Consider the following 341,745-nt stretch of genomic DNA (forward strand, 5'->3'; position numbering starts at 1 on the left):
CTGTCGGTTAGCATGAGCTCTTTTCCTTTTTTCATTTCTTGACGTTTTTTCGCGTCAAGCTATTTCAGTAGATGACAGATGTTTTACATCAGTGAGGAATTTGTCCTCTCATCCTTCAGTTACAAACTATTAACAATAGCCCCCTCTGTTCCGCTGCACTCAAACAAAGGATAGATGGATAAACCCGATGGACTGCTCCATCATAATGCCGGACAGGTCCACGTGCTTGATGGAGCGTTCCATACTAATAACAAACAACTGCAAAAATCAATAGAAATGCTTTGGACAAGAAAGTATCCAATAAACCGTTTCAAGTATGGGAAAAGATTTATAACAAGATGTCAGTTCTGACTTTTATCTACACCTTTCGGATTTCTAGAACTAAAAATAGTATTTAAGTTGATCAGATAATTAAAATTCGAAATGCGTTAAGTTATTCATTCTTAATCAACATATCCCGCTTCTCGTCTATTCATTCCCTTATACCCTGTTAATGAATCTCCTAAATCATTTCTTGCTCCAACAGCAATTTGATTCATTTTCTTAACAATGTTAGGGTACAAGTTAATGACATCGTATCGCTCACCCGGATCATTTCTCAGATCAAATAATTTCATTTCGGTTGATTTATTATTGTATTCTCCCGGATGTCCGTCTTTTCCAGAGACAACATTTTCGTAGGAAAGATATTCATGTGGCAAAACCAATTTCCAATGATCCATACGGATAGCTTCAAGTTGATTATCCGCAAAATAATAATACAAATACTTGCGGGGATTTATATTCTGATTTCCATCTAATAAGGATGAAATATCAACACCATCGATTTGTTTTTCTGGAAGCATCGAATTTGTAATTTGGGCTACTGTAGGAAGAATATCAATAGTACATGCGAGTTTGTTGCATACTTTTCCATGAGGAATTTCTTTTGGCCAATTCATGATGCAAGGAACCCGCATCCCTCCTTCGAAACTTGTTAATTTACCTTCACGTAATCCTGCCGTTGAGCCTGCATGATCCCCATAGCTCAGCCATGGACCATTGTCTGAAGTAAATATGATTAATGTGTTTTCTCGAATTCCATTTTTCTCTAATGCTTTCACGACCTCTCCTACCGACCAATCTATTTCCATGATTACATCACCATAAAGCCCTTGACCACTTTTGCCCCTGAAATTTTTGGAAGCTGCAATTGGGACATGAGGCATGGAATGTGCCAAATAAAGAAAGAATGGATTATCCTTATTTTGGTCAATAAAATCAACAGCTACTTTTGTATATAAAGCTGTCAATTCAGCCTGATCGTCCAAATTTCTAATAATCCGAACAGGTTTGCTTCCTTTTATTAGCGGCAATTCAGGATATATTGAATTTTCATTAAGATTTCCATCATAGTCAACAGGCCACATATCATTGGAATATGGCAACCCAAGATAGTCATCAAATCCTTGTTGCTGAGGTAAGAATTTTTGATTGTCCCCCAAATGCCATTTGCCAATGGCCATCGTTTTATAGTTGCTTTTCTTCAACACCTCAGCGATAGTTTCTTCTTCCGGATTCAGCCCAACTTTGGAATTTGGGCCAAGTGCATATTTGATTCCTATGCGATTTGAATAACACCCAGTCATTAGAGCTGCCCTGGAGGCACTGCATACTGGTTGGGCGACATAAAAATTGGTAAAACGCATACCTCCATTCGCCAATAAATCTAGATTAGGTGTATAATACCCTGTGGATCCGTAGGAAGACAGGTCTCCATACCCCATATCGTCAGCAAGAATCAATATTACGTTTGGGGACGGAGGTATTTCATGTTTATTATTCTGACAACTATAAAACAGCATACTTAACACTAATAGGATGAAAATATTCATTGCTCTCATTTGTACGATAATTATGTTTGAACTATGGTTTAGACGAATAGCTTTTGGCTGAAGGAATCTGAGGAGGAATAAAAAACCGGAAATTGAAAAAAAGTCAGGCAGAATCCAGTATTCTGCCTGACTCGTTATATTTCTAATGTTAATATTAGTATCCCGTATTTTGTTCCATATTCGGATTTGCATTTACTTCAGAAAGAGGGATCGCAAACAATACTTGATAAGGTTTAGCTACCGTTATGCCTCTTTCCTGAGCACGTGAAATAAACACTCCTTGCCGTATTTGGTCTTGTCTACCTTTAGCTTCAGCATAAAATTCCCATTCTCTTTCTTGTAACAGAGCATTGCGCATAACTTCTTTTGATGGAAAATCAGCCAATAATTTCGAGGAAGCACCAGCTCTGTTACGCACCTGGTTAATTAAATCTACTGATTCCTGAGTTGGGCCATTCAATTCATTTAAAGCTTCAGCCCTGCTTAAAAGTATATCCGAATACCTTACTTCAGGCATATCATTTCCATTTGCAGGCCCTACGGCATCGGGATCGAATTCATATTTGAGGGTCAGTGATTTGTCATTTCCATACAATTGTATGTGATCCCCTGAAGTATTTATATAATCCCTGACAAACAATTCGCTGCGTTCATCTCCTTCCTCAAATGAATCCAAAAAGTCATCATAGAAATATGTTTTTGCCGCATAAACCGACTGGTTTGGTGCAAGTGGATAATCAGGAGGAAAGGAAAGTGCTTGGAGATAAGTTCCACCTCCTTCATTTCCTGATGCGCCGGATGCAGTTCTCGTTAATGCCCAAAGCAATTCTTTATTCCCTTCATTTGCAATGGCAAAAACGTCTTTATAATGTGGGAGTAGTCCATATTTTCCTATACTTATAATAGACTGAGACATGTCAATTACTTTTTGCCATTGTTTGGTGTTCAGGTAGAACTTACACAAAATACCCATAGCAGCACCTTTACATGCACGCCCTTGTTCTACCGGGTCGTCAGGTAAAGATTGAATAGCTTCTAATAAGTCTTTTTCGACTTGTGCTATTATTTCAGCATCGGTTGCTCTTGCCAAATTAGGTTCATTAAGGGTTGATGTTCGAAGTGGAACAGCCCCAAATAAATCATAAAGAACTACATAACACCATCCTCTGATAAAAGTTGCTTCTGCTCGAACTAACTTCTGAAAATCAGTTTCATCTCCAACATTTTCCAAAAGCGTGTTGGCATCGCGAATTCCCTGATAGCAGTTTATCCAGCTTCCATGGATATCAACATGGTTGCTGGCCCATGTGAATGATCTTAAGGGGTTAAAACGTGCAGCAACACCACCACTTTCGTTCCAGCTTTCTCCAGATGTCATTGCTGAAGCAAAGTATCTAGTAAGACCCCCATTCCAGAACGGCAACCGGGCGCTGGAATAGGCATTGTATAAAGATGCCATAACTATATCTTCGCTGCTTGATTTTGGGTTTAATTCAGAATACACTTCTACATCCAATAAATCTGTGCAACTTATGGTTTGCACAATGACTAAAACTACAAGCAATAATTTCAGTATATATCTTTTCATTTTTTTCATGTTTTTATCTTGATAAATTTTTAAAAACCAATTCTGGCACCAAATGACCATATTTGAGGTAGAGGATAAGCACTGTTATCTATTCTGGCACTTCCTCCCCCATTCGCATTTGCTTCCGGGTCTGATCCAATATAGTCCGTTAGGGTCAACAAGTTTTGTCCGGTAACAAAAATCTTTGCCGAACTGAGGAACTTAATCCGTGATACGGGGACGTTATAGCTTAATTGCACATTTTTTAGACGAATGAAGGACGCGTCCTGAACCGTAAATGTGTTGGTTTTACGATTTCCACCGTAATTATCAGGGAATACCCCAGAAGGCCATTTTGCATCTGCGTTTTCTGGTGTCCAACGATCTAATGCAGTGGTAGCAATTCGGTTGCGTCTAAAGTTTTGAGGGTATAAGCTTTCTATTAAATTCGTGTTAATCAGATCAGCGCCTACTTGTCCCTGAATGAAAACATCTAATTGAAAATGGTGATATGAAAATGAATTCTGGAAACCAAAAATGAAATCAGGATAAGGTTTACCAATAATCTGTAAATCTTCAGTATCAATCTTAGTATCGTCATTCGTATCTTCAAATTTTGGATACCCCGGAAGTGCGTCCGGTTGTGCTGATCCAGCGATATTGTCACCTTCCTGAAAAAATCCTAATACTTTGTATCCGTAATAAGCATTTAGCGGTTCTCCTTCTCTAATAATTGTGTGTGATCCAACCACTTCGTCTAGGCCTCCAAGACTTTTTACTTCATTTCGAATACTTGAAAAGTTCAATGAGGAACTCCATTCGAACTGGTTCTTTTTAATATTGATCGTATTTAGTAAGAATTCAACTCCCGTATTTTGCATTTCTCCAATGTTTGCTCTTCGCGAGCCAAATCCGGTCGATTCAGGCATTGGGAGATTGTATAACATATCCTTGGTATTTTTGATGAAAAAGTCTCCGGATAAGCTTATTCGACCATCCAGAAATGCAGCGTCAATACCTAAATCAGATTGTTCTGTCGTTTCCCATTTTAAGTCAGGATTTGCGATTCTGGACGGTCCAACACCCTGAATAATTGAATTGTCTATGACAGCATATTTACCTCCGGGACTTAAAGTAGTGAGATACTCATAATTCCCGATTGATTCGTTTCCTATTTGCCCCCAGCTTAATCGTAATTTCAGGTTGTAAAACAACTCGGGAATAAAATCTTCTTCCGACATTTTCCAGGCTCCTGCAAATGAGGGAAAATAACCAAATCGATTGTTTGAACCGAACCTTGAAGACCCATCGGCACGGAATGATGCTGTGAGCAGATACTTATTATTAATTGAGTAATTTATCCTACCTAAATATGATAATAATTTGTTCTCGCTTCTATCACTCTTAAGATTATCATTATCAGTATTTCCCAAAGACAAATTATTAGAAAGTAGATCATCAGAAGGGAATCCGCTAATATTTCCTGCAAAATAACGGGAAGAGAAGCTTTGATAAGTCGTACCACCTAGTATCGTTAAGTTGTTATTCTTACCGATTTTTTTATTGTATGTCATTGTGTATTCGAGAAGAACATTGGAGCGTTCCAGGGAAACAATGTTTGCAAGCCCCCCCCGCGCCGGAGCCAAAATAGGTTATTCTGGAATTATAAATATCTCTTCTGGAAGTAGCACGGTCATTACCAAAATTGAATTTCGCCTGTAGGTTATCGGTAATATTGTATTCGACATAGGCAGTTCCAAAAGTCCTATTAGTTACGTTTCTACTATCAATACCCTTTATTAAGCGAACCGGATTTTGAACAGTTAGTTCAGATGATAAAGTAAGTTCACCATTTTCGTCATATACAGATTCAGTTGGATCATAAAGCAAAGCCGAATAGATTGGACCAGCTGATTCATTAATACCAGTGTTATCAATGGCGTTATTGTCATAAATAACACTAGTGTTTAAGTTAACACCTATTTTTGCTTTATCGCCAATTTTTTGTTCGACATTTACGCGTCCAATATATTTTTCAATACCAGTATTTTCAACAACCCCATCCTGGTTAAAATAGTTGAATGAAGCAAAAAAGGATGTGTTTTCATTTCCAGCAGCTACCGAAATGTTGTGGTCCTGAACCATCGCTGTTCTCAGTACTTCATCCTGCCAGTCAGTTCCAGTAATATTAGATATGTCTGAAGAAGAAAAGATGGTATTTTTCCCTTCCGCAACCGACAATTCATTTATTACTTGCATATATTCACTCGTTGATAATAAATCGTAGCGGTTTTTAACCGTTTGTACACCAACGTTGAAATCATAATTGACGCTTGCTTTTCCTTTCTTTCCTTTTTTGGTTGTAACCAATATTACCCCATTAGCCCCTCTTGCACCATAAATCGCAGTAGCACTTGCATCTTTTAAAATTTCAATTGAAGCAATGTCGTTTGGGTTAAGCGAATTTAGTGGGTTTCTTGCCTGGTTGCCATCTACTCCTGCTGCCCCCCCTCCTGAAAGCATCGGAGTATTATCTATTGGTAAACCATCAATAACATATAATGGCTCGTTTCCTGCATTTACAGAAGTTACACCACGAATTCGAACTGAAATTCCACCACCTGGTTCTGCACTATTTTGAGTAATCTGAACCCCTGCCACCTTACCTGCAACTAATTGTTCCAATGAACCATTCGTCCCAGGGTTAAAGTCGTCCTCCTTTATGGCCGAGACCGATCCTGTTAAATCACTTTTTTTGATGATACCATATCCAACGGCTACCACTTCTTCAATCCCAATTGCGTCTTCTTCCATCACAACATTGACAGTAGATTTACCATTAAGAGAAATCTCTTGTGTTTTCATCCCGACGAAAGAGAAAACCAAAATTGCATCCCCTTGCACATTAGAAAAGGAATAGTTGCCATCTGTATCCGTAATGGTTCCTTTTGTTGTGCCTTTTATAACTACTGTCACTCCAGGGAGTGGGAGACCTGATAAATCTGTTACTTTCCCGCTTACCGAAATATTTTGCTGAGAAATTGCTTTTTCACCTTCAGAATATAACATCACCAACCGTTCATCAATTTCATAATTGACAGTGGTTCCTGCAAAAACAGCATTTAATATTTCACCAATAGTCTGATTTTTAATTGAAACATCTATTTCCCGATCTAGGTCAATTAACTCAGAGCTATAAGCAAATCGATATTTGCTCTGGTTTTCAATCGCTTGTAAAACATCACTAACCTTAACATTCTTCATCTCAAGGTTTAACTTATTGTTTTGGCTGTACGAATTTGCTGCGACTTGCAGCAACCCCAGCAATAGAAAGAAAAACGTTAACCGCATAATTCTCGCTGCTTTAGTTTTCATAAAAGGATGCCAAACATCCCTAAATCCTAAATTTTTTTTCATAATTTTGATCTGATTTTAAAAGGTTTAATAAGATTGTCATTTACCGATGACATTTAACCTCAGGAAAGTGTTACCGCACTTTCCTGTTTCTTTTCATTCATTTTTTGGGTTCATATCTTAGTTTAATGATATTTCCATCCTGCTCTGCTTTTATCGGAGAAATCCTCCCAAGAAGATAAATCACATCAGATAATGACTCGTCTTCTACACTGAAAGTAAATGGAAGATCCTGGATTGCCGGATCAACTTCAAATTTCTGGTTATATCTTTTCTCAAGTCTTTTAACCAACTGGGACAACGGCAATTCGAAAAAGTGAATAATCCCATCTTTCCATGATATGTAATGTTCGGGATTTACACGTAGCTTCTCAATCGTTGGTTCTGATTTATTGAAGCGGGCCATTTCATTTGGCTGAAGGCTGGTAAGCAGCCGTCCATTCGCGGTATTAACATTCACAGATCCTTCTTTCAAAACGACTTCCAGACTCTTTGAATCGCTGTAGTTTGAAACGCCAAACTGGGTACCTGTTACCTCAACTTTTAGCAGTCCAGCTTTTACTACAAAGGGAATTTCTTTGTTTTTTGTGACAGAAAAGAAAGCTTCCCCGTCGACACTAATATTCCTGTTACTGATCCCATATTGATTATTGTAGCTAAGTTTTGTTCCTGAATTCAGCCAAATTGTTGATCCGTCGGGTAATGTCATACTGGAAACTTGTCCCAAATCAGTTTGGACTTCGGTAAACTGCAATACCTGATTAGATACCGTGAAATAAATAATACTCGTTCCTGATAGACCAATAACCAACAAAGCAATAGCGGCATATTTGTAGAGCCTCATCATTTTTGTCGATTTCTCAAGCTCACGCTTTTCTTTCAGGCGATCATTTAACCTGACTTGCCCAAAATCCTTTACGCCCGAATCAGTTTTACGACTTTTCCACCAGTTCTGTTTGATTGATTCAAAAATTCGTTGATTGTCATCTTCTTTTATCCAGTCAAGTAATTGTTTCTGATTCTTTTCAGAAAGTTTACCTTCCAGATATTGATGTATTTTATTTTCCATGATAGTACCTTTTCATTACCAATACACGGAAAAATAAAAACCCCTACCCTCAGATTTGAGAAATTTAGATATTCATAAAAAAGAAAGTTGAATTATTTATTTGAGTAATATCCAAATTAGGAAAGTCAGTTCAGGAAATCGACTGAGCAAATTTTCACGCAAATTTCTTTTTGCCTTTGTCAGGTTTTTTTCAACGGCCTTCAATGATATACCCAATTCATCAGCAACATCCTGCTGCTTTTTACCTTTAATTTTACACTTAACAATAACCTGATTTTGGCGCTCAGGAAGTTGTTTAATTGCTTCGTTTAATGCTTCAAACAACAACTCCTCCAACAACTTATCTTCTTCTCCTGAAAAATCTATTTGATACAAAAGTTGGAGTTCACTCCACGTATATTCATCAATCGAAAATTGGTCTGAAGCCAACTTTTCATCTCGTAAATAATTTAAGCACTGATTACGAACAATGGTGAAAAGAAAGCTCTCTACGGATTTATCCTGCTTAATCAAAGCTCGCTTCTCCCACAGTCGGACATAGGCATTTTGAACCATGTCCTCTACCAAAACATGATCCTTTAAAAAGATTTTGCAATAGTTTTTTAGACGATCTGCCGTTAATGAATACAGTTTTTCATAGCTGGACGGTGTCCCATTTCTAAGGTCAATATTTAAAGACCGGTCGATCATGTAGCATATTTAGTGCATGGCAATTTAGAAAAAAATACATGAACTAAAAAAACACGACCAATTACTTCCTCACCATCATTAACTTAGGAGATAACGCTATCGGGATCCCGTTAATTCTTATTTTATAAAAGTAAAATCCAGCTTGTAAGTCACTTACGGAAAGTTCTAAATTATGCCAGCCATTAAGCTGTTTGCCAGCGTTGTGCACTTTCATTAATTGTCCGTTCAAATTGAAAACTGACAATGAAAGCTCATTAGCAGTTTCAGGAAGAAAATATCGAATCGTCACTTTCTCCTTTGCCGGATTGGGATAGTTTTGACCCAGTTTTACACTACCACTTTCATCTTTCACCGATTCTGAAGAAGTTGGCTGCTCTCCCAAATTGGCTTTTATTAATTTTACAAATTCATCTGGCGCAACTACACGTATATTTTCATTTAGCATATCCACACAAGCTTTCACATCGCTTACATTCATTGACCAAACATGAACAGGAATTAAGCTATAACCGCTAGCCAATTTTGGATTGCGAGGCATGCTATTTAAAATATTCGCCAAACTTTGTGGCGAATTAGCGCCGTCCCATAATGCAAATCGACCGCCGATGACTGGTTTATCGTTATACCATTGGATACTGCCATTTAAACCTGCATAATTATCTGAATAGGTGTACAAAAACACGCCATCAATAGCTTCCTGATCCAGGTATGGCTTAATAGGATCAAGGTTCCCATTATCGGCAATTACATTGACAATATTCAAATCACTCTTCTTCATGTATTCGCTTAACGTACTGGCCATGTTAGCCATATCCGGGTATTTACCGGGAAAGAAATAACCATAACCTGAGGGCCCTGCTACAAAATAATCCCGATAGTTTTCTGCTTTCGAGGACTGATCATACAAGTATTTCATCACCGTGGGAGCTAATTCACAAAGCGCAGGTGAGATGGTCCAACCTAAATTCACTTTACCCCGGTCGGGACTGGCAAACCAATTTTGATGAATAGCAAAGTCGTTTAACAACCATTGCACATTGTCGCCGTCTGTCATCAAAAAGCAAACGGTATGCACATTATCTTTGCTTGTCACATCATCAACGTGATTTTGTTGTTTTGTTTCAACGTCCATATTTGACAAGGTCGACAAGTTCAGAGCCCAATCTGCGGCATTCACCATTACCGCCGTTTTTGAAGCCAAATCGACTGTTTGATACTCGTCTTCTCCCCATCCAAGCATAATCGCATTATTATCCATGCGGGAAAATGCCTCATTGGTCATCGAATTTCCAATGTGATCGAAAAAGTGAAATGCGTTGGCGAATACCGAATAATCACTCAGAAAAAGATCCTTCTCTTCTTTTTGGTACGAAATAATAGTCTTACTAAATACCTCTTTATATTGATTAAATGCCCAATATTCGTCTCTTGAGCGAACGTCTTCAAACATCTCTAGCCCTAGATTATTCATTAAATCAACATGATCCCAGGTTACAGCAATTGCGTTTAAAAATCCACAAATTGAGATCGCAACATTGGAGGAGTTATCATGAAGATTACAAAGAACATAACCGGAAATAGAATCTTTAAAATTCGTAATCAATCCATCAAAATCACCAATAAACGTTTTATCTACGGTCACTGGATAATTATCTTCAATATCTTTAACCCAAACCGAATGACCTTGCCCATGATCTCTATAAATCATGGGTTTCTTTTTTGCCAATATTCCCTGCAATGTGTTAATGGTAAACAATTCCGACTCGCTGAAATTGGCATCTTTCACCACAAATAAATGGCTCGGTATTGAAGAAACAGGAAATGGGCTACCCGTTATTCGATCGGCTTGCTCCTGAGCAGAAAGTAAGCTTGTGAATGCGCTACCTAAAACAAGAATCCCCAATAGCGCAATACGCATAATCTTTCTCATAAATTGATATTGAATTTAGATCCCTACCAGAAAAAAACAAGGCTATCCGTCGAATAGCCTTGTAACTCTATCACCAAACTAAACTTACGAAAACTCCGTCCGGACTATTTTCGAAACTCAAGAAACAAGTCTTACTTGACTCATCCCAGGATGATTGTATTAACTCAACCAGATCGCCGTTTTTATCTTTAATATTAATTGTTTGCGCCTCCTTTGGTAAAAGTACGCGCATTACATTTGTTGTATTAAGTGGACTTTTTACAGTGAAAGTATATTGACTCTGATCAACTTTATCGTCGTAAACCCGCCCTGCAGTAGCAAGCACCTGAGGTGTTCCAGGATTTGGCACACTTCCAATATTATATAGGAAAGCCTGTTCTCCAGGATTTACCTGTTTTTCATCGAGCACAGGAATTTCAGGATCAAACAAATCAATCAATTTTCCTTTGATGGTGTATGCTTCCTGATTTTCATTTTCATCCAACACAGAAATAATTTCGTAAGGACCTCTAGTCAAAGAAAAATAGTTTTTAAATTCCAACTCCCCTTTTGTTGTTTCTGATTCGTACAATTTCCCAATCTTGTCCACATACGTTTCATCATTATTTTCTTCGAGTACAAATTCTTTTGGATCCTGACGAATGATGCAGACTTTTCCTTTTCCATATTGGTATTCACCTTCTTTAAAAGGCGCTTGAAGTCCGAGTTGCAGAAATAAATGTTCCGATGGAGCATCAAAGGTATTTCCTTCCGTATTCCACCATTCCTGCACATCTTGAAATGAATCCTCGTCTCTACCACAATATACCAAAACACCACCATTTTTAACCCAATCTGCAATGTGGGTATGAGAAACAGGATCAGATGGTTTCATGCTTGAGTAAGACATGATAAGAATATTCACATCTTTCCACGTTTCGGGAAATGAGGCATTTTCAATATGAACTGTTTTTACAGGAACGCCACGTTTAAGCAAAGGCAATGCCTGCCCATAAAAATTTGACAACTGAGGATCTTCATACCCATCATGCGTTGGAAAACGTTGAAACATTAATGAATTAGCCATTAGCACGCCAATTCCGGTTGAACCATTCACTTTATTTCCAGACAATGGCATATCATTCAAAGTGTTGATCATCACCTGCATTTGGGTAGAATAAAAACGAGGAATTCGTTCTTTTTTATCACTATCTGCACTGGTTCTGTATAATCCCTGGTAAATTCGGTTTGGCCAAGGCATAATTTCATAATCGGCAATCATTGGATAAAGCAATTGTGCCGTAAAAGTTGCCTGGTAATTTTTCTTGTAATCTGCCCAATCACGTGGCCAATCCTCAATTGGATCGGTTAAGAAAAACATTTTTCGCCCGGTTGGAGCAGTCATCGATTCCATAGAACCATATTCCAAATAAGCAGTTTCAAATACGCGTTCTTTTGCTTTACCATTGAAATAATTTGGCTCACGAGAAGTTCCGGTCCAAACCTGAGCGATGTAGCCATCAACACAAGGCAGAGATGCTAAACTTGCTTCTGGACTTACTATTTTCCATTGCGAGTAATTAACCAATGAGTGAGTTGGAACATAACAGCGCACATTCATTCCTTTAGTTTGTCCATATTCCTTGGCATAAGTAAAACACTCATTCAAAGCTCGATAATAAAGGTGATACTTTAATTTATTGGCGAGATAAGTGTTTTCAGGTGATTCATGTTGTGGGCGCCAATCAAAGCCATAATATTCTTTCCACTCTCTTTTAAAAGCGTCGCTATAGCCGGAGCGAGCCCAAAATTCAGGTTCCTCCAGAAAGATCGCATCAATACCGGCATCAATCACCCTGGTAATAATTTTTTCCTTCATGTATTTGATGAAGTTCATGGATGGAACAATGTAAGGGACCATCCGTCCGTGCCAGATAGTATCTCCTTTTTGCGTAACCTGTCCTTCATCCAAATGTGATTCTCCATCCCATTTTCCGGTAAAATAATCCTGATATTCACCCCAGGCAATCCCGGTCATAAAATGAGTAGTGTATCCTCTATCTCGCCATGATTGGACTCTTTCCTCAAAGGTCATTCCTCCTTTTTCATGATGATCTCGAACGCTATATACAATAGCAACATCACCACGCACATCAATAACGGGCTTCCATGGATTAGATGTTTGGAATGCTGTTTTTTCGCGATTCGTAGTTTCCTGAATTTGTTCCTGTTTTGGTGGCTGAGTGCAAGCATTCAACACAACAAGAACCAGAATAATAAAATAAAATGGTTTCTTCATTGGTTTAGGTTTACAAGATTTGAATAAAGGAAAGTCATCCCGAAGTATAAACTCCGGGATGACAATCTACCAAAATTAATTAAAATGATTGATTAAGGAACATCTACCCTAACTGCCTCATTATAGTTGTATCGTCTTACATTCTCTGTTGCATAGTTTATTCTGGCTGCTGCGCGAATAAACATTGTTCTGCCTGCAGGAATTTCACTATTGGTTGTAATTGTAATCGTTTGTCCCAACAAAGCATCAAAAGAATTTCCACCATATGAAATTTCTGTCGAATAACGGTCATCCTTTTCACGATAACCAACATAAGGAACCTGGCTAACAAACAAGCGTATATCTGTAACATTCAACATATCATCACTGTATCCACCCATTGGCTCAACTTTAGCCTGAAAATCAGCCGGGCTTACAGCACGAGTTACTCGAACAGTAGCAGTGATTTTTCCATTACTTACTGTTGGCGTGCCAACCCATTCAACCTTTAGGAAAGGCTGAACCTGAAATTCAACTTCAGTCACTCCCTCAATATCAATATATTTTGATTCATCGGCAATAGTATCACCAGAAGTAGTTGTTCTTACCAAAGGAATAAATGGACCATCAATTCTTACATTGTAATGTCCTTTAAACACTTTAGTATTCTGAAAGATCCCTTCTTTCATACACCTGAAATCAAAATTATCGGGAACTGCAGTTTCAGTCCAGCTAAGTTCTCTCAATCGAACTCTGATACCTTCACTTCCCTGATCGGTCAGTACAAGATCACCGGTAGCAGCATCTACCACTCTACCCCTGATGGTTTCACCAGGCAAATCATAGTTGTCTATTTCACATGAATTAAAAATGACAACAATTGCGAAAAATAATACGGTATATAATATTTTCTTCATTGTTATAAAGTTTTAAGATTAACGTCCGGGTTGTTGATCAATTACTGGGCTCTTAGCAACTTCCCCGCCTGGTATCATCAAATAATATTGTTGTTCTGTAATCTGGAACCGTCTTCTACTCTCATCCAAACCAGCATCAAAGAAGTATTTTCCAGTTGTCGTGGAATAGAAAGGATATAGTCCTTTGTAGTAGGCTCCATCTTCCTGAGTTCTTCCATTGATCACATCAGAATGCTGAGTTCTCCAACGTCTGATATCCCAAAGGTGTTTCCATTCGAAGGCAAGTTCTTTCCAACGCTCCTTACGGATGATTTGTAATCCTTCAGAACCTGACATTTCAGCTATTCCAGTTAGAGGATCAGCACCAGCACGTTCACGAATATCTTTAATCGCATCGTAAGCAATTTGCATGAAGTTATCTCCACTAGGAGCAGTTTCACCTGCTAAATTCAATTCGTATGCAGCCTCAGCAGCATTCAACAAGATTTCTCCGTAACGCATCAAAATAAAATGTTGTTCCGAGCGTGCCTCAAGTACCAGACTTTGAGGAAGGTTTGGATCCAACCATTTGCGAACCATAAATCCGGTCATGGCACAAGTACGTCCTGAAGTATAAGGACCATTTAACCCGGCAGCATTCCAAACTCTCCCATCAGGAAGCGTTACTGTTTCATGCGTATTCGAAGTTTGTGAAAGGTATAGAGTTTTTTCGCTAAATGCTCCGGATGCTGTATAGGCATCAACCTGGTTGTAATTTTGAGGTCCTGCCAATGTATAATCAGGAGCACTACCGTTAACCACTCTCAGCGGATCGATACCATTGCTTGCATCACCGGTATAAATCCCCCTTCTAACGTCCATTACCTCTCCTTTTAGCACATCGCCGGGAAGAATTACGTAGGCACGTAAGCGAGGTTCTGCATTTGCAAAAATATCGGTAACATTGTCAAACATCAGGTATTTTCCATTCTCATCTAACACCTTGATTGTTCCGTCAGGATTCTTTTCAAAACCATCAAATTGCTCAACAAAGTCAAGTGTAGGACAGTTACCTGCAGAATAACCGTTACCACCCATTAACTGGCGAGGGATATTATACGAGTCATAACCGTGTGCTAAATCAGGATAACTGTATTCCTTAATATAAATATTCTCAGGACTGCTTGCGTCAAAGAACATATCAACCATGTTTTGGTACTGAGCTTCTTTATCACCTGCTGCCCACTTCTTTTTGTACAATGAAAATTTACCTGATTTCATTATTATACGAGCAGCATCATAAGCTTCCCTAAAGTATTTTTTTGATGCAGCAGCAGCTGTATTTGGATCAAAACCAATCACTCTCACGTTGGTTTTTTGCCCAAATCCGGTAACCGTATTATACTTAGCAACAGAACCAGCAAACAACATCGCTTCAGATTTGAACCCTAGAGCAACGTATTTATTCGAATAACCTCGTTTTGGACTACTTTCGGACAAATTTGCAATTGCCAAATCATAATCAGCCAATACCTGGTTCCAGGTTTCTTCTTCGGTTGAACGCGGAGTTTCCAGTTCTTCTGGAGTCAGGTCAGGATATTTTAGCACTTCAGTTACTAGTGGGACGCCACCGTAACGCTTAGCCAATGCATAATAAACCATCGCCCTTGCAAAATATCCTTCACCAATAAAGTGGTTGTATTCATCCTCGCTAAAATTGTCTTTAAATTCAGGCAAAACTTCCAACAAACGGTTTGCATCACGTAACAATTCATATGCACGGGTCCAATAGGCTCCATTACGCGCCCAACCTTCTGAGGTCATTGCCGTTCCCGCATCACGACCAAGCGCTGTACCGGAACTACATCCCGGTGTTACCAACCAGTCATCAAAAAACTGACGGGCAGGTGAATATTTGAAATCTTCAAAAGGCATCTGGCTGTACATCCTTGACAGGTAAACAGCCATACCTGTTGCATCAGAGAAAAGGTCTTTATCTTGAACAACGTTCATAGGTGGAATATCCAGATAATCCTTACAAGACATAACCACACTACTAAACGTCAATATTGTAATTAATAAATATTTGAATTTCATAGCTATCCGTTATTAAAATTTAACATTTAATCCGACTGAAACAGTCTTGTTCAAAGGATATAGATACCCATATGTTTCATCATTATGTTCCGGGTCCATATAGTCGACTTTTGTCAGGGTAAACAAGTTATACGCATTCACATACAAACGTAAATTTTTAATACCTGTTTTTGACATTAGCTCTGATGGCAGCGTATAACCTAATTCGACACTTTTCAGACGTAGGTAAGCACCATTTTCAGCATTGAATGAAGAATTATAGTCAGGTAAAGTTCCGGTATAAGCGAAGCGCCCAGGAACCCATTCTGTGGCTGGGTCGTATGGATCAGCATTTGGATCTACCGGATGCCAGCGATCCATAAATTGCTGCATGGCACTTGAGTTTCCGTTACCCCACAATGGTTCACGAAGCTGCTCTCCATATTTTGTGGAGCTCATTGCAGAACCTTGTAGCAAAAAGTTCAGATCAAAATCCTTATAGCTGGCATCAAAAATGAAACTGAAGTTCATCCATGGGTATTGATTATAACGAATGGGGTGTGCATCGTTCCCATTAATTTCACCGTCACCATTCCAGTCTTCATAAGCATAATCACCAACAATGGTTCCTCTGCCGATGTATACAGGAGATGACCAAATATCTTCCCATGATTCAAATCGTCCGGCACCGTTGTATCCCATATGTACACCTTGTAATCTGTCGTTCTGGTTATTCTTCCAATTGCTCCATGAACTTCCAATATCACCGCGCTCAACATATAAACGTTTTACACGAGCCAAAGACAATATACCTTTTACATTGTAGCTGAAATTTCTGATTTGATTCCGATGAGAAACTTCCAAATCATAACCATAAGTACGGTCACTGTTTAAATTTTCATCAGGAAGGCTTGCTCCAACAACTGTTGGAATACCACCATCCCTTGTTGCCAAAAGGCCTTCACGGTTTCTGCTAAAGTAGTCGACAGTAACTCCCAAAAGACCATTCCAACCAACAAAATCAACACCAACATCAAATGTGTTTGAAGTATACCAGGTAATTAATTCATTAGGAATCCCCTTATTATCTGCACTTGCATTGAAACTTCCATCAAATACATAACCTCCTGTAAAGTTTCTTCTATCAGAACTGGTAGGATAGTTATACCCCGAAATGAACTGATATCTGGCTGCATTGTCGTCCCCGGTTTTACCATAGGAAGCTCTCAGTTTCAACTGATCAACAAAAGCCAATGTAGAAGAGTTTTCGAAAAATCCTTCCTCTGAAATACGCCATCCCAAAGAAGCTGCAGGGAAGAATCCCCATTGATGACCAGTGCCAAACCTTGATGACCCATCATAACGGAATAGGAATTCTGCAAGGTATTTATCATCGTATGCATAGTTTAAACGTCCAGCCAATGCCAGGTTAGAATCTTCATAAAGTGCATTCTCTCCAGAATTCATTGTTGCTAACTGTCCTTCTGCCTCTCCAGCAAAAAGATATGGCAAAGGAAGTACCAGATTGCGCTGGGCTGAAAAGTTATCGCTAGTCCTTTTCTGAGTTTCCCAGATAGCTATCGCACCCACATCATGCTTATCAAAGGTTCCGTTATAATTGATCGAAGTCTGAGACAGCATTTGTGTCCTAAAATAAGACTCTCTTTTAATTGTATTTGGAGATTGACGAGTAAATGTCTCGTATGTATCCGATGCTTCATCATATCGATATTGTGTATATTCTTTTTTGAATAGATTATCACTGGAAACATAATAGTCGTAACTGAACAATCCTTTTACATATAATCCCTTCACACCTGGAATATCGTATTTTAAACTTGCTGCAGGTTGAACCCATTTTTTATTGTACGTTTTAAATCCCACCAAGTCCTTATTCATAAATGAAATAGGGTTATCTCCTTCAATTAATCCATGATATGGTTTCGTAGGGTCGTTATTTGCATAAGCAGGAATATGAGCACCTTGCCTCCAGAAACCACGAATGATCCACCATGAATCCACATTTGGACGATCTTGCTCATCCATAATAAGGTTTAGATTAACATCCAATGTCAGGTTATCTGTAATTTTTGTAGAAATATTCGAGCGGATATTATACTTATTATAAGTAAGGTCACTTGATTTAAAGAAACCTTCCTGGTACTGATATCCTAAACCAACGTAGAAAGTTGTACGCTCATTACCACCTGTAGCATTCAAATTATGCATGGTTTGAGGTGCATAATCACTGAAAACCAGATCATACCAGTCAGTGCCTTGTCTTGTACCATTCAGATACTCGTCCATCTGCTCCTGTGTATAAATAGGTGCCCCTCCATTCACATTATGCATCGATCTCTCATTGCGAAGAGTCATGTAATCTGGAACATTTACAGTAGCTGGTAATCCTGAAGGAATTTGCCAGGTAAACGAACCTGAATAATTCATCTCCAATTTATTATTTGCCCCTCTTTTTGTTGTAACCAACACTACACCATTTGCAGCACGCACACCATAGATCGCTGCAGAAGCATCTTTCAATACTGACATGTTATCAATATCATTAGGATCTAAACGTTGAAAGTCCTGCTCCGAACGAGGAATTCCATCAATAATAATCAACGGTGAACCCATCGCACGGATATCAAAGTTATTGTGGAAAGCTCCCGGCTCTGCTGTTCTTTGAGTAACGCGAACACCCGAAATTTTACCAGTCAACATGTTTTGTGCATTCTCATTTTTTGTAGCTACAATCTCATCCCCTTTAACAGCTGCAACCGAACCAGTTAAGGTAGCTTTCTTTTGCACGCCATAACCTACAGCAACCACTTCCTCAATACCAATGGCATCTTCTGCCATCACAACATCAAGTGAAGATTTGCCAGACACAGAAAGCTCCTGAGTTTTCATACCTACAAAAGAAAATACAAGAACTGCCTCTTCTGGAACATTTTTCAAAGTATACTTTCCGTCAAAGTCAGTTATTGTTCCGGTAGCAGTTCCTTTCACCACAACCGTAACTCCCGGAAGTGGAGCTCCAGTTCCATCAGTTACCAATCCAGAGATTGCCTTTTGTTGCAGCGCATTGAGATTATTTGATTCACTGCCATCAGAATTTGATCTTTTAATAACAATGTACCTGTCAACTATTTCATATTCCAAACCCAAGTCATTCAAGATCAGATCCAATACTTTGTCAATATTCTGATCTTTAGCATCAACCCTTGTTACCCGATAGTTATCGAGTTCCATATTGAAATAGAAATAATATTCAGTCTGTTCTTCAATTTCATTGAGAACATCAATCAGTTTCGCATTACTAATATCAAGCGTTAGTTTAGATGTTTGTGAAAAAGATTTCGCCTGTACTGTAATAATAAAAGCAAAGAATAGAAAAATAGATAATCGCATAAGCAAAAACACTTTAGACCATGGTCCGCTAAAACCATGAAATTTTCGTTTTTTTTCCATAATTTTGAATTGGTTATAAATTAATTACTAGCCGCTCCAACGGCTCTTGATTATTTTTCAATGGGGATACTCCAATATCCCCATTGTTCTTTTGTTAGTTCGTGTTATTTCATATTAATTCTTCTCTATAATTTTTATGATATTTTTTTGATCCACTCGGTTTATCGAAACGAAATCCATCTTCTGACTCATAATACTTAAGGATCTAAAGACTTGCTCAACCGGCTTATATTTCAGGAAAGTTCCGGAAAACTGAAGTTTTTTAAGTTGTTCATTTTCAAACTGAATATCTACATTATACCACCTTTCCATCCGTTTTGCAATCTCTTCCAAAGATTCCTTTCTAAACACAATCTTTCCTTCTTTCCACGATGTATAGAAGTCAGTATTGACATCTTCAATTTCCTGAATTTCACCCCCAGCCATGGTCGCACTTTGCCCAGGCACTATATTTCTTTTCCAATGATTCTTTTCGGAATGAAGACGAACTTTCCCCTCTACCAAAGTAACGATAGCGTATTCGTCAGTCGAATAAGAAGATATATTAAAGGAAGTTCCAAGCACCTCAACATCAAAGTCGTTCGCATTCACAACAAATGGTTTTTTCTTGTTTTTTGCAACTTCCATAAAAGCTTCTCCATCTAGAAAAACTTCACGTTTATTCAATTCAAATTCATTTGGATATTTCAATACTGACCCGGAATTCAGCCAAATAGAAGTACCGTCAGATAGTTTGATCTGGCTCATTTGTCCAAGTGGAACCACCACTTCAGTATATCTTGTTCCTTCAATTGTATCAGGTATTAAAGAGTGTAGAATGGCACCAGAAAATATCGCAATTAAAATTACAGCAGCCCTAACCCAGAGTAGTCGTGAAAAGCGAACAAGCCGATTTTCTTTATGCTGCAGCCTGTAATCTAGTCTTACTTTTGCTTCATTTCGATTGTATTGATCCCACAAAAAAACCCTGGCTAATTGATCTTTAATACCTAAAGCCCAATGATAATCAGAAGTCGGCCACTTCTCATTTTCCAGGTTTTCACTTTTATCGGTCTCATTATGAATATTTGAGACTAATCCTTCCCAGTATTTCTTTTTTTCATCCACTTTTTGCCATTTTACCCATTGACGTAAAAATTGTCGTTTAGGGTGACAACATTTTTAGAAAATATTTGATTTTTTTAAGTTCTCTCTGGTTCACCGTCCCAACCCAGAGTAGAAGGAAGTTTAATATCAAGCGAATAGAAGGAAATTAATTGTCCGCTGGCTCACGTTTAATTGCTCTTTTAAAAACTTATAAGATCGAGACATTTGTGTTTTTACAGTGTTAACAGAAACGTTCAACTCGTCGGCAATCTGCTGGTATGACTTTCCCTCAAAAGCAGCCATTTTTAGAATAAGACGCCTTTGTTCTGGCAATTTATTAATCGATTCGTAAAGTTTATTTAGAATTCCTGAATCCTCCAGTGGGTTGGCAACATCATCGATTACCGATTCCGAAACTTTCTCTAGATTAGAAAACTGAAGTTGATTTTTCCTTAAAAAACTTATTGCAGCATTTTTTACAACTGTGACAAGAAAGTTACGCAAAGAAGTCTTAATATTCAGGGTAGCTCGTTCCTCCCATATTTTCGCGAAACAATCAATTACAATATCCTCAACAATTTGACTATTGTTTATGTATGACGAAACAAATGCACATAATGGATGATAATAGAAATCGAACATTTTATCGAAAACCGATTTATCACCATTGCGTATTTTTGTCCAATCAATTTGTTCGCTCATTCTTCCTCGTTGAAGTCTTCAAAATTAAGAATTAAAATATGAATTCGTCAAACAGTAAAATTATTCCAATATGTTACGAATGCATAAAACTCTTCAAATTGGGATAATTAGTAAAACTGGTTATATAAAAAATAAATATTCATGATAAATGATTGACTTGTCAAGGCGTTAAAAAGATGGGATTTTTTTAAAATACAGAAAAACCACCACTTTGCAAAGTGGCCTGATTTCCTATTTATTAATCATTCAATTTATTAGTCTTTTGCTAATATCTCTGCTATTTACAGAAACCCTGGAATAACTAAACTGACAATAATTACATTTTGCACAACATATTTAGCTTCCAACATTAACTTTATTGTTTTGTCATTGTTAAATAGATACAGAATTCAGTTAATTTTATGGGATTGATTTTTACAAGTATCGTGGATTCTAAAATATTTAGTAATTTCAGTACAGCTTTCTATTTTAATTTCCGTACAAAAAAGAAGAAAAGAAACGCCCCATGGAACAGAAAAAAAAGAACAAGACCACACATGGCATAAAAAAGCCAACAAAGAATGTCACAAAGGGAAATCAGATTTATTCTGATAATTCCCCTGAAATTAATATTCCTGACGTTATTATCCGATTAAACGGCAAGGGGGAACATCTTTTCGTTTCGGACAACTTCTTTACTTTTTTTGATTTACCAAATACGGATATTATAGGAAAAAGCCTGGCTGAGATTGGATATTTGAAGGACATTAATTTAGAGATTGAACATGCCCTAAATAATGTCGTAAAAAGCGGAACTCAATTTTACGATGAATTCTCAATTTTTAAAGGAAATAAGCTATTTTGGTTTAGCATAAGCCTGACTCCAGAAAAAATCAATAATGAAAATATACAAACGGTTCTGGGCGTATTCCGCGACATCAATTATCAAAAATCAATTGAAGAAGAGCTAAATGAAGACAAACAGCGATACCAACTAGCAACCGAAGCATCTGACAATGGCGTTTGGGATTGGATTGTCGATAGTGACGAGATATACTATTCCAGAAAATGGAAAGCTCAATTGGGTTATTATCCGGATGAGCTGGATGACAAATTCATTACCTGGATGAATCTGCTTCATCACGAAGATTACAACCGTGTAAAAAGGGAACTGGAGAATTTTCTTTCGAGCACCTCTCTTGTATTTGAATCAGAATACCGAATGAGACATAAGGATGGAACTTACCATTGGTTTAAAAATCGTTCTGCTGTAATTCGTAATATTGAGGGCAAAGCAATTCGTATGTTTGGAGCAAACAGGGATATTACAGAAGAAAAAAAACATCATGAAAAGCTGATGATGCTCCAGCAGGCATTCATACAAAGCCCCGCCCCAATAATGATTACAGATCTTGAAGGATATATTGAATTTTTCAATCCTGCATTTTGCAAAATTACCGGATTCACAGGTGATGAAATTATCGGCAAAAAACCGGAGATCTTGAAATCAGGATATCACAACAGTGCATTTTACAAGAACCTTTGGGACACCATCTTGGCAGGCAACGAATGGAGAGGTGAATTCAAAAACAAAAGAAAGAATGGGAAAATGTATTGGGAATTGGCCTCCATTTCCTGTCTTCGAAATGAGAAAGGAATTATCACGCATTATTTGAAAATATCGGAGGAAATCACTTCAATAAAAAAACTACAGGAAGATTTAAAGAAAGCCCGAAGAGTATCAGAAGCAGCAAACCTTTATAAAAATAATTTTCTGGCTAATATGAGCCATGAGATCCGAACTCCGATTAACGGCATTATTGGTTTTTCTGAATTATTAAAATATGGTGATTTAACGATCAATCAACAGCTTCATTATATCGATATTATTGAAGAAAATAGCCGTTCGCTTTTGAATTTGATCGATGACATTATTGACATATCAAAGATTGAAGCAAACGAATTAAAAATAAAGAAAGAAGCTTGCTCATTAGCTGCCGTTTTCAGTGAACTTAAAGAGCTATTTGAGTCGTTAAAAGTCTCGCATAATAAAGATAATCTAGAAATTCGGTTTAGAATCCCCAGAATAAAGCATCACGATTTTATTTTCACCGATCCATATCGCTTAAAACAGATTTTAAGTAACTTATTTTTAAATGCATTAAAATTCACGAATAAGGGTTTTATTGAAGTTGGATACCAAATTTCATCAGAGAATAAATTACAGTTCTACGTTGAAGATTCAGGAGTTGGAATTCCTGCCAATAAACAAAAAACCATTTTTAAACGGTTTATACAAAACGACAATAACCTAAAACCCAAAGATGCAGGTGCAGGGTTGGGATTATACATTTCACAGGGATTGGTTAAACTTTTAGGTGGAACTATAGGGGTGAAATCGCAAGAGCAAAAAGGAGCATTATTTTTCTTCACAATCCCATACGACAAAATTAAAGCCCCAATTAAAAGTCCGGGCCTTAAAGAAGATAAGAATTATGACTTCAGCAAATATACAATTCTTGTTGCCGAAGATATTGATTACAACTTTGAGTATTTGAATGAGATCCTCAAAAAAACGCAAGCCAATGTATTATGGGCAAAAGATGGAATAGACACCATCAACATGTTCAACAATAATCAAGTAGACCTAATCCTTATGGACATACAGTTGCCGGAAATAAATGGTTACGAGGCCACAAAAACGATTCGAAAGTCGAACACAACGATTCCTATCATCGCACAAACTGCATATGCAATGAGTGAAGAAAAGCGAAAATGTCTGGATTCCGGATGTGATGATGTTCTAATCAAACCTCTAAAAATTGAAGAGGTATTAAAAACCTTATCCCGCTATCTGAAATAAAAGCCTAAAAAAAATTGATCAGAAAGTCTTTTTCATTTTCGCTTTATTAAATTTGAAGTTTTAATAAATGCCGATTGCATGATAAACGAAAAGTTTCCTTCGCGCTTACTGGAAAATGCAGTAAATGAATTCTCAAAACTACCTGGAATAGGAAGAAAGACTGCCCTGCGGTTGGTTTTGCACCTATTGAGGCAAGACCGGGAAGAAGTTACTTTTTTTGGAGAAAGCATTATTCAACTTCGAAACGACATCAAACATTGTAAAGTATGTCACAATATCTCGGATTCTGAAATCTGTAATATCTGCAGTCATCCAGCCAGAGTACCTGAAATTGTTTGCGTTGTTGAAAATATTAAAGATGTGATGTCTATCGAGAATACCCAGCAATTCAATGGACTTTACCATGTTTTAGGTGGCATTATTTCTCCAATGGATGGCATTGGCCCTTCTGATCTCGAAATCAACTCGTTAATAGAGCGGGTTCAGGAAGGAACAATCACCGAGGTAATCCTTGCCTTGAGCACAACCATGGAAGGAGACACAACTAATTTTTTCATATATAAGAAATTGAAAGATTTAAACGTTAGGATATCGACGCTTGCCAGAGGTGTTTCAATTGGAGATGAATTGGAGTATGCAGACGAAATCACTCTTGGCCGCTCAATTAAAAACAGGATGAACTTTGAAGATTCCCTGTCTCAGTAAAACTGTTGGTGCATGAAACTATCTGTTGTTATTGTCAACTACAACGTAAAATTCTTCCTGGAGCAGTGCCTGCATTCTGTTCAAAAAGCATGTGCCAAAATTGACAGTGAAATTTTCGTGGTTGATAACAATTCGGTTGATGGCTCCTGCCAAATGGTGAAAGATAAATTCCCAACCGTCCACATTATCGAAAATTATGACAACAGAGGTTTCTCAAAAGCAAATAATCAAGGCATACAAATAGCCAAAGGGGAATATATACTCCTGCTAAATCCAGATACCATTGTTGAAGAAGACAGCTTCATTAAATGCGTTCAATTTATGGATGCTCATACTGATGCTGGCGCTTTGGGAGTGAAGATGATTGATGGCAAAGGACAATTTCTACCAGAATCGAAGCGAGGACTTCCAACTCCTGCTGTCGCTTTTTATAAGATTTTTGGATTCTCAAAACTATTTAGTAAATCGAAACGATTTGGCCGATATCATTTGGGACACCTGAGCAAGGAGGAAATTCACGAGATTGACATTCTCTCCGGAGCTTACATGCTGCTTCGAAAATCGGTAATCGATGAAGTTGGCATGTTGGATGAAGATTATTTCATGTATGGCGAAGATATTGATCTTTCATACCGCATCACACAAGCTGGATATAAGAACTATTATTTTCCTGAAACAACGATAATTCATTACAAGGGCGAAAGCACAAAAAAGGGCAGCATCAACTACGTAAAAGTGTTTTACAACGCAATGATCATTTTTGCGAACAAGCATTTTTCAAAAGGGCGTGCTGACATGTTTTCACTGTTAATTAATCTCGCTATTTATTTCCGAGCTTTCCTTGCAGTTATTAATCGTTTAGCAAAAAATGCCTTTTTACCCATATTGGATGCACTTATTATCTATACTGGTTACCTTTGGCTACTTCCGTATTGGGAACAATATCAATTTACGAAAGGACACTTCCCTCCCGAATATTTGAATTTCATCGTTCCTGTTTATATTTTGATATGGATTTTTTCCATCTGGTTTATCGGTGGTTATCAAAAACCAATCAAAATAATAAAGTTTATTCAAGGACTCTTCTGGGGGAGCATTGCCATTTTGGTAGCTTACTCTTTAGTTGATGAAAGTTATCGTTTTTCGAGGGCTCTCATTATACTGGGATCATTTTGGGCATTGGGAAGTTTGCTTCTTGATCGTCTTTTGTTGAATCGAATCAAACCAACTTCATTTCGATTCGATTTAAACAGGAAGAAAAAGGTTGTCGTAATTTCATCAAAAAAAGAAGCTGATCGGATTAATAATCTTATTCAACAATCACAATTGAAGATTGATGTTTGCGGATTGGTACACCCGTCCAAAGAAAAACACGATCCTGCGTTTCTTGGTAATTTATCCCAACTGGCAGAGATTATTCAAATACATAAAATTGAAGAATTAATATTCAGCGCCAGCAATCTCTCTTCACAAGAAATTATTGCAACAATGCTGGACCTCGCAAGCTTAAAAATTGAATATAAAATTGCACCACCAAAAAGCCTTTCAATTATTGGAAGTAGTTCAATTGACACGGCAGGCGAATTATATGTTGTGAATCTGAACGCTATTACAAAAGATGAAAATCAACGTAATAAGCGTATCATTGACTTTTTGCTTGGCATCTTCTTCCTGGCAACCTACCCCTTCATTTGCTGGACAGTAAAAAATAAGATTGGTCTTCTGAGAAATATCTTTCTGGTATTAATTGCGAAAAAAAGCTGGGTTGGATTTGCCGGAAATATCGACACCAAAGCCAATCTACCAACTATAAAAGATGGCGTTTTAACACCTACCGATCAGTTTGAAGATGAATTACCGGAAGCAAAAAAACTTGAAATTGATATGGGTTATGCAAAAAATTACCGCATCTTACAAGATATAGAAATCATCATTCAATCCTGGAAAAAACTTGGACAATGACGCTGGAAAAATTGCAATACGGAAAGGTAAAATTCAGGCCGCTGGAACCTGAAGATTTGGAACTTCTTTACCAATGGGAGAATGATCCGGCAATTTGGAAGGTAAGCAATACCTTGGTTCCATTCTCTCGATATATCTTAAAACAATACATTGCTGAATCTCATCGTGATATTTTTGAAGCCAAACAGATGAGGCTTATCATTGAAGATGAAAACGCCAAAGTAGTTGGAGCTATTGATTTATTTGATTTTGACCCAATGCATCAACGAGCAGGAATCGGCATACTTATTTACGAGCAAGAAGACCAAGGCAAAGGATTGGCATTCGACTCATTGCAATTAATCATTCAATATGCGAGGAATATTTTAGGTCTCCACCAATTGTACGCCAACATAACAATCGACAACATGGCAAGTATTCATCTTTTCGAGAAAGCCAATTTTAAACTAGTTGGAACGAAAAAGGATTGGATCAAATCAGCAGACGGATGGCTTGATGAGCGACTCTATCAAACTCTGCTTTAAGCGCTTATCCTATTTGACTAAAATCAGGAATTTCTTTTAAGAACACATACGATTGATTTTGCAAATCAACCTGACAACAATAGTGATTGAGCCCGTTTGATACAATTAAATAGGGAACCTGAAGTTTCATATTGTACCGTACAATCTGGTCAAAGGTATCCTGCGAAATTTTCACACTTGGTGCTTTAAATTCAACAACCAGCAACGCCTTTCCTTTTCTGTCATACACTAGCAAGTCGGCACGAAATTGCTTTTGGTTCACTTGTAATCCAGTCTCAACAGCCATTAACGAAGCAGGAAAGGCTTTGTCCTTACTTAAAAAAAGAATGAAGTTTTGTCGCACCCACTCCTCTGGAGTATAAACCAGAAATTTTTTACGCACTGAATCAAAAATCAAGGTTTTCCCTCCTTCCTCCTTAATTCGAATAGAATATGTTGGTAAATTTAATTTTGTGAACATCCTATGCCAATCCAAAGTTGTACTTTTGTAAAACTGAAATTTTACACCAACCTGTTATTTTTCATTCAGGTATCCAAAAGTGCAAAAAAAAGTTCAGACCTTGTATGAAATAAAAACTGATTCCTCAAGGTCTATAAGAAAAGGACTAGTCTATGAAGACGAAAAAAGAAATTGTTGACAATTGGCTGCCCCGTTATACCGGTCAAGCTCTTAGTGATTTTGGACATTATATATTGCTAACGAACTTTCAATTGTATGTTGAAATTTTTGCAGAGCAGTTTGGAGTTCCGGTAATTGGTGCTGATAAAAATATGCCAAACGCTACCGCTAATGACATCACCATTATCAATTTCGGAATGGGGAGTCCAAATGCAGCAACAATAATGGATTTATTAAGCTCCATTCATCCTAAAGCAGTTTTATTTTTAGGCAAATGCGGTGGACTAAAAGCGAAAAACAAATTAGGAGACCTCATTCTTCCTATTGCTGCCATTCGAAGTGATGGAACTTCTAACGATTATCTTCCTCCGGAAATCCCCGCACTCCCAGCTTTTAATCTTCAACGGGCCGTTTCAACAGCAATCCGGGAAAACAGGATGGATTACTGGACTGGCGTAGTTTACACCACCAATAAGCGTGTTTGGGAATATGACGAACGATTCAAAAAATATTTATATAAAACGCGGGCTATTGCCATTGATATGGAAACAGCTACTATTTTTACCGTTGGTTTTGCCAACCAAATTCCGGCTGGCGCACTACTCCTTGTTTCAGATCAACCCATGATTTCAACGGGTATTAAAACTGAGGCAAGCGATAAAAAAGTAACCATGAACTTTGTGCAAAAGCATGTTAAAATAGGAATTGATGCATTGCTCGAAATAAAAAATGAAGGAAGATCAGTTAAGCATCTGAAATTTAATTAAACGACATTGATGAATTACGAAGATATTTTAGCCAACCTGCGAAAAAAGATATATCACCCAATTTATTTTTTAATGGGTGAAGAAAGTTACTTTATTGACCAGATAACAGATTATATATCAAAGAATGTACTTACTGATGCTGAAAAAGGCTTCAACCAGCACGTTTTATATGGGAAAGATACTGATATAGATACGATTATCACCCACGCACGAAGATTTCCCATGATGGCAAATCATCAGGTTATTATCGTTAAGGAAGCTCAAAACATCAAAAAAATTGAGGAACTTGAACCGTACATCAATGCTCCACTCACCAGTACAATTTTGGTGATTAATTATAAATACAAGACCATTGACAAACGCAAAAGCTTTGCAAAGCAGCTCGGTAAAAAAGGAGTATTATTCGATGCAAAAAAAATATACGACAACCAATTGCCAGCATGGATAAATAGCTATTTATCAGCCCATAAATTCAGCATTGAGCCACAAGCGTCAGCAATGCTTGCCGAATATTTAGGTACAGATCTAAGTAAAGTCTCCAACGAACTGGACAAGCTAATTATCTCATTGCCTGCAGATACAAAAATCACCCCCAACCATATTGAAAAAAATATTGGTATAAGTAAGGATTTTAACATCTTCGAATTACAAAATGCGCTGGGGGATAAAAATATTTTGAAGTCCAACCAAATCATCAATTATTTTGCAGCAAATCCGGGTTCAAATCCGATTACCAGAACCATTGCTAGCTTATATTTCTTTTTTATGAAAATATTGACTTATCACTTTTTAGATGATAAGTCTCCAAATGCAGTTGCATCTTCCTTGCAGGTAAATCCATATTTTGTGAAATCATATGTGGCTGCAGCAAAAAGGTATCCAATTAAAAAAGTAGTTGAAATCATTGCCACCCTTCGCGAATATGACATGAAATCGAAAGGAATTGGAAATGTATCGGCAAGTGCTGGAGATCTTCAACGCGAAATGATTTATAAAATTCTACACTAAAAGCATATGACTATTATCCTGATTATTATAACGGCTTTCATTTCCATCGCGGCTTTTAATCGCCATGATTTAATGGAAAAACTGCAGTTCAACGCCAGTAAAGTTTATCACAAAAAAGAATACTATCGGCTAATTAGCCACGGGTTTGTTCATGCAAACTGGGAACATTTAATTGTTAATATGATAGTCTTGTATTCATTTGGTAGTGCTATTGAATATTATTTTAAAGATACTTTTGGCCGCCCCTCAAATGCATACTATTTGCTTCTCTATTTTGGAGGTATGATTGTTTCAAATCTGTACGCACTTTACAAACATCGAAATAACTTCTATTACAATGCAGTGGGGGCATCTGGCGCAGTATCCGCAATATTGTTTGCAGCCATATTTTTTGATCCATGGAACAAAATCTATTTCTTTGGTTTGTTCCCAATACCAGGTATTGTTTTTGCAATTTTATACCTCGCATATTCATACTATATGAGCAGAAAAGAAAATGACAATGTCGCCCATGATGCACACTTTCTGGGAGCAATATTTGGCTTTCTTTTCCCCATCTTACTGGATAGCAGACTGCTTGGACATTTCATTGATAAACTGTTTATGGTAATATAAAATGAAAGCTGTTTTTCTGGATCGCGACGGGGTAATCATTGACAATTCATCACATTATTACATTTTCAGAACAGAAGATGTAAAATTCGTCGATGGGATTTTTGACAACCTTAAATTGCTTTCAGAAAAAGGATTTGACTTTTTTGTGGTAAGCAACCAGGGCGGAATTTCCAAACAAGAATACACAAAAAAAGATGTTGAAAAAGTTCATTATTTCATAGAAAAGGAACTTGAAAAACGAGGACTAACAATTAAAGAATGGGCTTTTTGTCCACATCATGATTCAATAGAAAAATGTTTTTGTCGCAAGCCATCACCTTTAATGATTGAAAAATTATTAGCCAAATATCAGATTGACAGCGACAAGTCGTATTTAATTGGCGACAGTCCACGAGACATTGACGCTGCGGAACAAGCAGGGATAAAAGGAATTTTAATTCCCGCCAACCAAAACATGTTTTCACACATTAAAGAATTATCCTGAAACATGAAAACAGACTGGATTCTATTGGATGGAAATTTCCATGTAAATGATGCTCAACTATTTACAACGAGTGATCTTTCATCGGTTTTATTTTCAGAAAAGATTCGATCTATCCGCAATCTTTTCCCATTCTGGGATGAACACTTAACGAACATTCAACAAACCTTTCAGATATTAAATCTGCCGCAACCAGGCTTCCTTCAAAATAATGGGAAAGAACTTAAACGGCAGCTCGAGCGGTTCCTGTCTAAAAATAAATTATTCAAAAGTGCCTTATTAGATATTCAATTTCTGTTACCTCAAAACCGAATCGTATATCTCATAACTCACCAAGAAATTAATTCTACTAGTTTTGATTTGAATAAAAATGGATACATATTTGAAGTTTCTGATGCGATTCAGAAAGCTACAACAAGTTTATCTGCATATTCGTTCTATTCAGAGCTAAATTGGAAAATTTTAGAAAGGCAGACACTACCTAAATCAGTTTCAGCCTATTTATTAACGAATAGCAATGGCGATATAATTGAAACACCCTCAAAAAACATTTACCTGATTAAAGGCAATCAAATAATTACACCATCAAAATCAACAGGTGCTTTTATGGATGTCAGTCGAAAAGCCGTCCGACAAATTGCCTTGGAATTAGGATTTGACTTTGTTGAAACCCATGAACTCAAACAAGTATTATTTTTAGAAGCAGAGGAATTTTTTCTAGCAAGCGGAATCTATGGAATTGAATGGGTGAAAGGACTCTACGCCAAAAGATATTTCAGTAAAACGGTGAGAACAATAAGCAAGGAGTTTAATGCCAAATTAATTCAATGATGGATTCTCTGGGAAATTTTCCCACAACAAGTATTTACCTCCAATATCTCGAATCGAATCAACCCAAAGGCTATTGCTTGGCTTCTTCACCAAGACTTTTTTCTGTTCAATTTCAGAGACCAACCATGAATTCTCTTTCAACTCTTCTTCCAATTGTCCATCATCCCAGCCTGAATAACCAAGAAAAAAACGAACTTGCTCACTCAGTACATGGCCTGATTTAATTTTAGTTTTTAACACATCGAAATCACCGCCCCAATAAATGTCATCTTTAACATGTATGCTTCCGGGAATTTGATCTCCAAGAGAATGCAAAAAGAAAATTGAATCCGTGCTTACGGGCCCCCCGATATAAACTTCGGCATTAAATTCAGGAAAATCAGTGATGATATCATTAATCGGATAATCAATTTTCTTATTTAAAATAAAGCCAACAGCACCTTTTTCGCTATGGGCAACCAATAACACAATTGCCCGGTTAAAATAACTTCCTGGCAAGAATGGTTCCGCGATTAAAATTCGTCCCTTTTGCGGCTCCACGTGATTGGTTTCTATTTTAAATAAGTTGATATCCAATGCAATATTCCTTTAAATACATTTCAATTTAAAAAAAATGAATTATTTATCAAATACGTAATAGCAATAAATTTAAAATAAATCTAAATAAGAGTCACTATAGTTATTGATTCTTTAAAAATTTATTACCCAAAGGGGATAAAACCTATTCCTCTTCCTCAACAACAAATACATCTTCGTTTTCCTTCTTCATCAAGAATTGCTCACGAGCAAACTTTTCAAGGTTCTTTTGGCTTGTTTGAAGTTCTTTAATTTTTCGCTGATCATTTTCGATTTTTTCTTTCAAAAAATCCTTTTGATCAATAAGTTGGGCTAGTTTATTTTTGTTTTGAAAATGCTGAACCATATTGTGTTCATCAAAAAAGAGAATCCACAGTAAAAAAAACATAATGGTAATTCCATATTTATTACCAATGTTTTTCCAAATATGAGCGAGTAGTTGTTTCATTCTTTTTTGTTTGAAAACAAAAGTACATTATCTAACAGGAAAAAAAAAGAGGCAGAAAAATTCCGCCTCTCCAAATATTCACTATTCCTGTTTATTCCTCATCTCCCAAAAAACTGGGATACATATAATCATGTGGAGGAACAAAATTTTCTTTAATGGTTCGAATAGAAGTCCAGCGCAGGAAGTTAAAAACAGATCCCGCCTTATCATCAGTGCCCGACCCACGAGCTCCACCAAATGGCTGCTGGCCAACAACCGCACCTGTGGGTTTATCGTTGATATAGAAATTACCAGCTGCATTTTCCAGTCGTTTTGTTATTTTTTCAATGCTATAGCGATCTTGAGAAAACACCGCTCCTGTCAAGGCGTACATTGATGTCTTATCCAAAATCGATAATGTTTCATCGATCTCCTCATCTTCATAAACATAGACTGTCAACACTGGTCCAAATAACTCTTCCTTCATAGTAACGTAATCAGGTTTCTTTGCCAGAATTACGGTTGGCTCAATGAAATACCCAACAGATTTATCACAATTACCACCAAAAATAACCTCGGCGTCTTCATCCGTCTTAGCACGCTCAATAAACCCAGCTAACTTATCGAAAGATGATTCATCAATAACTGCATTTACAAAGTTGGTAAAATCTTCAGGAGGCCCCATTTTTACGGTTGCCAGTTCTTTACCTACCCGTTCGCGGACATCTTCCCACATACTTTCGGGAATATAGACCCTCGATGCGGCAGAACATTTTTGCCCCTGATACTCAAATGCACCGCGAACCATTGCAATAGCAACAGCCTGCCTGTCAGCAGTTGGATCAGCAAATATGAAGTCCTTTCCTCCTGTTTCACCAACAATGCGAGGATATGATTTATATTTAAAAATATTCTCACCAATTGTTTTCCATATTCCTTGAAAAACACCAGTTGATCCGGTAAAATGAATCCCTGCAAATTCAGGATGAGTTAAAACAACGTCAGCAGCAGTAGGGCCAGATACGTAAACTAAATTGATAACTCCGTCCGGAAGACCAGCTTCTCTAAAAATATCCATGATTACAGCTGCTGAATACACGGCTGTTTTCGAAGGTTTCCAAACAACTACATTTCCCAGCAATGCCGGCGCAGCTGGCAAGTTTCCTGCAATGGATGTAAAATTAAATGGAGTAAGTGCAAATACAAAACCTTCTAATGGTCGAAATTCATTATAATTCCATATCCCCGGAGCAGATTCCGGTTGCATCTTGTAAATATCGATCATACATTTCACACCAAATCTAAAGAAATCTGCCAACTCACAAGCAGCATCAATTTCAGCCTGATAGGCATTTTTAGATTGTCCGAGCATGGTGGCAGCATTCAACTTATCGCGGTACGGACCAGCCAATAAATCAGCAGCTTTTAAGAAAATTGAAGCTCTATGTTGCCATCCAAGATTTGCCCATTGCTCTTTTGCATCAAGGGCAGCGTCAATTGCCATTTGAACATGAGATGCATCTCCCTGTGAATAATATCCTAAAGTATGATTGATCTCATGAGGAGGAGATATTCTTATCTGTCGATCCGTAGTTACTGCCCTCCCTCCGATTATCATCGGAAGCTCAACTTCAGTAGATCTAAGTTCTTCAATCATCGCCTTTAAACTTGCCCTTTCAGGCGAGCCTGGAGCATATGTTCTTACCGGTTCATTCTTTGCAACCGGAACATTAAAAATTCCTTTTGGCATAACGTTCGTATTTTTTCGTTTATTCGTATTTTCTTCAATCACAAAGCTATGGATTCGCATTTTTTTAATCCCTAATAAAAATCAGCTTTCAAAAAACTACCAATAAAACAATATGATAATCTATTAGGCAACTAAAAATTACTATATTTAGTCCGTTTTTAATAGGTGAATGCTTTCATGCTAAAATCAATATACCACTTTATAACAAAGCCATTCCTGTTTGAAACAGATGAAGAAATACGAAAAATAATCGGACTGCACATCGTGATGCTTGCAGCCTTGGTTTTTTCGATTATCGACCTCTCTGTTGCTATATTAGGAAGACCTGTTTATGCTTGTATACCTGGCGATATCACAATTATAACCATTGGTATAATTGGCTTATATTGTCTTCGAACTGGAAAAACTATATGTACTGTCAATAGTATTTTTCTGGCCCCTTTTGTGATCTACTTTTTTCACATATCCAAGCAATATTCAGTATTACCTATTCATCAGTCCATTCCCAACACACTATGGGTACTGATTGCTTCTTTGATTTTTCTTGTACTTTTTGATGGAAAACTGAAAAAGATTTCGATCTTTTTTGGCTGGGCTCTCATCACGCTATTATTTCATATTTATCAGGCTGACAGGATCTCAGATATTCTTCTTTACAAATGGCCTGGAAACGACATGGCATTCAATCCTGTTCTGCAATTAATTCTGGCATATGGAATTACTTTTTTCGTCACCTGGAATTTCTCGATAAGTATCAATGATCTTCGAACAAAGCTCAATGAAAACGAAAAGCAAGTAAATCAAACGGTAAAAGGTTTTCAACAAGGAGTTCTTCTCATGGAAATTGTCCGTGACGAAATGGAAAATCCTGTAGGTTTAAAGATTTTAAAGACAAACCCGGCCTTTGAAAGCATGTTCCGGGTTCAAGCTCGTGAACTTAGAGAAGCTGATGCAGAAGTAATTTTCCCAAAAGTTTTCAGAGACTCTTTTCAATGGAATAGCTTCTATCTTCAGTCCACTAAAAAGAAAACTGAAATTCATGTTGATCACCTGAATAAGTGGTTTGAGGTCTTTAATTTGTCTCCGGCTCCTGATCAAATTGCCAGTATTTTTTACGATGTTTCTCAGAAACAAAAAAACATCGAAAGCCTCCAAGATAGTCGTCGCCGCTATAAAGTTTTACTGGAGGCAATACCTGATATTTTCTTTATCATTGACAAAGATGGAATATACATGGACTTTGTCATTAAAGAATCGGAACTAATACAAATTACTGCTGATGACATTGTTGGAAACAGCATTTTTGAAGTCGGATTCTCCGAAAAAATGTCTCGGAAAATATTCCAATGTATACAGGATGCCATTCAATTTGAAACAATTGAAACAATTGAATATGCATTGGAGGTAGAAAAAGGTACCGCTATGTTTGAAATGCGTATTGCCAAGCTGGATGACAATTCTGTTATTTCAATTGCAAGGGACATTACCAAACGTAAAGTTGCTGAAATAAAGCTTGAAGAGGCTAAAATTAAAGCTGAAGAAGCCGATCAACTAAAATCTGCATTCCTTGCCAATATTTCTCACGAGATAAGAACTCCGATGAATGCAATTATTGGATTCTCTAAAATGATTGGCTCTCCTGATTTCGACATGGAAGAGAAAAACCGGTTCATTGAAATTATTGTCAGCAATGGGAAATTACTTATGGAGATGATCAACGACATGATCAGCCTTTCAAAAATTGAGAGTAATCAAATTATTGTCAAAAAAGACTTCTGCAAAATAAATGACATGATGCTTGACTTATATCGGGAATATAGCTACGATGTCAGCAATAAGCCAATCAAACTAAAATTGAGCAATGAAAATGCCAACCCTAAGTTTGGTGTAACAACCGACAAGGCAATATTGATGGAAGTAATGCAGAAGTTGCTTGATAATGCTGTTAAATTCACTGACGATGGTGAAATTGAATTTGGATATAAATTGCTCAGCAAAGATCAACTTCAGTTTTTTGTCCGAGATACCGGAATTGGGATCGACGAGGCACAAATCACCAAAATATTTGAACGCTTCCACCAAGTTGACAACAAAACGACCCGACGCTACGAAGGCACTGGCCTCGGCTTAGCAATTGCGCAGCATTTTGTAAAACTTATTGAAGGGACCATTGCGGTGAAGTCTGAGCTTGGATCAGGATCAACATTCTATTTTAATGTCCCATTCAAAGGAGGAGAAGGCACATTGACCATTGTCCGCTAATTCGCAGAATTCAGAACCTGATATCCTACCAACTCATCGTATCTTCCCGAAATTCCTTTGTGATAGACCTGTATCTGATATTCATTTTCAGTTTCGACATGACTGCCTTCCAAAACATCTTCTTCAGCTTCCGTTGATGCCTCCGGAACATATACATACTGAAAATTGTAATACCCTTGCTTTAATAATAAAGTAAGCTCGTAAGCAGCCGATTCATAATTCCAGGTCATCTCGTTGCTTTTATTAGCATTCCAATCAGTCAGTGCTCCAAAAACATTCACAGTTCCACCAAGCAACTGAGCATCCATTCTCAAGGTAAAATGGACAAAAATATAATCGCATTCAGTATCGTAATCCTCAACCCGATCCTGGCTTTCCACTACATAATTACCATTCATCTCTTTATAGCTGAAATACTTTTTATTGGAACGAATTTCATCTTCGAGTAAAGTTGCATGAAAGTAAGGACGATGAAAGGTTGTTGAAAATACATTCTCGCCATTAAACCGAGTGGTTCTAATGTCAAAGTAACGATATTCATTTCCACCTTTAAAAACATTCTCTTTATTGTAATCATAAACCAGCTGGTTTTGCTTGATAAAAAGCGGCTTCAAACCGCGAATAGCATTATCCCACCGACGATTTTTCATGATAACCACCTTAATATCTTCTCTTGGATTTGAAACATTGAGCTTCTCATGATATATGGAAAAATCAACTTCCTGGTTGTCGCCTTTAAATGGATCAAACGTTGCTTTTTTAACAATTCCCTTTACGTCAACTTTGGGATCTAACACATGAAAACGCCGGGTTAAAACCAACTTTTCCATATCCTGATCTTCGTAAACAATCAATATATAATTACCTGAATATTTAATATTGACCCGATCATTAGGAATATGCAATTGATAATTGACGTAAGTAGTTGTTGTATTGAAACTCATTGCATAATCATCCAACGGATTCTCCACAAAACCTTCAATGTATTCATTCTGCAGAATATACGATTCGTTCCAATCAGCATCACAATGCAATATTGTGTAATAATAGTTCCGCACTTCGCCGGAAAGATCGTCAAATTTAAGAATCAAACTTGCATCTGTTCCCAGTTCATAGATGGGGTGACTCAATTCTGAACCCTCTCGATAAATCTGAACCGTTTTTATCTCTTCCCGATAAACTGAGTTTTGGTAATAGAATTCGTTCTCGTTTTGCGCAAAAGAATTTAATGATAAAATAACGAAGAGCAGAATGGCAAAAAAATCATTTATTTGGCTAGTTTTTTTAGCTTTTTTCATTAAAACAACACTGATTTTTGAATTTGAAACAAAAAATTACCCTAGACTTTTAGTACAAATAACGTCTATACGTATGTAAATATTTTAATTCGTGTAAGTTTCTAGGTCAAAGATTGTAAAAAGTTTTTTAAATATGTACTTTTGACACCCTAAAATTATAACCACAACAAGGGATTACAATGTCAAAGCATTTTAAACTAAAACGCGGATTAAACATCCGGTTGAAAGGAGCTGCTGAAGCTGTTCTTGAGGATGCTCCCACACCAAAAACCGTAGCCCTGAAGCCGATTGATTTTCCAGGCTTAACTCCTAAACTTAAAGTGAAGGCCGAAGCTAAGGTAAAAGCCGGCGATGCTTTATTTTTCGACAAGTACAACCCTGAAATTTTATTCACCTCACCCGTAAGTGGGACTGTAAAAGCAGTGAACCGCGGTGAACGCCGTAAGATTTTGGAGATTGTTGTTGAGGCAGACGGTAAAAATGAAAGTTTGGATTTCACCAAAGGTGATCCATCATCGCTTTCGAGGGAAGAGGTTCGTGAGCAACTGCTAAAAAGTGGTCTCTGGCCATTTATCAAACAACGCCCCTATGGTGTGTTGGCTAAACCTAGTGATGTACCTGATCATATATTCATTTCAGGCTTCGACAGCTCACCGGCTGCTCCTGATTATGAATTTTTATTCAAGGAAGACAAGAGTGCAATTCAAACAGGAATTGATGCCTTGGCAAAATTGACTGATGGAAAAGTATTTCTGGGTCTATCTACCAAGCAAAGTGACGGTATTTTCTCTTCATTAAAAAATGTTGAGATTAACACATTTAGTGGACCTCACCCTGCTGGTAATGTAGGTATTCAGATCCATCATGTTGCCCCAATAAATAAAGGAAGTTTGATTTGGACTATTTCCGTACAAGCTCTTGCATACGTTGGCCGCATGTTTGAAACCGGCAAATTGAATATGTCCAAAACGATTGCTTTAACAGGTTCTGAAGTTAAAGCACCAAAATATTACAAAACGGTTCACGGTGTTGAGTTATCTGTTCTTTTAAACGGAAAAACAAAACAAGAAACCAAGGAGCGTTGCATTAGTGGAAATGTATTAACCGGCACGCAAATAGACAAAGATGACTATTTAGGTTATTTTGATCAGCAAGTAACTGTAATTCCTGAGGGAGATGAATACGAGTTTTTGGGTTGGGCTACTCCCGGAATCAATAAATTTTCTGCTAGTAAAACTTTCTTCTCAAGCTTATTCCCTAAAAAAGAATATGTATTGAATGCCAATATGCATGGAGGAGAAAGAGCTTTTGTTCTCACAGGTCAGTATGAAAAATTCGTCCCAATGGACATTTTACCTGTTTACCTGTTAAAAGCCATTCTTGTGAATGACATTGACAAAATGGAACAACTGGGAATTTATGAAGTAATTGAAGAAGATCTTGCATTGTGCGAATATGCTTGTACATCAAAAATTAAAGTACAGGATGTTGTAAGAGAAGGGATCAACTCAATGATAAAAGAATTGGGATAAGAACTGTTGCTTGAAACAAAATAAGAAACTCGATGAAAGCGATAAAAAACTTTTTTGAAAAAACGAAACCACATGTACAGAAAGGAGCCAAATTTCATTGGTTACATTCTACACATGATTCGTTTTTCACGTTATTTTTCGTACAGAAAGATACGTCAAAAACAGGAACACACATCCATGACTTTACGGATCTGAAGAGAACCATGGGAATTGTTGTGCTTGCGTTAGTGCCAGCATTACTAATGGGGATGTACAATATAGGCTATCAGCACTTTGGTGCAGCGGGCCAATTAGCAGATACTTCATTCTTCCAAATGTTCTTATTTGGATTTCTTAAAGTTCTACCAGTAATTATTGTATCCTATGTGGTTGGATTGGGAATCGAATTTATATTTGCCCAATTCCGTGGTCACGATGTAAATGAAGGATTCCTTGTTTCCGGAATACTAATACCAATGGTAATGCCAATCAATACTCCGCTTTGGATGATTGCAGTTGCTACCGCATTTGCAGTTATTTTTGGCAAGGAGGTTTTTGGTGGAACTGGAATGAATATATGGAACCCGGCATTAGTAGCACGGGCATTTTTATTTTTCGCCTATCCTGGTCAAATGTCAGGTGATTCAGTTTGGATTTCAGCAAGTGGCATTGATAAAATGGCGGACGGTTTTACTGGAGCCACTCCAATGGCTCAAGCAGTATTGGGAGAAACCAGCATTGATGTTTGGAATGCCTTTATTGGTCTTATTCCTGGATCAATTGGTGAGACTTCCACATTGGCTATCTTAATTGGTGCTGTAATCTTGATTGTAACTGGTATTGGCAACTGGAAAATCATGGTATCAACGGTACTAGGTGGTTTATTCATGGGGATCCTGTTGAATATTTTTGCGGTGAATGCATACATGGCTATGCCTTTCTGGGAACACTTGATTATTGGTGGTTTCGCATTCGGTGCCATCTTCATGGCTACAGATCCAGTTTCGGCAGCGCAAACCGACAAGGGGAAATGGATATACGGTTTCCTCATTGGTGTTTTAGCGATATTAATCAGGGTTATAAATCCTGCATATCCAGAAGGGATGATGCTTGCTATATTGCTTATGAACACCTTTGCGCCGCTAATTGACCATTATGTAGTGCAAGGCAATATAAAACGTCGTTTAAAACGTGCTCAGGTAAAAGCTTAATCTTATAAAAGAAAAGGAAATGGACAGAAACAGTAATGTTTACACGTTTATATACGCATCGGTAATGGTGATTTTGGTTGCTGCCGTTCTTTCAATTGCAGCGATCAACCTGAAACCATTTCAAGATATCAACATTGAGATCGAGAAAAAGCAAAACATCCTTGCATCAGTAAATATCAATGCAAGTGCGGAAAATGCAAATGATGTGTATAAAGAAAAAATCGTAAAGTCATACGTGGTAAATTCTATAGGAGAAGTTGTTGAAGGAGAAGAAGCCTTTAACATTGATCTTAAAGTACAACATTCAAAACCTACTGATGAGCAATTATTACCAGTTTTTGAATGTAAAATTGACGGATCTATAAAATATATTATTCCATTAAGGGGAGCTGGACTTTGGGGGCCAATCTGGGGATATATTTCATTGGAAAACGACATGAATACTATTTATGGAGCAACCTTTGATCACCAGGGAGAAACTCCCGGACTTGGAGCAGAAATATCAACAGATGCATTTACAGGTCCTTTTAAAGGGAAAAAGATTTTTGATTCAAATGGAGAGCTTGTATCTATATTGGTTGCCAAATCAAATGAAAGTGGAGAACCAGAACATAAAGTAGATGCGATTTCTGGAGGTACAATTACATCAAAAGGTTTAGAAAAAATGCTTTCTGATGACCTAAGTACCTACAAAGCTTTTTTCAACTCGAAAAAATAGAAGAAAATGAGCGATAGAGAACCTTTATTTTCAAAGAAAAATTTAAAGCTGCTAAGTGATCCAATCGACAGCAGCAATCCAATTACGGTACAAGTACTTGGTATTTGTTCGGCACTCGCAGTAACAGCTCAACTGAAACCGGCAGTTGTAATGTCTCTTTCGGTAATGGCAGTACTAGCATTTGCAAATGTTATTATCTCTTTAATGAGAAATGGCATTCCAAATCGTATCAGGATTATTGTACAATTAGTAGTTATTGCAGCTCTGGTAATCCTAGTTGATCAGGTGTTGAAAGCTTTTGTTTATGATGTAAGCAAGCAATTATCTGTATTTGTAGGTCTGATTATCACAAACTGTATCATCATGGGACGTCTGGAGGCATTTGCCTTGGGAAATCGTCCATGGCCGGCGTTCCTTGACGGACTTGGAAATGCTGCTGGTTATGGTGCCATCTTGATAATTGTTGGATTCTTTCGTGAGTTATTTGGTTCCGGCAGTATTTGGGGATTCAAAGTTATTCCGGCAAGCTGGTACATTGAAAATGGAGGATTCTATTCCAACAATGGAATGATGATTCTTCCTCCAATGGCTCTGATTACTGTTGGTATCATTATCTGGGTACAACGTGGCCGTAATCGTAAACTTATTGAAGACTAATTGCTAAAAAGTAGAAACTATGGAAAATTTGATTAATATATTTATTAAATCCATTTTCATTGATAACATGGTATTTGCCTACTTTTTAGGCATGTGCTCCTACCTTGCGGTTTCAAAATCTGTAAAAACGGCAACTGGTTTAGGTGTAGCAGTTATCTTCGTTTTGGGTATTACTCTTCCAGTTGACTATCTTCTGGAAACATATGTTTTAAAAGAAGGTGCACTCGTTTGGTTAGATCCTTCTTTTGCGAATGTCGACTTGAGTTTCCTCAGCTTTATCATGTTTATTGCTGTAATCGCATCAATGGTGCAGTTGGTTGAAATGGTGGTTGAAAAATTTGCTCCGGTGCTTTATACTCAACTTGGTATTTTCTTACCTCTGATTGCTGTAAACTGTGCGATTCTTGGTGGATCATTATTCATGCAACAAAAAGCTTTCCTTAATATTGGTGAAGCCTCTGTTTACGGATTAGGATCTGGCGTAGGCTGGTTTTTAGCTATTGTTGGTATTGCCGCAATACGAGAAAAAATTCAATACTCACAAATTCCTGCACCGCTTCGCGGACTAGGTATTACATTTATTGTAACTGGTCTGATGGGATTGGCATTTATGGGATTCATGGGAATAAAACTATAAACGACTAATAAACTCAGAACAATGATATTTTTAGCTACTCAAACAACAGTCGTTATTACCAGTGTCGCAGTCTTCCTGTTAGTAATTATCTTACTGGTAGCGATTCTGCTGTATGCGAAAAAGAAATTGACACCATCAGGGATTGTTAATGTTGATATCAATGATGGAACCCGTGTCATAGAAACGAATCCGGGAGATACGCTACTTACAACTCTTGGAAATAATAAAATTTTCCTTCCGTCTGCATGTGGTGGTGGTGGTACTTGTGCAATGTGTCGCTGCCAGGTAGTTGATGGTGGTGGATCCATTCTACCAACAGAAACAGGTTATTTTACCCGCAAGGAGCAAAATGACAATTGGCGATTGGCATGCCAGGTGAAGGTGAAGGAAGACATGAAACTTCAGATCCACAAAGAAATTTTAGGTATTAAAAAGTGGGAATGTGAAGTGGTTTCAAATAATAATGTTGCTACCTACATTAAGGAATTCGTAGTTAAATTGCCAGAAGGCGAAACTTTGGATTTCAAATCAGGAGGATATATTCAAATTGATGTTCCTAAAATTGATGTCGATTTTAAAGACATGGATATTGATGACAAATTCCGTCCGGAATGGGAACAATACGGCATGTTTAACCTGAGTATGAAAAACCCGGAACCAACATTCCGTGCATATTCTATGGCCAACCATCCAGCAGAAGGAAACATTGTAATGTTAAATATTCGGATTGCAACTCCTCCTTTTGACCGTGTAAACGGAGGTTTCCAAAAAGTGAATCCAGGTATTTGTTCTTCCTATATTTTCTCACGTAAACCAGGAGATAAAGTTACCATCTCTGGTCCATATGGAGAATTCTTCCTGAAAGACAATGACAATGAAATGATGTTCATTGGTGGTGGTGCTGGCATGGCTCCGATGCGTTCGCATTTATTCCATTTATTCCACACCGTTAAAGAAACCAAAAAGAATGTGACTTTCTGGTATGGTGCCCGTTCGTGGAGAGAAGTTTTCTACTATGATCAATTCAAAGACATCGAGAAAAACTTCCCGAACTTTAAATTCCATTTAGCATTATCTGATCCACAACCGGAAGATAATTGGGAAGGCCCAACGGGATTCATACACCAGGTAATTCATGATATATATTTATCGAAACATGAAGAACCGGAAGAAATTGATTACTACTTGTGCGGACCTCCGATGATGAACGATGCAGTTCAAAAAATGCTTTATGATTTGGGTGTCCCAGATGAAAATGTATTATTTGACGACTTCGGAAGTTAGAACGAAAGTTAACAAGATATATAGAGAGCCTTCAACCATCGTTGTAGGCTCTTTTATTTTCTATGTATCACGGTAAATAGTCATTACTATTTTCTCGACTCCATTTTTTTTTGTTCATTTGCCGCTTAAAATGTTGAATTATGAAGCTCTTAAGTTATCTACTTTCACCAATATATCTTTTCTGGTTTGGATTTCAGTTATTATTATTTCATCCCATTCAGGTTATTTGCAGATATATTGGAGGATATCCTCTTCGAAAAAAATCGGTTGATATCTTAAATTACTTTTTACTCTTTGGCCTTCGGATAATGGGCTCAAGTATAAAATTTGAAGGATTTGAGAAACTCTCACTGGATCGGCCATTAATTATTGTTTCCAATCATCAAAGCACCTTTGACATTCCTCCAATTGTTTGGGGTTTTCGAAAAATTCATCCACGCTTTATTTCTAAAATTGAATTAGGGAAAGGGATACCAAGTATTTCGTACAATCTTCGTCATGCAGGATCTGCGTTAATTGACCGGAAAAACCGTTCTCAATCTGTTAAAGAAATTATTCGCGTAGGTAGAATGATCGAAAAGGAAAAACATGCCGTTAGCATTTTTCCTGAAGGTACCAGAAGTAGAAACGGACAAGTTAAAAAGTTTCAGGAAGGCGGTATTCATACTTTAATGAAAGTAGCTCCGACAGCAATGATTGTACCATTTGTAATTGATGGACATAGCGAGTTGGGGCCCAATGGCTATTTCCCCCTGAAAGTTGGCGTAAAGCTCCGATACACCATGTTAGATCCTATTGATCCAAAAGGGATGACTGCAAAAGAGATTGCTGAGAAGTGTGAGTATTTGATCAAACAAAAACTAGGACAGGAATAAGCGGGAGTCTGAAATAAAAAAAAGCCACTTCAAAATGAAATGGCTTTCGGATATCATGATAGTAAAATTCTAAGCAATATTGGTAAAAACGTGTTGCACGTCATCATCTTCCTCCAGCTTGTCGATCAATTTCTCAATCTCCTCCAGCTGTTCTTCTGAAAACTCAACAGGTGTTGTTGGTATGCGCTGTAAATTCGCCTTGGTAACTTCAACATTCAAATCTTCCAATGCTTTTGAAAGAGAACCAAAACTAGTGTAATCAGCCGTTGCGTAAACAGTTCCTTCGTTTTCCTCAATTTCTTCAAGACCTGCATCAATCAGCTCCAGTTCATATTCTTCCAAATCCATGCCTTCGTTCAATTCAAATTCAAATACGGATTTACGCGAAAACATAAATTCTAATGACCCGGTAGGCACCATTTGTCCACCATTTTTATTAAAGTATGATTTTACATTCGCAACGGTTCGGGTGGTATTATCGGTAGCACATTCAACAAAGATCAGCACTCCGTGAGGACCTTTCCCCTCATAATTTACTTCAGTATATTCGCTCGCATCTTTACCACTCGCTCTTTTAATTGCCGCATCGATATTATCCTTAGGCATATTCTGAGCCTTCGCATTCTGAATAGCCGTGCGCAATTTGGCATTCATTTCCGGGTCAGGGCCACCTTCTTTTGCTGCCATCGTTATAGACCTTGATAATTTTGGAAAAATGCGAGACATGTGTCCCCAGCGTTTTTCTTTGGCTGCCCTACGGTATTCAAATGCTCTTCCCACGATTTATTTATTTAATTTGATTGGATTTTAACGATGCAAAAATAAAAATAATAGTTTGGAATCAACCTGCTGTTTCCTGAAAATCTTCAATTGGAATACCATTTCGATCAATTGTAAAATAAAATGTGGTGCCAACTCCATAAACGGAATCAACCCATATAGAACCTCCCATTTTTCGTACTAATTGTTTTGAAAGAAATAGTCCAATTCCAGCTCCACGACTTAGGGTTTCAGAATCCTCATCAATCTTTGTGAAACGCTCGAAAATTTTCTCCATATTTTGCTCTCTGATTCCAATACCGGTATCCCTCACATAAAACGTCAGTTCATTATCCAACAATCTGCATCCAAAGCTAACCATTCCCTCGTGCGTAAACTTGATGGCATTATTTATTAAGTTTCGAAGCACTTGCTCCAACCTCATTGAATCGGAAATTACCGTTGAACAGCTCTCCTGAAATTCATAATTAATTGCCAAACTTTCCTTTTTCTCGGTATTCAGTATATTTGAGAAACTGGCTTTTAAATTCTCAAACATATGTGGGATTTCTATCTTCTCATTTTTAAACACCATTTCATCAACTTCAATTTTCGAAAGGTCAATAATATCCTCAATCAACCCCAACAAATAATTGCTGTTCGTTTCGATGTGTCTATTGAAATCCTCCTTTTTGTTTTGGTCGAAATCTTCATCAACTAACAATGAAGAAAATCCTATGATTGCGTTTAACGGTGTGCGAATTTCATGCGACATATTTGCTATGAAAGCAGACTTTAACATATCGGCTTTTCTTGCCCGTTGATACTCCTTTAAGTAGGTTTGCTTTAAGATGATTGAAAATGCCATAATGAGAATAATGGTGATAAACAAACCGATATAAACATCTGCAACACGAGTCAATTCACTAGGATAATGGCCTACCACATCCGGATTATTCAGTTCTATAAAGAGTAGTGTCAGAATGTTAAGAAACAAAATAGACGAGACTAAAATAACTCTCCTTTTATCCCAAATAAATACAAAAAAAGCGCCCAGAATAATAAAAACAGCCAATATTGGTCCTCGTGATCCATAATTAAAATACCACGAGAAATTAAGAATTACGATCCCTAAAAACGAAATTAGATAATACAGTAAGGTACTTACGCCCCAGAATCTCGCCCAATAATAAAAGAGGCCAAAAATCAACAACATCATCAGCGACACATAAATCATAACTACATCAATCCCGAGCAAAAAGTTAGTTATCGCAATGACCAATCCAGAGATAGAAATGATCAAGCAAGTTGCCATAATCACCCGCCCTTCGAATTGATGTGTTTCTGAACTACCAAAAATATATTTTAAATAACGAGCGGTGAGTTTCTTAATTAATGACATGTCTGTTTGCTAATGGAATTGAACTAATAATATCGATTATTAAGCGTGCAAATTTACACATTGCTGCAACTAAAAAATTATCTTTATCCTACAATTATAATAATACTGGAACAATACTCAATAGTTATAAAACATGGCAAACACTGTATTTAACAATACGCACATCAATTCATTACAATCATTTAGCAAAAGACATGGAATTACCATTTTGATTCTTTCCATCTTTTTGGCATCGTGTAATCCTACAAAAAGCTACGTTTCAAACCAAGGAGCAATTTACGGTACTATTTATCACTTAACTTATGAAAGCCCCAATGGAAAAGATGTACAAGATGAAATTGAAGTGGAGATGCAAAAACTAAATTCTTCACTTTCAACCTACGATCCGGAAGCCGTGATTTCAAAAGTGAATAAAAATGAAGAAGTTGTATTGGATGATTATTTTCTGACAGTGTTTAACCGTGCGATGGAAATATCGGAAATAACAAATGGAGCTTTTGACATTACTGTTGCTCCAATGGTGAATGTATGGGGATTTGGTTTTAAGAATAAGGAGCAGGTCACCCAAGAATTGATTGACTCCCTGAAAACCATTACCGGATATAAAAAGATACACTTAAAAGATGGAAAGGTTGTAAAAGACCACCCCAATACAATGCTTGATTGCAGTGCAATTGCGAAAGGCTATGCCTGCGATGTGGTCGCAAATTTCCTCAGAGAAAAAGGTTGTGAAAATTATATGGTTGAGATTGGTGGCGAAGTAGTAGCCTATGGTGAAAATGCTAAAGGAAAGGCTTGGTCAATCGGAATCAGCAATCCTAAAGACGATGAGTTCTTAGTCAATCAAAGTCTGAAAGCAGTTGTGAAGCTACCTAGCAAAGCGCTGGCAACCTCTGGAAATTATCGAAACTTTTATGTAGAAGACGGCAAAAAATATGCTCACACCATCGATCCAAAAACAGGATACCCGGTACAACACAGCCTGCTTAGCTCAACTGTACTCGCTGATAATTGTATGACTGCAGACGCATATGCAACTGCTTTTATGGTAATGGGCCTCGAAAAATCTATTGAACTGGCAAATAGTGTTGAAGAAATTGAAGTCTATTTTATCTATTCCGATGAAGATGGTAATTACAAAACCTACGCCAGCAACGGTTTTAAATCTCATTTAGTAAAAGAAAACTAGTTACTGTATACTGGATCGACCATCCAATCCTTCAGTTATTCAGTGATTCGGTCATTCAACAAATCAATCCTTGTGATTAACATCCCCCTTTGAAGTCTTCCAGGATGCTGAGTTCTTTAAATGAAAGTTCTTTTCGGGCTTTGGCCTGTTCCACTTTGTCGAATGTTTGTGCACAGGTAATACCTTTTTGCCGTAAATGCTTATTGCTTCCTATATGTAAGTTTGGAAATTTGCCGTTTTTCTTAAAAACTACCCGTGTTGCCAGTCCGAATAAAGCCAGAGCCACCAGCGCAACAACAACTAAAAATAACTTGAAAAATTCCATCAATCTACCCTTTCATTAATTGGTGACAAAGTTATAAAATAATCAACTTCTAAAAGAGGGAAAAGGTTTAAAAAGTGTTATTGGAAACTCTTTCTTTTTAGGAAACAAACCCCTATTGCTGTTTATTCTACGACGAATTGGAATCATCAAAATGATTAGACTTAGACTTTTTGAGATTTGATATCTTCACTTAATAATTATGGCATCATATTTTTTCAGGAATTCTCTTCATTAAACAACTACGCCTCCTGTTCCTTCGGAAAAACAACTCAATTAAAAGATAATGTTTGTTTTGATTTTTGTACTTTTATAATCCGATGAAAACACCTGCAGAATTTCCCGGTCCCACCTTAAAAGCAGTGTTAAAGCTGAGAGGTTTTAAAGTGAGCCGGAATAAAGTTCCCAAAAGCAAACCGACACCATTTGGCCGCCGGCATTTCTACTTAATTCTGCTAAGTATTGGTGACAGCAAAATGCATTACGGCGACCATATTTTTCATCTCAACGGGGTGTATCTTTTTTTCGCGAATTCGCGGGTACCCTATGCAACTGAAATTCTATCGGAAAACCATACCGGCTATTCCTGCGTTTTTACAGAGAATTTCATCAAACCGATTGAGCGATTGGAAAGCCTGCAGCAATCGCCTTTATTCAAGGTAAGCGGAACTCCCTCCTTTAAACTCGACGAACAGCAACAATCCAGGCTAGCCGGAATTTTTGATGCAATGATTGCAAATGAGGCTACAGATTATTTGTACAAAGACGACCTGATGCGTAATTATATCCAACTTATTATTCACGAAGCGTTACGCATGCGACCAACTGAACATTTTACGCAGTTTAATAATGCGGCGCTGCGCATAACTACGCAGTTCATGGAAGTACTTGAACGCCAATTCCCGATTGAAAACCTGAATGCCCCCCTAGAACTGAAAACAGCAATAGACTATGCCAGCCGCCTTTCAATTCATGTAAACTACCTGAACCGTGCAATAAAAGAGATAACTGGAAAATCCACCACCACGCTTATTGCAGAACGAATCACTGCCGAGGCAATTTCCTTACTTCGGCACACCGACTGGAGCGTTGCAGACATTGCTTACGCACTGGGATTTGAATACCCGAACTACTTCAGTAATTTCATTAAAAAAGCTACCGGCAACAATCCAAAATACTACCGCCCACACAAGGTTTGAATTTTATACTTTTTGGCTTGAATAGTTTATCCTTTCCGACTGTGCTCACTCTACCTTTGTTTCGTTGATTGATTCTCTGATTATCTAATTTCTCAGTTTGAATCAGGAAACAACGGGAGAGATTTAAAAGTCACAAAATTAAAATGAAGTACGATGGAAAATTTAGAAAACAAAAGAGAAAAGGTGAATTCGATTTATGTTGAATCCCTACCTTACAGTGCAGGTATCGATCATGGTATGTTAAGTACGTTTAAACCTGGCACACAAACCTTGCCTAAAGGTTACCAACTCGATCCTAAATTTCTTGCATTACCAGTTGATATTGTATTTGAAAAAGATGTTGAAGTAACCTTGCGCGACGGTGTAAAAATTTACACCGATATATTTCGTCCGGCTAATACCGAAAAAGTTCCGGTCATTGTTGTATGGAGTCCCTATGGAAAAAGTGGAGGATCAGCCCCAAAAACTACCATGCTTTATAATATGCTTGGTATGGATAACAGCATGCTTTCGGGATTAGCTAAATTTGAAGGACCCGATCCTGCATACTGGTGCGCAAAGGGATATGCGGTATGCAACCCCGACCCTCGCGGAATTGCCATGTCTGAAGGTGACAGTTCCATGATTGGACGCCAAGAGGGAAAAGATTGTCATGATTTGATTGAATGGCTAGCCGCGCAAGAATGGTGCAACAGTAAAGTCGCCATGAGTGGCACTTCTTACCTGGCATTCTCACAGTGGTTTACAGCTGCCGAACAACCGCCACATTTGGCCGCCATTAACCCTTGGGAAGGTTTAAGTGATGCATATCGCGACCTATCGATGCGTGGAGGAATGCCGGATCTTCACTTCACTATGCGACTGCAAGTAAACCATGTTGGTAACGGTAAGCGTGAAGATGTGCATGCTGAGGCCTTGCGCTATCCATTAGCTAACAACGAAATCTGGGAAGACAAAATTGCGCGTTTCGACAAAATTACTGTACCCGCCTATGTGGTGGCCAGTTATTCCAACACACTGCACACTGCAGGTACCTTCCGGGCGTGGCGAAGAATGGCGTCCAAAGAAAAGTGGCTGCGCATCCATAATACCCAGGAATGGCCCGACTACTACGAAGATATCAACAAAGAGGATCTGCTTCGCTTTTTCGACCATTATTTGAAAGGTGTGGACAATGGCTGGGAAAATACACCTCGTGTTCGGTACTCGGTGCACGATTTTGAAGGTGGAGATCGCATCAACCTGCCTGCCGACCAATTCCCGCCAAAAGATGTCAACTACACCAAATACTATCTCGACGGCAGGACACGAAACCTAACCTTGCAAGTTCCCTCACAAGAAGTACCAGCGACTTATAACACAGAAGCAGATACAGGTCTGGCTTCATTCACAATACGTTTTGAGAAGGAAACTGTTATGGTTGGTTATCCCAAGGCGCATCTCTGGGTAGAAGCCAAAGGAGCAGACGACATGGAATTGTTTGTTCTCATTCAGAAACTAGACGCACAAGGCAGTCACCTGCAGCAATTTGTTGTTCCCAACCAAGGTGCTCTGATGCACGATCTCACCGAACATGGCGGATCTGTATTGCGCTACAAAGGATCAAACGGCCGTTTGCGCGTTTCGGCTCGCCATTTGGATGAAGAACTTTCTACCGATGAAGTTCCGGCACACAGTTTCGACCGGGTGGAGAAATTGCAAGCAGGCGAGATTGCGGAAATCCAGATTGATCTTTTCCCAATCGGAATGGTATTTTACCCGGGCGAACAGCTTCGTTTTGTAGTTAGCTCGAAAAATGATTTGGGTGCCATCATGCCCGGAACACCCGGATATGTTCCCGACAACAAAGGGCAGCATATCATCCACACAGGAGGATCGCACCCATCCTACCTTCAGCTGCCAATTCAATCGGCATAATTTACGCCGGCTGAAAAATGCCTAAAAAGACATGGATTGTTCATATTAAAAATAAAACGTCCGCAAAAGTGTATTCCTACATTTTGGCGGGCGTTTACCAGGTAAATTTTTCAAAAGACTAATCAATTCCCGAGGCAGACTGTTTATGAACAGTTCGCCGATCTATATTTTATTTCGGGATAATTTTAGAAAGCGCCTAAAATACAGTAGATTTAGTAGATAAAACCTGAAAACTTCAAAGTATCGGATCATGCTTGAAATAATACTGAAAAACAAAGAAATCATTAAAGCCAAAAATACAGATGAACTCTCAAATGTAGATTTGGATTTCAATCATATTCATTTTATTGATTATACAGAATCAGATATCAAATGGGTTCAGAATAAATTTGGACTTGATTTTTCGATCATGCAACGTTATGAGGATATTGAAATTAGTTCGCACTTTTTAGAAAATGAAAATCAAGCTTCATTTCATTTCTCGATTCCGTTTTATAACGATGAAAAAAAGTTGGTTGAAGAACCAATTTTCCTAATCATGTCTTCGCATGGACTCTTTTTGTTTTCAAGTTCCGACCCCGATGAATTCTTCAATAGAACGTACGCCAATAAATTCAAGTGGATACAAGAAATATCTGATCTGAATATGATATTTAAAACTCAGATTGAGTTTATTACAGACTACTATGCCGATATCACAGAAAACCTAACCAAAAGAATAAAATCGCTTGCAAACAGAGTGCTGATTGAAAAGGAATTTACAAAGGAAGATATGGATGTGATTACTCGGTACAATTTCAACAACCTGCTCATTAAAGAATCTCTGATTGAAACCACGCGAGTTTTTAATTTGTACAAGAAAAGCAAATGGGAACAAAAAATCGGCATTAAAGAAACTATTGAAAGGGAATTAAATGACCTAACGGTTGTGTCCGATTACATTCAATTTAATTTCGACCGCCTGGATGATTTAAAAGAAAATGTTACCAACAAGATAGATTTGGAACAAAACCACATTTTCAAAATGCTTACTGTTGTTACCGTCTGTATTTCTCTTCCAACATTAATTGCCGGAGTATATGGAATGAACTTTGAAAAGATGCCGGAGCTAAAAACAGCTTATGGATACCCGATCGTATTAATCGCAATGGTATTCTCTGTAATCCTTCCCCTCATTTATTTTAAACGAAAAAAGTGGTTTTGAAATTTAAATGTAGACAAGACCATTCTTCATTTTTTAGTCGTTATTAAATAATGACGCGTCGACTTTTTGAGTTTTCATCCAATAATCAAATAATAATTGCTTCACTTTTTGGCTGGGCAGGCAATTATCAAATTATGATGGCTTCCTTTTTTGACTGGGAAGGTTTCATTAAATGATAATTCACCACCCTGCTATAACGATAGCAATATACAAACGTACATGACTCCATTTTTGCATAGGCAACAATCTTTTGTTTAGATAAAAAATATCTATTTCAATTTGATTTTGTTAACTTGTATTCCTTAAATAGAATTTGAATTACTTGAATTGATAAATTGAAGAATTCGGAGTGAGTAGGTTCAATATTAACATAATAGCTACAACACGAATTCAATACAGATCTTAGCTATCAATAATGAGCCAAAACAATAAATGGAAAAACAGATTACTATCCTCAAGTATACCTTTAGAATATGAGGTTGCCTCAATTATAACAAAAGAGGGATTTATTGTTGATTTTGACTATGCATATCAGCGATGCGACGAAAAGGAAGAAAAAGAATTTTCCATTGACTTACTTGCCAAAAAATTTAGTGTTTTTAAGCAATATGAAATATCAGCCATTCAAGTTGATTTAATCGTTGAATGTAAATATAGAAATCCAGATGTACATTGGGTTTTCATGCCAAACTCAGAACTTGATAGTGAATTAATCCACTTTTGCAGTGCTTTAAAAATCTTCCCACATTTTTCTGAGTTTCGATTAAAGAGCAACAAAGAGATGCATCAGCTTAACAATTGTAATGGGCTTCCTATTTCACAAATAAGCAAAAAAGGAATAGAGATAAATACCACAAGCGGAGAAGTTCATGATACAGGGATTCATCACGGCATTAACCAATTAATGTATTCATTACCCATTGTTTTATCAGAAATTATAAATGAAAGTTTCGAGAATGACTTGAGCGTTGTATGCCCTTATGCGTATTGCCCAATACTAGTTACAACCGCAGATTTAAGAATGCTGAAGAATAATTTTTCTAATAAACTAGTAAAAAATGCAGAAGCACTTGAAGAAATTTCTGACGCAATTCCATATTTAATGTTTAGCACAGGTTTGTATCCAACTTTCAAAACACATTGTAAAAATGTATTTCGCAATATCCCTGCTGAAAATGGACTTGAAAGATTTAATTATTACAACGACTTACATGCTATCTCAATCAAAAATTCTGATAAAAATATTTTTCCAACGGAGAAATTTATGAACGGTTTAAAGAAAGGATTTGAACAAGGTTGTTTTACTGATTTTATAATCTGCAATTTGAATTATTTAGATGATTTACTTCTCCTATTAAAAAACTCAATTAATCATATTATTATTGATACTGAAAAACTAACAAAAAAGCTTTAGGTAGGTTATATAAACTGTTTCAGGCTATACTTCATTAATAAGACAACGAATATTCATATTAACCAAAAAGGAAACTGTAACTTTTCAAAAGTTTCAAATGAAGAAAAGCAAAAACAAAATAGTCAAGCAAAAGACCCCCTTAAATTTCCATATTATCGTTCAATCTTAGTACTTTTAAGAAAAAAATCAACCATGGAAAGACACATTAACATTGTAGCTGCATTGCGCATTGGAGTCAGTATTTTAGGAATTATTATTGCGCTGATTGTATTCACTGTCTTAAATCTAGTTGGAAACTTCTCAGGTGATCCGCAAGCAAATATGATTCTATCAATCATTGCGAACGGGCTGGCTGTATTTTTTATCATCTTGTCGGTGCCGGGAATCATTGGTGGAATTGGCTTATTTCAACGAAAAGAGTGGGCTCGCATACTGGTATTGATCATCTCTGTTTTAGACTTATTCAATTTTCCAATTGGAACAGCCATTGGTGCCTATTCGATATGGGCTTTAGTGCAACCGGAAGTAGTTGCTCAATTTGGCAGTAAACAAACAGAAGAGGGCACGCTTGAATCCAAATAAAACCTTTCATATTATTATATACGGACGGGTTCAGGGGGTTGGATTCAGATACTTTGTGCGGCAAAAAGCAATGGAGCTTGAACTAACCGGATGGGTGAAAAATTGCCCCAACCGCACCGTCGAAATTGAAGCACAAGGTGACCAACAACAGCTGGAAACGTTCCTTGATTTTTTAAGAATTGGAAATGGATATAGTCGAACAGACAAACTAAACTACACAGAAGTTACCACATCAAAAACTCATCACTCATTTCAAGTAAAATATTGATGGCTGAAGAAAAAAATTACCACATGAATTCGGAGGAATTCCGGGAACAAGGCAAAATGCTTATTGATTGGATTGCCGATTATTATGAGCAAGTTGAAAAATACCCGGTATTATCACAAGTTAAACCCGGAGATATCCGAAATCAACTTCCAACCACCCCTCCAACAACAGGGGAGAGCTTCGACAAAATGATGAAAGATGTTGAGCAAATTATTATGCCCGGAATTACCCACTGGCAATCCCCTAATTTTTATGCTTACTTCCCTTCGAACACTTCTGCACCTTCGATATTGGGAGAAATTCTTTCGTCAGGATTAGGCGTACAGGGAATGCTTTGGGCAACCAGCCCCGCCTGCACGGAATTGGAAAGCCACGTTTTGGATTGGTTGGTAGACATGATGAATCTTCCCTCTCACTTTAAAACTACCGAAAAAGGAGGTGGAGTTATTCAGGATACAGCTTCTAATGCTGCTTTATGCGCCATCCTTGCCGCCCGCGAACAAAAGACCAATTTTGAAACCAATAAAACCGGGATTAATCAAAACCTAACTGCTTATATTTCTACGCAAACGCATTCTTCTGTCGAAAAAGGAATGAAGGTTGCCGGCCTGGGAACAGATAACTTACGAAAGATTGAAGTTGATGAAAACATGGCTATGATTCCTTCCAAGCTGGAAGCACAAGTCACACAAGATTTGGAAGATGGTTTTGTTCCCTTTTTTGTTTGCGCAACAATAGGCACCACCTCCTCCAATGCAGTAGATCCGGTGAAGGCTATTGGTGAAATCTGTGAAAAACACGAGCTTTGGCTGCATGTTGATGCTGCCATGTCAGGCACTGCAGCCCTTCTTCCTGAAAAAAAGAATTATTTTGAAGGACTGGAATTGGCTCAAAGCTATTCTTTCAACCCACACAAATGGATGTTCACGAATTTTGATTGCGATTGTTTTTACGTTTCAGACAAATCTACCTTAATCAACACACTCAGTATTTTGCCTGAGTATCTGAAAAACGAAGCTACCGAGAAAGGTGCAGTGATTGATTACCGGGACTGGCACGTGCAACTGGGACGCCGCTTCCGGGCACTTAAACTTTGGTTTGTAATTCGACATTATGGGCTTGAAGGGCTTCAATACCACATTCGCGAACACATCCGGTTGGGTGGATTATTTGCAAAATGGGTGGCTGAGTCTGAAAATTTTGAATTGATGGAAGCCCCGCGTTTTAACCTGGTTTTGTTTCGACATAACAAAGGGAATGAATTCAATAAAAAATTGTTGGATAACATCAACCAACGTGGAAAAATTTATTTGACCCACACCATCTTAAACGGAACATTCTGGCTAAGGATGAGTATTGGCCAGACTCAGACGCGAGAGAACCACATTGAAAAAGCATGGGAAATTATTCAGAATACATCGCAAGTTATTGACGAACTGGCTTCGTAGCATAAGGAACAGTGAAGTGAAAAGTGGCTCCGTTCCCGTATTCGGACTCCACCCAAATCTTGCCGCCCATAGAAGATAAAATCCCTCGAACGATTGCCAGTCCAAGCCCTGTGCCTCCCATTGGTTTTGATGTGGAGGATTTAACTTGTAAGAAACGCTCAAATATTCGGTTCTGGTCTTCTCGCTTAATCCCTAAACCAGTATCTGCAACCGTAAACATTAAATAAGAGTCTTTCAAAAATTCACAGCTAACCTCAATACTCCCCTTTTCAGTAAACTTAAAAGCATTATTCACCAGGTTAACCAGTATTTGTTTTACTTTCACCTGGTCAAAATAAATGACCTCCCGCTCATTTGGCAAACAACCAAATTTGAGTTCAACCTGGTCCTTTTTCAAACTTCGTTTGTATTCCTGAAAGAAGGCCTTTAAATCCGCAAACCATGTTGCAAGATCGCATTTCTCAAAGAAGACACTGATTTGTCCGGATTCAATTTTAGCAATATCCAACAGCCCGTCAATGATTTGCAATAAATCATCACAACGACTATTAATAATTTCGGTAAAATATTTTAGCTGTTCTTTATCGTCAAAAACTTCAGGTAACAACTCCGAAAACCCCATAATGGCATTCATAGGAGTTCTAATCTCATGGCTCATATTTTGCAAAAAAGCAGTTTTTAGCTTATCACTTTCTTCGGCTTTCTCTTTTGCTTTTAAAAGTTCATTCTCTGCTTTATGCTTTGTAGTTATATCCCTTGAAATACCTAAAACACCAATTAATTTACCTTCTGAATCATACATGGGTGTTTTAATTGTTTCCAGATATTCCTGGTGCCCATCACTGGCATAAGTAACCCACTCGTGGTTAGTCCTTGGTTCATTGGCGGCTATTGCCTCAGCATCTTTTTGCCGGAAGAAATTGGCTAAATCTTTCGCTACAAAATCATAATCAGTTTTTCCAACAATTTCAGATTCGGGTGCACCAAAGAAACTTTCAAATCGAGGATTACACCCAATATACACACCATTGAGATCTTTTAACCAGATCATATCCGGAATGGTACTAACCAAAGTTTTAAGTCGTAAACGTTCATCTTCCAAACGCAAAAGAGCTTCTTTCCTTTCAGTAATATCCTGGAAAATCCCTCTCAGACTAACTATGTTTCCATTCTCGTAAACAGGAAGGCCCTTAGTCCTCAGCCAGTTTTTTAAACCCAATGAACTTTCAATTTTCACATCCATTTCATAGGGAACTCCTGCTTCAATAGCCCGTTTTATTGCCTCCTTTACTTCCACCTGATCCTCTAATACATGTAAATCTATCCCCGTCTGAAAATCAATTTCCTCATGTGAGTTTATTCCTCTAAATGCTCCTACATCACTGGTCCAACGGACATTCCCCGTTGCTACATCAAGCTCCCATCCACTAATTTTAGCCACATTACCAATCAACTTCAACAATTCCTCTTTTTCTTTCAGCTCATTGATGGTATTCCTAAAATCTGTGATATCTATGATTAGTCCCTCTAAAGCAAGTAAACGCCCGTTCTCGAAAATTCCACATCCATTTTCCCACACCCATTTAATATCACCCTCGGAGGTTATAATTTTATACTCATCCTCAAAATACTCCTGATTCACTAAAGCTATTTGCCAATTGCTCCAAACATGCTCACGATGCTCCGGATGAATTATGGAGCTGAAAGATCTTTTGTGGTTATTAATAAAATCTGAAGGAGGATAGCCGGTTAGCTCTTTAATACCATTGCTAATAAACTCCATGGTCCAGTCACGATCATACTTACATCGATAAACCATACCACGAAGATTCTGAATCATCGTATTCAACGGATGATCGGCATCCAGCAACTCTCCCTTAAATGCACTATTAGTAGAAGATGATTTTTGACGATCAAGAAGTTCATTCGCTTCTTGCAATTTCCTGGTGAGCTTTTCAACCTCTTCCTCTAAACTTTTTATTCTTTCATTTTCCCCTGCCATCAGCCTGCTATAAAAAGTAAAAAATACTCCGTAACCCTCTCGTTATTAAATAACAAAATTGAATTCAAACATATACAAAATAAAAACAAACCAAGAATAAAAATACATGCCAAACAACCTATCCCACTCTGTAGGACTTATAAGTTTTTAAAGCCAATTCAGCTTCATCAAGCAATTGCTTTGAATAGAATTTTGAATGCGCATAATTAATGTACTTCAAAATCTTAAAGGCATTGAAATAATGAAAGAACCGTTTTTGAAAGGTCTTCGCTTGTGAACTGTTTTTCTTTATTTCCTGTAGTGCAGATATAAAATTATCTTCTAAAAGAAATTCACGAATTGGGTTATCAAGTGCATTCTGTAAGTCCTGACATTCGTCTAAGCTTGACTCAAAAAGTTTAGCTGCCAAATCAAAGAGACGTTTCAGGTCAACAAAACAATCAAAGCGATACGTATAGAGTAGACTATCATCTCCATCCATCCACTTTTGCAAAACAGGTCCAGTACCAAACGGCACCCGGCTTGAAATGCGCGCAGATGGATAAACACAGGTGGATATAATCTCACCAATTGTTCCCAGCTGACTTAGTTTATGCAGAAAGTAAAAATCTTCTCCAGCTTGTTTTCTGTTCATTCCACCTTGCCGAGTATAGGCATCAACACGAACAGCAAAAGCAGAACCAATAGTATAAATAGCGTGTGGATAACCTGCAAATGCCAAGGAATTTCGGTAATAGTGCAGATATCGCTCGTATAAGTGCATTCCTTCTTTCTGGCGTTCATTTGTCAGTTCGTCAATTCGATGTTTGAATGCAATGCATGCCCCCACTTGCTTAGGAGAGCTTAAAAAGTGCTTTTCCAGTTCAATAAAATAATTTGAAGCCACCAAGGTATCGGCATCCAACGATACGATGACTCCATTCGAGCGATCGTTTCGGGCAAATCGCCTGACTGCTTCATCCATTCCAACTTTTCGAGCCATGCCTGCACCAGCATGTTTTTTTATGAAAGGAGAGGGCTGGATTATGAATGTCTTAAAAAAAAGTTTCGGCTTTTTGCTAATCCAATCCTCAACCTGAATAACTGTTTCCTGATTTTGTTTCAACACTCGATCAGAGGCTTTTTCTCCTGAATTTACAACAAGTAATACTTCAACATCGCACTGGGGAGAATCGCAGAAAGCTAATGAGTCTAACGTCTTGATTAACTCTGGTTCATCATACACAGGAATAACCACAACCAAACCAAGATTCTCTGCAGGCACTTCCTTTACAAATTCAGGATAGGCAAGATTCCTTTCAATATAGCGGTTGGCAAAACTCATCGAGGAAAGTTAGGGATAAAAAAAATCCGGGCAAAACCCGGATTATCAATATCATCGAAAAACTAATTTCTATTTTTTAACAGCATAGCGAGCATTCAATGCTTCCAATACTTCTTTGGTAATGTTATTTGCGTCATTACCAATCAATACAGATGATGAATTCAAAATGTAATTGTATTTTTTATCTGCATTGTAAAGCTCAAGATAGTTCATCAAGCTATCAATCAACTGCTGATTATTTTTAGCTTGCATTTCACCAAGTTTACCGGAAAGTTCCTGATCAAGCTTTTGAATTTCCTGCTCTTCTCCAACTAATCGATCACGTTCCTGAACAGCACGTTGTTCTGATAAGAAACCTCCACGTTGTACTTTTTCCTGGAAAGCAGCAGCTTGCTCTTCAAACTTTCTTCTTTTGTCTGCATATTCCTTAGTATATGCTTCTTGATTTTTTGTAAACTCATCATGCAGCTCCTGCGCCAAATCATAATTTACCACCAATGAATCAACTTTAACATATGCAATACGGTAAGCAGAACTATTTTCTACTTTACCTGTTTCAACGCTTTCACCAGCTGTTTTCTTGTTTCCTGTAAAATGCAGTACATAAATAACAGCAACAGCAGCTAGTAATACCAGGTTTAAAATCAACGATGTGTTCTTCATAAATCTATTAATTCGATTAATCTGAGCCAAAAATATAAATTTATCATCATGTTTGCACCCCTTTTTATAATATTTTTCATTTTACTTTTCTAGCGACTCCCGAAAAACAAAACCTGCGTAAAATCATAATTTACCGCTGATAAACATCATTGAATGAATCCTACCCCTGTTCGTAATTTTAGCTAATTAAATAATATCAATTATAGGAAGTCACGTATGTTAAATAAAGCAATAGCAAATGTGCTTCCCCACATGCCGAAAAAACTAGTTTGGGTTTTTTCTAAGCGATACATTGCAGGGGAAACATTGGAAGATGGAATAAATGCAGCAAAAATGCTCAATAATGAAGGCATTGATGTGACAATCGATTTATTGGGAGAATTCATCACGAACCTTGCACAGGCTGAAGAAAATAAAAACAAATACCTTGAAATTATTGAACGGTTTTCCAATGAAAAGATTCAAGGAAATTTCTCTTTGAAGCCAACCATGTTTGGTTTGTTAGTTGATCAAAAGATATGCTATAACCTCATTCGCGAGATTGTAGCAAAGGCCGCTGATAAAGATAGCTTTGTACGGATTGACATGGAAGATTCACAATGTGTTGATCCTGAATTAGTGCTTTTCAGGAAACTGAAAAGTGAATTTTCCGGGCACGTTGGCCTAGTGGTTCAAGCTTATTTAAGGCGCACTTTGGATGATCTTACAAACTTAAATAATCTTCCTCCCAACGGACATCCACTAAACTTTAGACTTTGCAAGGGTATTTATATTGAACCTGCACATATTGCCTTTAAAGCATTCGAAGAAGTCCAATCTCATTTTCTGGAAGATCTGGAATTCATGTTTAAAAATAACATCTATACTGCTATTGCGACACATGATAAATACCTGGTTGACGAAGCATACAAGTTAATTGAAAAATATAAGGTTCCTAAAGACATGTACGAATTCCAGATGCTTTATGGAGTAACTCCGGAATTACGGAACTCGATTGTCGCGAACAATCATCGAATGAGGGTATATGTTCCTTTCGGAAATGAATGGTTTGGCTATTGTACACGCAGATTAAAGGAAAATCCGAAGATGGCCAGTCAAATTATAAAAGCTATATTCATTAGGGGTTAATTTAAGGGTTAATCACGGGGGAGATCATGATACTCCCCCTCCCCCTATTTTAATATAAAATCAATTCGTCCAGTTTGCGCTTAGGCACATGGTGCACCCCTTCTTCGTCTCTCCAATATTTGAAATCATCATCTTTTATATCTTCCAAAACTACTTTCTCGGCTGGTCTGCCAAGCGCCAGTACCTGAATTATTTCATATCGATCTTCCAGTGACAATATTTCGCGAAGTTTTGTGCGCTGTACCGATGCCATGATACAACCACCATACCCTGCTTCAACAGCTCCCAGCATTATACTTTGGGCAGCAATTCCATCGTCACAATAATAATTGTTCGAAATTTTGCTGTCATGAAGCATCACGATATATGCAGCAGGGCGTTCACCCTCCGCCGGGCCACCCCAACCTTTCAGAAATCCAGCCCAACTGACTAATGGAAAAATCTGAGAGCCAGTTTCTTCATCGGTTACCAAAATATATCTTAAAGATTGTGCATTCCGACCACTGGCCGAAAATCGTGCCAATTCAACCCATTCCGTCAACTGCTCGCGACTTATTCTATCTGATTGAAAGAACCGCCGATAACTTCTATTTTTAATAATTAAGTCTCTTATCATAACAATAAATTGATAGTTATTTTTTTGAGTTGTTAAGTTAAAGAAGTTTTCAAAAAAAGGAGCCTGAAAGTTAACAGAAAAGAGTATTTTTATAAATTCAAAAGGATAAGGGAGATTATACCGAATTGACCAAACTAAATGACGTATAATGTTAAGTTCTCCACTTATCCTTTTCCTTTTAAACGCTATTCTTAGATAATTAGTATAAAAATTTCAAAAAAGAATGTTGGGTAAAATTCGCTTTCTTTCGTATGTTTGCATACCAGAACAGCACACTTTAAATCACCATATTGATGAGCAAATTTCACTTTAAAATAGACCCACTTTCCAACCAACTTAAATTTCAGCAACTTATCGATTCCATTACCGATGCAATCAGCCGAAATTTGCTACAGGTTGGAGATATATTGCCATCGGTGAACCAGCTTTGCAAAGAAAGTTCCCTATCTCGTGACACTGTTTTTAAGGCATATTCCGAGTTAAAAGACCGTGGCATTATTGAATCGGTGCCGAACAAAGGTTACTTCATTGCAAAAGCCACAACAAAAGTTTTTCTGTTCCTGGATACATTTAAAGCATACAAAGAGGTACTATACGGATCATTTCTTGAAAATCTTCCTGATAATATTACGGTAGATTTACATTTTCATCATTACAACATCAATGTATTTGAGACAATTATAAAGGAAAGCCTTGGCAAATACACGAAATACATTGTGATGAATTTCGATCATCCGAAAGTGACTGAAATCATCGAAAAGATTCCTTCGGATAAATTACTGGTGATCGACTGGAACATTCATGCCTCTGAAAACAGTTCAACAATTTTTCAGGACTTTGGGTCAAGCCTTTTTGACAGTCTGGCCGAGAACATTGACTTAATTCGCAAATACGAACGAGTCATTTATTTGTATCCGGAATTCACTTATCATCCGAAAGAATCAATTAACTATTTTAAAAAATTCACCAAGCAGTTCAAATTAACCAGCGAAGTACTATTGAAAGTAAAAAGTCTGCAAGTTCAAAAAGGTGATTTGTATTTACTGGTTAGTGATCGGACGCTTGCCCGTGTATTGGATCAATGTGATACTAAGAAGCTGTCAATTGGTAAAGATGTTGGCGTGATTTCATACAATGAAACACCGATGAAAAAGTACGTAAAAGAAGGCATCACGGTGATTTCTACCGACTTTGAATTAATGGGAAGAAAGGCCGCAGAATTTGTCACCAGTGGGCAACCAATCAAGCTTCAAATACCGACACATTTAAAAGTCAGAAACTCATTATAGGTTTTATGCTATAGAACACATTTCCGTGTTTTGTTATCGAAATTTATACCTCTATTTTTGCATATAGAACATACCAGAACAGAACGGATTGATTTCTGAAAATTCTTAAACCAAATAATATGTACCTATTAGGCTTCGATATCGGCAGTTCATCTGTCAAAGTTTCTCTCATCGCAGGTGAAACAGGTGAATGTATTTCTTCGTCATTTTACCCAAAACAGGAAATGAAAATCACAGCCAAGCAGGCAGGTTGGGCCGAACAAGAGCCCGAGCAATGGTGGCAAAACCTTAAGCTTGCCTTATCGGATGTACTTAATGAATCCAAAGTTGATCCTAAGAAAATCGATTCAATCGGTATTTCTTATCAAATGCATGGGCTGGTAATGGTCGATAAAGAACAGCAAGTTATTCGCCCATCCATTATATGGTGCGACAGCCGGGCTGCTGCGATCGGCGAAAAAGCCATTCTGGAAATTGGTGAAGAAAAATGTTTGCAAAACTTATTGAACTCTCCGGGAAATTTCACTGCTTCAAAGCTAAAGTGGGTGAAAGAAAATGAACCGGACTTGTATGCAAGAGTCCACAAAATAATGCTCCCTGGTGACTACATTGCCATGAAATTGAGCGGTGATATTAAAACCACAGCTAGTGGTTTATCAGAAGGAATTCTATGGAATTTCAATGAAAATAAGGTAGCAGACATGTTACTTGACTATTACGGATTTGATGCTTCTTTCATACCTGAAATTGTTCCAACCTTTTCGGTACAAGGTGAAGTTTCCGAAGCTGCGGCAAAAGAACTTGGATTGGCAAAAGGCATCAAGATAAGTTATCGCGCCGGAGACCAGCCAAATAATGCACTTTCATTGAATGTATTGAATCCAGGTGAGATTGCAACGACTGCCGGTACTTCCGGGGTTGTGTATGGCGTGAGTGATGAAATTAAATACGATCCAAAATCTCGGGTAAATACATTTGCACATGTAAACCACACTTTTGATGCCAACCGTTTGGGCGTGTTGCTTTGCATTAATGGAACCGGCATCCTGAATTCCTGGCTAAATAAAAACGCAGGTAATGGACAAATCTCCTATGAAGAAATGAACCAACTTGCATCTGAGATTCCAATTGGCTCTGACGGACTTAGCATCCTACCGTTTGGAAATGGTGCAGAAAGGGTACTTGAAAATAAAAATCCGGGCTCCACTTTTGCGGGGCTAAATTTCAACATTCATAATAAAGCACACCTCTTCCGTGCAGCACAAGAAGGAATTGTTTTCTCATTCAAATATGGCATGGATATTATGTCGACCATTGGAATTGAAGCAAAGGTTATTCGTGCAGGGAAAGCAAATATGTTCCTCAGCCCAATTTTCAGAGAAACGCTGGCTGGAATTACCGGAGCAACCATTGAATTGTACAATACCGATGGTTCCGTTGGTGCTGCACGTGGGGCCGGAATTGGTTCGGGATATTATCAATCGCCTTCTGAAGCATTCTCCAATCTGAAAAAACTGGAAACTATTGAGCCCAAACAAGCGGATAAAGCAGCTTTGGAAGCAGCATATGACAATTGGAAAAAAGAACTTGAACGAGTTAAATAAGCTTTGAACGATTTAAAATAATTGATTACTAAAATAAAATAACATGACTGTATTTAAAGGAAATAAAGAGTACTTTCCGGGAATTGATAAAATCAAATTTGAAGGACCGGATTCAAAAAATCCACTTGCATTTAAATGGTATGACGAGAATCGTGTGGTAGGTGGAAAAACCATGAAAGAATATTTGCGTTTTGCAGTGGCATACTGGCATACCTTCTGCGGTGATGGTGGTGATCCTTTTGGCCCGGGAACTCAAATTTTCCCATGGATTGGTGCTTCAGATCCAATGGATGCTGCCAAAGAAAAAATGGATGCTGCTTTTGAATTCATCACTAAAATTGGTGCTTCCTACTATTGTTTCCATGATACAGATGTTGTAGGCGACGGTTCAGTTTTCGAGATTGAACAGCGAATGGCAAAAATGATTGACTTCGCTAAAGAAAGACAAGATGCTACAGGCGTAAAATTACTTTGGGGAACTGCAAACGTTTTCTCAAATCCACGCTATATGAATGGTGCATCAACCAATCCTGATTTTAATGTAGTTGCAAATGCTGCCGTTCAGGTGAAAAACGCCATTGACGCAACCATCGCATTGGGTGGTACCGGTTATGTTTTCTGGGGAGGGCGTGAAGGCTACATGAGCCTGTTGAACACAGACACAAAGAAAGAATTGGCACACCTTGGACAATTCCTGAATATGGCTAAAGACTACGGTCGCAAGCAAGGCTTTAAAGGAACCTTCCTGATTGAACCAAAACCAATGGAGCCAACCAAACACCAATATGATTTTGACACACAAACTGTTTTGGGCTTCCTTGCTAAAAACGGACTGTCAGATGATTTCAAAATGAATATTGAAGTGAACCATGCGACATTGGCCGGTCATACGTTCGCTCACGAATTGAGAATGGCTGCCGATGTCGGTATGTTGGGTTCAATTGATGCAAACAAAGGAGATTACCAAAACGGATGGGACACTGACGAATTCCCAACCAACATTTACGAAACGACTGAAGCGATGTTGGAAATTATCAGCGCAGGTGGTTTCACAGATGGTGGTATCAATTTCGATGCAAAAACACGACGTAATTCAACAGACCTTGATGATATTTTTATCTCGCACATTTCTGGCATGGACACATTTGCCCGTTCATTGGTCATTGCTGACAAGATTTTGAAAGAATCAGATTACCTAAAAATCAGAAAAGAGCGCTATGCTTCATTCGATTCAGGTAAAGGTGCTGAATTTGATGCTGGAAAACTTAGCCTTGAAGATTTGCATGCAATAGCTAAAGAAGTGGGCGAACCAAAACAAATTAGCGGCAAACAAGAAATGATGGAGCAATTAATCAACTGCTACATCTAATCACTATGAAAGGTCAAAACTCACTATACATTCTTGCCATCACCTTGGTGGCAACCTTAGGAGGTTTGCTTTTTGGATATGACACAGCTGTGATATCCGGAGCAGAGAAATCTGTTCAAGCCTATCTAATCAACGGACTCGGACTAAGCTCGTGGGCGCATGGAGCAACCATTTCCAGCGCACTTATTGGATGTATTATTGGTGGTGGATTATCAGGACTGTTGGCAAAAAACCTGGGACGTAAAAAATCCCTGATGGTCGCTGCCTTCCTGTTCTTTTTGTCAGCACTCGGATCGGGTCAGCCTGAATTTTTATTCTTCACCAAAGGCGAACCTACCATGGGATTGTTGTACATGTTCAACTTTTACCGCGTAATTGGTGGTATTGGCGTAGGACTTGCTTCAGCAGTTTGCCCCATGTACATTGGTGAAATTGCACCTGCCGACATTCGTGGCCGATTGGTTTCTATTAACCAGTTCGCCATCATTTTCGGAATGCTGGTGGTTTACTTTGTGAATTGGGGAATTGCCAACGGACAATCCTTGGAATGGATCAATACGGTTGGCTGGAGAAGAATGTTTACCTCGGAAGCAATTCCTGCCGGAATCTTTGGAGTATTATTATTTTTTGTTCCTGAAACACCACGCTACCTGGCATTGAATCATCAGGATGAAAAAGCACTGAGCATTCTTGCCCGAATTAATGGGAAGGAGATGGCACAAAGTATCTTAAATGATATTAAAAGTACCGTTGAAAAATCTTCGGCTAAATTGTTTGCCTATGGAAAGATCGTTATCATCATTGGTATTTTACTTTCCGTTTTCCAGCAATTTGTAGGGATTAACGTGGCTCTTTATTATGCACCTCGTATTTTCGAAAGTATGGGTGCCGAAAAAGATGCTTCCATGATGCAAACAGTAGTGATGGGATTGGTGAATGTGATTTTCACGGTGGTTGCAATCGCAACAGTGGACAAGTGGGGACGCAAGCCTCTATTGATGGTTGGTTCTATCGGGATGGCTATTGGTATGTTTGCAATCGGCACACTGGCATTTATGAAAGTGATTGGAATCAGCACGCTGGTTTTCATCATTATCTACACAGCTTCATTCATGATGTCTTGGGGACCAATTACCTGGGTGTTGATTTCAGAAATTTTCCCAAATAAAATCAGGGGACGTGCAGTGGCAATTGCCGTTGCAGCGCAGTGGGCTGCCAACTACTTCATTTCGTCAACCTACCCGGCCATGATGGAATTTAGTGGAGGGATGACCTATTGTTTCTATGGCTTGATGAGTGTGCTTTCTTTCATCTTTGTTTGGAAGATGGTTCCGGAAACGAAAGGAAAAACACTCGAAGAAATGGAAGATTTAATCAGTTCAAAAAAATAAATCACATTAACTTATTGCTATTCATTAGTTGGAAGAGCAATGCTCGCAAATGGCAAAGGGGGCTGTAAGCCCCCTTTTTCCTTTCTTAACCTGCTTCGCTTTCTACTTGGCAGGTTCCCAAAAGCAACGAACCGGGGAAACGATCTTCCCTTCTTTTTTCAATTCTTTCATTGCTTTATCCACCTCTTTCTTTTCCAATCCTGAAGCCTCCGCAATCTCGCCAGCTTTCAGCGGTTTTCCGGCACTCGCCAGTGCCTGTAATACTTTTTCTGCACTCATTTTTTCTCTTTTATAGTTACAATCGTCATCCTGTCAATCAACTGACGGATCAGTATCTTATTCCGTAGGAAATTCTGAAGCAAGATTTTCAGAACACTCAATAATATTAATTCTTTCAGACTTTCAGCCTGATTTTCTCACTTCGTTCATTTATACCCGGGACGATGTCCCTGGCTGTGTTCTTTAAGGCTTTCAGCCTTATTTGTTTCCTACTTGAAAAGGCTGCAAGCCTTCAACATCAAAACCCAATGCACCGCGTTGGGTTAATACCCGGTCTTCTAGAACTTCAGCCTGAAGGGCTGAAAGAACGTGCTGTCACCCAGTCATTATAGCCATTCAAAAATGGGTGAGATCTTGGTACGACAATACAGTTAGAGTTCCTATTAAAATCGCTCTGAAACAACTTTCCAATCCAATACCTTCCAGAAATCTTCGATGTACTTTGGACGGGCATTTTGCTTGTCCAGATAATAAGCATGCTCCCACACGTCGCAGGTCATCAATGGAGTAAGTCCATCGCGCATCGGATTGGCTGCATTACTCGTTTGCACAATGCTCAATTTTCCGGCTGCATCTTTCACCAGCCAGGCCCAGCCCGATCCAAATAAAGTAGCAGCAGCTTTGCTAAATGCCTCTTTAAAGGCATCAACCGATCCCCATTCTGCTTCAATAGCTGCCTTCAATGCATCTTTTGGGTCTTCGCAACCATCAGCAGAAAACTGCATGAAATAAAACGTGTGGTTCCAAACCTGTGCACCATTATTAAATATACCGCCTTCTGCTTCTTTCACGATTGTTTCCAAATCTGCTTTTTCAAAAGGAGTTCCAACAATTAAGTTGTTTAGATTATTTACATAAGCCTGGTGGTGTTTCCCATAGTGAAAATCGAGTGTCTTTTCACTGATGTATGGCTCTAATGCATTTTTTGCGTAGGGCAACGCAGGTAATTCAAATGACATAATTTCTTAATTTAAAAGTTAGACTTTTGGTTGTTTTTTGTTTTCCTAAACATGAAGAAAACCTAAAAAGTTTGAAGAAAAAACATAATAAAGGCTATTTAAAATAGTTCCAAATAGGGAAGGACACAGGAGGTTGGAAAACAGGAACGAGGATTACCCAAGGGCTAGCAACCGAAAAGCATTCGGCAATGACAAAAAGCCGCTCGGCCTCCAATTAAAGGCAATAGGCAGCGGCCAAATACTGCTAAGCAACACAAAAGTGACATTCGGCAGCGACCGAAAGGCACCCGGCGGCAACTAACTGGCGTTGGGATCCGACAAAATATAGTTAAGCAACATAGAAAAGGCGTTCGGCAACGACCGAAAGGCTCTCGGTAGTAACCAAGTACCTATCGGCAGTGACAAAATATAGCTAAGCAACATGTTTTGGGATAGTGTTCATTAAACTGTGTCGAACAAATGATTAGAACGGCAGACAAATAGATAACATAACCCTATTTATTAAACGATTTTAGTAAATTGCAAATTATCAATAATTGTTGCCTAAAATATATTAGTTACAAAAGGTATACATATCACTCCAAAATCATCGATATTAGATAATAAAAGTTGATATATAAACTAGTTATGCCCAATGTTGAAAAAACAAACTAACCAATATGAAAGATGAAGAACAGAAATATTTAGGATACCTAAAATATTACGGCAATAAAGTCGATGATGGATTTCTTGACGCAAAAAAAGCTGCGAGTGCTTTGATTGGCTTCGATGAAATATTAAGATATTTTATCTATCAAGAAAGTTCTTCGTTTCAGGATATTGATTTTGAAATTCCTGTAAAAATAGAAAAGGGAAGTTGGCTTGCTTACATTCCAGATACTATTCAAGAATGGTTGGTTGCAGGGGGTGGTCTAGCAACGACTGCTTATTTAACAACTGCTGCAAAGAAAATGGCAGAAAATGATTTTAAAGAAATAGGATTTAAAACAATATTTAAAAAAGCATTTCAGTCAATTTGTTGGGTAATAAAGCTTACCAGCCATTTAAAAACAACAAAGAAAGAAAAATTTGAAAATCTCAAATTTAGAAACAATAACACTGAAGTTGGGATTTTAAATGAAGAAGGTGAGCTATTATATGTTCCAGTAGAAACCTTAGAACTATATAAAAAATGCCCTGATTCACTGTTTTCAAATGTTGCCCAGATTATTGAAGAAGATAGGGAAATGGAAATTGGACTTCAAGATTCTACTGAAATTAAAGCAGGTATTAAGTATTCCGAGAAAAACATATTTTACGTAGACGAAGATGAAGAAGACGAAATTGTTTTACCTGAACTAATTCACGGACAACATGTAGAACTCGAAGGTCACACTACGAGGGGAAATGAAAAAACCAATACTCTTGGATTTTTATACCAAGACCATGTATTGACATGTAAACCACAAAAAGGAAGCATTGTTTCTCACAAAATTAACCTTTTCGATAATTGCTTAATTAAGGGAGTCGTTGACAGACTTGATAAATTTGGAAATTTCAAAGAGAAAAAACCTCGAATAATATTTTCTGAATTAATTAAAATAAATCCTTTTGACCCGCAGCAAAAACTGTTTAAAAATGAATAATATATTCAAAATATTCTTAGGGATTTTCTTAGTTGTATATGGACTTTATTCCATTTATGGCGGGATAAGAGGAAAATCATTAAGAGGAGTAATGGCTCCTGGAGACACTTATCTAAGCAGAAAATTTCTTGGGGAAAAAGGGAGCAATATATTTTGGAACTTATTTTGGGGAACAGCGGAACTTGTTTTTGGAATTTTAATACTTCTTGGAAAATTTGACTAAAAATGAATAAAACACTGGGCATAACAAATTGTAAATTGCATTGCGGGGTTCGTGCGGTGTCGTTCGCCGGATTCTCGTTTCGCAGTTCCGTCCTATCGGACAGGAACGCTCTTCGAAATCCGCAACGACAACTTACAAGTGACCGTCAGACTGTCTAAAAACCTTTTTGTAAAAGGAATTTATTCAGACTGTAGTTTGTAATTTGAAACAGATATTGAAACGTCAGACCGTTAAAAATAGTTATTAGACAGACTGCCGTTGTGCGGCATACAAAAAAATACTCCAAGCTTTAAGTTGAGGCTAATATAAAAGAATACGTATTTTTATAAAAAAAAGAATAAAAGAAACTATGGCCAACAAAGAATATAAAAAAGGAGAAATTTATTCACATCAAGAATATATCGAACTTTCTATAATCGAAATGAGGAAGTCAAAATCCGAACATAGTGATAAAACAGATCCAAAAGTCGGAGCTGTTCTTGTTGATCCAGAAGGTAGACTTGTTGAAACAGCTCATAGAGGGGAAATTAGAAGTGGTGACCATGCTGAATATTCTATTTTTAGCAAAAAGCTAAGAGCTAAAGATGTTTCAGGATATACACTTTACACTACATTAGAACCTTGTGTAGAAAGGAATCATCCAAAGATGGGGTGCAGTTTTCATACAATAGATGCAAGAATTGCAAAAGTATTTATTGGACATAAAGATCCAGATCCGACTGTTGCCGGAGATGGTGTTTATTTGTTAGAAAAAGCGAAAATTGCAGTAGATTTTTATGACAAAAAGTATAGCGATATTATAGCTAAAGAAAATGAACAATTTTTTAAAGAAGCACGCCAACGAGCTAAAGAAGCAAATGATAGGGAAATTACACCTTCCCTTACTCCCTTTCAAAAAGAACTGACAAATTTCGAAATAACTGATTTTTCAGAAGAAGCCCAAAGGGTAATGATAGAAAGAATGGGATTGAAATTCAAAATGGGAACTGATGCTTATAATACATTTCTTTACAAACTAAGCCTTATAAAAGTTAAAGAAAAAACTAATACAGCAAAACCAACTGGATTAGGACTTCTACTTTTAGGTAAAGAACCTGAATTAGAATTTCCACAAGCTCGACTTAAATTTACCATACGTACTCAAGGTCAAGATCCAATTATTAAAGATTTTAATGGCCCATTAGTATTATTACCTGACAAAATAGAAGAATATTTAGAAGTTGTATTTCCTAAACATGTTACTAGAACAAACTTTCCTCGGGATGAAAAACGTGACATTCCTTATCGTGCGTTACTTGAAGTCATTATGAATGCCATTGTGCATAGGGATTATACCTTAAATCCTAAAATTATGATTGATGTCGATGATAATAAGGTAGTTGTTTCTAGTCCGGGGATTCCTTTAGCGCCTATTGAAAAGTTTAGAACTTTTAGTGTTGCTTCAAATAGTCGTAACCCTAAGATTGCTTTTATCCTTTTTGAGATGGGATTAGTTGAAGAAAGAGGCTTTGGTATGGAGGAACTCTCTAAACTGGAAAAAAATGGTTTTCAAAAGCCAACTTTTGAATTAGATAATAATGTTCTTAAAACAACTTTATTTAGAGGTTCAAGTTCTACCATTACCACCGATGTGAAAGATTTAAAAGGATTAAAAGAACTATTAGAACACAAAACTCTCACATCAGCTAAATATGTTGAACTTACTGGTGTTTCTGAAAGAACAGCTCGTAGACATTTAAATGATTTGGTGAAGGCAGGAAAAGCACAAAAATCAGGAGATGGGCCAGCTACAGAGTATCTTCTGATTGAATGAAAATATTTTTCCGGCCAAAAAAAATGGCCGGATTGACCGGATGATGGCCGGAAAAAGAGTTCTATACTTTCCGGCCAAAAAAAATGGCCGGATTGGCCGGATGCATAGTTTAAATAGAAAGTTAAAAAAACACTAAAAGTACGACCGCACAACAATGTGTATAAATCATTGGGCAGATAGTGCAAATTTCAAAGGAGTTACATTTAATAAAAAATTTAGCGGTTTGACAGGAAAGTGCTTCGAGACGCCCAACGCTTCATACACTAACCGTTAGCATTAACATTTTAAAATGAGGAAACAAACGCTCATAATATTATTCTTAATCTTCACTTATAATTTAGACTGTTTCAGTCAAGACGCAGTTGATTATCAAAAATTACTTATTGAGGCAGAAAAATTGGGAGAAGACAATGAATATGGACAACTTTCGAAAGCGATGATTTATCAAAACATTAAAAAATATGACTCGGCTTTAATATGTTATAACAAAGCCATTTCTCTGAGAGAAAGTCATTCAAAGGCAGACAATGAGAATAAAATAGTTTTGACATTTAATACACAAATGAACACAGGAAGTGATGACCTTTTTGCTAATGGAATGATTTACTATTATACTGCGGTAGTTTGTCATGAACTAGGAAAGCTTGATAGTGCAATTATTAATTATAAAAAAATAACCTCTGTCGACCGCAATTTTGGCGATGCATATTATCAACTAGCTCTAGTTTACTTCGACAAAGAACAATATAATTTAGCTCTCGAAGAATTAAATAAAGCGGTTAAAATAAATCCAAATGACAAACTAAATCTTTTGAACCGAGCATACGCAAATATGCAATTGGATAATAATGACAGTGCTTTAATTGATATTAAGAAATCACTTACTATTGACCCAAACGAACCATACTCATATAAAATGCTTGGCGACATTTATCTTGCAAAAGGAGATACAATAAATGCATGTTTACAGTGGGGAAGGGCAAAAGATTTGAATTTGGAGATTGAGGAATATTTAAAATGTAAATGCGAAACAATAAAAAACTAATGCTAACAAATTGTAATATGGCAGGCGGGGGTTTTAGCGGTCTGACAAGTCAGACCTTCTGCTCAAGATTAATTATAAGACATACAACATTGATTGAATTAATTAACGGAATCAAACCGAGTATCGGGGCAAGATGATACGCCGGTTGACACGAAAAACGATAACTAATGAAAACAACGATTTCAATTCTTTTTAGCTTACTTTTTCCATTACTACTTATAGCGCAGAACAAAGCCAAAACACCTCTATTAGGATATTACGATAAAGTATACCTGGGAATGACAGCTGGAGAAGTAGAACAGGCATACAACTGCAAGGTTGAAAAAACAGAGAGTGGGATTATTTTCAATGCAAGTAAATACAACATCGAAACTTCATTCGTAAAAATAAACCTTGAAGAAATTGGTAAAGTTTACAAGCTAGGCGAACTATTATTTCCTGAAATGCATCTTGAATTTATAAACAAAATTCTGGTGCAGATTAAATTTATTGCCAATGAAGAATACTTAAAGGATGAAGAAGAAGCAAAAAAGATTGTAAACTATAATCTGAAAGGGAGGTACGCCGGACAATACAAAGGATGCAAGGAATACGCTCCGCCTTCAAATGTTAGTAACGATTTTACTCGCAGTGTAAATTTCAGTGCCCAGGAATTCATTTCTCAAATGTTAGGATCAGAAGCACAATGGAATGTTCATTTTAAAGATGTCCCCAGTAACGAAGCTAATCTTTTGCGTTTTTCATATGCCATAAAAGCGCCCCGTAAAATAAAAAAGCCTTATTACGGTGGGAAAATCACCTTGCAAATGAGGTACAATGATGAGATAAACTATTGGAAATTATTTGTTGAAATCATGAAAAAAAGCCATGTGGCGGAACTTAAACCCATCAATACGTTTAGAAACAAGAATTTGGGGATGAGTTTAGTTGCGTTTAAAGAAACCTATGCCTCCATCCTCGTTCCACAAGAATCTCAAAAAGTCCTCAATCAAAAATATGCACCTTACGTAGAAATCTATACATTGAGTGACGAAAACCTGAGTTTGCTGGATCAAAAGCTGGAAGGCATTTATTACATTTTCTACGAAGATAAATTACAGCAAATTAGAATCCTCTTTGATAAAATACTCCCACAAGAAGAGTTCAATGCACTTGCGGCAGATATTAAAACTGTGTTTGGGAAACCCTCTTTTGAAGATGATAATATTGGGCTCTCGGCAACACACTTCTGGTCGGACGATCATATAATCAAAAATTTTGGGGAAGCTTATTATGCCTCTTTACGAGAAAAGTTGGGAGAAATTCCGGAACACCATTTTGCTATGTTTAACCTGTTTCAAACCAATTCTAATAAAGACATACCAACAACTATTTCAATTTTGCTTTCAGGATTTTACACAAAATTGGATAACAAAGACAAGCAGGATAACAAGAAGACCTTACAAAATGATTTTTAATGAAGAAGTTGTTTAAAGTAAATCTGAAAAACTGCAAGCAACTTCAATAGAAAAATAAGTATGAGACTAATAATTTTTATTTCATTATTAACTTTTTCGGTAATGCTGCAAGCACAAACCATTACCCAACAAGAAAAAGACCAATGCAATAGCTATAACAAAACCATTCTTACTTTGCAAAGACAAAGGGTAAGTAATTTGGTTGCATTTATGCGCAGTCACAACATCCAATCGATAGGATATAACCAAACCAACCAAAATTACATTAAGTTACTTCCGGGAATGTATTTCACAAGAAGGCAAAAATATCCTGGTGTTACAATCAAAAAACATCCAAACTTCCCGTCGGCAGAGCAAGGGGCATATGTTGTAGGCGTTCTAAAGGGAAATATGCCCTATAAAAACTTAACGTTTAATGTTCCTGTTACCGGGCATACCTTTGCGATGTTTCTTTCCAATTCCGGTTCGCTGAAAAGCACCGGACACACAGATCTTGAAATGGATGGCAACGCCTATATCCTGCCAACATCGTTATGCCTGTTTTATCTGCCCCATCAATTTAAGCCGGGAACAAGGGATTATGTAGATTACCAATCTACCATTGTTATCCCGCTGGCACAAATTCAAAAATTATCGGATAGCGACCGGAAGGAATTCCATCGCTTATTTTATGATTTAAACGGTGGACTGAAATAAATGAATTCCACTTAAAACCTGGCAACCTCAATATTACGGATGGCAGCAGTTGTTTGCCATGAGGCAATTCCAAAGGGTTTTGACAACGAGACTTCCGGTCGGATAGATAGTTCTTTGCCTCGAATATCTACATCTACAATGGAGGTATCATTCACCCAAGCATTAATATGTTCAGGCGTAACCCTGAGTTTAATACGATACCAGATATTTCGTTTATATTCCTTATAAATAGTAGTTTCATTTTCCGAGGCATCGTGTCCATCGATGTTGCTTAATCCGGTTACCGTTCCGGTCCACCCCCCAATGATCAGCGTACAAAATTCATCGTTTACAGGAAAGGTCATTCCACAGAAAAAATCATTCCCATCAATTTGCTTGGCTTCCAGTTTTACTTCATAATCAATCGTTGGGAAGTCTCCCTTCCAGCTTACCCCGGTACAGCCATCTCCCATTCCCAGGATAATGCTTCCCCCGGAAATATAAACAGGCCCTTGCGGTCCAAAATTGCTAATCTCCCAACCATCCAGCGATTTGCCATCAAAGAAGTTAGTAGCTTTAAAACCTTCCTCAAATTTAGGTCTAGGTTTTGAATTGCAGCCCAGTATAAATGCCGAAATGGCAATAAAACAGACAAGATAGATTCCCCTGTGATTTTTCATAACATCGCGTTTAGCTATTCCAAAGTTATGAATATTAGAGAATTCATTTTAGATACCACAAACAAATTAAAAAGAGTAATAAAACCGGAAGAACTACTAAAAAGCTCGAAATAGAGCCACTGACGCCGTTTAACAAACACTCACGACAACGCTAAAAATTTGAAAAGATTTGTCGCTTTTGAGGGTTGTTGATCTGGCATGATGAATTAAAGACGAAAAAGTATTCTAAAATCACTATTTTTACGGAAAATCAAAAGTCATGAAAAAACAAAAACTTAATTACCTGGCGAGCCGATTGGCTCTAATTACCCTTGCATTCACGTTTATTGTATCCTGCTCGAAAGACGATTCGGACAATAATCCGGATTACGTTGGGACCTGGGTTGCAGAGTACACCGAGACTCAGGATGATGTTACCCTTGATGCAAAAGAAGTATTAACGTTAACAGAAAACTCTTTTATCGATGAGGGAATGATAAAATATCCTGTACTCAATGTCTGGATTAAGTATTTTGAGATTGAAGGAGAACTTTCAGTAAGCGGAAATAAAATAAATGTATTCCCAAATAAAATTGGGATTATAAGCATCGACGAAGAAACCGGATGGTTGGCAGAAGATATGACCTATTACAATTATGAGGATGGTGAGTTTGATGTGTTGCTTGAAGAATTTGAATTTGAAGAATCAACAGAAATTGAATATCGCGTTGACGGAAATAAACTTACCATGATGCAGGATTATAACATGGATGGTGATTTTGACGACGAAGATGAACAGGTGGTCTACACCAGGCAATAAGACAATCTGCAGAATCAAATTAGTAAAATCATATTTCAAGAGTGGTCAAATGGCCACTCTTTTTAATTTCCCTTGCTGAAAAGAAAGACTAAATTCCTCTCCCCTATTCTCGGCCCGAATGACAAAATCAGACGAATAAGCCACATCATCTGTTGGAAACCAGTTTTTCAAATCCTTGTTCACGAGAATAAACAAGCCTTTTTCATCGCCAACAGCACAAAAACGTTCAAGGTCTCCGTCATAAACAGGCATATCTGAAATCCGGCATATATCCTCATAACATTTCTTGATATCAATCACCGGCACACCAACTTCGCTTATCGAAAGAAAAGCGTGGTAATCAAACGTGTCAATACTCTGAATGTGTAAGTTTTTTCGAGCAATCAATTCGACAATGTTTTGTTCGGCATCGTAAAAATACACGGAGGTAGCATTCCAATTGATAAAATCAACCAGCTCATTGTCTCCATATTTTTGAATCTCCACCCGCTCCTGCAACCATGACAGGGCATCCATCGCTTGGTTTGAGGGAATATTAATTGCATAATGATACGGTGTTGTATTTTCCTTTGTCTGAAAAATAAGCTTCGATTTTCCGATTGCAACCGTAAACGAATCTTCGGTTTCCTGCAACAGAGGTAAGCCAAGTGTTTTCACATAAAACACCTTTTGGGCCTTCAGCTTTGAACTATATATTTTGAGCTCTCTAATCTTCATATTAGCATCTTCTTATCCTTCACTATTAGTATAACTTTCAATGGGAATGGATTGTTTTCAGGAATGAAAATTCAAATAGGAGGTATTCACAAATTTGTCCGGAAATAAAAATTCCCGTCTGAAAAGACAGGAGTTTAGGGAAATAAAAACCCCGAAGCCTCTGCTTCGGGGAAAAAAACCAAAAATCAACTAACCTTTAAACCGTTTGGCAACTTCGTCCCAATTAATGATTTTCCAGAATGCTTCGACATAATCGGGTCGTTTGTTCTGATACTTTAAATAATAAGCATGTTCCCAAACATCAACTCCTAAAATAGGAGTTCCCTTTACTTCTGCCACATCCATTAGCGGATTATCCTGATTGGGTGTTGACGAAACCACCAAACTATCACCCTGCTTTACCAGCCACGCCCAACCCGAACCAAAACGGGTTAGTGCAGCTTTCGTAAAAGCATCTTTAAAGTTTTGTACTGATTCAAACGAATCATTTATTGCGTTTAACAGTTCTCCTTCAGGACTGGGAGCACCACCTGGCGCCATAACTTCCCAGTATAGGTTGTGGTTATAAAAACCTCCCCCATTATTACGTACAGCTGTTCCATATTTAGAAACGTCTGCCAATAGTTCTTCGATCGATTTTCCTTCGAGCTCGGTTCCTTTAATTGCACCATTTAGGTTATTGGTGTATCCAGCATGGTGTTTGCTATGATGGATTTCCATGGTCTGTGCATCAACATAAGGTTCCAATGCATCGTATGAGTAAGATAATTTTTGTAATTCAAATGACATATTATAATAACTTTTTAAGGTTTGAAGATGTTTTTATCTTTAAATACAAACATACAGGCAAAAATGTTCGCATCCAAATCTCATAAAATCAATTTTTATTGAATTTATTTATTGGTGATAGGCTGAATCAATAATGGCAATAGGATATAAAAAATAGTGTTGTCTGATATCTGAAAGGTTCAAATAAGTGAATTGCAATTAGAATAATAGAATACAATAGAAAAGCTAGAGCAAATAGTTTGTATCTATAATTTATTTACAACCTTTGGATTCACCAAAGGTCATTAAAATTTAACACCGTTGGTGTTTTCAGATTCCAATGGGAATAGATTAAATCCGAAGGATTAAATATTCGTGATCTCAAAATTCATTTTGGGGTTAAGAATTATTTAGGGACAGGAGTAACCCCGAAGTGGGTTGAAAATATATTTCAGCCATCCACTGAAAAGTGAATTACACTCAACCCAATTCCCCCGGCTCTGATTATTTTAGTTTCTTTGCAAAAAAAACTTCATGAACCGCGATATACTCCGCCTTGCAATCCCGAATATTATTAGCAATGTAACCATCCCTCTTCTTGGTTTGGTGGATATGGCGTTAATGGGTCACCTTGGATCTGACGTGTATATTGGTGCAGTCTCGCTGGGAACTGTCATTTTTAATTTTATCTACTGGGGTTTTAGTTTTCTGCGAATGGGAACCAGTGGTTTTACAGCACAATCTTATGGTGAAAAGAACCGGCAGGAGAGTTTTAGCATATTGGTTCGTGCTATTTTGATTTCCACGATTATCAGTTTGGTAATTATTGCCTTGCAGGTTCCTATTGAATGGCTAAGTTTTAAAATGATTAATGGTAGTCAGGAAGTTGAATCGCTTGCTTCTGAGTATTTCCGGATTCGCGTGTGGGCTGCTCCGGCAACACTTGGTTTGTATGTGTTAAATGGTTGGTTTCTGGGGATGCAGAATGCCCGATTCCCAATGATCACCTCAATTGCGGCCAATGTGTTTAATATCTCCCTTAGTTTCTTTTTCGTAAAATCCATGCATATGAATTCGGCCGGAGTGGCTTTGGGAACAGTAATTGCTCAATACCTGGGAGTCTTAATTGGAATTGCTCTATTCTTAAAATCATACAAACCTCTTATTAAATACTGGGAATGGAAGTCAATAATTGACACCCAGGCAATGAAAAAGTTTTTCAGAGTGAATTCGGATATTTTCATCCGTACTTTTTGTGTGATTTTTGTATTTACTTTTTTCACCTCCAAGTCGGCAAGTATCAATGATCATATACTGGCTGTAAATTCATTGCTGATTCAATTCCTCTTGTTCTTTGCCTTTTTCATTGATGGATTTGCCTATGCTGGAGAAGCTATCAGCGGGCGATATATTGGAGAACAAAACAAGCAACTATTTTTAAAAGTAACCCGCTATTTGTTTTATTGGGGTGCTTTATTAGCCACCCTATTTGGATTCTTATACCTGTTTGCAAATCGAACAATCTTAACAGTTTTAACCAACCAGGGAGATATCATTAAATCTGCAATGGCTTTTAAATTCTGGGTTGTAATCACGCCCCTGGTCAGTTTCGCTTCTTTCGTTTGGGATGGAATTTACATTGGAGCAACTGCCTCGAAAGAAATGCGAAACACGATGATCGGAGCGAGTATGTTGGTTTTTCTCCCCTCCTACTTTCTGCTTCAGCCAATCATTGGCAATCATGCATTGTGGCTGGCAATGATGCTTTTTATGCTCAGCCGCGGAGTCTTTCAAACATTCTTGTTTTCAAAAGTACTTCAAAATAATTTTCAGAATTGAGTCAACAAAAAAAGGGTTCCATCTTTTCCTAAAAAAAGATAAAACCCCGTATCGAGAGAAAATTGGTTCTAAACTGATTTAATTACCTCCCACACAAAAGCTCGTACACCAACTTCCTTATTCACTTCATCCAACTTTTTTATTTTCTCCAAAAGCCCGTCAACTTTATCGTCCTCCACCATGGTTAAAACTGCTGAATTAATTTCGGGCCATGTATGCGTTCCCATGCGTGGTTCCCCATCAACAGATCCTTGTCCTAGTACATTATTCCACCAGGTAAATCCACGTATTTCCAAACGGTCCAACATATACTCCACCCGCTCGGTATTGGCTTGATTAAATACAATAAATACTGCTTTCATAATGCTTCTTGTTAATTGTCCATAAATACAAATTGCTTACGCACTTTCTCCTTTTTCCTGCGTTCTCCGCGGCTTGCCATTACTGCATACATAACCGGTACAATAATCATGGTCACCAAAGTAGAAAACAACAAACCACCAATTACCGTGATTCCCATAGGACGCCAGATCTCTGCGCCTTCTCCTGTACTCAATGCCAACGGAAGCATCCCTAGCACCGTAGTTGCCGCAGTCATCAATACCGGGCGCAAGCGGGATTTCCCTGATATTGCAATGGCTTCGTACAAATCAACACCTCGGTCTCGCTGCAGGTTAATAAAGTCAACCAACACAATTCCATTCTTAACTACAATTCCAACCAAAAGCACAGCACCCAAAGCTGCAACCACACTTAGGGTAGTTCCGGTAATTACCAATGCTAAAATCACCCCGGTAAATGCAAATGGGATAGAGAACATGATGATGAATGGCATCCTTAAAGACTCAAACTGTGAAGCCATCACGATATACACCAAAATCAAACTTAATAGAAACAGCATCGCCAAATCAATAAACGATTCTTGTTGATCTTCGTACGCACCTCCAACAGAAGTAACAATATCTGAAGGCGTTTGGACGTCGGCCACCTCTTCTTTTATGAGTGTTGCCAATTCTCCCAATGAAACCCCATCAGGTGCGGCAGAAATGGTCACCAACCGCTCACGTCGCTTATGCCTAATACTTGGAGGTGACCAATACTCTTCAATTTCTCCCAATTCTTTCAGTTTGATCTTTACACCTGCTGGTGTCATAATGGTCATGTCCAGAATATCAGTTATGGAATTCCGATATCGCTCTTCCAAACGAATTTTGATATCATACTCCTCTCCTTCTTCTTTAAAGAACGAAGGCACCAATCCATTAATTCTATTTCTGATAAATGCAGACACCTGACCCGTTGTCAATCCGTGTTCTGCCAATTTATTTCTATCCAAAACAATTTGAAGTTCTGGTTTATCTTTTTTCCGACTGATTGTTACATCCTTGGCTCCATCCAATGTTTTAAAACGCTCATAAATTTTTTCCGCGTACAAATTCGTAACGTCAAAATCATAACCAAAGATTTCAAAATCCACGGAATTTCCTGAACCTCCAAACATTGGAGATGAGGTTGATATGGTAGAACTTACAACTTCCGGAAGTTGCGAAATTTGCGCCCTAAAATCGTCAGATATTTCGAAGACAGAACGTTCTCTCTCATCAACATCCGTCAACCGCATAGTGAAATTGATAATATTTGACCCAGTGGAACTAAACATTGAAATAAATCCCCCTTCATCATCTGATCCGGACGAAGACGATATTACGGTAACTTCAGGATAACGTTCTTTAATAACTTTTTCCAGTTTGCGTGTCACTTTTGTGGTTTCTTCAACGCGCAAGCCCGTTTGCAACTCAATCATGACACTCATCCTGCTTTCATCCGATTCTGGCATGAAATCGGTACCCACAAACTTCAATAGATAGAAAGAGCCAAAAAAGATTAGGAAAGTTCCAACAACGACCAACGTTTTAAAATGTAAAAGCTTTCTCAATGCGAATTCATAAAAAGAATCCAGTTTATCCAGCCATTTTTCAATCGTATTTTCGTATCCAAAACGACGCTGTTTTTTGCGCTTTTTCAGCTTCAAAAATTTCGAAGCCAACATCGGAGTTAAAGAAATTGCAGCTAATGTTGAAGTGACGACTGTTATGGTCACAATCCAACCCAATTGATTGAAGAGAACACCGGTCATTCCTGAAACCAGGGTTAAAGGGAAGAACACAGCCACTACAACTAAAGTGGTTACAATTACTGACAGCCACACTTCGTTGGTTGCATAAATGGCAGCCTCCCGCGGACTACTTCCACGCTCCACATGACGCGTAATATTTTCCAATACAACAATGGCATCATCCACCACCATCCCAATCGCTATAGAAAGCGAGGTCAGCGAAATTACGTTTATAGAGTTACCCGTAAGGTAAAGGTAGACAAATGATACAATCAATGAAATTGGAATCGTCAACACAATAATAAATGTTGCCCGCCATCGCCCCAAAAAGAATAGGACTACCAAGACCACAAAAATCATGGCATACAATAAGGTCGATGAAAGGTTACTAATTGAGCCCTTGATGAAAGTCGACGAATCGAAAATCTCCTGAACCTTCACATCAGGAGGCAACGAAGGTTTCAGCTCTTCCAGTTTTTCCTTGATTTGTCGTGCAACTTTTACCGTATTGGCTCCAGATTGTTTCATTACAAACATCCGAACGCCGGTTTCACCGTTGATTTTCTCTTCCAGGGTGACATCCTTTAACGTATCTCTGACAGTCGCAACATCTCGCACAAATACCTTTTTCCCATTGTAGTTCGCAACAACCAAATTATTTATCCGATCACTTTCTGAAAATTCCCCTTGCACACGAATCTGGTAATCAATCTTACCCATTTTTACATTTCCGAGAGGAAGGTTGCGGTTTTCATTGGAAATAACTGATCCAATTTGTTCCAATGTCAAATTGTAAGCATCCAGTCGTTTTGGATCAACATCAACATAAACCATTCGTTTCGGATTCCCAATCATGGCAACCGATCCAACACCATCAACCCTGTTTAACGGATTGATAATCTTTTCATCAATAATCTTTTCCAGCCCGGGATAACTCTCTTCCGCTGTAATAGCGTAGAAGATAATCGGGAACATACTAGTGTTAAATTTAAAGATGGATGGTCGATCAACCCCTTCCGGTAAATTATCCAGCATCCGGTCAATAACATCCCTGATATCATTAGTTGCCTCATCAAGATTTGCGTCCCATTCAAACTCAAGCGATATTACTGATAGATTATCGGATGAAGTAGATGTAATTTCTTTTAGTTTATCTACCGAGTTTAAGGCATCTTCCAATACCTTTGTCACATTGGTCTCGATATCGGAAGCATTGGCTCCAGAATAGGTAGTCATTACCGAAACGTAGGGTGGTTCCATTTCCGGGTAAAGATCGACCGGTATATTGATTAATGAAAACACTCCCAGAACCACCACTGCAATGAAAATCATCAGGGTAGTAATTGGCTTATCTACAGCACTTTTATATATACTCATAGTATTTTCTTCTTAATTATTGGCGAGTGGTAATTATCAATTCAATACTTCGATTGGCATTTCATCAAGCAAACGCGCCTGTCCTTCAATAATCACACGATCCCCAAGTTTCAATTCATCAGAAATCACTTCCACCTTGTCGTCATAACGTTTACCAAGCTGAACTTCAATACGCTTCGCTTTTCCTTTATTGTCAACAAATAGATAGCGAATATTCGATCCCTGCATTTTCAAAATAGCAAGTGCCGGAAGTACATTGGCATTTGTTTTTTCCAATCCAATAGTCACACGGCCAAACATGCCCGGACGTAACTTGGCAGTCGGATTGTTCACACTAACTTCCACTTCAAATGATCGGCTTTGAGGATTAATAGTTGGTGAAATACGAAAAATCTTTCCATTGAAAGTTTCACCTGGATAAACATCAAACTGAAGAGAAACTTCCATCCCGTTATGAATGCTCGGGAAATATTTTTCGGAAATGCTTACTATTGCTTTTAGCCTTTCAACCTGAATGATAGAAAGAATGGCGGCTTTTCCCACTGTTGCTACAGGTGCACCTGAATACATTTCTCCAGCTTCAAAATATTTGCCCGAAATAACTCCATTGAAAGGAGCTTCGAGAATCGTATTTTTTTGAAGAAACTGCACATTCTCCTTGGCAACTTCATACTGTGCTTTCAATTGATCGTATTGCTGTTGCGCAATGCTTCCCAGTTTTTTCAAGGTATCCAGACGTGAATAATCAGTTTCGAGGTTATTCAACTGGATCATTGCCTGATTAAGCTGCGCATCATTCATTCGAACCAACTCATCGCCTTTTCGAACTTTATCACCCATTTCAACATTTATTGCTTCAATTCGACCGGGAGATGTCGGTGCCATGTGTACAATGTTAAACGGAACAAGCGTTGAAGTATACTCAATCGTTCTGGTGATCTCTTGATTTTCTAAGATAATTGTCCGAACTCTTTCAGCTTTTGCAACTTCAATATTCGTTTTTTTTCCATCCTCCGCTTTTTTATCAGAACATGATGTCAGACTCAATGCACTAATAGCAAGAATGAATATAAAAGTGTTTAATTGTTTCATTATTATCTTGTTTAATTTTTATCTCAATGTTCCTGTTAAGGTTTTTAATTCGTTTTGCGCTTGCAGCAATTCAAAGGCTGCTTGTAAATAATCTGATTCGGCTTTGAGGTAGTTATTGTCAGCACTGGTAAGCTCAAGACTGGAAATCATTCCCTGATCAAATTTTTGTTTCAGGTTCTGAAATACCTCCCTTGACACCTCCACATTGTTTCTTTGATTCTCATAGTTTTCAGTGGCATTCTTTAGGTTGAAGCTCAATTGTTTAAATTGAACCTGCAACTGGTCTTCTCGCAATGATTTCTCATTTTTAAAAGATTCCAAGTCAATTTCTGCCTGCCTTACTTTGGCACGTCTTTCACCACTGGAAAAAATCGGAATGCTCATCTGCACGCCAACCATGTGATTGGGAGTCATATCAAAATTTGGTTTTAAAAGCTTATGCGTAAAAGAGTAATAACCAGCAAGTGAAGGAAGATAATTTGCCTTTTGCATATCCACCTGCTTCTCTTGTAATTCCTCCTGAGCTTCGACCAGCTGGAAATCAATATTTTCATTAATATCGAAACCTTCACCTTCAAGCTTGGAAGAATTCTCACGATTCAGAATTTCACTTAAGCTTTCAGTTAATTCCAGCTCCGTTTCCGATGATACTCCCAGTTGTAACCGAAGCATATTTTTTGACATTTCAAATTGTCTTTCTGCTGATTTAACAGCATTTTTCGACGAATTAAGCTGAACTGAAAGTTGGTCCAAATCAACCTTTTCCATCATTCCAAACTCAACCAATGGCTCTGTCTTTTCATAAACCTCCTGCAGGTTGCTCACATTGCCCTGTAATATTTCCAGCGTTTCATCAGATATCAAAGCCAGGTAGTAGCTTTCCACAACCTGACTGATAATGTCCCGTTCAGTTTTTACTTGATTTTTCTCTGACAACTTCTGATACAGCTTTGCCGTTTTAATGCCGATCAAGTAATTCGCATTAAACAACAACTGCCCCACACGCAAATTAAAACTACTGGTCGGATCAATTGGGATTTGTGTAGCCGGCTGGCCTTCTGCAAATTGAATAGAAATTTCAGCACCCAACGAATTTGAATAATCAGTGGTTGCATCAACTTGTGGAAGACCTGCGGAAATTGCTTCCCAAAGCTGTTCTTGTGATTTTTCAACTGCCAGTCCAGAGTTTTTGATATTCTTATTGAATTTCAAAGCATACTCTTTAGCAGCGTCCAAATCAAGCGATAACCTTTCCTGAGCAATGGCAACTTGCCCAATTAAGGAGATCATAAAAAAAATGATAATCTGCTTTCTTCTCATTACTACATTGTTTAATTGTTTTCCTTATATCTTCTGATTTACCTCAATCCTACAAAATGGCAAGTAGATCGTCGTATCTTTTATCAAATTCACGATGACCTTTCAAACTTGTAATTCCCAAAATATCATTAAGTAAAAGCTTATAGATTGTATTATCAGACTTGGCATCCCTATATGCCGGGAAGACTCGATATGCAGCATCAGATACTTTAAAAATCATGTTCTGAAACACATATTCTAAATCAATCTCATCCCGAAAAAAACCGTTACTAATTCCCTCATCAACTATTGATTTTACAGTCACAAATAATTTTTCGTCCCGAAAATTCTCGATTTCTTTATACTGATTATGGCACATTCGCTTCAAGTCAAAGAAGAAAGATGGATTTATCTTTCGTGCGTTTTTAACCATATAGGCAAAAAACAAAGCCAATTTCCTGATTGCATTTTTTTCAAGATTAATAAACTCATTCAACTCCTGAATGAACTTACTCATGCTGTACTCAACAACCTTTTCAATTAATTCATCCTTGCCTTTAATATGCATATAGAGCGTCTTCTTTGAGATCCCCAACTTGACGACAATCTCATCTATACTCACGCTTTTAATACCATACTTTGAATAAAGCTTATACGTTTTCTGAACTATTGTTTTTTCATCGATCATAAACCAATAAAACTTTTACATTTTTTAAAGTTTTTTAAAAGTCAAAAAAATTATTCCAACATACTATCTATTAAATCAATCCCCTTTTTTGTTGATATACCCCGTATAAAATTGATAATAACATTTTTAAACACATCAATATACTTGTATTCTTCCCTTGGAAAAATCTTTTCATCACCAATAATAGCAATCTGCTCATGGAACAATTTTGATATAATATCAATATCGATATCCTTTCTGAACAATCCTTCATTCACTCCCTTACGAAGTTGCTTGTAGGTATGATTACTATTCTTCTCTTTATTGGCAAGAGTTATGGATTTCCAAACCGCTGGGTAATACTTCTTCAAATCATAGAAAAACACCGGATTTATAATATTCATAGCTTTCACCCCGTCTTGCATCGCCATAAATATAGCTTCAATCACATTGGAGGCAATTGATCCAATCTCCAATCTTCTGGCATCTTGCTTATCTGACAAATGCTTCAAAATGGTCTGGATCAGCTCTGTTTTGTCTTTGAAATTTTCATAAACAGTACGTTTGGACATGCCTACGGAAACTGCAATATCATCCATCGTGACATTGCGAATACCATATTTGAAAAATAATGATGTAGCTTCTTCTATTATGCGATCTCGTACTTCCATAAAACAATATTTCGTAGCAAATATAGTCAAAAACTCAAAACACGATTAAAGTTTTCAGAGATTATTTTTCTAATCTTCGTAAAAATAGGATTGAATTAATAATCCTGCCCTTGCAAGAATATGAAAACAACAAACTACCAGTCCGCAAGAATCTTTTGCTTCATTAGTATCTAAAACTACTTCCTCCCAAAAATTCGCGAAGTACCGAAGTAGGTGGTATTTCATGATCTTCAATATCCATCATGTAGCTAAAGAACTTCAATAAGCGGTTGGCTTCGCAGAACTCGATTTGATTTTCAGGAACCTTCTTAAGCAACAATTCTGCATACTTTTTAAGTACTGGCAATTCATACATCAATGCAGAATTAAACATGATATCGGCATTCTCCTGATATGGAAAAATATTCTTTTCCTCTCCATTACGTACGCTTGGCCATCGTTTAATGGTATCGGTCGCAGAATATCCACGATATTTGCTATCACGAATCATACGCCTGATAAGCCGATTATCAGTTGTTGAAATATGATTGTGATCATCAAAAGATATTTGAGTAAGTGCAGACAAGAATATCTTAAAGCTACGCCCGTTTTTAATCAACGGGGTCAATTTCGGATTAATGCCATGGATTCCTTCTACAATTAAGATATGCCCAAGTCCAAGTTTTAACTTATCTCCAGAACTTTCTCTTTTCCCCAATGAGAAATTAAACTTTGGAAGCTCAACCTCTTCTCCATTAAAAAGTTGAAGTAATTGCTGGTTGAAAAATTCAATATCGATTGCTTCAAGTGCTTCAAAATCGTACTCTCCATGCGCATCCAAAGGAGTCTTGTCCCGATCCACAAAATAATCGTCAAGCGAAATCATGTGGGGAACAATTCCATTTACCGATAATTGCACAGCCAGTCTTTTACTAAAAGTTGTTTTCCCGGAAGCAGAAGGGCCTGCTACCAAAACAACCTTCACCTGGTCCCGCCGCTCATCAATTATATTGGCAATCTCAGCAATTTTCTTTTCATGCAAAGCTTCCGAAATCTTGATGATGTCCCCACTCTTTCCTTCTTCAATGTATTCATTCAATTTTCCCAGATTCGGAACGTCCAGAATCTCGGCACGCTGCTTATGTTCCTGAAAAATTTGAAATAATTTAGGTTGTTCAATCACCTCATGAACCTCATCAAAATTTTCTGACTTTGGAACCTGTAATAAAATACCATCCAGGTATGAAACCATATCAAAACTGGTTAGGTATTTTGTTGAAGGAACATGATGTCCATAGAAATAATTAACCTGACCATCCAAAAAATAGAGATATGAGAACAAGGTTCCCTGTTGCTCAAATAAACGAGCTTTTTCTTCTAACCCTTGCTGGTGAAGTATCTCCACAGCGTCTTCAGTTGGTATTCCTTTTTTCTCAAAAACCACATCGCGTGATATCCATTGACGCATCTCACTCTTCAATTCAAAAATATCTGAGTCATTAATTGGTCGTTCCAGACCAACCAACTCGCAATAATACCCCTGACTGATACCATGCCTGATTTTCAATTTCACTTGAGGAAAAACTTCCCTCACAGCTACGTAAAAAATAAACAGTAACGAACGAATATACAAGCGCCTTCCATCCGGATGCGTATAATCAATAAACTCGATTCGTTTTGATTTCACAACTGAAAAAGAGAGCTCCTTAACCTTGTGGTTGACCAAAGCTCCACAAATGGGATTCGCTAGTTTAATCTGTAGATCGTTTTTGATTTCCTCAAGCGATGTTCCGAGAGGATATGCTTTTAATGACTTCGTATTTTCGCAGTAAATATTAATGGTTCTCATATAATTCAAAGTTAGAACAAAAAGATGATTATTCGTTTTCCCATCACATTCAAACCAGACAAATATAAAAATAAACAATTCGTTCTAATAGCCTTTTTTTGTGATATAAACGGTCGTTGGACTTTCAAAAATATCTTTCGAAGAATAGCTTACTTCAAGCTCTTCCGGCAAATCTATTTTCTCTATTTTCTTTTTGGTGGAAATGATAATTCCATCAGGATGGTGATTAAAGAAATGAAGGAAATTTTGATGATCTATTGGTGAAACCCCTTTCTTTAATGCAAATGGAAATGCAGGATTCAACTTTTCAAAATATCGTAATTCTTTCCCCATTAACATTGATTGGCCTTTTATAACTGGATTTTGTCTATCAATAACAGGAAACGCAAATAAAAAGAAAATTAACGAAGTAAGAATTCCGGAACCTGCTACCGCGATTAGCGCCTTCTCTTTCATTTTTTGTTGATTGAAATAATAGGCAAGAACCAACAATAATGGCAATGGTAAAAAATACCAGGCAATGGAATTCACACTAGCAAGCGCTGTGTCAAACTTCAATCCCACAAAGATTGCTGGAATCAAAATCAAACCAATAACCATTAAGGCAATTAATCCGGGTTTCAATTTACCCAATTTTACTTCCTTTAAATAAATTGCCAGCAATATGCCAAAGTATGGATATGAAGGAACCGTGTAGTTTGGCAGCTTGGTGGAAGATATCGAGAAAAAGAGTACGATAACAGATGGTGCAATCAAACTAAAAAGAACGAATTCATTCTGCCTATTCTTCCACGCTTTCCTAATTGCCTGGAAAATAAAAACAGAGAATGGGAAAAGCCCAACAAGCACGTAAGCAAAGGTGATCAGAAAAATACCACCATGCCCCTCCATGGGATCAGAGAACCTACTCAAATTGTGTTTCAGAAAAAAATCAGACACCCATTCTCCATTGGTTTTCATAGCAACCAACACGTACCATGGAATAGCGATTGCCAGCACGATTAGTGTGCCAACAATTGGCTTCAATCTTTTCAACTCGGTCCATTTGAATCTTTTGGCAAAAATCAAAAACAACAGAAAAATCAGTCCAGGCAAACCGATTGCAACAGGCCCTTTTGCCAGAACCCCAAACCCTATCGAAGCATACATGGCATATAACAAGTATGTTTTCCGCTCCTTAACTGCCACGTAAAAAGACATGATCGCCGAGGTCAGGAAAAATACGAGGTAGGTATCAGGCACTGCCAGATGAAACTGGATACTTAAATGAATAGACGCCAACAAAATGATTGCAGCCCAAATGCTCGTCTCTTTGTCAACATACTTTTTGACAAATAAATAGGTGATTAAAATAGTTAATGCACCAAAAAGTGAAGAGAAAAAACGCGCTCCAAATGCATTTTCTCCAAAAATTGTAAAACCCAACATCATGAAGTAATAGTGAAGTGGAGGCTTATCAGTTCTAAGAACTTCATTGAAAGTAGGCACAATAAAGTCTTTTTTATTCAGCATCTCTCTCGCGCACTCAACATTTTTGGCTTCATCAAGAATGTAAATACTTACGCCTCCAATATTGGATAGGTAGATAACAAATGCAAATAGAAACAAAAAGACAGAAATATACCTATTACTGCTTAATCGTCTAATCATGGCTTTGATCTATAAAATGTTACAAGGTGTTTTCAACCTTCCAGTTGATTATTTTATCAACTTCCAGTAGTTTCGAATTATCTCATATAAACTAGTTTGATTTTCATTTACTTCACAAATATATAATTAGTTCGGTACTTTCCGAACCGTAAAAATAAAAAATATATGTTTTGGGTTAAGATTCAGATCTACATGTACGAATTTTCTCTAAAAGAAAATCAATAAGACCGAGCATATCAGTAAGAAACAAAGCATTTTGCGAATTTTTATCTGCCTTCAATTCAACAACTTGACTAAAAAAGTCCTTTGCGTGCAACATTTTTCGCTCAAAGTCATCAACTAAGTTTAAAGCATTCTTTCTTTTTATTTGGAAATATCTTTTGCGGTCGCCGGGGAGTGTAACATACTCAATGCTACCAAGAATTTCGAGATTTCGAAGAGCCGTACTTGCCGAACTTTTGCTAATATTCAGATGTTCAACGATTTCATCAAAGGTGAATCGTTCCTGATCCATGACCATCAAAAGTCCCATTATTCTGCCAGCAATAGGCTGAAGACCTTCCTTATCATAGAACCATCCAATTTCCTCTATCAGTCTTTTTTGCTTTGCTAACCGCTCTTCGTTATCCATTTTAACAAGCTTAATAGGCACTAAATATAACAAAGTTCTTTGGCTGCCGAAAAAAAAGAATTGAACAAATTTTCAGAATACCCCTCTTCAATAATCAATCTTCGACAAAGGTTAAAACATCAGGTTGAATCAATGTCTTAGTTTTCAGCCCTGCTTTTCAATTGGGCAAGTTCCATCTTCAAAAACTTGGCAGTGTATGACTTCTTGTTTTTACTGACTGTTTCCGGAGTTCCGGCACACAAAATTTCGCCTCCACCTTTTCCTCCTTCTGGCCCCAAGTCAATTACATGATCAGCGACCTTAATCACATCCATGTTGTGTTCGATTACAATTACCGTATTTCCCCGATCCACCAGTTTGTTAACAACCTCTAGCAATACACGAATATCTTCAAAATGAAGTCCAGTTGTGGGTTCATCCAAAATATACAGCGTTTTCCCAGTGTCGCGCTTCGAAAGTTCCGTGGCTAATTTCACTCGCTGCGACTCCCCTCCTGAAAGCGTGGTTGAGGACTGTCCAAGTGTGATGTAGCCCAAACCAACATCTTGCAAGGTTTTCAATTTATGAACAATGGACGGCATATGCTCAAAGAATTCCACACCCTGATTGATAGTCATATCCAAGACATCACTTATGGATTTACCTTTGTACCGAACCTCCAGCGTTTCCCGATTGTATCTCTTCCCATTGCAACTGTCACAGTGTACATACACATCTGGAAGGAAATTCATCTCAATTAGTTTCAAACCACCTCCCTGACATTCTTCACACCTTCCGCCTTTTACATTGAAAGAAAAACGCCCTGGCTTATAACCTCGGATTTTAGCTTCGGGAAGTTGCGTAAATAATGCGCGGATATCGGAGAATACACCCGTATAGGTTACCGGATTTGATCGGGGAGTTCGTCCAAGTGGTGACTGGTCAACTTGCACCACCTTGTCCAGATTCTCCAAACCTTCTATCTTTTTATACGGAAGTGGGTCTTTTACCGATTTATAAAAATGCTGACTCAAAATGGGTTGCAATGTCCCGTTAATCAGGCTTGATTTCCCACTACCTGACACTCCTGTTATGCAAATTAACTTTCCAAGAGGAAATTCAGCATTCACATTTTTCAAATTATGTCCCGTGCAACCTCTCAACTTTAGAGATTGTTCGTTTCCATCCCTTCGATTCTCAGGGACGGCAATTTCAGCCTCCCCACTTAGGTACTTTGAGGTAAGTGTATTTGCTTTTAAAATATCCTCAGGACTACCAATTGCAACTACTTCTCCGCCGTGCCTCCCAGCGTGCGGTCCCATATCCACCACATAATCAGCTGCCAACATCATATCTTTATCGTGCTCAACCACAATCACTGAATTACCAGTGTCGCGGAGTTGCTCAAGCGAATTGATCAACCGCAAATTATCCCGATGATGCAAACCAATACTCGGTTCATCCAGAATGTAAAGGACATTCACGAGCTGCGAGCCAATTTGCGTTGCCAGACGAATTCGCTGGCTTTCACCACCAGAGAGGGTTCGCGAAGTCCGATCAAGCGATAAATACTCCAAGCCCACATCCATTAAAAAGCTAATGCGGTCTCGAATTTCTTTAATCACCTCTGTTCCAATTTTTCGCTGGCGGTCAGTAATACGATCTTCCAATCCCTGAAACCAGGTATCCAACTCACGGATATCCATTTGCGCCAACTCAGAAATATTTTTGTTGTCAATTTTAAAATATAAGGACTCCTTTTTCAAACGGGAACCACCACATTCAGGACAAGCTTTTTCCTTAATAAACTGGTTTGCCCATTTCTGTGCTTTCTTGGATGGATTATCATCACGCTGACTATCGATATATTTCACCACCCCTTCGTAAGTCATCATGTAATTGACTGAACTCCCCAAGGGCGAATTTTTTAACTGAATACGCTCATTGGTTCCAAACAATACTGCATTCAAACCATCTTCCGGAATATCTTTCACCGGACTTTTTAGCGTGAAACCGTACTTCTCTCCCAAGGATTCAATCTGCCAAAAAATGAGTGTGTTTTTCTGTGTTCCAAGAGGTGCGATCCCCCCTTTGGCAATACTTAAATTCGGATCGGGAATGATTTTTTCCAAATCAATTTCGGCTACCTGCCCCAAACCATTACATTTTGGACAAGCCCCCTGTGGTGAGTTAAATGAAAAATTGTGAGGTGCCGGTTCATTGTATGAAATGCCCGTGGTTGGGCACATCAACTGACGGCTGTAATATTTCAAATTGTCCGTTTCATTTTCCATGACGAGTGTTATGCCATGTCCGTGTTTCATCGCCATCTGAACGGATTCCTTCAAACGCTTTTTGCTGTCATCATCTGCAACCAGGCGATCCACTACAATCTCAATAAAGTGATTTTTATAACGATCGACTCGCATGTTGTATTTCAATTCCTGCACTTCGCCATCAATTCGAGCATACAGAAACCCTTTTTTTCGAATTTGCTCAAACAACTCACGGTAATGTCCTTTCCGACCACGAACCACGGGAGCCATCACTAATATGCGTTTACCTGCAAAATGCTCCTGAATGAGCTTCAAAATCTGCTCATCGGTGTATTTCACCATTTTCTCACCTGTTTCGTAAGAAAACGCCTCACCAGCGCGGGCATACAACAATCGCAGGAAGTCATAAATTTCGGTGACTGTGCCAACTGTTGAGCGCGGATTCTTATTAGTAGTTTTTTGCTCAATTGAAATCACCGGACTCAACCCAGTGATTTTGTCCACATCCGGGCGCTCCATATTTCCCAAAAAAGATCGGGCATAAGCAGAAAAAGTTTCAATATAACGACGTTGTCCCTCCGCATAAATGGTATCAAAAGCCAATGAAGATTTTCCACTTCCACTTAAGCCAGTAATCACTGTGAGCTTATTACGGGGAATTTCCACATTGATATTTTGCAGATTGTGCACACGGGCACCGTACACCATTACTTTCTCTTCATTTTCGATCAGCTCATCGTCAATCGCTGTAATATCAGTTTTCTGCATGTAAATCAATTTGTGTTTGTGCGAAACCCTTCAGCGGGCAATTTAATCTCATAGGTTTTCCCCAAACTATTGGTCAGGCTGGTCTCCCGCAACCATGGATTTAACAACTTCAAAATTTTATAATTGGTTCCATGTTCTTTGGCAAAATCAGCAAAGTTTGTAACCGGGCTTTTAATTGTTACCAAAGTAGTTTTCCAAATTGGATACAACTCATCTTCAGAAATATTAAAACCATAATTTTGGGGACTCTCCAGAATTAACTTCAATGAAATAATCCGGAACACGTACCGGCTTGTTTCCTCCCCTAACAACAAGTCGTAATAGTTGTTCTCCTGCTGACGTTCAATCTGACGACCAACAAAGTTTCGCCCGGCATTATATGAAGCGGCAACCATTGTCCAACTACCATATTTCTCATACGACTCATGCAAATAGGAACAGGCGGCTTGAGTAGCTTTCTCAATATGATAACGCTCATCAACCTCATCATTCACCTCCAAACCATAGTCACGGGCAGTACCTTTCATGAATTGCCAAAAGCCTACAGCACCCGCCGGGGAAACCGCCCGCGGATCGAAACCACTTTCAGCCAAAGCCAAATATTTAAAATCTTCAGGAATACTATCTGCCTTTAAAATAGGCTCGATGATAGAGAAAAAACGTGGAGCCATTTTGATAAATCGAATGGTTTGTGAATGAAAATACGAGTTGACCAACATCTCCCGATCCAGATTTTCCTTTACATCGAAATATTCCAGAGGGACTCGCTCACCCGCAAAAAACAAACTATCGGGCAATTCTATCGCTTCATAATATATTTCAGTTGGATCTTGTTCGTGACCTTCTAAATGAGGAATCATCGATGATTCCAGAAAATGATAGCCAACAAATAAGATTACTATTAAAAAAAGGGTGATAAACAGCCTCCCTGCAATTCGTTTCATATTTCCTCCTCAACAAAATTAAACAGCAAAAATAGTGGTTTTGTTATTGGCTTTCAAGAGAATTAATCGTAAAAAAACAATTAAGTAAATATGTAGCCAAGAACGTATAGTATGAAAGGATTTCATCAACCAGCAAGATTGGAAGAGCAACGATTTTACAGATAGTCTATACAATTTGGTCGTTAAATTTCACTCTGCAGATAACGATAGTTGGATTATTTATTATTTCAGACTCAACATTTACAGCTTGATAAATAGTGAAATATTTACCTTTACGATTCAAAAATATCAGATTTAACGAACATGCTGAATAAACAATTTAGAATAGTGATTTTGACCATTGCCATAGCTTTTGGTAATATATATAATACTTTTTGTCAGAAAATTGATCCTACGGACTGGGTAAATCCCTTTATTGGAAGCACTAATTTTGGAACGACCAATCCGGGGGCTATTGTTCCGCAAGGAATGGTTTCCGTTGTTCCGTTCAATGTTAGCGGCTCTACTGATAATAAATGGGATAAAGACAGCCGGTGGTGGTCTACACCTTATTCGTGGGACAACCATTATTTCACAGGTTATTCCCATGTTAACCTCAGCGGAGTAGGATGCCCTGAACTTGGAGTGATCATACTAATTCCAACAACCGGGCCAGTTAGCGCAAGCAATACAGATTACGGATCATTAATGTCAAAGCAGAAAGCATCACCGGGTTACTATAGCAATTTCCTTGATAAGTATTCAATTTCAACAGAAGTAACAGCAAGTGCGAGGGTTGGATTAAGCAAGTTTAAGTTTCCCGAAGGTCAATCTAATATTCTTCTGGATTTAGGAACGGGGTTAACCAATGAAAGTGGTGCCTCGCTTCGAATAGTGAATAACCAGGAAATTGAGGGATGGAGAATGACCGGAACATTTTGCTATAATGACAGAACCGAGCGTCCTGTATATTTTGTGGCTAGATTCAGTAAGCCTGCAACTACATTTGGAGCATGGAAAAAGATGCCGAAGATGAAAGCCGAGGCTGCATGGTCTGCAACCAGCGGCGAATTCAAATTTTATCCCGAATTTCAGACTCAACTATCCGGAGACAGTATTGGAGCCTACCTGACATTCAACACCCTAAAAGATGAAGAAATTCTTGTAAAAGTGGCTGTTTCATATGTAAGCATTGAAAATGCGCGACAAAATATGGATGTCGAAATGCCAGGATTTAATTTTGATGAAACTCATGCTGCTGCTCAAAAAAAATGGAAGGAGACTCTCTCCCGAATTTCCGTAAAAGGTGGAACCGACGATCAGAAGACGGTGTTTTACACTGCTCTGTACCATATGCAAATCCACCCCAATATCATCAACGATGTAAATGGCCAATATCCCCTAATGGAATCATATGGTGTGGGAGAAGTAAAAGAAGGTGATCGCTATACGACGTTTTCGCTGTGGGATACCTATCGCAATTTTCATCCACTAATGAGTCTGATATATCCGGAACAACAACTGGATATGGTTCGCTCGATGATTGCCATGCACAAGGAAAGTGGCTGGTTGCCAAAATGGGAACTCAATAGCACTGAAACCCATGTCATGGAAGGTGATCCTTCGATCGCCGTGATTACAGACACCTATTTGCGTGGGTTAACCGATTTTGATATTGAATCTGCTTATGAAGCCATGTACAAATCGGCAACAACAGAAGGGAGCAATAATAAACTGCGCCCTGATATTGATGATTACCTCGAAAAAGGTTACATCCCTTATACCAAACCTTTTGACAATTCAGTTTCGCATGCTTTGGAATACTACATTGCTGACTGGAACCTTGCACAAATCGCAAAAACATTAGGTAGAGACAGCGATTACGAACGGTTTCAAAAACAATCACTTCGCTATAAGGAATACTTTGACAAAGAAGATTTTCAGATGATTCGTCCACGAATGGCAGATGGTTCTTTTTACAAGGACTTTGATCCAAAGCAAGGGGAAAATTTTGAACCAAGTCCGGGCTTCCACGAGGGTAATGCCTACCAATATACCTTTTGTGTTCCCCATGATATTTTAGGATTGAAGAAGTTATTGGGTGGTAATAAAAATTTCATCAGACAGCTTCAAACTATTTTTGATGAAGGGCATTACGATGTCGCCAATGAACCAGATATCCATTATCCCTGGCTATTCAATTACATAAAAGGTGAAGAATGGCGAACTCAAACGGAAGTAAAACAAATATTGGATAACCATTACCTAAACCAGCCGGGAGGAATCCCCGGAAATGATGACTGTGGAACTCTTTCAGCATGGGCTGTTTATAGCATGATGGGATTTTATCCTGTATGCCCCGGGAATATGGATTATGCCATTGCTCAACCAGTTTTTGACGAAGTGACCATTCAACTGGATCAGAACTTTTATTCGGGTAAAGAACTCATTATCCGCAAAAAGGGGACAGGTAAATTCATCAAAAAAATAAGTAAAGACAGCAAAAATATAAACTCATATTTCATCAATCACAAAGAACTTGTTTCCGGTGGTATGTTGGAAATTGAGAAGTAAAAATCAGACCAAGAAACACTAACCATCATGCGTTCAAAACGAACTAAATCTCTTCATCCGGCAGTTTGGATACCGACTGTTTATTTTGCAATGGGACTTCCTTTTGCGGCAATCAACCAGGCATCAGTGCTGATGTACGAAAGTCTTGACATCAGCGATTCAATGATTGCATTCTGGACTTCACTCATCATTTTACCCTGGACCTTAAAACCTTTATGGAGTCCGATCTTGGAAATGTTCAAGACCAAAAAACATTTTGTGGTTGCTACCCAGTTGGTTTCCGGAATTACCTTTGCGTTGGTTGCCTTATCGCTCCCTCTCAATAACTTTTTTAGCTATTCGATAGCCTTGCTGGCGGTAGTAGCACTCAGTGGGGCGACCCATGATATTGCAACGGATGGAGTCTACCTCAATGTATTAAGTTCGCAACTGCAAGCAAAATATATTGGATGGCAGGGAGCGTCCTACAATATTGCAAAAATATTGACTGCCGGAGGGCTTGTTTACCTTGCTGGTGTTTTGGAAGAAACAGTCGGTGCCCTTCATGGCTGGATGATTGTGATGGGGACTTATGGAGCCATCATGGTGATATTGGCGCTTTATCATACCCGAATGTTACCATCGGGGGGTGCAGCCACCAGCACCGTTAACTCGCTATCCCAAGGATTTCATACTTTGTGGGATGTTCTCAAAACTTTCTTCAAGAAAAAGTATATCGGATGGTACATTGGATTCATCATTATTTATCGCTTTGCTGAAGGCTTTGCGGTAAAAATAGCACCCTTGTTTTTCAAAGCAGCCATTGTCGAAGGTGGACTCGGGTTAAGCACCTCTGAAATTGGATTGCTTTATGGCGTATTTGGCTCCGGAGCATTTGTACTGGGCTCTTTACTGGCTGGATATTTTATTGCGTCCCGCGGATTGCGCAGATCGATTTTCATATTGGTGTGCACCTTCAATTTCCAGTTTTTGGTTTATGCATTACTGGCAATTTTTCGACCATCCAATCTGTATTTAATTGGTTCGGCAGTTATTGTCGAGTACTTTGTATATGGATTTGGTTTTGTAGGACTAATGTTGTTTATGATGCAGCAGGTGGCTCCCGGGAAATACAAAATGGCCCACTATGCATTTGCAACCGGCATTATGAATCTGGGGTTTATGCTCCCAAGTATGTTGAGTGGTTTTTTGAGCGACTGGCTGGGATACAAACTATTTTTCATTTGCGTGTTGGGAGCAACAATCCCTTCATTTTTTGCATCGAAGTTAGTTCCCTTTGCCCACCCGGACAATATCGAATCGCGTAGCAAAGAGATAGATAATAACGAATAACTTATATACTTCAACAAATAAAAATAAAACGATGACTAATCAAGCTATCATTCCATGGGAAGAAAGACCAGCTGGCTCAAGCGAAGTCATGTGGCGATACTCTGCCAACCCGGTTATTGGCCGCTATCAGATTCCCAGTTCCAATAGCATTTTCAATAGTGCCGTTGTTCCTTTTGAGGATGGTTTTGCCGGCGTTTTCCGTTGTGACAACAAAGCTGTTCAGATGAATATTTTTGCAGGATTTAGCAAGGATGGAATAAACTGGGATATCAACCACGAACCTATTGAAATGGTTCCGGGAAATACCGACATGATAGAGTCGGACTATAAGTACGATCCACGGGTAACATTTATTGAAGACCGTTATTGGGTAACCTGGTGTAATGGTTATCATGGACCAACCATTGGGATCGCATATACGTTTGACTTCAAAACTTTTCATCAATGTGAAAACGCATTTTTGCCGTTCAACCGTAATGGAGTGTTGTTTCCTGAGAAAATTAATGGCCGATATGCCATGTTAAGCCGCCCAAGTGATAACGGGCATACTCCATTTGGCGACATCTATATCAGTTACAGCCCGGACATGAAATACTGGGGAGAACATCGCTGTGTAATGAAAGTTGCTCCTTTTGAAGACAGTGCCTGGCAATGCACCAAAATTGGTGCCGGATCGGTTCCTATTAAAACAGATGAAGGCTGGCTGGAGTTTTACCACGGTGTAATCAATACCTGCAATGGATTTCGATATTCGATGGGGGCTGCCTTGCTCGACCTCGAAGATCCATCCAAAGTGCTATACCGCACACAACCGTACTTATTGGCTCCAGCCGAAATGAACGAACTGACCGGGGATGTCCCCAATGTTATTTTTCCATGTGCTGCTCTCAGCGATGGAGAAAAAGTAGCTGTCTATTATGGAGCTGCTGATACCGTTGTTGGAATGGCTTTTGGGTACCAGGAAGAAATCATTGATTTCATTAAAAAGAATTCACTAAGTGTGTAAAAAAATGGAGGCTGTACTAAAAGTCTAAATTAGTCAAGAACATTGCTTGTTCGACTTTTAGGACAGCCTCTAATTTACAGCAACTACATGCCTCTTGTAGTAAAATACATGGTTATTGGAACGATTAGCAAAAGTGCTAATACATAAATAGACAGGATTACGATCGTAAATATCCCCATGAACTTAAAAAGTGACTTTAGATTTTCAAATCCAGATGTGATGGATTGTTCTACCTGAGAATTTATACCTTCCTTAACACGCGTTGCAAACCGATATAAATAGGTGACCGGGAAATAATACAACGCTGCCATCAATATGTAAATAAAGCCTAAAAGTCCGATTGGAAAAGCAGTATTGGCAAATTGACTGGCAACTGAAGATGCAACCATGACACCAAGTGCAATTAAAACCAAAATCCCCATTCCAATGTAGCCCATAATGGCTAAAAATTTTGCCCACTTTGAGGTCTCCATTAGGTATCCATTGATTTCCTTTGGATTAAAAATCAGCACCTCCTCAGGTGCATTGTTTTCGATATTTTCCATGTTGTTTGTTTAGGTTATGAAATTGAGTGAAAAGTCATAAGACACTCTCCTGCTCTACTCGTTAAGCCTGCCATGTGTGTCCGCATTTCTGACAAGTTGTTGGGTTTCTATCCGCGAGTAGCGCTAACAGACCTAGTGGAAAAAAACAAATTGCAACAACAATCTGCCAGACTTTAAAACCGCCTCTTCTTGTTAGTTCACTACACTTTGGACATGATAAATTCGACATAATCTTAAATTTTTAAATAAATAATTTATAAAACCAATATGTTAATAATGTTACTAATAGTAATCGTGTCATGGAGCGAGAGATTTTCTCAATCATCGGATAATATTTCCCGTCAAATAATGCAATCATTCTCAACGGTATTTGCGTCAGAAAAGCTATTGCAATCAATAGTCCATTGGGATTGTATTTCAAAGAATCCATTATTTTAAAGTCGTATAAACTCAAAACACTCCTCGATACTCCGCAAACAGGACAAGGTATTCCAATTAATCTCTCAACTAAACAGAAATGTGGAATCGCATTCATCATGCTAAGGTTTATGAAAATCAAGCTGAATAAAATGAGAATAGTACTAATCAAGATATTCCAATTTATCTGCTGAATATCATTGTCAGAAATCCGTCTAATTAAAAATCTGGGGATAATGCTTATTTCCATTTCTTCGTGTTTTCCTTTTTTAGCGAACGGTTGGTACATGTTGTCGGGGCGGATTTCGAAGAGCGTTCCTGTCCGAAGGACACGGAACTGCGATGCGAGAATCCGCAGTTGGCGAACCACCAAACCCCGCCCTGTAATATGTACTGCTTAGCCGTAGATGCTTATTTTTCTGGTGCAATATCAATAACTGTTTCGCCCTGATTAGGAATTAATTCCTTTACAAATCTGTCATTTTCAATAATAATTGAGCCTTTAAAATTTCCAATTGAATCAGTTATGTGTTCCATTAAAATTCTATCCCCTGTTTTTTTGTCATTCCATTTAAATAAAAGTCTTTTGAACTTTCCATTAGACTCCTCTGTTTCGACCACCGGTTTTTGATTCAATATTAACGTGTTCTGATTGCTCAGTGAATCAAATTCAGTTTTCGTTTTGACTGAATTTACAATCAAAACAATAGTATCAAACCAAGTAAAAACGTCTAGGTCTGGTTTTGAAATGCATTCTCCAACTAATACCGCAGAATCCATTTTATTTTTATAAAAAAAGTCTTTTGGGTCAATTGTGTCTCCAATCGCATAATTTTCGACTCTTATTCTTTCTCTGACATTTTTTTTCAGACAGGATGTGAAAGAAAAAATGATTACAATGTAAAATATAAAACGGTTGTTCATCTTGATTTCACATATACGGCTAACTATTGTATATAAACACTGTTGTTATTTTTCTTATATTATTCAAAAGGTGTTGTTATACATCCATATTGGCATGTAAGATGCACCTTTTATATTATGTTATTATTTCCACGATATAGGGGACTGTTATTTTTTAAACTCACCCAATTTACAAAAATGATCAGAAATAATATTTATGTCTATCTAATTTGGATTGGTTATAAAAAGGAAGCACGTGGCAAAACACCATTGGTCAAGAAAATGAAAAATGAATAGATTATCATATGATAATTAATCACTAAACTAAGAATTGCAGCAATTATCAAATGCTAATTGCTGCTCTCCTAAAAAAGAAAGGAATTATAGTTTGATTAAAGCGACAAAATTCGAAAAGTAGAACTATTATCATTTGATATTGATCTAAAAATCAAAAAAAGCCTCGATATCATTTGATAACTACTTCGTTTAATAACCTATTTGAGATTTATAAACGAGGAAAAAGGTACCGATTATAAATAGCAGAAAAGTGAATGATGAAATTTTGTGCGCGATTTGCATGCTTTTCTGTAGTTTGTCTAAACTTAGCAGGGCACCTGAAAATAAGATCGTAACCATCGACACACCCGAGGTAGTTATTAAAACCCAAAGAGTGGTGTGTATACAGCTGTTCTTCCCAAAATTGATAAGAATACCTGTTGCTATAACTACAAATGCAACGATGCCTAATTTTTGAACGGCAAATGAAAAGTGATTGTATGGCTTTCCTGTTTTATAAATAACAACCCCCATCGCAATAATCAATAAAAGCAAAATCCCCAGGGTAATTAATTTCCAGTTCATTCCGATTAGCATCATAACACATTGATTTTCGGGTTACGAAGCAAAATTACGATAAGTGCAACTTTTAATTGTTTAACAAAAATCAAAAAAATAATTAATGAGGGATTTAATACCCTTAAGTTGTCCTTCCATGCTCCGGAAAAATTCAATCTCATGATTCTCACTATTGGCAGAGGTTTCTCGCGGATTCTGCATCAATCACAAAAAAACAACGCTGAAATCAATTGCAAATCACCTAAATAAGTCGTAATTTATATAGAGAGATTAAGCAGGTTCAGGAAGAACTAATTCTCTTACCACGGACTATCAGAAAACTGAGAACCGACTACTTAAAACCCTTATTGATGCCCTTTTGAACCTTAAACTCAAAAGTGATGAAGAAAATACTCTCCTTATTGTTACCTGCTATTCTTCTATTATTTGCTTCTTGCCAGCAAGAGGAATTGATTATAGAGAACGAGGAGGTAACAACTCTAAAAAGTGCTTCTATCATCGATGGACAGTACAGTGCCAGTTATTCTGGTGGGGAATGGGAAATCGTATTACCTGATATGCTTGTGTGGAACGCACAACCCTTCCGCTACCTGATCTTTTACGCCCATGGAATGGTTGACCCGGTGCCCGGCATACCACCAGCCTTGCCAAATGACTATGTTGGAGAACGCCCGGTTCAGGAAATACTTTCACAAATGGGAATGGGCTATGCTGCGACCAGTTACCGAGCGAATGGACTCGTTGTGCTTGATGCAGTTGATGATGTTTGTGACCTTGTAACTGAAGTGAATAATTTTTTCACCAATAACCCGGAATATTTTCCACCTGATTTCATGTTTTTAGGTGGACCATCGGAAGGTGGCCTGGTTACTATTAAGACTATTGAAAGCCATCCCAACTTGTTTGACGGAGCGATATCAATTTGTGGGCCTATAGGCAGTTTCCAAAATCAGCTTAAATACAATGGAAATTTCCATGTATTATTCAATTACTTTTTTGAAAAAAAAATCGACGTTGGAACACCACTTTATGTTGATGCAGCTATTATGGAAAAATGGGTCTACGGAATTCTTCAAGCTGAACTGATCGATCTTCTTTCCCATAATTTAGTGAAACTTGAACAATTGCTGAAGTGCGCCAAAGTTACGGTAGATTATGATGACCCTGCAGCTATGGTAAAAGCTGCCATAGAATGCTTACGGTTTAATGTCATGCTCACAAATGATGTGATCAGTAGAATGGGAGGAGTTCCTTTTGACAATACGAACACATGGTATACCGGATCGCATAATGATCGGAAGTTGAATAGTACCGTACAACGTATTTCTGCATCTGCCAGTGCTGCAGCTTATGAAACTACTGGAAATATTGGCATTCCTGTGGTTACCATTCATACTACCGGTGATCATATTACTCCATTCTGGCACAATCCGCTTTACAGGCTTAAGGTATTTTTAAATGGAAAAAGCCTGTTGCATTCCGGAATTCCGGTAGTTGAATACGGACATTGTACCATTACTGAATCGCACCTTGCCGCTGCCCTTACAATACTTATTACGAAAACTTCATTGATTAATCAGATTGCGATCAATAATGAAGTATTTACCAACGAAGACAACCTCCAGACGTTTGAACAAATTATGAAGGATAATTCGATTGATATTGAAATCAAATGATGATTAATAATAATGCACTAACCAAAACTTGTAAAAATAACCGGAAGAGACTTCCGCAACCTAAAGACAAAGTTTTCTCTTTTCCTGATTCCTGTTAACCCTTCGTTCTTTCGGAGGGTTTCTTTTTTATCTCCTTGTATCGTTGAATTCATCACTAAAAAAGACTGAGCGCTCCACGAATGGTGAAACGCTCAGCATACATAGAACTAACTCTACTAGTCTTCGACCGTTGAAACGGGAATGGTCGAGAGTAAGTTTATATTCTGCAAGTCAGAATAATCATACAAATAAAATCCTCCTTCGCCAATCATAAATAAGTAATCAGCAACCGGGATTACATCATACGCATTGATATCGGGAAATTCGGCAATCTTATTGGAGGAAATGGTCAGTGGATCGGCTGCGTTAAAAACTTTCAAACCAGCATCGCCATCACAAATAAATAGAATATCACCGTCAATTCCTAAACCATGAGGATTGGCCATTGAATGGCTTGCCAGTAGGTCTAATTCCGTATAATTATCTTTCATTTTAATCACATCTAACCTGTTTACGGACCTACCGCACCAACCACCATCATGCAAGGTAACATAGGCAATATCGTCTTGCACCACCACCGGATCGCAACTGGTTATGTGGTTATATTGGTTAACAAACGTTGGATTCCTTTCAATCTCCAGACTGTAAATCAACATGCCGCTAGTGGTCCCAAAAAACAGATGATCGTTATAGATAAACATGGTTTCCACATTCCAGCCAATATTCTTTGAGTCCAGATCTAATGGAGATTCTATATCTGAAATATCAAAGGTGTACAAATTATAATCATCGACCGTGTATAGGTAATCTTTATACAAACCGAAACGGGCCATCGATCCACCAACTCCAAAAGTGGTACCTGAACCACCTCCTACTCCGGAAGTATTTGTTGTGAAACTGGCAGCATCCATGGCAATATTTTCAGCAAAACTTCTTGCATAATAGACCGGGTAGTAGTATTGCTCAACCTCCTGCTCTACTTTCTTCACCTCCCAATCAACAACCACCCCTTTGTCTTCGTCAAGCTCTGCCAATCGATATTCCTCATCGTATTCAGGCACTGTATATGGGAAAATATCTTCAATTCTTCCCACTTCCTGAATGTTATCCAAATCAGATACATCAATGGCCACCAAATCCACATAGCTATCGGCATACAAAACGTTTTCCTTTATAGCAATGTCCACATTCCCAGGAATCTCAATAAATCCAACATGGTTGGGATTGGCCGGATCACTGACATCCAACACGTGGACTCCCTCCATCAGCTCATTAATAAACAGGTAATTATCCTTGAAATAAATTTTACCGGGTTTTTCAATATCCCTCGCAGTTTCTTTTTTAACGGCACTCCGTAAATCTTCATAGGACATATAGATTGGCGAATTGGCCATAAATTTCTCATAAAGTTTATCCTGACATCCTGAAACTGCAAGAACTACGATTAAGATTAAGCTTTTATATATGATATGCTTTTTCATGTTGATCTGTTTTTTAGTTGAATAGGATTCCTAACCGAATGGACAACCGGTTGTATTCACGTTCGAGCTCATACTCATTGTCGCCTTCAAAGCCAACTTTGTGAAATCGATATCCGAAAGAAAGGGAAATACCGAGATTTTGATTGACCTGGCTTACAAAACCAAACGACGGATTAATCAAATAGCCTCCCTTATTATCCAGAGTTTCCTGGTAATAGTTCGGCCAATAGGAAATCCACGGGGCCATATCATAATAGGTTTGCGTGCGAACATGATCATCCAGCGGAACCATATAACCGCCTTGAATTCCAACAAAAGGAGTAAACTGTGACTCGCGAAAATGATATTCCAGGTTCAGAAATACTGGCAAGTATGATTCCTCAAGCAGATCAACACCCAAGCCAGCACCTACATAACATTGTGGGCAGATGCCATAATTAAATGACGCGTCAAAAGAAAAAGGCGTTGGTTTTGAATTATTGGAACCTCCAGCCAATATTCCAATACTTGTTTTTATAAAATATGGCGCTTTTATTCCATCAAACGATTCAGGTTTCCATTTGGAAGTGATAGTATCAATCTCCGCTTCATTAATAACAATGATATTCCTTCCGGAATTGATGGCTACTTTTTGATCATCAACCTGAGCAAGGTTACCTTTAATCACCGAGCCATTTTTTAGGTAGATAATTTGTTTCTTATTTTTCTGAGCAAAGCTGCTTCCTACAACAAGCACCAATGCCAAAAGGATAGTGATTTTTTTCATACAGCATCTTTAGGGGGTTAACAAATACAAGATGCATGTAATAAAAAATGGTTGCGCAAGGGCAACCATTCAATTAATATTTTATGTACAATTTTACCAGGTAAATTTAAATAATGAAACAGCCTGTCTGGGCATATCCAATTTTAATGTTGTTTTTCCATCTTCCAAGTGAATCCACTCCGGAGAAGTATATAGCTGAAGTTGCCCTGCCTGTTCCAATTCCTCGATTTGCTCAACTGTTGGATTCTGAGGGGATCCCATTTCTTTCCAAACCGCATATGAATTACTATACTCCTGATCAATCCGGTAATGACTAATTTGAGCCTTTCCAACAGGAATTCCCTCAACCTGAATGCTGACACTTGAGTTTGGAACATTTAAATCATTCTTGTCATGATAATTCCAAACCATCACAGTAGCTGAACAATCGTCTATTGCTGCAATCGCATTGATGTCAGGATTTTCACCGCGAACACTTTCATTTCGAACTTGTAAAAAAGTATATTCAACATTGTCCTGATTCACCTCTACCCGCTTGCCTTTCATCATTCCAAACATGCGGAACACGTTTAGCACAGGCTTATCAACTCCATTCGTGGCCATATCCCGAAAACCGGCATACCATGGTTGATTTTCAAATTCAAATCCCCAGGTTACTGCGCCCAACAGGTTCACTCCAAAATGATCAGCTAACTGGTATTTTTTGGAAAAAGAAGCAGCTGTATAACTCGAATACATGGTTCCATTGCGATAAGCATTGTGCGGATAATCAGCCTCAGAACAAGCTGCGCAACCTTCAGGATCCGACTCTCCAATGATAATTGGTAAATCCTTCAAATCCGGATAAGATGCAACAACTTCAAACCCCAAACTAATGTCACGCAGTTGCTTTCCCATATTCATTTGCACGATCCCATCAACCACTTTTGGACTTCCCTTTGCATGAAAGGAGATAAAATCAATCGGTGACCCAGTTTCTCCGGTTACGTAATTCGTACCCATTAAAACGTGATCCAGAAACGTACGAAGAAATGCCTCTGCACCATCCCAACCTGCAGGGCCAGTTGTTTCAGGACCGCCTATCAATGCCGTGGGCAATGCTCTTTTAACAGCATCTGCGGTATAATCATACAACTTCAAGTATTCTTCAGTTGTCCCCCTCCAATAGCCAATATCTGGTTCATTCCAAAGTTCCCAGTACCAGCTTTCCACTTCTTTTTTGCCATATCTCTCAATAGAATGTGTCACCCATTGATAGACTAATTCGGCCCATTTCTCATAATCTTTTGGAGGATATGCCCAACCCGTAAAAATTTCTTCATAATGTGCCCCCGGTTTCCAGTAATGCCTGTATGGTTCTGGTTTTGTCGACATTGCTTTAGGCATAAAACCAATTTGAGCCAAAGGTTTCATCCCTCTTTCTATATATGTATCAAATATTTTATCGATGATTGTCCAGTCGTACACCGGATTTCCATTTTCATCCTCGGTATAGGCATTGGTGGATCCCCATTTTAAAGCATGAGTACCCTCACCGGTCACCAATAAACTATGAGCCCGTACAAAAACAGGAACCGGGCTTAATTGAGAAATCTCAGTAAGCAACTTCTTACCATCTTTCATATAGGTATAATTGGGTTCGTCGTATCCCCAGAAAGCCCAAATAGGATCCATTACACCTACCTGTTTGTTATAATTAACTTGTAAATCAATTGATGAATTTTTGTCATCCTGGGCCAAAACCAGATACGAAGGCTGAATAAGAAGATAAACGAATAAGAGAAATAAAACTTTGGGATTCATAACATACTATTCAAATAGTTAACGAAAGAACTTTCAATTTCAACACATTAGAAAAGGTTCTCATTAAATATACAATTATATTATAAAAAACACTTACACTTTCTATTTCCATAAATATATAATATGGTCTAATATTTGTATAATAGCATCGAAATAATGCTAAGCCTCACACAATGATTAAACGAATATTCCTTCTGCTCTATGTATTGACATTGACGAACTTATCGTTTTCTAAAACGAATGAGAATGAATCAAAATCCTTTACCATTCCTTCCTATTTTATTGCAAAAGCAGAATGTTATGTCCTTGGTTCTTTTGATGCGATTGGCTCCAACACTGTCATTCTCTTTGAAAATAACAGGACGGAGAGTTTTAGAGTCACACCAATTATTGAAAGCAAAAACAAAATTTTATTCACAGTACCTGACACTTACGGAGATTTTGAATTAATAATAGTGGATGAAGGAACAAATTCTGAATTATTTATCCCTGTTAAAGTCGTAAAGCTTGACCTGGAGTATGATGTAGAGGATGATAAACTAAATAAGCCAATAAATTTTAGATTGAATTTGCTTGGAGCTGAGAAGATGGAGGAAGAATTTTCAATTAAGGTGGAGAATAAAACCCCTCACGTAATCAGCATCATTGATGGTAATTATCAGAAACACAAAATAAAAAGCACTGCTCAATCTGAAGAAGTTTTTTGGGAAGGAAAGTTTGTCGCATTTGACCATTCAAACTTTTTAATCCGTGGATTTTTAGACCAGCCTGGTCCCACTAAGAAAGTAAATCCATATGATCAATAATATTATTAATAACCAATACGTATATTCAATAAAATCTAAATAGTTTAATATGTTTTATCGTCTGTCAATCTTCGTTATTTTAATTGGACTATCTAAATTTTCAGTTTCTCAAGCGCCACAAAAAGACGCCTTGCTTTTTAATGTCCCGCCGTATTTCATTGCCAATGCAGAGTGTTATATCAACGGGCCTTTTGATGCAGACATGTCCAATACAATCATTTGTTTTCAGAATATTGAAACAGGAAGCTTTTCACCTGCACCAATACTTGAAGGTGAAGACAAAATTCTTTTTAAAGTGCCTGATACTTTTGGAGAATACAAATTAATAATTGTAGACGAAGGGAATAATCACAAATTATTTGTCCCCGTTAATGTTATAAAACTTGAAATGGACTGGGAAGAAACAAATTCAAACAAGAAAAAACCTGTTCCTTTCCACATAAATTTTATGGGAGCAGAAAAAACCAATCAGGAATTTTCATTTTCGATCAAAAACATGAGTCCGCATATTATTAGTATTATTGGCGGTAATAATCAGGAGCATAAAATTCTCAGTACCAGAAACACGGACAAAGTTTCGTGGGAAGGTAAATTTGTAGTGATTGAAGAAGATGAATTTTCGATTTTGGGAACAGTCGATCAACCAACACCGTCAGTCAAAGCGCCACTGTTCAGTTATTAGTTTTTCAAAGTTCATTAGAACCGATAACTTAATCCTGTATAAATTCCGATTGTGTAAGGTTTGAAATTCACAGCACTGCTATTATTCAAGGATCCAAGATAGTATTTGATTTGAGGCTCCAATCTTACACTAATATGATCAGATATGCCGTAGTCAAGGCCCATACCAATCGTTGTGCTGTAACTCAATTTATTCATGTTTTTAGTTTCGCCAATGCGTTCCTTTTCTCCGTTCGTCAGGTACACATCATTCCCGATTAAAAAATTGGTGCTGAAACCACCAAGCAAACTAATATCGAAACCTCCATCAATCAATTTATAACGCAGGTTAAATGGAATCTCAACGTATTCAAAGTTTTGCTGAAAATCAGCAGAGGTAAGTAAAACTGCATCTTCAGTCGTCTTCGCCTCAAGGCTATTCCCAATCACTGCTTCAGTAGGTAATTCATCAACTTCAATTATTCCAGCAGAAGCATTTAAGAAAACCTGATCAGATTTCACTTGCACAGCTGCAGAATTAAAGAAGTATCCGGCATTATCACTCTCAACAATATTGTCAACATTGTTTCTGCTTAATCCGGCATTTGAAGATCCTTGTTCCAATTGACTGTAGTAAAATCCACTTTGAATGCTTAATCTTTTCCCTGCTTTGTATTCAACGGCAAGTCCACCGCCAAGACTAAGGTTATCTTTAGATCCAGGAATTGACATATTGCTGGCATATGATGACTGGTAGCTGGTTTGGTTAACGGAATAAGCTGGAGCCACCATAGCCGCAATTTGCCAATTATTTCCCTGATTGTTTTCTGTTGTTTCGTTCATGGCCAGAAGCTGCTCGTTGCGTTTAATTGTTTCAAAATCTTCGGCGGTCAGGGTTTGTTGTTTCTTAGTAGCTGAACGAGTTGTTGGTTGTAAGTTTTCAGTAGAATATTCAAATGATAATTTTGGAATTTGTATAGATCGCAAAAAGGAGAAAACAAGCTGGCTTCGATCCTTTAGTTCATTCTTTTCTGTTACAGTATTTAATGCGAATTGCTTATTTTCTTTTTTAATTGTTGTCTTTTCTATTTGCTCAACAGGTATTTCCTCTGTTAAGAACTCATCAGCTTCCGGTTCTTCGGTTGGGACATTTGATTTCTGTTCTGCTATACTTGTATTTAAATCAGAATTTACTTCAGATTGAACAAGTGCAGGTTCAACTTTATTTGATTGAAGTTGGCTATTTATTTGCCAGCCAAAAATAAATGCAAGCAAAATTGCAGCAGCAATTCCACTCACTTTATAATATAGAAACAGCTTCTTCCGCCGTTTCGCCTGCTGCACTTCAGCGATCTTCTCCCATACATAAGCTGGAGGTTTTACCTCATGCTCAGCAAACTTATTACGGAGCAGCTCATCAAAATATTTATCTTCTTTCGTCATGCCGAAAAATTGTTTTCCATTTCTCCAAACTCCTTAGCAATCCTTTTTTTCAATATCACCCTGGCACGTGCCAGGTTCGATTTAGAAGTACCTTCGGTAATTTTCATCTCATCAGCAATTTCCTTATGGTTCAACCCATCAAAAACATACAGGTTGAAAACCATTCGGTAGCGCGGTGGCAACTCTTGAATAACTTTCATTAAATCTTTTGCAGATAATTCAGCAATTACGTCATTCGAAAAGCGCACTTCTTCATAAATAGCAACATCTTCAACGGGATGAAGCAAATGCTGCTTTCTAAATTTTTCAAGAGAAACATTCACCATAATTCTGCGAACCCATCCCTCGAAAGAACCTTCGTGCCTGAATGTTCCAATTTTTTCAAAGATCTTTAAAAATCCCTCCTGGAGATTATCTTCTGCCTCAGTTTGATCTCTGGAATAGCGCAAACACACACCAAACATTTTTGGTGCAAAAAGCTCATAAATCCGGGCTTGTGCCTTAGATTTTCCAGCAGCGCAATCTTTTATGAGTTTACCGAGCTCTTCCAAAATTCATCAATTGGTTCAGATCAAAATTAAGTCATTCTGCCAGACAATAATACTAATATGTTGTCCTTTTTAGTTATATATCCAAACACACACACCTTTAACATGTTCTTAGTTTGGCAATGATTGGTTTCCTTCCAGATGATTGTTTCATCAATTTGGTTGCGTAAACAAAAAAATAATTGCCACGCAACTTTATAAAGTTTGTTTCATCTATTCATTAAATGCCATTGAAAACGAAAAAACTAGTCGTATGAAAAAGATTTGCTCATTATTCATTGTCGCCACTTTCATTTTAGTTGGAGTATCCTGTTCTCAGGACGATACCATAGATCCATTACCTGGCAATATAGACGTCGATTTAAAATCGGAACAGATCATTGCTGCCGATAATCAATTTGGATTGGAATTATTCAAATTGATTAACGAAGAAGAAAATACCGACAAAAATTTAATGATATCTCCATTGAGCGTTTCGTTGGCATTAGCAATGGCATATAACGGAGCTGATGGTGACACCCGCAGTCAAATGGAAGAAATGCTCCACAAAATGGGAATGTCTCCCGTAGAAATTAATGAATCGTACAAATATCTGGTTGATGCATTGGAAAGTCATGATCCCAAGGTTGATCTCTCCAATGCAAATTCCATTTTCTCCAATGAACTTTTTGATGTAAAGCCCGATTTTATTTCAACGAATCAAACATATTATAACGCTGAAGTTGAGGCGTTGGATTTCACAAATACCTCGGCTACACTTGATCGTGTAAATGACTGGGTAAAAGATAAAACGCGAGATAAAATTGATCGTATTATCGAAGAAGTGTCACCACAAGATGTGATGTACCTGATTAATGCAATTTATTTCAATGGAGAGTGGACATATAAATTTGATAGTGACGACACTGAGAATCGAATTTTCTTCCTGGAAAATGGAAATGAGATCCAGGTGCCAACCATGTTTATCGAAGAAAACTTCAATTACCTGAATAAAGAAGAATTTGAACTATTGGAAATGCCATATGGAGGAAAAAAATATTCGATGTTGATCTTCCTTCCTCATGAAAATTATGAAGTGGATGATGTGATTAATCAATTGACTCCCTCAAACATGGAAGACTGGATGGATAACATGAATGGCTGGAACAAAAAGGTTTTCCTCCCTAAGTTTGAATTTACGTATGAAAACAGCTTGGTTGACAACCTTAAGGCGCTTGGTATGACTGATGCATTTGACGCCAGCTTGAGCAATTTCAGCGGAATATCAGATCGAAACGATTTGTATATTTCTGAAGTCAAGCATAAATCATACATTAAAGTTGATGAACGTGGCACAGAAGCAGCAGCAGTTACCGGAATTACCTTCGAGGTAACATCCGTTCAGCCAGGGTTGATTTTTGCCGTTGATCATCCATTTGTTTTTGCCATACGTGAAAAAGATACCAATTGCATTCTTTTTGCTGGGAAAGTGATGAACCCGTTATTGAAAGAGTAATATGAAATTATTGATTTCCATATCATTAATAGCCATCTTGATCTATTCATGTAATGAAAAAGTTGAGGTCGATTATATATTTGAAAATAATTTCGGAACAGTTATGTATAGCAACGATTCCAACAATTGCGAAACTTGGATAAAATTAGATGATGGAACAATATTGCTGCCGACTAATCTCGATGAATATAATTTTTCGGCAAACCAACGCATTTGGCTGGCATATGAATTAATCGATAAGCAAACTGATTGTTTTGGTGAAGATGTTATAATTAAAAGCTATGAAACTTTTAATTGCATCCCTTATACCGACCTCTACTTCTATAACATTGACAGTCTGGAACGTGATCCGGTAACCATCAATGAAGTAAGTTTCGACGGAGACTGCCTATTGATCAATTTAAGTTACAGCGGTGGATGTGCCGAGCATCAAATTGATTTGGCAAGAATCCATCCGTCCTGCGGAACACCTCCACTACCACCTCCAACTTTTGAGATCAGGCATAATGCAAATGGAGACATGTGTGAAGCATGGTTTACTAAGACTTTTGAGTTCGACTTAAGCCCACTGAAAGCAGAATTTGATGAAGATGTAAAAATCATACTAGGCGGAAATATGTATGGAGAAAATCTATTCAATGAAGAATTAACATTTAAAATTAATTAAGATGAAATACCTGTTATTACTTGGAATAATGCTGGTTGTTGGAATGTGCAGTGACAGCGAGGAATTTACACTGGAAGATAAAACAATCTACTTTCAGTATGAATATGTGAATAATGCCTGGGGATATCAGCACAATGGTTTTATTGTCGATCAGGATGGAAATATCTATGAATATGATCAACCTGAAAATTGGAACTTCGCAGAAAACAATAAAATCAGCAAAGCAGATTTTGAAGCAAATCTAAGTAAAGCGGAATTAAGTTCCAGCTCGTTAACAGAAACCGAACTTGAAAACATGCAGGAATTAGCCCTTAAGGCAAGCACTGGAAATCTAACAGAATTGAAATCTGTTATGGCCGATGCAGGAGCTGATGTTTATGCAGTCTACATTGCTGATACAAACGACAATTATCTTACATACAAATTATTGCAAATGCGCGGTGACAATTACCAAAAGAACACCACCAACGCAGCTGATGAAATAACTGATTGGTTAATCGGAATTCGCGGAGAACCCGGTTTTAGCGACGAACACTTTTGAAAAAACAGGAGCGGTTACCAAAATTGGTAGCCGCTCCTGTTTTCAGCTTAAAACATTGGATCCCACGGTGGAAGCATTTCTGCTTTTTCACCATAAATATTCAATACTTTTTCACTGAGGTATTTTTTGTGAACCACTATTCGAAACATGTATTCACTGAACCACTCATCCGTAAAAGTCAGATAACCTTTCTCTCCGGATTGCGTTCCCCAGCTATTCTCAAATTGCCATTTCAAAGGTTTTTCATTATCATCAACTTCAACAGCAATTAGTGCCATTCCATGGCTTGAACCACTTTCCCGACTTTGAATTCGTTGAGCTTTATTCATGCCAAAAGAAACGCCGTATATTGATTCAAAATCATAATTGTCGACATCCAACACCCCGGAATCCCGCCTGAGTTGTTTCCCAACATCACAAGACGCATACATAGCGTCATTTGCCTTAATCGATTCAATACAGAATCCTTTTAACACCTCGTTTGGAAGGTTCACATAATGCCAGTTTTCACCTTCCTCAATATTTCTGTAGTTTTCAATTTCATAATGTTTCCAAAATGGACGTGTAGGATCGTTCATCAACATCACAAAATCATTGAGCTTTGTTTCACCTAAAACTTCATTCATAAATCCGAGAGGGGTATTGTCTTTCATCTCAATCAACTCCTTTGCCTTATTCTCATATCTCCAATCAAACAAAACAGGAGGTTCTCCTAAATTTAAGGCGAGCATCCGGTAAATCTCCTTCAGCATTTCAACTTTCGTAGCTTCAAGCTTCTTGGCATTGTTTCCATCGGTCTTCATTGCACGAAGTAGTAATCCCTGCTCCCGAAGTTTTCGATTAATCAATCGAGTCATCCATGCAGTATTTTCACTCGAATTGGTTTCTTCCATGGCTTCCCTTGGAACCATACCATATTTATTCGCCAGATTTACAAAATTGATCCATTGTCCACCATCGTCCACCGGAGATCGAAAATACCATCGAACTGTTTCATCGCTAACTGGCAACTCTGCAGTTTCGATCATATTATTCAAAAACAAATTTGACTTTTCAAACAAATCCCAGAAGTAGAGGTAATTCTCAGAAAACTCGAATGAGGAAATATCAAATTTCTTCATTGCAACGGGCCTGAAAATATTCAAGGAGGTAAACAACCAACAACGGCCAGATTTCTGTTGATTGGTTATTCCTGAAACATCAACTTTGTATGTAAAATGATGATCAACTGTACCTTCATTTTCTCGACTCCATGCTAGTTTGGTAATATCATTTGAGGACAAAGCATTTTGCATTCCCCTTGCATATGCATCTTTTATAAACGAGCCTCTAATTTCATTGAGTGTTTCTTTTTCAAGTGTCTGACCATTGCAAAACACTGGCAGAAGAATAACTGCCATCGCTATCCATTTCTTCATTTTTGAATTTTAAAAATAAGTCCTAATAAAGTTGTAAGTACTCCAAAAATAGCAAGAATCCAGCAGACAAAAAAAAGACCGGGTTAAATATTAAACCCGGTCTAGACAAGTATATCTTATTACGTTTAAAATAACTTATAAGCTATCCCAAAAGCAAAATCTATATTCTTTTTATCGTATGTCTCCATGTAGCTTGGATCAGCAAATGGCTTGTCCTCATCCATGTAAGCAGTATATAAAAGCCCAGCATCAAGAACAAGACGATCATTAATTTGATATTGGAAACCAAATGCCCCAGTGAATGAACTATTACTGTAGCTAAAATCACTTTGGTACTGTTCAGTTACACCAGTATTCGAGTGCATTCCACCAACGCTAACTTTAAAAGCATCCGTAATGGCGTATTCAAGACCTAAAGCAATTTCGAAATAATTGTGATCAAATGTCTTTTCATCTCCATAAATATTCGTTCTCCAGTCGACAGCCTTGTCAAAGTAATTGTTAAATGACACCGACGTTTTAAAATTATCAGTCACCATATAATCGGCTCCAATTGTAAAAATAGCTGGAATATCACTTGCTGTTTGTCCACCATCAGGGAAGAAACCTGTTCCATCAACTTCTGTTTCATTAGTCAATGTAAGGGTAGTTTTAAATTCATATTTCAAGCCGACATTCAATCTGTCCAGCGAAAGGTTGGCACCTAAAATAGGAGTATATCCTCTTCCTTTTTGCTTTGTATTTGTTTCAATATTTGTTGTAGCTGCATCAATTGCGCTGGCAGTTCCAGCGGCTTGTACAGCACTGGCAGTTAACGCAGCAACACCTTGCCCAAAAGTTAAACCAGAAGGTAGTCCTGCAGATGCAGCAACTTCATCAGGCATAACCATATCTGCCGGATAGGCTGACAAATTTTGAGCTCCCTGAGTAGCAGCAGCAGAAAGCCCATTAAGTATATCAACAATAGAAACTCCTTGATTGGTAACTGATATATCCTGTATATGACCTTGATATTCATTAACGGCATCAATGTACCTAACACCAGCTGCAAAACTTAAAATATCACTAACCTGATAGGAAGCATTTAGTTGGAAACCCCAAAACACCGATGAACCATCTAAATAAAGATCAGCATCATATTCAGTACCGGCAAAACCAGATTGCACCAATGTCGAAACAAGCCCAGCAAACGGCTTTTCGAACGTTGGGATTCCGGTTCCATACTCAGCAGTTCCACCACCTCCATTCGGGCCAAATCCTAATGAAAACGCCCAATCATTTGCCTTATAAGCTGCAAATGCTGTTGGAAATGCGTAAGCTTTTACATCGCCAAGGTATTCTGATTCATTCAATCCAGGGAACCCACTCGTGATTGTTCTGTCCTGAATAATTGATTGATTTTGAATTCCAAAATAAAATCCGTCGGTCAAAAAGGTGAGTCCTGCGGGGTTGAAATATACAGCATCGAGTTCTGTAGATGCATTTCTTGAGAGCATACGCACGTATTGTGCACTTTGGTTTGCATTCGTCAGAATTCCTCCTGCAAAGATCGATTGTGCGAATAAAACACATACCACGACCAGTAAAGTTGTTCTTTTCATTTGTTTAAAGATTAGTTGTAACTAACAAAAGTAAAATTTTTTACATATGATCAAAACATTATCTCCTGAAAATCAACACATTACAAACCTTTTGAACGTTTGAGTATTTTGGTCGTTTTTTCGCACAAAAAAAGACCTTGCAAGTTTGCAAAGTCTTTTTGAAGAATATTCTTTCTTAAAGATGAATTACTTCGTCATATGCTGCAGCTGCTGCTTCCATAACAGCCTCGCTCATTGTAGGATGAGGATGAATTGACTTAATCAGCTCATGCCCCGTTATTTCAAGCTTTTTAGCAACCACTAATTCAGCAATCATTTCTGTAACGTTTCCACCAATCATATGAGCACCTAGCAATTCTCCATATTTCGAATCAAAAATGAGTTTTACAAATCCATCTTTCTGACCAGCTGCACTTGCTTTTCCACTTGCTGAATATGGGAATTTACCCACTTTAATATCATAGCCAGCTTCCGTTGCCTGTTGCTCAGTCATACCGACTGATGATATTTCAGGGTTGGTATACGTACATCCGGGAATATTACCATAATCAACAGGATCAGGATTTTTACCTGCTATCTTCTCAACACACACGATCCCCTCAGCGGACGCCACATGCGCCAAAGCTGGCCCATGAACAATATCTCCAATAGCATAGATGCTGTCAATGTTGGTTTTGTAATATTCATCAACTTTTACTTTTCCTTTCTCCAGTTCAACACCCAAATCTTCAAGACCAATATTCTCAATATTTGGAGTGATCCCAACTGCAGAAAGTACTATCTCCGCCTCAATTGTTTCTTCGCCTTTTTTAGTTTTCACGGTCACCTTGCACAGTTTACCGGAAGTATCTACTGATTCAACCGACGCATTGGTCATCACCTTCATTTTTGACTTTTTAAATGAACGCTCCAACGTTTTAGCAACTTCCTGATCTTCATTAGGCACCAGGGTCGGCATATATTCCACCAAAGTAACTTCTGTGCCAATAGAATGATAGAAATAGGCAAATTCACTTCCAATAGCTCCGGAACCAACTACCACCATCGATTTTGGTTGTTTAGGTAGCGTCATTGCTTCGCGGTATCCAATAATTTTTTCACCATCCTGTTCCAGGTTAGGTAATTCTTTTGACCTGGCTCCCGTAGCCAATATGATATTTTTAGCAGAATGATTCGTTCGCTTTCCAGTTTCATCAACAACTTCTACAGTATTCTTATCTGCAAGCCTGCCGAAACCATTAATAAGCTCAATCTTATTTTTCTTCAAAAGGAATTGAACGCCTTTACTCATTCCATCAGCAACATCCCGGCTACGTTTAACCATTGCTTTATAATCAGGCGCCACATCACCCGAAATACTAACACCATAATCGGCAGCATGCTTGGCATACTCAAATGCCTGAGCACTCTTTAATAATGACTTTGTTGGAATACATCCCCAGTTAAGGCAGATTCCTCCAACGTTTTCTTTTTCTACTATACCGACATTTAAACCTAGCTGAGCAGCCCTAATTGCAGCAACATAGCCGCCTGGACCACTTCCTATGACTAATACATCGTAACTCATAATTTATTGATTATCTTTTTTAACGACTAACATGAAAACAGTTAAACAAGTAAAATGTTCTTTAAATGTTTAAGCTGTTAAGATATTGAATCGTAACATAATATTATACGATTGGGAATAAAAAAGCCGGCAATAAAACCGGCTAAGTTATTATTGTAGCAATTCTTTAAGTTTATTTTCAAGATCTGCCCCTCGCAGTTTATTTGCAACAATCCTACCCTCTTTATCAAGCAGAACGGTGTGAGGTATTGAATTCACACCATAGAGTCTGGCAACTTCATTTTGCCAATATTTCAAATCTGAAACGTGTGTCCAGCTTAAATTATCATCTTCAATAGCTTTTAACCAGGCATCTTTATCTCTATCAAGTGAAACACCTAAAATCTCAAAGCCTTTATCTTTGTATTCATTGTAAATACGAACAACATTAGGATTTTCCTGTCTGCATGGCGCACACCAGGAAGCCCAAAAATCAATCAGCAAATATTTTCCTTTGAAAGAGGATAAACTCACAGGACTACCATTCTGATCATTCATCGTAAACTCAGGTGCATTTACACCTACTGCAGTTCTTCCCATTTCTTCAACCATACGATTCAATTCCATTGTGTATACAGAACTTTCAAGTTCCGCAGGAAACAAATCAACTAATTCTTTCAAATCATCATAATCCAGTTTTTGTGACAATTGTGTTAAGGTTATGAAGGGAGCGACAACCGTACCGCTATGTTCACGAACAAAGTTTTTGGCAAACACTTGCATATTCTCAGAACTTGCTTCAAACTCAATTCTAGCACGATCCATAGCATCTTGGTTACCCTTTGACATCGCATCAGAATATGCTTTCTGAAGTTCTCTTGCTTTTTCATTCAATAAGTTCAACTCATCAATGTAAACATTGAATACATCTGTTTGAGGAGAACCACTAACTTTTGTGCTTCTAAGACTATCTTTATTAGCTAGAATCTCAATCTTTTCATTCTCTAAAAAGAATTGCGCAAAATAATCTCGTTCATTAATTCGCAAATAATGAAGTTCCGGAATACTTATTTGCCCTTCAAACAAAAACTTACCATCTGTAATTTCGGAAGTATCAACAGCTACTGGTTTTCCAGCTTCTGCCTTTACCAAATAAACAGCGCCTGAGTCCAAGCCAGCAATTGATCCTGAAATTTTATAGCTGGCAGGTTTGTTACATCCGGCAAGCACAAGTAAAACAATAACCAGCAAATTGAAATTCTTCATGAGTTCTTTTTTTGTGATTGATAATAATAATTCATTAATTCCCTCGCAGCAACAAAAGAGCTAATTTCTTCCTTTAAAACTTTTGTTTCAAAGTCTTCAGTCAGCTTTTTAATTTCTGTATTTTGATAAAAATTGGATTTCAATTGATCATTAATGGTCTCGTACATCCAATATTTTGACTGCTCATTTCTTTTGTGCTGAAAGTAGCTATTTGATTTGACAAAATCAAGATACTGATTGATAGTGTCCCAGATCTCTGGAATTCCCATTTTATAGACCGCAGAACATGTTAAAACTTTCGGTTTCCAGCCAGAATCTGTTGGTGGGAAAAGATGAAGTGCATTCAAATACTGCACACGTGCCTGCTCAGCTTTATTTACATTATTTCCGTCCGCCTTGTTAATGGTAATCGCATCTGCCATTTCCATAATTCCGCGCTTAATTCCTTGCAATTCATCACCTGCTCCGGCCAGCATTAATAATAAGAAAAAGTCAACCATTGAATGAACAACAGTTTCACTCTGCCCCACTCCAACGGTTTCAATAAAAATAGTATCGAAACCAGCAGCTTCGCACAAAACAATTGTCTCACGGGTTTTACGCGCCACCCCTCCAAGGGACCCGGCAGATGGAGAAGGACGAATATAAGCACGGCTATCAGCGGATAATTCTTCCATTCGAGTTTTATCACCCAAAATACTTCCTTTTGATCGCTCACTACTTGGATCAATTGCCAAAACTGCTAACTTCCCGCCCTGATCAGTAATGTATTTCCCCATTGATTCAATAAAGGTGCTCTTACCAACACCAGGAACACCGGTAATTCCAATACGGACAGAGTTTCCGCTATGAGGCAAACACTTTACGATAATCTCTTGAGCAATTTCCTGATGCTCTTTTTTCGAACTTTCAACAAGTGTTACAGCCTTACTCAATAGTGTAATATTTCCGCCTAAAATCCCATCGACATAGTCATCAACGCTCAGTAATTTCTTCTTCTTACTTTGCAGAAATCTCTCGATTGCACTCTCGCTAAACGAAGATGGTTGATCGATCCCACTATTCACAGAGAGACCTTTATATTGCTCGTCATTTTCAATATGCTTATTCACTTTCTCGCTCACTTTCAAAAATTTTTACGAAGGTAAAACTTAAGCTACAATAAAAAAAGAAGCCGTCCCAGAATGAGACGGCTTTCCAATTTTGTCTTTTGTTGTTATCCGGCTACTTGTACATTTGTTGAAATCCTCAATATCGTTGTTGGATTCTTTGGATCATTAGTGATCACAGTTATTGCTTTATTTTGACGGCCTCTTTTGCCCGTTGAATTAAACACAACTTTTAATGGAACAGTTTCATTCGGACCAATTACCTTTTTCTCAGGAGTTACTGCAGTACAGCCGCAAGTAGTTTTCACATTACGAATAATCAAATCACGCTTGCCATCATTCTTCATTGTAAATGTATGTTCAACTTTTTCACCTTGGTTAATTTCTCCGAAATCAAAGGTATTCTCTGCGAAAACAACAACAGGTGCATTATTCAATTCTTCCTGAGACAATGCTGAAAAATCCTCTTCAATCGTTGCTGATACACCAATAGAATTGCGGTAATCCGATTTTCCATCCACATCCAAGTAAATACGGTGCATTACAAAACCATAGGTATTAATTTTACTCGCATCATAAGTTACATAAATATTCCCCTTATCCTTTGGTTTCAACATCGCTGGTTCAACCCAGGCTTTCAAATGAGCTGGAGTAGACTTGAACTTCAGACTTACAAATTCATCCGAATTATTCACAATTTCCAGACTGTCAGTTACAACATCATTTTCTTTAATCTTTACAAAAGCCAAATGATTTGACTTAGCTAAAACAGGTCCTATTTGACGTGGATAAAGTTCTGCAAGGGTTTTTACCCGTGGATTAACAGTACCTTTGATTCGCAATATTACTCTTTGATTCTCTGCATTCGACGTAACAGTGATTGTTTTATTAAATGCTCCCGGACGATTTCTCGGGTTATAACTCACTTTAATAAATCCTTTCTCACCAGGTGCAATTGGCTTTCTCGTCCATTCAGGAGTTGTGCATCCACAAGAAGCCTGAACATTATTTAATATTAATGGTGTTGACCCGGAATTTACAAAATTAAAATTGTAGGATTGTAAGCCTTTATCTTCCTCAAAAGTGCCAAAATCATGGTCCAATTTTTCAAAATCAATTTTAGCCTGTGTAGATTGCGCCACTACTGAAGTGGTAAAGGCCACAAATACGATTAATAAAGAGATTAAGGTTTTTTTCATAATATTGAATTTTGGATCGACAATTTGTCAAATATGGATTGATCTTCAAAGATAATATTCATCTCTCAAAAAAATAATTTTCATACAAATCTATTAATTCCGAAAACTCCAGACACTTAATCAACCAAAACTTTTGTTAATGATTTGTTAAACGGGAGATATTTCTGAAAAAATGAGTAGTTTCGTGGTTATCAAGGGACAACGGAAGTAATTATGGGAAGAAGTACCATTCGGTTTGTAATCGTGTTAGCCACACTCTCAGTGCTTGGAATAATATTCATCCAATTTTTCTTTTTGAAAAATACAGTTGACCTGAACGAAAAGAAATTCCATGAATCAACCACACAAGCGCTTGTAAATGTTGCAACCCACCTTGTTGAGTATAACAATAAAGTTTATGGACACAAAAATACGGTAGAAGTTGATAATCCAGTTGAGCAAATATCCAATAATTACTATGTTGTAAACGTCAATGATGTAATAAATCCCAGCCTTCTGGAACATTTTCTAATTAAAGAATTTAAGACGCAAAACTTAAAAGTAGATTTTGAATATGCCATTTACGACTGCGAAGGCGAAAAGATGGTTTATGGCAACTATTTAAAAGAAGAATTTGACACCATTACTCGTAACCCTATCGTGAAAGAACAGAGTTCTGCATGCGATACTGAAGAAGCCGTTTTTGAACAGCACTACAAGCAAAAAAAGAAGGTGAAAGACTGCAATCTTCCAACTTGCGAAAAGTACACTTATTACTTTGGAGTCTCCTTCCCAGAAAGGTCTAAATACTATAGTACCCAAGTAAAAGCCTGGTACTATATAAATGGGTTTCTGGTAATTGTAATTTTGTTTTTTGGATATACTATTTCAGTAATTCTAAAACAACGGAAATTAAGTGAAGTCCAAAAAAACTTCATCAACAACTTAACCCATGAATTTAAAACGCCAATTGCATCGATAGACCTTTCTGCGAAGGTTTTATCTGACCCAAAAATTGCGGAACACCCAAAACGACTTAACGATTATTCAACCATTATCAACCAGCAAACAAAGCGTCTTTCTGATCAGGTGGAGAAGGTGCTGCAAATGGCGACTATCGAGAAGAAAAAGCTCCAGCTGCAAAAAGAAGATATCAATTTGGCTGAATTTGTTCCAAAGACAATTTCTGACTTTAAGACCAGTTTAAATGGGAATAAATACCAGATTGAACTATCTGGTGATAATGAAAATATTCACATTACAGCAGACCCATTACATTTTTCAAATGTCATCTTCAATATTTTGGATAATGCTATAAAATATTGCGACGATTCACCTGAGATTGAAGTTGATATTTTGAAAGACAAAAGACACATTCAACTTCGTTTTTCCGATAATGGAATAGGCATTCCCAAAGAGTTCCGCAAAAAAATATATGGTCGTTTTTATAGAATCCCGACTGGTGACATTCATAATGTAAAAGGATTTGGTCTGGGACTTGACTATGTAAAAAAGATCATTGAACGTCATGGATGGAAAATTCAGGTATCGGATAATTCACCAAAAGGAAGTATTTTTACGATAACCATTCCCCGATAATTATGGACTTTACCGGAAAAAAAATTCTTTTAGTCGAGGATGATAAAACATTAAATTTTATTGTCAGGGACAACCTTGAAGAAGCAGGATATAATGTTACCTCCACCGAAGATGGGCAGGAAGGTCTTAATGCATTCAACAAAGGTGATTTTGATCTTTGCCTTTTCGATGTAATGCTTCCAAAAATGGATGGATTTACATTAGCAAAGAAAGTTAGAGAAATCAATCAAATAATTCCCATCTTGTTTTTAACAGCTAAATCGATGACTGAGGATAAAATCAGCGGTTTTTCGATTGGTGGTGATGATTACATTACCAAGCCTTTCAGCATGGAAGAATTGCTAATGCGAATCAAAGTTTTTTTGAAAAGGAGTACAACTGTTCCAGAGTATGAACAAGATGAAATTAAACAATGTAAAATTGGACATTTCGACTTTTATTTTGACAATCTGATTCTTCAAAATGGAGATAATAAACGAACACTTACATACAAAGAAGCCGAGCTACTTCGGTATTTTTGTGAGAATCCAAATACTGTTTTAAGCCGTTCTGACATATTAAAAAATGTATGGGGATCTGATGATTATTATCTTGGAAGAAGTCTGGATGTGTTTATTTCAAGACTCCGGAAATATCTTAAAAGTGACCCGGACATAAAAATTATTAACTTGCACGGAATTGGGTTCCGCTTTAATGCGCCCATTGAAATTAAATAGTCTAATAATTTAAGTATGATTGGAATGTCCGTTTCTCAAATAATAATTCTGATTATTGTTGGTTTACTTGCTGGGTTGTTGGGTGGAACACTCGGAGTTGGAGGTGCAATTGTTGTTATTCCTTCATTGGTTTTAATATTTGGCTTTGCCCAACATCAGGCACAAGGAACCGCATTAGCATTTATGCTTCCTCCAGTTACTTTGTTAGCAACCATAAATTATTGGAAGGAAGGATATGTCAATTGGAAATTTGCCCTCATCTTATCAATAACTTTTTTCATTGGCGCTTACCTTGGATCCATTCTTTCGTTCAATATAAATGAGAAAATACTTAAAAAAGTATTCGGCGTTTTCATTATTATTGTCGCCCTAAAAATGATATTTTCAAAATAGAAACATCCATTTTGAAAGAAAAAAACCCTACCAATTGGCAGGGTTTGTAAAATTTATCTCAATTCCTCATTACTAATATTCATCACCAAAAGCGACTCCCATTCTTCGAGCTTTAAGAATTAATGGATGATCTTTATCAACCAAGCTCAGTTTATCGCTTATTTCTTCCAGTGGTACGGTTGTCAACTGATTATTTTTCATTGCTACCATGGTACCAAAATTACCATCGGCTATACACTGAGTCGCAAATGCTCCATAACGGGTTGCTAATATTCTATCCATAGGACTAGGACTACCTCCCCGTTGAACATATCCTAATACCGTTTCCCGTGTTTCAATTTCGGTGTAGGTTTGAATTGCCTCCGCCAAGTGACTTGCAGCTGACATCTTTTTAGGATGATCAATACCTTCAGCAACTACTACGATTGAATATGGCTTCTTACTTTCATATCGCTCTTCAATTTTTTTACAAACTGAACGAATATTATATGGTATTTCCGGTAAAAGAATGATATCACCACCACCAGCCATTCCGGCATATAATGCGATCCAGCCAGCATGATGTCCCATTACCTCAATGATCATTACGCGTTGATGCGAGTTTGCAGTTGTATGCAATCGGTCAATAGCTTCAGTTGCTATTTGCAATGCTGAATCAAAACCAAAAGTAATATCAGTTCCCCATACGTCGTTATCAATTGTTTTTGGAATACCAACAACATTTAAACCTTCCTTGCGAAGCCTGTCTGCTGTCTTCATGGTTCCATTGCCCCCAATACAAACAACAGCATCCAACTCCAATTCATGATAGTTTTGCTTAATAAGCTCCGGCTTGTCGCTATCTCCCTCATTTACAAACCGATACGGCTTCTCCCTGGATGTCCCTAAAATTGTACCTCCCAGCGTCAAAATACCTGACAAGTCTGATTCTTTTAAAAGCATGTAATCTTTCTGAATTAGTCCAGCATATCCAGCTGTAAAACCAATAACCTCCATTCCATACTCAACAATAGCAGTCTTACCAACTCCTCGAATTGCTGCATTTAATCCAGGACAATCTCCTCCTGCAGTTAAAATTCCAATACGTTTTGGTTTACTAGAACTCATATCTTTTATTTTTAAATGCTAAGGCCATAGCCTCTAAATATTAATCGAATTTAATAAATCTATCTCGCTTTTTTCATATTCTCCAACACTTCCTTTTATTCAACCAGTTCAGTATAAATACAAAATCGCAATCATCAGTTTTTTATTCAGTTTTAAAAAGAGTTTGAACCTTAACACTTATGAGCGACGATTCCTCACCAACATGTAAACTCCTGATGAAAATACTAGTTAATCCTAACAATAGAATATTCACTGCGAACATCAAGAATAACAAAATAAAGACCAGCATGTTGACATGAAGCCAATTTAGAGGAAAGTAAAAGAAAAAATATCTCAAAAAACTTTCGGCCGACAAAGGTAAAAAAATGATTAACGATACCGCTTGTAATGGGAAATATCATCAAACACGCAGCTATTCAACTGATTTACACGCTCCTTTAAAATTACAACACAAGAAAAAAGCTTAATCGAAAGTAATTTTCAAACAAATGTATCCCTGCGAAAGGCTGGAATTGCTTGAGTTTTTTATTAATTTCGTGTCGTTTATTTGCAAAAATAATAAATACTATAACCTAAAATGTAATTACCATGAGAAGACTTTTTTCATTTTTACTTGCCGGAACATTCATGTTCGCCATAGCATGTACTAGTTCACAAAAGAAAGCAGACAGTGCTCCGGAAGAAAAATCTGCAGAAGTTGAAGAAGTAGTAGCTGACAACACATTAACTCAAAGCGAAAAAGATGCTGGTTGGGTACTTCTATTCAACGGTGAAACTCCGGAAGGATGGAGAGGCGTAAACAAAGCTGATTTCCCTGGAGGATGGGAAGTTGAAGATGGAACACTTCATTGCAAAGGTTCTGGTCAAGGTGAAGCTGGAGCTAATGATGGTGGCGATATCCTTTACGATAAAAAATTCTCCAATTTCCACTTAAAAATGGACTGGAAAATTTCTGAAGGTGGAAATTCCGGTATTTTCTATCTTGGACAAGAAGTAGAAGATTGGCCTATTTACAAAACTGCTCCAGAAATGCAGGTTCTTGATAACTTACGTCACCCTGATGCCATGCTTGGGAAAGATGGCAACCGTCAAGCGGGCTCACTATACGACTTGATTCCTGCAAAACCTCAAAATGCAAAACCTGTCGGTGAGTGGAACAGCATTGAGATCATTTGCTACAAAGGAACTGTCGTTCACAAGCAAAATGGTGAAACTGTAGTTGAATATCATTTGTGGACTGATGACTGGAAAGCTTTAGTCGCTGATAGCAAATTCCCAGAATTGAACGAAAACTGGGCTGATGTTGCAAAAGAAGGTTACATTGCAGTTCAAGACCACGGTGATGATGTTTGGTATAAAAACATTAAAATCAGAGAACTCTAGAATTCTTAAAATATCAAGTGAAAGGGTTGCTGTTGCAGCCCTTTTTTGTTTTCACTAACTTACTTTCCATAAAAAAAACGAAATGCGCGTTTCCTATACCGAATTAAAAATAATACTTGAGCAGATTCTGCTGAAATACGGTTTCGAGAAATCGAAGGCTGCCATTTGCGCTGAAATTTTTGCAACGAACAGCTTAGAGGGAATCTATTCGCACGGCATTAATCGCTTTCCTCGATTTATTCGCTTCATAAAAAAAGGTTATATTAATGTCGATGCTGAGCCAGAAAAATATTCAGGAGTTGCTGCAATTGAACAATGGAATGGAAACCTGGCACCCGGCCCCTTAAATGCAAATTTTTTCACAAACCGCGCAATTGAAATAGCCGATGAATATGGGCTAGGATGTGTGGCTGCCAGAAATACAAATCATTGGATGCGGGGAGGAACTTACGGCTGGCAAGCAGCGCGTAAAGGCTATGCATTTATTGGCTGGACAAACACGATCGCTAATATGCCAGCCTGGGGTGCTACTCAAAATAAACTCGGAAATAATCCGCTGGTAATCGCGATCCCATATAAAAAGGAGGCAATTGTTCTCGACATGGCTTTAAGTCAATTTTCTTATGGCAAGATGGAAAATCTTAGTCTTACCAATAAGCATCTCCCAATTCCTGGAGGATTTGACGAAAAAGGAAAGTTAACCACAGATCCCAAGGAAATATTAAAAACTGGACGAGTCATTCCGACAGGATATTGGAAAGGCGCTGGATTATCGCTCTTGCTGGATATGTTAGGGGCCATTCTTTCAGCAGGACTTTCAATATCTGAAGTAACTTCCCAAAATAAAGATGACTACGGTATTTCACAGGTTTTCATTGTTTTCAATTTGAAAAAGCTAAGCAACTTCCCATCAATTGAAAATCATCTAACTCAAATAATTGAAGATTTTAAACAAGCCGAAAAGGAAGATTCCACCACAGAGCTCCGTTATCCCGGAGAACGTGCAGCTCAGATCAGAGAAGAAAACTTAAAGCTGGGAGTTCCTGTTGACGAATCCATTTGGAACGAAATTCAATCGTTATAAAAAACAAAACCCGCAAAAGCGGGTCTGTCAAATATTTTAAATGTCCTAATTATTCGTATTGTTGAATAATTGTTCCTGTCATTCTTAGCAAGGAAGTATGAGTATCGATAAAATTATAGATTGCCTGTAATTCTTGTTGTGCCGCATTTAAAAATATTAACTGCACATCACGATAATTGAATGAATTGATGGCACCTGCATCATATTTATCTTTCGCTATTTGCAAATTCAATTTCGCTGCATCCAGATTTTCTTTAGCAACCGACAACAACTCTTCTCGAACCAAGTACAACTCGTACAAATTATCTAACTTATTGGTAAGGTCATGTTGCATTTGACTAATCTCCACCTCTCCACCTTGTTGTTCGATCTCAGCTATTTGTAAAGCACGTTTTCTATTTCCACCGCTAAATAAATTATAACTAAGTGTTAGATTTCCGTACATATTTGCAGCATTCTCCCAACTTGATCCTCTAACTTCAAAATCGTTTCCAGTTCGAGTCACACCTCCTCCTGCTGATAGATCAAGACTTGGGTAATAAGAGCTTTTTGCTGCAACAACAGCATTCTCCAATAAATTCTGATTGATATATTGATTCTTCAATACTTTATTATTGCCCAATAATTGTTCATGTAAATCAGCTATTGAATATTCAACTGGCAGGGCTTCGAAGTCACTAATCAAATCAAATTTCTGGTTATCATCAACAGCCATCAAGTAATTCAAATCACGAAGTGAATTTTTATAGGCAACCTCTTGTAACAGGAAATTGGTTTTGTCACTCAAATAAGCATTTTTGGCCTGCAACACGTCAAAAGTAACAGCACTTCCAAACTCTTTTCGCTGTTCGATCTGCGTAAAACGATCTTCAGAAAGATCCATTAATTCCTTTACAACATTGATTTTTTCTTTCTCTAACAGTGCTGAATAATAAGCCAAAATAACCGACTGAATCGTCCCTTCTACAATGATAGCTGTATTTTGCATTGACAATTGTTCAAGCTCTTCAAACCGTTGCTTGTTTATTTTAACAGAAAATCCATCAAACAAGGTCCAATTTATATTTACTCCTGCTGTAAACCTATTCTGCAAATAATTCTCAGTATCATTAAAATTATAAGTGTTGTTAGCGCCCGCTGACAGCCCAATATATGGATACCTTCCTGCTGCTCCCCAATTATTCCTGATTTCGGCTATTTGCTGACTTTGTTTTACCAAGGTAATATCATAGTTGTTTTCCAGTGATTTAACAATCGCATCTTGCAAGCTTAATGCCTGCTGTGCAAATGATATGCTAACAAACAAAACAAGGCTCAAAAGCAAACTTATCTTACGCATCATATTATATTTTCCAGAAACTGATGATAACTTATTCATTACTATCTTGCTTTTCATCATGTCCTTTTTTATACTCGTTGTCAACTTTTCTTAAACTATGCAAATAAGCAATCTCGACTTCCTCTGGTTCATAATCCCTACCATTCCATAACTTTCGCACCCCTCTTCTAATATCATTTAACACCATAATAAGAGCTGGGAAAAACAACAAGATAAATGTTGTACCAAAGGCAACTCCATATACTAATGAGATTGCCATCGGAATTAAAAATTGGGCTTGAAAGCTTTTCTCAAGAACCAATGGAAACAGACCAAATGAAGTTGTGAGAGTGGTTAGAATAATAGGCCGTAACCTTTTCTTACCTGATTCAATGATTGCTTCTTTTACCTTCCAGCCCTCTTCGATTAATAAATTAAACTTAGCAAGAAATACGACCGCATCATTTACAATAACCCCGGTTAATGCAACAATCCCCCACAAACTTAAAATTGAAAGTGGCTTTCCGTGTATTCCATGTCCCCATACTGCACCTAGAATTGAAATCGGAATCATGATTAAGATAAGAAGCGGTTGTTCAAATGATTTGAATTGAATCATCAACACAAATATAATTGCTAGAAAAGCTAATGGAAACAACAAGTATAAATCTGCCATATTTCGCTGGCTTTCTTTTTGTTGCCCTTGATATTCAACTCGCACTCCAGGATATAAAACATTCAATTCAGGAATCACTTCATCACGAACCTGATCAAGAATTTCGGTCACAGAAGCATCCGGATCAACCAGCTCGGCATTCACCCTAATCTCACGTTTTCCATTAAACCGTTTGATACTTACCGGTCCTCGTCTCATTTCGTAGTCAACTAACTCAAGAAGCGGATACTCGCCCTGTGTCGTTTTTATTTTCATTCGCTCCATCTGACCAATATGCTGACGATCTTCCTTGGGATAACGGACCCATACGCGAAGTTCGTCACGTCCTTCCTGCAAACGCTGAGCTTGTCCACCATAAAATCCTTGTCGTACCTGATTGGCAATAGAAGCTTCAGTAAGACCAAGCATATAAGCTTTTGGCTTCAGATTAAGTCTGATTTCTTGTTTTCCCAGTGCATTATTATCCACAACATCTTTCAGCTGTGGTAATTCGTGCAATTTATCCATCACAAAATCCCGCGCTGCTTCTAACTCTTCAATATTACTGGAAAGTAATCCGATAGATACTGGTTCTCCAAACCGACCTCTTGCACCAATCGTGAATTTTTTGGCTTCCGGTAATGGTCCGACTTTCTCGCGGATACGCTGCATTATCTCGTAGGAGCTTATTCCTGTTTCTTCCGAATTACGTGGAGAAACATCTACATTGCCCGTGTGCGCTCCACTCTCCTGCCGGTCAAATCCATTTCCTAATTCGATGATACTATTTTCAATAATATCAACAGTATCGTTATAGTCTTCTTTTAATTCTTCATTAACCACCCATACAATTGAATCAAACTTTTGCAGATATTCCATTGTCTGCTTTTCACCTGAGCCCGGAGTAAATGCAATGTTTATATTGAATGAATCAAACTCCATTCGTGGAAAAAATGTGGTTTTAATAAACTGCCCACCTATCAAGCCTAAAGTAATTACCATCATAGCTGCAGGAACAGCAATAACAATGTACCTCCATTCAATAACAAGTTTCAACACACGGTCATAGGCATAATCTCTCAACCAGGTAAAGAATCGTTCTGTGTATTTTCGAAGTCCCTTTTTCTTTGGTTGAATGGTCTTTACATTTAACACCCTTTCATTCCCAAGGTGAGCGGGGAGCACCAAGAATGCCTCGAACAATGAGACAGCAAGACTTACACAGACAATGAATGCCATTTCATACATCATTTCCATGCGTCCACTAATAAAAAACAGTGGAGAAAAAGCCAATATTGTAGTAGTAACAGAAGTAACCACTGCAGGTATCACTTCAACAGTTCCATCAATTGCAGCCCGCATTGGACTTTTGCCCATTTCGAAATGCTGAAATATATTTTCACCGATAACAATTCCATCATCTACCAAAATACCGATAACCAATATCATCCCAAAAAGAGACATCATGTTAATAGTTATACCGGCCATATTTGCAATAATGAACATCCCTAAAAATGACGCAGGAATACCCCAGGCAACCCAAAATGAAAGTCGGATACTTAACATCAGTCCGAGAGTAAACAAAACGAGTATTAGCCCCTGACTACCGTTAGTCAAAAGCAAGTCCAATCGACTTCCCAGAATCTCCAAATATGAGCGGGTAATGTAAAGTTCCACTCCCGGATGCTTTAAATTGAATTGCTCCACATAATCTTTTATGTAACTATCAATTTTTGAGAGATCTTCCGAAATTAACTTTTCTACCCGTATATTAACAAGTGGTTTTCCCTTTTCTATTGCCTTGTCGGAAGTGTCTGCAAATTTCTTCTTCACCTCTGCCACATCCCTGATTCTAATCACACTACCATCTGTATTCGCCCTCAAAATAATATCTCCTATTTTGTTGGGATCGGCGCTTCTGGAGCGAAGACGAATCAATAGCTCTTCAACATCAGAACGAATTTGTCCACCGGACACATCTCTGTTATTTTGGGAGATTGCATCCTGAAGTTCATTGAAGCTAACACCATAACGAAGCAAGTTTTCTTCTTTTGCTTCTACTGAAATCTCCAAGGATGGAAAACCAGAAATCGAAACTTGGCTCATAACACCAGATGACAAGAAATCTTCTTCCACCTGTTGTGCATAAGCTTTCAAGGTTAACAAATCCATGTTCCCGGTAATAACCAATCTCATCGCTGGTGAGCGGGTTCTTGATTTAGCAACAATGGGTCTTTCAGCAGCAGATGGAAATGAAGAAATACCGTCAACTGCATTTTTCACTTCAATTAGAGCTTCATCAACATCCTGTCCTGGGTCAATCTCAATCTGAACTGAAGTACTATTTTCTGATGATGTTGAATTAATCTCATAAATTCCGGGAATCCCTCGTATTGCTTCTTCTATTCGCGATGTAATTCCTTCTTCCATTTCAACCGGTGATGCTCCCGGATAAAATACCCGAACCGACAGATACCTTGATTCCCTTTCCGGGAAAAAAGATTTCTTCATCGAATACAGACTAATCCCACCAACTATTATGAGGAAAACAATTATCAGATTAGCGTAAAACGGGAAGCGAACGAATAATTTAACTACATTCTTCATTTATTTACCTCCCCAATTGTGTTTTCACCTGTTTTTGTTTATTACCGGGGGATTGATTCCCCTCTTCAGCACTAAAAATACTAACTGGACTATTTTCTTTTACATTTATTAGCGGCTCAACAACTAAATGCACTCCCTCAGATATTCCATTAAATATTATAGTTGTTTCATTTACCTTTACAATATCAATCTCTTCTTTCTTAAGTTTTCCATCAACAACTGTGAATACCTCATTTGAATTAAATACAGCACCTCTTGGCATTTCCATCACGTCAGAAATAAGATGACCTGGAAATTCTACCTGCTTATATTCTCCTGAAAGAAGTTCCTTTCCTCCTGTATTAACAACCTGCACAAAAATACTTCTCGACTGCGTATTCATATCCACAAAATCAGCTTTTCTGGCAACCCGACCTTTCATCTCAACTTGACCTTCTGGTGAATAAAGATCCACCGGATCTCCAATCCGAATCCATTTACTAAACGAATTTTCAACCGGAACCTCAACTTCCAGCTTTCCAGTGCTAATCATTTTCGCAATTTGACTCCCCGAGTTTACATATGCTCCAACTTCAGAGTTTACTTGGGTAAAAGTTCCTTCAAATGGTGCGTACAATGAATGTCTCGCTAATTTCTTTTCGTCTTGTTTGATTCCATAATAATCACTCAAAATATTTCTACTCGCTAAAAATATCTTCAGTTTTTCATTCTCAGTAGCAGGCAATTCGGGAAGACTTTCATTTAAACCAATCTCATTAAAGAAATTAAGAAAGACATCATAACTATCCGGAAAATCGATCTTCATATCCGGCAATATATTGGTTAACGAATTTAAGAACGTACTTTTCCTGGCTTTCAGAGCCAACTCCACTTCATCTTTATAAATAACGGCTAATAACTGCCCTTTTTTAAAGGAGGTTCCTTTTTTTAAACTTACTTGCCCCTGTTCTATTTTACCTGCGGCTTCAGAAACCAATGTTACTTCATTTCCCGAAACAACTCTTCCACGAGCAAAAACCGGTGATTCCAGTTCACCATAGTCAACTACTTCAGTTTTTACGAAACGTTTTAAATCTTCATCAGGTCTTCTTGGGGGCTCAGGCTTCAATGAAATAAAGAGCTCTGATAATGCAGCTGAACCTCCTAATAATGTAATCAGGGCAACAGTTACAAATGTTGTTTTTCTCCAGTTCATGTGATTGAATGATATATTTGTTAATGTTTTTATTTTCCAACTGCTAATTTACAAAATATATAAACCAGCCTATTCGAAGGAAAGTGTTCATTGTGAACACTTCATTTAATATTCACATTTTGATACAAAAAGACCTCAATAGTTTAAAGTAATTACAATAATTATGCGAAATAATTAACTAAAAAATCAATCTAATTGTATACACTACAATATTCCAGCGAGTTATAGCCAGAATAAAACTAAATAATTCATCTGGCAATTTCTGAATATATTCATCAGAACACCCCATATAAAGTGTAAATAATTCTAAACACAATGCAAAAATCTTTCCAATAGGTTAAATCAAGCATCCAATAGTAAAAAGACTAGTTATTTAAGCAATCATAAAAACAGTTTATATACCTTTGCCTTTCTATTGACGCGAACTATCAAACTCAATGCAAGTTTTAAATTTTGACACGATCATAATAGGAAGTGGTCTTGCTGGATTATCGGCTGCTTTTCATGCATCGAAACACGGAACGGTAGCCATCATTACCAAATCACAACTCGACACGAGCAATTCATATTATGCACAAGGCGGAATTGCGGGTGCCATTATGGAGGATGATTCACCTGAATTACATTACCACGATACAGTTGTTGCAGGCAGAGGACTCTGTGAAAAAGAAGCTGTTGAAATTTTAGTGAATGAGGGGCGTGACCGCATTATGGAACTCATCGAAATGGGCATGAAGTTTGATCAGGTAGACGGCAAATATGTTTTAGGTCTTGAGGGAGGACACAGCAAACGAAGAATTTTACATGCGGGAGGAGATGCAACAGGCAAAGAACTCACATGTTTTATGCTTCAAAAGGCTACCGAACAACCCACAGTTTCTTCATTCGAATATACCGCAGTAACCAAGTTGATTGTACAAGACGGGAAATGTGTAGGCGCACAAGCTATCGATTTTACGACTGGAGAAAATCTAACGTTTAAAGCAAAGGCTAGCATTCTTGCAACCGGAGGATTATCCAGAATATTTAGCAGGTCAACCAATCCGCATACTGCAACCGGAGACGGCATTGCATTGGCTTTTGAAGCTGGTGCTTGTTTGGCTGATATGGAATTTATACAATTTCACCCCTCAGCGCTCTCCATTGAAAACAAAGATGCTTTTTTGATCAGTGAAGCTGTCCGTGGAGAGGGAGCTTGGTTATTGAATGACAAGAATGAACGATTCATGAAAGAAGTTCATCCGCTCGCGGAATTGGCCCCGAGAGATATTGTTGCTTTTTCAATTTTCAAACAAATGCAAAGACAACAAATCCCGAATGTATTTTTATCTCTTAAACATTTGGATGCGGACAAAATCAAAAGCCGTTTCTCGAACATCTACCATAAGCTGAAAGAATGCGGATATGACATGACAACTGATCTACTGCCAATAGCGCCAGCAGCTCACTACATGGTTGGCGGAATAAAAACAGATCTTCACGGTGAAACAAATATCCCCGGGCTATTTGCGTGTGGCGAAGTAGCTTCAACCGGAGTCATGGGAGCGAACCGACTCGCCAGTAATTCATTACTGGAATGCCTGGTATTTGGAAAAAGAGCAAGCGAACGAGCATCTCAACACCCAATACCCGACACAGAGATTCATGCTCAGGATTACATGACAAATCTCAAAGAACATGAAGATTTCTTCCTAACAATTAAAAACGACATTGCCGATTTGATGTCAGCGAATGTTGGAATTGTAAGAGATGGACAAACATTGAAAAAAACGCTTGACCATTTAGAAGAAATTAGAAAACAAATCCCGGAAAAGCCAGAGGACTACAACATTCAGAAAGCACTTCAAATTACAGAGATTTGCCAATTAATTACCTACTCTGCATTACTAAGAGAAGAAAGTAGAGGAGGTCACATCAGAGAGGATTTCCAGCACGAGAATCCGGATTTCAGATTGCATATTATTCAAGAAAAAAATAAAGAACCCGAATTTATTCCTGTAAAAAAATGATGAACGAAAAAGAATTAAAAGCTGCAAACTTGCTTATCGATCTTGCTTTAGAAGAAGATGTAGCTACAGGGGATATTACAACAGACAATTTAATTCCTGCTGAAACCAGGAAAAATGCATACATGGTTGCCAAAGCAGATGGTGTGATTGCAGGATTGGAAGTTGCTGAAATCGTATTCCGCAAGCTTGATCAGACATTAATATGGGACACAAAAGTGAAAGATGGAGACAAAGTAAAATCTGGTGATATTATTGTTCGTTTTGAAGCATCATACCGTGCACTTTTAACAGGTGAGCGAACTGCATTAAACTTCTTTCAGCGGATGAGTGGAATTGCCTCCATGTCTGCAATTTATGCCGATGCTGTTAAAGATTACAAAACAGTTATTCTTGACACACGAAAAACGCTTCCAGGATTTAGAATGCTTGATAAATATTCCGTAAAGACGGGAGGTGCTACCAATCACCGCATTGGATTATTTGATATGGTTATGATTAAAGATAACCACATTGAAGTTGCTGGTGGAATTACGGCTGCAGTTGATCAAATTAAAGCAAAAATCCCTGCGGATATTAAAATTGAAGTCGAAACGACGACCATTGCCCAAGTAAAAGAAGCACTGGGAGCGGGTGCAGATATTATCATGTTAGATAATATGGATAATGCGACCATGACTCAAGCTGTTGAGATTATTAATGGAAAAGCTAAAGTTGAGGCTTCCGGAAACATGACATTGGAGCGATTAAAAGAAGTTGCCGCAACTGGAGTTGATTACATTTCAATTGGCGCACTAACTCATTCAGTTCAGGCAATGGACATCAGCCAGCGTTTAGAAGCATGAACCTAATCATTGACATAGGTAATACGCGTGTTAAAGTTGCTATTTTTAGGAATAGTGAAATTATTTTCAATGAAATTTTTGAAGACATAAGTATTGATATTTTAAGTCAGTTTACTCAAAAGTACGATGAACTTAACAATGTGATACTTTCATCTGTAAGGGATTATCCTGCTGAAATTAAAGATTACCTCGAACAAACATTTGACTGTTTCATTGAATTGGACTCCAAAACGCAAATACCTATCATCAATAAATATAAATCTCCGGAAACTTTAGGGAAAGACAGAATTGCAGCAGCAGTCGGTGCTACAACTTTATTTCCCAATACAAATATTTTAGTGGTAGATGCAGGTACTGCAATTACATATGAAATAATAAATGCAAAAAATGAGTATTTAGGAGGGAATATTTCACCGGGCCTAACAACCCGATTCAGAGCATTAAGTCAGTTCACGGGGAAACTCCCACTGATCTCCATAGAGGATGATTTTCAGCAAATTGGAACCACTACCGAGTCTGCCATCAGGGCTGGAGTTCAGTTGGGAATTCTGTTTGAAGTGGAGCAATACATCAACTACTTTAACAATCTTTATCAAAAATTACAAATCATTATCACTGGGGGGGATGCTAAATTCTTTGATAAGAAATTAAAAAATTCCATCTTTGTACACTTAAATTTGACCCTCATTGGTCTAAACAGAATACTGGAATACAATGTTAAAGAGACTTAGCGGAATTTTACTTTCAAGCTTGTTGCTACTTTGCACATGGACAACAATTGCTCAAAACAACAATACTTCTTCACCCTATTCCCGCTTCGGGTTAGGTGATCTTCATCCATACTCCTACGGACGTTTTGCAGCAATGGGTGGTGCATCAATAGGTAGTCGGCATAATTTGCAGATTAACATCAGCAACCCGGCATCGTACGCATCGATCGACAGTATGTCTTTCGTTTTTGAATTTGGGGTCGATGGACGTTTTTCTGACTATAAATCTGCAACATCGCAGTATACGACAAATGATGTCAACTTTCGATATTTTGCATTAAACTGGCCGGTAACACATTGGTTGGGAATGGCAATGGGAGTTACTCCATTTGCTGACAAAGGTTATGAAATTACGTTTCAAAATGAAACTGATGAATATGGAAATGCACGCCATAGCTTCATTGGTGACGGAACTCTATCAAAAGCGTTTTTTGGTGTTGGTGTTGACGTAACTGAATCACTTTCTTTAGGTTTCAACCTTTATTATTTGTTTGGAACCTTAAACCAGGCAGATGAAGTGATATTTGATAGAGCTGATATATACAACTACAGCAAAGTTGAAAGCAGCCGTCTTCGTGACTTTGCTTACAATTTGGGTGTTCAATATGACATTCCTTTAAAAAACGACAAATATTTAACCTTGGGGGGTACTCTTGAAAGTAAACCCGAGTTTACTGCTTTTAGAAATCTTATTCGAAGAAATTATCTGGCGATTTCATCTACTGAAGTATTAATAGATACGTTATCGTTCGCAGACGAAGAAAAAAGCACTATTCAATTACCAACTTCAATTGCGTTTGGTGCATCTTTAGCTAAAACAGACAAGTACGAATTAAACGTTGATTATTATTTCTCAAAATGGGGTGAAGCCAAATTTTATGGAAATTCTATAAATGATTATTTAAACCCAGATAACACGACAGGTACTGATGCTGTAAGTGCAGAAAACTTAAGCCGTTTTTCAATCGGAGGAGAATATATACCAGAAGCTGCTTCTATACGAAGTTTCTTTAAGCGTGTTAAGTATCGCGCTGGACTACACTACGAAAAGTCATATTTAAAGATTGGCGACAAACAAATTAATGAGTTTGGCATAAGTTTTGGTGTTGGGTTACCAGTAAATCGATCACGTTCAACAATTAACTTAGCAGTTGAAGCTGGACGTAGAGGAACAACGGTAAATAGCTTAGTACGTGAAAACTATACTAAAGTAAGTTTATATTTGAACCTCCATGACAGATGGTTCTTCCAACGGAAGTTCGATTAATTTAAATATATTGTAATTAAAATACTCTCGATCATGAAACCTTTATTCTCAAAAACAAACCTATTAACATTCACACTTGTTGTGGTGATGAGCATCTCGGCTGTTGCACAACGCGTTATCAAAGGGACGGTTTACCGCGAAGGGAAACCAGCTGCTGGCGTAACCGTTGAAGCTCATAAGTCAAGCGCCACCTTTATGACAAGTTTTGATGGCAAATACGAAATTGAAGCTGACGCAAAAAGTAAGTATCTTAAATTTACTTTCATTGACGATTCTCGCAAGTTGGATATAGAAGGAAATAGCAGCAATCAAATCGATTTTAGTTTTGATGGCAAACTTCCTACAGCTAAAGCAGAAAGTTCAGGAACTGGTGTTGACTTAAGAACTAGTGACCAACTGATCAAGGCGAAAGTAACTAACTTCATGAATAACCTGACGATGTACGATCAATTTTACAAGCAAAAAGATTACAAGTCAGCAATGGAGCCATGGTCAAAGGTTTACTATAAATATCCAAAATCTACAATTAATATTTACATCCATGGATTAAACATGTACGAAGACATGATTAATAAAGCTACTGATTGGAGTAAAAAAGATACTTATATCGACTCACTAATGTCAGTTTATGAGCGTCGTACTAAATACTTTGATCAGAGAGGTTTTGTTCTTGGTCGCATGGGTACTGATTATCTAAAATATAAATTAGGTAATGAAAATTTGGATGATGACCAATTGAAGTCAATCTATAAGCAAGGATACGAATATCTTGACGAGGCAATTAAACTTGAAAAGAATGAATCTGAAGCAGCTGTATTAGTTGTATTTATGCAAGCAACAAAAAGGCTTTTCATCATGGGTGAATTGCCAAAAGAGAAAGTAGCAGAAAACTATCAAACGGCTTCCAATATTCTCAATAAATACTTGCAGGAAGAATCAGACAGCGATAAATTCAACACTGCAAAAGAATGGGTAGACAAAGCATTCCAAACCAGTGGTGCTGCTGACTGTGAAGCCCTTATTAGTTTATATGAACCTCAATTCGAAGAGATTTCAAAAGATATCGATCTATTGAAAAAGATGCTTCGTATTTTGGACAGACAAGACTGTACTGAAAGTGAATTATTTGCAAAAGCTTCAGAAAAATTATATGATTTGGAACCATCTGCTGAAGCTGCTTTCAACATGGCTCGTCTATTTGTAAAAAGAGATGAATTTGACAGAGCAAAAGAATACTATAAAAATGCAATCTCATCTGAAACGGATAAAGAGTTGCTTGCCAAATACTATTACGAATTAGGATTATTTATTTTTGCAAAAGAAACGGATTTCCAGACTGCAAGAAACTATGCGCGTAAAGCGATTGAAAATAATCCAAATTCCGGACGTGCCTATATTCTACTTGGTGACATCTATGCTCAATATGCTAAACATTATGGAGAAAGCGATTACGAACATACAATGATGTATTGGTTGGCCGTAGATTATTACCAAAAATCGAAGCGTGTTGATCCGGATGTATTTGCAACAGCAAACAAAAAGATAAGCACTTATTCTGTTTATTTCCCAGACAAAGAAACTATGTTCTTCCAGGGACAACAAGACGGAGAAACTATAAAAATTGGTAGTTGGATCAATGAAACAACTAAAGCACGTGCAAAGAAGTAACACTTCTCAAAAAAGATATTTAAGTTCAAGCATTGCAATTCTCATTATGGGAATTGCAGTGCTTTTCTTTTCTTGCAGCAATGACATTGAAACAATAAAGGCTTACGCAACGGACGAAAAAAGGCCCGCCGTAACCGCTTTCGACTTTGAGATGCTTTACTCAGACTCAACCGTTATTCGTTACAAGTTAAAAACACCAGAACTCATTCGATTCGAAGAAGAGAAAGATCCTTTTACTGAATTCCCCAAAGGCGTTTATATTGAAAAATTTGATGAAAAAATGCAGATTGTATCCAATATATCTGCAGACTATGCCCGCCTATATGATAAGGAGCAACGATGGGAAGCCAAAAATAATGTGATAGCTGTTAATGCCGAAAATGACACGTTAAAGACAGAACAGTTAACGTGGGAAGAAGAAAAAGGAAAGATATACTCCGAACAATTTGTTAAAATCATCCGTAAAGACCAAATAATAACAGGTGTAGGATTTGAGTCTGATCAAAACCTCGCCAATTGGAAAATTAAAGATCCGAAAGGAACACTTTACATCGATGTTGAAGAATAACACATGGAAATTCTAATCATAATTATTCTGGTTACTATTTTATTTTCCGCTTTTTTCTCGGGTATGGAAATTGCGTTTGTGTCGTCCAATAAACTGCGGCTGGAACTTGACAAACAACAAGACTCTGCTTACTCACGAATTCTTTCTATTTTCACAAAAAATCCAGGACAGTATATTGCAACCATGTTGGTTGGAAATAATATTGCACTGGTAATTTATGGTATAGCTTTTGCCAAATTACTCGAACCCTTTTTTTACCAGGTATTTTCGTCTGCCAGTCTGGTATTATTTCTTCAAACCGTTAGTTCAACGTTAATAATTTTAGTATCAGCAGAGTTCCTTCCAAAAACACTTTTTCGTATTAAACCAAATGCATTCTTAAAAGTGTTTGCAATTCCAATTGCATTTTTTTACTTCATATTCTACCCCATCACCAAATTCACAATGGCTGTTTCGAGACTGCTAATCAATGGAATTTTTGGCGATACAATTACCAATGCTCAGGATAAAATTGCATTTAGCCGAATTGATCTCGATCACTTTGTGAATGAGCAAGATGAAAACGAAAATAGAGAATTGCATGATATTGAAAATGAAATAAAGCTTTTCCGTAACGCACTAGATTTTTCCAAAGTAAAACTGCGTGAAATTATGATTCCGCGAACCGAAATGGTCGCCATGGATATCGATGCTGTTACGATAGATGAATTAAACCAGAAATTTATCGAAACCGGTTACTCACGCATATTATTCTTCCAGGAAAATATCGACAACATTATCGGATACATCCATCAATCTGTTTTATTTACTCATCCAGGATCAATCAGGCAAACCCTGAAAAAAGTTTTAATTGTACCCGAAACAATGCCTGCCAGTAAACTTTTAGGAATGTTTATTCAACAGCACAGAAGCATCGCTATTGTTGTTGACGAGTTTGGCGGAACTTCAGGAATGGTTACCAGTGAAGATATTTTGGAAGAAATATTTGGCGAAATTGAAGATGAACATGACACTGTCGACCTTGTTGATCGTCAAATATCTGAAACTGAATTTGTTTTTTCGGCACGATTCGAACTTGATTTCTTGAATGAAAAGTACAACTTGGGATTCCCTGTTGAAGAAAACTTCGAGACTCTGGCAGGATTCATCCTGTTCAATCACGAAAGCATCCCTAAAATAAATACGATCATCGACATCCATAATTATCAATTTAAGATATTAAAAGCTACCAGTACCCGAATAGAATTGGTAAACCTTAAGATATTGGAGAACACCCAAAATAAAAACTGATTTTTAAGGATTAATATCTAAAATTATTATCTTCGTAGCGCGAAAAAATTAAGTGAAATCATAATATCTATAACTAACAGTCAATGGCTACATTACAGAAAATACGAAATCGTGCTGGTTTATTAGTAGCGATTATTATTGGCCTAGCATTATTTGCTTTTATTTTGGGAGATTTATTGCGATCAGGAAGTTCCCTAATGAGGCCGCAACAATTAGAAGTTGCTGAAATCGATGGTGAGTCTGTGCAATATCCAGATTTTCAGAAGCAAATTGAAGAATTAGCCGATATCTATAAGATGAATACCGGCAACAATCAATTAGATGATAATGCATGGACACAAGTTCGGGAACAAGCCTGGCAAAAAGTGGTTCGCGATATCGTTATGGGTGACGTTTATGAAGACCTTGGAATTACAGTAACTTCTGACGAACTATTCGATATGGTGCAAGGAAATAACCTTCATCCAATTATTCAGCAATTGTTTCGCAATCAAACGACAGGTCAGGTTGACAAAACAGCTGTCCTCCAGTTTCTAAAATCATTGGAAGGCAATGCTACAAGTCAGCAAAAAGCATATTGGCTATATATTGAAAGTCAAATCAAGGAAGAGCGCATTCAGGCAAAATATACGAACATGATCCGTCAGGGATTATATGTTACAAATATGGAAGCTGAAAATAGCCTTGCCGCAAAAAATCATCAGGCAAATGTGCAATTTGTCACTCTTCCTTTCAGCAATATCTCGGATAGTGCTATCACTGTTTCAGAAAAGGAATTGAAAAGTTACTACAACGACCATCTGGAAGACTATAAACAAGAAGCATCCAGAACTATCGAATATATCTCTTTTGATGTTGTTGCTTCAGACGAAGATGATGCAAACACTTTGAAGTGGGTCGAAGATTCAAAATCAGAATTTGAATCAATTCAAGATAATGAGCAATACGTAAATGTAAACTCAGATATTCGTTTTGAAAATGTATATCAAAAGAAAGAAGATTTGAGTGCAGACCTTGCTGAATTTGCTTTCAATAGTGAAGTAGGCAGTGTTTATGGTCCTTACAAAGAAGGAAATTCTTATAAATTAGTTAAAATTGATGATTTTAAAGATTTACCTGATTCTGTTCAGGCTCGTCACATTCTGATTAAGCCAGAAACTGTTGGCAGCTATGATGAAGCAATCGCTTTAGCTGATAGTCTTAAAGGATTAATTGAAAAAGGCGCAAACTTTGCCACACTTGCAGAAACATATTCTGAGGATCCAGGATCAGCTCGCAAAGGTGGAGATTTAGGATGGTTTAAACGTGGACAAATGGTTAAACCATTCGAAGAAGCAGCCTTTAACGGAAAAGTAAAAGAGGTTTATCCGGTAACAACACAATTTGGAGTTCACCTTGTACAACCTACCCAAAAAGGGAAAGAAGTTAAACAAGTTCGTTTAGCTACTTTGTCAAGAACTGTTGAACCAAGCACACAAACCTACCAGAATGTATATGCGCTGGCAAGTAAGTTTGTTGGTGAAAACCAAGATTACGAAGCATTCACAAATTCAATTGCTGAACAAAAATTAAATAAAAAAATTGCGACAGTAAATGAAAACCAACGTGAGATCGCTGGATTAGAATCTTCAAGAAGTTTAATCAGATCAGCATATCAGGCTGATGAAGAAGATATTTTAGCAAACAATGAAGGTTCTCCAATCTTTGAATTGGGTGATAGCTTTATCATTGCTGCTTTAGCAGGAATCACAGATGAAGGAACAGCTTCATTCGAAGATGTAAAACCACGTGTTGAGCTTGCTGTGAAAAAGTTGAAAAAAGCAGATGCTTTGGTTGCAAAAATGAAAGCAGCTTCGGGTGACAGCTTGGAAGCACTGGCATCTTCATTGAATACCGAAGTAAAATCTGCAAACAATCTTTCATTTAATTCATTCTCAATTCCAGGAGTTGGTGCTGAACCAAATGTTATTGGAACCTTGTCAAGTCTTGAAAAAGGTAAAATCAGCACACCTATTAAAGGAAACAATGGCGTTTTTGTTGTTGAAGTAGTAACAGTTACTGAAGGAACAGACGAAAATTTGGATGCTGAAAAGACCAGACTTGCTCAATCGTTAGGATATAGAGCAAATTATCAGGCTTATGAAGCTCAACGCAACTCTGTTGAGATTGATGACAAAAGATCAAAATTCTATTAGAATCATACCTATCAAAAAAGCAGGCTAATTAGCCTGCTTTTTTTTGCTCAAAACTGAAGGTATATTTTCTTTTATCAATTCACCAAAGCAGCTAATGCAGCTCCAACCAAACTCGATTGTTCCACCTCAATCGTTTCAAAATATCGCTGTTTATCACCTGATAAGAAATCTTTTAAATAACTCTCAAATTGAATTTGAAGTCCTTTCAATTTGTAATAAGTAGTACCTTCTATTGTTATTAAGACTGGCCCTTCTTGTTCTCTCCCTTTGCCTGTCTTTAAAACTACAGCGGCCAAATTACCTGCAGCCAGTTTAGCCGCTCGCTCAATAAGTGCATCAATCAGATAGCAAATGGTTTCTGCATCCTCTTCTGTTGATGCGGCTTCTTTCAGCGGATTATCAGGCTCAGCAATTCCAAAAGTAAAGCTATTGGCATCTTCCGAACTTAATTGATCAACTTGCTTAATTAATGCACTCGTCTTTTCACTAAATACACCTTCATCTGCAGCAACTTTTAATGTCTGTAAGCACAATCCACCAAAGTATGCTCCAGAAAACATCTTTTCAAAAGTATCCATTCCCGGATCACTTGTTTCATTGTCAAAGGCAATATCGATCGCTGATCGAGCTGCCAGATTGAAATCACATGATTCAATATTAATAATCTGACTTTTTTCTGGATCAAGCCCTTTCGTTTTGATGATGTTACTATTTTGCTCAATGTATGAAACATTCGTGCCAGTCCCCAAAATAAAACCAATAAACGAATCATAAGTCTTATGCGCAGAAGCAGATTTTCCAGCCAATAAGGTTGAGACAGTATCATTCAAAATGATAATCTTTTTTTCAGGAGTGCCCATCGCCTTTAAAAGATTCTCGCCAATTAAAGCTCCTTCTGCATCTTTTGCTTTTATTTCTTTACTAATATGAAGTATCCGTCCATCTTTATTAGGTAATACCTCTGCAGCATATGAAAAGCAAAATCCAATATGATCAGACAGCTCGGCATAATCATGCAAACAAGAAGCCATTTGCTGAAAAAATTCGTCTCTGGAAACTTCTTCGGTAAGCCCTGGCATTTTCCTATTTTGTAAATGATCCGTAACCAACTCGCCATCTTTATTAAAATGCATAACAGCTGCTCGAAAATTTGTCCCCCCGGCATCGATAGCAATTACTGGTTTCTCAAAATGAAATTCATTCTCAGCTTCAATATAGGTAGGCAACATTAAAAGTGAAGACGGCAATCCTTTCAGCCCTTTCTCCATTTCATCAATAAACGCTTCAACCATTTCTTTCAGGTCAAAATCGTCTGCTCTCATTTTGTATTTTGCTAAAAAATTGTTCGCGATTTCAATACTCATCTGGTTTGTTTATAGAAGTTAGTTTTAGATGGTTATAAAGATAAAAAAATAGCGAAAAAACATCTTGTTATCCAGGCGTGTAATGACACAATCAAATGGATATTCTTGAGTCGATTATTCCAGAACTTAACAGCTCGCTCATTACTGTTTCATTCATTTCACTTTTGAACTGAAACTCATACCGGATGTCCATAACATATGCTTTCAGCCTCATTTTATAGCAAAGCTTTTCATGTTTTATCTCGTTGAAAAACAGGACCACAATAGGTTTTGCAAGATAGACAAACTTTGATGTGTGTGCAGCTTCTATAGCGATCTTCCTTACCTTTTCGGTATCAATGGTGATTGGCAGAAAAATCTCAGCCACTACCTGGCAATTAGACTCTCCAGAGTTTGAGTTTGAAATTGGCTGATTCAACAGGTCTCCATTGGGTAGCGTCACCACCGAATCATCAGGCGTATGAATTCGGGTTGAGCGCAACGACATGTCCAATACTTCTCCATAAACGTCTCCTACCTCAATTTTGTCTCCAACCTTAAATGGTCGATCAATAAGAATCACAAAACCACCAAATATATTTTTGAGAACATCCTGTGCCGCAAATCCTACAGCTACCCCAACAGATGCACCAAACGCAATCAGTGATTCAACTGGAGGTTGAAAAATACCACGAATAATAATGTAACTTATTATCAGCCAACTAACAATTTTAACAACCGGAAGAATTGCTTTACCGCGAATCCTTCTTTCTGCATTTTTCTCCGACCAGGTTTCGATACTCTTGCCTATGAACCGAATAATGAAATAAGCAATTAAGAAAAAAACGGTTGCCCAAAAGATCTTAGAGATGGAAAAAATCTCTTTTATCTGGACCGTTGGAATACTATCAATCGTTTTTCCCAAAGTCGTTTGCTTTTCAGAAACAGTATCTGTTAGCAATACCTGAATATCCGTTTCAACAGGATTCTCAACGACCTGCTCTACCACCTGCCCAAATGAAGGGGAAATAAGTAATGCTAGTATGAAATAAAAAAGCAGCTTTTTCATTGCTTTAATAAATAAAGTTTAACGATTTCAACTGTCCAACCAATGTCCGGTAAAGCAACGGATTAATAACCTGTTTTTCACCCGAATAATCCAGAAGTCCGTCATCATCCAATACCATTAACCTTCTGGCACTCTCCTGATAGTCGATTCTCAATACTGCTGCGAGTTCTTCAATGGTTAAACCACCATGAATTAATACCGCATGCAGCGTAGTAAGTTCACTTTCCTTTAACGAGTTTAAAAAGCTATAACTTAATTGCTTTTGCTGAAGATAAAGCGTATCCGATTCAACTTTGATAATAGCCCGCAGCCAATAGATAAAAGCCATGGTCATATTCGACTGGGCATGTTCCCACAACTCCTGAAAAAACAAATCGCTTAAATACGTTTGCTTTTCCTCCTCTGATAACTTTTGATATCCCCTTTTAGGTGAAAAATGCTCCGACTCAATAAACTTTAGATCGAACCCACTAACACGGTGTCGCAACATGATCGCCTTTCTCACCATTTCCTGAGACATCATCTCAAAATCAACCACATGAGCAAAATACCCGGAAATACTCAAGGTGTAGTCCAATAATTTCCAACCATAGACGAAACAACTACAAAGCCAAAAAACATTTTTATTGGTTGAACTCATTAATTTAAAAAGCAGCAGCGGATTGCCCATTGCTCCATTTCGTCGAATATACAGGTTATGTATATTTTCAAGGATTATGATTCTGGGATTTTGCAGTCCATTAACTTTAAAAATCAACTCCTCCAACGACTCAAAGCTCACACCAGGAAACACCTGTTTGAAATAATTTACAAATTCAACTTCTGTTGTGATTTTTTTAGAAATGATAAAATGATCAACCTCAGTTTCATCCTGAACTTCATTAGTGAAAAAATTAAACAGGGTAGTTGCCCCACTCCCCTGCTCCCCAACCAGACAGGTTGGAGCAAAATTTCCTTTCTTCCAACTTTCATATGATTTAACGAGTTTACTCATTTCCGGCTTTCGGGGAATATAAAAACGCTCGTCAGTTAAAGATGATGCTTCAAAGAGCTTCTGATATAGTACCGGCAATCGTTTTATTGCTTCTTTTGTTTCTGAAAGATAGTTGGAAAGTTCGGAGCTAATCGGTTCTTTTTCTGTTGAGATTCCCAACAAATTCCGCAGATTAAAATATCGATCATTTGATTCAGCATAAAATCTTTTAAGCCAGCGTGTACTCAGTTTTAAAAGTTGAATTACCTGTAGCAATCGCGAACTTATAAACTCCTTTTTTCTGGCAAAGTAGGCACGCCTACGATTTTCCTTTTCGGTTTTAAATAAACGATCAGGTTCAAAGAATTGCAAGCTTGTCTCAATAAATCCTGAGCATGTACTATTAGCAGCCTGTAAAGCCAATTCTTCCAAATCAGATAAATACCCCAGATTTTCTTCGGCCTTTCTAACAGACCGACTAATTCCATCAATGAGCTCTTTTAATCCACTTTCTTTATCAGATTGTTCCTGATAATACTCAACGGAGTATTCAACAAGGTGTTGAATTTCAGTCAAGTTATCATTCAACTTTTGAACCTTTAGACCAATCTTCTTTTGATATTCAGCATAGCCTTTTTTAACTATACCTAATATTGCTCCTTGAAGTATTTCACCCGAGCGAACCAACTTAAGCTGTTTTTTTAATACTTGCTTTCCATGAAACACATTCGGTGCAAAAACAAATACAGACGGACTTGACAATATATCCTTTTCAAAATCTGTTAATGTTTTTTCTAACTGATACGCAATACGGGAACGATATATCAATTGTAACGATTCGGAGACCTTATCTTCCACTTGTATTTTCATTGATAAAATATCTGTAGTGGAAGTATTCTTAACCGATGACAACTGATCAACAATCTTAGTCAGCGATTTTTTAAATTCAATAAACACAGGTTTCAGAACTTGATTTAACTGCTTATCGACTTCGTTACCTTGAGTATGAAACTTACTGAGCAACTCAAAAATAAGATTTCTGTTATTCAGTTTAAGTCGCCAATAATCGGCCAAGGCAAATTGGTTAATTTGCAAGTCAACTCGTATTTTATCGAAACCATAAAGCAGTTTCTTCAAAGAGCGAACCAATCTTTTTCTGTTCAAATTTTTAACAGAAAACTCAACGGTCCCGGTCTTTGCTCCCAGAGACTTAAATTCCTCATTTAGTTTTGTATATATTGAATTGAAAAACAAATCCAATTCATTTTTGTCCTGTTGGATATTATCCTTCAACTCATCCAATAATGCATGAGATGAGACTGATTCATCTGAATTGAAAATCTTCCGTTCTAAATGCCAATCTATCTCATAAAACAAGCGGATACGATCTTCCTTATTTTTTAACAACTGTTGGTAAACCGGAAATAATTCCTCGATAAAACGATTCAAGAATACATATTCCGCAAGAGATTTTTCCGGTACAATTTGTTTCCAAAACTTCAGCTTTCTTTTTTCTTTTCTGAAGATATTCCCAATTCTGCTAGTCGCCCATCCTATCTTCAGAAAAAACCTTTTCCAAAATTTGAAGAATTTAATTTTTGAAGAATCTTCTTCTTGAGAGTAAAACCTTTCCCTGGATTGTTCAATTACCGTTGCATTCGGAAAATCGCCAAGCAAATCCAGGATAGATTTAAAATCCTGGCAACTATTCGCAAATGTGTCAATCCCAGCATCCTTCAAATTTTTCTTAAAGAAGCTGTTCAGTTCCTTAGTGAATTGAATGTAGTCTTTCGGTAAATTATATAAATCTGATCCACTATTTAAGGACTTTAACTTCCTCTTTCCAAATACAGAAAATAACTCATCCTCTACCTGAAAAGAAGATAGCAGAACTTCATTAATCTTTTTATAAATAGTTGGACTAACAGGATTCATCATTATTATTCTTTATTAACCAATTTATTCAATAAACTTCAAATTATTGCTTCATTATTGAAAGTATTTTCCCCCTATTGATCAAAATTTCTATTGCAAAAAAAATCCCGCAGCTTGCGGGATTCATTTTAAACAGTTTCCTTGGCCATCTTTTCCTTTAATAGGATTGGTATTTCTGAGGGTTCCTTTGCAACAGGAACTCCCGCTGCAGCAAAAGCTTTTATTTTTTCTTCAGCGGTTCCTGAGCCACTGGATATAATTGCACCTGCATGTCCCATTCGTTTTCCGGGAGGAGCAGTTTGACCAGCGATAAATGCAACTACCGGCTTGGATATATTTTTAGCAATATACTCAGCTGCTTGTTCTTCGGCATCACCACCAATTTCACCGATCAACACGATGCCTTCAGTCTCTGGATCTGCCTCATACATTTTCAATAAATCAATGTAATAAAGTCCGGCCACAGGATCACCACCAATCCCAACAACAGTACTTTGCCCCATATCGTTTTTTGTAAGCATATTCACAACTTCGTAGGTAAGTGTTCCACTTCGAGACATTAATCCCACATTTCCCTTTTTAAAGATCATTCCGGGTAAGATCCCAACCAGTGCTTCATCCGGAGTAATTAAGCCCGGACAATTCGGTCCAATTAATCTGGTGCCATTTTTCTCAATTATTGAAGTTACCTTGATCATGTCCTGAATTGGAACTCCTTCAGATATTGCAATTACAAGTTCAATACCTGCGTATGATGCTTCCAAAATAGCATCAGCAGCAAAAGGAGCCGGAACAAAAATAATTGATGTGTTTGCACCAGTTTTTCTCACCGCCTCTTCAACGGAATCAAAGACCGGAATTCCATGTACATCTTCACCCCCTTTTCCGGGGGTAGTACCTGCAACAATATTAGTTCCGTAAGCTTTCATCCTCCCTGCATGAAACTGACCGTCTCGACCAGTAATCCCCTGTACAAGGAGTTTTGTATCTGTATTTACGAGAATACTCATTTTTTTGGTTTTTAGTTTTTGGTTTGACTTAATTCAATCGCTTTTTTTGCAGCTTCACTCATCGTACCAACAGTAGGAAGACCAGCTTCTTTTATAATTGCCAATCCTTTCTCAGCATTTGTACCCGATAAGCGAACAACGATCGGAATGTTTGTTTTAATAATTTCTAAAGCCTTTATCAGGCCTCTGGCAACATCATCGCAACGAGTGATTCCCCCGAAGATGTTGATCATTACCGCATTCACATTCTCGTCGGACAATAAGATATTCATTGCATCCACCACTTTTTGTGGATTTGAACTACCACCAATATCTAAAAAGTTGGCAGGTGAACCACCGTAAAGTTTAATCATATCCATGGTTGCCATTGCCAAACCAGCTCCATTTACCATGCAGCCAATGTTTCCGTCCAGTTTCACATAGGAAAGCCCTTTTTCATGAGCATCAATTTCTTTTTGTTCTTCTTCATCCGCCTCTCTCATATTCAAAACTTCAGGTTGACGATAAAGCGCGTTATCATCAAAATTCATTTTGCCATCGATTGCCCAAATTTTGCCATCCGGGGTTAGAACTAACGGATTAATTTCTGCAATTGTAGCATCCGTCTCTACAAAAAGCTTGTACAATTTCTGAAAAATTCCTCCAGCTTTTCTGGCCAGTTTCACATCTCCAAACAATTGCATGCCAATTTCCCGTGCCTGAAAATCAATCAAACCGGTCAAAGGATCAATGTTAAACTTGTGAATTAATTCTGGTGTGTTTTTTGCCACTTCTTCAATTTCAACACCGCCTTCGGCACTTACCATTAAAGTTACTGACTTGGAATTACGGTCATTAATTAAACCTACATAAAATTCTTTTTGAATGTCAACAGCATCAGCAATAAGAACTTTCTCAACGGTATATCCCTTGATATCCATTCCCAAAATCTCTTTTGCCATTTTTACGGCTTCATCTTTACTTTTTGCAAGCTTAACACCTCCGGCTTTTCCTCTCCCTCCAACTAATACCTGTGCCTTAACAACAACCATTCCTGATTTCTTTGCCATTACTTTTTCTACTTCCTCAACCGAGTGGCAAAGTACATCGCCCGGCACCGGAAGGCCATATTTTTTGAAGATTTCCTTGGCTTGATATTCGTGTATCTTCATATTATTTAATTAAAGGTTAGTATCCTTGTTTAACTACTAATGTATTAAAATATCTAGAACATTAGAAGTGTTATTTTTTATCTGTGGAATATTATAAAACATATTAACACTCATCATACTGAAATGTTTGAGAGAAATTGCTAAGCAAACAAATACGAATTAATACTGACACTCCGTTATTCAAATTTGTTGAAAGAATGAAGAAAAGTGAAAGCTGAAATGATTGTAAGAACCTAAAAATTAACTTAGTTTTGCACCAAAATAAACCTATAAAATGAAGGAAGAAGTTCAACGGCTTATCGACCAGGAGGCCAAGGCAATATCATCAATTCCGGTAAGCGACCAATTTGAGAAAGCAATTAATCTTATTGAAAAACATGTTCACCAAAAAAATGGGAAATTAGTCGCCAGTGGAATGGGTAAAGCCGGACAAATTGCATTAAACATTGCAACTACTTTTAGCTCGACCGGAACACCGGCAGTTTTTTTACATCCCAGCGATGCCCAGCATGGAGATTTAGGAGTTCTGCAACCCAATGATGTGATGCTTTTAATATCCAACTCTGGCAAAACAAGAGAAATTCTTGAACTAGTGGATCTGATTGATAATTTATATAAAGATATTCCAATCATTGTTATTACAGGAAATACGGAAAGTGATTTGGCAAAAATGGCTGACGCAGCCCTTTTTACTGGAAATCCTGATGAAGTTTGCACGCTTGGATTAACACCAAGCACATCAACTACAACAATGACTGTCTTAGGTGATGTATTGGTTGTACTGATGATGAAACGGATTGGTTTTTCAAATGAGGAATATGCCAAACGCCATCACGGTGGATACTTAGGAAATAAATCAAGAAGTCAGGCGAGGCTTCAAAACAAAAAATAAAAACATGCGCATTACAAAAGAAAACACTGCTGGGTTGGTGATTGATATTCAGGAGCGATTGGTACCAGCAATGGCAGAAGAAGAAACGTTAGTACATAATTGCCAACGTTTAATTGAAGGACTAAAAGCTCTAAACCTTCCAATATTAGTCACGCAACAATACACAAAAGGACTTGGTGAAACAATTGAGCCAATCAAATCGATATTTGATGAATTTTCACCAATTGAAAAAAGAGACTTTAGCTGTTGTGATGAGCCTGTAGTTTCTGAAAAACTTAAGGAACTGAACACAAAACACGTAATCATTTGTGGTATTGAAAGCCATGTTTGCGTGCTTCAAACAGCAATTGATTTAAAAGAAGCAGGATATATTCCGGTTGTTGTGATGGATTGTGTCTCTTCAAGATCACTCGACAATGTTGATCTCGCTGCTGAACGATTCAGGTATGAAAACATTATGATGACATCCTATGAATCCATCCTCTTTGAGCTGACCCGCTCATCTGGAGCATCGGAATTTAAAGCTATTTCTAAAATAGTAAAATAGTTTTTTAACATTATTCAGGTCGGTTTTTTAAACCGACTTTTTTTTAGCTTTAAAGAGTATTTTACCAACTTACGCATAGATGAAGAAAGATATTGTGAGTTTCATAAAACGTGGGTTATCGACTATTACAGCACTAGCAACCTTCTCCATTCTTCTCCTTGGTAGTTATCAATATTCGAATTACCGCCAAGGAGTTTGGGAAAAAGATATTCGCGCCAATCTTCAGGAAACGTTAATTAGTAAAAAATCTGCTCTGGAAAAAGCGCTTTATTCCCGAATTTACTACACTCGAGGAGTTGCTGCATATGTTTCCATGCATCCGGAAATTAAGGAAGATGAGTACGCTCAGTTAGCCAGGGAATTTATCCAGGATGATCCGGTAATTAGCACAATGGCTTTGTCCAAAAATGGGATCATCACCTTTATCTATCCCAAGAAGGGGCATGAATCAGCAATTGGGCTTAACTTGTTAGAGCATCCAGAAAGACAGCAAATTGTTGAAAAAACGATTGAAACACACAATACCTTTGTTGCAGGGCCAGTAGATCTTGTAGAGGGGGGAATTGCTTTCATTAGTTACACCCCGATTTTCAACCAACAAGATGGTGACGAGAATATTTTTTGGGGAATGACAGATATTGTTATTCATAAAGATAAGCTACTAAAAGAAGCTGGCTTAAAAAATGCAGACAGCGACTACATCTATGCCTTGCGTGGTTATAACGGACTGGGAAATGAAGGAAAAATATTTTGGGGTGATGAGAAAATATTTGAGGCCACCCCGGTAACAATCAACATTGAGTTACCAACCGGCTCCTGGGTACTGGCTTCTATCCCAAACAATGGATGGAATTCGTATGTCGATCAGGATAAAACTTTACTCATTATTTTATTGGCAAGTTCATTTATCATTAGCATCCTATTAGGATTATTTGCCAACGCATTAATCCGGATAAGAAGAAATGAAAAAGAATTAACTGCGATATTTAGATCGATGAACAGCCTGATCATAGAATTGAACGACAAAGGTGAATACTTAAAGATTGCCCCCACTAACAAATCTCTATTGGTAAAACCGGAAGAACAATTATTGGGAAAATCTCTATATGATATTTTTGAGATTGAACAGGCTAAACAATTCCATGATGCAATATTAAAATGCCTTAAAGAAAAAGATATTATAACCATTACCTATAATCTGAAAATAAACGGCAAGACACAGTGGTTTTCCGCACAAATTTCCAATAAATCCGAAGACACTGTAATTTTTAACGCAAATGATATTACCGAGTTGAAAAATCACGAGGAAAATATTTTAAAGACATCGAAGGAGCTGACAGAAACTAATGCGATGAAAGATAAGTTTTTCTCAATTATCGCCCACGACTTAAGAGGCCCAATCACCAGCTATAAATCTCTTACTGACATATTGCTTCAAAACTACAAGGATATTACTGATGATGAGAAAATTGAATTAATAAGCAATATGCAACAATCCAGTTCTGACATTGCGGATCTTCTTGAAAACCTTTTAAGCTGGGCCAATTCACAAAATGGACGGTTAAATATTCAAAAGCAACCTACACAATTAAAAGAGCTAGTAAATTCTGTTCTTCCTGCTTATGAAGCAAATTCTGAGTTAAAACAGGTAAAAATAAATAACAAAATCCCTGCGGAAGCTACAGCCAATCTGGACATTGACGCAACTAAAGTTATTTTGCGAAACTTGATTTCTAACGCCATTAAGTTTTCTCGGGAAAAAGGACAGGTTGAAATTTATTCCGAAGAAAGTGAACATTCAATTACGATAATTATCAGAGATAGTGGAGTGGGAATCCCAGAGTACAGAATTAAAAACTTATTTCAATTTGACCAGACTCAATCTACCAGAGGAACACATGGAGAGAAAGGAACAGGATTTGGGCTTATTCTTTGCAAGGAGTTTGCCGAAAAACAAGGAGGATCAATTAAAATAGAAAGTGATTCCGCAGGAACAAGTATCCTGTTGACCTTCCCATTGTAAAAAAATGGATGAGACTCTAACAGCCCCATCCATATAATTTGATATCTAAAAGGTTATATCGTAATAATCTTTCCCATCGTCATCAAAAGTTTTCACACTAATATCTGTCATCGGATGTTTTATCATCTGCATGAGCAAATCAGGTCCAATAGTAGCAGAATGCGAACCTTTCATGCTTACACGATGTATTTGGTCGACAGTTTTAAAGCTGGCTGCCAATACTTTTGTGCTGAGATTATAATCATTCATGTTTTTCACGATATCTCCAACCACTTCAATTCCATGAGATGAGATATTATCTAATCGGCTTACATAAGGAGCAACATAATCAGCACCAGCTTTTGAAGCAACCAAAGCTTGTTGCTGAGTAAAAATGGCTGTTGCAGTTACATTTATACCATTATCTTTTATCATCCTCATTGCTTTATATCCTTCGGTTGTCACAGGAATTTTAGCATAAAAGTTATCTCCTAAACCAAAGTATGATTTGTACTTTCTTGCTTCACGAAGCATATCATCTGCACAACTGCTCATCATTTGAACATGCATCATTCCATCACCAACTATTTCCACAATTGCAGCAATCGATTTCGATAGTTTTATTCCTGATTGTTTAAGAATTGTTGGATTGGTTGTCACACCCTCAAGAGGGAAAAAATCGTAAAGTTCTTTCAATGCCGTAATATCGGCAGTATCAGCCATATAAATCATACCTGACTTTCTTTTTTAAATTATTAATTTGTGATCTAAATAAGCACTGCAAAGATCGGAAATACAATCCTATTCGATTAAAATACAGGCCTAATTGATGAAGATTTACTGTTTTCTTCAAATACAAAAAAGATTAAAAAGAAATCCGCCAACCCCGTAAAGGTTAAGCGGATAACATTAATCAATTTATTTCTATTGTTGCTCCTAAATATCTTTTGCTTTAGCTAATAAGTAATCTTCAGCTTCGACCGACCAAAGCCCATTGTGCTTTTTACAAATCGCATCCAGATCAGCATAAAAAGAATCTGATTTACCAAGTTCTTCAAAATCAGAAATTGCTGTTAATGGCATGTCTTTATGCGTGTAAATTAATTTCTTTCCACCAGGAATAGAAGGCAATTCAAGAGTCGTGTTAATTACCGAATTCAATCCGCCAATGTGCGTAACCAAGCCGGCAGGATCCAATCCTTTTCCAAACATTGCCAATGATTCTACCATGTCATCGTTGTTTCCACCACTGGTTCCTACGATATGTGTCGATGCATAATGAACATTGTAAAAGTTCATTTTTGCAGTAAAATCAGGTTTTGATGGTCCTGCAAAAAAGTTAAGACAACCGTCATTACTTAAAATCGCATCACCTTGTTCAATAACCGGGGGAACAGGAGCAAAAACAAAAACATCGTTATAACCAGTTCCGCCAGAAACTTCTCTCAATTTGGCAACCGGATCATCTGTATTTCCAGTATTCAAATAAATTAACTCAATACCATTCTCTTTTGCCCACTCAGGGGAATAAATAGAAGCAGCGCGATCCAATCGGCTCTGATCAATATCAGTAACAACCATCAATGATGGTTTACGATCTTCGCGACGAATCACATAATTGATAGCAGCCAAGCCCATTGGACCAACCCCCGCCAAAATCGCCATTTTACCGCCTTGTACAATCTCCATTTGATGAATATAGGAACCCGGCTTGGTGTGATAATTCGCATGCATAGCACCAATCACACAACTTAGCGGCTCTGCCAATGAAGCCGGATAATAACCTGGTCCATCGTATGCAAGCAAACAATCCTGTTCTAATACATCTTTTGGAATAATAACATACGTTGCGTCTCCTCCAATATGCTGATATGAATATCCAGGCGCACTTAAAACTCCAACTGGTCCACCTTCGTAGTAAATTGCAGGTTGAATGGAATACTTTTGTCCTGGTTTAAATTTGCTTTGCCACTTGGCTCCGACTTCAACAATTTCTCCGGCAAATTCGTGCCCGATAATAATTGGTTTTTCAGCCACATCATTTGGAATTCTTTTGTGATCAGTCCCCTGAGTCGCTGCTTTGTATGACGACATACAAATACTATCAGACACCACTTTAGCCAATATCTCGTCTTCTTTGATTGCGGGAAGTTCAAACTCTTCCAAGCGCAAATCTTTTTTTCCGTATAAACGAACTGCTTTTGTTTTCATATATTATTTTCTTTCATTTTCTAATTCAGCATATTTTGTCCACCCGTTACCGGCACTGCCTGCCCAGTTTCATATTCTTGTTCCATCACATAAAAAATGGCACGCATCACATCAATTGGAGTACATCCTCTTCCTGCAGGAACCTGTGCTTCATAAAACTTCTTCACATCCTCGATTGTTTTTGCGCCCGGCACTTTTCCTGCCCGAAGGTACTGAACAAACAACCCATTATCCGGATCAGCCCAAAGTGGCCCGTCAAAAAAGTTCCCCGGACAAATGGAATTGACCTTAATTCTTGATGGCATCAACTCCAACGCAAAAGATTGAGTCAATCCTATTCCACCGAATTTACCACCTGCATACGCAAAATTCTTGTTACTTCCTTTCAATCCTGATTTCGAATTAATCTGGATAATATCTGCAAAATGATCCGGTTTAAATTTGTTCTGCAATTTCATCACCGCCGATGCATATTTTGAACAAAGGAAATAGGCTGAATAATTCACTTTAGTCATCAGCTCAAAAGTTTCTGGAGTCATTTCATCCAATCCACCTGCCCGCAAAATTCCGGCATTACTAATAAATGCATCCAATCCTCCAAAATTAACAACCGTTTCAAACACGAGTTGTTCCACCGACTCAGCTTTTGACACATCAGCCTGAACAAACAACGCTTTATTCTTTCTTTTAACTGAATTGAGTTCAGCAGCAAATTCTTGTCCCTTCTCTGTATTGAGGTCAGCAATTACCACATTTGCCCCGTGCTTCATCAATACCTCAACAATGCCGGCACCAAAACCTTGTGCACCACCTGTAACAATGATGATCTTTCGATCGACACGTCCAGCTGTTGCACCAAGTGATATTTTAGATCGGTACTGCTCAACTTCCCAGCTTTCAATGAATTCGATTTGTCGCTGAGTCATGGGATGCTGACCACCAAACGAATCGGCAAACTGTGCTATCCGACAATGATCGGTCACCACATCAACTAAAATCTCAGCTCCTTCTGCATGATCTGCAATCACGATTACCCCCAAGCCAGAAGCAATAATAACTTTAGGCAATTTGCCTTTATCGGCCTTATATTTCTCAATATCAGTTTTTACTGATTCAAGAAACTTATCCACATCACCATTAAAATCAACATACAAAAACGAAGAATTTGCATAAACAATTCCATCTGGTGTAAAGGGTGCAGAAATTGCCGATTGATTTTCCTTTTTCAAGTATTTATCAATAATCGTACTATTTGCTAACCGAACTGTTTTCAAACCTTCACCCGATACCATCATGCGAATGGCAGGTACGATTTTATCAGCCATTTGATTTACAGACAAGACTTCATTCTCTGATTCATCACCATACACTGCGTTCAGTTTCTCGTCAATTTCATTGTAAACAGCATTGATTTCATTAACCGTGTTCCCCCCAACAAATACCCCATGATTTTGCAGGAAAATAACTGCCGGTTCTTGCCCTTTCTCTTCGCGGTATTTCAAAATCGCTTTTTCAACAACCTTGAAAAGAATATAACCTGGATCCTCGTATTGAATGTACAATACATCTTCTCCAAACAATTCCAGCGTTTTTTCAGCAGCCGTATTGCTACACATTAAACCATTCACTTTTGTAGAGTGCGTGTGAACCACCAAAGAAAAGTCTATTAAATTGTGCAAGGAAGTTTCAACTGATGGGCGCTGGCCTTTTTCGGGCTCAACGCGGCTTTTCATCAGGTCAACAACAATTTCAGCTTCTCTCTTCAACACATCCTCTGAATATTTTTTTGTATTAATCTCAGCAAGTTGAGAACGATCGAGCTTGGCAAAACCATCTTCTTCAATCGTTGCCAATGCAAATCCGCTTGCCTTAATCCACAAGTAGTTATTATTCTTATATGAAGTATTACCTCCACCGGCAAGCACATAATCTTTTTGTTTGCCGTAAAACTGTGATACTTCAATGAGGTCTTTTATTCCTTGTTCCATTTCTTTCATTTCTTTTTTTTGCCAGTGTCAAACGACTTGCTTAATTACCGTTTTTCGTATCACCCTATCACCCAACTCAATAAACTCAATGCGCTCTTTAATTTTTGCAACTCCATTCTTATCCAGATAACCTTCTTTCCCGGCAGAAATTAATGACTGATGAGCAGCAATCACACATGCTCCTTCGTAACCAATCTGCTGCATATCGTCTGAAAGATTATCTCCATTTCCATTGAAAACAGTAATTGGGTCCAGTTTTGGCGTATTGTGCTCAGTGCCAAAAGTGATCACAAAACCTTTTTCATTAAAAAACTTTACAAATTCCTCCAATATCTCGGGATTGTTCCTTCCAGGGATCAATTCAAGTGAGTAAACATTCTTTGCAACCAGACTTTCATATAATTTTTGATAATCACCTTCGAAATCAGTAAATTCTCCATTTGGATTATCCAGCAATACCGGGTAACAAGGAATACCACCAGCGTGAATAATCAGTTCAACGACCTGCTCTAGACTTAAAAAGGCTTTGTCGTCTTCAGGCACAAAAGCTCTCCCTCCAGACTTTAGCAAGTTCCCACGAATTTCATTTTCCAAACCAGCAAAATCATCCATCGCAGATTTTGGTTCCTTGCCTGAAAAAACCTTGGTGAAAAAAGTTTTTTGTTCTTCAATAGTAGCAAACTCCTCAACAACTTTTTCACGAAGCGCTTTGGCAATGTGACGCTCGCGAACTAAATTCTTCGCATACTTCTCTTTTAAAGATTCAAATGAAAAAGAAAAACCTGCATTTAGCTCGTCCAGCAATTCATTCAACTTTTCAATCATCTGTGCGGTTTGGCGATTGCTTTCATCCTGCACTTTGAAAAGTCGATCCACCATATCAGCATTCATTTTCACCGGATATTGTAATCCCTTACCGCTGAAATAAGTCCGCCCCGGATTATTGGGATCATTCACCCGAACTCCTTTAGCTTGCAAGTCCTTTTGCAAAGCCATAAATTCTATATTGAATAAGGGATATACTTCGTACTTTTTTGCAAGTTTTGCGAATTCTTCGTAACCATCAGTTGTGTAAAAATCATTGATCCCCAAAACTTTTACGTCTTCCGTCCCAGCCATCTTAAACACTTGTTCTATCTCATTAAAAGCGCTGAATGAGTATGGTGTGTGAAAATGACCATTGACCTTAATTGGTGTCATATTTATCTAGCTTTTTTATTAAAAACAATCTATTTCGAATCTTAGTACAAAGGAATTCATTTTACATGTGAATGCTATCCTTTGCTATCCTGTTCCCACAAAAAAGAAAGCCCCTTGCATAATCACATGAGGCTTCAAATTATTTTTAAATAAATTAACTATTTCGACTGACCTTTAACGTAATCTTCCTTTTCAGAAAAAAGCACATTAAAAGTGGTTAAACTACCATAAGCACGGGTAATATACTGCTGCAAATGCACTTTATCTTCCTCATCCAATTTGGGATGACTATTGATGTTTTGCTCCAATACACGCAACCGGTCCCTAACCATAACTACTTTATGAAAGAAAGTGTCCATGGGAATTTCTTTAGGCTGCAAATCCGGGTTTGCCGATTTCAATTCGATAGTGCCACCCTTCCATTTGTCGGCTATTCTAACCGCATAATTTAATCCCTGATATTTGTCTAAAATATAGGTGATTGCTTTCTCAACTTCTGCTAATGATAATCCACTTCCAGATTCTGCTTCCTTTTCCTCAACCACTTCCAAGTCCGGATTATATTTACTCATTTCATGCTTTCCACCTTTTTCAAAGAAGATTTCATAAATAGTGAGGTACGACCGACTAACAATCCCCTCGCCGTATGCAGGGTGTTTCACCCTTGAACCTAGTGCTAAATCTGCCATAGTATTTTGATTTTATTTCGAAAGATGAATTTAAAAAATTTGTATCATAAAAAGATATTTATAAACAAAAAAGCCCCATACTTTGCAGCATGAGACTTTCCGTTCTATATGGAAAAAGAAAAACTAAATTCCGAGTTTATTTCTTCTTGTTAATTCAGGTTCAGTGAAATTATTTTTCACTACATGTCCTTTTAATGGAACAATTTTCTCATGAATAGCGTCAATAATCCATTCTGCCTGTGGGAAGAAATATTCTTCCAACTCGTAGGCAGGTGTAATCCAGTTACGAGAACCAACCACTACTGGTGGAGCATCCAACTCGTCAAATGCCAATTCAGTAATGGTTGAAGCCATTTCCTTCATGAAGGAGCCACGAGCCGAAGCATCGCCTGTTATAATAATGCGACCTGTCTTTTTCAATGATTCAATTACCGGTTCGTAATTAAATGGAACCAATGAGCGTGCATCTATAATTTCCGCACTCATTCCATATTTCTCCTGCAGCTGATCGGCTGCTTCCAACGCACGGTAAAGCGTTGCACCAATACTCAAAATGGTAACATCAGAACCTTCACGTTTCACATCAGGCTCGCCAAATGGAATTTCGTAATATCCTTCCGGCACACCACCCTCATGGAATTGCTCACCAATATCGTAGATGCGTTGACTTTCAAAGAAAATCACAGGATCAGTTCCTTGAAGCGCTGAGTTCATTAATCCTTTTGCATCGTAAGGAGACACCGGAAAAACGACCTTCAACCCAGAAATATGAGCAGCCAAAGCGGTCCAGTCCTGAGAGTGCTGAGCACCATATTTTGAACCAACTGACACACGAACCACAATTGGCATTTTGATCACGTTTCCACTCATCGCTTGCCACTTCGGCATTTGATTGAATACCTCATCTCCTGCACGACCAAGGAAATCACAATACATGATTTCAGGAATCACGCGACCGCCACACATAGCATAACCAATTGCCGTTCCAACAATAGAAGCTTCAGAAATAGGCGAATTAAACAAACGATGATAAGGGAGTGCTTCTGTCAATCCACGATAAACTGCGAAAGCCCCCCCCCAGTCACGGTTTTCTTCACCGTATGCAACCAAAGTTGGATCTTTGTAAAAGCGGTCGATGATCGCTTCGAACAAGCCATCACGCAATCCATATTGCTTAATTTTTGAGAATGGCTTTCCATTCTTATCAAAAGCAAAACGTTCTTTTTTAGCCAACTGTTGAACCCGTGGATTTTCTTCCATTGGATGATTTACATCTGGCTCACGATCTTCCATTTTGTCCACCGATTCATCAGAGAACATCATATCACCAATCAACTCAGGATATTTTTCAATGTCCATTAATGGAGAAACTACCGGGTCAATCGCCAGTTTGATTCCCCAGGTGATTAAATCAGTTGTATTTGATTTTGTTGATTCCAGCTCTTCTTCAGTAGCAACCCCAGCTTTTACCAATTCGTTACCAAACCAGATGATTGAATCTACAGCTTGCCATGCTTCGATTTCCTCTTTTGAACGATATGAAGAAGCATCCGATGGCGAGTGACCGCTGAAACGATAGGTCAAAACATCCAACAATACCGGCCCTCGCTTTTCTTTTAAGATTTCACGTTTGCGTTTGTAAGCATCAATCACAGCCAGTGGATTGTAACCATCCACACGCTCTGCATGCATTTGGTCAGCATTTAACCCGGCACCAATACGGGCAGCTACTTTATACCCCATGGTTTCACCACAAGTTTGCCCACCCATTCCATATTGGTTATTCATAATATTGATAATGAGCGGCAGGCCACCTTTCATATCACCTTCCCAAAGCTGGTTGAACTGATCCATGGTCGCAAAAGACAAACCTTCCCAAACCGGACCACAAGCCATAGAGGCATCTCCAATGTTGGCAACAACGATTCCTTCTTTGCGATTAACTTTTTTAAATAAAGCAGCGCCAACAGCAATATCGCCAGATCCACCAACAATGGCGTTATTTGGATAAACACCAAACGGTGTGAAGAATGCGTGCATTGAACCACCCAAACCACGGTTAAAACCAGTTTCGCGGGCAAAAATTTCAGCCAAAGTTCCATAAATCAAAAAGCGAATCGCTAGTTCTTTGGTTGTTCCTTGAAAGTTTTCTTTTACCGGAGCAAATGTTTTACCATCGAAATGGTTTTCCATCACATCTGTCAATTGCTCATCACTTAATTTCTGAATTGCTGACAATCCTTTTGCAAGAATTTCTCCGTGAGAACGGTGTGAACCAAAAATAAAATCTTCAACTCCCAGAGTATAGGCCATACCAACAGCTGCAGCTTCCTGCCCTATTGATAAGTGCGCAGGCCCTGGATGATTGTAAGCAATACCATTGTATTCACCTTTGATTTTTATTTCGTTGAGCATGGTTTCGAATTCACGAATCACCACCATGTCGTGATAAATGCGAAGAAAATCTTCTTTTGAGAAATTTGCTTTCTCATCTTCAATACTTTTGCTGTATTGGTTGACAGGAATCGGGTTGAAAGTCACTTCACCAGCTTTCCTGACTTCTTGCGGATCAATAAATTGTACTTTAGGCATTATTTTAAGATTATTAGTTTTTCAATTAGAATTGGAAAATTGTTTCCTTTATTATTTCACTGACTGTTGGGTGTGGAAAAACGATTTCCTCAACATCCTGTACTCGCAGTTGAGCTTCAATAAGTGCACAAGCACCCCAAATCATTTCAGAACATGCTCCACCAACCATGTGGATTCCCAGAATTTCTTTGTATTTCTTTCCAACGATTACTTTACAGAAACCGTCCTTGCCCTCATTCTCAGCCACAAAACGGCCAGCATAAGCCATCGGCAACTGGCGTGTCACCACTTCAATCCCTTTAGCTTTCGCAGCAGACTCTGTCAAGCCAACTCCAGCAATCTCAGGGTGAGTGTAAACGACTCCCGGGATAGCATTGTAACGCATTACATCTTTACGTCCTAACATATGATTAACGGCTACTTCCCCCTCACGACTGGCAGTATGTGCCAATAGAGAGAATCCGGTAACATCACCGGCAGCATACACATTCGGAATATTTGTCCGGCAATTTTGGTCGATTTTAATTCCTTTAGGCGTAAATTCAACGCCAATATTTTCAAGACCAATGCCCTGAACATTTGCCTTGCGCCCAACCGAAAGCAAAACTTCATCACCCGTTACAGACTCAACGTTGCCATCTTTTTCAAAAATGACTTCCTTGCCCTTTAGCTCAGTTACTTTGGCATTCAAATGATACTCAACTCCACGTTTGGTGAATTCTTTCCGAACAAAAGCAGCAATTTCTTCGTCAACACCTGTTAAGATCTCAGGTAACATTTCTATCACCGTGACTTTTGTCCCCATAGCATTGAAGAAATCAGCAAACTCAGACCCAATCACACCACCACCAATGATGACCAAACTTTTGGGTAGTTCCTTCAGCTTAAGAATTTCACGGTTGGTAGTTACTATATCTTTGTCCAATCCAGGAATTGGAGGAACAGCAGCTTCTGAACCTGAGCAAATCAGCAAACGAGTTGCCTGGTAATCTTTCCCTTCGGCAGTAATTGTAATTACATCACCACGCTTTTCTTTGATGACTGCCTCAGCCATGACAACTTCAGCTTTAGCATGTTTCATTTTAGCCCCTACCCCGGAAACTAATTTGCGTACTACCTTATCTTTACGCTTCATTATTTTTCCAAAGTCAGCAGAAATATTGGAGTCAATATTTATTCCGTATTTCCCAGCTTCGTGAGCATACTCCAAAACTTTTGCTGAATTAAGAAGCGTTTTGGTAGGGATGCAACCTTCGTTTAAACACACCCCTCCCAACGCTCTTTTGTCAAAAATTATTACGCGCATTCCTTTTGCTCCGGCGCGTTCGGCTGCCACATATCCAGCGGGTCCACCACCCAAAATTGCTATATCAAATTTACCACTCATTTTCATGGAATTTAGATCAAAGAATCAAGATTCAAGACTTTGAGGAAAAACATTACTTTAAAACTTCTTGTTTCCTGGTTCTAACATCTTGGTTCTTATTTTTAAATAGTTAGGTTTTCAATTTGCTCTTTAATTTCTTTCAGGAATAAAGTTGCTTCACCTCCATCCAGAGCCTGGTGATCGTATGTCAACGAAAGTCCCATCATCGGCACAAAACCATACACCCCATCACCCAAATCTTTTGGACGGGGAACAATAGTACAAACACCAAGAATTGCAGACTGCGGTAAGTTGATAACCGGTGTAAACATCTCAACCCCATAATTTCCCAAATTAGACACCGTAAAACTTGCAGCTTCCGGCTTCAATAATTCAGGATCGATGCTTCCTTTTCGACATTGTCCTGCAACTGTTGATAATTGGGATGAAAGTCCTTCAATTGAAAGATCATCTGCATTTTTTACAGCCGGCACCATCAAGCCACGTTCTGTGTCAACAGCAAGTCCCAGATGCACTTTTTTAAACCAGCGCATGCTATCGCCAATGAAATGAGTATTGACTTGTGGAAAATTCTTTAACGCTTTGATCACTGCATAGCAAACCAAATCATTAATAGTAATATTTTGTGTTACTTCTCCTGTTTCAAGCTTTTTCTTGAACTCTTTACGCAATGCCATAATTTTTCGTGCATCGGCACTCATGTGGTGAGTTAGCTGAGCCGAATTCTGCAATGACTGGTGCATCGCTTTGGCAATCAACTTACGGATATTGGTTAACTTCTTCACTTCAAAGTCATCAGCATAAACCGGATTGTATGCAATCAAATCAGCGGCAGCGGCACGACCACCTATACCACTTGTTTCTTTTGCGGCTTCTAATCCTTCTGCCAGGGCTTTCTCCTGAGCCAGTGGAGTCAGTTTTGGAAGTGACTCAGCAGCTACTTCAATATCCTGCGCAATAATGCGACCATGAGGCCCTGAACCTTTCACTTTTTCATAGGGAACACCCATTTTCTCTGCCATTACTTTGGCTCTTGGAGAAATTCTCACTTTTCCCTCAGGTTTTTCCTCCAATACAACTTGTGTTTCTTCCTTAATCGTTTCTTTTTCTGAAACTACAGCAACTTCTTTCGATTCGTCATTATGCTCAGAACCAGTTTCTCCCCCCGGACGGAATTCATCCACACTTTCACCAGCTTTTCCAAGAACAGCTACATTTACTAATACTGGAGCTTCATCTCCCTCCTCAAAGAAGATCGCCAACAATTCGCCATCTTCCTTTGCTTCCTCCTCAAAAGAAGCCTTATCGGTTTCATAAGAAAAAAGGATATCACCGGTTTTCACCTGGTCCCCAACCTGCTTGTACCATTCTCCAATTATACAAGTCTCAACAGATTGCCCCTGGCGAGGCAAAATTACTGGAATAGCCATATACGTTTATTTTCACTTGTTAATACATTTCAAAAACAAATTGACATTAGTTAATTCACCAAAAACACTAACCAAAGCCCTATTTAAAACATCAGGTTGTAAACTTACATTTTATAACTTGTATATACAAGTAGCGAAATAAAATTTAATATTTTTTCTTATTTTTGATGATCATTTGATAACATATGCCTGAAGTAAATAAAATACCACAATACAAAAAACTGTACGAGACGCTGCGTAAACACATTATTTCCGGAGTCTACGAAGAAGGAAGTTTATTGCCTTCTGAAAATGAACTTTGTGCGGTACACAACCTCACTAGACCAACAGTAAGACATGCATTAGAAGCTTTAGTACAAGATGGGTTCATCCTGAAAAAACAGGGCAAAGGAAGTATCGTTAGAAAACCGCCTCAAGACATCGGAATTTTATCAATATCAGGAACAGCATCTGCAATTGCCAGACAATATCTGCAAACCCAGATTTTGCAAAAGCCAACTATTACTCCCTGGCCAGAAGATTTTCAATATGATATCACAGAACCGGAGAGAGATTCAGGCTGTATATATCTGGAACGTTTGCGATTTGTCAACGAACAACCAGTCTTTTACGACATCAACCACATCCCCAATATTAACCTTCCTCGTTTCACAAGTCGATCATTTGAAAACAAGTCATTGTTTGACACACTAAGGACTCACTACCAAATTGAAATAAAAGGTGGCGAGCAAAAACTTAAAGCAATTAAGGCTAACGACAAAATTGGGAAATTACTTAAAATAAAAACAGGCGAGCCAGTTTTATATCTTGAACGAAAGTTGTTGACAAACCGAGATGGCTTTCACATCTACTCAACAATCTATTTCAACTCCGAAAAGCACGCAATCAAAGGAATATTTTAAAAAGGAAAATTATTAAAAAGAAGAAGGTGGATATCCGTGCATCCACCCCTAGCTGCACATAAATCTCTTGAGAAGAGACTGGATACCCACCAAAAATTGTTTGTGCAAATTAAACACTATTTTATCAATTCATCAAGTTTTTTTTCTGTTTTGATCCTAAGTTTTGTCACACTTTAATAGGGCAGACACTGCAAAACCTAGATACATTTTACTCATTCTCAGAGCTTAGATCAACTTGATTTCACAATAGCGTAAATTTGAAAATATTTTAAAGAACAATTAAAATTAAGCTAAAATGTTTAAACATACAATGAAAACCACATAAAATATTTATCCACCTAACATCTTTCAATGCTCTATTTTTATTCTTTTTTGATGAATAAATATTCATGCTAGTGTATATTTCTTTCAAAAATCCATAAAAATTTTAATCTTTGCAAAATTAAATAACTTGTTTAAACACAAGGAATGTAAGCAAATAAGAGGATGCATAATTCATAGAAAATGCAAACTCACGAATGCATTCAATGGGTTTACTTGTACAATTAAGAAAATTGCTGAACATCAACATTAAAAAAATTGCAGATGAAAGTATTAAAGTTTGGAGGAACATCGGTAGGAAGTATTGAAAATATGAATGCAGTGATGGATCTCATCACAAATGGAGAAAAAAAGTTGGTTGTACTTTCTGCCATGTCAGGCACAACTAATGCACTCGTTGAAATCGCCGATTATCTAGACAAAAAGAATAAAGATGTTGCCCGCACCCAAACACACAAGCTGGAAAAAAAATACAAAGAAATCGTAAGTGGACTATTCAAAGATCAGGATAGAATAAAAGAAGGAGGCAAGGTTATTAAAAAAAGCTTTGATGCTATTCGGGCTTGTATATCCAAAGGTTACAGTGATGCTGCAGAAAAAGAGATTCTTGCTCAAGGGGAATTGATATCTACCGCACTTTTCACACAACTGATGCTTGAAAATGGATATAACACAAAACTGCTGCCTGCTCTTGATTTTATGCGAATTGACAGTGAAAAAGCCGCTGACTTGAGGGCTATCAGAGAAAACATACAAGAAGTACTTGACAAAGCAGGAGATGCGGATTACTACATCACCCAAGGATTTATATGCAGAAACGCCGATGGCGAAATCGACAACCTACAACGTGGAGGTTCAGATTACACCGCATCTTTAATTGGAGCAGCTATAAAATCAAAAGAAGTTCAAATCTGGACTGATATAGATGGCTTTCACAACAACGACCCTCGTTTTGTTGAAAACACAAAAAAGATAGAGCAACTGTCATTTAATGAGGCAGCCGAGTTAGCTTACTTTGGCGCAAAAATCCTTCATCCTCAAACCGTGCTCCCCGCAAAACTTGAAAATATTCCGGTTCGATTGAAAAATACAATGAATCCAACAGACAGTGGAACTCTAATTACAGCGGATTCAAGCGGTGAAGGAATAAAAGCAGTTGCAGCAAAAGATGGCATAACAGCAATCAAAATACGCTCTTATCGAATGCTGATGGCCTATGGTTTTTTGAAAAGCATTTTTGAAGTTTTCGAATCTTTCAAGACACCCATCGACATGATCTCCACTTCAGAGGTTGCCGTTTCAATAACCATTGACAACACAAAACGTCTCGACCTGATCCTCAAAGAGTTAAAACAATTCGGCGAAGTAGAAGTAGATCAAGATCAAAGCATTATCTGTATTGTTGGAGACATAATTGCTGAAGAAAAAGGTTTCGCAGCCAAGGTGTTCAATGCATTGGAAGGCATCCCAATCAGGATGATTTCATATGGTGGAAGTCGTTACAATATTTCGGTTTTGGTACCTACGATTCAAAAGCAAAGAACCCTACAAGCATTAAGTAAAAATCTTCTAAAATAATTTAGTTCAGTAGTTTGACAACATATAAACTTATTGAAAATAATTCCATTTTAGTTTTTTTAATGGTTTATTAAAACTACATTTGCTCCCTCACACATTTTATTTTTATTTATATGAACATTTTTGTAGGAAACCTCAATTACAATTTAACTGAAGATGATATCAGGGACATTTTTGAGGAGTACGGTGAGTTAAACTCAGTAAAAGTTATTTCTGACAAATTCACTGGAAGAAGTAAAGGTTTTGGATTCGTTGAAATGGCTAACGATGACGAAGCTAAAAAAGCCATTGAAGAATTAAATGGCGCAGAAGTTGAAGGTAGAAACATGGTCGTAAACGAGTCTATCGAGAAAAAGAGAGACAGTCGTGGCGGCGGTGGCGGTAGTCGCGGTGGAAACCGTGGCGGCGGTGGCTTCAACAGAAGAGAAAACAATTTCAGATCTAACTATTAATTTGGATGATCATGAAAGGTACTGTAAAATGGTATGACGAGACCAAAGGTTTTGGTTTCATTCTAACCGAGGATAACAAAGACATCTTTGTACATCGTTCAGGTTTAGTAAATGCCTTTGGCGGTCTGGAACCAGATGAGACCGTAGAATTTGAAATTGGCGAAGGTAAAAAAGGGCCAATTGCAACGAACGTTACTAAAGTAGAATAACTCCGATATTTGAGCGGGGACTTTGAAGAAGTCAGCTCCTCCAATAAAAGATTTTTTACTACTGTTTGAAAAGATCAAACCTGGGTTTTCCCAGGTTTTTTTATGCTATAAACTGAACTTAAAAACTTCGGATGCCTCTTTTCTGGAAGTTAAGACAATCTTATAATTCCCATTACACGGCTTAAAAGACTCCAAAGCTTTATCAGGAGTATTATTCTCACCGGACAAGTGACTTAGCAGCAACATTTCAAGTTGTTCCCCTGCGTGATTCTGTACCAACTCTAAAGCTTGAACATTTGAAAGATGTCCAACTGAAGAGGAAACTCGTCGCTTTAGATAATATGGATAAGGGCCATTCTGAAGCATGTCGTCATCGTAATTAGACTCTAAAAAGACAGCATGACATTTTGAAAAATGATCGATCACCCGATCACATGGTTCACCAATATCAGTCATCACTCCTATCTCTTTCCCTCCATAAGTCAAACGAAATGAGCAAGCCTCAACAGCATCATGTTTCTTTAAGAAAGTTGAAACTTTAATATTTCCAATTTCAATTTCTTGTCCGGGTTCAAACCATCTAACTAATTCAGGTTTTTCAGCTGGACGAATAGCCAGGTAAGTTTTCTTTGTTAGGAAAACAGGTATTCGCAAACGTTTACTCAGCACCCGGGCACCTCGACAGTGATCGCTGTGCTCATGGCTAATAAAAATGGCCTTTACTTTTTCAGCTGATAATTTTCGGGAAGACATCCTCAATTGAATCTGTCTGGCAGACAAACCAACATCCACTAATACCGCAGATTGATCATTTCCTATATAATAGCAATTCCCATTGCTTCCTGAAGCGAGTGCACAAATTTCAAGCATCTTACTAATTTAATCCGGTTGCAGCAATTACATCTTCAGGAGTAATTTCTTTCCCTTTCAACACATAATGGGCCTTTTCATAGAATGGTCTGCGTTTCCCCATCATCTCCTCAATAAAGTCGACCAATTCTTCCGGCGACTTACCTTTTATTAGCGGACGTTCCGTCTTAGAGTGGATCAACCGATTAGCAAGCTCATCAGAATCAACATCCAAAAACACACAGGCTCCACTGTCATTCATATGCTCCATGTTATCAAAAAAGCAGGGAGCACCTCCACCCGTTGCAACAATTACTTTTTCAAATCCGGAGACTTCCATCAAAGCTGCACGTTCCTTTTCACGGAAACTTGCTTCACCCTCTTCTGCAAATATCTGCGGAATGGTTTTAAAAAATTTCTCTTCAATATACTTATCGAGATCAATAAACGACATATTCAACATCTTGGAAAGCTTTCTCCCCATCGTTGATTTGCCACACCCCATATATCCAATCAGGTAAACTCTCATTAAAATAACGACATTTGATTAGTATCTTCTTCATCCTCAGCCTTAGGCTTATTCACTTCGAAAGGAATATCATCGTCTGATTCATTTTCTATTTCCAATTCATCCTCAGGCTTATCATCTTCATCCTTCACAACAGGCTCCAGCTCCGTAATGTTTTCAACCTCATAATTGGTCAAACGCTTTCCTTTTGCTTTATAGGATTTTACACCAATAAATTCGGAGACTTCGATAATCTCATTTTCACGTTCTGCGTTTTTCCCTCCGAATTCCAGCTCCAATCGAGGATAACGAACCCAGGTAATGCTGACTAGCTTATTTTTATCACTCTCACCAATAAAGCTAATTCGCCTACCCATCACCTCATCAATCTCAAACCGCTTGACGTAATAGAAATCCTGATCGCCATCATAGTAAACTACTGACAATACCTTTTGTGAGTCAAATTTTTCGATCACTAAAATATCTGGATCAAAGTGATTGGAAAGATCAAAGTTATACAACTGGTAATCACCATTTTTATAGATCACCAGGATTTTATCATCACCTTGAAACTCCCCTAAAAACTTACCTCTATTATCCGAATTCAACCTCAAAACATCCGAGTCAAACCAAATTTTTCGACCACCCAAAGTTGATACACCTTTTTCTTTTAACTGAATTCGGTGGACATCATTTTTGGTAAGAATATTCCCCATGGCGCCACGACCTTTAATTGCAAGCTCTCCAAAATCAACTTCAAAGATCAGCTTTTTCAAGCGTGGTTTTGGTTTTAATGTGACCCTTAATACTTCTGCCTCCCCATTAGGATTTGCACTAAAATATAAGATTCGGGAACCAGCAGCTCCTCTAGTAATATCGTATTCTTTGTCACGTGTAACGCCAGTTACGGCAAAACGCTTCATATAGTAATTTCCTTGGCGACCATCACGATAAACAACATTGTAAATTGTACGCTTATCATTCTTTTTAAAGACAGCTAAATGCTGAATATTCTTTCCAATAAAAGCTTTATCCGAAACCTTTGTGATGAAATAAGTTCCGTCTTTTCTGAAAACGATTACATCGTCAATATCAGAACAGTCACAAACATATTCGGACTTTTTAAGACTGGTTCCTATGAAACCTTCCTCCCGATCGATATATAGTTTTTCATTGGCAACAACCACCTTCGAAGCTACAATATTCTCGAAACTACGGATTTCAGTTTTACGTTCTTTGCCTTTACCAAACTTATCTTTTATTCGTTGATAATAATCAATTGTAAATGGGATGATATTTTTGATATCACTATTGATTTCAGTAATCTCATCCTCAATTGATTGTATGTGATTATTTGCCTTGTCCGTATTGAATTTTAAGATACGAGCCATCCGGATTTCCATCAGTTTCAGAATATCATTCCTCGTTATCTCACGCATCAACTTTGGTTTCCAGGGAGTCAATCTTTTATCAACGTGGGCAATCGCTTCATCCATACTTTTAGATTGCTCAAACTCCTTATCTTTATAGATACGTTCTTCAATAAATATTTTTTCTAAAGAAGCAAAATGCCAAGCCTCTTCCAACTCACGCTTCCTGATTTCAAGTTCCAGTTTCAACAAGGAAACTGTTTGGTCCGTGTTTTTTCTTAAAATTTCGCTAACACCAATAAATTTCGGTTTGTCGTCTTCAATAACGCATGCATTTGGCGAAATTGAAACTTCACAATCAGTAAAAGCATATAGCGCATCAATGGTTTTATCCGAAGAAACCCCAGATCCCAAATGAACCAGAATCTCAACATTTTCGGAAGTATTATCATCAATTCTCTTGACTTTGATCTTATTTTTATCGTTGGCCTTTATGATTGACTCAATAAGAGTAGTCGTAGTTTTACCAAAAGGAAGTTCGGTAACAGCTAAAGTCTTGTTGTCGATCTTTTCAATTTTAGCCCTTACCTTAACGGCACCACCTCTCAGACCGTCATTATATTTTGAGAAGTCCGCGGAACCACCAGTTGGAAAGTCCGGCAGAATTTCAAATTCTTCATTTTTCAGATGGAGAATTGAAGCGTCAATCAACTCAAGAAAGTTGTGAGGTAGAATTTTAGAAGCCAATCCAACAGCAATCCCTTCAACTCCCTGTGCCAAAAGCAACGGGAATTTCATTGGCAAAGTGATTGGTTCCTTATTGCGGCCATCATAAGACAGTTTCCAGTTCGTTGTTTTGGGGTTGAAGACCACTTCCAGAGCAAACTTTGACAAACGCGCTTCAATATAACGAGGAGCTGCAGATCCATCACCGGTTAGAATGTTTCCCCAGTTTCCCTGCGTATCAACCAACAAATCTTTTTGTCCAAGCTGAACCAATGCATCTCCAATCGATGCATCTCCATGCGGGTGATACTGCATGGTTTGACCAATAATATTCGCCACCTTGTTGTATCTGCCATCATCCATCTCTTTCATGGCATGCATGATGCGACGTTGAACAGGTTTCAGTCCATCATTTACGTAAGGTACTGCACGCTCAAGAATTACATAAGATGCATAATCCAGAAACCAATCCTGGTACATGCCTGACAAGTAGGTTATGTTATCCTTCTTTTCCTGATCCTGGCTGTCTATGTTTTTTTCCTCTTCTGACACGACTGGTAAGTTATATTTTCAACATTGGCCCGAAAGCCTTTACTTTTTTTTGCATTTCAACTGCTACAGCTCATCCTTTTCTACATAAAGGTTATCAATGATGAACTCTTGCCGATCCGGAGTATTTTTCCCCATGTAAAACTCAAGCATCTGAGAAACCGACTCATGCTTTTTCATTTGCACCGGATCCAATCTTATTTCTGGTCCGATAAAATGCTTAAACTCATCTGGCGAAATTTCACCAAGCCCCTTAAATCGGGTGATTTCCGGATTTTTACCCAGTTCTCCGATAGCATTAATTCGCTCCTCATCTGAGTAACAATAAATGGTTTTCTTTTTATTTCGAACTCGGAACAATGGAGTTTGCAAAATATATAAATGACCCTTTTTTACTAATTCAGGAAAAAACTGCAAAAAGAAAGTGATTAGCAACAAACGAATATGCATTCCATCAACATCAGCATCCGTAGCAATAATCACTTTATTATAACGCAAATCTTCCATGCTTTCCTCAATATTCAAGGCAGCCTGTAATAGATTAAACTCTTCATTTTCGTACACGACCTTCTTCGTCAACCCATAAGTATTCAAAGGCTTACCCTTTAAACTAAAAACGGCCTGTGTATTTACATCTCGTGATTTTGTAATCGAACCACTCGCAGAATCTCCCTCGGTAATAAATATTGATGATTCTTCTTTTCGATCTTTATTTGTGTTATAATGAACCCGGCAATCACGCAGTTTTCGATTGTGTAGGTTTGCTTTTTTTGCACGCTGCTTTGCGAGTTTTTTGATTCCTGAAATCGCTTTACGCTCTCGCTCTGATTCCTGAATCCGGCGCAAAAGAACTTCGGCAACATCCTGGTTTTTGTGCAGATAATTATCCAGCTCTTTTTGTATGAAATTAACCACATGGTTTCTCACACTTGGTCCATCGGGGCCAATATCCCTGGAGCCCAATTTAGTTTTAGTTTGAGATTCAAATACAGGTTCTTCCACTTTAATACTGATCGCTGCAATAATGGAAGCCCTAATGTCAGATGGATCAAAATCTTTTTTATAGAAGTCACGAACGGTCTTAACAATAGCTTCTCTGAAAGCAACCAGGTGCGTTCCTCCTTGTGTTGTATGCTGCCCGTTTACAAACGAATAGTAATCTTCACCATACTGGTTGCCATGCGTTATAGCTGATTCAATATCCTCCCCTTTCAGGTGAATAATCGGATACAATGGTTCTGCATCCAGATTTTCCTCCAGCAAATCTTTCAGCCCGTTTTTCGATTGAAATTTTTCGCCGTTATAGTAGATTGCCAAACCCGCATTCAGAAAAGAATAATTCTTCATCATGTTTTCGATGTAATCACTTCGAAAACGATAATTTTTAAAAATATCCCCATCTGGCACAAAACTGACCATTGTCCCATTAGGCTCGTCAGTTGTACCAACATTTTTTTCGTTGACAACCAATCCTCGTGAAAAATCAATCTCTTTGATTTGTCCTTCACGAAATGCCTTAATATTAAACGAAGTTGACAAAGCGTTCACCGCTTTAATACCAACACCATTCAATCCAACCGATTTCTTGAAAACCTCGGAATCATACTTAGCACCGGTATTCATTTTTGAAGCCACATCAAGCAGCTTACCCAATGGAATACCGCGGCCATAATCTCGAACACTTACCAGCTCATTAGAAACCTGAACATCTATCTTTTTACCGAAGCCCATCATGAACTCATCAATCGAATTATCCACGACTTCTTTCAGCAACACATAAATACCATCATCACTGGCTGTACCATCCCCAAGCTTCCCAATATACATTCCAGGGCGTCTCCGGATATGTTCCTGCCAATCAAGCGTCTTTATCGAACCTTCATCATAATTTGGAGTCATACCTATGCATTTTGTCACAAATATAAAGAAAACAAAAGACCATTAAAGTCTTGCACATTTGTCAATAATTAACAGCAAACCGTTGAAAACTTATCAAATCAGCTTAGTTTTTGGAACTTACATTTGGTGATAACTGAGAGCATGTGCTCAATAGCAGATTATGGATTCAAAGATACCGATTTTTAGATTCTCTCAATTTCGTGAATTTTCATTTTAGAATTGTGAAATAAAAACTGAAACGATCCAACAATTAATTGACTTAATCGTTGATATCTCTAAAATTAAGAACAATGAAAATTCTGGTAGTTGGAGCATCTGGAGCAACCGGAAGTTTACTAGTGAATGAATTGCTAAAAAAGGGCAATCATGTCAAAATAATAGTAAGAACTCCTGAGAAGTTGCCTAAATCAGTAAGAAATCATAAAAACCTGGAAATAACAAAAGCTAGCTTACTGGATTTAAGTGATACCGATTTTGCCAAACAGGTAGAAGGATGTGAAGCTGTAGCCTCATGTCTTGGGCATAATATTAATTTGAAAGGCATATACGGACAACCTCGAAAACTGGTTACCGAGGCTACGCGCCGATTATGTCGTGCTATCAAATCCACAAAATCAGAGAAACCTGTCAAATTTGTATTGATGAGCACTTCTGGATATCAAAACCGCGATCTATATGAGCCGATCTCATTTGCTCAAAAAATAGTCATTCGATTACTCCGGTTATTACTCCCTCCACATGTTGACAATGAAAAGGCTGCCGAATACCTTCGAACTCGTATTGGCCAAAACCACGATCAAATTGAATGGGTAGCTGTTCGCCCAGACGGTTTGATTAATGGAGAAAACACCTCAGACTACGAGGCATTCCCTTCTCCTATTCGAAGTGCAATCTTTAATGCCGGGAAAATTAGTCGCATTAACGTCGCTCACTTTATGACTGAATTAGCAACACATGAAGCGGTCTGGACAAAATGGAAAGGACAAATGCCAGTACTCTATGATAAGAAGTACGTTATATAGAATATTGCATGGAAATACTATTTTTGATGAATGGAAAGAGATCAAATCATCGAATTCTATTCGAAATATTCTTCACAATTTGATGCTAAAATTGGCACCCTGGATTTATACGACGAAAGTTACACCAGCTTCATAGAACGGGCGAAAAAGCCAAAGAACTTATTGGATTTGGCATGTGGTCCCGGCAATGTATCCCAGTTCATCAAGAATCTTATCCCAGATACTGAAATTACCTGCGTGGATTTATCAGAAGAAATGCTAACGATCGCCAAACAGAAAATTCCAGATGGAAAATTCTTCAAATCGGATATTTTAGACATTAACATCCCAAAAGAAACTTACGATTTAATTATTTGCGCTTTTGGATTACCATATATCCAATCAGAAGAAATTGACAAACTTGTAGCACAAGTCAATTGTTTTTCTCACCAAGATTCGTTGATCTACATAAGTTGTATGAAAGGGGAAAAATCTGCTATTGAAGAAATTAGTTTTGCAAACAAAGAAAAGCTGATTATTAATTATCACACAAAGGAAAATGTACTGAATGAATTTCGAAAAGGTGGATATGAATTAATCGATTATAAAGAACAAGATTACCCCGAATTGGATGGTTCGGTAACAACAGATATGATTTTCAATTTTAGCAAACAGAATTAGATCTTCCTTAAAACACAAAAAGGTCACTAATTTTTGATTAGCGACCTTTTGGGCAATATATGGCAACTGGTCAATTTATATTGGAATCTTCCAACCAGGAAGTGAACATCCAATAGTATTTTTCGGTGCGTTTCACCATTGTGTTTACTAAATCAATGGTTGACACATCACCAAGATCGTTTGCCTTTTCAAGTACATTTATCATTTGAGAAAGTAAGATTTCAAAATCGCTCAATACCTCATCCACCATCTCTTCGGGCGAAAGAAATCCTTGAGGCTCCGAAATTTTTGATGACTTCAGATAGTCTGTCAACCGGGCTGTTGGCCGAGCTCCGAAGACTCGAACTCGCTCTGCAAGATCATCAATGTTCATCTTGGCAAAATCATACAATTCTTCAAATTTTTCATGCAATTCAAAAAAATCCTTCCCAACAACATTCCAATGAAAATTACGAAGCTTCTGATAATGCACATGATAACTTGATATTAATTGATTAATATTTTCGATAACCTCAGAAGTATCTTTTTGATTGAAACCTAATCTCACAAATGTTTTTTCTTTAGTTTCCATGCTTATATATGATTTATTGAATGATGATAAAACAGTTATTTATGGAGGTTCTCTTCATGGTATACCAATACGGGTTTATCAAAATGAGTAACCGCATACCTGGTTTCAGAGCTTGAGAAGACCTCTTTGAAAAATCCTTTCTTTTCTTTTAAAAGAACAATTAAATCTGGATCTTCTTTCTCAACAATTGTATCCAGCCCTTCTCTTGCATCTTTCTCATGGGTCAGATTAAAAGTATAGGTAAACGTATTCACCGTATTTTGAACTACCGACTGGAAACCTCTCCACTTAAGTTCTTCTTCAAAATCTACTAATTTTTCATTGTGAAAAACAGTAAGGACTTTTCCCTTTGCTTTAGCAAATAGTCCGGATAGATGTCGCATTGCCATTAAATCTTCCTCATGCAAAGCTGAAGCATAAACAATTTTATTAAAATCGTGGATTTTATAATCATCAGGCAACACTAATACCGGACATCCAACCACATCTATTATGTTTGGATATTTAACTTGTCCAGACGAAGTGTCGGCATAGCTATTGTAATTGCTCATCAACAAGATTACATCTTTCTCATCATGCAGATACTTTTTCATATAATCTAAGCGACTTACTTCCGCAACTTCAACTTCAAAAGGTACGTTTATTGGATTACTAGCAAAATACTCAGTTGTTATTTCTTTTATCTTGGATTCAGCTATTTCAAAATCTTTCTTAATTTCCTTTTCAAGGGAAAGATATTTTGCATCAATTGTTGGTGCGACTGCCCCTACAAACTCTCCACTACTAATCCAATTAAAATCGTATATGTATACAATTCTAAGTTTTCGATTTAGCTGATTGCTTAAGGAAAATCCTGAATAGATGAGGGTTTCCACATTTCGTAATGAGTCCAGTAACAGGAGATTTGTTTTCATGGCTTCATATTTTAATATTTATTTTCACGGGAGTAACAACTCCTTGGAGAATTTCACAGGGAATTCGGGTTCCCTTTGTAGCCTATTTTGATTCTTTCTCGTTTTCACGATTTCGGAAGAATAGCTTAAGTATAATTTTCATTCCCGCTTCAAACGCAATTTCTTTCAACTGATGCGTAACGGCAGAAATAGCTTCCTCAGAGTGCCCCTTTAGCTTTTCCTCCAAATGAAGCACTTTGTAATTCAAGTTATCCTTCATCAGCTCAAGTTCCCTTATGCTTTTAATCGATTTCATAGTTCACCTTTATTTTTTTCTTCGCCCTCAAAAAGAATGGAGGAATAATTCTCTAAAACGGACGTGGTAACAATCTTTTTCCTATAGACTACAAATAATATTATCACTACAATTAAAATCCCCACTGCTAACAAGATGCCTGTCAGATAATCATGATAAACCTGTCCATACCAGGCGACAAAAGCACCTAATGAAAACATCAGGACAAGAGCTCCTAAAAGGATCAAGACCAAACTATTAATCAGGTACGAAGTAATCTCAGTTGCTTTCTCCAGTAGTATTAGCTTAATCAGATCTATTCGAGCCTGTATATACTTTTTCGAAACTTTGCCCAGATCATTAATATTATCTGATAGGTTCTTGCTCATAGCAGTTTGGATTAGTTAAATTCTAGTTATGACTGGCATTAGACTTAGCTTTTTCTTTGACCTTTTTCTCAACGTCATCGACAGTTTCTTTTGCATGATTGATCATATCATTTACCTGATCTTTCAATTCATCAACTTTCTTACCAAGAGTATCTTTCACATCATGTGATACTTCTTTAACTTTCTTTTGGATTTGTTTCCTGGTTTTTTCTCCTTTATGAGGAGCAACTAAAATTCCAGTCAATGCACCTGCTGCTGCGCCAGCAACAAAACCCAGTAGGGCGTTTCTCGTTCCTTTATTCATGGCTTTAAATTTTATGGTTAATAATATAATTAGATAGACGACTTAATTTTATTAGTCGTTCTGGTATCTCTTGTACGATCCAGAGTTCGTGTCATTCTTCCACTAGCCATTTTACTTTCATTCTTTCTTATTGTTGTTTTTTGGCTGGAAGAATAATCTCTTGAATTGAGATAAGCATTCATGTTTTCTATTCTCTTTTTTAATGTTTTCATAAATGGTTGGTATAAATCAATTACTTATAGACATTGAAAAAACCATTCCAAAGAATACACCCGCCGCTCTCCACAAACCCAAATCACTGATAACCTGACAACTAAAAGACATCCTGCAACATCTAACACATAAACTACTGTAGAACTATTTCCACAATTCGTAGAATATAAAATCTACCTCAAATAGAATTCAATAGTGCATAACAAGAATAGAGGAAACAGAACTAAAAAAAAGACCAAATGAAAGTTTCAATCTTACGAAGTATATTGAATAAAATGAATCAGCAATTCTCTCTTTAGTTGCTTTTTAGTGGATGATAATTAGGTTTCTCTTAAACAAATAAAGGAAGAAACAGCATATCAGATAAAATATTTCATCTAATTTTCACGGAGTGATTTTAAAGTGGATATCAACAAAAAATGTTTCGCAATCTCTACACAATAAGAAGTTATTCCACACCACGTTCACCTATTAATACTTCAAGCAAATCTTCAGGAATCGGCTTTTCAAGGTAGGCACTTACAAATGAATATTGCATTGCAATATCCCTGTTCTTCTTGTTCGGACTTTCAGCCAATATAAAAACTTCGGGGCTCTTATCTCTTTTCACAAGATGTTCAAAACTATCAAAAAAGCGGGAAGCATTCATATCCGGCAACTGCATATCAATCAACACATAATCAGGAAACTCATCATATCTTTCTGTTTTTCTCAATTCCTCCAAATAATTTAACAAACCCGAAGCATTTGAAAAATACTTAACATGATTTTTTATAGTTTCACTATTTATATCCACCCCGTGATTGAGAAACCAATCGGGATTCTTATTTACAATGACAATATTCTTTAATGAGTTTATCCTTTGCATTATAATACCTCCTCGCAGAGATATTATCTTCAACTATTATTCCATAAATCAAAATTCAATTCCGTATTGTTTGATTTTATTATACAAGGTTTTTCTATCAATTTTCAATAACCGGGCGGCTTTTGATTTATTAAAACCGGCTTCTCGAATTGTACGCACAATCAGCTGTTTCTCGAACTCGGATGAAGCATCTTTCAGTTTTGAATTTCCGATGTCAAAATCGTTACTCCCAACCAACGAACTTGCTTGCTGAATAATTTCAACTGGCAAACATTCACGCGTAATTTCATTTCCAACAGACATCAAAACTGCGCGCTTCACAACATTCTTTAGTTCGCGTAAGTTTCCATGCCATTGATATTGCTTAAAAATTTCTTTAGTTTCTTCATTCAGTTTTTGAACACGTTGCCCCAGCTCTGAATTTGCCATTCTTATAAAATAATTCGCAAACAGCATAATATCTTCCTGCCTTTCACGAATGGGTGGCAACGAAATTTTAAATTCATTTACCCGATGATATAAATCTTCACGGAATTTATCCAGCTCGACCTCTTCTATTAAATCGTCATTTGATGCAGTAATAACTCGAACATCAACTTTCTTAAATTTATTCTCCCCCAAACGAGATACTTGTTTCTCCTGTAAAACCCGAAGCAAGCGAACCTGTATTTCATAACTTAAGTTTCCAATTTCATCTAAAAACAAAGTGCCTCCGTTTGCTTGCTGAAAAACTCCCTCTTTATCCTGGATAGCGCCTGTAAAAGAGCCTTTCACATGACCAAACAACTCGCTATTTGCCAAATCTTTTGGAATAGCTCCGCAATCAACTGCCACAAAAGGCTTATCGTGTCTTTTGCTATGCTGATGGATAAAACGGGCCACATATTCTTTGCCTGTTCCTGTTTCGCCTTGAATAAGAACCGCCATATTCGTTGGTGCAACTCTTCTCGCGAGGTTTACGACCGATCGCATAGCTGAACTTTCACCAATCACAAATTCACCGTTTGAATAAAACTGATCATTAACCTGTTCAAATTCATCTCGTGTTTTTAACTTGTTTTTAATAAGTGAAAATATCTCTTCTTGCTGCAAGGGCTTTGTAATATAATCCTCTGCTCCCATCTTCATTAGTTTAACAGCCTGCCTAACATCTGCATATGCTGTAATTATCACAACAATGGTATCAGTTGAAATTGCCTTTATTTTTTGAAGAAGCTCAAGCCCATTCGTATCGGGTAGCCGATAGTCACACAGAACCAGATCAAAGGTAGTATTGCGAATAGCCAACATTCCGGTTTTTCCGGAGAAAGCTGTTTCAACCTCATAGCCTTTGCTGATTAATTGCTTTTTCAATATCTCGCAAATAAATGTATCGTCATCAATAATCAATATCTTGCTCATACTTTTTCAACTTTAAGGTATTTTTACCTAGGTTCAATTGTTTTTCTGGCTTGTTCAAGAATTAAGTCTATATCAGTTAAGAGTTTATGCACCCTACCCGGAATACCGGTATATTTCTTCTCGCGTAACGTTAAATTTTCCAGTTCTATAAGATTGTCAACTGTTCCACGCAACCCAAAATATTCAAAAGAAGGAATTGCCCGGTGTGCCTTTTCTCCAATCTCATTCCAGTTTTCATCATTGAGAGCTGTCTGAATTTTATCCCTTACTTTCTGGGTATTCCTAATAAAAGTAAAAAGCATCTTATTGAAAAATTCAACATCTCCATTGGCTGTTATCTTTAGATTATCTGTATCAAACCTGATTTTACCTAACGAATTATTCTCTCTTCCCTTTTCGATAGATTTTCCCTTTGTTTGAATTATGGATGAAACCTGCAACACATTGCAAATCTTACTATACAATTCAACCTCTCTGAATGGCTTTAATATGTAATCACTAAAGCCGGTATCCATGTAGTTTCTGATGTCACTTTTTAAAACATTGGCTGTCACAGCTAGCATTTTTGTATGATAGTTCAGACCATATTTCTGGCTCCTAACTTCATTCACCACTTCAATACCATCCTTGTTTGGCATATGAATATCTAGCAACGCAATATCAAATTTATCTGAAAGTAATAAATTTAGGGCCTCTTTCCCATCCTCCGCCATTTTATATTCGACTTGCCAATTTTTCAACATCGTTTCAGCAAGAAATAAATTTTGCACATCATCATCAGCAATTAAGATTCGTTTCCCTTTCAATAAATTTTCATGAATCGAGAAGACATTCTCTTTTTCAACGACAAGTTTCTCATTGACTTTCTGAAAAGACAAATCAACCGTAAAAGTGCTTCCCACTCCATATTCACTTTCCACATGAATGGAGCCACCAAGTAGTTCTACCAATTTCTTTGTTATCGCCAATCCAAGTCCTGCGCCTTTTCGTTGCTTATCTATTCCTGTTTTTGACTGCGTAAATTCGTCAAAAATGATTGGCAAAATATCATCTGAAATCCCTGGTCCTGTATCCTGTATTTCAAACCTGAGTTTAACATTTTCTCTATCAATACTATATAGTTTACAACGAAGATCAATCGCTCCGGAATCCGTGTATTTAATCGCATTCGAAAGCAAATTGATCAATACCTGTTTCAGTCTAAATGAGTCTCCGACTATTGCATCAGGAGCATCAGCATCAATGTGAACAGATAAATCTAATTTGCGTTCATTGGCTTTTATAATGAAGGAGTCGTAAACAACATTTAGCAAATGAATTAATGAAAAAGGTGATTTATCAATATACACTTTCCCCATTCCCAGCTTAAACAAGATAAGAATCTCATTCACCAGATAGAGCAGATGATCAGAAGACTCTCCAATAAGGTCAAGAAATTTTTGCTGTTGATCGTTAAGATCTGTTTTACCAAGCTGTTCAGTAAATCCAATAATCGCATTAAGCGGTGTGCGAATTTCATGACTCATACTTGCAAGAAACACAGATTTTGCCTGATCTGCCTTCTGTGCATCGTCTTTTGCTTTCTTAAGATGGTGCTCAATTTGTTTGTCCTTAGTGACATTTTGAACAATAGCAGTTCCCCCTACAACCTCATGATAAAAATTTCTTACCGGAGTCGCCCATATGTAATAAATCTGGCCTTCAATTCGAATTTCGCCATCCGCCATTTCCCCACTTAACGCCTTTCGATAAAAAGGGAAAAACCTCTTATTTATTTTCTCATCAAAAGCCTCAAAGAGAGTTTTACCGGCAAAATAACTATTTGTCAATCCAAAACGTTCTTTTTCTCTTCCGCCAGCCAACACGTATCGGTAATCATTATCAAACAGATAAACATCTATATCTGGAAGATTTTCGATAACAATCTGCTGATAACTCTGAATGTCAATCAAAGACGTATTGTTAAAATTAATACCAGCAAAAATCAACTCTTTCCCTTTTTCAGAAGAAAGTAATTCCAAGTTAATTGAAGCCGACAGCGGCACCCCCTGTTTCGAGTGAATATCAACATCAAAAGTTCGCTGATTGTGATCCTCCGTCAACATTCCAACCTCATTCACAAACTGCTTTCCATCTTCAAACTTTAATAAATCCTGCACAGAAAAAGAAGTGTCTTTATTCGGGTATGAAAGGTGGTCAATTGATCCAGTGTATTTATAGACTTTAAAATCACGATCAAAAACAAGAATGGCCTCATATCTGATTGACTCTAAAAACTTAGATTGATTAATCAGGGGATTACCAAGTTTGGTAGACCTAATTTTCTTATTTAGTATATCTAAAAGTTCATCAAGTTCCAATAAGGAATGAATATCAACTTCACCATCTTCAAGATGATTAATTGTTTCTGCAATCTGCCTTATTTGATTTTCAAGTTGATTTTTCATTGGTATTATTTGAAAAATGTAAATGAAAGAACCTGAAACACTGATAGAAATAAGTTACAAATTCTTTAGCATTAAAGAATAATGTTCAGGAGAAATACTTACATATTAAACAAATAATTATGACCAATGTTTTGACTCAAAAACATTGAAAAGCTGATTGCCAATATGAATCCTTTATGAACCCAAACCATAACAATCAGCATTTTTCTTTGAATCCGGAAAAGTCTTTTTTTGTCTACAGCGTAATCAATCGAATGAAGATGGTGAAAAAACTATGCCAATTAGCCTACAACGATGCTTTTAGGAACAATACGACTCAAATATGTGGAGAAATCGCCACAGATGAAACAAAAAACCCCACCGAAACGGCAGGGTTCTTTTAGACTAAAAATAACCATAAATAAAACTCATGTCTGAAAAGAACAGACATTCTTAAATATAAAACATCTATAAAATTGTATCGACATTCACATATGGAAGGTTGAAAGCCTCAGCAACTCCCTCATAAACGACCATACCATCAACAACGTTTAATCCCTTGCGGAGTGGTTTATTATCCAAACAGGCCTGTTTCCATCCCTTATTCGCGAGTTGCAAAGCATATGGTAAGGTAGCGTTCGTGAGCGCCAATGTAGAAGTGCGCGGCACTGCTCCCGGCATATTGGCAACGCAATAATGAGTAACACCGTCTATTTCGAAAATAGGATTATCATGAGTAGTTGGTTTTGTGGTTTCAAAACAACCGCCTTGGTCAACAGCAACATCCACCATTACAGTACCTGGACGCATAGTCGGCAACATGTCGCGAGTAATTAACTTAGGCGCTTTTGCTCCAGGAATTAGCACAGCTCCAATAATAACGTCGTGAGTTGTTACCATATCACGAATGTTGTAATCATTGCTCATCATTGTTTTCACATTTGCCGGCATAATATCATCCAGATAACGCAATCTCTTCAAACTAACATCCATGATAGTAACATCTGCACCAAGTCCTGCAGCCATTTTTGCAGCTTCCGTACCCACGATACCTCCACCTACTATTAACACTTTTGCTGGAGGAACTCCGGGAACACCACCTAAAAGAACGCCATAACCACCAAATGTTTTCTCCAGATACTTAGCACCTTCCTGCACAGACATACGACCAGCCACTTCCGACATTGGAATCAGCAGTGGTAATGAACGATCATCCATCTCAACAGTTTCATAAGCCAAACAAACCGAGCCATTTTCAATCATTGCACGAGTAAGTTCTTCGGATGAAGCAAAATGGAAATATGTATATAATATCTGACCTTTTCTGATTAGTTTGTATTCCTCTGCAATCGGTTCTTTCACCTTAATTATCATCTCTGCTTTTGCATAAACTTCTTCAATTGTTGGCAATAATTTTGCTCCAGCATGAATATAATCATCATCTATAAATCCACTTCCCTCACCAGCTGTCGCTTGCACATAAACCTCATGTCCACGAAGTGTTAACTCCCCTACTCCGGCTGGAGTCAATGCGACTCTGTTCTCATTATTCTTTATTTCCTTTGGTACTCCTATTATCATTGCTTCTTCATTTAGTTTGTTAAACATCCATGCCTCAAAATTAAATTAAACCATACAGTGAAAACATGATAAAATACAAGAAAACCAGTAGGTTTCCGAAGCGTTATCTGCTGTCTGCAATAGAATTAACAAGTATTCTGAAATATTTTTATCAATTTAATAGTTTATGCAATTTTTAAATATCAATTTTGCGATTCTGTATGAATTTCAATTTTAATTTGTTAGTCGTATATTTGCCGACTTAGTGAAATTATTTTTAATAACATGCCAACGACATCGAAAAGGGGAAATATGATGCCTGATTCACCGATACGGAAATTGGTGAAATATGCTGATAAGGCTAAAGAAAGAGGAGTTACGGTATACCATTTAAATATTGGCCAGCCGGATTTACATACCCCACAAGTGGCGATCGATGCAATTAAAAACATCGACCGGAAGATTCTGGAATATTCGCCAAGTGAGGGAATTCGTTCTTTTCGAGCGAAGCTCGCAGAGTATTATCACAAGTTCAATATTAATGTTGGAGAAGATGATATCATCATTACCTCAGGAGGAAGTGAAGCAGTAACTTTTGCATTCATGTCATGTTTGGATCCGGGGGATGAAATCATTGTTCCTGAGCCAGCCTATGCCAACTACGAAGCATTTGCAATTGTTGCAGGTGGAATCATTAAGTCAATTCCAGCAAAAATTGAAGAAGGTTTTGCACTACCTCCGGTTGAAGAATTTGAAAAATTGATTTCCCCAAAAACAAAGGGAATCATGATTTGCAATCCAAATAACCCAACTGGATATTTGTATAACCGCGAGGAAATGAATAAAATTCGCGATTTGGTAAAGAAATATGACCTCTATCTATTCTCAGACGAGGTGTATCGTGAATTTTGCTACACAGGAGCTCCATACATTTCGGCATTCCACCTGGAAGGCATTGAGCAAAACGTAATTTTGGTCGATTCAGTTTCGAAAAGATACAGCGAATGTGGGCTGCGAGTTGGAGCACTCATCACTAAAAATGAAGAGGTTAAAAAGAATGTAATGAAGTTTTGCCAAGCAAGATTAAGTCCACCTTTAATTGGACAGATTGCGGCTGAGGCTTCGTTATCAAATACCGAAGAATATTTAATGGACTCATACAATGAGTACGTTGATCGTCGTAAATTCTTAATTGACGGATTGAACCGTATTGAAGGAGTTTACTCTCCAATCCCAATGGGAGCTTTCTATACCGTTGCCCGGCTACCTGTGGATGACACAGATAAGTTCTGCCAATGGCTACTTGAAGATTTCGAGTATGAGAATCAAACAATTTTCATGGCACCTGCATCCGGTTTCTATACAACTCCGGGATATGGACGCGATGAAGTGCGTATTGCATATGTTCTTAACAAAAAGGATTTGGGCAACGCACTTAAAGTACTGGAAGAGGCTTTAAAAGTTTATCCGGGAAGTAAAGTCCGACAAAAAGAAAATCACAAAGAAGCATAAAAGTCAAAAGGCTGATCGATTGATCAGCCTTTTTTATGTAGCAATATTCTTGAATATTATTAATTCCCCATCTCAGAGAAGAATTTAATCCGCATTAAACGAATATCCTCCTCAGAATATTCATCTTCACCCAATTCATCAAGAGCAACTTGTACAGAATCATCTTCTGCTTCCCTGAAATAATCGAATACTTCATCCTGATGATCTTCATCCATAACATCATTAATGTAGTAGTCAATGTTTATTTTTGTTCCGGAATTCACAATTGCCTCAATTTCCGTAATCAGATCTTTTATTTCAATACCCTTTGAGTCGGCAATATCTTCAAATGGAAGTTTCCGATCAATACTTTGAATGATGAATACTTTCAACTTCGATTTATTGGCTACCGATTTAACAACCATATCTTGAGGTCTCTCGATTTCGTTTTCCTCAACATACTTTTTAATCAGCTCAATAAATTCTTTTCCGTAACGTTTGGCTTTCCCCTCACCAACGCCCTGAATAAATTTCAATTCATCCAAACTAATAGGATATTGAATAGACATATCCGACAAAGATGGATCTTGAAAAATCACAAATGGTGGAAGATTGAGCTTCTTTGCAACTTTCTTTCGAAGATCTTTCAACATGGAAAAAAGTTCTGGATCACCTCCTGTTCCTCCAGTTGGAGCACCTCCATTACTAGATTCTTCTTCCAGTTCATCGTAATTGTGATTGCGGACGAGCAAAAACTCTTCCGGCTTTTGCATAAAATCATGCCCTTTTTGATTGATTTTCAAAAGACCATAATTCTCAATATCCTTTGTAATCAGGCCTGCAATCATACTCTGCCTGAATACCGCATTCCAAAATCGCGCACTATGGTCATCTCCTGAACCAAATGACTCCAGCTCATAATGCTTAAATGACTTTACAGCAGCGGTTTTAGTTCCTGTTAGTATATCCGAGATATGCTCAGCTTTATATTTTTCTTTTACTTCCAATATCGCTTTCAATGCACGAACAACCTCATCGCTGGCTTCCACTTGCTCTTTTGGATTGAGACAGTTATCACAGTTACCACAAGGCTCTTCCAGTGTTTCACCAAAGTAATTCAACAAGATAATACGACGACAAATCGCAGATTCAGCATAAGATGCTGTATCCAATAACAACTGTCGTCCAATTTCTTGCTCGGCAACAGGCTTGCCCTGCATGAATTTTTCCAGTTTCTGGATGTCTTTATAAGAATAGTAGGCAATGCATTGTCCTTCTCCCCCATCCCGGCCAGCACGTCCGGTTTCCTGATAATATCCTTCTAAACTTTTCGGAATATCATAATGAATAACAAACCGAACATCCGGTTTATCAATCCCCATTCCAAAAGCAATGGTTGCCACAATCACATCCACATCCTCCATCAGAAACTTATCCTGATTTCCAGATCGGGTACCTGAATCCATTCCGGCATGATAGGCTAATGCTTTAATTCCATTTACCTGAAGCAATTCAGCAAGTTGTTCAACCCGTTTACGACTCAGACAATAAATAATTCCCGATTTCCCCTCATTCTCTTTAATAAGCTTAATGATTTGATTCTCGGGTTTTACCTTAGGGCGAACAGCGTAATACAAATTCGGCCGGTTAAATGATGCTTTAAAAACTTTTGCATCCAACATGCCCAGATTTTTCTGTATATCATGCTGAACTTTAGCCGTAGCAGTAGCCGTTAGCGCAATTATAGGAGCTTGTCCTATATCATAAACAATTGGACGAATTCTTCTGTACTCCGGACGAAAATCGTGTCCCCATTCTGAAATACAATGAGCCTCATCAATAGCATAAAACGAAATCCTTACATTTTTAAGAAAATCAATATTTTCTTGTTTCGTAAGTGATTCGGGCGCTACATACAACAATTTAGTTTTCCCACTCAACACATCATCTTTCACCTGTTGAATGGCAGCCTTGTTTAAGGATGAATTTAAAAAATGAGCAATCCCGTCATCAGTACCAAAACTGCGGATCGAATCAACTTGATTCTTCATCAGCGCAATTAACGGCGAAATAATAATGGCAGTCCCTTCCAATATTAAAGCCGGCAACTGATAACATAAAGATTTTCCTCCCCCCGTAGGCATCAAAACAAAAGTGTCATTTCCATCAAGAACACTTTTGATTACCTCCTCCTGCTGTCCTTTAAATCGATCAAAACCAAAATGCTTTTGAAGATGATCGGTCAGTGTTAACTCGTTCTTCATAAAGCCAGGAAATTAATAAAAATAATTTTCACGTTTCGTAAATTGCGAAATCTAAGGTAACTAAAAACTCTCTGATATTCCAACGAATTTTTTCAATTTAAAGACAATTACACTTGATTTAAATAATTTTAAGGGCTTATACAAAAACGAAATCATGAATATAAGCTATATTTGTCGGGATTTTTAAACAAACCAACGATAACTATTGAATAGATAGATACTTATGAGCGAAGATACTTATACAGAAAAGCAAACTACCAAAAGAAGGGGTAAAAAAGTGAAAGACAAAAATGTTGAAATGTCTTTTCTTGAGCATCTTGAAGAATTGAGGTGGCATATTATCAGAGCATTTTTATCCATTATAGTGCTTGCTGTTGTTGCATTCATTAATAAGGATTTCATATTTGACACGGTAATTTTCAATCCAAAAACAACTGACTTCTGGACCAATCGGATGTTTGCAAAACTTGCGGAATTAACCGGCGTTGACTCCTTATTAATTAATACAAAGCCACTAGAGTTAATAAGTATTAAAATGGCAGACAACTTCATGACACACGTAATGGTGTCAATCATTGCAGGATTGATCGTTGCCTCACCTTATGTTTTCTTTGAATTCTGGAGGTTTATTCGCCCAGCTTTATATGAAAACGAGCGCAAGCATTCAGGTGGTGCCGTTGTTTACATGTCCATATTATTTATTCTAGGTGTTTTATTCGGCTACTATCTTATTGTTCCACTATCCATTCATTTTTTAGGGTCATATTCAATCTCTGAACAGGTAACAAACCAAATCAACATGCGTTCGTACATCAGCACGGTCACTTCAATTAGTCTGGCCAGTGGGGTTATTTTCGAGTTACCAATATTTGTGTATTTTTTAAGCAAAGTTGGCATCCTCACCCCACAAATGATGAAGCAATACAGGAGACACGCTTATGTCGCGTTATTATTATTGTCAGCAATAATTACTCCTCCCGATGTGTTTAGTCAAATTATGGTATGTTTCCCTCTTGTGTTTTTGTATGAGATAGGTATCGTAATTTCGAAACGCGTAAACAAAAAGGCAGAAGAAAATCTGGATGAAATCTGATAAACCAACAAACAGACGTTACCATGAAACTACGTGCTGAAAATATTGTAAAAAAATATCGTAAAAGAACAGTTGTCAAAGGTGTCTCAATTGAAGTGAACCAAGGAGAAATTGTTGGCTTACTTGGACCAAATGGTGCTGGAAAAACAACTTCTTTTTACATGATTGTTGGTTTGATCCAGCCGCTATCAGGAAAGATATTCATCGATCAGGAAGAAATAACCAAACTACCAGTATATAAGCGAGCAAAAAAAGGAATTGGATACCTGGCACAAGAAGCATCGGTATTTAGGAAACTAAGCATAGAGGACAACTTACGAGCTGTGCTTGAAATGACTGATTACACGAAAGAATATCAGCAGGAAAAGCTGGAATCGCTCATTGAGGAGTTTGGTCTTCAACATATTCGCAAAAGTAAAGGGTTTCAGCTTTCGGGTGGTGAACGACGCAGGACTGAAATCGCACGAGCTCTGGCTATCGATCCTAAATTTATATTATTGGATGAACCATTTGCTGGTGTTGACCCGATCGCTGTTGAAGATATTCAGGAAATCGTGCAGAAACTGAAAGAAAAAAATATTGGGGTCTTAATCACAGACCATAATGTACACGAAACACTTTCAATCACCGACCGATCTTACCTTTTATTTGAAGGTTCAATCATGAAAGCCGGCACTGCTGACGATTTAGCAAATGATGAAGACGTGCGTAGAGTATATCTGGGACAGAACTTTACACTTCGGTAAGCAAAAAATTAAATCATTTTCTCAAAAAACTTTAATTATCTGTTTGGGTAATTAAAAAAAATTGATTTATATTTGCGCCGCGATTAGCGGACGTGGCGGAATTGGTAGACGCGCTAGACTTAGGATCTAGTGCCATACGGCGTGGGGGTTCGAGTCCCTTCGTCCGCACAGCAAAGTTCAACCGCAATGCCTGGCTTAAAAGCATGGCATGCGGTTTTTATTGATTTAATACACCGGGTTTTCAACCGGCTTATTTTGATAACTCCTTGGTTATCGGCACATTTTCCAAAATTTTAAGTGGGATTTTATGAACATTACAAAAGAAAACATCAACGAGCTTAATGCAATTGTTACTGTAAAGATTGAGAAAAGCGATTATGAAGTTACGGTAAATGATACGCTTCGCGACTACCGCAAAAAAGCGAACATGCCTGGCTTCCGTCCAGGAAAGGTACCTGCAGGTTTGGTGAAAAAGATGTATGGAAAAGCAATTGTTGCTGAAGAGGTAAACAAGATGTTGTCTCAAAATCTTTCAAAATACCTGGTTGAAGAAAAATTAAACATTTTAGGTGAACCACTTCCAAACGAGGAGAAGCAAGCAAGTTTTGATTGGGATACAACCGAAGACTTTGAATTTGTATTTGACATCGCAGTTGCTCCGGAAATTGAAGTAAAACTGGACAAGCGCAAAAAATATCCATTCTATAACATTGAAGTTGACGAAGAAACCATCGATAAGCAAATCGAAGCTTATACGGGTCGATTCGGTGAGAACGTGAAAGTTGATGAATCAGCTGACAAAGACACCTTACGTGGAGACTTTGTTCAATTGGACGCTGAAGGAAATGAATTGGAAGAAGGCATCAAAGCTGAGCAGGTTATTATCGCCATCGACTTAATGAAAGACGAGGAAGTAAAACAAGCAGCTATTGGCAAGAAAGCTGGCGATGTAATGGTTTTCGATCCTGTAAAAGTTTACGAAAACAAACATGAAGTTGGACACTTGTTGAATGTTTCTCACGAGGACGCTGAAAAAATTGAAGGTGATTTCAAATTTACAATTTCAGAAGTTCTTCGCTTTGAAAAAGCTGAGTTGAATGAAGATCTATTCAAAAAAGCTTTTGGAGAAGATACTGAGATTAAAACAGAAGAAGAATTTCGTGCTAAAATAAAAGCTGACCTAGAAGACAATTTCAAACTTTCAAGCAATTACAAATTCGCATTAGACAGTCGCGACATTTTGCTTGACAAAATTGAAATGGAACTTCCTGAAGAATTCCTTAAGCGTTGGATTAAAGCAACCAATGAGGAGCTTACAGAAGAGCAAATCGAGCAAGACTTTGACAATTTCATGAAAGATCTTCGCTGGCAGCTGATTAAAGACAAGCTGACAAAAGACAATGAAATCAAGGTTGAAGATGAAGATATAAAAGAAGGTGCTAAAGAAATGGCATTATCTCAATTCCGTCAGTACGGAATGTCAAGCGTACCTGATGAATATTTGAATAATTATGCAGATCAAATTCTTCAAAACGAAGAAGAACGCAGACGCATCGTTACCAAAGTTCAGGAAGACAAAATCATCGAAGTAATTAAAGAGAATGTGAATATTGACGAGAAACCAATTTCACTTGAAGACTTTAATAAATTACTGGAAAAATAATTTCGCTGTAGCCTAGGCTAATAGCATAATTTTTTAACTTTGTAAAATTCGGGAAACGGGGACTGTTCTTTCAGTTCAATTCGACCTGACTTTTACAAAGTTTTTTTTTTTACAGGAGATTATATCATGAGCGACAAAAGAGAATTTAATAAATACGCCACCAAGCATATTGGAATTAGCAGTTTGACAATGCATCGCTACGATTCGTTGTTCACAAATAGCTTAACTCCATATATCATCGAAGAACGCCAGTTAAATGTAGCATCAATGGACGTGTTTTCACGTTTGATGATGGACCGCATTATCTTTCTAGGTACTCCAATTGACGACTACATTGCAAATATCATACAGGCTCAGTTACTATTCTTGGAATCAACTGATCCCTCAAAAGATATTCAAATCTATTTTAACACTCCGGGAGGCTCAGTACACGCTGGATTAGGTATCTATGATACGATGCAGTACATTTCACCTGACATTGCAACTATTTGCACAGGCATGGCTGCCTCCATGGGTGCTGTTTTGTTGACAGCCGGAACTGAAGGCAAACGTTCAGCATTAAAGCATTCACGAATCATGATTCACCAACCTATGGGAGGTGCATCTGGCCAGGCTTCGGATATTGAAATCACAGCTCGTGAAATCTTAAAATTGAAAAAAGAATTATACGATATCATAGCCAAACATTCTGGAAATTCGTATGAGCAAGTAGAAAGCGATGCGGACAGAGATTACTGGTTGACTTCGGAAGAAGCAAAGGAATATGGAATGATTGACGAAATTTTAGTAAGAAGCTAGCACATTGGATACGGAATTAAACAATACTATGGATAAATGTTCATTTTGTGGCAGGGAGAAGAAGGAGGTCAATCTCCTAATCGCTGGAATGGAGGGTCATATATGTGATCGCTGCATTGAACAAGCATACGCCATCGTTGAAGAAGAATTTAAATCGGAGACTGAATTTGACCTGAATGGCTTAAAATTGTTAAAGCCTAAAGAGATCAAAGAGTTTCTGGATGAGTATGTAATCGGACAGGATCAGGCAAAAAAAATCCTGTCGGTTGCTGTATATAACCATTATAAAAGGTTGACACAAAAGGTTCAGAGCGACGAAACAGAGATTGAAAAATCCAACATCATCTTAGTTGGTGAAACTGGGACTGGCAAAACGTTGCTGGCTCGCACCATCGCTAAAATGTTGCACGTACCTTTTACCATTGTCGATGCCACGGTTCTTACAGAAGCTGGTTATGTGGGTGAAGATATCGAAAGTTTACTAACCCGTCTTCTTCAGGCTGCTGATTACAATGTAGAAGCTGCTGAACGCGGTATTGTTTTCATCGATGAAATTGATAAAATTGCCCGCAAAGGAGATAATCCATCCATTACACGGGATGTTTCCGGCGAAGGTGTTCAGCAAGGATTATTAAAATTACTTGAAGGAGCTGTGGTCAATGTTCCTCCTCAGGGTGGACGTAAACATCCGGAACAAAAAATGATACCGGTAAACACTAAAAACATTCTATTTGTATGTGGTGGTGCTTTTGATGGTATTGAAAAGAAAATATCCAAACGATTAAATACTGCCGTTGTTGGCTATGGAGCACAAAAGAGTGTTGACAAGATTGACCGCAATAATATGCTTCAGTATATTTCTCCACAAGATTTGAAAAGCTTTGGTTTGATTCCTGAAATTATTGGGCGCTTGCCAGTGCTTACTTATTTGCGACCATTAGACAGGGAAGCATTAAGAAGCATCCTTACGGAACCAAAAAATTCAATCATCAAGCAATATGTCAAGTTATTTGAATTGGATGAGATTGAATTAAGTTTTGAAGAAGATGCCCTGGAGTTTATTGTTGACAAGGCCGTTGAATTCAAATTAGGAGCTCGTGGATTACGCTCAATATGTGAAAGCATAATGATTGATGCAATGTTTGATAGCCCGACAGATGGAATCAAACAATTGAAGATCTCGAAAGATTATGCGGAGCAAAAGATGGATCCGGGCAATGCACAACGTTTAAAAGCAAGTTAATTATACATAGCCGGATTTTGTCCGGCTTTTTTGTCGTCGAACAAAACTTATTCTTCATGATACGATTCAAAAATATCACCCTAAAACTGGGGAATAAGCAGTTATTTGATCAATTCAACCTAACCGTAGCAAAAGGCGAAAAGGTAGTTTTCTCTGCTCCTTCAGGAAGTGGAAAAACCAGTTTATTAAAACTAGTGCTTGGATTTGTTGATCCCGAAAACGGGAAAGTATTCTTAAACGGGAAAGAAGTCAAGCCCGAGAACCTCCGAAAAATCAGGAAACAAATTGGTTATTTAAGCCAGGATATTGACTTCCCCAATGGCAAAGTAAGGGATGTCTTTCAGGAAATATTCAATTACTCTGCCAACAAAAGCATCCACTACTCGGAAGAAAAACTAATTGAAAAGCTGAAAGAAGTCAATCTTACTGAAGAAACCCTTTTAAAAAACACCAGCGAAATTTCTGGTGGTGAACGCCAACGCCTGGGCTGGGTATTAATCATGCTTCTGGACAGGTCAGTGTTATTATTGGACGAACCTACTTCGGCCATGGACGAGAAGCAACGTCAGTTTTTCATTGACTACATTATCAATACAAAAAAGACAGTGCTTTGTGTGAGTCATGATCCGGCATGGCAACTACCAGGAATCAGAAACATCAGCCACTTTCAGGCATGAATGCAGCCAATATTTCCATAAGCGGCATTCTATTGGGGCTTCTACTCGTTGTTCCAACCATGGTATTGGTGTGGCAACTTCGCTTAGGATTCAATAAAAAATTGGGAATTGCCGTATTAAGGATGTTGGTTCAATTGGGATTTGTTGCTGTTTACCTGAAATACATCTTTCTGCTCAATAATCCATTTGTGAACGTTGCATATGTGCTTGTGATGGTTCTAATCGCTGCTTTTTCAGCTATTCGGACATCCAATTTGGCGATAAAAAAACTTTGGTTCCCAACCTTTATCTGCATGTTACTCCCAACACTTCTCACCTTACTGTATTTCAATTGGGCAATCGTACAGCTTGATAACATTTTTCAGGCAGAACTTCTCATTCCAGTTGCCGGATTAATGTTGGGAAATACCTTGAAATCAAACATTGTATCGCTGAAAACATTTTTCAACCAAGCCAGAAAAGAAAATAAAACCTATCAGTATTTGTTGGCAACCGGTGCCACCCGACAGGAAGCTTCCCGTCCATTTGTAAAAGAAGCAGTTCGAACAGCAATGGCACCAAATCTGGCAACCATGGCTACTGTTGGCTTGGTATCTCTGCCCGGCGTAATGACTGGACAAATACTTGGAGGTTCCGACCCAATGCTTGCTGTAAAATACCAGATCATGGTGATGATTATTATATTCTTCAATAGTTTACTGAGCAACCTGCTACAACTATATACAGCTGTGCACAAAGGGTTTAATAAAAGTGACCAGTTGGATAAAGGGATTTTGAAGTAAGTATCATTTAGAATCAATCGAAATATGATAGTAACGAGCAGTACTAATTACCTGAATATTTTCGAAACAAAAGCTTCTTGTATTATAGCTTCCAACTTATGGAAAGGACAACAGTTAAAAATCATGCCCCCTATTCTTCCAGAAATTTTTGCGGAAGTTCCTTGCTGGCTTTTGCACCCAGTTCGCGCAGTTTTTCGGCAGAACGTACTAAGTTTCCGCGTCCATCATTTAGCTTATTCATTGCCAGATCATAATTTTTACGAGTCTGATCGAGGTTGGTGCCAATCTTCTCAAGGTCTGCAACAAAGTTGACAAACTTATCGTATAGAGCCCCACCCTGACGGGCAATTTCCAGTGAATTCCTGGTTTGATTTTCCTGTTGCCAGATCGATGAAATTGTACGCAAAGTAGCCAACAAAGTCGATGGACTTACAATAACAACTTTCTGATCCCACGCATACGAAAACAATTCCTGATCTTCTTGAATAGCGACACTAAATGAAGCCTCAATAGGAAGAAACAATAAAACAAAGTCAGGTGAGTTTAACTTCGATGCACTTTGATAATGCTTTTCACTCAAGCCTTTAATGTGCTGTTTTAAACTTATTAGATGCTCTTTAATATGCTTTACCCGATCCTCTTCAGTTTCTGAGTTAACAGCTCGCTCATAGGCTATCAATGAAACCTTTGAGTCAACAATTATATGCTTATTATCGGGAAGGTTTATAACAACGTCAGGCTGAATCCGTTTACCCTCTTCAGAAGTATCACTAAATTGTTTTTGATAGCCTTGTTCTCCTTCATTAAGGCCAGATCGTTCCAAAATGCGTTCCAGAATCACCTCACCCCAATTCCCTTGTTTCTTCACATCTCCTTTCAAAGCTTTGGTCAGGTTGTTCGCCTCATCACTAATTTTCATATTCAGATCGTGAAGCTTCTTAAGCTCTGCCTTCAGATCGGTTTGATCTTTCAAACCTTTCTCATAAGTTTCTTCGACTTTCTTTTCAAACAGAAGAATCTTCTCTTTCAACGGATTTAGAATATCCCCGATATTCTTTTGATTGACCTGAGTGAACTCCTGAGAATTTTGCTTCAATATTTTGTGGGCAATATTTTCAAACTCGGTAGTGAACTTTTTCTGCAAATCTTCCAATTCTTGCTTCTGAGTCACCAATTTTTCCTTCATATTGGCAAACTCAACTTCAGCTCTTGCCAACCGGTCTGCCTGTTGTGTGTTTATTTCTTCTTCCTTTTCAAGTTTCTCGGTCAAAGTCGCTTTATCAGTCTGAAGATTATTCACCCGCTCTTCCAGCTGAGCTTTTATTTTTTCAAATTCGGTTTTATCAGAAAGTATTTGATTTTCGACAGATTTCGATTTCAATTTAGTAATTAGAAAGTCCAACAAAAAACCAATAGCCAGACCTGCAAGCAGATAAATAATTTCCATAGATTGTGAATTTGAAAGTTAAAAGTACGAAGAAGAATGTAGATGGGAAAGAGCCAGCTTGAGAAATTAGAAAGGAGTTTCGACGATGCACTCACAAATTCCAATTGCTCATTCCCGAAGCATTTTTTCTAGATTCTTCTTTTTTATCTCCCACTTCTATTTCCGCCTTTGCTTCTTAAAACAATAGTGGTATTTTTAGCTGATCAAAATAAAACCCTTTCCCCATGGATGTTAAAATTGAGTCGAGCTGGAAAAACCAATTAACTGACGAATTTGAAAAACCGTATTTTAAAAAACTGAGTGAATTCGTTCACAATGAATACCGGGCACATCAAATTTTCCCACCTGCCAAGCTCATTTTTAATGCCTTTGACCAATGTCCATTTGATCAATTGAAAGTGGTGATTTTAGGACAGGATCCTTACCATGGCCCCGGGCAGGCCCACGGATTATGCTTTTCTGTAAATGACGGAATTGATTTTCCGCCCAGCTTAAGAAATATTTTTAAAGAATTAAAGCAAGATGTCGGCAAAGAAATACCAACAAGCGGCAACCTTACCGATTGGGCTAAACAAGGCGTTTTACTTTTAAATGCAACACTGACTGTTCGGGCGCACACTGCCGGTTCGCATCAGCGAAAAGGCTGGGAAGAATTTACAGATGCCGTCATTCATAAAATCAACGAAGAAAAAGAACACGTTGTATTTATCTTATGGGGAAACTATGCGATCCGAAAAGGTGAATTCATTGACCGCAATAAGCATTTAGTATTAACATCTGTACACCCATCTCCATTATCTGCAAGCCGAGGTTTCTTTGGTAACAATCATTTTAGCAAAGCGAATGATTTTTTAGCCAGCAAAGACTTAACTTCAATTGAATGGTAAACAAAAAAGCTGCACCAAAATTTGGAGCAGCTTCGTTTATTGTAGTTCGAACCAGATTACCATTTATATACGATGGAGTTTACATTCATTCCAGCTCCCACCGAACAAAGAATCACATAATCACCTTCGTTTATTTCGTGATTTTCCATCTTTCCTTTAACAACTAAATCCAACAAGGTAGGAACAGTTGCTGTTGATGAATTACCCAACTTACGAATACTCATTGGCATAATTCCTTCAGGAATTTGTTTCTCTTTATACAGCTTAAACACACCTTTCAAGATGGTATCGTCCATTTTTTCGTTCGCTTGATGAATCAATACTTTTTTAATATCACTCAGCTGCAAGCCAGCTTTTTCAATACTTTCTTTAACGACTCCCGGGACGTGACTAATTGCATAGACGTACAACTTATGACCAGCCATTTTAAGGAATAAGTCATTCCCGCTAAAATTCGGATTGCTAGACTTTCCAAAAGTTAACAAATTGGAATATGGAGTTGAATCAGAACGACTGCTATGAGAAATAATGCCAATTGGTGTATCACTCTCAACGGCTTCAACAATTGTAGCACCTGCGCCGTCTGCAAAAATCATTGTATCCCGGTCATGCGGATCAGAAATTCGTGATAACACGTCAGATCCAATCACCACACCACGTTTAAATGACTTACTCCGAATGTAAGCATCAGCAATAATCATCGACTGTGTCCATCCAGGACAACCTGAAATTACATCATGACAAATACAAGCCGGATTCTTTATTTTTAAAATATCTTTTACGCGGTTCGCAAGTCCGGGAAGTGTATCAACGCTGGTAGTTCCGTGATAAACATCGCCAAAGTTGTGACCCAGAATGATAAAATCAAGTGATTCCTTATCAATACCGGATGATTCGCAGGCATTCTTCACAGCCAGTGCGGCAATGTCCGAATTTACCTGGTCTTCTTTCACCCACCTGCGTTCTTCGATATTCGTTATTTCATGAAATTTCTGAATAATTTCCTCATTACTCTTATCGAATGGCTTTTTGGTTGAAGGATCATAAAATTCATAATCAAGAAAATGATCATTCTTAATTACCTGTTCCGGTATGTAACTTCCGGTTCCAATAATTTTTGTGTATATCTGCTTACTCATAATAGTATCATCAGAGGCTTTCGCCCTTATATGTTTTCAATTCAAATTTTTCTCCATCAAAAACGCCATACGAATAATGGGTAATCCAGTCACCCAAATTAATGTATCTTGCTTTATCACCTAGTGGTTCATCCATTAAAAGATGACGGTGACCAAATATGACGTAATCAAAATCTTCTTTGGTAAGAAGTTCTTTGGCAAAGACAAAAAGTCCTTCTTTATCATCACCTTTAAAATGCTCTCCCAATCCTTTCCCCAATCGGCTATTTTTTGACCATCTATGAGCAACTGACATTGCAAAATTCGGATGCACGCGAGCAAACACCCATTGCAAAAAACGATTGGTGAATACCTTTTTCAATAAATTATAGCCTTTGTCAAAAGGATCGAGCCCGTCACCATGTGCGAGAAAAAACTTTTTACCTGAAAAAGAAACTCTCATCTCGCTTCGATGTACCTCAACTCCTAACTCGGCTGGCAAATAATCAAATACCCAAACATCATGATTTCCGGTAAAAAAATGAACAGGAATTCCAGAGTCAACAATCTCAGCTATTTTTCCCAATGTCCTGGTAAATCCACGAGGAACTACCTTTTTGTATTCAAACCAGTAATCAAAAATATCTCCCATTAAAAAAATCACGGAAGCATCCTTTTTGATTTCATCAAGCCATTTTACAAAAAGCTTTTCTCGTTGCAGATTATTATTTAAAGCCGGAGCTCCCAGATGAATATCTGAAACAAAATATATTTTGCCACTAACGTTTTTCAATCTTGATTTTTTGCCGTTTTAAAAAACGATGTCAAAGATATTAGTAAAAAATTAAGTTTCAAGATTTTCTTGGCAAAATGAATGCCCTAAAAGTTGCAAAGATTAGTTAAGCATCTCTCCCAGAACTTTGTCAAGCTCAGGACCTTTCAAATTTCTGGCAATAACGGTGCCCTCTTTATCAAGCAAATAATTAAATGGAATTTGTTTCACATTGTAATTATTCAAAGCTGAAGTACTTCCTTTCATGTCGCCAACATTGGTCCAGCTCAATCCATCCTTATCAATGGCGTCAATCCATTCGTAGCGATTCTCATCAACACTTACCTGATAAATATCAAAGCCTTTCCGCTTGTATTTATTGTAGATTTCAACCAGCACAGGGTTAATTATTCGAGATCCCCGGTCTTGCGAAGACCAAAACTGAAGTAAAACATATTTCCCTCTCAATGAGGTCAATGCAATTTCTTTTCCATCTGGATTTGGAAGTAATATTTCAGGGCTGTTTTCTCCATATTCCTTAATAAATTGGCCCATTTTTGCACTGCGTTCATCACTCATCAATTTTAATGTATTTGCATAAAGTGCTTTTACGTGGTCAGACTCCGGATAAAATGAGTTTAGCGCTGAAGCCGCAATTTTCAATGAATTCAAATCACGAACGACATATGTATCATTATCAAACTTCTGGTATAAAGCCAGCACACTTGCCATTGAAAATGGATTCTCTCGAACAAAATTGGTGGAATAATCAATTTGCTCTTGCATCACTTCATTATAATTCTCGTCCCATTTTTTCTTCAATTCCTGATAATTGGGATCTTTTCGAAACAGCACATGCAAAGACCGAATTGAATCCAAAACATGCTTTGTCCTGCTTAAACGTAAATTCAGTTTCTGAACCAATTCGGAACCTGGCGAACCAACAACAACATAATCGCGAGAAAAATTTGCAGCATCGCCGGCAACTTGCACTTGTTCTGCAGAATCTACCAGTAGGGTAACGAAATTCTTTTCATTAAGCTTCATTAGAAAAAATGTAGGATAAGCCACATCTCCTGTGAACTTAAAATCACCGTCTTTCCCTATTTTAACGGAGTCTACTTTTTCTGTAGCATTCACTTTTAGAAGGTCGAGGTAAACATATTCACCACCAGCATTGCTGATTTTACCTTCAATTTTAAATTTGCCAGACTCCTTGCAGGCAGTAAAAACGGTCGCTATCAAAGCAATCAGAACAACTACTTTTCTCACAATATAGTTTTTTACGTTAGTAATATTGAAGCGTAAAAATAATAATTTACCTATCATTCAAAGAGTCTTGGAAGAATCTTTTGAAACATGAACTTGTTTTAATTGTTATTTTCAATCAAAAGCAGTTAAAAATTGTACTTTTACGGGCTGAAATCCAAAATCAGAAATGAAAGTTTATCGGGATATCAACGAGTTCAAGGTAAAAAGACCGGTTTTAACAATTGGATCTTTTGATGGCGTGCATTTAGGCCACTTTAAAATAATTGACAGTTTAAAGAAAATTGCTTCAAAGAATCATGGAGAAACGGTAATTTTCACTTTTTACCCTCATCCCCGACAAGTACTTTTCCCTGACGAAGGGAATTTAAGACTATTAACCACCCTGAATGAAAAAATCGAATTATTTGAGAAAGCGGGACTGGAGCATTTAATTATTTATCCATTCACCAAAGAATTTTCTCAGCTAAGCTATATTGAATTCGTCAAAAAAATTCTGATTGAAAAACTAAAGGTCAATAGTTTGGTGGTTGGGCATGATCACAAATTTGGAAAAAACAGGGAAGGTGGTTTCGAAGTGCTAAATGATCTTTCTTCAACTTTTCAGTTCAATTTAGAACAAATAGATGTCCTTTTATCAGATGATGTAGAGATTAGTTCAACCCAAATTCGAAATGCCCTTCAAGATGGGGACATTGAAAAAGCGAATACCTATCTCGGTTATCCATTTACATTGCATGGTAGCGTTGTTGAAGGACAACAACTTGGGCGCAAAATTCAATTTCCAACGGCAAACATAGAAACATCAGATCCAAATAAAATCATTCCCGGACATGGTGTATATGCTGTATACGTGAAGCTAAATGAGCAGATTTTCAAAGGAATGCTCAACATTGGGACCCGACCAACCGTTAATAGAAATGCAGATCATCGAAGCATTGAAGTTCATATTATTGACTTTGATGGAGACATTTATAATCAACAACTAGAAATTAAATTCATACAGAAGACCCGCGAGGAACAAAAATTCGGTTCGGTTGATGAGTTGAGAACGCAATTAGAAAAAGACAAGCAAATCATAATTAAGACGCTGGAGAGCAATAAATACTAGCCTATGTTTTTATGTACCACCCACCTGGGATGTAATCCAAAGAATTACAAACAATATGCAGCAGACGGAGAATTAAGTTACCTGAAATGTAATGATTGTGGTTTAATTTGGAGGTCTCCCGACTCATTCAATTTAGAAAAGGAATACGATCAATCATACTTCAAATCAAAAAAATACGATCTAAAACGAAAACATAAAGTTCGCAAATCAGGTTGGCTAATAGATATTGCCAGCTTATTTCACTCCAATATCACATCATTACTTGAAGTGGGTTGTTCAATCGGATACACATTGGAAGCAGCGAGAGATCGAGAAATCTCTCATTTGGGAATCGATGTAAGTGAGTATGCAGTTGATTATTGTCAAAGCCAGGGATTAAACGCAGAAGTGTCATCACTGGAGGAGCTTATTTCTAAAAAGAAAAAATATCAATTGATATACATGCAACATGTGTTGGAACATTTCCCCAATCCATTTACAACACTCGCTAAGTGTGCTGATTTATTGAATAAAAATGGAATTATTCTAATCATGGTCCCAAATTCAAAATACAACAGAGCTCAAAATAACAGAGGAGAACACCGGTTTTATAATCAGGCTGGAGTTGGACTGGAGCATTTTGTCTATTTCAACTATGAAAATTTAGGCTCAACACTGGAGTCATCCGGATTTGAAGTGGTACAACAAAACTATCCGGTTTTTATTCCGGGACCATTTTCTTTCAAATTCTTTTTTAATCGCTTCTTCAGACGCATCCTGAATGTTTTTAATATTGATCAGGAGGTGCTTGTAGTAGCACGAAAAATATAATTCATATATTCTTTTAAGAATAATTATCTTTGCGAGAAGTTTAAGGAAAACAAAATGAACACATTGACAGACACAAAAACAGATTACAAAGTAGCTGATATCTCATTAGCAGATTTCGGGCGAAAAGAGATTGAAATTGCAGAAAAAGAAATGCCGGGATTAATGTCTCTGCGATCTAAATACGGAAAAGAAAAGCCATTGAAAGGATCCAGAATTATGGGTTCATTGCATATGACTATCCAAACTGCCGTTTTAATTGAAACATTGACAGAACTTGGAGCAGATGTTCGTTGGGCAAGTTGTAATATTTTCAGCACACAGGATCATGCTGCTGCAGCAATTGCTGCTTCCGGAGTTCCTGTTTTTGCATGGAAAGGCGAAACCCTTGAAGAATATTGGTGGTGTACTGAGCGTGCTCTTGATTTTGGAAATGGCATAGGACCAAATATTATTGTTGATGATGGGGGTGATGCGACGATGATGATCCATATTGGATATGAAGCTGAAAAAGATCCATCCATTTTGGACGTAGAGCTGGAAGCTGAAGATGAAATAGAATTATTCAAAGCAATAAAGAAAGCATTGGCAGAAGATCCGCAACGTTGGCATCGTACGGTTCCTGAAATTAAGGGAGTATCGGAGGAAACGACAACCGGGGTTCACCGCTTGTACCAAATGATGGAAGATGGAAAATTACTGTTTCCTGCCATTAATGTAAACGACTCTGTAACTAAATCGAAATTCGATAATCTATATGGCTGTCGCGAATCGCTAGCCGATGGAATTAAACGTGCCACGGATGTTATGATCGCCGGTAAGGTAGTTGTTGTTGCCGGATATGGTGATGTTGGTAAGGGTTGTGCCCGCTCAATGAGAGGTTATGGTGCTCGTGTAGTGGTAACTGAAATTGATCCAATTTGTGCATTGCAAGCTGCCATGGAAGGCTTTGAAGTTAAAACCATGGAAGATGCCATTGAAGAAGGAAACATTTATGTGACGACTACCGGAAATAAAGATATCATCACAGCCGAACATATGGCTGCCATGAAAGACCAGGCAATTGTTTGTAACATCGGACACTTTGATAATGAAATTCAGGTTTCGAAATTGGAAAAATGGCCTGGGATTCAAAAAACAAATATCAAACCACAGGTAGACAAATTCACCTATGAAGATGGACATTCTATTTTCTTGTTGGCGGAAGGCCGATTGGTTAATTTAGGTTGTGCAACTGGTCACCCATCATTTGTAATGAGTAATTCATTTACGAACCAAACGTTGGCTCAGATTGAGTTATGGAAAAATGATTATAAAACTGATGTTTATCGTTTACCAAAACACTTAGATGAAGAAGTTGCACGCTTGCATCTGGAACAATTAGGAGTGAAATTGACTAAGCTCTCTGATGATCAGGCGAAATACATTGGCGTATCGCCAAATGGGCCTTACAAACCAGAACATTACCGATATTAAAATTCGGCATACATCATAAAAAAGAGCAGCTTAACCGCTGCTTTTTTTGTATCTTCGGATATGACCGATAAAAAGAAAATAGAACTTCAGGTGCTGATGCTTTTCCGGAAATTGTACGGCGAATTTCCGAATGGAAAGATCGTGCAAAATGAATCGCCAGACTTTTTAGTCAAAGTTAATCGAAGGAAAAAACTTGGAATTGAACTAACTGAGCTACATGGACAGGAATTTTACGAACAACAAGGGCATTTAACTGAACCAGAAAAGATAAACGAACATATTGAAGATACGATCCGCGCTAAAGAAGAAAAAATTTATCTCTACCAAAAGCACAAGCCCTTTCAACTGTGGCTACTTATCCACATTGAATCATTTCAAAATAAACTTCTATTTAATTTTCAGAATAAAATTGGAAACTGGAACTTCCCTTCAGACTTTGACCGGATATTCCTGATGGAAATTGAAAATGAGAAATTGTTCGAGATCAATTAGTCACGATTAAAGAACTCCCGCTTTGCTGCACAGAATAAGGTTTTAGTGGTTCAGTAGAAGGACCAGTACCGGAAAGCAGCGATCCACCCTCAAGTAACAGATATTGTGAACCACAACATGGACAAGTAGCAGTTCCACCACCATCAGGCACTACCTTACATTGTGGATCAACCTCATAAGGACAAGCTGCATCACAAGCATTAAATCCAAAACCATTGTTGGTTACTATAATCCCACCATAACCAGCTGGAAAAACCAAAGAATTGGAGGGAACAGTTAAATCATTATACTGTATCAAATTAATTTGCATACTCACTCTCACATACGGAATTGAAGAATTAAAATCATCTTTACAAGCAGGAGTTAATGCCAATAATAAAATAAGCACAAAACTAAACCTGATTATATATCTACTAATGCCATTCATTTTTTATATCTTTAACAATCATAACTGATCAGGAGGCAAAGTTATTTTGCCAGCTTGTAAAATTAGCAAAAATGGAAGATTATATCTTTATCATCATAGCAATTATCCTTTCTGCACTTGGCGCGATTAACAGTAAGAAAAAGCAAAAAATTGCCCGGATGAAAGAAGAAAATGAACCGTATAACGAACCACCATCCATTTTGAAAAATTTCATGGATGATTCTTTTTTTGATGACGAACCAGAACCTGTTTTTGTTCCTGAACCAAAGCCCGAACAAAAACCAGTTGTAAAAAAGACCTTTGAACCATTAAAAAGAGAGCCAATCATAAAAAAAACAGAACCAATTAAAAAGAAAACTCCTATTTTGCTTGAAGAAGAACCAGAGCAAGAAACAAGGCTGGGGGCAATAATGAAAGACTTCACGTTAAAGAAAGCTGTAATATATTCCGAGATTCTTGACAGAAAATACTAGAACCGTTTAGTAAACAACTATTTAAACACTATTTTTCAATATAAGCCTCGCAAAAATCAATTATTTTATTTAGTTTTGTATCACTGAAGAGTTCCATGAGGTGGAATTCTTTTTTATTTATACCACGTTACATAAAAATTTACAATCATATGGCAAAAGTGACCTTTATAACTCAAGAAGGCCTTGATAAACTGAAGAAAGAATTAAATCACTTAATGAATGTTGAGCGTCCTGCAATTTCGAAACAAATTGGTGAGGCGATCGAAAAAGGTGATATTTCTGAGAATGCAGAATATGATGCGGCCAAAGACGCACAAGGAATGCTGGAAGCAAAAATCGCTCAGTTAAGAGGGAAAATTGCAACCGCCAGAATTATTGATGAATCGAAAATTGATACTTCTTGTGTGCAGATCCTGAATAAGGTAACTATCAAGAATAAAAAGAATAATGCAACCATGAAATATACCATTGTTTCAGAACACGAAGCTGATTTGAAACTGGGTAAAATCTCTATTGAAACTCCCATTGCCAAAGGACTTATTGGCAAAAAAGTGGGTGATGTAGTTGAAATTCAGGTTCCATCTGGAATTATTCCTTTCGAAATTATTGATATTTCCTTATAACATGCCAACCATTTTCACCAAAATAATTAATGGAGAAATCCCAGCCTATAAAGTTGCAGAAGATGACAACTACCTGGCTTTTTTGGATATTTTTCCAACGGCAAAAGGGCATACTTTAGTGATCCCGAAAAAGGAGGTTGATTATATTTTTGACTTGGATGATGAAACCTACCAGGGACTCAATCAATTTGCAAAGAAAGTTGCTGCAGGACTAAAAAAAGCCATTCCATGTCAAAAAGTTGGCATCATGGTTTTAGGGCTGGAAGTACCTCATGCACACATTCATTTGGTGCCAATGCAATCAGAAGGCGACTTGCTCAATTTTTCAGATAAAGTTCAATTAAGCTCAGAGGAGTTTGAAGAGATTAGAGCAAAGATTGCCGCAGAGATAGAGTAAAAATACAAGCAAAATAATTGCAGAAGCCGTCCAATAGGGTGGCTTTTTTTTGTGTAAAGAATTTGATACTGGTGCTTGATCCCATACCAATTCTATTGTGTCATGTGTATTCTCCGAAAAACTACTTGACCCTCCCAGGGTTCTTCTTGATAAAATCCCCCCATCCTTTATATGATTTGCCAGCAACTGGATTTTTCAGTTGCAAATAGTGACATACTGCAACCGCTAAAGCATCAGTTGCATCCAACTCCTTGGGAAGTTCGTTTTCTTTAAACATGTTTTTGAGAAAATAGGCAACCTGTTCTTTGGAGGCACGCCCCATTCCAGTGATGGCCTGCTTTACCCGAAGCGGAGCATATTCGAAAACCGGAATGTCCTTTTCTAAAGCCAATCCCATAATTATTCCCTGAGCACGCCCTAACTTCAACATAGCCTGAATATCTTTTCCATAGAAAGGTGATTCGATGGCTAGTTCGTCAGGAAGATAATCTTCAATAAGATGTCGGGTTCGTGTAAAAATATGCTTCAACCGCAAATAATGATCATTGTACCCTTTGGTTTTCACCACCCCCGTTTGTACTATTCGTGGCTTATCGTTTTCTACTTCAATAAGACCATACCCCATTACGATGGTTCCCGGGTCAATTCCTAATATTCGTTTTGCAATTTTTCCCATCTAATAAGCTCCTGTGATTTCCTGCAATCCTCGCTTCAACGGCAGTGGTTTTGGCTGAATTGTTGCCGACTTAGCAGCAACCATGCTGGTTTCTCCACTAATAACCTCCAAAGCCTTCTTTAAACAAGCCTCATTCGGATCTCCCCATGAATGAAATATATCATCAGCTTCTTCGTAATCAACAGGAATACCACTAAAATAATCTCCATCACCCAACGCATTAACCAGCTTAAACGTAACCGGAGCTAAAGCAATCTGGTATTTTTCGGATTCGTAAACCTCCATCCCCACAGGTTTTCCATGAGTTCTCTCCCCAATAATCGTAATTTCCTTATAGGGAAACAATGAATTAATAACTAATTCACTGGCAGAAGCAGAACTTTCAGTGGTAATAAAATACAAACGATCCAATTCAACAGCTTTTCCTGATCCCCTACCAAAACCATAAGAGTCATTTTCATCCGTTCGGTTACTGTTATAAACGATACTAGTAATTACCTTGTTTATAATGGCGTTCCCTCCAAGTAACTCCATCAGTTGAAAAGCAATATCGACATTTCCTCCACCATTATATCTTAAATCGACAACGATGTCATCAACTTCCTGTTGATTGAAATAATCAAAGGCATCATCCAACTCCTCAGCAGATGGCCCCAAAAAACTCTCAAAAACAAGATATCCTATCTTCTTCCCATTATCCTCTACTACACATTTATGCAGTACGGTATTGATTTCATAATCAGTACGAGTCATTGAATACTCAACAGTATCATTACTTACTGTACGGAAAGTAAATTTCACCTCACCATCCGTATCAAAAGCCGCCCACAAATCAGGGATATCTGAAACGTCGACATCATTAATTTTAATGAATTCCCATCCTCTGTCAACCCCGGCCAATCCCATAGGGGCATTCTTGTAGGTGAAGCGAACCATTAACTTATCATCCTGTGTTATTGCCATTCCAACGCCAAAACCCTTGGTTTCAGCTTCATCAAACAAATTTCTATATTCCTGTAAATCTGAAACAAAACTCCAATGATCAATTTCATCATATCGGAGGGCATCTACCAACAATTCATTCGAGCTATAGTCATTTGGGGCAATTCCTGGAAGTTCTTCTATCCAAAGATAATTTTCTTTAAAAATATCGTAAATGAAATCTTTGCTTGTTTCTTCAACCGGTTGCTCATTGTTTGTTGTATCCGGATCCGGCTCTTCTATTATTATATCATCCTTCTGGCAGGAATTCGCCATAACCAACAAAGCCGCCATCGCGGCAAACAGCAAAAACCTATGCATATCAACTCTTTTCATCTCTCTTTTTCAATTGCTGAATAAAAATACCTAACAGAATCAAACTTAAGCCTGCAAAAGTGGTCCAGTAAATCTGTTCTTTAAGAATTAAATAAATAAATATCAAAGATAAGAACGGTGTTAGAAATATGAAATTGCCAGTTACTGCATTATTCTCACTCTTCTCTAAAGCTTTCATCCAAACCAAATAAGTGATCCCTAATTCGAAAACACCAACATAAACTGCAGTCCAAAACGAAACATCAAACTGAAAATCAAAATTATCCTGATAATTAAAGAAACCGAAAACAAGCAGATATAGAGTTCCAAATACAAAATTCCAGAACAATACAATAATCTTTTCACGATGACTTTTCACGCTTAATATCCAATACAAGGCCCAAATAATACTGCTTACAAGTGCAAGAAATGCTCCAAGAGGATTGGTCTTCGTAAACCCTTCGATACTTCCTTGCGATGCAATGAAAACCACCCCAATAAAGCTAATCAATACAGCATATATATTCCTTTTGGTAATTTTCTGCCCAAGCAAAGGTACCGATAAAAGCGCCAGACTAATTGGCCAAACCATGTTTAAAGCCTGTGCAACTTGCGCCGGGTTTAATTCATACGCTTTAAAAAGTACGAGGTAGTAAGCAAAAGGGTTTAACAATCCTAAAAGAGCATATTGCACTAAATCTTTTTTTGAAACTGTGAATAGTTGATTCAGTTTTCCCTGGACCAACATCAATCCAGTAAAAATGCCCAAAGTGACCAGTGATGCAATGAAAATAAGTTGCCAGGGATTCAATCCGCGCAAGGCCATTTTAAAAGCAGAAGCAACAGTAGACCACAACAATACAGAAGCCAGTGCGAGAAGAATCGCTGTTTTCTGATTTTTCATTTAATTAGCCCCTCCTTCAAAAAACTCCGTTTCCTTGTCGTCCTCAAAGTCGCCCCGTAATTCCCGATATTTTTCCCTTGATTTTGTAACGTAAATACTTGCTGGATACTGAACCAGCATCTTTTTATATAATCCTTCAGCCTTTTCCTTTTCCATCAATTGATTTTCGTATAAACCGGCCAATTGAAAAAGTGCATCATCAGCAAGTAACTCGTAGGAGTAATTCGTGACTATTTCTTCAAGATATGCAGCTGCCTGCTGAAAATCGCCATTTGCAATCTTAATCTTGGCTTTCCGAAATAGCACATCATCTGTCAAACTATGACGTGGAAAATTAGTTTCAATCGAATCTAAAACAGCCCAAGCCTTCTCTCCCTGGTTGCGAAACGTATACAAATCTGCTCGCGCAAATTGTTGCAAGGGAATTTCGGTAGTATCTAGATTGCTATTATTCGAAATAAAGAGTGACAACTCCAATGCATCATTTGCAACTAATTTCGAAGTACCGGCTTTTATTACATTTAACAACGCCTTTGCCCAACTCAAATTTCCCATAAAATACCCCAGGCGTGCCTTTTTAAGTTTTACCTCATCTCCCAACTCGTTGTCCCGGTTTGCTTCAATCAACTGTGAATACAATAAAACCGCTTCCCATAAATCATCTTTATAAACTGAAATATCTGCCAACTCGTTTTTTATAAAATCACGCTGAATAGCCTGCAGTCTTGGAATTTTTCTTCCTTCTTCAAGGATTTGCACTGCCTGATCCGGTTTATCTTCGTAGAATGCAAGAAAATGTGCAAAGTCAATCAGTAATCCAACGGACTCCGGATTTTCGCCAACAACCGCTAACGTACTCTCAAATCGTTCTTCCAACTGTTCTTCTGAAAGAGCATCTTCATCTTTTAAAATGTATTGTTGATAAAGCAATTGCATTTTTGAACGCTGCGCCTCGTAATAGGAAACACCCTCAACACCTTTTTCAATTATATAATCGTATGCTTGAATTGCATCACCATAGAAATGGTTATTACCTGCGACTCTCGCAAGCGCAGCAATTGTCAGATCCTCCTGTCCCGAGCGTTTATCTAAAGCGATCGTCTGCCGGAGCGCCTGTGAATACATTTCCTCTTGGGTGAAAAGCCAAATTAAAAGCCTGTTATAAGCTACAACTCCTGGCTCTGCCTGAATGCTCTTTAAAACAAGTTGACGAAACATTCCTTGAAGAGAATCATCTACATCTGACCTCAAAGCAGAACGAAGACTACTCTGAACTCGTGATAAATTATTTTCATCTTTTTTAAGGAGTTCCAGATACTCGGCAAGCATTTGTTCATAATTGCGTTGGTACAAGTAAACCCGAGCGAGCTCATAGTTAAAGTCATCATCAATAATTGAATTTCTTCCGAGTAAGTAAACTTTCTCCGCCCATTCAAATTCTCGTTTCGAAATAAAGCTATTTGCCAGTTGAATAAAATCACTCTTGTACTTTGGACCCAATTTCAAGGCTGATTCAAATTTATCTGAAGCTTCCTCAAACCGATTTTGTTGCTTTAGCAAAGCCCCCCACTGAACATACAAACTTGCATCTTTATTGGTCCGACGAATTTCTTTTTTTATTTCCTTCTCTGCCTGATCATACTTAGACAATTCTATCAAACAATTCAGGTAATAAACGAAGTAGTGCTGACTACCCGAAATTTCAAATATTTCTTTATACAACACCGCCGCTTTCTCAAATTCTCGTTCCTGATAGTACCTTCCGGCCTGTTGCAATTTAGCAGTGTCAATTTTCTTCTGACTAAATGCAAAATCAGGGAGATGCATTAAGCAAAACAGCACTCCTGCAAAAGCAATTATTTTCCGAACTGTAATCATGCATACAAAAGTAATATTCAGAATACAACGTACAATGGCATTTACAGCAGAACTAATTTATTTTAAAGATGCTAAATACCACGTATCGATTTTTAAAGATTGAAATTGTCCCCAACAAACATTATTATTACTTTTGCTTGAAGAAATTTGAAAAGATTTAATCCAATATTTTCCAGCAAAAACTATTATTTAAAAACTGACTCCAAATGAAATCAAACGAAACAAGGCGCGACTTTTTGAAAAAATCGTTAACGCTAACGACAGCCGCTGCTTTCCCAACAATCCTATTAAACACAACTGGTTGCACAAATAAACAAGGAAGTGCCAACGACAAAGTAAATCTTGCTTGTATTGGTATTGGAAATCGCGGTGCGCAAGTCATTCGAGACATGTACGATACAGGGCTAGCCAACTTCGTAGCGCTTTGTGATGTGGACATGGGTGCCCCTCACACGGAAAATATACTAAAAAACATGCCCGATGTTCCCCGCTTCACGGACTTCAGGGAAATGTTTGATAAAATGGGAGACGAAATTGAAGCTGTTACCATTGCAGTGCCTGACCATTCTCACTTTCCCATTACCATGCTTGCAATGAGTTTGGGAATACATGTTTACACCGAAAAACCTTTAGCAAGAACCTTCAATGAAATTGAACTGTTGATGGATGCTGCAAAAAGATATAAAGTAGTAACCCAAATGGGAAACCAGGGCCATTCAGAAGCAAATTATTTTCAGTTTAAGAGCTGGGTTGAGGCAGGCATTATTAAAGACGTAACTGCTATAACAGCGCATATGAATAATCCAAGGCGTTGGCACAAGTGGGACCCTTCAATTACTAAATTTCCTGATGCAGAGCCCATTCCTGAAACATTGCACTGGGATACCTGGTTGTCTGCTGCACAGTTCCACGATTACACCAAAGATTTCATTAACGGACAATGGCGTTGCTGGTACGACTTTGGCATGGGTGCCCTTGGCGATTGGGGAGCTCATATTATGGATACAGCACATCAGTTTCTAAATTTGGGACTTCCGTACGAAGTGGATCCAATTTTACTGGAAGGCCATAACAATTTCTTCTATCCAATGTCATCAACAATCGCATTCAGATTCCCGAAGCGAGGTAATATGCCAGCATGCGACATTACCTGGTACGATGGAGTAAATAATCTACCAGAGGTTCCTGAGGGATATGGTGCTTCGGAACTTGACCCTAATATTCCCGCTGCAAGTAACGGGAAAATTCAACCTGCGAAACTGAATCCCGGAAAGATAATTTATGGCAAAGACCTGACTTTCAAAGGTGGTTCCCATGGAAGTACTTTATCCATCATACCAAAAGAAAAAGCATTGGAAATGGAATCAAAACTTCCAGAAGCCCCTGAAAGCCCTTCCAACCACTTCGCCAATTTCCTTCTTGCTTGTAAAGGGAAAGAAGAAACTCGTTCTCCATTTGAAATTGCAGGGCCTCTAAGCCAGGTATTCTGTCTGGGGGTTTTGGCTCAGCAGTTAGGCACCAAATTAGTATTTGATCGTGAAACCAAACAAATCACTAATAACAAATTGGCAAATGATCTATTGGTTGGAACACCACCAAGAAAAGAATGGGAACAGTTTTACAAACTATAAAATAAGTATTAGACCTTTTAAAAAGGAATAATCAACAAAATACAGATTCCCTTTCCTCAATTCGAGTGAAAGGGATTTGTTTTTTTATTACAGGAAAGACTGGGATAGCCTTTTCAGATAATTCGGTTATTTTTGTGCCAAATTAAATTTCAGATGACTGATGAACTAAAAAATCGCCCCAGATTACCCCGTTGGATGAAAATGAAAATGCCGAAGGGGGAAAACTATTCAAGGGTAAAAAACCTGGTAAACAAACACGAATTACATACCATCTGCACCAGCGGAAATTGCCCGAATATTGGTGATTGCTGGAACCGGGGAACTGCCACTTTTATGATTTTGGGAGAAATCTGTACCCGAAACTGTAAATTCTGCGGGGTAAAAACAGGGAAGCCACTTCCACCCGATTCCAATGAACCCAAAAGAATAGCTGAATCGATAAAGTTAATGCAACTTAAGCATGCTGTCATCACTTCTGTAGATAGAGATGATTTACCTGATTTGGGCGCGGCAATTTGGGCTGAAACAATACGTGAAGTCAAAAAGTTAAACCCGGATACCAGGCTGGAAGTTCTAATCCCCGATTTCCAAGGGAAGAAAGAACTTATAGAAATTGTTGCATCGGCAAAACCCGATGTAATTTCTCACAACCTGGAAACAACAGAAAGGCTTACTCCGAGTATTCGAAGTGCGGCCAAATATAAACGCAGCCTTGACGTGATTTCAACAATCAATGAAACTGGCTTGGTTGCCAAATCAGGCATCATGCTTGGCTTGGGTGAAACCGAAGTTGAAGTTCTGCAAACGATGGATGACTTATTAGATGCCGGATGTAAAGTGATGACCATTGGGCAATATCTTGCTCCAACAATTTCACATCTTCCAGTAAAAGAATACATTCATCCGGACCAATTTGAGAAATACCGAACAATCGGGCTTGAAAAGGGTTTTTCTTTTGTCGAAAGCCATCCGCTGGTTCGATCCAGCTATCGTGCAGAAATTCATGTTACAGCTTAGACACATTCAAGTAAAAATCTGAAATTTGAATTATGGCAAATTTTGAATACGAAGATATTGGAATAAAAGACTATAAAGAATGCTGGGACTATCAGGAAGAGATTCTGGCAAAAGTGCAGGCTGACAAAAAAGCAAAAAATGGTTCATCTGATTTAAACCGATTTCTATTAGTAGAACATCCACATGTGTACACCCTTGGAAAAAGTGGCGATGAGCACAACCTTTTAATACACGAGGATTTCATGAAAAAAATCGACGCCACTTACTACAAAATAAATCGTGGTGGCGACATCACCTATCATGGGCCCGGTCAGTTAGTTGGTTATCCAATTATTGATTTGGAACATTATAAAATTGGCGTGCGTGAGTACATTGAAAAAATGGAAGATGCTATTATTGCAACCATTGCCGAGTACGGATTAGTCGGATCGCGAAAAGAGGGAGCAACAGGTGTTTGGCTGGATGCTGAAATTCCTGCAAAATCCCGAAAGATTTGTGCCATTGGTGTACGAGTCAGCCGTTATGTTACGATGCATGGATTTGCGCTGAATGTAAATACCGACCTGCGTTATTTCAATTACATTAATCCCTGTGGCTTTATCACGTATGGCGTAACTTCGCTTGAAAAAGAGATGGGCAAAAAAATGGATATGCAGGAAGTGAAAAAAATAGTCATGCAAAAATTCAATGACATCTATTAAAACTAAAAACTAACAATCAACTAATAAAGACTATTAACCCAATGATTAATATTGACGACCTAGACGAAGAATTCGGTATTGAAGGAGAACTTGGATTTATCGAAATGGAAGGTGAATTACCTTTTATCAGTATTTCAAATAAATACGCGCAAGCAGACATTTGTTTATATGGAGCACACGTTATGAGTTTTGCACCTTACAATGGCATGGATTTATTATGGATGAGCCCTGGTAGTTTTCTCGAAGAAGGCAAAGCCATTCGTGGAGGTATTCCTGTATGTTTCCCATGGTTTGGACCGCACAAATCAAATTCAGAAAAACCTCAGCATGGATTTGGAAGACTCATGTTTTGGGATGTGGCAGAAACCAGATCAGAACCAAATGGTGAGACATATATTCGAATGCAATTGGAATCTTCGGAACAGACTAAGAATTTGTGGCCTCATGATTTTCGTGCTGAAATGATATTTACTGTTGGCGCAAAACTTATTACCACTCTCAAAGTCAGCAATACATCGACTGAAGCTTTTGTGTATGGTTGCGCATTACACACATATTACAGTATTTCAGCAATTGATCATATTGCTATTGAAGGCTTGCAAGGAACAACATACTACAATCAATTGAATTCGGAGCATGCGACACAGGAGGAATCATCATTGAAAATTCAAGAACCTCTTACCCGTCATTACTTAAATACAGAAAGTCCTGTTGTTATTAGTGACCCAGCATTCAGACGCCGGATTTCTGTCCAAAAAGCAGGAAGCAAAGTGACGACCGTGTGGAACCCAGGAAAAGAAACCACGAAAGCAATTCAAGATATTCCGAATGATGGTTACGAGGCTTTTGTTTGTGTGGAAGCAACTAATGCATTTGACTACTGCATTTCACTCAACCCGGGAGAAACACATGAAACATCTGCCATCATTGGACAGGAAGAATAATTCTTTGATCCTAACAATTCAATAGCCACATTCAATATGAATATTTTTGCCAATGAAGTAGTCGCACAAGAATATGATGCCTATTACAAAAGTGAACAAGGCATGGTAATTGACTCGCTTGAGAAGCAAGCAATTCTTGAATTAGTTAAACAGATAGCTCGCTCGACAATGCTTGAAATTGGGTGTGGCACTGGTCACTGGACTCAAGTATTTGCAGAATTAAACTTTGAAATTACTGCGACCGATGTTTCAGATGCAATGTTAGCATTCGCCAAAAATAAAAATTTGCCAAATACTTCATTCATGAAGGCTGATGTTTTGAATTTACCTTTTGAGGATCATCAATTTGGTGCAGTTTCAGTAATTACAGCACTTGAATTTTGCGGCAATATTGAGCACGCTTTTTCAGAGATTAATCGTGTGTTAAAACCGGGCGGGTGGCTAATTGCTGGTTGCCTGAATGCCAAATCAATTCTCGGAAAAACCAAAGAACAAGACCCGGTGTTCAAACATGGAAATTTCATGACTAAAGCCGAACTTAAAAATCATCTTTCCAAATTTGGAAATCCGACAATCAACGAATGCGTCCACTTATCTTCCGAATTTGAGATATTAGACAAGACAGAAAAAGAATCGTCAGTCCCAGGTGCATTTATAGCTGCAACTGTTCAAAAAATATATGCATGTACATAACCGTTGAAATAAGTTATTATCCATTACAATCTGACTACGACAAACCAATATTTGAATTGCTGGATTTACTAAAAGATAAGCCGGAAGTAACCATACAAACTGGCATCATGAGCACGTTGATTTCCGGGGAATATGACACGGTTATGGCCTTAATTTCTGGCAGTATGAAACTACTGATGGAAAACTATCCTTCGGTTTTCAACTTGAAAATTGCCAACGCTTGTCAGGTAAAAAAGCAATAAATAGAAGTTCAATAAGCTTTTACTTTTCCCAGTCTGCCAGACCTCCTTTCGCAGAATCAACTGTTATTCGATAATTTTTGTTGTCTGAAACAATCCAACGAACTTTCACAGTACCCATTCCTGGAATATTCTCAATTGCAACTTTTTGAGGATTGTTCTTTTGTTCTTTCACCACATTGAAATCCTCATTTTCCACAATCATTCCAACAATTACTTTTGTTCCACTTATTGAAACATAATCAGGACGCTCAATTTTATTCTTTATATCCTGGCTACTATGAGTTGGCATTAATCGTTCATTATAAATAGTTGCTGTGATTTCCTTCAATCCGCTTCCCAATTTCTCTTCCTGCACATCCATCACACTCAGTTTTGGTGTATGATAGGCATGATAAACTGTAAAAGCCATGTTTCTGTGCGCATCCTCCTCCAATAAAAAGCCGGGATGCAGACGTCCAAAATTCTTTTTAAACCCACCTATTTCGATCGTTCCAAATTGAGGATGCTCGTATTCCTGCCAATCAACAAAAGCATCGCCGAAAGTCAAATACTTGTCCACCTTAAACTCTTCGTTTTGTCCTCTGCTTTCTTTGCTATGAAAGTATAAATAGGAAGTCATCAACTCGTTTGAGAAGGTAAAAATTCCTCTTGCACCATAAAACCAATCCAATTCTCCTCCAAACACAGAATATAAATCCTTGTATACAACCAGATACCGATATCCAGGAATCATTTCTTCCCCTTTGCCGGCAATTGCATCATATATCCGCACATCATTCCGGTTATACAAATCAATATCCTCTTCCGCTCCCGGCCCACGAAGAATCATTCCTCCATTATTATGATATGTTTGTGCTCCTGCAATATTGGGATGTTTCATCACAAAATCAGCTACAGCTCGATTTTCCGGTAAACTGAATGGATATTTATAAGCTCCCCGCTGAACATAGTCGGGCTGCCAATTCCATGCCCAGTCACGGTTCGGGTCATAATAACCGATACCATCCTCATTTACCCGTCCGTCACCATCGCGATCGATCCCTTCAAATCCCAGCATTTCATATTCACCTTTTTCTTCCGCAGCAACTCTTTTTAAAATTTTAGGATTTTGCTGATCCTTCACAAAACGCCCGTCTGGCGATTTTCGGATCATCATGGTAATGTTATTATCGGCATTCAAATCATCAAAACGATCTTCTCCAGCTTCGCCATCACCATCATTATCCAACACAATCATACCCGATCTTGGTGAATGTGGAGAATTCGGTTCCTTCATAAAATTCTCACGTGCATCGGGATTAATGGTTGGCAAAATATAAAATGTTTTATCCGTCAATAATTCTTTAATGAAATCAATCTCACTATACATTTCAGTAAGGTACCAAGCTGCATAAAGTGCAAACTCAGCTCCCTGTATTTCGTTGGAATGAATATTTCCATCAATATACATTCCCGGTTTTCTATCCGGATTGCCCGATTTATAATCAGAAATAATAAGCGCCCAAATGTCTCTCCCTTCAAATGATTTTCCAACACTCTCCATTCTTGCAAGTTCTGGGTGAGCTTTCGTTATTTTTTTCATGATGTCAACCAAACCATCATAGGTATTGTATCGGTTCCAGCTCACTTCAACTTTTGGCTGATGTGGTGTTCCTATTGCATGAAAGAATTTCTCTTGCGCAAAACAATCTGTTAAATTCACACAGATAAATAGCAAACAAATTGCAAGTGTATATATCGTTTTCTTCATGATTACAGTTTTATTTTGAGTGTTGCAAATCCGGTATGTGCAGCCCCTGCCTTAATTTCTAAATTACCACTACCTTTCACAATCCATGAAAGTGTTTTAGACTCATAAGCATCCAGTTTATCGATCAGGTTAATCGTATTTCCTGCCAATACTTCCTCTTTATCTTTGTTAATGTCAACCCGTATTTTTCGAAGCCAACGAGATCGCTTACCCATTTCCGAATGTGTTGGAAGCGAAGAATTATTAACCAAATCAACCGTTATTCTTGTTAATCCTCCATCCAGTTTTTCAATTTTGGAATGATGAAATTCCAGGTTTGGATGCATAGCTGCCAATCGCAGAATAAAATCAGTATGCTGAATAGCGATATTATCAACCATGGAATATGGAGGATTGGTCATGGCAAATGGTTTAATTCCCCCAATCTCCACAATTTGATCTGGAAAATCAGGATGTGAAATCTTTGTCCATGGAATGAAGACATCATCCAAACCTTCTTTTTCAGCCCACTTTATGAAGTTTGATTCTTTCGTAGTTTCGCCCTTTTCTTTTTCTTCCTCATTGGAGTTTTCTTCGCTTTTTTCTCGGTTCACTTCAGGAACCCACCAGCCTGGCGTGCTGAAACTTAATCTTCCAAAATGGAAATACGCCCATTGAAAAAAGTCCCCATCAGTCCCATGGTTACTTTGCTGAAAAGCTTTTTGCGTGATCGCCTCGTTATAGATGTCTGAAACCATTTTATTGATGGCTACATCTTTCTCCAACATGGAAGCAACAACTTTCTTTTTCGCATCATTATCGTTGAACTTTAATGGTTCGGAAAGATTATTTGCCGGACTAAAAGTTACAAATGCAAAAATGTTCCATTGGTCAAAAAGGTAATCAACAATAGCTCGGGTTTCAAGCTGAGATACCGGATAGTCATCTGCCAATGGTTTAAAAACAGGGAACTTATAGGTGAAATTTTTATTGAATGCAATTCCTTCCTCCAAGTCTTCATTAAACTGTCCATCCTTATCATTATCCAGCCCTTCAGTATAAGCCATGTAATTTCCTTGCTCCCCCTTAGCATGGTCTACTTTAACTAATAAATCCGGATTCATTGGATCGGCTTTATAATCACCTATTGGATTTTCAACCCTCATCAAGGAAATGTATCCATCTTTATTTAAATCATCGTACGGATCTTCACTAATTGCGCCATCACGATCCTGATCCTTACCAACAGCATTTCCTCTGCGTTCATATTTTATGGGTGCGAAATACTGGTTGTAGGCATCAGGTGACACATTTGGAAAGACATAAAATGTTGTTGAATCCAAGACTTCTGAATGCTCATTCAACAGTCGCTCTGCAAACTGCAAGGCCAATTCAACACTTAATAAGTGGTACCCCTCAACTCCCCCGACAACCGCTACTCCCGGTTTATTATCCAGATCGCCAACTCCAATCTTAAGTACCCAAATATCATTCCCTCCAACTGTTTTTGTCAAAGAATTTAAAGTAACTGAACTATTTAATGCAAGCGTTTGGAGTCGATTTGTTATCTCTTTATTCGTTGGATAGCTGTCTTGTGCCATCACCGGACCGTATAGAAAACCCGCGATAAGGCAAATGTATAGGTATTTTTTCATAGTTGGTTTTTGAAGTAAAAACTAGGACTGACGTAAATTTAACGAAATGTACGAATTATCAATAAAAACATTAATTCATCAACTGAAGAAATTAATGATATCACAAAAAAGAATGCTTAACAATCAATACAAGCGATCATTCGCTATTTGAAATTCATATTGGTTTTGAGAAAACTCCTTCTACAAGTTTTCGGATAATTCAGCAGAGCTTATAATGGATTGAAATTATAGTTTCTTACCTAGACTTGAGCTATGATGGGTTTATTCTTGAATGTAAATTCTTTTCACGCGTTGAGAAATTCCTGTCAGAATTTCATATGGGATAGTACCTGCCCACGCCGCCAGATCATTCAGTTTTACATGTTCACCCATCAATTCAACAGAATCTCCTGGCTTTACAATAATTTCTGAAACGTCAATCATGCACATATCCATGCAAACATTCCCAATAATAGAAGCAAACTTCCCATTCACCCATACCTTAGAGCCTCCATTACTAAAACGGCGATCATAACCATCGGCATACCCCACCGGAAGCACGGCAACCCTTTTAGGTTCAACAACCTTGCCCATCCTACTATAACCAACGGTTTCACCAGGCTTAACATCCCTCACCTGTGAAATTGATGTCACCCAACGAGCAATTGGATTACAGCTAATTTTTGAACTTGCCGATATTCCATATAAACCAATACCGAGACGAACCATTTCCATTTGCAATTCTGAAAACCGTTCTATACCAGCTGAATTTAAAATGTGCCTGTCAACTTTATAAGAAATTATCTTTTTTACAATCGAGCACATTTTTTCAAACCGGTTATATTGTTCATGGGTAAATTCATCATGAGCCGGATCATCACTTGCTGACAAGTGAGAGAAAATGCTTTTAATACGAAAAAGCTTTGTATTAGAAATTCTTGAGACAATTTTTTCAAAATCAGATTGGGTGTCAAACCCCAGCCGATGCATTCCCGAATCAATCTTTAAATGAATTGGATATTCTTGAACTGCCAGCCGATTGGCCACTCTTTCAAATCCATTCAGCACATCCTCTGAATAAATATTGGGTTCCAATCGGTATTCAATCATCGTTTCAAAACTGTGCTCCTCCGGATTCATCACCACAATGGGAGTTTCAATCCCAGCCTGCCTCAACTCAATACCTTCATCGGCCACAGCAACGGCCAAATAATCAACTTGCTGATATTGCAGCATCCGGGCGACTTCAACAGTTCCGCTTCCATATGAAAAAGCCTTCACCATCACCATCACTTTTGTTTCAGGCTTTAGCAATGATTTATAGCTATTCAGGTTTTCAACCATCTCATTCAACCGGATTTCAAGAGTAGTTTGGTGATACTTCTTTTGTAATAGTGAGGATATTCGCTCAAACCGAAAATCACGAGCACCTTTAATTAAGATGATTTCATTATCGTAATTTTCGGCCTTGAAGTCTGCTATAAATTCAGAAGTAGATTTATAAAAAGAGGTGGACATATTTTTAAAAGTCTGCTCTTTCAACCATTCCATTCCAATGGCAACAAAGTGATTGATTCCGGTAAGTTTTAGCAATTGTAAAACTTCGTACTGAAGTATTTCCTTAGACAAACCAGACTGTTGAATTTCGGAAAGAATTACAGTCTTCCTTTTATGGTTTAATGAAGTTTGTTGATTTAAAAACTGAAGCGCAATTTCCAACGAATTGATATCCGAATTGTAATAGTCATTAATTAACGTGCAATTATTTATTCCATCTTTCAATTCCAAACGCATGGCAACCGGCTGCAAAAATGCAAACCTCTTTTCTGTCATTTCTGACAATTCATTCTGCAAAACAATAAATGCTAAACAATGTGCAGAATTCTCCAATGAAGCATCATCGGAAAAAGGTATTTTTATACTCCAATCTTTACCACTGCTTTTAAATTGAAAAACAGAATAATTGTCTTCTTTTTGAACCTGGATGAATAAATCAGCCATCTTATTCTGAAAAGACCAGGAATATAACTCAACCGGAGATTGTTCAAATTTCTGTCGGATAATCTGATCAACCATTGAATTATCCAAATTATAAATCAAACTTTTACAGGATTCGAACAGAACAAGTTTTTCCAATATCTTTTGCTCAAGACTTTGAAAGCTTTCCTGATGCGCATCACCAATATTGGTGAAAATTCCAAAGTCTGGAGAAATAACTTCTGCGAGATTAGTCATTTCATTTGGCATGGAGATCCCTGCTTCAAAGATTGCCAAATCGAAATGCTCATTCATATTTAAAACAGACAGTGGTACTCCAACCTGGGAATTATAACTTTTGGGACTTCGAATAATTCGCCTGTTTGCCAATAGGTCAAAAAGCCATTCTTTAACAATTGTTTTTCCATTGCTCCCGGTAATTGCTAAAACCGGATATTCGTAATTATTACGGTACCATGAAGCAAAAATCTGCAATGCTTTTAAGGTGTTCCCAACCAATACAAAACCAGCCTCATTCAGATTTTCAAACTTCTCCGGCATTTCAGAAACGACAAAGCTCCTGACACCTTTATTATATAGATCAATAATATAATCGTGCCCATTATGTCTTTCGCCAGTTATTGCGAAGAACAAGGTAGATTTCGCATCAACAATTGTTCTGCTATCAATGGAAATCGCAAAAAGTTCTTCCGTAAAATTGGACTTAATTAATTGTCCACCTATAATATCTGATATTTTCGAAAGGCTAATTCCGATCATTTTTGAGTTACCTTTTTAAAACATTCCCGACATAACGGTTCATATTCATTTCTCTCGCCTACTAAAACCTGCTTATCATTAGCAATCAATCGATGAGAAAATTGAGCAATGCTTCCACATTGCATGCAGATTGCATGAACTTTTGAAACATAATCAGCAATTGCCATTAATTCAGGCATGGGGCCAAATGGCTTCCCGGTAAAATCCATATCTAAACCAGCAATAATTACACGAATTCCCATGTTTGCCAATTTCATGCATACTTCGACCAACCCTTTATCAAAAAACTGAGCTTCATCAATGCCGATCACATCAACATTGCCTGACAATAACAAGATATTAGATGAATTCTCAACAACTGTACTTGGAATTGAATTATCGTCGTGTGAAACCACAGCCTCATTAGAATATCTGGTATCAATTTTAGGCTTGAATATTTCCACCTTTTGTCGCGCAAACTGAGCCCTTCTCATCCTCCTGATCAACTCTTCAGTCTTACCCGAAAACATTGATCCAGCAATAATTTCTATACTTCCACCAGATTTTCGATGGCTGACATCTCTTTCAAGAAACATTTACCGTTATACAATTAAGATTTTAGTACTTTTACAAAAGTAACGAATTTGTTGAGTTAAATTGTTTATCAAAATATGGATCAGAAAAAGTTGTTACAAATCATCAAAAAAGATTTACTGGAGTTAAATGAGCTGACTGAAGAGTTAACAAACAACGATACAATTTCAAAGCTGGAGATAGAAATAGCTCTTAGCAAATCGAAACTTGTCATGCAGGAATTTGAACTTCTGAAAGAACAATCAGCCTCCTTCACCATTCAATCAGAAAAACTGGGAACACCAATAAAATCTGAAGTAAAATCCAAGAGTGAGCTTGACAATGCTGAGAAGGAAGAATATCGTTCAGAAAAAGAAGAAGCAATTGAAGAAATATCTGTTCTTGAAAATGACCCCATGGCTTCACCCAAAACCAACGAAATAAAGGAAGATAAGTTAGAAGTTGAAAAAGAAGCCCCCAGCGCTGAAAATCAAGACACAATAGAACCAACAAAACAAGAAACTCCACAACCTGAAGCAGCTGAAAGCGAATTGGTGCAAGAGGAAGAGAAGCTTGAAGAAGAATTTGAAACTTCTGATCAAGAAAATGAAGAAGAATCAGATGAAAAGATTAAAATTGTTGGCGAACGTTTCACCAAAGAAAAATCGTTGAATGATGTAATGTCAGATAGTAAAACGCTGGATCAAAAATTTGCAACATCTTCAATCCAGAAGATAGAAACAGCGATTGGATTAAATGACCGATTTCAATATATCCGTGAATTATTCAATGGCGATTCTGATCTTTTCCGATCAACAGTTCAGCAACTCGATGAAATGAGTAATATAAATGAAGCTGTCAATCATCTCAGTACTAACTTCAAGTGGAAAAAGAATGAGACCAGTCTGAAGTTTGTACAATTAGTTAAAAGACGATTCATATCATGAGTGGAAAATTATACATGGTGCCAACACCAATTGGCAATTTGGATGACATGACTTTTCGTGCAATTAAAGTGCTTAAAGAAGTTGATTTAATTTTAGCAGAAGACACGCGCACTTCATCAAAACTTTTAAACCACTACGAAATACAAAATAAACTTTCACCTCATCACAAATTTAACGAGCATAAAACTGTTGAAGCCATTTCAAGCCGCATAGACGCTGGTGAGAATATCGCGTTAATTTCGGATGCAGGTACTCCCGGAATCAGTGATCCAGGATTCCTGCTCGTTCGAAAATGTGTAGAAATGGGAATTGATATTGAATGTCTTCCCGGAGCGACTGCACTAATCCCAGGGTTGGTAAATTCAGGCCTTCCAAATGATCGGTTTTGCTTTGAAGGTTTTTTACCACAAAAAAAAGGAAGGAACAAAAAAATTCAGAGTCTTATTAGTGAAGAGCGTACCATGATTTTTTATGAATCCCCGTATCGGTTACTAAAAACATTGGAGCAATTCTGTGAGTTTTTCGGACAAGACCGACTAGCATCGGTTTCAAGAGAAATCTCTAAACTACATGAAGAAACCAAAAGAGGAACGTTACTTGAATTACTCGAATACTTTAAAACTTCAACTATCAAAGGAGAATTTGTAATCATTGTTGAAGGTTGTAAATAAGAAAACCACGATAATGCGTAAATACGACCATCTTTTTTTCGATCTGGATAATACTCTTTGGGATTTTGAAAGTAATTCGAAATTAGCACTGAAACAAACATTTGAGGAATTAAGCATTAATAATCATGTTTCGTTTGAAGAGTTTTTCGAATATTATCAAAGAATAAATGAATCCTTATGGGGAGCATACAGAGAAAAGGAAATCACTAAAAAAGAGCTGGTTAAAACCCGATTCGAAAAACCATTAAATAAATTTAAAATTGCTGGCATCGATCCATTAATAATGAATGAATGCTATCTAAATCTAATGCCTTTACAAAATAAATTGATAGAAGGAGTCCTTCCGACCTTGGATTATTTAGCAAACAGAGGATACAAAATGCACATTATTACCAATGGGTTCAAACAAGTACAACATAAAAAGCTTGAAACCAGCGGGCTAAGAAAATATTTTAACTGGATATTTATTTCTGAAGAAGTTCAGGCTCCAAAACCAGACAAGTTAATTTTCCAGCATGCACTTAAAAATTGCAATGCAAAAAAAAGTAAAAGCATCATGATTGGAGACTCTTGGGAAAGTGACATTCTTGGTGCACATAATTTTGGCATTGATCAAGTGTTTTTTCGAAATGACGATAAAAACGTAGTTCCAAATAATGAATTTGAAGCAAAAACGAATGGAAATACGTCAGTTTTGAATATTAATTCATCGCTAAAAACATATTCAATATCAAAATTGATTTTTTTGAATGAAATTTTATAATTTAGAATTATTCAAAATAAGATTATTGAATATTCTACAAATCCGTTCAAAAACCTTATCCACAAACAATACATCTAACTTTCTGCATATGTCCCGTCCCACGCTGTTAAATAGATAATATGACAAAAGTCATGTTTAACATTTGTAATTTTCCCATAAACTCTTTCATGATTCAAACTTATTTATAAATTTGTGTTTGTTAAGGTTTTTTAACAAATCCGAAACAACGCTTTTAAATTGAAATTGAAGGTTTCACATTTAAGTACAATTATTAATTAATGTGCCAATTTTGTTTGGGGGAACAATTTTGTTGCACTCTATTTTTAGGGGAAAGATTCACATAAAAATTTTTTACTGTCCTTATTATATGTAAAAGAATTGATGCTGTTTAATTATTAAAATTATTTCTATGAAAAAAATCGCATTATTACTTGCAATTTTTGCATTTGGTTTGCAGTCGGTTTTCGCGCAAACCAAGGAAATTTCAGGTACGGTGACTTCCGCGGATGATGGAAGTACTATACCTGGTGTTTCAGTATCTGTAAAGGGTACCACACTTGGTACGATTACCGATCTTGATGGAAAGTATACTCTTAAAGTTCCTCAAGACGCTCAAACATTAGTTCTCTCCTTTGTCGGAATGGAAACTCAAGATGTTGCCATAGTCGGAAGTATCGTAAATGTTGTATTAAAATCTGAGACTATTGGTATTAATGAAGTTGTTGTTACTGCTTTAGGTATCAAAAGGAGCGAAAAGTCATTAGGTTATGCAACTCAATCAGTTGATGGTGGTGAGCTAAACGAAGCTCCTGAGAACAACCTCATAAACTCATTGAATGGTAAGATCGCCGGTGTGCATATCACAAACAGTTCTGGTGCAGTTGGATCATCATCTCGTATCGTTCTTAGGGGTGCCAGTTCTATCTTTGGTGATATTCAACCATTGTTTATTGTTGATGGTGTGCCGATTTCAAACAACAATGATGGTACAACTACTAACAGTGGTGGTTTCGATATGCCAAACGGTGTTGCAGATATCGATCCAAACAATATCGAATCAATCAATGTACTTAAAGGTCCATCAGCTGCCGCCCTTTACGGGATTAGAGCATCTAACGGTGTGGTCGTAATTACAACTAAAAAAGGAACAAAAAGCACCGGACTAGGTGTTGAAATTACACAAAACATCACATTTGAAAATCCTTTAGTAATTCCAAGTTTCCAAAACTCATACGGACAAGGATCAAGTAAAGACTTTTTTGAATATATAAATGGTACTTCAGGAGACGGTGGAGTTGATGAAAGCTGGGGACCACCACTTGATGTTGGGTTGAATTTTATGCAATATACATCATACATTAAAAACCCAGACAACCCACAACCACAACCTTGGGTTTCTCATCCAAATAACGTAAAGAACTTTTACGAAACTGGTTTAACCTCCAGAACAAACGTTTCTTTGACAGGTGGAAACGAAACTACAACGTTTAGATTGGATGCAGGTTACTCAGACCAGACTGGTATGATTCCTTTCACTGATTTCAAAAAATTAAACCTTAATGCTGTCGGCACACATGATTTATCTGATAAACTAAGTGCAACCTTTGGAATCAAGTTCATCAAGTCAGACAGTGACAACCTTCCTAACTCAGGTTACGATGGATCTAACGTTGTACAACAAACTATCTGGTCTGGACGAAATGTTGATTTAGAAATCTTAAAAGACTGGAGAAATTTACCAAAAGCACTTCCAGGATCTACATACGGAGCTGGAACATTGCCTATCAGCTGGAACACACAATTCCAGAACAACCCTTATTGGCAGTTGGAAACAAACAGAAACGTATATAACAAAAACAGATATATTGGTAATGTTGGATTATCTTACATTATTAATGATTGGATGAACATTTCTGGGAACGTAGGTCTTGATAATTATGTTACCAAAACAAGTGTTCGTTGGGCAAAAGGTAGCTCTGGTGATGCACCAACATATTGGAGATTTGGTTCTGCTTTCAACCGATCAGGCCAGGACGGATTCTATGACGAAGATGAGAATTCATTCTTCCAAAGTAATATGGAGGTTCTTTTGAACATCGACAAGTCAATTAATGACGATTTTAAAATTATGGCTAGCATTGGTGGTGGCATGGTTAATACTAAAACAACTTGGGACTATCGAGCAGTTCAATTAGAATTACCAGACCTATATAACTTAGGTAACGTGAAATCTGGTACTACTATGGTTAGTAGAAACCGCCACTCTGAATCTGCCATCAATAGTGTGTTTGGAAGTGCTGAATTATCATACAAAGAATATTTATTCTTCAACGTTACGGGAAGGAATGACTGGGCTAGTGTTTTGCCTCTGCAAAATAACTCATTCTTCTATCCTTCTTTTACCTTGAGTGGTATTCTTTCTGATATATTGAAGATCCAGTCAAATACATTGAGCTTGCTTAAAGTTCGTGGAAGCTGGGCAGAAGTTGGTGGATTTGGTCCTTTAGGCCCTTCTGATATCCTTCCAGTTTATCAATTATCTTCATCTCCCTGGGCTGGAAATACTTTTGGGTTCTTCCCAACTACTCTAAATAACGCCAATATCAAAAGTCAAACGACAACTGGTATGGAGGGAGGTCTTGAAGTAAGAATGTTCCAAAACAGACTACGTTTTGACTTTACTTACTACGACCAAACGAATACAGATCTTGTAATTCCTGTGCAAGTTACAAATGCTTCAGGTGTAAGCAGTGTTTGGGATAATATTGGTGAGACTAATAATAAAGGGGTTGAAATTCAACTTGGAGGAACACTTGTTGAGACTTCAAACAACGACTTTTCAATCGACATGCAGATCAACTTTGCAAAAAATAAGAACATGGTTGTAAAGGCAGGTAAAGATGAAGAAAATGATGAAGAGTCATTGATCCTTGGTAATATGTGGGAAACCAACTTGGAAGCAAGAGAAGGTTATCCTTATGGTGTATTGGTCGGTGGATCATTAGCTAGAACACCTGCAGGTCAAGTTATTTATGAGAACGGATTACCAGTTGCTGGTGATATTAAAGTTCTTGGAGATATTCAACCAGACTGGACAGGCGGTGTAAATCTTGCTATTAACTACAAAGGATTGTCTTTCACTTCACTTGTTGATGCAAAAATAGGTGGTGATATTTATTCAATGACCACTACCTGGGGTAGAACTGCCGGTGTATTGGAAGAAACATTAGAGGGAAGAGAAACTGGTATTGTAGGCGACGGTGTAATGCTTGACGACAATGGCAACTACGTTCCTAATGATGTAGTTGTAAGTGCTGAAAACTTCAACCACAATTCATATGACGCCACACTGGCTGAGTCTTCAGTTTTTGATGCATCTTACGTAAAATTGCGCCAACTTTCGTTAAGCTATAATTTACCGAAAGCATGGGTTACAAGAATCGGTCTGAAAAATGTTAATGTTGCATTGATTGGTCGAAATTTGGCAATTCTATACAAAAAAGCACCTCACATTGACCCTGAATCAGGATTTGACAACTCGAATAGTCAACAAGGGTTTGAATTTGGCCAGTTGCCTTCGGCAAGAAGCTATGGTGTTAGTTTAAATGTGAAATTTTAAATCATACATAAGATGAAAATTATAAAATATATATTGATATCTCTCATCACAGCGACACTGTTTGTTGGATGTGATCAGAATTTTGAGGAAATCAATGCTAATGTTGATGATCCGATTATCATTCCATCAAGTATGATCATCGGTACTTCAGTCAGAAGCATGGCCAATGAGCTGTACTCTACTTTCAATGGATTGGAGCATGGAGAAACATGGGTACAACACGTCTCAATGGTGCAGTATAATGATCCCGAAAGATATAAACCACGTGTTAGTACAATGGACAATCTGTGGAATGTTTTTTACACAGCTGCTTCAAATGCAAACCAGATGTATTTACTAGCTGAAGATGAAGGGAATGATGTAAATAAAGGTATTGCGCTGGTTATTAAAGCATATTGTTTTGCACAATTAACCGATTTTTATGGTGATGTACCTTATACAGAAGCACTATTAGGTGCGAGTGAAGGAAACTTCACACCTGTATATGATACTCAGGAAGTTGTTTATGATGGTGTTGTCTCCCTACTCGATCAAGCAATGCCATTGCTTGCTTCCGGAAATGGAACAACAGATTCAAGCATGGATATCCTTTATGAAGGAGATGCTTCAAAATGGATGAAATTTGCTGCTTCACTGAAATTCAGATCTTTGATGCGCATTTCGGCCAAAAAGGATGTTAGCAGTGCTCTTCAGTCATTGGTCAACAGTGGAAACTTGTTTTCATCAAACGATGATGAGGCAAAGGTTGTTTATCTTTCTGCTTCACCAAACGCCAATCCAATCTTTGAAACAATTGTTGACGGTGGCCGAGGCGAATTTAAACTAGCACAGACGTTAGTAGATCGTTTAATTGCCACATCTGACCCAAGGCTGGAAGTATATGCGCAACCAGCTGTTAACACGGACACGTATGTAGGTAAACCTTCCGGATATGAAGAATCACCACTTGAAGGTTATGGTTACGACGATGTTTCCTCTATTGGAGAGAAATATCTTGAAGCAACTCTTCCTGGCTACTTCCTATCCTATACAGAACTATTATTCCTGATGGCAGAAGCTGCCCAAAAAGGATATATCTCAGGTGGCGCTGCTGCTGTTCAAGGATATTATGAGGCTGGAATACAAAATTCATTATCTGAAAACGGTGTTGGAGGTGAATTTGCAACCTATAATTCTCTTGGAGGAATTAAATTTGATTCAGGCAGAGCTCTTGAACAAATTGGCACGCAGAAATGGACTGCTCTTTTCTGCCAAGGATTTGAAGCCTGGACTGAATGGAGAAGAACAGGATATCCTGTACTTACCCCTGCGGCTGATGGTTTTATTAGTGAAATACCAAGCCGTTTAAGATATGAGTCAACAGAAGTCTCAATTAACGGCGTCAACTACAAAGCTGCTGTTGCTCAACAAGGAGCTGATGAGTTAACAACACCAATCTGGTGGATGAAATAATATTAAATCTGAAGAATTATGAAAATATTAATTAGAATATTAGCCATATTTGTTTTACCACTGGTGATTCTTTACTCCTGCGACGAAAGCGAGAGTGTTCTCACTGGTGTAGAGGGAGGTCTTGTTGACATTGAAACTCCATCCGTGAACTACATCGTTGGAAATACAGGTCCGTATACTGCTTCTGTTCGTATATATCAAGGGACTGCAAAAACTGCAAAAATTGATGTTGTTAAAACGTTCTACTCATCTGTGAACGACTCTACTTTCACAGAAACTGACACCATTGTTACTCCCAGAGTAATAATGTCAAACACAACGCCGTATACAACACTAAGTGTTAACGACCTATCTACTGAAACTTATGATTCATTTTCGTTTACTTTTGACGACTTGATTGCAGATCTTACAGTAGAGGGAGAGGCGTTACCTAACTCTGATGGACAATTTAAAATTGGAGATTACTGGGAATTCAAGTATTTAGCGACAACTGATGATGGAAGGGTCGTGCAGCAAAACAAGACAACAAAAGTTACAGTTGCAACACGATTTGCAGGTAAATACAAAGCAATTGATGCTGTTTACGGAAGAAATACAGGAACCATAGAATGGTTTTACACTGAAGACGATTGGCCAGCTGAGACAGTTATTGAATCTGTTGATGCAATTACTTACAGGGTAGTTGAATATTTTGGGCCAGAAGCGTTTGATGGAAATGAATGGTATTTCCAGGTTGACCCGGAAACTCTTAAGATTTCATATCCTGAGGAATGGGATGGTGTCGCTCAAACTGGAAATGATCAGCCGTTTATCACCTGTTTGACAAATGCCGGTGATTTTGCTACCATGGGACTTGACTGTAGCGAAACCAGTAACATTGTTGTTCTTGATGATGTAGAAGGCAAAGACAGATTGTATATGACTTATGGATATTATACCAAAGATTCTGGACCGCGTACATTCTATCATGTATTGGAAAAAATTGTTGAATAACCATTGAAAATACTCAATTATGACAAATAAAATAACACATATTTTCTTCTCGTTGGCAATGCTGGCTGCTTTCAGCTTAGCTGTTGTTAGCTGCGACCAGGAAGATTATACAGGATATAGTAACTTGGTACCTAAATCCCCAAGCATTACTATCACTCCTGATTTCACGAGCCCGATGACTTTGACTGAAGATGATTCAAAGCATACGATAACGATCACTTTAAGCGAGCCTCAAATTGTTGACACTAAGCTATACATCAAACAAATTGATGGTACTGCAAGTGCAGACGATTATAAGGTGACTCCTAATGTTGTCTTGCCTGCGGGTTCTACAACAGCTACTGCTGAGATTCAAATCTTAAGTGACGATCTAAAAGAAGAGGCTGAAACACTAACTCTTCAAGTAGGGGATGTGACTACTGCTAATGCAAGTTTAACACCTGCAACAATAAATTTCACCATAAACAATCTAGAATCGGATGATTTGGTAATTGGGTTATCGTGGGACACCAATATATTAGATGCAATTGAGATTGATCTTGCCCCTACTGATGCCATTGATTTAAGGTTGTTAATTACGGATATGGATGGTGTAATTTTAGATTACGCAGATGACGCTAGCTTTGAAGAATTCAAACTCCCTGGGGATTGGGAGGATGGAGAATACCTGATTGCTACGGATATTTATTCAACAATTGATGCTGGTGACCTAAACGCAGTTCTTACAATTGATGCCACTTTACAATTTGATCAGATTGGAACTATAAATGGAGAAACGTTAGAATTTCCATCGATCATGGATAACCAAAGTCCATGTTCTGCTTATAGAACAGTATTGGCCAAATTGACAAAAAATGGAGCAAGTTATACTTTCGAAGAGGCAATAGCTCAAACGTGGAATGCAGATATAGCAACCTTGGCTGGTTCTTGGTCTGGCATAGATAGTTATGATTATGAATCACAAACTGTAACCAGCCTTGCAGGTGATAAATTGCAAATTACCGGAATATTTACGGAATGGACTGGCGACTTCTGGGCTGAAGAAATCATCGACATGCAACCAGTTGACATAGAATTCAATTGGAACAGCAGCGGTGGTTTTACTATTCCAGAGCAATACTATATGACAACCTTATACGAAGGTGATGAGTATGCTTATACAATTAAGGGATCAGGAACTTTCGTGGTTTGCGGCGATTCTCCAAAAATGATATTGGAGTTTGATTTGCTCCAAGATGGATTCTCTCTTAATGATTATTTGGTTGGATACGATTATCCTTCCTTCTCTGAGGAAGTGGTTTTGGATAATGGAACTATGAAATCAGCCATTATGAAATCAGCAAGAATAGCTACTTCTAAGGTTGATAAATCAAACTTAATTAAACCCAACAGATAAAAAAACAAGGCAGGAGGCAGGCACTCTTTCTCCTTCAATTTCATAGATAACATTTCTATAAGGTAGCCCCTCCTGCCTTACCCGATAAAAAAGAACCCGTAGGATTTAAACTCTACGGGTTTTTTCATTTCACTCCCATTATATTTCAGTTAAGCAGTTCAAAATAAATGGCAGCAATCATTCGAATACAACATACCGTTCAAATTACCATCTTATTATTCAACTATAAGACTATGGTTCTCCGGGGAAAGAACCTGCAATAAGAGGAAACAAACTGAAATACATAAAATAGTAGACAGAGGCTACAGAATTAAAAGCGATCCGATATAGAACCATTAAGTTTTTTGCTTTTTCTTTTTAGCAGCAGGAAATAAGATATTATTTAAAATAAGGCGGTAACCCGGTGAGTTGGGATGCAGACTCAAGTCAGTTGGAGGATCACCAACTAAATGGCGATAATCTTCCGGATCGTGCCCCCCGTAAAAAGTCCAAAAGCCTTTGCCTAGCTCTCCATGAATATACCTGGCTTCATTCGCAGCTTTATTCTCCCCCATCACCAAAACATTTGACTTTAACAGATCTTCATCATAAGCTGTTGTTTGCCCCATAAACCCTCGAATCAGGTTTTTATGGTTTTGAGTCAACATGGTTGGCACTGGATCCCATTTTGCAGAAAAATCAAATAGAGAGAAATAGTCTTGATTCTGTGGGACTTTACGTGTTCCTGTTACATCAATATTAGAAAATTCGTATTCGAAAGGATCCTTTTCAATTATAAAGTTTTTAAAGGCAAGTGTCTGTTCAAAATCCAGCTTTTCATTCATCTGAGGATCGGCAGGATCCCCATCATACATGGATTCACAAATATCCACCCCCATAGCAGAAAGCGAGATATCATAGGTATCTGTCGCTGCGCACATAGCAAAAAGGAAACCACCCATCGAAACATATTGGCGAATCTCCCTGGCGACAACTTGCTTCATCTCTGACACTTTCAAAAAACCCATCTTTCCAGCAAGTTGCTGGTTTGTTTCAACTTCTTCCCGATACCATGGCATGTGTTGATATGTGCGATAAAATTTTCCAAACTGACCAGTAAAATCTTCATGATGCAAGTGTAACCAATCGTAATCTTTTAATTTCCCGGTTAAGATTTCTTCATCATAAATTACATCGTACGCTATTTCTGCATAAGTAAGAACAAGCGTTACTGCGTCATCCCAAGGCTGTTTGTTCGATGGCGAGTACACAGCAATTTTCGGAGCCTTCTGCATGCTAATAGCATCCTGATTTACTTCGGGCCGTGCAATATCAGCAAGAATAGCATTTGCCTGAACATCGGCAATTTTCTCAGTACTAACACCTCTCACCAAACATTCATTCTCTATTTGCTGATCATAGGCGATCAGAAAACTTCCACCCCGATAATTCAATAACCATTTTACCTCAATCGCTTTTTCCAGAGTCCAATAGGCAATTCCGTAGGCTTTTAAATGATCGTGCTGTTTTTCATCCATTGGCACAAGCAAATACACAGCCTGCGTTTGAAAAACAACAAACAAGAATAAAAACGTTAATAAGATTTTACTTTTCAATTTAGAAAGGTGCATCATCTGACTGAGGTCTTCCATAAGAATCAGAATTTTCCTGTTCAAAGCCACTATTAACCGGCATTTGAAATCCAGAGGTATCGTCATTCATTTTGGAACTAAAAGTCTGTCCCATTCCAACACCTGCAATTTCATCGGGGATCGTTGTTTCAAGATCACAAAACTTAACTTGTTGCTTCTTGAATGCAAGTTGAACATCACCCACGGACCCATTACGGTGTTTAGCAATAATAATTTCAGCCACTCCTAACAACGAATGTCCATTCTCATCCTCAGTAATTCCATAATACTCGGGACGGTGAATAAATAACACTAAGTCAGCATCCTGCTCGATGGCTCCTGACTCACGCAAATCCGATAGCTGTGGTCGTTTACCCTCTCGTGATTCAACCGAACGGTTTAGCTGAGACAGTGCCAATATAGGAATGTCTAATTCTTTCGCAATAGCTTTTAGTGACCTGGAAATCATACTCACTTCTTGTTCCCGACTTCCTCTATTATCAACACCTGCAGTCATCAACTGAAGGTAATCTACAATTACACAGCCAATATCATATTGCATTTTCAAACGTCGACATTTTGCACGAAATTCAAAAATAGAAAGAGCTGGAGTATCATCAATAAACATAGGAGCGTCTTCAAGAACATTTAATTTGCGGTTAAAATGTTCCCATTCCCAGTCAGCTAAGCGGCCATTTTTTATTTTTTCAGAACCCAATTCAGTTTCTGCCGCAATCAAACGATTCACCAACTGAACTGATGACATTTCCAAAGAGAATACACCAACAGGAACTTTGTGTTCTACTGCCATATTTCGTGCCATCGAAAGAACAAAAGCTGTTTTTCCCATCGCAGGACGTGCAGCAATAATCACCAAATCCGTCTTTTGCCATCCCGAAGTCATTCGATCCAACGCAGAGAAGCCACTCGGAGAACCACTCAATCCATCAGCTCGCTGCGAAGCTTTCTCAATTAATATCGCAGCCTCCTTCAGGATCGGTTTTATCGGCACAGTTTCCTTTTTAATATTTCCCTCTGCAACTTTAAACAATGCTGTTTCGGAAAAATCAATTAGGTCATCCACATCCATATTCGAATCATACGCTTTCACCTGAATTTCAGAAGAAACACGAATTAATTCTCGCTGAATATATTTTTGAGCAATGATGCGAGCATGAAATTCAAGGTGAGCTGCAGACGCAACTCTACTAGTCAATTGAGTCACATAAAGTGGACCTCCAATTTCGTCCAACTGCTCACGATTTTTCAATTCCTGTGTAACCATAAGCAGGTCAACGGGCTTTTCATGAGTTGATAAAAATTTAATTGCCTCGAATATTTTTCGGTGTTCGTCTTTATAAAAACTGTCAGTATCAATAATATCAGCAATGGTCACATATGCATCTCGCTCCAGCATTAACGCACCTAATACGGCTTCCTCTACATCAATTGCCTGGGGTGGTAATTTCCCATATTGAGCATTAATTTGCTCGACTGTATTGTTTCTTTCTTTTTGATTTTTGCGCTGTGTGGCCATGTCTAATTTGATAAACGAATTGAAAAATAGTTAGTTCACCAGAAACAATTCAAAGGCAAACGAATTTTAAAGGTATAAAAAAAGGAGACCCATCCCGACTCCTTTATACGATAAATTTATACACATTTTTATGATAATCCATCTTGGATAATCTTGCTAAGTAAGGTCTTTAGTTTCATTCCCATAGCAGTGACCTGTTGCGGAATAAAACTAGTTGAGGTCATCCCCGGAGTTGTATTGATTTCCAGGAAATAAAACTCTTCTTCCTTAAGAATAAAGTCAACTCGGACAATTCCCTGACAATTGCATAAATCATAAACCTTGGATGCTAATTGCTGACATTTTAGAGTAAGCTCAGGTGAAAGGCGTGCTGGTGTAATTTCATCGGTCATCCCCTTTGTATACTTTGCCTCAAAATCAAAGAATTCCTTTTTGGGAAGCACTTCTGTTAATGGAAATACGAATTCTTCATTTTTCAATTTAACCAATCCACAAGTAAATTCTGTTCCTAAAATGAATTCTTCAACCAGTGCTTCGTCACTTTCTTTCCATGCATTTTCCACTGCTTCCTTTAACTTTTCCACCGACTTTACCTTCGTAATCCCAAAGCTAGAGCCGCCTGCATTTGGTTTCACAAAAACCGGCAATCCCAATTCTCCAACGATGCTTCGTATATCAATCTCAGTTCCTTTCTTCAATCGTACAGATTTCGCCATTGGAACATCAAAGTTCTTCAAGAAATTACTGCAAAAATATTTATTGAAAGTCAATGCTGATGAATGAACTCCGCAGGTAGAATACGGTATTTTTAAAAGGTCAAAATATCCTTGCAAAATACCGTCTTCTCCAGGTGTTCCATGTATGATAATGTAAGCATAATCGAATTTAATTTTTTCGTCATTATACACGAAACTAAAATCACTTCGATCGATCTCAACGCTTTCATCACCATCAACAAATACTTTCCATTCAAAACCTTTCATTTCAACCAGCCATGGATGAAACAATTCTGTATCAATAGACTGAAAAACATTTTTTCCACTTTGAACGGAAACAATATACTCAGAGGAGTCTCCTCCATAAATAACTGCAATGTTTGGTCTCATTCTTATTCGAGGTTTCTATTTGAAATATAGTCACGCCATTTATCTATAGCTCCTTGAAAATCAGAAGTCAATTCGGAATCAAACAACATCTCTTTACCCGTTACCGGATGAACAAATCCCAAGGTCTTTGCATGCAATGCCTGCCGGGGAAGAATCTTAAAACAATTCATGACAAATTGTTTGTATTTTGAGAAAGTAGTACCTCTTAATACCTGGTCTCCTCCATAAGTATCATCATTGAATAGCGGATGTCCAATATATTTCATGTGGACCCTTATTTGGTGGGTACGCCCGGTTTCGAGCCTACAGGCCACTAAACTTACATATCCTAAATCTTCCAAAAGCTTATAATGTGTTACCGCAGTTTTTCCATGTTCACCTTCCAGATAAACTGTGAACACCTGACGATCCTTTTGACTGCGACCAATATTCCCTTCAATTGTTCCTTCCGGTTCTTTGGGTACTCCCCAAACCATCGCCACATATTCACGCTTGGTAGTCTTTTCAAAAAATTGCATTGATAACTTATTCTTTGCAAGTTCCGTTTTTGCAACCACCATCAAACCAGAAGTATTTTTATCAATTCGGTGAACCAGACCTGGACGAGGATCAGCACTATTAAACAGAGGTAGATCTTTAAAATAATATGCCAATCCATTTACGAGCGTTCCTGTATAATTTCCATGACCTGGATGAACAACCAAACCCGCCTGCTTATTAATAACCACCAACTGGTCATCTTCATAAACAATATTAAGTGGAATATCTTCGGGAACAATCTTAAGCTCACGTCGGGGATAATCCATTACGATAGATACTTCATCCCCTGGCTTAACTTTGTAATTTGATTTAACAGATTTCTTATTGACCAATATGTTTCCAGCATCTGCTGCTGCCTGAATTCGGCTTCTGGATGCATTATCTATGCGGTTAACCAAATACTTGTCAACTCTTAATAAATTTTGTCCCGGATCAACCAGCAACTTGTAATGCTCAAACATTTCTCCCTCTTCCGGTTCATTCTGACCATCCAATATATCTTCTTTCTCTTCGTGCATCTAAACTTTTCTTTAATTCACCTTGTCAAGTAGATCTTGATCAACAGTCAGCCACAAATCTATCGGACTCCCTTGATCAACCTTCATTCCATCCTCCGCCACCGGTCTTTGCTTCCATATCTTTGCACTTACACTATCCTCCAGCGTTGAGCAAGAATCATCAAATATCACGGCACCTGTATTTAAATATGATTCAGCAATTACAGATTTTGCCTGCCCCAATGTAACACCAATTAAATTAGGAACAAAAGTTTTTTCGCCAACACTATTCTCTCCAATTATCAAATCAATACTTGATCCTTTATTAATCAGAATACCCTCATCAATATCTTCCCCATTTATTTGTTGTTTCAAAACAAGGTTTGGGAATTCAGATGGAACGTAAGTTAGCTCGCCAACATTTAATCCAAAGCTCTGCATTAAATTCATTGCTTGCCGGTATGATATATCGGTTAGTTTTGGCATGGCAACCTGTTCGGGATTTACCGCACAAATTGTTAAAAATATAGTTCGTCCCTCTTTTACCAAAAAACCCTTAACAGGGACCTGATCAACAACAGACCCAGGCTCTGCATTTGGCAAATAAAGAGAATCCGCTATTTCAAAATCAAGATCTTTCGATTTTACCAATTCTTTCACCTGCTCTATTTTCATTCCTGAAAAATCAGGAACGGCGAAAGATTCACCATGATTTGTATAAATCCGGATTACAAACATAGTAACTAACAGCACAGCTACTGTTGCAGCAATAGCATACAATAAATTTTTCCAAAAAGATTTACTTAAAAGATAAGATTTCAAACTCATGGTGAAAGCGTATTAGTTCTTCTGAAAAACAAAAATAGCTTAAAATTTAGTATGTGGAAACCCGAAAATAAAATAGTCAGAATTGATTTGCAAAACGAAATCAGACATGCATAAACACAAAAAGGTAAAGAATTTAGCATTCTTTACCTTTCCATGATTGATCATCAATCAATATATCTTCTTAACGCTTGTGTCTTGGTTCGTCAGAAACAGTCAATTTTTTTCTTCCTTTTGCACGACGACTTTTTAATACTTTACGTCCGCTCACTGAAGACATTCTTTCGCGAAAACCATGTTTGTTTTTGCGCTTTCTGTTTGATGGTTGAAATGTCCTTTTCATTGGTCAATATTTTTATTTTGAATATACTCCGCTCAATTCGGACTGCAAAAATAAATCTTTTTTGATTCTCTCCAAAATTATGAAGTTTATTTTCTGCGATTTTTAATTATTAAGTGGATCATTTTTTTTGTTTCAAAGAATTCCTCGTCAAAATAAGCACTCAACGAATAGATTTTCACCTGATTTACAAAGGGTTCCAGCTCCTCCTGAAAATCACCTCCTTTTAAATACAAAATACCATTTAGAAGTTTATTTTGATTTTTTATTTTGATTTTCTTTCTAACCAATGAAACAAATTTTGGAAATGCAGTAACAGCCCTACTTACAACAAAATCAAATTGGCCGTCAACCTTCTCAGCTCTATTCTGCTCAGCAGTAACATTTTGAAGACCGAGACTCTCTTTCACTCCATTAACAACCGTGATTTTTTTGGCTATAGAATCAACTAAATGAAAATTCGATTCCGGAAACATAATTGCCAGCGGAATACCTGGAAATCCTCCTCCAGTACCCACATCCATAGTTGAAGTCCCGGGTCTAAACTCAATGACTTTTGCAATTCCAAGCGAATGCAGAACATGTCGTTCGTACAATCCCTCGATATCTTTTCGGGAAATCACATTGATTTTTTCATTCCATTCCTGATAAAGTTCGCCCAAAGCAGCATACTGCTCAAGTTGCTTTTCCGAAAGATTCGGGAAATATTTTTTGATTATGTCCATAAAAGCTAATCCTCCTGATCGTCCATCTCGGTCGATTCAATCATTTTAAACAGCATTTCTCGGGCTCTAAATAATTGAGCTTTCACTGTTCCAAGCGGCAAATTTAGCTCTTTTGCAATTTCTTCGTATGAAAATTCGCGGAAATATCGAAGTTCTACCAAAGTTCGGTATCGAGGTTTCAATCTTCGAACCACCCTGCGAAGCAAAATCGCCTTTTGAATCCGGATCATCTTTTGCTCAGGGTTTGGTTCTCCCGATTTAAGTTTTACTGGCTGCTCGTTATCATTTCCATCTTGATTATTGTCAATCGGAACATGTACTCCGCGTCGTTTTCGTAAAAAATCGATGCAATTATTTGACGCTATCTTAAAAAGCCAGGTACTAAATGCGTAATGGGGAGAATATTGATGGAGGTTTTTAAATGCTTTACCAAATGCTTCAATAGTCAAATCTTCAGCGTCACTTTTATTATTGACCATCTTTAGCAACATGAAGTAAATGGCGTCCTTGTATTTACTTAACAATCTGGCAAAAGCCTTCTCATCCCCTTTCAAGGCAGCCTCAACTAAAACAAAATCCTGTTGAGCCTTATCCGATAAATTTGTATTTAGTTCCATTTACTTCTTTGATCTTGAACATACATTCTTACAAAATGGTATATGTTGATCAACGGTTTTATCAGGATGTATACAAACGAAGATATGAAGATTTTTTCTTCATTCAAACGGTCAGCTACATTTTTAACAATAATAATGAAGAGAATATTTAACAACAAAAACAGCGAAGTAGTGTAAACCCAAGCTTGCAACTTGAATATCAGCAACAAAACAAATGACACAACAAACAATAATCTTGAAAAATCTTCCAACAACAAAAGAGTACGTCGCTTAAACCCTAAAGCTTTTCTCAGCAACATTTCCTTGCGAATCAAATTGGTGTAATCTTGCGCCTGAACCGGTTCATCTTCATGAATAAAGCTTTCTTCAGAAAACGAAATTTCAACTTTCTTCATGTGTTCATTTAAAATAAGTTCCAGATTCGCATGATACTGGTTCAATTTTCCCTTAAACCCATCATGATCGAAATACAAATTCTTATTGAAACAAATATTGTACTCTGAGAACACAAAAGGCAACCCTGCCATTGAATAACCTGCTGAGCGCATAAATTCCCAAAAACGTTCAATGCGCAAAAGTCTGTTCACTCCGCCTTTTAATGGGTTATAATTAGTGTAACCAATAACCACATCAACGTCATCAGCTATTCGATAATTCATATTAGTCAATACATCCGGATTAAGTTTTTCAAATGATACCGGTAGGTATAGCACCCAATCATTTTTACTCGCCTTCAGCCCTAAATTCAAGGAAATCTTCTCAGAAAAACGCGTCTCCTGTCCAAGTGAAGTGATCCTTGTTCTCGGGTATTTTTTGGCAATAGAACCAATATACTGCAAGGTGCGATCTTCCGAAAAATCATCAACCACAATAAGCTCATAAGGCAAATATGATTGCTCATTTATACTTTCCAGAACCCTTAAAATTCGATCTTCTTCATTTCTTATACACAACAAAACAGAAATTGACTCTTCCAGCTTTTTTCTCTCTGGTTGTTTCACTCGAAGCAACCTTGTATAAAAATAAATCAGGTAAAAAATCTGCAACAGGAAACTAAATGCAAACACTCCCAAAAGAGTCCATTCGAGTAAATTACGGCCTATTAAATTTGTTAACTCCACACAATATTTTTTTCACAAAAATAACAATCAGCCTTGGTTTCACACGGTATATTTAATTTTAATTAACAGTCAGCACTAAGTTTCATTTTAAGGTCATATAACTTTTATAGTTATCTTTGAGCACTCAAAAAAAAGGACATGGATTTTACGCTTCATCATCAAGCAGTTGACTCAGAAGCCAGGGCAGGAACGCTTGTCACCGGGCATGGAAAAATTGAAACACCTATTTTTATGCCTGTCGGTACAGCTGGTTCAGTAAAAGGAATTCATAAAAAAGACTTAAAGGAAGATATTCAGGCTCAAATTATACTGGGAAATACTTATCATCTGTATTTAAGACCGGGAACTGACATTATACAACAAGCAGGCGGACTTCATAAATTCAATGGCTGGGATGGGCCTATACTAACAGACAGTGGTGGCTACCAGGTATTTTCACTGGGAGACATTAGAAAGCTATCTGAAGAAGGTGCAAAATTCCAGTCGCACATTGATGGATCAAAACATTTATTCACGCCTGAAAGTGTCATTGATATTCAACGCAAAATCGGCGCAGATATCATTATGGCCTTTGATGAATGTACTCCCGGTGATGCTGAATATGATTACGCTAAAAAATCGTTGGAGTTGACACAGCGATGGCTTGATCGCTGCTATAACCAAATGGAGAAGACTCAGCCACTTTATGGACACAAGCAATCCTTATTCCCAATCGTTCAGGGAAGCGTATATCATGATTTAAGAGAGATCGCAGCAAAGCATGTGACAACTTTTCCTAGTGATGGGTACGCAATTGGCGGACTATCGGTAGGTGAGCCAGAAGCCGATATGTACGCAATGATCGAAGTAGTGAATCCTATTTTACCAAAAGACAAACCACGCTATTTAATGGGAGTTGGAACACCCGTAAATATTCTTGAAGCTATAGACCGGGGTATCGACATGTTTGACTGTGTGATGCCAACTAGAAATGGAAGAAATGGAATGTTATTTACTAGTGAGGGAATCATCAATATTAAAAACAGGAAATGGGCTGACGATTTTTCTCCGGTGGATCCAAATGGAACATCGTATGTTGATCAACAATATTCAAAAGCATTTTTACGTCATTTAATTATTTCGAATGAAATGCTGGGTGCACAAATTGCAAGCCAGCATAACCTGGCCTTTTACCTTTGGCTGGTTAAAGAAGCACGAAAACAAATTTTAGCCGACACATTTAAAAGTTGGAAAGAAGTAATGGTTAAAAAAATCGCACAACGATTATAATATGAAAATTTCTGGGTTTAAAACGATCGACTTGTACATTACAAAGAAGTTTTTGGGAACTTTTTTCTATGCCATCGCACTAATTATCAGCATTGCAATGGTATTTGACATTTCTGAAAACCTGGATGAATTTCTATCGAAAGATGCTTCAATTAAAATGATCATTTTTGATTATTATTTAAATTTCATCCCATACTTTGCCAATCTTTTCAGCTCGCTATTTACTTTTATTGCAGTTATTTACTTCACATCAAAAATGGCGTACAACTCTGAGATCATCGCCATTTTGAGTAGTGGAGTTTCTTTTCGGAGATTAATGCTCCCCTTTATGATTTCTGCTTTTGTAATCGCAGTTTTTTCTTACATGTTAGGGAATTACGTTATTCCGCCTGCAAATAAAAAAAGGGTTGATTTCAGAAATGCATACATCGAAAATAAACGAGCAGAATTTCAAACAGATATTCACCGTCAATTATCACCGGGAGTATACATATATATGAAATCATATACAGCCAGCGATGTTGGATATAATTTCACTATTGAGAAATTTGAAGGTCGGAAGCTTGTATCCAAGCTAAGCTCCAGGTACATAAAATGGGACCGGGAAGATAAAAAGTGGACAGTCCATGATTACATCATTCGTGACATCGATGGGACCGAGGAAACGATCACATCAGGCTCGGAAATTGACACTACATTAAACATGGTTCCTGACGACTATCGGGTAATTCACAATGTTGTTGAAACCATGTCTCTTCCAAAACTGAATAAGGAAATTAAGGATTTAAGACTTCGAGGAGTCAACACGACAGAATACGAAATAGAAAAACACAAAAGACGATCGCAACCGTTTTCTGCTTTTATTCTCACATTAATTGGAGCCTGCCTGGCATCCCGAAAAGTAAAAGGAGGCATTGGACTGCATCTCGGGCTGGGAATCCTGTTTAGCTTCTCATACATCTTATTCATGCAAATTTCTACTGTATTTGCCGTATCAGGAAGTATTCCGCCCTCTATTGCCGTTTGGATACCGAACATATTTTTTGGCGGGATAGCAGCGTACATATACAGATGGGCAAGTCGATAGCGAAAATTTCAAACTATTAGTAAAATAGTTCAAAACCAAATAATACCAGCATAGTATGATAAAATCACCAAATGTTTTATAAAACATGTTTGTGAATGAAAAAATTATAATTTTGCCCCGTATTACTTAAAACAATAATACTTAAAACAGGAAAGCTCCGGTCGCCCGGAGAATTTTTTTTAATTAAAACTATATTCTATGTCGTTGAAACGGAATATCCTTGACCTTAGGAAAAGGAAAGAAGAAGTTATCAAGGGCGGAGGTGAAAAAGCCATTGAAAAGCAAGTTGCAATGGGGAAACTCACCGCCCGCGAACGGATTTTATATATCCTCGACGAGGGTTCATTTCATGAGTATGACATGTTTGTCGAGCATGTTGCACGCGATTTTGATATGGAAAAAAAGGTACTTCATGGTGATGGTGTAATCATCGGTACCGGAACTATTTATGGTTCACCTGTCTGTATCTTCGCACAAGATTTTACTGTTGCAGGTGGTTCTTTGGGATTGATGCACGCTCGTAAAATCACTAAAATTATGGATCACGCTCTGAAAATGAGAGTTCCATTAATTGGTATCAATGACTCTGGTGGTGCTCGTATTCAGGAAGGTGTTAATTCATTGGCTGGATATGGTGAAATCTTTTTCCGCAACACACTAGCTTCAGGTGTTATCCCACAAATCTCTGTAATCTTGGGACCATGTGCCGGAGGTGCTGTTTATTCTCCTGCATTGACCGACTTTGTGTTTGTGGTTAATAATATCTCTAAGATGTTTATTACCGGGCCAAGTGTAATTAAAACCGTTTTAGGTGAAGAAATTTCCATGGAAGACTTAGGTGGTGCAAAAGTACACGCTGAAGTTACAGGAAATGCACATTTCTATGCCGAGAGTGAATTAGAGTGCTTTGAACAAATCAAAAAACTCATCACATTTATTCCATGGAATAATCAACAAAAAGCAAAAGCAGTTGAACCTGCCAAGCCAACTTCTAAAAAGAAGATTGAAGATATCGTTCCAGGCAATCCAAAATTACCATATGATATTCGCGACATTATCGAGGCAATTTCTGATAAGTCAGAATTTTTCGAGATTATGGAGCATTTTGCACCTAACGTGGTGATTGGATTTGGACGTCTGGATGGTGAAACTGTTGGATATGTGGCTAATCAGCCAAAAGTATTGGCTGGTGTTCTTGATTGCGACAGCTCAGATAAAGCAGCGCGTTTCATTCGTTACTGTAATGCATTTAATATCCCAATCGTTACGTTGGAAGATCTTCCAGGATATTTACCTGGAGCCGATCAGGAACATGCTGGTGTTATCCGTCACGGAGCTAAAATACTTTATGCCTACAGTGAAGCTACAGTTCCAAAAATTACTGTAATTATCCGTAAAGCATACGGTGGAGGATACATTGCAATGAACTCTCGCCACTTGCGTGCTGACTTTGTGTTTGCATGGCCAACTGCTGAAATTGCAGTTATGGGACCTGAGGGAGCTGCAAACATTGTATTCCGTAAGGAAATCGCAGAAGCAGAAGATCCTGAAGCTATGCGTCAATTGAAGATCCAGGAATATAAAGACAAATTTGCCAACCCATATGTTGCTGCAGCGAAAGGATATATCGATGAAGTAATTGAGCCTGAACAAACTCGAAAAATGTTACTTCACGCGTTGAAAGTATCAGCAAACAAATCAGTTTCGGGACCAAGCAAGAAACATGGTATTCCTCCATTTTAAACTAAATTAGCGACTCATGGCAAATAAAAAGAAGGAAGTCATCATCGTGCATAGTGCTGTATATGAAACTGAGTATACCAATAAATACAGAAACCGTGTAAACTGGGAAGAGCCAAATTTCAACCATATTTACTCTTTCATTCCTGGAACAATCATTGATGTGTTCATTAAAACAGGTGAAAAAGTAAAAAAAGGTGATACGCTGCTTATCCTGGAAGCGATGAAAATGCACAATAACGTTGAGATGCCTTTTGACGGCAAAATTGTAAAGATTAACGTTAAAGCAGGGGATAAGATTCCCAAAAAATTTCTGATGATTGAAATAAAACCAATCTAATAACAAAGGGGCCTTTCGGCCCCTTTTTCTAATCAACCATCCACTTTTGATTATCCATCAAAAGTCACCCCACAAATCTTATTTCCAATAACAATCTTCTACCATCCACTGTTCAAGATTGAGTTCCTGGTCAACCTCATCCGGGGCAACTTCAAAACTGGATGTCCAGTATTCATCCTGAACCATCCATTCTTCAATTTCCAACACTGGATCACTTGCTAAATCAAAACTAAACTCCGTTGCGTTTTTTGCTTGTATGCTGGTTAAAAATGCAACCAAAACTACGAGGACTAATGTAACTTTCTGAAATTGGTTTTTCATGGCTTCAAGACTTACTTGTTTGTTTCCTGTAATAATTGTTTTCAATAATAAAGACTGGTGAAAAGATTAAAAGTTACATGGGGTCCTGTTAAAAATTGTAAAGATATTCTTAATGAATTTCTAATGAATCAAACAGATAGTAATCAATCAGCGATTTAACAAGCCTTTGAAAAAACAAAAAATCCCCAGCCAAAAGGCAGAGGATTCTATATCATAAAGAAATTAATATTCTAATCGAGAGCTACCACCAGATATCTCGAGGTTTCCCAAAATTTCTGAAAATCTATAATCCGGAGGCTCTCAAAAGTTTCTTCTCCTATCAATTCAAAAGAACCTTCGGGATGTGTTGTTATCACCTGAACTTTCCTGGAATTAAGAGAAATCTCTTTTAACTCGCGAATGTCTATTAACGTAAAAGCATTGGGATTAAAATCCTTCTTAAACTTAATCGTTCTCCCAATTCCAAATAAACCTCCTTCTTTCTCAACAACTCCTAATTCAATTAACTTTTTAAGCGTACCACACACGAAATATCCCTTATGAATCTCGATGTCTTGCCTCTCAATGGTTTTTTCCTTTTCCGCAATTATCTCTTCCTTTTTAACTTCCTCTTCCTTATACTCCGTAATTGTTTTATTCAACCCGGCAATATCCAACTGGAGCTTATCAAGCTTACCACTAAGTTCAGTTATTTCAGTATCCTTTTCCTCAATTTGCTTATGCAAATACATGATGGTTTTCTGCAATCCGCCTATTTTATTCTTGGAAGAATTGAGATCGTCTTCCAGTTTAGCAACCAGTTCTTTGTTTGTGATTAGTAAATCATGCAGAATTTTAATATCATCCAAAATATCAGATCTTGTATCCTTTCTTAATTCAGTTCCACTATTCGTCTGCATTTTCACCAGTTCCTGAATATGCCTTATTGAATCAAGGTTCATCTGTATCTCGTTCATCACTGAAATAAACGATGTAATACTTGAATCTTTCTCTTCTGCAACTTGCCGGATACTATCCTGAACAAACTGCATGCGGTCAATTTTTTTATTCTGACAGGAAAATAAAGCAAAAAGAGCAATAAGAAATACTAGTTTATTCATTTTACTGATTTTAAAATGACTATACAAAGTTAAGGAGCTTAGAGCATGTTTGTTCAATTTTTATCGAAAGATTCTTAAAATTAATCTTTTACTCGCTTTTTCTTCTCTTTCATTACCTTCTCTAAATCAAGAATCATATTTTCTGTTTCATCAAAACCAATCTGGTAGATTTCATCGGCCTTGTTAAAATCAAATGTGCTATATTCCCTAACTTTTGGCGGATCAATTATGAAATCACACAAATCAAAACTATCCCTCACATTTTGTCCAATTGCTAAACGAAAACAACGTTCAGCAATCGTTTTCATCCCTTCGACCTTCTCCATTTCAGCATTGTGATTCACATGCACTCCGATAATAATATCAGCGTGATCTAGTAGCGGTTCTACCGGCAGATTGTTTAACAAACCTCCATCAACATATGTTTGTCCATTAATAGTCTGTGGTTCAAAAATTATTGGAATCGACGCAGAAGCAAGGACAAATTGAAAGAGCTTACCTTCAGAAATAATCTCAACTCTTCCGGTATTTAGGTTTGAAACTGCGCAGAAATAAGGCTTCTTCAATGATTTAAAATCATCTTCCCCGATTTTGTCAACCATCATCTTATGAACCTTTTTCATGTCAAGCAATCCATTGGAAGGAAATGCCCAACCAATTATTTTATGAAAGCTTTCTTCTTTCACCATTTCCAAAATCTCACTGGGAGATACGCCAGCAGCATAAAAAACACCTACCAATGCTCCCATACTGGTTCCGGAAATCACATCCGGATCAATTCCATGTTTATTTAATGCTGCTAAAACACCGATATGTGCAATTCCCCTCGCACCTCCTCCACTGAGAGACAGACCTATTTTTGCTTTCATTCTTTTTTATGAAAAGATAAAAAAGAGGATTGTCACTAACAAAAAAAGATGACATCAATTATATAATGCCACCTTTTATCAAACAAAATAATTACCCTATAAAACTATCTTATACAAGTTTTTCTTTCAGAATAGTTTCAATCTGCTCTTTGCTTTGAATACTACTTGTTGCATGGACTAATCCTCCATTTTTGTAATAAACAACAAATGGCAATCCCATAAAACCAGCACATTCAGGAGCATTACGAATAACAGCCGCATCAGGAATATCAAATTCCATATCAGCAAATACAACATTTTCAATTTCGTTTTCCAATTCTCCCATCGCTGCATATACTGGAATACACATTGGTCCCATTCGACCGCAACAGATCATTACATTTTCGTTTTCCTCAATTAATTTTTGATGTTCATCTTTTGACAGAACATGTTTTAAGTTTGTATGAAGCATATCCTTATGTATTTAATTATTGATACATGTAGATGTGTCAATTCATGTGCCAAAATAAATTTCAATGACATCATGACACAAACATAGTATCACCAGAGCAATCAGGAAGAAAGCATCTGATAATAAGTCACTTTAAAAGCAAACCGACTATATTACCTCAATACCTTTTTCTTTCAACAGATCAAGAGCGATCTCCTTCAACTTATATTTTTGAATTTTGCCGCTAGCAGTCATAGGATATGAATCGACAAAGAAAACATATTTAGGTATTTTGTACCGTGCAATTTGCCCTCGGCAGTATTCCTGTACAGCTTCCTCTGTTAATGACTGTCCTGCCTTCAACTTGATAAATGCACCAACTTGCTCTCCATATTTAGGACTTGGAACACCAACAACCTCAACAGATTCAACTTCGGTCATTTTAAATAGGTAATTTTCTATCTCACGAGGATAAATATTTTCTCCACCTCGAATGATCATATCTTTGATACGGCCAGTAATTCGATAGAAACCATCTTCGGTTTTCACCCCCAAGTCGCCAGAGTGCAGCCAGCCATCTTCATCAATTGCTTTACGAGTTGCCTCTTCATTTTTATAATAACCTTTCATCACATTGTACCCCCGACAACAAACTTCACCCTGCTGTTCCTCTGCACATTCCTCGCCGGTCTCCGGATCTACAATTTTCACCTCAACATTGGGGAACTCAAAACCAACAGTAGTAGAACGAACCTCGGGAGAATTATGAGTACGTGTAGCAGTCATACCCGGTGACGATTCAGTCAAGCCATACACAATGATGATTTCCTTGCAATGCATTTTTGTCATCACCTGATTCATGGTTTCAATTGGACAAAGCGAGCCCGCCATAATTCCAGTACGCAAAGAGGTAAGATCGAACATTTCAAACATTGGGTGGTTCAATTCGGCAATAAACATGGTAGGAACTCCATAAAGAGCCGTGCATTTTTCCTTTTCAACTGACGCCAAAACCATTAATGGATCAAAATCTTCGGTAATAACCATTGTCGCCCCATGAGTAACAATGGCACAAACCGCCAAGACACATCCGAAGCAGTGAAACAAAGGAACACAAAGAAGCAATCGATCATCTGCGGTATATTTCATGCATTCTCCAGCCGAATACCCATTGTTTAAAATGTTATGATGAGACAACATTACTCCTTTTGGAAATCCAGTAGTACCAGAAGTGTATTGCATATTCACCACATCATGCGTATTGACTCTCAACTTAACTTCCTCCAGTTCCAACTCATCTAAATGCGCTCCGAGAAGGATAAGTTCAGCAGTATTATACATTCCACGATGCTTTTCCTGCCCAATATAAACCACATTTTTAAGTGCCGGGAATCGTTCGGATTTAAGGTTTCCCCTCGTCTGTGTTTTTAGTTCGGGAACCAACTCGAAAATCATGTTTATGTAATCGCTATCCCGGTATTCATCAACTAAACAAAGAGTGTGTATGTCTGCATTATTGAGCAAATATTCCAACTCTGCCAGCTTATAATTGGTATTGATGGTCACCAATACAGCCCCTATTTTGGCAGTAGCAAACATGAAGGTCAACCAATCGGGCACATTATTCGCCCAAATACCTACATGATCGCCTTCTTTAACTCCCGCATACATTAGCCCTTTGGCTAATTTGTTAACGCGATCATTAAATTCAGCATAAGAAAAACGTAGATTACGATCTGGATATACCATGAAATCCTGGTCTGGAGTTTCAAAAGCATATTTTTCAAGAATACCACCTAAAGTATAATCAAGTAATTGCATGTTTCTCGATTTAATTCAGAAAAAATTTCTTAGAATGGAGCGTAAACCACAGCCAAAATCTTGGCAGGCAAATTACTTCCAACATGCACGTTGTGCGACACAATGGAATCCATGTAAATGCTGTCTCCTTTTTTTAGCAAATAGACATCTTTCCCATAGTTAATTTCAACTTCCCCCTCCAATACATAGATAAACTCTTCACCCTCATGCGACGAAAGCATATAATCAGACTGTTGACTCGGTTCAATTTCTACAATGAATGGCTCCATATGACGCCCAGCCTTATCCGATGCCAACGAGAGAAAGTTGAGGTGCTCACGTGCTTCAGCCCCCTGAGAAACGAACCGTACACCCTGTGCATGTTCTTCGGCACGAACAACAACTGGCCCGAGCTGATCACTATCATCAAGGAATGTCCCCAGGCGTACGCCCAGTGCTCGTGCTATCTTAATTAGCGGGGCTAAAGACGGAACCACTTTCTCGTCTTCTACTTTTTTAACTAAAGCAATGTCAAGGTTGGTACGTTCCGAAAGTTCTTCCAGACTTACCTTCTTTAATTCGCGAATTTGCTTGATTTTTTCGCCTACGTTTTTTTCAGCAGCCATGAACATTTATTTAGATTACGCACAAATTTAAATTTATTTTACAGCTATGCAAAAGACAAATAACACCTTTCAAAATACAAAAATATATTGCCAAAAATGTTGTCCTGTTCATTTTAATTGAAATAATATTCACTAGAAATGAGCATTTTATCGATTCCATTGTTTACAACTAAAAACTTACTCAAGAGGTACCTGATCTGTGTTACTAATGATTAAATATTAAATTACATTGGAAAAATATACTTTCATCCTGTACCCCTTTAGCATTGGTGATGTTACTACTAATGCGCTTTATAAATGTTGACAAAAACAAAAAGCAGGTACTAAAACTAGATCAGAAATACTAAAAATCTGTATCCGTATATGATAGTTAGAATTGCATGACATACCAACAACTTGAAAAAATTAGCTGATTTCTATTGTGATATTTTAAACTTCGAGGTTTTAGGCAGGTTTGAAAATCATGACGATTACAATGGAATTTTTCTAGGAATTCAAGGATTTGACTGGCACCTGGAATTTACGGAATCGAGCAAAAAGGCTGAACATCAGTTTGACGAAGATGACCTGTTGGTATTTTATCCCAAAAGCAATAAAGAGTACAAGCAAATAATTTTAAATATCAATTCTAATAGTATTGAAAAACTATCGCCAGCTAATCCATATTGGAAGAATAACGGAATTATAATATAAGATTCTGACGGATATAAAATAGTGGTAAGCAAACTTAAAATTGAAGATTAGTAACTTTCGCACGAACTAATTAAACTGTTGTAAATATACCAAAGGATAAACTCGTCACGTTCTGTTACATGACAAACAAATTGATCATGATCAAGATAATTCTCCTGCTTTTTAGCTTATTGTCTTTACCATCGATTGCTCAATCACAAAATCAAGGTCATCTAATTGAAGAAGATTTGACATGGCAAGGTATAAAAAGAGACTATTTAATTTATCTCCCACCTTCATTTGAAACCAACAAAACACTGCCCTTATTATTTCACCTGCATGGAGGTGGAGGAACTGCCGGGGGAACCGTGAAACTTACTTTTGGGGAATTTAATAGATTAGCAGACCAATATGGATTCATCGTTGTATATCCGAATGCTGTAAGTAAAAACTGGAACGATGGAAGAACCCAAAACCTTAAACATGGAAATGAATACATTGATGACGTTGGTTTTATCTCAAAAATAGTCGAATCACTTATTGAAAGATTTCCGATCGATACAAACAGAATTTTCACCGCAGGAATGTCAAATGGTGGCTTTATGTCCTCAAGATTGCTTTGCGACAGGGCAGACCTTTTCAGAGGCGGAGCAATACTTACTGCTACACTATCGAAGGAATATCTTCCCCAATGTGATCCTCAAAAACCAGTAGCCGTTTTGGTAATGAATGGAACAGATGATAAGTTAGTACCTTATGAAGGAGGCCAAATTATGGTTTTTGGAAGATCAAGAGGTGAAATTATTTCGACAGATGCTTTTATTGATTTCTGGAACGAACACAATGGCTGCATGCAAGCACACCCCAAAATTGATCTCCCCAACAACAATCAAATTGATGGCACTACGGTGAGCATTTTCGAGTATTCAAGCTGCTCACCAAGAGGAGCTCTAACTCTATACAAAATAAATGGAGGTGGTCATACATGGCCAGGTGGCAAACAATATTTGGGGAAGAAAATTATAGGAAATACATCAAGGGAAATTAATGCCTGTTACGTTATTTGGGATTTTTTCCGTTCGCTCGACTAACCTAGTTTCTGCGATTTAATAGTTTTTCTATATTTTTACGTCCAGCTTATAAATCAAAAATGGAGAGAATCAAAATGAAACAAATATTAGTTGGATTTACTGTTATTTTCACCAGCCTGGTAACATTTGCCCAGGAAAGAACAGCACAAGTTGCTTTTGCACCAATCGCTCCTGTAAACACGCGTGCTGAAATAGAATCAGGCTTGAAATCGCACGATCACGCTTTATTCATAAAAGATCATTGGATTCGTGACCCATACATAATTTTAGGTCCTGATGACTATTATTACCTAACCGGCACCACTCCCAACCCAAATGATCCAAGAGAAAAAACGGAACCTTATAACAAAGGTTTATTTAAAGGAAGTATTGTTGGAGCAACCGTTCAACTGTGGCGAAGTAAAGACCTCATAGATTGGGAGTATTTAGAAACTCCTTACACGGTCGAAGACACCTATCAATACAGAGACGAATTCAAGGAAAAACTGGCAAAGCGTGGAAATAAAGATGTAATATGGGCTCCCGAAATTCACTGGATTAAAGATCATTGGGCTTTAGTTCATTGTCCGGGTGCGGTGAGCAGCCTGGCATTCACAAAAGGACTTCAGGTTTCCGGACCATGGACACATCCTATGGGAAAAGCTTTTGACCTAAAACATGATCCATCCTTATTTCAGGATGATGATGGAAGTTGGTACGCACTTTGGGCCAATACATATACTGCCAAAATAAAGGATGACTTTAGTGGTTTTGATACAAAACCTTTTTTCATTGAGCCTGCCAGTGAGCGTCCAGACCCTGAAAAACCAGGAAAATTGATTAGCAGAATTGGACATGAAGGTGCAACCATGAGAAAAATTGGAGGTAAATATGTTTCATTTGGAACCGCATGGTCTACTGATTTAGGAAGAAAAGGTTCGTATAATTTGTACTACTGCGTTGCAGATGAAATTACCGGAGAGTATGGCCCCAGGAAATTTGCTGGTCGATTTTTAGGCCATGGAACTCCCTTTCAAACAAGAGATGGAAAATGGTGGTGTACCGCCTTTTTCAATGGAGACATTCCCCCTGTTTCACAAGACGGGATTGAGACCCGAGACCTTTCAGAAACTGCTCAAACCATTAATCAACGAGGTACTACAATTGTTCCTTTAGAAGTAAAAGTATTGGATAATGGAGAAATCTATATCCGTGCAAAAGATCCGGCTTATGCCAATCCTGGACCTGATGAGAATCAAAAGTTTTAACTGGAAAATCTATTCCTGAAACCGCGAAAACAAAGAATGGCTGATCTTGCAGGATCAGCCATTCTTTGTTGATATAGTTTGTATTTACTTCTTTATAAACTTGGTATTCAAAGTTTCATTATCGGTTTGAATTACCAGAAAGAATAATCCCGTATCTAACGATGAAATATCAATCCAATTCGAATAAAGCTGCCCCTTCATTGACAGATGTCCACTATTGTTATAGATAGAAAAATTCATCTTCTCAACTGATCCTTCAAACTCGACATGCAATCTATTATTCGCGGGATTCGGATAAATCAAAAGATCAGAATTTTTTGACGCACCAGTTAATGCGACACCAGTTGGGGTTGATTTCTCCCGAACTATCAAGGATGAAATCCAGTTATTAATACCGTCATCGTCCAGACAATCATCATCATCAAAAAGAGTTTGAGCATTATTTGAAAAGTTGTAATCTGAAAAAACTTCAACCTCAAAACCAGAAGCAATCTTTATTGACGAGATATCATCATTTGCCATCCCAATACTATTCAGTGCAAACATATCATAGTCACCAACAGTGAGTTTTATTCCGTTATCACCAAAATCACAATCCGCGAATATTGTCGCAACTGTGGTTTGTACATTTAAAGTAAATTCATACTCCTGTGCGAGCCCATCATTATTGATATAGGAAACAATGTAATTTCCAGACTGTCCGGGTTCAATATTTTCAAGAATTACCTCGCGTGTATTTCTGGCCAATTTTGGTCCAATCCATGACCAGCTGCCACCTGTTTCAGGTTGAGGTGAAAATTTCACAGAACCTCCGACAAATACTTCTGCTGTTGATGTTTGCTCTAGTTCTCCATCATTAATTGCTAAATAAGGTACAATTAAATCAGCACTGCACTCAATCCGGATAGAATTAGTACTATCATTCCAACTCTCACTTTCAAGGCACTCGATATCATTTGGAACCGTAAAAGAATCACCATCTAAATTTTTGCCCTTAAATAAAGTTACCTGATAGCCCTCCCCAACCTGTATTGAAGAAATATCATTCTGATTGATTCCTCGAGCCTGTAAATCAGCTAATGTGTAATCCCGGGCTGGCAGATTAACTGCTTTTCCAGAATAATTGCAGTCAGAATAGGCAATAGCAAAAGTATCAACTACCTCCACAAGTATGGAGCTAACAACATCATTAAAATCACCTCCAATCCAATTTGTATCAGAAGTTCTAGTCATTGATTGTCCTTGGAAATTATCTTCTTTATACAAAGTAATTCGATATCCGGGACGGACTTTAAACGAGGTAATTGAATTGTCAGGCATCCCCAAAAATTCCAAATCAGCTGCTGTATATTCACCAATTGAGAGACCTGCAGAATAAAAACCGTCAAAATCAATATCCCTGTAAATAGCTACCGGATCCGGATATTTCGGACTTCCTCCCGGCGTATTTGACATGTGACCATAAGCTCGTGCCACTGAAGCCTGATATAGCAAGGAAGGATCACCTTGCGCATCTGCATCGCTCCAATCCTCGGGATATCTTCCAAGTAAGTCTTTGCAATTATTGTGTAAAAATGTGAGATAACCTGATACAATATTCAGCCAGTTGATATCTCCATCCAACTCATATAAATCAAAGTACGCAGCAGTCATATCATGACCTCCCCACTGACCTGTCTCATGAAGAGCGTGGTTGTTATAATCGATGTAAACAGTTTCCATAGCCAATCCCATATGACGGGCATCTTCGTAATAACTGCTTTCTTCAGTAATTTCGTACACACGAATTGCAGCTTGCGTTATCACCGCATTTTCATAGCCACGATATCCTCCGCCAAGTCCAAAACGATTGGCCCTCACCCAATCGTAAAGGCGCTTCCCATCGTCCAAATATTTTGCTTCTCCAGTTGCCTGATAAATCATTAGATTAGTCGTCATCGTAGGAGCCGTTGAACACAGGCATTGCCCCGGATCACCTTCATGCCAGCGAATCCCACCAGCCGGATCATCACCTTCATGATTTTCGCCACTCATGCTAAAAGCAATGACTTCTTTTGCCCTGTCCAGATACGTATCATTATTTGTTTCAAAGTACAATTCGACAAGAGCTTTGGCTATCCACGCATTATCGTCATAATAACGGTCACCACAATTATTTGCTGAGGAATTATAAGCCCAAATATTGTTAAAATAGCACCAATATTTTTCATGCATTTCATTCGCTAACGCTTCCGCATCTTCAATTTTCCCAGCGGCAATTAATGCATGCAACTGTACACCTTGTGGCCAATTAAAAGCAATATTCTGACTTCCGGTATTTTCCCTATAAAGATTACTACCCGACAAGCGAAAATCGCGCTCAATTTGTGCAAATGTCTTTTCACTCCACTGAAGAAAAACATCGCTGGATTGTGCAATTGACTTTAATTGAATAATACTTAATACAATAAACACTCCTATCACGACAAACTGTCTTTTCATCTAGCGTATTTTTTTTAGATTAATAATTCTCCTGTTGTTTATACTACCTCCAACGCTCAAATACTCACCATCCAAGAAATATTAAGTAAAAAAATACTTCATCGAATATCTCTTTATTGAATGGTTACAATTAAAATTTCCACAAAAATTAAAGGCCGCCTCAACGAGGCAGCCTTCAAAAACACTCTATATCAGATTGTTTAAATCCATCTTAAATAACGAAAATCCTGACGATGCGGTAAATGCTCATTTTTAGGGAACATTCTAAGCGCATAATTATATGCCCCCGGATTGATCAGGTTCAACTTCATGGAATAAGTGGTAAGGGTTCCATCTGTACTTTCAACGTCAAACTCTTTACGTTCCCGTAATTCAGGATCATCATCCAATCCATTCTCAGTGATCACAATTTCAAGTCCTATTTCTTCAGGAGAAAGTCCTTTCAAATCAACAACTACCTTTGCAGGGTAATCTTCTCCGATTCGCAACGCATTGGTGATACCATCATCAAATTGAACTTCTTTCACTTCGATATCATCCCAAGCTATTGCTATTTTATTCTTCCATGTGGCCATCTCTTTTGCCAGCTTGAAATCATCTGCAACAAGCTTTCCATAACGATCAGCCTGTGGTGTGTAAAACCGGTCCTGATAATCTTTGATCATCCGACAAGTTGTAAAATTCGGAGCCACCTGAGCAATTGTATTTTTAACAATCCCAATCCATTTTTCGGGAATTCCGTCTTCACCCCGATCATAGAAAGCAGGTAGGATATCATCTTCCAATAGATTATAAATTGTCTCTGCATCCAACTCATCCTGCAAGTCCTGCACATCGTATGCGCGCTCCAAAGGAAGCGCCCAGCCTGCATCTTCTTTATAACCTTCCACCCACCATCCGTCAAGCACGGAGAAGTGAATAGTTCCGTTCATAACTCCTTTTTCACCACTAGTCCCTGAAGCTTCCAAAGGACGAGTAGGTGTATTCAGCCATATATCCACTCCCTGAAGAAGCATTTTGGCCAAATTCATATCGTAGTTCTGAATGAATAAAATCTTTCCAAGAAACTCAGGACGTTTTGAAATATCGACAATATGCTTAATCAAATCCTGACCAGCTTTATCTGCAGGGTGTGCTTTCCCCGCAAAAATAAACTGAATTGGACGTTCCGGATTATTCACAATTTCAGACAAGCGGTCTAAATTACGGAATAACAGGTGAGCCCTTTTGTAAGTCGCAAACCTTCGTGCGAAACCAATTGTCAGAGCTTTTGGATTCAACTCGCCTAGAATATCTGTAATTAGCTTTGGATTTTCATGTCGTTTCATCCAGTTGTCTGCAAAACGACCTTTCACATAGTCTATTAACTTTAAGCGAAGATTTTGCTTCAGCTCCCATATTTCTTCATCCGGAACCTTATATATTTTCTCCCACACATCAAAATCAAGCTGATTTTCTGTAAAATCATCTCCAAAATATTTCAGATGTATGTCTTTCCATTCTTTGGCAGTCCAAGTTGAATAGTGAACACCATTGGTCACATAGCCAATATTCAATTCTTCCGACAAATAGCCTTCATATAAATGCTTCAATATCTCTTTGGACACATCTCCATGAAGCATACTAACACCGTTGATTCCCTGTGACAGGTTTGCAGCAAGATAACTCATATTGAAATGGTCTTCATGAGGAGCTGTTTTCCCGAGCATGACAAACTCATCCCAAGTAATTCCAAGATTAGTTGGAACTGTTTCCATGTAAGTTTTAAACATGTGCTCATGAAACGAATCGTGTCCGGCAGGTACTGGCGTGTGGGTTGTAAATAGAGTTGACGCACGAACCACTTCCTTTGCTTCAGCATAGGTAAGGCTGGCTTCAACCATGAAATTCTGAATACGTTCCACGCCAATCATTGCTGCATGTCCCTCATTACAATGATACATGTCCGAACGATATCCTAATTTTTTCAAGGCTCTAATACCTCCGATCCCAAGTAATATTTCCTGTTTCAGCCGGTTTTCATTGTCTCCTCCATAAAGGTGATGAGTAACAAAACGATCTTGCTCTGTATTATCATCTAAATCTGCATCAAGCAGGTATAGGCAAACGGAGCCAACATTCACTTCCCAAACCCTGGCTTTCAGTTTACGCCCCGGATAATCCACTTCAACAGTTACCCAGTTGCCATCCTTATCGAATGCTGGCTGAACTGGTATTTTTGAAAACTGCTCGGCATCATAGTTTGCCATTTGGTCTCCATAAATTGAAATGGTTTGTTTGAAATAGCCATAACGATAAAGCAGTCCAACAGCAACCAGATTGACTTTAGAATCACTGGCTTCTTTTAAGTAGTCGCCAGCCAAAACCCCCAAACCACCTGAAAAAATCTTCAAGCTGTCATGAAGGCCATATTCCATACTAAAGTAGGCCACTTGGGGACCTTCCAGTTGCTTACGGTTCTCCAGGTATTTCTGAAACTTGGAATATGTGGCACGCATTTTTGCCATGAAAGACTCATCTTCACCCAATTCCTGAAAACGCTGGAAACTAACTTTCTCAAGCATTAACACTGGATTGTGGGCACAATCTTCCCATATTTCACGATCGATACTCTGGAATAATTCTCGGGCATCATGATTCCATACCCACCAAAGATTTTTGCTCAACTCCTTCAAAGGAGTCAAGTTCTCTGGAATACTAGATTCCACAAATAATTTTTTCCAAATCGGTTTGTCCACAACAGGTCGTTTTATAAATCTAACACCCTCTCTGCTCATCTTTGTTCTTCCTCTAATTTTTTATATTATAACCAGTTTAATACATCACAGAACGTGATGCACCGAAAAGAGTTGCAAAAGAAGTCAAAAAAAGTTTTCAAATAAAATTTTAATCGAAATTTAGATGTTAAATTTTGGTTTCTAACTAAATACTTTACTTCTCAGATTTAGCAGATTTCGTTTTTTGTTTAGTTTTCGAGGACGCTTTTTTTCTCTTTGAGGCCTGAAGTTTCTTCAACTCAGCTTCATATTTTTTCAGCTTCTTATCTTTATCTTCCAATATTTTATTTAGTGTTGAAATTTCCTGGTCAACTTCGTTTTTTGGAACCAGGCTATTCAATCGGATTTTAAAATCACTGAGAACATTCATATAATTAATAAATGCCTCGTACGGACTTTCGTATGGATTAAAATAGTTATGCACTTCACCATCCGAAAAGAATTTTGTACTCATGTAGTAGAAGTGATCGCTCACTTGCAAATAGCTCCAATCCTTCAGTAAGGCTTCATCCTCAACACGTCCCACACGATCCTGAAGTTCATAAAGTTTATTAAATGCTTCTTGCTGCATCTCGTTACCAAGCCACGCCGTAAGATCACGCTCTTCATCTGCCCATGAAATACTATACGGCACACTAACTGCTGAAACAGGTTGGTAGTCTTTTATAATATCAGATGGAGTTGCAAATTCTAATTCCGTGTTTTTAATAACTGCTTCAGGTAAGGCTTCCATAAACTTGAAAATCCCCGTTTCTTCCCATTGGTGCTCTCCAAATGTTTCGTAATCCATAAATAGGTTGATGATTTCATCATCTTTGTGAGCACACATCCATTTTACAAATTTTTCTGCAGTCAATGGATATTCGTTCCATCCCTGGTTTGAAAAACGGAAGGCGATATCATCACTAAGTTTGAAATTGCGCATTAAAACCTTCAAGCGGGGATTAATCGCATTGCAATATAAAAAGTTTGGCGATTTCCATCCCAAAATATGTTTGGCTCCTTCTGTAAGCATCCCTTTGAACCCCATATCCGCAACAACAGCACCAATCTCATCGGAATAAATCATCTCAGTATTTCGGAAAACCTGAGGCCTTTGTCCAAAATATTTTTCGATTAGATCATCATGTCTTTTTACCTGCTCTTCAAATACCTGCCTGTTTTTTAATGAAACTAATGAATGAGAATATGTCTCTGATAAGAATTCCACTTGTCCTGTTTCTGCAAGAGCCCTAAATGAGTCAAGTACCTCCGGAGCATACAACTCGAATTGTTCCAATACCGATCCAGTAATAGAATAACTGATTTTAAACTTCCCCTTGTGTTTTTTGATTAACTCCAACATTAATTTGTTGGCAGGTAGATAACACCTGTCTGCGACTTTTCGTAAAATCGTTTCATTGGAATAGTCATCATAATAATAATGGTCATTCCCAATATCAAAAAACCGATACCTGCGATACCGAAAAGGTTGGTGAACCTGGAAATTAAAACAAATGGCTCTCATATCTCTAGTATTTTTAAGCAGTTTTTAATGCATCAATATATACATCGCGTACATTCTTGGCTGAGTTTTTCCATTGCAAGCTATCTACTTCCTTTTTACCATGTTTCATAAACATATTCCACATCGCGGGGTAGTTTAACAAGCCATAAATAGCATCTGCCATTGCTTGCGTATCCCAATAATCGATTTTAACAGCAAACTTTAGAATTTCAGCAACCCCCGATTGATTGGAAATAATAACAGGAACGTTCGTTTGCATCGCTTCAAGCGGAACAATTCCAAAAGGTTCAGAAACAGACGGCATCACAAAAACATCGCTCATCCGAAACATATCAAACACGTCATCACCTTTCAAAAAACCTGTAAAGTGAAAACGGTCACTAATTTTTAATTCAGCTGCCCGCTTAATCATCGCATTCATCATGTCTCCACTTCCTGCCATGATAAATCGGACATTATTCATCTTCTGAAGTACCATATTGGCTGCTTCAACAAAATATTCAGGACCTTTTTGCATGGTAATCCTTCCAAGAAAGGTTACAATTTTATCTTCAACACCCTTTTTAAGTTTAATTTTTTCTTCTTGACTTACAGGTTCAACTGCATTATATACGGTGGTGACTTTTTCCGGATCTACGCCATATTTCTCGATGACAATGCGTCGGGTTAAATTACTTACCGTAATAATCTTATCAGCAGCATCCATCCCCCTTTTTTCGATTTCATACACCTGTGGATTAACACTTCCACCGCTTCGATCAAAATCAGTAGCATGCACATGAATTACCAATGGTTTTCCCGATCTTTCTTTAGCTGCGATTCCCGCAGGATATGCCAACCAATCATGAGCATGAATCAGGTCAAAATCATTGTCGCGGGCTATTACATCTGCTACTAAGGAGTACTTATAGATCTCGTGAAGCAAATCAGGTCCATATTTCCCGGAAAATTCCAATCTGCCATCAGTATCTGTTTCTATAAAAGAGGTTTCTTCTGAATACTTTTTACTACTCAACTTCCAAAACTCCTCCGGATCACAATAAGGGACCATCGCAGATTCAACTTCATAATAATCAATCTTCTTCTGCAGATCATTAAATACGACATTTTTACGCGTAACAGGCACATCGTTTGCGCCAATCAATTTCATGGTTGATTGGTTTTCGTCACCAAAAGCCTTAGGAACTACAAAAATGACATCTACATCTTTGTATTCGGCCAAACCTTTTGTTAGCCCGTAACAAGCAGTTCCAAGTCCTCCTGAAATATGTGGAGGAAATTCCCAACCAAACATTAAAACTTTCATACGCCTATTTTTTATCGTCGTGTTATTCTTCAAAATTGGAAACCATTCGATAAGCACGGATAACTCCGGCGACACTCCATGCCTGTGAAATAGCTCCTTTCCCTTTATGTGGTGGATTTCCATTATACATTTCAGGAATGGTCCCAACGCAATGTTCTGTCATTTCAGCTTCAAAATCTTCAATTATTCTTTTTACAAAAGGCAATCCTCCACGTTTGTGAATTTTTAAATATCCTTCCACAAAAAAAGAAATTAACCAAGGCCATACAGTTCCCTGATGAATGGTTTTCTCTCGTTCAGCTACGTTTCCTTCACACAATCCCTCATATTCCGGGTTTCTTGGCGATAAGCTCCGAAGTCCTCTTGGGGTTAATAATTCCTTTTTCGCAATACTCAAGATACATTTCTGCTTTTCTCTATCGAGAGGCGAATATTCCATTGCTGCTGCAATCACCATATTGGGCCGAATGTCCCAACTTTTATAATCACCATTTACATAGTCTGCAAGGTATTCCAGCTCGTCGTTCCAAAATTCACTAACAAATGATTTTGCAATCAAACTTGGAAAACCTTCCCACTCTTTGACAAACTCCTTATCATTCTCTGCCTGTGCTAATTCTAATGCAAAGCAAATAGCATTATACCACAACGCATTAACTTCAACAGGCATCCCCGGACGCTGTACTACTGGTTTCCCATTGACGTAGCTATCCATCCACGTCAATGCAATATCTTTTGTCTCCCCTGAAATCAGTCCATTTTCATTCATCTTAATATGGCACCCGGTTCCAACTCGATAGGCATTTAATATCTCCTTTAAAACCACTCCATATTTCTGCCAGATTTTCTTGCTATCTTTTATTTCTGCCGAATATTGTTGTAATGTCCAAAACAACCAAAGTGGAGAATCCATACAATCAAATTCTTCTCCATACTTAGCATGCATTCTCGGGAAAAGTCCATCTTTCAAATAACTCACCTGCGTATCCAGAACCTCCTCAAATGTCTCATAGTCTCCAACATCCAGAGTTAATCCGGGCAATGCAACTAATGTTTGACGAGTCCGCGCGCCATACCAGGGAAATCCAGCAATCACATCGGTTTTTCCATTTTTTCGCTCAATAAATTGTTGAGCAGAATTAGACAAGCTGTCAAAAAATGAATCCCGAGGCAATCTTTTATTTACTTCGCGTGTAAACTTTGCCTTGATTCCTGAAGCATTTGCTTCTTTTGTCGAAGCAGAAAATACAATACTTTCTCCCTTTTTTATTGGCATTTCAAAGTATCCAGGGACAAATAAATCTTCCTTACAATCGTATCCGCGATTCTTTTCTTTTATGTATTCTATATTATTGTACCAATCAGGCACTGCAACAAATTCATTATCCTTCGACAATTGCATGTGCAAATAAGGGTACCCATCATACATCCTGATTTTTATGCCACTTCCTATTGGTTTGTATTTGGTATTTGCATACAAATTAGCTTTGCTTAGCGTGTGCACATTGCGAAAAGCTAAAAATGGCTTCAGTCTCAATATTGTTGGAGAATGAGCGTCAACCAGAGTATACCTGATAAGAACCTGTTCTTCTTTTTCGACCAGAAGTCTTTCTTTTGTTAAAACAACTCCTCCAACCCGATAAGTCGTTTTGGGCACATTTTCAATTTCATAATCACGAATATACTTGTGTCCTTTGGGTTCATATTGATCACCTTCATATTTATGAATACCAAGGTTGAACTCAGCTCCGTGCTGAATAATGGTTTCATCCAGGGACGAAAGTAAAACATGCTTACCTCCATCCAGTTCATCCAGCGGACAAACCAGCAAGCCATGATACTTTCGGGTGTTGCAACCCGACAAGGTTGTGCTGATATAGGAACCAGCCCTGTTTGAACGGAGTACTTCACGGTTTAAAGAGTACTCCAAGTTGATCAATTGGTTTTTGTCAAATTTCAGGTAACTCATATATTTCAGACTTTATGCCTAAAAATTAATTTTAAAAGCAGTTCAGGAAAATAGTCTTATCGGTAGGTGCTTACAAATGTAGCGAAACTATTTTAATGTTTCACGGGCTTCTGCCTGACTATCACTCAATTTACTTTCAAAATATAATTGTTCGTTATTAAAGTTAAGAAACGGAAAAAATTTTGTCAATCTTCCAATCTCATCTAAGTTGTACAACAGAAATTTTCTGTAGGATTCTGACCCAGAATTAAATGGACGGTGTTTAGCCGCTTTATTTAGTTTTAGAACATCTTTCATTAGCTTTATGCTTTCATTTGAAAGCATTATTTTGCTAAACTTTTGCCAGATATGTTCAACTGCAACTTCATTCAAATGCAACATATCCGGAGCATAGAAGCGATAATCCCTTAATTCATCCATCACTATTTCATAAGAAGGAAAGTAGGCACATTTCTCTTCTCCGAATCCATTAACCAGTCGATCAACGGCAAGCAACAAGGTCGATTTGCTTCTCTGATTTTCCACAGCACCATCCTTCCAATGACGTATTGGACTCACTGTGAATAAGATTTTTAAATTTGAGTTAAATTTCCATATGTCCAACAAAAGTTCTTTAAATTCTGAAACAATTTCACCCGGAGTTAGTCGAAATCGTTTAAATTCTGCTTCGGGTATTTTATGACAATTAGAAACTATTTCACCAGTCCGTTTTAGTTCATAAACCCATGAAGTACCAAAGGTGATTATAAGATACTCTGCTTCTTTCAGATTCTTGTGAGATTCTCCCAGTTGCTCATTAATCGTTTTTAATGTTTTTGATGAATCTATTGATGAAAATTTACTGTGATGATCGAAACTACTCCAAATTCCTTGATGTTCGAACAAATCTTCTTTTTTATAATATTGAAGATTTAGTAACCGCTGTAAACTCTTCGAAATTGATTGTGGATTATATAAAATCCCAAATGGGTTTAAATCAACCTGAAATTTGAATTCTTCGAGCTTATTCCCAATATTTTCAACAAAGCAAGATCCCATCAACATAATCTTATGCCGATAATCAATCCTCCAACCAGGATCGGGAATGCTAACTTCTGTAAAATATTGATTCATTAGCGAATTCTTTTAAAGGATTCTTTTTTCAAAACTAGAGCTGTTCGGGCTGGCAAATACAAATGCAAGTAATGCTGGCTGGTCATTCCGGCTGATGGCCTGGTATAATATGTCATACGGTCATCAATTCGGTCCTGTCCCCCAAATCTACTCTCGTCAGTATTAAAAATGATTTTGAACTTGGATGGTTCGTAAGCTATACCATAATCTGTAAACGATTGTACAGGATTAAAGTTGAATACGATTAAAAAATCTCCTCGCTGATAAACCAGAATCTTATCTGCTTTATTGTCATAACACCAATGAACTTCAGGGATTTCCAACAATCGATTTTCCCGAATCCAATCCATTAAAATTTTATCAAAATCAGACAGCCAATGAAATCGAAGCTCAGGATCATCAGCTAAATGCCACAATCTTCTTGCATTTTTAAATGACCAATTATTACCTTCTCTCGGAAAGTCTATCCATTCAGGATGACCAAACTCATTTCCCATAAAATTGAGATAGGAACCGCCGGCTGCAGATGCAGTGGCTAAACGAATCATTTTATGCAAAGCAATGCCGCGATCAACAATCATATTGGGTTGATCCTTTCGCATGCTGAAATACATTTCCTTGTCAACCAATCTAAAAATGATAGTCTTATCGCCAACAAGCGCCTGATCATGTGATTCGGCATAGCTTACCACCTTTTCATCCAGACGTTTTGAGGTCAACTCATGGAAGATTTGTCCCATATCCCAATTATCATCTGGTATTTCTTTAATCAATTTGATCCAAAAGTCAGGCACCCCCATTGCCATTCGGTAATCAAAACCATAACCGCCATCTTCAAGACGGGTAGCCAAACCGGGCATTCCACTCATTTCTTCAGCAATTGATAATGCTCTGGGATTAATTTCATGAATCAACTTATTCGCTAAATAAAAATAACTGATTGCCTCCCCATCCAAATTCTCATTGAAATAGTCTGAGTAATTGGTAAAGGCCTTTCCCAGCCCGTGATCGAAATAAAGCATGCTGGTTACGCCGTCAAAACGAAAACCGTCAAACTTAAATTCCTCCAACCACAAGCGGATATTTGATAGAAGAAAATGCAGGACTTCATTTTTTCCATAATTGAAACAGTAAGAATCCCATGCAGGATGCTCTCCCCGTGGGCCATTATGAAAAAACTGGTATCGGCTACCATCGTATTTTCCTAAACCCTCAACTTCATTTCTAACAGCATGGGAGTGCACTAAATCCATAATTACCGCAATTCCCATCCCATGAGCTTCATCAATTAATCGCTTTAATTCATCGGGAGTTCCAAACCGCGAAGAGGGTGCAAAAAAGCTAGAGACATGATATCCAAAGCTACCATAATACGGATGTTCCGGAATTGCCATTAGTTGGATCGTATTATAACCAGCTTCCTTGATCCGTGGTAAAACATTTTCCCGAAACTCATTATAGGTATGAACACGTTCTTCCTCACCTGCCATTCCAATATGGCTTTCATAAATCAGGGGAGCTTCATCACCGCGCTGATAATCCGGAAATTTCCATTCAAATAACTTTTCAGGAACCCAAATCTGCGCGTTAAAATCCAATGTCTGCTCATCCTGTGCGACCCGGTTTGCCCAAGCTGGAATCCGTTTTCCGCTCCCTCCCGGCCAATGCATCGAAAATGCATAAAGATCATCTTGCCGAACTTGATTTTCGGCTAAAAATAATTCCCAATTCCCATTTTCAAGCTTATTCAGGCGATACGAATTACCTTCCCGCCATTGATTGAAATCACCAATCATATAAATAGCATCAGCATTTGGAGCCCAATCTCGAATAACCCACCCAGAGTCTGTTCTGTGAAGTCCATACCAAAGATGTCCACTTGCAAAATCACGAAGACTTTGCTGCCCGGCTAATTCTGCATATTTTGCTGTTGCCGCTTGATATCTTGAAGTAATTACTTCAGCATGCGGCTCAAGATATGGATCATTGGCAATTAATTTGAGTTTGTCCATGTTGTTGCTTTTTCTAAAGATAGAAAACAAATACCTAAATAATGTTGACTATTGGATAGTTAAATTAAACTTAATTTTATCAAAAATCCTTTTTGTATTGATAATGAACAAATAATGAATAAAAAGAATTTTCTGGATGAAATAAACTGATGCCAATTATTCTAACTTTTGCCCAGGATAGAATCCAATACGAATACGGGCAAGCATGTTTTCGATTCTTTTCACCCTTGTTTCAGGTCGTTTTGCTTCGTTAATGTGATTCACAATTACCGACTGATTGGTAAATGAGAGTTTTTCAAAATTAGATTTCAATTCAGTATCCTCATCAAGCAGCCATTGAAAATCTTCAGGTACTTTCAATTCCTTTGGAGAAAAATCTTGTTCTAAAACAACCCAAACTTCATCTCCCTCCACTTTTCCAATCGCATCCCTGATTTCTTTTCGAACATGAATCGCATGGTCACCACCTCCCATTGGCACCAAGCTTCCTTCTTTATAAAATCCATCAATCCAGCATTTAATTCTGACAGGCCCATTGGTGCCAAATTCCTTCTTCCCAGTATAAGGGAAACCTGCGTATATTCCACCTCTTTCCGCAGCAAAAAGGGTTGTTTTATATTGATATTTTTTGATTTTCACGAACAAAGAAGCTTACTAATCAAGAAGAACTATCGTCTTTTAAAAACTGCAAATTTCGTTTTAATCCTTCGTACTTAGTTCGTTTAACAGCCGATTTTCGAAACAGTTCATTGAATAAACTTTTGTCCATTTCTTCCCAATCCTTATTGGATAGCTTCAGCAGTCGAGGATGAGGTTCAAAATCCGGTTCATTATGTGGCTCTGACTTCAGGTTCCAGGGACAAACATCCTGACAGATATCGCAACCAAAAACACGATTAGCAAATTTGCCTTTGAGATTTTCATCCAAATCTCCTTTTAGCTCAATGGTTTGATACGAGATACACCTACGGGCATCCACAACATACGGAGCGACTATTGCATTGGTTGGGCAAGCATCAATACACCGGGTACAATTTCCACAATGATTGCTAACTATTTTCTCATCCGGTTCCATTTCCAAATCCACAATTAGCTCGCCAATAAAGAAGAAACTTCCGTGTTCAACAGAAATCAGATTGGTATTTTTTCCGATCCACCCTAAACCAGCTTTTGCGGCCCACGCTTTATCAAGTACAGGAGCCGAATCTACAAAAGTGCGACCATTGCAGTCCGCGATCTCATTCTGAATATATTCTAAAAGTGCATTAAGCTTTTCCTTCAAAACAAAATGATAATCCTTGCCATATGCATATTTTGAAATAATCGGAGCTGCTGAATCTTCTTGCCCTTCCTTTGGGAAATAATTGAGAAGCACGGAAATAACTGACTTTGCTCCATCAAACAACAATGTGGGATCCAATCTTTTCTCCTGATTCCGGCTCATGTAATTCATTTCACCATTCATCCCGTTTTGAAGCCATTTCTCTAGTCGACTTTTCTCTTCATTCAGATACCCGGCACGCGAAATTCCACAAGAGATAAAACCTAATTCGAGCGCCTTCTTTTTTATATGTATTGCTATTTGAGATTGATCAAACTTCATATTTCAAATTAACTCAATTATTTCTCTTGCAAAAATGTTTACCGATTGAATTTATCATTTTGAAAGAAAAACATACGCCATCAATCCACAATCAAACATTAGTTCTTTTTAAACATTCTAAATTTTGCATAATAATTGATGTTTTTAACAAAAAAAATTATTTTTCAGAAATCAATAATCAACTAGTAAAAACTAAAATGACAAAGACTAAAAGCCTTTGGGCATTCTTTCTTTTAATTTCTTCAATTTCCTACGGGCAAATTAACCTCCAAAATTTAGTGCCCACCACCAATCTTTTTCCTGTGAAGTGTGAAGGAAAGTGGGGATTCATCTCCAATTCCGGAGAACTAATTATTGAAGCTCAGTATGACAAGTGCCACCCATTTTATGAAGGACTGGCACTAGTTGAACAAGGTGACGATATTTGGTTTGTTGACGAAACAGGTGAAAAAGCATTTGATTCACCATTCACAATGAGCCGCATTGTAAGTGAAGGAATAATCCGCATTTTGCTGGATGAAAAGGTAGGCTATATTGACAAAACGGGTGAGGTAATTTTAGAACCAAAGTTTAAACAGGGAGGTGACTTTTCAGAAGGTCTGGCATGGGTAAGACTGGAATCGACCAATAATATTGGTTTTATCGATAAAAGTGGAGACATGAAAATTCTTCCGGTTTTTGAATATGCAGGCGACTTTCATGACGGTTACGCCCCAGTCAGGTTAGATGGTTCATGGGGATATATTGACAAAAGCGGAAAGCTCTTTAAAAATTTGATTTATACCCTTACTCAGGATTTTTCGGAGGGTATCGCGCCAATCTGGAAATACGGTCCCGATCTGATTTACATCGATAAAAAAGGAGAAGAACTCTTTAGGCACCGAATCTACGAACCGAACAATCTTCCAAAAGGTAGCTGGAAAGTCCCATCTTGGGGAATGCATTCAGGTAGAATAAAGGTTCAAAACACTAACGGATTAATTGGTTACCTAAACGACAAGGGTGAAACTGAAATAGACTTCCAATTTTCTGATGGAGGTGATTTCATCGGAAATCTGGCAAAAGTAAAATCCGGCAGCAAATGGGGCTTTATTAATAAACGTGGAAAAATGAGTATTTCAGCTCAATTTGACTACGCCGGCGATTTCAATAATGGAGTAGCTCCTGTTTTTCAGGGAGGAACGGAAGAGGACTTTGAAAATGGAAAGGAAAGCGTCAGACTCGGTTACATAAACCAAAAAGGAGAGTTTATCTGGCCTTATAATAATTAATTCAACAATTATCTCTTAGACAAAATACTTCAGCAATGAAAATTTTATTCTATACCCCAATTCTACTTTTGTTTTCCACCTCGTTGTTTGCTCAAGAGCCTATGGAGTACGACGGGAATTGGCAAAACAACAAACGCCATGGTCAAGGAAAAATGATTTATTACGATGGATCGTCATATGACGGAGCATGGGTAAATAACCTTCGAGAAGGACAAGGAACAATGGTCTTCTCAAACGATGAAAAATACAACGGGAATTGGTCAAATGACCAAATCCAGGGAAACGGCACCTATACATTTAAAAATGGTGAAAAATACGAGGGACAATTTGTCAACGCAGTTCCCCATGGAACAGGAACATTTACCCTAAAATCTGGAGATATTTATACTGGCTCGATGGTTCAGGGTGAAATGACAGGAAAAGGTGAAATGAAATTTACTTCTAATAATAATTATACAGGCGACTTTGTAAATGGGAAGTTAAACGGCCATGGAATAATGAACTATTCCACAGGTGATGTTTACGACGGCAGTTGGTCGAATAGCCAACGCGAAGGTTATGGAGTGCAAGACTTTGCAAACGGAGACATTTACAAAGGAGGTTGGAAGAATGATAAAATGTTTGGCATAGGTACTATGATGAAAGCCAATGGCGAAAAGTACGTGGGTGAATTCAACAAGGAATATGAAGGGATGGGTAAACTGACAACAGCCAATGGCGATTATATTCAAGGTGATTTTAAAAATGGAGTAGTTGATGGGACTGCAACCATTTGGTACGCCAATGGCGAGCAATATCAAGGTGAAGTAAACAAAGGGAAACCGGACGGAAACGGAACCTACTTCTATAACGACGGCTCCTATTACAAGGGAGAACTGAAAGATGGCAAACCAGATGGGATGGGCCGACTGATGGCTGAAAACGGAGACATGATCAAAGGTGGCAAGTGGAAAAAAGGTGGTCTACAAAAAACTTTCGAACAAATTGATGCCGGCAGGAAAGCATTTGCAGAAGGCATGCAGGCACTTGCACAAGGTCTGTCTGCAGCAAACCAACAAATGCAGGCCCAAAATGCTCAAATGAAAGCTCAGGCAGCAGTCAATAAAGCACAATGGGATAACTACTTGCGGGAATCAAAGGAATCACAAAACCAATACAACCAGCTCTACCAGGAAGAATTAAACAAGATAAACAGCAATCCGTATAGCAAGAACAACCCAATGAAAGATATGGAGGCCAGAATGGCTGCGTCAAAACGTATGCAGCAGATGAAACAATCACAAAGTTCATCTGGCACCAGCACTACTACAGCCACTCAAACCTCTCCGTCTTTTAATGGTATAAATACAACCAGCTACCAAAACTCACCCAATCATTCTTCGGGCAACTCAACAACTCAAGTTGCAGCACAACGAGAAACAAGAACTGCAAATTCTGAGACAACTCTAATCAAGAAATACTACACGGACAAACCTCATCAACTGCAAGCCGAATATTGGGTGAAAAATGATAAAAATGGCGATATAATCGAACCCCATATTGAACATGGTTTTTACCAATCGTGGTATAAGAATGGAAAAAAAAGACTTGAATGTTATTTCACAAACGGGGAATACGACGGGGAATACAAGTTCTGGAACGAAAATGGTCAAATCAAAGAGTTTTGCACTCACAAAAGTCCTGATTATTCAAGTGCATGTATCGAGATATATTGGGGATGGAAGAATGCTCAACTGGAATCTATTTCATATAGCAACCTGCATGCCGGAGGGAGCAGTGCGATCAATGAAATTAGCTATTATGCCAAAAGAGGCGTGTACGAGTATCATGATAAGCTTAGAACTATGGAATACTTTGCACAATCCGGCAAAGTCAAATCATATGAAGACGATGAAATCAAATTTTATGATGAAGAACATTCTGCAGGGATAAAGAGTGAAGTTTATTATTACAAGAACAAGTGCGTATGGTATATCCAACGAAATGATAAGGGAGATCTTGATTTCATTTCATCCTATTACATCTACGGGAATGGCAACTATCGTCCCGAACCTGAATATGACTGGGGAGCGATTTACTATGACAAAGAAGGAAAGGAGAGCAAAGACATTAAGGATCAAGAGAAGTACAATAATGCTTTACGTTTAAAAAAGATGATCTCGGAAGTAAGTGCCAAAAATATTACAGATATCAAGTCAATCATCAAGCAGTATCTTCCAATGATGGATGTAAACAGATACAACCAGTAACCATAAAACAAACTACAATGAAAATTATATATCTGCTCATACTATTTATTTCTGTTTGCCTAAGTTCATATGCACAACAAGTTATTTCGGGTGATTGTAAAAATGGAACCGGAACCTATCAATATGGAGAAGGAACTGTTTACGAAGGACAATGGAAAGACGGGAAACGACATGGCAAAGGAAAAATGACCTATGCAAAAAAAGTAAATGAATCAAACCTTCCCGCCGGACCAGTAATCGAAGAAGAAAACAAAATTCCCGAAAACATACTGGCGCTTCGTGAGCGTATTCTGGAAGACGTTAACCATTATGGAATCGACTACTTGTTTTTTCATGGAACAGATGGGATGATAGATTTATTAGCGAACGCTGAAAAAGTTGGAGATGCAATCGGTCATAATAAAATTGAACCGCAGGAAAATAATCCGGCACAAAACAAAACCATTATTCGAGAATATTTTGAGTTGGCTAAAAAGATTATTCGCACAGCTGAAACTACCCAAAAACTCACGCTTGAAGCAAAGCAATATTATTACAACCTGATTCATCTCAATTACATCCGCAACCTATGCAATATGGATGTCGCTGCAGGTATGAAAAATATGCGTGACTACACCAATTCCATTCGCAACTTTCAGGATGCTGAAAGGCTTCAAATTGAGGCAGACCACATCATGCTAAAAGCCTATCAGAAGTTTGTTGATGATATTGCAGGCACCATCCCTCTGGTTAGTACGGCTTTGGACATTGTAAAAATTACAACCGGAGAAGATCTGAATGGAGATCAAATAGCCGCTTCCAAAAGGGCTTTTATGGCATTCTCTCTAATCGTTCCGGAAGTACTGGAAAGGGTTTTGGTAAATGACAAACTTCTAAAAGAAACGGTAGATGAATTTGCCGAAAAAATGGCCGACATGACTCCCGAAAAAGTGAAAAGATTTGTTGAAATTGTCGACATTCGGGAACATTATAAAAGGTCATGCGACGTTTTAGCGGAGGTTTATCCGGACAAAGCAGGTCAATTTAAGTGGCTGTCTGAAAACTACGCAAAAGCAGTTGATGCCCAAACAATCGATCCATTAAAAGACGCAGCCTTTAACAAAACTGATGAAATATTGAAAGGGAAGAAAAAATAGTATTAACACGATCTCCCATCTGAAAAATTCAAAATCACAGATGATCTGTAAGTTGTTTTTCATTTTTTTTCAGGAAATTGCAACCAATCAGCTTTTTGCTTGTCATTAGAAATGAAAGTAAAATAGAAAAGCAGAACAATGAAAACATTTCTACTCTCGTCACTCCTTCTAATTAGTGTTTTATACACCACCCAACTTAAGGCTCAAAGCTATGGGAACTACGACAAGGTACCATTTGCAATCAGCTTGGTTCCGCCGATAAGCACGAATGGCACCAACGCTGGCAATTGCATAAATAAATTTTCTTTAAATCTAATTGCCGGGTATTCTGCCGGGCTTTCAGGAATTGAATTTGCCGGATTCTCCAATACCGAACGAGATTTTGTAAGAGGTGCTCAATTTGCAGGTTTTGGAAACTTTGTGAACGGTGATTTCACTGGTTTTCAATATGCAGGTTTTGCCAATTTCAACAAAGGGATTTCAAGAGGCTTTCAATTTTCTGGATTTGCCAATTTCAACTATGCAGAAGCAAATGGTGTTTTAGCGGCCGGATTTGCCAATTTCACAAACGGCAAGTCACTTGCAATTCAGTTGGCGGGATTTACCAACTTTTGTGAGGATGTTCAGGGAACACAACTTGCCGGATTTGCGAACGTCGTCAAAGGAAGTGGAAAAGTAGTACAATTGGCAGGCTTTACAAACATAACACTTGGTGAAGTGAATGGTGTGCAAGCAGCAGGTTTTTTAAACATCTCTAAACAAAGGATGCAGAAACTACAGTTAGCTGGTTTTGCCAACGTTTCCGGTGGAGATCTGGAGGGCGCTCAAATAGCTGGGTTCTTAAATGTTGCAAAAGATGTCAATGGCGTCCAAATTGGATTTATTAATATCGCCGATTCAATAAAAAGTGGAATTCCTATTGGCTTTTTAAGCATTGTGAAAAATGGCTTTAGGGAATTTGAAATTTCGTTTGGTGAAACTTTAAATACTGAAGCAGCCTTCAAAATCGGTGTCGACCAATTTTACAATATTTTTGCAGTAGGAACTCAATTCCTGGGTTCAGATTTTAATTGGGGATTTGCATACGGAATCGGAACTCATTTAATGAAAAAAGAAAATTCAAAAATCCAGCTGGAATTAATGGACTACCATATAAATGAAGGTAAGGGTTGGACAGATAACCTAAATGAATTATATCAGGCAAAAATTACTTTTACAAAAAGGGTGAACGAACACTTTGGGTTCTTTGCGGGTCCGACAGTCAACTTAATGATTAGTGACAACTACCTTCGGGGAGATGCTTTCGAAAGTAACTTTGCTCCGTATGAAGTTATCTCGCATAAAGGAATCCATACTTCTTTAAAAGGATGGATTGGGTTGACAGCAGGGTTAAAAATCAACTAGCGATTTGCATGAGGTGAAAAAAAACTGCTCAAACCTTCAATAAAGATTTAAGCAGTTCATTCTAAATTTAAACTATTCTGTAATTTCCTTAAAGGGACCAACCATCCCTATATTTCCTGTGCAGGAACTCGTTTGCTTCAGGTAGATTGGTAAATTTACCCTGGGCTTCATCATAATTTAGAATTTGCCCCGCTAATTTTTCCCTTAATTCCATCCGCAGAGCAATGTTCCCTAACAAGACTGTTTCGGTAAGTGGTCCTGCAATCTCAAAGTTTGAACCTGGAGTAATGTTTTCTCCTTTACTTGCCAATATCCACTCCATCTCATGTCCTGGTGAAGACGGGATAGTCTGAGGGGGTTTTTTATACGAGTCACGTAATGATTTTGGAAGTATTTCATCACCCAGAATCTTACCCTTTTCCCCAATATAAAGTGTCCCTCCGGTTCGCATTAACTCACCATCCTCCAGTTCAGGAATTCGCATTGGACGAAGACCTCCATCGTACCAGGTTAATGATACAGGTGGTTTGTCCCCACGAGCCGGAAATTCATATTTTACGATTGATGCCAGTGGATACATGTCTTTATTCACCAGTGTAGAGACTGCCTGAATACTTGTAGGATATTTAAGATTCAAATTTTTAAATATCGGATCAAGTTGATGACAACCAATATCGCCTAAAGCTCCCGTCCCAAAGTCCCAAAACCCTCGCCATACGAATGGATGGTACGCTGGATGGTAAGGGCGCATTGGTGCCGGGCCAACAAATAAGTCCCAGTCTAGCTCCTGCGGAACAGGTGGAGTATCTGTTGGCGCATTCAGTCCTTGAGGCCAATAGGTTTTGAACATTCCATTATTGGGGCGATCAGTCCAAACATGAACTTCAGTGATTGGCCCAATAACATCGTCCCAAATCATTTCCCTCAATCTTCGAACTTCGTCGCTTGCCTGCCCTTGATTACCCATTTGAGTTACTACATTGTATTCCTTGGCAGCTTTATTTAACATCCGGGCTTCATGCACCGTATGTGTTAAAGGCTTTTGTGTAAATGTATGCTTTCCACGCTTAATCGCTTCCATGCTAATTACGGCATGTGTATGATCAGGCGTCGCAATGATCACCGCATCAATATCCTTTTGATTATCCAGCATAACCCGATAATCTTTATATTTTTTTGCGCTCGGATACGTCTTAAAAGTAGCGCCAGCTCGATCACCCCAATCAACATCACAAAGAGCTACTATATTCTCTGTCTTCGAAACATTCGCCAAATTTGCTTTTCCCATCCCCCCAATTCCGATTCCTGCTATATTCAATTTGTCGCTTGGAGCAATATACCCCAACCCAGAGACAGCTCTTGATGGTATAATTGTAAACCCTGCAATTGCAGTAGCCGAAGCTCCTATGAAGCTTCTTCGGTTAATTCCTTTATTATTATTTTTCATTGAGCAAATATTAAAATAACCAGAAAAGGCAAAGCGCCTGGGTAATCCTACTTAATGATAGGCGTAAGAACAATGTTACGAAACGATACTAGTCCATGGTCTCCCTGAAGGTAAATTGGTCCGGGAGCATAAACATCCGAAGTCAAGGCACCACCTGTCGGTCCATAAACAGGTTGATTGTCAATAATCTTTTTCCCATTAAGCACAACAGTCACGTGTCTATCACACAACGTTATATCGAAACTTTGCCACGAGCCAGCTGGTTTTTCTGCACTTTCGCTAGGAGTAATTCTGGAATATAAGGCACCCATATTATGAGGATCAAGATCCTGACCATACGAATCCACCACTTGTATTTCGTGCCTTCCTCTTAAGTAAATTCCACTATTATTATGTGGAGGAATATTAGCTTCAATTTTCAAATTAAAATCTTCAAATTCCTGTTCTGTCCTCAAATTTCCATAATGAACAGTCTCACCTTCTGTATGCACAGGATCATTCACCAAGGTATTATCAACGACAGACCATCCATTTGCTTTGTCAGGTTCAACAAGTTTCCAACCAGTCAGGTCTGTTCCATTAAATAATTTAATTGGATCACCATATTTGATGGCACTTAAATCTGGAGCGGCAGGGACATCTGGTAATTTAGTCCCCACAAATGCAGTTGAGTCTAAGCCCATCCCATCTCTTTTAGGTCTGATGTAATAACCAGCAATTTTATCTCCATCTTTCTTCACTTCAAGCCATGTTGAAATCATTTGTACACGATCTGCTTCGCCATCTTCAGTTGTAGTTCTAACAACTTTTCGGGTGTCGCGAATAACATACAGTGCCTCTTTTCCCAAATACATAAAGGAAACCGGAACCACAGATCCTCCAATCCATAACACCGCACCGTCCAAATACTGATCTTCTTGACGAACCTCCAACCAACTTACACCTCCTCCATCTACATCAATAGTCCATTGCCCCAGAAATTGGGAAATCTCAGCATCTGGCACAGTAACCTTGGGTTCGGTGGTTTTCTCCACGCACGAGGAGAACAAAAGAATAGACACAAATAGGAAAGTTGAAATTGATTTTAAATGCTTCATAATTCTTAGGTTTTTGTAGGTAAATTTTAAAAAGAAACAACTTCACATAAGTTACTGATTTTTTTTCGTTTACCACCAATGCTATATAATATTAAAATCCTCCTGATTAAAATATTTACTTAGTTCTAAAAAAAATGAGGGACTGAAACCACTGAGAATCCTTCATGGAGTGATTCCAAAACAATAAATTACCAGCTTATAACAAAACTGACGAGATAATTATAAAGAATGAGATATGGGGTGGGATTGAAAAATCTAGAACATATTAAACTTTTAAGATAATTGTCCTCGAAAAACAACTATCTCAAAAGCAATTATTGGTATTAACATCTCATTAAACCAACTTCCTACACTAAAAGAACCCAAGCTCTAACCTAGCTTCTTCGCTCATCATTGACTTATCCCAAGGCGGCTCAAAAGTGAGCTCAACATGAGCATCATCAACTCCATCAACAGCTAGTGCTGCCTGGCGGGTATCCTCAACCAGCATGTCCGCAACCGGACAGCCAGGTGCTGTAAGCGTCATTATGACATTGGCTTTGTTGCTTTCGTCAACATCCACATTATAAATTAGCCCTAAATCATATATATTGACCGGTATCTCCGGGTCGTAAACGTCTTTCAGCTTTTCAATGATCTGATCTATTCTTACATCCATGGCATTCCTCCTTATCCTGAAATCCTGTTATAAGCAACAGCGTACAATTTAATTTGTTTGATCATGGCCACAAGACCATTTGACCGTGTTGGTGATAAATGTTGTTTCAGTCCAATATCATCAACAAAATGAAGTTCACTTTCCATTAATTCCAAAGGAGTTCTTCCTGAAACAACCCTCAACAATAGAGCAACCAATCCCTTTACGATAACGGCATCACTCTCCCCTTCAAAATAAATTCTCCCTTCACGAAACTCCGGAACCAACCACACTCTGGACTGACATCCTTTGATTAAATGCTGATCATTTTTCTGACTTGGCTTTAATTCTTTCAAATCATTACCTAATTCAATCAAATAACTGTATTTATCCATCCAGTCTTCATACACTGAAAACTCTTCTATAATATCTTGCTGTACCTGTTCAATTGTCATAATTTTCACCTTAACAGGAGGCAAAGGTCGTAAATTTTAAGTGATTGAAAAAATGATCACCATCCATATTCTCCAATGTTAATTTTGATGTAAAAATTTATCTTAAAATTAAGTTCAGACTATATATCACAAATTAACAAAATATCCATTTTCAAACCATAGAATTTTCTTACCTTCATCTACTGAAAAAACCAAAAAAATCACAGATATGAACTCTTTAAAAGGTACTAAAACAGAACAAAACTTGCTAAAGGCTTTTGCTGGTGAGTCGCAAGCAAAAAATAGATATGAATTTTTTGCAAAACAGGCTCGTAAAGATGGACTCCAACAAATTGCTGCAATTTTTGAAGAAACAGCTCTCAATGAGAAAGCACATGCAAAAAGGTTTTTCCGTTTTTTGGAAGGCGGCATGGTTGAAATTACTGCAAGCTATCCTGCTGGCACAATTGGCACAACCCTTGAGAACCTAAAAGCTGCTGCTGATGGCGAAAGTGAAGAATGGACTGACTTGTATCCTGAATTTGCAAAAATTGCAGAAGAAGAAGGTTTTAAGCAAATAGCTGTTGTTTTCAAAACGATCGCTAAAATTGAAAAACACCACGAAGAACGCTATCGGAAATTATACCAAAATCTGGAAGAAGGAAAAGTATTTGAGCGTGAAGGAAAAGTTACCTGGGTATGCCGGGTTTGTGGATTCCTGCATGAATCGACTAAACCACCTCTCAAATGTCCCGCTTGTGAACATCCTCAAGAATATTTCGAAATCGAAGCTAAAAACTACTAGTATATGAGCCGGATTCATCTTTTTGTATCCGGCTATTTTTCAATTGTATCTTATGAAAAAATTCATCAAGCAGAAACTCAAAGACCTTTTCCTTATAATTAAAATCAGAAACCGCTTTTATCCGGCTACTCAGATCAGCCAAAGGCAACTGTATCATTATTATCAGGATTGCAGGAAGAGTGGGAACCTCCCACTATTTAAAGATACTGGGTTTCGAGTTTTTTCTCAATTTGAAGAAGATGGGAAATTATTATTCATATTTTCAATCATTGGAATGGAAAACAAAACTTTCATTGAGATTGGCTCCGATGATGGAATAAACAGTAACTGTGCCAACTTATATTTCAATTTTGGATGGTATGGCCTTTTTATTGATGGAAATGCAAAAGCTATTAAGCGAGGAAAAAAGTTTTTTTCAAAATATCCTCATTCGTGGAATTATTCTCCAAAGTTTATCTGTGAAAAGGTTCAACAAGAAAATATCAACCAAATTATTGACGAAGGTGGTTTCAAAGGAGAAATTGGATTGCTATCGATTGACATTGATGGCAATGATTATTGGATTTGGGACGCCTTAGATATTGTTTCGCCACAAGTAGTTATCATAGAAACACATAATGAATTTGGATTTGAAGATATCGTAGTTCCTTACGATCCTGATTATTCATTTCCAGGGAAGCATCCTGACTATCATGGGGCATCTCCAGTAGCAATGGTTAATTTGGCACATAAAAAAGGATATCGTTTGGTTGGAGCAAATGAGTTGGGATTTAATTTTATTTTTATCAAAAAAGGACTTGTTGACAATGAAATACCTGAAGTTCCAGTTGAATCTGTCTTAAACCATCCTTCAACTATTGAAGGCTTTAAAAAATTCAAAAAAATAAAAGAATGGGATTACATTAGAAATCGTTTTTCTTCTTAAATTCCTCAATAAAATATACTTGACCAATTTATGCAAAATGTCAAAGATCTTCTATTAAAGCGTTTCCCTTATTTCGAAACGCAGCTTCTTTCTGAAATTGACAAAAATGGCACAATTCATGAAGTTGAAGCAGGTGAAGAGATTATGCAGGAAGGACAATATATCAAAGCCTTTCCACTGGTTTTGGAAGGAAGCATTCGAGTTATTCGGTTCGATGATGAAGGACACGAACTATTACTTTACTATCTAAATCCGGGAGAAGCTTGTAGCATGGCTCTAACTTGCTGCATGGGGCAACAAAAAAGCAACATCAGTGCAATTACAGAGCAAGATAGTGTGCTAATCCGTATTCCTGTTGGTTTGTTAGATAAATGGATGGTTCAATTTCCCAGTTGGAAATCATTTATGATGTATGCTTACAGGAAGCGATTCGATGAACTATTGGAAACCATTGATGCCATCGCGTTTATGAATCTTGACCGAAGATTGGAGAAATTCTTTCGTGACCGATTTGAAGCAACTGGTGAAATGATTTTCCGCGGAATTCATCAGGATATTGCCTATCAATTGAATACATCACGCGAAGTCGTTTCCCGACTTCTAAAAAAGATGGAACAAAAGAAACTTCTTAAATTAAGCAGAAACGAAATCGACTTTTCAAATCTAATAAGCTTCAGATAGCGTATCTCCCCTTTTACTATCTTATTTATTGGCTTTGTGACCTAAGTCACTTAGCATTTTATTGGCATGCATTTACTTTGTCAAAAATTGCAATTATGAAAGAATTTGTACTGAAATATAAATGGCGGTTTGTTGGAGTTTTATTAGGTGGGTTTGCAGGATTCTTATACTGGTATTATATCGGTTGTGAATCAGGAACCTGCCCCATTCAATCGAATTGGCATACCAGCTCACTTTATGGAGGGTTGCTAGGATATTTATTTAGCGATATCAAAAAGAAAAAGGAAGAACCCAAGGAAGATGGAACAGTTTAATCAAATTATTAAAGGACAAATACCGGTTATTGTTGATTTTCATGCTAACTGGTGTGCCCCATGTAAGATGATGTCTCCCATTTTGAAGCAATTAAAAGAACAGATGGGAGATAAAATCCGCATCCTGAAAATAGATGTGGACAAGAATCAAGAGATGGCTGTGAGATATAAAGTACGTGGGGTTCCAACGTTGATGGTTTTTCAAAATGGAGCAGTAAAATGGAGTGGTAGCGGCGTCATGCAAGCCGATCATTTAGCTTCGGTAATTTGCTCATCAACAGGTATAACTTGTTAAATATAGACCAGAAAGTAAAAAATGAAACAAATTAAGATTGTTGAGCACCTTTGTCCACAAAACCATTTTTGTCCGGTAGTCTCGGTTTGTCATACCGGAGCAATTATACAAAGGTCACCATTTGAAGCCCCAGCGATTGACGAAAGAAAATGTACCAACTGCGGAAGGTGCACACGCTTTTGCGCATATGGCGCTTTTCAGATAGGTTAACAACAAAAGGGGAAAGATGAAAACAGGAATCCAATTGGGTTCCTGTTTTTATTCAATATGTGACCTCTTTTCTCGTGAGATTGAAAAATCTACGGTCTCTGTATAAATCTCTAAAGGTATCTTCAACCAAATTTCGCAAGGCCATAAATGGAAACAATTTCCAAACTCCTTGATTTCAGCTTTCACTTTCAGATTCTCATTATCTTCCGAGTCAATAATTATTTTAAGCTTTGGTTCTTCACAGCCAAATAAAGTTCGGGGTTTTATACATACCAGAAAATAATTAGCAAAATCATTTTTGGGCATTTGGCACTTTCCCGACTTTGAAAACAATTGATTTAGCTGAGTCGAAGTTGTTACAATAGTCAATTCCTGCCTAATTATAGAAGAACATTCTATTTGAATTTCTTCGCACGGAAAATTTGTAATAAACTCTGTTTGCTGAGCATAAACACCAAAACACGAAAAACAGAATATAATTTGAAGTAAAAGATTTTTTCTCATGCCAAATAATTCCCTTGTATATCAAAGATAAGGCATTTGAAATAATAAACGTTGTAGCAAAAAACATCAACTAAGCATCGGTACTAATTTATTCAATGCTTGAATAAATGAATCAATTTCCTCCAGCGTATTATAAACAGCAAAAGAAATTCGAATTGTGGCTTGAACCTTAAAATGATCCATCACCGGATCAGCGCATAAACGCCCCGTTCGCACAGCAATACCCATCTTGTCAAGCATGGTTCCCAAATCGAATGGGTGAATACCTTCAACATTGAAGGTGATAACCCCAGATTTCTTTGCATGATCTCCATAGATAATCATTCCCGGAATTTCTTTCAGCTTTTTAGTGGCGTATTCCAAAAGTTCATTTTCATAAGCCGCTGCTTCTTCAATATTCAGATTTTGGAGATACTTGACCGCTTCTCCAAATGCTATAACACTTGTAATATTGGGAGTTCCGGCTTCAAACTTATATGGCAACTCATTAAAAGTGGTTTTCTCAAAAGTAACTTCAGAAATCATTTCACCGCCTCCCTGATATGGAGGCATTTTTTCCAATAATTCTTTTTTGCCATATAATATTCCGACACCGTTTGGTCCATACATTTTATGTGCAGAAAAAGCGTAAAAATCTGCATCCATTTCAGCAACATCAACTGGTATATGTTTGATGGCTTGTGCTCCATCAACTAATACTTTGATATTTTTCTCATGAGCTTTGCGAATGATCTCTTCAACAGGGTTGATTGTCCCCAAGGTATTTGCAATATGAGCAACCGCAACTAATTTTGTTTTATTGCTTATCAACTCATCTAACTGCTCAATACAAAGGATGCCTGACTCGTCAAATGGAAGCATCACAATTTTTGCCCCTTTGCGCTCCGCCATCATCTGCCATGGAACAATATTAGCGTGATGTTCCATTTCAGATACAATGATTTCATCTCCTTCATTGATAAAAGCTTCTCCGAATGAAAATGCAACCAAATTGATACTCTCGGTGGTTCCTTTTGTGAAAATAATTTCTTCTCGTGAAGATGCATTTATAAAAGCTGCTACCTGATCACGAACAGCTTCATAATCATTGGTTGCTTTATCAGCCAGGAAGTGGGCTCCACGATGAATATTCCCATAATACTCCAGATACAGCTGCTCTTCTTTTTTTAAAACCTGCAATGGTTTCTGCGAAGAAGCCGCACTATCAAAATAGATTAAAGGTTTATTGTATACCTGCTGATCTAAAATCGGAAAATCTTTACGTATCTGGGAAATATCAAGAGTCATAACAAACGAATATTTTCAATCCTGCAATTAAATTCAAACACCACTTAGCAGATACAAAGCTAATTGATTTTTGGTTATTCATGAACCGTTCGATCTAAATGAAGAAACTTGATAAAATAATATTAAAGTCGTGCCCAATCGACGAAATAAAAAAGGGCATCTGATTCTCAGATACCCTCACCCTCTATAATATTTTCGTTAGTCGCTCAAACTATTATTTGTATCGGTAAATGTTCCGGTTATTGTTACATCGTCCCCTTTCGTTACAGAACCATGAACTGTTATTGATGAATCGTCACCAATAAACTCAATAGTTGATTCACTATTAAGAATTAAATCACCATAAATAACAAGGCTTCCTTCAACTTTCAAAACTCCACCTGCATTAATAATGAAATTCTGATTTTTAGACCCCTGAGCTAATGAACCTCTCATATAGAACTCTCCACCACTATTAATAATAATGTGTTGACTCGCTGCCAAAGATCCACACCAGAATAATGAAGAAGCACTAGTTACTTCAATCTTATCTAAACTTGCAGAACCGCTGTATCCAAGATCTTCGCCAGAGTTAACAGTCAAATTCTTTTTCCCATCATACTCAGGATAATCAGCACATGAAATCTCTGTCTCCTCATCAACAGTTACCATTTTTAAAATCTGTAATCCGCCAGTACCATCAGCCACAAAAACGTATTCTCCTTTACTCATCACATAATTTGCTGACCCAGGTAAATCCAGACTACCGAAATCATCCAAATCATCAATTGCCCCCTCGTTAATGCTTAGTACTGAAACTCCAGCAGCTCCATTTGCAACAAAGACATGCTCGTTATTAACAGAAACAGCATTACAAACCACATCATTAGGCTCAACATCCAAACCAGAAGCATCGGCCAGTGGAATTGTGCTAACATGATCACCTGAAGCAATATTGTATACACCAATGCCATTATATCCCTCTGCTGCCAAAACGTGCCCATTGTAAAAATCGATAGTACGTTTTCCAGCCACATCCGAACTAGTAGAAATACTTGACAATTCTGAAAGATCAACAGGATTGTATATATAAAGACCTTCAACGCCACTTAAAACGACCAGTTGATCATCATTTAATCCAACTGCTCTTAAATCACTCACCCAGATTGAATCATTTTTACTATTATCTGATAAATTATAAGATGCTACAACTCCGTTATCACCTGACACCACGTAAAACTTCTCTGAATCAACTGTCAAATCAGTACCAACATAACCCGGAAGGTCAATAATTTGAGCATCTTCTGATAACAGATTATTTGCCAAATTAATCCTTATGACACATGCTGGATTTGATCCATCTTCCCTGAAATCTGATTTTGCTCCTGCTGCAATAACTGTAGTACTGCTATAGACAATTGAACTCAAATCTATTTCCGGGAGTATCGCGCTTCCAATAAGCTTTGGATCATCAGGATTTGACACATTAATCATATCAACCCCACCCAGATATTCTTCTCCTTCGTAGTTATAAGAAACAAATGCATAATTGTTGCTTAATGCAACGTGAGTCGCCCGAAGAGTCTTCCCTTTATATTTGGGAGGTGTTACCTCTGCGACCAACACTAATGGTAGATCACTGGCCATTTCATCATCAACTGCCGTTGACTTTAGACCTGCCACAGGCAGCGAAGATACAACTCCTGCGCTATCTGTTTTTATGCGGTCATCAAGCCCGTCATTCTGGATTATAACATCAGATTTTTCATCTGTATTGTTATTTATATTCTTCTCACAACTAATTAGTGTAAGCATAAAAAAGATCGTTCCCCAAAATGTAATTTTTCTCATTGTTATCTTTTTATCAGAGTGGAATTTAAGATTCTAAAATTAGCTTATCTTAGAGTAATCCACAAGAATTAAAACTTAGTAATTTCACTTATTTTCGTTTTGACATCTTCCAAAGTCCAACTAATATTAACTACCCCCTTACTCTAACATATCCCCCACTGATGGTAACTTTCTTTTCAACTTTTTTCTAAAACAAAAAAAATGTCTACCGGCTTACCGCCAATAGACATTTGATATTAAATGACTTATCTATTAAATTAGTTCGCATCGCAAGAATGACATCGGGCTAGCTCCCCACGCAATCTTTTATCAACTAATTCATCAATTCGATCTCGTAACGGCTCAATTCTGATTTCCTGAATTACCTCATGGGCAAATGCATTCATTAACATTAGCCGTGCATCAGCTTCATTAATTCCTCTTGCTCGCAAATAAAATAATGCTTCCTCATCAATTTGTCCAACCGTTGCTCCATGACTACATTTTACATCGTCAGCATCAATTATCAACTGAGGTTTTGTATTCATTTTTGCAGAATCAGTTAACAATACATTGTTATTCCGCTGAAAAGCATTTGTTTTTTGAGCATCCCGAACCACATGAATTCGCCCTGTGAATGCACCAACAGAATCTTCATCCAACACATTTTTATATACCTGATTGCTGGTACAGTTTTCCTTGGCATGTTCAATATTGGTATAATTATCAACATGTTGCTTTTTATCGGTAAACGACATTCCATATACATTAGCATCCGCATGCTCTCCATCCAGACTCACCTTCAGGTTATTGCGAATTAAGCCACCATGCAGTGTTGCTGTACTGGTCAGCAAATTAGAATTTGCTTCCAGCTTATAAAATGACGAATTAACCGAGTTTGCTTTATTATTTTGATTCTGGATAGTATACACATCAACAACGGAATCACGCCCGACAAAAACTTCAGTAACGCTATTGCCAAGAAATCCACATGTGCTTAATGTATGGTCACAAAAAACAACCTTCGCCTGGCTATTTTTCCCGGTCGCGATCAAATTTCGTTGTGTTGCAAATACTTCATCCTGTGAACGCATCAGGTTAATTACCTGAATTGGTTTTTCAATATGAACATTATCCGGCACATATAAGAAGAAACCGTCCTTTGCAAAAGCAGTATTTAGTGCAACCATTGGATCATCAGAAAGTGCGGCTTGCCTGTTGAGATAATTTTGCACCAATTCTGGGTGTTCATTTGCCACCTGTGCCAGGCTTCCTGCAACAACTCCCTCTGGCAAATCCAATTTTTGATTACGTGCATAATACCAGCCATTCACCAACAAAACAAGATGAGTATCCAATTGTGGAACATCACAACGAAAAACCTCGTGAAGATCAACATCCACTTTTTCATACTCGAAAATATGTCGGTAATCTTTATTGAATACAGGTTGAAGATTGGTGTATTTATAATTTTCATTCTTGAATCCAGGTATTCCTGTCTTCTCAAATCTGTTAATCGCTATTTCTCGCATCCGGTTAAGCACAGGGGAAGAACCCGAGTCGAGCAAAGACCGGCTTGCATGAAAAAGTGATAAATATTTTTCGCTTATTGCTGTATTTTTTGCTACCAATTGCGTCATTATACAAGTTCTTTTTTAATCCAATCGTATCCTTTTTCTTCCAACTCCAAGGCTAATTCCTTCCCTCCCGATTTTACAATCCGGCCCTTATAAAGTACGTGTACAAAATCTGGAACGATATAATCCAACAAGCGCTGGTAATGCGTAATTACTATTGTAGATCGTTCCGGACTTTTCAAAGCATTTACTCCGTCAGCAACAATTTTTAATGCATCGATATCTAATCCGGAATCTGTTTCGTCCAAGATTGCCAATTTAGGCTCAAGCATTGCCATCTGGAATATTTCATTTTTCTTTTTTTCTCCACCAGAGAATCCTTCATTCACCGAACGATTGGTTAACTGTGAATCTAAATGAAGCATTTCCTTTTTCTCGCGCATCAACTTAAGAAACTCACCTGCAGTTAACGGCTCTAACCCTTTGAACTTGCGATGCTCGTTCACAGACGTTTTAATGAAGTTGACCATTGGCACTCCAGGAATCTCCACAGGATATTGAAAGCTAAGAAAAAGTCCCTTTTTGGCGCGGTCTTCAGCTGCAAGATCCAATAAATTTTCACCTAAAAATTCAACTTCGCCATCAAGCACTTCGTATTCTTCCTTCCCTGCCAATACATTTCCCAAGGTACTTTTTCCTGAGCCATTTGGCCCCATGATGGCATGAACTTCACCTGGTTTAATATCCAGGTTGATCCCTTTCAATATCTCTTGCCCTTCAACGGACGCTTTTAAATTTTTTATTGTAAGCATGTTATTTTTAGTTTCGAGTTTTGAGTCACAGTTTTCAAAAACCTTCACCCAAAATAATTATCAATAATTAATATCTAGCCAACACTACCCTCCAGACTAATCTGCAGCAGTTTCTGAGCTTCAACTGCAAATTCCATCGGTAATTTATTCAACACTTCCTTTGCATAACCATTAACAATCATCCCAATGGCATCCTCGGTTGAAATACCTCGCTGATTGCAATAGAAGATTTGATCTTCACCAATTTTTGAAGTGGTTGCTTCATGTTCAACAACTGATGATTTATTCCCTACTTCGATGTATGGGAATGTATGAGCACCACATGTCGATCCTAATAATAGGGAATCACATTGCGAAAAATTCCTGGAATTAACAGCACCCGGTAAAACCTTCACTAACCCCCTGTATGAATTATCGCTTAAGCCTGCAGAAATCCCTTTTGAGATAATCGTACTTTTAGTATTCCTACCGATGTGAATCATTTTTGTACCGGTATCTGCCTGTTGATGATTATTGGTAACTGCCACTGAATTAAATTCACCGACCGAATTATCTCCCATCAAAATACAACTAGGATATTTCCAGGTAATTGCGGATCCGGTTTCGACCTGTGTCCAACTAATTTTTGACGATTCTCCCCGACACACTCCGCGTTTCGTTACAAAATTGTAAACACCACCTTTACCTTCTTTATTTCCAGGATACCAGTTTTGAACCGTTGAGTATTTTACTTCTGCTCGATCCATGGTAACGATTTCGACAACCGCGGCATGCAACTGGTTCTCATCACGCATTGGTGCAGTACAACCTTCCAAGTAGCTCACATAGCTATCATCTTCTGCAACAATCAAGGTGCGTTCAAACTGTCCGGTTCCAGCTGCATTTATTCTAAAATAAGTCGATAATTCCATCGGACATCTAACACCTTTAGGAATGTAACAAAATGATCCATCGGAAAAAACGGCAGAATTTAATGCTGCAAAAAAGTTATCGGAAACAGGAACTGACATTCCCAGATATTTTTTAATCAAATCAGGGTGCTCTTTTACTGCCTCACTGAATGAGCAAAAGATAATTCCCTTCTCTGCTAAAGTTTCTTTAAAGGTTGTCTTTACAGAAACGCTATCAATAACCGCATCAACAGCAACTCCAGCCAACATCTTCTGCTCCTCCAATGGAATTCCTAATTTGTTAAATGTTTCCAGCAAATCTGGATCAACCTGATCCAAACTTTCATATTCCGGTTTCGACTTTGGTGCAGCATAATAAATAATCTCTTGAAAATCGATTGGTGGAATCTTCAAATAAGCCCAGTCCGGCATTGGCATCTTTTGCCATTTCTTATATGCATCCAATCGAAACTCAAGCATAAACTCTGGCTCACCTTTCTTCGCAGAAATCATGCGAATGACATCTTCATTCAAACCTTTAGGAATGGTGTCCATCTCAAAATCAGAGGTGAACCCAAACTTATATTCTTGTGAAGTAACTTCGTGTAATATCTTATCTTGTTCTTCCATATCTCACTTCCTTATATCAGTTCTCTTGTTGTGTGAGTATAACAATCTTTAATATAGACTGTTTAAAAATAATTGCAAAGATAATGAAGTAACACTATTTTTGCCGATGAGAAAGATCAATTCACACCTTAAAGTCTGAAATTTAAAAAATGGATAATACACAGCAACGAACAGAACTATCAAGTCTAGGAGAATTTGGATTAATAGATCACTTAACAAATAAGATTGAGTTACAACATGCTAGTACAATTAAAGGAGTTGGTGATGATGCAGCTGTTCTTGATTTTGAGGGGAAACAGATTGTTGTTACGACAGATTTACTTACTGAAGGAATTCATTTCAACCTGATGTACGTCCCATTGAAACACTTGGGATATAAAGCGGTGGTTGTGAATTTATCGGATGTCTTTGCGATGAATGCCGAGCCAAAACAAATAACTGTTTCAATAGCCATCTCTAGCAAATTTTCAGTAGAAGCAATTGATGAGTTATACTCCGGGATTCACCTGGCCTGTGAAAAATATGGAATTGATTTGGTAGGTGGCGACACAACCAGCTCAATGACAGGACTTACAATAAGCATTACTGCAATTGGAGAAGTTGAGAAAAATAAAGCCGTCTATAGAAGTGGCGCGCAAGTAAACGATTTGATCTGTGTTTCGGGCGATTTAGGTGGTGCGTACATGGGACTTCAATTACTCGAACGGGAAAATGAGGTATTCAAAGTCAATCCCAAAGAACAACCCAAGCTTGAGGGTTATGACTATATTTTGGAACGCCAATTAAAGCCAGAAGCTCGCGGAGACGTTGTTAAAGCACTGAAAAAACTCGATATCACTCCAACAGCAATGATTGATATTTCAGATGGGCTTTCTTCTGAAATCATGCATATCTGCAAAAATTCAAAGGTAGGCTGTGCTATTTACGAAGAAAAGATTCAAATGGATTACCAAACAAAGAAAATGGCTGATGAATTAAGCATCAATCCGTTGGTCGCAGCTTTAAATGGCGGAGAAGATTACGAACTACTTTTCACCATTTCAATGTCAGATCATGATAAAATTAAAAATGATCCGGACATCACAATTATTGGGCACATTACTGAAGAAACTAGTGGAACTAATTTAATTATTGGCGATGGCAATGCCGTTCCATTAACAGCACAGGGATGGAATCCTGTTGGGAAATAAACAAAAATGAAACGCATATAAACAAAAAACCCTGCCAATGGCCGGGTTTTTTGTTTATATTTTAGAGTAGAATCAATCCGGGAAATATCCTCGAATAATTCCTCTTTTTGAATCTTTCACAAAAAGTAAAATTTCATCACGCTCGGGAGTTGCAGACATTTCAGCCTCAATAATTTCAACTGCCTGAGCAGTATTCAATCCTTTCTGATAGATGTATCTGTAAATCTCCTGAACTTCGCGTATTTTCTCATTGTTATAATTACGTCTTCTTAATCCGATTGAATTAATCCCCACGTATGATAATGGTTCACGCCCTGCTTTAATAAATGGAGGTACATCTTTACGAACAAGCGAGCCTCCTGATATCATCACATGAGAACCAATGTGACAGAATTGGTGTATTGCACTCATTCCTCCAATAATCGCCCAATCATCAACAATTACCTCTCCGGCAAGTTGAGTACTGTTTACCAGGATAACGTTATCACCAACAACACAATCGTGTGCAATGTGCACATAGGCCATAATCAGACAGTTACTGCCAACCACAGTCTTTCCTCTTGCGCTTGTTCCCCTGTTAATGGTAACACACTCTCTAATTGTTGTGTTATCACCAACTTCTACAGTAGTGTATTCCCCTTTGAATTTTAAGTCTTGAGGAACCGCACCAATTACTGCTCCTGGGAAAATGCGACAGTTTTTACCAATTCGGGTTCCTGGCATAATGGTTACATTTGAACCAATTCGAGTGCCTTCCCCAATTACACAGTCCTTATCAATAGTGACAAATGGCTCAATCACCACGTTATCTGCCACTTGAGACTCGGAATGTACGTAAGCTAATGGTTGTTTCATTTTTCTATAATTGTTTTCAATAATTTCTTTAAGCCTTTACTATCTGTGCCATAAATTCTCCCTCAGCCACAATTGTATCCCCAATATAACAAAGTCCTTTCATATTTGCGATTCCTCTCCGAATTGGAGATGTTAGTGATATTTTAAATACCAAAGTATCACCAGGAACTACTTTCTTGCGGAATTTTACATTATCAATACGAATGAAATAGGTCGAATATTTTTCTTCTTTATCGTGCAATACATATAAACCACCACACTGAGCCATTGCTTCAACAATTAAAACTCCCGGCATAACAGGTTCTTCAGGGAAATGCCCCTGGAAAAAAGGTTCATTTGCTGTTACATTCTTAACCCCAATTATATAATCATCCTTAATTTCCACCACTTTATCAACTAGCAGAAATGGAAATCTATGTGGCAAGAATGCTTTTATTCCATTAACATCCAACAATGGTTGTTTTGTCGGATCATAAACAGGTATGGACTTTGCTTGTTTCTGCTTTTGAGCTTCCTTCTTCAATATTTTCGCAAACTCAGTATTAATTTTATGACCAGGCTTGGTGGCAATAATCCTTCCTTTAATGCGGGTACCGGCCAAGCTAAGATCACCAATTACGTCCAGCAATTTATGTCGTGCACATTCATTTTCAAATCTAAGATCCAGATTATTCAAAATCCCCTGATCTTTCTTCACTTCTACATGCTCGTGGTCGAATAAATCTGCAATGCGGTTCAATTCTTCCTGACTTATCTTCCTATCCATGATAACAATTGCATTGTCAAGATCGCCACCTCTCACAAGGTTATTCTGTAAAAGAAACTCAAGTTCTCTTAAAAACACAAAAGTTCTGCATGCTGAAATTTCATCCTTAAAATCAGCCAGATTCTCTAAGGTTGCAAACTGGTTATTTAAAACACTCGAGTCAAAAGCAATCATAGCATTTACACTATAACCATTGTCTGGAAGTGCAATAATTGACGAACCTGTCTCCGGATCTTTATATTCAATTTTCTCCGTGATTTCGAAGAATTCCCTTTCGGCTTCCTGTTCTACCACTCCAACCTCATCAATTGCTTCAACAAATAACTTGGAACTTCCATCTAAAATCGGCACCTCCTCGTTATCTATCTCTATAAGCACATTGTCTATATCCATGCCCGTTAAAGCAGCCAGGGAATGTTCAATGGTACTCAGACGAGCCTCTCCTTTTGCAATTACAGTTCCTCTGGAAGTGTCCATCACTAAACTTGCATCTGCCTCCAATATTGGCTGGTCAGCTAAATCTACTCGTTGAAATTTAAATCCATGATTTTCAGGAGCTGGTTTGAAGGTCATATTAACCTGAACTCCGGTATGTAGTCCTTTGCCGCTAAGTGAAAATTCGCGGGCTAATGTTTTTTGCTTTACTGACATTAAAACAACTTTTTTTTCGAAACTAATCTTTGTTAAGTTTTGACTTTAATTCTTTTATCTCTTTTTGCAAATCATTTAATTGATCTCGCATTTGAGGTAAACGCCTAAAAACAACATAAGCTTTCAAAGCCTGATCGATATCCATTGCCGGTGTTCCTAAAACTGTTTTATCAGATTTAATGCTATTTGAGACACCAGCCATCGGTCCGATCTTAACATTGTCTCCAATTGTTATGTGACCTGAAATTCCGACCTGCCCTCCGAACATATTATTTTTCCCAACTTTGGTAGATCCGGCAATACCAACTAAAGCAGCCATTACCGTGTTCTCACCAATTTCACAGTTGTGAGCAATCTGTATTAAGTTATCTAATTTAACTCCTTTTCGAATAATTGTTGACCCCATTGTTGAGCAATCGATGGTTGTATTCGCACCAATTTCCACATCATCTTCAATGATGACATTCCCAACCTGTGGTATCTTTTTGAATGTTCCATCTTCCATCGGAGCAAATCCAAATCCATCAGAGCCTATTACGGCACCCGCATGAATGATACAATTTGCACCAATAATCGAATTGTCATAAATTTTCACTCCAGGATAAAGTATCGTATTATCAGCAATCGTTACATTACTTCCAACGTGTACCTGTGGATATATTTTTACGTTATTACCGACTTGAGAACCTTGCCCTATATATGCGAAAGCTCCCATATAAATTCCTGATCCAACTTTCGCCGTCTCATGAATAAACGATGGTTGCTCAATTCCTGACTTTTGTTTCTGTACCTCATCCACTAGCTCAAGCAATGATGCAAATGATTTATAAGCATCATCAACCCGTATCAGCGTCGCCTGAATTTCATGCTCTGGGTTAAAATCAGTATTAACCAGCACTACCGAAGCCTGGGTTGAGTATATATACTTTTCGTATTTAGGATTTGCCAAGAAAGTCAATGTCCCTGGTTTCCCGTCTTCAATTTTCGAAACGTTGCTTACGCTAACATTAGCATCACCTTCAACTGTACCATGCAGGAAATCAGCGATGTTCTGTGCTTTAAATTCCATATTATTTTTCTTGGCGCGCTGCAAAAATAGGTTTAAATTAATTAAAGTCCAATTCTTTGGGGTAACAGATAAAATATTTCCTCACCGTTTTTGAAAGGCTTGAAAGGTTTATATCTGACGCCTCATTGATTTCTTGAACTTTGCCATTCTTTTGCAGAATGTTTATTTTCCCAATTGATCCAGCATATGCACTATTTGTAATTGTGTCATTTATCAGGAAGTAATCAGCCAATTCTTCCTCAACCTTAAAATGAGAACAGACCTTCTTTCTTAGTGTATCCAACTTTTTAGCGGGAAAAGGCCGATCTGATATCTTTATTCCAAACAACCTCCTATTAATCAAGCAACACGACAAATACGCCAATACCTTATCGCTATGATATTGCCATTGTTTAATTGCAGACATAATATCATCATCATCCAACTCAGCGAATAAAGACAGAAGACTTCTCCCCTGGTACAATTCATTGGTTTGAAAATGATTAATTGAGATTCGATTTTTAAGAAATATCATCAGTGCCGGGGACGCAAATACATCTTGCCCCTGAAGCACAATTTCTTTTGCTCGTTTTAAAACAGCCACCAACAAGTACTCTGCTGACAACACTGTTTTATGAAGATAAACCTGCCAATACATCAAACGGCGGGCTATTAAAAATTTCTCAATTGAGTAGATCCCTTTATATTCCACCACCAACTCATCATTCTGAACATTGAGCATCTTAATGATGCGATCTGAGCCAATAACTCCCTCTGTAACACCAGTAAAAAAGCTATCCCTTCTCAAATAATCCATGCGATCCATATCAAGCTGACTGGACACCAATTGGTGTAGGAATTTTTTAGGGTATTCATCCTTAAAAATTTGAATTGCCAAATCAAGCTTACCATTAAACTGCTTATTGAGATCTTCCATGAGCAACGTTGAAACGATTTCATGCGGAATATTATCAACAATCGTATGTTCCAGTACATGCGAAAAAGGTCCGTGTCCAATATCATGTAGCAATATGGCGGCAGTAACGGCTTCAGCTTCTTCTTCAGAAATCTCGACATCCTTTAACTGCAGATTGCTAATTGTTGACCTCATTAAATAGGCAGCGCCAACAGCATGTTCAAAACGGGTATGATTCGCTCCAGGAAAGACAATACAGGAAAGCCCCAGCTGTTTTATTCTTCGCAAACGCTGAAAATAAGGATGTTCTATCAAGTCAAAAATAAATTCAGACTGTATAGTTATAAATCCAAAAACCGGATCATTAATGATCTTTTTTTTGTTTGTCTTCAAGCTTCTTTGCGATTCAATTCAAATTCAATACGAAGCAAAAGTAAAAAACTTTTTTTATCCTCAAATTATGGGCGCGCCTACCATTTTGCGAGAGACAACTTTTTACTGAAAATCATTGACTTCCCTATTTTGTCAATTGAATAGATTTTGTTATTTTTGCGCTGGCAATTGGAAGAAAACCGTTTGTAGGGGACCAAAAGTCCCCTATTTTATTAGCAAATTTTTATGATTGACCAAAAAATAATTACGCAACTCGTTGAAGAAAAGCTAACTGACGATCAGTTCATCGTCAGCATAGATATTAATACGGGAAATCGGATTTCAGTTTTGGTTGATAGCTTTTCCGGGGTCACAATCGATCATTGTGTCGCAATTAGCAGAAATATTGAAAATAATTTAGACCGGGAAGTTGAAGATTTTGAATTACAGGTTTCTTCTGCAGGTCTTGGTGAATCTTTTAAAATTCATCAACAATTTGTAAAAAACACCGGTAAAGAGGTGGAAGTAATTCTAAATGATGGGAATAAAATAGAAGGCATATTAAAATCGGTCGATGACAACGGTTTTGAGATAGAGTCTTCGAAAAGGGAAAAAGTTGAAGGTCATAAGAAAAAACAACTTATTACCCGAAATCATCGTATAGAATTTGATCAAGCGAAAACAGTAAAAAATATTATAAAATTTTAAAAAGCGGGGCAAGATGGATACTATTAATCTTATCGATACCTTTTCAGAGTTCAAAGAACTCAAAAACATTGACCGGGTCACTATGATGAGTGTGCTCGAAGATGTGTTCCGCAACGTCCTTCAAAAAACTTACGGAACGGATGAGAATTTTGATATCATTATCAACATCGACAAAGGAGACTTTGAAATTTGGCGCAATAGGGAAGTTGTTGCAGATAATGAAATAGAAGATCCAAATACTCAGATCACGCTTACCGAGGCTAAGAAAATTGAAGACGATTACGAAGTTGGTGAAGAAGTTACCGACGAAGTAAAATTGGAACATTTCGGCAGAAGAGCAATATTAAATCTAAGACAAAATCTGGCCAGCCGCATTTTGGAACTTGAAAAAGACCATATTTACGGAAAATACAAAGGCAAGATTGGTGATATTGTTACCGGTGAGGTTTATCAGGTTTGGAAAAAAGAAATTTTGGTTTTGGATGACGAAGGCAACGAGTTAATCCTACCGAAAACAGAGCAAATTCCTACTGATTATTTCCGCAAGGGAGATAGTCTTCGGGCAGTAGTTTACAAGGTTGAATTACGCAATAATAATCCATTGATTATATTATCGCGTACATCACCAGTATTTTTGGAAAGATTGTTTGAACTTGAAGTACCAGAAATTTTTGATGGTCTTATTACCATTAAAAAGATTGTTCGAGTTCCTGGAGAACGAGCCAAAGTTGCAGTTGAATCTTATGACGAACGCGTAGACCCAGTAGGTGCTTGCGTCGGAATGAAAGGTTCACGTATCCATGGAATCGTAAGGGAACTTCGAAATGAAAATATTGATGTTATCAATTATTCTTCAAATGTTCAGCTATTTATTCAAAGAGCACTGAATCCAGCCAAAATTACATCTACTAAAATCCACGAAGATTTAAAAAGAGCGGATGTTTACCTAAAACCTGATGAAGTTTCATTGGCAATTGGTAAAGGTGGATTAAACATCAAACTAGCCAGTCAGCTAACTGGCTATGAAATTGATGTATATCGCGAGATGGCTGCTGATGAAGAAGATGTGAATCTGGATGAATTTGCCGATGAAATTGAAAGCTGGGTCATTGATGAATTTAAAGCCATTGGTTGCGACACTGCAAAAAATGTTTTATCATTGAGCCGCTCTGATTTAATCAAACGTACTGATCTTGAAGAAGAAACTATTGATGATGTTTTGAAGATTCTTCGCTCAGAATTCGAATAAGGATTAAATTAAAAACACCCAACTATTGGGTTTTTAAGAAATTGAATATAAAATTGCATAAGTTTTCAACGAGCAACTTTATAAAAGAAAAAAATAACAGATTGGGTATATGGCAATTGGCGAAAAAAATACGCGACTAAGTAAGGTAGCAAGAGAATTTAATGTTGGAATTTCAACAATCGTTGATTTTTTGCATAAAAAAGGATTTGAACTTGACTCTAATCCTAACAGCAAAATCTCTGCTGAAGCTTACCAGTTGCTTGAAAAAGAGTACAAAAGTGATATTACGCTGAAAAAGGAATCTGAAAAGATTAACCTAAAAAGCCATCGTAGCAAACAAGAGTCAATTACTTTGGGCGATGTTGATGAGAACAATGAAGGTGCCACTCAAAAAGTTGAAGATGATGAAGACGATGAATTTTCTGGTAAAGAGGTTCGCATAAAAAATCTTCAAAGTAAAAAGAGTGAAGCTCCTGAGAAGAAGGTAGAATTGCATCAAACTCCAAAGATTGAGACTCCAAAGCCAAAAGTACTCGGCAAAATCGATCTGGAAAAAGTAGGTAAAAAACCTGAAGCTCCTGCTCCGACTCCTGCTCCAAAAGAGGAAAAGAAAGAAGAGAAGGTAGAAGTAAAACCTGAACCAGTAAAGAAAGAAGAGCCTGTTGCAAAAGCTGAACCCAAAGTAGAAGAAAAAAAGGAAGAAAAAATAAAAACAGAAGAATCTAAAGTTGAAAAGCCCGAAGAAGTACCAACAAATATTCCAAAAGTTGACGAGGTAAAAGTTGTTGGTAAAATCGATCTTTCAACAATCAATCAAAAGACCCGTCCTGCTAAAAAGACAAAAAAGCAAAAAGAGGACGAGCGCAAAGAGCGTGAAAAACAAAAACGCACAGCCAACAATAGCAACAATACAAACAAAGGATCTGATGGCGGCCCCCAGGTTACCAAGCCAAGAGTGAACAAGCTTTCTGGTCCGAATGTAGTTGGAAAAATTGATCTACCGAAGAATAAACCGGTAGCTTCATCTTCTGATGATTCGTCACAAAACCACAAGAAGAAAAGACGTCGAATCCAAAAAGATTCCAGTCCTCGGGTTAACCTCGCCAATAAGCAACAAGGCGGTGGTGGCGGTGGTAAAATGCAAACTACCCAACACGGAAAAGGCAAGAAACGAATTATCAAGAAAGAAGTCAGTGAAGAGGATGTACAAAAGCAAATTAAAGACACACTCGCTCGCTTAACTTCTGGAAAGCAAAAATCCAAGGGAGCTAAATATCGTCGTGACAAACGACAAGCTGCAAGTGAAAAAGCTGCAGCAGAATTTGAAAAGCAATCAGCTGAAAAGAATGTATTAAAGGTTACAGAATTTGTTTCGGTTGCTGAATTGGCAACCATGATGAATGTTAATGTCAACCAAATTATTTCTTCATGCATGTCGCTTGGTTTATTTGTATCAATCAACCAACGACTGGATGCTGAAACAATGTCGATTGTAGCTGAAGAGTTTGGCTTTGAAGTTGAATTCGTAAGTGCGGATATTCTTGAAGCAATCGAAGAAGATGATGATCAACCGGCTGAAGTTCATCAAAGAGCTCCAATCGTAACTGTAATGGGACACGTTGACCATGGTAAAACTTCCTTACTTGACTATATCCGTAGTGCAAATGTAATTGCCGGTGAAGCCGGGGGGATTACCCAGCATATTGGAGCTTATCACGTAAGTCTTGATGATGGACGAATGATCACCTTCCTGGATACTCCGGGTCACGAGGCGTTTACCGCGATGCGTGCGAGGGGTGCTCAGGTTACAGATATAGCAATTATTATTGTTGCTGCAGATGATGACATTATGCCTCAAACTAAAGAAGCAATTAACCATGCTCAGGCTGCTGGCGTTCCAATTGTATTTGCTGTTAATAAAATTGATAAACCGGGTGCAAACCCAGATAAAATAAAAGAAGGACTGGCAAACCTAAACTTCCTTGTTGAAGAATGGGGTGGTAAATACCAAAGTCAGGACATTTCTGCTAAAAACGGTACTAACGTTCTCGAACTTCTTGAAAAAGTTCTTCTTGAAGCAGAGATGTTGGATCTGAAAGGAAATAAGGATAAGAAAGCGACTGGAACTATTGTTGAATCTTCACTCGATAAAGGACGTGGTTATGTCGCAACGCTTCTTGTTCAAAATGGTACTCTTCGTCAGGGAGACATTGTTCTTGCTGGCCAATACTATGGTCACGTTAAGGCAATGTTTAATGAACGAAACCAACGAATTGACGAAGTCGGTCCTTCAGAACCGGTAATTATTCTAGGGCTGGACGGTGCCCCTCAAGCAGGTGATAAGTTTAACGTTTTTGAAAATGAACGTGAAGCAAGACAAATTGCCAACAAAAGAGAACAGCTGGCAAGGGAACAAGGACTAAGAACTCAAAAACATATTACACTTGATGAAATTGGTCGTCGTATCGCAATTGGAAACTTCCAGGAACTGAACCTGATTGTTAAAGGTGATGTGGATGGATCAATTGAAGCACTTTCAGACTCGTTGATCAAACTTTCAACTGAAGAAATTCAGGTGAACGTGATCCACAAAGCAGTAGGTGCTATTTCTGAATCTGACATCATGTTAGCAACTGCTTCAGATGCGATCGTTATCGGATTCCAGGTAAGACCAAGTTTACAGGCTAGAAAACTGGCTGAAAAAGAAGAAGTGGATATCCGACTCTATTCAATTATCTACGATGCAATCAATGAGATTAAGTCGGCGATGGAGGGTATGCTTTCTCCTGAAATAAAAGAGGAAATTACAGGAACCGCTGAGATACTTGAAACCTTTAAGATTACTAAAGTTGGAACAATTGCAGGATGTATCGTGCGTGATGGTAAAATCATCAGAAATCACAAGGTTCGCTTAATCCGTGACGGAATTGTAATTTACTCGGGTAACCTTGGATCTTTAAAACGTTTCAAAGATGATGTGAAAGAAGTTCAAAAAGGATATGAGTGTGGTTTAAATATCGACGGATATAACGACATTAAAGTTGGTGATATGGTAGAATCCTATCATGAAATCGAAGTTGCAAAATCACTGTAGTTTCAATTCCACAAAATATTAAAAGATCCGGCCATCGAGCCGGATTTTTTAATGCCATTTTTCTGGAGTTTTAATCTTAGGGCTGTCTATTCTATAATCCACAGACACAATCAAAAGATAGAAGTTTTAGGGCACAAAAAAATCCCCCTGGAAAATTCCAAAGGGATTAACTATTTTAATTTCGTTTTTTCTAAGCTTCCAACATCGCTTTGTAAGCAGCAACATCCATTAATTCATCAAGCTCAGCCGAGTCACTCATCTCAATCTTAATCATCCACCCTTCGTTATATGGATCTTTATTTATCAACTCAGGACTGTCTTCCAATGCAGTATTAAACTCAACAATCTCACCTCCGACAGGCATAAATAAATCAGAAACGGTTTTTACAGCCTCAACAGTTCCGAATGTTTCAGCTTTCTCCAATTTCTCACCTTCGGTTTCAATCTCAACAAAAACGATATCACCCAATTCACCTTGTGCAAAATCAGTAATACCTACGAAAGCAATATTATCTTCAACACGAACCCATTCGTGTTCTTTAGTGTACTTTAAGTTTTCAGGAAGATTCATGATGCAAATTATTAGTATTTTTCTCAAAAGTAATACATTTTTTCTAAACAGAACTTTAACTACTCTCAGCCATGACAAAAATCAGGGAACTTTTTTTATTTTGCAGTCTCAAATACACAAACGTATGTTTTCAATTCAAGTTGACTCAATAAATGAACTTGGCGATGCAGCCCAGCAATTACTAAAGGCCTTCCCAAACGAGCGAATCTTCGCATTTTATGGAAAAATGGGAGCAGGTAAAACCACATTCATTAAAACGATATGCAGGACATTAGGTTCAAAAGATAATATTACCAGTCCTACATTCGCATTAGTAAACGAATACAATACAGATTCGGATAGCTCAATTTTTCACTTCGATTTTTACCGAATCAAAAATAGTGAAGAAGCGATGGATATTGGTTTTGATGATTATGTTTTCAGTGGCAACTACTGTTTCATGGAATGGCCTGAAAAAATAGAGGAACTACTTCCGTCGGACATAGTAGAAGTTACAATTGAAGAAGTAACTCCGAATTCAAGATTGATTCGAGCCAATAAAATCTGAAACTTTTTTGATAATTAACACATAAAGAGTAAATTAAACGTCTAATTTGCTTCCCAAAATGACTAAAAAAGAACAAGTAGAAGGAATCAGCACCCTGTTTATGCCAAAAGAGGAAATGCTGGAAATTCAACGGAAAGGGAAAAAAATAACAATAGGAATCCCCTCCGATTTTGATAAAGTTGAATATCGAATTCCTTTAACCCCGGAAGCGGTTGAACTTCTTGTCTCTTACGGTCATGAAATTTATATCGAAACCAATGCTGGAAAAGCATCCAGTTATTCCGATGAAGAATATAGAAATACGGGTGCAGTTATCGTTGATAAAAAGGAGGAAGTATTTCAATGTGACTTAATTATTCGCGTTTCACCGTTCGATGAAGAAGAAGTTGAGATGTTAAGAGGACATCAAACATTGATATCAAATATGCAGCTTAGTGCGCATTGCCAGTCATCGATTCGAAGAATGATGGAAAAGAAGGTAACCAGCATTGCCTATGAATATCTTCAAAATGACAATGATTGTTTGCCCGTTGTACGGTTAATGAGCCAAATTGCAGGAGCCACATCTATCACTCTTGCCAGCGAATATTTAAGCAACTCCAGAGATGGGAAAGGTGTTTTGTTAGGTGGAGTAACCGGGATCTCACCAACAGAATTGGTCATATTAGGATCAAAAACAGCTGCTGAATTTGCAGCAAGGGCTGCCCTTGGGTTAGGAGCAACGGTTAAAATATTTGATGACGACATGTTTCAACTCCGTCAGATTGAGGAAAAATTAGGCCAGCGGGTTTTTACTTCCGTGTTATATCCCAATGTTCTGAAAAAAGCGCTTAAATCAGCTGATGTAGTATTAGGCGCGATGTCCTTCAACTCAAACCCTAAATTTCGGGTTTCAGAAGAAATGGTCATGAAAATGAAAAAGGGCTCTGTTATTATTGATTTAAATGTAAGTCAGGGTGGATGTTTTGAAACGAGCAAATGCACCGATTTGAAAAACCCAACTTATGAAAAGCATGGTGTCATTCATTATTGTGTTCCCAACGTTCCGTCAATTGTTGCCAGAACTGCGTCCATTGCATTAAGCAACGTTTTAGCTCCAATTATTATTTCTATTGGGGAATATGGAGGGGTTCAAAATTACATTAAAAGCTCGCTTGGATTTAGAAAAGGCATCTACATTTATAACGGTATATTGACAAATCACGATTTGGGACAACGGCTTAACATCCCTTCAAAAGACATTGATTTACTTCTGGCAGTATTTTAGTATTTCTGCACCAAAATCATCATTGAAATGGGAGGAACTGAGATTTCACTACCATGATGATTTCCATTACCAGAAAGCTTGATCTCATTACCATTCGCAATGATGTGCCAACTCGAATGTTCTACCAACCCAAAATTAACAGGCTCTTTATTGGCATTAAAAATAAGCTGAATAGTTTTCCAATTCAACTCATTCGGATATTCATGAATTGCATAGGCAAGAACTCCTGGTTGATAGTTTGATGAAAAATGAAGATGTTTTCTTATATCATCTGATGAACGCATACGAAACGCAGAAACCTTCTTTCTCAGGTCAATTAATGACTTGAAGTAATTGAATACATCCTCATTTTTTGTTTTCAGAGACCAGTCTATCTGGTTAATTACATCTGCAGATTTATAAGAGTTATGGTCTCCCTGCTTACTCCTGCAAAACTCAACTCCAGCATGTAAAAAAGGAATTCCTTGAGAAGTTAATAATATAGCTCCGGCAAGCATCTGCATTTTTTTCAACTGTTCAATGTCAGCATCTGGACAACTAAGAAATAGCTTATCAAACAGCGTGAAATTATCATGACATGAAACATAATTCACACATTGCCATGGTTGATCCGCCCAGGCTGAATGCGAACTCTCCACGTAACTGTAGACAATTTGTGGATGATAGCAAGCAGCAGCAACACCAAATTTAACTGCCTCTTCATGCAAAGTCTTTCCACTCACAAAACCATTGCTTCCTCCATCAAAATTATTTCCCTTAACAGCATCCCTTAAATCATCATTAAAACTTGCAATTCGATCTAGTTTGGTGGTGTTGTGCTTTACGGCACGATACTTTTCATCCATTGGACTTCGGTCAGCAGCCCAACCTTCTCCATACATTAATATTCCAGGCCTTATTTTGTCAAACTCCTTGCGTATTTGATTCATCGTTTCCAAATCATGAATTCCCATTAAATCAAAGCGAAATCCATCAATATGGTACTCCCTTGCCCAGTAGCAAAGCGAATCAATCATATATTTGCGAACCATTGAACGTTCCGAAGCAATCTCATTACCACATCCACTGGCATTGGAAAAACTTCCATTCCTATTTTGACGATAATAATATCCTGGAACAGTCTGATTAAACCATGAGCGACGCGTATATCCGGTATGATTATATACGACATCCATAACCACACCAATGCCTGCCTCATGCAAACTCAAAACCATTTCTTTGAATTCCAGAATTCTTGAAATCGAATTCGGATCACTGGCATAGCTACCTTCAGGAGTGTTATAATTTAATGGATCATATCCCCAATTATACTTTTCGTCCGGATGATTTTCATCAACAGTGAAATAATCAGCAATTGGCAGTAAATGCACATGCGTAATCCCCAGTTCTTTCAGATGATCAATTCCGGTCGCTCGATTATCGTCGTTAAGTGTTCCGTCTTCAGTAAAAGCTTTGAAACGCCCCTTGTGAAGCATACCGGAATTTGCAGCCTTGGAGAAATCACGAACATGTAATTCGTATAAAACCGCATCAACGGGATTTTCAAGTTGAACAGCAGAGTCTGCATCCCATCCTTCAGGATTTGTATCCAAAGGATCGTATATAAATCCACGTTTACCATTCGCACCAACGGCCCTTGCATCAATTCCCGGAGTCTCATGCAGCCAATCACCATCATTTACCCGGATTGTATAATATCTCCCGGAAAATTCACCAGCAAGGCTTAATTCCCAGCATCCATTTTTTGATTTCGTCAACGATTCGGTTTGAATGAGTTTCCCCCCATAACTCCTCTCGTAAATGCGAAATATCACCTCCGTTGCAGTTGGTGCCCATATTTTCACTTGTAACTGCGAGTTGGCAAAAAACACTCCTAAATCGCTACCACCATAGTAGGGATATGTTGAAAAATCGATATGGTTAAATTTCCAGTCGCGCATTAAGAAAACAAGCTTTTTCTAAGGGCAATTATTTTCGATGAATAATTATTCCCTTTTGTGTCATAAATTCGAATTTTTGCCCAATAGTATTTGCGCAACTTTCGGTCGTGTTGATGAAAAACATTTAGATCGACTCGTAGTTCATGTGTTTTGGCGGTTTCAAGATAAAGAGGATAAATTTCATATCGATTAATCCCTTTCAACTTAAACTTTCGCTTCGACCATATTTTTCGAAAGTATAGCACAGGTGCTTCAATGTCAACATCTCTGCTACTTACATTTTCCACTCGCAATGTCAAAAATCGAGGTCTGTACTTTCGGTCCTTATCCAAACTAACTTTTAATTTTTTCCAATGAAACGAAAAATTAGGTTTTCTATATCCAGGTCTGCTTTTTCTCCACTTACTTAAAAAATAAAATAGAACCGGAAGTATTAAAATGCACAGAATTATTACCAGCAATTTATCACCGTCAGAACCGACTTCGTTTTGAGCAAAACTGAAAGTTGGCGTTAAAGTAAGTGTCAATAAAATCAATCGTTTCATCCGTTGAATATTAGACTGGTAAAAGTAAGAAAAGTCCTGTTTATACAACAGGACTTTCAAACTAAACTAACTAAACTAAACTTGTGATGAATTAAAAATGTAAAACCTCTTTTAAATTCTTATAACCTGATTTACTCACTTTCAATTTGGTCTTATCTTTTAAGATAACAATATATGATTCCTTTTCGTATTGCTGAATCTCTCCAATCTCTTCCACTTGAACAATGTATGATCGATGAATACGAATAAAGTTTTTGGGATCAAGATTTGCCTCAAAATACTTCATTGTCTTCTGCTTCATATGTCTTCCCTCCTTTGTGTAAATTAGCACATAGTCATCAAGCGATTCTATGTATCGGATTTTTTCAGTAGGAATAATATTTATTTTATGACGATCTTTCACCACTACTCGTTCCAGAAATTCTTCATCGCGATACTCACTTAGAGATTCCAGCTTCTCATTTGAATTTTCTTTCTGCTCCAACCGATCAGTAACTTTCTCGATAGCAACCAGTAACCGATCTTTTGAAAAAGGTTTTAATAAATAATCGATCGCATTGTAGTCAAAGGCTTTCAACGCAAACTGATCGTAAGCCGTTGTGAAAATTATTTCCGGCTTGTGATCAAGAAGTTCAAGCATTTCAAAACCGGTAATTTTAGGCATCTGAATATCCAAAAACACCAAATCCGGATGCAGCTCATTAATTTTTTGAACACCTTCAAATCCATTCTCACATTCACCAATCAACTCTATTTTTGGATGATCTTTAATATATGACTTGAGCAAGTCACGAGCCAGCTCTTCATCTTCAATGATAATTACTTTAAATTTTTCGCTCATTTTTTTATTTTTTTTGTGGAATGGCTAATTCAACACGGAAACTAGTTTTTTTATCCATTATTTTTAAAAGATCGGGATTTCCATAAATTAAGTCAAGCCTTTGCCTGATGTTTCTTAAGCCAATTCCCTCTCCCTTATTTTTGATTGAATCGACTTCGTATTCGTTATCAATTATTATCAATGCATACCCATCTTTATTTTTACAACTTGTTGTTATTCCAACAGGGCCAGTTGCCTCGTAAACCCCATATTTTATAGCATTTTCAAACAATGGTTGCAAAATCATATTCGGAATTTGAGCTTGCAAACAAGCATCTTCAATATTAAAAACTGGATTTAATTTTTTCCCAAACCTTATTTTCTCGATACTCAGGTATAATTTTATATTCTCCAGCTCTTTTTCAAGTGATACTGTTTCTTCCTGATCATGTTGCAAAGAATACCTCATAAAATTGGACAGGTTAATCACCATCTCCTGCGCTTTCGTTGGATTGCTAATAGTTAGCGACGAAATTGAATTCAGGCTATTAAATAGAAAATGAGGATTTATCTGCGACTTCAATGCACTTAGTTCGGCTTCCCGTACAAGGGTTTTTAGTTCTGCTTCGCGTTTTACTTTTTCCTTTAAGGTTTGATAGTAATTAACCGCATAAAAGAAAACTACATAAACCATATACAGGACATAACCAGCTAAAACTCTGGAAGGCAAATCAGAATACATTAGACTAAGATGACTTTCATCGATCATCTTAATTAACATGAAACTCAGATACAACCAGATAGCATTTAATATGGTAGCTCCAATTAAATGATAGAGCCCCGTCCAAAGCCAGTCGGATTCTTTTACACCATTATACTTTACGATGAACCAAATGCTGGCACCGAGAACAGGATAAAGCAGAAAATTCACCATGGATTCCAGGAATGCCTTGGTCAACTCCATATTACTCCAGAAAATCTGAATGAGCGCATTGGCCGCGCCAATAGCTACCCAAAATATTGCGTAATAAAGAATTAGAATTCTGCTGTTAATGAATGGGTGTCTCATGAAGCACGAAGCTTAGACGTGTTTAATTTCGACGCCACCAAAAACGGTAATACCTTTCACAACGATTGTCTTATCGGGATCATAGCTTGCATGCTGAAAGGTATCTCCTCGCTTATCCGTAAATGCTCCAAAAATAGTGGTTACTTCATTCCGAACATTCCAATCAAGAGGTACCTTCACTCCACAGCCACCGAATACACAAATAATATCCATAAATGCTCCTTGAGAAGAAAGCTTTGATTGCCTAAAATCATATTCAATACCCCCAAAAATAGAAGTGGCACGACCACCTTTCAGTTCCTGTGAGTTGATAAATATTTCTCGTCCGCCAAAAATGACAAAGTCATCAAAATTATCAAATGACCGATCCTGAACCCCTTCTTTAATGGAATGTTGGCAGCCTTTATGCCGAACCAGCAAAGCAGCACCAACAGCTACTAAAATTAATGGCCAGTAAAGTCGTCTGACCTCTCTCGGGACATCAATTAACTCGGGAAGCATAAAGAAACCTCCGACCGCAATTAAAATTATTCCTCCAGTTCTGTTTCCTCCCATTAACGAAAATATACCAATTGCAATAATTAACATTTGCCAGGAAATTAGCATGTCTGCTATATTCCAAGGGATCAGATCCAACCGTTCAAAAATCAAAATTGCTCCTATCGCAATTAGAATCACTCCAAAATAAAACCGTTTATTCCCTCTTTGTCGTTCCATATCTCTAGTAGTTGTATTCTATTCTCAAATATATACTTTACACCCAATCTTAATGTATCTAAATTCCACTAACTATTATAGTATCCGGCTAATTACAATAACTCCCAGTATAATTAGTAGAACAGGTAATAAGAAAACTGCCAAAATTCCTGGAATAATAATTAAACCCGGCAAAAAGAATAAGATCGCCAACAAAACAAGTATTCCCCCAATTATCCGTCTTCCCATAATAAGAAAAGCACCAACAATTAACAGGACTAATGGCCAGGTTATATTGATTGCGTGAAAGTGGAAAATATTAAAAAAATTGGAAAATGAACTACGAAATACATCCCAGCCAGGGATTCCGTGCAACCAGCCTGTTTCTTTCAGTATAAAATACAGGCCTAAAATAATAAGTATGGTCCCTAAAGTACTACTCCCTTTTTTGGGATGTTCTTCATGACGATGCCTGCTGTAATGTTCTTTTTCCATTTTAACCAACTTTTAGTTTACGGTTTCAAAACTAGAACAATTCAGTTTCCTAAAATAAAAATGATCGGTTAACGGAAGTCATTAATCGGTAAAACGTATCTTATAATAAAAAACGAAGCCCATTTCCAAGCTTCGTTTGATATTATTGTTATTTACCTTTTTGCTTCGACCAGTTATCTCGAAGTGGTGCTGTTCGATTAAACACCAACTTTTCCGGAGTAGTGTCCGGATCAAGATTGAAATATCCCAATCGTTCAAATTGAAATGAATCCAATGCCTTGGCATCCTTTACAAATGGCTCGATGTAGCAGTTTGATAACACTTTCAATGAATCAGGATTCAAGAAATCTTTAAAGTCAACATCTTTGTGACCATCAGGCTCTTCATCATTAAACAAGCGGTCATACAATCGAATTTCTGCTTTCACATTTTCACTTGCCGAAACCCAGTGCATAGTAGCTTTTACTTTCCTGCCATCAGCAGATTTTCCACCTTTCGTCTCCGGATCATACGAACAATGAAGTTCAATAATCTCTCCATTTTCATCCTTAACTACTTCGTCGCAGGTAACGTAATAAGCATAACGCAATCTCACTTCCCTGCCAGGAGCCATTCGGAAAAATTTACGTGGAGGGTCTTCCATAAAGTCATCCCTTTCAATATACAATTCACGGGTAAATGGGACATCACGCCTACCTGCTTCCGGGTCTTCAGGATTATTGAGCGCACTCATCATTTCGACCTGGTCTTCCGGATAATTGGTGATCACAACCTTTAATGGATTTAAAACGCCCATTACTCGTTGTGCCCGTTTATTTAAATCTTCGCGTACACTATGCTCCAATAAAGCAACATCAATCATTCCATCAACTTTGGTCACCCCAATTTTATCTGCAAAATTACGAATTGACTCAGGAGTATACCCCCTGCGACGCAAACCTGAAATCGTAGGCATCCTTGGATCGTCCCAGCCATTCACATAATTATCTTTCACCAATTCCAGTAACTTTCGTTTGCTCATCACGGTGTATGTCAGGTTCAAGCGCGCAAATTCTATCTGGCGGGGACGATATTCTCCATCCATCAGTTGTTCAATAAACCAATCATACAACGGACGGTGAACTTCAAATTCAAGTGTGCAAATTGAATGTGTTATACCTTCCCAATAATCACTTTGACCATGTGCAAAATCGTACATCGGATAAATACACCACTTATCACCGGTACGATGATGGTGCGCTTTCATTATCCGATAGATGATTGGATCACGCATATGCATATTTGGTGATGCCATATCAATCTTAGCACGCAATACCCGTTCACCCTCATTGAATTCGCCTGCTTTCATTCGTAGAAATAAATCCAGATTTTCCTCTGGTGTACGACTACGGTGTGGACTTTCAAATCCAGGACGAGTAGGTGTTCCTTTTTGTGAACTAATCGTTTCAGCATTCTGATCATCGACATATGCCTTACCTTCTTTGATTAGCTTCACTGCAAACTCAAAAAGATTGTCAAAATAATCTGATGCATAAAACTCTGTACCACCCCAACTAAAACCTAACCAGCTTACATCCTTCTTAATAGATTCAACATATTCAGTTTCCTCTTTCGATGGATTAGTATCATCAAAACGCAGGTTCGCTTTTCCATTGAATTTCTGAGCGGTACCGAAGTTCAAACAAATAGACTTGGCATGTCCGATATGCAAGTATCCATTTGGCTCAGGAGGAAATCGGGTATGTACCCTTCCTTCATTTTTCCCTTCATTAATTTCTTCCTCAATAATTTGATGAATGAAATTCTTCTTTCCTACCACTGTTTCGTTTCCTGAATTGTTAACGCTCATATGTTTGCAATGATTAATGAATTTTGTACAAAAATATAAAATGATTCTGCACAAACGCTTTAATGAGTCTACAAATCCATCATCTTAAAAAGAAAAATTAATTTTGTACCGACTTTATTTTAATGAATAATTTCAAAAACAGACTTAAACAACACACATGAATGGTTTAATTGAGATAGAAGGAATGGAATTTTATGCCTATCACGGGCATTTTGATGTGGAAAAGAAAGTTGGGAATCGTTTTTTAGTTGATGTCAGAATTGAAACGAACTGTGAAGCAGCAGCTAAATCGGACCAACTAGAGGATGCATTGGATTATCAATTAGTTTACCAAATAATTAAAGAGGAGATGAAAATTCCATCCGATCTGCTGGAGAATGTCTGTACCCGGATTTTAAGCAGGCTTCACACGACTTTTTCAGAAATTGATTTGGCAACCATTAAAGTTTCAAAAATGAATCCACCAATGGGTGGACAAATTGAAAAAGTAAGCCTGACACTAAGTCTGTGATGAATTCTTAAGTTGATTATTGGAACATCCAATTTTTTGTATAAATTTGCAGTCCCGTAAACAAAGGGTTCCTTGGCCGAGCGGCTAGGCAGCGGTCTGCAAAACCGCGTACGGCGGTTCGAATCCGCCAGGAACCTCTACGAAAAAACCTCACAAACACTGTTAATCAGATTTGTGAGGTTTTTTATTTTCCATTTCATCGATCTTGGTAATTCTTATAAATCTATTTACACTAAGTTATTAATATCCCATTGCATTGTGAAAAATAAACATATTATACTACGAATTTTAGTAGAAATAACAGCCTTCTAAAGATTACATCTATTTCTTCTAAACTTATTGTATGGTTAAGATATTGAAAGCTTTCCTGCACAATCTAAATAATCACAACAGAAATTACAACTTTTAACAAAGCTAGAATTGATGAAAAAAAGAAGATCTGAAATCTTAATCAGATTCTCATGAAAGGTATTCCAGTCAACTTTTTTGATATTTATACCAAAGATCAATGTATCTTTACATTAGCTTCTAGTGAGTAGGTTTTTTATTCCATATCCAAAGAGGCAATAAAACGGACAAGATTGCGGAACCAAGCCAAAACCAAACAACTGAAGAGAAATCATATAACATCTCATTCGAAATAACTTGTTTGCTATTCTGAATCACATAACCACTAACAATATCTTGGATCGCTGCTCCCAAATAACTTGCCATTCCTATAACACCAAGTGCGGCACCTGTAGCTTTTTCTGATGCTAAATCAACTGCCATTAATCCGCCCAGAAAACAAATCAGTGCCCCAATTGCAAGTCCAAAAATAACCATGCTTACTATGTCAATCCATAGTAATCCTTTCCCAATAAATAGAAATAAACTTAGCCCAATTACATTCATGACACCAAAAATTAGTACTGGAATATTTCTTTTACCTCCGAAAAACTTATCGGAAATCCAGCCAGAACTTACTGTGCCTAAAATTCCACAGACCGAACTTACTGAAACGATAAAACTTGCTTCGATAGTTGAATAACCTTTTTGAGCCTGAAGAAAAAATATTCCCCAACTATTAACCGCATATCGAGTGATATACATAAAAGCACTGGACAATGCTAGAATCCATATAGCCGGATTACGCAACACCTCAAGCTGGTAAGAGCCAACACTTTTGTCCTTTTCATTAGTTTGGGCACCATCATTCTCAATACATCCAACTCCTTCAGAAACACCATATTTATTAGGACTTTCTTTTAGAAAAAGTAAAATAAGTAATACTCCTATCAGACCAATCAGTCCAGCACCATTGAACCCAGCACGCCAGCCAATGCTACTCACAATAACAGCCGTTAATATGAAAGTTAGAGATTCCCCAATGTTATGACTAGAACTCCAGAGCCCATAATATGTTCCTCTCTCCTCACTCCCAAACCAACGAGAAAGAGCGATTACACTTGGTGGGCCTCCCATTGACTGTGCCCAACCGTTAATTCCCCATAATACAGCAAAAAACACAAATCCGGACGTAAAGCCCAAAATAATATTAATCAAAGCGGAGATAAATAATCCGAGCGCCATAAAAAGCCTAATATTACTACGGTCAGCAAGAAACCCATTTATGAATTTGCCTACGGCATATGCAACAAATAAGGCAGATCCCATAATTCCAAGTTCAGATTCTGAAAGGAATCCGCTATCGACAATTGGCTTCTTTATTACATTTAAACTCAATCTACACACATAATATAATCCATAACCAACAGTAGCTGAAAGGAAAACAGACCAACGAAGTCGGTTATATCTTTTTCTTATGTTCTCCTCGCTACTCAAAAAATCCGCTTCTGCTCTTATATTATAATAATTCGTAAGTCTCATGATAAAAATTTATTACTGCCCCACATTTATGCGATTAGCATATTATGCGAAGTCCACTTAACAGAAAAACCGATCACCCAATTTGATGAAACAATCAGAGCGCTAATTTCGCCGTAGATTCTGCCACTGCAATTTTAGAGTCAGCCGTTCCATAATACAATAACCATTTATTATTGAAGTATGCTAATCCCTCCAAAAAACAAACGTTATTTACCTGACCGCCAATTTCATATGGCTGATCTGGAGTTATAAACCACCTATCCATACGATCGACAACTTTAGTAGGATCATTCTTGTCAATCAAAACCTGACCAGCAGCATACGCCCCAGCAGCTAAATTCTTATCTCCATTCGTCTTACTGTTTTTGCTATTGTAAAGAAATAGAATCCCATCATCTGTAATTAAAGCAGGAGGTCCTGGTTCAACAAGTTCGCTATCAAACATATCTTCACGTGTTGAGAATACTATATGAAAGGCCTTGGTATATGCTCTCATTGTATCTAGATGCATTTTCCCTGGATCAGTCTCTAAAATGGGATTCCAATCAATAAGATTATTAGACGTAGCAACATAAATATTTGATTCTCCCCAATACATCCAGTATTTACCATTAACCTTTGTCGCCACCATTTTTCCATCTACATGTCTACAAACTATAGATCCTGATTTTGACCACATATCTACATACTCATCTCCCGCTTTTTTAAATACTGAACCATATTTTTGCCATTTCCTTAAATCAATCGATGTTGCCACAAAAAGACGAGCTTTATCGCCATCATATGCCGTATATGTCATATAATAAGTACCATCCGAATCTTCTACTATTCTGGGATCTTCACATCCTCCTTCCCATTCATATTTTATACATTCATCATTGTTAGGAAATAATACTGGCGTCTCTAATTTCTCAAAACTATATCCATCCAAGCTATATGCTAACCCAATACGAGAAGTCCCTTTATATTCTCCAATGACATCTTCAGCACGATACAATAAGAAGAGGGTATCTCCTTTAACAACACTTGCTGGATTAAAAACGTCTTTTTGCTCCCAATTGACAAGGGTATCTCGTATAGGGCACAAAAAACTACTTGAATCAGATGGAATTAAACACGGATTCTTCTTGATGTCTTTTGAAAAATGTAAAAGAAAATAATCTTGATACTCTAATTTCGGGAGGCACCCACTGAAAAGTGCACTGGAAAATAATAAAATTGTAATAATATATAATGTCTTCATTTTATACGCAATAATTTAAAATAACTTGAATCCAAAGAATTCATCAATAGAGCTGCTAGTTCATTTAACTATGGCAACTCAAACTCTGAAACAATCGGAAAATGATCTGATATATAAGCTACACGTTCAAACTCTTCATTAATGACCTTATAGGAGGTTGGGGTTGTATTTAGATACCATATATAGTCGATAACCGTATTAGCCTCTCCCCAACCATTAAAAGTTCCTAAATCAAATTGATTCTCCTCTGAAAAATCAGCTCTTGTATTTTTCATAAAACCAGAAAAGTTAATGATATTATCATCTAAAGGCTGCATATTAAAATCACCGACCAACACTACAAAAGATCCATCACCTGCTATTTGACTAATCTTCTCTTTGATTAGGAGCAAGCCATTTCTACGAGCTTCCGTACCTTTATGATCAAGATGTGTATTAAAAAAATAAATTTCCTTATCGGTATTTTTTATTTTAAGGCTAACCCATGTACAAATTCGATAGCAAGCACCGTCCCATCCCTTGCTCATAATATCCGGAGTTTCACTTAACCAAAAAGTTCCACTATTCTTAAGTTTGAAAATATCTGAACGAAAACAAATAGATGAAAATTCAGTACTTGATCCACCTCCATCTCGTGCGACTCCAACCATAATATAATCTTTCAAGTTATCCTCAAAGAAGGTCTTTTGATCAGGTCTCACCTCCTGCATTCCAATAAGAGCAGGATGAACACTTTTAATCATCGCCAAACAAGAAAATTTTCGATTATCCCAACTGTGTTCATCTGTATCTCCGCCACTATTCCTAACATTAAAAGACATTGCTTTAATACTGGAGACAATCTGGATATCTTCATTTTTATTGGAAAGGTCTTCAGAAACATCTGAACAAGAGCCAATAACAAAAGGAAAAATTACAACCCATGTAAAATATATAATTCGATTCATTCTTAATCTAAATTGATAATAAAACCAACCACAGATAGAAAAGGTATTCAAGTTGCAACAAACGACCTCCTATCCGTGGTTACAAAAAAATTAACTTAAAATCTTAATTTTAAAGAACATAACAAGAACAGCTAAACTGTAAACTACTCTAGAAGTTAGTTTACAACTGCCTTTACTACGATTGGTTGATGATCAGTAGGGAATCGTTGATTTTGGTTATCAGTCAGCACTGCGTATTTCAAAATGCTAATTTGATCACTAACAAAAATATAATCTATTGTTTCATCTAATGGAGCATCAAATTTAAAGCCATTAAAAGTTCCTTTTGGTCCATAAGGAGGCGTTTTTGACACTTTCCTAGAATCCTTCAACAGAGTTTGCATTGTTTGTATTTGTTCCGTTTCAGGGGTTGAGTTATAGTCTCCCACACAAAACACGGGAAAATCTCCAGCAATATCCTGAATCTTTTTAACCATCAATTTCCCTGACTCTATTCTAGCCTTAACGCCTCGGTGATCAAAATGAACACAAAAAAAGAAAAACTCTTTTGAAGTAATCAAATCAGAGAACTTAGCCCAAGAACAAATCCGTTTGATCTTTGCATCCCATCCAGATGATGGTACTTCAGGCGTTTCACTTAACCAAAAATCACCAGAGTCTAATAATCTAAATCGATCCATTTTATAAAAGATCGCTGAATGTTCTCCTGCTTCCTCCCCATCATCACGTCCATGCCCGGTATACGCATATTCTTCCATTTCAAGCAAATCTTTCAATTGCCCTATAAAACCTTCCTGAGTACCAAGAATATCAAATTCATGGTAGCGAATCAAACTTTTTACTTCTTCTTTTCGATTTGGCCAGGCATTATTACCGTCTGCCGGTGTATTTTGTCGAAGGTTATATGTTGCTGCAATAATATAATTATTTGTTTGAGCAGAAGTATGAATAATAAACACGTAAAAAAACACAACAACTGCAAATCCTTTTCTTAAAATATCCATTTCTATTGTTTTAAAATATAAAACCAAGCTAATTCAGGAAATCTAAATACTTCCTGAATTAACTGCCTATCATTTATTAATTCCCATCATTTGTAGCACCGTTTTCCCAACCTATATTTTGAGAAATATTCGGATTTTTAACTATCGCAGAAGCAGGTATTGGATATAAGTATTGCTTATCTCCCCATACTCGCTTATAGTCATTGGGTTTATCCCATGTTAGATAATAACCTTCAGCTCCAGCGACTTCTTCAACCAACTGTAATTTACTTGAACTACCTTGTCCTTCTTCTACATACACAGTTGCACAAGTGGCTTTAGCGACATTCCAATCACCGGTAAGATCTTTAGCGCTATTAAGCCCCTCTGTCGAAGTATAGAAGATCACATCGTAGCTCCCGCTTTGATCAAGATCAATCGGGACATTAAGTTCTGGCACATACATTCCATACCAACTTTTTAACAGCAAATCACCTTTTTTCCATCGACGAAGATCATCAAATCGGAACCCTTCAAGACATAATTCGACACCTCTTTCTCTTCGAATCTCAAGAATAACTGGATCTGAGATATCGGGGAAATAAAATGATTTTAAATAATTATCTATAGTGGTCGGTTTTGTTGATATCCCTCCGGTGATACCAGCACGAGATCGTATTGCTCCAACCGTTTTAGCCCAGTCAGAATCAGTAATGGTTCCTAACTCAGCTTTTGCTTCTGCATGATTTAGTAGCACTTCTGCATAACGGAATAAAGGAAGAGCATTTGTATTCAAAGCTGCATTGTCATAATTTTTCCCATCCAAACACAGTTTTATAGGTTGATAACCGGTAAATGAGTAACCCGCAAAATCCGGTGCAGTCGGCTCTCCATCACGCATATAACCTGGAGTCCTAATGGTCTGCGCCAACCTATTATCTCTATTCTGACATTCTGCATAGAAATCTTCTGTTTCCCATCCAACTTTGCTTGTGTATGGCGTACCATCAAGCTGTAGATACGTATTAATAAATGGTCGCGTCATGCTAAATCGGTTTCCATAGGTAGGTGAAGTCCATTTCCAGTTTGCATTGTGCAACACTCCCAAATCTTCACTTGAACATACTGCCATCAAAACTTCATCTGTTTTGGGATCATCGTTTGTAAATAATGCTCGATATGACTTTTGAGGGCCACCTGAAGTGTAGAGTTTTTTCCCAGAACTATTCATTAAAAATTCGGACATACTGACTGCACGTGATAACCAAGTATCAGCAGAGGTATCAAGGCTCAAGTTATGATATTTACGATATGTACCTTCGAATAAACACACCCGAGAAGCTAATGCATAAGCAACCCATTTTGTAACTAACGTTCCTGATGCATCTGAAGTTTTTGTGATGTTATTGCAAGCAAACTCAAGATCCTCATAAACTTTCTCCATAACGAGCTCACGAGAATCCCTTGTCGCATATAATGCCTCATCTTCAACATCAAGAGGTCTGTCTATCCAAGGAACATCTCCAAAACTCCTGACCTTACTATAGTAAAAATAAGCACGAAAAAAACGAGCAATACCAATATAATTATTTCTGACAGACTCGCTAACAGACTCCTCAACACAGTTTTCAATAAAATAATTGATATTTCTTAAGTCTCCCCAGCTCCAACCTCCACTACTGGTTTCGCTATAAGCATTCTCTGTTATAAATGAAGAGATATTATTAATTGCTCCAAAATCAACTAAATCAACCTCTACTTGATTCAAACTACTTCCAGAGGGTAGCATGTTATAGAATGAATAAACATAAGTTCTCATTCCATCTTCTGATGTAAAGATTGCATCTTTCCCGACAGATGATTCAGGTGTTTCATAAAGATCACATGAAGAAAGAATCATGCCGATCATAAATATTAGATATAATATATTTTTCATAATCAATAAATTAAAATGTTACAGATAATCCTAATGATATACTCTTCATCAAAGGATAACTATAGTTTGCACCTTTATCTCCTGATGTCAAATCAGGATCCGACCCCTGGGTATTTGTGACATCGAAATCACGCGTATGCTTATATAAAGGTGACCAACTCCAAAGATTTTCACCACTTATGTATACACGTGCAGATTGCATCCGAACTTTAGACATCAAACTGGATGGGAAAGTATAACCTACTTGTAGATTCTTCAATCTTACATACCCAATATTCTGTATATACCTATCGTTAATTGTCTGCCTAACCGACTCATTATAACCTGAATAACGAGGCAAATATGCATCAGGATTATCCTCGGTCCAGTAGTTATTCAAATGCCATGTTGGTAAATTATTATATGGTCGATTATATTGTCCCCAAAAACCAGATTCTTTATTTGGATACCAGTCCTGGCGACCCACTCCTTGCATAAATGCTGACAAAAAGAAACCTTTCCAATCAGTATTTAAAGAGAAGCTAAAGATGTACCTGGGTTCTTCGTTACCAATAATCACCATATCCCCAGGATTATCAACAGTTTTGTCACCATAATCAATTTTGCCGTTATCAGTATTATCCACAAACTTTACGTCCCCAGGATAAACAGTTCTGTTCGTGGAAGATCTTAATATGGTATTAACATACCCATTACTAATATCTTCTGCAGTTAACAAGCCATCCGTTTTATACCCCCATATTTCTCCTATTTTCTGTCCTTCATAATAGTCACTAAGTGTTTTTGTAGAGTTATTGTAACTATCAATAATCGAGCTGTAGTCATGTAGTGTAACTCGCACATCGTAACTAAACAAGTCATTTGCTAACAAAAACTTATCCTGCCATTTAATCGACAATTCCCAACCTTTGGTAGTCATATCAGCATAATTCCCTTTAGGAGAAGTTGCACCAAATACATCAGGAAGGGTTACACCCTGTGTATACATATCTGTTGTTTTTCGAATGTAATAATCTCCTGAAAAACGAAGTTTACCATCTACCATACCAAAATCAACACCAAAATCGGTCGTTGTCGCTGTTTCCCAAGTCAGGCTATTGGGAATAACAGCAGGATTCCGAGTATATTTATTTAATGCACTATCTAATACTCGACCAGATGTACTGATTGATAAAAGTTCCATAAATTTATATGAACCTATATTCCCGTTACCTAGCGAACCATAAGATCCACGAACTTTTACATCAGAAATAAAACCTTTATCTACATTCCAGAAAGGTTCTTCAGATATTCTCCAACCGGCAGATACCGATGGGAAAAAAGCATATTGCTGATCTTGAGGGAATTTAGAAGAACCATCATACCGTCCATTCACTTCAATCAAATAACGATCTTTGTACCCATAATTTAAACGGAAAAAAGCACCGGCGATTCTCCATCTCTCATATCCAGCAGAAGTTGTTATTGATTCTCCAAGTGCAAGATTCAGACTCTCTGCATCTTCAAGTAGTAATCCATTGCGCTGCACATATGAAGATTCATATTTAGAAGTCTCATAGTTATAGCCAACCATCCCTTTGAAATAATGACCTCCTGCAAAAGTATCTTCATATTCTGCATAAAGGTTTGTTGAAGTATAAAAAGTGTTACGGGTAGACACTTTGTAATCATTATATTTATCACTTAACAAAACAACTTCTCCCTGCTTAGTACTGTATGGTATCGCAATTCTTTTTTGGGTATCATTATTGTCATAATTACGAAATGAAAAATCACCATTCACACTTAGTTTGTTATTAAAAAATTTGGCTGCAAAACCGGTCGTGTTCTTCAATACCTTCTTATGTGTATCAATTCCATTTTTACCATAGATAAAGTCTCCCACTGTGTATGCTGCTGACATTGTCAACGTTCCATCAGGATTAAAAATGGCTGCGGAAGGGTGTCCTTCATCTGCTATATTTCTCCATATAGACCCCCCTTCTCCGACATTTAAAGGATTATGATAGTTCATATCCGAAAACTCCATATTGTTTGTCACCTTTAACCAATCATATACCTGCAAGGAACCTTTTGCCCGGATATTTGCGGTTTTATAAACATCCGAATTATACTGAAACAAACCGTTATAATCATATATACGACTTGATATATAAAAATCAGACTTCTCGTTTCCACCTGAAATCATCACATTATGATCCTGTGCAAAAGACTGATCACGATACAACACATCATAATAATCAGTACTACCATAATAAGTGTAAGTACCATTATCTTCTACTACTACTTCTTCAGTTATTCCTTGTTCGGTTCTTTCTTTAAAAGTTTCTAACCAGGCATCCGAGTATTTCTGGGTTTTATTGATCTTACTCGGTAGTTTGGAATAATTATTCCAGGCATAATAAGCTTCACGAAAACGTTCTGCCCAGATATATCCATCAGTTACATTATCCTGCTCTGCCGCTGGCCTTTGAAAAGAAAAATTACCAGTATAGCTAACATTTATTTTTCCTTTTTGAGGTTGCTTTGTTGTAATCAACACAACACCAAAAGACCCTCGAGCACCATAGATTGCAGCGGATGCAGCGTCTTTTAACACTGAGACACTTGCAATATCATTAGGATTTATTAAAGAAGGATCGCCTTCAACACCATCAATTAAAACCAAGGCATCTCCACCCTGCCCAATTGAAGTTGCCCCACGTACATTAAAACTGGAGGAACGATTTGGTTTGCCATCATCTAGTTTGATATTTAGGTTTGGAACCACCCCTTGTAATGCCTGTGTAACATTTGAAACTGATCGGTTTTCAAATACTTCATCAGTTACTTGTTCTACTGCACCAGTTAAGTTAACTTTTTTCTGTGTACCGTATCCGATCGCCACGACTTCCTCGATTCCGATGGCTTCCTCTTCCAAAGTAACATTAATTGATGTTTTTCCTGCTACAAGTATCTCCTGAGTCTTCATCCCAACAAATGAGAAAATAAGAATTGCGTCTCCAGAAATATTAGAAATTGAATAGTTACCATCCGCATCTGTAATTGTCCCTGCTGTGGTACCTTTAACAACTACAGTAACACCAGGCAAAGGAAGCCCGGAAATATCTGTCACCTTTCCTGATATATCAATATTTTGGCCTGTAACAACAGTCTCACTTGAAGGCTGAATAATTATCTGTCTTTCTAGAACAGAATATGTAATATTTTGTCCCTTGAAGAGTCGATCCAACACTTTACCGACCTCTTCATTATTTGCTATAATGTCAACCTTCCTATCAACATCTATTAATTGACTATTAAACAAGAAATAGTATTCACTTTTCTGTTCAATATCATACAAGATCTCCTTAATCGTAGAATTCTTGAGATTTAAGCTTACCCTTGATGATTGAGAATGTGTATTCAGCGCAAATGTCTGAAAAATGGATAAGAATACTAAGAATAATGTTAGACGCATAATCCTTAAAAATTTAGAGTACCAGAACAAATGCTCTCGTACTTGTTTCAACAACAACTTTTTTTTCATACTTTTGATTAATTATTAGTGTAAATAAATAGACCTTATTTATTTTCATGTAAGAAAAAGGGATGGTGCAAACATTCCTTTTTCCGTTCCTGGTAGTTTCAATTCATTTCTATTCTTTTTTTGAGGTTTATTTTTTGAGGTTTATATGTTGAATCTATATTCTTTTCACGAGGAAGTATTTCAAATTCAATAGGGGCTGAAAGTGATAACATTTTTAAAACCTGATCAAGACTTTCATCAGAGAAAGTAGCAGAATAGACATAATCCAAAATTTCCTGATCCTCAATTTGAAACTGAACACCATACCATCTACCTAGCTTCTCAATAATTCTACCCATTGAATCATCTCTAAACATCAATTTACCGGACCTCCATGCCACATATTTGTCAAGATCAGTTTTACCTTTCTTAAGTTTATTATTTATTTTGGAATACACGACCAACTCGCCTGGCTCCATTTCAACTTTCTGACTAAATGCACTACAAGTCAATTCGACCTTTCCTTCAATTAATGCAGTTTCCACTTCCCTATCTGAACTATAGGCCGCACAATTAAAAATAGTCCCTAGTACTTTAATATCAATATCCGTTGTGTGCACTATAAATGGCCATTCTTTACTTTTCTCAACCTCAAAAAAACCTTCACCAATTAACTCTACTCGTCTTTCATCCTTTTCAAAGTTGACAGGATATGTTATTTGGCTCCCGGCATTCAACCAAACCTTTGTTCCATCTGGCAATACCAATGACGATTTAAGCCCTAATGGAACACTTACAGTATTACACACCAAGTCATTATTGGTTACTCTATGATGGTTGAACAACAATAAAAAGCTGGCTAGTAACAAAGGAATAAAAAGTATGGCTGCAACTCTTTCCAGTTTTTTCAAGCGAATTAAAAATGGATTTTTAAATAGTACGGCTTCTACTTTTCTTAACGCTCTTTCCTTATTTATTCGTTTCATTTTATGAAGATCGTCAACTGAACTCCACAACTTTTTATACTCTTGATAAAAAATTTGATTTTCATTTTCCAACAACCACTCATTCAATTCAAGTTTTTCAGCATGGTTTATACTTCCTTCAAACTCTTTGAGAATAAGTAATTCATATCGTGTATTATCTTCCATCTTTTCTGCTTTACACAGATTAGACGTATAGATATATCTTTACACGTACTTTGAAATATTAAAAAGTAAGAAAAAGTTGAAATAAATAATCCTTTAAGTCTTTACGGAGTATTTTTAACGCTTTGGTAATCTGTGTCTCTACGGTTCTTTGAGAAATACCCAATTTATCTGCAATTTCTATAGATTTTAATCCATCGTAACGACTCATTTTAAAAATTTCGCGGCAACGGGAAGGTAATTTTCTAATCGAATCTTCGACCATTTTTTGAAGTTCATGTTCCGCCCAAAATTCATGTTCTGAGTCGATTCCAATGCTTTTCTGCCGTTGAACATATTTATCCTGAGTCTCTTTTTTGCGAATTAAATCAATACAATTATTTTTCACTGCACTTGACAAATAACTCTTAATTGAGCTTGATCTAATGTATTCCCTATTCTCCCAAAGTTTCACAAAAACCGATTGAACTATATCTTCAGACAACTCAATATCATGCATATACTTATCAGCAAATACTACCAGACCTGTATAATAGTAATCAAATATCAAAGTAAAAGTCTTACGATCCCCCTCCTTCAATTTCTCAAGAAAAAAAGCACTTTCAATCTCAAAATCTTTGTAAGGTTTTGCCTCCATAGAATACTTAAATGCAGATAGGGAGCAAAAGTATAAAAAAATAACTGAAACAAATTTGTAAGCCCAAGATCCTCCAACACCCCATCACAACCCCTTCATTAATCAACTAATCGCGAGAGGTTTTTTCATTTAACGCTGAATTCAAAGTCAAAAAAATCATCATACAAATTTATCCAACAAATTTTCTATTGGCAGTCACCTTCCCCTGCTCCAATTGCAGCAAATGAGTAACACTTTTCGGAATTTCATCATAATGATGGGTGACGTAGATCAATGTGATCTTCAGGCGTTTGCAAATTACATCAATTAATGAAGTAAAATGTTTGGTTTGCAAATGATCCAGCCCTTGACAAGGTTCATCCAAAACGAGCAAAGCCGGCGATTTAACCAATGCTCGTGCAAGTAACACTGAACGCTGTTCTCCCAACGATGCATGGATAAACATTCTGGAACCTAAATGGGACAAATTTAAAACTGAGAGCCATGCATCAGCCATTTTGTCTTGATATTCCGTTGATTTAGAAGTAAAGCCTACCTCATCCCGAAAACCGGAAAGCACCACATCACGACAGGTAAACCGGCTATATGCCTGATAGCTGGAATCAGCCAAGCCAGGTATCGTATTAAATATTCCGGCACCGCGCAAAAAATAAAGATGAAGCTCTGGCGAAACAAGGCCAATCTTCTTTTTGATATCCCAAATACTTTCACCACTCCCCCGTTTTCTGTCAAACAAAATGAGATGGTTGTCGTATCCCTGAGGATTATCAGCTGAAATTAAGCTAAGCAAAGTTGTTTTCCCCGCTCCGTTGTGACCTAGTAAAGCCCACCTCTCCCCTTGTTTTACGTTCCAATCAACATCCTGTAAGATTTGTTTGCCATTCAAGTTCACATTTACCTTTTTCATTAAAATGACATCCTCAAAACGTTCTTCAACCTCTTTAAGCAGTGAAAGAAATTGATTGTCGTCAACAAGTTTGTGATGCCCTACAATTTCAATTTCAGGTTGATAATCTTTTCTGTCAACAAACTGGTTCTGCCTTCCATCTTTTAATTCCAACACTTTAGTAACCGTATTTGGAATATGGTGCGGATCACAAATAATAATCAGCAGAACACCTGCCTTCCTGACTTGCTCCAGCAAGCTTGAAAGCTTTTCCCTTGAATGAACATCCAAGCCAACAAAAGGCTGATCAAGCACCAACAAACCGGCCTTTTGCAAAAGTGCAGCAGCCAATTGCACTCGTTTACGTTCTCCATTACTCAAGTCCAACAGCTTTCGCTCAGTCAAGTGGGAAATTTCCATTTGTTTCACAACCTGACTAACTTCCTGAAGCATCATTTCTTCCTTTTCATCTGAAATGAACTTTTTAAGAAAAGTTTCAACCGTTGGCCCATGATCCATGCCCGTGCTTTCGTATCGTTGTCCATAGTGCATGCTGGCTCTTCCCGAAAAGAAAATAAAATGATCCTGTTGATCGACCATAACCGGGTTGATCGCTGAATTATAAATCACATCACCAGCTGATGGCCGCAACCTGCCCGAAATAACTTTGCCCAACAGCGTCTTTCCACTACCGGAAGCACCCGTTATAGCTAGTGATTCATTATGCATCAGGCTAAAAGTGACATTATTAAGGATCGCTTTTCCGTCGATTTTCAAATTAAGATCAACTATTTTCAGAAAGTTGCTTTGGACCACATCCATATACGAACAATTCATCGATTTGGCTAAAGATAATGAATCTGCTTTCAAGTCTTCAAATGGCATAGTTCTTCCACTAAAAAATAATTAACTTGTCTGTCAAAATTTAAAAGCTGTTTATTTACATCAACTAAAAAACTAATCATGGGCAATCGCACAAAATTCCCAAAGGTATTTTGGGTAGCTAATTCAATTGAGGTTCTCGAACGTTTTGCGTATTATGGAATTTACATGAGCTTTGGAATTTACCTGGGTGAGCTGGGTTTTTCTAAAGGTGACCTTGGAGTAATACAAAGTATTTTCCTGGCACTTTCTTACCTGATTCCACTATTTTCTGGAACATTTGCAGACAAGTATGGCTTTAAGAAAATGTTGATCATTTCGTATTTGGCCTATTTACCATCCATTCTACTATTAATATTAACGCAAACGTTTAGCGGCATTGCCTTAACGATGTTAACCATTGGGTTCGCTGCCGGAATTTTTAAACCATTAATATCATCAACCGTTCGGGCAACAACTGACTCGACAAATAAGACATTGGGATTTGGAATATTCTACCAAATGGTAAACCTGGGAGCATCTATTGGACCAATCATTATGGGTAAATTGAGAGGATGGTCGTGGGACTATGTTTTCTACACCGCTGCTGCCACCATTGGATTGATGTTCATTATTACTTTACTTTTTTACAAAGAACCTGATCGGGAATTGGAAGGAGTAACCCTGAAACAGAAGTTCAAAGATATGGGTGAGGCACTTTCAAATATGAAGTTTCTGAGTTTTTTAATCTTATTAGGTATAATTTTTTGGCTTCCATTCTGGGCCTTTTTCAATGTGCTGGCAGTTTACATTAATGATTACCTGGACACTGCTTCACTTTACGAATCTGTTCGAATGGTTTTGGGAACAACAGTTACTCGTGTCATATCCAGTCAGGACGACGGAGTTTGGAAAATCAACGCTGAAGCAATTTCACACACCGGATATATTATCATCGTATTTCAGTTGATTATTTCTCGCATTTTCGAAAAACGAGCAGCAATTCCTTCGTTCATCATTGGAATGCTTATTGCAGCCGCTGGCTTTGTCATTCTGGGAATTTCAGCAACTTCACTAAATGGATTGGTATTCTTAGGAGTTTTCTTGTTTGCCATTGGAGAAATGATTTCATCCCCTCGCATTCAGGAATACATTATGTGGATTGCCCCAAAAGAAAAAGCCGGATTATATATGGGCACTAACTTTCTGGCTACTTTTATCGGAGCTGTATTAAGTGGAATTTATACATGGATAATGGGCATTTATGAAGCTTCCGGTCATCCGGAATATATCATGTATACTTTAGCAGCTCATTTGATTATCGGAATTCTTGCAATATCGATCTTCGTTAAAAAGGTTGGAGTATTTGAAGAAAGAACAGAATAAAAACAATCAAATATTGATTTAAAGAACGGGTAAGAATCATACCAACAACTTCAAAATCTTATAAAACCTTTGTGTAATTAATTGCACAAAGGTTTTTGTTTTTCATCGCGCCTCCCCCTAATCAACAAATAAAATAAGCCTCTAATATTAAAAAGGCACCCCACTTTCAATTGCAATAAAACCTACCGCCAAAATTCTTAATGAAAATATATTTCAAATTATTTTTATTATGAACATATGTTCTTTATATTTGTATCAAATTTATAAAAACACAGCACAATGAAAGTGGCAATTACAGCAACAGGAAATACGATGAAATCAGAGTTAGATGAAAGATTTGGCAGATGTTCATATCTGGCAATTCATGATTTTGACACTCATCTTACTGAATTTATAAAAAACCCAAACAAAGAAGCAGAAGAGGGTGCAGGACCGGCAACAGTTCAATTAATTGCCTCCAAGGAGGTTACAAAAATTATTTCCGGAGAATTTGGTGGGAAAGTAAAAAAAATACTCGATGACCTTCAAATTCAAATGATCATGTTTAACGGACCAACAAAAACTATCCAGGACATTGTGAAATTGATGAATAATAATTAATAAAGGAGGTGTTATCATGCCAGGTTTTAACAGTAAAGGACCTCTGGGAAAGGGCCCCGAAACAGGAAGAAAACTAGGGAAATGTGCTGATAAAAATGAAGATTCATTTAAGCAATCAGGCAAAATAAAAATCCAGGATTTCCCAAATGCTAGTGAAAATTTTGAACCATCTTTTGGTATTGGGCAAAGAAGGGGATTAAGGAGAAGAAATTCCTGGAATCGTGGTTTTAGGAATAAAGGTATCTAACCAAAGGTGAAGAACTGGTAGTAATTCAAAATATTACCAGTTCTACTTTTTAAAAAATTGAAATATGAAAAAAATTGCTATCCCTATAGAAAACGGACAACTGTGTGCTCATTTTGGACATTGCCAACAGTTTGCAATAGTAGTTGTCAATGATGATCAAACGATGCAAGAAAGTTCGATAAATCCACCACCCCACGAACCAGGCTTGTTGCCAAAATGGCTGGCAGAGCGTGGCGTTACAAATGTTATTGCTGCCGGAATTGGGCAAAAAGCCATCCAACTATTCAATCAACAACACATTGAAGTGGCAGTAGGTGTACCAGCAAATACTCCACAGAAAATAGTAGAAGATTGGCTCTCTAATTCGTTGAAAATGGGAGTTAACGCGTGCGATCATTAAACAAACTATATGGCTATTGATTACCGATGTTTCTTTTGTTTTAATAGAGCTTTTGAGACGCTACTAAAAAACAATACGTTACCAGACTCACAAGCTCTTGAATTTACGAACGATATGTTGCAATTATTTCTAGATAAGAATAATGAATTTTCGACGCCTCAATTCGCCCGGGAATTACATCATCGTTTAAAATGTTACACAAAAAACAACGATCCATACAAGGATGGCAAAAAAGAAAGTAACGACCTGATCCTGTCACAATATGATCATTTTAAACAATTGGTGGAGACCAGCAAAGATCCATTTGAAACAGCCATGCGATTGGCAATTGCCGGGAATATAATTGACTTTGCAATCAGTGATTCATTCAATCTCGAAGATACCATCGATAAAGTGTTGAACTCGGATTTTGCAATCAATCACTCCAAGGAATTGAAAGCAGCTCTGGATCAAGCAGAAACCGTTCTGTACTTGGGAGACAATAATGGGGAAATCGTTTTCGACAAATTATTCATCGAAACAATCAACCATTCCAATTTAATCTATGCCGTTCGGGATTTACCGGTAATCAATGATGCAACAATAAAAGACGCAGAATATGTTGGTTTAAATCAGTTGGTACAAGTAATATCAAATGGTTACGATGCTCCTTCAACTATTCTTGAACATTGCTCCGAAGAATTTTTATCGGTTTACAACAAAGCAGATATTATCATTTCAAAGGGGCAAGGAAATCTGGAAGGCTTACTGGAGTCGAAAAACGACAAGATCTTTTTCTTATTAATGGTAAAATGTGATGTAATTGCTGAAAAGTTAAAAGCAAAAAATGGTGATTTTGTGGCCTGTCAAGTTCACAAATTGTGATAGAAAAATATGAAAATAGCAGTCGCAAGTGGAAAAGGAGGAACGGGAAAAACATTGGTAGCGACCAATTTATTCAACATTTTACAACAACAAGGTTCAATGGTTGAACTGGTTGATTGTGATGCTGAAGAACCGAATGATCGTCAGTTTATAAAAGGTAAATTGATGGATGAAGAAATTGTCACTCAAAATATACCATCGATCGACAAGGATATTTGCACCTTTTGTGGTAAGTGCCAAACTTATTGCAACTACAATGCTATCATTGTCCTACCGGAACAAAAACACATTCAAGTCATTGAAGAACTTTGCCATGATTGTGGGGCATGCTGTTATGCTTGTAAAACAGGGGCAATTATTGAAGAAACGAAACCGATTGGTTCTGTAACAACTTACAAAACAGATAAAGGATGTTTCTTATTGGAAGGACAAATAGATATCGGCATTTATTCACCAGTTCCGGTAATAAATAAAGTTATCAAAAGTACCCAAATGGATGAACTCGTCATTTTTGATTCTCCCCCAGGTACCTCCTGCCCTTTTATTGCAACCGTTTCTGCAGCCGAATTTGTGATCTTGGTTTCGGAACCGACTCCGTTTGGATTGAACGATCTTCGTCTTTCCGTTGAAACATTGATTCAATTGAAAAAACCGTTTGGCGTAGTAATTAATCGTAGTGGATTAGGTGATGAAAAAATGTATCAATTCTTAAATGAAAAAAGAATTCCATTACTTGCACAAATTCCATTTGACCGCCAAGTTGCTCAACAATACTCTGATGGAAAATTAATTACCGACACCATGCCGGAATATCAGGAACGATTTCAGCAATTACTTGGATGCTTAAACAAACAGATAAAAAATGATTGAAATCGCCATATTAAGTGGGAAAGGAGGAACAGGAAAAACTAGTCTAAGCGCTGCTTTAGCAAGCCTTGCATCCAAAGTTGTAGTTGCAGACTGCGATGTAGATGCGGCCAATTTACATATCATCCTGCAACCAGCAAACTACCGGGAAGAAAAATACATCTCAGGACAAAAAGCAATACTTGATGAACAAAAATGCACAAACTGTGGACTTTGCTTCGCTTACTGCCGATTCGATGCGATCCATGTTTTGCAGGGACAACATAAAATTACAGAAACAGCCTGCGATGGATGCCAGCTTTGTGAGCGAGTTTGTCCGGAGAACGCTATCAGGATGATTGAACACGATAAAAGTCGCTGGTACCTTGGAAACATCCTAAATGGGAAAATGGTCCATGCAAGGCTTGCTCCGGGCGAAGATAATTCCGGCAAGCTCGTGAATATTGTTAGGGATCAAGCTCGTGAACTGGCTAATGAGATTAATTCAAACTTAATCCTATTAGATGGACCACCGGGAATTGGCTGTCCTGTAATTTCAACCCTTACAGGCATCAAACATGCAGTCCTGGTTACCGAACCAACCCAATCCGGAATACATGATTTAAAACGAATCATTGAATTGGTTAGACAATTTAGCCTGACTGTTTCTGTCATCATCAACAAATACGACATTAATCAAACACTAAGTGATCAATTGGTCGAATGGTGCGACAAGATGCAAACACCAGTGATTGGAAAGGTACCATTCGATAAGACTGTAGTAGATGCCATGGTAAATTGCCAAAGCATCATCGACTGGAAACCTGATTCTGAGATCAGCAACGAAATAAAAAAAATATGGAATAAACTCATGGAGGCTGAGCGTTAAAAAAAATAAACAGAACTATAAATAAAGATATTTCGAATATGGCAGCAATTACTTTTCACCCAATTGGTACAATTTTCTCAGAACACAAAAATCCAGAGGGTACTCCGATTCAATTTTCCGGAGCAAAAGATCATCTCGGAACTATCGAAATTTTTCCTGAATTCATTGAAGGACTAGCGGATTTAGATGGCTTTTCTCACCTCATCCTGATTTATTATTTACACAAAATCAAAACCCCAAAATTGACAGTAAAACCGTTTATGGATGATTTTCAACATGGCGTATTTGCTACCCGCAGCCCTTCTCGTCCAAATCAACTGGGATTATCAATTGTGAGGCTGAATAAAGTAGAAGCCAATAAACTGTTCATCCAGGGGCTCGACATTCTTAATGAAACTCCCCTGCTTGACATTAAACCGTATGTGCCTCAATTCGATTCGATCCAGGCTGAGAAAATTGGATGGCTCGAAAATAATATCCACAAACATTTGACCACTAAAGATGACGGGAGGTTTATAAAATGAATTTAAGACTTGCAATGGCTGCTAGCTTTTCACGAAAGTTTGAACAGAAACATTTTGGTGAAGCCGACCAATATTTAATCTATGAATGGACTGGGAATAAACTGACCTTTAAAGAAACAGTTCTGAATCCAGTTCTTGATGACGGAAATCTTCATTCATCAGAAAAAGCGGACACGCTAATAAATTTACTAAAAGCATATCAAGTCAATGCTTTGGTGTCGCAGCAGTTCGGTCACAATATCAAAAAGGTTAATGCTCTTTTTGTTCCGGTTTTAATTGGCACTTCATCCATTGTAGAATTAATCCCACTTCTAAATAGACAAATGAAATGGATTGTTGAAGAGTGGCAGGAAAACAAAGGAAACTATAAGCTCTTCAATCTCAAAAAAGGAACCATCAAAACGAGTCTTCAAAACAGAAACGACTTTGATTAATGTTTGAAATACCAAATAAAGAAAGACCACTTTCCGAGATTGAAATCGGAGAACGGATAAAACTTCCAACATCTTTTGGCGATTTTGAATTTATTCCATTTCGGGAAATATCAAACGGAATGGAACACATGATCCTCATTAAGGGAAATCCGAATTTTTCCGATTCTGTATTAACACGAATACACTCCGCCTGCGCCACTGGAGATTTGTTTGGCTCCTTGCGTTGTGACTGCGGACAACAACTAAAACGTTCACTTCAAAAAATTGAAGAAGAAAAAACAGGCATTCTAATTTACCTGCAACAAGAAGGACGCGGAATTGGACTGATGGAAAAAATCAAAGCCTACAAACTTCAAGAGAATGGACTTGATACGGTTGATGCCAATCTTCAGCTGGGACATCAGGCTGATGAGAGAAATTATTTGGTTGCTGCAAAAATCCTTCATTCACTAAATATTAAAAAGATTAGATTGATGACGAACAATCCGGCGAAGCGAAAAGGATTGGAAGAAAACAATATTTTTGTTGAGAATTGCATCCCACTAATAATACCTCCCAATGAACACAATTCATTTTACCTCAAAACGAAGCTAAACCGAATGGGACATCTGCTTAGTGAATTGAATTTTGAAAACTATGAACATGAAAATTGAAGATAAACTCCAATTGCGTCCACGTTATGGAGAAGTAGATCAGATGGGATACGTCTATCATGCCAACTATGTAAGCTATTGTCACCAGGCCAGAACTGAACTATTGCGAAAACTAAAGATTGACGATAAAACTCTGGAGGCTCACAATATTATGCTTCCTGTCATCAGCATGAATTTAAAATATATCAAACCTGTCGGGTATGATGATTTAATCACCATTAAAACGACCATTGAAGAAACGCCAGTTACCCGATTCAAATTTCAATTTGAAATAACAAATGAGCAAGGGATTGTTGTTTGTACTGCCGAGTCAAGCACTGCAATTATTGACAGTATCACCCGAAAGCCAATGAGAGCACCTGATATGATCAAAAATGCATTTCAAATATAAAACCTACAAATTATATCAATAAAAAATAATGGAAGGCGGAATTGCAGGTTGGCCTTTCGAAAAAGAAAAGTAACAGTCCATAAGTCAACACATCAATAACAACCAAAGAAACTCTTTTCTAATTCCTGATCAGAGTTTCTTTTGTCTTAAAACAGCTACAAATTATTTTGATTCTAAACAGATTATCATGCAAATTTGTATCGTATGAAAACTAACAAGTCAATCTTCTATATATTATTGCTAGCATTTCCAACTTTGGTGGGAATAGCGATTTCTTGTCAAACAAACAATAAGGCCGACAAGCAAGAATTAGCATCCGCGGAATATGCTGGATCAGTAAGTTGCCGCGAATGTCACGAACGTTTCTATAAACTATGGGAACCGTCCTATCATGGGAAAGCAATGGAGCCAATTAATGCTGCCTTTATTGAAAAAAACAAATTGCCAGATAGTGAGCTTATTCCGGTTGAAAGTTCCCATTATCAGGTTGTTTTTGAAGATACAACCATGGTATTGTATGAAAAAGAGGACGACAAAATATTAAATTCTTATCAGGTGGCTTGGTCAATGGGAGGGCACAATGTTTATTGTTTTCTTACTCCTTTGGAAAAAGGGAAATTACAAACCATTCCGCTGGCTTACGATATGAACCGAAAAACCTGGTTCAACTATCCGGAATCTGCAGTTCGCCATTTTTATGATGAAGAAATAGAAGACGAAGCGCTTCCATGGAAAGATGCTATGTACACTTTCAACACCGGATGTTACAGTTGCCATATTAGCCAACTAAGTACCAATTTTGATTTAGGAACCGAAACTTACCATACCACCTGGAGAGAAGCCGGAATTAACTGTGAAACATGTCATGGCCCCGCGGAGGAACATATCCGGATCTTCAAGAATCTTAAAGAAGGTGAAGAACCTGAAGATGTCGGCTTAATTGTAACCAAAAAATTTACGCAAGAGCAGCACAATGCATCCTGTGCACCATGCCATGCCAAGATGACCCCGATTACACCAAGTTACACTCCGGGCAATAAGTACTTCGACAATTATGACGTCGCCACCCTTGAAGACCGTGATTTTTATCCTGATGGACGCAGTCTGGGTGAGAACTATACCTTGACAAGCTGGATGATGAACCCCTGTGTACCAAAGAGTAAATTACATTGCGTCACCTGTCACACCTCCAGTGGTCGCGATAGGAACAAAGATAATCCGAACAACAGCTGTATCTCTTGTCATGCAGATAAAGGTGAAAATTTTGAAGCCCACACCGGACATAAACCTGAAGCGAAGCTAACTTGCATAAGCTGCCACATGCCCCGACGGGAATTTGTTGGTCATTTTATGCGTAGTGATCACTCGTTCAGGCCTCCAATGCCGGAACTAACGATCCGTTTTGGCTCTCCCAACGCCTGCAACCAGTGCCATTCAGACAAATCACCGGAATGGGCAAATAAAATTGTTAAAAAACGTCCAAACGGTAATTACCAGGAAGAGACACTACAATGGGCTCAACTTATTAAGGAAGCCCGCGACAATAACTGGGAAAATGTTGATTTAATGTTCAAATATATTGGGGACGAGAAAACCAATGAGGTGATCAGAACTTCTTTGATTCGCTTAATGGTTAATTATCCAGAAACGTCGAAACTCAAAATTTTCATTAAAGCTCTTCAATCAAAATCAGAGCTGGTTCGATCTGCAGCAGCAAGCGGATTGTCTGGATATCACACTCTGGAAACAAAAAAAGCACTGCTTAAAGCATGTGAAGATGAAATCAGGTTGGTTCGTATCAATGCCGTATCTTCTTTGCTTTCATACACAACTGCTAGCTTTACAAAGGAAGAACAAACCATTATTGACAAAGCAGAACAAGAATATGTAATTTCTATGACAGCCCGTCCTGACAACTGGAGTGCACATTACAATTTGGGAATCTATCATCAAAACAAAGGAAATACGACCAAAGCCATCAATTCGTATGAAACAGCTGTCAGATTATACCCCCAATCACTAATGCCATTAATAAACAGTAGTATTCTCTATTCATATAAAGGAAATACAGCTAAGGCAGCGGAAAATCTGAGGCTGGCAATACAATATGATCCAGATAACGAAGCTGCCAATCTAAACTACGGTCTTTTGATGGCTGAAATGCAAAAAATGGATGACGCTGAAAAAGCATTGCGCACTGTTCTTAAAACAAATAAGGAAAATGCAACCGCTGCTTACAATTTGAGTGTAATCGTATCTCAGAAAGATTTGAATGAAGCCTGTGAATTTAGTAAAATTGCCATGGAAGCAGAACCTCAAGATCCAAAATTTGCATATACGCATGCTTACTTTTTAAACCAAAATAAGCAACAGGAAAAAGCAATCGAGATTTTGGATAGTACAATTCAAAAGAATCCGGATCATTTAGCTTCTATTTTTCTTCTTGGAAACATTTATCTGGAAAGTGGGAATAAAGGCAAAACGCTTCAATTATATGAAAATTCATTGAAGAATATTGGAAATAACCAACAAGCAACATTTCAACTACAACAAGCCATCGCACAAATAAAACAGATGTAGCAAAAATATTTTCGCATATTTTTGTCTGCTATAACCGACTTGAATACTGTGTTTTATAATCATAATCCATCGTATCTGCAATATTTTACAAAAAAAATCGGTAGGGAAATTACCCAATTATGGATAGTACACTACAGAGTCGCAATAATTAATCAATTGATTTTCTGCATCTTTATTGTTTTTAAACAATTAGACGTGAAAAACTAAATAAAAAAGTTTGAGATATATTTCGTACATTTTGATAGCGATTTGTGAAAAAGTACAATTCTCAAGCTCTATAGGTTGATATCATTGCGGTTCGATAAACATGTAGGAATTTGGTAATTTAAAAAATGCCGATGAAAAATGATGACCTAATAGAGATGTTTTTTTTAAGGGACATTATGAACAAGTTTTACGCTGTCTTTTACGCGGTTACATCTTCTTGTCACAGGATAAGTCTTCTTACAAGCTTTATCCTGAAGTCTGCATTTAAAAATTCTGTTAGTACTTTTGAGTTTTTTGCGAGATCCATAGTAATGGACCTTGCACCATTTTTATTAGATAAGAATGGTGACTTTTTCGAAATCGACAGAAAAAATTATCAATTTCTGAGATTAATAAGCAAAGTGTGCGGTGTTCGAAATGTAGGAATTGAATTTCCTGTCTCGTTTCAAACAAAGTACATTTTGACAAATAAAATATAGCTGAAGAAACAGCGAAAACGTGTTATCTGGGCAATAACATGTTTTCATTTATAACTGGGCAAATCTCTTTAATATGGCAATGAATAAAGAGAGATTTTACGTGGCATGTGTTGGGGCATTTATGCTCTTAACTTTTGTAAGCAGTGGGCACGCTTACAACCTAACAAAACCTGAAGCAAGTAACCGATTTGTACTTCATGAGGAAGTTATATCATCTACTGAAAGTTTTGTTGAAAACATTCACAACGAAAAATCTCAACAAAACCGGATTCCTCAAAATAATGAATCTCCTCTGGCAGATAATCATCTGCAATTAAATAAAGAAAATATTCTATTGTCATCCACCACGATGACTCCACCTCCTCCAAGCTCTTTTGTCACGGGAGATTGGGACGCTACTGGCACATGGGACAACAGCACTGTCCCAACTTCTGCGGATAATGTAATAATCGCTAACGGACATACTGTAACCATCGATATTGCCACTGCCCAATGTAACAGTATCACTATTGACGCAGGAGGAACACTTGTTATTACTGGAACAGGAACTTTAGATGTTACTGGAGATATCATAAACAACGGAACACTTACCGCAAATTCCGGATCAAATATTACGGTATCTGGTGATTGGACTAACAATGCCACGTATACGTCCGGTGGTGGAACTGTTACATTTGACACAAATGGTTCAAGTATTTCCGGAACTAATAGCTTTGATAATCTTGTCATTGATGCTGGAAGTGATATTACTTCGACTATTGCGATCAACTCTACTACGAATATAAGCCATCTTCAACTCGATACCGGTTTATTGCAAATCAATGGAGGTACAACAACCATAACCGATTTAAACAGTTCGACTAGTCATAAAATACTCGAAACGGCGGGATTAGAAGTAAATGTTGGTGGAAATCTAATAACAGGAGACTTCTCAATCACCAACGAAGGATTGATTCGCATTAATAATGGATCAGCAACCTTTGGAAATTCTACTGGAAATAGTATTGAGACCCAGGTTGATGGTGCTTTTTTTGTCAACGGTGGATCTGTAGAAATAGCTGGAAGATTGCATAATTCAGCCAGTGGAACGCTTGGCTTAACAGGAATCACCTCCGGGATCACGATTGCTGGTGGAATGATCACATTAAGTACAATAGGCCAAGGCTTAAGCGCAACCGGCTCACTAAATATCACAGCCGCCGGAAACTTTAGTTTTAGCGGTGGGACTATTGTTTTTCAAACCGCAAACAGTACTGGCGGCACCGCCATGGATTTGCAATTTTTAACTGGCGGTGGAACTAAATCCATAAGTGATGCTGCAACCTTTCAATTTGGAAATTCGTCGACACCTGCAGCGTATAGCAGTTTTGTAGTTAATAGCCAAATTTCAATTCCGAACATCGAAGTCAATAGCAACTCAAGCATTGAACTCGCCGACTTTTTGGATATAACCAATTCATTCACGTTTAGCGGAGATGTAATTTTAAATGGAAATGAAATAGAAATACCTGTCGTAAGTCTTGGAACTTATAATATTCCGCTTGATGACGGAAGTGGTAATGCGATACCGGTTTCCATCCAGTTAACGGGAGGAAATGCCAGTTCAGGTTCATCCGTCACCATTTCTACAACTGCGAGTAAATTAACCGAAAATAAAAATACAAACAATTACCTAAACCGGTATTGGTCAGTTGTTGCCAATAGTATCACCTCCCCTGAGTTTACCTTTGTTGGCACATATCTAACATCAGATATAGCCGGAACTGAATCTGAAATTGCCGCAGGTTTATGGTCTGGTAGCTATCCCTGGGGAAAAGGAGCAGATGTAAATACTAGCAACAAAACACTAACTTATAGCGGAATAACATCCAACAATTTTGAGATTAGTGGAATTACCAGTGACCCTCCAACTATTACAATTGATAATGGCAACGCAGTATCAATTTGTAATGGTTCATCAACGACATTAACAACAACAGCAACAGGAGATCCAGTACTTACTTATTCCTGGTCGTCCACACCTTCCGGAACAAATGAAACAACTGCGGATATTACAGTTAGCCCAGCTGCAACCACAACATACAGTGTTATAGTTACTGATGGTAATGGATTCACTGCCACAGATGATATTGAAATTACAGTAACTCCAGACAACACAATTGCCCTTTCTTCTGCAGGTGGCACTGATGCCCAAACCGTCTGTATCAATTCGCCGATTACAAATATTACCTACAACACCTCTGGCGCAACTGGTGCAACATT

At 37.7% G+C, this 341,745-nt stretch carries 289 protein-coding genes and 2 tRNA genes; 137 read left to right on the plus strand and 154 right to left on the minus strand.

The features are described from left to right. Positions 1–443: 443 nt before the first annotated feature. The 13 genes from ACUNWD_RS04795 to ACUNWD_RS04855 form a co-directional block, all read right to left on the minus strand. The gene (locus ACUNWD_RS04795) at positions 444–1,883 is read right to left on the minus strand and encodes a sulfatase family protein (RefSeq protein WP_445586639.1); all 1,440 of its coding nucleotides are present in this window, start codon (positions 1,881–1,883) and stop codon (positions 444–446) included. 145 nt (positions 1,884–2,028) lie between these two features. Then, positions 2,029–3,462: a RagB/SusD family nutrient uptake outer membrane protein gene (locus ACUNWD_RS04800; RefSeq protein ID WP_445586640.1), complete on the minus strand. Its 1,434-nt coding sequence runs from the start codon at positions 3,460–3,462 to the stop codon at positions 2,029–2,031. Between the two features lie 29 nt (positions 3,463–3,491). Further along, positions 3,492–5,015: a SusC/RagA family TonB-linked outer membrane protein gene (locus ACUNWD_RS04805; RefSeq protein WP_445586641.1), complete on the minus strand. Its 1,524-nt coding sequence runs from the start codon at positions 5,013–5,015 to the stop codon at positions 3,492–3,494. Further along, on the minus strand, positions 5,002–6,858 hold the full coding sequence (locus tag ACUNWD_RS04810; protein ID WP_445586642.1) for a SusC/RagA family TonB-linked outer membrane protein: 1,857 nt from the start codon (positions 6,856–6,858) through the stop codon (positions 5,002–5,004). Before ACUNWD_RS04810 ends, ACUNWD_RS04805 begins: the two co-directional genes overlap by 14 nt. 97 nt (positions 6,859–6,955) lie before the next feature. Beyond that, a complete protein-coding gene (locus ACUNWD_RS04815; protein ID WP_445586643.1) occupies positions 6,956–7,924 on the minus strand; it encodes a FecR family protein in 969 nt (322 codons plus the stop codon). Between the two features lie 96 nt (positions 7,925–8,020). Then, positions 8,021–8,614: an RNA polymerase sigma factor gene (locus ACUNWD_RS04820; RefSeq protein ID WP_445586644.1), complete on the minus strand. Its 594-nt coding sequence runs from the start codon at positions 8,612–8,614 to the stop codon at positions 8,021–8,023. A 61-nt stretch (positions 8,615–8,675) separates the two neighbouring features. Further along, positions 8,676–10,544: a GxGYxYP domain-containing protein gene (locus ACUNWD_RS04825; protein ID WP_445586645.1), complete on the minus strand. Its 1,869-nt coding sequence runs from the start codon at positions 10,542–10,544 to the stop codon at positions 8,676–8,678. A 70-nt stretch (positions 10,545–10,614) separates the two neighbouring features. Continuing rightward, a complete protein-coding gene (locus ACUNWD_RS04830) occupies positions 10,615–12,822 on the minus strand; it encodes a hypothetical protein (protein WP_445586646.1) in 2,208 nt (735 codons plus the stop codon). Between the two features lie 92 nt (positions 12,823–12,914). Next, entirely contained in the window at positions 12,915–13,718 is an 804-nt protein-coding gene (locus ACUNWD_RS04835; protein ID WP_445586647.1) for a hypothetical protein, read from the minus strand. 18 nt (positions 13,719–13,736) lie between these two features. Beyond that, the gene (locus ACUNWD_RS04840; RefSeq protein ID WP_445586648.1) at positions 13,737–15,794 is read right to left on the minus strand and encodes a RagB/SusD family nutrient uptake outer membrane protein; all 2,058 of its coding nucleotides are present in this window, start codon (positions 15,792–15,794) and stop codon (positions 13,737–13,739) included. A 12-nt stretch (positions 15,795–15,806) separates the two neighbouring features. Beyond that, entirely contained in the window at positions 15,807–19,244 is a 3,438-nt protein-coding gene (locus tag ACUNWD_RS04845) for a TonB-dependent receptor (RefSeq protein WP_445586649.1), read from the minus strand. Between the two features lie 114 nt (positions 19,245–19,358). Beyond that, on the minus strand, positions 19,359–20,351 hold the full coding sequence (locus ACUNWD_RS04850; protein WP_445586650.1) for a FecR family protein: 993 nt from the start codon (positions 20,349–20,351) through the stop codon (positions 19,359–19,361). A gap of 126 nt (positions 20,352–20,477) precedes the next feature. Then, positions 20,478–21,032 (minus strand): RNA polymerase sigma-70 factor, encoded by a 555-nt coding sequence (locus tag ACUNWD_RS04855; RefSeq protein ID WP_445586651.1) that lies wholly within the window; start codon positions 21,030–21,032, stop codon positions 20,478–20,480. Positions 21,033–21,537: 505 nt separating this feature from the next. On the opposite strand from ACUNWD_RS04855, the gene ACUNWD_RS04860 reads away from it, so the two are divergent. From ACUNWD_RS04860 to ACUNWD_RS04875, 4 genes are all read left to right on the plus strand, one after another. After that, positions 21,538–23,874: a PAS domain S-box protein gene (locus tag ACUNWD_RS04860; protein ID WP_445586652.1), complete on the plus strand. Its 2,337-nt coding sequence runs from the start codon at positions 21,538–21,540 to the stop codon at positions 23,872–23,874. 78 nt (positions 23,875–23,952) lie between these two features. Then, entirely contained in the window at positions 23,953–24,579 is a 627-nt protein-coding gene (recR, locus tag ACUNWD_RS04865; protein ID WP_445586653.1) for a recombination mediator RecR, read from the plus strand. A 12-nt stretch (positions 24,580–24,591) separates the two neighbouring features. After that, a complete protein-coding gene (locus tag ACUNWD_RS04870; RefSeq protein ID WP_445586654.1) occupies positions 24,592–26,541 on the plus strand; it encodes a glycosyltransferase in 1,950 nt (649 codons plus the stop codon). Then, on the plus strand, positions 26,538–27,065 hold the full coding sequence (locus ACUNWD_RS04875) for a GNAT family N-acetyltransferase (protein ID WP_445586655.1): 528 nt from the start codon (positions 26,538–26,540) through the stop codon (positions 27,063–27,065). The genes ACUNWD_RS04870 and ACUNWD_RS04875 overlap by 4 nt, the downstream gene beginning before the upstream one ends. Positions 27,066–27,069: 4 nt before the next feature. On the opposite strand, the gene ACUNWD_RS04880 is transcribed toward ACUNWD_RS04875, so the two are convergent. After that, positions 27,070–27,525 (minus strand): type I restriction enzyme HsdR N-terminal domain-containing protein, encoded by a 456-nt coding sequence (locus ACUNWD_RS04880; protein ID WP_445586656.1) that lies wholly within the window; start codon positions 27,523–27,525, stop codon positions 27,070–27,072. Between the two features lie 152 nt (positions 27,526–27,677). On the opposite strand from ACUNWD_RS04880, the gene ACUNWD_RS04885 reads away from it, so the two are divergent. From ACUNWD_RS04885 to ACUNWD_RS04905, 5 genes are read left to right on the plus strand one after another with little or no spacing between them, the layout of a single operon-like run. Continuing rightward, positions 27,678–28,451, plus strand: a complete 774-nt coding sequence (locus tag ACUNWD_RS04885; RefSeq protein ID WP_445586657.1) for an AMP nucleosidase — start codon at positions 27,678–27,680, stop codon at positions 28,449–28,451. Between the two features lie 9 nt (positions 28,452–28,460). Next, positions 28,461–29,459 carry a DNA polymerase III subunit delta gene (gene holA / locus ACUNWD_RS04890; RefSeq protein WP_445586658.1) on the plus strand — a complete coding sequence of 333 codons (999 nt, stop codon included), beginning with the start codon at positions 28,461–28,463 and terminating at the stop codon, positions 29,457–29,459. Between the two features lie 6 nt (positions 29,460–29,465). Beyond that, on the plus strand, positions 29,466–30,074 hold the full coding sequence (locus ACUNWD_RS04895; RefSeq protein ID WP_445586659.1) for a rhomboid family intramembrane serine protease: 609 nt from the start codon (positions 29,466–29,468) through the stop codon (positions 30,072–30,074). Between the two features lies 1 nt (position 30,075). Continuing rightward, complete coding sequence (locus tag ACUNWD_RS04900; protein ID WP_445586660.1) at positions 30,076–30,558, plus strand: D-glycero-alpha-D-manno-heptose-1,7-bisphosphate 7-phosphatase; 483 nt, start codon at positions 30,076–30,078, stop codon at positions 30,556–30,558. A gap of 3 nt (positions 30,559–30,561) precedes the next feature. Continuing rightward, entirely contained in the window at positions 30,562–31,386 is an 825-nt protein-coding gene (locus ACUNWD_RS04905; protein ID WP_445586661.1) for an aminotransferase class IV, read from the plus strand. Here the strand turns inward: ACUNWD_RS04905 and ACUNWD_RS04910 are convergent. From ACUNWD_RS04910 to pruA, 3 genes are all read right to left on the minus strand, one after another. Further along, positions 31,375–31,926, minus strand: a complete 552-nt coding sequence (locus tag ACUNWD_RS04910) for a YqgE/AlgH family protein (RefSeq protein WP_445586662.1) — start codon at positions 31,924–31,926, stop codon at positions 31,375–31,377. The two genes, ACUNWD_RS04905 and ACUNWD_RS04910, sit on opposite strands and share 12 nt — an antisense overlap. Before the next feature lie 181 nt (positions 31,927–32,107). Further along, positions 32,108–32,410 (minus strand): FtsB family cell division protein, encoded by a 303-nt coding sequence (locus ACUNWD_RS04915; RefSeq protein WP_445586663.1) that lies wholly within the window; start codon positions 32,408–32,410, stop codon positions 32,108–32,110. Positions 32,411–32,501: 91 nt separating this feature from the next. Beyond that, on the minus strand, positions 32,502–34,139 hold the full coding sequence (gene pruA / locus ACUNWD_RS04920; RefSeq protein ID WP_445586664.1) for an L-glutamate gamma-semialdehyde dehydrogenase: 1,638 nt from the start codon (positions 34,137–34,139) through the stop codon (positions 32,502–32,504). A gap of 177 nt (positions 34,140–34,316) precedes the next feature. Here pruA and ACUNWD_RS04925 point away from each other — a divergent pair, with 177 nt between their 5' ends. Then, positions 34,317–36,401: a PAS domain-containing sensor histidine kinase gene (locus ACUNWD_RS04925; RefSeq protein WP_445586665.1), complete on the plus strand. Its 2,085-nt coding sequence runs from the start codon at positions 34,317–34,319 to the stop codon at positions 36,399–36,401. On the opposite strand, the gene ACUNWD_RS04930 is transcribed toward ACUNWD_RS04925, so the two are convergent. Then, positions 36,398–37,699, minus strand: coding sequence for a type IX secretion system plug protein (locus tag ACUNWD_RS04930; RefSeq protein WP_445586666.1), 1,302 nt, complete (start codon positions 37,697–37,699; stop codon positions 36,398–36,400). The genes ACUNWD_RS04925 and ACUNWD_RS04930 overlap by 4 nt on opposite strands. A gap of 179 nt (positions 37,700–37,878) precedes the next feature. Here ACUNWD_RS04930 and ACUNWD_RS04935 point away from each other — a divergent pair, with 179 nt between their 5' ends. The 7 genes from ACUNWD_RS04935 to ACUNWD_RS04965 all read left to right on the plus strand — a co-directional run bounded on the left by ACUNWD_RS04935 (position 37,879) and on the right by ACUNWD_RS04965 (position 44,592). Beyond that, positions 37,879–39,231, plus strand: a complete 1,353-nt coding sequence (locus ACUNWD_RS04935) for a Na(+)-translocating NADH-quinone reductase subunit A (protein ID WP_445586667.1) — start codon at positions 37,879–37,881, stop codon at positions 39,229–39,231. A gap of 32 nt (positions 39,232–39,263) precedes the next feature. Further along, on the plus strand, positions 39,264–40,421 hold the full coding sequence (locus ACUNWD_RS04940; RefSeq protein WP_445586668.1) for an NADH:ubiquinone reductase (Na(+)-transporting) subunit B: 1,158 nt from the start codon (positions 39,264–39,266) through the stop codon (positions 40,419–40,421). A gap of 19 nt (positions 40,422–40,440) precedes the next feature. Continuing rightward, the gene (gene nqrC / locus ACUNWD_RS04945; protein ID WP_445586669.1) at positions 40,441–41,139 is read left to right on the plus strand and encodes an NADH:ubiquinone reductase (Na(+)-transporting) subunit C; all 699 of its coding nucleotides are present in this window, start codon (positions 40,441–40,443) and stop codon (positions 41,137–41,139) included. A gap of 6 nt (positions 41,140–41,145) precedes the next feature. Then, entirely contained in the window at positions 41,146–41,796 is a 651-nt protein-coding gene (locus ACUNWD_RS04950; protein WP_445586670.1) for an NADH:ubiquinone reductase (Na(+)-transporting) subunit D, read from the plus strand. 19 nt (positions 41,797–41,815) lie between these two features. After that, complete coding sequence (gene nqrE, locus ACUNWD_RS04955; RefSeq protein WP_445586671.1) at positions 41,816–42,433, plus strand: NADH:ubiquinone reductase (Na(+)-transporting) subunit E; 618 nt, start codon at positions 41,816–41,818, stop codon at positions 42,431–42,433. A gap of 21 nt (positions 42,434–42,454) precedes the next feature. Continuing rightward, on the plus strand, positions 42,455–43,717 hold the full coding sequence (nqrF, locus tag ACUNWD_RS04960; RefSeq protein ID WP_445586672.1) for an NADH:ubiquinone reductase (Na(+)-transporting) subunit F: 1,263 nt from the start codon (positions 42,455–42,457) through the stop codon (positions 43,715–43,717). Positions 43,718–43,857: 140 nt separating this feature from the next. Then, on the plus strand, positions 43,858–44,592 hold the full coding sequence (locus ACUNWD_RS04965; protein WP_445586673.1) for a lysophospholipid acyltransferase family protein: 735 nt from the start codon (positions 43,858–43,860) through the stop codon (positions 44,590–44,592). Between the two features lie 69 nt (positions 44,593–44,661). Here the strand turns inward: ACUNWD_RS04965 and ACUNWD_RS04970 are convergent, their stop codons facing one another. Both ACUNWD_RS04970 and ACUNWD_RS04975 read right to left on the minus strand, forming a co-directional pair. Continuing rightward, positions 44,662–45,372, minus strand: a complete 711-nt coding sequence (locus tag ACUNWD_RS04970; RefSeq protein ID WP_445586674.1) for a YebC/PmpR family DNA-binding transcriptional regulator — start codon at positions 45,370–45,372, stop codon at positions 44,662–44,664. 61 nt (positions 45,373–45,433) lie between these two features. Then, positions 45,434–46,753 (minus strand): ATP-binding protein, encoded by a 1,320-nt coding sequence (locus ACUNWD_RS04975; RefSeq protein ID WP_445586675.1) that lies wholly within the window; start codon positions 46,751–46,753, stop codon positions 45,434–45,436. A gap of 133 nt (positions 46,754–46,886) precedes the next feature. Between ACUNWD_RS04975 and ACUNWD_RS04980 the strand changes: the two genes are divergently transcribed. Continuing rightward, on the plus strand, positions 46,887–47,942 hold the full coding sequence (locus tag ACUNWD_RS04980) for an FAD:protein FMN transferase (RefSeq protein WP_445586676.1): 1,056 nt from the start codon (positions 46,887–46,889) through the stop codon (positions 47,940–47,942). A 76-nt stretch (positions 47,943–48,018) separates the two neighbouring features. Here the strand turns inward: ACUNWD_RS04980 and ACUNWD_RS04985 are convergent, their stop codons facing one another. Further along, the gene (locus tag ACUNWD_RS04985) at positions 48,019–48,267 is read right to left on the minus strand and encodes a hypothetical protein (RefSeq protein WP_445586677.1); all 249 of its coding nucleotides are present in this window, start codon (positions 48,265–48,267) and stop codon (positions 48,019–48,021) included. 317 nt (positions 48,268–48,584) lie between these two features. On the opposite strand from ACUNWD_RS04985, the gene ACUNWD_RS04990 reads away from it, so the two are divergent. The 7 genes from ACUNWD_RS04990 to ACUNWD_RS05020 all read left to right on the plus strand — a co-directional run bounded on the left by ACUNWD_RS04990 (position 48,585) and on the right by ACUNWD_RS05020 (position 56,296). Next, complete coding sequence (locus ACUNWD_RS04990; RefSeq protein WP_445586678.1) at positions 48,585–49,463, plus strand: helix-turn-helix domain-containing protein; 879 nt, start codon at positions 48,585–48,587, stop codon at positions 49,461–49,463. 153 nt (positions 49,464–49,616) lie between these two features. Beyond that, complete coding sequence (locus ACUNWD_RS04995) at positions 49,617–51,380, plus strand: CocE/NonD family hydrolase (RefSeq protein ID WP_445586679.1); 1,764 nt, start codon at positions 49,617–49,619, stop codon at positions 51,378–51,380. A gap of 250 nt (positions 51,381–51,630) precedes the next feature. Continuing rightward, on the plus strand, positions 51,631–52,584 hold the full coding sequence (locus ACUNWD_RS05000) for a CorA family divalent cation transporter (RefSeq protein ID WP_445586680.1): 954 nt from the start codon (positions 51,631–51,633) through the stop codon (positions 52,582–52,584). A 415-nt stretch (positions 52,585–52,999) separates the two neighbouring features. Further along, positions 53,000–53,998, plus strand: a complete 999-nt coding sequence (locus ACUNWD_RS05005; protein ID WP_445586681.1) for a hypothetical protein — start codon at positions 53,000–53,002, stop codon at positions 53,996–53,998. 192 nt (positions 53,999–54,190) lie between these two features. Beyond that, the gene (locus ACUNWD_RS05010; RefSeq protein WP_445586682.1) at positions 54,191–54,580 is read left to right on the plus strand and encodes a hypothetical protein; all 390 of its coding nucleotides are present in this window, start codon (positions 54,191–54,193) and stop codon (positions 54,578–54,580) included. Continuing rightward, the gene (locus ACUNWD_RS05015; RefSeq protein WP_445586683.1) at positions 54,567–54,848 is read left to right on the plus strand and encodes an acylphosphatase; all 282 of its coding nucleotides are present in this window, start codon (positions 54,567–54,569) and stop codon (positions 54,846–54,848) included. The genes ACUNWD_RS05010 and ACUNWD_RS05015 overlap by 14 nt, the downstream gene beginning before the upstream one ends. Continuing rightward, the gene (locus tag ACUNWD_RS05020) at positions 54,848–56,296 is read left to right on the plus strand and encodes a pyridoxal-dependent decarboxylase (RefSeq protein ID WP_445586684.1); all 1,449 of its coding nucleotides are present in this window, start codon (positions 54,848–54,850) and stop codon (positions 56,294–56,296) included. Before ACUNWD_RS05015 ends, ACUNWD_RS05020 begins: the two co-directional genes overlap by 1 nt. Here ACUNWD_RS05020 and ACUNWD_RS05025 read toward each other — a convergent pair. The 3 genes from ACUNWD_RS05025 to ACUNWD_RS05035 all read right to left on the minus strand — a co-directional run bounded on the left by ACUNWD_RS05025 (position 56,274) and on the right by ACUNWD_RS05035 (position 60,285). Beyond that, the gene (locus ACUNWD_RS05025; protein WP_445586685.1) at positions 56,274–58,298 is read right to left on the minus strand and encodes a PAS domain-containing sensor histidine kinase; all 2,025 of its coding nucleotides are present in this window, start codon (positions 58,296–58,298) and stop codon (positions 56,274–56,276) included. The two genes, ACUNWD_RS05020 and ACUNWD_RS05025, sit on opposite strands and share 23 nt — an antisense overlap. Before the next feature lie 118 nt (positions 58,299–58,416). Beyond that, entirely contained in the window at positions 58,417–59,622 is a 1,206-nt protein-coding gene (locus tag ACUNWD_RS05030) for a glycosyltransferase (RefSeq protein WP_445586686.1), read from the minus strand. A 69-nt stretch (positions 59,623–59,691) separates the two neighbouring features. Next, positions 59,692–60,285: an OmpH family outer membrane protein gene (locus ACUNWD_RS05035; RefSeq protein ID WP_445586687.1), complete on the minus strand. Its 594-nt coding sequence runs from the start codon at positions 60,283–60,285 to the stop codon at positions 59,692–59,694. Positions 60,286–60,537: 252 nt separating this feature from the next. Between ACUNWD_RS05035 and ACUNWD_RS05040 the strand changes: the two genes are divergently transcribed. After that, positions 60,538–61,413, plus strand: coding sequence for a proline dehydrogenase family protein (locus ACUNWD_RS05040; RefSeq protein ID WP_445586688.1), 876 nt, complete (start codon positions 60,538–60,540; stop codon positions 61,411–61,413). A 49-nt stretch (positions 61,414–61,462) separates the two neighbouring features. Here ACUNWD_RS05040 and ACUNWD_RS05045 read toward each other — a convergent pair whose 3' ends face one another. Next, positions 61,463–62,029: a nitroreductase family protein gene (locus ACUNWD_RS05045; RefSeq protein WP_445586689.1), complete on the minus strand. Its 567-nt coding sequence runs from the start codon at positions 62,027–62,029 to the stop codon at positions 61,463–61,465. 293 nt (positions 62,030–62,322) lie between these two features. Here ACUNWD_RS05045 and ACUNWD_RS05050 point away from each other — a divergent pair, with 293 nt between their 5' ends. The 4 genes from ACUNWD_RS05050 (at position 62,323) to xylE (ending at position 67,682) form a co-directional block, all read left to right on the plus strand. Beyond that, positions 62,323–63,318: a GntR family transcriptional regulator gene (locus ACUNWD_RS05050; RefSeq protein WP_445586690.1), complete on the plus strand. Its 996-nt coding sequence runs from the start codon at positions 62,323–62,325 to the stop codon at positions 63,316–63,318. Between the two features lie 119 nt (positions 63,319–63,437). After that, positions 63,438–64,922, plus strand: coding sequence for a xylulokinase (locus ACUNWD_RS05055; RefSeq protein WP_445586691.1), 1,485 nt, complete (start codon positions 63,438–63,440; stop codon positions 64,920–64,922). Between the two features lie 43 nt (positions 64,923–64,965). Then, positions 64,966–66,291 carry a xylose isomerase gene (gene xylA / locus ACUNWD_RS05060; RefSeq protein WP_445586692.1) on the plus strand — a complete coding sequence of 442 codons (1,326 nt, stop codon included), beginning with the start codon at positions 64,966–64,968 and terminating at the stop codon, positions 66,289–66,291. Positions 66,292–66,296: 5 nt separating this feature from the next. Continuing rightward, positions 66,297–67,682: a D-xylose transporter XylE gene (gene xylE / locus ACUNWD_RS05065; protein WP_445586693.1), complete on the plus strand. Its 1,386-nt coding sequence runs from the start codon at positions 66,297–66,299 to the stop codon at positions 67,680–67,682. A 102-nt stretch (positions 67,683–67,784) separates the two neighbouring features. Here xylE and ACUNWD_RS05070 read toward each other — a convergent pair whose 3' ends face one another. Next, entirely contained in the window at positions 67,785–67,961 is a 177-nt protein-coding gene (locus tag ACUNWD_RS05070; RefSeq protein WP_445586694.1) for a hypothetical protein, read from the minus strand. Positions 67,962–68,344: 383 nt separating this feature from the next. Continuing rightward, a complete protein-coding gene (locus ACUNWD_RS05075) occupies positions 68,345–68,920 on the minus strand; it encodes a superoxide dismutase (protein WP_445586695.1) in 576 nt (191 codons plus the stop codon). Positions 68,921–69,579: 659 nt separating this feature from the next. On the opposite strand from ACUNWD_RS05075, the gene ACUNWD_RS05080 reads away from it, so the two are divergent. The 6 genes from ACUNWD_RS05080 to ACUNWD_RS05105 all read left to right on the plus strand — a co-directional run bounded on the left by ACUNWD_RS05080 (position 69,580) and on the right by ACUNWD_RS05105 (position 75,779). Then, positions 69,580–70,545, plus strand: a complete 966-nt coding sequence (locus ACUNWD_RS05080) for a hypothetical protein (RefSeq protein ID WP_321344497.1) — start codon at positions 69,580–69,582, stop codon at positions 70,543–70,545. Continuing rightward, on the plus strand, positions 70,538–70,768 hold the full coding sequence (locus tag ACUNWD_RS05085; RefSeq protein WP_445586696.1) for a hypothetical protein: 231 nt from the start codon (positions 70,538–70,540) through the stop codon (positions 70,766–70,768). The genes ACUNWD_RS05080 and ACUNWD_RS05085 overlap by 8 nt, the downstream gene beginning before the upstream one ends. A 349-nt stretch (positions 70,769–71,117) precedes the next feature. Beyond that, on the plus strand, positions 71,118–72,581 hold the full coding sequence (locus tag ACUNWD_RS05090; RefSeq protein ID WP_445586697.1) for an ATP-binding protein: 1,464 nt from the start codon (positions 71,118–71,120) through the stop codon (positions 72,579–72,581). 289 nt (positions 72,582–72,870) lie between these two features. Further along, positions 72,871–73,626, plus strand: coding sequence for a tetratricopeptide repeat protein (locus tag ACUNWD_RS05095; protein ID WP_445586698.1), 756 nt, complete (start codon positions 72,871–72,873; stop codon positions 73,624–73,626). A 167-nt stretch (positions 73,627–73,793) separates the two neighbouring features. Continuing rightward, the gene (locus tag ACUNWD_RS05100; protein WP_445586699.1) at positions 73,794–75,083 is read left to right on the plus strand and encodes a hypothetical protein; all 1,290 of its coding nucleotides are present in this window, start codon (positions 73,794–73,796) and stop codon (positions 75,081–75,083) included. Positions 75,084–75,143: 60 nt separating this feature from the next. Continuing rightward, a complete protein-coding gene (locus ACUNWD_RS05105; RefSeq protein WP_445586700.1) occupies positions 75,144–75,779 on the plus strand; it encodes a hypothetical protein in 636 nt (211 codons plus the stop codon). 11 nt (positions 75,780–75,790) lie between these two features. On the opposite strand, the gene ACUNWD_RS05110 is transcribed toward ACUNWD_RS05105, so the two are convergent. After that, positions 75,791–76,438 carry a 3-keto-disaccharide hydrolase gene (locus tag ACUNWD_RS05110; protein WP_445586701.1) on the minus strand — a complete coding sequence of 216 codons (648 nt, stop codon included), beginning with the start codon at positions 76,436–76,438 and terminating at the stop codon, positions 75,791–75,793. Between the two features lie 259 nt (positions 76,439–76,697). On the opposite strand from ACUNWD_RS05110, the gene ACUNWD_RS05115 reads away from it, so the two are divergent. Then, positions 76,698–77,237: a hypothetical protein gene (locus ACUNWD_RS05115; RefSeq protein ID WP_445586702.1), complete on the plus strand. Its 540-nt coding sequence runs from the start codon at positions 76,698–76,700 to the stop codon at positions 77,235–77,237. A 45-nt stretch (positions 77,238–77,282) separates the two neighbouring features. On the opposite strand, the gene ACUNWD_RS05120 is transcribed toward ACUNWD_RS05115, so the two are convergent. Together ACUNWD_RS05120 and ACUNWD_RS05125 are read right to left on the minus strand one after the other, a co-directional pair. Then, a complete protein-coding gene (locus tag ACUNWD_RS05120; protein WP_445586703.1) occupies positions 77,283–77,954 on the minus strand; it encodes a VOC family protein in 672 nt (223 codons plus the stop codon). 189 nt (positions 77,955–78,143) lie between these two features. Then, positions 78,144–78,743, minus strand: a complete 600-nt coding sequence (locus tag ACUNWD_RS05125; RefSeq protein WP_445586704.1) for a superoxide dismutase — start codon at positions 78,741–78,743, stop codon at positions 78,144–78,146. Between the two features lie 513 nt (positions 78,744–79,256). On the opposite strand from ACUNWD_RS05125, the gene ACUNWD_RS05130 reads away from it, so the two are divergent. Further along, entirely contained in the window at positions 79,257–80,561 is a 1,305-nt protein-coding gene (locus ACUNWD_RS05130; RefSeq protein WP_445586705.1) for an MATE family efflux transporter, read from the plus strand. 68 nt (positions 80,562–80,629) lie between these two features. Here ACUNWD_RS05130 and ACUNWD_RS05135 read toward each other — a convergent pair whose 3' ends face one another. From ACUNWD_RS05135 to ACUNWD_RS05185, 11 genes are all read right to left on the minus strand, one after another. Next, the gene (locus ACUNWD_RS05135) at positions 80,630–80,923 is read right to left on the minus strand and encodes a PG0541 family transporter-associated protein (protein WP_445586706.1); all 294 of its coding nucleotides are present in this window, start codon (positions 80,921–80,923) and stop codon (positions 80,630–80,632) included. An 11-nt stretch (positions 80,924–80,934) separates the two neighbouring features. Further along, entirely contained in the window at positions 80,935–84,054 is a 3,120-nt protein-coding gene (locus tag ACUNWD_RS05140; protein WP_445586707.1) for an efflux RND transporter permease subunit, read from the minus strand. A gap of 36 nt (positions 84,055–84,090) precedes the next feature. Further along, a complete protein-coding gene (locus ACUNWD_RS05145; protein ID WP_445586708.1) occupies positions 84,091–85,146 on the minus strand; it encodes an efflux RND transporter periplasmic adaptor subunit in 1,056 nt (351 codons plus the stop codon). Positions 85,147–85,164: 18 nt separating this feature from the next. Next, entirely contained in the window at positions 85,165–86,466 is a 1,302-nt protein-coding gene (locus ACUNWD_RS05150; RefSeq protein WP_445586709.1) for a TolC family protein, read from the minus strand. A gap of 49 nt (positions 86,467–86,515) precedes the next feature. Continuing rightward, complete coding sequence (locus tag ACUNWD_RS05155; RefSeq protein WP_445586710.1) at positions 86,516–87,133, minus strand: TetR/AcrR family transcriptional regulator; 618 nt, start codon at positions 87,131–87,133, stop codon at positions 86,516–86,518. Between the two features lie 50 nt (positions 87,134–87,183). Continuing rightward, a complete protein-coding gene (locus ACUNWD_RS05160; protein ID WP_445586711.1) occupies positions 87,184–87,783 on the minus strand; it encodes a TetR/AcrR family transcriptional regulator in 600 nt (199 codons plus the stop codon). A gap of 163 nt (positions 87,784–87,946) precedes the next feature. Then, a complete protein-coding gene (locus ACUNWD_RS05165; protein WP_445586712.1) occupies positions 87,947–89,611 on the minus strand; it encodes a nucleoside kinase in 1,665 nt (554 codons plus the stop codon). A gap of 84 nt (positions 89,612–89,695) precedes the next feature. Then, positions 89,696–91,261, minus strand: coding sequence for an ArnT family glycosyltransferase (locus ACUNWD_RS05170; protein WP_445586713.1), 1,566 nt, complete (start codon positions 91,259–91,261; stop codon positions 89,696–89,698). Positions 91,262–91,436: 175 nt separating this feature from the next. Continuing rightward, on the minus strand, positions 91,437–91,892 hold the full coding sequence (locus tag ACUNWD_RS05175) for a GbsR/MarR family transcriptional regulator (protein ID WP_445586714.1): 456 nt from the start codon (positions 91,890–91,892) through the stop codon (positions 91,437–91,439). 137 nt (positions 91,893–92,029) lie between these two features. Continuing rightward, a complete protein-coding gene (gene uvrA, locus ACUNWD_RS05180) occupies positions 92,030–94,855 on the minus strand; it encodes an excinuclease ABC subunit UvrA (RefSeq protein WP_445586926.1) in 2,826 nt (941 codons plus the stop codon). A gap of 65 nt (positions 94,856–94,920) precedes the next feature. Continuing rightward, entirely contained in the window at positions 94,921–95,859 is a 939-nt protein-coding gene (locus tag ACUNWD_RS05185) for a lytic transglycosylase domain-containing protein (RefSeq protein ID WP_445586715.1), read from the minus strand. A 303-nt stretch (positions 95,860–96,162) separates the two neighbouring features. Between ACUNWD_RS05185 and ACUNWD_RS05190 the strand changes: the two genes are divergently transcribed. Genes ACUNWD_RS05190 through ACUNWD_RS05200 form a run of 3 tightly spaced genes read left to right on the plus strand, consistent with a single transcriptional unit; the run spans position 96,163 to position 100,750 of the window. Next, complete coding sequence (locus ACUNWD_RS05190; RefSeq protein WP_445586716.1) at positions 96,163–98,412, plus strand: GH92 family glycosyl hydrolase; 2,250 nt, start codon at positions 96,163–96,165, stop codon at positions 98,410–98,412. A gap of 27 nt (positions 98,413–98,439) precedes the next feature. Further along, positions 98,440–99,744, plus strand: a complete 1,305-nt coding sequence (locus tag ACUNWD_RS05195) for an MFS transporter (RefSeq protein WP_445586717.1) — start codon at positions 98,440–98,442, stop codon at positions 99,742–99,744. A gap of 31 nt (positions 99,745–99,775) precedes the next feature. Then, complete coding sequence (locus ACUNWD_RS05200) at positions 99,776–100,750, plus strand: glycoside hydrolase family 130 protein (protein ID WP_445586718.1); 975 nt, start codon at positions 99,776–99,778, stop codon at positions 100,748–100,750. Between the two features lie 83 nt (positions 100,751–100,833). On the opposite strand, the gene ACUNWD_RS05205 is transcribed toward ACUNWD_RS05200, so the two are convergent. The 4 genes from ACUNWD_RS05205 to ACUNWD_RS05220 form a co-directional block, all read right to left on the minus strand. Then, a complete protein-coding gene (locus ACUNWD_RS05205; protein ID WP_445586719.1) occupies positions 100,834–101,295 on the minus strand; it encodes a hypothetical protein in 462 nt (153 codons plus the stop codon). Positions 101,296–101,536: 241 nt separating this feature from the next. Beyond that, positions 101,537–102,001 (minus strand): DUF2752 domain-containing protein, encoded by a 465-nt coding sequence (locus ACUNWD_RS05210; RefSeq protein ID WP_445586720.1) that lies wholly within the window; start codon positions 101,999–102,001, stop codon positions 101,537–101,539. Positions 102,002–102,123: 122 nt separating this feature from the next. Continuing rightward, a complete protein-coding gene (locus ACUNWD_RS05215) occupies positions 102,124–102,636 on the minus strand; it encodes a hypothetical protein (protein ID WP_445586721.1) in 513 nt (170 codons plus the stop codon). Between the two features lie 465 nt (positions 102,637–103,101). After that, the gene (locus ACUNWD_RS05220; protein WP_445586722.1) at positions 103,102–103,491 is read right to left on the minus strand and encodes a hypothetical protein; all 390 of its coding nucleotides are present in this window, start codon (positions 103,489–103,491) and stop codon (positions 103,102–103,104) included. A gap of 359 nt (positions 103,492–103,850) precedes the next feature. Here ACUNWD_RS05220 and ACUNWD_RS05225 point away from each other — a divergent pair, with 359 nt between their 5' ends. Continuing rightward, the gene (locus ACUNWD_RS05225; RefSeq protein ID WP_445586723.1) at positions 103,851–105,146 is read left to right on the plus strand and encodes a hypothetical protein; all 1,296 of its coding nucleotides are present in this window, start codon (positions 103,851–103,853) and stop codon (positions 105,144–105,146) included. Positions 105,147–105,361: 215 nt separating this feature from the next. On the opposite strand, the gene ACUNWD_RS05230 is transcribed toward ACUNWD_RS05225, so the two are convergent. The 3 genes from ACUNWD_RS05230 to ACUNWD_RS05240 form a co-directional block, all read right to left on the minus strand. Further along, complete coding sequence (locus ACUNWD_RS05230; RefSeq protein ID WP_445586724.1) at positions 105,362–106,666, minus strand: LVIVD repeat-containing protein; 1,305 nt, start codon at positions 106,664–106,666, stop codon at positions 105,362–105,364. Between the two features lie 13 nt (positions 106,667–106,679). Then, positions 106,680–107,432 carry a hypothetical protein gene (locus ACUNWD_RS05235; RefSeq protein WP_445586725.1) on the minus strand — a complete coding sequence of 251 codons (753 nt, stop codon included), beginning with the start codon at positions 107,430–107,432 and terminating at the stop codon, positions 106,680–106,682. A 93-nt stretch (positions 107,433–107,525) separates the two neighbouring features. Beyond that, entirely contained in the window at positions 107,526–109,235 is a 1,710-nt protein-coding gene (locus ACUNWD_RS05240; RefSeq protein ID WP_445586726.1) for a GH39 family glycosyl hydrolase, read from the minus strand. Positions 109,236–109,408: 173 nt separating this feature from the next. Between ACUNWD_RS05240 and ACUNWD_RS05245 the strand changes: the two genes are divergently transcribed. Together ACUNWD_RS05245 and ACUNWD_RS05250 are read left to right on the plus strand one after the other, a co-directional pair. Further along, the gene (locus ACUNWD_RS05245) at positions 109,409–110,041 is read left to right on the plus strand and encodes a hypothetical protein (protein WP_445586727.1); all 633 of its coding nucleotides are present in this window, start codon (positions 109,409–109,411) and stop codon (positions 110,039–110,041) included. A 49-nt stretch (positions 110,042–110,090) separates the two neighbouring features. Then, entirely contained in the window at positions 110,091–110,723 is a 633-nt protein-coding gene (locus ACUNWD_RS05250; RefSeq protein WP_445586728.1) for a hypothetical protein, read from the plus strand. Positions 110,724–110,737: 14 nt separating this feature from the next. Here ACUNWD_RS05250 and ACUNWD_RS05255 read toward each other — a convergent pair whose 3' ends face one another. Together ACUNWD_RS05255 and ACUNWD_RS05260 are read right to left on the minus strand one after the other, a co-directional pair. Then, positions 110,738–112,144 (minus strand): hypothetical protein, encoded by a 1,407-nt coding sequence (locus ACUNWD_RS05255; RefSeq protein ID WP_445586729.1) that lies wholly within the window; start codon positions 112,142–112,144, stop codon positions 110,738–110,740. After that, positions 112,141–112,695, minus strand: a complete 555-nt coding sequence (locus ACUNWD_RS05260) for an RNA polymerase sigma factor (protein ID WP_445586730.1) — start codon at positions 112,693–112,695, stop codon at positions 112,141–112,143. The genes ACUNWD_RS05255 and ACUNWD_RS05260 overlap by 4 nt, the downstream gene beginning before the upstream one ends. A gap of 250 nt (positions 112,696–112,945) precedes the next feature. Here ACUNWD_RS05260 and ACUNWD_RS05265 point away from each other — a divergent pair, with 250 nt between their 5' ends. Genes ACUNWD_RS05265 through ACUNWD_RS05275 form a run of 3 tightly spaced genes read left to right on the plus strand, consistent with a single transcriptional unit; the run spans position 112,946 to position 115,395 of the window. After that, positions 112,946–114,187, plus strand: a complete 1,242-nt coding sequence (locus ACUNWD_RS05265) for a serpin family protein (RefSeq protein ID WP_445586731.1) — start codon at positions 112,946–112,948, stop codon at positions 114,185–114,187. A 1-nt stretch (position 114,188) separates the two neighbouring features. Beyond that, a complete protein-coding gene (locus tag ACUNWD_RS05270; protein ID WP_445586732.1) occupies positions 114,189–114,854 on the plus strand; it encodes a NigD1/NigD2 family lipoprotein in 666 nt (221 codons plus the stop codon). 1 nt (position 114,855) lies between these two features. After that, on the plus strand, positions 114,856–115,395 hold the full coding sequence (locus tag ACUNWD_RS05275; RefSeq protein WP_445586733.1) for a hypothetical protein: 540 nt from the start codon (positions 114,856–114,858) through the stop codon (positions 115,393–115,395). 47 nt (positions 115,396–115,442) lie between these two features. Here the strand turns inward: ACUNWD_RS05275 and ACUNWD_RS05280 are convergent, their stop codons facing one another. The 6 genes from ACUNWD_RS05280 to ACUNWD_RS05305 all read right to left on the minus strand — a co-directional run bounded on the left by ACUNWD_RS05280 (position 115,443) and on the right by ACUNWD_RS05305 (position 123,534). Continuing rightward, positions 115,443–116,813 (minus strand): C1 family peptidase, encoded by a 1,371-nt coding sequence (locus ACUNWD_RS05280; protein WP_445586734.1) that lies wholly within the window; start codon positions 116,811–116,813, stop codon positions 115,443–115,445. A 125-nt stretch (positions 116,814–116,938) separates the two neighbouring features. Further along, entirely contained in the window at positions 116,939–118,414 is a 1,476-nt protein-coding gene (locus tag ACUNWD_RS05285; protein WP_445586735.1) for an OmpP1/FadL family transporter, read from the minus strand. A gap of 175 nt (positions 118,415–118,589) precedes the next feature. Further along, on the minus strand, positions 118,590–119,981 hold the full coding sequence (gene lpdA, locus ACUNWD_RS05290) for a dihydrolipoyl dehydrogenase (RefSeq protein WP_445586736.1): 1,392 nt from the start codon (positions 119,979–119,981) through the stop codon (positions 118,590–118,592). Between the two features lie 150 nt (positions 119,982–120,131). Continuing rightward, positions 120,132–121,226 (minus strand): redoxin domain-containing protein, encoded by a 1,095-nt coding sequence (locus ACUNWD_RS05295; protein WP_445586737.1) that lies wholly within the window; start codon positions 121,224–121,226, stop codon positions 120,132–120,134. Next, entirely contained in the window at positions 121,223–122,350 is a 1,128-nt protein-coding gene (gene meaB, locus ACUNWD_RS05300) for a methylmalonyl Co-A mutase-associated GTPase MeaB (RefSeq protein WP_445586738.1), read from the minus strand. Before meaB ends, ACUNWD_RS05295 begins: the two co-directional genes overlap by 4 nt. 92 nt (positions 122,351–122,442) lie before the next feature. Next, positions 122,443–123,534, minus strand: coding sequence for a DUF1573 domain-containing protein (locus tag ACUNWD_RS05305; RefSeq protein ID WP_445586739.1), 1,092 nt, complete (start codon positions 123,532–123,534; stop codon positions 122,443–122,445). A gap of 213 nt (positions 123,535–123,747) precedes the next feature. On the opposite strand from ACUNWD_RS05305, the gene ACUNWD_RS05310 reads away from it, so the two are divergent. Genes ACUNWD_RS05310 through ACUNWD_RS05320 form a run of 3 tightly spaced genes read left to right on the plus strand, consistent with a single transcriptional unit; the run spans position 123,748 to position 126,221 of the window. Then, entirely contained in the window at positions 123,748–125,112 is a 1,365-nt protein-coding gene (locus ACUNWD_RS05310) for a sensor histidine kinase (protein WP_445586740.1), read from the plus strand. A gap of 2 nt (positions 125,113–125,114) precedes the next feature. Further along, a complete protein-coding gene (locus tag ACUNWD_RS05315) occupies positions 125,115–125,828 on the plus strand; it encodes a response regulator transcription factor (RefSeq protein ID WP_445586741.1) in 714 nt (237 codons plus the stop codon). A 15-nt stretch (positions 125,829–125,843) separates the two neighbouring features. After that, positions 125,844–126,221 carry a sulfite exporter TauE/SafE family protein gene (locus ACUNWD_RS05320; RefSeq protein WP_445586742.1) on the plus strand — a complete coding sequence of 126 codons (378 nt, stop codon included), beginning with the start codon at positions 125,844–125,846 and terminating at the stop codon, positions 126,219–126,221. A gap of 72 nt (positions 126,222–126,293) precedes the next feature. Here the strand turns inward: ACUNWD_RS05320 and ACUNWD_RS05325 are convergent, their stop codons facing one another. Then, positions 126,294–127,328, minus strand: a complete 1,035-nt coding sequence (locus ACUNWD_RS05325; RefSeq protein ID WP_445586743.1) for an ATP-dependent 6-phosphofructokinase — start codon at positions 127,326–127,328, stop codon at positions 126,294–126,296. Positions 127,329–127,916: 588 nt separating this feature from the next. Here ACUNWD_RS05325 and ACUNWD_RS05330 point away from each other — a divergent pair. Next, positions 127,917–128,711 (plus strand): 3-keto-disaccharide hydrolase, encoded by a 795-nt coding sequence (locus ACUNWD_RS05330; RefSeq protein ID WP_445586744.1) that lies wholly within the window; start codon positions 127,917–127,919, stop codon positions 128,709–128,711. 82 nt (positions 128,712–128,793) lie between these two features. Continuing rightward, the gene (yiaK, locus tag ACUNWD_RS05335; RefSeq protein WP_445586745.1) at positions 128,794–129,795 is read left to right on the plus strand and encodes a 3-dehydro-L-gulonate 2-dehydrogenase; all 1,002 of its coding nucleotides are present in this window, start codon (positions 128,794–128,796) and stop codon (positions 129,793–129,795) included. Positions 129,796–129,844: 49 nt separating this feature from the next. Here yiaK and ACUNWD_RS05340 read toward each other — a convergent pair whose 3' ends face one another. From ACUNWD_RS05340 to ACUNWD_RS05350, 3 genes are read right to left on the minus strand one after another with little or no spacing between them, the layout of a single operon-like run. Then, positions 129,845–131,191, minus strand: coding sequence for a TolC family protein (locus tag ACUNWD_RS05340; RefSeq protein WP_445586746.1), 1,347 nt, complete (start codon positions 131,189–131,191; stop codon positions 129,845–129,847). Then, positions 131,166–134,375 (minus strand): efflux RND transporter permease subunit, encoded by a 3,210-nt coding sequence (locus tag ACUNWD_RS05345; RefSeq protein ID WP_445586747.1) that lies wholly within the window; start codon positions 134,373–134,375, stop codon positions 131,166–131,168. Before ACUNWD_RS05345 ends, ACUNWD_RS05340 begins: the two co-directional genes overlap by 26 nt. Before the next feature lie 4 nt (positions 134,376–134,379). Beyond that, entirely contained in the window at positions 134,380–135,570 is a 1,191-nt protein-coding gene (locus ACUNWD_RS05350) for an efflux RND transporter periplasmic adaptor subunit (protein ID WP_445586748.1), read from the minus strand. Positions 135,571–136,007: 437 nt separating this feature from the next. On the opposite strand from ACUNWD_RS05350, the gene nadB reads away from it, so the two are divergent. From nadB to ACUNWD_RS05390, 8 genes are all read left to right on the plus strand, one after another. Then, positions 136,008–137,579: an L-aspartate oxidase gene (gene nadB / locus ACUNWD_RS05355; protein ID WP_445586749.1), complete on the plus strand. Its 1,572-nt coding sequence runs from the start codon at positions 136,008–136,010 to the stop codon at positions 137,577–137,579. Continuing rightward, on the plus strand, positions 137,576–138,421 hold the full coding sequence (gene nadC / locus ACUNWD_RS05360; protein ID WP_445586750.1) for a carboxylating nicotinate-nucleotide diphosphorylase: 846 nt from the start codon (positions 137,576–137,578) through the stop codon (positions 138,419–138,421). The genes nadB and nadC overlap by 4 nt, the downstream gene beginning before the upstream one ends. Then, a complete protein-coding gene (locus tag ACUNWD_RS05365) occupies positions 138,418–139,152 on the plus strand; it encodes a type III pantothenate kinase (protein ID WP_445586751.1) in 735 nt (244 codons plus the stop codon). The genes nadC and ACUNWD_RS05365 overlap by 4 nt, the downstream gene beginning before the upstream one ends. Then, positions 139,136–140,458: a hypothetical protein gene (locus tag ACUNWD_RS05370; protein ID WP_445586752.1), complete on the plus strand. Its 1,323-nt coding sequence runs from the start codon at positions 139,136–139,138 to the stop codon at positions 140,456–140,458. The genes ACUNWD_RS05365 and ACUNWD_RS05370 overlap by 17 nt, the downstream gene beginning before the upstream one ends. A 33-nt stretch (positions 140,459–140,491) precedes the next feature. Next, the gene (locus ACUNWD_RS05375) at positions 140,492–142,126 is read left to right on the plus strand and encodes a tetratricopeptide repeat protein (protein ID WP_445586753.1); all 1,635 of its coding nucleotides are present in this window, start codon (positions 140,492–140,494) and stop codon (positions 142,124–142,126) included. Continuing rightward, entirely contained in the window at positions 142,113–142,694 is a 582-nt protein-coding gene (gene lptC, locus ACUNWD_RS05380; protein WP_445586754.1) for an LPS export ABC transporter periplasmic protein LptC, read from the plus strand. The genes ACUNWD_RS05375 and lptC overlap by 14 nt, the downstream gene beginning before the upstream one ends. A gap of 3 nt (positions 142,695–142,697) precedes the next feature. Beyond that, the gene (locus tag ACUNWD_RS05385; RefSeq protein ID WP_445586755.1) at positions 142,698–143,984 is read left to right on the plus strand and encodes a hemolysin family protein; all 1,287 of its coding nucleotides are present in this window, start codon (positions 142,698–142,700) and stop codon (positions 143,982–143,984) included. A gap of 83 nt (positions 143,985–144,067) precedes the next feature. After that, positions 144,068–146,179: a peptidylprolyl isomerase gene (locus ACUNWD_RS05390; RefSeq protein ID WP_445586756.1), complete on the plus strand. Its 2,112-nt coding sequence runs from the start codon at positions 144,068–144,070 to the stop codon at positions 146,177–146,179. A 74-nt stretch (positions 146,180–146,253) separates the two neighbouring features. Here ACUNWD_RS05390 and ACUNWD_RS05395 read toward each other — a convergent pair whose 3' ends face one another. From ACUNWD_RS05395 to sucC, 5 genes are all read right to left on the minus strand, one after another. Then, positions 146,254–147,543: a hexokinase family protein gene (locus tag ACUNWD_RS05395; RefSeq protein WP_445586757.1), complete on the minus strand. Its 1,290-nt coding sequence runs from the start codon at positions 147,541–147,543 to the stop codon at positions 146,254–146,256. Between the two features lie 91 nt (positions 147,544–147,634). Further along, entirely contained in the window at positions 147,635–148,591 is a 957-nt protein-coding gene (locus tag ACUNWD_RS05400; RefSeq protein WP_445586758.1) for a mechanosensitive ion channel family protein, read from the minus strand. A 4-nt stretch (positions 148,592–148,595) separates the two neighbouring features. Beyond that, entirely contained in the window at positions 148,596–151,502 is a 2,907-nt protein-coding gene (locus ACUNWD_RS05405; RefSeq protein WP_445586759.1) for a hypothetical protein, read from the minus strand. Between the two features lie 125 nt (positions 151,503–151,627). Next, positions 151,628–152,509 carry a succinate--CoA ligase subunit alpha gene (gene sucD, locus ACUNWD_RS05410; protein WP_445586760.1) on the minus strand — a complete coding sequence of 294 codons (882 nt, stop codon included), beginning with the start codon at positions 152,507–152,509 and terminating at the stop codon, positions 151,628–151,630. An 11-nt stretch (positions 152,510–152,520) separates the two neighbouring features. Further along, positions 152,521–153,660 (minus strand): ADP-forming succinate--CoA ligase subunit beta, encoded by a 1,140-nt coding sequence (sucC, locus tag ACUNWD_RS05415; RefSeq protein WP_445586761.1) that lies wholly within the window; start codon positions 153,658–153,660, stop codon positions 152,521–152,523. A gap of 274 nt (positions 153,661–153,934) precedes the next feature. On the opposite strand from sucC, the gene ACUNWD_RS05420 reads away from it, so the two are divergent. The 3 genes from ACUNWD_RS05420 to ACUNWD_RS05430 all read left to right on the plus strand — a co-directional run bounded on the left by ACUNWD_RS05420 (position 153,935) and on the right by ACUNWD_RS05430 (position 157,122). Continuing rightward, positions 153,935–154,552 carry an SIS domain-containing protein gene (locus tag ACUNWD_RS05420; protein ID WP_445586762.1) on the plus strand — a complete coding sequence of 206 codons (618 nt, stop codon included), beginning with the start codon at positions 153,935–153,937 and terminating at the stop codon, positions 154,550–154,552. A 4-nt stretch (positions 154,553–154,556) separates the two neighbouring features. Next, on the plus strand, positions 154,557–155,099 hold the full coding sequence (locus ACUNWD_RS05425; RefSeq protein ID WP_445586763.1) for an isochorismatase family protein: 543 nt from the start codon (positions 154,557–154,559) through the stop codon (positions 155,097–155,099). A gap of 79 nt (positions 155,100–155,178) precedes the next feature. Further along, positions 155,179–157,122: an ATP-binding protein gene (locus ACUNWD_RS05430; protein ID WP_445586764.1), complete on the plus strand. Its 1,944-nt coding sequence runs from the start codon at positions 155,179–155,181 to the stop codon at positions 157,120–157,122. Between the two features lie 45 nt (positions 157,123–157,167). On the opposite strand, the gene ACUNWD_RS05435 is transcribed toward ACUNWD_RS05430, so the two are convergent. From ACUNWD_RS05435 to ACUNWD_RS05470, 8 genes are all read right to left on the minus strand, one after another. Next, entirely contained in the window at positions 157,168–157,824 is a 657-nt protein-coding gene (locus ACUNWD_RS05435; protein WP_445586765.1) for a transaldolase family protein, read from the minus strand. Between the two features lie 213 nt (positions 157,825–158,037). Further along, positions 158,038–159,312 (minus strand): zinc-binding dehydrogenase, encoded by a 1,275-nt coding sequence (locus tag ACUNWD_RS05440; protein WP_445586766.1) that lies wholly within the window; start codon positions 159,310–159,312, stop codon positions 158,038–158,040. A 20-nt stretch (positions 159,313–159,332) separates the two neighbouring features. Further along, positions 159,333–161,309, minus strand: coding sequence for an SDR family NAD(P)-dependent oxidoreductase (locus ACUNWD_RS05445; RefSeq protein WP_445586767.1), 1,977 nt, complete (start codon positions 161,307–161,309; stop codon positions 159,333–159,335). 18 nt (positions 161,310–161,327) lie between these two features. After that, positions 161,328–162,500, minus strand: coding sequence for a PHP domain-containing protein (locus ACUNWD_RS05450; protein WP_445586768.1), 1,173 nt, complete (start codon positions 162,498–162,500; stop codon positions 161,328–161,330). A 158-nt stretch (positions 162,501–162,658) separates the two neighbouring features. Further along, positions 162,659–163,189, minus strand: coding sequence for a hypothetical protein (locus ACUNWD_RS05455; protein WP_445586769.1), 531 nt, complete (start codon positions 163,187–163,189; stop codon positions 162,659–162,661). A 123-nt stretch (positions 163,190–163,312) separates the two neighbouring features. After that, complete coding sequence (locus ACUNWD_RS05460; protein ID WP_445586770.1) at positions 163,313–165,781, minus strand: alpha-ketoacid dehydrogenase subunit alpha/beta; 2,469 nt, start codon at positions 165,779–165,781, stop codon at positions 163,313–163,315. A 25-nt stretch (positions 165,782–165,806) separates the two neighbouring features. Beyond that, the gene (gene lpdA, locus ACUNWD_RS05465; RefSeq protein WP_445586771.1) at positions 165,807–167,168 is read right to left on the minus strand and encodes a dihydrolipoyl dehydrogenase; all 1,362 of its coding nucleotides are present in this window, start codon (positions 167,166–167,168) and stop codon (positions 165,807–165,809) included. Between the two features lie 101 nt (positions 167,169–167,269). Continuing rightward, on the minus strand, positions 167,270–168,598 hold the full coding sequence (locus tag ACUNWD_RS05470; RefSeq protein ID WP_445586772.1) for a dihydrolipoamide acetyltransferase family protein: 1,329 nt from the start codon (positions 168,596–168,598) through the stop codon (positions 167,270–167,272). A gap of 185 nt (positions 168,599–168,783) precedes the next feature. On the opposite strand from ACUNWD_RS05470, the gene ACUNWD_RS05475 reads away from it, so the two are divergent. From ACUNWD_RS05475 to ACUNWD_RS05490, 4 genes are all read left to right on the plus strand, one after another. After that, positions 168,784–169,500 (plus strand): GntR family transcriptional regulator, encoded by a 717-nt coding sequence (locus ACUNWD_RS05475; protein ID WP_445586773.1) that lies wholly within the window; start codon positions 168,784–168,786, stop codon positions 169,498–169,500. Positions 169,501–170,085: 585 nt separating this feature from the next. After that, on the plus strand, positions 170,086–171,399 hold the full coding sequence (locus ACUNWD_RS05480; protein ID WP_445586774.1) for an aspartate kinase: 1,314 nt from the start codon (positions 170,086–170,088) through the stop codon (positions 171,397–171,399). A 113-nt stretch (positions 171,400–171,512) separates the two neighbouring features. Then, a complete protein-coding gene (locus ACUNWD_RS05485; protein ID WP_445586775.1) occupies positions 171,513–171,851 on the plus strand; it encodes an RNA recognition motif domain-containing protein in 339 nt (112 codons plus the stop codon). An 11-nt stretch (positions 171,852–171,862) separates the two neighbouring features. Then, on the plus strand, positions 171,863–172,060 hold the full coding sequence (locus tag ACUNWD_RS05490) for a cold-shock protein (protein WP_445586776.1): 198 nt from the start codon (positions 171,863–171,865) through the stop codon (positions 172,058–172,060). A gap of 105 nt (positions 172,061–172,165) precedes the next feature. Here ACUNWD_RS05490 and ACUNWD_RS05495 read toward each other — a convergent pair whose 3' ends face one another. The 4 genes from ACUNWD_RS05495 to ACUNWD_RS05510 all read right to left on the minus strand — a co-directional run bounded on the left by ACUNWD_RS05495 (position 172,166) and on the right by ACUNWD_RS05510 (position 177,961). Beyond that, on the minus strand, positions 172,166–172,930 hold the full coding sequence (locus ACUNWD_RS05495; protein ID WP_445586777.1) for an MBL fold metallo-hydrolase: 765 nt from the start codon (positions 172,928–172,930) through the stop codon (positions 172,166–172,168). Between the two features lie 4 nt (positions 172,931–172,934). Beyond that, entirely contained in the window at positions 172,935–173,438 is a 504-nt protein-coding gene (locus tag ACUNWD_RS05500; RefSeq protein WP_445586778.1) for a shikimate kinase, read from the minus strand. After that, positions 173,438–176,065 carry a DNA gyrase/topoisomerase IV subunit A gene (locus ACUNWD_RS05505; RefSeq protein ID WP_445586779.1) on the minus strand — a complete coding sequence of 876 codons (2,628 nt, stop codon included), beginning with the start codon at positions 176,063–176,065 and terminating at the stop codon, positions 173,438–173,440. Before ACUNWD_RS05505 ends, ACUNWD_RS05500 begins: the two co-directional genes overlap by 1 nt. A gap of 63 nt (positions 176,066–176,128) precedes the next feature. Next, positions 176,129–177,961 carry a DNA topoisomerase IV subunit B gene (locus tag ACUNWD_RS05510; protein ID WP_445586780.1) on the minus strand — a complete coding sequence of 611 codons (1,833 nt, stop codon included), beginning with the start codon at positions 177,959–177,961 and terminating at the stop codon, positions 176,129–176,131. 290 nt (positions 177,962–178,251) lie between these two features. Here ACUNWD_RS05510 and ACUNWD_RS05515 point away from each other — a divergent pair, with 290 nt between their 5' ends. Both ACUNWD_RS05515 and ACUNWD_RS05520 read left to right on the plus strand, forming a co-directional pair. Beyond that, entirely contained in the window at positions 178,252–178,983 is a 732-nt protein-coding gene (locus tag ACUNWD_RS05515; protein WP_445586781.1) for an NAD(P)-dependent oxidoreductase, read from the plus strand. 30 nt (positions 178,984–179,013) lie between these two features. Continuing rightward, positions 179,014–179,643, plus strand: a complete 630-nt coding sequence (locus tag ACUNWD_RS05520; protein ID WP_445586782.1) for a class I SAM-dependent DNA methyltransferase — start codon at positions 179,014–179,016, stop codon at positions 179,641–179,643. A 70-nt stretch (positions 179,644–179,713) separates the two neighbouring features. Here the strand turns inward: ACUNWD_RS05520 and ACUNWD_RS05525 are convergent, their stop codons facing one another. From ACUNWD_RS05525 to ald, 9 genes are all read right to left on the minus strand, one after another. Then, positions 179,714–180,214 (minus strand): Dps family protein, encoded by a 501-nt coding sequence (locus ACUNWD_RS05525; protein ID WP_445586783.1) that lies wholly within the window; start codon positions 180,212–180,214, stop codon positions 179,714–179,716. A gap of 35 nt (positions 180,215–180,249) precedes the next feature. Continuing rightward, entirely contained in the window at positions 180,250–181,128 is an 879-nt protein-coding gene (locus ACUNWD_RS05530) for a universal stress protein (RefSeq protein WP_445586784.1), read from the minus strand. Between the two features lie 82 nt (positions 181,129–181,210). Then, complete coding sequence (locus ACUNWD_RS05535) at positions 181,211–181,423, minus strand: hypothetical protein (RefSeq protein ID WP_445586785.1); 213 nt, start codon at positions 181,421–181,423, stop codon at positions 181,211–181,213. After that, positions 181,420–181,791 (minus strand): hypothetical protein, encoded by a 372-nt coding sequence (locus tag ACUNWD_RS05540; RefSeq protein WP_445586786.1) that lies wholly within the window; start codon positions 181,789–181,791, stop codon positions 181,420–181,422. Before ACUNWD_RS05540 ends, ACUNWD_RS05535 begins: the two co-directional genes overlap by 4 nt. Positions 181,792–181,813: 22 nt before the next feature. Next, the gene (locus ACUNWD_RS05545; RefSeq protein WP_445586787.1) at positions 181,814–182,095 is read right to left on the minus strand and encodes a YtxH domain-containing protein; all 282 of its coding nucleotides are present in this window, start codon (positions 182,093–182,095) and stop codon (positions 181,814–181,816) included. A 661-nt stretch (positions 182,096–182,756) separates the two neighbouring features. Then, positions 182,757–183,176 carry a hypothetical protein gene (locus ACUNWD_RS05550; protein ID WP_445586788.1) on the minus strand — a complete coding sequence of 140 codons (420 nt, stop codon included), beginning with the start codon at positions 183,174–183,176 and terminating at the stop codon, positions 182,757–182,759. Between the two features lie 48 nt (positions 183,177–183,224). Continuing rightward, positions 183,225–184,577, minus strand: a complete 1,353-nt coding sequence (locus ACUNWD_RS05555; RefSeq protein WP_445586789.1) for a sigma-54-dependent transcriptional regulator — start codon at positions 184,575–184,577, stop codon at positions 183,225–183,227. A 23-nt stretch (positions 184,578–184,600) separates the two neighbouring features. Next, a complete protein-coding gene (locus ACUNWD_RS05560) occupies positions 184,601–187,024 on the minus strand; it encodes an ATP-binding protein (protein WP_445586790.1) in 2,424 nt (807 codons plus the stop codon). A 447-nt stretch (positions 187,025–187,471) separates the two neighbouring features. Beyond that, complete coding sequence (ald, locus tag ACUNWD_RS05565; protein ID WP_445586791.1) at positions 187,472–188,611, minus strand: alanine dehydrogenase; 1,140 nt, start codon at positions 188,609–188,611, stop codon at positions 187,472–187,474. A gap of 237 nt (positions 188,612–188,848) precedes the next feature. Here ald and ACUNWD_RS05570 point away from each other — a divergent pair, with 237 nt between their 5' ends. Then, positions 188,849–190,075: a pyridoxal phosphate-dependent aminotransferase gene (locus tag ACUNWD_RS05570; RefSeq protein WP_445586792.1), complete on the plus strand. Its 1,227-nt coding sequence runs from the start codon at positions 188,849–188,851 to the stop codon at positions 190,073–190,075. A 59-nt stretch (positions 190,076–190,134) separates the two neighbouring features. Here ACUNWD_RS05570 and recQ read toward each other — a convergent pair whose 3' ends face one another. Then, a complete protein-coding gene (gene recQ, locus ACUNWD_RS05575) occupies positions 190,135–192,318 on the minus strand; it encodes a DNA helicase RecQ (RefSeq protein ID WP_445586793.1) in 2,184 nt (727 codons plus the stop codon). 223 nt (positions 192,319–192,541) lie between these two features. On the opposite strand from recQ, the gene tatC reads away from it, so the two are divergent. The 8 genes from tatC to ACUNWD_RS05615 all read left to right on the plus strand — a co-directional run bounded on the left by tatC (position 192,542) and on the right by ACUNWD_RS05615 (position 199,320). Further along, a complete protein-coding gene (tatC, locus tag ACUNWD_RS05580) occupies positions 192,542–193,411 on the plus strand; it encodes a twin-arginine translocase subunit TatC (RefSeq protein WP_445586794.1) in 870 nt (289 codons plus the stop codon). Between the two features lie 23 nt (positions 193,412–193,434). Continuing rightward, positions 193,435–194,157, plus strand: coding sequence for an LPS export ABC transporter ATP-binding protein (gene lptB / locus ACUNWD_RS05585; RefSeq protein WP_445586795.1), 723 nt, complete (start codon positions 193,435–193,437; stop codon positions 194,155–194,157). Between the two features lie 86 nt (positions 194,158–194,243). Beyond that, positions 194,244–194,325, plus strand: a tRNA-Leu gene (locus ACUNWD_RS05590). 139 nt (positions 194,326–194,464) lie between these two features. Then, positions 194,465–195,820, plus strand: coding sequence for a trigger factor (gene tig / locus ACUNWD_RS05595; RefSeq protein ID WP_445586796.1), 1,356 nt, complete (start codon positions 194,465–194,467; stop codon positions 195,818–195,820). Between the two features lie 126 nt (positions 195,821–195,946). Beyond that, positions 195,947–196,618: an ATP-dependent Clp endopeptidase proteolytic subunit ClpP gene (clpP, locus tag ACUNWD_RS05600; protein WP_445586797.1), complete on the plus strand. Its 672-nt coding sequence runs from the start codon at positions 195,947–195,949 to the stop codon at positions 196,616–196,618. Positions 196,619–196,622: 4 nt separating this feature from the next. Further along, positions 196,623–197,861, plus strand: coding sequence for an ATP-dependent Clp protease ATP-binding subunit ClpX (clpX, locus tag ACUNWD_RS05605; protein ID WP_445586798.1), 1,239 nt, complete (start codon positions 196,623–196,625; stop codon positions 197,859–197,861). 56 nt (positions 197,862–197,917) lie between these two features. Beyond that, on the plus strand, positions 197,918–198,538 hold the full coding sequence (locus ACUNWD_RS05610) for an ABC transporter ATP-binding protein (protein WP_445586799.1): 621 nt from the start codon (positions 197,918–197,920) through the stop codon (positions 198,536–198,538). After that, positions 198,493–199,320: an ABC transporter permease gene (locus tag ACUNWD_RS05615; RefSeq protein WP_445586800.1), complete on the plus strand. Its 828-nt coding sequence runs from the start codon at positions 198,493–198,495 to the stop codon at positions 199,318–199,320. Before ACUNWD_RS05610 ends, ACUNWD_RS05615 begins: the two co-directional genes overlap by 46 nt. A gap of 130 nt (positions 199,321–199,450) precedes the next feature. Here the strand turns inward: ACUNWD_RS05615 and ACUNWD_RS05620 are convergent, their stop codons facing one another. Beyond that, positions 199,451–200,767, minus strand: coding sequence for a DNA recombination protein RmuC (locus tag ACUNWD_RS05620; RefSeq protein ID WP_445586801.1), 1,317 nt, complete (start codon positions 200,765–200,767; stop codon positions 199,451–199,453). A gap of 224 nt (positions 200,768–200,991) precedes the next feature. Here ACUNWD_RS05620 and ung point away from each other — a divergent pair, with 224 nt between their 5' ends. Then, complete coding sequence (gene ung, locus ACUNWD_RS05625; protein WP_445586802.1) at positions 200,992–201,654, plus strand: uracil-DNA glycosylase; 663 nt, start codon at positions 200,992–200,994, stop codon at positions 201,652–201,654. A 56-nt stretch (positions 201,655–201,710) separates the two neighbouring features. Here the strand turns inward: ung and ACUNWD_RS05630 are convergent, their stop codons facing one another. The 3 genes from ACUNWD_RS05630 to ACUNWD_RS05640 form a co-directional block, all read right to left on the minus strand. Then, positions 201,711–202,793, minus strand: coding sequence for a 3-oxoacyl-ACP synthase III family protein (locus tag ACUNWD_RS05630; RefSeq protein ID WP_445586803.1), 1,083 nt, complete (start codon positions 202,791–202,793; stop codon positions 201,711–201,713). Positions 202,794–202,803: 10 nt separating this feature from the next. Beyond that, entirely contained in the window at positions 202,804–203,565 is a 762-nt protein-coding gene (locus ACUNWD_RS05635) for a UDP-2,3-diacylglucosamine diphosphatase (RefSeq protein ID WP_445586804.1), read from the minus strand. Positions 203,566–203,667: 102 nt separating this feature from the next. Beyond that, a complete protein-coding gene (locus ACUNWD_RS05640; RefSeq protein WP_445586805.1) occupies positions 203,668–204,816 on the minus strand; it encodes a thioredoxin-like domain-containing protein in 1,149 nt (382 codons plus the stop codon). A 166-nt stretch (positions 204,817–204,982) separates the two neighbouring features. Between ACUNWD_RS05640 and ACUNWD_RS05645 the strand changes: the two genes are divergently transcribed. From ACUNWD_RS05645 to ACUNWD_RS05660, 4 genes are read left to right on the plus strand one after another with little or no spacing between them, the layout of a single operon-like run. After that, positions 204,983–205,924 (plus strand): bifunctional riboflavin kinase/FAD synthetase, encoded by a 942-nt coding sequence (locus ACUNWD_RS05645; RefSeq protein ID WP_445586806.1) that lies wholly within the window; start codon positions 204,983–204,985, stop codon positions 205,922–205,924. 3 nt (positions 205,925–205,927) lie between these two features. Continuing rightward, on the plus strand, positions 205,928–206,734 hold the full coding sequence (locus tag ACUNWD_RS05650; protein WP_445586807.1) for a class I SAM-dependent methyltransferase: 807 nt from the start codon (positions 205,928–205,930) through the stop codon (positions 206,732–206,734). A gap of 54 nt (positions 206,735–206,788) precedes the next feature. Beyond that, on the plus strand, positions 206,789–208,207 hold the full coding sequence (gene ahcY / locus ACUNWD_RS05655) for an adenosylhomocysteinase (RefSeq protein WP_445586808.1): 1,419 nt from the start codon (positions 206,789–206,791) through the stop codon (positions 208,205–208,207). A 60-nt stretch (positions 208,208–208,267) separates the two neighbouring features. Further along, positions 208,268–208,699, plus strand: coding sequence for a hypothetical protein (locus ACUNWD_RS05660; protein ID WP_445586809.1), 432 nt, complete (start codon positions 208,268–208,270; stop codon positions 208,697–208,699). Here the strand turns inward: ACUNWD_RS05660 and ACUNWD_RS05665 are convergent. After that, complete coding sequence (locus tag ACUNWD_RS05665; RefSeq protein ID WP_445586810.1) at positions 208,692–209,126, minus strand: hypothetical protein; 435 nt, start codon at positions 209,124–209,126, stop codon at positions 208,692–208,694. The genes ACUNWD_RS05660 and ACUNWD_RS05665 overlap by 8 nt on opposite strands. Before the next feature lie 158 nt (positions 209,127–209,284). Here ACUNWD_RS05665 and ACUNWD_RS05670 point away from each other — a divergent pair, with 158 nt between their 5' ends. The 3 genes from ACUNWD_RS05670 to ACUNWD_RS05680 all read left to right on the plus strand — a co-directional run bounded on the left by ACUNWD_RS05670 (position 209,285) and on the right by ACUNWD_RS05680 (position 210,619). Then, on the plus strand, positions 209,285–209,599 hold the full coding sequence (locus tag ACUNWD_RS05670; RefSeq protein ID WP_445586811.1) for a hypothetical protein: 315 nt from the start codon (positions 209,285–209,287) through the stop codon (positions 209,597–209,599). Positions 209,600–209,748: 149 nt separating this feature from the next. Next, positions 209,749–210,222: a transcription elongation factor GreA gene (gene greA, locus ACUNWD_RS05675; RefSeq protein WP_445586812.1), complete on the plus strand. Its 474-nt coding sequence runs from the start codon at positions 209,749–209,751 to the stop codon at positions 210,220–210,222. A gap of 1 nt (position 210,223) precedes the next feature. Continuing rightward, positions 210,224–210,619 carry an HIT family protein gene (locus ACUNWD_RS05680; RefSeq protein WP_445586813.1) on the plus strand — a complete coding sequence of 132 codons (396 nt, stop codon included), beginning with the start codon at positions 210,224–210,226 and terminating at the stop codon, positions 210,617–210,619. 121 nt (positions 210,620–210,740) lie between these two features. Here ACUNWD_RS05680 and ruvC read toward each other — a convergent pair whose 3' ends face one another. The 4 genes from ruvC to ACUNWD_RS05700 are packed head-to-tail and all read right to left on the minus strand — an operon-like array spanning position 210,741 to position 215,373. Continuing rightward, positions 210,741–211,295, minus strand: a complete 555-nt coding sequence (gene ruvC, locus ACUNWD_RS05685) for a crossover junction endodeoxyribonuclease RuvC (RefSeq protein WP_445586814.1) — start codon at positions 211,293–211,295, stop codon at positions 210,741–210,743. Further along, entirely contained in the window at positions 211,296–212,597 is a 1,302-nt protein-coding gene (locus tag ACUNWD_RS05690) for a S41 family peptidase (RefSeq protein ID WP_445586815.1), read from the minus strand. Between the two features lies 1 nt (position 212,598). After that, positions 212,599–213,495 carry a DMT family transporter gene (locus tag ACUNWD_RS05695; RefSeq protein ID WP_445586816.1) on the minus strand — a complete coding sequence of 299 codons (897 nt, stop codon included), beginning with the start codon at positions 213,493–213,495 and terminating at the stop codon, positions 212,599–212,601. Continuing rightward, positions 213,496–215,373, minus strand: coding sequence for a tetratricopeptide repeat protein (locus ACUNWD_RS05700; protein ID WP_445586817.1), 1,878 nt, complete (start codon positions 215,371–215,373; stop codon positions 213,496–213,498). 206 nt (positions 215,374–215,579) lie between these two features. On the opposite strand from ACUNWD_RS05700, the gene ACUNWD_RS05705 reads away from it, so the two are divergent. The 6 genes from ACUNWD_RS05705 (at position 215,580) to ACUNWD_RS05730 (ending at position 220,601) form a co-directional block, all read left to right on the plus strand. Next, positions 215,580–217,004, plus strand: coding sequence for a Gfo/Idh/MocA family oxidoreductase (locus ACUNWD_RS05705; protein ID WP_445586818.1), 1,425 nt, complete (start codon positions 215,580–215,582; stop codon positions 217,002–217,004). 153 nt (positions 217,005–217,157) lie between these two features. Next, positions 217,158–218,021 (plus strand): lipoyl synthase, encoded by an 864-nt coding sequence (gene lipA, locus ACUNWD_RS05710; RefSeq protein WP_445586819.1) that lies wholly within the window; start codon positions 217,158–217,160, stop codon positions 218,019–218,021. Positions 218,022–218,053: 32 nt separating this feature from the next. Beyond that, complete coding sequence (gene lipB, locus ACUNWD_RS05715; protein WP_445586820.1) at positions 218,054–218,722, plus strand: lipoyl(octanoyl) transferase LipB; 669 nt, start codon at positions 218,054–218,056, stop codon at positions 218,720–218,722. Between the two features lie 41 nt (positions 218,723–218,763). Further along, complete coding sequence (locus tag ACUNWD_RS05720; RefSeq protein WP_445586821.1) at positions 218,764–219,666, plus strand: D-hexose-6-phosphate mutarotase; 903 nt, start codon at positions 218,764–218,766, stop codon at positions 219,664–219,666. Positions 219,667–219,702: 36 nt separating this feature from the next. Then, positions 219,703–220,359, plus strand: a complete 657-nt coding sequence (locus tag ACUNWD_RS05725) for a class I SAM-dependent methyltransferase (RefSeq protein ID WP_445586822.1) — start codon at positions 219,703–219,705, stop codon at positions 220,357–220,359. After that, entirely contained in the window at positions 220,350–220,601 is a 252-nt protein-coding gene (locus ACUNWD_RS05730; RefSeq protein ID WP_445586823.1) for a hypothetical protein, read from the plus strand. The genes ACUNWD_RS05725 and ACUNWD_RS05730 overlap by 10 nt, the downstream gene beginning before the upstream one ends. A gap of 19 nt (positions 220,602–220,620) precedes the next feature. On the opposite strand, the gene ACUNWD_RS05735 is transcribed toward ACUNWD_RS05730, so the two are convergent. The 4 genes from ACUNWD_RS05735 to ACUNWD_RS05750 all read right to left on the minus strand — a co-directional run bounded on the left by ACUNWD_RS05735 (position 220,621) and on the right by ACUNWD_RS05750 (position 227,296). Then, positions 220,621–222,351 (minus strand): M14 family metallopeptidase, encoded by a 1,731-nt coding sequence (locus tag ACUNWD_RS05735; protein WP_445586824.1) that lies wholly within the window; start codon positions 222,349–222,351, stop codon positions 220,621–220,623. Between the two features lie 2 nt (positions 222,352–222,353). Further along, entirely contained in the window at positions 222,354–223,985 is a 1,632-nt protein-coding gene (locus tag ACUNWD_RS05740) for a M14 family metallopeptidase (protein ID WP_445586825.1), read from the minus strand. 261 nt (positions 223,986–224,246) lie between these two features. Next, the gene (locus ACUNWD_RS05745) at positions 224,247–226,721 is read right to left on the minus strand and encodes a bifunctional UDP-N-acetylmuramoyl-tripeptide:D-alanyl-D-alanine ligase/alanine racemase (RefSeq protein ID WP_445586826.1); all 2,475 of its coding nucleotides are present in this window, start codon (positions 226,719–226,721) and stop codon (positions 224,247–224,249) included. Beyond that, positions 226,718–227,296 carry a thymidine kinase gene (locus ACUNWD_RS05750; protein ID WP_445586827.1) on the minus strand — a complete coding sequence of 193 codons (579 nt, stop codon included), beginning with the start codon at positions 227,294–227,296 and terminating at the stop codon, positions 226,718–226,720. The genes ACUNWD_RS05745 and ACUNWD_RS05750 overlap by 4 nt, the downstream gene beginning before the upstream one ends. A gap of 75 nt (positions 227,297–227,371) precedes the next feature. Between ACUNWD_RS05750 and ACUNWD_RS05755 the strand changes: the two genes are divergently transcribed. From ACUNWD_RS05755 to ACUNWD_RS05785, 7 genes are all read left to right on the plus strand, one after another. Then, positions 227,372–228,220, plus strand: coding sequence for a hypothetical protein (locus ACUNWD_RS05755; protein WP_445586828.1), 849 nt, complete (start codon positions 227,372–227,374; stop codon positions 228,218–228,220). Then, positions 228,217–228,891 (plus strand): 16S rRNA (cytidine(1402)-2'-O)-methyltransferase, encoded by a 675-nt coding sequence (gene rsmI / locus ACUNWD_RS05760; protein WP_445586829.1) that lies wholly within the window; start codon positions 228,217–228,219, stop codon positions 228,889–228,891. Before ACUNWD_RS05755 ends, rsmI begins: the two co-directional genes overlap by 4 nt. A gap of 13 nt (positions 228,892–228,904) precedes the next feature. Continuing rightward, positions 228,905–229,654, plus strand: a complete 750-nt coding sequence (locus ACUNWD_RS05765; protein ID WP_445586830.1) for a YjjG family noncanonical pyrimidine nucleotidase — start codon at positions 228,905–228,907, stop codon at positions 229,652–229,654. A gap of 409 nt (positions 229,655–230,063) precedes the next feature. Further along, a complete protein-coding gene (locus ACUNWD_RS05770; RefSeq protein WP_445586831.1) occupies positions 230,064–233,273 on the plus strand; it encodes a SusC/RagA family TonB-linked outer membrane protein in 3,210 nt (1,069 codons plus the stop codon). Positions 233,274–233,285: 12 nt separating this feature from the next. Then, on the plus strand, positions 233,286–234,725 hold the full coding sequence (locus ACUNWD_RS05775) for a SusD/RagB family nutrient-binding outer membrane lipoprotein (RefSeq protein WP_445586832.1): 1,440 nt from the start codon (positions 233,286–233,288) through the stop codon (positions 234,723–234,725). 18 nt (positions 234,726–234,743) lie between these two features. Beyond that, positions 234,744–235,718, plus strand: coding sequence for a hypothetical protein (locus ACUNWD_RS05780; protein WP_445586833.1), 975 nt, complete (start codon positions 234,744–234,746; stop codon positions 235,716–235,718). Positions 235,719–235,737: 19 nt separating this feature from the next. Continuing rightward, positions 235,738–237,114, plus strand: a complete 1,377-nt coding sequence (locus tag ACUNWD_RS05785; protein ID WP_445586834.1) for a hypothetical protein — start codon at positions 235,738–235,740, stop codon at positions 237,112–237,114. A 335-nt stretch (positions 237,115–237,449) separates the two neighbouring features. On the opposite strand, the gene ACUNWD_RS05790 is transcribed toward ACUNWD_RS05785, so the two are convergent. From ACUNWD_RS05790 to ACUNWD_RS05830, 9 genes are all read right to left on the minus strand, one after another. After that, positions 237,450–238,745 (minus strand): hypothetical protein, encoded by a 1,296-nt coding sequence (locus tag ACUNWD_RS05790; RefSeq protein WP_445586835.1) that lies wholly within the window; start codon positions 238,743–238,745, stop codon positions 237,450–237,452. Continuing rightward, positions 238,711–240,261, minus strand: coding sequence for a replicative DNA helicase (gene dnaB, locus ACUNWD_RS05795; protein ID WP_445586836.1), 1,551 nt, complete (start codon positions 240,259–240,261; stop codon positions 238,711–238,713). The genes ACUNWD_RS05790 and dnaB overlap by 35 nt, the downstream gene beginning before the upstream one ends. A 128-nt stretch (positions 240,262–240,389) precedes the next feature. Further along, positions 240,390–241,367, minus strand: a complete 978-nt coding sequence (locus ACUNWD_RS05800; protein WP_445586837.1) for a D-alanine--D-alanine ligase — start codon at positions 241,365–241,367, stop codon at positions 240,390–240,392. A gap of 2 nt (positions 241,368–241,369) precedes the next feature. After that, on the minus strand, positions 241,370–242,425 hold the full coding sequence (locus tag ACUNWD_RS05805; protein WP_445586838.1) for an RluA family pseudouridine synthase: 1,056 nt from the start codon (positions 242,423–242,425) through the stop codon (positions 241,370–241,372). A 12-nt stretch (positions 242,426–242,437) separates the two neighbouring features. Next, positions 242,438–243,232 (minus strand): PASTA domain-containing protein, encoded by a 795-nt coding sequence (locus ACUNWD_RS05810; RefSeq protein WP_445586839.1) that lies wholly within the window; start codon positions 243,230–243,232, stop codon positions 242,438–242,440. A gap of 181 nt (positions 243,233–243,413) precedes the next feature. Further along, positions 243,414–243,572: a 50S ribosomal protein L34 gene (rpmH, locus tag ACUNWD_RS05815; RefSeq protein WP_445586840.1), complete on the minus strand. Its 159-nt coding sequence runs from the start codon at positions 243,570–243,572 to the stop codon at positions 243,414–243,416. A gap of 86 nt (positions 243,573–243,658) precedes the next feature. Further along, complete coding sequence (gene rsmG, locus ACUNWD_RS05820; RefSeq protein WP_445586841.1) at positions 243,659–244,294, minus strand: 16S rRNA (guanine(527)-N(7))-methyltransferase RsmG; 636 nt, start codon at positions 244,292–244,294, stop codon at positions 243,659–243,661. 5 nt (positions 244,295–244,299) lie between these two features. Further along, positions 244,300–244,911: an RNA polymerase sigma factor gene (locus ACUNWD_RS05825; protein WP_445586842.1), complete on the minus strand. Its 612-nt coding sequence runs from the start codon at positions 244,909–244,911 to the stop codon at positions 244,300–244,302. Next, positions 244,902–246,032 (minus strand): glycosyltransferase family 2 protein, encoded by a 1,131-nt coding sequence (locus tag ACUNWD_RS05830; protein ID WP_445586843.1) that lies wholly within the window; start codon positions 246,030–246,032, stop codon positions 244,902–244,904. Before ACUNWD_RS05830 ends, ACUNWD_RS05825 begins: the two co-directional genes overlap by 10 nt. A 138-nt stretch (positions 246,033–246,170) precedes the next feature. Between ACUNWD_RS05830 and tgt the strand changes: the two genes are divergently transcribed. From tgt to ACUNWD_RS05850, 4 genes are all read left to right on the plus strand, one after another. Next, the gene (gene tgt / locus ACUNWD_RS05835) at positions 246,171–247,301 is read left to right on the plus strand and encodes a tRNA guanosine(34) transglycosylase Tgt (RefSeq protein WP_445586844.1); all 1,131 of its coding nucleotides are present in this window, start codon (positions 246,171–246,173) and stop codon (positions 247,299–247,301) included. Position 247,302: 1 nt separating this feature from the next. After that, positions 247,303–248,388: an LptF/LptG family permease gene (locus tag ACUNWD_RS05840; protein WP_445586845.1), complete on the plus strand. Its 1,086-nt coding sequence runs from the start codon at positions 247,303–247,305 to the stop codon at positions 248,386–248,388. A 198-nt stretch (positions 248,389–248,586) separates the two neighbouring features. Next, on the plus strand, positions 248,587–250,131 hold the full coding sequence (locus ACUNWD_RS05845; protein WP_445586846.1) for an acyl-CoA carboxylase subunit beta: 1,545 nt from the start codon (positions 248,587–248,589) through the stop codon (positions 250,129–250,131). 16 nt (positions 250,132–250,147) lie between these two features. Then, a complete protein-coding gene (locus ACUNWD_RS05850) occupies positions 250,148–250,468 on the plus strand; it encodes a biotin/lipoyl-containing protein (protein WP_445586847.1) in 321 nt (106 codons plus the stop codon). A gap of 78 nt (positions 250,469–250,546) precedes the next feature. On the opposite strand, the gene ACUNWD_RS05855 is transcribed toward ACUNWD_RS05850, so the two are convergent. The 6 genes from ACUNWD_RS05855 to ACUNWD_RS05880 form a co-directional block, all read right to left on the minus strand. Then, a complete protein-coding gene (locus ACUNWD_RS05855; protein WP_445586848.1) occupies positions 250,547–250,789 on the minus strand; it encodes a hypothetical protein in 243 nt (80 codons plus the stop codon). Positions 250,790–251,019: 230 nt separating this feature from the next. Next, entirely contained in the window at positions 251,020–251,889 is an 870-nt protein-coding gene (locus ACUNWD_RS05860) for a Cbp1 family collagen-binding glycoprotein adhesin (protein ID WP_445586849.1), read from the minus strand. 80 nt (positions 251,890–251,969) lie between these two features. After that, complete coding sequence (locus ACUNWD_RS05865; RefSeq protein WP_445586850.1) at positions 251,970–252,758, minus strand: patatin-like phospholipase family protein; 789 nt, start codon at positions 252,756–252,758, stop codon at positions 251,970–251,972. Positions 252,759–252,867: 109 nt separating this feature from the next. Then, positions 252,868–253,209, minus strand: coding sequence for a thioredoxin (locus ACUNWD_RS05870; protein ID WP_445586851.1), 342 nt, complete (start codon positions 253,207–253,209; stop codon positions 252,868–252,870). A gap of 147 nt (positions 253,210–253,356) precedes the next feature. Next, positions 253,357–255,009 (minus strand): AMP-binding protein, encoded by a 1,653-nt coding sequence (locus ACUNWD_RS05875; RefSeq protein WP_445586852.1) that lies wholly within the window; start codon positions 255,007–255,009, stop codon positions 253,357–253,359. A 29-nt stretch (positions 255,010–255,038) separates the two neighbouring features. Beyond that, complete coding sequence (locus ACUNWD_RS05880) at positions 255,039–255,614, minus strand: helix-turn-helix domain-containing protein (protein ID WP_445586853.1); 576 nt, start codon at positions 255,612–255,614, stop codon at positions 255,039–255,041. Positions 255,615–256,010: 396 nt separating this feature from the next. Here ACUNWD_RS05880 and ACUNWD_RS05885 point away from each other — a divergent pair, with 396 nt between their 5' ends. The 3 genes from ACUNWD_RS05885 to ACUNWD_RS05895 all read left to right on the plus strand — a co-directional run bounded on the left by ACUNWD_RS05885 (position 256,011) and on the right by ACUNWD_RS05895 (position 258,624). Further along, a complete protein-coding gene (locus ACUNWD_RS05885; protein WP_445586854.1) occupies positions 256,011–256,307 on the plus strand; it encodes a hypothetical protein in 297 nt (98 codons plus the stop codon). A gap of 137 nt (positions 256,308–256,444) precedes the next feature. Then, entirely contained in the window at positions 256,445–257,377 is a 933-nt protein-coding gene (locus ACUNWD_RS05890) for an extracellular catalytic domain type 1 short-chain-length polyhydroxyalkanoate depolymerase (protein WP_445586855.1), read from the plus strand. 74 nt (positions 257,378–257,451) lie between these two features. Further along, positions 257,452–258,624, plus strand: coding sequence for a family 43 glycosylhydrolase (locus ACUNWD_RS05895; protein ID WP_445586856.1), 1,173 nt, complete (start codon positions 257,452–257,454; stop codon positions 258,622–258,624). An 84-nt stretch (positions 258,625–258,708) separates the two neighbouring features. On the opposite strand, the gene ACUNWD_RS05900 is transcribed toward ACUNWD_RS05895, so the two are convergent. From ACUNWD_RS05900 to queG, 9 genes are all read right to left on the minus strand, one after another. Next, positions 258,709–261,105 carry a beta/gamma crystallin-related protein gene (locus ACUNWD_RS05900; protein ID WP_445586857.1) on the minus strand — a complete coding sequence of 799 codons (2,397 nt, stop codon included), beginning with the start codon at positions 261,103–261,105 and terminating at the stop codon, positions 258,709–258,711. Positions 261,106–261,305: 200 nt separating this feature from the next. Then, positions 261,306–263,843: an alpha-glucan family phosphorylase gene (gene glgP, locus ACUNWD_RS05905; RefSeq protein WP_445586858.1), complete on the minus strand. Its 2,538-nt coding sequence runs from the start codon at positions 263,841–263,843 to the stop codon at positions 261,306–261,308. 193 nt (positions 263,844–264,036) lie between these two features. Then, positions 264,037–265,389, minus strand: a complete 1,353-nt coding sequence (locus tag ACUNWD_RS05910; protein WP_445586859.1) for a glycoside hydrolase family 57 protein — start codon at positions 265,387–265,389, stop codon at positions 264,037–264,039. Positions 265,390–265,402: 13 nt separating this feature from the next. Continuing rightward, on the minus strand, positions 265,403–266,695 hold the full coding sequence (locus tag ACUNWD_RS05915) for a glycosyltransferase family 4 protein (protein WP_445586860.1): 1,293 nt from the start codon (positions 266,693–266,695) through the stop codon (positions 265,403–265,405). Positions 266,696–266,717: 22 nt separating this feature from the next. Next, the gene (locus ACUNWD_RS05920) at positions 266,718–268,664 is read right to left on the minus strand and encodes an amylo-alpha-1,6-glucosidase (RefSeq protein ID WP_445586861.1); all 1,947 of its coding nucleotides are present in this window, start codon (positions 268,662–268,664) and stop codon (positions 266,718–266,720) included. Positions 268,665–268,751: 87 nt separating this feature from the next. Next, positions 268,752–269,777, minus strand: coding sequence for a GSCFA domain-containing protein (locus ACUNWD_RS05925; RefSeq protein WP_445586862.1), 1,026 nt, complete (start codon positions 269,775–269,777; stop codon positions 268,752–268,754). Beyond that, complete coding sequence (locus ACUNWD_RS05930; RefSeq protein WP_445586863.1) at positions 269,777–271,789, minus strand: alpha amylase C-terminal domain-containing protein; 2,013 nt, start codon at positions 271,787–271,789, stop codon at positions 269,777–269,779. Before ACUNWD_RS05930 ends, ACUNWD_RS05925 begins: the two co-directional genes overlap by 1 nt. A gap of 156 nt (positions 271,790–271,945) precedes the next feature. Next, positions 271,946–272,428: a YdeI/OmpD-associated family protein gene (locus tag ACUNWD_RS05935; RefSeq protein WP_445586864.1), complete on the minus strand. Its 483-nt coding sequence runs from the start codon at positions 272,426–272,428 to the stop codon at positions 271,946–271,948. Between the two features lie 19 nt (positions 272,429–272,447). Continuing rightward, positions 272,448–273,392, minus strand: coding sequence for a tRNA epoxyqueuosine(34) reductase QueG (gene queG, locus ACUNWD_RS05940; protein WP_445586865.1), 945 nt, complete (start codon positions 273,390–273,392; stop codon positions 272,448–272,450). 197 nt (positions 273,393–273,589) lie between these two features. Between queG and ACUNWD_RS05945 the strand changes: the two genes are divergently transcribed. From ACUNWD_RS05945 to ACUNWD_RS05960, 4 genes are all read left to right on the plus strand, one after another. Further along, on the plus strand, positions 273,590–274,663 hold the full coding sequence (locus ACUNWD_RS05945; RefSeq protein ID WP_445586866.1) for a WG repeat-containing protein: 1,074 nt from the start codon (positions 273,590–273,592) through the stop codon (positions 274,661–274,663). Positions 274,664–274,698: 35 nt separating this feature from the next. Next, on the plus strand, positions 274,699–276,912 hold the full coding sequence (locus ACUNWD_RS05950; protein ID WP_445586867.1) for a hypothetical protein: 2,214 nt from the start codon (positions 274,699–274,701) through the stop codon (positions 276,910–276,912). Positions 276,913–276,929: 17 nt separating this feature from the next. Then, on the plus strand, positions 276,930–278,048 hold the full coding sequence (locus ACUNWD_RS05955) for a hypothetical protein (RefSeq protein ID WP_445586868.1): 1,119 nt from the start codon (positions 276,930–276,932) through the stop codon (positions 278,046–278,048). Between the two features lie 138 nt (positions 278,049–278,186). Next, positions 278,187–279,452: a hypothetical protein gene (locus ACUNWD_RS05960; protein ID WP_445586869.1), complete on the plus strand. Its 1,266-nt coding sequence runs from the start codon at positions 278,187–278,189 to the stop codon at positions 279,450–279,452. Positions 279,453–279,540: 88 nt separating this feature from the next. Here the strand turns inward: ACUNWD_RS05960 and ACUNWD_RS05965 are convergent, their stop codons facing one another. From ACUNWD_RS05965 to ACUNWD_RS05980, 4 genes are all read right to left on the minus strand, one after another. Beyond that, a complete protein-coding gene (locus ACUNWD_RS05965; protein ID WP_445586870.1) occupies positions 279,541–280,899 on the minus strand; it encodes a Gfo/Idh/MocA family protein in 1,359 nt (452 codons plus the stop codon). Positions 280,900–280,946: 47 nt separating this feature from the next. Further along, positions 280,947–281,996 (minus strand): 3-keto-disaccharide hydrolase, encoded by a 1,050-nt coding sequence (locus ACUNWD_RS05970; protein ID WP_445586871.1) that lies wholly within the window; start codon positions 281,994–281,996, stop codon positions 280,947–280,949. A 352-nt stretch (positions 281,997–282,348) separates the two neighbouring features. After that, on the minus strand, positions 282,349–282,654 hold the full coding sequence (locus ACUNWD_RS05975; RefSeq protein ID WP_445586872.1) for an iron-sulfur cluster assembly protein: 306 nt from the start codon (positions 282,652–282,654) through the stop codon (positions 282,349–282,351). Between the two features lie 11 nt (positions 282,655–282,665). Then, on the minus strand, positions 282,666–283,088 hold the full coding sequence (locus ACUNWD_RS05980; RefSeq protein ID WP_445586873.1) for a SufE family protein: 423 nt from the start codon (positions 283,086–283,088) through the stop codon (positions 282,666–282,668). Positions 283,089–283,296: 208 nt separating this feature from the next. On the opposite strand from ACUNWD_RS05980, the gene rbr reads away from it, so the two are divergent. The 6 genes from rbr to ACUNWD_RS06010 all read left to right on the plus strand — a co-directional run bounded on the left by rbr (position 283,297) and on the right by ACUNWD_RS06010 (position 286,297). Next, complete coding sequence (gene rbr, locus ACUNWD_RS05985) at positions 283,297–283,872, plus strand: rubrerythrin (protein WP_445586874.1); 576 nt, start codon at positions 283,297–283,299, stop codon at positions 283,870–283,872. 52 nt (positions 283,873–283,924) lie between these two features. Beyond that, positions 283,925–284,797, plus strand: coding sequence for a hypothetical protein (locus ACUNWD_RS05990; protein WP_445586875.1), 873 nt, complete (start codon positions 283,925–283,927; stop codon positions 284,795–284,797). 30 nt (positions 284,798–284,827) lie between these two features. Beyond that, entirely contained in the window at positions 284,828–285,478 is a 651-nt protein-coding gene (locus ACUNWD_RS05995) for a Crp/Fnr family transcriptional regulator (RefSeq protein ID WP_445586876.1), read from the plus strand. A gap of 95 nt (positions 285,479–285,573) precedes the next feature. Further along, on the plus strand, positions 285,574–285,792 hold the full coding sequence (locus ACUNWD_RS06000; protein ID WP_445586877.1) for a DUF6132 family protein: 219 nt from the start codon (positions 285,574–285,576) through the stop codon (positions 285,790–285,792). After that, positions 285,779–286,087, plus strand: a complete 309-nt coding sequence (gene trxA / locus ACUNWD_RS06005; protein ID WP_445586878.1) for a thioredoxin — start codon at positions 285,779–285,781, stop codon at positions 286,085–286,087. The genes ACUNWD_RS06000 and trxA overlap by 14 nt, the downstream gene beginning before the upstream one ends. A gap of 21 nt (positions 286,088–286,108) precedes the next feature. Then, positions 286,109–286,297 carry a 4Fe-4S binding protein gene (locus tag ACUNWD_RS06010; RefSeq protein ID WP_445586879.1) on the plus strand — a complete coding sequence of 63 codons (189 nt, stop codon included), beginning with the start codon at positions 286,109–286,111 and terminating at the stop codon, positions 286,295–286,297. 570 nt (positions 286,298–286,867) lie between these two features. Here ACUNWD_RS06010 and ACUNWD_RS06015 read toward each other — a convergent pair. From ACUNWD_RS06015 to sufB, 5 genes are all read right to left on the minus strand, one after another. After that, entirely contained in the window at positions 286,868–288,088 is a 1,221-nt protein-coding gene (locus ACUNWD_RS06015; protein ID WP_445586880.1) for an aminotransferase class V-fold PLP-dependent enzyme, read from the minus strand. 198 nt (positions 288,089–288,286) lie between these two features. Then, positions 288,287–289,918, minus strand: a complete 1,632-nt coding sequence (locus ACUNWD_RS06020; protein ID WP_445586881.1) for a hypothetical protein — start codon at positions 289,916–289,918, stop codon at positions 288,287–288,289. Positions 289,919–290,175: 257 nt separating this feature from the next. Continuing rightward, a complete protein-coding gene (sufD, locus tag ACUNWD_RS06025) occupies positions 290,176–291,537 on the minus strand; it encodes a Fe-S cluster assembly protein SufD (protein WP_445586882.1) in 1,362 nt (453 codons plus the stop codon). Further along, complete coding sequence (gene sufC, locus ACUNWD_RS06030) at positions 291,537–292,286, minus strand: Fe-S cluster assembly ATPase SufC (RefSeq protein WP_445586883.1); 750 nt, start codon at positions 292,284–292,286, stop codon at positions 291,537–291,539. Before sufC ends, sufD begins: the two co-directional genes overlap by 1 nt. Positions 292,287–292,360: 74 nt before the next feature. Then, positions 292,361–293,806, minus strand: a complete 1,446-nt coding sequence (gene sufB / locus ACUNWD_RS06035; RefSeq protein WP_445586884.1) for a Fe-S cluster assembly protein SufB — start codon at positions 293,804–293,806, stop codon at positions 292,361–292,363. Between the two features lie 149 nt (positions 293,807–293,955). Here sufB and thiL point away from each other — a divergent pair, with 149 nt between their 5' ends. Beyond that, entirely contained in the window at positions 293,956–294,996 is a 1,041-nt protein-coding gene (gene thiL / locus ACUNWD_RS06040) for a thiamine-phosphate kinase (protein ID WP_445586885.1), read from the plus strand. A gap of 72 nt (positions 294,997–295,068) precedes the next feature. Here thiL and lpxA read toward each other — a convergent pair whose 3' ends face one another. The 4 genes from lpxA to ACUNWD_RS06060 are packed head-to-tail and all read right to left on the minus strand — an operon-like array spanning position 295,069 to position 299,625. Beyond that, positions 295,069–295,851, minus strand: a complete 783-nt coding sequence (lpxA, locus tag ACUNWD_RS06045) for an acyl-ACP--UDP-N-acetylglucosamine O-acyltransferase (protein WP_445586886.1) — start codon at positions 295,849–295,851, stop codon at positions 295,069–295,071. A 28-nt stretch (positions 295,852–295,879) separates the two neighbouring features. Further along, positions 295,880–297,268: a bifunctional UDP-3-O-[3-hydroxymyristoyl] N-acetylglucosamine deacetylase/3-hydroxyacyl-ACP dehydratase gene (locus tag ACUNWD_RS06050; RefSeq protein ID WP_445586887.1), complete on the minus strand. Its 1,389-nt coding sequence runs from the start codon at positions 297,266–297,268 to the stop codon at positions 295,880–295,882. Positions 297,269–297,290: 22 nt separating this feature from the next. Beyond that, positions 297,291–298,337 carry a UDP-3-O-(3-hydroxymyristoyl)glucosamine N-acyltransferase gene (lpxD, locus tag ACUNWD_RS06055; protein ID WP_445586888.1) on the minus strand — a complete coding sequence of 349 codons (1,047 nt, stop codon included), beginning with the start codon at positions 298,335–298,337 and terminating at the stop codon, positions 297,291–297,293. A gap of 37 nt (positions 298,338–298,374) precedes the next feature. Next, on the minus strand, positions 298,375–299,625 hold the full coding sequence (locus ACUNWD_RS06060) for an HD domain-containing protein (protein ID WP_445586889.1): 1,251 nt from the start codon (positions 299,623–299,625) through the stop codon (positions 298,375–298,377). 225 nt (positions 299,626–299,850) lie between these two features. Between ACUNWD_RS06060 and rimP the strand changes: the two genes are divergently transcribed. The 3 genes from rimP to infB all read left to right on the plus strand — a co-directional run bounded on the left by rimP (position 299,851) and on the right by infB (position 304,655). Next, positions 299,851–300,312: a ribosome assembly cofactor RimP gene (rimP, locus tag ACUNWD_RS06065; protein ID WP_445586890.1), complete on the plus strand. Its 462-nt coding sequence runs from the start codon at positions 299,851–299,853 to the stop codon at positions 300,310–300,312. A 13-nt stretch (positions 300,313–300,325) separates the two neighbouring features. Further along, complete coding sequence (nusA, locus tag ACUNWD_RS06070) at positions 300,326–301,561, plus strand: transcription termination factor NusA (RefSeq protein WP_445586891.1); 1,236 nt, start codon at positions 300,326–300,328, stop codon at positions 301,559–301,561. Positions 301,562–301,670: 109 nt separating this feature from the next. Continuing rightward, entirely contained in the window at positions 301,671–304,655 is a 2,985-nt protein-coding gene (infB, locus tag ACUNWD_RS06075; RefSeq protein WP_445586892.1) for a translation initiation factor IF-2, read from the plus strand. A 190-nt stretch (positions 304,656–304,845) separates the two neighbouring features. Here infB and gcvH read toward each other — a convergent pair whose 3' ends face one another. Beyond that, on the minus strand, positions 304,846–305,226 hold the full coding sequence (gene gcvH, locus ACUNWD_RS06080; protein WP_445586893.1) for a glycine cleavage system protein GcvH: 381 nt from the start codon (positions 305,224–305,226) through the stop codon (positions 304,846–304,848). A gap of 124 nt (positions 305,227–305,350) precedes the next feature. On the opposite strand from gcvH, the gene tsaE reads away from it, so the two are divergent. Both tsaE and ACUNWD_RS06090 read left to right on the plus strand, forming a co-directional pair. After that, the gene (gene tsaE, locus ACUNWD_RS06085; RefSeq protein ID WP_445586894.1) at positions 305,351–305,773 is read left to right on the plus strand and encodes a tRNA (adenosine(37)-N6)-threonylcarbamoyltransferase complex ATPase subunit type 1 TsaE; all 423 of its coding nucleotides are present in this window, start codon (positions 305,351–305,353) and stop codon (positions 305,771–305,773) included. A gap of 58 nt (positions 305,774–305,831) precedes the next feature. Beyond that, on the plus strand, positions 305,832–307,040 hold the full coding sequence (locus ACUNWD_RS06090) for an alanine dehydrogenase (RefSeq protein ID WP_445586895.1): 1,209 nt from the start codon (positions 305,832–305,834) through the stop codon (positions 307,038–307,040). On the opposite strand, the gene pulA is transcribed toward ACUNWD_RS06090, so the two are convergent. From pulA to ACUNWD_RS06125, 7 genes are all read right to left on the minus strand, one after another. Next, entirely contained in the window at positions 307,037–308,980 is a 1,944-nt protein-coding gene (pulA, locus tag ACUNWD_RS06095) for a type I pullulanase (protein WP_445586896.1), read from the minus strand. The two genes, ACUNWD_RS06090 and pulA, sit on opposite strands and share 4 nt — an antisense overlap. Continuing rightward, positions 308,980–309,525: a hypothetical protein gene (locus tag ACUNWD_RS06100; RefSeq protein ID WP_445586897.1), complete on the minus strand. Its 546-nt coding sequence runs from the start codon at positions 309,523–309,525 to the stop codon at positions 308,980–308,982. The genes pulA and ACUNWD_RS06100 overlap by 1 nt, the downstream gene beginning before the upstream one ends. 91 nt (positions 309,526–309,616) lie before the next feature. Further along, on the minus strand, positions 309,617–310,366 hold the full coding sequence (locus ACUNWD_RS06105; RefSeq protein WP_445586898.1) for a LytR/AlgR family response regulator transcription factor: 750 nt from the start codon (positions 310,364–310,366) through the stop codon (positions 309,617–309,619). A gap of 4 nt (positions 310,367–310,370) precedes the next feature. After that, positions 310,371–311,414 (minus strand): sensor histidine kinase, encoded by a 1,044-nt coding sequence (locus ACUNWD_RS06110; RefSeq protein ID WP_445586899.1) that lies wholly within the window; start codon positions 311,412–311,414, stop codon positions 310,371–310,373. Positions 311,415–311,426: 12 nt separating this feature from the next. Beyond that, entirely contained in the window at positions 311,427–312,131 is a 705-nt protein-coding gene (locus tag ACUNWD_RS06115) for a LiaI-LiaF-like domain-containing protein (protein WP_445586900.1), read from the minus strand. A gap of 75 nt (positions 312,132–312,206) precedes the next feature. Then, positions 312,207–312,605: a hypothetical protein gene (locus ACUNWD_RS06120; protein WP_445586901.1), complete on the minus strand. Its 399-nt coding sequence runs from the start codon at positions 312,603–312,605 to the stop codon at positions 312,207–312,209. A 148-nt stretch (positions 312,606–312,753) separates the two neighbouring features. Then, entirely contained in the window at positions 312,754–314,454 is a 1,701-nt protein-coding gene (locus ACUNWD_RS06125; RefSeq protein ID WP_445586902.1) for a glutamine--tRNA ligase/YqeY domain fusion protein, read from the minus strand. Positions 314,455–314,611: 157 nt separating this feature from the next. Here ACUNWD_RS06125 and folB point away from each other — a divergent pair, with 157 nt between their 5' ends. Together folB and ACUNWD_RS06135 are read left to right on the plus strand one after the other, a co-directional pair. After that, positions 314,612–314,965 carry a dihydroneopterin aldolase gene (gene folB / locus ACUNWD_RS06130; protein WP_445586903.1) on the plus strand — a complete coding sequence of 118 codons (354 nt, stop codon included), beginning with the start codon at positions 314,612–314,614 and terminating at the stop codon, positions 314,963–314,965. A 66-nt stretch (positions 314,966–315,031) separates the two neighbouring features. Beyond that, positions 315,032–315,102 (plus strand) — tRNA-Cys (locus ACUNWD_RS06135). Between the two features lie 391 nt (positions 315,103–315,493). Here ACUNWD_RS06135 and ACUNWD_RS06140 read toward each other — a convergent pair. The 9 genes from ACUNWD_RS06140 to ACUNWD_RS06180 form a co-directional block, all read right to left on the minus strand. After that, on the minus strand, positions 315,494–316,834 hold the full coding sequence (locus tag ACUNWD_RS06140; protein ID WP_445586904.1) for an MFS transporter: 1,341 nt from the start codon (positions 316,832–316,834) through the stop codon (positions 315,494–315,496). Between the two features lie 94 nt (positions 316,835–316,928). Further along, on the minus strand, positions 316,929–317,921 hold the full coding sequence (locus ACUNWD_RS06145) for a glycoside hydrolase family 130 protein (protein ID WP_445586905.1): 993 nt from the start codon (positions 317,919–317,921) through the stop codon (positions 316,929–316,931). A gap of 224 nt (positions 317,922–318,145) precedes the next feature. Next, complete coding sequence (locus tag ACUNWD_RS06150; RefSeq protein ID WP_445586906.1) at positions 318,146–319,024, minus strand: endonuclease/exonuclease/phosphatase family protein; 879 nt, start codon at positions 319,022–319,024, stop codon at positions 318,146–318,148. A 155-nt stretch (positions 319,025–319,179) separates the two neighbouring features. After that, entirely contained in the window at positions 319,180–320,028 is an 849-nt protein-coding gene (locus ACUNWD_RS06155) for an endonuclease/exonuclease/phosphatase family protein (protein WP_445586907.1), read from the minus strand. A gap of 76 nt (positions 320,029–320,104) precedes the next feature. Continuing rightward, complete coding sequence (locus ACUNWD_RS06160) at positions 320,105–321,943, minus strand: RagB/SusD family nutrient uptake outer membrane protein (protein WP_445586908.1); 1,839 nt, start codon at positions 321,941–321,943, stop codon at positions 320,105–320,107. Positions 321,944–321,953: 10 nt separating this feature from the next. Continuing rightward, complete coding sequence (locus ACUNWD_RS06165) at positions 321,954–325,403, minus strand: TonB-dependent receptor (protein ID WP_445586909.1); 3,450 nt, start codon at positions 325,401–325,403, stop codon at positions 321,954–321,956. Between the two features lie 167 nt (positions 325,404–325,570). Then, a complete protein-coding gene (locus ACUNWD_RS06170) occupies positions 325,571–326,602 on the minus strand; it encodes a FecR family protein (protein ID WP_445586910.1) in 1,032 nt (343 codons plus the stop codon). Between the two features lie 58 nt (positions 326,603–326,660). After that, complete coding sequence (locus ACUNWD_RS06175) at positions 326,661–327,236, minus strand: RNA polymerase sigma-70 factor (protein ID WP_445586911.1); 576 nt, start codon at positions 327,234–327,236, stop codon at positions 326,661–326,663. A 169-nt stretch (positions 327,237–327,405) separates the two neighbouring features. After that, positions 327,406–329,007 carry an ATP-binding cassette domain-containing protein gene (locus tag ACUNWD_RS06180; protein WP_445586912.1) on the minus strand — a complete coding sequence of 534 codons (1,602 nt, stop codon included), beginning with the start codon at positions 329,005–329,007 and terminating at the stop codon, positions 327,406–327,408. A gap of 78 nt (positions 329,008–329,085) precedes the next feature. Here ACUNWD_RS06180 and ACUNWD_RS06185 point away from each other — a divergent pair, with 78 nt between their 5' ends. The 13 genes from ACUNWD_RS06185 to ACUNWD_RS06245 all read left to right on the plus strand — a co-directional run. Further along, positions 329,086–330,369: an MFS transporter gene (locus ACUNWD_RS06185; protein WP_445586913.1), complete on the plus strand. Its 1,284-nt coding sequence runs from the start codon at positions 329,086–329,088 to the stop codon at positions 330,367–330,369. Positions 330,370–330,648: 279 nt separating this feature from the next. Continuing rightward, on the plus strand, positions 330,649–330,969 hold the full coding sequence (locus tag ACUNWD_RS06190; protein ID WP_445586914.1) for a NifB/NifX family molybdenum-iron cluster-binding protein: 321 nt from the start codon (positions 330,649–330,651) through the stop codon (positions 330,967–330,969). Between the two features lie 16 nt (positions 330,970–330,985). Beyond that, the gene (locus ACUNWD_RS06195; RefSeq protein WP_445586915.1) at positions 330,986–331,216 is read left to right on the plus strand and encodes a DUF5320 domain-containing protein; all 231 of its coding nucleotides are present in this window, start codon (positions 330,986–330,988) and stop codon (positions 331,214–331,216) included. A 64-nt stretch (positions 331,217–331,280) separates the two neighbouring features. Further along, complete coding sequence (locus ACUNWD_RS06200; protein ID WP_445586916.1) at positions 331,281–331,616, plus strand: NifB/NifX family molybdenum-iron cluster-binding protein; 336 nt, start codon at positions 331,281–331,283, stop codon at positions 331,614–331,616. Positions 331,617–331,625: 9 nt separating this feature from the next. Then, positions 331,626–332,480: a damage-control phosphatase ARMT1 family protein gene (locus ACUNWD_RS06205; RefSeq protein ID WP_445586917.1), complete on the plus strand. Its 855-nt coding sequence runs from the start codon at positions 331,626–331,628 to the stop codon at positions 332,478–332,480. 9 nt (positions 332,481–332,489) lie between these two features. Then, a complete protein-coding gene (locus ACUNWD_RS06210) occupies positions 332,490–333,350 on the plus strand; it encodes a nucleotide-binding protein (RefSeq protein WP_445586918.1) in 861 nt (286 codons plus the stop codon). Then, positions 333,343–334,215, plus strand: coding sequence for a nucleotide-binding protein (locus ACUNWD_RS06215; RefSeq protein ID WP_445586919.1), 873 nt, complete (start codon positions 333,343–333,345; stop codon positions 334,213–334,215). The genes ACUNWD_RS06210 and ACUNWD_RS06215 overlap by 8 nt, the downstream gene beginning before the upstream one ends. Positions 334,216–334,253: 38 nt before the next feature. After that, positions 334,254–334,739, plus strand: a complete 486-nt coding sequence (gene tsaA / locus ACUNWD_RS06220) for a tRNA (N6-threonylcarbamoyladenosine(37)-N6)-methyltransferase TrmO (protein ID WP_445586920.1) — start codon at positions 334,254–334,256, stop codon at positions 334,737–334,739. After that, a complete protein-coding gene (locus ACUNWD_RS06225) occupies positions 334,736–335,173 on the plus strand; it encodes a NifB/NifX family molybdenum-iron cluster-binding protein (RefSeq protein WP_445586921.1) in 438 nt (145 codons plus the stop codon). Before tsaA ends, ACUNWD_RS06225 begins: the two co-directional genes overlap by 4 nt. Continuing rightward, positions 335,173–335,826 (plus strand): GTP cyclohydrolase II, encoded by a 654-nt coding sequence (gene ribA / locus ACUNWD_RS06230; RefSeq protein ID WP_445586922.1) that lies wholly within the window; start codon positions 335,173–335,175, stop codon positions 335,824–335,826. The genes ACUNWD_RS06225 and ribA overlap by 1 nt, the downstream gene beginning before the upstream one ends. Then, complete coding sequence (locus ACUNWD_RS06235; protein WP_445586923.1) at positions 335,816–336,217, plus strand: acyl-CoA thioesterase; 402 nt, start codon at positions 335,816–335,818, stop codon at positions 336,215–336,217. The genes ribA and ACUNWD_RS06235 overlap by 11 nt, the downstream gene beginning before the upstream one ends. 204 nt (positions 336,218–336,421) lie before the next feature. Further along, a complete protein-coding gene (locus ACUNWD_RS06240) occupies positions 336,422–338,797 on the plus strand; it encodes an ammonia-forming cytochrome c nitrite reductase subunit c552 (RefSeq protein WP_445586924.1) in 2,376 nt (791 codons plus the stop codon). Between the two features lie 759 nt (positions 338,798–339,556). Then, positions 339,557–341,745: beta strand repeat-containing protein (locus ACUNWD_RS06245; protein WP_445586925.1), on the plus strand; the 2,189-nt coding region annotated here is incomplete at its 3' end.

This window comes from Sunxiuqinia sp. A32 (assembly GCF_052690465.1).

Excerpts from the sequence above, each read along its gene's own strand:
- ACUNWD_RS05330 (WP_445586744.1), top strand. The coding sequence starts at position 127,917 with ATGAGAAGACTTTTTTCATTTTTACTTGCCGGAACATTCATGTTCGCC.
- ACUNWD_RS04815 (WP_445586643.1), bottom strand. The coding sequence starts at position 7,924 with ATGGAAAATAAAATACATCAATATCTGGAAGGTAAACTTTCTGAAAAG.
- nadB (WP_445586749.1), top strand. The coding sequence starts at position 136,008 with ATGCAAGTTTTAAATTTTGACACGATCATAATAGGAAGTGGTCTTGCT.
- folB (WP_445586903.1), top strand. The coding sequence starts at position 314,612 with ATGAATGGTTTAATTGAGATAGAAGGAATGGAATTTTATGCCTATCAC.
- ACUNWD_RS05195 (WP_445586717.1), top strand. The coding sequence starts at position 98,440 with ATGCGTTCAAAACGAACTAAATCTCTTCATCCGGCAGTTTGGATACCG.
- ACUNWD_RS04990 (WP_445586678.1), top strand. The coding sequence starts at position 48,585 with ATGAAAACACCTGCAGAATTTCCCGGTCCCACCTTAAAAGCAGTGTTA.
- ACUNWD_RS04795 (WP_445586639.1), bottom strand. The coding sequence starts at position 1,883 with ATGAGAGCAATGAATATTTTCATCCTATTAGTGTTAAGTATGCTGTTT.
- ACUNWD_RS05785 (WP_445586834.1), top strand. The coding sequence starts at position 235,738 with ATGACAAATAAAATAACACATATTTTCTTCTCGTTGGCAATGCTGGCT.
- tgt (WP_445586844.1), top strand. The coding sequence starts at position 246,171 with ATGGATTTTACGCTTCATCATCAAGCAGTTGACTCAGAAGCCAGGGCA.
- ACUNWD_RS05240 (WP_445586726.1), bottom strand. The coding sequence starts at position 109,235 with ATGAATCCCAAAGTTTTATTTCTCTTATTCGTTTATCTTCTTATTCAG.
- ACUNWD_RS05645 (WP_445586806.1), top strand. The coding sequence starts at position 204,983 with ATGAAAGTTTATCGGGATATCAACGAGTTCAAGGTAAAAAGACCGGTT.
- ACUNWD_RS05570 (WP_445586792.1), top strand. The coding sequence starts at position 188,849 with ATGCCAACGACATCGAAAAGGGGAAATATGATGCCTGATTCACCGATA.
- ACUNWD_RS06115 (WP_445586900.1), bottom strand. The coding sequence starts at position 312,131 with ATGGAACGACAAAGAGGGAATAAACGGTTTTATTTTGGAGTGATTCTA.
- ACUNWD_RS04885 (WP_445586657.1), top strand. The coding sequence starts at position 27,678 with ATGAAGACGAAAAAAGAAATTGTTGACAATTGGCTGCCCCGTTATACC.
- pulA (WP_445586896.1), bottom strand. The coding sequence starts at position 308,980 with ATGCGCGACTGGAAATTTAACCATATCGATTTTTCAACATATCCCTAC.
- ACUNWD_RS05895 (WP_445586856.1), top strand. The coding sequence starts at position 257,452 with ATGAAACAAATATTAGTTGGATTTACTGTTATTTTCACCAGCCTGGTA.
- ACUNWD_RS05455 (WP_445586769.1), bottom strand. The coding sequence starts at position 163,189 with ATGGCAGATTTAGCACTAGGTTCAAGGGTGAAACACCCTGCATACGGC.
- ACUNWD_RS05925 (WP_445586862.1), bottom strand. The coding sequence starts at position 269,777 with ATGAATCAATATTTTACAGAAGTTAGCATTCCCGATCCTGGTTGGAGG.
- ACUNWD_RS05225 (WP_445586723.1), top strand. The coding sequence starts at position 103,851 with ATGAAGAAAATACTCTCCTTATTGTTACCTGCTATTCTTCTATTATTT.
- ACUNWD_RS05400 (WP_445586758.1), bottom strand. The coding sequence starts at position 148,591 with ATGAAAAAGCTGCTTTTTTATTTCATACTAGCATTACTTATTTCCCCT.
- ACUNWD_RS05870 (WP_445586851.1), bottom strand. The coding sequence starts at position 253,209 with ATGCTTCATACAAACTTAAAACATGTTCTGTCAAAAGATGAACATCAA.
- ACUNWD_RS05120 (WP_445586703.1), bottom strand. The coding sequence starts at position 77,954 with ATGAAGATTAGAGAGCTCAAAATATATAGTTCAAAGCTGAAGGCCCAA.
- ACUNWD_RS06125 (WP_445586902.1), bottom strand. The coding sequence starts at position 314,454 with ATGAGCGTTAACAATTCAGGAAACGAAACAGTGGTAGGAAAGAAGAAT.
- rimP (WP_445586890.1), top strand. The coding sequence starts at position 299,851 with ATGATTGACCAAAAAATAATTACGCAACTCGTTGAAGAAAAGCTAACT.
- ACUNWD_RS04965 (WP_445586673.1), top strand. The coding sequence starts at position 43,858 with ATGAAGCTCTTAAGTTATCTACTTTCACCAATATATCTTTTCTGGTTT.
- ACUNWD_RS04830 (WP_445586646.1), bottom strand. The coding sequence starts at position 12,822 with ATGAAGAAACCATTTTATTTTATTATTCTGGTTCTTGTTGTGTTGAAT.
- ACUNWD_RS05105 (WP_445586700.1), top strand. The coding sequence starts at position 75,144 with ATGAGACTAATAATTTTTATTTCATTATTAACTTTTTCGGTAATGCTG.
- ACUNWD_RS05215 (WP_445586721.1), bottom strand. The coding sequence starts at position 102,636 with ATGAACAACCGTTTTATATTTTACATTGTAATCATTTTTTCTTTCACA.
- ACUNWD_RS05425 (WP_445586763.1), top strand. The coding sequence starts at position 154,557 with ATGCGCATTACAAAAGAAAACACTGCTGGGTTGGTGATTGATATTCAG.
- ACUNWD_RS05610 (WP_445586799.1), top strand. The coding sequence starts at position 197,918 with ATGATACGATTCAAAAATATCACCCTAAAACTGGGGAATAAGCAGTTA.
- ACUNWD_RS05115 (WP_445586702.1), top strand. The coding sequence starts at position 76,698 with ATGAAAAAACAAAAACTTAATTACCTGGCGAGCCGATTGGCTCTAATT.
- ACUNWD_RS06175 (WP_445586911.1), bottom strand. The coding sequence starts at position 327,236 with ATGGAGGCAAAACCTTACAAAGATTTTGAGATTGAAAGTGCTTTTTTT.
- ACUNWD_RS05030 (WP_445586686.1), bottom strand. The coding sequence starts at position 59,622 with ATGAGTTTTGCCAACCGCTATATTGAAAGGAATCTTGCCTATCCTGAA.
- ACUNWD_RS05245 (WP_445586727.1), top strand. The coding sequence starts at position 109,409 with ATGATTAAACGAATATTCCTTCTGCTCTATGTATTGACATTGACGAAC.
- tsaA (WP_445586920.1), top strand. The coding sequence starts at position 334,254 with ATGGCAGCAATTACTTTTCACCCAATTGGTACAATTTTCTCAGAACAC.
- ACUNWD_RS05460 (WP_445586770.1), bottom strand. The coding sequence starts at position 165,781 with ATGCCTAAAGTACAATTTATTGATCCGCAAGAAGTCAGGAAAGCTGGT.
- ACUNWD_RS06015 (WP_445586880.1), bottom strand. The coding sequence starts at position 288,088 with ATGACTCTTGATATTTCCCAGATACGTAAAGATTTTCCGATTTTAGAT.
- ACUNWD_RS05915 (WP_445586860.1), bottom strand. The coding sequence starts at position 266,695 with ATGAAAGTTTTAATGTTTGGTTGGGAATTTCCTCCACATATTTCAGGA.
- ACUNWD_RS05320 (WP_445586742.1), top strand. The coding sequence starts at position 125,844 with ATGATTGGAATGTCCGTTTCTCAAATAATAATTCTGATTATTGTTGGT.
- ACUNWD_RS05495 (WP_445586777.1), bottom strand. The coding sequence starts at position 172,930 with ATGCTTGAAATTTGTGCACTCGCTTCAGGAAGCAATGGGAATTGCTAT.
- ACUNWD_RS04935 (WP_445586667.1), top strand. The coding sequence starts at position 37,879 with ATGTCAAAGCATTTTAAACTAAAACGCGGATTAAACATCCGGTTGAAA.
- ACUNWD_RS05475 (WP_445586773.1), top strand. The coding sequence starts at position 168,784 with ATGCCTGAAGTAAATAAAATACCACAATACAAAAAACTGTACGAGACG.
- ACUNWD_RS06110 (WP_445586899.1), bottom strand. The coding sequence starts at position 311,414 with ATGAGACACCCATTCATTAACAGCAGAATTCTAATTCTTTATTACGCA.
- ACUNWD_RS04930 (WP_445586666.1), bottom strand. The coding sequence starts at position 37,699 with ATGAAAAAAGCTAAAAAAACTAGCCAAATAAATGATTTTTTTGCCATT.
- ACUNWD_RS05395 (WP_445586757.1), bottom strand. The coding sequence starts at position 147,543 with ATGAGTATTGAAATCGCGAACAATTTTTTAGCAAAATACAAAATGAGA.
- ACUNWD_RS05745 (WP_445586826.1), bottom strand. The coding sequence starts at position 226,721 with ATGATCGGAATTAGCCTTTCGAAAATATCAGATATTATAGGTGGACAA.
- ACUNWD_RS04810 (WP_445586642.1), bottom strand. The coding sequence starts at position 6,858 with ATGAAAAAAAATTTAGGATTTAGGGATGTTTGGCATCCTTTTATGAAA.
- ACUNWD_RS05500 (WP_445586778.1), bottom strand. The coding sequence starts at position 173,438 with ATGAGAGTTTACCTGATTGGATATATGGGGTGTGGCAAATCAACGATG.
- ACUNWD_RS05650 (WP_445586807.1), top strand. The coding sequence starts at position 205,928 with ATGTTTTTATGTACCACCCACCTGGGATGTAATCCAAAGAATTACAAA.
- ACUNWD_RS05920 (WP_445586861.1), bottom strand. The coding sequence starts at position 268,664 with ATGAGTTACCTGAAATTTGACAAAAACCAATTGATCAACTTGGAGTAC.
- ACUNWD_RS05965 (WP_445586870.1), bottom strand. The coding sequence starts at position 280,899 with ATGAAAAATAATAATAAAGGAATTAACCGAAGAAGCTTCATAGGAGCT.
- ACUNWD_RS06105 (WP_445586898.1), bottom strand. The coding sequence starts at position 310,366 with ATGAGCGAAAAATTTAAAGTAATTATCATTGAAGATGAAGAGCTGGCT.
- ACUNWD_RS05280 (WP_445586734.1), bottom strand. The coding sequence starts at position 116,813 with ATGAAGAAATGGATAGCGATGGCAGTTATTCTTCTGCCAGTGTTTTGC.
- ACUNWD_RS05310 (WP_445586740.1), top strand. The coding sequence starts at position 123,748 with ATGGGAAGAAGTACCATTCGGTTTGTAATCGTGTTAGCCACACTCTCA.
- ACUNWD_RS05740 (WP_445586825.1), bottom strand. The coding sequence starts at position 223,985 with ATGAAAAAATACCTATACATTTGCCTTATCGCGGGTTTTCTATACGGT.
- dnaB (WP_445586836.1), bottom strand. The coding sequence starts at position 240,261 with ATGGCCACACAGCGCAAAAATCAAAAAGAAAGAAACAATACAGTCGAG.
- ACUNWD_RS06165 (WP_445586909.1), bottom strand. The coding sequence starts at position 325,403 with ATGCGTCTAACATTATTCTTAGTATTCTTATCCATTTTTCAGACATTT.
- rbr (WP_445586874.1), top strand. The coding sequence starts at position 283,297 with ATGAACTCTTTAAAAGGTACTAAAACAGAACAAAACTTGCTAAAGGCT.
- sucD (WP_445586760.1), bottom strand. The coding sequence starts at position 152,509 with ATGAGTATTCTCGTAAATACAGATACAAAACTCCTTGTACAGGGGATT.
- ACUNWD_RS05155 (WP_445586710.1), bottom strand. The coding sequence starts at position 87,133 with ATGATCGATGAAAAAACAATAGTTCAGAAAACGTATAAGCTTTATTCA.
- ACUNWD_RS04840 (WP_445586648.1), bottom strand. The coding sequence starts at position 15,794 with ATGAAATTCAAATATTTATTAATTACAATATTGACGTTTAGTAGTGTG.
- ACUNWD_RS04860 (WP_445586652.1), top strand. The coding sequence starts at position 21,538 with ATGGAACAGAAAAAAAAGAACAAGACCACACATGGCATAAAAAAGCCA.
- ACUNWD_RS04825 (WP_445586645.1), bottom strand. The coding sequence starts at position 10,544 with ATGAGAAAGATTATGCGTATTGCGCTATTGGGGATTCTTGTTTTAGGT.
- ACUNWD_RS05150 (WP_445586709.1), bottom strand. The coding sequence starts at position 86,466 with ATGAGAAGAAAGCAGATTATCATTTTTTTTATGATCTCCTTAATTGGG.
- lpxD (WP_445586888.1), bottom strand. The coding sequence starts at position 298,337 with ATGGAATTTAAAGCACAGAACATCGCTGATTTCCTGCATGGTACAGTT.
- ACUNWD_RS06185 (WP_445586913.1), top strand. The coding sequence starts at position 329,086 with ATGGGCAATCGCACAAAATTCCCAAAGGTATTTTGGGTAGCTAATTCA.
- ACUNWD_RS05690 (WP_445586815.1), bottom strand. The coding sequence starts at position 212,597 with ATGCATAGGTTTTTGCTGTTTGCCGCGATGGCGGCTTTGTTGGTTATG.
- ACUNWD_RS04980 (WP_445586676.1), top strand. The coding sequence starts at position 46,887 with ATGGCAAACACTGTATTTAACAATACGCACATCAATTCATTACAATCA.
- ACUNWD_RS05190 (WP_445586716.1), top strand. The coding sequence starts at position 96,163 with ATGCTGAATAAACAATTTAGAATAGTGATTTTGACCATTGCCATAGCT.
- ACUNWD_RS05095 (WP_445586698.1), top strand. The coding sequence starts at position 72,871 with ATGAGGAAACAAACGCTCATAATATTATTCTTAATCTTCACTTATAAT.
- ACUNWD_RS05810 (WP_445586839.1), bottom strand. The coding sequence starts at position 243,232 with ATGAGTTTGAAATCTTATCTTTTAAGTAAATCTTTTTGGAAAAATTTA.
- ACUNWD_RS05665 (WP_445586810.1), bottom strand. The coding sequence starts at position 209,126 with ATGAATGGCATTAGTAGATATATAATCAGGTTTAGTTTTGTGCTTATT.
- ACUNWD_RS05680 (WP_445586813.1), top strand. The coding sequence starts at position 210,224 with ATGCCAACCATTTTCACCAAAATAATTAATGGAGAAATCCCAGCCTAT.
- ACUNWD_RS04805 (WP_445586641.1), bottom strand. The coding sequence starts at position 5,015 with ATGACATACAATAAAAAAATCGGTAAGAATAACAACTTAACGATACTA.
- ACUNWD_RS05620 (WP_445586801.1), bottom strand. The coding sequence starts at position 200,767 with ATGGAAATTATTTATCTGCTTGCAGGTCTGGCTATTGGTTTTTTGTTG.
- ACUNWD_RS05975 (WP_445586872.1), bottom strand. The coding sequence starts at position 282,654 with ATGGATGTAAGAATAGATCAGATCATTGAAAAGCTGAAAGACGTTTAC.
- ACUNWD_RS05805 (WP_445586838.1), bottom strand. The coding sequence starts at position 242,425 with ATGCACGAAGAGAAAGAAGATATATTGGATGGTCAGAATGAACCGGAA.
- ACUNWD_RS05265 (WP_445586731.1), top strand. The coding sequence starts at position 112,946 with ATGAAAAAGATTTGCTCATTATTCATTGTCGCCACTTTCATTTTAGTT.
- ACUNWD_RS05430 (WP_445586764.1), top strand. The coding sequence starts at position 155,179 with ATGAAGAAAGATATTGTGAGTTTCATAAAACGTGGGTTATCGACTATT.
- ACUNWD_RS05470 (WP_445586772.1), bottom strand. The coding sequence starts at position 168,598 with ATGGCTATTCCAGTAATTTTGCCTCGCCAGGGGCAATCTGTTGAGACT.
- ald (WP_445586791.1), bottom strand. The coding sequence starts at position 188,611 with ATGTTTAACAAACTAAATGAAGAAGCAATGATAATAGGAGTACCAAAG.
- ACUNWD_RS05200 (WP_445586718.1), top strand. The coding sequence starts at position 99,776 with ATGACTAATCAAGCTATCATTCCATGGGAAGAAAGACCAGCTGGCTCA.
- ACUNWD_RS05070 (WP_445586694.1), bottom strand. The coding sequence starts at position 67,961 with ATGAGTGCAGAAAAAGTATTACAGGCACTGGCGAGTGCCGGAAAACCG.
- ACUNWD_RS05205 (WP_445586719.1), bottom strand. The coding sequence starts at position 101,295 with ATGGAAAATATCGAAAACAATGCACCTGAGGAGGTGCTGATTTTTAAT.
- ACUNWD_RS05840 (WP_445586845.1), top strand. The coding sequence starts at position 247,303 with ATGAAAATTTCTGGGTTTAAAACGATCGACTTGTACATTACAAAGAAG.
- infB (WP_445586892.1), top strand. The coding sequence starts at position 301,671 with ATGGCAATTGGCGAAAAAAATACGCGACTAAGTAAGGTAGCAAGAGAA.
- ACUNWD_RS05535 (WP_445586785.1), bottom strand. The coding sequence starts at position 181,423 with ATGAAATCGATTAAAAGCATAAGGGAACTTGAGCTGATGAAGGATAAC.
- ACUNWD_RS05340 (WP_445586746.1), bottom strand. The coding sequence starts at position 131,191 with ATGAAAAGCAAGATAGTAATGAATAAGTTATCATCAGTTTCTGGAAAA.
- yiaK (WP_445586745.1), top strand. The coding sequence starts at position 128,794 with ATGCGCGTTTCCTATACCGAATTAAAAATAATACTTGAGCAGATTCTG.
- ruvC (WP_445586814.1), bottom strand. The coding sequence starts at position 211,295 with ATGGGAAAAATTGCAAAACGAATATTAGGAATTGACCCGGGAACCATC.
- ACUNWD_RS05345 (WP_445586747.1), bottom strand. The coding sequence starts at position 134,375 with ATGAAGAATGTAGTTAAATTATTCGTTCGCTTCCCGTTTTACGCTAAT.
- ACUNWD_RS05955 (WP_445586868.1), top strand. The coding sequence starts at position 276,930 with ATGAAAATTATATATCTGCTCATACTATTTATTTCTGTTTGCCTAAGT.
- ACUNWD_RS05615 (WP_445586800.1), top strand. The coding sequence starts at position 198,493 with ATGGCAACTACCAGGAATCAGAAACATCAGCCACTTTCAGGCATGAAT.
- ACUNWD_RS04845 (WP_445586649.1), bottom strand. The coding sequence starts at position 19,244 with ATGGAAAAAAAACGAAAATTTCATGGTTTTAGCGGACCATGGTCTAAA.
- uvrA (WP_445586926.1), bottom strand. The coding sequence starts at position 94,855 with ATGGTGTACGGTGCCCGTGTGCACAATCTGCAAAATATCAATGTGGAA.
- ACUNWD_RS05520 (WP_445586782.1), top strand. The coding sequence starts at position 179,014 with ATGGAAAGAGATCAAATCATCGAATTCTATTCGAAATATTCTTCACAA.
- ACUNWD_RS05050 (WP_445586690.1), top strand. The coding sequence starts at position 62,323 with ATGAGCAAATTTCACTTTAAAATAGACCCACTTTCCAACCAACTTAAA.
- ACUNWD_RS05530 (WP_445586784.1), bottom strand. The coding sequence starts at position 181,128 with ATGAAAACAAATCTCCTGTTACTGGACTCATTACGAAATGTGGAAACC.
- sucC (WP_445586761.1), bottom strand. The coding sequence starts at position 153,660 with ATGAAGATACACGAATATCAAGCCAAGGAAATCTTCAAAAAATATGGC.
- ACUNWD_RS05970 (WP_445586871.1), bottom strand. The coding sequence starts at position 281,996 with ATGAAGCATTTAAAATCAATTTCAACTTTCCTATTTGTGTCTATTCTT.
- ACUNWD_RS05660 (WP_445586809.1), top strand. The coding sequence starts at position 208,268 with ATGACCGATAAAAAGAAAATAGAACTTCAGGTGCTGATGCTTTTCCGG.
- ACUNWD_RS06160 (WP_445586908.1), bottom strand. The coding sequence starts at position 321,943 with ATGAAAAATATATTATATCTAATATTTATGATCGGCATGATTCTTTCT.
- ACUNWD_RS05440 (WP_445586766.1), bottom strand. The coding sequence starts at position 159,312 with ATGAAAACAAAAGCAGTTCGTTTATACGGAAAAAAAGATTTGCGCTTG.
- ACUNWD_RS04995 (WP_445586679.1), top strand. The coding sequence starts at position 49,617 with ATGGAAAATTTAGAAAACAAAAGAGAAAAGGTGAATTCGATTTATGTT.
- ACUNWD_RS05295 (WP_445586737.1), bottom strand. The coding sequence starts at position 121,226 with ATGAAGAATTTCAATTTGCTGGTTATTGTTTTACTTGTGCTTGCCGGA.
- ACUNWD_RS05850 (WP_445586847.1), top strand. The coding sequence starts at position 250,148 with ATGGCAAATAAAAAGAAGGAAGTCATCATCGTGCATAGTGCTGTATAT.
- ACUNWD_RS05405 (WP_445586759.1), bottom strand. The coding sequence starts at position 151,502 with ATGATGAATCCTGTTAGTCCAACTATTTATAAAAAGATTAATGAAGTT.
- ACUNWD_RS04900 (WP_445586660.1), top strand. The coding sequence starts at position 30,076 with ATGAAAGCTGTTTTTCTGGATCGCGACGGGGTAATCATTGACAATTCA.
- ahcY (WP_445586808.1), top strand. The coding sequence starts at position 206,789 with ATGAACACATTGACAGACACAAAAACAGATTACAAAGTAGCTGATATC.
- ACUNWD_RS06100 (WP_445586897.1), bottom strand. The coding sequence starts at position 309,525 with ATGAAACGATTGATTTTATTGACACTTACTTTAACGCCAACTTTCAGT.
- lipB (WP_445586820.1), top strand. The coding sequence starts at position 218,054 with ATGGCAAATTTTGAATACGAAGATATTGGAATAAAAGACTATAAAGAA.
- ACUNWD_RS05945 (WP_445586866.1), top strand. The coding sequence starts at position 273,590 with ATGACAAAGACTAAAAGCCTTTGGGCATTCTTTCTTTTAATTTCTTCA.
- ACUNWD_RS05020 (WP_445586684.1), top strand. The coding sequence starts at position 54,848 with ATGGCTGAAGAAAAAAATTACCACATGAATTCGGAGGAATTCCGGGAA.
- ACUNWD_RS05305 (WP_445586739.1), bottom strand. The coding sequence starts at position 123,534 with ATGAAAAAAACCTTAATCTCTTTATTAATCGTATTTGTGGCCTTTACC.
- ACUNWD_RS06190 (WP_445586914.1), top strand. The coding sequence starts at position 330,649 with ATGAAAGTGGCAATTACAGCAACAGGAAATACGATGAAATCAGAGTTA.
- ACUNWD_RS05160 (WP_445586711.1), bottom strand. The coding sequence starts at position 87,783 with ATGGAAGTACGAGATCGCATAATAGAAGAAGCTACATCATTATTTTTC.
- ACUNWD_RS04870 (WP_445586654.1), top strand. The coding sequence starts at position 24,592 with ATGAAACTATCTGTTGTTATTGTCAACTACAACGTAAAATTCTTCCTG.
- ACUNWD_RS05485 (WP_445586775.1), top strand. The coding sequence starts at position 171,513 with ATGAACATTTTTGTAGGAAACCTCAATTACAATTTAACTGAAGATGAT.
- ACUNWD_RS06215 (WP_445586919.1), top strand. The coding sequence starts at position 333,343 with ATGATTGAAATCGCCATATTAAGTGGGAAAGGAGGAACAGGAAAAACT.
- ACUNWD_RS05555 (WP_445586789.1), bottom strand. The coding sequence starts at position 184,577 with ATGAGCAAGATATTGATTATTGATGACGATACATTTATTTGCGAGATA.
- ACUNWD_RS05780 (WP_445586833.1), top strand. The coding sequence starts at position 234,744 with ATGAAAATATTAATTAGAATATTAGCCATATTTGTTTTACCACTGGTG.
- ACUNWD_RS05730 (WP_445586823.1), top strand. The coding sequence starts at position 220,350 with ATGTACATAACCGTTGAAATAAGTTATTATCCATTACAATCTGACTAC.
- rsmI (WP_445586829.1), top strand. The coding sequence starts at position 228,217 with ATGAGTGGAAAATTATACATGGTGCCAACACCAATTGGCAATTTGGAT.
- nqrE (WP_445586671.1), top strand. The coding sequence starts at position 41,816 with ATGGAAAATTTGATTAATATATTTATTAAATCCATTTTCATTGATAAC.
- ACUNWD_RS05005 (WP_445586681.1), top strand. The coding sequence starts at position 53,000 with ATGAGCCAAAACAATAAATGGAAAAACAGATTACTATCCTCAAGTATA.
- ACUNWD_RS05880 (WP_445586853.1), bottom strand. The coding sequence starts at position 255,614 with ATGGCTGCTGAAAAAAACGTAGGCGAAAAAATCAAGCAAATTCGCGAA.
- ACUNWD_RS05735 (WP_445586824.1), bottom strand. The coding sequence starts at position 222,351 with ATGAAGAAAACGATATATACACTTGCAATTTGTTTGCTATTTATCTGT.
- ACUNWD_RS05235 (WP_445586725.1), bottom strand. The coding sequence starts at position 107,432 with ATGAAAAAAATCACTATCCTTTTGGCATTGGTGCTTGTTGTAGGAAGC.
- ribA (WP_445586922.1), top strand. The coding sequence starts at position 335,173 with ATGTTTGAAATACCAAATAAAGAAAGACCACTTTCCGAGATTGAAATC.
- ACUNWD_RS05445 (WP_445586767.1), bottom strand. The coding sequence starts at position 161,309 with ATGAAAGAAATGGAACAAGGAATAAAAGACCTCATTGAAGTATCACAG.
- ACUNWD_RS05135 (WP_445586706.1), bottom strand. The coding sequence starts at position 80,923 with ATGAAAGCAGTATTTATTGTATTTAATCAAGCCAATACCGAGCGGGTG.
- ACUNWD_RS06205 (WP_445586917.1), top strand. The coding sequence starts at position 331,626 with ATGGCTATTGATTACCGATGTTTCTTTTGTTTTAATAGAGCTTTTGAG.
- ACUNWD_RS05800 (WP_445586837.1), bottom strand. The coding sequence starts at position 241,367 with ATGAGACCAAACATTGCAGTTATTTATGGAGGAGACTCCTCTGAGTAT.
- ACUNWD_RS06235 (WP_445586923.1), top strand. The coding sequence starts at position 335,816 with ATGAAAATTGAAGATAAACTCCAATTGCGTCCACGTTATGGAGAAGTA.
- ACUNWD_RS06155 (WP_445586907.1), bottom strand. The coding sequence starts at position 320,028 with ATGGATATTTTAAGAAAAGGATTTGCAGTTGTTGTGTTTTTTTACGTG.
- ACUNWD_RS05035 (WP_445586687.1), bottom strand. The coding sequence starts at position 60,285 with ATGAAGAACACATCGTTGATTTTAAACCTGGTATTACTAGCTGCTGTT.
- trxA (WP_445586878.1), top strand. The coding sequence starts at position 285,779 with ATGGAACAGTTTAATCAAATTATTAAAGGACAAATACCGGTTATTGTT.
- ACUNWD_RS05275 (WP_445586733.1), top strand. The coding sequence starts at position 114,856 with ATGAAATACCTGTTATTACTTGGAATAATGCTGGTTGTTGGAATGTGC.
- ACUNWD_RS05080 (WP_321344497.1), top strand. The coding sequence starts at position 69,580 with ATGAAAGATGAAGAACAGAAATATTTAGGATACCTAAAATATTACGGC.
- rsmG (WP_445586841.1), bottom strand. The coding sequence starts at position 244,294 with ATGGACATAATCAAAAAATATTTCCCGAATCTTTCGGAAAAGCAACTT.
- ACUNWD_RS05040 (WP_445586688.1), top strand. The coding sequence starts at position 60,538 with ATGCCGAAAAAACTAGTTTGGGTTTTTTCTAAGCGATACATTGCAGGG.
- ACUNWD_RS05865 (WP_445586850.1), bottom strand. The coding sequence starts at position 252,758 with ATGAAAGCAAAAATAGGTCTGTCTCTCAGTGGAGGAGGTGCGAGGGGA.
- ACUNWD_RS05210 (WP_445586720.1), bottom strand. The coding sequence starts at position 102,001 with ATGTACCAACCGTTCGCTAAAAAAGGAAAACACGAAGAAATGGAAATA.
- ACUNWD_RS04940 (WP_445586668.1), top strand. The coding sequence starts at position 39,264 with ATGAAAGCGATAAAAAACTTTTTTGAAAAAACGAAACCACATGTACAG.
- ACUNWD_RS06240 (WP_445586924.1), top strand. The coding sequence starts at position 336,422 with ATGAAAACTAACAAGTCAATCTTCTATATATTATTGCTAGCATTTCCA.
- ACUNWD_RS04880 (WP_445586656.1), bottom strand. The coding sequence starts at position 27,525 with ATGTTCACAAAATTAAATTTACCAACATATTCTATTCGAATTAAGGAG.
- xylE (WP_445586693.1), top strand. The coding sequence starts at position 66,297 with ATGAAAGGTCAAAACTCACTATACATTCTTGCCATCACCTTGGTGGCA.
- holA (WP_445586658.1), top strand. The coding sequence starts at position 28,461 with ATGAATTACGAAGATATTTTAGCCAACCTGCGAAAAAAGATATATCAC.
- ACUNWD_RS04875 (WP_445586655.1), top strand. The coding sequence starts at position 26,538 with ATGACGCTGGAAAAATTGCAATACGGAAAGGTAAAATTCAGGCCGCTG.
- ACUNWD_RS05090 (WP_445586697.1), top strand. The coding sequence starts at position 71,118 with ATGGCCAACAAAGAATATAAAAAAGGAGAAATTTATTCACATCAAGAA.
- ACUNWD_RS05315 (WP_445586741.1), top strand. The coding sequence starts at position 125,115 with ATGGACTTTACCGGAAAAAAAATTCTTTTAGTCGAGGATGATAAAACA.
- ACUNWD_RS04820 (WP_445586644.1), bottom strand. The coding sequence starts at position 8,614 with ATGATCGACCGGTCTTTAAATATTGACCTTAGAAATGGGACACCGTCC.
- ACUNWD_RS05450 (WP_445586768.1), bottom strand. The coding sequence starts at position 162,500 with ATGACACCAATTAAGGTCAATGGTCATTTTCACACACCATACTCATTC.
- ACUNWD_RS04905 (WP_445586661.1), top strand. The coding sequence starts at position 30,562 with ATGAAAACAGACTGGATTCTATTGGATGGAAATTTCCATGTAAATGAT.
- ACUNWD_RS04800 (WP_445586640.1), bottom strand. The coding sequence starts at position 3,462 with ATGAAAAGATATATACTGAAATTATTGCTTGTAGTTTTAGTCATTGTG.
- ACUNWD_RS05630 (WP_445586803.1), bottom strand. The coding sequence starts at position 202,793 with ATGAGTAAGCAGATATACACAAAAATTATTGGAACCGGAAGTTACATA.
- ACUNWD_RS05100 (WP_445586699.1), top strand. The coding sequence starts at position 73,794 with ATGAAAACAACGATTTCAATTCTTTTTAGCTTACTTTTTCCATTACTA.
- ACUNWD_RS05545 (WP_445586787.1), bottom strand. The coding sequence starts at position 182,095 with ATGAATAAAGGAACGAGAAACGCCCTACTGGGTTTTGTTGCTGGCGCA.
- ACUNWD_RS05085 (WP_445586696.1), top strand. The coding sequence starts at position 70,538 with ATGAATAATATATTCAAAATATTCTTAGGGATTTTCTTAGTTGTATAT.
- ACUNWD_RS05670 (WP_445586811.1), top strand. The coding sequence starts at position 209,285 with ATGAAAGAAGAAAATGAACCGTATAACGAACCACCATCCATTTTGAAA.
- ACUNWD_RS05370 (WP_445586752.1), top strand. The coding sequence starts at position 139,136 with ATGTTAAAGAGACTTAGCGGAATTTTACTTTCAAGCTTGTTGCTACTT.
- ACUNWD_RS06195 (WP_445586915.1), top strand. The coding sequence starts at position 330,986 with ATGCCAGGTTTTAACAGTAAAGGACCTCTGGGAAAGGGCCCCGAAACA.
- ACUNWD_RS05220 (WP_445586722.1), bottom strand. The coding sequence starts at position 103,491 with ATGATGCTAATCGGAATGAACTGGAAATTAATTACCCTGGGGATTTTG.
- clpP (WP_445586797.1), top strand. The coding sequence starts at position 195,947 with ATGAGCGACAAAAGAGAATTTAATAAATACGCCACCAAGCATATTGGA.
- ACUNWD_RS05025 (WP_445586685.1), bottom strand. The coding sequence starts at position 58,298 with ATGGCAGGGGAAAATGAAAGAATAAAAAGTTTAGAGGAAGAGGTTGAA.
- ACUNWD_RS05175 (WP_445586714.1), bottom strand. The coding sequence starts at position 91,892 with ATGGATAACGAAGAGCGGTTAGCAAAGCAAAAAAGACTGATAGAGGAA.
- ACUNWD_RS05995 (WP_445586876.1), top strand. The coding sequence starts at position 284,828 with ATGCAAAATGTCAAAGATCTTCTATTAAAGCGTTTCCCTTATTTCGAA.
- ACUNWD_RS05325 (WP_445586743.1), bottom strand. The coding sequence starts at position 127,328 with ATGAGTTCTAGTAAACCAAAACGTATTGGAATTTTAACTGCAGGAGGA.
- ACUNWD_RS05930 (WP_445586863.1), bottom strand. The coding sequence starts at position 271,789 with ATGGACAAACTCAAATTAATTGCCAATGATCCATATCTTGAGCCGCAT.
- ACUNWD_RS05230 (WP_445586724.1), bottom strand. The coding sequence starts at position 106,666 with ATGAAAAAGCATATCATATATAAAAGCTTAATCTTAATCGTAGTTCTT.
- recR (WP_445586653.1), top strand. The coding sequence starts at position 23,953 with ATGATAAACGAAAAGTTTCCTTCGCGCTTACTGGAAAATGCAGTAAAT.
- ACUNWD_RS05285 (WP_445586735.1), bottom strand. The coding sequence starts at position 118,414 with ATGAAAAGAACAACTTTACTGGTCGTGGTATGTGTTTTATTCGCACAA.
- ACUNWD_RS06180 (WP_445586912.1), bottom strand. The coding sequence starts at position 329,007 with ATGCCATTTGAAGACTTGAAAGCAGATTCATTATCTTTAGCCAAATCG.
- ACUNWD_RS06090 (WP_445586895.1), top strand. The coding sequence starts at position 305,832 with ATGACTAAAAAAGAACAAGTAGAAGGAATCAGCACCCTGTTTATGCCA.
- ACUNWD_RS04835 (WP_445586647.1), bottom strand. The coding sequence starts at position 13,718 with ATGAAGAAAATATTATATACCGTATTATTTTTCGCAATTGTTGTCATT.
- ACUNWD_RS04925 (WP_445586665.1), top strand. The coding sequence starts at position 34,317 with ATGCTAAAATCAATATACCACTTTATAACAAAGCCATTCCTGTTTGAA.
- ACUNWD_RS06050 (WP_445586887.1), bottom strand. The coding sequence starts at position 297,268 with ATGTCAGTAAAGCAAAAAACATTAGCCCGCGAATTTTCACTTAGCGGC.
- lpdA (WP_445586771.1), bottom strand. The coding sequence starts at position 167,168 with ATGAGTGGTAAATTTGATATAGCAATTTTGGGTGGTGGACCCGCTGGA.
- ACUNWD_RS04985 (WP_445586677.1), bottom strand. The coding sequence starts at position 48,267 with ATGGAATTTTTCAAGTTATTTTTAGTTGTTGTTGCGCTGGTGGCTCTG.
- ACUNWD_RS05900 (WP_445586857.1), bottom strand. The coding sequence starts at position 261,105 with ATGAAAAGACAGTTTGTCGTGATAGGAGTGTTTATTGTATTAAGTATT.
- ACUNWD_RS04915 (WP_445586663.1), bottom strand. The coding sequence starts at position 32,410 with ATGAAACAACTACTCGCTCATATTTGGAAAAACATTGGTAATAAATAT.
- greA (WP_445586812.1), top strand. The coding sequence starts at position 209,749 with ATGGCAAAAGTGACCTTTATAACTCAAGAAGGCCTTGATAAACTGAAG.
- ACUNWD_RS05000 (WP_445586680.1), top strand. The coding sequence starts at position 51,631 with ATGCTTGAAATAATACTGAAAAACAAAGAAATCATTAAAGCCAAAAAT.
- xylA (WP_445586692.1), top strand. The coding sequence starts at position 64,966 with ATGACTGTATTTAAAGGAAATAAAGAGTACTTTCCGGGAATTGATAAA.
- ACUNWD_RS05845 (WP_445586846.1), top strand. The coding sequence starts at position 248,587 with ATGTCGTTGAAACGGAATATCCTTGACCTTAGGAAAAGGAAAGAAGAA.
- ACUNWD_RS05255 (WP_445586729.1), bottom strand. The coding sequence starts at position 112,144 with ATGACGAAAGAAGATAAATATTTTGATGAGCTGCTCCGTAATAAGTTT.
- ACUNWD_RS05515 (WP_445586781.1), top strand. The coding sequence starts at position 178,252 with ATGAAAATTCTGGTAGTTGGAGCATCTGGAGCAACCGGAAGTTTACTA.
- ACUNWD_RS05720 (WP_445586821.1), top strand. The coding sequence starts at position 218,764 with ATGATTAATATTGACGACCTAGACGAAGAATTCGGTATTGAAGGAGAA.
- ACUNWD_RS05420 (WP_445586762.1), top strand. The coding sequence starts at position 153,935 with ATGAAGGAAGAAGTTCAACGGCTTATCGACCAGGAGGCCAAGGCAATA.
- ACUNWD_RS05045 (WP_445586689.1), bottom strand. The coding sequence starts at position 62,029 with ATGATAAGAGACTTAATTATTAAAAATAGAAGTTATCGGCGGTTCTTT.
- lpdA (WP_445586736.1), bottom strand. The coding sequence starts at position 119,981 with ATGAGTTACGATGTATTAGTCATAGGAAGTGGTCCAGGCGGCTATGTT.
- ACUNWD_RS05705 (WP_445586818.1), top strand. The coding sequence starts at position 215,580 with ATGAAATCAAACGAAACAAGGCGCGACTTTTTGAAAAAATCGTTAACG.
- ACUNWD_RS05350 (WP_445586748.1), bottom strand. The coding sequence starts at position 135,570 with ATGAACTGGAGAAAAACAACATTTGTAACTGTTGCCCTGATTACATTA.
- ACUNWD_RS05990 (WP_445586875.1), top strand. The coding sequence starts at position 283,925 with ATGAAAAAATTCATCAAGCAGAAACTCAAAGACCTTTTCCTTATAATT.
- ACUNWD_RS05980 (WP_445586873.1), bottom strand. The coding sequence starts at position 283,088 with ATGACAATTGAACAGGTACAGCAAGATATTATAGAAGAGTTTTCAGTG.
- ACUNWD_RS05185 (WP_445586715.1), bottom strand. The coding sequence starts at position 95,859 with ATGAAACGAATTGCAGGGAGGCTGTTTATCACCCTTTTTTTAATAGTA.
- ACUNWD_RS05750 (WP_445586827.1), bottom strand. The coding sequence starts at position 227,296 with ATGTTTCTTGAAAGAGATGTCAGCCATCGAAAATCTGGTGGAAGTATA.
- nqrC (WP_445586669.1), top strand. The coding sequence starts at position 40,441 with ATGGACAGAAACAGTAATGTTTACACGTTTATATACGCATCGGTAATG.
- ACUNWD_RS05540 (WP_445586786.1), bottom strand. The coding sequence starts at position 181,791 with ATGAGCAAGAACCTATCAGATAATATTAATGATCTGGGCAAAGTTTCG.
- lptB (WP_445586795.1), top strand. The coding sequence starts at position 193,435 with ATGAAACTACGTGCTGAAAATATTGTAAAAAAATATCGTAAAAGAACA.
- ACUNWD_RS05125 (WP_445586704.1), bottom strand. The coding sequence starts at position 78,743 with ATGTCATTTGAATTACAAAAATTATCTTACTCATACGATGCATTGGAA.
- tatC (WP_445586794.1), top strand. The coding sequence starts at position 192,542 with ATGAGCGAAGATACTTATACAGAAAAGCAAACTACCAAAAGAAGGGGT.
- ACUNWD_RS05755 (WP_445586828.1), top strand. The coding sequence starts at position 227,372 with ATGGATCAGAAAAAGTTGTTACAAATCATCAAAAAAGATTTACTGGAG.
- ung (WP_445586802.1), top strand. The coding sequence starts at position 200,992 with ATGGATGTTAAAATTGAGTCGAGCTGGAAAAACCAATTAACTGACGAA.
- recQ (WP_445586793.1), bottom strand. The coding sequence starts at position 192,318 with ATGAAGAACGAGTTAACACTGACCGATCATCTTCAAAAGCATTTTGGT.
- nqrF (WP_445586672.1), top strand. The coding sequence starts at position 42,455 with ATGATATTTTTAGCTACTCAAACAACAGTCGTTATTACCAGTGTCGCA.
- pruA (WP_445586664.1), bottom strand. The coding sequence starts at position 34,139 with ATGCCAAAAGGAATTTTTAATGTTCCGGTTGCAAAGAATGAACCGGTA.
- ACUNWD_RS05525 (WP_445586783.1), bottom strand. The coding sequence starts at position 180,214 with ATGGAAACTAAAGAAAAAACATTTGTGAGATTAGGTTTCAATCAAAAA.
- rpmH (WP_445586840.1), bottom strand. The coding sequence starts at position 243,572 with ATGAAAAGGACATTTCAACCATCAAACAGAAAGCGCAAAAACAAACAT.
- ACUNWD_RS05875 (WP_445586852.1), bottom strand. The coding sequence starts at position 255,009 with ATGCAATTACTTGATTATACTTTAGGTGGTATTCTTGAAAAATATGCT.
- ACUNWD_RS06010 (WP_445586879.1), top strand. The coding sequence starts at position 286,109 with ATGAAACAAATTAAGATTGTTGAGCACCTTTGTCCACAAAACCATTTT.
- ACUNWD_RS05725 (WP_445586822.1), top strand. The coding sequence starts at position 219,703 with ATGAATATTTTTGCCAATGAAGTAGTCGCACAAGAATATGATGCCTAT.
- ACUNWD_RS05480 (WP_445586774.1), top strand. The coding sequence starts at position 170,086 with ATGAAAGTATTAAAGTTTGGAGGAACATCGGTAGGAAGTATTGAAAAT.
- ACUNWD_RS05560 (WP_445586790.1), bottom strand. The coding sequence starts at position 187,024 with ATGAAAAATCAACTTGAAAATCAAATAAGGCAGATTGCAGAAACAATT.
- sufC (WP_445586883.1), bottom strand. The coding sequence starts at position 292,286 with ATGCTTACAATAAAAAATTTAAAAGCGTCCGTTGAAGGGCAAGAGATA.
- ACUNWD_RS05950 (WP_445586867.1), top strand. The coding sequence starts at position 274,699 with ATGAAAATTTTATTCTATACCCCAATTCTACTTTTGTTTTCCACCTCG.
- ACUNWD_RS05385 (WP_445586755.1), top strand. The coding sequence starts at position 142,698 with ATGGAAATTCTAATCATAATTATTCTGGTTACTATTTTATTTTCCGCT.
- thiL (WP_445586885.1), top strand. The coding sequence starts at position 293,956 with ATGGATAATACACAGCAACGAACAGAACTATCAAGTCTAGGAGAATTT.
- ACUNWD_RS06150 (WP_445586906.1), bottom strand. The coding sequence starts at position 319,024 with ATGAATCGAATTATATATTTTACATGGGTTGTAATTTTTCCTTTTGTT.
- ACUNWD_RS05490 (WP_445586776.1), top strand. The coding sequence starts at position 171,863 with ATGAAAGGTACTGTAAAATGGTATGACGAGACCAAAGGTTTTGGTTTC.
- ACUNWD_RS06170 (WP_445586910.1), bottom strand. The coding sequence starts at position 326,602 with ATGGAAGATAATACACGATATGAATTACTTATTCTCAAAGAGTTTGAA.
- ACUNWD_RS05700 (WP_445586817.1), bottom strand. The coding sequence starts at position 215,373 with ATGATTACAGTTCGGAAAATAATTGCTTTTGCAGGAGTGCTGTTTTGC.
- ACUNWD_RS04855 (WP_445586651.1), bottom strand. The coding sequence starts at position 21,032 with ATGAGCGAACAAATTGATTGGACAAAAATACGCAATGGTGATAAATCG.
- sufD (WP_445586882.1), bottom strand. The coding sequence starts at position 291,537 with ATGACGCAATTGGTAGCAAAAAATACAGCAATAAGCGAAAAATATTTA.
- ACUNWD_RS05390 (WP_445586756.1), top strand. The coding sequence starts at position 144,068 with ATGGCTACATTACAGAAAATACGAAATCGTGCTGGTTTATTAGTAGCG.
- ACUNWD_RS05550 (WP_445586788.1), bottom strand. The coding sequence starts at position 183,176 with ATGCAAAGGATAAACTCATTAAAGAATATTGTCATTGTAAATAAGAAT.
- ACUNWD_RS05365 (WP_445586751.1), top strand. The coding sequence starts at position 138,418 with ATGAACCTAATCATTGACATAGGTAATACGCGTGTTAAAGTTGCTATT.
- ACUNWD_RS05890 (WP_445586855.1), top strand. The coding sequence starts at position 256,445 with ATGATCAAGATAATTCTCCTGCTTTTTAGCTTATTGTCTTTACCATCG.
- ACUNWD_RS06020 (WP_445586881.1), bottom strand. The coding sequence starts at position 289,918 with ATGAGAAAAATTACATTTTGGGGAACGATCTTTTTTATGCTTACACTA.
- ACUNWD_RS06200 (WP_445586916.1), top strand. The coding sequence starts at position 331,281 with ATGAAAAAAATTGCTATCCCTATAGAAAACGGACAACTGTGTGCTCAT.
- ACUNWD_RS05790 (WP_445586835.1), bottom strand. The coding sequence starts at position 238,745 with ATGGAAGACCTCAGTCAGATGATGCACCTTTCTAAATTGAAAAGTAAA.
- ACUNWD_RS05860 (WP_445586849.1), bottom strand. The coding sequence starts at position 251,889 with ATGAATAAACTAGTATTTCTTATTGCTCTTTTTGCTTTATTTTCCTGT.
- ACUNWD_RS06225 (WP_445586921.1), top strand. The coding sequence starts at position 334,736 with ATGAATTTAAGACTTGCAATGGCTGCTAGCTTTTCACGAAAGTTTGAA.
- gcvH (WP_445586893.1), bottom strand. The coding sequence starts at position 305,226 with ATGAATCTTCCTGAAAACTTAAAGTACACTAAAGAACACGAATGGGTT.
- ACUNWD_RS05855 (WP_445586848.1), bottom strand. The coding sequence starts at position 250,789 with ATGAAAAACCAATTTCAGAAAGTTACATTAGTCCTCGTAGTTTTGGTT.
- ACUNWD_RS05145 (WP_445586708.1), bottom strand. The coding sequence starts at position 85,146 with ATGAAACAATTAAACACTTTTATATTCATTCTTGCTATTAGTGCATTG.
- ACUNWD_RS04950 (WP_445586670.1), top strand. The coding sequence starts at position 41,146 with ATGAGCGATAGAGAACCTTTATTTTCAAAGAAAAATTTAAAGCTGCTA.
- ACUNWD_RS04895 (WP_445586659.1), top strand. The coding sequence starts at position 29,466 with ATGACTATTATCCTGATTATTATAACGGCTTTCATTTCCATCGCGGCT.
- nadC (WP_445586750.1), top strand. The coding sequence starts at position 137,576 with ATGATGAACGAAAAAGAATTAAAAGCTGCAAACTTGCTTATCGATCTT.
- ACUNWD_RS05775 (WP_445586832.1), top strand. The coding sequence starts at position 233,286 with ATGAAAATTATAAAATATATATTGATATCTCTCATCACAGCGACACTG.
- ACUNWD_RS05130 (WP_445586705.1), top strand. The coding sequence starts at position 79,257 with ATGAACCGCGATATACTCCGCCTTGCAATCCCGAATATTATTAGCAAT.
- ACUNWD_RS05510 (WP_445586780.1), bottom strand. The coding sequence starts at position 177,961 with ATGACTCCAAATTATGATGAAGGTTCGATAAAGACGCTTGATTGGCAG.
- lpxA (WP_445586886.1), bottom strand. The coding sequence starts at position 295,851 with ATGAAACAACCATTAGCTTACGTACATTCCGAGTCTCAAGTGGCAGAT.
- ACUNWD_RS06120 (WP_445586901.1), bottom strand. The coding sequence starts at position 312,605 with ATGGAAAAAGAACATTACAGCAGGCATCGTCATGAAGAACATCCCAAA.
- ACUNWD_RS05165 (WP_445586712.1), bottom strand. The coding sequence starts at position 89,611 with ATGAGAACCATTAATATTTACTGCGAAAATACGAAGTCATTAAAAGCA.
- sufB (WP_445586884.1), bottom strand. The coding sequence starts at position 293,806 with ATGGAAGAACAAGATAAGATATTACACGAAGTTACTTCACAAGAATAT.
- ACUNWD_RS05765 (WP_445586830.1), top strand. The coding sequence starts at position 228,905 with ATGCGTAAATACGACCATCTTTTTTTCGATCTGGATAATACTCTTTGG.
- queG (WP_445586865.1), bottom strand. The coding sequence starts at position 273,392 with ATGAAGTTTGATCAATCTCAAATAGCAATACATATAAAAAAGAAGGCG.
- ACUNWD_RS05075 (WP_445586695.1), bottom strand. The coding sequence starts at position 68,920 with ATGTCATTTGAATTACCTGCGTTGCCCTACGCAAAAAATGCATTAGAG.
- ACUNWD_RS05170 (WP_445586713.1), bottom strand. The coding sequence starts at position 91,261 with ATGATTAGACGATTAAGCAGTAATAGGTATATTTCTGTCTTTTTGTTT.
- ACUNWD_RS05435 (WP_445586765.1), bottom strand. The coding sequence starts at position 157,824 with ATGGCTGATACTGCCGATATTACGGCATTGAAAGAACTTTACGATTTT.
- ACUNWD_RS05825 (WP_445586842.1), bottom strand. The coding sequence starts at position 244,911 with ATGGAACTAAATACAAATTTATCGGATAAGGCTCAACAGGATTTTGTT.
- ACUNWD_RS04975 (WP_445586675.1), bottom strand. The coding sequence starts at position 46,753 with ATGTCATTAATTAAGAAACTCACCGCTCGTTATTTAAAATATATTTTT.
- ACUNWD_RS05695 (WP_445586816.1), bottom strand. The coding sequence starts at position 213,495 with ATGAAAAATCAGAAAACAGCGATTCTTCTCGCACTGGCTTCTGTATTG.
- ACUNWD_RS06140 (WP_445586904.1), bottom strand. The coding sequence starts at position 316,834 with ATGAGACTTACGAATTATTATAATATAAGAGCAGAAGCGGATTTTTTG.
- ACUNWD_RS05250 (WP_445586728.1), top strand. The coding sequence starts at position 110,091 with ATGTTTTATCGTCTGTCAATCTTCGTTATTTTAATTGGACTATCTAAA.
- lipA (WP_445586819.1), top strand. The coding sequence starts at position 217,158 with ATGACTGATGAACTAAAAAATCGCCCCAGATTACCCCGTTGGATGAAA.
- ACUNWD_RS05910 (WP_445586859.1), bottom strand. The coding sequence starts at position 265,389 with ATGAGAGCCATTTGTTTTAATTTCCAGGTTCACCAACCTTTTCGGTAT.
- ACUNWD_RS05770 (WP_445586831.1), top strand. The coding sequence starts at position 230,064 with ATGAAAAAAATCGCATTATTACTTGCAATTTTTGCATTTGGTTTGCAG.
- ACUNWD_RS05110 (WP_445586701.1), bottom strand. The coding sequence starts at position 76,438 with ATGAAAAATCACAGGGGAATCTATCTTGTCTGTTTTATTGCCATTTCG.
- ACUNWD_RS05270 (WP_445586732.1), top strand. The coding sequence starts at position 114,189 with ATGAAATTATTGATTTCCATATCATTAATAGCCATCTTGATCTATTCA.
- ACUNWD_RS05010 (WP_445586682.1), top strand. The coding sequence starts at position 54,191 with ATGGAAAGACACATTAACATTGTAGCTGCATTGCGCATTGGAGTCAGT.
- ACUNWD_RS05055 (WP_445586691.1), top strand. The coding sequence starts at position 63,438 with ATGTACCTATTAGGCTTCGATATCGGCAGTTCATCTGTCAAAGTTTCT.
- nusA (WP_445586891.1), top strand. The coding sequence starts at position 300,326 with ATGGATACTATTAATCTTATCGATACCTTTTCAGAGTTCAAAGAACTC.
- ACUNWD_RS05375 (WP_445586753.1), top strand. The coding sequence starts at position 140,492 with ATGAAACCTTTATTCTCAAAAACAAACCTATTAACATTCACACTTGTT.
- tsaE (WP_445586894.1), top strand. The coding sequence starts at position 305,351 with ATGTTTTCAATTCAAGTTGACTCAATAAATGAACTTGGCGATGCAGCC.
- ACUNWD_RS05960 (WP_445586869.1), top strand. The coding sequence starts at position 278,187 with ATGAAAACATTTCTACTCTCGTCACTCCTTCTAATTAGTGTTTTATAC.
- tig (WP_445586796.1), top strand. The coding sequence starts at position 194,465 with ATGAACATTACAAAAGAAAACATCAACGAGCTTAATGCAATTGTTACT.
- ACUNWD_RS06000 (WP_445586877.1), top strand. The coding sequence starts at position 285,574 with ATGAAAGAATTTGTACTGAAATATAAATGGCGGTTTGTTGGAGTTTTA.
- ACUNWD_RS06210 (WP_445586918.1), top strand. The coding sequence starts at position 332,490 with ATGAAAATAGCAGTCGCAAGTGGAAAAGGAGGAACGGGAAAAACATTG.
- ACUNWD_RS05140 (WP_445586707.1), bottom strand. The coding sequence starts at position 84,054 with ATGAGTATATATAAAAGTGCTGTAGATAAGCCAATTACTACCCTGATG.